Origin of the sequence: Caballeronia sp. Lep1P3 (assembly GCF_022879595.1) — a bacterium.
GTDB lineage: Bacteria > Pseudomonadota > Gammaproteobacteria > Burkholderiales > Burkholderiaceae > Caballeronia.
The window spans coordinates 113,986-469,500 of record NZ_CP084268.1; the positions used below are offsets into that span (position 1 = coordinate 113,986).

Sequence of the window (355,515 nt, forward strand, 5' to 3'; positions counted from 1 at the left end):
CACACGGCCCAGCGGAAGCGAGATGAAACGTGACGGGATGCCCGGCCCGCCGAGTTGCAAGACCGATGGATCACTCGTCGTCAGTTCGAATTGTGTTGCGTACTCCTTCGTCTCAAGCCCTTCTAACGGAAGTTCGACTGGACGGCATTTCCCAAGCCGGCGCGCCCACAGTCTTCCAATCACATGGCAGGCGGGTGTGTCGCTAAAAGAAACGCGGGCTTGCGGGGCCAGATTCACGTCGCCCGCGGCCCACATCAGCCAGTCTGGAATGTCCTCGGGCACGAGATCGATCGTATGCTGAGTGGTCCGTCCAATCAAAGGAAGACGCCGCGTGATGACCGCTCCTTGACGCGTGATTACGTCGACGAGCACCCACGAACAATAAGAGCGAAAGACTTCGGTGCGCGTGGACGATGCGTCTGCTACCTGCGCTTCGTCCGGGACGTCGAAACATCTGGGCCGCGTGGTCGAAAGAATGCCATGAGCGATTGCGGTGCCTCGTTCAGTTCTTATTCGTACCGGCAATGAGCAATCGCCCTCTGCATCGTCAGTCAACCTCCCGAGACTCAGTATAAGCACTCGATTCATACGAATGGCCCTGAAGGAAAGTAGGCAATCACATACGACGATTCAGTTCCGCTAGGAATCCTGTCCGTTGGAAGATACGCAATGCATCGGACAACTACAATAAAAATGAAAAAGGGCTAGTGCGGACGAGACGCGAGCAGCTTAAGAGGAACAAAGCGGGAAGCGCGGTTCGTTGGCAGTCGCCACGAATCCGCGCGCGCTATTCATCCGATAGAAGTCGCGGCGAGAGAAGGTTTTGCGCACTGAAATAGCACGCTGGTTAGCGAACTGAACTGGCTGAACGCCGACATCAGAGCGATTCGGTCGGCGCATCGCACGACTATCGATGCGGGCGATAGAACGAGCGGTCGGTTAGAGGTACACATGCCGCGACCGAGTGCCGCTAACGCGGATGCACTCCCGTCACGCAATGTGGCAAGAAAAGGCAAAGCACACCCGCCGGGTTTTTCGCTGACGAACCACGCCCGCGAATCCGACTAAGACTTTCAATTCCCGAACAGGTTATCCCTGATCTGCCGCAGATGGTTCGTCAATACGTCGCGGGCCAGTTCGGCGTCACGGTCGCGAAGCGCCTCGACGATCGCGCGATGCTGCGCTTCGTATTGCCTGCGTCGGCCCGGCGTGAGCGATTTGCGCTTGAGCCGTCCCCATTCCCCTTCTTCGCGCACTTCGTTGGTCAACTCCAGAATGCGCAGAAAGAAGCTGTTGTGCGTTGCGACCGCGAATGCGCGATGCAGCGCGCCATCCCAATGCTCGAATTCCTCGATGCTCTGCGCCGCCTCCGAGCGCGCGATGCACTCGCTCATGTGCGTGAAGTCCGCGACCGTCGCATACCGCACGATCAGCCCCGGCATCAGCGGTTCGATGAGAAGCCGCGCTTCCATCAACTCGGCCGGGCTCGTCTGCACGGCTTCGCTTTTCGGCTCGGGCGCAGGCGCCGGCATGCTCGCGCCCGGCAGCACGAACGTGCCGCTGCCCACCGTCTGCCGTATGAGCCCGCGTCCTTTCAAATCCGCGAGCACGCGCCGCACCGCGCCGCGCGACGCGCCGAATTCTTCGCTCAACTCGCGCTCGGGCGGCAGGCGCACGCCTTCGCCGAACCGCCCGCTACGGATCGCTTCCTCCAGATAGCTTGCGAGTTCGCGCGCGCCTTTCGCGCGGACGGTCGGCCTGGTTTCCTCGACATCGCTCATGACTTTTCCTGCACAGCTTAATAAGTACCAATTGGTACGGATGGTTGGTTAACCCTAGTTCTTTTTGTTCTTGTTTGGTCCTAGAGTGGCTCCAGATTCACCCGTCAGACCTAGATTAAAGGCCCACCATGAAATTAGCAACCTTGCAGGAAGTTGACGCGGAAACCGTCGCGCTAGTCGATACGGATGCCGGGATCTATTGGCCGGTTTCGCAGCTATGCGACGGCTTTTCCGGCGACATGGTCCAATTGGTACAACGGTTCGCGGACCTTCGTGAATCGCTGAAGCCGCGCGGCGAAGGCAAGCCGCTCGCGTCCGCGACCGTCCTCGCGCCGATCGGCACGCCGCGCCGCAATGTCTTCTGTGTCGGCAAGAACTATCACGATCACGCCGAAGAGTTCAGCAAGTCCGGCTTCGACAAGAGCGCGCAGGCCGGCGAGCACATTCCCGAAGCGCCCGTCGTGTTCACGAAACCGGCGTCCTCGATCATCGCGACGGGCGAGCGCATTCCGCGCCACGCCGACGTAACGCAACAGGTGGACTACGAAGTCGAGATCGGCGTCGTCATCGGCAAGGCGGGGCGCGGCATTCGAAAGGCCGACGCGCTCGATCACGTATTCGGCTACACGATCATCAACGACGTGACCGCGCGCGATCTGCAAAAGCTGCATCGCCAGTGGTTCATCGGCAAGTCGCTCGACGGCTTCTGCCCGATGGGTCCGTATCTCGTCACCGCCGACGAACTCGACGCGTCGAACATCGACGTGCGCTGCTGGATCAACGGCGAGCTGCGTCAGGAGTCGAATTCGAAGCTGCTGATTTTCGACATCCCGACGATCATCGAGACGCTCTCGGCGGGCATGGAGCTTCAGCCGGGCGACGTCATCGCGACGGGCACGCCCGCAGGCGTCGGCATCGGCTTCAATCCCCCGAAATTCCTGCAAAGCGGCGACGTCGTGCGCATGGAGATTCCGGGCATCGGCATTCTAGAAAACGAGGTGGCGTGACCATGGCAACGACGCAAGTGCAGGGCGTATTCATCGAAACGGAAGGCGAGGGCGCGCCGGTCGTGTGCATTCACGGCCTCGGCGGGTCGTCGAACAACTGGACGCCGGTGCTGCCGGCGTTCGAAGGCAAGAAGGTGATCCGCATCGATCTGCCGGGCAGCGCGCGCTCGCCGTTGTCCGCCGGGAAGTTGTCGATCGACGCGTATGTGGACACCATCGCCTCCGTGCTGCGCGAGCTTCAGGTCACGCAGGCGGACATCGTGGCGCACTCGATGGGCACCATCGTCGCGCAGCATCTCGCCGTGAAGCATCCGGACCTCGTGAAGAGCCTCGCGCTCTTCGGGCCGCTCGTCGCGCCGCCGGATGCGGGTCGCGAAGGCATGCGCCAGCGCGCGGGCATCGCGCGGGACAAGGGCGTGCCGGGTCTGCAGGAAATCGCCGACGCGATCGTCAAGGGCGCGACGAGCGACGAAACCAAGTCGCAGCGGCCCGTCACGCTCGCGCTCGTGCGCGAGAGCGTGATGCGCCAGTCGCCCGAAGGCTACGCGCAGAGCTGCGAGGCGCTCGCGGGCGCGCAGGCCGCCGAGATCGAGCGCATTCAGGTGCCGACACTGCTCGTCACCGGCGACCAGGACGGCGTTGGCAAGCCCGATGCGGTCCGCGCGATGGCCGAACGCATCGCGGGCGCGAAGGTCGTCGTGCTGGACGGCTGCGGCCACTGGACGACGTTCGAGAAGCCCGCCGAATCGACGGCGGAGCTGCGCAGCTTCTATCAGGCGGCGCAGTAAGGATTGAACGGACGGGCAAGCCGGACGCAACAAAATGCCGCCCAGACGGCGACGCGGCCGGCGTGTCATCGAAAGAGCCAACGAAGGTCACGCAATCGACTGCTGGCGGGCGCAGGAGCGCGTCGCGCCGCAGCGTGGAGGAGACAGACATGAGTTCGATCTTGTTCACCAACGTATCCGTTTTCGATGGCAGCGGCGCGCAGCCGTTCAAGGGCCAGGTGCTCGTGGACGGCCAGCGCATCGTGCGTGTCGCGCGCGAGGAAGAGCCGTTGAGCGCGCCCGAAGCGCAGCGCATCGACGGGCGCGGCGCGTTTCTGATGCCCGGCATGACCGAGGCGCACACGCATTTTTCGTGGAACGACCAGCCTTCGCTGTCCGCGATCCAGTTCATGCCGCCTGAGGAGCACATGCTCTGGTGCGTGCGCGTGGCGAAGCGCTACCTCGAAATGGGCTGGACATCGGCATTGGGCGCGGCCGCCGCGAAGCCGCGCCTCGACGTGGTCTTGCGCAATGCCGTGAATGCAGGCGAATTTCCGGGGCCGCGCTATCTCGCGGGCAGTCAGGAAATCACCATTCTCGGCGGCCTCGCGGACAACACGCTTCCGCACATGCCGTTCAAGGAACTGAATTTCGGCGCGGTCGTGAGCGGCCCCGAAGAGATGCGCGCGACCACGCGCATGTTCGTGAAGTACGGCGTCGATCATCTGAAGATCAATCTGTCGGGCGAGTACATCGCCGGGATCTCGGCGGAATCGTCGCCGTTCTCGGAGGAAGAAATCGCGATGCTCGCGGCGGAAGCGAAGCGCGCCGGCAAGCGCGTGGCGGCGCATGCGCGTTCGAGCGAATCGGTCAAGCAATGCGTGCGGCACGGGCTGGAGCTGATCTTCCACGCGAGCTTCGCGGACGAAGAAGCGCTCGACATGCTCGAAGCCAACAAGGAGAAGCATTTTGTGGCGCCGGGCATCGGCTGGCTCATCAGCACGCTGTATCACGCGGAGAAGTGGGGCATCAGCGAGGAGATGGCGACGAAGATGGGCTACAAGCGAGAGCTCGAAACCGCCGCCGAAACGCTGCGCAAGATGCACAAGCGCGGCATTCGCATCCTGCCGGGCGGCGACTACGGCTTCGCGTGGATGCCGCACGGCACGAACGCGCGCGATCTCCAGTACTTCGTCGATTACATCGGCATGACGCCGATGGAAGTGCTGATGTCGGCGACCCGTTACGGCGGCGATTTGATGATGATGGGCGACGAGCTCGGCCAGATTCGCGAGGGCTATCTCGCCGACATCATTCTCGTCGACGGCAATCCGCTCGCGGACCTCACGATCCTGCAGGACCCGAAGAAGATCACGCTCGTCATGAAAGACGGCGAAATCTTCAAGACGACGCACGACTCGCTGCCGCCGCGCGGCGAGCTGCACATCGGCACGTCGCTGCCCGCCGATGCGGGCGTCGAGAAGACTGCGCCCGCGCCCGTGCACTGACACGCGCGCAGAAAAAGGCTTCGCGCCGGCCCGATACGGCGGCCGGCGCGAACGCACACGCACACGCAAATCAGGAGACGACGACATGAAACCGCGCACTTTGCTCGCCGCCGTGGCGACAGCCTTCGCGTGCGCATCGGCGTTCGCCGGCGCGCCGGCAATCGGGCTGTCCAACGGCTATTTCGGCACCGAATGGCGCAACCAGATGATCGACGGCGCGAACCAGCAGTTCGAGACGTACAAGGCGAAGGGCCTCGCCGACAAGCTCGTGATCCAGCAGTCCGGCGCGAACACCGGCCAGCAGATTCAGGACATGCGCAACATGATTCGCCAGAAAGTGGGCGCGATCATGGTCGATGCGAATTCCGCGACCGCGCTCAACGGCGTGATTTCCGAAGCCGAGCGCAACAAGATTCCGGTCGTCTCATTCGATCAGGCCGTGTCGAACCGCTATGCGACCAACGTCACCGTCGATCATTACAAGTGGGGCCAGCGCTACGCAGAATGGATCGCCGAACAGTTGCACGGCACGGGCAACGTCGTCGTGCTCGACGGCATTCCCGGCCATCCGGCGGCCGAAGCGCGCAAGAAGGCCGCGCTCGATACGTTCGCGAAGTATCCCGGCATCAAGGTCGTGTGGTCCGGCTACGGCGAATGGGACGAAGCCAAGGCGCAGTCCGTGATGGCGACGGTGATCGCCGCGCAACCGAAGATCGACGCCGTATTCACCGAAGACGCGATGGCGCTCGGCGTGCTGCGCGCGTTCGAGAACGCCAACCGCCGCGTGCCCGTTATGACCGGGGAAGCGCAAAAGGGCTTTCTCACGGAATGGAAGAAGCAGCGCGACGCCGGCAACCCGATGAAGGTGTTCGTGCAGGTGAATCCGCCCGACATCAGCCGCACGGCGCTCGGCATCGCGGTGCGTCTTGCGCAGGGACGCAAGCTCAAGTCGCTGCCGGACAACACGTACTACTTCCCGATCACGAAGACGGTGACGACGGATACGCTCGACGCGACGCTCGCTTCGATGAGCGACAAGTCCGACAGCTACTTCCTCGGGCAGTGGCTCAGCGAAGCCGAACTCGACGCGCTCTTCGTGCAATAACGTCAGGCCGATCATGTCCGTGCTCATCGCGAAGGGACTCACGAAGCGTTACGGCGGCGTGCTGGCGCTCGACGACGCGAGCCTCGCGCTCGCCGCCGGCGAAGTGCTGGGGCTGCTCGGCGCGAACGGCTCCGGCAAGTCGACGCTCTCGAGCATCCTCGCGGGCGACAGGATGCCGGATCGCGGTTCCATCGAACTGGACGGCGTGCCGCTCGCGCCCGGATCGCCCAAGGCGGCGCGCGCGGCGGGCATTGCGATCGCGCATCAGCATCCGGGGCTCGCGCCCGACCTGCCGGTCTGGGAGAACGTGTTCCTCGGCGCGGAACCGTGCCGCGCGGCGCGTTTTCTGGATCAGCCGCGCACGCGCGAGCGCGCGCGCCAGTTGCTCGAAAGCCTGCGCGCCGGCTGGAACGTGGATGCGCCCGCCGGCAGTCTCACCGCCGCCGATCAGCAACTCGTGGAAATCGCGAGGGCGCTCGCGCTCGAGCCGCGCATCCTGATTCTCGACGAGCCGACCGCCGCGCTCGCCGCAGCCGAAGTCGACAGCCTGATGCGCGCCGTGCGCGGCCTGACGGCGCGCGGCACGGCGGTCGTCTTCATCTCGCACCGGATGGCGGAGATTGAGTCGCTGTGCGACCGCGTGATGGTGCTGTGCAATGGCCGCGTGGTCGGCGAGCTGCCGGTGCGCGGCCAGCTCGACGAGCCGCGCGTGCTGGAACTGATGGGCGGCGTCGCGGGCGGCGCGGCGGCCGCGCATGTCCACGATGGCGAGCGCGATGCGTCGCGGCCGGATCAGCGCGCGCGTGAGAGCCAGTCCGTCGCGATGAGCGTGCGCGGACTGCGCGCGGGCGCGCGGCTGCGCGGCGTCGATCTCGAGGTGAAACGCGGGGAGATTCTCGGCATCGCCGGATTGCAGGGCCACGGTCAGGAGGAACTGCTGGATGCGCTCGCGGGCTTTCGCGTGCCGGATGGCGGCGAAGTGACGCTCGACGCACGCGCCGGCGCGACCACGCTCGTGCCGCGCTCGCCGCGCCAGATGATTTCGGCGGGCGTCTGCCTCGTTCCGAACGACCGGCATCGGCAGGGCCTGTGGCTCGATCATTCGGTCGAATTCAATCTCGCGCAGGTCGGCGTGAACTTCGACGCGAGTCCGTGGCGGCTGCGCCGCGCGCCGATCCGCCGCTTCGTCGACGATGTCGTGGCGCGGCTGCGCATCAAGACGTCCGACGTGCGCCAGCCGGTGCGCGACCTGTCGGGCGGCAATCAGCAGAAGGTCGTCATCGGGCGCTGGCTGAACCGTCAGGTCGACGTGCTGCTCCTGAGCGACCCGACGAAGGGCGTCGATGTGATCGCGCGCAAGGATATCTACGAGGCGATCGGCGCGCTCGCCGCCGCAGGGACGGCGGTGCTCGTCTACGCATCGGATACGGAAGAACTGCTCGCCGTGTGCGATCGGCTCGTCGTCATGTACGAAGGCCGGATCGTCGCGGAACTGGAAGGAGACGAAATGAACGAATCGCGCGTCACGAGCGCCCTGTTTGGCCGGAGCGCCGCATGAAAGCGCATCTGAGCGAAGGGCTTGGGCGTACCAAAGCGTGGCCCGCGAGACGCATCGGGACGGGGCTGAAGGCGGCGTCGGCGCGGGTGGCGAGCGCGTTGCCGGCACTCGCGATGCTGCTCGCGGTGATCGTCTGCAATGCGTGGCTGCAGCCGGATTTCCTGAGCGCCGATTCGCTCGCGAGCAACATGCAGAACGCCGCGCCGGTGATTCTCATCTGCATGGCGCAGGCGGTCATCGTGCTCATGGGCGAGCTGGACCTGTCGGTGGGCGCGGGCATCTCGCTCGTCAACTGCGTGCTCGCGGCGCTTCCCGGCTTCATGGGATGGGGCGCCGGCGCGACGTGCCTCGCGGGGTTGGCGGCGGCGCTGCTCGCGGGCGCGTGCAACGGCTTTCTCGTCGGTTACGCGAAGCAGAGCGCGTTGATCGCGACTTTCGCGACGGGCGCGGTCTGGTTCGGCTGCGCGCTGCTCTTGATGCCGCAGCCCGGCGGAACGGTGCCCGACGCGCTCGGCGAATGGTTCGCGGCGCGCATCGGCGCGTTGCCGGTCGCGGCGCTGCCGGTGCTGGCGGCCATCGCGATCTGGGCGGTGCTGCAGCGGCACCGCTTCGGACGGCGGCTGATCGCAACCGGCAGCAACGCGGACGCGATGTTCAAGGTCGGCGTCGATGTCCGGCTCGTCAAGCTGCTCGGCTACATGCTCGCGTGGCTCTTCGTGTTCGCGGCGGCGGTGTGCCTGTCCGCGCAGACCGCCTCGGGCGATGCGCGCCTCGGCCTGCCGTACACGCTCAACTCCGTTGCAGCGGTGGTGATCGGCGGCATCTCGCTCGCGGGCGGGCGCGGCTCGATGCTCGGCGCGGTCTGCGGATCGCTCGTGCTCGCGCTGATCGGCAACGTCGTCTATTTCGCCGGCATCCCGAGCAACTATCAGGAAGTGTTCAAGGGCGCCGTGATCGTGATTGCGCTCGGTTTCACGTTCGTCGGCGCGAAGAGGAGGGCATGAGCATGCAGACGCATTCGCGACGCGTTTTTCTGTTGGTGCTGGCCATTGCGGTGCTGGTCGGCGGGCAGTTTGCGGTGCCCGGTTTCGCGAACCCCGGGCAGATCGCCAATCAGTTGAAGATCGCGACGTTTCTGGGGCTTTTCGGTATCGCGCAGTCGCTCGTGATGATCGCCGGGGAACAGGGGCTGGATCTCTCGGTCGGCGCGGCCGCGACGCTCGGCGGTATTCTCGGCGCGGCGCTGCTCGGGCCTGCATCGCCGGGACTCGCTGCGGCCTTCGCGGTCGCGGCGTTCAGCGGCGCGCTCGTGGGCGCGGTGAACGGCGTCGGCATCACGCTCTTGCGCATTCCGCCGCTCGTGATGACGCTCGCGATGGCGAGTCTCGTCGATGGCGGCTTGATCGTCTGGTCCTCGGTGATGCACGTCGCTACGGCGGCGAGTCCGGCGCTCGCGGCGCTTGCCGGGCGAACGATAGCCGGCGTGCCGACCGTCGCGCTCATCTGGCTGGTCGCGGGCGCGCTCGTCTGGCGCTTCCTCGGCCATTCCGCGTGGGGACGGCGCGTGCTCGCAAGCGGCGCGAACCCGACTGCCGCCGCCATCGCCGGGACGCGCGTGCGCGCGATCCGCGTCGCTATTTATACGGCGAGCGGGACCATCGCGGCGCTGACGGGCGTGCTGCTGGTCGGCTATGTCGGTCAGGCGTTTCTCGGGCTCGGAACGACGTATGTGCTGCCGAGCGTCGTCGTGGCGGTGATCGGCGGTGTGTCGCTCGCGGGCGGACGCGGCGATTACATCGCGGTCGCGATGGCCGCCGTGCTGCTGACCGTGCTGACGAGTCTCCTGACGGCGCTGCAGATCGGCGAGGCGGGCCGGCAATGCATCTTCGGCGCGACGCTGCTCGTGTTTCTGACGTTCAATGGATGGTCGTTCAGGAACGTGTTGCAACGGCGGCATGCGTAGGTGGTCGTGCGGGCTGGTTCATGGTCGAGCGTCGGGCGTTGGTGAAAGGCGGGCTGGTGGTTTCGTCGATCGTGAATCGGCGGTGTGACGTCGCCGTTTCATCTACGTGCACTTGAGTTGACATAAGGTTTATTAACGCATTTTTTAATGTAGGTCCCAGATAGAAATGTCGCATTTCCGCCAGATAGAAATGTCGTGTTTCGACGTAGGTTCATTGCCAGACAAGCGTTTCAGGAGCGCTGGCGATGAACACCACTGGGACCATCACGATGTCGATGCGCGAGTTGGACCGGCTCAGAGTGATTCAGGCCGTGACCGAGCGGCGGCTCAAGCCCGGGCAAGCTGCCGAACGGCTGGGGCTGAGTGTGCGGCAGATCGAGCGCCTGGTGCTGCGCTATTGTGCAGACGGTGCGCGCGGTCTGGTGTCGGGCAAGCGCGGGCGCGCGGGGAATCATCGGCTGCCTGAAGGCGTGGCGCAGCGCGCGATCGCGCTGATCCGCGAGCGTTACGCGGATTTTGGTCCGACGCTGGCGGCCGAGAAGTTAGCCGAGTGTCACGGTATCAAGCTGGCGGTCGAGACCATTCGCGCGCTGATGACGGCCGCGGGGCTCTGGGTGCCGCGCAAGCAGCGCCCGCCGCGGATTCATCAGCCGCGTAATCGCCGGGCGTGTCTGGGCGAGCTGATCCAGATCGATGGCAGCGAACATCGGTGGTTCGAAGACCGGGCGCCGCCCTGCACGCTGCTGGTGTTCATCGACGATGCGACGGGTCGGCTGATGACGCTGCATTTCACCGCGACCGAGTCGACCTTCAGCTATTTCGAGGCGCTCTCGAAGTATCTAACGACCCACGGCAAGCCGATCGCCTTCTACAGCGACAAGGCCGGCGTCTTCTACGTCAAGAACCGCTCGAGCACGGCAGGCAAAGGCGTGACGCAATTCGGCCGGGCCTTGTACGAGCTGAACATCGACGCGTTTTGTGCGAACACGAGTCAGGCCAAGGGACGGGTGGAACGCGCCAACCTGACGCTACAGGACCGGCTGGTCAAGGAGCTTCGGCTACGGGACATCAGCACTTGGGAGGCAGCCAACGCTTATGCGCCCTCCTTCATCGCCGATTTCAATCGCCGTTTTGGTCGCCCGCCCAAGAGCGATCACGATGCCCATCGACCGCTGCGTGACGATGACGATCTCCGCCAGTCCCTGACGCACCGCGTCTGGCGCAAGGTCACGCACGCGCTGACGGTGCAATACGACCGAGTGATGTACTTGTTGGAAGACACGCCTGCGAACCGCCGGCTGATTCACCAGCAGGTTGAAGTGGTCGAGTACCCGGATGGTGAGGTCGAGGTGCAGGCGGATGGCGAAGTGCTCGCTTGCGCCACGTATGACCGCATTGCACGGATCGATCAGGGTGCGGAAGTCGAGAACAAGCGGCTGGCACATGCACTCGAAGCTGCGCGACTCCTGCAGGCCAAACGCGATGATCGTCGTGCCTCCGATGCGCCGTCACGCACGCATCGTGGTGAACAGGTTCGAGCCAAGAAAGCGCTTGAAGGACTGAAGAAGCAACGTGCACTGAGCATCACCGACATGAACGAAGCGATTCTCGAAGTCAGCGCAAAAGCCATGCGGGAACGGGAGGCGGCTGCGCCGCCCCGACCCCGCAACCGGAATGAAAGTAAGCCAAACATCGGTGCAAAACGCGACATTTGTATTTAGCTGGCACCGCGACATTTGAACTTAGCGGGGACATTTAAGTAACGGCTGTATTTCAATTCCGCGTCTTCAACCAACGCCCAGACATCGATGCAACGTTCGCATTCAGCCCAACTCTTCGAACAACCAGTCCTGGAAGCTCTTCACCTTCGGCGAGTCCACCGATGACTTCAGCAAGTTCAACGTATAGCCGTTGACAGCGAGCCCGTCGAAGCCGAACGGCGCGACCAGCTTCGCCGTTTCCAGTTCGCGCTGCACGAGCAGGAGGCTCTCCAGACAGACGCCGACGCCATCGGCCGCCGCGCTGATCGCCATGAAGGAACGATCGAAGCGCGGCCCGCGCGAAATATCGAGCGGCGTCTTGCGATAAAGGCGCATCCAGTCGCGCCATCCGACGAGGCAGTTCTCGCTGTGAATCAGCGTGTGATGCCGCAGGTCCGCGACCGTGCGGATCGGATGAGCGCCTTCCATCAGCTTCGGCGAACAAAGCGGCACGATCGTCTCGGACGGCAGATCGAGCACCAGCGTGCCCGCCGGCTGCAGTCTGCGTGCCCCGTAACGCAGGTCGATGTCGACCGCTGCGCGCGTCAGGTCCACCGGTTCGTTCGACGCATTCAGCCGCAAGTCGATATCCGGATGCCGCGCCGAGAAGCGCGCAAGACGCGGCATCAGCCACTGAGTCGCGAAACTCGGCGTCGAATGCAACGTGAGAATGTCGCTTTTCGCGACGCGGCCGATATTGCGCGTGGCTTTCTCGATGCGCGCGAACGCCGCGCCAATCTCCTCCGCATAGGCGCGGCCGCTGTCCGTGAGCAGCACCGCGCGATGCACGCGATGAAAGAGCCGCACGCTCAACTGCTCCTCGAGCAGCTTGATCTGATGACTGATTGCCGAAGGCGTCACGAACAGTTCTTCTGCTGCAAGCGCGAAGGATTCGAGCCGCGCGGCCGCCTCGAACGCCTGTATCGACTTGAGCGTCACGCGATTGTGCATTGCAGTGATCACCTGAATTCAATTCAACGCTGCGCCACTTTAATTCGTTTGAGCGCACGTCTACAAGCGAATACGCTTGATTCATCGCCAAATGCTTCGCGAAAGGGAAAACCCTGAAGCATGCGCAGACCTCAATTAAGGAGACTCAGCGTGGACAAGAGCATCGCGCAACTCGCGCAGCACGCTCATCGCATTCGCCGCAACGCGCTTTTGATGGGCGAAGTGCAGGGCCAGGGCTATATCGGCCAGGCGCTCGACATCGCCGATGTACTGGCTGTCGCGTACTTCGGCGCAATGAACTATCGCCCCGAAGATCCCGAGTGGGAGGACCGCGACCGCTTTCTTCTCTCCAACGGCCACTACGCGATTGCGCTGTATGCGGCGCTCTTCGAGGCGCGTGTCTTGCCGGAACATGAACTCGAAAGCTATGGCAGCGACGACAGCCGCTTGCCGATGTCAGGCATGGCGAGCTATACGCCCGGCATGGAGATGTCGGGCGGTTCGCTGGGTCAGGGCCTCACCATTGCAGTGGGCCGCTGCCTCGGGCTCAAGCGCAAGAACTCGAAGTCCTTCGTCTACACCCTCTTCTCCGATGGCGAACTCGACGAAGGCGCGATCTGGGAAGGACTGATGTCGGCGGCGCACTGGAAGCTCGACAACCTCATCGCGATGATCGACGTGAACAATCAGCAGGCCGATGGCCCGTCCTCGCAGATCATGGCGTTCGAGCCGCTCGTGCCGAAGCTCGAAGCGTTCGGCTGGTACGTGCAGCGTATCGACGGCAATGACATCGGCGCCGTGAAGGAAGCCGTCGATAACGCGCGCAATTTCAAGGAAGCGAAGCCGCGCATCATCGTGTGCGACACGAAGATGGGCTGCGGCGTGCCGTTCCTCGAAGAACGCGAAAAGAACCATTTCATTCGCGTCGATGCGCACGAATGGAAGCTCGCGCTCGATGCACTGGACGCAGGGAGACAGGCATGAGTACCGTCGCAAAGAAGCCGCGCCTGAAGACCTCGGCGATGATCGCGTCGATTGCGGGCGAAGGACAGGTCACGCGTTCCGCGCCCTTCGGCCATGCGCTCGCCGAACTCGCGCGCACGAATACGAACATCGTCGGCATGACGGCCGATCTCGGCAAGTACACGGACCTGCACATCTTCGCGAAGGAATTCCCCGAGCGTTACTACCAGATGGGCATGGCCGAGCAACTGCTGATGGGCGCGGCGGCGGGCCTCGCGCATGAAGGCGCACAACCGTTCGTCACGACCTACGCGGTGTTCGCCACACGCCGCGCCTATGACTTCATCCACCAGACGATCGCCGAGGACAATCTCGACGTCAAGATCGTCGCCGCGTTGCCGGGCCTCACGACCGGCTACGGCCCGAGTCATCAGGCGGCGGAAGATCTCGCGTTGATGCGCGCGATGCCGAACATGACCGTCATCGATCCTTGCGATGCGCTCGATATCGAGCAGATGGTGCCTGCCATCGCCGCGCACAAAGGTCCGGTGTATGCGCGTCTTCTGCGCGGCAACGTGCCCGCCGTGCTCGACGAATATGGCTACCAGTTCGAACTCGGCCGCGCGAAGCTCCTGCGCGACGGCGCGGATGTGCTGATGATTTCGAGCGGCATCATGACGATGCGCTCGCTCGAAGCCGCCAAAGCGCTGCAAGCGGACAACGTCGACGTCGCCGTGCTGCATGTGCCGACCATCAAGCCGCTCGACACCGCGACCATCCTGCGCGAAGCGAACCGCACGGGCCGCATGGTCGTCGTCGCGGAGAACCATACCGTGATCGGCGGCCTCGGCGAAGCGGTCGCGCGCACGCTGCTCGGCGCGGGCGTCACGCCCGCCTTCCGCCAGATCGCCCTGCCCGACGCGTTCCTCGACGCGGGCGCCCTTCCCACGCTGCACGACCGCTACGGCATTTCCACCGAAGCGATGTGCGACACCATCAAAGGCTGGCTCGGCTGAAGCCTTCGTTTCATCACACACACACCAACACATCATCAGGAGAGTTCCATCATGTCAGAGTCGCGTCTTCTCGAAGGCAAGGTCGCCGTGATTTCCGGCGCGGCGTCGCCGCGCGGAATCGGCATGGCGACAGCCCGCATGTTCGCGAAGCACGGCGCGAAGATCGCCATCTTCGATCTCGACGAAACCGCCGCACAGGAAGCCGCGAGCAGCATCGGGCCGGAGCATCGCGGCTATGCGTGCAACGTGACCGACCGCGCCGCGTGCGATGCAGCCGTGGAGAAAGTGATCGCCGACTTCGGCGCGATCGACGTGCTCATCAACAACGCGGGCATCACGCAAGCCGTCAAGCTGCTCGATATCGACCCACAAAGCTGGGACCGCATTCTCGACGTGAACCTGCGCGGCGTGCTGTATCTGTCGCAAGCGGTGGTGCCGCAGATGAAGCGGCAAGGCGGCGGCTCTATCGGCTGCATGTCGTCGGTATCGGCGCAGCGCGGCGGCGGCATTCTCGGCGGCCCGCACTATTCGGCGGCGAAAGCGGGCGTGCTCGGTCTCGCCAAAGCGATGGCGCGCGAACTCGGCAATGACGGCATCCGCGTCAATTGCGTGACGCCCGGCCTCATTCAGACGGACATCAACGCGGGCAAGATCAGCGACGACAAGCGCACCGAGATTCTCGCGGGCATTCCGCTGAACCGTCTCGGCGTGCCGGACGACGTGGCGGGCGCTTTCCTGTTCCTCTCCGCGCCGATTTCTTCGTACATCACCGGCGCGGTGATCGACGTGAACGGAGGCATGCTGATTCACTGACGCATAGAAACACCAGGAAGCACGACGCGCCTTCAAGAGCGCGTTTCGAGAACAAAATCCATCGCCATGAAAGGTTTGGAGGAGCACACCATGACACATCGCACGAAACAAGGCGGCATCGACAGGCGCTCGTTCCTGAAGACGGGCGCCGCCATCGCCGCGGCCGCGCCGCTCTGGAGTCTCACGACGCGCAACGCGTTTGCCGCCGACTTCTCCTACAAGCTAGCGACCGGGCAGGACCCCACGCATCCGGTGAACATCCGGGCGCAAGAGGCGTGCGACAAGATTCGCGCCGCGACCGGAGGCAAGCTCGACATCAAGGTGTTCCCCGCGAATCAGCTCGGCTCCGATACCGATCTGCTCTCGCAAGTGCGCAGCGGCGGCGTCGAGTTCTTCAACCAGGCATCGTCGATTCTCGCGACGTTGACGCCCGCAGCGGGCATCGTCAATACGGGTTTCGCGTTCCCGGACTACGGCACCGTGTGGAAAGCGATGGACGGCGATCTCGGCGGTTATATCCGGGCGCAGATCGAAAAGAGCGGCATCATCGCCGTGTCGAAGCCGTGGGACAACGGCTTCCGTCAGATCAGTTCGTCGACGCGCGTCGTGAAGACGCCTGCGGACCTCAAGGGCTTCAAGATTCGCGTGCCGCAAGCGCCGATGCTCACGTCGCTCTTCAAGTCGCTCGATGCCGGCCCCGCGCCGATCAACTTCAACGAACTGTATTCCGCGTTGCAGACGGGCGTGGTCGAGGGTCAGGAGAATCCGCTGCCGATCATCGCGACAGCCAAGCTCTACGAAGTGCAAAAGTCGATCAGCCTCACGTCGCACGTGTGGGATGCCTACTGGATTCTCGGCAATCGCCGCGCATGGCAGGCGCTGCCGCCCGACATGCGCGCCATCGTCACGCGCGAGTTCGAAGCCGCCGGCATGCTGCAGCGCGCGGACATCGCCAAGCTCAACGGCAGCCTGCGCGACGACCTGAAGAGCAAGGGCATCAACATGGTCGAAGTGGACCGTGAGGCATTTCGCGGCGCGCTGAAGAAAACGAGCTTCTATAGCGACTGGAAGGCCAAGTACGGCGAGCAGGCGTGGAGCACGCTCGAAAAGTACACCGGAAAACTGGTATGAAAGCCATGCATTCCACCCTGCCTGCGCATCCGACGCCCCAGCGAATCGCGGGTTTTGTCGATACATGGCTCGGCCATCTCGTCGAGATTCCGGCCGCGTTGCTGGTCATCGCCGAGATCGTCGTGCTGCTCGCCGGCGTGACGAGCCGATATCTGCTGCACAATCCGCTCGTGTGGTCCGACGAACTCGCGTCGATGCTGTTCCTCTGGCTCGCGATGCTCGGCGCGGTGGTCGCATTGCGGCGCGGCGAGCACATGCGGATGACGGCGCTCGTTGGCATGGCGTCGCCGCGCGTGCGCGCGTTTCTCGATGTCGTCGCCATCGCCGCGCCGCTCGCATTCATGGCGCTGGTGATCGGCCCCGCGCTCGACTTCGCGCAGGACGAATCGTTCATCACCACGCCCGCGCTCGAAATCTCCAACTCGTGGCGCGCGGCGGCGTTGCCGATCGGTTCGGGCCTGATGCTGCTCGTCGCGTGCCTGCGCCTCTTCAGGGTCGGCGACTGGAAGCTCACCATCGGCGCACTCGTGCTCGTCGCGGCGGTTGCGGGTGCGTTCTATGCGGCAGGCCCGTTCCTCAAAGGCCTCGGCAACTTCAACCTGCTCATCTTCTTCGTCGGCCTCGTTGCGGCGTGTGTGCTGTCGGGCGTGCCGATCGCCTTCTCGTTCGGCCTCGCGACCTTCGGCTATCTGGCGCTTACGACGAGCACGCCACTCGTCGTCGTGGTCGGGCGCATGGACGAAGGCATGTCGCACCTGATCCTGCTGTCGGTGCCGCTCTTCGTGTTCCTCGGACAGTTGATCGAGATGACCGGCATGGCAGCCGCGATGATCGCGTTTCTCGCGAGCCTGCTCGGTCATGTGCGCGGCGGCCTGTCGTATGTGCTCGTCGGCGCGATGTATCTCGTCTCCGGCATCTCCGGCTCGAAAGCCGCGGACATGGCGGCGGTCGCCCCCGTGCTGTTCCCCGAGATGAAGGCGCGCGGCGCGAAACCGGGCGATCTCGTCGCGCTGCTCGCCGCCACCGGCGCGCAGACCGAAACCATCCCGCCGAGCCTCGTGCTCATCACGCTCGGCTCGGTCACGGGCGTATCGATCTCCGCGCTCTTCACGGGCGGCATGCTGCCGGGCATCGTGCTCGCCATCACGCTATGCACCGTCGTGTGGTGGCGCTATCGCGTGGACGATCTTTCCGGCGTGAAGCGCGCGAACCGTGGCGAGATTCTGCGCAAGTTCGCCATCGCCCTGCCCGCGCTCGCGCTGCCCTTCGTGATTCGCGCGGCCGTGGTCGAAGGTGTCGCGACGGCGACGGAAGTCTCGACGATCGGCATCGCGTATGCGGTGCTGGCCGGGCTTCTGATCTATCGCCGCTTCGAATGGGCACGCTTGAAGCCGATGCTCATCGACACCGCCGCGCTCTCCGGCGCGATCCTGCTCATCATCGGCGCCGCCACGAGCATGGCATGGGCGCTCACGCAATCGGGATTCTCGGGCCAGCTCGCGCGCACGATGGCCGCGCTCCCCGGCGGCGGGTGGATGTTCATGGCGGCGTCGATCCTCGTGTTCATCGTTCTCGGCAGCGTGCTCGAAGGCATCCCGGCCATCGTGCTGTTCGGGCCGCTGATGTTCCCCATCGCGCGGCAAATGGGCATCAACGACGTGCATTACGCGATGGTCGTGATCCTCTCGATGGGCGTCGGTCTCTTCGCGCCGCCCTTCGGCGTCGGTTATTACTCGGCGTGCGCGGTGAGCCGCATCCATCCCGACGAAGGCATGAAGCCGATCCTCGGCTATATCGCGGCGCTGATCGTCGGCCTGATTCTGGTGGCCGCCGTGCCCTGGTTCTCCACCGGCTTCCTGCACTAATTCTCACTGTCCAGTTCATTCATGCCGCTCCTCGACGGGAGCGGCAAGGAGAAGTCATGTCTTCAATCGACACGCAGAGGCTGTCGAACGCCATCCGCTTTCTGTCCATCGACGCGATCGTTCGCGCGGGCGAAGGTCATCAGGGCGTGCCCCTCGGCATGGCCGAAATAGCCACGGCCTTGTTCACGCGGCACATGAAGTTCAATCCCGCCGATCCGCAATGGCCCGATCGCGACCGCTTCGTGCTCTCGAACGGCCACGGCTCGATGCTGCTCTATTCGGTGCTGCATCTCGCGGGCTATGCGAACTTCGGGATCGACCAGATCAGAACGTTTCGCGACATGGGCTCGCATTGCGAAGGCCATCCCGAGTTCGACACGGCATCCGGCATCGAAGTGACGACCGGCCCGCTCGGACAAGGCATCGCGAATGCGTTCGGCATGGCGGTCGCGGAGGCGTATCTGAACGCGAAGTTCGGTGACGGCATCGTCGATCACCACACGTATGCATTCGTCGGCGACGGCTGCCTGCAGGAAGGCGTGGGGCAGGAAATGATCTCGCTCGCGGGCCATCTGAAGCTCGGCAAGCTGATCCTGTGCTGGGACGACAACCGCATCACCGATGACGGCAGCACGTCGCTTTCGATCAGCGAGGATGTGAGCGAGCGGTTTCGCGTCGCGGGCTGGCATGTGATCGAAGTCGACGGACACGATCTCGAAGCGGTGTCGAACGCGCTCGACGAAGCGAAGCACGACCCGCGGCCTTCGATGATCGCGTGCCGCACGACGATTGCACGCGGCATTGCACGCTTGCAGGGCCAGCGCGGCGGTCACAGCGGCCGTCTCTTCGACAAGGACGCCGACGCTGCCCGCAATGAACTCGGCTGGCCGCACGCGCCGTTCGACATTCCCGACGACGTGCTTCACGCATGGCGCGAAGCGGGACGGCGCAGCGAGCATGAATATCGCGCGTGGCGTGAACGTGTCGCCGCATTGCCTGCCGGCGAGCGCGCGGAGTTCGAACGCATTCAGTCGGGCGAACTGCCCGAAGGCTGGCGCCGGACGCTCGAAGCCTACAAGCGCGAAGCGAGCCGCCGCGAAGATGTGCCCGGCGGCATCCTGATTTCCGCCGAGATCAACGATCTGCTGGCGAGCGTGATACCCGAGCGCATGGTCGGCTGCGCGGACCTCGAAGCGCCGACGAGCCACAAGCGCAGCTTGCGCGCGTTCACGGCCGAGGATCGCGGCGGGGCCTACGTCCATTGCGGCGTGCGCGAGCACGTCATGGGCTCGATGGCCAACGGCATGGCCGCGCACGGCGGCGTGATTCCGCTTGCCGTCACCTATCTCGCGTTCTCCGACTACGAGCGCCCCGCCATGCGCATGGCCGCGTTGATGGGCCTGCCGGTGAAGTTCGTCTTCAGCCACGACTCGATCGGCGTCGGCAAGAACGGACCGACGCATCAACCGGTCGAGATTCTCGCGTCGTTGCGCGCGATGCCGAACATGCACGTCTTCCGTCCCGCCGATGCCGTCGAAGCCGCCGAATGCTGGATGCTCGCCTACGAGCGCAAGACCGGCCCGAGCACGATGGTCTTTGCGCGCCAGGAACTGCCGCTCGTGCGGCGCACGCACGACGACACGAACCTCTCGGCGCGCGGCGCATACGTGCTCGCGGAAGCGCAAGGCGGCGCGCGGCGCGTGACCCTCATCTCGACCGGCTCGGAAGTCGCGATCGCACTCGCGGCGCGCGAAGAGTTGCAGGCGACGGGCATTCCGACCGCTGTCGTATCGATGCCTTGCTGCGAACTGTTCGACGAGCAAGAGGCGTCGTATCGCACGAGCGTGCTCGGTGTCGACACGGTTCGCGTCGCGGTGGAAGCGGCCGTGCGCTTCGGCTGGGATCGTTACCTCGGCGATCGCGGCGGCTTCGTCGGCATGAAAGGATTCGGCGCATCGGGACCTGCGCCGACGCTCTATGAGCACTTCGGCATCACGCCCGCGCATGTCGTCGGCGAAGTGAAGCGGTATCTCTGAACCTTCATCACGGGACAAACATGAAGATCGTCTTTCTCGATCGCGAAACGCTCGCGCCGCAGATCAACCTGAAGCGCCCCGCGTTCGAACACGAACTGGTCGAGTACGACCGTACCGCGCCGGACCAGGTGGTGTCGCGCTTGCAGGGCGCGAGTATCGCGATCACCAACAAGGTGGCGATCACCGCCGATGTGCTCGCGCAATTGCCGCAACTGAAGCTGATCGCGGTGGCGGCGACGGGCACCGATTGCATCGACAAGGCCGCGTGCGCGAGGCATGGCGTCGTCGTTTCGAACATTCGCGGCTATGCGGTCAACACCGTGCCCGAACATACCTTCGCGCTGATGCTCGCGCTGCGGCGCAACGTGATCGCCTATCGCGACGATGTGCTCAACGGCGAATGGCAGAAGAGCGGCCAGTTCTGTTTCTTCAATCATGCGATCCGCGATCTCGGCGGCGCGACGCTCGGCATCATCGGCGAAGGCGTGCTCGGGCAGCGCGTCGCGGAAATCGCGAAAGCGTTCGGCATGAAGCCGCTCTTCGCGGCGCACAAGGGACGCGACGGCCTCGGCCCGCTCTACACGCCGTGGGACGAGGTGCTCGCGACGAGCGACGTCATCACGATTCACAGCCCGCTCACGCCGCAGACGCGCGGCATGTTGTCGAGAGCCGAATTCCGCGCGATGAAGAACAAGCCGCTCATCATCAACACGGCGCGCGGCGGACTGGTGGACGAAGCCGCGCTCGTCGAGGCGCTCGACGAAGGCTGGATCAGCGGCGTGGGCTTCGACGTGCTGTCGACTGAACCGCCCGCGCCCGATAACCCGCTGATGCGCGTGGCGGGCAGGCCGAATGTCATCGTGACGCCGCATGTCGCCTGGGCGTCGGACGAGGCACAGCAGTCACTCGCGGATCAGCTCATGGACAACATCGGGCGCTTCGTGGCGGGTCACGCGGTCAACGTCGTGTCGTGAGGCGGACGGGCGGGCGGCGAATACGTATCGTCCAATTTTTTTCAGGCGTAGTTGAGGAAAACTGCATTGATCGGCAAGCGTCACCGCTGCCATTCTGATACCACGCGGCGGGAAAACCAAAGCACGAATAACCGACCCCGTTGCATGCAGGCGCTCAAAGACGAAGCGCCCTGCCCTCATACAAATATTGCGCGATTCAGTCATCGCGCAGGAGACACGAAATGCCTTGTCAGCCCTCTCTTGCCGATTCGCCCGGCCCGGCGCTCAACGGCGTCTAACGACGTCTAACGACGTCTAGCCGCTCGCCCGCCGCGCATTGCACACGGCACAGCACGGCACGTCAATCCGCGTATCAACCAAGCTGCCCGCAAACGCCGGCGCGGTCCTCGTGACATGCGTCGAGCTTTCGTATCGATGGAGAATCGCGATGGCTCAAGAGCCGTATTTGCTGCATGCACGTTCGATCGTCAAGAGCTTCGGCCCGACGAGCGTATTGAAGGGATTCGATCTTTCCATCGCGCCGGGCGAAGTGCATGCGTTCCTCGGCGGCAACGGCGCGGGGAAGTCCACGTTCATCAAGATCATCTCCGGCCAGCACGAGCGGGACAGCGGCACGCTCCAGTTCGACGGACAGGACATGGGCGCTGCGTCGGCATCGCCCGTCGATTCGGGCATGATCGCGGTCGTCAATCAGGAACTCGCGCTACTGCCGCATCTGTCGGTCGCGGAAAACATCGCGATGCCGCGCCTGCATCGCGGGATGCGCACCTACAGCGAACGCGCATCGAAGGCGTTGGCGATCGATGCACTGTCGCTCATCGACCCGCATTTCGCGCGAGAGTCGGTGGGACGTCTCGTGGGCGATCTGACGCTGCACGAACGACAACTCGTGGAGATCGCCCGTTCGCTCGGTTCCGGCGCGAAGCTCCTGCTGCTCGACGAACCGACTGCCAACCTCACCGCAGCCGAAACCGCGCGTCTCTTCGCGGTGCTGCGCAAGCTGATAGCGGATACCGGGCTCGCCGTGCTGTTCGTGTCTCACCGGATGCGTGAAATCCGCCAGATCGCGGACGTGTGCACCATCATCCGCGACGGCAAGACAGCCGTCGACCGCGTGCGGCTCGGCGATATCACGGACCGCCAGATCGTCGACTTCATGGGACAGAGCGCCGTGCCGGATGAGCGCGTCGAGAGCGAGGCGGAAGAAGCTATTCACGCGAGCGCGGAGAGCGAGCGATCGCCCGATGCAAGCCACGTTCGTGCGCAAGCGATCACGCTCCGGCACGACGGCATCGAAGTCGAAGTCGCGCCCGGCTCGATCATCGGCCTCGCCGGAGCGCCGACCGGCCCTGTCGCGCTGATCGAGGCACTCACGGGAATCGCGAGGCGCACCGCGTGGAGTATCACGCGCAACGGCGCGGCGATCCGGTACGCGAGCCCGTCGGCGGCGGCGCGCGCGGGCGTCGGCTATATCTCCGGCGACCGCGCGAACAAGGGCATTCTCGCCACGCTGCCGATCATCGACAACCTCATGGCGGCGCGCCGCATCGTCGAGCGTCGCAGCGTCGCGCGCAGTGAAGAACTGGAACACGGCACAAGCCTGCTCAACGCACTCAGGATTCGCGCGGGATCGCTCTGGGATCTGCCATCGACGCTGAGCGGCGGCACGCAACAAAAGATTCTCGTCGCGCGCTGGCTCGCGCTCAAGCCCAAGCTGCTCATCCTCGAAGAGCCGACGCGCGGCGTCGACATTCGCACGAAGCGCGAAATCTACGCGCTCATCCGCAAGCTCGCGGCGCAAGGAACGGCCGTCGTCTGGTGGTCGACCGAATACGTGGAGCTGGTCGAGCTTTGCGACACCGTGCTCGCCTTCGACCTGTCGGGCCGGCCGACAGGCGTGCTGCGCCACGCCGAAGTCGACGAGACCAACCTCGCCAACGCAACCGGAATGGCCGCCTGAATACGGCATAGGCCGCGCCAACAGCATTCAAACAGGAGACGATCATGAAGACAGTCACCCGCCCGATCGAGGGCGAAAGCAGTCAGTCGAGCGGTAGCGTGAGGCGCCTGCTGTCCACCTACCGGACCGAGATCGCGATTGCGATCGCGATCGTCATCATCGAACTCGGCGTCGGCATGATCGTGCCGGCGGCACTGTCGGCGGGGAACATCGCGAACGTGTCACAGGCGGCCGCGCCGCTCGTCATCATGGCCTTCGGCGTGCTGCTCGTGATCATCACCGGCGGCATCGACTTGTCCGTTGGCTCGGTGTTTTCGTTGACGGGCATGGTCACGGGTCTCGCGATGGCGCATGGCTTCGGCGCGGTCGCAAGCAGTCTCGCCGGGCTTGCAGTCGGTCTCGTCATCGGCACGATCAACGGCGCGCTCGTCACCTTCGTCGGGCTTGCGCCGTTCGTCGTGACGTTGAGCACCTATGCCATTGCGGGCAGCCTTTCCTTCATCGTGACCGACGGCCACTCGCTTCCGATTTCCGACCCGGACTACTGGCTCCTCAACTCCGGCTCGCTGGTTCCGGGCGTCATCAACTACGTCCTGTGGTGCGCGCTGTTGCTGGTGGCAATCGAGTTCTGTCTGCGCAAGGTGGTGGCAGGCCGCTGGTTGTATGCGATCGGAAGCAGCAGTTCGTCGGCGCGCGTCATCGGCATTCCCGTCAACCGCGTGCGCCTGAGCGCCTACGTGTTGTCGGGGCTGCTCGCGTCGTTCGCGGGCATCGTGAGCATCTCGTACATCAGCAATGCGGAAGCGACGGCCGGTTCGAGCCTCATGCTCCAGGCGATCGCAGCGGTCGTGATCGGTGGCGCGAGTCTTTTTGGCGGCACGGGTTCCGCCATCGGCGCACTCCTCGGCTCCCTGATGATCACGATCATTCAGAACGGCGCGAACCTCATCGGCGTGAACAGTTTCTGGCAAGGCACCGTGACAGGTGTCGTCATTCTCATTGCGGTACTCGTCGACCGCATCACCAAAGCGCGGCGCTAGAGCCGCGTCGAACAGCATCCAAAGGAGACAAAGATGACTACCTGCGCTTTCGATACCACTCGCGCCTCGAAATGGCGTGTCGCAAACTGGACGGCAGCGGCTGCGCTCGCGCTTGCCGCCGTGACTTCTCATCCGGCGTTCGCGGAGGACAAGCAGACGGTCGCCTATATTGCGCCGTCGCTCGACATCTCTTACTGGCAGTGGGTGGCGTATGGCGTCAAACAGCGAGCGAAAGAACTCGGCATGAACTATGTCGAATTCACGTCGGAGAACTCGCCGGCCAAACAGATGGACAACGTTCGCACGGCGCTGACGCGCGGCGTGACGGCCGTGGTGATGGGACCGGTCAGTTCGACGAGCACGCCGCCCGTGCTTCGCCTGCTGAAGGACAAGGGCGTGCCGATTGCATTTACCGGCATCGGCCCCGGCGCGGGACAGAAAGACTATACGTCGGCGGTGACGGCGAACAACTACGAGACGGGCAAGGCCGAAGGCTCCTACGTGTGCAAGCTCGCCAAGGAACGCGGCGGCAACAAGATCGCGATGCTGTCGCTGCCGCAAGACCGCGAGAACGCCCAGAAGTACATGAAGGGCGCGAAAGAATCGTTCGCCGCCGATGGGTGCGATCTCGTGCAGGTTCTCGAAACGCACGGCCTGACGGTGAACGAAGCGGTCTCTCAGGCCAACGACATCCTCACGGCTCATCCCGATGTCAAGGCTATCTACGGCATGTATGACGAAGCGGCAACGGGCGCGGCCAAGGCGCTGCAGACGCGCGGACTGACGGGCAAGGTCGCCATTGTCACCGCCGATGGCAGCCCGACGACGATCCGTCTGCTTCGCGATGGCGCGATTCAGGGCATCTTCCTGCAGGAAGCGGTCGGCCAGGGCATCGATGCGACGACGCAGGTGCACAATGCGCTCAACCATCAGCCGACGACGCAGGAACTCGCGCTGAAGGAGCCGCTGGTCACCAAGGACACGATCGACAAAGCCGACGCGCAGCAGACCGTGAAGCGCGTCTATCCGCCTTCGGCCGGCAGCTATTGAACGTCGTGCCGTCGCGAGCCGCCGTGCATGACTGGCGGCTCCGGAGCCGGGCAATCAAAGAAAACGGAGACATCATGGACAACTTTCCCATCATCGACCCTCATCACCATCTGTACGACCTGAAGACAGGAAACTATCCGTGGCTGCAAGGCCCGATGCTGGACCGCGTGTTCGGCGACTATTCGGCGATTCGCAAGGACTATCTGATCGACGACTTTCTCGCCGACATCAAGAATCAGAATGTCGTGAAGACCGTGCATCTCCAGGTCGAGTACGACCACAACGATCCCGTCGCCGAAACGCGCTGGCTGCAAGGCGTCGCGAACGAGCACGGCTATCCGCATGGAATCGTCGGTTTCGCGGACCTGTCGTCGCCGGGTGTGCAGCAGGTTCTCGAGGCACATCTCGAGTTTCCGAACGTGCGCGGCATTCGTCAGTGCCTGAACTTCCACCGCGACCCGGTCAAGACGTTCATCGACAGTCCGCATCTCATGAGCGATGCGCAATGGCGTGCCGGTTATGCGCTCCTCGAACGCTACGGTCTGTCATTCGACTTGCAGCTCTACTACACGCAAATGGAAGAAGCGACCGCGCTTGCGCGTGATTTTCCCGACACGCCTGTCGTGCTCAATCACACGGGCATGCCGGTGGACCGGTCGCCCGAAGAAATCGACGCATGGAAGAAGAGCATGACGCTGCTGGCGAGCGCGCCGAACGTGTTCTGCAAGATATCGGGCCTCGGCATGGGCGACTGGAAGTGGACGGTCGACAGCATCCGTCCTTTCGTGCTGCATGCGATCGAAGCCTTCGGAGTGAAGCGGTGCATGTTCGCGAGCAACTTTCCGGTCGACAAGCTATTCAGCAGCTATGACGATGTGTTCAACGCGTTCAAGACGATCACCCAAGGTTTCTCGGACGATGAACGACGCGCACTGTTTCATGACAATGCCGAGCGCGTTTATCGGCTTTGATCGGCTTCAATTGGCTTGGATCGGCTGCATAGGGCCGGCGTCGCGCATGCGGATCATGCGAATTCCGCAAAACGCGGCGCCGGCTCGCCCTTCCTTATTGCCACTTCGCGTTTTTATGGCGGCTGCGGCCGACCGCGTCCCACAGCCTTTTGGCCTGCTTCTGTGGGGACTTCGAGTGGTCTTCGTGGTGAGGCTCTGCGTCGGCAGCGTGACCGAACGTGACGCCTCGCCTTGCGCGCCTGAACATATCGGCGAATCTCATCGCGACCTCCTTTTGCGGCAAAGACACCGCGAATTCAGTGTACTCCGCCGGCTCTTCCGCTGAAGCACCAATTGATCGACCGCCCGCTTCGATGCAGGCGCATGCGCTAATATCGGCATGAGTGTGACGTGCGGCGTTGCACCAGACTTCGTTCGAACGCCCGTTCATTTCCCGAGGAAAGCCAGCCGATGCGACGTGTCGTCTTCAATCAAAAGGGTGGCGTGGGCAAGTCCACCATCGTCTGCAATCTCGCTGCGATCAGCGCATCGCGCGGTTTGCGCACGCTCGTCATCGATCTCGATCCGCAAGGCAACGCGAGCCAGTATCTGCTCGGCGCAAGCGCGCCCGACGCGCAGCCGAATCTCGCGAGCTTCTTCGAATCGGCACTGAGTTACAGCTTTCGCGAACCCGCGTTCGATTCGTTCATTCACGCGACGCCGTTCGAGAATCTCGACATCGTGCCGTCGCATCCGTCGCTGGAAACGCTGCAAGCCAAGCTCGAATCGCGCTACAAAATCTACAAGCTGCGCGACGCGCTCAGGAGCCTCACGGATTACGACGCCGTGTATATCGACACGCCGCCCGCGCTCAACTTCTTCACGCGCTCGGCGCTGATTGCGGTGGAGCGCTGTCTCGTGCCGTTCGACTGCGACGACTTCTCGCGCCGTGCACTCTATTCCGTGCTGGAAAACGTGCAGGAAATCCGCCACGACCACAATCCCGATCTGAACGTCGAAGGCATCATCATCAATCAGTTTCAGCCGCGCGCGAGTCTGCCGAGGCAACTCGTCGACGAACTGCGCGCCGAAGACCTGCCCGTGCTGGACGCGCATCTGTCTTCGTCGGTGAAGATTCGGGAAAGCCATCAACGCGCGCAGCCGATGATCTATTTCGAGCCGCGTCACAAGCTCGCGCAGGAATACGCCGCGCTGCACGACGAACTCAATCGCTGACGAACGCAGCCGCTACGCCGGTTTTTCCGCGCTCGCGCGCGCGGTCAGATGCTCGACCATGCGCTGCGCGGCGGGCTGGAGCATGTCGAAGCGCTTGTAGCACACGATAAAACGCCGCTCCGCCCACACGTCCGTCAGTGGAATGATGCGAACGCCTAGCTGCGGGCTATACGCCGTCGATACTTCCACCGGCACGACGCTGATTCCGAGGCCCGCCGCCACGACGCGGAACGCGGCATCGAAGCTGGAGACGATCACGCGAAACGCGATGGTGCGGCCCGCCTGCGCCGCCGCGCGTTGCAGCATGGTCTGGACCGCCGTGGCGGGTGGCAGGCCGACATGGTCGTAGTCGAGCGTCTGATGGAATTGCACGGTGGAAAGCGCGGCGAGCGGATGGGCGGGATGAACCGCCAGCGCAAGGCGATCGTGGCGGTAAGCGCGATGCTCCAGCCCTTGCAGTTCGACGTTGTCCCAGCACACGCCGACAGCGGCAGCGCCTTCGCGCAACTGGCGCACGAGATCCTGCGAGAGGCGTTCCTCGATGTCGACCATGATGTTCTTGTTGGCCGGCTCGCGCATGAAGGCGGCGATATCGTCGAGCAGTTTCTCCGCAATCGCCGACGCGGACGCGCACACGCTCACCCTTCCCTTCAGGCCGACGCCGAACGATGAAATGTCGTGGGCGATGCGATCCATCGTGAAGAGCACGCTCCTCGCGTGTTCGAGCAGCGCGAGGCCCGCTTGCGTGGGTTCCACGCCGCGCCGCGAGCGCGAAAGAATCGGCACGCCAAGGTCGGCTTCCAGTTGAGCGATGCGCTTGCTGATCGCCGATGGCTCGATGTGCGCGTCTTCCGCCGCCCGCGCGATATTGCGTTGATCGCAGACGGCTACGAATAGCCGCAGCGTCTTCAGGTCGAGTTCCCGCACTTTCGTCTCCGTGCTCTTCGTGCCCTTCGTGCCCTTCGTGCCCTTCCCGTTCGGAACGTTGGCGCTTCCGAAACATCGCTTTACGAATACTGCGGAATCTCTAATGTGATGTCAAACGCCGGCGCACTGCAAGACCGGCATCGATACACGGAGACAGCACCATGCCCTCATTCCCCTCGGATGTCGTGATCCGCGAAGTCGGCTTGCGCGACGGCCTGCAAAGCATCAGAAGCATTCTTCCTACCGAACGCAAGATCGAATGGATCGATGACGCCTACGCCGCCGGACAGCGCGAGATCGAAGTCGGCTCCTTCGTGCCGGCGCGTCTTCTTCCGCAACTCGCGGATACCGCCGAACTCGTCGCGCATGCGAAAACGCTGCCCGGCCTCTTCGTCTCCGTGCTGGTGCCGAACTCGAAGGGCGCCGAGCGCGCCATCGAAACGAAAGCCGACCTGATGCTCGTGCCGCTTTCCGCGAGCCGCGAACATAGCCTCGCGAACTTGCGCAAGGAACCGGAGGAAGTCGTCGCGGAAGTCGCCCGCATGCGCGCCGCACGCGATGCCACCGGCTCGAAGACGCTGATCGAAGGCGGCATCGGCACGGCGTTCGGCTGCACGATTCAGGGCAACGTCGCGCAGGAAGACGTGCTGCGCTACATGCAGGCGCTCCTCGATGCGGGCGCGGACCGCGTGAGCATCGCCGATACGGTCGGCTACGCCGGTCCCGCCGCCGTGCGCGCGCTCTTCGAGAAAGCGCGCAAGATCGCGGGCGAGCGCTTCTCGTGCGGCCACTTTCACGACACGCGCGGTCTCGCGCTCGCCAACGTCTATGCCGCGCTCGACACTGGGCTCGCGCGCTTCGACGCCACGCTCGCGGGCATCGGCGGCTGTCCGCATGCGCCCGGCGCGAGCGGCAATGCGTCGAGCGAAGACCTGGCGTTCATGCTCGCCGATATGGGCATCGAAACGGGCATCGACATTCCTGCCTTGCTGAGACTGCGCGCGAAGGTCGCGCGGTGGCTGGAAGGCGAAACGCTCCACGGCGCGTTGTGGCGCGCCGGACTGCCCAAAACCTTCACCGCATCCGCTGCCCTCGACGCCTGAGATGACCATGACCAACGACACCCGACTTCCGCTCGACGGCATCCGCGTCATCGAGTTCACGCACATGGTCATGGGACCGACGTGCGGCATGATCCTCGCCGATCTCGGCGCCGAGGTCATCAAGATCGAGCCGCCCGGCGGCGACAAGACGCGCAAGCTGCCGGGCCTCGGCATCGGCTTTTTCCGCTCGTTCAATCGCAACAAGAAGAGCGTCGTGCTCGACATCAACACGCCCGAAGGCCGGGAAGCCGCCGTCGAACTGATCGGCACCTGCGACGTGATGCTCGAAAACTTCCGCCCCGGCCTGATGACGAAGCTCGGCCTCGACTATGAAACGCTCGCGAAGCGCTATCCGCGCCTCATCTATGTGTCGCACAAGGGCTTCCTGCCGGGACCGTATGAAAAGCGTCTCGCGCTCGATGAAGTCGTGCAGATGATGGGCGGGCTTTCGTATATGACGGGGCCCGTTGGACGGCCGCTGCGCGCCGGGACGTCGGTGAACGACATCATGGGCGGCATGTTCGGCGCGATCGGCGTGCTTGCGGCCTTGCGCGAGCGCGACGCGACCGGCCGTGGACAGGAAGTGCAAAGCGCGCTTTTCGAGAACTGCGTGTTCCTCTCGGCGCAGCACATGCAGCAATACGCGATGACCCGCGAAGCGCCGCCGCCGATGCCCGCGCGCGTGTCGGCGTGGAGCGTCTACGACGTCTTCACGCTGGCCGGCGGCGAGCAGCTCTTCATCGGCGCGGTGAGCGACAAGCAGTTCATCACGCTGTGCGATGTGCTGAAACGCCCCGATCTCGCGGCGGAACCGAGGTTCGCAAACAACGCGCTGCGCGTGGCCGTGCGGCCGGAACTGCTGCAACGGCTCGGCGAAATCCTGAAGGATCATCGCGCCGACGAGCTCGCGCCGAAGCTCGAAGCGGCCGGCATTCCCTACGCGCCCATCGTGCGCCCGGAGCAACTGCTCGACGATCCGCATCTGAAGGCGAGCGGCGGACTCGCGCCGATGCAGACCGAAGACGGCAGCATGACCGATGTCGTCCTCTTGCCGATCACGATGGGCGGACGCCGCCCCGGCGTGCGTCAGGCGCTCGCGCGCGTCGGCGAGCATACGCAGGAAGTGCTGTCGCGCCTCAGGAGCCGCGTGAGCGCATAGGGATCGACGCAGGACCGAAGCATGAATGCGCGACAGGCACCGGACATAAGCGTGCCGTCGTGCGAGCCGATGTCATCAGGAGACAACGATGCAACCCACCGTCACCGCGGACTCGCATCCGCTCGCCCCGCCGCATGTTCATGTCGGCACTACGCCCGGCGCCGAGATTTCCGCGCGCATGGATCGCCTGCCCGTCGCCCGTCATCTGTGGGTGCTCGTCGGCCTGATCTCGCTTGGCGGCTTCTTCGAAATCTACGATCTCATCTTCACGGGCTATATCGCGCCGGGCATGGCAAAAAGCGGCCTGCTCCAGACGACCACGCACGCCTTCTTCGGCTTCACCGGCATAGCGGGCTTCATCGCCGCGACATTCGCGGGCCTGTTCGCCGGCACGTTCGGCCTCGGCTGGATGCCCGACCGTTACGGCCGGCGCGCGGTTTTCACCGTTTCGCTGCTGTGGTATTCGGTCGGCTCGGCGATCATGGCCTTCCAGACGACGCCCGAGGGCGTGATCCTGTGGCGCTTCATCACGGGCATCGGCGTGGGCGTGGAGATCATCACCATCGACAGCTACGTCACGGAACTCGTGCCGCAGCACATGCGCGGCCGCGCGATGGCGTTCAACCAGATGGTGATGTTCGCGGCGGCGCCCGTTGCCGCGATCCTTTCGTACTGGCTCGTGCCGACCACGGCGTTCGGGCTGGACGGCTGGCGCGTGGTCGTGCTCGCGGGGTCGGTCGGCGCGGTCGTGGTCTGGTTCATCCGGCGCGCGGTTCCCGAGTCTCCGCGCTGGCTCGCGATGCACGGCGACGTGAAGAAGGCCGACGCGATCGTGCAGAAGATCGAAGGCATCGTCGAGCGTCAGTGCGGTGGACGCCTGCCGCCGCCGTTGCCGGTGATCGGGCAGCCCGCGCATCGGCGTGCCTCGTTCGGCGAACTGCTTCAGGCGCCGTACCGTTCGCGGCTCGTCCTGCTGATCGTCTTCAATTTCTGTCAGGCCATTGGCTACTACGGCTTCGCGAACTGGGTGCCGACGCTTCTCATCGGCCAGGGCATCACGGTGACGAAGAGCCTGCTCTATTCATTCGTGATCGCGTTCGCATTGCCCGTCGGACCGATGATCGCGATGTTCTTCGCCGACAGGATTCAGCGCAAATTCCTGATCGTCGGCGGCGCGATCGCGGTGATCGTGTGCGGCCTTCTCTTCGCGCAGATGAAGTCGGTGGTGCCGCTCATCGTGCTGGGCGTGCTTATCAGCTTCGCGGGGCAATTGATTTCGGTGTGCTACCACGCGTATCAGGCCGAACTCTTTCCGACGGCGGTGCGTTGCCGCGCCAACGGCATCGTGTATTCGGCGAGCCGCATCGGCGCGATGATGTCCGGCTTTCTGATCGCGTTCCTGCTTCGCGACTTCGGCGTGACAGGCGTGTTCACCGGCATCACGGCGACGATGGTGGTCGTCGCGGTGTCGATCGGCGTGTTCGGTCCGAAGACGAACGGCTTGCGCCTCGAAGAGATCAATCACTGATCTCGCGCCGTTCCCTCGTCGCTTCGAAAACGCGGCGAAGAATCGTATCGAGCGAGGTCACGTCGTAGGGCTTGCGCAGCAGCATGCAGCCCTCGATGGCGGGCGCATCGTTCTGACCGGTCGCGAAGATCACCGGCAAGCCCGGCCTGCGCTGCCGCGCAAGCACGGCGAGTTCGCTGCCGGGCATGTCGGGCAAGCCGATGTCGGTCAAGAGCACATCGACATCGTGTTGGTTCAGCACGGCGAGGGCGTCGGTCGACGTCGTCGCTTCGTGCACGACATGGCCGAGCGCTTCCAGCAGTTCCGCCGTCACCGCGCGAATGAGATCGTCGTCTTCCACATACGCGATGCGCAGGCCCTGCGCGCGTTCGTCGGTCGGCGGCGCGATGGCCGGATCGGAAGGCAGCGCGCCACTCGCCGATGCGGGCGCCATCGCCTGAATGGGAATGTCCGTCAATTCGGCGCCGGCAAGCCGGTTAAGCAGCACGCGACGAATCTTGCGGGCAAGCGCCTCGCGCGAGTACGGCTTGCTCAGCCGTTCCACGCCGGCGTCGAGCCGCCCGCCGTGCACGATCGAATTCTCCGTGTAGCCGGACGTGAACAGCACGGCGATGCCTGGAATACGCTCGCGCGCCTTCCTCGCGAGCTCGGTGCTTTTCATGGGACCGGGCATCACGACGTCCGTGAAAAGCAGGTCGATATGCACGCCGCTTTCGACGATGGCGAGCGCGCTCATGGCATCGCTTGCGCGCAGCACGCGATAGCCGAGGTCGTTGAGCATCTCGATGACGGTCGCGCGCACTTGCTCGTCGTCTTCGGCCACGAGCACGACTTCGGTTCCACCTTCGGCCGGGCCGATGTCCGTGTGCACGCGCTGGTCCTCGGATTCGAGCGTGCGCGGCAGATAGAGCTTCACCGTCGTGCCGTGGCCCTGCTCGCTATAGAGCTTGATGTGTCCGCCGGATTGCTTGACGAAGCCATACACCATCGACAAGCCCAGCCCCGAACCCTTGCCTTCCGGCTTCGTGGAGAAGAACGGTTCATAGGCGCGGCTCATGACTTCGGGCGTCATGCCGCTTCCGGTATCCGTCACCGCGAGCATCACGTATTGCCCCGACGCCGCTTCGGGATGCAGGTTCGTGTAGCTGTCGTCGAGAAAGGCGTTGCCGACTTCGATCGTCAGCTTGCCGCTTCCGTCCATCGCGTCGCGCGCATTGATCGCGAGATTGAGGATCGCGTTCTCGAGCTGCGCCGGATCGACGAACGTATTCCATAGCCCGCCGCTGATGACCGTTTCGAGTTCGATCGCGTCGCCGAGACTGCGCCGCAGCATGTCGTCCATTTCGGAGACGAGCCGCGCGAGACGCACCGCTTTCGGTTCGAGCGCCTGCCGGCGTCCGAAAGCAAGCAACTGGCTCGCGAGCCGGCTGCCGCGATGAACGCCGCCCAGTGCCTGTTGCAGGCGGCGTTCGGCGCGCTCGTTGCCCTGCACGTCTTTCGACAGCAATTGCAGATTGCCGGAGATGACCTGCAGCAGATTGTTGAAGTCGTGCGCGACGCCGCCCGTGAGCTTGCCGATGGTTTCCATGCGCTGCGATTGCTGCAACGCAAGTTCCGTCTGCCGCAGCGCTTCGGCCGACGCGACATCGGCGCTGATGTCGCGCCCCACCGCATGAATGAAGTCGTTGTCCGGCACCGCCGTCCATGAGAGCGTGCAATATCCGCCCTCGCGTCGCCGGAAGCGGTTGATGAACTTGAGCGTGCGGCTGCCGTCCGCGAGACGCTGGATTTCCGCGAGCGTCGGCGCGACGTCGTCGAGATGCAGGAGATTGATGAACGACTGCCCGATCAACTCGACCGCCGTCCATCCGAGCAGGTCCGTCCACGCGGGATTGACCGAGACGATCGACGCTTCCAGATCGGCGACGAGCATGAGGTCCGTCGAGAGACGCCACATGCGTTCGCGATCCGCGGCGCTTTCCGCGACCTTCTGCTCCAGATCCTGATTGACGCTTTGAAGAAAGCGGGCCGCCGTCTTCTGGTCGTGAATGTCCATGTTCACGCCGATCCAGCGCGTGATGCCGCCTTCCGCATTGCGCACGGGAAGCGCGCGGCACAGATGCCAGCGGTACGAGCCGTTCGCATCGCGCAGACGTGCTTCGTGTTCGAACGCGTGCTCGAAGCGCACGGCCTCGTTCCACAGATCCCGCGCATCGGACCCGTCTTCCGGGTGCGTGACCTTCGCCCAGCCTTCGTCGCGCAGGCTGCCCTCCGGCATGCCGGTGTATTGATAGCTTCGCTCGTTGATCCAGTCCACGCGCCCCGATGCTTCCGCCGACCACACCTGACACGGCAGCGCCTGCGCGAGCGTGCGAAACCGCTCCTCGCTTTCGCGCACGGCGCGCTGCGCTTCGATGTGCGCGGTCACGTCGTTGCCCTGCACGAAGACGCCGAGAATGTCGCCCGCCGCGTCGCGCACCGGCTGATAGCTGAAGTCGAGATAACGTGTCTCGGCCATCGAGCCGGGGTGCCGGTTGAGCGTGACCGGCTCCGCGAGACGCGCAGTCGGGGAGCCGAGCCGGTATGCCGCATCGAGCAGTTCGAAGAAGCCCTGGCCGTCGACTTCGGGCAACGCGTCTTTCACCGTCCTGCCGATGAGATCGCGCTGGCCGACGAGCTTCATGTAAGCGGGGTTCGCCAGCTCGAACGTGTGGCGCGCGCCCGTGACCATCGCAATGAAGCCCGGCGCCTGCTCGAACATGCGCCGCAAGCGTTCGCGGTCGTCCTGCAAGGCGCGCTTGGCGCGCACCTTCGCCGTGGTTTCGACGACGATGGACATGACCGCGACCGGATGCCCCGACTCGTCGAAGATCGGCGAATAGTCGAGATTCATCCACACTTGCTCGGGCGCGCCGTTGCGATAGAGCGTGAGTTCCTGATCTTCATAGCGCAGCGTTGCGCCGCGCAGACCGACGTTCATCACGTTGTCGTTAAAGTCGGCCACTTCGGGCCATCCTTCGCGCACGTTCGAGCCGAGCAAGTCCGGATGCCGGCCTGCTGCAAAGCCCGAATAGGCGTCGTTGTACAGCATGACGCCTGCTTCGCCCCATAGCGTGACGATGGGAACCGGCGACGACATGATGATCGACAGCGTGTTTTTCAGAATGAGCGGCCATTCGGCAATGGGACCGAGCGGCGTTCTGGACCAGTCGCGCGTGGCAATTATTGCCGAACATTCGCCGCCGCCACTTAGAAACGGGAGCAGCGAATCGGTCATTCTGGGAGATGTCATCGGGAATCGAGGCGCGCGCTTCGCTGGCTGAGTAAGCGAACGATTGTACCTTTGGCGAACAACCGACGTTGCTAAAGAAAATGCTTGCCGGAGGGCGTAAAAACGCGGAAATCGCGCTAGGCGGCTGAGGAATCGCCAGGCGGCGTATTCAATTCTTTAGAGACTTTTTTTAGAGAAGTTAGGCGCTTGAACATTCGCCAAGTCATGAATTTTCAGAGCGGGCGTAATAGGCTTTTCACCGTGACGCTCTCCGCAACGGTTTCCATGCCGATCGCTTTACTGATTTCGATCACGCTCACGAACTCACTCGTAAAGCTGGGCCGCTGGTCTGCCGCGTGCTTGCGCCAATCGATGCGATCGCACGCGCATGCGTCCTTCGCCGGCCGTCGCCGGCGCGACGATAATCGGGGCGACATGCCCGACTGACGCGTCGAGAACTGCCGCTGCGCAGCGCGAGCATGCGTCGCGATCATCGATGACACGGAGATACACCATGAACAAGCCGTCGCCGAAGGCAGCGGTGCTGTGCGCTTGCGCCGTTCTCCTCGCGGGATGCGTCGCCGCCGGCGCGCCCGACAATGGAACGCATCTGACGCAGACGGAGTGCCGCGATCTCGCCGCGCTGCGCACGAATGCACCACCCACGATGGGCGAGCATCAGAGCGAACTGGCCGCACTGAGGAAAGCCGGCTACGACCCGTCGCCGTGGTACGACCCGTACTACCCGGAGGATTTGCAGGCGGCGCAGCGTCAGGTGGACATCTGGTTTCAGACGGATTGCCAACGCACGCGGCCCGACTGATTCACCCGTTCGCGCCTAAGGCACGCGGATTGCGGCCCGCCGCTGCACCGGCCGCAGCGCCCGCGGGCGGCGAACGCTCAACCTGGAGAGATCACCATGAACATCGCAGTGAAGCGCATTCTTGCGTCTGCATTGGCATTAGGCGTTTCCACCGTCGTACTCGCGCAAGGCAATGCTGGCGGCGTACCGGGCGGCAATGGCGCCGGTCAGGGCGGCGTGGGAGTCGGAACGCCGAACGGAAACGGCGAGACAGGCACGCCTTCCGGTCCGGCGGGCAAGCACTCGACCCTTCCGAGAAGGCATCATCACAAGGCGAAGAAATCGAGCTAGCGCGCGCTTCCGCTCGCCGGCGTTCCGGACCGCGATGCACAGCATCGACGTCCGGTGCGCCGCTCCGTCGTTCCCGACTCGCCTTAGCTGCACAACCCCCGCACCATTGGCACTTTCCTCACTGTCCGCAATATGCAAGCGGCGGCATGCTTGCGTACTTCTCAACGCTTACAGGGCAAGCGTTTCATGGAGCAAAAGTTCGATGCGATGGTGCTGGGCGGCGGCATCGTCGGCGTATGTGTCGCGCTGCATCTGCAAAAGCGCGGGCTGGCCGTCGCGCTCGTCGATAACAAGGCGCCCGGCAACGAGACATCGTTCGGCAATGCCGGCCTGATACAGCGCGAAGGCGTCTATCCCTACGCCTTTCCGCGCGACTTCGGCACGCTCGCGCGCTATGCGACCAATCGCGCGCTGGACGTCCGATACCACGCGCGTGCGCTTGCCGGCTTTCTGCCCTTTCTCTACCGATACTGGCATCATTCGCGCCCCGACCGTCACGCGGCGATCGCCCGCTCGTATGCGACGCTGATCGAGCATTGCGTGACGGAGCATCGCGCGCTCATCGACGAAAGCGGCGCGAACGGCTTGCTGCGCCCGGGCGGATGGACGAAGGTTTTTCGCACGCACGCCGCGATGGACGCGGCCGTGAAAGAAGCGCGTCTCTGGCAAACGGAATACGACGTGGGCTTCGATGCGCTCGATGCCGCCGCGCTGCACGCCTACGAGCCGGCATTGAGCAGCAGGCTCGTGGGCGCCGTGCGGCATACGTCGGCGGAATCCGTCAGCGATCCGAACGCGCTCGTCGCCGCTTACGCACGACGCTTCGAAGCGCTCGGCGGCCGCGTCGTGATGGGCGATGCACGCACGCTCGAAAACGGCTGGCGGCTCCGTACCGAAGCTGGCGTGATCGAGGCCAAAGCCGCGGTCATCGCGCTCGGGCCGTGGTCCGCGGAACTGGCGCGAAAGTTCGGCTACTCGCTGCCGCTGCAGGTCAAGCGCGGCTACCACATGCATTACGCCGCGCGGGACGGCGCGCGCCTGAACGTGCCGGTACTGGATGCGGAAGCGGGCTACGTCATCGCGCCAATGACACGCGGTATCCGTTTGACGACCGGCGTCGAACTGGGCCAACGCGACGCACCGCCGACGCCGGTGCAACTCGATGCAGTCGAGCCGCTCGCGCGCGAGATTTTTCCGCTGGGAGAACGCATCGACGAAAAGCCGTGGCTCGGACGCCGCCCTTGCACGCCGGACATGATGCCGGTGATCGGACGCGCGCCGCGCCATGAAAACCTCTGGTTCGCCTTCGGTCACGCGCATCATGGCTTGACGCTCGGGCCCGTCACGGGGCGGCTCATCGCCGATCTGATGACGGGCGCGAAGCCTTTCGTCGATGCGCGTCCGTTTTCAGCGGACCGGTTCGTATGAGCGTTAGAAAACGCTCGATCGGTTAAGCATTGCGCAGCGCGCTTCTTAGGCAGTGCGGCTTGCAAGCTCGCCCGCATTCATGCAGGATGCCTTAGCACTCTTTCGCCTCTCGACGTCTCAATACATCTGACATTGGACGTCAATGCCTGGAGAAAAGGAGCCGCGCATGACGATGCCAGCGTTTCGCCCGCTCGTTTTCCATAAGCGCGCCGCGCTAGCCGGCGCTTTGCTGCTTCATCTCTTCGCGCCTTCGTCGTTTGCTCAGACGGGCGGTGCATGCATACCCGTCGCCGAACGAACGACCGAATTCGGATGCTTCGTTCATGCCGAACAACACCTCGCGCCGCTGCCTGACGAAGCCGTGTTCTGGCACATCGACCGCTTTGCGAATCGCGCGGCGGCAGAGGCCGCCCGGGAACGCAACGGGACTGTCGTCGAAATTCTGGGGCAGGTCTGGCTCTTCACCATCGCCGAAAAGACATGGCGCGCCTCGTCAGGCGAACATGTCGCCGATGTGGGTCCGCTGGAACGCCCTGCCGCAAAAGAACTCATGGCGACGTATATGGAAGGCGATTTCAAACCGGGCATGCAATCGACGGTGCATCGTCATCCTGGCACAGAGGCATGGTTCGTCCTCTCCGGCGCGCAATGCCTGGAGACGCCGCACGGCAAGCAAATGGGGCGGCCGGGCGGCCAGCCGGTCATCGTTGCGCCGGGTGAGCCGATGCTGCTCACGGGCGTCGGCACCGAAAGAGCCCATTGGCTCGTGCTGATCCTGATGGATGCCTCGATGCCGCGCGGCCTGCCCGCCGATGACTGGACGCCAAAGGGCGTCTGCGAAGCGGCGGCATCGTAGAGAGCGCGATTTTCATTCGACAAGTAATTCATACCTCTCGCCGAAATGCGTCGGCAAATTCTTTAGACAAAAGACTAAAGTCGATTTCTGCCCCGTCGATAAACAAGTAAGCAAGCGGCGAGGCAGGAAGCGATAAGGCAATATTTCCTTCCCGCCCGATGCTGCAAACGTTTGCAGTGTCTTCTCGTCCCGCCGACATGCCTTGCTCGTTCGCATCGCCTTCAAGCGGTGACGAACGGTTCGCAGCATTGCCCGGATCAACTAACACCCACCCGCAGGGATACGCGGGACCGACGGCCCGTTGCCGATCCGCCCTTCACCGGGCGCTCCGGCCACGCGCCGGCTTATACAGGCACGTCCATCCATCAGCATTCCTAACGATACTAACCAAAAAAAAATCATGGCCAACCGTACCCGATCCGTCCTTAATGCGCGCAAAGGCGCGCTCGCTTCCGCTGCACTCGCCGCCAGCGTCCTGCTCGCCGCCTGCGGCGGTGGCAGCGCCGCCGATTCGGCCCTCGACACCGCAGCGGCCGCGAAAGCCGCCACTCTGCCTTCCAGCATCTTCTACGGCGCGAACGGCCACAATGACGAAGGCGGCGCGTATGACATCTCGACGCCCGCGCTGCAACTGCAACAGTTGAAGGACCTGGGCGCCACGATCTACCGCAACGAGGTCTACAACCTCGCATCCGCGAACAAGCTCGCGGGCATCGCGAAGACGATGGCTGCATCGGGCGTGACCGTTTATCCTGTTTTGCTCATCGGCGTCAGCAGCTTCACCAACGAAACGGACGCGTACAACGCCGGCTACACGCTCGGCAAGCAAACCGCGACCGCTTACAACTACCCGTATTACGAGGTGAGCAACGAACTGGACGGCAGCATGCTGGTGGGCAATGTGGACGGCGTCTATCCGCAACAGTTCGACAACGCCAAGTTCAAGATCGCTCGGGGCATCGTGCGCGGCATGATTGCCGGCATCAAGTCGGTGGATACGAACGGCAAGATCATCATCGGCGGCGGCGCATGGATGCACTATGGCTTCGATCAGATGCTCTGGAACGGCACGCAACCGGACGGCACGTCGGGCTATCCGAAAGTGACCTGGGACATCACCGCATGGCACTGGTACTCGGACCAGGGCGACATCACGCACGCTTGCGGCGGCACCGGCTGTCACGACATCCTCGCGACGCTGCAGCAGTTCGGCAAGCCCATCTGGATCAACGAGTTCGGCGTGCGGCCGTGGTACGGCACCGATGCGCAGGTCGCCTCGTATCTCGTCGGCAGCAAGATGATGGCCCAGTTCGCGTCGATCGCCTCGAAGTACAACATCCAGTCGATTCAGGCGTATGAGCTTTACGACGACCCGGCTGGCGGCGAAGGCAATTACGGTCTTCTCAAGAACGACGGCAAGACGGTCAAGGCCGCGTATAGCGCGTTCAAGAGCTTCGTTGCAGCGAACCCGAGGTAAGCGGCAGGCGGGCAAGGCGAAAGGGAACGCCTGCCCGTTATTTCTTTGGGCAGCCCTTCGCAAAAAGACTTTAGCGGACGCTCAAGCGTCCACGAAGACGCCGCGCGCCAATTCGCAAAAGAGCGCCGTCGTCGGGCCTTCATCGTGCTGACGCCGGCTCATGATAATGGGCGATACGACACCCCCTTCCCTCAGCGGCTTATAGACGACGCCGCGCGCGCGCAAGCCTTCGACGCTTTGCGGCACGAGCGTCACGCCCACTTGCGCGGCCACGAGCCCCAACGCCGTTTGCAGCTCGCGCACTTCATGCACCGCGCGCGGTTCCAGCGCGTGATCCCGGAACGCCGACACTTGCTGGTCCGCATAACTCGGCCGCGGCGCGCTCGGATAAACGATCAACGTTTCATCGGCAAGCGCATCCAGCGTGACCGTGTCCGATGCAGCGAGCGCATGCGTTTCAGGCAGCGCCGCGACCATTCTTTCCTCGACGAGCACTTCGCGCACGAGTTGCACGTCGTCGAAACGCAATCGCCCGAAGCCCACGTCGATCCGTCCGCCTTTGAGCGCGCCCAGCTGCTCCACGGTGAACATCTCTATCAGGGACAGCTCGATATGCGGCGCCGCCTCGCGAAAGGCGCGTATCGCACCGGGCAAAGCGCCGTAAATGGCCGAAGGCACGAAGCCGATGACGATGCGTTCCTTCAATTGCGCGAGCTTGCGCGTGAGCGGCACGAGTTCTTCGCTTCCATCGATGAGGCGCTTGGCCTGCGCATAAAAAATGCGCCCCGCTTCAGTCAGTCTTAGCGGGCGCACGCCGCGCTCGAATAGCGGCAAGCCGACGCTTTCCTCGATTTGCTGAATCTGCCGCGACAACGGCGGCTGCGTCATATGCAGCCGATTCGCGGCGCGCGTGATGTTCATTTCCTCGGCAACGGCGACGAAATAGCGAAGCTGGCGCAATTCCATTCGGATCTTTGAATTGAAAGTCGGTCATCGCAACGATACACCGCGTATCGTCGCAAGAATGAAAAAACCAACCCTGAAGGTATGAAACCAGACCGAAACGGTGTTGGACGCGCGAGCCCGACCTTCTTAACATGAGCTTCAAGGAGAAAAGCTCATGCACGCAAAAATTCAGGCCGTGGAGACGATTCTCGTCGATGTCCCGACCATCCGCCCGCATCGCCTTTCGGTCGCGACAATGAATTGTCAGACACTCGTGCTGGTCCGCATTCGATGCAGCGACGGCATCGAAGGGCTCGGCGAAGGCACGACCATCGGCGGTCTTGCATATGGCGAGGAAAGCCCCGAAAGCATCAAGGTCAACATCGATACCTATTTTGCGCCGATGATCGTCGGCATGGATGCAACGCGCCCCGGTTCGGTCATGGCCAGACTGCGCGCGACGCTTCAGGGCAACCGCTTTGCGAAGTGCGCGATAGAAACGGCGCTCTTCGACGCGCAAGCGCAACGCATCGGCGTGCCGCTGTCCGAGCTTTTCGGCGGACGCGTGACGGACAAGGTGGAAGTTGCATGGACGCTCGCAAGCGGCGACACCGCGCGCGACATCGACGAAGCCGAGCAGATGCTCGAAGCGCGCAGGCATCGCGTCTTCAAGCTGAAGATCGGCTCGCGCGCCGTTGCGGACGACGTCCGGCATGTCATCGCTATCAAGACCGCGCTCGGCGATCGCGCTGAAGTGCGCGTCGACGTAAATCAGGCATGGAACGAGACCGAGTCGATCTTCGCCGCCACACGCTTTCGCGAGGCGCAGATCGCGCTCATCGAGCAGCCTGTCGATGCGAAGAATCGCGCGGGGCTCGAACGGCTTGCACGCCTGTCGCTCGTACCCATCATGGCCGATGAAGCGCTGCACGGTCCCGCCGATGCCTTCACTATCGCAAGCGCGCGCGCAGCCGACGTGTTCGCCGTCAAGGTCGCACAGTCGGGCGGGCTGACGGGCGCGGCGCAGGTCGCGGGCATCGCGCTCGCGGCGAACATCGATCTCTATGGCGGCACCATGCTCGAAGGCGCAATCGGTACGATGGCATCCGCGCAACTCTTCAGCACCTTTGCCGAACTCAAGTGGGGCACCGAACTCTTCGGCCCGCTTCTGCTTACGCAGGAGATTCTCACCGAGCCGTTGCGTTATGCGGATTACGCGCTGCATCTTCCGCAAGGAAAGGGACTCGGCATTGCACTCGACTGGGAACGCATCGACAGGTTGCGTCGCGATACGACGCGCGGCGCGAGCGTGGCAGTCTGACTTTTCATCTATTACATGACTACGAACGGAGACAACGATGGACAAGCAAGCAATCGACGCGCTGCTGCAGAAGTTCAACGAGAGCGCCACGAGCGAAGGCAATGCGCGCGTGAAAACGGTCGTGAACCGGATCGTGCGCGATCTCTTTTACACCATCGAAGACCTGGACGTGACGCCGAGTGAGTTCTGGTCCGCGCTCAACTATCTCGCCGAGGCGGGTCAAAGCGGCGAGCTGGGTTTGCTGGCTGCGGGCCTTGGTTTCGAGCACTTTCTCGATGCGCGCCTCGATGAAGCCGAAGCCAGCGCGGGACTGGAGGGCGGCACGCCGCGCACGATCGAAGGGCCGCTGTACGTCGCCGGCGCGCCGGAATCGGTCGGCCATGCGCGTCTCGACGACGGCACCGATCCGGGTCAGACGCTCGTGATGCGCGGCCGCGTATTGGACACCGAGGGCAAGCCGCTTGCGAATGCGCTCGTCGAAGTGTGGCACGCGAATCATCTCGGCAACTACTCGTACTTCGACAAGTCGCAGCCCGCATTCAATCTGCGCCGCTCGATCCGAACGGATGAGCAAGGCAACTACAGCTTTCGCAGCGTGGTGCCGGTTGGCTATTCCGTGCCGCCGCAAGGCAAGACGCAGGCGCTGCTGGACCTGCTCGGGCGACACGGTCATCGGCCCGCGCACATTCATTTCTTCGTGTCCGCGCCGGGCTATCGAAAGCTCACGACTCAAATCAACATCGATGGCGATCCGTATCTCTGGGATGACTTCGCATTCGCAACCCGCGATGGGCTCGTGCCCGAAATGCGCAAGGCCGAAGGCGCAGAAGGAAAGCCTTATGGCGTGGAAGGCAACTTCGCGCTGATCGATTTCGACTTCACGTTACTCGCCGAAAGCACTGCGGCGCCTGCCACTGAGGTGGACCGCCTGCGCGCCGCGGCTTGAAGCCGATTCTTTACTGGAGGCAAGAATGCTGTTCCATGTCGAAATGACCGTCCAGCTGCCGCACGACATGAGCGCGGAGCGCGCGGCGGCTTTGAAGGCCGAAGAGAAAGAGATGTCTCAGAGACTGCAGCGCGATGGCGTGTGGCGGCATCTCTGGCGCATCGCGGGGCAGTATGCGAATGTCAGCATCTTCGACGTCGATAGTCCCGCGCACCTGCACGATGTGCTTTCGCAGCTGCCATTGTTCCCGTTCATGCGCATCGAAGTGCGGGCGCTGTGTCGCCATGCATCTTCCATTCGCGACGATGACCGCTGAGTTGATCTCGCCCCTCCGTGGAGGGGCTTTTAACCCGACGTCTGAATCAGATCCTCGATGACCCACCGCAAGCAATCCTCGGCAAGTTGGTCGAGTTGCCGCCCGGCGAGCGTCATCACCTGAAGCCGCCGCTGCGTGAGCAAAGGGTTATCGAAGGCGATAGCGGTCAGTTCATCCGCACCGATTCGCTTCGCGACCGACACATAACCCGACGGCATGATCGCGTCCGGCACGACCTGCGCGAAGCGATAAAGCGCGGCCACGTAGCGGCTCGTCATCATCGGCACGATCTCGATGCCTTCCACATTGCACGCGATATCGAACAGTTGCCGATTCGTCGTGCCCTTGTCCTGCAGCAAGACCGGATACGCGGTCAGTTCCTTGAGCCCGATTGTCGAGCGCCCCGCAAGCGGATGCTCGAGATGCATCAGGGCCATCACCGGTGCGCGCTGCGTGAATTGCACGACGACGCCCGGCTCGGGCTTGAAGCTGAACGCAAGCGCCATCGACGCCTCGCCTGAAAGCAGCATCTGACTCGCGCGATCCGAGGGCACCACTTCGAGTTGTATCGCCACGTCGGGATGCTCGCGGCAGAACCCCGCGAGCGAGACAGGCAAAAAGTCGAACGCAAATCCCTCCGTGCAGGCGATGGTGATGCTCCGCGATCGCCGGCGCTCTTCCCCCTGTATCTCCTCGAAGACAGATTGCGCATCCGCGAGCGTGCGCTGTGCATGGCGCAGCAACAGGCGTCCCGCATGCGACAACACCATGCCCCGCGCATGACGCTCGAATAGCGGCACGCCGAGATCACCCTCCAGCTTCGCGATATGCCGGCTCAGCGCGGATACCGTGAGCCCGAGCTTTTCCGTTGCGGACGTAAGCGAGCCCGCTTGCGCGACGACCGAGAAATAGTAGAGCGACGGTTCAAGCAGCTTGCGCATGACGGACGCACATGACGAAAGGTTTGATCTACGCGCAAATGTACCTTGTTTGATTGCGAATACAAAAATACTTCGACGCGGCTAATCTGGTTCCAAGCCCGAACCCCATTCCATACGACATGTCCCGACAAAGCGCTCTCGCTCACGCCCGCACCCACTTCGATAGCGGCGACTTCCTCGTCACCTTGAGCCGCCGCGTCGCGCTTGCGACAGAAAGCCAACGCGCCGATGCAGCACCGCTTCTGCGCCGCTATTTAAGCGAGGAAATCGAAAACTCGCTCGCGAAGCTCGGCTTCGTGTGCGAAATCGTGGAAAACCCCGTGGCCGGCATGCCGCCCTTCCTTGTTGGCGAGCGCATGGAGTCACCCGATCGTCCTACGGTGCTGCTATATGGACACGGCGATGTGATCGACGGCGACGCATCCAACTGGACGAACGAACGTTCGCCGTGGCGAGTGAGTGTCGAAGGCGAGCGCTGGTATGGACGCGGTATCGCCGACAACAAGGCGCAGCATTCGATCAATCTCGCAGCGCTCGCGGCCGTGTTCGCCGAGCGCGGTGAGTTGGGCTTCAACGCGAAGATCATCTTCGAAATGGGCGAAGAGGTCGGCTCGCCGGGACTCGACGCCATGTGCGAAGCACTGCGCGAACGCCTGTGCGCTGATTTGCTGATCGCATCCGACGGCCCGCGCCAGCGCGCGTCGTCGCCAACGATCTTTCTCGGCTCGCGCGGCGCGCTGCATTTCCGTCTGCGCGTAACGAACCCGGCGGGCGCGCGTCATTCCGGCAACTGGGGCGGCGTGCTGGCGAACCCGGCTACGGTGCTCGCCAATGCACTCGCCACACTCGTCGATGGCAAGGGCCGCATTCGCATCAACGGCCTTCTGCCGCCGCCGATTCCGCCGCACGTGCGCGAGCGCGTCGCGCAACTCGAAGTGGGCGCTGACGAAGGCGATCCCGCGCTGTCCGCGAACTGGGGCGAACCCGGACTCACGCCCGCCGAGCGCGTCTTCGCATGGAACACCCTCGAAGTGCTCGCGATGAACGCGGGCAATATCGCGCACCCCGTGAGCGCGATTCCGCGCGCGGCCGAGGCGGTGTGCCAGTTGCGCTTCGTCGTCGGCACGGACTGGCTGCACGCGAAGAAACTCATCGAAGAGCATCTCGCGCGTGAGGGCTTTCACGATATCGAAGTGACGATAGAGGCATCGGGCGCGGCCACGCGCCTCGATCCAAACGATCCCTGGGTCGCGTTCACCGAGCGCTCGATCGAGGCATCGACCGCCAAGACAGTGACGCTCTTGCCCAATCTCGGCGGCACGATTCCAAACGAATGCTTCGCCGATACGCTCGGCCTCGCGACAATCTGGATCCCGCATTCGTATCCCGGTTGCCGTCAGCACGCACCCGATGAACACGTGCTTGCGCCCGTCATGCGCGAAGCGTTGCAACTGATGACCGGCGTTTTCTGGGACCTGGGCGATGCCGACGTTCCCGGCGCGCGCTGAGCCTCTGCCGAAGCTCCACCACTTCAACGGAAGACACTTCATGGATTCGACTGTCATCGAGGATCGCATAGAGACGCAAAGCGCGAAGCCCTTTCGGCGGCTCATCGTCGCGACGAGCATCGGCAACGCGCTGGAGTGGTTCGACTTCGCCGCGTATGGCTTCTTCGCGGTCACGCTCTCGAAGCTCTTCTTCCCCGCACACGACGAGACCGTGTCGCTTCTGATGACCTTCGGCACATTCGGGCTTTCGTATGTATTCCGTCCGCTCGGCGCGCTCGTTCTCGGGCGTTATGCCGACCGTCGCGGACGCAAGGCCGCGTTGCTCGTATCGCTCGCGCTCACCACGGTCGGCACGCTCGTTTGCGCGTTGATTCCGACCTATGCCGCAATAGGCCTCGCGGCGCCCATCGGTCTCATGACCGCGCGCATCCTGATCGCATTTTCGACGGGCGGCGAATTCGGCAGCGGCACCGCATTGATGATCGAGCAGAAGAGCAAGCGCAAGGCGTTCCTCGCAAGCTGGCAGTTCTCCAGCCAGGGCATGAGCACGGTGCTCGCATCGTTCGCGGGACTGGCTCTAAGCACGATGCTTTCGCCCGAACAGATAGAAACGTGGGGCTGGCGCGCGCCGTTCATCTTCGGTCTTCTCGTTGCGCCGGTCGGTCTCTATATCCGCAAGCATATCGACGATACGTTGCCCGCTTCGTCGCAGCAGGCGCACAAGAGCGCACCCGTTCGCGATCTTCTCGCGCACAACAAGGGCCGCATCTTTCTCGCCGCGGGCATCATGGCGGTATCGACGGCGGCGAGCTATCTGATGATCCTCTACATGCCGACGTATGCGGTCAAGCAACTGCATCTGCCCGCATCGACAGGCTTCGCGGCCACGGTCGTGACCGGCACTATCCTGATGCTCTTCACGCCTCTCATGGGCCATCTCGCGGACCGCTACGGCCGCAGCCGCATGATGGTGCTGTCCGCCAGCATCACGCTGGTCACCATCTATCCGTGCTTCGCGTGGCTGCTGTCCAGCCCGTCGTTCGGCGTGCTCATGGCGATCATGGTGCTGGCCGGCGCGCTCAAGGCAATCTACTTCGGGCCGCTTGCCGCCGTGCTGTCGTCGCTCTTTCCCACATCGTTGCGCAGCACGGGGCTGGGCTTCAGCTACAACATCGGCGTGATGGCCTTCGGCGGCTTTACACCGTGGCTCGTCACGGCGATGATCGGCGCGACGCACAACCCGCTTTCGCCTGCACTCTATCTGATGGCGTGCGCGTTGCTGAGTCTCGCGTGCATCGCGCTCTATCACTTCAAGCTCGTCAAATACATCTGATTCCATGACCATGACCCAGGACCTTCGCAACGGCTTGAACGACTTGGACGACTTCAGCGGCTGGCTCATGTACCACTCGGTCGGCGTGTATCCGGGGCATCGTCACGCGATGCGCGACGCGCTCGCCTCGTTCGCCGATGTCTGGTGCGCCGCCGACGACACGCGCTGGGACGCGGCGCTCGGCGCGCGCGCGAAGCTGCTCGGCGACTGGGCCGCGCTCATCGGCGCGAGCGATGCAGAGGTCTTTGCCGCACAGAACGTCACCGATGCATTCGCGCGTTACCTCGACGGCCTCGCCGACAAGACGCTCGCGAATCGCACGGTGCTCGTCGCCGCCGACTGCTTTCCGAGTCTTCACTTTCTGCTTTCGGGTCTTGCTGAACGGCGCGGCTTCGCGCTACGCACGGTGCGCGTGCGCGAAGGAGAATCGTATGTGCGCGACGAAGACTTCATCGAAGCCTGGACCGACGATGTCGCGCTCGCGCTCGTCACATGGGTATCGTCGCTGACGTCCAAGCGCGTGAGTCTCGCGGCGATGTGCGAACAGGCGCGTCGTCGCGGCAGTCTCGTCGCGCTCGATGTGACGCAGGGCATCGGCATCCTTCCGTTCGACGTGAAGGAAACGCCCTTCGACTTCGTGTGCGGCTCGACGCTGAAGTGGCTATGCGGCGCGCCGGGTACGGGCCTCGGCTATATCGCGTCGAAGTCGTTGCATGACAACGCAAACCCCGCCGTGCGCGGATGGTTCAGTCAGGAAGATCCGTTCAACTGGAATATTCATTCGTTTTCCTATGCATCCGGTGCGCGTCGCTTCGACACCGGAACGCCCTCGATTCTGCCGTTCGTCGCGTCGCAACCGGGCATGTCGTGGCTGCGCGCGCAGCCTGCGGGCAGCGTGCGCGCACACAACCTCGCGCTCGCTCACGAACTCATCGCGATGGTCGACGACAAGGGCTATAGGCTGCTCTCTCCGCGCAACGACGACGAGCGCGGCGGCAGCATCATGGCCGAAGTGCCCGCGCATCTCGATGCCGCGAAGATCGTCCTGCAACTGAAGGGCGCCGGCGTCTTCGTCGATTCGCGAAGCCGCACGCTGCGTTTCTCGCCGGGCGTCTGCACCACGCGCGCGGGACTCGACCGGCTTGCGCAATGTCTGCCGCAATGATGCCGCGAAGACTTCGCTCACGCGCCCCGCGACGCATCGGAATCGCCTGTGCCCTGACGGGGCCGCCGGCTTGCGCGAGACATCGCGCAGCCGTTTCCCTTCTTCATTCAGGCGATTCCATATGAACTCCACCGTTCCCGCATCCGTTCTCGCTCAACGCTCCGACGCCGCCATCGACGGCGTGCAAGGCTTTCTTGTTCCCATGCGCTGCACCGACCTTCCCTCGACGATGCAGTTCTTCATCGCGCGTCTGGGCTTTCGTCTCGACGCGATCTTTCCCGCCGATGGCCCGCGCACCGCGATACTCTCGCGCGGCCTCTTCAAGATCAGGCTTGGGCTCGATGTCGAAGACGGCCTGCAAACGCTGCAAGTACTTTGCGACGATCCCTCGCAGACGCCGGGCGAAACGCGCGAGATCGTTGCGCCCAACGGCGTCGTCGTGCGTCTCGTGCATGCGAATCCGCCGATGCGCCTGCCCGAGACGCGCCAGCAACTCGTGCTTTCGCACGCCGGCGATGCGGCTCAATGGAGCGTCGGCCGCGCGGGCATGCGCTATCGCGACCTGTTGCCCGAGCGTCATGGCGGCGCGTTCATTGCATCGCATATCCGCATTCTCGATGGCGGCCCGGTGCCCGACTACGTCCACTTTCACAAGATCCGCTTTCAAGCCATCTTCTGCCGCAAGGGTTGGGTGCGGCTCGCGTATGAAGGCCAGGGCAAGCCGTTCCTGCTCGAAGCAGGCGACTGCGTGCTGCAGCCGCCGGAGATTCGTCATCGCGTGCTGGAGAGTTCGGCGGGCGCGGAGGTCATCGAACTCGGCAGCCCCGCCGAGCACATCACGATGGCCGATCACGACATGGACTTGCCGACCTCGCTCTACGATCCCGCTCATGAATTCAACGGTCAGAGCTTCGTGCGTCATGTCGCGAAGCATGCGGCATGGGCGCCGTGGAAGTCGCCCGGCTTCGTCGTAACGGACACGGGCATCGGCCGCGCGACGAAGGGGCTTGCGGGCGTGCGCGTCGTGCGGCCCGCAAGCGCCGGACAGCAGGCCGCGCGCATGCACGATACCGAGTTCTGCTTCTTCTTCGTGCTTGCAGGAAGCATGGATGTGCGCGCGAACGGCGAGCAATGGCATCTCGCAGCGGACGACAGCATCGCGATTCCGGGCCAGCTCGCCTATACGTTCGCGAACTGCAGCGCAGACCTCGAACTGCTCGAAGTCACGCTGCCCGCAGACTTTTCGCTTGCCTGACTGCATCGACGGGAGACGCTCATGATCGATCGCACGACCATTGCTTTCGTCACGGGCGCGAATCGCGGATTAGGCGCGCAGTTCGTCGCGCGCCTTCTCGCACGCGGCGCGGGTAAGGTGTATGCCGCGTCGCGCGCAGGCGATGTCGTGATCCGCGATGCGCGCGTGATGCCCGTTGCCCTCGATATCACCGACGATGCGAGCGTGGCGCGCGCCGTCACGCTCGCCGCCGACACGACGCTGCTCGTGAACAATGCGGGCGCAAACCTGCATTCGGCCTTTCTTGCGCGCGATTCGATGGCAGCCGCGCGCGCGGAAATGGAAGTGAATTACTTCGGCACGCTGCGCATGGCGCGCGCATTCGCGCCCGCGCTCATCGCAAGTGAAGGCGCGATCATCAATGTGCTGTCGATCCTTGCGCGCACGACACTGCCCGCAATGGCGTCGCTCTGTGCATCGAAGGCGGCGGCCTTGCGCCTGACCGAATCCTTGCGCGCGGAGCTTGCGCCGTATCATGTACGCGTGTTCGCGGCGCTGCCCGGCGCAATCGATACCGACATGAGCCGCGACTTCGACGGCCCGAAGCTCTCGCCTGCCGATGTCGCGGACGCCGCGCTCGATGCGCTGTCCGGCAGCACGAGCGAGGTCTACATCGGCGCGATGGCGCAGCAGCTCGCGCATGGCTTGGCAACGGCACGCGCCGCGACACAGGCACAACTCCTTTCATTGCGATAGCCGCCTTATTCGACGGAGACGACATTGGGTTCTTACATCGATATAGACAGTCACGACGGCCAGCGCTTTCGCGCGTACCAGGCCGCGCCCGCGCAAGGCTCCGGTCCGGGCCTCGTGCTGCTGCAGGAAATCTTCGGCATCAACGCATACATGCGTTCGATGGCCGACCGCTTCGCGGAAGAGGGCTACGTCGTGCTCGTACCCGATCTCTTCTGGCGCATGAAGCCGGGCGTCGAACTCGGTTATGGCGAAGCCGACTTCGAAGAAGCATTGGGCTATAACGAAAAGTTGGATCTCGATCTCGCCGTCGCGGACATCGGCTCGACGCTTGCCGCATTGCGCGCGCTGCCGATGCAGGCGGGCAAGGTCGGCGCCATAGGGTATTGCCTCGGCGGGAAGCTCGCGATGCTCGCCGCCGCGCGCCTCGACCTCGATTGCGCGACGAGTTACTACGGCGTCGGACTCGATGTCTATATCGATGAAGTGCCCACGATCCGCTGCCCGATGCTCTTTCATTTCGCGGGCAACGACGCGCTCTGTCCGCTGCAAACGCGCGAGCGCCTTCTCGAAGCATTCGCGAAGAATCCGCGCATTGAATCGCATGTGTATGCGGACTGCGACCACGCCTTCGCCACGCCGGAACGCCCGCAGTACGACAAGCCCGCCGCGACGATGGCCTACTCGCGCACCGTCGCGTTGCTGCGCGGCGTGCTCGGGCCGATCCACGATCTGAACACGCTGTGGGAGCGCCACTGCTATTACGAGTTCGCCACGCGCGACGTGGACGCGGTCATGCCCACGATGGTCGCGCAGCCCTACGTCAATCACGTCCCGACGATGACAGGCGGCGTCGGCCACGATGAACTCAAGCGCTTCTACCGTTATCACTTCGTGCATGCGAATCCCGCCGATACGCGGCTCATTCCCGTCTCGCGCACGATCGGCGCGGATCGCATCGTCGACGAGTTCGTCGTTTGCGCGACGCATGACCGCGAGATCGACTGGCTGCTGCCGGGACTGGAACCGACCGGCAAGTACTTCGAAGTGCCGATGCTCGCGGTGGTGTGCTTTCGCGGCGACAAGCTATATAACGAGCATATCTACTGGGATCAGGCATCGGTGCTCGTGCAGATCGGCGTGCTCGATCCGACCGGGCTTCCTGTTGCGGGCATTCAAACCGCGAAGAAGATGATCGACGAGAGACTTCCCTCCAATACGCTGATGCGCAATTGGGCGTCGAGCGAAGGCAAGCCGGTCTAAGGTCTCGATACGATCGATGAGTTGTGGTGAAGCGCGCTGTCCTCTCGGGCAGCGCGCTTTTTCTTTGCGCGCGTCGGCATCGCTCAACCCTTGCGGTTCTTGCAAACCCAGGTTGATAGATTGCGAATACAAGGATCGTCGCGGGCCGGTACTGTTGTATGACGGAGTCGACGATTCTTTCGCACGCGCCGCCGATAACCCCACTACTCATCATTCGTTATGCCAATGAACACAAAAACGATATCGTGCGCGGCGGTTCTCGCTGTCTGCGGCATTGGGCTGGCTCATGCCGGGTCCGCAACGCTCTACGGGCTCATCGACTATGGCGTCAACTATCAGAGCAACAGCGGCGGCGGCAGAATTTTCGGCGGATCGAGCGGCATCATGCAGGGCTCGCGCTGGGGCTTCAGAGGTATCGAAGACCTGGGCGGCGGTGTCTCGGCCCTGTTCCAGCTTGAGAACGGATTCGACTCCGGAAACGGCCGATTCCTGCAGGGCGGCGCGCTCTTCGGACGGCAGGCGTATGTCGGCCTCTCGAGCAACGTCTACGGCACGTTCACGCTGGGACGTCAGTACGACTCGCTCGTGACCTTCGTCGAAACCCGCATGAACTCGTCGAACTTCGGCGGCGGCACGACCGCGCATCCCGGCGATCTCGACAACCTGAATAACAGCAAGCGCGTCAACAACTCCGTGAAGTACGCGAGCCCGAGTCTCGGCGGCTTCACGTTCGGCGGCGTCTATGGCTTCGGGGGACAGGCCGGCGATTTCTCGCGCAATCAGATATGGTCCGCGGGCGTCGGCTATGACTACGGCAACTTCTCGGCGGGCGCGGCGTACATGAACGTGCGCAACCCGAACCAGTCGTTCTTCACCGCGCTGCCGACAAACGTCTCGGGCACGAGCCTCAACAACATGACGGCAAGCCCGATCTATAGCGGCTATGCATCCGCGCGCACGTATCAGGCGATCGCCGCGGCGGGCCGCTATACGATCGGTCCCGCAACGGTAGGCCTCGTCTATAGCAATGTGCAGTTCAAGAATCTCGGCGATACGTCTTCGGGATCGAATCCGTTGCGTCTGACAGGCACCGCGAAGTTCGATACGGCCGAAGTCAACGTCACGTATTACTGGACGCCCGCGCTTCTGAGCGAGCTCGTGTATAGCTACACGCGCGGCTCGGGCGTCGGAAGCATCGGCAGTTCGCGTTACAACAACGTATCGCTCTCGCTCGACTATTACTTCTCGAAGCGCACCGATGTCTACGTCATCAGCAGCACGGAATTCGCGGGCGGCACGGATTCGACGGGACGCGCCGCGCGCGCCACGCTCAATGCGCTGACGGCTTCGTCATCGAACCGGCAGACGTTCGTGCAACTCGGGATACGTCATAAGTTCTGATACAGCGTTCCAAAGCAAAACCCCCGCGCGAAGCGGGGGCTTGTTCCAGGCAACGACAGCGATCAAAGAAAACTGCGCAAGCTCTTCGACGTGTCGCGAAGCGCCATTGGGTCCAATGCCTTGCCCGCCGCGATCAAACGCTTGCAGACGCCGATCTCGCGCCCTGCATTCACTACCGCGACCGCTTCGATCAAGCCCGCATGGTTCAACGCAAGCACGCAAAACGATCCTTCATGAGGCGAGCCCCGCACGACCTTCTCTTCCGAGTCCGCGAAGATACCGAGCGTCTGCACGTTCGAATCGTATTGATCGGACCACAGCCACGGCGTCTCCGCATAGATCGCATCGCCGCCCAGCATGTTCGTCGCCGCGACGACCGGCTGATTCTCCGCGACCTGCCACGATTCCACGCGCAGCGAGCGCCCGAGCAGCGGATTGAAATGCATCGTCACTTCGCCGGCGGCATAGACGAACGGATCGCTCGTCCTGCACCGCTCGTCGACGACGATACCGTTATCCACCGCAAGCCCCGCGTCGCGCGCGAGTTCGACATTCGGCACGACGCCGATGCCTACCACGACGACATCCGCCGGAATATCGCCGCCGCTCGTCGCGACCGTTCCGTGACGCACGCCAAGCGGCATCGTGGAGAGACGCATCTCGACACCGTGCGAGCGATGCAGCGCATGCATATAGTCCGCGACTTCCTGCGGCATCGATCGTTTGAGCAGACGCTCCGCGGGCTCGATCAATACCGTCTCGCAACCCGCGCGCGCAGCGGACGCCGCGACTTCGAGCCCGATGAAACCGCCGCCGAGCACCGCAACACGCCTGCGCTTGCCAAGCGCCGCGCGCAGGCCGCGCGCGTCCTCGACTGTGCGCACGTAGTGCAGCTTCACGCCATCGTCAACGGGGCCGCTGAAGGGCCGCACACGCGAGCCTGTCGCGATGAGAAGACGTTCGTATTCGATGCGCGTTCCATCGCTCACGCGCACGGTCTTCGCCTCGCGATCGATTGCTTCCACGCGCAAGCCGAGCCGCAAGTCGATGCGCGCGCCGTCATACCATGCGGCATCGCGAATGAAGATGCGGCGCTCGCCTTCATCGGACATGAGCGCGGCTTTCGAGAGTTCGGGGCGGTCGTAGGGAAGCGCGGTTTCGTCGCCGATCATCACGATATGCGCGCTCCCATCGCGCTCGCGCAGCGTTTCGGCGGCGCGGCGCGCGGCGTGGCCGGCCCCGACGATGACGAACGGCTTTGCGCCGGGCTTAGTCGACATGAATTTCCACCCTGCCATCGACGACGCGTATCGGATAGCTTCGCACCGCTTCGGTCACCGGCGCGCATTGCGGCGCGCCTGTGCGGATATCGAAAAGCCCCTGATGCAGCGGACATTCCACGCAGCCGTCCTCGACGAAGCCCTCGGAGAGACGCGCCATGCCATGCGTGCAAAGGTCGTGCAGCGCGAACACTTCATCGCCCAGACGGAAGACCGCAATGGGCTTCTGCCCTGCCACTACAGCGGCGGGCTCGCCTTCTATGAAGTCGTCGAGCGCGCCGATCTCCTGCCATGTACTCGTCAGCTGGTCCATGCGTTACTCCTCAAATGGGCGTCGCGAGCAGCGTCTGCACGCGCGACGTGTCGTAGATCACGCGCTTGCCGCGATAGCGCAGGCCGTCGTCGGTGCGCACGACCTGATCGAAGTACTTGCCCGCCTGATAGACGTGCGATTCACCGTTCGTGCGCGTCTGGATCACGACGTAGTTACTCTCGGTCTCGATCACGCCGTCTTTTTCGCCGGTCACCGTGAGGCCCGACGTCATATGCCGGTAGCTATGCTCTTCGTAGATATTCGCGTGACGCAGCGACACCACGCGGTCGCGCAGCATCTTGCGGTTCGTGCAATGGATGATCCCGATGGGCAGGCCCCTGTCCGCGTTCTCCTTCGGCACGATTTCGTACGTGCAGTCTTCCGTGAAGAGCGTGGGCCACGCTTCGAGTCTGTCGTTGTCGAGCGTGTTGATGTACTGGTCCTGCAGCATGTGCAGTTCGAACCACAGCTTCATTGCTTCCATGACTTCCCTCGCTCAATAGCCCATCAGCTTTTGATAACCGACCCAGAACTTGCGGATCAAACTTTCGGTTATGACCGTGTCCTGCTGGTCCGGATTGCCGCGCGACATCTCGATCACCGAGGTCGCATCGGCATCGCGGATCGTGCCGCGTTGCACGAGTTCCGTGGCTTCGGTGTCCTCCATCGAGATATAGCCTGCCGGCCCGACGAGGTTCGCCTGCTTGATGCGCAGCGCGCGCAGCTCGGGCGTGTCGTCGGCATAGCCGAAGAAGTGGAAGATCAGTTCAAAGTTGTCCGGGCCTTTCGGCAGGAGCTGACGCGCGACGAGCGTGTTGTGAATCTGCTGAATGACGAGTTGCGGAAAGATGGGCTGAATATGGTTGGTCGTATCTTCTTCATACTCGGAAACGAGACCGAGAATGGAATCGTCTTCCAGGGCGAAACCTTCATCGAACGAACGGATGTTCTGCTGCTTGTACGCCGACGATGTGTCTTCGCCCGTCTTCGTCACGGTGATGATGCTGTGCAGGCCATGCGTCGCGTCGGGAATGGAACGCGCTTTCATGCCGACGCGAAAGATATTGAACGTCGTATGGAACAGATGCAGCATGCTCGCGTGATACGGGTCCTTCACGTTCTCGAAGTACAGCTTCCAGTTGGACTTCGAATACTGGCGCGTGCAGCCGAGATACTCGATCGGCTTGTGAAAGATGCGGTCGATCCACGGACGCATCTGCTCGCCGAGATACTCGGGCAGTGGAGCGACTTCATCGCTGAAACTCGCAAAAACAAGGCCCTTGTAACTGTCGACGCGCAGCTTGCGAAGACTATGCTCTTTCGGATTGAAGTCGGCGGGCATGCCGCTCATGCCCTTCTGCCCGCGCCGGAAAGGTACGCCAAGCAGATTGCCGCTGTTGTCGAAGCTCCACTGGTGATACACGCACGTATGCGATGCCGCGTTGCCATGCGACTTGCGGCACACGGACGCGCCGCGATGCGCGCAGCGGTTCACCCACGCGGCGAGGCCGCCGTCTTCGAGACGCGTCACGACGACAGGCGTGTCGCCAACGAACGTGCTTTTATAGTCGCCCGCGTTCGGAATCTCCGCTTCGAGTGCGACGAAGTTCCATGTCGGCCCGCGAAAGATGCGCTCCTGCTCGCGGTCGTAGACTGCCTGCGAACTGAAGACCTTGTACGGCACGCGCGAGCCGTCGTCGTGCGGAAAGCGCACGGCATCGGAGTCCGGCTGCTTCATGAGCCGCACGGGGGATTCGGTCATGTCCATGAATATCGCTCCTGGTGGGGACAGCGCGGCGTCGAAGGACGCGCGCCCGTCCGTGTCGTTCTGGATGTTTTTTCTCGGCCTGTGCTGCTATTTTTGAAGGCGCAAAATAGCGGTGCTATCCGTTTCTGGCGGAAAGCGCCGCAACTATCCGAATCAGGCAGCTTTATGAATTCCCTACATCGCCTATGACACGCCCCGAGTTTCGTCTGCGCGCATTGCGACGGCATCGCCTCTTCGAATCGGCCGATCTCGACGAGACGCGCGAACTCATCTCGCGCGTGATGCAGCCGCATTCGCTCGTGCCGCAAGGCGAAGTGAACGGCCGCTCGCATATGGACTTCGTGCGCGTGGGCAGGCTCGGCATTGGGACGATCGCGTTCGGCGGCGCGATTCGCGTCGATGTCGAAGCCGTCGACGGCTATTACCTGATGATGTTTTGCGTTGCAGGCGAAGCGGAAGTGAAGCTCGCGGGCAAGACCGTGACGGTGAACGCGCAGACCGGCATCATCCGCGCGCCGGGCGAGCCGTTCAGCGCATCGCTGTCGGCGGGCTGCGAGCAGCTCGTCATGCGCATCGATCCGGCGTCGCTTCACGCGAATGCGTCGATTGCCGCGCGCAAGGAAGGTGCGCTGCTTTCGCTATCGGGCGGCACGATGCGCGCGTGGAAAGAGCAGTTGAAGTTCGTCGCGAGTTCGCCGGACTTGCTGAATCAGGCATCGAGCGATGCGCGCGTCGGTGCGAATCTGGAATCGCTGCTGGTGAGTCTCATCGCCATCGACGAAGCGGCGCAGACGCACGCCATCGGCCGGCTTGCGCCCGCGCCGCTTTTCATTCGACGCGCCATCGAGTTCATGCAGGCCAATCTCGCCTCGCCCATTCAGCTCGTCGGTATCGCGAGTGCCGCGGGCGTGCCGGTGCGCACGCTGTCGGAGGGTTTCTTGCGGTTCAGGTCGGCGAGCCCGATGCTCGTCTTGCGTCACATGCGTCTCGATGCGGCGCGCGCGGCGATACGCGCATCGACTTCCGATTTGCCGATTTCATCGATCGCGCTCGATTACGGCTTCACGCATCTGGGCCGCTTCGCGCAGGTCTACAAGGAACGTTTCGGCGAATTGCCTTCGGTCACGCCGCGCCGCGCATGAGCGGCGTTACGCGCTTCGCTTCTCAACCGCCGTTGAGCTTCCCGCTGAGCCGCGCATGAAAATCGCGGCTGCGCTCATCGAGTCCGACGAATCGCACGGCACCGCCGCGTTGCCGATACTTCGTCTCGATGGAGTCGAGTGCCGCCACTGTCGATGCATCCCAGACCTGCGACTTCGCGAAATCGATGATGACCGAGCGCGGATCGGCGTGATAGTCGAAGCGGTCGACGAGATCGTTGCTGCTGCCGAAGAAAAGCGGTCCGTGCACTTCGTAACGCACGGTCTCGCCATCGTCCGAGACGGTACGCGTCGTTCGGATCACATGCGCGACGCGGCGCGCGAACAGCACCATCGCGAGCAGCACGCCGCCTACGACGCCGATCGCGAGGTTGCCGGTGTACACCGTCAACACGACGGACGCGAGCATCACCGATGTCTCCATGAGCGGCATGCGGCGCAGCGTGGCCGGACGCAGGCTGTGCCAGTCCACCGTCTTCACCGCGACGACCATCATCACGGCGGCAAGCGCGACCATCGGAATGCGCGCCATCACCGAACTCAGTCCGGTGATGAGCAGGAAGAGCGTGGCCGCTGCCGCAAGCGTCGACACGCGCGTGCGCGCTCCGCCTATTTCCACGTTGACGACCGTTTGGCCGATCATCGCGCATCCCGCGATGCCGCCGAAAGCGCCCGCGCCGAGATTGGCGACGCCGAGCGCCCATGATTCGCGCGACTTGTGCGAGCGCGTCGCGGTGGTTTCGTCGACGAGCTTCGCCGTGAGCAACGTCTCCAGCAAGCCGACGAATGCAATCGAAATGGCCGTTTGCCACACGATTTTGAGCGTCGTCAGATCGAACGGCACGGTCCACGGCGTGATGCCGGGCAAACTCGCGGGCATCGGATGATCCCCGCCGACGGTCGGCACGGCCCAATGCAGCGCAATGACAAGCACCGTCGCCACGACGATGGCGACGAGCGGCGCCGGCACCGCGCGCGTCACGCGCGGCCCGATCAGCACGATGGCGAGCGTGACGGCAAAAAGCACATAGACGGCGAGCGGCTTGTCGACGATATGCGGAATCTGCGCGCAGAAGATGAGAATGCCGAGCGCGTTGACGAAGCCGAGCATCACCGAGCGCGGCACGAATCGCACGATGCGCGCGAAGCCGAGAAGGCCGAACGCGATCTGGATCGCCCCGGCGAGCAGCACGGCGGGCAGGATGTACGCGGCGCCGTGCGCGTGGACCATCGGCGCGACGACGAGCGCCACCGAGCCGGCCGCGGCGGTGACCATGGCGGCCCGTCCGCCGAAGATGGACGTGACGAGCAGCAGCACCACGGACGCGAAGAGCGCCGAGCGCGGCTCGACGCCCGAGACGAAAGCGAACGAGATAACTTCGGGAATGAGCGCGAGGCTCGTCACGACGCCTGCGAGAATTTCCCGCACCCATTCGGCGCGCGATGCAGGCAGCGAAATGCGCGAGAAGCCGCGCGGCGTGTCGGTCCCGGTGGCGGGATTGGTCATGGCGGTATGGATCGGGGCAAAGACGCGAAGCGCTAAAACGCTGGAACACTGAGAGGCGCCGCACGCGGAGGACTTCGGGAGGTAACGGTCCCGCGCGCGCGTGGCTCGCGGGAGCGCGCATTTTAACAGGATGGTGAATCTCGCGCCGACGGCGCGGTCGCGGAGGTTCGCTCGGCGTTCGCCTCGGACGAACGAAAAAACGTTCGCCGTTCAATGGACACTTAAACTACACTTGCGAATGATTCGCATTTTCTCGATCACGCGCACGCTGCTGCGCGTCGTGCAATTCGACCTTTGATGACGCTTCCCTCTCTCCTTTCGCTAATTTCGCGTATCGCCGCCGCGCTATTCGGCGGCTATGCGCTCGCCGCGCTGACGAGCGTGGCCGCGCTCACCTTGCCCGTCGACAAGCCGCAGGCGGTGCTTGCGGGCATGCTGGCGAGCTTCGCGGTGTATGCGTGCGCGGTCGTATGGGTCTTCGCGGTGAGAAGCGCGACGCGCGCGTGGGTCGGCCTCATCGTCGTCGGCGCGCCGCTTCTTCTGGCCGCGTGGAGCGCGCGGTCATGAAGCGGTCCGCCATCGAGCCGCGCGGCATTCGCCAGACGATGTCCGAGCTGCATACGTGGGCGGGACTGCTCGCCGGCTGGATGCTTTACGCGATGTTTCTCACCGGCACGGTCAGCTATTTCAAGGACGAAACGTCGCAATGGATGCGCCCCGAGCAGCCGCATGCGCAGAGCACGCCGGATGCGGCAGAGGCCGCGCAGCGCGTCGCCGACACGCTCGGCAAGATGGCGGCGGGCAGCACGCAATGGAGCTTCGAGTTGCCGTCCGCGCGCACGAACGTGATGAACGCGTTCTGGCGCATGCCGCGTTCGTCGCCCGGCAAACGCGTGTTCGGCGAAGCCGCATTCGATCCATCGACCGCGCACGCGACCACCGCGCGCGATACGTTCGGCGGCGAGTTCTTCTATCGCTTCCACTTCCAGTTCTACTACATGCCGCCGCTTGCGGGACGCTGGATCGCGGGCGTCTGCGCGATGTTCATGCTCGTCGCGATCGTGAGCGGCGTGATCACGCACAAGAAAATCTTCGTGGACTTCTTCACGTTTCGCTGGGGCAAGGGCCAGCGTTCGTGGCTCGATGCACACAACGCGCTCTCGGTGTTCGGCCTGCCCTTTCACGCGATGATCACGTATACGGGCCTCGTCACGCTCATGACGATGTACATGCCGTGGGGCGCGCAGACCGCGTTCAATACACCCGCCACGCAAGAGGCAATGACGACGCAGCTAAGCGCCTTCATTCAGCCGGGAAAGCCGAGCGGCAAGCCCGCCGCGCTCGCGCCGGTCGATGCGATGGTCCGCGCCGCGCAAGCGCATTGGGGCAAGACCAACGTCGGACGCGTGACGATCACGCTTCCCGGCGATGCCAACGCGCGCGTGGCCGTGACGCGAGCCGAAGCCGCGCGTGTGTCGATGAGCCCGCAATACATGCTCTTCGATGGCGTATCGGGCAAGCTCATCGAAGTGAGAGAGCATGTCGGCGGCGCGGCAGAGACGCGCGGCGTGCTTTACGCGCTGCATCTCGGGCGTTTCAGCGACCTGCAATTGCGCTGGCTCTATTTCATCGCGAGTCTGGGCGGCACCGCGATGGTCGGCACCGGCCTCGTGATGTGGACGGTGAAGCGCCGTCAAAAGCTGCACGATTCATCGCGTACTCATGTGCGCTTCTGGCTCGTGGAGCGGCTGAACGTCGCGACCATCGCGGGCTTGTCCGTTGCGATGACGAGCTATCTATGGGCCAATCGTCTATTGCCATCGACACTCGCGCATCGCGCGGACGCTGAAATCAACGTGTTTTTCGCGGTATGGGGCGCGGCACTGCTTCATACGCTCATGCGCCCCGCGCGACGCGCGTGGATCGAACTGCTGTGGCTTGCGGCCTCGCTGCTCGCGCTGCTCCCTGTGCTCGATGCAATCACGACGCAATGTCCGCTATGGCGCAGTATCGCGCAAGGCGACTGGGTGTTCGCCGGCTTCGATCTGACAATGTGGGCCTTCGCCGCGCTCCATGCGATGCTCGCCGTGCGCGTCACGCGTCATCGTTCGCAGACGAAGACTCGCGCGGCAGAACGCGCGCGCGTTGCCGGCGTTGCCAGCGATGCGCGCGAAAAGCAAAACGCATGACGCATGCCCTTGTTCTCGTGCTCTGCGCCGTATCGTTCGCGTGTCTCGCGCTCGCGACGGAGCGCGTGCAGCACGCGCTTTTCGCGCGTTCCATTGCGTGTGGATACGCGCGCTCCCTTCGTATCGCAGGCGCTTGCGGTTTGCTGCTTGCGCTGTGGCTCGACGTCGCCGACGAAGGCTGGGCGCTCGGCCTCGTTCGTTACAGCGGATGCACGACGCTTGCAGCCGGCTTGATCTATCTCGCGCTGATTGCCTGTGCGCGACGTGCCGGGAAAAAGCGGCTATGACCATTGGTTATAGCCAGTGCGTCTCGAAGCGGCACTCGGTCAGCGGCACGCATCCATCGCGCGTCAGGAGCACCTGCTGTTCGAGCTTCACACCCTCGCTTCCGCCCTCTTCGCCGATGTAACTCTCGACGCACAGCGTCATGCCCGCTTCGAACACGCCGTCATAGCCCGCTTCGTGCCAGTCAATCGGATGCGCGATGGACGGATACTCGTCCACCATGCCGATGCCATGCGCGACACAGCTATAGCGATTCGTGACGTAGATGTCGGGTATCTTCCACGCCTTCTCGGAGAACTCGCGAAACGCCATGCCGGGCCGCAGCAGGTCCATGTTGAAGTGCACCTGCGAATAAGCGCGCTCGTAGAGCCTGCGTTGGGCGTCGGTGGGCCGCGTGTCGCCGACGGTCCATGTGCGCGAAATATCGGAGCAGTAGCCGTGCGGCCCGACCATGTCCGTGTCGAAGGCGAGCAACTCGCCTTGCCGAAGCATGCGCGGCGAACATTCGTGCATCCACGGATTCGTGCGATCGCCCGAAGCCAGCAGCCGCGTTTCGATCCATTCGCCGCCATGCCGGATGTTCTCGTGATGCAGATGCGCCCATAGGTCCTGCTCCGTGATGCCGGGCCGCAGTTCGCGACGCATGCGCTCGATGCCCGCCTCGCATGCACGCAGCGATTCCCCGATCAATGCGATTTCGCCGCTCGACTTGACCGTGCGCGCCATCTCCATCATGGCTTGCCCATCCATGAGCGCGAAGCCGTGCCGGACGAGGCAAGCAGCGCCGACCGCATCGAGACGGTCCACGGCGAGGCGCAATTCGCCGGGTGCGCGGCAACGCATGACATCGGCGATCTCCGCAGCCCAAAGTTCGGCGCGTTGCTGTGCATCGTGGCCCGCGCTGAAGAAGGTCCAGCCAAGCGCGCTGCGCAATTCGAAGTCCAGCGCGATGCCGTCCCACACATGCTCGCAACGATGAAACTCCCAGCCGATGACACGGCCGTCCGCAAACACCATCACGTAGCGCGACGGATTGCGTCCGCTCCAGATTTGCATGTTCGACGTATCGGTGGCGTACCGGATGTTGACCGGGTCGTACAGCAGAATCGCAGAGCAATCGCTTCGGCGCAGCATCGCCAGCACACGCGACAGACGATACGCGCGAACGTCGGCCATCATGTGATCCGTGGACGCTTGAATCTCATCGTTCGTCATCATCTGTCCTCCTTAGCGTTCTACAGATCCAGAACGATGTCGGAGGTCGGGCGGCTGCAGCATAGGAGCCGGAAGCCCTTGGCAATCTCGCGTTCGCGGATACCGCCGTTGTGCTTCATATCGACATCGCCTTCAAGCAGTTTCGTCTTGCACGTCCCGCACACGCCCTGACTGCACGATGACGGTATCGCGACGCCCGCCCTGCGTGCCGCGGCAAGCACGGTCTCCGATGCGTTCATCGCGAACGTCCTCGACGACTTCGATAGCGTCACGTTGAAGATGCCCTCGGCCGCGCATGCAGGCTCGGGCGCAACGCCAGCGGTGATATCGAAGCTCTCCTGGTGATAGCGCGCCGGATCGTGGCCGCCCGCGCGCAACACATCGCGCACGGCGCTCATGTAGCCCGCCGGACCGCAGGTGAACACATCGCGCTCGGCGTAGTCCGGAAGCCATGCGGACAAGAGTTGGAGGCTCAGGCGCCCGGTCGCACCGGACCACATGGGTTCATCGCCCGTTCCTTCGCAGACGAAGAAGACCTTCAAGCGCGGTGAGAGCGCGGCGAGCCGTTCCAGTTCGCGGCGAAAGACGATGTCCGCAGGCGTGCGCGCGCTATGCACGAACGCGATGTCGCGATCGAGACCGAGATCGATGCTCGCGCGCGTCATCGACATGAGCGGCGTAATGCCCGACCCAGCAGAGAGATAGAGCAGCTTCTGCGCCGCCGATGCGCTCGGCGTGAACACGCCCGATGGACCATACGCCCGCAGTTCGCAGCCCGCCTTCATGGTGTCGTGAAGCCAGTTCGACATGACGCCGTCAGGCACGCGCTTCACCGTGATCGATACCAGCCACGGACGCGTGGGCGGCGACGAAATCGTGTAGCAGCGCTCGACCGATTGCCCTTGCACGTGCGCCGATACGGTCATGAACTGGCCCGGCTCGAAGCGCACGGGCACGCCGTCTTCGGTGCGGAACTCGAAGGTCCTCACGTCGTGCGTTTCGTCGATCACGCGGCAGCATGTCAACGTCTGCTGCTCGCCGCTTGCCCAGGCCCGCGTGCCGGTGTCCCATGTGCGAGGGCTGCATAGCCGGTCGAAGGTTTCGGGCATGCGCAGGAAAGCCGTATCGATTGCGTTCATCGGATTCGCCTCTTTAGATTCCATGTGCATGCAGTCTCGCGGCATACCACTGCGAGAACTGTTCGACGTAGACCTCGGTGAAAGGCGAAAACACGCCGGGACGATAAGCCGGGTCCTGCGTGCCCTGATGCGTTATTTCGACGAGGTGCTTGTCCTGCGCATTCGTCGCGGCCCACACTTCGGTCAGTTCCTTGACGGTGTAATCGACGCCTTCCACCGCGTCCGCATGAACGAGCCACTTCGAACGCACGAGCGTTCTGTCGGGTGCAAGCGGAATGATGTAGGTCACCACTGCGTGATCGCTCATGACGTGCGTCCACGAGTTATGCGTCCATAGATGGTGGTCGCCGAGATCGCGCCGCGTGAGCTTGCCGAAGAGCTTCGCGCTCGCGACCTTCGTGCTCACGGTCTGCGACTCGCCGGCGCCGGCAATCACGAGTTGCTGCGTGCGAAATTGCGTCACCGCATCTTCGCCGAGCCATTCGACCGTATCGCCGATGAACCCGTCGCGTTGCCAGCTTGCCTGAGATGCCGCATTGCGCGTCTTGTAGTCGTCGAGCGCGCGAAGCGATTCATCGCTCAACTCTTCCGCGCAAAAGCCGAAGTCTTCCGGCAGAAACGATGCGGTCAGTTCGGGATGCGTCGCCTGACAGTGATAGCACTCGCGGTTGTTTTCGACGACGAGCTTCCAGTTGCCGTTCTCGACGATCTCCTGCTCGAACGCGATCTTCGTGTGTTGCAGGTCATAGGGCGCGAGGCGCGGCGTGAGCGTATCGGCGAGCTTCGCGATGTCTTCGGGCGCGCGCTCGTCGAGGCACACGAAGATGTGCGCGCCGATCACCTTCGTATGCACGGGCATCAGGCTGCGGCAGGTGCGGTCGAAGTCGCGGCCCATGTGGCCCGCGTGGCGCAGCGAACCATCGAGATCGTAGGTCCACTGGTGATACGGACAAACGAGCATGCCGACGGTCGACTTGCCCGCTTCTTTCAGGCGCGCGCCGCGATGCCGGCACACGTTGCGATACGTGCGGATGTTCTCGTCGTCGTCGCGCACGATCATGATCGACGCACGCCCGATATCAACGGTCGATACGTCGCCGGACTCGGGTACGTCCGCCGTCACGCCGACGAGTATCCAGTGCTTGTGAAAGAAGACATCGACATCGTTGTCGAACACGTCGTCACGGCCGAACAGTTCGCCCGGCATGCCGTGGCCCGGCTCGCGGCTGCGAATCAGTTCGCCATGCGTTTTGATGTGCACTTCGGACATCGTTTTCTCCGCGTCTCAGGGGTGCGGGAATTCGAATGCTCCCGCGATGAACCCGAGTATTGGAGCAACGCAAAACGACGTCAACGCGCTTTATATGCAGCCTGGCATAACTTCAAGTTATACGTGGGCGCGGCTCGCTCAGAACGACTCGAGCGCAATCGATTCCGCGCGCAAGCCATCGATCAGACCGTCGATGGCCGGCGTGATCGTGCGTCCGTGCGGCACGATCACGTAGTACGAATCGGGCGACTTATACGTTGCCACCGGAAGCCTCACGAGTTCGCGCGCTTGCAGCAGGTCGTGCACCAGCCGCCCCCAGCCGAGCGCGATGCCTTCGCCGTATCGCGCGGCGGCTATGGCATCCGTGTAGAGCGTGCATCGCAGCGCGAACTGAAGCCTGAGCGGGCGATGCCCGAGCGCGTTGAACCACTCGTCCCATGTCATCCAGCCTTCGGATGTCGAGTCAGACTCGATGAGCGGCTCGTTCGCGAGGTCCGCAATCGACGCGGGCTTGCCTCGCGCGCGCAACCATGCCGGCGAACAGACGGGAAAGACTTCCTCGTCGAAGAGAAAGGTCGCGCTGCCGTCCGCCCATGCGCCGTTGCCGAAGCGCACGACAGCATCGATCTCCTTGTGGCGCAGGTCCGCGGTGAACATCTGCGTCGAGAGTTGCAGCCGAAGCTCGGGCATGGCCTCCTTGAGCCGCGAGAGGCGCGGCAAGAGCCGAAAGTGCGAGAACGCCGACGTTGCGGCAACCACGAGTTCCTGCTGGCCGGGATCGCTGACGAGCCGGTCGAATACGCCAGCGATCTTCTGCATCGACTCGGCCACGACGAGATACAGCTCGCGGCCTTCGTCCGTCAGTTCGATCGCGCGATGCAGCCGGCGAAAGAGCCGGCACCCGAGCGTGTCTTCGAGAAACTTCACCTGCCGGCTGACTGCCGCCTGCGTCACGCCCAGTTCGTGCGCGGCCATCGTGAAGCTCTGCAAACGCGCGACGGCTTCGAACTCGACGAGCGCGGTCACCGAAGGAATCAGCCTGCGATAGCCTCTCGTTCGCGTGGATGTCGTTTTCATTTTCGCGGCGACGTGAGTGACTCTGAATGCGTCTCTTCGACGCCGGCTAAAGCGTCGATTCGCTGCCCGTGACGACGAGCACCGTGCAGCCATCGCGCGAGTGCGACCAGTGCGCGGTTCCCTTCGCGAAGGTCACGATCTGGCCGGCGGTGAAATCCGTGCCGTCCTGATCGGTGTACACGCCATCCATGATGAAGAGCAATTCGGTCGATTCATGGGTATGAAAGAGGGACTTCGCCCCGGCATCGAGCCGCATCCAGTAGCTCGTCCATGCGCCGCTATCGTCGTCGGCGACGGGAATGATCCAGAAGCCGGGATGACGTTCTCCTTCGATGAGCATCGGTTTCCACGCGTCTTTCTGCACGCTGTGAACCGTGCGGCCCTGCGGTGTCTCTGTCATGTGTTTTATCGTCGGATGATTACGACACGGCGCGTTCCTCGCTGCGCGCGTTATCCTCGCGCCAGCTCGCCATCATGTCCTTCACTTCGCCCACGAGCCAGGTGCGAAAGAGCTTGTACTCCGGCCGCTCGACCGCGTTCTTGTGCGTGATGAGATAGTGATACCGGTCGGCGAACACGAGACTTTCCTGCACGGGCCGCACGAGAACGCCCTGTTCCACCTGACGATGCACGAGGTGATGCCAGCCGAGCAGCGTGCCCTCGCCTTCTTCCGCTTGCGATACGAGCAGGCGATAGTCGTTGCTCTCGAGATGATCGGTTTCGACCATTCGTTCGCCGCCTTCGCCTTGCTGGAACCAGTTGCGCCATACGCGCCAGTCGACGTGCTCGCACACTTGCGTGCGGCCAAGCGGCGACAGATTGAGCGTTGGATATCTGAGCAGATCGAGCGCGCCCAACTTCCTTCCGCGATACTGCTCCTCGAAGAACCGCTTGCTGCAAACGGGATAGACGACATCGTGAAACAGGCGCTCGACTTCATACTCCGCTTCGCGAGGCGGGTTCTTCGTGATGATGACATCGGGATCGATGAGCCTGTCGAACTCCATGAAGTGATCCGTCACGATGACATTGAGTTTCACATCGGGAAAGAGCTTCCTGAATGCCTGAAGCCTTGGCGCGAGCCACAGCGCCGAGAAGGTATGCGACACGCAAACCGTCAGCGCCGCGCGACCGGCACGTCGCACTGTCTCGACGGTTTCCGCGATATTCATGATCGACAGATACGACGCGTTGTACAAAAGGCGTCCCGCTTCGGTCAACGCGATGTGTCTTCCCGAGCGGTCGAAGAGCGCCACTTCGAGCGAATCCTCGAGCTCCTTGATTTGCCGGCTAATGGCGGCTTGCGTCACGCAAAGCACTTCGGCGGCTTGCGTGAAGTTCTCGTAGCGCGCCGCTGTGACGAAGCATTTGAGCGCGCGCAGCGAAGGCATTTGCGCGAGCAGGCGGTCGGTAAAGATCTGCTTTTTCTGCATGGTCTGGAGCCTCTGTAGCGCGGCAAAAGCCATCGCGTCAGATGCCGTCCTCGCGGAACGCCTGACCGATGGACTCGTTGTTGCTTATCTTACTGCCGCATTTTTATTCCGACGTGCCTTGCTCGCAAGCGCCCCGAGTCATGCGTTCGCGTTCAGTCGCTCGGCTACCGCGTTCATCGCGCTGCCGATCTGCGCAAAAAAGCCCTCGGATTCGAGCTTCGAATGCATGAGCGCGTTGATGCCGCCTTCGGTCGTGCACTGCATCGCGAGATCGGCGAACGAGTCGTGGCCAAGCTGCGCCATCTGCGCTAGCCCCGAGTAATAACCCGACAAAAAAGCGCGTGCACGGTCGTAGGGTACGCCCTCTTTCACAAGCCACTTCGCTTGTGCCTCGACGAACGTGTAATACGTCGACATGGTCGCGGTCGCGGCGGAGAAGGCATCGAATTGACGTTCTTCGCTCACTTCCACCGCCGCGCCGACAGCCGAGAACAGCGCGGCGGCATGTTCATTCGGCGGATGAATCACCGTGCTGCCGAAGCCATGCGCCGTCGCGGGCAACGGAATGGCGCGGACGATCCGCGCTCCCGCGCCGATGCAGCGCGCAAGCTGCTCGATCGTCAGTCCGGCAACGAAGCTGATGACGGTGTGCTCCGGCCGGAACGCGAGCGCGTGAAGCACATCCGTCGCGACGCCCGGCAATACCGCGATGCACGCGACATCGCACGCATCCAGCACGCGCTGATTGGATTCGCAGACGCGAACGCGATCGTCCAGCCTCGCGAGTTCCGCCGCCGTTTCAGCGTTGCGCGGCGAAAGCGCGATGCTTTCAACGTTCAAGCTCGAACGGCAGAGGCCCGTGACGACCGCCTTCGTGATGCCGCCGGAGCCGATAAAGCCTATATTCATAGATGGATTCCCGAATGTGCCGCAGTCATGTTCAATGCGGTATCAGTCCGCGAGCTTGATCCATGTCGTCTTGAGCTCGCAATACTGGTCGTGCGCGTAGACAGACTTGTCTCTTCCGCCGAAGCCGGACTGCTTGAAGCCGCCGAAAGGCGTCGAGAGATCGCCTTCGCCGAAGCAGTTGACCGTGACCGTGCCCGCGCGAATGCGCGATGCGATTTTGTGCGCGTGGTTCACGTTGTCCGTCCAGAGCGATGCAGCGAGGCCATAGCACGTATCGTTGGCAATGCGCACCGCATCCTCGATATCGTCGTATTCGATGACGCACAGCACCGGCCCGAACACTTCGTCGCGCGCAATGCTCATCTCGGGCGTCACGTTGTCGAAGATCGTCGGCTCGACGAACCAGCCGCCGCTTTGCGAAAGCGCCGCGTTGCCGCCGCACACGAGATGCGCGCCTTCGGCCTTCGCCTTCTCGATGTGCGATAGCACCTTGTCGTAATGGCCGGCTTCGATGAGCGCGCCGAGTTTCACGTCGGGATCGAGCGGGTCGCCGGTGCGCCAGCCTTCGAGCACGCCCTGAATCTTTTCGAGCAACGCGGCTTTCATGCTCGACGGAACGATGATGCGCGAGCCCGCGCTACAGTTCTCGCCCATGTTCCAGAACGCGGCGGCGACCGCGTTTTCCGCGACGGCATCGAGATTCGCGACATCGGGCAACACGACTTGAGGATTCTTGCCGCCGCATTCGAGCACCACGCGCTTCAGGTTCGTATCGGCGGAATAGCGCAGGAAGCGTTTGCCCGTTTCAGTCGAGCCCGTGAACGCGACGAGGTCCACATCGCGATGAAGACCGAGCGCCTGCCCCGCGCCTTCGCCGAAACCCGTCACCACGTTGAACACGCCCGCAGGCAAGCCGGCTTCGATGGCGAGATCCGCGATGCGCAGCGTGGAAAGCGATGTCTGCTCCGCCGGCTTGATGATGACGCTATTGCCGACCGACAGCGCCGGCCCGATCTTCCACGCAAGCATGAGCGCCGGAAAGTTCCACGGCAGCACGCCTGCGACGACGCCTATCGGCTCGCGCGTAATCATGCTGACGACACCCGCACCCGATGGCGAGAGCGCGTCATAGCGCTTGTCCGTGACTTCCGCGTGCCATCGGATGCACGCGGCCGACTCGGGAATATCGAGGCTCATGCATTCGCTGACAGGCTTGCCGGCTTCGAGCGCTTCCAGAAGCGCGAGTTCTTCCGCATGTTCGTCGATCAGTTGCGCGAGCCGCAGCAACACGCCTTTGCGATGCGCGGGCGCGGCCTTCGACCAGACGCCGCTTTCGAATGCGTTGCGTGCTGCGGCGACCGCGCGGTCCACGTCGGCCGCTTCGCATTTCGCGATCTTCGCAAGCACTTTGCCTGTAGCGGGATTCAGCGTGTCGAAGCTCGCTTCAGATGCGGCGGCGCACCGTTTTCCTTCGATGAACGCGCGGCCATCGAGCGATACGCGCCCGGCCATCTGCTTCCATTCTTCGTATGTGCTCATGCTTGACCTCGTCGATTAAAGTTCGGCGCCTGCCGAGAGTTCCTTGAACCAGATGGCCGTCGACACCGCGATGTCCGAGATGGGACGCCCCGGCAAGAGACGCGGCCGCGGATGACTGAGCGCCAGATCGATCAGTTCGTTCGAGTGCCCGAGCGCATGTTCCGCGATCAGCTTGCCGCTCGACGATCCTCTGCTAAGGCCGAGTCCGTTGCAGCCGATGGATTGATACACGCCATCCTCGCGCTTGCCGAAGAGCGCTCCGCTGTTGGCCGACAGGCACAGCGCACCGCCCCATGTGTATTCGAACTCGACGTCTTTCAGCATCGGAAAGCGCCTGTCGAAAGACCGTTGATGCAAGGCCTTCGCTTTAGCGAGATCGACATCGGACACGCTCACGTCCGGCCTGAACGCGAAGTGATTGCGCACGCAGATGCGATCGGTGATCAGCCGGCGCACAGTCGATCCAACCGGATCGGCGGGAATCAGCGCCCACGATGCATGACCGCCGAGCGCGGCCACTTCGTCCCGATTCATCACGCGCGTCATGGATGCGAAGGTGAAGACGGGCAGCAATCCGTTCGCGTCACGGCCGAAGGTCGCGGCATAGGAGTTGGTGCACAGAATGACCTGCCTGGCCGCGATCGATCCTTCAGCGAACGTAAGCGTCTTCTCGCCGGGACCGCCGTCCATTCGCTTCACTGCGCTTAGTTCGAATACCTTAACGTTTTGCGGAAGCGCCGCCGCTAGGCCGCGCATCAGCGCAGCGGGCTGCACGGTGCTGCAACCGGGCGTGTGAATCGCGCTGTGATAGAACGCGGTTCCAGTTACGCCCGCGATTCCAGCTTGGTCGAGCCATTGGAATGGTTCGCCAATCCGTTTCAGACCTTCCGCGAAGTGTTCGAGCGCGGTCTTGCCCCGTTTGTTGACGGCCGCGTGGTACTTGCCGTCGTCGCGCCAGTCGCAGTCGATACCATGTTCGATCACGGCAGCGCGCACATAGTCGATGCCATGACGCTGCAAGCGGATGTCCGCCTTGTCCGCATCGACGCTGCGCGAATAGCTTTCGCTGCTGATGTCGTGCGGCAGATCGACGAAGAACCCCGAATTGCGGCCCGCCGTGCCGCGCCCGATGCGGTCGGCTTCGACGAGCGCAATCGACGCATCCGGGCTTAGCTCCGCAAGACGCCGGGCCGCGCACAAGCCCGTAATGCCTCCACCGATGACGACCCAGTCGAAGCGAAGATCGGACTCGACCCTGACGGCATTCGCGGGCGGCGGAAGACTTTCCCACCAGCCGTTAATCCCGTCAGGCGTCGGCACGCGCCCGAAGTCTTGATTGGCACGCATCGAATTCACTGCCCCTTGCGCAGCAACGGTTCGACCACGGAAGCGAAGGCCTTGCGCTCCTCATCGGTGAGCGTGCCGAGCGGCGCGCGCGCATTGCCCACAGGTACGCCCGCCAGTTCGCAGCCGTATCGCACGTACTGGATGAACTTGCCGCTGCGCTCGAGCAGTTCCAGCACCGGCAGCAGTTCGGCCATGAGCCGGCGTCCTTTGGCGAAGTCGCCTTTGGCGCACGTTTCCAGAAGCTCGACGTGCGACTCGGGGATGAAGTTGGCCGCCGCGCCCACCCAGCTCTTCGCGCCCCACGCGAAGAACTCGAGCGCCTGATCATCCATGCCGCAACTGAGCACGAGCCGGTCCGGGAAGTGCGTCGCCAGATGATGCAAGTGACCGATGTCGCCCGTGCTCTCCTTCATCGCCCTGAAATTAGGCCGTTCGAGCAGCTTTTCGAGCACGGCATCGCTGATTTCGGTGCCCGTGCGCGCCGGAAAGTTATAGAGCATGACCGGCAGATCGACGGCGTCATCGACCTTGAGGAAGTGCGCGAGCAGTTCATCCTGCGTGGGCTGCGCGTAGTACGGCGTCGCTAACAGCAGGGCCGACATACCCGCCTGCTTGGCGGCAAGGCCGAGGTGAATCACGTCCTTCGTCGTCGTCGCGTTGATGCCTGCGGTGAGCACCGTCTTGCCGCCGACCGCATCCGTGACCGTATCAAACGTGCGGATGCGCTCGTCGAGCGTCAGCGCGTAATACTCGCCCGTGGTACCACCCACACCCAGTCCCGTCAGACGGCCGACGAGACCCTTCGCGTGTTTCGCGAGCAGCGCGTGATCGATCTCGCCGTCACCGTTGAAAGGCGTAACCAGCGGTGCATGTACTCCTTCGAAGCTGACCATCATTTTTCCTCGACGTCGGTTTGTTTAGGATGCCGTTGTATCTTGCGGATAGCGATTCAAACGAGCGCGTCCGCGGGCGAATAGATCGGAAACTGGCTGCACAGGTCGCGCACGCGGCTGCGCACGGCGCGCTCGACGTCCGCATCGCCCTGCGAATTGCGCTGCAGCGCGCCCAGTACTTCGAGAATCATCTCGCCGATCAGACGGAACTCCTTCTCGCCGAAACCGCGCGACGTGCCCGCTGGCGTGCCGAGCCGGATGCCGGACGTGACAGTCGGGTTTTCCGTGTCGAACGGAATGCCGTTCTTGTTGCACGTAATGCCCGCGCGCTCCAGCGCCTTTTCCGCCTGCGTACCCGTGAGGCCCTTCGGTCGAAGATCGAGCAGAAGCAGATGATTATCGGTGCCGCCCGTGACGAGCCGCACGCCGCCTGCACTCAGCACGTCGCCGAGCGCGACCGCGTTCTTCAGCACCTGATCGATATACGTTTCGAATTCCGGCCGCAGCGCTTCGCCAAAGGCCACCGCCTTGCCCGCGATGACGTGCATCAACGGACCGCCCTGAAGGCCCGGAAACACCGCTGAATTGATTTTCTTCGCGATGTCGCCGTTATTCGTCAGAATGAAGCCGCCGCGCGGACCTCTTAGCGTCTTGTGCGTCGTGGAAGTGACGACGTCCGCAAAGCGCATCGGATTCTCGTGATGGCCTGCCGCGACGATGCCCGCGATATGCGCCATATCCACCATCAGAAGCGCGCCCACGCTATCGGCGATCTCACGGAATGCCGCGAAATCCAGTGCGCGCGGATATGCAGAGTAGCCCGCGATGATGAGTTTCGGGCGATGCTCCTCGGCGATGCGCCGCACATCGTCGTAATCGATGCGATACGTCTCACGACCGACGCCGTACTGCACTGCGTTGAACCACTTGCCCGACAGCGCGGGACGTGCGCCGTGCGTGAGATGACCGCCTGCGTCGAGGGCCATGCCCATGACCGTGTCGCCCGGCTTGAGCAGTGCGAGCATGACTGCGCCGTTCGCCTGTGCGCCCGAATGCGGCTGCACGTTGGCGAAGTCGGCGTCGAAGAGCGCCTTCACGCGATCGATGGCGAGCGCTTCGATGCGGTCCACATGATCGCAGCCGCCGTAGTACCGCTTGGACGGATAGCCTTCCGCGTACTTGTTGGTGAGAACGGTGCCCTGCGCCTGCATGACGGCCGCGGATACGATGTTCTCCGAGGCGATGAGCTCGATCTGCGTCTGCTGGCGACGCAATTCCAGCGTGATTTCCGATGCGATCACCGGATCGCGGTCCTGCAGCGTCTCGGCAAAGAAGCGTGCTGTGTGATTCATATGTGCAACTCCAACGACTTTCGAATGAACACGGTTGAATGAGCGACCGGCAATGCCTGCTGCGCTTACTGTTCGAGCCAGGCCTTCACCTTGTCGGGGTGGGCATCGACGAACTTCTTCGCGGCGCTCGGCCAGTCGTTCGTCGAGTTGCCATCGAACTCGACGGACTCGACATCGGCGAGCGTCATCTTGAAGTGATGAAAGAAGACATCGGCGCGCGGGAATTTCGACGCGAACTGCTTGGACGCGAAGCCATGCACTTGCTCTTCGCCGCCTAACGCGCCCTTCGGGTCCTTCAGATAGCGCATCTTCCATTTCTGCCAGAGCCAATGCGGGCTCCATACGGTGACGACGACCCAGTTCTTCGATTGATACGCCCGCGTGATCGACGCGAGCATGCCCGCCTCGCTCGACGATTGCAGGTTATAGCCCGCGAGGTTGTATTCCTTGATGGCCTTCTCGGACGCCTGCATGAGACCGCCGCCCGGCTCGATGCCCTGAATCGTGCCGTTGAGCTTGCTCTTCACGTCGGGCTTCGCGAGATCCGGAATGGAAGACAGTTCGCTTTCGGGAATGTAGTCCGGCACGGCCCATCCGTTCTTGCCGCCCGTATAGATGATCCCGGTGTCTTCCATGTCGTTCTTGTAGCGCGCGTAATACGTCCCGTGCGTGACCGGAAGCCATCCGCCGACCATGATGTCCAGATCGCCGCGCGCGACGCCCTGATACTGGATGCCGATGTCGGCCTGAACGAACTTCACCGGCTGTTGCAGCTTGGTTTCGAGCACGTACTTCGCGACGTTCGCCACCGCGAGCACATCGGCCCAGTTCGTCACCGCGATCTTGATGGGCTCAGCCGCACGCGCCGATACCGCCGTGAGCGCCATCGCGCCGAGCGTTACTGTCATCGCGGTCCTGGTCAGCCAGCGCTTCATCACATCACCCGTCATTTTGTACTCCTTGTTAGTTCGATCGTTCGTTGGATTTCCGACCGGCGACTTAATCGAGTCAGCGGACGCGCTTGCAGTTCGTTACTGCGGGATTTGCGGCACTTCTCTCTCAGGTTCGGGCCGCGCCGACCGCGCCTGCCTTCGAAGCCTTTGCCGTCTTGCGCGGCTTCTTCGACTTGACGCCGAAGCTCTCGGTCAACCGATCTAGCACGATGGCGAGCAGCACCACGCCCAGACCGCCTTCGAAGCCGATACCGATGTCGAGCCGCTGGATGCCGCTCAGCACGTACTCGCCAAGACCGCCGGCACCGATCATCGAGGCGACGACGACCATCGACAACGCCATCATGATCGTCTGATTCACGCCTGCCATGATGGATGGCAGTGCGTTCGGAAGCTGGATCTTCCAGAGCAATTGCGCATCGGTGCTGCCGAACGCGCGCCCGGCTTCCAGCAATTCCTCACGCACCTGGCTGATGCCGAGCGTCGTCAAACGCACGACAGGCGGCATGGCGAACACGATCGTTGCGATCACTGCGGGAACGCGCCCCAGCCCGAACAGGATCACCGCAGGAATGAGGTACACGAAGGCCGGCATCGTCTGCATGAAGTCCAGCACCGAACGCAGCACGACTTCGACGCGCTTGTTGCGCGCGCCCCAGATGCCGAGCGGCACGCCGATCAGAAGACTGAAGAACGTGGCGGCAATGACGAGCGCAAGCGTCGATACGGTCTGCGCCCACAAGCCCATGTAGTGAATGACGTAGAGCGCGACGCCGACGAATGCGGAGAAGAGAACACCGCGTCGCCACAGTGCGAGCGCCATCAGCAATACCAGCATGGCGATGAAAGGGATGGCGCCTAGTCCGTCTTCGAGCAGCTTCACGCACGCGCCCAGCACGGAAGAAAACGCGTCGAAGCCGCCGCGAAAGTGCTGAAACAGGAAGTTGACGAGGTCTTCCGCGAATTTTCCAAAGATCGATGATGACGAGTTCATGCTGCTCTCCGCTCCAACACTTGCTTGAGGATGGTCCGGCACGAAACGATGCCCGCGAACTTGCCGTCGCCGTCGACGACCGGAACGTCGTATTCGCGGCCGAGCGCGACAGAGGCCAGTTCGTGCAGATCGGCTTCCGAGGGGACGGCGTGCAGGTCCGGATGCAACGCGTCGCGCACGGTGCGATTGCCGGCCTTGTGCAGACGTTCGAGCGTCACGCAGCCGATGAATCGTCCGCGTTCATCGCAGACGTAGGCGCAGTCGAGATTCGAATCGATCATCTCCGAGAGATAGCGCTCGGCAGACGTGCCCACGTCGCATGAAATCACGCCCTTGTTGGGCTTTTCCAGCAGGCTGGAAGCAGTCAGAAAGCGCGAGACGTCCACGTTGCGGAAGAAGTCGCGCACGTAGTCATCGGCGGGCGTCTGGATGAGGTCAGCCGGTGTGCCTACCTGAATCAGGCGGCCGTCTTTCATGATGCCGATGCGCCCGCCGATCTTGATGGCTTCTTCGATATCGTGCGAGATGAAGACGATCGTGCGCTGCTCTTCCTTCTGCAAGCGCAGCAACTCGTTCTGCATTTCGAAGCGGATCAGCGGATCGAGCGCGGAGAACGCCTCGTCCATCAAAAGCAGCGCGGGGTTGACCGCAAGCGCGCGCGCAAGACCGACGCGCTGCTGCATGCCGCCCGACAGCTCGCTCGGCAAGAGCTTTTCGTACGAGCCGAGACCGACGCGCGTGAGGGCCGCGCGCGCGGTCTCGTAACGGTCGAACTTCTTTTGTCCCGAGACTTCTAGACCGTAAGCGATGTTGTCGATAACGGTTCTATTAGGCAGCAATGCGAACGATTGAAAGACCATCGCCATCTTCTTGCGTCGGACTTCGCGAAGCTCGACGGTGGACATCGGCGCGATGTCGCGGCCTTCCAGGATAACGTTGCCAGACGTGGGTTCGATGAGCCGGTTGAGCAGACGCACGAGCGTCGACTTTCCGGAGCCCGATAGTCCCATGATGACGAAGATCTCGCCGGCCTGAACGCTCAGGCTCACATCGTCGACGGCAACCATGTTGCCTGTGGCTTCGAATATCTCGCTGCGGCCACGGCCTTGCTTCATCATCTCGAGGGCACGTTCGGGCTTCGGCCCGAAAATCTTCGAGAGGTTTTTCACCTGCAGAATTTCTGCGCCTGCGGCGGCGGCGTTCGTGTATGGAGGTACACGCACCTGTGCCGGGTTCTCGGGCGCAAGAGTCAAGTTGGGCGTCATCTGTCGTTCCGACTGATATTCAAGGGATCGGGCAGCACACTGTCCGGTTCATCCGGCTTCGTGCGCCGTCACTGAGCGGCGTTTGCGCACACGAATCGCGCGGAGCGCTAATCGCTGAGAATCAAACGCCGCTTGATTCACCAGTGCTTGTCATCGGTTCATTCATGCACGGGTCCAAGCGTATCAATTCAAATCGCGAACTCCCCCAACATTTCCTAGGCCATAAGCCCTACTTCTGGTAATGGTCGTTTGCGGGGCGTGGGCCGTGTCGCGTGCACTAAATGCGGTCTATGCGGCGGGGAGCCTTTAGCTGCGGGCGTTTGTGTGCTGCGGGTCGGGTTTGACGCGGTGCTTCGCCGAGGCGAGCGATGACGGTCGCCTCAGGGAATGTCCTAGATAGGGTTTGACAGGAGGAAGGAGACTGCAATTGAGGCGTGACTCCGGTGTTGGTCCGGAGCACAGTTGGGCTGGAGCCTAAGAACTGCTGACTTGCTTGATGCGCCCGCAAACTGGCCCGGTGTGCGAGCCGTCGAGCTCAGCGACCGGGCGTCGGCGCAAAGTTGCGCAACTATGCTGGAAGAGGGAAGGCGAGACAACAACACCCCTCCCATCCCACCCTCACCCCTGCAACGCCTCCCACATCTCCCTATCCCGCTCGGCCGTCCAAATACGCGGATGCCTGATACCGCTCGCTTCGTCATACGCGCGCGAGACATCGAACGGAAGGCAATGCTCGTAGATAAACACCTGAGCGAACTTCGGGTCCATCGCCTTGCGCGTATGAGCCATCGCGCCTTTCAGGTCAAGCTTGTCGGCCACCGCCTCGCGGCCTGCCTGAAGGAGCGTCGTCACGAAATCCTTCGTATAGTCGAGGCCTTTGCCGACTTCGGCCGGCGAGAGCAGCGCGGGCCCGCGGCCGGGGACGAGCTTCTCGGGATTCAGCGCGCGCAGCGCTTCGAGCGTCGCGGGCCATTCTTCGAGTTGCGCATCGCCGCAATAGCACGCCGCGTCGTACTCGACGAGATCGCCCGAAAAGAGCACCTTCTGCGACGGCAGCCAGACGACCGTATCGCCTTTCGTATGCCCCGCGCCGAGATGGGCGATCCTGACTTCGAGCTTGCCGAGCCACAGCGTGATTTCCTTCTCGAAGACGAGCGTCGGCCACGTGAGACCCGGCACCGTTTCCACGCCCGCGAAGAGGCGCGGAAAGCGCTCGATCTCCGACTTCATGTCCTGCTCGCCGCGCTCGACGATCATTTCATACGTGCCACGGCTCGCGATGATCTGCTGCGCGCCCTCCTCGAAATACGCCGACGCGCCGAGCACGCGCACCGCGTGATAGTGCGAAAGGACCACATACTTGATGGGCTTATCGGTAACGCTGCGGATCTTCCCAATGAGATCCTGCGCCATCGCGGGCGTCGCGGTCGTATCGACGATCAGCACGCCGTCGTCGCCGATGACCACGCCCGAGTTCGGATCGCCTTCGGCCGTGTACGCCCATGCGTTCTCCGAAAGCTGCGTGAAGGTGACGTTCTTCTGCTCCAGATCGGCCTGTGATGCGAAGGCTTTTGCCATGTCTGTCTCCATTGGATGCGCGGCGAATAGCCCATGGTCGCGTCGGGCATTTTGTTTGTCAATGGCAAACGGGCTTGCTATAGTTGAACTACGGGAAAACCCCCGTCGTGGTCTTTCAATAGCGGATGCGCTAGCATCGGACGCCCGAATCGCGCGCGAGGAGCGACTGCACTTGAACGACGTCACAGACAAACCGCAACGAGGCATCCAGAGCGTCGAAGTCGCCGGCCGCCTTCTGGAAGCGCTCGCGCTGCGTCGCGCGCCGGTCGGATTGAGCGAACTCGCGAGCGCCTCGGCGTTGTCCACTGCGCAGGCGCACACGTATCTCGTCAGCTTGACGAAGCTCGGCCTCGTCAAGCGCGATGCCCTGACTGGATATTACGAGCCGGGGCCGCTCTCGCTGCGTCTGGGTCTGATGTTCGTCGAAGAGCAGCCCGCGTATCGCCTGGCGGCTGCGCAGGCCGCACAGCTTGCGCAACGCATCGGTCATAGCGTGGCCGTGTGCGTCGCGGGGGCGCAAGGGCCGATGATCGTGCGCTACGAACGCGGCGCCCATCCGCTGCATGTGAATCTCCACATCGGCACGGTGATGTCGCTGCAAGGCACGTCCACAGGGCGCGTGTTCAGCGCGTTTCTGGATGCGTCGCAACTCGCCGCAATGATGCAGAGCCAGGGCATCGAACGGCCGCGCGTCGGCATCGACGATACAGCCTCGCCCGACGATGCACACTGGCACGCGAGCCTCGACGACACGCGCCGGCGCCGCATGGCGCGCAGCGTCGATATACCGAGTCCCGGCATCAGCAGCATGAGCACGCCCGTGCTCGACGCGAGCGGCCGCTTGCAACTCGCGCTGACGGTCATCGGACCATCGGGCGCGATGGACGTGACCTGGCAGGGCGGCATCGCGCGCGAGCTTCGCGACGCCGCGCGATGCATCACCGAAGCGCTGAACCAACCGCAATCGATTCATGGCAACTGACTTCGCGAACCTTCCGCACGACGCGAGCGCGTCCGAAACCAAAGCGCAGCGCGGAATCAGCGCGCTCGACAGCACGGGCGACTTGCTGAAGGCGCTCGCCGCAGCGGGTCACGCGATGAACCTGCGCGACCTTGCGGCCGCCGCCGGCATGCCGCCCGCGAAGGCGTTCCCTCACCTCGTCAGCCTGCAAAAGATCGGGCTGCTGTCTCGGGGCGACGACGGCTGTTTCGCCGCCGGTCCGCTCGGCTTCGAACTCGGGCTTGTCGCGCTGCAACGGCTTTCGCCCACACGCGATGCCGAACCGGAAATCGTCTCGCTCGCCGCGACGACGCAACTGAGCGTCGCCGCCGCCACGCTCGGCCCGCTCGGACCGACCGTCATCCGTCTCGAAGAATCGTCGCGGCCTCAGCACATCAGCCTGCGCGTCGGCACGGTGATGTCGCTCGTCAACACGGCGATCGGGCGCGTATTCGCCGCGCATGTGCCGGAGGACGCGCTCGCCGGATGGCTTGCGCAGGAACCCATCCGGCTCGCCGGCGCGCAAGCGAAGCCGTCGATTTCGCGCGCGTATCGGGAACGTCTCGCGCGCATTCGCGAGACCGGCATCGACGATGCATTCGACGCGCCGGTGCCCGGCATCGGCACGTTCGCGGCGCCGGTCTTCGATCACACGGACAGCATCCGGCTGGTGATCGCGGTGATCGGGCCTTCGCGCAGCATCGAGCGCAACGTCGATGGCCCAGCCGCGCGCGCGCTCCTCGCGGCGACGCGGCGGCTCTCGTGGCGTTTCGGTTCGCTGCGCGATGCATCGCCCGATTCGTGAAGCGCCAAGCGGCTCACGCGTTCGCCGCGCCCGTCGACCCTGAGCGCGCGATAGCAAAGGCTTGCGCGAGCACGTCCGTATCGCCGATGTGGTTCGCGAGCAGCAGCACGAGCTTTGCGTTGAGCATGTGACTGTCGGCATCGGCCAGGCCTTCGTGCGTGGCGATGAGACGCTCGTAGAACGCATCCATGTCCGCGATGTTCGGTTCGAGATTCAGGTGGCTCATGGCCGTTCATCCATTGAGAGCGACGTTGCAGGTCGCGCGATCCACCGCCGCGCGAATGCCCGCGATATCGAGTGCGCGCCAGCGTGCGCATACGTGCTGATCGGGGCGCAGAAGATAGAACGTGCCGGGGCGCGCATCGAAACGCGAGGCCACGATGCCCTCGCTGTCTTCCGCCATCTGCACGTCTTCCATCGCGCCCGTTTTCATGCCGCGCGGCGCGACGATCAGCGCCCGCACGCGCACCGGCAAACGCGCGAGCGTCAACAACCGTTGCGCCGTCTCGCCGATGTCCTCATCCGCGCCGCAGAAGTAGATGCCGGTGAACGCCCCGCCCGATGTCAGATTGAGCAGCCATGCATGCATGCCATCGACCGCGACCGGCGCGTCGGTGCAGACGGCACCGGGCACCATCGCGCAGGAGAAGGCGTCGGCGGGATCGTCGGGCGTGTTGAGCGGCGAGTCCGATAACACCGCGGGCACCGACAGCCGCCCGCTATTGACGATGCGCCGCGCGAACGCGCAGTCCTTCGCGAGCCGGAGCGCCGCGTCGCGGAAAAGCCTCGACACCGCGCTCTTCGGCGTGATGAAGTCCGTTGCGCGCGTCGAGTTGAGGATGTTCTCGTCGGCGGCACGTTCGCGCTCGGACGCGTAGGTATCGAGCAACGCAGGCGGCGCATCGCCGTTCACGACGAGCCGCAGCTTCCAGGCGAGGTTATCCGCATCCTGCACGCCGCTGTTCGCGCCGCGCGCCCCGAACGGCGACACGCCATGCGCGCAATCGCCCGCGAATAGCACGCGGCCATGCCGGAACGCGTCCATGCGCAGACACGAAAACGTATAGACGCTCACCCATTCCAGATCGAATTCGACGCTCTCGCCAAGCAGCGCTTTCACGCGTGGAATCACGCGCTCGGGCGCTCTCTCCGCGACGGGGTCGGCGTCCCAGCCGAGCTGGAAGTCGATGCGCCACACGTTGTCCGGCTGCCGATGCAATAGCACCGACTGATTGCGGTGGAACGGCGGATCGAACCAGAACCAGCGCTCGGTCGGAAACGACGCCTTCATTCTCACATCGGCGATGAGGAAACGATCCTTGAAGGTCCGGCCCCGGCTGTCGAGTCCCAGCGTGCCGCGCACGGCGCTGCGCGCGCCATCGGCGGCGACGACGTATCGGGCGCAGAGCGAATAGGCGCCGTCCGGCGTCCCGATCTGCAACTCGACGTGACTCTCATGCTGCGTCAAGCCGACGACCGTGCTTTTCCAGCGCATCTGGAGGTTGTCGAGTTGCATCGCGCGATCGGCGAGAAAGCCTTCGACGTAATACTGCTGGAGATTGATGAACGCGGGCCGCGCGTGGCCGGCTTCCGGCAGCAGGTTGAACGTGTAGATGAGTTCGTCCTGAAGAAAGACCTTGCCGACGTTCCAGCTCACGCCCTTTTGCGCCATGCGCTCGCCGCAGCCGAGACGATTGAAGATTTCGAGCGTGCGCTTGGCGAAGCAAATGGCGCGCGAGCCGGTCGCGAGCGTGTCGTCATTATCGACGAGAACCACTTTCACGCCCTGTTGCGCAAGGTCGATCGCCGCCGACAAGCCGACCGGCCCGGCGCCCACGACGACGACCGGATGAACCGCGTCTGTCGGCGCGTCATGCTCGGCGGCTCGAACATAGTCGAACCGCAGCGTTCGGTAGTCCGTCTCCATGCCGCGTCTCCTGACCGCTTCTATTTACGCATAGCAAGTTCCCTTGCTATAGATGAATTAGACCGATTCTATGGAACGAATGCACATTAGTTCGGATGGCTAATCAACCGCGCAAGAACCACAAGCCGCATTCAATAACCAGCCTTACAAGCCCGCCATGCCGTCACGTTTCCGCCATAAAACTGAAAACCAAAGTAAGGCAAATCGATGAATCCCTTCCCCGTTTTGCCACATGCCGATGATTCAATGCCGGTGCTTCAAGTGTCCTGCACATCCATCCACAACACTCTGGCCACTGCGCACGTCGACTTCCTGAGCGCTAAACCCGCCAATCTGGAGCCCCCAGACAATGAAGTACAAAACGATCCTACCCACCGCGATAGCCGTGGGGGCGCTGTTGACCATCGCCGCGTGCGGCAGCGACCACGACAACCCGACGTCTTCAAGCACGCCGTCCGTCTCCGCGCAAGACGCGCTGCAAACCGCAACGCCGATCAAGCATCTCGTCGTGATCTTCGGTGAGAACGTCTCGTTCGATCACTACTTCGCGACCTATCCGAACGCGAAGAACGTTTCGGGCGAACCGGCCTTCACGCCCGCATCCGGCACGCAAACCGACATCGCGACGCTCGCTGCCGCTGGTCTCAACGGCGCCGCGAACCCGAACGCGCAGGCCACGTCGCCGAACATCGTCGCGGCGAGCGTCAACGGCCAGGCAACCACGCCGCCGGCGCTCGGCGGCGCGCTCACGACGACCACGGCGCAACCGTTCCGCCTCGACCGTTCGCAGGCGAACACGAAGAGCCAGAACCACAGCTACGCGCCGGAACAGCTCGCCGACGACAACCTCAAAATGGACGCGTTCCCGCTCTTCACGTCGGCAAGCTCGATCGTCGCGGGAAGCACGGGCCAGTTCGGATCGTCGGCGCAAGTGCTCGGCTACTTCGACGGCAATACCGTGACCGCGTACTGGAACCTCGCGCAGAACTTCTCGATGAGCGACAACGCGTGGACCGACACCTTCGGTCCGTCGACGCCGGGCGCCATCGAAGTGATCTCGGGACAGAACCAGGGCGTCACCATGACGCCGAACCCGAAGAACGCAGCGGTGACGACGAGCAGCAACGCGATCCCCGACGGACAGGGCGGCTTCTCGATGATCGGCGACCTCGACCCGACCACCGACGTCTGCACCGCCGCCGCGCAGACCGCCACGTCGGGTCCGACGGGGATGATGAACGGCAAGAACATCGGCGACTTGCTGAACGCGTCGAACATCACGTGGGGCGGCTTCATGGGCGGCTTCAATCTGCAGACCGTCAACGCAAACGGCACGACCGGCTGCGCGCGATCGACGTGGTCGGATGTGCTCGGCAGCGCGCCGACCGACTACGTGCAGCATCACGCATGGTTCCAGTATTACGCGTCGACGGCCAACCCGACGCACCAGCGCCCGACATCGGTCGCGACCATCGGCTATACGGAATCCGCGCTCGACAGCACCGCCACGCCGGTTCATCACCAATACGATGTGGACGACTTCTTCGCGGCTGTGAAGGCGGGCAACTATCCGTCGGTGAGCTTCCTGAAGGCGCCCGCAGTCGGCGACGGTCATCCGGGCAACTCGGACCCGCTCGACGAACAGGCGTTCGTCGTGAAGGTCACGAACTTCCTGCAGCAGCAGCCTGACTGGAAGAACACGCTCGTCGTGATTGCCTACGATGATTCGGACGGCTGGTACGACCACGTCGCGCCGACCATCAAGAACTCGTCGTTCGATACGACGCTGCTGACGAAGGTCGGCAACGCGACGTTCACGGGCGCGGACCAGTTGTCCGGTCCCGGCCAGTGCACGGCCTCGGGCGCGACGCAGCCGGTCGGCATCAACGGCGGCGCGGTCAACGGCCGCTGCGGTCCGGGCACGCGCACGCCGTTCATCGTGGTATCGCCGTGGGCCAAGACGAACTTCGTGGATCACACGCAGATCACGCAGGCGTCGGTGGTGAAGTTCATCGAGGACAACTGGCTCGGCGGCAAGCGTCTCGGCGGCGGTTCGTTCGACGCATCGGCGGGCGACATCCGCAGCATGCTGAACCTGGCCGGCACGGGCGCCACGCCCACCGTGTTCCTCGATCCGAACCTCGGCACGAAGCTCGCTGCCGCGCCGGCCGCGGACTGATCGCCGGGTTGAGCCGCAAAAAGGCCGCGCCAGCGCTGCAACAGGCTGGCGCGGCTTCGTTTCACTTCATCTGGGCTGCCACCGTCGTCATGAGTTCGACTCACTCCGTATTGCCCCCGACGCTTCCCTCGACGCGCAAGCGTCCGCTCGCACATACGATCGTCTGGGCGATGACCGTCGCCGCCGCGGGCTGCGCGGCCTTCGTCGCTTACGCGGCCATCCATCCCGAGCAAGTGCCGCTTGCAGTCGGCGAGATCGTCGAAGCGCTCACCGGCGCGAATCCGCAACCGGTCGCGCTGCATGTCCCGCCGAGCCAGCCGTTGAGCGCCGTCGCGCTTCTCGGCAAGCAGATATTCAATGACCGGTCGCTGTCGGCGTCCGGCAAGCAGTCGTGTGCCTCGTGTCATAGCCCCGAGCACGCGTATGGGCCGCCCAACGATCTATCGGTGCAACTCGGCGGCCCGCATCTGACGGACGTGGGCTACCGGCCACCGCCGTCGCTCGCTTACTTATATCGGCAGGCGCCGTTTTCCATCGGTCCCGATCAGAACGACATGGACGCCGCACCCGTCACGCTCGATCAACTCGCGACGGCCGCGAGCGGCACGCAGCGCGCGGTGAAGACAGCGGGCGCCGCGCCCGCGGCCCCGGCGCTCGTTCCGCAAGGCGGGCTCTTCTGGGATGGCCGCGCGAGCACGCTTCAGGATCAGGCCATCGTTCCGATGTTGAACCCGGTTGAAATGGCGAATGCGAATACCGGCGAAGTCGTGCAGAAGCTCCTGAACGCGACGTACCTCGACCAGTTCAAGCAGCTTTTCGGCGACAGGATCGTGAGCCAGCCCGACCTTCTCGTCGATGAAGCGATGTTCGCGGTCGGACGTTATCAATTCGAAGACCCATCGTTTCATCGCTTCACGAGCAAATACGATTACTGGCTGCAAGGCAAGGCGCGTCTCACGCAGGCCGAGTTGCACGGCCTGCGCCTCTTCAACGATCCCGACAAGGCGAACTGCGCAGGTTGTCATTTGAGCAAGCCGAGCGCCGACCGTCTGCCGCCGCTTTTCACGGACACGCAATACGAAGCGCTGGGCGTGCCGCGCAATCGCAATCTTCCGATCAACAGGAATCCCAACTTTTATGACATGGGCGTATGCGGTCCCTTCCGCACCGATGCGGCCACACTGACGCAATACTGCGGCATGTTCCTTACGCCGACGCTGCGCAACGTCGCGACGCGCCACACGTTCTTTCATAACGGCGTATATCGCGACCTGAAGCAGGTAATAGACTTCTATAACCTGCGCGGCACGAATCCGGAGAAGATTTATCCGCACGATGCATCGGGCAAGCCGATGCAATACGACGATCTGCCGGCGAAGTATCACGCGAACATCGATGTCGCCGACGCGCCGCTCAATCGCAAGCCGGGCGACACGCCCGCCATGACCGACGACGAAATCAAGGACATCATCGCGTTCCTGAACACGCTGACGGACGGATACAAGCCCTGACGCGCGCTATTGAAACAGGCCGGCCGTCGCGAGATGGCCGGCAAGCCGCGCGAGCATCGCATCGCACGCATGGAGTTGTTCGACGCTCACGAACTCATCGGGCTTGTGTCCCTGATCCATGCTTCCCGGACCGCACACAACGGCGGGAATGCCCGCCTGATCAAACAGGCCGCCTTCGCTGCCAAAGGCGACCGTGCCGAAGTCGCTCGAGCCGCAAAGCCCTGCAAGAAGCCGCGCCGCTTCGCTTTCCGGCGGCGTGACGAGGCCCGGATACGCAGAGAGCGCTTGCAGGCGGATATCGGTCTCGCGCTGCACCGCGCGCATCTTCGGCAGCAGTTCCGCTTCGGCGTAAGTCCGCAGAGCGTCGGCGACGGTGTGCGCGTCGAAGCCCGGCAGCGCGCGCACTTCGAAGTCGAACTCACATTGCTCCGGCACGATGTTGAGCGCGCGGCCGCCTTTTATCATGCCTGTCTGCACCGTCGAATAAGGCGGATCGAAGCGCGCGTCGTGATGCTGCGGCTGCGCGAGCTGCTCGCCGATCGTCTCGAGCCGCGTGACGAGACGCGCCGCGTATTGAATGGCGTTCACGCCATACGGTGCATAAGCGGAATGGCAAGGCGCGCCCTTCACGTGACAACGCATCGCGAGCTTGCCCTTGTGACCCAGCACGGGCTTGAGTTCCGTCGGCTCCCCGATGATGCAGAGCACCGGCTTATGCGGGCGCTTTTCGAGTTCGGCGAGCATCGGACGAACGCCGAGACAGCCGACTTCCTCGTCATAAGAAAACGCAAGATGCACCGGCAGCTTCAACTCGCGCGCGACGAACTGCGGCACCGCCGCGAGCACCGACGCGATAAAGCCCTTCATATCGGCCGTGCCGCGCCCGTAGAGGCGGCCTTCGCGTTCGGAGAGGCGAAACGGTTCGACCGTCCACGCCTGCCCGTCCACCGGCACGACATCCGTATGACCGGAAAGCACGATACCGCCGCGATCGCGCGGACCGATGGTCGCGAAGAGATTGGCCTTGGTGCGCTCGTCGTTGTAGAAGAGTTCGCTTTCTACGCCGTATTGCGCGAGGTAATCGCGAATGAACGCGATCATGTCGAGATTCGAGTCGCGGCTGACAGTCGCGAAACGGATCAGCGCTTCGAGCAACGCACGGCTCGACATGTCACTCATCTCCCGGCACGCCATAGCTCGGCGCGGCGGTCGGATTCAGCGCGCGCGTCACATAGTCCTGCATCTGCGGCCGATACGCATGCCACAGTTCTTCGAGCTTGCCGACAGGATCGTCATCGGCCCAGTCGACGCGCAGATCGACGATGGGCCAGACTAAGTCGCTCACGATCCTGAGCGCCGCCGAATGCACCGGCCCCGCTTCGCCGCCCTTCGCCATTGCAGCGCGCATGGCCGCAAGCAGGCGATCGGCAAGCGCGCCCGATGTCTCTTCGAACGCACGCGGCATGGCTTCGATCACCTCGATGCTCGTCAGCATGTTGCCCGCCGCCACGCATTGAACGCCCGCTGTTGCATGATGCGTTCCGAGCGCCTCGTTGCCTGTGAAGAACGCAGTGCGCCCTTGCGCATCGATCACCGTGACTTGCCGATACGCGTTCCATTCGTCGGTGCGAAGCGCGTGATCGAGCGCGGTCGATGCATCGCTTCGTTCGTTCTCCATATGGTCCAGAATACGCGGTCCGAGCGCGGGCAGCGTGACGTTTTGCGTCGCGACGGCGCCGACGCCCGCGCGCAGCCACGGACACCGCGCGCCCACCGCGATGCTCGACGAACTAATGGCGATGCCGAGTTGCCCGGTCTTCTCGCAACGTCCGACGATTGAAAAGGTCATGCGTCCTCCGTGAGCGTTCGAAGTTGAAGGATCAGGATCAAGGCGCGGTCCAGCCCTCGGGAATCACCGCGATGACATCGATTTCCATCAGCCATTCCGGTTGACCGAGGGCGACCACGGTCAGTCCCGTCGAGATGGGATAGACGCCCTTGAGCCATTTGCCGACTTCACGATACACCGGCTCGCGAAAGCGCACGTCCGTCAGATACGTCGTCGTCTTCACGATATGCGAGAGATCGCTGCCCGCTTCATCGAGCAACTGCTTGACGTTTTTCATCGCCTGCTCCGCCTGCGCGCGCGGATCGCCGAGTCCGATTAAATTGCCCTCGAAGTCAGTACCGATCTGACCGCGCACATAGACCGTGTTGCCGGCGCGCACGGCTTGGCAGAGATCGTTGTCGAGCGTCTGGTTCGGGTACGTATCCTTCGTATTGAACATGCGGATGCGGGTGTGCGTAGGTTCGCTCATTTAACGCCTCGATGCCTGAATGTATGAATGACTTCTTTAGCCGATGCCTTATTAACTCACGCCCATTTCGCTTGCCTTGTGCACGCGCGATTGGCCTTGAGCGCCTTGCACGCTCTCTGTGCGATGACCTTTTCGGCATCGCGCCGCGGCGTGTCGTAGTAAGCAAGATACTTGCGCTGCGTGACGATGTGATCGGCAATGTGCTTGGCGTCGTGCCACACGCCCCAGATGAACGCGGAGCCACGGCGCGAGAGCCACGGCAAGCCGAGAAAATAAACGCCCGGTTCCTTCGATACACCTCGCTGATGCTTCGGCTTGCCCGTCTCGTCGAACGCGTCCACTTGAAGCCAGCGGAAGTCCACTGCGTATCCCGTCGCCCAGATGATCGACGTCACGTTCGCGCTTGCGAGATTCAGTTCGAGAATCGGATGTGTCATGCAATCCGGATCGGGCGGAATGATGCGCGCCTCCGGTTCGTCCGGAAGCACGAGGCCATTGCGTGCCGCATACGCGTCGGCGGCATCGAGCAGCGACAAGTAGTTTTCGTCACCGCGCGCGATGTTTTCCGCCAGATCGGGTTGGAACGTGGCCACGCCATCGTCGAACGATTTCGTCAGCCCAACGAGCGTCACGCCCTGATGCGCAAGACGCCTGAAGTCCACGGTATGCCCGCCTCGCGCGCCGCTCACGGCAATCGTGACGTGCTCTTTGCCGGGCCGCATGACTTCCGCATCCCACTCGCCGAGCACGCCGAGCCACCAGCAGAAATCGCGTCCGCGATACGCGCGCGGCGGACGGTCATGCGGCCCGACTGACAAATACACTTGCCGCCCCGCGCGCTGCAATTCATCGGCTATCTGCACACCCGACGAGCCCGCGCCCACCACCAAAACGGCGCCCTCGGGCAATTGCTGCGGATTGCGATAGTCGGCGGAATGAATTTGCGTAAGCCGCGCATCGTCTGGCGCGATGCGTGGAATGAGCGGACGCTGGAACGGTCCCGTTGCAACGACGACGCGATTCGCCTCGATCACGCCCTCCGATGTCTCGACCGTGAATCCGGGGCGGCCCACGTTGCGCGCGACCTTCGTGACTTCCACGCCCGTGCGAATGGGCGCATCGAATTTACTCGCATAAGCGACGAAATAATCCGCGACCTGCTCCTTGCCGGCAAACGCATTCGGGTCGATATCCGCGAACTCCTGATTCGGAAATCGATCATGCCAGGCTGGACCGTTGGCGACGAGTGAATCCCACCGCCCTGTGCGCCAGCGTTCCGCGATACGCGCACGCTCCAGCACGAGATGCGGCACGCCCGCGCGGGTGAGGTGTTCGCTCATGGCGACACCGGCCTGTCCCGCACCGACCACGAGGGTATCGATTGACGTCGTTTCCACTGTCATGACTGTGTCCTTCGGGAAAGCGGATGAATGCGATGCCTTTGAGCCTTCGCATCTTCGTATCCGTCGCAATCTACGCGCCGACGTCGAATCCGAAAAATATATTTAAAAAATGACTAGCATCGGATTTGGCTATGCAGCGTTTTTTGATCGCCGCACAATGCACGAAATGAGGGAGAAGAAAAAGCCGGAGTCATGTCGATGGAAAGCCATCCTTTGCGCTATTCGCTGCGTCAGTTGCGCTACTTCGTCGTCACTGCCGAAGCCTTGTCCTTCACGGCGGCGGCCAAGCGTCTGCATATATCGCAGCCGTCCATTTCCACCGCGCTTGCGGAGCTCGAAGTGTCGTTCGGCGTGCAGCTTTTCATACGTCATCACGCAAGCGGGCTGTCCCTGACGCAAGCGGGACGCGACCTTCTTGGCCAGGCGCGCAATCTGCTGAAGATTGCAGAAGAATTGCAGATGGCCGCCAAGGAAATGGATGGCGGCATGACGGGCAGCATCGCGCTCGGCTGTCTGGTTTCGCTTGCGCCGCCGCTCATGCCGGGCCTCATCAGCCGTTTCACGGACGAGCACGCAGGCATCTCCTTTCGCACGGTGGAGGCGCATCAAGATGCGCTCCTGAGAGGCTTGCACGACGGCTCGCTCGATATCGCGCTCACATATAGCCTGGACCTTAGCGAAGACATTGCCTTCACGCCGCTGCTTTCCTTGCCGCCCTATGCGATCTTGCCAAGGACGCATCGCCTTGCCCGCGCACGCAAGGTCTCGCTCGCCGATCTCTTGCCCGAGCCTTATGTGATGCTCGACTTGCCGCATAGCCGCGAGTATTTCGCTGCTCTCTTCGACGCTGTCGGCAGCCGCCCGGTGCCCGCGTTTCGGTCCTCGCAGCCCGAAGTCGTGCGCGGCATGGTGGCCAACGGTCTCGGCTACAGCCTGCTCAATTTCCCGCTCAAATCGAATCGCACCGTGGACGGCGAAGAGTTCGTGATTAAACGTTTCAAGGACAACGTCAACGCGACGATGCTCGGCATCGCGCAATCGCGGACCATGAAGCCGCGTCAGGTCGTCCATCGTTTCGCGTCGTTCTGCGAGAACTATATCCGGCGCCTGCACTTGCAGTCATGAGTCGCGCATGCAACGCGCGCTGCATAGTCAAAACCTTTGCGCTGTATCCGAAAACAATATTTTGGCTGGCAATTTGGCTTGATAGATTGATGTCCATGCTCCAGCGGGCCGCTCGCGAGAGAGATGAAAGCCTTGTGCGGCGCGCTCATCGAAGAAATCGAGGCAGGAGGACTTCATGGATAACCCGGTGACGAAAACGCGCGTACAGGCGCTCGTCGACGAACTGCGGACCGGTTGCGAACGGTCATTCAGCGAAGCGCGCGCCATGCCGCCGGGTGTCTATACGTCGCCTGAATTTCTGGCGCTCGAAGAGCGCGACATCTTTGCGCGCGAATGGCAATGCGTGGGCCGCGCAAGCGCGCTTAAGGCGCCGGGCGATTATCTGACCGCCCGCATAGGCGATCAGCCGATCGTCGTGTTGCGCGACGAAGCAATGCAGATCAAGGCGATGTCCAACGTGTGCCTGCATCGCATGTCGGTGCTGCTGGAAGGACGCGGTAACGTGCGGCGCATCGTGTGTCCGTATCACGCATGGAATTATTCACTCGATGGCGCGCTAAAGGGCGCGCCTTTAATGGACCGGCAAGAAGGCTTCTGCAAGGAGAGCTATCGGCTGCCCGCGATCCGCTGCGAACAATGGCAAGGCTGGATCTATGTGACGCTCGATGAAAACGCGGCGCCTGTCGCGACGAAGCTCGCGGAATTGAGCGAACTCATCGGCGCATACGGCATGGCGGACTACATCGAAACTTTCTATGAAGAGCATGTGTGGGACACCAACTGGAAGATCCTCGCCGAAAACTTCATGGAGAGCTATCACCTGCCGATGCTTCATCGCGCGACTGTCGGCCCGCATTCGAAGCTGGAGGACATGGAATGCCCGCCGGGTCGCGCGGCGTTCAACTATCACTGGATCACCAAGGAAGCGAGCCTGCCCATCGGCAACGCGCATCCCGACAACACGCGCCTCTCTGGACACTGGCGCAAGACCACGGCCTTGCTCGCGATCTATCCGACGCATCTCGTCACGCTCACGCCGGGTTATTTCTGGTATCTGGTGCTGCAGCCGCAAGGCGTGGGACAAGTGCATATTGGTTTCGGCGGCGGACTTGCGCCGGAATTCGTCGCGGACCCGCAAGCAAACGCGCATATGGCGACGCTCAAGAAGTTGCTCGACGAAGTAAATGCGGAAGACCGGCGCGGCGTGCAGGCGGTCTTTCGCGGTGTGCATGCGCCGCTTGCGAAGCCGGGCCATCTGAGTCATCTCGAACGGCCGAATTACGACTTCGCGCGCTATATCGCGTCAAGGCTCGCGCAGCACTGAACAGACAGGACTCAATGACGATGTCGACCCCTTCCTTCATTTCGTTCTCGGGCGTGAGCAAATCGTATGACGGCGCGCACTATGTCGTCGACGATCTGAACCTCGACGTGCGCAAGGGAGAATTCCTGTCGCTGCTCGGGCCATCGGGATCGGGCAAGACGACGACGCTCATGATGCTCGCGGGTTTCGAGTCGCCCACGCATGGCGAGATTCGACTCGACGGCAAACGGCTCGACGACAAGCCGCCGCATCAGCGCGACATCGGAATGGTGTTCCAGAACTACGCGCTGTTCCCGCATCTGACGATTGCCGAGAACGTCGCCTTTCCGCTTTCGGTGCGGCGTGTGAGCCGCGCGGAGCAAAAGACGCGCGTGAAGCGCGCGCTCGAGATGATCGAGTTGCCGCATCTCGGGAACCGCCGTCCGGCGCAATTGTCCGGCGGACAGCAGCAGCGCGTGGCGCTCGCGCGCGCGCTCGTATTCGAGCCGAGCGTCGTGTTGATGGACGAACCGCTCGGCGCGCTCGACAAGCGGCTGCGCGAAACGATGCAATACGAAATCATGCGGCTGCATCGCGAGTTGTCGCTGACGATCGTTTATGTCACGCACGATCAGGCCGAAGCGCTCACGATGTCCGATCGCGTCGCCGTGTTTTCCGATGGCCGCATTCAGCAGGCCGCGACGCCCACCGAGTTGTATGAGAACGCGCACAACGCATTCGTCGCGAACTTCGTCGGCGAGAACAACGGTCTGATGGGGCGCGTCGTCAACGTGGATCAACGGTGGGCAACGCTCGCGTTATCGGACGGCAACATGATTCGCGGACGCTGCGAAAGCGGCCTTCTTCCCGGCGACGAAGCCATGCTCGCGCTGCGTCCCGAACGCGCGCATATCCCGGGCGCCGAAAGCGCGCGCGCGGACGGGCACAGCAACGTGGTGCGCGCGCGCGTCGAGGAACTGGTGTATTGCGGCGACCATCATCGCGTGCATCTGACGCTCGGCTCCCGCGATTCGATGGTCGTGAAAGTGCCCAACACGCAGCGTCATGCACTGCCGCGTGCGGGCGATCACATCGAAGTGGCATGGCGTCACGACGACTGCAAGATTCTCGCGGCAGCCGCGCCACGCAGCGCGCCCGCCATTCAATCCCCCACCGCGCCTTCACCATCCATCATCAAGACCGCACCCGCAGGAGCCAACTGACATGCGCAATCAACTCAAAGCACAATGCGCCGCACTCGCCGCAGTCGCCGTAGTCGCCGCTTCCACTTTCGGCGCGGCGACTGCTCACGCAGCGGAAACGCTCAACGTCGTGACATTCGGCGGCGCGTTCGAAGCCGCTGCGAAGAAGGCCTGGTTCGATCCCTTCACGCAGGCAACGGGCGTGACGTTCTCGACCGAATCGTATGACGGCGGCCTGGCTAAGCTCTCCGCGATGGAGCAGGCGAAGAACACCACATGGGACCTGATCGACCTCGAAAGCAACGATGCAATCACAGGCTGCGACGAAGGCCTACTCAAGAAGTTCGACAAGGCTTCGCTCGGCAAGACGAGCGACTTCATTCCCGGTTCGATCAGCGATTGCGCGGTCGCGAGCATGGTGTGGTCCACCGTCTATGCATATGACACGAGCAAGCTCAAGACCGCGCCCACGACCGTCAACGACTTCTTCGACTTGCAGAAATTCCCCGGCAAGCGCGGCCTGCGCAAGTCGCCCAAGGTGGCGATGGAGTGGGCGCTGATTGCGGACGGCGTCGATCCGAAGGACGTGTACAAGGTGCTCGGCACGCCGGCCGGCGTAGACCGCGCATTCAAGAAGCTCGACACGATCAAGAAGAACATCGTGTGGTGGGAGTCCGGCGCACAGGCGCCGCAACTTCTCGCGGATGGCGCCGTGGTCATGGTGCAGGCCTATAACGGCCGCATCGACGACGCGGTCAAGCGCGACCACAAGCCCTTCAAGGCAGTGTGGGACGGCCAGCTCTACGACTTCGAATGGTGGGGCATTCCGACCGGCGCGAAGCACGCGGATACGGCTGCGAAGTTCATCGTCGCTTCGTCGCAGCCGAAGGCGTCGGCTGACTTGTCGAAGTACATCGCGTATGCGCCGCCGCGCAAGGATGCGATCCCGCTCGTCGACAAACAGCGTCTCGCCGATCTGCCGACCGCACCGGACAACTTCAAGCGCGCGCTGCAAGTCAATGCAACGTTCTGGGCCGACAATGCGGACGCCATCAACAAGCGCTTCCAGGTCTGGCTCACGCAATAAGCCAGCGCGCGACGAGAGTTCGACATGACCGTATCGGCCCACGCTGCAGCCGCCGGCTCTCCGACGAGAGCCGAAGGCCGCGAAAGCTACCGCAAGGCACAGCATCGCGCGGCGCTTCGCGCGCTCTTGCTCGCGCTGCCGTTGCTCGTGTTTCTGTTGTCCACGTTCATCGCACCGATCGCGTTGCTACTCGCACGCAGCGTGCAGAACCACGAAGTGCCGGACAGCATGCCCGCCCTCTCGCGCGCGCTCGATGCATGGGACGGCGAAGGCTTGCCGAACGAGCATACGTTCGCGCTGCTTGCGTCGGGACTTGCGCAAGCGCGCGACAGCGGGCAACTCGGCAACGTGGCGCGACGTCTGAACTTCGCGCAGCCCGAGTTCCGCAGTCTTCTGATGAAGACCGCGCGCAGCGTTCGCGATGAAAAGCCGCCCGCATGGAAGCCAGCGCTCATCGAGATCGACGAGCGCTGGCGCTCGCCGGAAATATGGCGCCTTTTGAAGCGCGCGGCGCAATCGCCGACGCCTGACTATTTGCTCGCCGCCGTCGATGCGCAAGTCACGCCGCAAGGCTCGATCGCTTCGGTGCCATCTAACGCGGCCGTTTATCGCGAGGCGTTCGCGCGCACCATTTCGATCAGCGCGACGGTCACGCTCCTGTGTCTCGTGCTGGGCTATCCGGTAGCGTGGCTGCTGGCGAACTTGCCCGCGAAAAGCAGCAACCGCCTGATGCTCTTTGTGATCGTGCCGTTCTGGACTTCATTGCTCGTTCGCACGACCGCGTGGTATGTGCTGTTGCAGCCGGGCGGCGTCATCAACAGTCTCATGATGGGGCTCGGCCTCGCGACGCATCCGTTGCCGCTCATCTTCAATCGAACCGGCGTGTTGATCGGCATGACGCATGTGCTTCTGCCGTACATGATCCTCGCCATCTATTCGGTGATGAAGAGCGTACCGCCCGTCTATGTGCGCGCCGCGAAGTCGCTCGGGGCGCATCCGTTCATCGCGTTCGTGCGCGTGTACATGCCGCAGACGCTGCCCGGCGTCGGCGCGGGCTGCTTTCTCGTCTTCGTGCTCGCGCTCGGCTACTACATCACGCCGGCGCTGCTCGGCGGCGCGGGCGACGAGATGATCAGCCAGCTCATCGCCATTCAAACGAACGCGCAGCTCAACTGGGGACTCGCGGGCGCGCTTTCCGCGTATCTCGTGATCTTCACTGCCGTGTTCTATTTCCTGTTCAACCGCATCGTCGGCATCGACCGGTTACGCTTCGGTTGATGCAGCGCGCATCGAGGAAACGTTCATGCAAGACAAACGCAACACGGTGCTTACGGAACGCGTCGCCGCGCGCTGGGTGCGCCTGCATTCCGCGCTCGTGCTGCTGTTCCTGATCGCGCCTATTCTTGCGATCATCCCGCTTTCGTTTAATTCGGGTTCCTACTTTTCGTATCCCATGCAAGGCTTCTCGATGCGCTGGTATCAACAGGCCTTGACGAGCCCCGACTGGCAGCGTGCACTCGTGAACAGCCTCGGCATCGGCGCGGCGTCCACGATCATCGCAACGTGTCTCGGCACGCTCGCCGCGCTCGGGCTCTCGCGTGCGCAGTTTCCGCTGCGCTCGGTCATCATGCCGATCATCATTTCACCGATGATCGTACCTATCGTCGTGGTCGCGGCGGGCTTCTATCTGATCTTCGCGCCGCTCGGCCTCGTCAATTCGTATCCGGGCGTGGTCCTCGCGCATGCGGCGCTCGGCACGCCGTTCGTCGTCATCACCGTGACGGCTTCGCTGCTCTCGTTCGATCAAAGCCTGCTGCGTGCGGCGTCCGGTCTCGGTGCATCGCCGTGGACCGGGTTCAGGCGCGTGACCTTGCCGCTCATCACGCCGGCGGTTGCAACCGGAAGCGTGTTCGCATTCGCAACCTCGTTCGACGAAGTGATCGTCATTCTGTTCATCGGCGGGCCGGAACAGAAGACCGTGCCGCGGCAGATGTGGAGCGGAATACGCGATTCCATCGATCCATCGATTCTCGCCGTCGCGACGATGCTGATCGTGTTCGCCGTGCTGCTCTTCGCGAGCATCAACTGGCTGCGGGCGCGCGCAGCCGCGGCGAGTCAGGCGCTCGTCTAGGCGTTGTTCTACGCGCGGAACGCTTCTTCCGCATAGTCGACGAAGCGTCGCGCGGGCGTCGTCAACGGGTTGCGCCTGAGCCACGCCGCTACGAGGCTCGAACGCGCGACGTCCTCCGCGATTTCCACCGACACCACTTCGTTGCCGTCATACGTGAGCGACGAAGGCGGCCGCGTGACGAGAATCGAGTAGCCGAAGCCTTGCCCTACCATGCCACGCACGAGTTCGAGCGATGGCGAACTGAAAGTCACGCGCGGCGTCAGCCCGAATGGTTTGAATAGATCGACGAAGTAGTCACGGCTCGGCGCAACGTCGAGCAGGATGAGCGGTTCCTGATACACGTCGAAGAGACTGATTCTGGCTTGACCCGCCAATCGATGCGATGCCGGCAACAGCACATAAGGGCTTTGCGGGCGCGTGAGAACGTGCGTTTCGACGCTCGCATCGAGGCCCAGCGGATAGACCATCACGAGATCGAAACGGCCTGCGAAAAGGCCTTGCAGCAGCTCGTCCTGATCGCCGTCGCGCACGCGTATCTCGATGCCCGGGTACACCGCGTTGAACCCGCGAATCAGCGCGGGAAGAAAGAGCGGCGCAAACGTCTCGAAGCAGCCTATGTCCACGCGTCCGGCCGATACATCCGCTTCGGCCAGCGTTTCCTGCTCGAATGCGCGGGCATTGCGCAACAACGCTTGAGCGCGTTCATAAAAGCGCGTGCCGGCAGGCGTAAGCGATATGCCTTGCGCGTGGCCTCTGATGAACAACTGCACGCCGAAGCTCTCTTCGAGCGCCTTGATCGCGGCAGAAATCGACGGCTGCGCAATGAAGAGCCTGCGCGACGCTTCGGCGACGCTTCCGTGATCGACAGTCGCCACGAAATAACGGAGCTGTCGCAGCGTGAACGGTGCCGGCATGCCCGCGCTCCCTGGAAAAGACGTGAACCGATGGTATCAGGCCGATTTTCCACGGGCGTCGGCAACGACATTCATCCGACAAAAGGGAACTCGTCTTCGGGCAAGGGATCGCCCGCTGATAGCCGTTGCGCGAGATGCCGATAAGGCGGCGACGTCTCGCCTCCGCGATCGACGTACACGGCATCGTCGCCGAGCCATCTGAACGACACGACGCGGCGCGAATTCGAAGCCTGCCTGTTTCCAGGTGCGCCATGCACCGTATGAAAGTTGAACGCAATGGCATCGCCGGGCATGAGGTCCCAGCCGAGAATGCGATATTCGTCGCGATTCGCCTCGATATCGGGCATTTCTTCCAGCCCGTTGGTCGCGCGGTCATATGCGACGCCAGTGAACTTGCGCGGCGTGAAGAGCTTGCCCCATCGATGCGATCCGGCGACGAACTCCACGCATGTATCGCGCGGCACCGGATCGAGCGGCACCCACATGCTGACGCTTTGCCGCGCGCTCACACAGTAATAGGGTTCATCGTGATGCCACGGTGTCGCCTTGTCCGCGCCCGGCTCCTTCACGAGCACATGTTCATGGAAGATGCGTGCGCGCTCCGACTGCATCAGTTCGCGTGCGATGCGGGCCGCCGGACTTTCCTCGACGAAGCGTCGAAACGGTTCGATGCGTTGCCAGTTGCAATAGTCGCCGAAGAAGCGCCCCGTCGTCTTTCCGGCGGTGTAGTCGCGAAAGTCCGGCCCCGGCTGAGTGACGTTCATCTCCACGCCCGAGCGCAATGCCGCAATCCAGTCCGTGAATACACCGCGCAATACAGCGGCGCCATCCCGCGCAAACGCTTCCTTCTCTTCTTCCAGCATGACACGCCTCCCTTGTCGACATGGCTAACGTCGCTCAAGAGTCGCACGACATAGGGCTGTGGCAAAGGATGAAAAACCTATAGGCGATAAAGGAAAATGCTTTCCGTAAATCAAGCGGAATTGCGCTGACAGGAAAACAAGCAGGACAATCCGTCTGCGGAAAGACCATTTCACGCCAAAAGAAAGCACTTAGTCGCCACCGCGCCCATCCTTAAGGCATTCGTCAGCAATCGTCGGTACGCTCGATGCTTACCAAGACAAGAAAAACGGATGCCTGGACAATGTCAGCAGTCTACGTCGAGAGCCTGGTCAAGAGCTCCTGGAAGAATCTCACCGCCCACAGATTTCACCGCAAGCACGCAATCGAGGCGCGCAAGATTTTGCGCACCATCGAGAACAAGCACGGCAAGACGGATGCCGCGCAACTGAGACTGGCGGACGCCTACGCGCGCGACGTTCTCGGCGACTTGTGCTATGCGCCCTGGCTGCATGTCTACACGGCGGTCAACGGTGCGTTCAAGGAGGGCTGGATTCCGGACAACTACTATGGGTGGATCGTCGTCCCCAAGATGAAGGGGCTATACGGTCAGATGTCGCATCTCAAGCCGGTTTCGCGACTCATCTTCAATGACGATGCGTTCCCCGATCTCGGCTATTACGTCAACGGTCTTTTCTTTACGGCAGATCACGCCGCCATTCCCGATTCGCAGGTCGAAAGCATGCTGTTCAGCGACACGGACAGAGTCGCGTTCAAGCTCGATCACTCGTCGCAGGGCAAAGGCGTGTTCCTGATGGACCGCAAAGAGTTCTGCGTCAAGCGCATAAGGGAACTTGGCAACGGCGTCGTGCAGCGCTTCATCGTGCAGCATGAGTCGTTCGACCGGTTCGCATCGAAGGCCGTCGCGACTGTGCGCTTCACCACGGTCGTCGACGACGCGGGCCGCATTTCATTGCGCGCCTGCTTCCTGCGGCTCGGACGCGCCGCGGACACGTACATCCGTCCCGATAGCGAAGTCTGCGTGCCCGTCGATCTCCATAGTGGGCGGCTTTATCGGAAGGGCTATCTGAGCGACTGGACCGATACCGAAGCGCATCCGGATTCCAAGGTCCGCTTCGAAGGCGTCGCGCTTCCCGCATTCGATCGATGCGCGCAGAAGGTGCTCGAGCTTCACGCGAAGGTGCCGTTCGCGCGCTGCGTGGGCTGGGATGTCACCGTCGATACGAACGAGAACGTGCTTGTGATGGAGTGGAACGCCGAACATAACGACGTCAAGTTCAGCGAAGCCACACAAGGTCCATGCTTCTCGGACCTGCAATGGGAAAGACTCAATCCTTTCGTACAACACGGCTCGAGAGCGTTGGCGTTGCAACGCGGGGCGCTGTAACGCGCGTCACGCGCCCCGTTGCATTACGCTCGATACCGCTCGCGAATCAGCGCAGACCGCCGCTCGCGACAATGCTTTCGCCGGTCAGCCAGCGCGCATCGTCGGACGCGAGAAACACCGCAACCGATGCGATATCGTCCGGTTGACCGAGGCGGCCGAGCGGCGTCTGCGCGAGCACGCCCGCTTCCATATCCGAGCCGATGATGCCCGAGCTTTGCGTGCCTTCGGTCACGACCATGCCGGGGTTGATCGAATTCACGCGAATCTTTTTCGCGCCGAGCTCGCGTGCAAGCACGCCCGTGATGGCATCCACCGCGCCTTTCGTTCCGCTATAGACCGCGCTTCCCGGCGGCGTGATGCGGCTCACGACCGAACTCACGTTGATGATGCTCGCGCCTTCGCCGAGATGCTTCGCGGCCGCCTGCGTGACGAGCAGAACGCCCAGCACGTTCACGTTGAACTGCTTGTGGAAGTGCTCTTCGGTGATCTCTTCGATCGGCGCGAACTCGTAGACGCCCGAGTTGTTCACGACGATATCGAGCCGGCCATACGTTTCCACCGCCGCATTCACGATGCCTTTCGCATCCGCCGCGCTCGATACATCGCCCGCGACCGCGATGGCCTTGCCATTCGCCGCGGTGATGTCGGCGACGACCGCATCGGCGCCCGCCCTGCTGCTTGCATAGTTGACGACCACTGAAGCGCCTTCTGCGGCGAGCGCCTTGGCGATGGCCGCGCCGATACCCTTCGATGCACCGGTGACGAGGGCCACCTTGCCTGCGAGCTTGCTCATGATCATTTCCTTGAAAGAGAGTCTCAATTCGAACGATGCGAACGATGCGACAGGCGGCTGATCGATACGACCGAACCGCCATGTCCGCAATGTAGACGCGTCATCGTGACCGATAAAGCGGCTGCTAATGAATTGACTGACTGGAAATGACGAACAATGCGGCGTCAGGAAAGCGCGGGGCGTTTCGCGTTATGCGCTTTTCTCCGCAGAAGCGAGGCCATTGAGTTGCGCGAGCACGTCGAACATATGCGGCACGTAGGCGTCGCCGTGCCCGAGGTTTGTCGCGATTACATACATCTGACGAACGGCTTCGGCGATCAAAGCCGTCGAGGAATAGGAAGAAGCAAGCTGACTGTACGAACGCATGTCCTTCGCGGCGTTGCGGATGGCGAATTGCTGGCCGCTGTCGTCGCCTTCGAGCAGATACGGAATGATGCGATCGAACGTCTTGCTATGCGCGCCGCTCAAGCGGCAGACCGCCGCGAATTCATGCAGGTCGAGCTTCGCTTTGGCAGCCGTGCCGAACGCTTCGGCGAGGATCGCGCCGTTCGCCTGCGCGATGAAGTTGTGGATCAGCTTCGCGCGATAACCGGCGCCATGACCGCCGAGATGATGAATCGTCTCCGCATACGCCTGCATGACCGGGCGCACGCGATCGAGCACCGCGGCATCGCCACCGGCGAGGACGTTGAGCCGTCCTTCGCGCGCTTCTTTCGGCGTGCGGTTCACGGGGGCATCGAGAAACGCGGCGCCCTTCTTTGCGAACGCGCTGGCCGCTTCGTCCGCGAAGTCCGCGTCGGCAGTCGTACTGTCGACCACGATCAATCCCTCGCGAGCGCCCGCAAGCAGCCCGTTCTCGCGGAACACCGCGTCACGCACTTGCGCCGTGCCTGTCACGCAGATCAGCACCATATCGACCGAGCGCGCGAGTTCATCTGCATAGCTAACTTCTTTCGCTCCCTGCGCGACGAGCGCTTCGAGCGCCTGTCGGCTTCTGTGTCCCACGACCGAGAGTTCGAAGCCCTTGCTCAACACTTGCGCGGCGATAGCGCTGCCCATCAGTCCCAGCCCGATCATGCCGACGCGCTCGATGCGCCTGGAAGATGCCGTTTCCTTGCTGAGTGTGTCGTTCATGGTCATTAATCTTGAAGTTCAGGAACGCGCGCTTCATGCGCGGTGCGCGCCTGCAGTTGGCTTGCGCGCGGCGTCCATTGAAGATAGCGCGTATCGAGTTCCGCGACACGCTTGCAGCCGAGCAGACCGATGACTCGGTCCACTTCGGTCTTGAGAATCTCGATTGCGCGATCCACGCCCGCGCGACCGCCCGCCGCCAGTCCCCACGACGTCGCGCGGCCCAGCAGCACCGCGTCAGCGCCCAGCGCCATTGCCTTGACGATATCGGAGCCGCGCCGGAAACCGCCATCGAGCATCACGGCGAGGCGCCCGTTCACTTCGCGCACGACGTCGGGAAGCACTTCCATCGCGGAGATCGAGCCGTCGAGTTGACGGCCGCCGTGGTTCGACAGCACGATGCCGTCCGCGCCCACGGACACGGCGCGCACCGCGTCTTCCGGATGAATGAGGCCCTTGACGATGAGACGCCCCGGCCACAGGTCGCGCAGCCAACGGATGTCGTCCCACGAGAGCGACGGATCGAGTTCCTTCGCAAGCGCCGATGCCGCGCCGCGCACGCTGTCCTGTCCGGGCGGGAGAAGATCGCCCAGGTTCGCGAACTTCGGCATGCCGCCCGGCCACAGCACATCCATCATCCAGCGGGGATGCGCGATCACGTCGAGCGTATTGCGCAGATCGAGCTTGAGCGGCCGTGCGTAGTTGCGCAGGTCCCATTCGCGCTTGCCATAGATCGCGCTGTCAGTCGTCACGACGAGCGCTTCGACTTGCGCGTGCTTCGCACGCTCAGCCAGTTTCGCGACGAAATCGCGCGTGCGGTACATGTAGACCTGCATCCACACGCGGCCGCCCGCGCTTTGAACCACACGCTCGAGCGCAACAGTCGATGCATTGCTGAGGATGTACGGAATGCCCGCTGCCGCAGCCGCACTCGCGAGCGCGATGTCGCCCTCCCGCGAGAGCAGGCCGCTAAAGCCGGTCGGTCCGATCATGAAGGGCGCCGCGCTCTTGCGCCCGAAGAGGTCGATGCCGATGTCGCGCTTCGATACATCGACGAGCGAACGCGGCCTGAACGCGATATCGGCGAAGACATCGCGATTGCGGTGCAGCGTGCTTTCTTCTTCCGCACCCCCCTCGACGTATTCGAAACAGAAGTTCGGTATGCGCCGCCGCGCCATCGCCCGAAGCTCCTCGATGCTATGCGCGCGGCGCGGATCGTTACCCGTATAAAGACGACGTTGCACTTCACTTCTCCAGCTGTTGTTCCTTGCGGGCGTGCGCTCGCGCCGTCATACCGGCAGCTTCTTCTGATAGTTGATGGCGAGGACCGACAGCACCTGGAAAGCCGCGACGCCGACGAAGAACATCAACGCGAGGAAATACGAACCCGTCGTCTGCACGATATAGCCGATGAAGATCGGCACGAAGATGCCCGCGATATTGCCGACGAAGTTCATGATGCCGTTGAGCGTGCCGGTGCGTGCGCGCGTCGCGAGCATGGCAGGCGTCGCCCAGTTGCAGCCGCCGTTCCAGCGCAGGAAGAACAATGCGACGCACAGGAGCGCGACGACCATGATCGGCGCCTTGGCGAATGCGACGCCGAACATCGCGAGCGCCACGGCCACGGCGCCGATGATCATCATCGTGCGATACACGACGTTCGCGCCCGTGCCCTTCGCCTTCCACTTGTCGGCCAGTTGACCGCCCAGCACTTCGCCCACGAATCCGAAGAAGAAGATGATGAACGTTGCACCGCCGAGCGACTTGAGATCGAAGCCGTGGACCTTGTAGAGGTACGTCGGCAGCCACGTCATCAGGCCGAAGAAAATCAGGTTCGTGCAGGTATGACTAAGACACATACCCCACACCGAACGATACGTGAAGAAGCGCAACAGCGAACCGCCCGCTGCGACCTTCGGCTCGTTCGCGTCTTCTTCCGCATGCGCGCGCTCGATGTAAGCGATCTCTTCCTCGTTGATCGACGGATGTTCGCGCGGCGTATTGCGGATATACCACCACGCCCAGATGCCGCAGAGAATCGTACCGACGCCCGCAACGACGAACGCCGCGCGCCACGATCCGAGCACTGCCATCAACGTGGCGACGACGACCGCGCCGACGCCCGATCCGAGCGCACAGCCGCCATCGAGGAGCGCTGCTCCGCGCGTCTTTTCGTTCTGCGTGAGCCACAGTGCATTGAGCTTGCCGCCGCCCGGATAGATCGGCGCTTCCGTCACACCGAGACCGAGGCGCGTCAGCAGAAGCAGCATCCAGCCGCTGCTCAACGCGCCGAGCGCCTGGAAGAAGCCCCAGCCGACCGTTGCAATGGCGATCAGCGCACGCGGCTTGAGCCGGTCGGCGAGCATGCCCGAAGGCACCTGCATGAACAGATAGGTCCAGAAAAACGAGCTCAGAATGAGGCCCTGACGCTCGGGCGTGAGACTGAATTCCTGCGAGATCGCCGGCATTGCGACGGACAACGCGGCACGGTCGATATAGTTGATGGATACGAGCGTCAGCAGCAGAAGGAATATCTTCCACCGGACGTTGGTCATTCGCATTGTCTGCACACTGGACACATTCATTGTCCGGGTCTCCTGTAAAGTCTTTTATTAAATCGGGCGGGGCTTAGCGGCCCCAGCGCAATACGAGCGGATCGAGCCTGCGCGCGACTTCGAGCAAACCTTCGCGCGTCTTCGGATGCACCGGCGCGAACGGATGACGCACCGCGTCGGAGCGAATCACGCCGCCTTCCTTCATCAGGATCTTGCAAGCAGCGAGTCCGCACTGGCGGTTTTCGTAATTGATGAGCGGAAGCCACTGCTGATACATGAGCGCAGCCTGTTCCTTGTCGCCGCTCATGTAGGCATCGACGATCTTGCGGATGCCGTCGGGATAACCGCCGCCCGTCATCGAGCCGGTCGCGCCTGCTTCGAGGTCCGGCATCAGCGTGATCGCTTCTTCGCCATCCCACGGACCGACGACGCTATCGCCACCGAGTTCGATCAGTTCGCGCAGCTTCGATGCCGCTTGCGCCGTCTCGATCTTGAAGTACGCGACGTTCTCGATCTCGCGCGCCATGCGTGCGAGGAACGGCGCGGACAGCGACGTGCCGGCGACAGGCGCGTCCTGAATCATGATCGGAATGCCGATCGCATCCGACACCTTGCCGTAGAATTCGTGAATGCCCTTCTCCGTCACGCGGATGGTCGCGCCGTGATACGGCGGCATGATCATCACCATCGCGGCGCCCGCGTCCTGCGCGGCGCGGCTGCGGCGCGCGCAGACGTCGGAGCTGAAGTGCGTCGTCGTCACGATGACGGGCACGCGTCCCGCCACATGATCGAGCGCCACGCGCATCACGCTGTCGCGCTCTTCGTCGGAAAGTGCGAACTGCTCGGAGAAATTCGCGAGAATGCAAAGGCCGTTCGAGCCTGCATCGATCATGAAGTCGATGCAGCGCTTCTGGCCTTCGAGGTCGAGCTGCCCGCTCTCGTCGAAGATGGTCGGGACGACAGGGAATACGCCGCGATAACGTTGAGTATTCGACATAGTTAGTACTACCAGATGTGTGAGTTGATGATGCGTCGGCGACGACGCTCGCAGTGCTCAGGTGATCGCGCCGATCTGCCAGGGCACGAATTCGTTCTGACCGTATCCGTGAATTTCGCTGCGCGTGCGCTTGCCGGATGCCGCATCGAGCATGAGCTGAAAGAGTTCGGCGCCCATCTGCTCGATGCTGCGATGGCCGCTCAGGATCGGGCCGCAGTTGAGATCCATGTCTTCCTGCTGGCGGTTCCAGAGCGCATCGTTGGTTGCGATCTTGAGCGACGGCGACGGCGCGCAGCCGTATGCGGATCCGCGTCCGGTCGTGAAGCAGATGAGATTGGCGCCGCCGGCCACTTGTCCGGTCGCGGAGATCGGGTCGTAGCCGGGCGTATCCATGAAGACGAGACCCTTCGCATCGACACGCTGCGCGTATTCGTACACTTCGACGAGATTCGTATTGCCCGCTTTCGCGATGCCGCCAAGCGATTTTTCGAGAACCGTCGTCAAGCCGCCAGCCTTGTTTCCCGCAGAGGGATTGTTGTTCATCGCCGCGCGGCTGCGGGCGCAATAGTCTTCCCACCAGTGAATGCGCGCGACGAGTTTCTCGCCCACTTCGCGGCTGACCGCGCGACGCGTCAGCAGATGTTCCGCACCGTAAATCTCGGGTGTTTCGGAAAGAATTGCTGTGCCGCCATTCGCGACGAGCAGATCGACGGCCGCGCCAAGCGCCGGATTCGCCGAGATGCCGGAATAGCCATCGGAGCCGCCGCATTGCAGTCCGACGATCAGATGCGAGGCCGGCACGGGTTGGCGCTCCACTCGATTCGCGGCGGCCAGCATGCCCTTCAAGACTTCGATGCCATGCGCGACCGTCTTCGCGGTGCCGCCCGTTTCCTGAATGCTGAACGTCTGCAGGAACGGCGCTTCGGTGAGGCCCTGCGTCTCCATGATGCGGCTGATCTGATTCGTCTCGCAGCCGAGGCCGATCACGAGCACGCCTGCGAAGTTCGCATGCGCCGCATAGCCGCCGAGCGTTCGTTGCAGCAGCGCGAGACCTTCGCCTTCGGGATCGACCGCGCAGCCTGCGCCGTGCGTCAGTGCAACGACGCCGTCGACGTTCGGATAGGGCGCGAGGCTCGCCGGATTGGTATCGCGGCGAAAGTGGTCCGCAATCGCGCGGGCCACCGTCGCCGAGCAGTTCACCGAGGTCAGAATGCCGATGTAATTGCGCGTCGCGACGCGGCCATCGGCACGCACGATGCCGTCGAACGTGGCGGCTGTCTTCGCGTATTCGGTTGCGCGTGAGCCCGCGCAATAAGCGTAATCGCGGTCGAACTCGCCCATCGCGATGTTATGCGTATGAACATGTTCTCCAGCGGCGATCGCGCGGCTCGCAAAGCCGATGATCTGTCCATAGCGCCTGACCGCTTCGCCCTCTGCAATTGCGCGCGTCGCGATCTTGTGACCCGGCGGAATGAGTCCCGAAACGGTGATGCCTTCGTCGCGCAGCAATGCGCCGCCTACGAGCTGTTCTCGCGCGATGACGACATCGTCGTCGCGATGAAGGCGAATAACGGGGGAACGTGAACCGCCTTCTTCGAGGCGGCCATCGATATGCTGGCTTGCGTTCTGCATGTTGTGAACCCGGAACCGGGTCTCTGATGTTGTCTCCGATGCCGACTATACGGTTGCCGCATACGGCATGTATATTGAAATGTTTCCATCCCCCGATCACTTTTCCTACTTGCTCACCACGCACCGATGAACACGGTCCAGATGCTGTTGTCGAGACTTAGAATGAAGCAGCTGCAATTGCTGATCGCACTCGACGAACACAAGTCGCTGCACAAGGCGGCCGCCGTGCTGGCCATCACGCAATCCGCTGCGAGCAAGGCGCTGCACGAACTGGAGACGATGTTCGACACCGCGCTCTTCGAACGCGCGCCAAGCGGGATGATCCCGAATCAGTATGGACATCGCGTGATTCAATACGCGCGTCTTCTCACGACCGATCTCACGCTGCTCTGTCAGGACATTTCGGAAATACAGTCGGGGCGCGGCGGTCGTCTCGCCATCGGCGCGATCATGGGCGCGATACCCGCGGTCGTAGTGCCCGCGCTCGAAGCGCTGCATGCGGATCAACCGCACGTGTCCGTCGAAATTGTCGAGGACACGAGCGCGCGCATGCTGCTGCAACTCGACGAAGGCAATCTGGATCTCGTCATCGGCCGGTCGGCGGTGAGCGCGCAACCTTCGAAGTATCGATACTGGAAGCTCGCGGACGAACCGCTGTCGGTGGTCGTCGGGTGCCGGCATTCGACGAAATCGCGCGGCCACATGGAGATGCGCGATCTTGCGCATTGCCGCTGGGTCACGTACCCGAGCCAGATGCCGCTGCGCGAGCTGCTGGAGCGTGAGATGGACCTTGCCGGCCTCGACATGCCCGCCAATACCATTTCGACCGCATCGACGTTCGTCACCGTCGCGCTGCTCAATCAGAGCAAGGACCTCGTTTCGGTGCTGCCCACCGATATCGCCGAACTGTTCGCGCAGCACAAGATGCTGCGCATTTTGCCGGTCAGCCTGCGCTCGCCGTCGCAGACATACGGCATCGTGACGCGCAAGACCGGCGTGCTCTCGCCGATGGCCGAGCGCTTCATCGCGTTGCTCACGAAGCGAACGCGCGTGTGAAACGCGGCTTGCGGCTTCGCCCTGGTCTGCGGTTTGCTCGGTTGACCTCCGAAGCAACCGCAGATAAGGAGCCATCGCCGTGACGCCTTCCGAAACCGCCATACTCGTCCGACGCGAAGACCCCTGGTCACTGGACGCGCGAGCGCTTCTCGACGAACTCAGCGCCATGCTGGCCATATTCTCGGGCGATGGCGGGCAGTCCCGCTTCTGCCTGGAAGACGTCTGTTCCGCGCGAGGCGGGTTCCTCGTCGCGCGCACGGCACAGGGATTCGCGCTCGGATGTGGTGCATTCAGGCGCTTCGATTACGGCGTGGCGGAAATCAAGCGCCTCTATAGCCGACCCGACACATGTGGCGTCGGCAAGGCCATTCTCACGCAACTGGAAGCCGACGCCGCCGCGGTCGGCTATCACACGCTGCTTCTCGAAACGCGCGTCTTCAATCGCCGGGCCATTGCGTTCTATCAGCGCAACGGCTTCAGGCCGACCGGACGATACGGCATCTACGCGAATCAGCCGGATGCGAGCTGCTTTGCAAAGACCATCGCCGTGAGAACGGAATAGCGCGGTTCGCCCGCGAGCGTTCGCGGGTGAACCGCGCTTGGCGCAAGTCACATCAGACGAGATTCAACGTCACGTCGATGTTCCCGCGCGTGGCCTTCGAATACGGACACGTTTGATGCGCGCTCTCGACGATCGAGCGCGCGACATCCTTGTCCACGCCAGGCAAGCTCACGTTCAGACGCGCGGCAAGCAGATACGCATCGCCGTTCATGCCGAGGTCCACTTCCGCGTCCACGGCGACGTCGGGCGGCAAGCTCACCTTCAGCTTGCGCGCGGCCAGTCCCATTGCACCGATGAAACACGCCGACCATCCGGCAGCGAACAGTTGTTCCGGATTGGTGCCCTTCCCCGCGCTGCCGGGCGACGAGAGCTGGATGTCGAGGCGGCCATCCGAACTTTGCGCGGCGCCGTCGCGCCCGCCGGAGGTATGGGTCTTCGCGGTGTAGAGCACTTTATCGATGGTGGACATGATGAAGCTCCTTTGGAAATGAAGGGCCGACTATTCCATCGCATGCGATGTAGTCGGATGCGAGCATAGTGCATCTGTCTTTCCGCATTGTCAATCGCTTTCGATTAAATCGCATGCGATCTATTTATGCGGATGCAGTCGCATCCGCGCGTCGCGGCATCATGCCGCTTCTTCGACGGACCGGATGAGGTTGTCGCGCAGCACCGCAATCGCCTTCTTCACTTTCGCGAACTCCGCCGGCTTCAGCCCGGTTTTCGCGACGAGGTCCATTTTGCAGCCCTTTTCACGCACCCGACGGCCTTCCCTGGTCAGGCTCACTCGCACTTGCCGCTCGTCGGCGGGATCGCGCTGCCGTTGCACATAGCCCATGCCTTCGAGTTTCTTGAGAATGGGCGTGAGCGTGTTCGATTCGAGGAAAAGCTTCTCGCCGAGACTGCCGACGGTCTGATCGTCTTCCTCCCATAACGCGATGATGGTGATGTACTGCGTGTACGTCAGCCCGAGTTCTTCGAGAATGGGCTTGTAAGCCTTGCCGAAGGCGAGATTCGCGGAATACACCGCGAAACAGAGAAAGTCCGACAACAACGGTGCGGACGGTAACGGTTCAGCCGATTTCATATGTGTTCTCCAGCACAGCCCTTCGATTCACGCATTATAGATCGCGCGCGATGAAATCGTTTGCGCTCGACGCAGCGTCAATTCCTAGCGTCAATTCCCTTAGAAAAGCCCGGTATTTATTCATCGGCGTGAGCTTCCGTGATACCGTACGCGGGCTTTTCTCTAACGGGAAAAGCGCGTTCTCGGGGCGGGGTGCGATTCCCCACCGGCGGTAATCGTTCGCTGAAGCGGACGTAGCCCGCGAGCGCTCGTGCCACGCTCTTCGCAAGAGTGCGCGGCCGAGGTCAGCAGACCCGGTTGGATTCCGGGGCCGACGGTATAGTCCGGATGAAAGAGAACAGGACGGCCACGCGCCGCGCGCCCGCTTTTGCCGTGCGCGAAGGCGCGTGGCCGTCCTTCGCCCTGTTCACACAAAACAGGCTGAAGTCCATGAACTCATCTAATCGCATCGAATCACAAGCGGTCTGCGCGGCAAGCTCGCATCGTCCTCGCATTGCGTTCGTCCAGGCTTGCTGGCATCGCGATATCGTCGACCAGTGCAAGACGTCGTTCCTCGAAGCCATCGGGCCATACGGCTACACGCGCGACGATATCGATCTCTTCGAAGTCGCCGGCGCATTCGAAATCCCGCTGCATGCCAAGCGCCTTGCGCAAAGCGGGCGTTACGCGGGCATCGTCGCGGCGGGGCTGGTCGTCGATGGCGGCATCTATCGGCACGAGTTCGTCGCGCAGGCGGTCATCAACGGGCTGATGCAAGTGCAGCTCGAAACGGGCACGCCGATCTTCTCAGCCGTGCTGACGCCGCATCATTTCCATCATGGCGAAGAGCACGTCGGCTTCTTCCGCGAGCATTTCCTCGTCAAGGGCAAGGAAGCCGCGCATGCGTGCGCGGACACCATCGGCAAGCTGAGCGCATTGCCGGTTGTATAAGCGGTGCGGCAAAGTCACGGGCCGCAAGCCCGTGACCGCCGCTCACGGCTCATGACATGAACATGCCGCCGTCGACGTTGACCGTCTGGCCGGTAATGTAAGCGGCATCGTCGGAAGCGAGGAACGTGACGAGTCCCGCGACATCGCCGCCATTGCCCGCGCGCTTCATCGGAATGTTGGCGACCCATTCGGCCATTAGTTCGCCGGGCTTGTAGTCGCCGAGCAGCTTGCCCCACGCCTCGTCGTTATACGACCACATATCCGTCGTGATGATGCCGGGACAAAACGCATTGACGGTGATGCCCGTCGGCGCCAGCTCTTTCGCAAGACTCTGCGTGATGCCGAGCACGCCGAACTTGCTCGCTGCATAGTGCGGCGTATAGACGAAGCCCTGACGCGCCTGACCCGATGCCGTATTGATGAGCCTGCCGCTCTTGCCCGCGCGCAGCATGCGCGTGGCCGCTTCCTGACAGCACAGGAACACGCCTTTCGTGTTCACGGCCATCACCTTGTCCCATTCGCTTTCCGTGAGTTCCGGCAGCTTCGCAATGGTGATGACGCCCGCGTTCTGCACCGAGACATCCACTTCGCCGAGCTTGGCCGCCACTTCGTCATAGAGCGCAACGACCTGGCGCTTGTCGGTCACGTCCATCTCGACAGAGAGCGCATCGAAGCCCGCATCGCGCAACTTCGCGGCTGCATCGTGGACGCTCTTTTCGTTCGCCGTGACGCAGACCTTCGCGCCCTCTTGCGCGAACCGTTCCGCTACGGCGAGTCCGATACCGCGACTGCCGCCCGTCACGACGACGACCTTGTTCTCGAACCGCTTTGCTTCGTAAGCCACGTTGCCTTCTCCCTTGCATCGAAAGTTTCAGAGACGCTCGATCCAGCGCAGCCATTGCGCATGGTTGGCCGCGGCCGCTTCGACGCCGCTACCCGGCTCGACGCGCCGCGCGATGACGCGCTTGGCGTGATACGCATCGAGCGATGCGATGAGTCCCGCCTTGTACGCGGCGAGCGCCGCCGCGCCCGATGCCGAGATCTCGCTCAACGCGAGCGTGCTCACTGGGCGATCGAGCGTATCGGACAGATATTGCAGAAGAAACGGACGCTGCACGAGACCGCCGTCGAGATACAGTTCGCGCAGCCGCACGCCGGCCGCCTGTTCCATGACGGTGATGACGTCCTTGATCTGATAGACGATGGATTCATACGCCGCGCGCGCGACATGCTGCCAGGACTTCGAGAAGTCAAGCCCGACGATCTGCGCGCCGCCCGGATACTTCCAGTGCGGACAGCCGATGCCCGAGAACGCGGGAATCAGAAACACGCCGCCGTTGTCGTAGTCGACGAATGCCTGCTCCGCTTGCGCGAAGTCGTCGAAAAGGCGCAGCTTGTCCTTGAGAAACGCGGGCGTCGATCCCGCGCTGATGACGATGCCTTCCAGCGCATAGTCGACGCGTTCGTCGGTAGCGAAGCACAGCGTCGAGACGAGACCGTGCGCCGGCTCCTGCGCGCTCGCGCCGACGTTCATCATGATGGACGATCCCGTGCCCATCGTCGCCTTGGCCACGCCCGGTTGCAGGCATCCTTCGCCGACGGCGGCCGCGTGCGAGTCGCCGATCATCGAGAGTATCGGAATCGCGCGGTCGAGCAGGCCGTCGAAGTCGGTTGTGCCGAAGTCGGATGCGGACGGCATCGGCTCAGGCAATCGCAGCCCTTGCAAGCCGAACGTCTCGATCAACTCGCGATCCCATTGAAGCGCCGCGAGATTGAAGAGCATCGTGCGCGATGCGTTGGTGTAATCGGTTCGATACGCCGCGCCCTTCGTGAGCCGATAAAGCAGCCAGCTATCCACCGTGCCGAAATAGGCATCGCCTGCCGCGATGGCCGCGCGCGCGCGCTCGTCGTTCTCGTTGAGCCAGACGAGCTTCGTGCCGGAGAAGTACGGGTCGATCAAAAGCCCCGTTCTCTCTGCGATGACAGGCGCGAGACCATCGGCCTTGAATCGCTCGCAGATGCCGAGCGAGCGCTGACACTGCCACGAAACAGCAGGCACGACAGGCTCGCCTTGCGCATTCCACACGACGACCGTTTCGCGTTGATTGGAAATGCCCACGCCCGCGATGCCGCTGCGATCGCCCTGAAATTGATCGAGGCACGCGCGGACCGCGTGCAACACCGAGTCATAAAGCGCGTTCGCATCCTGCTCGACAAAACCGCTACGCGGATGCGTGCATGCCACCGCCGCGAAGCCACGCGCATGCACGTGCCCTTCGCTATCGAAGAGCAATGCCTTCGTTCCGCTCGTACCCTGATCGATCGCCAGAATGGTGTTCATATGTAAACCCTTGTTCTGCGCATCAGGCGGTGAGGGAAACCATGCGCGATTGCAGACGCTGCTGCAACTGATCGATCACCACGGCAAAGATGATGACGAGTCCCTTGATGACCATCTGCCAGAAGTCGCTGATGCCGCACATCACCATGCCATCGCCGAGAATGCTGATGACGCATGCGCCCACGACCGAGCCGAACACGGTGCCGCGCCCGCCCATCAGCGCGGTGCCGCCGAGCACCACTGCCGCGATTGCGTTGAGTTCGTAGGTCTGTCCCGTCAACGGATGCGCCGTCTGCAATTGCGCGGTGATGACGAGACCGACGATCGCCGCGCAGAAGCCCGAGAACATATAGACGAAGAGCTTCACGCGATTCGTGCGAATGCCCGAGAAGCGCGCGGCCTGTTCGTTGCCGCCGATCGCATAGATGCGTCGTCCGAGCGGCGTCTTGCGCGCGATGAAGATGGTGATGACGGCGAGCACGAGCATGATCCAGACGGGCATGGAAAGCCCGAGTATCGTGCCGTTGCCGATGAATTCGAAGCCTGTATTGCCGAGCGCCGGATTGCCTTCGAGGTCCGCGAACGTGCTGCCGTTGTTGACCAGCAGCGCCGCGCCGCGCACCACGTACAGCATGCCGAGCGTCGCGATGAAAGGCGCGACGTTGAGCATCGTGATGAGATAGCCGTTCACCGCGCCGATCAGCGCGCCCAGCAAACACGCGATGATCGTCACGCCGAGCGGATTGAAGAACACGATGTGATGACCGATCTTCACGCCTTCGAGCAGCAGATAACCCGCCGCCATGCCGCTGATGCCGACAATGGACCCGACCGACAAGTCGATCCCGCCCGTCAGTATCACGAGCGTCATGCCGATGGAAAGAATCGCGACCACGGTCACATGCTTGGCCATGATGAGCATGTTGCTCGTCGAAAGAAAGTTCTCTGTCGCAAGCGAAAAGACGATGATGATCGCAAAGAGCGCGATGAAAATCCGCAGCTTGAGCAGGTTCACCGCGACGCGCGAAGCGACATAGGCGCTGTGCCGGTTGTGTTTCGCATGCACCGGATGCACCGGCGGATTGCTGCTGTTGGGCGTGTTCATGGTTTCGATCTCGGTTTCTCTTTCAGACCACGGCGGTCGCGGGCGTCGAGGCGCGCACGATGCGTTCGCTGTCGAATTCGTTGCGGTCGATCATGGCGGTGAGCTTGCCGCTCGCCATCACGAAGACGCGGTTGGAGACGGCCATTGCCTCGTCGAGTTCGGACGTCGCATAGATGACCGCGATGCCCGATTGTGCGAGCAGGCTGATCGTCTTGTAGACGTCTTCCTTCGCGCCCACGTCGATGCCGCGCGTCGGCTCGTCCATCAGCAACACTTTGGGCTTCGTGAGCAGCGCCTTGCCGATGACCACTTTCTGCATGTTGCCGCCCGAGAGCGACGTGATGGGCGCATCGACAGACGACGCCTTGATCGCGAGGCGCTTGACGATATCGCTCGCGGCATCGACCTGTTTGTCGCGCGCAAGCGAGCCTGAGAAGCGGCGCGTGAACTTGCCGAGGCTCGACAAGGTCATGTTTTCCAGAATGGACATGAGTTGCACCATGCCCTGTTTCTGCCGGTCTTCCGGCACGAGCGCGATGCCCGCTTCGATGCGCTTCGGTATCGGCATGTCTTCGATGGCCTTGCCCGCAAGCTCGATCTCGCCGAGCGCGAGCGGCTGCGCCCCGAGCAGCGATTCGAGCAGTTCCGTGCGGCCCGCGCCCATCAATCCATAGATGCCGACGACTTCGCCCGCGCGCACGGAGAACGACACATGATCCACCGCATAGATGCCGTTCGAGCGCTTGAGCGCGAGGTCTTTCACCTTCAGCACTTCATTGCCGATCGCGTGTTGCTCGAACGCAAAGCGCTTTTTGGATGAGCCGACCATCGCTTCGATGATCCACGGGATGTCGATGTTCGCGATGTCGTCTTCCGCCACGAGACGGCCATTGCGCAAGACCGTGATGCAGTCGCCGATCGCCATGATCTCTTCGAGACGATGCGAGATGTAGATCACGGTCACGCCTTCTTCCTTCAGCTGGCCGATGATTTTGAAGAGAATCTCCACTTCCGTTTTCGAAAGCGCGGACGTCGGCTCGTCCATGATAAGCACCTTGATGTGCTTGGACAGCGCCTTCGCGATTTCGACGAGCTGTTGCTGCCCGACGTACAGATCGCCGAGGCGCGTGCGCGGATCGATTGGGATGCGCAGGCGGTCGAGCAGCACCTTCGCCTGATGATTCTCCATCTTCGAGCGAATCACGCCGGAACTCGTGAGTTCGTTGCCGGCGAAGATGTTCTCCGCCACCGTCATGTCTGGAAAGAGATTCAATTCCTGAAAGATGATGCCGATGCCGTGATGCTCCGCGCTGCGCACATCGGTGATATGCGCGAGCCGATCGTCGATCCATATCTCGCCGGATGTCGCGGTTTCCGCGCCCGCGAGCAGCTTCATCAACGTGGACTTGCCCGCGCCGTTCTCGCCGATGAGCACGTTCACCTTGCCGCGACGCACCTTGTAATTGACATCGACGAGCGCGGCCGTGCCGGGATACTGCTTGCTGAGCGCGCGCGTCTCGATCACGTTCACCGGATTCTGCGTGCGCGCTTCTCTCGGAGATTCGTTCATTTCCAGGCCACCGGTATCGCGCGAATCTCGCCTGTCGGCTCGCTCCAACTGCTGTAGACGGCGGCCACGTCCACGCTCTCGCCGACCTTGAGCTCGAGCGACTGCTGCACGCGGTTCACAACGAGCTTGTTCAATTCCTGGCCGAACGCGGCGAAGCGTGTCTGGTCGTCAAAATCACTGTACTTGACGCCGGGAAAGCCGTCGCGCACGCCCGTTCCGATCACGACAGGCCCCGTTTCGAGCACCACGTGCACGGGTTCGCCGCCTGAGGACGGCGCGACATCCACATACGCCTTGCCGACGCGCGATGTCGTGTCCACGCGCGTCACCTTGCCCTGCACGCGCAGCCAGAAGTTGCACGGAAACGCGGTGCTCTGACGAAAGCCGTATTGCTTGCATGCGGTGTCGAAGTTCGCGTTGAGCGCGTCGATGACCTGCGCCGCGGGCTTCGCGTTCTTGTCGGCATACGGAATGAGCTGATCGCTCAGCATCTTCGCAGCGTCCGGGCCTTTATGCTGGCCCTGGCTGCGTATCGCGGCGAGTTCGGTGTCGCTGACGACATGACACGCGGCGAGACTGCCGATACCGGCGATGCCGAGCGCAACGAGCGCGCAGCGGGCGGCGTTCTTTGGATGAACCATGACGACCTCACATGACAAGCCATGCGGACGCGGCGTCGACAGTGCGCGCCGCGTCCGCCGAACTTCGATACGCGTTACTTGCTGTAGTAGAAGTCCTTGACCTTGGACGCATTGTCCTTCGTGATCAGAATGCCGCGGAAAAGCTGCCGTTCCTGCTCGCCGGTCTTGCCGGTGTTGATGTACTTGTCGAGCAGATCGACGCCGTGAATCGCGATGCCCTGCGCCTGCAGCATCACCGTCGCCTTCAGCTTGCCCGCGAGAATCGAGTCGCGCTCGTCGTTGCTGCCGTCGATGCCCATCACGACGACATCCTTGCGTCCCGCCGATTCCAGCGATGCGATCGCGCCGAGCGCAACCGGGCCATTGCCGCAGATGACGCCCTTGATCTTCGAATGCTCCTGCAGGATCGAGTCCATCGCCTGCTTGCCGGGCAGCAGCGCGCCCTTCGCATCCTGACGCGCGACCATCTTGAGATCCGGATACTGATCCAGCACCTGATGGAACGCCTGCGAGCGCGTCACGCAGTTCTTGTCCGCGAGATTGCACGTCAGCTCGACGTATTCGCCTTTCTCGCCGATGGCCTCGACGAAGCGTTGCGCGACTTCCGTACCCGCTTGCAGATTGTTGTGGCTCAACTGCGCAATCGCGATGCCGTCCTTCGGAATCTCGCGGTTGATGAGCACGACAGGCACTTTCTTGTCCGCCGCCGTGCGCACGGTCGCGACGCTCGCGTTGGAATCCGCGTTATCCAGAATGATGCCCTTCACGCCCTTGCCGATGACGAGGTTGACGAGTTCGTTCTGCTTGTTCACGTCCTCGCCATGCGAGAGGACGATCGTGTCGTAGCCGAGCTTCTTCGCTTCGCTCTCGGCGCCCTTCGCTTCGGCTGCGTAATACGGGTTGTCGAGCGCGTTCACGAGAATCGCGATGGTGCCCTTGCCCGCGGCATTGGCGCTTGCCGGCACGCCGGCGGCGAACGAAACGGCGACCGCTGCCGCGACTGCAATCTTCTTCCACATGATGTTGTCTCCGGTTGATTTGTCTTCTTCGGGCGATGCAAGCTCAGGCAATCGTGTAACCGCCGTCGATCATGATGTCGGCGCCGGTGATCATGTCCGCGCCGTTCGACAGCAGGAACAGGATCGCGGCGGCGATTTCATCGGTATAGGCGAAGCGTCCCACGGGAATCAGCTTCTTCATGTTCTCGCCCTTCTCGCCTTCCCACGCGGCCGCGCCCATCGGCGTCAGCACGACGGTCGGCGATACCGTGTTCACCGTGATGCCGCGCGGCGCCCATTCCTTCGCGAGCACTTTGGTCATGCCGATGAGACCCGCCTTGGCCGATGTATAGGCGCAATGCTGGTCGATCGCGACGGTCGCCGCCTGCGACGCGATGTTCACGATCTTGCCGCCATGCCCGCTCGCCAGCACGATGCGCGCGAAGTGCTTCGAGCACAGGAACGGCCCTGTGAGATTGACGCCGATCTGCCGCTGCCATTCGTCATAGCCGATGTTTTCGGCGGGCGTGAGCGTGATGCAGCCCGCGGCATTCACCAATAAATTCAGGTCGCCGAAATAGGTGTGCGCGGCTCTGATTGCGCGCTCGACATCGTCTTCGTTCGCGACATCGCAGGCAAAGGCCTTTGCGTTGTCCGCGCCGAGCTCGTCGATGGCCGCCTGCACGCGCGGCTCCTCGAAACTCGGATACAGAATCGCGACGCGCGCGCCCTTCGCGATCAGCGCGGCGTTCGTCGCCATCGCGATGCCGCCGAGACCGCCCGTCACGACCGCGACCTTGCCGTCGAGACGAAAGTCGAAGTCGACGCCGTGGCGCAGCGACATGTCGTACTGAGTGCCCATCTGTGTCTCCGTTATCTCGTAGTCGTCGGCGCGCGTTTCAGTTCGCGCACTGCGCGCGGATCGCATCGGCGATACCGGCTGCATCGATGCCGTAATGGCGGCGAATGCCCTTGCGCGTGCCGTACTTCGCGAACTCGCCCTCGGTGATGCCGAGCATCTTCAGCGGCCGCGCGATCTGGCGGCGCGCCATCAGCACGGCGAGCGTCGCGCCGATGCCGCCGTGCAGCGAATGCTCTTCCACGGTGACGACCGCATCGTGCCGTTCGACGATCGCGGCAAGCGCGTCCTGATCGAGAGGTCTGAGCGACGACAGGTTTACGAGCGTCGGTGCAATGCCGCTTTCCTTCTGCACGGTCTCGCAGGCATCGAGCGCCTCGCCGACAACGGACCCGAGCGCGATCACCGCCACGCGCGAGCCGTCGATCAGCACGTCCGGGCGGCCCGGCGCGAAGCGGTACGACGCGTCATGCACGACAGGGAACTTCGCGTTGTCGAGGCGGATATACACGGGACCGTCGAACGACGCGGCATAGTCGATCATCTGCGCGGTTTCGATCTCGTCGCACGGTGCGAAAATCTGCACGTTGCCGAAGCCGCTCATGATCGAGATGTCGTCGATGGCATGATGCGTCGAGGCAAGCGGGCCATACGCGACGCCCGCATTCAGGCCGAGCATCTTCACGTTGGTCGCGCTGTAGCAGACGTCGTTTTTGACCTGCTCGTTCGCGCGCCCGACCAGAAACGGCGCGGCGTTCGCCGTGAAGACGATATGGCCGCCGAGCGCGAGGCCCGCCGCCATGCCGACCATGTTCTGTTCCGCGATGCCGACGTTGATGACGCGCTCGGGATAGTCCTTCATGAACGGGCCAATCTTCGAGGTCGATGTGGAATCGGCCACCATCACGATGATGTCCTGCCCCGCCGCCGTCAGCCGGCCAATTGCGCTCACCGCGCCGTCCCGCAAGTCAGCGTAGTCACGCATGGTCCAGCTCCTTGAGCGCCTGCTCGAGTTGATCTTCGTCGGGGAATTTGTGGTGCCAGGCCGGGACGTTCTCCATGAACGACACGCCGCGTCCCTTGATGGTGTGCGCGATCACGACCTTGGGCTTTCTGTTGTCGTAGTCGAGACTTTCCAATAGTTTCCAAACGGAGTCGGCCTGGTTTCCGTTCACGTCGTGAACTTCGAAACCGAAAGCGCGGAACTTTTCGTCGAGCGGATCGAGATCCATGATGTTGTGCGTGAAGTCCGCGAGCTGGAGGCGATTGCGGTCCACGATCACGACGAGATTCGACAACTCGAAGTGCGCCGCGGCCATCGCCGCTTCCCAGTTGGAACCTTCTTCGAGTTCGCCGTCGCCGGTCAGCACGAACACGCGCCCGGTCCGGCCTTCGTGCTGCGCGGCGTGGCGCTGCTTCGCCATCGCGAGGCCCGCGGCGATGGGCAGGCCGTGACCGAGTCCGCCCGTATTCACCGCGACCCACGTCGGCAGCTTCTGGCGCACCGGATGCCCCGGCAGACGCGAATCGTCCTTCAGATACGTCAGCAGTTCCTCGTCTTGCAGCCAGCCGAGTTCCGCGAAGCAGGCGTAGAGACCGCCGACGCCATGCCCCTTGCTCAGGATGAATTCGTCATGCCAGCGCACGCTGCGGTCCGCGTCGATGTCATAACGCAGCACATGAAAATACAGCGCCGCGAGGATGTCCGCCTCCGACATGTCGCCGCCCGTATGCCCGCTTTTGGCCGTGGCGTTCATCACGCAGATCTTCTTGCGAATCTCTTGCGCCCGGCGGTGAAGCGCGTCGCCGGACTGCTTGAAGGGGTTTTCCATTCCTGCTCCCAGACTTCCCGTTTGCGTTGAAGCAAGTTTCTTTTGATTTCTTTCGAAAGTCAAAAGGAAATAAACGGAAAGAGGGAAAACCCCTAAAAGGAACGCCGATGGGTTTCGAATGAGGCAAAATACGGCCTCGGGGCGGCGCGGGCCAGCGCATGCGCAGGATGGGCGGAATGGATCAACGAACCAGAACAGAGAAAATCTTCGAACGCGTGCGCGTCGCGAAGCTCGTCAAGCTCTCGGAGTTGTCGAGCGAATTCGGCGTTTCCATGCCGACGATTCGCAAGGACATCGACGAATTGCAGCGTCTCGGGCGCGTGGAGCGCGTGCACGGCAACGTGCGCCTGAGGGCCGAGCGGCCCGAGCCCGCGCGCCGCGCCTATGAAACGCCCGCGTTGCCGACGAGCGAGGAGAAGGCGCTGATCGGCGCGAAGGCGGCGAGCCTCATCGAAAACGGGGATTCGGTGATTCTGGATTGCGGCGCGACCGCTACGGAACTCGCGAAGAACCTGCTGGACCGCCAGAATCTGCGCATCGTGACCAACGCGCTGAATATCGCGATATTGCTCGGCGCGGAGCCGACGAACCGCGTGATGCTCACCGGCGGCATTTTCAAGCCGGAGACGATCGCGGTGTCGGGCGAGAAAGCATCGACGTTTTTCGAGGGCATGTTCGTCGACAAGCTCTTTCTCGCGGCGGGCGGCGTGTCGATGGAATCGGGCATCTCGTACCCGGACTTCATCGACCTGCATGTAAAGCGCGCGATGATCGACGCCGCCAAAACGGTCTATCTGCTTGCGGACTCCAAGAAGTTCGGCAAGCGCGAGTTCGCGGCGTTCGGCGCGATGGACCGCATCGACTATCTCGTCACCGATCACGGCCTCGGCGACGCGTTCGTCCGCTGGCTCGACGGCAACGGCACGAACATCATCTACGCGTGATCGCGGCGTTGAGCGGATGCGCGCTCGTTCGCCGCATCCGACGGCGGCGCGAGTTCCATCAGCCGCGCGAGCACCGGCCAGCGCTCGACCGCCACGCGATACTCGCTCTGCTCCTGTCCGTCGAAATAACGCGCGGCGTCGAGGCCGTCCACTTTCTGCGCGAGCGCGGCCACGTCGTTCGCGGCGCGCGCTTCTTTCTGTCGATTCGGCATCGCGGTCACTCCTCCTGTTCGCCGTATTTCTTTCATTTCTCTCATTTCTCTTCCACCCAGACGCCGTCGGGCGTCTTCACGACATAGCCCGCCGCCGTCTTCATCGTGACGGTGCCCTCGTTTTCGCCGACCATCGGCGTCTGCGGCAGATTGGCCGCGTATTGCGAGAGCGTCACGCCCGGCTTGAACGGACTGTTCGACACCAGATTCGATAGCAATTGCGCGACCGCGAGAAAACTCGTCGGCTGATCGACGACCGTCGTCGGACCATGATTGCCCGTGAATCCGACGAGCCGCACGCCGACCGGACCGTGCACGATGCTCGGCGTCGGAATCTCGCGCAACCCGGCGACCTGGTTCGCATCGCCGCGCAGCGCCGCGCCGTGCTCAGGCACGAACACGATGACCGCGCGCCGCCCCGACTGCTGCACGAGATCCGCGAAGCGGTCGAAGTCGCTCATCAGCTTGTTGACGCGCAGCGGGTACGACTCGAGGCTCGTCATCTTGTTGTTCGGCAGGCGGTTGCCGTCGTGCAGGCTGATCGTGTTGTAGTACAGCGCGACCGGCCCCGGCACTTGCGCGCGCTGCGTGTACCAGTTCGCGAGCGTCGCGTAGTCGTCCATGATCGGCGAGCCGTCGAACGCGTGCATCGCGACCGGCGCGGCGGTATTCGGAATGATCGGCACGTTCGGCACGCCCACGTTGTCCTTCACCACTTGCGTGAAGTTGTCGAAGTGGCCGTCGTGGTTCAACGTGACTTGCGGCGTGTAGCCCGCCTGCGCGAGATCGGCCATCAGATGGCACTGCGCGGGCGCGTCCTTGTACAGATCGGCATGCGCTTCCTGTCCGCAGGATGCGCGCAGCACGCGAATCGCCGCCGGGCCGCTATAGCTCGCCGCCGTGCTGAAGTTCGTGAACAGATAGTCGAAGTGCGAGAGCATCGGATGATTGCGCGCCTTCGCGACATCGAGGTCATCCCACGACAGCGAGCAGATGTGCAACACGATCACGTCGAACTGGGATGCCTGGTCCGCCGGCAGATGCCCGAAGCTCACCTGACGCTGCGACTCCGCCGCCCGGAATGCCGATAGCGTCGCGTTGTAATCCTGAGGCCCGGCGGATCGACCGTTAGTTGCGGCGACGACAGTACTCTGCGGCGCCGCGTGCATGTGCGCGAGCACCGCGTTCGCGCCTTGCCAGAGCGGCAGCGCGACGAGCGCGATCATCACGAAGGTCGCGACGCGCAGCCACCGATTCACGACGAGATACGCGACGAGCCCGCCGAGCGCGAGCGCGATCAGCATCGGCGGAAGAAAGCGCGGCAGCAGTTCGAGCCAGTAACCGAAGCTGAACGTGCGCAGATTGGCGAATTCCTCGACGATGCGCGCGAACGGCGGCACGTTCGCCTCGCGATACATGAGCGGCAAGCCGATGCCCAGTCCCGCGACGAACCGGACCGCGCGCCACACGCGCGAGCGCAACGGCGAACTCACCGCGAGCGCCGCCGCGAAGCCCAAGTTCGCGAGCCACAGCGGTTTCAAATGGCCGGTCGAGAACAGCGCGAGCTTGATGATGAAATACAGGTTCCAGAACGTCATCGCTAATCGTGTCTTTGGTTAATATCGGCTGCGGTCGAGCGCGAGCTTGGCGACGAGCGAGCGCCGCGCGCCGTCGAAAAGCCGCGCGTAGCCTTCGACGCCCATCAGCAGCACTTCCTTCACGCCCTTCATCGGCGAATCGGCTTCTGTGGGTTCGTCCCAGCCGAGCCACGCGTCCGCGCGGCCGAACGCGCACTGCACGAGACGCCGCTCGTCTTCGAGCGTGAGCGCATCGAAACGCACGCCGAGATGCGCGCCGGCGAGCCGCGTCACGCGCACCGGGAAATGAAACTGCCGCTCGCCACGGCTCACCACGACGCCGAGCGCGTCGCCGGTCCGCAGCGCGAGCGTGTCCGCTTCCACGATGAGCCCGAGGCCGCCCGTCGAATAGTCGCTCGTGCTGCACGCGATCGTGCCGCCGTCGTTGAGCACGAGCGTCGCGGGCATCTGCATCGCGATGCGGTGCGTCGCGCGCACCTGTTTCGCCTCGCGCGCGACGCTCACCGCCGCGCCGAGCATCACGAGGTTGTAGAGCGTCCAGAACACGTTCATGAGGATGGTCGGCGCTTCGTCGCCCGCACCGAAGAGGAGGCGGAACACGCCGACCGACATCGCGACCGCGTTCAGTCCGAGCAGCACGAGATAGGGCTTGGTCATCGCCCAGTCGATATAGCTTTCGTCGATGCGCCCGCCCTTGTCCGTCACGTTGAACTTGCCGTGCTTCGGGCTGAAGAACGCGATGGTCGTCGGCAGCGCGATATACCACGCGAGCACGGATTCATAGACTTCGGCCCAGAACGAATGCCGGAACTTGCCCTGCATGCGCGAATTCGCGATGTTCGCGATCACGATGTACGGCAGCACGAAACTCGCGATGGTCGTCGCCGCCGCGTTGATGAAGTACATCTGGAAGAAGAGGTACCACATCGGCATGGTGAGAAAGACGAGACGCGGCACGCCGTAGAAGAAGTGCATCATCGCGTTGCCGTAGCATAGGCGCTGAAAGAAGCTCAGGCCGCGCCCGAGAAACGGATTGTCTATGCGGAAAATCTGCGCCATGCCGCGCGCCCAGCGCGTGCGCTGCTTGATATGGCTCGCGAGGCTTTCGGTGGCGAGACCCGCGGCCTGCACCGTCGGCAGATACGCCGTCGTATAGCCGCGCCGGTGCAGCTTGAGCGCGGTGTGCGCGTCCTCGGTCACGGTCTCCACCGCGATGCCGCCCACTTCCTCGAGCGGCGCGCGCTTGATGACGGCGCACGAGCCGCAGAAGAACGTCGCGTTCCAGAGATCGTTGCCCGCCTGCACGAGTCCGTAGAACAGATTGCCCTCGTTCGGCACGCGGCGGAACGTGCCTAGATTGCGCTCGAACGGATCGGGCGAGAAAAAGTGATGCGGCGTCTGCACCATCGCGCATTTCGGATCGGCGAAGAAGGTGCCCATCGTCGCTTGCAGGAACGAGCGCGTCGGGACGTGATCGCAGTCGAATATGGCGATGTACTCGCCCGTCGTTTTCGTGAGCGCGCGGTTGATATTGCCGGCCTTCGCGTGCCGGTTGTCGTCGCGCGTGATGTAGCCGATGCCCGCCTCGCGCGCGAGCGCCTCGAATTCCGGGCGATGGCCGTCGTCGAGCAGATAGACGTTGAGCTTGCCCTCCGGCCAGTCGATGCCCTGCGCCGCGAAGAGCGTCGGCTTCACGACGGCGAGCGGCTCGTTATAGGTCGGAATATAGATGTCGACGCTCGGCCAGCCGGCCGGATCGCCCGGCATCGTCGATACCGCGCGGTCGAGCGGCCACGCGGTCTGCACGAAGCCGAAGAGCAGAACCAGCCACGTGTACGCCTCGGCACCGTAGAGCGCGAAGCCGACGATCGCCTCGCCCGGCGTGCGGAAGTCGAGCGTCTGCGTGGTGCGCCACCAGACATAGCGCGCAGTGACGAGAAGCGCGAGCAGCGCGAGAATCAGCACCGGCATGCGCCCCGGCATGCGGCGCACGATGAGCGCGACCGCCATCAGCACGCCGAAGAAGAGAAACTGGCCGCCGGCGGTGAGCGGCGAGCTGCCGACCACCGCCCACAGCAGCACGCCCGCGACGGCGAACGCCGGCAGCGCCCAGCGCACGCGGCCCACGGTGCCCGCGCTGCCTTCGAGACGCGCGCCCCAGCGGTCCCACGGCAGGCGATCCACGATTGCATCGATGCGCCGCTTCGCGAAGCCGGCCGCGCGCACGATGGGCGTGAGCGCGCGCTCGATCCAGTCGAACGCGGTGCGAACGCGCGCGAGAAGCGGCTTGGCGTCGGCGCGCGGCGCGCGCACGAATGCGCGCAGCAGCCACGCCGACGGGCTGCGCACGTCGAGCACGCCCCATTGCGAAGCCCACGCGAGCACGAACGCGCGCAGCATCTCGCGCGGGTGATCGCGCCGGCCCGCGCGCGGCGGCTTGAAAAAGACGCGCACGCACCAGTCGAAGAACGAGCGCGCATCCGCCGATGCGGGAAGGCCCAGGCCGCGCGCGATCCATTCGACTGCGCGGTTGGGCGTCTTGCGGGCGTGCCGGTCGCGGCGCGTCATGTGCGTTCTCCCGAAGCCTGCGCGGGCAGCCACGCATCGACGAATTGCGCGAGTCCGTGAAGATCGTGCGATGCCTGCGACTGCGGCGCCGCATCGACGATCCACACGCCGCGCGCGAACGCCTCGCCCATCGCCGCTTCGACGTGAATGCGATGCGCGAGCGCCCCGCCGCCCGCCGCGTGCCGCAACATCGCGAGGAGATCGCGCTGCATCTCGCGCGCGGGATTGAGCCGGTTCACGACGATGCGCACGTCCGCGCACGCCTCCCGCAACGCGGGCAAATGGGCGACGAGCGTCGCGCACGCGGCGGGCTCGGGCGGGCACACGCACAGCACGAGGTCCGCGCTTCTCGCCGCCTGATCCGCGTGTTGCGACGGATAGCGCGGCGTATCGACGAGCACGACGCCGTTCTCGCCGAGGCCGATTTCGCCGATCGCGCGCGCGAGCCAGCGCGGATTCGCCGCGAGCCGCGCGTTGCAGGCGGCGGCTTGCGCGAGCGTCAGCTTGCCGTGCGGCACGAAGAGCACGCCTTCGTCGTTGCGCCACGTGTGGTCGTGCCACGCGCCGGCCTGCCCCGCGAGCGCGGCTCCGATGCCGTTGGGCGCGAGCGTGTCGAGGCCGAGATAGGCGCCGAGCATGTTCTCCGGATCGAAGTCGAGCGCGACGACCGCGCGTGCGCGCCGCGCGAGCAGCGTCGCGAGCATCGCGGCGAGCGTGGTGCGGCCCGCGCCGCCGACCGTCGAGATCAGCGCAATGGTTTTCATGCGTCCGCCTCCCGCGTGGACGTTTGCGCGGGCGCGGCGTCCACGTTCGGCAGGAGCCGCGCATTGAGCGCGACCGGCTCGATGCGGCACGGCGTCGCGTCGCGCGGATCGAAGCGGCGCGCAGCCGGAAGACCGCCGCGCGCGCTCCCGCGCTGCCACACGATCCACACCGGCACGCCGGCGAACGCGCCGATCAGCACGCAAATCAACAAGGCGTCCATAGTGTCAGTTCCCCGGTTTGGCGAGCGGCATGCGCGCGGGCACGGCGCGGCGCGTGCTCGGCTGCTCCGTGCGGATCGCCGCGTCGCGGCGCGCTTCGCGTTCGAGCGCGGCATCGAGCGCGTCGAGTTCGGCGCGTGCGCGGCGCGTGGATTCGGCGCGGTCCGGCTTGAGCACCGGCGCCGTCGATGGCCGCGCTTCTTCGCGCGCAGTGAAGAGATCGGTGTAATCCGCCGCCGGCGCGCGCCGGTTCGATGCCTCCAGCACGCGCAGTTCGGCCGCGATGTCGTCGTTCGACAGATACACGACGTCCTTCGCGATGTTGTCGACCGGCACGGCGAAGATGCGCGCGAGCGCGGCGTCGGCATCGGCGAGACGGCAGGCGAAGAGAAACACGAAGAGATGCGCGGCATCGGCGGTGAAGACATCGCCCGCGCGACGGGGCCGGCACTGGCCGAGCGCATCGACGTGCGCGAGCGTCGGCGGCAGCGTCATCCTGACGAGGACGTGCGGCAGGCGCAGCACCGCGCCGCGTGCGAGCGCGGTCTGTGTATGCGCGCAGAACGTGGCGACGTTCAGATAGCCGAGCGCGGCATCCGCGAGCGATGCGGCGAGCGCCGCGCGATAGTCCGGCATCAGCGGGCGCGTATAAAGCTGGCCCTGCAGCGACTGCAACAGCGATTCCAGCCGCGAAAACGGCACGTCGCGCCCGACGACGAGATTCGCGCCGAGGCTCAGCATCAGCAGTTCGTATTGATGACGCAGCACCTCGCCGCGCTCGACCACCGCGATCTTGAGCGCGCGCCCGCAGCGGCGCCTGAGCGTGTGCACGGCGGCGCACAGCGCCTCCAGTTCCGCGCCGCCGCGATGCGCGAGCACGACGGTCGCGCCGCGCGCGTTCTCGCATGCGGCGACCGCCGCCTCGCGGTTCTCGACGATTTCCCACTCGCGCGGCACCCACGCTTCGTCGCCGACGACGGCCCGGCTCACGACGACGCGCGTCTCGTCGCGCGCAAGCCGCCTTCCGTGCGCCTCGTGCGCCTCGTGCGCCTCTCCCGCCGGCGCGACGGCTTCGGCTGGCGCGACGCTCAGGCGGCCATCGTCGGTAAAGCGCAGCGCGTGGCGGTCGCCGGTGATGAGCGCGTTGCCCGCGCGCCAGAAGTCCACATGCCAGAGCAGTTCGCCGTGCGAGCGGCGCACGCGCGCGACGCCCGCGCAAAGGCCGTTCAGTTCGGCGAAGCGGCTCGCGCCTTCTTCGGGGCCTTCGTCGTCGAGGTCGACGTCCACGTCAGGGTCTGCGAAGCGGTTGGCGCTCGCGTCGGCGGGGCCGAGCAGCAGGATCATCGTGATGCCGCGCGTCTCGCACCAGCTCGACAGCACGCGCCCTTCGCTCGCGAGCGCGGCCGCATCGCCCGATGTGAACCAGCGCTGCGCGCCTTCCACGATATAAAGCGCATCCGGGCGAAACCGATAGCGCCTGAGCGCGCGCAACCCGCCGAAAAGACGCGCGAGCGCGAGCGGCGGCTGCCCGTCGTCGGCGGGCGCTTCGTCGGGCATCGCGAGGACGTTCAACCGGCGCGGCCAGCCATGCGCCGCCGTGCCAGAGAAGCCGAGTTCGCGCAGGCGCGCGGCAGCGGCGGCGCGCTCGCGGGCGAGCACCACCGTGACGTCGCGCGTATCCGCGGCGCGCGCGGTCGCCCAGATGAGGGCATCGCATTCCGGCGAGCGCGGCGCGACGTGCACCGCGTACAGGCCGCCGGGCTTGAGCGTGGCGAGATCGTCGGGCAGCGCATCGACGGCCAGGCGGTTGTGCGCCGGCTCGCGGCCCGCGATGCGCGCCCGCACGAATCGCGCGAGCGCGGCAAGGACGCCGGGCGCGCGCGGCGGTGAAGTGTCGTTCTCGGTCACGTTGGTTATCCGGTTCATGTCGCGCCGTTCCTAGTAACTCGAATAGAGCCGCACCGGCGACGGACTCACGCGATAGTCGTCCTTGCGCGGCGAAAACGAGAAGCGCGCGTAGAGCATGCCGGAGCTTGGCGCGTAGTCGTGCGAATGGTCGATGTTGACCCGCGCCCCGACGACGAACTGCCGGTCCACCCGATACTCGACCGTCGCGCCGATGCCGTAGGAAAAGCTCACGCCATGCGTGGAACTTGCCAGAAAGACGTCGTTGCTCGCGTCGACAGGCCGCAGCCCCGTTCCCGACGGCAGACCGATCGGAAAGTACGGCGAGTTCTTCTCGTAGGAGCTCGAGACGCCGAGCGTCGCGGTGATGTCCCACAGAAAATCGTTGCGCCGGCCCATCCATTCGATCGGCACGCCGAGCGACAGATAGCGCTGCGGGCTGTAATAGCCGCCCTGCCCGAACGTGTAGTAGCGCAGGTTGTCCGTGTAATGCCACGCGTTCCCGACGAGGCCGGTCAGCACGCGCATCGTCCCGTGCTGGTAGACGGGAACGGTGAAGCCCGTGCGCAAGATGAATTCCTGATTGTTCGCGACGTTGCGCCCGGAAAGCTCGCCCGCGCCGATATCGGCGAACGTGCTGACCGGGCCGATGTCGACCGCAGCGTGGACATCCACGCCGTCGCGCCGCACGCCGCCCCAGACCGCGCCCGTCAGCGGATCGGTGAGGCCGGCGTAGGACAGCTCGCTGCTCGTGACCGGCCTGCGCGATCCGGATATCGAAAAGCTCGCCGGACCCGCGTCGAACCGGTAGCGCGCGCCGCCGACGAGGTAATGCACCGGAAAGCCGATCGGCGTCGAGCCGAGATCGACGCGCCACGCATCGGAGAGATAGCCGACGCCGCCGCCGAGACCATTCGCGCGCTGATGCAGACCACTGCGCGTCAGCAAGTCCCTCGTCCCGTTCGCAAAGCCTGCCGTCGTGCCGAATTCGGTGGCGACTTGCGTATCGGCCGGATCGAGCGTGCCCGCATCCAGATGCACGGCGTCCGCATGCACGAAGAAGTGGCCGTCGTAGCGATACGGAATTTGCGCGTAGATCGGCACCTGCTGCGCGTGATATGCGGACACGCCGGCGTCGCCCGACTTGTACGCGGGAATCCACGCCGTCTCGATTTCGGGATCGCGGCGCTGGTTCAGATCGTCGAGCGCGTTCTGCGCGGGCGTGCCGCGATTCGGAGAGCCGGCCGGCACGCTGAAATTCGGCTCGACGCCCGATGCACGTTCCTGCGCGAGCGACAGCCGATACAGCGACGCGGCGTCCTCGTAATCGCCGAGATTCTGCGCGACGCGCCCCGCCTGCACGGTGACGTCCGCGCGCTCCGAGTACGCGACGCGCAGCGCATCGGTCAGCTCGCGCGCATCCAGCGGACGGCGCAGCGCCGAGAAGCGCCGCGCGGCGGACAAGCGCGTGTCGATGTCGTCGGCGGGCGCGGCGTCCACGACGCGGCGCACGATGGCGAGCGCTTCACGGCGGCGGCCCGCGTCGCCGTCCACGCGGGCGAGCGCGAGTTGCGCCTCCGCATCGTCGGGCGTTTTGGCGAGAACGGGCGCGAGCGCGGCGCGCGCCGCGTCGTAATGGCCTTGCGCGCGCGCCACGTCCGCCGCTTCGAGCGCGTAACGCTTGTCGCGGCGGCCCGCGTCGCTCACGGTTTGCAGCAGCGCTTCGGCGCGCGCGTAGTCGGCGGCTTCGAGCGCGTCGTCGGTTTGACGCAGCGTCATGCGCAGCGCCTGATCTTCGAGCCGCTCCGACTGGCGCGGCGTGAGCTTCGGATCGCGCCGCACATCCGCGAGCAGCGCCGCGAGTTCCGGCTCGCGCCGCGCGCTGCCGAGAAGATCGCCGTAACGCAGGCGCACGTCGGCGTCGGTCTGTGCGGGATGCGCCGCCATCCAGTCGTGCAGCAGCGCGAGGCCGCGCGGCGCGTCGCCGTGATCGATATACAGCGCGCCGATGGACGCGAGCATGTCCGGATCGTCCGCCGCGAGCGGCTGTGCGCGGTCGAGCGCCTGTTGCGCGGCGGCGGCGTCGTTGCGGGCGTAGGCGGCGCGGGCATCGGCGAGGGCTTGCTGCGCGTCAAGATTGCGGGCGAGCGCGCGCATTGCGTCGGTGCGCTCGGCGTCGGGCACGCCGGCGAGCGCGGCCTGCGCGCCGGCGACATCGTCGATGGAATTGCGATACAGCGCGCTCGCGTAGCGCATCTGCGCATTCGCGGCGCGGGCGAGACCGTCGTCCATCACGGTGCGGCCCAGTTGCGGCAAGCCGAGATTCTGATACAGACGCGCGAGCGCGAAGCGCGTCCACGGCTGGTCCGGCTCGATGCGCAGCGACGCCTCGTACTTTTGCGCCGCCGGCCCGTTGAGGCCGCGCGCGGCGAGACGTTCGGCATCGGCGGCGACGAGATCGGCGCGCATCGCGGCGAGGCTCTCGCGATCGTCGGCGGCGGTGAAGCGGCTTTGCAGCGCCGCGATCAACGGCTCGACTTGATCGGCGCGTCCGGTGTTTTCCAGCAGCGTGCGCGTGCTGCGCAGCGCCGAGAGGCTCGGCGCGCGGCCCGCGAGCTGCGCGCGCAGGATCGGCTCGGCGGCGCGAAAGTCGCCTTGGGCGAGCAGCGCATCGGCGAGCAGGAGTTCGGCGTCGGCGTCGTTCGGCTGGATCGCGAGCGCATCACGCGCGTAGCGTTCGGCCTCTTTCGGATGGCCGGCGCTCGCGGCGTCGCGGCCATGCGCGAGCGCGCCCCAGAACTGCGCGGTGCGCGCGAGGCCTTGCCACTTCGCGCGGTTGTCGGGCGCGAGCGCGGCGGCGCGTTCGAAAAGCGCGCGGGCTTCGTCGCGCTCACCTTCGCGCATGCGCAGGAGGCCCAAACCGCCGATGGCGTCCGCATCGTTCGAGCGCGCCGACGCCGCACGGGAAAGCAGCGGCGCGGCGGTCGCCAGATCGCCGCGCGAAAGCGCCGCGAGGCCGCGTTGCTGCGCAATGTAATCCGGATCGCGCGCGAGCTTGCGCGCAGCCTCGATGCGCGCGTCGATCTCGCTCTCGCGGCCCTTCAGTTCGGTGTCCTCGGGCGCGAGCGCGAGATACGCGCGCAGCGCCGGCAGATACGCGGGGTCCGCGCCCGCCGATTGCAGCACGCGGCGCCACAGGTCGAGCGCGGCGGTGCGGTCGGTGTCGGTGCGCGTCGCGAGATTCCACGCGATGCGGTTCGCCTCGGGGCGCGTCGCGTCGGTCGCGTTGAGCAGGCGCGCGAGCGTGAGCGCGGCGTCGACATCGCCGGGATCGGCCGCGACACGTCGATGCAGCGCGTCGAGCGCTTCCTGGCGGCGCGCGGGCGTCGCCGCGACGATCTGGTAATACTCCGCGCCGAGCGCACCCGCTGGCGCGCCGTGCGGAAAGAGCGCGCTCACGCGGCGCGCGGCTTCCTCCGACTGGCCGCTGCGGGCGAGCAGCCGGATGGTCGCCATTTCCTGACGCCCGCTGACCGCGACGCGGTATTCGTCCTCGATCTGCCGCGTGAGCGTTGCGTCCGGCGCGCGCGCCTTCATTTGCGCGAGCGCGGCCTGCGCCTTCTGCGCCTGGCCGAGCCGCAACTGGATGCGCACGAGTTCGGCGTAGAGACGCGGATCGCCGGGCGCGATCAACAAAGCCTTGTCGATGGCCTGCAGCGCCAGATCGTCGCGATGCTTGTTCGCCCAGACGCGCGCGGTGTCGTAGAGACGCGCGGCCATCGCGGGCATCGGGGGCAAGGCTTGCGGCGCTGAGGTTTCTGGCGCCGATGCCTGCGGCGGCTGGGTGCGTGGGGAGGTGGTTCGGAGGGCGGCTGTGCGCGTTGCGGCGGGCGACGGCGCCGTTGCGGGCGTTGCTGCGCGCGTTGCACTGACTGAAGGCGGGGCTGCGGGGGTTGCTGCGAGCGAAGGCGTGGCTGCGGGCGTTGCCACGCGCCTCGCGCCGACCGGAGACGCGGCTGCGGGCGTCCCCACGACCGTCGCGTCGACCGAAGACACGGCTGCGGACGGTGCCACGCGCGTCGCGTCGACGAAAGACATGGCTGCGTGCGTTGCCGCGGGTTTCACGCCATCCGAAGACACAGCTGCGGACGTTGCCACGCGCGTCGCGCCGACCGAAGGCGCGGCTGTGCGCGTTGCCACCGGTTTCGCACCGACCGAAGACACGGCTGCGGGCGTCGCTGCGACCGTCGCGCCAACCGAAGACACGCCTGCCGACGTCCCCACGACCGTCGCGCCAACCGAAGACGCGGCTACGGACGCAGCAGCGGCCGATACCGCCCCCGCGTGCGCCGCGCACACGACGCCCGCCGCAGCGAGCGCCGCGTTCAGCGCATGCCTCCTCCACCAACGCGCCCGCATCATTTCCCGCGCCTGCAGTCGAGCGCGGCGGCTTGCAGCCTGCCGTCCGCCGCGAAACGATAGCGGCCTTCGCGCCAGCCGAGACCGAAGAGCGTGAGCACGCTCGTGTAGTAACCCGGCGAAGCAGCGTTCGTCGCGTTCGTGACTCGCGCGGCCTGCGCATCGGCGAGGGCGGTCTTGCCGAGCGCGTCGAGGATCGGCACGGCGGCGGCGGAAAAACCCGCGTTGCCGTCGTTCGGGCCGGGCTGACCGGTGCGCGCATCGACACGCTCGGGCGGCGCGCCATGCGCCTCGATATACGACGCGAACGGCGCGAAGCGATCGATGAGGCGCGCGCGGGCATCGTCGGCGGGGGCGAGCATGCCGGCCCACAGATAGACGCGGATCGCGTTGTACGCGCTTTCGGCGTGCGTCTCCTCGTCCGGGCCGAAACCGCGGTTCGCGCGATACATCGCCCAGTCCGGCGAGAAGCCGCGCGGCGCGGTCTCGATCAGCATGCGCGCGCTCGTCGCGGCCAGACGCGGCCAGCGCGTGTCGCCGGGCATCGCCGCGCCGATGCCGCGAATCACCTGAAGCGGCGCGTAGCTCGGATTGACGCGCCACGTATCGGCGGCGGGATGAAAGCCCGTCGGCCCCGGCAGAAGCGTGAGGCCGAGACCGGGTAGATTCGCCGTTTCGTGCTCCAGCACGAGCCGCGCGAGCGAGACGCCGCGCGCCGTGTAGCTGCGCTCGCCGAACGCGCGGCCCGCCTCGATGAGCGCGTAGGCGATCCACAGGTCGGCGTCGGACGCGGCGTTGGCATCGAGCACGCGGTACTGGCCGGCGTCGTCGCGGCCCCAGAGCCACGCGGGCAAGTGCGCGCTCAGGTCGCCCTGCGCGAGATTGTTTTCCGTCCAGCGCAGGATCGTGTCGAAGGCCGCGCGATCATCGGCGACGAGCGCGAAAAATAGCGCATACGACTGCCCTTCCGAGACCGTGCGCGAATCGGCCGATCCGACGTCAATCACGCGGCCATCGTTCGATATGAAATCGCGTTTGAACGTTTGCCAGCGCGGCCACGCAGCGGCGCATGCGCGGCTTGCCTCGGCGGGCGCAGCGACGGCGGGGGCAACGACGACGGCGAAGGCAGATGCGGCGAGCAAAAGCGCGCCGAGCGCGCGGCGAACGAGACGCTTCATCGTTCAGACACCCCGGCGGCGCGCGGCCAGTTCCTGCAACGCGGCGAAAGCGCCGATCGCGATCAGCAGCCCGGCGAGCGCGCCGAGCAGACCGAGCAGCACCGGATGCTCGACCGCACGGCTCCAGAGCTTCGCGTACCACGGCACGTAGCCGACGAGATACGTGTCGCCCACGCGCATGCTCTCGACGCCGCCGCTGCGCACGAGCGACACGTCGCCCTGCACTTGCGACACGCGGTCCGAACGCTCCAGCACGTCGAGCAGGTCGGTCAGATGCCCATCGGCGGTCGCCGCGAGCGCGACGACGCTGCGCCCCTTCGTTCCGGGCGACTGGAAGCCCATCAGCGCGGCGAGCGGCCCGCTTTCATCGAGCGATGCGCCGCCGTGCGTCACGCGCTTGCCGTCGCGCCAGCGCTCGCCGACCGAAAACGCCGCGCGCGCGACGCCGTCTTTCGGCGATTGCGCGCCGTCGCCGGCAATCGACAGCGGCAGCACGCCGCGCCAGCGCGCGAACACCGGCGAGGACGGCGCGCCGCCGATCACGAGCAGATCCTTCTGCGCGAGCTTCGGCACGTCGGCAGGCCGCGCGACGGTCGCGCGCAGGCTCGGAAAGCCGGTCCACTGGCCCATGTGCCCGAACATCGTGAGCATGGCCTCGATTTCGTTGTCCGACGGATGCTCTGGGATCACGACGGCCGTCTGCGAAAGGTCGGCGTAGCGCGTGAACGGAAAGCCGCTATTGGCGAAGTACGCGAGGTTCGGCAACTGCGCGTAGTGCACGAAGCCGGAAAAGTCGATGGTCGAATCCGGATCGACGGCGGCGCGCGCCGGATTGCTCGCGACGCCCGCGCACAGTCCCGCCTTCTGCGATTCGAGGTTGAAGCGCAACTGCAGCTGGTTCGAGCTGCCGACGCGGAACGCCGGAATGTCGAGCGCGTTCGACGCGCCGCTCGTCCCCGAGAGAATCGGCAACTGGAAGCGGCCCTGCGTGTCGTCGGTTTTGGCGGGCGGCAGGCGGAACGACTTCACGAGCTGGTCGTTGATGTCGATGGCGAGCGCCGAATTGTTCTGCACCGTCGGCGCGGTATAGCGGTATTTGAGGTTCAGCGGCACGCCCGCGCTGTTCCACGAGAAGAGATCCGGCGGCACGCGCAGGTTCAGGCGGATCGGCTCCGGCGCGCCGCCCGCGACTTGCAGCTGCGAAGTCTGATCGACCAGTTCCTTGAACGCGACCGGGCGATCCGTCGGCATCCAGCGCGGGGCGTCGTAAGGCTCGCGCGGCTTGCCGATATCGATGTGCGCGACCTTCACGGCGCTGCCCGACATGGCCGCGCGGCCGAGGACGAGCGCGTAGGCGGCGTCGTCGAGTTCGGCGGCGGTGCGGCCCGTCACGACGAGCAGCTTGCGGTCCGTCGACGCGGGATTGTCGGTGACGAGGATCGTCGGGCCGTCGATGGGCGGCAGTTTCAGTCCCGCCGGAAGCTGCGCGCTCGTCGCGACGACGACCGCGTGAACGTTTGCGGGAAAGCTGCTAGAAACGGGAAAACGGGCGTAACGGTAATCCGCTAGCGCGCCGAACCACGAAGCGAGCACGCCGGCGCTCCTGAGCGTCGCGCTGTCCGCCGATGCGGGCAGCACGAACGGCATCGTCAGGCGGCCCACGTCGCGGGCATCGAAAAACGGCGCGGGCAAGAGCGCGAGATCGTTCGGCAGCTTGATCGGCGCGGTGTCGAGCACGAATTCGCTCGTCGGGCTGATATCGGCCCAGAGCGCGGTGTTGGCCGGGTCTTCGCACTGCTCCACCGTGTAATGGCCGATGAAGCGCAGCCCGAAGTCGTTGTAATCGGTGAACAGACGCGGATCGAGCGGAATGTCCTGCGTGACGACGCTGCCTGCGTGTTCCTTGTCGAACGGCACGGTCGCGACGACTTCGTTGTTGATCGACAGCTTCACATGCGAGAGCGCGAAGACGAGCGCGGGCGAATACGTGTAGCGCAGACGTAGCCGCGCGCCGGTCACGACGCGGTCGAGCCGCACGCCGAGCACGACGGAGCGCGCGTCTTCCAGGCCGCGCAGGTGGATCGGCTGGTAAGCGCCGAGAGCGGCGAACGGAACATGGACAGACTGCGCATCGGCGACAGGGGCAGACGCCGGCGCGGGCGCGATGACGGGCGTGGCCGGCGCGGGCGCGGCGGACAGAACGGAGGCGTACAGGGCGCTGGCGGCCAACGTCAGCGACAGGCAAAAGGAAACGACGGCTTTCATCGACAAGTCTGCTTCGGGTTGAACACCGCGCGCCCCGTACTGGAGCATCGCGGCGTGAGCCCATGCGACAACCGGATGGCCGCAACGCGCAAGGCGGCGGCAAGTCGACAATGAGCGGACAAAAAGGGATCGAGGCGAGCGTTCGGAAGGCGATATACCGCGTGATGCGAGCGCGACCGGAAGCGCCTTGCTGCGAAAGCGCTGGCTCAGAGCCGAGAACTTTCTTATGCTTGTCGGTCTATTGTTGGCACACCTTGCCGACGACCAGCGCGCGCAACAGTATCACAAATCGCGACACAATATTCCAAATGTACTTTGTTCAGCAAAAACGCTACAACGCCACATGGTAAGACGTACCTCTTCTCCGCATTCGTCTCCGTCGTCGTGGACTCAGCCGGCCGGCGGGAAGCGCGGCGGCCTTCTGCGCGGCGTGTTCGCGCTGCGCCATTCGTGGAACGGCATCGTCGCGACATGGCGTGAGGAAAGCGCGTTTCGTCAGGAAGCGTGCGTCGCGGCCGTGTTGCTGCCGCTCGCCTTCTTCGTGCCGGCGAGCGCCGCCGAGCGCGTGTTGCTCGCGGCGTCGGTGCTGCTCGTGCTGCTCGTCGAGCTGATCAATTCGAGCATCGAGGCCGCGATCGACCGCATCTCGCTCGAACGCCACGAACTGTCGGGCCGCGCGAAGGACTGCGGCAGCGCGGCGGTGACGGTGTCCATCGCGATCAGCGCGATGACGTGGGCCGTCATTTGCGGACCGCTTGCGTGGCACTGGCTTCGCGCGTGGCTTTGATGCGAGCGTTTGCGAGTCCGTAATACGGCATCGCCGACGCAAGCGTCTCCAGCCGCGTCGTATTCAGAATTCGACGAGCGCGAAGTCTTCCTTGCCGACATCGCATAGCGGGCAGCGCCAGTCGTCGGGCACATCGGCCCAGCGCGTGCCGGGCGCGATGCCATGTTCGGGATCGCCCGCGGCTTCGTCGTAGATCCAGCCGCAGATCACACAGACCCATTGCGCGAATTCGGGCGTGTTCCGAATGCGCGCGGCAGTTTCCTCGACGATGTCAGCCGAAGCCGTCTCATCGAGCGAGACGACGAGCGGACCCGCATGCTTGTCGATGCCCTTGGCGATGAACGCCGACAGCGCCTCATGCAACCGTTGCGCTTCCTGTGCGGTGAGATCGATCCAATAAGGATCGCCCGCGCCGCTGTTCAGCCGCGCGGATGAAAACTGCAACTCCAGTGCAGTGCCCTTCTTGTACATCGTGCGATTTCCGGATACTCGTCGGTTTTCGGATACTAGCACGACTGCCGAAAACGACCGCGCGCGCACAGGCGTTTGCGCGGGAGAAACGTCGCCGCTTCAGGCCGCGCCGCGCGATTGCCTCACCAGCCTTGCGATCCGCCGGCGTCATGCTTCGTCGCGGGAGACGGCTTGCCGCTTTGCGCGCCCGGCGGCGCGGCGCCGCCGGAATCGCGGCTCATTCCGCTGCCCTGCCCGCCCCTGGAAATCGTGCCCGGCGATACATTCGCCGAGCCGTGCACGCCTTGCCCGTTCGCCGACTGTCCGGACGCGCCGCCGCCCCGCCCGCTGGTGCTGCTAGTGCCGTTCGCGCCATTGGCGTCGCCGGCGCATCCTCCGCCGCCGCAGCCCAGTCCGCCGCCCGCCGCGTGAACACTGCTGGCGAGCGCGAGCATGACGCCCGAAATCATCAACCTCGTCTTGTTTGCGTGCATTGCCATCCTCGTAGCGTTGATCCATTCGACGATGCGGTCTGCAATCGACATGCCGTGCATCGGGCAAACGAACAGCGCGGCACGCGCGTTGCGTGACAGCGCTTACGTTGAAAGCAGGCTCGCGGACCGAGGAGGCCGTATGGAAACGACGATCGCACGCGTGTTTCAGACCATGGAAGAAGCGGAGAAGGCCCGCGATGCGCTCGTGAGCGCGGGCGTTCAGCCGGAAGCCGTGGATATCGCTTTTCAGGCGGACGAGGCCGGCCCCGTGCGCGGCAACTTCCTCGCCGGAGACAGCAAGACATCGATAGGTCATCAAGAGGAATACGACGCCCGCTTCAGGCATCAGGGCGAAGTCTCGCGATTCATTCTGACCGTGCGTCTGGACGAAGCGCGAGCAAGCGAGGCCGAAGCCGCGCTTCAGCGCGCCGGCGGACAGACGATCGATGACGTGACCGCCGCATCGCGAGGCAACGGTCCGGCGCGGGCCTGATCGGAGCGTTTCGAGAATCACCGCAAGAAGCCTCGCAGGACTGTCGATTGCTCCGCAGCCACGCCGACAAAGCCAAAGAAGAAACCGCCAAGGAGCCGTCCATGCCCGCCATCACCGCTGAAAGACAGTGGCGCCTTGCCCGAAGCGCGTCGTGCAGTCCGGCGCGCTTCGCCGTGGCGTGCGCCGGTCTTTCGGCGATACCCGTCGGCTTCGCGACCGCGATGCACGCGATGAACGGCGCGCTCGTCTTCTACTTATTGGCATTCCTACACGCATCGTTGATCTGGTTCTGCTTTCTTTGCTATGCACGCCACGCGCTCGACGGCGATATCGTCACGCTGCTGGACGATGTGCTCGTCGTCGAATCCGTGCGTGGCCCGCAGAGGAGGACGCACCGGTTCAACATCCGCTGGGCGGTGCTGCTCGTCACGCAGCGAGGCGCACGCGTGCAGCTTGCCATTCGCTGCGCCGGCGAAACGCTCGAACTCGGCCGCTACGCGACGCAAAGCCGCCGCCTCGCGTTCCTGTCGGAGTTTCAGAGAATCACGCGCTGCGAGATGACCGCGCCCGCCGCCCGCTGATTTCCGCCAAGAATCGTCATGGATGCGTCTATCGTCCTGCTCAAGGCCACCGCCATTCCCGGCAAGCCGGGCCGCGTGACGCTCGTCGTCGCGAACACCGGCGATGCCGGCGTCGAAGTCGTGCGCAGCATGTTCGAGCTGAAGCGCACTTACCCCGGCGCGCGCCACGCGTTGCCGCGCGCGGGCTGGGGCTATACGGTCACGACCGTGATCGTCAAAGGGACCGGGCTGCAGGCGCATTCCGAACTCTGGGCCTGGTTCGATGGCGACACGCGAACCACCTTCGGCGGCATCGTTCCGGCGGATGCGCCCGCCCCCGGCGACGCGCAGTTGTATCTCGCGGGCCGCATCTTCTATCGGCGCGTGAAGGGCGAACTCATGGAAACCGCCTTCTATCGCAGGCTCGATTACGCCGACATGTCCTTCAGCCACATCGACATGGCGGACGGGCCGCTCAACTACTGCGGCAAGGTCGTATTACCCCTGGCACTGGAAGAGCAGCACTGAAAACACGGCGCGGGCATGCACGATGCATGCGTCCCGCACCTTCCAACGAGGCCGCCGGCGGCGAGAGCCTGCCGCACGGCGCGCCCGGATACGAGGACAAGAACGATGTCAGTCACAACCGCCCGGACCGACGATGACGGAGAAGGCGCAATCGCGCGGGAACTTCTCGAACAGCGGGTTCGCACGCTTGCGTATTACATGTGGGAATCGGAAGGCAGGCAAGCCGGCCGCGCCGACGAGTACTACCATCGCGCGCGCCAGCAGCTCGAGGCCGAAACGGACTCCGCGCCACGCGAACGTTCGCAGAAACCGCGTCACAAGAGAAAAGAGCCGCTATAGAAGCGGCCACATGGGAAACGCTAGAGCGCGAGCGCCTCGTGCTCGTCGACCCACGCCATCGCGCGTTCGCGTGCAAATTCGACCGCTTCGTTTTCGTCGACAAAGGACAAGTGGAACTCCATGTCGTGCGACTCGATCTCGTCGTCCGGCTTCGCGGGCGCCATGTAGATGCGCGCATTGCCGACGATGCTGCCGTTCTCGATGCTTGCAGACGTATGAATGGTGCACGAACGATATTGCGATTCCATGGCGCGCCTCCGCGTATGTGATGTTTGGAGGACGCGGAGCATGTGCCGTGCCGCATGCGCGTAACGCGCGGGCCGGGCGAAAAATCGGATAATGCAAAGCCGCCGTGCATGGCGGTCACGCGCCGCATGCCGCGCTTCGCCAACCGCATCCGAAGAATAATCACCATGCGTATTCCACCGCTCAAGGCCATCGTCGCCTTCGAAAGCGTCGCCCGGACCAAAAGCGTGAACCGGGCGGCAGAGGAAATGGGCCTGTCCGCGTCGGCGGTGAGCCATCAGATCGCGAATCTCGAAACGATCATCGGGCAGCCGCTCTTTCAGCGCTCGGGGCGCGGCCTCGTCCTGACGCCGACGGGCGAGCGCTATCTCGCCGACGTGACCGGCCTGCTCGCCGACCTGAGCCGCGCGACGGAACGCGCGTCGAGCCGCAAGGAAGTCGACATTCTGCGCGTGCATTCCAGCCCGAGCTTCGGCCTGATGTGGCTGCTGCCGAGGCTCTCGTCGTTTCAGGAAGACAACGGCGACATTCAGCTGAACCTTGCCTGCTCATACGAGAACGTGTCGTTTTCGAACGGCTATTACGACATCGACATTCGCCACGGCTACGGCAACTGGAGCAACCTCGAAGTAAAAACCGTGCGCGGCGAGTTCATCGCGCCGCTCGCGTCGCCGAAGTATCTGGAGCGCCATCCGGTGAAGACGCCGGACGATCTGCTGTCGCACCGGCTCATCTATTCGGAGTCGCCGCTCATGCAGTGGAAGCAGTGGTTCGGGCGAACGGGCGTCTCCGCGCCGCAGAAGACCTTCGACTTTTCGTTCGACCGCTCGTACATGTCCATCGAAACCGCCGCCCTCGGCCTCGGGATCGCGCTGGAAAGCGTGATGCTCGCATCGGTGAAGATCAGCGAAGGCGCGCTCGTGCCCGTGTTCGACGCGAGTCATGCGGTGGAAGTCGGCGCGCATCATCTCGTGTATCCGAGCCAGAACGCCGACCTGCCGCGCGTCGAACGCTTTCTCGCGTGGATCGAGCGCGAAGCGGCGCGCGACTTTCAGGCCGCGCGATAGCGTGCGGTGCGAGCCGCGTTCGCGGCCCGCACCAGGCCTTTCGATGCTTCACGCCGAGAGCGCCGGATCGCTCACGCCATCGCGCCCCGTCTCCACGCGGCCCGCGAAACGCCGCTCGAACGCGCTGTCGGTATCGACCGTCACGCGCACGTCGTACCAGCCATGCGATGCGCGCAGATCCAGATAGAGCGTTTCGGTATCGCCGCCCGCCACGCGCCGCTGGATAGTCTTCGACGGCTCGTAGTCGTTCGTCACGCTGAACGTGCATGCGCCGCTGCCGGTGTTCTTGAGGCGCAGTTCCAGATTCCCGTTCGCGACGTCGTAGCCTTCCGCCGCTTCGGGCCGCGCCTCGTTACGGGACCACCACGCATGCGATGCCGCGACCTTCCCCGCAAGGCGCCGCAAGTATCCGTTCGGGCCATGCACGACGAAGTCGTAGCTGCCATCGGCATTCGCGGCGACGCGGTCGGCGAGACGCTTGTTCGCTTCGACCGTGTACGTGCGCGGGCGTCCGTGCTGCCATTGCGATACAGCAGGAACACGGCGCCCGCCGCGCCGGTATTCACGAAATCGAACGCGATGGCGCCGCTGTGCGCATCGGCATGGGCGCGCACGAAAAGCTCATACGGAAGCGCGCGCGAAGGGCGCACGCCCGGCTCCTGCGCCGGCATCGCGCCGACGGCGGGCGGCGGCGGAACGTAGTCCGGGTGACGCGCCTTGTCGGGCGGCGCGTAGGCGGCCGTGCCCGGCAGCGACGGCAGGCCGCGATTCGGGTTGCGGAAGTCGAACGCCGAAGTCAGATCGCCGCAAATGGCGCGACGCCACGGCGAGATGTTCGGCTCGGCGAGGCTGTGCGATCGCCCGAAGCGCTTCTGAATGAAGCGAATGACCGACGTGTGATCGAACGTCTCCGAGCAGACCCAGCCGCCGCGCGACCACGGCGACACGACGAGCATCGGCACGCGCGCGCCGAGACCATACGGACCGCTCGCGTACTTCTCGCTGCCGGGGAAAATCTCCGCGCTCGTATCGACGGTCGACAGCCCGTTCGCGCTCGATGCCGGCGGAAACGGCGGAACGATGTGATCGAAGAAGCCGTCGTTCTCGTCGTAATTGATGAGAAGCGCGGTCTTGCTCCACAGGTCCGGGTTCGAAGTCAGCACCTGGAGCACCTGATCGACGTACCACGCGCCGTAGTTCGCCGGCCAGTTCGGATGCTCCGAATACGCTTCGGGCGCGACGATCCAGGAGACTTGCGGCAGCGTGCCCGCCTGCACGTCCGCCTTGAACTGCGCGAAGTAGTCGTCGCCTGCGGCGGCGTTGGTGCCGCGCCGCGCTTTTTCATAGAGCGGGCTGCCCGGCTGCGCGTTCTGATACTGCGTGAAGTAGAGCAGCGAGTTGTCGCCGTAATTGCCGATGTACGGGTCCTGCGTCCAGCCCCACGATCCCTTTTTGTCGAGACCCGTTCCCGCGTCCTGATAGATCTTCCACGAGATGCCCGCGCGTTCCAGCACTTCGGGGAACGTGGACCAGCCGTAGCCCGCTTCCGCATTGTCGACGACCGGGCCGCCGCCCGTGCCGTCGTTGCCCACGTAGCCGGTCCACAAGTAGTAGCGGTTCGGATCGGTCGATGTGTTCGTCGAGCAGTGATACGCGTCGCAGATCGTGAAGGCGTCGGCGAGCTGGTAGTGGAACGGGATGTCGTCGCGCTTCAGGTACGCCATCGTCGTCGCGCCCTTGTACGGCACCCACTGGTCGTAGCGCCCCGCGTTGAACGCGCCCTGCCCGCTCGTCCAGTCGTGCGGCAAGTCCTCGATGAACTGCAATCCGAGGTTCGACGCGCCGGGATGAAACGGCAGCACGTCGCCCGCGCCGGCCGCGATCGGCTGATGAAACACGGACTTGCCGTTGCCAAGACGCACCGCGCGCGTGTCGCCGAAACCGCGCACGCCGCGCAGCGTGCCGAAGTAGTGATCGAAGGAGCGGTTCTCCTGCATCAGCACGACGATGTGCTCGATGTCCTCGATCGATCCGTGACGGTTGTTGGCGGGAATCGCGAGCGCCTGGCGAATGCCCGGCGGAACGATGTTGAGTGCGGCGGCCGCGCCTGCGGTCTGCATGGCGGCGCGCAGGAATTCACGTCGGTTCTGGTTTGTCATCCGTATGCCGTGGGGGGAAACGGTGAAGAAGCGGGAACGCGTCAGTCGACAGTGTGAATCACCGGCGCGGCGAGCGCATCCGGCGAGGTCTGCGCGGCGGCGGATCGGGATACGCGCGCCGCATCGGTCGCGGTCGCCGACGTTGCCACCGACGTTGCCACCGACGTTGTCGCCGATGTTGTTGCCGATACCGCCCAGCTTTCCAGTTCGCTCGTTGCCGTGGTGGCGGGCGCGGCGCCGGGCTGCGCGCTCGTCGTGTCGACTGCCGTAGGGTCTTTGCCGCTGCATCCGCCAACGATTGCGCACGCGAACAGGACGATGCCCGCCGCATGGGCGCGGCGTATTGCGGGTGTCTTCATGCGTCGTCTCCGGCAGCGTGGGCGGTGGCACTCAGCAGTTGCAGGCAGCGGTCGAAAGATTAGCGACGGCATGTGTAAGCAATGTGACCGGCCGATGCATGCCGATTGCACGACGCTAGGTCTGCGGAGCGTCCTCCGTGTCGGTGGCGGTCGTCCTTTCCACCGGCACGCGCACCGCCGATTCCCAGCGCTCGAACCCGCATGCCTCGCACGGCTGAGCCGGGCGCTCGCGCGATTCGCGCGTCACGCCGCAACTCCAGCACGAGAAATAGCCGTCCGCGCCGATGGCACCGAGAAGCGAGCGCTCCATGTCGGGCCGCACCGTGAGACCCGGCGACGCGTCCTTGCGCCAGATAATGCTGATGGACCCCGACGCCTCCAGATAGACGCGGCGCAATTGCCCGAGATGCGCGACGTTCGCCGCGCGCAATTCGGAGGCGAGCATTTCGCGCGAGATCTGGCTCGCCTTGAGGGCGTCGAGCAGGATGCGGCCGTCTTTCACGAGCATCGTCACGTCGCCCTGCTCCAGCACCTCGAACTTGCGCCAGCGCAAGCCGGCGCGCGAACTCAGACGCTGCAGCGCGACGACCGTCAGCAGCACGACCGCCGCCGGCAGCACGCCTTGCGACGACACCTGGATCGGCACGCCGATGGCCGCGCCAAGCATCAGGATGACCGCGAGTTCCGTGATGCTCAACTGCGCCGCGACGCGCTTGCCCATGAGCCGCATCGCGACGAGCAGCAGCAGGTACATCACCACGGCGCGGGGAATGACTTCGACGAGAAACGCCCACGGCCCGTCGCCGATCAGAAGCCGCTCGATGAATGGCATCAGCGTTCCACCTCGGTCACGGCATAGGTCCAGTCGCGCGATCCGCAATGCTCGCAGTGCGAGTCGCCGGCGCGCGCGGATTGAACCGTGTCGCCGCATCGCGTGCAGGCGGCGCAGCCGTCCACGCGCGCTTCCTCCCGCAATTCATCGTCGAATGCCGGCAGCACGGATAGGCCCGGCTTCGCGGGCCGCGCGGGAATGAACGAGAACGCGCCCGACGGCTCCATGTAGAGGCGGCTCACCTGGCCGAGATGCTGCCAGCCGGCGAGCCGCATCGCTTCGAAGACCTTCTCGTGCGGCATCGCGGCGCGCGCGAGTTCCGAAAGCTCCAGACGGCCCTCGCGGGCGAGAAGCGTTACGTCCGTCGATACCATCGTCTCCACGCGCCGATGCGTGATGCCCGCGCGCGCGATGAGCCGCTGCATCGCCACGGCGACGAGCGCGATCAGGAACGGCGGAAGCATGCCGCGATTGGCCGCCTGCAACGGCACGCCGATGGCCGCCGCGAGCGTCACCACGATGGATATTTCGAAGAGCGTGTACTGCGCGGCGACGCGCCGCCCGAGCAGACGCATCGCGATCACGAGCAGCACGTAGGTCGCGCTCGTGCGGATCAGGACTTCGACGAGGAAGTGCCAGTTCGCGTTTCCGAACAGGAAGCGGTGCCAATCGGCGAGACTGAAAGGAGGGGCTTGCACTGCGACACCCGAGGCGGCATTGGCGTTGCGAGGATCATGCATCCGGCGTGCCCGGCACGCGCATCGCGGCGAGCGCCGCTTGCGCGGCTTCGCGTCCGTGCGCCCAGTGCGTTGCGATGGCCGCGCGGCTGAACTGTCCGTCCTTGTAATGCGACGCGCGCTGCGAGAACGTGTAATCCACCGGAACGATGCGTATCGGCTTCGGCTTCGCGAGGGCCGCCGCTTCGATCAGCCGCGGGTCGGACTCGCGGCGCGAGGGATCGATGCAATCGAGCGCATGCGCGAGCAGCGCCTTCAGACGCTGCGACTCGTCGAGCGAATCGTGATAGGCGGCGGCGCGGCTGCCATGCTCGATATTCTTCTGCCGGATCTCGGCGTCGGTCAGGTTGTCGGGAACGGGACCGTCCGGGCTCCAGAGGTCCGCGCGCAGAATCGTCGTGGGCGCGTCGTCCGGCGCGGTCTCGACGATGCGATGCACCGGCGCCGCCGAGACGAGCGAGCCGTCCCAGTACCACGCATCGCCGATCTTCACCGCCGCGAACCACGGCGGCAACGAACCGGACGCAACGATCATCGGCGCTTGCAGCGCTTCGTCGCGATTGTCGAAATAGCGCGGCTTGCCGGTCGCCACGTTCGTCGCGACGACGCTCACGCGCGTCGCGCTGCGGTTGAGTTCGTCGAAGTCGCACAGACTGTCCAGCGTGCCGAGCAAGGGCCGCATGTCCATGACGCTCGCGAGTTCCGGCGCGCCGGTGCCGTTCGTCCACGGCACCGCGAGACGGCGCGTGAAGAAGCCGGGCAATCCGGCGCTCATCGCGTAGTTCTGGTCGGCTTCGGCGAGCATGCGCCGCCTGTCGTCGCTCGACAAGGCCATGCCGCCGTACCACGTGAAGAGCTGGTCGCGCAGCATCGCGCCCGGCACCGAGACGCGTTCGTAGAAGTCTCTCAGGCGATCCATCCGGCGAGACGGCGCATTGCCGAAGAAAATCGCCGCGTTGATCGCGCCGATCGACGACGCGCAGCATGCGTCGATCGTGACGCCGGCTTCGTGCAGCACTTCGAGCACGCCCGCCTGGAACGCGCCGATCGCGCCGCCGCCCTGCATCGCGAGCGCAATGCGCCCGGTCTTGCCGGCATTCGTTTGCTGTGTGCTCATTCCCGCTCCTGCCGTTCAGCGCGCCAACGTTCAACGTGCGTCGGCATTCGCCCAGCCAGAGACGTGCCACGCCGGTCCAGGCACACGTCGTGCGAGGGACGTTGGCGCTTCACGCGCCCACTCAACCTATAAAAGATTCATGCGCAAGCCTCCGAAGCCCAAAGTCCCCGATTTTGAAAGCCGTCAGACGCTTCTGACGGCAAGACGCAACGCCAAGATGGCCCGCTCGACGCACGCCTACGTGCGCGGCAACACGTCCAAGTTTTACGACTGGCTGGAACAGGCGGAAATACGCCTGCCGCAAGGCCCGGCGATCTGGATTTGCGGCGATTGCCATACGGGCAACCTCGGCCCCGTCGCGGATGCGAACAAACGCATCGAGATTCAGATGCGCGATCTCGATCAGACGGTCATCGGCAATCCGGTGCACGATCTGATCCGCCTCGGCCTCTCGCTCGCGACGACGGCGCGCGGCTCCGCGCTGCCGGGCGTCACGACCATCAACATGATCGAAGCGCTCTTCGAAGGCTACGTCCGCGCCTTCGACAAGGACCGCGCCGCCGCCGACGAATGCGGCAAGCCCGAAGTCGTGCGCGTGGTGATGCGCGAAGCGGTGCGCCGCTCGTGGAAGCATCTCGCGCGCGAGCGCCTCGAAGACACGCAGCCGACCATTCCGTTCGGCAGCCGCTTCTGGCCCGTCAGCAAGGAAGAGCGCGCGGAGATCGACGCGCTTTTCGAAAAGGCGACCTACTCGAAGCTCGCAACGATCCTGCGCGACCGCCCCGACACCGGCCATGTGACCGTGCTCGACGCGGCTTACTGGGTGAAGGGCTGCAGCTCGCTCGGGCGTCTGCGCTACGCGGTGCTGCTCGATGTGGACGGTGGCGTGGTCGAAGGCGACGACCTGTGTCTCATCGACATCAAGGAAGGCGTGAAGGCGGCGGCGCCGCGTTATCCCGGCGCGAACATGCCGCGCGACAACGCGGAGCGCGTCGTGGAAGGCGCGCGCAATCTGTCGCCGCATCTGGGCGAACGCATGCGCGCCGCGACGCTGCAGGGACGGCCCGTCATCCTGCGCGAGTTGCTTCCGCAAGACCTGAAGCTCGAGATCGAACACATCGGGCAGGAACAGGCGCAGGAAGTCGCGCGTTATCTCGCGTTCGTGGTCGGCGAGGCGCACGCCCGGCAGATGGACAACGAGACGCGCCGAAGCTGGCTTGCCGAACTGCGGCGCGCGAAGACCAAATCGATCGATGCCCCGTTATGGCTGTGGAGCAGCATCGTCGAACTGGTCGGCAGTCACGAAGTGGGCTATCTCGAGCATTGCCGGCGATACGCGCTCTCGGCGGCATGAAGGCGCTCGCGGATGGAAGCGCTCACGGCGTCTTGCCCGCAGCGGGCGCGCCGCCGCCCGCGCACGTATCGACGCCTTCCAGACCTTGCGCGCGCTTTTTCGCGGCAAGCCGCGCCTGTGCGATCTCCAGGTTTCGCGGGTAGTAGTAGTCGTTTTCCCACGGTTTGTAGCCGACGCTTTCCAGTTCGCGAAGCTCGCACTGCGCGCGCTCGCGCGTCGTCGGCTGCGCGGTTTGCGCGGTTTGCGCGAGCGCGCTCATCGGCATCGGCATCGATACGGCTGCGGCGCATGCGAGCGTCGCCAGAAGAGATGAAGAACGAATCATGAAGCCGCTCCAGCGTAGAACGGAAAGACGACGCTCGATGCGGAGCAATCCCCGCGCCGGTCAGTGTCACGCGCGCTTGAAGAGAAACGGCACGACGAGCCCCGCTCCGAACGCGACATAGACGGCGGCGATATGCGCAACCGGCAAGTGATATTCGAAGCCGGGCGTGAAGCGCTTGGGCACGACGATGTAATCGCCCGCCGCCGCAGCGAGCGTCGTCGCGGCGGCGAGCGCAACGCGCCGCGCACGTTCGGGACGCGTCTCCCGGCGCCGGCTCATCCAGCGGCGCACGGCCGCCACCGCAAGCGCGTTGCCGGCGGCCCAGCCGATCGACATGAGCAGATGGATCGTGAGTCCGGTCGCGATATGCCGGGGCTTCGGATGCGCCGTCTGGTTCGCTTCTTGCGGCCAGACCCAGTGACTCGCCGCGCTCACCGGAGCCGCCGCGCGCTTGCCGTGCAGGCGCGCGCAGATGCCGAGCGCCGCTGTCGAGAGCGCGCCGGCCGCGATGCCGGGCAGCAGAATGTCCTTCTTCGCATCGATGCCCAATGCCATGATCATTTTCCTCACGGGTTGCACGGGACTGCTCGGTTCGCGCATCGCGGCGGCGCTCGCGGCCGAGGGACATTCGCTCGTCTGCTGCGCGCGGCATGCGCCAGCGCACGCGTCGCCGCGCTGCCGCTTCGTCGCGCTCGATCTCGCGCGCATTACCGATCAAGCAACGTTGATGCCGCTCCTCGAAGGCGTCGATGTCGTGGTGAACGCGGTCGGCATTTTCAGCGATCGCTCGGGGCACGACTTCCAGCGCCTGCACGCCGATGCGCCCATCCTGCTCTTCCGGGCCGCCGTGCGCGCCGGCGTGCGCCGCATCGTCCAGATATCGGCGCTCGGCGCGGACGAGCACGCGCATAGCGCATATCACCTGACCAAGCGCGCCGCCGACGATGCGTTGCGCGCGCTGCCGGTGTCATCGCTGATCGTGCAGCCTTCGCTCGTGTTCTCGCCCGACGGCAGCAGCACGAAGTTCTTCACCGCATGGGCGACGCTGCCGCTCGTGCCGCTGCCGGGACGCGGCGCGCAGCGCGTGCAGCCGGTTCATGTCGACGATGTGATCGAACTGGTGACGAAAGGCGCGCTGGCGATGGAAAACGATGCCGCATCGAGCGAATCCGTCGCGGCTGTCGGCCCCGAACCGATGACGATGCGAAGCTATCTCGCCGTGCTCGCGCGTCTTGCAGGCGCCGCGCCGCCAGTCTTTCTTCCGGTTCCGATGCCGCTCGTCGCGCTCGCCGCGCGCATCGGCGAAAAGCTGCCGGGCGCGTTCGTGAGCGCCGACGCCCTCGCGATGCTCGAACGCGGCAACACCGCGCCCGACGACGCCATGCGCCGATGGCTCGGCAGGCCGCCCATCGCGTTGTCGCACATGCCGGCGATGCCGCGCTTCGGCCTGGAAGCGAAGCTCGCGTGGCTCGTCCCGCTTTTGATCGGCTCCATCGCGGCGGTGTGGATCTGGACGGCCATCGTCTCGGCCTGGCTCTATCCGCGCGCGGCGAGCCTCGATCTGCTCGCGCGCGTCGGCGCGCCGCCGGCCACGCGCGTGCTGCTGCTCTACGGCGCCGCCGCGTGCGACCTGCTGCTCGGCGCGCTGTCGCTCGCATGGCCCGCGCGACTGGGCGCACGAACGCGCCTGTGGCAATGCCAGATCGCGCTCATCGTCTTTTATACGCTGCTCATTTCGTGGCGCTTGCCGGAGTTCTGGCTGCATCCGTATGGGCCGCTGTCGAAGAATCTGCCGATGCTCGCCGCGCTCGTCGTTCTCATCGCGCTCGACAAGCGCAAGCCAGCGTGACTTACCTCGTCATCAAGTGGCTGCATGTGCTTTCGTCGACGATCCTGTTCGGCACGGGCATTGGCTCCGCGTTCTATCTGCTCGCCGCGACGCTCGGGCGCGATGTCCGCACCATCGCGCGCGTGAGCCGTCTCGTCGTGCTTGCCGACTGGCTTTTCACGACGCCCACCGCTGTCGTCCAGCCGCTCACCGGCTTTCTGATGATGCACATTGCGGGCTTTCCCGTGCGAACGCCGTGGCTCGCGGCGTCGATCGGCCTCTATGTGTTCGCCATCGCGTGCTGGCTGCCGGTCGTCGTGATCCAGTTGCGCGTCGCCGAGGAAGCCCGCGCGTGCGCCGCCGCCGGCAGGATTCTGTCGCGGCGCTACTGGCGGCTCATGAGCGCGTGGACGATGCTCGGCGCGCTCGCGTTCGTCGCGTTTCTCGGCATCTTCTGGCTCATGGTGACGAAGACGCTCTAACGCCTCGATGCGCTACTTCGACTGCCCGTCGCCCGGCTTGTGGCGGCCCGGCGCCGCGTTCGGCGGTTCGCAGCCGGCGTGCTGAAGACGCTCGCGAGCGGCGTCGACATCGTTCGGGTAGTTGATCTCGTCGGCGATGGGGTTGTAGCCCGCGCACCGGTATTGCGCGAGATCGTTGCGCACGGCCTCGCGCGTCGGATCGGACGCATTGTCCGACGAGGCGGCATGCGCGCCCGAAGATTGAGCGAAGGCCAGTGCAAGCGCGCATGTCCTGGCGATCCGGATGAAAGCCGCTCGGCTCATGAGTCGTGCTCCGCATTTCATTGAATATCGTTAAAGCGTGTTCGGATGCTCGCCGGCTAGTGTGCCGACGGCATCGCCGACGCCGGCAAGCCTTGCAGCCGATGCGCCGCATGGTCCCTTCATGCGCGAAACGAATGGCTGCGACGCTGCCGATTTGAGCATTCGTTATGCCGCGCTGCGCTCGCGCGCGGCGTGGCACGCGCATTGCAGCCGGACGTGGACAGAAGGCGCATCGGGTCATCGATGCATCGAACGAACAGCGAAACGAGGACAGCATGCAAAACGCAGAAGGCAACCCGACACAGGGACAGCAAAAGGAAATGGCGGCCAAGAGCCCCGCCAAGACGCCCGCGACCGGCACCGCTTCGCCGGACGCACAGACGCAGGCCAGAGAGTTCGGCAGCGCGAAGCACGCCGGCTCCGCCGAGCCCGGCCCCGCGGACGAGAACGGCGCGCTGCCTTCCATCGACGACGAGGCGGCCTCGAAGCGCTCGCCCGATCCCGTGCAGGAAGCGAACAGCCGCACCCGCTCGGTCGACAGCGACGGCATGGAATCGACCGACGACACCGTGGACGCCGACGCGAAGTCCATCGAAGCGAGCCGCGATCTCTCGGGCTGGCACGACAACGTCATCTCGTCGAACGCGACGCTCGTGAACAACGTGCGCACGCCGGCGCGCGGACTGGGCGGCATCGACAGCCGGCCGACCGGCAACATGCCCGCCATTCTGCCGAGAAAGGGCTATCGCGTCGTGATGTGCGAGACGCTCTATGAGCAGGAGATGAACGGCTCGAAGACCTCGCATGTGATCCGCTTCGAGCGCACCGGGGATGCTTGAGCGCTGATTGCGTGCTGTATGCGCGCGCATGAATCGCAGAGAAGACGCTTGTTGAAGGAGAACGAAAATGGGCTTGTTCAAACGTCATCGTGAAGCGGGCAGTGCCGGCGCCGGTCTTTATGTTTCCGAATTCGAGCAGTTTCTGAACCGCATGAAGGAGGACCATCCGGAGATCGACCGCAATCAGGTTCTCGGGCGCGCGCTGCTATGGGACAAGCTGCCGCGACTGCCGGATTCACCGGATTCGGCCGGTCAGGAAGGCAAGCTGCGCCAGCCGTCCTACGTTTATTACAACGACATCGACTAGCGCGTTCAGCGTTCAAGTTCGGCCTTCGCGCCGTGAGAGACGCCGCGTTTTTCCGCCAGGCACATCCGGCGGAAAACGCGGCGTCTTGCCGTGCGTCGACGACGCGCAGCTTTCATCGACGGCAACCGCTGCTCACCGCTCGCTCTCCTCGTCCCGAATGCGCGGCCGCCAACGACGCCGGGCGCGCAAAGCCGCTAAAATGCCTGGCTCAGGGGACATCATCAACCATCGACCACTCCGCCCCAATTCATACGTCTTGAGCAATACGTCCCCATTGCCGCGTGTAAGGGTCAGCGAGACAAGGAACCGATGACGAAGGCCATGCGCAATCACAAGAACACGAGCGACAACCCGGCAGACGCGTTCGAGCACCGCGACTGGGCGCGCATCTGGGTGGAATCGACCACCAATCTCGCGGCCTTCTGCCTGAGTCCCGAAGGCTTCGTCTCGACATGGAATCCCGGCGGCACGGCCATGTACGGCTATGCGCCCGAGGAAATCATCGGACGCCATTACGCCGTCTTCTTTCCCGAGGACGTGCGCGAACGCACTATCCTCGAAACCGAACTGCGCGAAGCGCGCGCGCACAAGAGCTTCGAGACCGAAGGCTGGCGAAGGCGCAAGGACGGCTCGGTGTTCTGGGCGAGCGTGCTCACCACCGCGCTGCACGACCCCGACGGTACGTTCATCGGCTTCGTGAAGGTCGTTCGCGACGAAAGCGAGAAGCGCAAGGCGCACGACGCCGTGATCGAGAGCGAACGGCGCTTCCGGCTGCTGGTCGAGGGCGTGACCGACTATTCCATCTTCATGCTTTCGCCCGAAGGCCTCGTCACGAACTGGAACAGCGGGGCGCGGCGCATCAAGGGCTATACCGCCGATGAAATCATCGGCTCGCATTTCTCGCGCTTCTATTCGCCAGAAGATGCCGCAGCGGGGCTGCCGCAACGCGCCCTCAAGACCGCCGCGCGCGAAGGGCGCTTCGAATCCGAAGGCTGGCGCCTGCGACGCGACGGCACGCGCTTCTGGGCGCATGTGATCGTCGATGCGATCCGCGACGAAACCGGCACGCTGATCGGCTTTGCCAAGATCACGCGCGATGTCACCGAAAAGCGCGAAGCGGATCAGCTTCTGGAGGAAACGCGCGCCGCGCTTCTGCAGGCGCAGAAGATGGAAGCCATCGGCAAGCTCACGGGCGGCGTCGCGCACGACTTCAACAACGTGCTGCAAGTGCTGCGCGGCAATCTGGAACTGCTGCGCAGCCGTTGCGCGGGCGACAACTGGAGCATGGACCGTCTTTCCAATGCCATCGACGCGGTGGAGCGCGGAGCGAAGCTCGCGTCGCAACTGCTCGCGTTCGGGCGAAGGCAGGCGCTGCGGCCCGTATCGGTGAATCTCGCGGCGATGGTGCGCGGCATGGACGATCTGCTGCGGCGCGCGCTCGGCGAGACGATCGAGGTGGAAACGGTGGTGTCGGGCGGGCTGTGGAACGCGTTCGTCGACATGCATCAGCTCGAAAACGTGCTGCTCAATCTCGCGATCAACGCGCGCGACGCGATGCCCGACGGCGGCAAGCTCACGCTCGAACTGGCCAACGCGATGCTCGACGACCGCTACGTGCGCTCGCTGTCGGACGTGCCGGCGGGACAGTACGTGATGCTCGGCGTCACCGATACGGGCGTCGGCATGCCGCCCGAAGTCGTCGAGCGCGCGTTCGACCCGTTCTTCAGCACGAAGCCCGAAGGCGAAGGCACCGGGCTCGGCCTCAGCATGGCGTATGGCTTCGTCAAGCAAAGCGGCGGGCATATCCGCATCTACAGCGAGGTCGGGCATGGAACGACGGTGCGCGTGTATTTACCGCGCTCGTCGGTGGAAGCGTTCGAACCCGTGGCGTGGCGAAACGCGCCGGTGACGGGCGGCACGGAAACGGTGCTCGTCGTCGAGGACGACCAGAAGGTGCAGGCCACCGTGATCGAAATGCTTTCGGATCTCGGCTACCGCGTGCTCAAGGCCGACAACGCGGATCAGGCGCTCGTCGTGCTGAGCAGCGGCGTGCATGTCGATCTCGTCTTCACGGACGTGGTGATGCCGGGCACGCTGAAGAGTCCGGAAATGGCGCGGCGCGCGGTGGAATTCCAGCCGCATTTGCGCGTGCTTTTCACGTCGGGTTATACGCAGAACGCCATCGTTCACGGCGGGCGGCTCGATCCTGGCGTGGAGTTGCTGAGCAAGCCGTATAGCCGCGAAGACCTTGCGTTCAAGATTCGTCAGATGCTCGGGCAGCCGAGTGAACAGCGGCGGGCGCCCGCGCCCGCCGCCGCCAATGCGCTTCCCGCCGGCGATGGAAAGAAGCGCCTGCTCGTCGTCGAAGACGACAGCTTCGCGCGCGAGGCGCTGAGCGAACTGCTCGTGATGCTCGGACATCACCCCGTTAGCGCGGCGAATGCCGCCGAAGCGCTCGACGCGATGAAAGACAGCCGCTTCGACGTGCTGCTCACCGACATCAACTTGCCGGACATGCCGGGCACCGAACTCGCGCGCCGCATGATCGAACGCTGGCCCGGCGTGCGCGTGATCTTCTCGTCCGGCGATACGGTGCTGCCCGACGAAGTGCAAGGGTTTCACTGGCAGGCGCTGCGCAAGCCCTACACGCTCGAGCAACTGGAAGAAGCGCTGCGCGATAACGGCGGCTCGCGCTGAGCCGTCTGCACGCGGGCCGGGCACGCCGGCCCGCGCTCCTTCGACGCATCACGCCGCTGCAACTTCGATGCGTCGCGGCTTCGCTTCCTCGCGGCGCGGCAGCGTGAGCTTGAGCACGCCGTCCTTCAGGCTCGCTTCGATCTTCGACAGATCGAAGTCCTCGCTCACCGAGAACGTCCGCGAGAAATACGGCGCGCGGACTTCCGCGTGCGCAAGCCGCAGATTCGACGGCACCGGCACGGCCGATTCCGCATCGATCGTCAGGCGCCCGTCCTGCACCTTCACGTCGAGCCGGTCCTTGGAGACGCCCGGCAAGTCCGCCCACAGCGTGAGCGCGTGCGCGTCCTCGACGATATCGACGCTCGGCGCAAGCGTCATGCGCCGCCGTTCCTGGCTGGACGCCTGACGCGACACCGCGCCTTGTTCGCGTTCTGCTATCCGGGTGTTGTCGCTCATGATGTCACCTCGTTTTCATCGCTCGTTACCAGTCATTGAACCGTGATGGCGCGCGGCTTCGATGCCTCGCGCTTGCCGACCGAAATCAGCAGGCAGCCGTCGGCGTAGCGCGCCTGCACATTGTCGGGATCGGCTTGCTGCGGCAGTTCGATCACGCGGCGGAACGGGCCGTTGAAACGCTCCTGCGCGTATTCGCGCGCCTTCGGGCAACTCGCCTTCGCGCGCCGTGCGCTCGCCGGCGATGGTGAGCAGACCTTTGTCGATGGAAACGTCCAGCTTGCTTGCGTCCAGTCCCGGCGCGAACGCGACGATCTCGACCGTGTCGTCCGTCGAACCGATGTTGACTTGCGGGAACATGCCGGGGCGGCCCGAGCGCAGGCTGCCCGGAAAGCCGTCGAAGAGGCTGGACATTTGGCGTTGCAGTCGCTCCAGATCCCCGAAGAGATCGGCCGCAGTGAAAGCATCGTTCATTTTTGCTCTCCTCTGGCGGCAAGAGGCGAAGCATGGGCGAAGCTCGTGCGCTTCAGCTTAGGCTGCCCCATTGCCGCGGACAAAGTAAGTTGAAACACGCAGCGCCCGTTGCGGGCCACTGCCTTTACACGGCCAATATATGAAAGCGCGCGATTTTTTCAAGGGCCCCGCTTCGATCCTCGCGCGCTTGAAAAACGCGGCGTCGCCCATACCGTCCGGCCACCGAATCATTGGGAGAATGTCATGGAATTCGATACGGACTGGAGAACCATCGGAAGACATCGGGTCAAGCTGCGCTCGACCAAGGGCTTTCCCACCGGGAACCTGCATCAGGTCGCGGAACTCGCGCGCCTCGCCGTGGACCACAACATGAGCGCGCGCGCACGCATCGTCGAGATCGTGTTCCGGCAGGAGAAGGTGTACGACATCACCGTCGGCACGACGATGACCGAGGACCGCGTCTGCGCGCCGCAGCTCGAAGCGGCCATCGCGACGCTCATCGGCCTGCCGGCGGAACAGGTGAACCTCTTCGTGCAGACGGTCACGCAGGAGGAAGTGGACCTGCACTTCGGCGTCTACGAAAGGATGCTCGCCGAAAAGCTCGGGACCATCGCGCCGATACAGTGACGCCCGCGGTGCCTTCCGGCGCGCCGCGCCTCGCCGCGCGGCACGACGCTTGCGTGCGGACTCGCGCGTGCATCGACGCCGCGACTCTCCCCGGGAGGCATCATGAAACTGCTTACTACTCAGGACGGCCTGCCGCGGCTGTCGTGGGGTTCGATCATCGCGGGCGTCATCCTTTCGATGATCGTCTACCTCATCATGAGCGTGCTCGGCACGGCCATCGGCGCATCGCTGCTCTCTCCGATGTCGAAGCCCGACACGTTGCGCGGCTTCGGCTTCGGCTCGGGCGTGTGGGTGATCGTGACGACGGTGCTCGCCGTGTTCATCGGCTCGTACTACGCCGGACGCTGCGCGCCTGTGCTCGGATGGCTGCACGGCCTGCTGTCGTGGGCGGTGATGACCCTTCTCATCGTTTTCGGCATGACGTCGCTGATTACGGGCGCGGTCAGCACGGCCGGCAGCATCGCGGCGACGAGCGCGCAAGTCGGCGCGACGGCCGCGAATCAGGCAGGCGGCGGCAATCAGCTCATCGATTCCGCGAAGCAGCAAGTGCAGGCGGCGGTCGCATCGGCAGCGTCGGCGGCATCCGCGCCGGATGCCGAACAGAACGCGCGGCAAGCCGCCGACACCTCCGCGCGAGGCGTCGCCCGTGCAAGCTGGTTCTCGTTCGCCGCGCTCGTCGTGGGCGCGATCATCGCGATCGTCTCGGGCGGCGCGGGCTTTCGTCATCAGCCGCCGTTCGAGGAAGGCGGCGGATCGGCGCTGGATCGCGATAACACGGCCAATCGCAATCGCACCGTGCAAACCGGCGGGCGCCTCTAAGCGCCCGGCGAACCTGCACACGCACCCACGGAGACGCCGATGAGCGCCGAGGAAAAGCCCACGAATCCGGACACGGCGAACACGGCGAACGCGACGAGCGCGACAAGCGCGCCCTCGTCCGACACGCCCGACGAAGTCCGGCTCTCCGCCGTACAGGAAGAACTCGCCGTTGGCGTGCGGACGACCGAGACGGGCGCGGTGCGCGTTCGCAAAGTGGTGCATGAAGAGATGCACCCGGTTTCCATGCGATTGCGCGCCGAAGAAGTGGAAGTCAGGCGCGTGGCGGTGAACCGTCCGGTCGAGGAACGCGCCGAGCCGCGTCGCGAGGGCGACACGCTCGTCATTCCTGTCTACGAATATGTGCCTGTCGTTCGCATGCAACTCACCTTGAAAGAAGAGGTGTATGTGACGACCCGGCAGACGCAGCAGGACGTCGTTCACCACGTTCTTTTGAACTCCGAAGAATTGGTGGTCGAGCGCCGCGAAGGTGCGCGCGGCGAGTGGAAGCCGGACCCGGACGCCGGCTGAAGTCTTTTGCGCGAGAGCGCGGGAACGAGCGTTGCGCTCATGGACGCACGCGCTTCAATCCCGGCTTGCGTATGCCTACTTACTTACGGAGATGCTGCAATGACTCAGACCATCATCGGTGTATTCAACACCATCCAGGATGCGGAGCTCGCACAGACTCGCCTCGAAGCAGAAGGCATCGCCCGCACGGATATGAACGTGCACACCAACGACACTGGCATGGGCACGGACACGGCTACGTCCATGACCGGTGACGCCACGGATCGCCCTGTCGGCGAGGCGCACGAAGGCGCGATGGGCCGCATCGAGCACTTCTTCAAGAACCTGTTCGGCGATGACGACCGGCCCGAGGAAGTCGGGCATTATCAGGAAGCGGTACGTCGCGGCGGTGCGCTGCTGTCGGTGGACGTCACCGACGAAACGTCGGTCGAGCGCGTGCGCGATGCGCTTTACGCAGCCGGCGCCATCGACATCGATACGCGCGTCGCGCAGTGGCGCAACACGGGTTATACCGGCTATGACCGCAACGCGCCCGCTTATACGGCGGATCAGGTCGCCGCTGAGCGGCAGGCGTTTCCTGTCGTGCAGGAATCGCTCGAAGTCGGCAAGCGCGAAGTGCAGACGGGCGGCGTGCGCGTCTATTCGCGGCTGACGGAAACGCCGGTGAGCGAATCGGTGAATCTGCGCGAAGAGCATGCGAGCATCGAGCGCAGGCCGGTCGATCGTCCGGCGACGGCGGCGGACCTGAAGGAAGGCTTCGTCGAGATCAGGGAAACGGCCGAGCAGCCCGTCGTCGCGAAGACGGCGCGCGTGGTCGAGGAAGTGGTGGTGGGCAAGGAGGAATCGAACCGCACCGAGACCATCCATGACACCGTGCGCGGCACCGAAGTGCAGATCGAGAGAACGGCGGGCACGGAAGGCGTCGGCGGAGTCGCGGGCACGGGCGGCACGACGGGCGGCGTAGCGGGAACCGGCGGTGTGACTGGCGTGGAAGGCGCCGGCACCGTTCCTCCGGCGAAGAAGACGCCGCTGTAACGGACTGTGAATTGATGGCGCGCCGGATCGCTCGCGAGGGTCCGGCGCGTTGCCATTCACGCTCGCGGCGAAATGACAAATTATTAGTTGACTGAATCGTTTGGGTTTGGCACAATAGCGATCGAAGTACAAGAAGTCGATTGCTGCTCATCAATAGCCCGATTTTTCCCGGTATTCGTTGTCCACTCCCTCCTTGCCGCTTCGCCCCGCTCTTTCGAGCAACTTCAATTTTTATTTTCAGGATTTTCATGGATACCGGTATTGTCAAATGGTTCAACGACACCAAGGGTTTCGGCTTCATCACGCCGGATAACGGCGGCGACGACCTCTTCGCGCACTTCTCCGAAATTCGCGCTGACGGCTTCAAGACGCTGGCCGAAGGCCAAAAGGTGAGCTTCGAAACCAAGCGTGGCCCGAAGGGCATGCAAGCTTCGAACATCAAGCCGCTGTAATTGCGCGGCGGAGCGTTCCGCCGTCATTACGCCGCAGCTAATCGGGAACCGAGACCTCGGTTCCCGAGCTTTCTTCCTCCCGCGCTTTTCCTCCGTTTTTCCCCGCTTTTTCCGCGAATATCTCCGCCAGGCTTTTATTTCCGGCGTCGACCGATCGCGCCGATACGCGCATCGTCTCCAAGTTTTCCTTTCGCACGTAAGAAGCGCCAAACAAAAGCGCTCACATTCAAAATTAAAATGACATCGTTCCATCATTACCGCGGCTATGCGGTGCACGCCTTCGCGCATCCTTTGCGCGACAACACTTTCTCCGCCGATCTCCTGCTCGAACGCAGCGGCGAGAGCCCGACCGACGCGCAGTACCGTTTCTTTTCACTCGACTACTTCTCGAAAGAAGCCGACGCCGTCGACTTCTCGCGCCAATGGGCGCGCGAGTGGATCGACGCACGCGGATAATCCGGTCATCGGTAATTAACACGCCCAGACAGTTACAATGGCGCGCTTTTTTACCTCGCTCGACGTTATCGACAACGCCTGATCGATAATTAACATTCAACACGCCAAACGTTTTCCTGCGGCGTCCGGCCCTCAAGCCTCGCGTGCCCCTGCCGATATCCGGTAGAGGGTGGCTTCTACGGTTCATCGGTCTCGTGTGACCTCAGAACCGGGGGCCGCCGGTGGCATCGTCCAAGTCGATTGAGCCGGCTGAGAAAAGGAAAACATGCGCGTTGCCCCAAAAACAACAAACCGGCAACTGTTCAACACGATCTGGCCGTTCTTGGCCGTCGTCATTTCGCTTTTGGCGATGGCGGCGACGAGTCTGTCGATCATGTCGTCGGTGCGCGCGTATATCGGCGGCGAGAGCACCTGGTCCAAGGGCCAGAAAGACGCCGTGTTCTGCCTCGTGCGCTATGCGCAGACGGGCGACGAGCATGCGTTCGAGCAATACGAAAGCGCGATCGCTTATCCGCTGAGTCTCAAAGCGGCGCGGCTCGCGCTCGACCGCCCGGACCCGGACGTGCCCGCCGCGCGCGCCGCGCTCCTTGCGAGCGGCGTGTATCCCGCCGACGTCGGCGCGGTCATCTGGGTTTTCCGCACGTTCCGGCGCGCGAGCTACTTTCAGGAAGCGGTCGCGTACTGGACGACGGGCGACCTGCTCGTCGACAGGCTCGCGCAAGCCGGGCGCGAACTGCGCGCCGCCGTGCCGCGCGGCCCGGCGGCCCACGCCGAAGTCGAGCGCCTCACCAACGAAGTCTGGAACATCAACGGATCGATCGCGCCGATCTCGCGCGCCTTCGCGGCCGTGCTCGGCGCCGCATTCCGACAGACCGCGATGCTGCTCTTCACGGTCAACGTCGTCGTCGCCGTGCTGCTGGTGTGCCTCGCCGCGTGGTATGCGCGGCGCTTCATCACCGCGCGCGTCGCGACCGAAGACGCGCTGCGCCGAAGCGAGGCGCGCGCGAAAGCGACGCTCGGCTCCATCGGCGAGGCGGTCGTGTCGGTCGGACCGTCGGGGCTCGTCGAATTCATCAATCCCGCCGCCGAAAAGCTCTTCTGCCGCGAGGCCGCCGCGTGCGTGAACCGGCCGCTCGGCGCGCTCGTCACCGTGGCGCGCGAATGGGACCGCCGTCCCGTCGATGTCATCGACGAAGCGCTCAAGGGTTCCGAGCCGGAGGAAGTGGGCGGCGACCTGATTCTCACCAACGCGCTCGGCGTCGATATCGTCGTGCAGGCGATCACGTCCATCGTGCGCGATACATCGGACACGCTCACGGGCGTCGTGCTGCTGCTGCGGAACATGACGCGCGAGCGCGAGTACGTGTCGAATCTGGCCTGGCAGGCCACGCACGACGGTCTCACCGGACTGCTCAACCGAACCGAGTTCGAAAGGCGCCTCAGCACCGCGCTCGATCCCGAATCCGACGTGGATGCCGCGCACCGCGCGCAAATGCTGATGATGCTCGACCTCGACCAGTTCAAGGTCGTGAACGACACCTACGGCCACGCCGCCGGCGACGCGATGCTGCGCGAAGTGGCGATCTTCATCGAACAATGTCTGCGCACTGACGACGTGCTGGGCCGGCTCGGCGGCGACGAATTCGGCGCCTTGCTCTGCAATTGCGACAAGTACGAAGCGATGCAGATCGCCGAGCGGCTGAGAAAGGACGTCGCGGCGTTCGAATGGTCGTGGGAGACGCATCGGCTCTCGACGAGCGTGAGCATCGGCGTCGTCGACTTGAGGCAGCCGCGGCTCGACGTCGAAACCGCGATGCGCTACGGCGACATCGCCTGCTATCTCGCGAAGGAGCGCGGCCGCGACCGCGTGCATCTCGCGGTGCCCGGCGACAAGGAACTCACGCGCCACGCGAGCGAGATGTCATGGTGCGGACGCATCAAGGACGCGCTCGCCAACGACCGCTTCTGTCTTTACGCGCAGGAAATTCAGGTCACGGACCCGCAGGTGCGGCGTCTGGACTTGAGCCGGCACGTCGAAATCCTGCTGCGCATGGTCGGCGAAGGCGGCGACATCGTGCCGCCGGGACTCTTCATGCCCGCCGCCGAACGCTACGGGCTGATGTCGGCCATCGACCGCTGGGTCGTGCGCGCCGTCTTTTCGACGCTCGCGAGCACGCCGCAGACCGAACGCCTTCAGTACGCGATCAACCTGTCGGGCGCGTCGATCGGCGACGAGCGCTTCCTGCAGTTTCTCAACGAGCAGTTCTCGACGAGCGGCGTGCCGCCATCGGCGATCTGCTTCGAAGTCACCGAAACCACCGCCGTCGCCAATCTCGCCGCCGCCGCGCGCTTCATCCGCGAGCTGAAGAAGCGCGGCTGCAAATTCGCGCTCGACGACTTCGGCGCGGGCATGTCGTCCTTCGGCTATCTCAAGCACTTGCCGGTGGACTACATCAAGATCGACGGCGGATTCATCAAGGACATGCTCAAGGATGCCGTTAATCGCGACATGGTCGCGGCAATCAACGACATCGGCCATTCGATGGGGCGTCTCACCATCGCGGAGTATGTGGAAAGCGAAGCCATCCTGCGTGCGCTTCGCGAGATGGGCGTCGACTTCGTACAGGGTTTCCATGTTGGACGCCCCGCACCCTGGGCACGGCATGTCGAATACATCAACATCTAAGGAGAACACGTTGGATCCGACTTTTCAGCGGGTTGGCGATCTGAAAGACATCGCGAGCTACCCGGCATGGCTTGGCGACGTACTCGCCGAAACGAACGAAGCGAAACAAGGCGTCATCACGCATCCGATCTTCAAGGCAATGCGCGAGGCGAAGCTCGAGCCGCGTCAGGCCGAAGCGTTCCTCGTGAACGGATGGCCGGTCGTCGAGCAGTTTCCGCAATACATGGCGATGAACCTGCAAAAGGTCCGCTACGGCCATTCGCGCGGCGAAGACCTCGCGCGGCGCTATCTGACGCGCAACATCCGCGTCGAGCAGAACCATGCCGACTACTGGGTCGACTGGGCCGCCGCGCATGACGTGAGCAAGCGCGCGCTGATGAAGGGCAACGGCCCGTCGCTCGCGTTCGCGCTCAGTCACTGGTGCTGGAAGAGCAGCAGCACGGACGCGCTCGCGGCGAGCATCGCGGCGACGAACTTCGCGATCGAAGGCGTGACCGGCGAATGGTCCACGCTCGTGTGCGGCAGCGAAACCTACGCGAACAGCTTCCCCGTCTCCATTCGACGCAAGGCGATGCGCTGGCTCAGCCTGCACGCGCATTACGACGACGCGCATCCGTGGGAAGCGCTCGAAATCGTCGCGACACTGCTCGGCAATGCGCCCGGCGTGGACGAGGTTCATTCGGTGGAGCGCAGCATCGCCATGAGCTACGAGTACTTCAAGATGAGCCTCGACTGCTGCCTGTAACCGCGCCGGCGTCACTCGTTACCCGCTCGGGAATGTCTCGCGCCAGGCCTTTCGCGCTTGGCCGGACAGCCCGAACCTATTTGGAAACAAGCATGAAGATGAAGCAAATCGCGTGTGCGGCCGCCGCAGCGTTGTGTGTCACCGGCGCTCACGCACAGGCGGCGGGCGATGTCGTCGTCAACGCCGGATGGATGCACTTCGCGCCGCAGGATTCGAGCGGCCCCTTCAAGATCAACGCGCGCGGACAGACGATGACGCAGCCGGGCGCGGGCGCATCCGTGAGCGATGCGGACACCTTCGCCATCACGACGACGTACTTCGCGACCGACCACATCGCCGCCGAAGCGATCATGGGCGTGCCGCCGAAGTTCAATCTCTATGGCACCGGCACGCTCGCTCCGTTCGGCAAGCTCGGTTCGGCGCGCGAATGGAGCCCGACGCTGCTGCTCAAGTACTACTTCGGCAGCGCGCAGAGCCGCTTCCGCCCGTATGTGGCGGCGGGCGGATCGTATGTGTGGTTCTCGGACGAGAAGCTCACGAGCGGCATGGGCAGCGGCGCGTTCCTGTATTCGCCGCAGTTCGGCCGCGCGCTCGAAGGCCCGACGAACGTGAAGATCAGCAGTTCGTTCGCGCCCGTCGCCAACGCCGGCTTCACGTATAACTTCTCGCAGCACTGGTCGGCGTCGTTCTCGGTGTCGTATATGTGGCTGTCGGCGCGCGCGCGGATCGAAACGCAATCGGCGGTGGGCACGGTGCGCAGCGAATCGAAGATCAAGCTCGATCCGGTCGTGACTTTCCTGTCCGTGGGTTATCGGTTCTAAGGCGTCGTCGCGCGGCGCAACGGCGCGCCGGGCTTGTTCGAAGTCACGACTTCTGCCCGCGCCCCGTCTTTTCCTGCAATTCGTCGATTCTTCGCGAGGCGTCGGCCTTCGTGAGCGACGGATCGAACGGCTCCTTCGCCTCTTCGCTGAGCGTCTTGAGATACGACGCCTGCGCGCCGGTCATCGGCTCGTCGCCGGTGACCCATTCGTCGGGATCCTTTTCGGCGTTCGATGTCGGCGACGCCTTCGGATTGTCGATGCGCGGATCGCTTCCTTCGTCGTGACGTTCGGCGTTTTCGGTCGGCTTTTCGTTCATGGCGGTTCTCCTGGTGATGCGGGATAGGGTTATCGTCGCGATGCAAGGGGCGTGCCGCGCTCGTCACAATTCGCGACGCTTCGGTCGTCCCTCGCGGCTACACTGCGCACCCCGAACGAACGAGGTGTGCTGTGCGAATTCAAGGCTTCTACATTAATTTGCTGGCAAGCAGCGACCGGCGCGCGCAGATGCAGACACAGCTTGCCGAACTCGGGCTGGGCGAACGCGTTCGGAGGTTTCCAGCCGTCGATGGCCGCGCGCAAGGGCCGTTCGACGACGTCGGGCGCAATACGGTTTGGGCGTGCCGCCGGTCGCACGAGAACGTGGTGCTCCAATCAGACGCGGAATCGGCCACGATTGTGTTCGAAGACGACGTCGAGATCAGCCGAGACTTCGCGACGGTCATCCACGAGCACTCGATGGATGCCTTCGTGCGCAGCTCGCCCAATTGCGATGTGCTGTTTCTCGATTGCTGCCCCTTCTATAACAAAGCGCCCTTCCTGCTTTCTCTATGCGAACAGCAAATGCCCAAGCGGGCGGTGCCTGCCGTGGAGGGCGCCGAACGGCATGCGCTGACGACCGTAAGCCTCGTCGACGCGCGGAGCACTTACGCCTACTGCGCGGCCGCGTACATCGTGACGCCGAGGGGAAAGAAAACGCTCGGGCGACTCTTTGCCGAGACACATGACGATCGCGCTATCGATCGGCTGTATCACGACTGGATCGCCGATGGCGCTTTGAACGCGCAAATCGCTGTGCCTTTCCTGGCGTCGCCGCCGTACACGACGCGATCGACGATTGCCTACGAACACCTCGAACGTCCCACGCTCGAGGAACGTGAAGGCAAACTGGCCGCTGCAATACGGCGGCTGCTGTTTGCTGGCGATGCGAAACTCTGCACCGGTGACATCGATGCTCTGCTACGCCCCGCCGATGTGTCCGACGAACACAGGCTCGGCATGCAACTCTATGAGACGTGCCGCAGTTTTGCGTAAGGATCGCCGCGCGCGTCACACATCGCCGACTTCCACCCCAAACTCCGCCCCCCAAGCCCGCACGCCCGCCTCGAACGCCGACACGCTCAAACGCGCCGGCAAGTCGCTTTGCGGCCCAAGCCGCGCCAGCGCCCGATCGAACCGCGCGAAGGTCGCGAAGTCGCGCGGATAGCGCCGCGTATCGACGCCCAGAAAGCGCCCTTCCTTGCGGCTGAGATCGATCAGCGAGCGCCATTCGTCGATGCCCGTCACGCCGACGCCCTCGGTGCCGTGCGAAAACAGCATCATGTCGATCTCGTCGAACGATTCGGCGCCGAGAAAGCGCCGCAGCGTCTTTGCTGACGGCTCCGTGCAGAAGACGAGCCAGAATGGAATCGCGCGCAGGCGCATCGTCGTGTACGGGTCCATCAGCACGAACGAATCGACGACGAGCCGCCTCGCTTCGATATCCATGCTGCGATACCAGTCGCGATACAAACGCGCCGCGACGAAGCTGAACGACTCCGGCTCCTCGAAGCGCAACTCGACGACGCGCCAGTTCTTCTCCTTCGCCAGCGCGACGATGCTTTCTGTCAGCGCCGCATCGAAGCCCCATTCCGCCTCTGGCGCGCGCTCCGTCGGCGCGGGCGGCGTCCATTGCGAGCGGCGCGATCCATAACGCCGCAAGTACGCCGCGACGCGCGGGCCGCCCTCGAAATACTCCGCCTCCGTCGCGCCGCCGAGCGCGCCGAACTGATACACCGAGCGCTCGCTCGTGCGCGTGACGGGCCAGTCGCGCGTGCAGGCGTCGACATAAATCGTTGCGTTCGGCGCGAGACTGCGCAGCAGAAACTCGCGATACGCGAGCGGCATCGCGCGCAGCTTCAGACGGAAGTAGCTCATCGCGGCGAGCATCAGCCGGTCCTGATTCGGGTCCTGCATGTGATGCACGGCAATGCGCGAGTCCGCATCGAGCAACGCCTCGACGATGCGCAGACCATCGCGAAAGCCGCGCTCGGCGTCGTCGGGATCGCTGAAGGGCGCGCGCACCGGGCACAGAAACGTCTGCGGCAGCCACGGCACGCCGAGCGCCGCCGCCACATGCATGAGCGCACCGTTCGACGAGCCGATGAACGCCGCGTCATACGTGCGTCGCGGATAAAGCCCCGCAATCCATTCGCCGATGCCTTCGATATCCAGCCGCCGCGCCGCGCGCGCCGCGATGCCCTCGGTCATGCCGCCGACCGAATACGCCCATTCGCGCGCACGCGGCGGCAACTGGTTGAGCGCGGGCATGAGGCTGTCGAGCACGGGCGACTGGCTCGGACTCTCGAAGCGCTCGCCCTTGAGCGATGCGGCGAGCGCCTGCACCATGCCCGCCGCCGAATCGAAGCGCGCGATGCCGCGCGGCGGTTTGCTCATGCGTGCGCGCCTCCGTTGGGCGCGAGCAGGAACGGCCTGATCGCGAGCGCCATGCTATGCGGATACGCATAGTTGAGCGTGTGCGTGCCGCCGTCGATCACGCACAGTTCGCCTCGCGGCAGACGTTGCGCCACTTCGCGCGCCCATTCCAGCGGCGCGACAGGATCGCGCGATCCGTTGACGACGAGCGTCGGCGCTTCGATGCGCGCGAGCTTGTCCTCGATGCGGTCGCGCATGAGCACGCGCATCGTCGCAATCGCACGCGGGATGCCCGCTTTCGCATAGTCGATGCGCGCGATGCCCGCCGGCGAGCGCGCGCGTTCCAGCTGGCCGTTGCGCCAGTCGCGAACCATCTGCACCGGCAAAAAGCGCGCATGGCGATCGACTGTCGGCCCCTGAAACACGAGCCTGTCGACGCAATCCGGATAACGCACCGCGAAATCCGCGAGTATCTGGCAGCCGAACGAATTGCCGACGAACGCCGCCTTCTCGATGCCGCGCGCGGAGAGCCACAGGCGCAGCGCATCGGCGAGTCCGGACACCGGGAGCGCGCGCTCGCGCGTCGGGCTTTCGCCGAAGCCGGGAAGATCGGGCGCGTGCACGTCGAAGTCGTCGGCGAGCGCGAGCGCGAGCGGTTCCATGTATCGGCTGGAGATGACGAGGCCGTGCACGAGCACCACCGGGATGCGCGCGCCGCCCGCGCCGTCCGGCCGGCGCGCGACGTGCCGTGAGAACATGCGGTAAGGGCCGGCCTGCGTATAGCGCACGGCGATGCCCGCACGCGCGCTGTCGTCGGCGAGCGCCGGCGTGCGCTTGAGACGCGTCCACTCGACCGCCGCGCGCGTGACGAGCGCGCACGCACCGACCACGCCGATCGCGGCGAGCGCCGGCCATATCGACTTTGACGGTGCTTCGGATCGGACGCGCCTTTTCATGCCCTCGTCGAACGAACAGTTTGGAAAGTGTTCCCGCCTCACGCCACGACGAGCTGCTCCGCGGGAATGCCCGGCGAACGCCCGGCAAGCCGCTCGAATTCGAATGGATCGTGGCTGCAGAACACGGTCAGATCAGGCCCCGCGTTCCTGCAAAGCTCGCGCAAACGCGCCTGATTATCGAGCCGCGCGGCGCGGTCCTTCTCCAGCATCCATTGATAGAACGCGAGGCCCGGCGTGCAGCGCGGCCGCGCCGCGTCCATCTCCGTATGAAAGAAGTACGCATCGGCGGCGAGCAAAAGCCATCGTTCGTCCGTGCGCACGGCAATGCCCGCGTGCCCGAATGTATGACCGCGCAGGGGAATGAGCGCGATGTCGTCGGCGAAACCGGGCAGCGGGCGCACGCTCTCGAAGCCGCGCCACGTCTCGCCGCCACCGCGATGCACCTGCCAGTTGCCGCGCGTGGACCATTGCTGCGGACGAAAACGCTGGCGATCGAGCCACGTCTTCTGCGCGAACGCATAGTCGCGTTCGACCTGCAACATGTGAACCGTCGCCTGCGGGAAGTCGTCGAGCCCGCCCGCGTGATCGAAGTCGAGATGGCTCATCAGGATATGGCGCACATCGCTCGCCTTGAAACCGAGCCGCTCGATTTGCCGCACCGCCGTCATCTCCGCGCGAAAGTCGGGCTTCAGCATGAAGAGGAAAAACGTGCTGAGCCGGCTTTGCGGATTGGCGACATCGCGCAGGCCAAAGCCCGTATCGACGAGTACGAGTCCATCATTGGTCTCGACGAGCAGGCAGTGGCACGTCAGTTCGCCGCGTCGCAAAAGGGAAGGCGTGCGCGCGTCGAAGAGCTTGCCGCCGAGCGGACAGCTCGATATGCAGTTGAGATGGTGAACGCGCATGACGCCTCCCGCTTCTTGTCGCCGAGCGCGGCTTTACGCCTTGCCGCCGCCGGCGGGCTTCACCTCGGACAGATCGTCGGACTTCACTTCGGCCTCGCGCACCGTGGTGCCTTCTTCGTCTGTTTCGGAGATGTCGGTCGTGAAGGTTTCGTCGCCGCCGGTCTCTTCCTGTTGGTCCGCGTCCTGCGACTGCTCCGGCTTGCCGTTCTGCGATGACGTACTCATGATGAACTCCTGGTGCCCGAAGGCCTGTTGGAATACATGTCGAAAAAATGCGCTCGCCGCGGATCGCATTCGTGTGCCGATGAACGCGCCTCGTTGCCGCACGCGCTGGCATCAAGCAATTCGGATGCCTTCGTTATTTGCGCCAAACGTCTGCGGATACGCCGCGCGCGGAACGCAGATTGCTTCGCTGTCCCGAAGTCAAACGCGTCCCAGGGAGGCATCGATGAGCAACCGGCGTGACGTGTCGAATGGAACGGACGGCTTCATGCCGCTCGCGGCGGGCGTGGTCGCCGGGCTTGCGGCGGCGGGGCTTCTGATCGGACGGCGCGCGAATGCGCTCGCGCACGTGGGCGCCGGCCACTCGGCGAAGCATCGCGCGCTCGATCTCGCCTCGGGCCTCATGCAGCCGAAGTACCCGCTCGATGCCATGAGCACCTGGCTCAACGGCTTTCACATGTACGCGGACGACATGGGCCGCCAGGTCGAGGCGCATCACTTCTGCGTCCATCTTCGGCACGACCTGCATCAATGCGTGATCTTCGATTCGAACCGGCCCGATGCGCGGCTGATCGGCATCGAATACATCATTTCGGAGGAACGTTTCCGCCAGTTGCCCGCCGAAGAAAAGCGCCTCTGGCACAGCCATCATTACGAAGTGAAGTCGGGCACTCTGGTTGCACCCGGCATTCCGGAACTGGCCGAGCGCGCGTACTTCAAGGATCTCGTCTCGACTTACGGCAAGACGTTTCATACGTGGCAGATCGATCGCGACGAGTTTCCGTATGGCGCGCCGCAACTCATGATGGGCTTCACGCAGGACGGCCAGCTCGACGAATCGCTGCTCGCCGCGCGCGACGCACGGCTCGGCGTGTCGAGCGACGACCGCCGGCGCAAGCGCTACGGCATCGCCGTGCCCGACATCGCGCCGGGCGCGAACGGATGGGAAGACGGCACGTCGGTGCAGACGGCGATCGTGGAAGTCCCGTTCGGGGATAGCCGCGAACGCTCCTGACTTCAGAGAAGACGCAACGGAGGGCGACCCACATGAAGCACACAGTCCGATTTGCAACGCTCGCCGCAATGGTGATCGCGATGTCGTTCACGGCGGGATGCAAACGCAGCGGCGACGCCGGCAGCAGCAGTAGCAGCGGCGGCGCGGGCGACACGTCGGCGTCCGCGCCGATGGCATCCGCCCCGGCTGCGGCGAGCTTCCCCGCCACCGCCGCGAGCGATGCGCCCGCAGGCGCGAGCCAGTGATCGCACGCGGCGTCACGAGCGGCACTTAGCCGCTTCCGATTCAACCCCTCAAAGGAGAAACGCAATGGCGAAGAACGAGTCCGGCGGATCGAACAGCATGTTCATCGACATGCAGAAAGCGCTGAAAGGGATCGACTATCCCGCCAACAAGCAAACGCTCCTCGACACGGCTCGCAGCAACGGCGCGAGCGAGGAAATCACCAACGCGCTCGATGCGCTACCGGATCAGGACTTCGAAAGTCCGGCGGCGGTGTCGAAAGCGGTAGGCCAGGAGAGTTGAACTTTTTTCCTCCGACGCCATGCGGCCGCGACCGTCGCGGCCGCGCGCGGCTCTTTTTCCATAGGAGAACACGATGAGCATTTTCTCGACCATTCTGAACAAGATTTTCCCGCACGATCACCCGGCCGCCACGGCATCGGGCGCCGCGACGCCACCGGCTGCATCGACGCCCGCGAACGGCGCGGCATCGGCGACGCAGGCGAGTCCCGCGCCCGCGACCGCCGGCGTTGAGCCGGCCCGCCCGCCCGTCACGCCGATGCCCGAAGTGGACGTCGAGGCGATCCTCTCGCAAAAGCAGCAGCAGAACGGCGCGAATCTGAACTGGCGCGCGTCCATCGTCGACCTGATGAAGTTGCTCGATCTCGACAGCAGCCTGCAAGCGCGCAAGGAACTCGCATCCGAGTTGCACTACACCGGCAATACGGACGACTCGGCTTCGATGAACATCTGGCTGCACAAGGAGGTGATGAAGAAGCTCGCGGAAAACGGCGGCAAGGTGCCGGACGATCTCAAGAGCTGATGCATGCACGGACCGGCTCGATGAGCGGCGGCTAGTCGGAGGACTTCGGCACAACGAATGCTTGATACGTCGCGTCGATTTCTCTCAACGACTCACTCAACGACTGCCGCCATGAAAGAGCCGGTCTCGCGACGCGCGAAGCTCGTCCTGTTCCCGTGGAAGAAGGACCAATCGGCCAAGCCCGGCCTCACCGATGACGACTACGCGATCTACGCGTCGTATCGTCCGCATGTGAGCGGCGGCTTCGTCGGCACGCTCAAGGTCGTGCGCCTGACGGATGCCCGCCTGCTCTATCCCTTCGACGGCGCCGAGGAACTCGGCCCGTTCGATTCGAAGGACGCCGCCAAAAACGCAGCGCAGGTTCGCGGCAGACAGATCGTGGACGCGGATCTCAAGACGCCCGAACTCTGACCCACGCATTCATCGCACGATGGACCATTCGAGATGGTCCGCGCCCGCCGACGTCGCCCATTCGACGAACGGCGGCGCATCCTGCGAATACGGCGCGCCGTGCCAGCGCACTTCGAACCGCTCCTCGACGCGGCCATCGTCCTTTCCCGCCGATCCCGCCACGGAGGTCAGCCGGCAACCGCATGCGCGCATCGATTCGATGAGCTTCTCTTTCGAGAAACGCCCGCGCTCGTAAGTGAGCCGCAGCTCCGCCTGATTTTCGCGCGGGATGCGCTGCTCGACGGCCTGCAAGAGCCATAGCACGACGATGCCGAGCACGAGCCCAATGACGCCCAGGCCGAGTTGCCCGCCGCCGAAGCACAGACCGACGACCGTCACGAACCACAGCGTCGCCGCCGTGGTCACGCCCTTGACGAGACCGTCCTTGCGAAGAATCGCGCCCGCGCCGATGAAGCCCACGCCGGACAGAATGCCGAGCGGCAGGCGCATGACATCGAGTTGCACGAAGGACTCGGGCGTCTTGCCCGATTGCGCGAGCAGCGCGTTCACCTGCAACATCGCGAGACAGGCGGCGAGGCAGACGAGCAGCGTCGTGCGCAGGCCGGCCACCTTGCCGGATTCGCCCCGATTAAGCCCGATGAAAACCCCGGCGGCCACCGCCAGCGCAATGCGGATAAACACATCCCGCCATTCGAGAGTGAGCGGCATCAACGCCATATGATTGTTCTCCGTGTGCCCGCCCGGACGGCCTCTGCCGGGCCTCGATCCGTTTCGTCAAGCAAATGTCGAACCCGGGTCCGCGCCTTGCTTTTGCAATGTGAATCGAAACGTCGTTCGGAACGGGAATGAACCGGTTTGCGGCTGCGCAAGGCAAGATGGTCGAGCGTCAATTGAAGGGTCGCGGCATCGCGGATGCGCGCGTGCTCGACTGCATGCGCCAGGTGCCGCGTCACGCGTTCGTGGACGCCGCGCTCGCCGAATTCGCCTACGACGACAACCCGCTGCCCATCGCCGCGAACCAGACCATCTCGCAGCCCTACATGGTCGCGCTGATGCTCGAGGCCGCGCGCCTGCAGCCGGGCGAGCGCGTGCTCGACATCGGCACCGGCAGCGGCTACGCGGCGGCGGTGGCGGCGTGCATCGCGTCGTGTGTCGATTCGGTCGAACGGATCGGCGAGCTCGCCGATGCCGCGCGCGCCACGCTGCATCGTCTCGGCATCCGCAACGTCGCCGTGCATCATGGCGACGGCACCGCGGGCCTCGCGCATCGCGCGCCCTTCGACGTGATCCTCGCGGCGGCGGGCGGGCCTTACGTGCCACCGGCGTGGCGCGAGCAGCTGAGAATCGGCGGGCGGCTCGTGATGCCCGTCGGCGACGCGCGCGAGGCGCAGCGGCTCGTGCGCTTCGTGCGCGTCGGCGAGCAGGAGTTCGAGCAGGAAGACCTGGGCAGCGTGATGTTCGTGCCGCTGATCGGCGAGGCGGGCTGGCAGGACGAACCCGTCATCGACGATGCGCCCGCGCCGCCCTCGCGCAAGGCCGCAGGCGACACAGCGGGAAAGACGAAGGGCAAGCGCGCGCTGCCCGATCTGATCCGCGCCGCCGCCGTGCGTCTGCCCGCGCCGGGCGCGACGGACTTCGCGCAGGCGTTCGACCGCTTCGGGAAGAAGCGCGTCGTGCTGCTCGGCGAAGCGAGCCACGGCACCGCCGAGTTCTACGAGGCGCGCGCCGCCATCACGCGGCGGCTCATCGAGGAGCACGGCTTTCGCTTCGTCGCGGTGGAAGCCGACTGGCCCGACGCCGCGATGATCGACGAACACGTCCGGCACCGTCCGCGCACGCGTCCCGATGCGCGTCCCTTCAAGCGCTTTCCGCGCTGGATGTGGCGCAACGCCGAGTTCGCCGCGTTCGTCGCGTGGCTCGGCAGGCACAATGCCGCGCTGCCGCCCGAGCGCCGCGCCGCGTTCTACGGACTCGATCTGTATAGCCTCTCCGAATCGATCGAAGCGGTGCTCGCCTATCTGGATGTCGAAGATCCGGACGCCGCGCGCATCGCCCGCCAGCGTTACGGCTGTCTCACGCCGTGGCAGAAAAATCCGGCGGTGTACGGCCGCGCGGCGTGGCACGCGGGCTTCGGCAAGTGCGAGAAGGCGGTCGTCGCGCAGTTGCGGGACTTGCTCGACAAGCGCCTCGCTTCGCCGGCCGCCGATCCCGGCCTGCTCGATGCCACGCACAACGCGCGGCTCGTGGCATCGGCGGAACAGTATTACCGCGCGATGTACAGCGGCTCGGCCGAAAGCTGGAACCTGCGCGACACCCACATGTTCGACACGCTCGCGAGCCTTCTCGATGCGTGGGGCCCCGACGCGCGCGCGGTCGTCTGGGCGCACAACTCGCATCTCGGCGATGCCTCCGCCACCGAGATGGGCCGCATGCGCGACGAGCTGAACGTCGGCCAGTTGTGCCGCGAGCGCTTCGGCGACGACGCCGCGCTGATCGGCTTCGGCACGCACACGGGAACGGTCGCGGCGGCATCCGACTGGGACGACCCGATGCAGGTGATGAACGTGCGCCCGTCGCGCGCTGACAGCTACGAGCAGCAGTTCCATCTCGCGGGCGTGAGTCCGTGCATGGTCGATCTGCGGCCCGGCGTGGGCGATGAACTGCGTGACGCGCTGCGCGAAGAAAAGCTCGAACGCTTCATCGGCGTGATTTATCGGCCCGACACGGAGCTGTACAGCCATTACGCGCAGGCCGAATTGCCCGCGCAGTTCGACGCCTTCGTCTGGTTCGACACGACGCGGGCGGTGAAGGCGCTGCCCACGCCGCCCGAAACGCACGACGCGCCGGAGACCTTCCCGTTCGGCGTTTGAATGCGCTGCCGGAGTTACTTCGGCCGGATTGCGTAAAGGGAAGTCGGCAGCGCGATCGGGTCGTTCGGGTTGAACCAGCTCATGTCGGGAATGCGCGAATCGGTCACGTACACGGTGCCGTCCGGCCCTTGCGTGAACGTGTCGGGCCAGCGCAACTGCGGATCGCGCAGGAGCGTGGTCAGGCGCGAGCCCTCATGGGCGTCCTCACGGATGCGCACCGCGTGATGCTCGACCGACGACACGTACAAGCGCCCGCGCGCGTCGAAGAGCAGGCCATCGGCGGGACCGTCGATGCCGACCGTCTCCACGCGCGAAGACACTTGCTGCGCGCTCAGCTGCGCGTTCTGCAGCGCATCGGTGGCGATCCGATAGAGCGTCTTGCCCTTCACCGCCTGCCAGTAGAGATAGCGCCCGTCCGGCGTGAGCGCGATGCCGTCCGCCGAGAAGTTCACGCCGCGACCATCGGTCTGACGCAGCGGCTTGCCGTCGACTGACACGGTGACGGTCTTGTCCGCCTGCGTGCTCGGGTCGCCGTCGAGCACGCGGCGCGCGACGCCCGTCGTCCGGTCGATCACGACGATCGCCCCGCGCACGCCCGAATCGGTGATGTAGATGAACCGGCCATCGGGACTCAGGCGCACGTCGTTGAGATAGCTGCCCTGCGGCGCGATGCTTTCGTCGAAGTGAAAGACGTGCGCGATCTGGTTCGTCGCGAGGTCGATTTGCGCGAGCTTGGGCGCGCCCGGCACGACGAGCGACTGCGCGGGCGCGCCGGGATCGAGCACCCAGAGATTACCCTGCTTGTCGGCCACGACCGATTGCACGCACACCCAATGATCCGCCGGCGAGATTTCATCGCGGCGGGCGTTGCGCCACGCGTTCCACTCCGCGTCGGGGAACGGACGAAGGTCGCCGCTCGGCCCGAGTTCGGCGACGGAGACCGGCGCGTCCTCGGTCCAGCGCGGAAAGTTGACGAAGGTGCGTCCGGTCGGCGAGATGGTCACGCCCGTCACCTGATGCTCGAAGCGCGCGACGAGTTGCAGCCGCGCGCTGCCCGCGGGCGCGCTCGCGGCGGCATCGTTCGATACATTCTGCGCGAGCGCCGCTTGCGCGGCGAAGGCGAGGCTTGCGGCGGCGAAACAGCGGCTCAGTCGGTGCATGATCGGTTCCTTGGAGGCTTCCACGTCGCGGGCATTCAGGCTTCGCTCACCTGGCTCACCTGGCGCACGTAGCGTCGCGCCATCATCACGAGCAGGATCGCGGCCGCGCCCGTCAAGGCGGCGCGCGTGCCCGCCGGCTGCAAGCGCGCGCCGGTGTACAGGCTGAACTCCCGCACGCGGCCGTTCTTGCCCGAGCGTTCGCGCAGGTCGCCACTGCCTTCGTAGAGCGCATCGCCGCTTTGACGCGGCTCGCCCTTCGATTGCGCCTTCACCCCGAGCAGGCTCGTGAACGCATCGTAGAGGCGCGGCGCGCTGCGCCCGAGGCCGGCCATCGCGCGCGATGCGCCGCCCACGTAGATATCGCGCTCCGGATGCACGGCCGCATGCAGGATCGCTTTCGCGGCCACATCCGGCGCGTACACGGGCGGTGGCAGCTTCGGCTCTTCATCGAGATAATTTTTTGCGTGCTCGACGAAGAGCGTGTCGATGCCCGCCGGCTTGATGAGCGTGACCGATACCGGCACGTTTTCGTTCTTCAGTTCGAGGCGCAGCGAGTCGGTGAAGCCCTTCACCGCGTGCTTCGACGCGACATACGGCCCTTGAAGCGGAACGGCCACATCCGACAGTTCGCTGCCGAGATTGATGAGCGCGCCGCCGCGCTCGCGCAGATGTTTGACAGCCACGCGCGAGCCGTTCACGACGCCCCAGTAGTTCGTGTCGAAGAGCTTGCGCTGGTCTTCGAGCGACACATCGGCGATGCGGCCGTAGACGGAAACGCCTGCGTTGTTGATCCACGTATCGAAGCCGCCGAAGCGATCGATGGCGGCGTTCGCGGCGGCCTGAAGCTGGCCTTCGTCGCCGACATCCGCTGCCGTGTACGCGACGGCGGGCGCGCCGGCTTCGGTCAGCTCGTCGGCGAGCACGGCAAGCGCGGTTTCGTCGCGCGAGACGAGCATGAGCCGCGCGCCCGACTTCGCCGCGCGGCGCGCAGTGGCAAGGCCGATGCCGCTCGTCGCGCCGGTGAGCACGATCGTCTGTTGATTCAGAGGCTTCAGTTTGATTCGCATGACCGGTCCGGGAAATAGGGATGATGGGTCGCTCAAGCATCCCGCGTTCCTCGCGTATTCCTCGCGCGCCGACGCGACCATCAGACGAACGCGTCGATGGTGCTCCAGACCGCGCGCGCGCCGCGCATCGCCGACTTGGGCGCGACGGCGAGCGCCACGATCTCGCGCGTCGGCACGCTCGTCGTGAGGCGCGCGACTTGCCGCGCGCTGAACCACCCGCAGCGCGAGATTTCGTTGCGCGGCTCGGGCGCGGCATCGTCGCCGATGCTCACGGTGAAAACGTGATGGTGCTTGCTCACGCCGCCGAATACGAACAGATAGCGCAGCGTCCCGGCGACGAGACCGGTCTCTTCCTCCAGTTCGCGGCGCGCCGCATCGCCCGGCGCTTCGCCACGGCGGATCGTGCCGCCCGGCAGCGCCCAGCGCGAGCGTTTGCGCGCAACGAGCAATATCTTTGCGTCGCGCGTGCAGATGATCGTCGCTCTTTCTCTCACCTCTCTGTCACCTTCCCTTGTGTCGATGCGTAACGTGCCGTCAACATCACAGCCAACGCCATGCCGCGCCGCGAACGATTCGGAAAACATTGCACACGCGCATATGAAATGGCCCGACACAGGAGGCGACGCATGACCGAAGGCAACGACTGGGACGTTCTCGTGGTGGGCGGCGGCATCAACGGCGCGGGCATCGCACGCGACGCGGCGGGTCGTGGCGCCCGCGTCATGCTCGTCGAACAGGACGATCTCGCGCAGCATACGTCGTCGGCCAGCACGAAACTCATTCACGGCGGGCTGCGCTATCTCGAGTACCGCGAATTCGGGCTCGTCAGAAAGGCGCTGAAAGAGCGCGAAGTGCTGCTGTCGATCGCGCCGCATCTCATTGCGCCATTGCGTTTCGTGATGCCGCATGTGCCCGAACTGCGTCCCGCGTGGATGATCCGCGCGGGTCTCTTTCTCTACGATCATCTGAGCCGCCGCGCGGTGCTCGAAGGCTCGCGCGGCGTCAATTTGCGCACGCATTTCGCGGGCGCGCCGCTCGTCGATTCCATCACGCGCGGCTTCATCTATTCCGATGCCGCCGTCGACGACGCGCGCCTCGTGGTGCTCAACGCGCTCGACGCACAGGAACGCGGCGCATGCATCGCGACACGCACGCGCTTCGTATCGGCATCGCGCGGCGAACGCGCATGGCGCATCGTGCTGCAGGACGCACACGGCGAACTGCGTGAAGTCGACGCGCGCGCGCTCGTCAACGCAGCGGGACCGTGGGTGAACGCGCTCGCCACCGGCGATGCGCCCGCGCGCGCGATGCGCCTCGTGAAAGGCAGTCACATCGTTACGAAGAAGCTCTTCGATCACGATCACGCGTATATCCTTCAGAACGAAGATCGCCGCATCGTGTTCGCGATTCCCTGGCAGCGCGATTACACGCTCATCGGCACGACGGACATCGACTACGAAGGATCGCTCGCGGACGTGCGCGACCTGCGTATCGCGAGCGAAGAGATCGATTATCTGTGCGCGGCGGTGAACCGCTACTTTGCGAAGCCGGTGCACGCACGCGATGTCATCTGGAGCTATGCGGGCGTGCGCCCTTTGCTTTGCGACGACGCCGCCGATGCCGCCGCCGCGACGCGCGACTATCAGCTTCAACTCGACACGAACGGCGCGCCGCTCTTCACCGTGTTCGGCGGCAAGATCACGACGTATCGGCGGCTCGCGCAAGAAGCCGTCGATGCACTCGCCGCGCCGCTCGCGCTCGCAGCGCCTGCGTGGACGCATGCCGCACCGCTTCCCGGCGGCGATATGCCGGATGCCGATTTCCCCCGCTTTTTGGCGGGCTTTCGCGAGCGGCATCGCTATTTGCCCGCGCCGCTCGCCGAGCGCTATGCACGCGCATACGGCACGCGCGCCGACGCGCTGCTCGAAGGCATCGGCTCGATGGATGCAATGGGAACAATGCTCGCGCCGGACTTGTACGAAGCGGAAGCCGCCTATCTCGTGACGCACGAATGGGCGCGCAGCGCGGAGGACATTCTGTGGCGCCGCTCGAAGCTCGGCATCAAGGCGAGCGCGGCGGACATCGAACGGCTCGATGCGTGGATCGCGGCGCGCGAATCGCAGTGCGATCAGCCGGATCAACGGGACGCGCTGCGCAACATGCCCGCGACGGCGAAGCCCGCTGCGAGCGCCACGTAAGTCAGCGCAAGCGATTCCTTCGACAAATGCGCTTCGTAGCCCGGCGTCAGACGCTTGGGCACGACGTGGTAATCGACGACATACGCCACGGCCGCCGTTGTCGCGGCAGCCGCGACCACTTTCGAAGGACGCGCGCGCCGTCCGCAGAGCGCCTCGAACAACACGCCCCAGAACACGGCGCTGCCGAGATGAATGCCCGCGCCGAGACCGGTGTATTGCGCGCTCAAGCCCTCTTCACGCGGCGCGGTGTCGGGCCACAGGCAGTGCGTGACAGCGTTCATCACCGCATAGGGCCGACGCCCCGCCTTCGCCGCGCCCGCCGCAGCCATCGCCGCTGACGCAACGCCCGCCGCGCTGCCCGAGCAAAGCGCGCGCATGAGCGTGCCATTCGATTGCGATGCCATAAGTCGAGCCTCCGTTGCGCCTGCGCTCCAAATTCCGTGCAACGTACATAGCAAGGCATGTTCCGCAACGCACACGCAGATTAGTACGGAATGCGACGCTTTTCATTCGCGGCACAACGATTGCGCGAGAAGAACGTGCGCGGAAACGCGCTTTCCAAACGACCCGGAGGACGTGATGACCGAACCCGCTGAACACCTACTCGACTGGCTGCGCGACGCGCACGCAATGGAGCAGCAAGCAGAGCAGATGCTGCGCGCGCAATCCGGCCGGCTCGAACACTATCCCGAACTCAAGGCGCGCATCGATCAGCATCTGGAAGAAACGCTCGGCCAGCAAAAGATCGTGGCGGAATGCATCGAGCGTCTCGGCGGCTCGACGTCCATCGTCAAGGATCTGACCGCGAAGATGATGGCATTCGGTCAGGCTGCGGGCGGCATGACGCAGACCGACGAAGTCGTGAAGGGCGCGATCATGAGCTACGTATTCGAGAACCTCGAGATTGCCTCGTACACGTCGCTGATCGCGGCAGCCGAGCGTTGCGGCGACGCGCAGACGAAGGCCGCCTGCGAGCGCATCCTGCCGCAGGAGCAGGCGATGGCGCAATGGCTCCTCGAACATATCCCGTCGATCTCGGTGCAGTATCTCGAACGTTCCGCGACCGGCCAGGAAGCGAAGAAGTGACGCAACGGTCCGGCAAATAGTGGCACGGCCGTTGCTGAAGTAAAACGCCTGCCCGTTCGTGCGCTCCGAGGCAAACGACGGGCAAGCATCAATCGACAACGCGGCTTTTTCGCGGCCGCATCACGCCAGCGCGTATGTAGCGCTGAGACTCGCAGCACGATGACCGCAAGTGACGCACGCGCTTAAGCACGTTCCTCACGGTCGCCGCGAGCTACGAAGCCTCTTGCAAACCCGTTTGCGTGCACTCGCCGCAGAGAAACCGCTCGTCCATCACAAGGAGCCGTTGATATGTTCGTACATAACAAACGCCTGCAATACACCGTCCGCGTGGCAGCCCCGAACCCAGGCCTCGCCAACCTGATGCTGGAACAATTCGGCGGTCCGCAAGGCGAGCTTGCCGCCGCCATGCGCTATTTCACGCAAGCCGTCACCGAAGACGATGCAGGCCGTAAGGACTTGCTGTTCGACATCGCGACCGAAGAGCTGAGTCATCTGGAGATCATCGGCAGCATCGTCGCGATGCTGAACAAGGGCGCGAAGGGCACGCTTGCCGAAGCCGTCGAACAGGAAGCGGAGCTGTATCGCACCATCACGCAAAACGGCAACGATTCGCACACGACGTCCCTCCTGTATGGCGCCGGAGCGCCGCTCACGAACTCGGCCGGCGTGCCGTGGACGGCGGCGTATATCGACACCATCGGCGAGCCGACGGCCGATCTGCGCTCGAACATCGCCGCCGAAGCACGCGCGAAGATCGTGTATGAACGGCTCATCAACGTGACCGACGACGCCGGCATCAAGGACGCGCTCGGCTTTCTGATGACGCGCGAAATCGCGCACCAGAAGTCCTTCGAAAAGGCGCTGCATTCCATTCAGCCGAACTTCCCGCAGGGCAAGCTGCCGGGCAAGCCGGAATTCACGAGCGTCTACTTCAACATGTCGAAGGGCGACGACGCACGCGGTCCGTGGAACGAAGGCGGCGACTGGGAATTCGTCGCGGACCCGCAGCCGGCAGTCGATGGCGGCGACGGCACCGCGACCGTGCAGGTCACGCAGCAGGAAGTGGAAGCGCTGCAGGCCATGGCCGCGCGCACCGCATCGGACCCGACGGCGGACCCGGCGACCGGCGCCGATCTCGGCTCGGGCCAGGCGCAGTAACGCATCTTGTTTGAAGCCGATGCCGCCGATGAACCGGCGGCATCGGTGAAGCGCGGTTCGTCACGGTGCCGCATCTACGTGTAGTGTTTTTGTCGACCAGGAGTTTAGTCATGCCAACTATCACCAACAAAGGGACGGTAGGTGCTCACCGCAGCCCCGTCGATTGGATAGCCGGTGCGCTCGTCATCATCGGCGCATTGAATTGGGGTCTCGTCGGCCTGATGCAGTTCGATCTCGTCGCGGCCATCTTCGGCGCGGGGTCGCCGGGCGCGCGCATCGTGTATGTGCTCGTCGGGCTTGCCGGTCTTTATTCGCTGGTCCGTGCATTCATGCCGGCACGCGAGCATGGACTGGTGCATCGTTGAGACGCGCGCCGCGCGCGTCATGCACACGCGCGGCGCGGCAACATCTTTGGCTCAACGCGCGGTGCACAGATGCGCGTTCACCTTGACGAGCGGGTCGTCGCGCTTGAACGGCGGTTGCGGCACGAAGTTGTCGATCACGCCGGGTTTGAAGATCAGGCAGTAGGTCGAGCCGCCGTATTGAAAGTAGCCCAACTCCTCGCCCTTCTTCACGCGCTGTCCGGGCAGCGCCTCGATCATGCAGGACGACACTTCCGCCATCCCGACGAACACGCACGCCACTTCGCCGATAGCGGCATCGTCGCATTCGATCACGATGACCGCGCGCGCCGCGACCGCGCTGATATAGCCCTGCGAGTCGTTGAGGCCGCCGGGGTCTTCGCCTTCGGCTTCGGCATCCGAGTAATAGGTGCCGTCGACGAGATAGGCTTTCGTGATGGTGCCGCTCACCGGCGCATGCCACCGGTGATAGTAGAACGCGCTGAGATACGCCTGATACACCGTGCCGCCCACGAAGCGCTTCGCCAGCCCGCTTTCCTTCGCCGTGAAAATTTCCTGCAGCGAATACGGCTGCGACTTGATCCAGAACGAGTCTTGCAGCTTGATATCGTCCTTGATCGCATATGGCGATGCCTCGCACGCGCTCACGATTACCTTGTCGTTATCCGGCTCGGCAACGGGCCGCGCGCCCGGCTTGAACTCGCGCGTAAAGAAATGATTCCACGAGGAAAAGCCCCAGTACGGCTCGTCCGGATCGCATAGAAACTGCGAGAAGCCGATCTCCTTGTCCGCTTCGGGACTGAACCATCCATTCGGCGACGACGTGTTCAGATGCTCGCGCGAATACGGCCCGCTGAGAAACCCGGACCACACGTTGAGAATGCGCTTCAGGTGCGCGTTGAACGCCGGGTCGCGAAAGAGCGCGTATCCCGAAGGCATGACCATCGGCCAGTCCAAGAGCGCATTGACCGGGCAGTGAATCAGGCTCTTCTCGCTGAAGGGCGGCGCGTAGGTGAGCATCGCGTCGAGCATGACGACCAGTTCGTCGATGCTCGAATAACCCAGCTCGAAGCCTTCGTCGCGTGCCTGATTGATCGCCCGCGTGAAATCCATGCGGACTACCGGATCTTCGCGAATGAAAGCCGCGAAATCTTCCACCACCGCATTCATCTTCGCCCGGCCGGCGTGCTCGCGCGCATACGCCGCGAAGTTCTTGCGAAAGCTGGCGATCGCTTCCTCGCCGCTCGGAAGCCAGCCGCCCAGCCGTCGTCGTTCGTTGCCCATCTGTCATGCCTCCATTACGTCAGTCGGTTTGCGTCACGCACCTCGCATGCCTCACCATGCGAGGAGATCGGTCAATTCCCGCAGGCGGATGGTTTCGAGCTGCATCACGGCCTCGCGGATGGCTCTCGCGCGGCCGCTATCGACCCTCGCCGCCGTGAGGCGCTCGTACTTCTCATCGACGGCGACCCAGTCCATCGGGCGCGCATGAAAGCCTTCGTAGTCGCTCTGCTCGCCTTCGACGATCGCGCCATCGCTCGTTTCTATCTGCATCGATGCGGGCATTTCATCGGGCGTGCGGTTCGTGTAGTCCGCGTTGGGCGCAATGTGCACGCGTCGCAGCAGGCTTTGCACGTCGTCGCGGCGTATGCGCTCGTCGGCGAACTGCGCGGGCTGCACTTCGCCGTCGATGAGCGCCACCGCGATCAGATACCGGAGATTGTGATCGGCCTGCTCCTTGGTCCAGCATCGATCCTTCGGTCCGTACGCGCCGCCGCCGAGCACTTGGAACGCACCATCCGATACGTCGACGCTCACGCGCGCGATGCGCGTCGCGTCGATGCGATGTTCGTGACGCAACCGGATCGCGAGATCGACGGCGCTTTGCGACTGGAACTCCGCGTTGTGCTTCTTGATGGACACGCGAAGCGGCGCGTCGAGCCGCTCCTTGCTCCACTCGATGACGGGCGCCGCATCGACCAGATGGAAGAGACCCATCGGCCCGTCGAACACGCCAGTCGGCCCGGTGACGCCATTGCGCGCGAGAAACGTGTTCGCAAGCGCCCGGCTCGCGGCTTCGCCCGATGCGAGCCCCTTCCACTCGGACACCGGCTCGGCCTGAATCGCCGCAAGCGACACTGCGCCGACGCCCGCGAGCGCGAGCGCGTGCGCGCATCGCCATTCGTCGAGCGACAGGAGACGCGCCGCGCCCGCCGCCACGGAGAAGCTCAGCGGCGTCGTGTAGTTGATGCCGGCGCGCATGGTCGGCACGTCGAGCAGGCGCGTCTGTACCTGATACGCGATGGCAAGCGCGGCGATGAACGCTTCGCCCGTGGCGTCCGCGTACTCGCCCGCTGCGAGCAACGCGCCGATGTTGTCGGCGGGATGGCAGACTTCGCCGCGTATCGCGGTGTTGTCCATGAAATCGAGGTAGCGCACGAGGCAGCCGTTGTAGAGCGCGGCGCGGTCGGGCGCGCTTTGGCCGCCGCCGATCAGCGTACACAGCGGCGGACCGCCGAACTCGGTCACGAAGCGCCGGATTTTCGCGGCGCTCGCATGTCCCATCGCGCCGATCGCGCAGCCGAGCGCATCGACGATGCTGCGCTTCAGGCGATCGAGGGCGGCATCGCTCAGATCGCTCGCATGCACGCGGCTCACGAACGCTGCAAGCGCCTCGACCATCGGGGCTGGCTCACCGCGCTCCTCCCGCTCGCCGATGCCGCTTGTCGTCGAACTCATGGCCACTCTCCCGCGCGTTTCGTGCAATGCATGCGACTGAGCATTGCCTGTACCAACGCGCGGCGCGGAATGCGGCTTGCTTGATTCGCATGCCCCTGTTGCACCCCGACCAGGCGTCACGCACGCTTGGCGACATCCCGCCTTCCCCCGCAGAAGAGGTGAATTCATGAGTGAGGTTCCCTATCCGTTTCCCAAGTCGCCCGCGAACGATGTCGCGGCGCGAACGCGTCCCGCATCCATCGCGCGCGGGCTCGGCTGGTTCAGTCTGGCGCTCGGCGCGGCCGAACTGCTCGCGCCGAACTCGGTCGCGCGCGCGGCTGGCGTGCGCACGAATTCCGCGCTGATGCGTCTCTATGGGCTGCGCGAAATCGCGTGCGGCATCGGCATCCTGATGTCGCGCGATCCCACGCCTTATCTTTGGGCGCGCGTCGGCGGGGATGCACTCGATCTCGCGACGCTCGCCGCCGCTTCCGACAAGAACCGCGCGCGCACGCTCGGCGCGTTTATAAACGTGGCGGGCGTGACCGCGCTCGATGTGCACGCCGCGACGTCGCTGTCCTCGCATGCGGAAGACCAGCGGCGCGAGGCGCAGATCAAGTCGCAGCGCTATGCGTCGATGTATCGCAATCGCAGCGGCTTTGCGCGTTCGCCCGAAGCGATGCGCGGCGAGGCGCTGCGCGACTTCGAAACGCCGCGCGACATGCGTGCGCCGGATTCGCTCTTGCCGTACACGCATCCGCATCTGAAGAAAAACAAGGCCACCTGAGGCCATTGAAGCCACATAAAAAACATCCCCGCAACCGAAGCACGGCGCGCTCGCGCGAAGGAGTCAACGTGGACATGCCCTCTGTATCGCCCTCCATCACGACGATGATCCGCATGGATCACACGCATGTGTTCGCGGCTTTTCATCGATATCACGCCGATAGTCCGTGGTGGCGCAAGCGCGCCATCGTCGAGCTTGCCTGCACGGCGCTCGAAATTCATGCGCAACTGGAGGAGGAGATCTTCTATCCGGCGCTCGCCGAAGCGCTGCCGGGCGACGACACGCTTGCGAAGAGCAAGCCCGAACACGACAAGATGCGGGAGGACATCGCGAAGCTGCGCGCGATGGGCCCCGACGACGCCGCCTACGACGCGCGCTTCATGCAGCTCATGCGCGAGGTGATTCACCATGTCGCGGACGAGGAAACGGTGCTGCTGCCGACCGCCGAACGCGCGCTCGGCTCGCGGCTCTCCGAACTCGGCCAGCGCATGACCAAACGCAGGATGCAGCTCGTCGCGCAGAAGAACCCTACGTCGATCGCGGTGAATACGATGGGCACCTTCCCCCTCGCTTCGCTCGCGCTCGTCTCGCTCGGCGCGTTCGCCATCGCGCATTGCTTGCGGCCTTCGTCATCGCGGCGCGCGGACCGCTACGCTTAAGACGCGCAGCACGCCGCACGCCACGCGACGCCGCGCGTCACTTCTCGCGCGGCGTGCCGTTCACCTCGACGATGTGCACCGGGATCGACTTCGCGCCCGGCACCTTGCTTTCCTTCGCGTAGTGCCACAACGGAAGGAGCGGATTGCACTCCGGGTAGTAGCCCGCGATGCAACCCTCCGGTATGTCGTAAGGCTCGATGCGCAAGCCCGCGACGCGGCGCTCGAAGCCGTCGTCGGCGATGGTTTGCAGCGTCACGCGATCGTCCTTCTTCAGGCCGTGGCGCGTCATGTCGCTCTCGCGCATGAGAATCACCATCCGGTCGCCGCTCACGCCGCGAAAGCGGTCGTCGAGGTTGTAGATCGTCGTGTTGAACTGGCTGTCGCTGCGCAGCGTCATGAGCCGCAGCGACTGCGGGTCGCGCTCGGGCATGTCGGGGTCTTCGCCGATCGATTCGGGCACGTAGAACTCGGCCTTGCCGCTTTTCGTCTCCCACTTGCGTTCGCGGGCCGGCAGGTTGCGCGGGAAACCGCCGGGCGTCCACATGCGCGCTTCGAAATCGTGAAAGGTCTCGGGATACGTCTTCGCGATCTCTGCGCGCACGATGCGATAGTCGTCGCGCCAGCTATCCCAGTCCACCGTCGCTTTCTCGCCTAGCGTGTGCTTCGCCATTTGCGCGACGATGTACGGCTCGGAGCGCGCATCGGCGGACGCAGGCTCGGCCACGCCGCGCGACCCGTGAATGCAGCCGGTGCTGTCTTCCATCGACACGGCTTGCGGGCCGCTCGCCTGCGCATCGATCTCGATGCGGCTCAGGCACGGCAGGATATACGACTTCTTTGCATGCACGAGGTGACTGCGATTGAGTTTCGTCGCGACGTTGACGGTGAGCTTGAGATCGCGCCACGCCGGTTCGATGCGCAAGCGGTCCGGCACGGAACGCACGAGATTGCCGCCGAGATTGACGACCGCGTTCACCTTGCCGTCGAGCATCGCCTCGAACGCCTCGACGATATTCATGCCCTTCTCGCGCGGCGGCTCGAAGTGGAACTGGCTCGCGAGCTTGTCGAGCGGCGCGAGTTCGGGCTTCTCCGTGATGCCGACGGTGCGCTGCCCTTGCACGTTCGAATGCCCGCGCACGGGCGATGGCCCCGCGCCCGGCTTGCCGATGTTGCCGCGCAAAAAGAGCAGGTTGCACAGCATGCGCACGTTCTGAACGCCTTGCCGGTGCTGCGTGAGGCCCATGCCGTAGTGCGCCATCACCGCGTTGGCGCGCATGTATTCGTCGGCTGCGGCTTCGAGGTCCGCGCGCGGCAGCGCCGATACGCGCTCGATGTCGTCCCACAACGCGGCGCGCACGTAGTCCGCGAACTTCTCGAAGCCGACGGTGTGCTCTCCGATGAAATCGACATCGAGAATGCGCGGCTCGCCGCGTGCCTTCGCGCGGTCGTCGGCGTCGATCACGGCCTTGCACATGCCGAGCATCGCCGCCGTGTCGCCGCCTGTCTTCACCTGATGATATTGCGTGCTGATGACCGTATGCGCGGGCGTCATCATTTCGACCGGCGATTGCGGATTGACGAACTGCAACAGCCCCGGCTCGCGAAGCGGATTGAACGTGATGATCGGCACGCCGCGCTTTCTCGCTTCCTGCAACTGATGCAGCATGCGCGGGCTATTCGTGCCGACGTTCTGTCCGAAGAAGAACATGAGGTCGGTCTTCTCGAAGTCGTCGAGCTTGATGGTGCCGACGCCCACGCCTATCGCTTCCTTCAGTCCGACGCTCGTGCTCTCGTGACACATGTTCGAGCTGTCGGGCAGGTTGTTGGTGCCGTACATGCGCGCGAAAAGCTGGTACATGTACGACGTTTCGAGCGACGCCCGGCCCGATGCGTAAAACACGACGCTCTTCGGATCGAGCGCGCGCAACTCGCGCCCGATGTCTTCGAAGGCTTCTTCCCAGCTCACGGCCACGTATTTGTCGGTGGCGGGATCGTAGCGCAGCGGCGCGGTCAAGCGGCCCGCTTCCTCGAGATCGTGGTCATGCCATGCGCCAAGCTGCGTCACGGTATGAAGCTCGAAGAACTGCGGCGTCATGCGCTTGGCGGTGAGGTCCCAGGCCGTCGCCTTCGCGCCGCTTTCGCAGAACTCGAAGACGTGCGGATCGGCCGGTTTCGCCCATGAGCAGCTCACGCACGCGAAGCCGTCTTTCTTGTTCTGTTTGAGCAGCACCGCGCTGTCCCTGAGCGGCACTTTTTCCTGAACGAGTATGGTGGTGACCGCCTTGAGCGAGCCCCATCCACCGGACGAAAAGGGATACGCCTCGCTCTTGCGAGCGCCGCTGTCTGATTCGGCCATGTCTGCCTCGCCTTTTTGCGTTGTGTTTGATTGGGGACGCAGCAAGCAGTGTTCCCTTTCATGGTGCATACGGCCAGGCAAAAAAAGACGCGCCGGGGGCCTCCGGCGCGTCGGTCGCGACAACGGGCGAGGGGGTGCCCGTTAGCTTTTTCTTCTTGTGTCCTGTTACCCTGCCGCCTTTGTTTCCTGCGCGAGTTGCGTCTTGGCGAGCTCCGTGAGCTTTTCGTCGGTGGATTTTTCTTCCTGCAACGTTTCGAGCAGAAGGTTCATCGCCTGTTCCTGACCAAGCTGCTTGGCAAGGGTCGCAAGCGTGCCATACGTCGCGATCTCGTAGTGCTCGACCTTTTGCGCCGCCGCGATCAGCGCCGCATCGCGGATGGGGCCTTGCTCGAAGTCTTCGATCTGTTCCTGTCCTTCCTCGACGAGGCCTTCCATCGCCACGCACTTGATGCGCTTGAGCCTGATGCCGCACACTTCGACGACCTTGTCGATCCGTTCGATCTGACCGTTCGTTTCTTCCAGATGCTGCGTAAAGGCCTGCTTGAGCTGTTCGTTGGTGCTTGCGCGCGCCAGCTTCGGCAGCGCCTTCGTCAGTTGCTTCTCTGCGCTATACACGTCGGACAGTGCGTGGATGAACAGGTCCTGCATAGTCTTCGATGCCATCGATGCCTCCGTTCAAGGGTCAGTAGGTTCGCACCGGCCAGGCGGCCAGGCGCGCCACATCGGAAACGCAATCGCCGTTCCACTGCCGGCGCTGTCAGTCGCGCGGCATTTCCAGCGGCAGCGCGCGCTTGTGACGCGTCGCCATGTAGAAGCGGCGTATCGTCGTGAGCACTTCGTCGCTGACTTCCTTGCCTTCGAGAAAGTCGTCGATGTTCTCGTAGCTGATGCCGTAGCTGTCTTCGTCCGGACGCTGCGGCGTGAGCGTCTCGAGATCCGCGGTCGGCACCTTCATCACGAGGCGGTCCTCCGCGCCCATCGAACGCGCGAGCGCGCGCACGCGGCGCTTGGTGAGGCCCGAAAGCGGCAGGATGTCCGCGCCGCCGTCGCCGTACTTCGTGAAGAAGCCCATCAGCGATTCCGCCGCGTGATCCGTGCCGATGACCACGCCGCGCCGCGCGCCCGCGATCGCGTATTGCGCGATCATGCGCTCGCGCGCCTTGATGTTGCCCAGCACGAAGTCTTCCTGGAAATCGTCCGCGTATTGCGCGCCGCCTTCCTTGAGCGCGGCTATCATTTCGTCGGATGCGCCCTTCACGTTCACCGTGAACGCTTCGTCGGGACGCACGAATTGCAGCGCGAGCTGCGCGTCGTCTTCATCGCGCTGCGTGCCGTAAGGCAGGCGCACCGCGACGAAATGCGCCTCGTAGCCGCGCGCGCGAAGGCGCTCGACGGCGAGTTGCGCGAGCCGTCCCGCCGTCGACGAATCCACGCCGCCGCTGATGCCGAGCACATAGGTGCGCAAGCCCTGCGAAGTGAGATAGTCCGACAGGAAGGCGATGCGGCGCTCGCGCTCGGCATCGACATCGAAGTCTTCGCGAACGCCCAGTTCGCGGCTGACCTGCTCTCGCCATTGCCGCCAGTCGTTCATGCTCTGATCCATGCTCGCCTCCCATTCGTTCGCTCAGTGTCTCGGCAGACGGTTGAAGTAATGCTCGATGCGCGACAGCGCGTACTCGGCCGCCGCGTGCCGAACCTCGTTGCGCGCGCCGTCGAAGACCTTCGTTTCGCTGAAGGTGATCATCTGGCCGTCGCGCAGTTTGAATGACCACGCGAAGCATTGCGTGCCGGCGGGCGGACCGTCGCCGCCGGGCGGAGCGTCCGCGACGCCCGTGTTCGACACCGACACGTCCGCGCAACACGCTTCCTGACTCAGCGCGCCTTCGGACATCTCGCGCGCGACTTCCTCGCTCGTCAGGCCGTACTGCTTCATCGTCTCCTCGCGCACGCCGAGAAAGCCCGCCTTGCCCGTCGGCGAATACGTGACGAAGCCGACGTCCAGACAACTGCCGCTACCCGGAACCGACGAAACCAGCGAAGCGATGAAGCCCGCCGTGCACGATTCGGCTGTCGCAAGCATCAAGCCACGGGAAGTCAGGAACGAAACCACTTGCCTTGGGATATCCACGCTTTCCTCCTCCTTGGTGCCGCTGTCGATCGGCTTTCCGTTGACGGCGATAAGCAATCGCCGCACCAAAAGGGGACGCACGTCCATGGAATGTCTATTGCTCTGGAGCGCACCAGGGAGCATTTGAGGGCAGCAACGATCGTCCCCAACGATGCCGTACACGACGATAACGCGAACGCTTAAACCATACGGCCATGCAGAGCGCACTTAGCCCAGCAGGGATTCAGGCGAGCCGGGTACTTGACCTGTGGCACGTCACGCTGACGGTATGCTGCATCGTCTTCGCGGCGGTGCTGCTCGCCTGCATGATCGCGCTCGTGCGCGCGCCGCGCGGCGATCGCTCGACGCCCGCGGACATCGGCAGCAACGAGCGGCCCGAACGCGGCATCAACCGCTCGGTGATCGTGGCGACGGTCATATCGGCGCTGCTGCTTGTCTCGCTCGTCGTCGCGGATGTCATCACGGACCGCGCGCTCTCGCGCCTTCCCGTCGACGATGCGCTGCATATCGAGGTGACGGGGTATCAATGGTGGTGGCAGGCGCGCTATGCGCCCGAGCGCGGAGCCGATGGCTTCGCCGTGGCGAACGAACTGCATGTGCCGGTCGGACGGCCGGTCGTGGTCTCGCTGGTCGCGGCGGATGTTATTCATACATTCTGGGTACCTAATTTACACGGGAAGAAGGACATGATTCCCGGCCAGAAGTCGACCATTGCGTTTCGCGCGGATCGGGCGGGTGCGTATCGCGGGCAATGCGCCGAGTTCTGCGGTTACGAACATGCGTTGATGGCCTTCTCGGTCATCGCGGATACGCCCGCGCAATATGCGGCGTGGGCCGCGCGGCAGCGCGAACTCGCGGTCTCGTCCACCGATGCGCTCGCCCTGCACGGACGCGATGTCTTCATGAACGGCGACTGCGCGCGTTGCCATACCGTGCGCGGCACACAGGCGAACGGCTCGCTCGGCCCCGACCTCACGCATCTCGCGAGCCGGCAGACGATTGCCGCCGGCACGCTCGTCAACGACGCGCACAACCTTTCCGCGTGGATCACGAATCCGCCCAAATACAAACCCGGCGTGATGATGCCGGCCACGCAGCTCGCCCCTGGAGATCTCCAGGCCCTCGTCGTCTGGCTCGGTACCCTGCAATGAGCGAGCACGCTTCTTCTTCCTATACGGCTTCCGGCGACGACGGTCCGCGCCCGGTCGATGGTCCCAACGCACCCGCCGCCGTGCGCGCCAAGCTCGCCGCGACGTGGAGCGATCCGCCCGGCTTCATCGGCGCGTTATCGGCGATCAATCACAAGACCATCGCGCGGCGCTTCATCGTGACGACGTTCGTGTTCTTCGTGCTCGCCGGCCTGCTCGCGCTCGTGATGCGCATGCAGCTCGCGCGTCCGAACCTGCGGCTCATCGGCCCGAACCTCTACAACGAACTCTTCACGATGCACGGCACGACGATGATGTTCCTCTTCGCCGTGCCGGTGATGCAGGCGGTGGCCGCGTATCTCGTGCCGCTGATGGTCGGCGCGCGCAGCATCGCGTTTCCGCGCATGAACGCCTATGCGTACTGGGTGTTCCTGTTCGGCGGGCTGCTGCTGTTCGCATCGCTCGCGGTGAACGACGCGCCCTCCGCGGGCTGGTTCAGTTACGTGCCGCTCGCCGGCCCCGACTATTCGCCGGGCAAGGGCTCCGACATCTGGGCGCAGATGATTACGTTCACGGAGTTGTCGGGCCTGCTCGAAGCGATCGTGCTCATCAGCACGATCTTCAAGATGCGCGCGCCGGGCATGTCGCTCAACCGCATGCCGCTCTTCGTCTGGGCGACGCTCGTCACGCAGTTCATGGTGATCTTCGCGATGCCTTCGGTCATGCTGTGCAGCACCGCACTCATTCTCGACCGGCTCGTCGGCACGCACTTCTATAACCCCGCGAAGGGCGGCGACGTGCTGCTCTGGCAGCATCTGTTCTGGTTCTTCGGGCATCCCGAGGTCTATCTGATTTTCATTCCGCCGCTCGGTTTCATCTCGTCGATCATTCCGACGTTCGCCCGCCGTCCCGTCTTCGGCTATCCCGCGATGGTGCTCGCGCTCATCGGCACCGCGTTCCTCTCGTTCGGGTTGTGGGTGCATCACATGTTCGCGACGAACATCCCCGAACTCGGCAAGAGCTTCTTCACCGCCGCGAGCCTGATGATCGCGATTCCCTCGGCCGTGCAGATCTTCTGCTGGATCGGCACGCTCTGGACCGGGCGCGTGAACCTGCGCACGCCGCTGCTTTTCGTGCTCGCGTTCTTCTTCATCCTCGTGATGGGCGGCATGACCGGCATCATGGTCGCCTCCGTCCCGCTCGACCTGCAAGTGCACGACACGTACTTTGTCGTCGCGCATCTGCATTACGTGCTGCTCGGCGGCGCCGTGTTCCCGCTCTTCGGCGCGTTCTTCTACTGGTTTCCGAAGTTCGCGGGCCGCATGTTGTCCGAGCGGCTCGGGCGCTGGCAGTTCTGGCTCTTCTTCATCGGCTTCAACGTCACCTTCTTTCCGATGCATCTGCTCGGTCTGAACGGCATGCCGCGCCGCGTGTGGACGTATCCGTCCGGTCTCGGCTGGGACGGCATGAACCTCGCCGCGACCATCGGCGCGTGGACCATCGCGGTGAGCGTGCTGCTCTTCATCGTCAACGTGATCGTGACGCTCCGGCGCGGCGAGACCGCGCCCGCTGATCCGTGGGGCGCGGGGACGCTCGAATGGAGCGTGCCGTCGCCGCCGCCGCCGCACAACTTCGATGCGATTCCCGTCGTACATGGCCGCGATCCGTTGTGGGAGCCGGCGGCCGAACCGCGCCATGTCGGCGGGCTCGCCGCGGACGCGCGCGAAGTGCTGGTGACGAGCGTGCTCGACGCGAAGCCGGATCATCGGCCGCTCCTTCCCTCACCGTCGATATGGCCGTTCATCAGCGCCATTGCGACGACGATTCTCTTCATCGGCTCGATCTACACGCCGTGGGCGATCGTGTGGGGATCGGTGCCGGTCGCGATCGCGATGATCGCGTGGTTCTGGCCGAAACGTTCGAGCAACGCGTTCGCGGTCGCAAGGGAGCAGCGTCCATGAAGAGCGCGGCCGAATCCAGCGTGCACGTGCGCCGCGACGAAGCGCACGCATCGGAACTCCTTCTCGACGTGCGCGACTTGCCGACGTTCGCGTTCGGGCATCGCAGCGTGATGTGGTGGAGCACGGCGGGGCTGATGCTGATCGAAGGCACGGTCTTCGGCATCGCGGTGATGATGTACTTCTACTTGCGCACGCACGCGCCCGCCTGGCCGATGGCCGCCGCCGCGCCCGAATTGCGCTGGGGCACGCTCAATACGCTGGTACTGCTTGCGAGCATGCTGCCGAACCAGCTTGCGAAGCGCGCCGCCGAGCGCTACGAGCGCGGCCCCGCGAAACTCTGGATGACCGTGTGCCTGCTTGCAACGTTCGTCTTTCTCGTGTTGCGCGGCCTTGAGTTCGCGGCGCTGAACGTGAGCTGGTACACGAACGCGTATGGCTCGGTCGTGTGGCTGCTGCTCGGCCTGCATACGACTCACCTCGTCACCGATGCCGTCGATACCGGCGTGCTCACCATCATGCTCTTCACGGGACCGTTCGAGAGCAAGCGCTTCGTCGATGTCAGCGAGAACGCGCTTTACTGGTACTTCGTCGTGTTGAGCTGGCTGCCTATCTACGGCGTCATCTACTGGGCGCCCCGTTTCTGACATCGCGATCATGCTCACCTGGCCCGCCCTTCTCTTCGCTCCGTCCGTTCTGCTCGGCTTGCTGAGCGTGAACTACGCGCTCGTCGAACCATCGTGCCATCTGCACAGTATCGCCGTGCTGAACGGCGTGAGCGCGGCGAGCCTGGCGGCGAGCATCATCGTGACCGCGCTCGCGTTCGGCCGCTGGCGCAGCGCGCGGCGCGATGCGGACCCATCGGCGCCGGCGCTGCGCTCGCGCGCGGGATTTCTCGCAGCCGTCGCGACGGGCGTCGGGGCGTTGTCGTCGCTTGGCATCTTCGTCATTTCGCTACCGCAATGGCTGCTCTCCGCGTGCTTATTCAACTGACGGTTCTTCTCGCCGCCGCATTCGCCGATAGTGCTTCGGCGCACGCGCTCGCGCCCGCTGCAAGCGATGTCCCCGCGAGCTTCGGCTGGACCTTCGAGCCGTGGGTCGTCGTGTGTCTCGCACTAAGCCTCGGGCTTTATCTCGCGGGCTATGCGAAGCTGCGCGTGCGCGGGTCTCGCGGACGATCGGATCGCTCGATGCGGCTTCTGTCGTTCGTCATCGGATGGATCGCGCTCGTCATTGCGCTGGTGTCGCCGTTGCACACGTTGAGCGAAGCGCTCTTCTCCGCGCACATGCTCCAGCACGAAGTCTTCATGCTGGTGGCCGCGCCGCTGCTCGTCATCGGCAGGCCGCTCGCCGTCTGGATATGGGCATTCTCGCCGCGCGCGCGCCTTCGCATCAGCACGGCGACGCGCAGTGCATGGATCAGGTCGCCGTGGCGCTGGCTCACCGCGCCGGCGGTCGCGTGGGGCTTGCATGCGGCGGCGTTATGGTGCTGGCACGCGCCGCGTTTCTTCGAAGCCGCGCTGCATAGCGAATGGATTCACACGTTGCAGCACACGAGCTTTCTCGGCTCGGCGCTCTTGTTCTGGTGGACCGTGTTCCGTCCCGCCGCCAGCGATGGCTCGCGCGCGCACAACGCTCACGCAATGCTCGCGCTTTTCACGACGATGGTGCACACGTCCGCGCTCGGCGCCTTGCTCACGCTTGCACCGGAAGTCTGGTATCCGTCGTGCATCGAAAGCACGCTCGCGCTCGGCTTCGATCCGCTACAGGATCAGCAATTGGGCGGTCTCGTGATGTGGGTGCCGGGCGGTCTCGCGTATCTCGTGGGCGGGCTGCTCATCGGCGCGCGCTGGCTGTCGCGGCGTCCGGCCCGCGAGCTCACGCCGGTCATCTCAACCGCGCGTGCGGCGTCCGCCGTCAACGCGCCCGCGCACGAGGAGTCCTAGATGCGTCCGCTCATCGTGCGATGTTTCGCGCTCGTCTCGATCGTCGTGGCGGGTTTCGCCGATGCCTCGGCCGCCACGCAAGCCGATGCGCCATCCGCCGAACTGATCGCGCGCGGCGAGTACATCGCGCGTGCGGGCGATTGCGCCGGCTGCCATACCGCGCCCACGGGCCGCTCGCCGAAGCCGAGTGCGCCGTATGCGGGCGGCCTCGGCGTGAACTCGCCGTTCGGCACCATCTTCAGCAGCAACATCACGCCGGACCGGGAAACGGGCATCGGCAAATACAGCTATGACGATTTCTCGAAGGCGTTGCGCGAGGGCGTCGCGCCCGGTGGCAAGGGGCTTTATCCGGCGATGCCCTACACCGCGTTCGTGAAGATGAGCGATGAGGACATGCGCGCGCTCTACGCATTCATGATGCACGGCGTGCCGCCCGTCCACTACGTTCCACCGCCGACCGACGTGCCGTTCCCGTTCAATCAGCGCTGGGCGTTGCGCCTGTGGCGCGCGGCGTTCGCGCCGAAGAAGGTCTTCACGCCGCGCCCCGAACGCGATGCGACGTGGAATCGCGGCGCATATCTGGTGCAGGCGCTCGGACATTGCGGTGCATGTCATTCGCCGCGCGGTCCCGCTTATCAGGAACGCGGTTATGACGAATCGTCGAAGAGCTTTCTCTCGGGCAGCGTCAACGACAACTGGTACGCGCTCAACCTGCGCTCGGACCCCGGCTCGGGTCTCGGGCGCCTGTCCGTAGAGGAAATCGCGTCGTTTCTCAAGACCGGACACGGCGGCGACAAGACGATGGCCATGGGCAGCATGGTGCAGACCATCGAGGACAGCCTGCAATATCTTTCCGATGAAGATCTGCGCGCCATCGGCACGTACCTCAAGACCTTGCCCGCGACGGGCGCATCCGACGGCACCTTCGATCCATCCATAGCGAAGCCGGGCACGCTCAAGACGCGCGCGCCGGACGTGCCGCCCGGCCAGGGCGCGGCGGTGTACGCGACCTTTTGCGCGCAATGTCATATGGATACCGGTGCGGGCGTGCCCGATGCGTTTCCGAAACTTGTCGGCAATCCGGCGGTCATCAGTGAAGACACGACATCGCTGATTCGGCTGCTCGTCGAGGGCGGCAACAGCCCTTCGACGAAAAAAGGTCCGCCGCGGCAAGACATGCCCGGCTTCGCAGGCAGGCTGTCAGATTTACAGATCGCCAAGGTGCTCACTTACATTCGGGCGTCGTGGGGCAACGACGCGCGGCCCATCACTACAAACGACGTCGCGTCGCTGCGCAGCTCGCTGCACAAGTGACCAGCGTTACAAACGGCCGTAATTTCTTCTCTATGAAAGCCTCGTGAAAAGCAGATACAGCCGTCTGAGGGAAAAGACTTCGTTGCACTAAGTACATTCGTATGACCCTACGTTTCACTCGATGGCTTCTCAAGATTTTGGCCTTGTCCTAAACTCTCGCTTACCGAGTACGAGCGATCCTGCATCTGTGGTTCCGAGTCCATCCGCGTGCGGGTGGACCACAGCGTTGCACTCCTCGCCCTAGCAAACCGCTTCACGCGCGACAGCCAAGGGTGCTTTTCATAAGAACGACATCGGTCCTAACGCCGTGAAAATACTCATCGTCAACACGCTGTACTACCCGGACAAGGTCGGGGGCGCCGAAGTATCGACGCAACTGCTCGCGGAAGGGCTCGTGCGGGCGGGCATGGAAGTGAGCGTCGCGTGCGCGTCGGGTACGGGCTTCGACAGCGTGACCGCGTTGAACGGCGTGAGGGTCTATCGCATGCGCAATGCGAATCTCTATTGGCCGCATCAGCCGAAGAGACATTCGCGCGTCGCCAAGCTGCTCTGGCATGCCATCGATGTCCATAACGTCATCATGTCGCGCAAGCTCAAGAAGATCATCGCGCGCGAAAAGCCGGACGTGGTCCATACGAGCAATCTCGCGTGCCTGTCGGTGGACATGTGGCGCGTCGCCCGCAATGCGGGCGTGCCTATCGTGCATACCGCGCGCGACTACTATCTGATCTGCCCCGCCACCACGATGTTCTCCGATGCCGAGCCGTGCAAACGCCAGTGCGGTTCGTGCGCGCTGTATTCGGCGCCCAAGCGCGCGGCATCGTCGCGTGTGGAAGTGGCCGTCGGCGTGAGCCGCTTCGTGTTGCAAAAGCATCTGGAAAGCGGCTATTTTCCCGAAGCCACGCGCACGGCTGTCATCAATAACTGCTACGTGCCGAGTGTAGAGACAACGCCGTTCAAGCGCACGCGGCGCTATGAAGGCGGTCCCGTGCGGCTCGGCGTGCTCGGGCGCGTTGCGCGGGACAAGGGCTCGGAAGTCGTGCTCGAACAATTGTCGGCGGATCGCACGCTCGACTGGACGCTCGCGTTCGGCGGCAGCGGCGACCCGGACTACATCGCGTCGCTGCGGGCAAAGTATCGCGATCCGCGCGTGGAGTTTCTCGGCCACGTCAAGGCCGGCGACTTCCTGAACAGCATCGACATTCTCATCGTGCCTTCCATCTGGCACGAACCGTTCGGGCGCGTGATCGTGGAAGCGTATTCGTATGGCCTGCCGGTCGTCGGCGCGAATCGGGGCGGGATTCCCGAAGTCATCGAGCCGCGTTCGAATCTCGTCTTCGACATGGGGCGTCCCGAGACGCTCATCGGCAAGATCGCGGAGGCCATCGAGCTGCTCAAGACGCCGTGCGTGCATGACCACCTGCGCCGCCACGCCGATACCTTCAGTCCCGAGTCGATGGTCAACGCCTATCTCGACGTGTATCGCAGCGCGCTCGAAGGCGCGCTGACGCGAAGCGTGGAGCCGGTGGCGGCCGCCATCGCGCCCAAGGCGCGCATGGACTGATCACTGAAACTTGACCGGCACCGGACTCGTCAGAAGATTCACGTAGAGGCTGAAGAAGCGGTTGTTGTCGTAGCGCGTGACGTAGGTGATTTTCTGCGGAGAAGCGCCCGGCCCGGGCGCATCCGGATACACGCGCACATGACCTTGATCTTCGCCGGGCGTCGTGTCGATGTCGAGATACGCGCTCTGCGTTTGCGTCGCATAAGTCGGATCGAGAAAGTACGCGATGGTCAGCGTGTCGTAGATATCCGTGTTGTCGGCGAAGGCGCCCGCGTTCTCCACGGCATAGACCTGGGTGACGGGCGTCTGTCCGGTCGGCGGATTGACGATCTGGTTATAGACGGTCTCGGTGAGCGGCACGGTGTTGGTCACGTCGAGCGGAATCACGCGCTGCGCGATGTTCGTCTGCAATAGCGTGCGCACGGCCACCGGATCGAACCACCAGTTCAGCTCGCCCACCGCGTTCGCGTTGCCGGGCACGTTCATCGCGCCGCCCATATAGACGATCTGCTTGATGAGCGGCACGATCTCCGGCGCTTTCTGCACGGCGGTGGCAAGGTTCGTCGGCGGTCCTACCTCGATGATCGTCACCTGATTCGGATAGCGCTTGATCCTGTCGATCATGAAGTCGGCGGCGGCCTGCGCCTGCAGCTTCGTGGACTGCGCGAAACCATCGGGCGGTGCGGTGAGTTGCGATGCGCTCGTCGGCTCCGGACGCATCCACGCGCCGAAGTAGCCGTTGGGATTGGCGGCCTGCTGCGCGCGGATGCTCGCGACATCGTATTGCAGCGGATAGTTCGCGCCCCCATACACGCCGACGCGATCCTGCACGCCCATGCGCTCGACGGCCTTGAGCGCGTCGGCCTCTTCCTGCAGCAGCCAGTCGTTGCCGGTCACGACGCACAGGCCGAGCAGGTTCACCTTGCCCTGCCCCATCAACTGACTCGTCATCGCGAAGAGCTGGCCGTCGTCGCCCATCGTGTTGAAATCCGAATCGATGATGATCTTCGGCGCATCGTTGTAGGCATCGTGATGATCCGAGCCGCCGCAGCCCGCGAACACGCCCGCGACGAGCGAAGCGAACAACGGCACGACGAATCGTGCTGCATTGCGATGGGCCATGATGTCGTCTCCGGTGTTTCAGTTCATTCTAGGAGCAAATCGCGAGGGCATTGCAGCATCCGGAGCCGATGCGTGACGGACCGCGCCTTGCTATCGGCAGTTCTGACTTCTCAGGTTTCCAAGCCCCCGCGCAACGAACGCCGACAGGTTCTCTCATGCTGCTTTCTCTTGCCGTCCTGCTGCTCTTCCAGTGCCTCGGAGAAGGCATCTCGTACATGTTCCGGCTGCCCGTTCCCGGGCCGGTCGTCGGCATGTTGCTGCTGCTCGCCTTTCTGATTGCGCGTCCGCGCGCCGCCGATGCGATCGAGCCGACCGCGAATGAACTGCTGCGTCATCTGTCGCTGCTCTTCGTGCCGGCGGGCGTCGGCATCATGGCGTCGGCGAGCGCGGTGCGCGGCGATCTCGTCGCGGTGGCGCTCGCAATCGTCGTCAGCACGACGCTCGGCATCGCCGTGACCGCGCTCGTCATGCGCGCGCTGATGCGCCGGCAGACGGACCGCGAAGCCGGAAGCCAGGCGTCATGAACGCGATTCCGCGCCTCAACGCGATATGGGTCTACCTCGCGGCATCGCCGCTGCTCGGGCTCACTATCACGCTCTTCGCCTATCTCGTCGCGCAATCCGTCTACGCGCGATGCCGCTTCAACCCGCTCGCCAATCCCGTTCTGATCGCGGTGGCGCTCATCGTCGCACTCTTACAGATCAGTCATACGCCGTATCCGACTTACTTCGAAGGCGCGCAGTTCGTGCACTTTCTGCTCGGGCCGGCGACCGTCGCGCTCGCGCTGCCGCTCTATCGACAGCTCGGCAATCTTCGACGGCTCGCCGCGCCGATCATCGTCGCGCTCTTCGCGGGATCGATGACGGCGATCGTGTCCGCCGTCGCGGTGGCGTCGTGGCTCGGCGCATCGAAAGCGACCGTCGCCTCGCTCGCGCCGAAGTCCGCGACCACGCCCATCGCGATGGCGGTGGCCACGTCCATCGGCGGCATTCCGTCTTTGACGGCGGTGCTCGTCATTTCGACGGGCATCTTCGGCGCGGTGTTCGCGCGCGTGATTCTCAACGCGCTGCGCGTGACGGAGCCGCAGGCGCGCGGCTTCGCGCTCGGCGTCGCGTCGCACGGCATCGGCACGGCGCGCGCGTTTCAGATCAGTCAGGAGATGGGCGCGTTCGCCGGCCTCGGCATGGGCCTCAACGGAATCCTCACGTCGTTTCTCGTCCCGGTGATGGTGCCGGTGCTTGCGCGCTGGCTTTGATGCGCGGCTGCGTGGCCGTGCGTATCGAAACGCACGGCTTTGCGAGCCGCGTCGCGCGCTGGATGGCGATGGCGATATCGCCCGCGTTCCTGCACGCTAAGCTCGCCGATAAGCCGCTCGATGTCGCGTGGGAAAAGCTCGACTGGTCGGACACGCGCACGCCGTGACGCTCATTCGATCGCGATTGCGTCGATTGCGTCGATTGCGTCGATCGCGTCTGCGATGCGGCCTGCGTCGTCGTAATGAATCATGTGGCCGCGATGCGGCACCAACGAAAGCACGCTCTGCCCGATGTCCCCGGAAAGACGACCCGACTGCGTCCGTGCATCGACGATCGCATCGTCTTCGCCCGCGAAGATACGCACCGGAATCCGAAGCTCGCCATAACGCTGCGACAACTGATGCGCGGCGGGCACCATGAACGCGGCGTCTTCACTGATTGCGCGCATCTGCGATGGACGCAGCACCATCTCGCGCGGTATGTGCGCGTCGAACGCGTCGGGCACGGATTGCGGCGCGAACATCGCCCGCACGTTGGGCCGGAACATCAGCCGCCCGCCGATGGGCGAGACCGTGTAGCGCATCACGTCGCCGATGACGGGAACCGCCGCCGGCGCGGTCATCAGCACGTCGAAGCGCGCGCTCGGATAGAAGTAGCCGGAAATGAGCGTGAGGCCGTCGATTTCGATGCGCGGTTCGAGCGCCATCGCAAGCGCCACGAGACAGCCAAGCGATTGCCCGACCACGACCGCGCGCGTCAGGCCCATGAGCCTCAGCGCCTTCTGAAGGATCTCGGCCTGCGCCTGCGGCGTCCATGCGCGGTCGCGCGGGCGCTCGCTATAGCCGAAGCCCGGACGGTCGAACGCGATCACGCGGTGCCGCGTGGCGAGCCGGTCGAATAGTCCGCTCGCGACATAGTCCTGCATCATCACGAGATTGCCGTGCAACAGCACGACGAGCGGCCCCTCGCCTTCGTCGATGTAATGCAGGCGCACGCCATCGACCTCGATGAATTGTCCGATGGGCGGATGCTCGCGCTCCGCCTTGCGCGCGTTCAACGCGGCCCAGGCCGCAACGCCCAGCGACACGGCTGCCGCGCCGCCGGCCAGTAACTTCCCCGCTGACGATTCGTTTCTTCTGGATAGACGCATGATTCCCCGATGGTGTGTTCGTGAGAGCGCGATGCGCGCAAAGGCGTGCAGCGAGCAACGCGCATGCCATCGGGAATCAGGCGCGAGTTACTTATGCAGTTTGGCGTCGGTGTCCTTCGCGAGTTGAAGATGCTCGCGCAACGTAGCGAGGCCGTCGGCGGCGAGCGCGCGCACGTCGGGATCGCTCGCGTGATCCGCCTGATCGCTGAAGTGCTTCACGTCGGCTTCGTGATCGGACACGTTGTGCTTCATGAATACGGTATCGAATGCGTGGCCCGACAGCGGCTTGAGCGCGGCGTAAGTCGTGCGCTGGACGAGGGTCGTGCCATCCGGCAGGCGATAGCCCTTCTTCTGCGCAAGCGCGGCGATGCGCGCGTCGAGTGCCTTGTGATCGGCGATCATGCGTTGCGCGAACGCCTTTACCGCGGGGTCATGCGTTGACTTCAGCGCAAGCTCGCAGCTTTCGATTTCCGCGCGGCCATCCTGGATGGCATCGCCGAGAAAGCGTGCGGCGCTGTCGTCGGTTGCGGCTTGCGCGATGTTCACGATGCCGGCCACCCCGAGAAGCAGCGCGCAGATCGAAGAGCGGTATGCGATGGACATGAGCGTGGTTTTCTCCATGAAAGAAACGTTCGGAACGGTGCTTGCTCGTCTGCAAAGAACAACCTTTTCCGCAGACGAGGCAATCGCAATGAATCAGCAACCCGAAAACGGCCACATCGAAAGCCAGCCGATTCCCGGCCATACCGAAAACATCCCGGCGAATCCGTCGGACGATCCCAAGCGCGGCCCGACCGAAGACCGCGCGCCCGATGCGACGCCCGATACCAAGCCCGGCACGCCGCCCGGAACGCAGAGCGAAAGCGACCGCCTGAAGACGCCGGAAGACGGCAATCCGGTGTAAGCGCGCGGGGTTTCAGCGGTCCGGCACGGATGGCGTCGATATGGCCTGCAGCGTCGAGGACACTTCGCCGTCCGAGTAAATCGCGATGTCGCCGAGCGCGAGCATGCCGACGAGCTTCTTCTCGCTGTCCACGACAGGCATGCGGCGAATCTGCAACTGCTCCATGCGGCGCATCGCGTCTTCGATCTCGTCGTCCTCGAAGCACCATTCGACCGGCTCGCTCGCGACTTCCTGCACCGTGCACGACGACTCCTTTCCGGCCGACACCGCGCGCACGACGATATCGCGGTCCGTCACGACGCCCTTCACGCGTTCGCCGTCGCATACGGGCAGCGCGCCGACGTTCAGTTCGTCCATCAACTCGGCCGCGCGGCGAATGCTCTCGCCCGGCGCGATGCTCTGCACATCCCTTGTCATTACTTCGGCAACCTTCGTCATGGCTTCCTCCTCGAGATGTCGCCACGTTTGAACGCAGCAAACGCAGCATGCGGCGTGCCGTTGCCGCAAGGCGGTCGGCCTGCTGATTGCTAGCTGAGCCGCATCGGGTCAATGCGGAACACATAATGAAAATCGCACAGGTCGCACCGCTCTACGAGAGCGTCCCTCCTATCGCATATGGCGCCACGGAGCGCATCATTTCTTATCTGACAGAAGCGCTCGTCGCGCTCGGACACGAAGTCACGCTGTTCGCCACGCACGATTCGCACACGCGCGCGCGGCTGGTTTCGAGCGCACCGACTGCGCTCTGGCGCGACGAGCGCGTGTGGGACACGACGAGTCATCATCTGCGCCAGCTCGACGCGGTCATCCGCCGCTCCGCGCAATTCGACGTGATCCACTTTCACACCGAGCCGATTCATCTGCCGATGCAGCGCTTTCTCTCATGCCCGTCGGTCACGACGATGCACGGGCGCCTCTTGCCCGCCGATCACGGCCCGCTCTTCGAGACGTTCGCGGACGCTCCGCTCGTCTCCATCTCCGACAGCCAGCGCAACGGCGCGCCGCACGCGAACTGGCGCGCGACGGTGCATCACGGTCTCGCGTCCGGCGAGATGCGTTATTCGAACGCTCGCGGCGACTATCTGCTCTTCGTCGGCCGCGTGATGCCGGAAAAGCGCATCGACCGCGCCATCGAGATCGCGCGGCGCGCGGGGCTGCCGCTCAAGATCGCGGCGGCCGTCCATCCCGGCGAGCGCGCGTACTTCAAGGAAGAAATCTGGCCGCTTGTCACGGCTTCGCAATCGTTCGTGGAGTATCTCGGCGAAGTGGGCGGCGAAACGCGCCGCGCGCTCTTCGCGAACGCGCGTGCACTCGTTTTTCCGATCGACTGGGAAGAGCCGTTCGGCCTCGTGATGATCGAAGCGATGGCCTCCGGCACGCCGGTGATCGCGTTCCGGCGCGGCGCGGTGCCCGAAGTCGTCGAGCATGGCGTGAACGGCTTTATCGTCGATGACGTCGATCAGGCCGTGGATGCCGTGCGCGCGCTGGGCGAGATCGACCCCGCGCGCTGCCGCCAGAGCTTCGAGAAGCGCTTTTCCGCCGAACGCATGGCGCGCGATTACCTCGCGGTCTATCGCGATCTCATCGACGAGCGCGCGGCGGCGAAGGCATTCATCGCCGCAGCCGACACCGACGACGCGCTCCAGGCATAACGAATGCAAACACGGATGGCCATGCGTATCGCTCAAGTTTCCACTCTTTACGAAAGCGTTCCGCCGCGGCGTTACGGCGGCATCGAGCGGATCGTGTCGTATCTCAGCGAGGAACTCGTGAGGCTCGGCCACGACGTCACGCTCTTCGCAAGCGCGGACTCGCGCACGAGCGCGAAGCTCGTCGCGGGCAGCGACTGCGCGGTGCGGCTCGTCGAAGATACCGCCGACCCGCAGGCCTTTCACTTCGCGATGCTCGAAGATGTCGTGGCCGCGTCGGAAGACTTCGACATCGTCCACTTTCATACGGACTACCAGAGCTTTCCGTTCGCGCGCCGCATGCAGTGCGCGCATGTGACGACGCTGCACTGGCGGCTCGACGTCCCCGGTCTCGAACCGATGTATCGCCGTTTCGCGGACATTCCGCTCGTCTCCATTTCGAACGCGCAGCGCGCGCCGCTGCCGTGGCTCGCGTGGGCGGGCACCGTGCATCACGGCCTGCCGGAGACGCTCTATCCGTTTCATGAGCGCGCGGGCGGTCATCTGGCGTTCGTCGGCAGAATTGCGCCCGCGAAGGGCCCGGACGCGGCCATCCGCATCGCGCGCCGCGCGAACGTGCCGCTGAGAATCGCCGCGAAGGTCGATGAAGCAGACCGCCCGTATTTCGACAGCGCGGTCGCGCCGCTCGTTCAGGCGCCGCTCGTCGAATTCGTCGGCGAACAGGACGATGCCGGCAAGCGCCGGCTGCTCGGCAATGCGCGCGCGCTGCTTTTTCCGATCGACTGGCCCGAGCCGTTCGGCCTCGTCATGATCGAGGCGCTCGCGTGCGGCACGCCCGTCATCGCGTTCGGGCGCGGCTCGGTGCCGGAGATCATCGAGGACGGCGTGAACGGCTTCGTCGTGCGCGACGAAGACGAAGCGGTGCAGGCCGTCGCGCGTCTCGGCGAGATCGACCGCCGGCGCTGCCGCGAGACGTTCGAGCGCCGCTTCACCGCCGAGCGCATGGCGCGCGATTACGTGGACGTATATCGGCGCGTGATCGAAACGCGCGATGCCCGCGATGCCCGCGATGCCCGCGCGTCGGACTGTGAGCCGTCGCCGTCGCTCGTCACGCAAGATCCCTAACGGAGGAACCACCGTATGCGATGCATGGTGCTTGCAAGCGACTACGACGGCACGCTCGCCGATGCGGGGCGCGTCGCCGAATCCACATGGGAAGCGGTGGACCGGCTGCGCGCGTCGGGACGACACCTCGTCCTCGTGACGGGGCGCGAACTCGACGATCTCCTGAGCCTGTGCGACCGCGTGGACCGCTTCACGCTGATCGTCGCGGAAAACGGCGGCGTGATCTATTCGCCCGCCACGCGCGAGCGCACGCTGCTCGCGCCGCCGCCGCCGCCCGAATTCGTCGAGGCGATGAGAAAGAGCGGCGTGAAGCATCTCGGCGTGAGCCAGACCATCGTCGCGACGGTGAAGCCTTACGACGAACAGGCGCACGCCGCCATCCGCGATCTCGGCCTCGACCTGCATGTCGTCTATAACGGCGACGCGGTGATGATCCTGCCGCCCGGCATGAGCAAGGCAAGCGGCCTGCTCACGGCGCTCGAACAACTGTCGCTGTCGCCGCGCAACGCGGTCGGCGTCGGCGATGCGCAGAACGACCACCCGCTTCTCGATGCCTGCGAGATTTCGGCGGCCGTCGGCAACGCGATCGATGCGTTGAAGGCGCACGCCGACATCGTGCTCGATGGCGAATGCGGCGCGGGCGTCGCGCAACTCATCGACGCGATGCTCGATGACGATCTCGCCCACGTCAGCGAACGGCTCACGCGGCGCAATCTGCTGCTCGGCCAGCGCGTCGGCGGGGATCAAGAGGAAGCGGAACAGCAAGTGGAAGAAACGCTCGCGCCGCAAAACACCGTCGCGCTCGTCGCGGGGCAATCGGGCGGCGGCAAGTCCACGCTCATCACCGGGCTGATGGAGCGGCTCGTGGCATCGGGCTATCAGTTCTGCGCGCTCGATCCCGAAGGCGACTTCGATACCTTCGAAGACGCGCTGCCCGTCGGTGACGCGCAGACCGCGCCGAAGGCCGACGATGTCGCGCGGCTCGTGCATCAGCCGAGCCAGTCGGTGCTCGTGAACATGATGCGCGTCACGTTCGCGGACCGTCCCGCGCACTGCGCCGCCGTGCTCGCCCAGATGCAGAAATCGCGCGCGCTCACCGGCCGCCCGCACTGGATGATCTTCGACGAGGCGCATCACTTCTTTCCGTCGAGCATCAATCCCGCCGACGAAGTGCTGCCCGATCAGCTCGCGCCCGCGCTCTTTGTGACCGTGCATCCCGAGCAGCTTTCGTCGCGGCTGCTCGAGCGCGTCACGGTATTCATCGGCGCGGGGCCGGGCGCGGAGATTTCGCTTAAGGAATTCGCGCGCGCCGCGCGCATCGAGCCGCCCGCCGACATGCCCGGCGACATCAAGACCGGCGAGGCGCTCGTCTGGCGACGCAAGCCCGGCGACGACGGCTGGAGCGCGCCGTGCGTCGTGCGCGTCGAGCCTGCCAAAACGCAGCGTCGCCGGCATGTGCGCAAGTACGCGGAAGGCATGCTGATTCCCGAGCGCAGCTTTTACTTTCGCGGGCCAGAAGACAAGCTGAATCTGCGTGCGCACAATCTCGTGCTCTTCCTCGAACTCGCCGAAGGCGTCGATGAGGAGACCTGGCTTTTCCATCTGCGGCGTGGCGACTATTCGACGTGGTTTCGCGATGTCATCGGCGATGACGCGCTCGCCGACGAAGCGCGGGCCGCCGAAGCCAACGAGGGCCTTTCGGCGAAGGAAAGCATCGAAGCCATCAGAAAGGCCGTCGAGGAGCGCTATACGCAGCCCGAAAACCCCGTCGTGCCGAACATCCTTGCCCCAGGTTCCAAGGACGGCGGTGGCACGTCGTCTGCTTCCGACGACTGAGTCAACCGAGCCATCGACAACCGGCACGACAATGCCCGGCGACGCCATACGCGCGTTGTCGAGCATCGCCGCGCCCTCTTCCAGTCCACGATGCGCGCGCTCTCTCGCGTAGCGCCTGCGTCGTGTCAAGCCGTACCGCGTCAAAAGCTGAGGTGCTGAATGAATACGAATGCTCCGCCCGCGCGATCGCCTGTCGTCGCGCCATCGCCTGTCGTGAAATGGATCACCGTCGTGTTTCTCGCGTTATCGGGCCTCTATCTCGGCGCTGTCGGCGTCTGGCTCGTCGCGATCGGCGGATCGCCCTATTACGTGATCGCCGGCATCGTCATGCTGGCGATCGCGTGGCTCATGTGGCGACGCAATACGCTCGCGCTCATGCTCTACGCGCTGCTGCTTCTCGGCACGCTGATATGGGCCGTGGTCGAGGCGGGCTTCGACTTCTGGGCGCTCGCGCCGCGTCTCGATGTGCTCGTCATCGTCGGCATCTGGCTGTTGCTGCCGTTCACGTATCGGCTCTATGCCGGGCGGGTGAAAAGCGGCGCGTTCGCGCTCGTCGTCGCGCTCGTGCTCACGGGCATCGCGTTGGTGTATGCGGCGTTCAACGATCCGCAGGAAGTGAACGGCACGGTCTCCGCGCAGGCATCGGGCGCGCCCGCAGCGCCCGCCGCGACGTCCGGACGCCCCGGCGACTGGCTCGCCTACGGCAATTCGCAGCGCGGCACACGGTATTCGCCGCTGACCGAGATCAACGACAAGAACGTGGGCGATCTGAAGCAAGCGTGGTCCTTCCGCACGGGCGACATGAAAGGCCCGAACGATCCGCTCGAAATCACCGATGAAGTCACGCCGATCGCCGTCGACGGCACGCTTTTCTTCTGCACGCCGCACCAGAACGCCATTGCGCTCGACGGCGCGACCGGCAAGGAGAAATGGCGCTTCAATCCCGAACTCAAGCCCGACCCGAGCTTTCAGCACGTGACCTGCCGCGGCGTCTCCTACTACGAGACGCCGGCCGCCGCTCAAGCGCGTCAGACGAAGAGCACCGCCGCGCTGCCGATGTGCTCGCGCCGCGTGATCCTTCCGGTGAACGACGGCCGCCTTTTCGAACTCGACGCCGCGACCGGCCAGCGCTGCCCCGGCTTCGCCGCGAACGGTCTGCTCGATTTGCAGCACCTTCAGCCGGTGAAAACGCCCGGTCAGTACGAACCGACTTCGCCGCCGATCATCACGTCGAAGGTGATCGTCATGGCGGGTTCCGTCACCGACAACTACGGCACGCGCGAGCCGTCGGGCGTGATTCGCGGCTTCGATGTCGACACCGGCAAGCTGCTCTGGGCCTTCGATCCGGGTGCGCGCAATCCGAACGCGATCCCCGATGACCAGCACAGCTACACGATGAATTCGCCGAACTCGTGGGCGCCCGCCGCTTACGACGCGCAACTCGATCTCGTCTATCTGCCGATGGGCGTATCGACGCCGGACATCTGGGGCGGCAACCGCACGCCGGAAGAAGAGCGTTACGCGAGCGGCCTGCTCGCGCTCAACGCATCGACAGGCAAGCTCGCGTGGTTCTACCAGACCGTGCACCACGACCTGTGGGATATGGACCTGCCCGCGCAGCCGACCATCGCGGATATCAAGGACGCGAACGGCAACATCGTTCCCGCGATCTACGCGCCCGCGAAGACCGGCAACATCTTCGTGCTCGACCGGCGCACCGGCAAGCCGATCGTGCCCGCGCCCGAGCAGCCCGTGCCGCAGGGCGCGGCGCAGGGCGATCGCCTGTCGCCGACGCAGCCGTTCTCGCAGCTCACCTACCGGCCGCAGAAGAACCTGACCGGCGCGGACATGTGGGGCGCGACGATGTACGACCAGCTCGCCTGCCGCATCATCTTCCATCGCCTGCGCTACGAAGGGCCGTTCACGCCGCCGTCGGAGCAAGGCACGCTCGTGTTCCCGGGCAATCTAGGCATGTTCGAATGGGGCGGCCTCGCGGTCGATACGGACCGCAGCATCGCGATTGCGAATCCGATCGCGCTGCCGTTCGTCTCGAAGCTGATTCCGCGCGGCCCGAACAACCCGATCGAGCCGCCGCAGGCGGGACAAGCCGGCACCGGCGCGGAAACCGGCATTCAGCCGCAGTACGGCGTGCCGTTCGGCGTGACGCTCAATCCGTTCCTCTCGCCGCTGCGTCTGCCGTGCAAGGAACCGGCGTGGGGCTATGTGTCGGCGCTCGATCTGCAGACGAACAAGGTGATCTGGAAGAAGCGCATCGGCACGACCCGCGATTCTTCGCCGATTCCGCTTCCGTTCAAGATGGGCATGCCGATGCTCGGCGGCCCGATGACGACGGCGGGCCACGTGTTCTTCATCGGCGCGACGTCGGACGATTATCTGCGCGCGTTCAGCACCGATAACGGCGACGAGTTGTGGCATGCGCGTCTGCCTGCGGGCGGCCAGGCCACGCCGATGACCTACGAGGCGAACGGCAAGCAGTACGTGCTGATCGCTGCGGGCGGCCACGGCTCGTTCCTCACGAAGCTCGGCGATTACGTGGTCGCCTACGCGTTGCCCGACAAGCACTGAAGCGGCGTCGTCGGCATAGCCATTGCTGTCCTCCTGTCTACGCATAACGGAGGGCGGCAATGAGCAAGCGTGAAGTGCCGGGCGTAGGCCCGTATGGTGGACCGGCGGGTGGATGGGGCGCATTGCAGGCAGTCGCGCGGGCGCTCAAGCAGCAGATGGGCGTCGCGCGCGAAGCGACGATGCTTCTCAAGGTGAATCAGCCTGCCGGCTTCGATTGTCCCGGCTGCGCGTGGCCGGACCCGCGCAGCACGTCGTCCTTCGAATTCTGCGAGAACGGCGCGAAGGCCGTCTCGTGGGAAGCGACGACCAAGCGCACCACGCCCGAGTTCTTCGCGCGCCATAGCGTGAGCGAGCTTTGGGGATGGAGCGACTTCGCGCTGGAGGACGAAGGACGCCTCACGCATCCGATGCGCTACGACGCGGCATCGGACCGTTACGTGCCGATATCGTGGGACGAAGCGTTCCAGCGCATCGGCGAAGCGCTGCGCGCGCTGCCCGATCCGAACATGGCGGAGTTCTATACATCGGGGCGGGCATCGAACGAGGCGGCGTTTCTTTATCAACTGTTCGCGCGGCGCTTCGGCACCAACAATTTCCCCGACTGCTCGAACATGTGTCATGAGCCGACGAGCGTCGGACTGCCCGAGTCCATCGGCGTCGGCAAGGGCACCGTGACGCTCGCCGACTTCGATCATTGCGATGCCATCTTCTGCATCGGACACAATCCCGGCACGAACCATCCGCGCATGCTCGCGACACTGCGCGAGGCCGCGCGGCGCGGGGCGAAGATCGTCGTGCTCAATCCGCTGCGCGAACGCGGGCTCGAACGCTTCGCTTCGCCGCAAGACCCCGTCGAAATGGTGACGGGCCGCTCGACCGCCATCGCGACGGATTACGTTCAGGTCAGGATCGGCGGTGACGTCGCGTTCATCAAGGGCATGATGAAGACCGTGCTCGCGCTCGACCGCGCGAGCCGCGCGCAAGGCGGCGAAGGCGTGCTCGACCGCGCGTTCATCGACGCGCATACGAGCGGCATCGAGGAACTCATCGCGGATGTCGATGCGACCTCGTGGAACGACATCGTTGCCGCGTCGGGCATCGAGCGCGCGGAGATCGAGAAGATCGGCAAGCTGTATGCGGATTCGAAGGCCGTGATTGCGTGCTACGGCATGGGCATCACGCAGCATCACAGCGGCACCGCGAACGTGCAGCAGATCATGAATCTGCTGCTTCTGCGCGGCAACATCGGACGCGACGGCGCGGGCATCTGCCCGCTGCGCGGCCATTCGAACGTGCAGGGCGACCGCACTGTCGGCATCACGGAAATTCCGCATCAGGAGATGCTCGATTCGATCCAGCGCGCGTTCGGTTTCGAGCCGCCCCGCGAGCATGGACACGGCGCGATTCACGCGATCGAAGCGATGCGCGATGGCCGCGCCAAGGCGTTGATCGCGCTCGGCGGCAATCTGCCGATCGCGATGTCGGACACGAAGGCATGCTACCAAGCGATGCGCAAGCTCGACCTCGCCGTGCATATCGCGACGAAGCTCAACCGCTCGCATCTGCTCGTCGCGAAGGAAACCATTCTGCTGCCGTGTCTCGGGCGCACCGAACTCGACGTGCAGGCGACCGGGCCGCAATCCGTGACCGTCGAAGATTCGATGTCGATGGTGCATGCGTCGCGCGGATCGTTGCCGCCCGCCTCCGAGCATCTGCGCTCGGAGCCGGCCATCGTCGCGGGACTCGCGAAGGCCACGCTCGACGATCCTTCGCTCGACTGGGACGGCTGGATCGCCGATTACAACCGCATCCGCGATCTCATCGAGAAAGTGTTCCCGCAGTTCGAGAAGTACAACGAGCGCATTCAGGATCCGGGCGGCTTCAGGCTCTTCAACGCGGCCGCCGCGCGCCGCTGGGACACGCCGGGCGGCCGCGCGCGCTTCATCGCGCACAAGGGCGTGATGATGGACCCGCGCGTGGACCGCAGCGACGCGCTGATTCTCGCGACCATCCGCAGCCACGATCAGTACAACACGACGATCTACGGCTTCAACGACCGTTATCGCGGCATCACCGGGCGGCGCGACGTGGTGTTCGTGAACGAGCGCGACCTGGAGGCGCGCGGGCTCCAGCACGGCGACATCGTGGATCTGGAGACGATCGAAAGCACGGTGAGCGTGGGCGGCTCGCGGCGTTTTTGCGGCCTGACGGCGGTGGCGTTCGACATCGCGCCGGGGTCCATCGCCGCTTACTATCCCGAGGCGAATTGCCTCGTCTCGCTCGCGGACAACGATCCGCGCAGCGGCACGCCGTCGTACAAGTCGATTCCGGTGCTGCTGTCACTGAGTCAGGGCGACTGTCAGGTCGGCGGCGACGCACAAACGTGGCAGCACGGCGACGTGCCGAACGACAAGACCGGCGCGGCAGTGGCGGCCAGCGAGCCGGAGCATCGGCGGAAAACGGGAACACCCCTCTGAGGGAATGCAAGGGCGGGTGCGGTCGGCCCGCCCATTTTGCTTGGATCATGCCTTCAGCGACCGGTGATGCCGCGCATCCGTCCTGCGCGATCCCTTCGTGAAAACGAAGAGGCTTGCGCCAGCGGCGGCGATCGCGAGGCGCACCGGAGTGGCCTTGAGCGTATCGACGCCCTTCGCGACCGCGCTCGCCCACGCCGACGACGGATTCGTCGCCGGGCGCGTGACCGTCGGCGCTGCAATCACGATGCGCTCGACCGGTTCCACAGCTTCCACATGTTCGACGCTCGCCGCAGCGGGCGCGTTGCTGGCGCGGGCCGTCGCGGGCGTCGGCATCATCGGCGCATCGGCGGCTTTTGCGTCGGCCTGCGGCCCGGCCTTCCCTTCGCGCGCCTCGACGCGCGTCGCGGCGGCTTCGGCGCCGAGCAGCAGCACGGCGGCGGCGAAGTAGAGCCACATCAGGAGCACGGCGAGCGAACCGGCCGCGCCGAACGCGTTGGCCGTTCCCGCATGCGTAAGATAAAGCGCGAACAGCTTCTTGCCGACCGAGAACAGGACCGCGGAAATGATGCCGCCGACGAGCGCATCGCGCCAGCCGACGGGGCCATCGGGCAGATACTTCAGCAGCGCGGCGAAGGCGCAGGACAGAATGACGAGCCCGAGCACGAACTGCACGATATCGCCGATGATGACGAGCGGCGAATCGCCGAAGACCCATTTGCCGGCCGCTTGCACGGCGGTGTCCAGCACGAGCGACACGATGAGCAGGAACGCCACGCCCATCACGAGGCTGAAGGAAATGAGGCGCACCTTGACCATCGTGGCGACCCCGGACTTCGCCTCCTTGTCCTTGGGCCAGATGACGGAGAGCGCCGTATTGAGCGACGAAAACGTGGCCGATGCGCCGACCGCCAGCAGCACGAACGAAATGATCGCCGCGATGCCGCCCCCGCCGCTGCGATGCGCGTGCTCGACGATCGCCTGCACGCTCGCCGCCGCGTCCTTGCCGAGCATGCCGCTGATCTGGCCGAAGAGTTGCCCGCGCGCGGCTTCCTGGCCGAAGACGAGGCCCGCGATGGCGATCACCATGACGAGCGTCGGCGCGAGCGAGAACGCCGAATAGAACGCGATGCTCGCGGCCATCGGCGCGGAGCGGTCGGCGCTGAAGCGTTTGAACGTGCGGACTGGCCACGCGATGGCGCGGCTCATCAGGGATTTGGAATCCCGCTCGGAAGTCTTGTCCATCGCTTTCTCCTTGGAAACGTGCTGAGTGCATCTAGCATCGCGAGTGCCAGGAGCGGCGATGGACGACGATGCGTGGATCAGCCGTCCGCGCCGGGCTTCCGAATGTCGGGCGTGCCGCGCACCGGGTTCTGGTCGGGCTGAAGGTCGGTGTTGTCGGGCAGCGTCTCCGGCGTGCGCGCGGGCGGCGTGCCGCTCGCGATGTCGGCTTGCGAAGGTTCGGGGTTCTGCGGTTGCGTCGGTTGGTCAGGCATCGGTTTCTCCTGGTGGGTGGCGTCCTGCACGCGCAAGCAATGAGTGTGCGCGGGCGTTTTCCAGGCGAGCGCCCATCGACTCGAATTACAACCTGCAGGCGATCCAGGTCTATCAGCTTTATGACGATCCGTCGGCGGGGAAGGCAACTACGGCCTCGTCATGAAACGGTGTACGCGGCGTTCAAGCGCTTCGTCGCGGCGCATCGGATCTACGTGCGCGACCGCGCGTTACCATACGTCCACCGATGCGGATGCCAGCCCGCGGCCGCACGATCGACAGGGATAAAAAGACGCGTGAGGCAAGCCGACGACAACCTCCATTCCTCCGACGATGCGTCCGCCCGGCGCACGCCGCGCGCAAGCCGCCACGCCGATGCGCGGATCGTGGCGCTGTCGCTATCGCTCGGGAGCGCCATCGCGCTCGGCTTCGCGCGATTCTCGTATGCGCTGCTCCTGCCGCCGATGAAGCAGGACCTCGCGTGGAACTTCGCGCAGGCCGGCGCGATGAACACCGCCAACGCGCTCGGGTATCTGCTCGGCGCGCTCGCCTTTGCGCGCCTTTCGCGGCACGCCGCGCCCCGCACGCTCTTTCTCTGGGGATGCATCGCCACCACGCTGCTGATGGCGTCGAGCGGCGCCGCGGTCGATACGGACGCGTTGCTCGCACTTCGCGTGGCCACCGGCGCAGGCAGCGCGCTCGTGTTCGTCAGCGGCGGCGTGCTGGCGGCTCGCCTCGCTTCGCTGTCGCCGAAGGAAGCGGGGTTCATCATCGGGCTGTATTACGGCGGCACGGGCTGGGGCATCGCGGTGTCGTCGGTTCTGGTTCCGCTCACGGTGCTGCCGGGCGCGCACGGCTGGCGATTTGCCTGGCTCGCGCTCGCCGCCGCGTGCGCCGCCTGCGCGATCGCCGCGGTGGCGGCGGCGTGGCGCATCGATCCCGGCGTTCAGCCGATGCCGCACGTTCACGCGCAAGGCGTCGCGCAGCCACCCATCGCCCGCCGGCGCTACGGCTTCGCGCTCGCGGGATACGCGTGCTTCGGCGTCGGCTATATCGGCTACATGACGTTCATCGTGGCGCTGCTGCGCAACGCGGGGTTGAGCGCGGCAGTCGTGAGCGGCTTCTACGTGCTGCTCGGCGTCGCGACGGTGGCATCGGCGCGTCTGTGGTCCGGACTGCTCGACCGCATGCGCGGTGGCCAGGCGCTTGCGTTGCTCAATGCGCTGCTCGTCGTGGCGACGCTCGTTCCGGCGGTGGTCGCGCATCCGCTCGCGGCGTTCGCATCCGGCGTGCTCTTCGGCGCGACGTTTCTTTCGGCGGTCGCGTCGACGACCGCGTTCGTCCGGCACAACCTTCCCGCGCCTCAATGGGGACGCGGCATCAACGCATTCACCATCGTGTTCGCGCTCGGGCAGATCGTCGGGCCGACCGTCATCGGGCGAATATCGGACAGCGCCGGCCTGACGCGCGGTCTCGTCTATTCGGCGGCGATGCTGGCGCTCGGCGCGGCGCTCGCGGCGTGTCAGAGACCGCTGGACGCGGCTCATTGAGCGTTCCGCTTCGTTCGGACAACCGAATGTCCGACGATGATCCAATGCGGGTGCGGTGGCCCGCGCTCAGACGTTCGGGCGAATCTTCTTCATCTTGATGAACACGTGCGAACAGAACGCGTCCGCAACGACGCGATTCACAGTCAGGATATTGTCCGCACTTAGGGATTCACGCGCGAGCCCCTGCTTCTCGATCAGGCGCTGCGGTATCAATTGCGTGACGAACGAGTGGCACAGATCCTTTCGAAGTTGTGCATCGGCTGCTTCGAAGAACTGCCGCCCTGCCCTGATTTCCTCGCTGAGCTTGGCCTTGGCCGAATCGTTCTGCGCCTGAATGGTCGCTTCGAGCTTTGCCTGGGCGGCATCGCGCTCGCGACGCGTTTTCTTGTCGTCTTCGAGCTGGCGCGCCTTGATCGCCGCCATCTTCCGGTCCGCGTCGCCGATGCGATAGTTGCCCTCCAGCGCCTTGAACAAATAGCCGCGCGGACTGACCGTCACCTTCCCTTCGTTCAGCTTGAAGCGCGTGTACTCGATCGCCTGCTCGAGCCGCTCGTCGGTCCACACGTCCCGATGCTTCGCGAGGCGCTCGAAATCGGGTGTATCGAATGCAAATTCGTTGTGAAGCAGCAGGTACATGGAATCCTGAATGCCGGCGCGAGCGGCGTCCGCGCCCTGCTTCTTGGTGAAGCGAAAACGCAGCTTGAGCTTGTCGCGGCCCACGCGGTCGGCGTTCGCTTCCCAACTGACGTCGAAATCCGACACTTCGTTGAGCTGGTCGATGGCGGGCTCGAGAAAGCGCTTCTTGAACTCCTTGACCTCTTTTCTGGACTCGCCGACCTTGCCCGGCCATTCGAGCACTTCTTCGAACGGGAACCATTCGGTTACGCCGTGCCCTTGGCACGGGATGAGCCGATCGTAGATGGCTCGCGCGAGCGAAAGCGAGAACGCGGTGGACGCGCGCAAGCTGAGCCAGTGCGCCTTGTAAGGGCTGATCAGATACTTGATGACGCGCCCGGAAAGCAGCACGCAGACAACGTTGCGTTCGATATAGCAGTCACCGAGCAGGCTTATCGTGCCCCACGAATCTTTCTCGGTCAGCTCCTCGATCGACGGCGCCGTCATGATTTCGACGCGCGCACGGGCCGCGGCGCGCATCTGCGCAATCAGGTGGCTGTGATTGCGGCTGTCGTAGCGCATCAGCCACTTGAAGTAATTGACGTCGGCGGTGAACGTGTAGACCTTGTCGTCGACGAGCTCATCGGGCGCCTTGGTCGCGACGATGAAGTAGGCCGCGTCCAGCACGCGACGCGCGGCGATGCCGAGGCCGCCCACGCGAGTGAAGATGTTGTTTCGAAGAAATCCGATGTCTCGCGTCGCCTCGCAGATGGCCGTGCCCTGCCCGGACATGTCTTCGTAGATGTCCAGCGCAAGCTGCTGAGGCGTGACAGTGAGATCTTGGTTTTCCATTCTTCGATTCGGCTCGGTCCCGGCACTCTAGCAGCCGAGCAAACCGTGTCAACACAAAAACCGCCCCCGACTTCGGCGACGCGTTCGCACAAAAACCGACCGTTCTTTCGAGAACCAAACCCAATTTCCACCCCACGACGCCCAAAAAGCGCCCCGGCTTACACAATTTGCGATCGCGGCTTCACAAAAACCGCCCCAGCCGTCACAAAAACCGCCCCTATCCACAGGCACTCGCGTTGATTAATAAGGAAAGCATGGGCGCTGTTAGTTTGTGAGGTGGTCAAGGTTTACAAAATAAACATAACTAACGCTTGGCGACGTTCAAAGATTCCCGGCACCTGTTCGGACCTAGACCATTGAATCGATATGACTTTTTGGGGCTCTCCCGGCTCCGCACAAAAAGCGCCTCGGGGCGGTTTTTGTGCGCGATGAATATCTTCGTTCCGTCGAGTGGTAGCGAGCGGTGTTTGGAAGCAGTGCCTGTGGCCGAGGTGTGCGACTAAGGAGCCGGAATCGGAGTCGCCGTGCTGAAATTGCGCCTGAAACTGCCAAATTTCGGCGCTCTGTAACTTTGTTTACGCGTATTCGTGTATTCTGCGCTTCAGCGTCAATACACGGAGAAAGCGCAGAATGGCCAACGTAGGCAGCCTACCAATGGAAGACCGGAAGGTCTCCCTTCGCGAAGTAGCCGAATTCGCGGATAACCTCGAACCCTTTTCGGACAATCTCCGCGAGCAGATTCTGGCGCCCCGCCCGCGCAAGACGGCCCCCATCTATACGATTAGCGAACTGGCAGAGATGTGCAATCTCACGCGTCAGCAGATTCAGTATCTGGTAACCAAAGGCGAAGGCGGCTTGCCCGCCGGCACGCTGAACGGTAACGGTCGCAGCCGGACGTTCACGCTACCCGAGGTTCGCATGTGGGTGAAGATGGCGTCCGATATCTATCAAACCCGTCTCGATGACGGCGCCGGCGAGTTTCGGGGCAAGGTCCTCACTACCGCCCAACTCAAGGGCGGGTCGGCGAAGACTACAACGACCGTCTGTCTCGCACAAGCGCTCACGCTGCTAGGGCGGAAGGTCCTCCTGATCGATCTGGATCCGCAGGCGTCGGCGTCGGAACTGTGTGGCTTGTACGCGGAAAAGGAGATATCCGGCGACGACACGGTGCTCCCGTATATCTACGATCAGAACATCGAGGGAGGACTCGGTGCCAGCGTGCAATCGACGTACTGGGACGGCCTCGACATCATTCCCGGCCACACGTTTCTCTATGGAGCGGAATTTCTACTGCCGGCGCGTCAGAAGACGATTCAGGGTTATCGCTTCTGGGCGGTGCTTCGGCAGGGTCTTGAGCCGCTGCGCGCGCAGTACGACTACATTCTGATCGATACGTCGCCCTCGCTGTCGTACATGAACCTGAACGCGCTGCTGGCGGCCGATGCGCTCGTCATGCCGATGATTCCCGAGAACCTCGACTTCATCAGTTCCCTGGCGTTCTGGCGCTTGTTCTCCGACGTCGCGGAAGACTTCCTTCCCTACGAGGAGGACAAGGTGTACGACTTCATCTCGATCCTGCTCTCGAAGGTGGATTACGGGAAGACGTCGTCGGCGCCGGTCGTTCGTCAGTGGGCGCAGAGTGCCTACGGTCGCTGGCTCGATCCATTCGAGATTCCCGCCAGTTCGGTCATGAGTGGCGGAGCGCTTTCGTTCTCGACGGCGCTCGATGTGGTTAGCACGCATTCGACGGCGAAATCGCTGCAGCGCGTGCGACAACCGATGATGCAGTACGCGAAGTGGCTCGACGACATGTTCGTGAAATCCTGGAGGGAGGCGGCATGAGCAATAACATTCGTGAACAACTCATGGCCAAGACGGCCAACCTGCCGAAGCCAGCGGATTTCAAAGGCGACGCGAAGAAGGACCGCACGGCGCGCGGTCCGCAGACGATGCCGGGCATTACAAGTGCGCTGGCTGCGGCTCAGCTACGGATTCAGGAACTCGAGTCGAAGGGCGTTGAAACCGATATTCGCATCGATGCGATCGTGCCGAACCCCTGGCAGCCGCGGCGTCAGTTCAACGAGAGCAAGCTATCAGAACTGGCCCGTTCAATCGATGAGGTCGGTCTGCTGCAGGCGGTGACGGTCCGACGGATCGGCGAGTCGTTTCAACTGGTCGCAGGTGAGCGCCGTCTGCGTGCTCACAAGCTCATTAACAAGGACACAATCCGGGCTGTCGTGATCGAGTGTTCCGATCAAGACATGGCGGCGCTTGCGTTGATGGAAAACGTCACGCGCGATGACTTGTCCGACTACGAGGTCGCGATTGCGATTCGCCGGGCGGAAGCGGAGTTTCCCAATCGGACCCGGCTTGCGGAGGCGATGGGAATCTCGCGGAGCGACCTGTATCGCTTCCTCGCGTTCGACGCGCTGCCAGACTTCGTCAAACGCGATCTTGATTTGACGCCATCGGTGCTCGGCGCTTCTTCAGCGCAGGATGTCGCGAACGCGCTCAAGAAGTCTGGCGATGCGGGACTTCGCGCGTTGCAGGAATTATGGCCGCAGGTCGTGTCGGGGGATCTTGTACAGACTAAATTGGCTGCGAGCTTGAATGCGCAAGTTAGCCGCGGCGCTCCCGCGACCGATGCCGGTGGTCGCAGTATTTTGAAGATTTTCGCTGGGAAGGTGCAGGCCGGGAGCATCACCAAGGACGTGAAGGGGCTTACGTTCAAGTTCAAGGCAGGGGTGGTTACGGAAGAACAAGAGAATCAGCTAAGGGAGCATATTGGGAAGATGTTCTCGATACGGTCTGAATGAGGGTGGCCCGCTTCGGCGGGTTTTTTTTGGCGTCGTGTCTCTGGCGGGCGGTAGCACTGTGGTGGTGGCATATCGGTGCGCTCGGCTAAACGTGAAGTGTCCGAATTCGGACACGTTGTGCCGCGGCGGATCGAAGCGCCGTTTCTACAGCCTGACTGTCCGAATTCGGACACTTGCTGGCTCCGGAGCGTCTTCCGCGGAGTGCCTTGTTTTCAACTGCCATGACCTCCGCATCGCGCACAAGACGTGCGGCCCATCCAGTCCAGCCGCGAGGTTTCGCCGATGAGAACGCAGTCCCCGCCGAAAGCCCCGCACGAAAGCCCCGCACGAAAGCCCCGCACGAAAGCTCCAGATGAAGGCTGCAGATGAAGGTTCCGCACTCACCTCAACCAGAACCCCGCCGAACCGTGGCGCTCATGACACCGGAGACCGGTTCTCCCGATCGTCGAGGTGCCTAGCGCTATCGATCCCTGCGTTGTCGGGGCGCGTGAGGAGCAGACGCAGGGCGCCGGAGTATCGGCGATGCTCTCTGTGCTGGATTGAGCTTCGGATCGATCAACTGTTAGAAACGATGCCGTCCACCATTTGTGGGCGAGTCGCTCGGGGAGAATCGCAACGGATAGCCCGCCGCTCGCACACGGCGCAAGCACCGCCCTTTGCGCAGAGAGCGACGACAAAGGGACGAAGCTCGCGGGGTGGCGTGCCGAGAGGCGTCGGCGGCTCGCGCCCGACTGCATCGACGAATAAGGGCAGGCCGCCAGTATGTCGAGGCGCAGGATGCGCTCGCAGTTTCCGTGAACGACTCTTCCGGTGACAACCAATGACCGTCCGAACTCGGACACTTTCGCATCGAGGCCTCCGACCTATGAAAGAAGGCCAAGCCTTTGGACGGCACTGGCCGGAAGCCGCGTGCTGATTCCCTAGAGCCGACGGCAACGCACGCGTTACGCGTATAAGTCAACGAACTGCGGCACTCGGCCAAGAAGCAACCTGCCTGCGTTCTTGCGTCATTCCTCGTCAACTCGTGGGAGTGGGCGCGGCGACTCAACAGTTCGCGACGACGCTATCCATTGCGCGCGGCGTTGTCGGAAGCAGCGTGGGTTGCACCCCGCGGCCAGTATCGGGCGCAGCCCACTCTGGAACGATGTCCAGACCCACACCGATTTGTAGTCGAGACCCAATAAGGACGTCGGCCTCTACGGAATGCGGTCGTCTGTAGGCCATTGACGATCGATGCCGGTCGGGGCAGCGATTGCGGCGCCGCAATGCCCGACGAATCGGTCAGCCGAGCAGCATCCGCAGAGATGCGACTCAGCGGGACGCGCTCGAAGCGCAAGCTCGCTGCGCCGCTGCAGCAGCAGCCGGCTTTGCGAAAAGGCGAAGGGCAGACGAAATCTGCGGTCAACCTCCGCGCGATGCGCCGTGAAACAACGTCCCCCGCACGGAGAGAGCGCCGAAGCCAGTGAAATCATAGACTTGCGTAAATTCAGCGTTTGTGTTTCACGCCGCCCACGCGGTGCAGACAGCGTTGCGGCAAGTAAAACGAACCGACAGACAAACCAGCGGGCTGCGCAGACTTCTAACGTATCGTCTGATACAGAATTTCCCTCATGGGAACGAACCAGATACCGTCAAGCCCTCTTCCGCTGCGCCCCTTGATAAGCCTCGCCTCCCTTGACCCGTTCCAACCGCTCGCTTGCAACAGTCAAAGCGGCGAGGCTCGCGCGCTTGAGTTGATGGTCATAAAGCGTCACGACTGCCGCGAGTTTCTCGAAGGCTTCCGCGCTAATCCGCCATGCGCCCGACCTGCCACCTTCATCGAACACGGCGGCCATTACTTGGTCGATCTCGAATAACGCTTCGTCGGGGAAGTCTCCGTGACCGGCGTCCGCGAGGAACTTCGTAAGCAACATGATCTCAGTGACCTGCTGCGCGGGGGCGATATCGGAGGAGCCGACGCGTAGAACTCCGAGCGACAAGTGGGCATGAAGCGCAAGTTCCTCAGCGACAGCGCGAGGGATCGGCAGCAGTTGCGCTTTGCTGGGACGGGCGCGGGTCCCTTGAAACGGACGGCGGAAGGGGATGGTGGGTGACATAAGGCTATCGTTGGTTAACCTGCCCACGTTAACGAACGTTTGCCCCGAATTCTGAAGCCCGCACCTCCGAAACCGTCGAATAGCCTCGCAACTAACGGTCGGTTCCGTCAGCATCATGAACTGAACAACACGTATCGGTCATCCAGCAGCAGTAAATAGCCACCAGAGACCTCCGCCGAACAGAGACAACAGACAACGACGCCCGATCCGAGCGACCGAACCAGCTAGCACCCAAACCATACACTTAGCTAACCTAATTAAACGACACCCACGGCGGGGGCGAACCTCGCCCCCGCGCCCCACCAGACTACATCCCCCGCACAGCCTCGAGCATCAGCCCAAAAAACTCCCCCGCATGCGCCGAATTAAGCCACCGCACGATCAGCGCAATCCGCGATTCCGGCTCGATCCACATAAACGAGCTTCCCGCGCCCACGCCGAAGTAGCTCGTTTCAGGCACGCTCGGAAACATCTTGCGCCCGGTATTGAGCCAGACGAGGTAGCCATAGAACGGAGCAAGAGGGCAGGGCGTGCGCATCCGCGCGATCCACTCCGCCGAAAGCACGCGCTTTCCGCCCGCGATTCCATCGTCGAGCAGCATCTGCGCGATCTTGAGCTGATCGTTCGCGCTGATCGACATCCCGCCACCCCAATGCGTGCCGCCGGGCACCGACTGCATCCGCTTCCCGTCGATCTCCGTCCATGCGTTGTCATAACCCGCCCACTTCCAGTCGTCGCTCAAACCGAGCGGACGCGCAATCGCAGCGCGAAAAACGTCCGGCAGCGGCTCGCGAAACAGATGAAGCAGCGCGAGCGAAAGCTGGTTGATGCGAACGTCGTTGTATTCCCAATAGGTGCCCGGCGTCTGCAGCGGACGAAGATCGCCCTTCTTGCCGTTGGGCGGCTCGCCGAACGTCACCGCGCGATAGTGATCCGCCTGATCCGACAGCCCGAAGCACTCGCCTTGCCACTCGCTCGTCTGCTGCAGAAGCTGCGTCCACGTGATCGGCGCGTTGTGCGGATCGTCGAAGCCGATGCCCGGCAAGCGCGCGCGCACCGCCTCGTCGGGATCGGGCAGCAAGCCGCGATCGTGCGCGACGCCCGCGAGCAGCGCGAGGTACGTCTTCGCGATGCTGAACGTCAGATCCGCGCGATCCGGCTCGCCCCACGTCGTCACCACGCGGCCATCGACGGCCAGCGCGCCGGACACCGGCCCGCGATCGTGCACCGGTCCGAGCAGCCGGTTCCACGGCGGCGGGTCGTTCACGTGCACGCCCCAGTTGCCGTGCACCTGCCGATCCCACGTCGATTCGTGCTCGACCGAAAAGCGGATCGCACGTTGCAATGCTTCATTCATGTGAAATCTTCCTGATTCGATTCAAGGGTTCAACGAACGCGAAGGCGCTTTTTCGCCCAGACGAGCGTGAACAGGCTCACGACCGCGGCGATCATCAGATAAAGCCCCGGCGCAAGGTTGTTGTGCGTAATGGCGATGAGCGATGCGACCGCCAGCGGCGTGAATCCGCCGAATATCGTCGTGCCGATGTTGTAGCCGAAGGCCATGCCCGTCGTGCGCGTGGCGGTCGGGAAGAGCTCGGACATCAGCGCGGGAATCGGCGCGAAATACGTCGCCTTCAGGAGCGCGACCCAGATGACCGCCGCGAGCAAGGTCGGCAGCGACGGATGCGCGTTCATGAACATGAACGCCGGATACACCGTCAAAAAGAACACGACGCCCGTGACGAGCATGATGCGCACGCGGCCGATCTTGTCCGACAGATGCCCGACCACCGGCACGAGCGCCATCATGATGAAGCCCGCCGTCAACGTCGCGATGAAGCCGGACGAAGGCGCGAGCCCCAGTTGCCGTGCCGCATACGTCGGCATGTAGAGCAGCATGTAGTTCGCGGTCGTCGTGAGCACGAGCGATCCGATCGAAACAAGCAGCCGTTCTTTCTGCGTTGCGAGCAGCTCGCGCACCGGCGAGGCGACCTTCTCCGCGTGCTCGAACTCGGGCGTTTCGTCGATACGGCGCCGGATATAAAGGCCGATCGGCCCGATCAACACGCCGAAGAGAAACGGTATGCGCCAGCCCCAGCCTTCGATCTGCGCGGGCGTCAGCATGCCGGTCATCACCGCGCCGAAGAGCGACGCGAGCAGCGTGCTCGCGCCCTGGCTCGAGAACTGCCAGCTCGACATGAAACCGCGGCGCTCGGGCGCATGCTCGACGAGAAACGCCGTCGAACTGCCGAACTCGCCGCCCGCCGAAAAGCCCTGCAAGAGCCTCGACAGAAAGATGAGCACGGGCGCGGCGAGTCCGATCGTCGCGTAAGTCGGCATCAGCGCGACCATGCCGGTGCCGAGCGTCATCATGCCGATGGACAGCGTCAGCGATGCCTTGCGCCCGTGCCGGTCGCTGTACGAGCCGAGCACGAGCGCGCCGACCGGCCGCGCGAGATACGACAGCGCGAACGTGCCGAGCGTGAGCAGCAGCGAGACGGTGTGATCGTGCGTGGGGAAGAACAGCCTCGACAGCGTGCCCGCGAAATAGCCGTAGACGACGAGATCGTAGAACTCGAGCGCATTGCCGATCGACGTCGCGACGATCAGCCGCGCGACGCTGCGCTGCGTTCCGTGCTGCGCGCGCGACGCGGACACCGTGGCGGAATCAGTGCTCATGGCGAAGGCCTCCGTTGGCTCCGTTGATCTTGCGCGGCAGATGATCCGCCGGATTGCTGTCGCTGGCGCCGCCTTCGCGCGCGCCCAAGTCCCAGAAAAGCCCCGCCATGATGCGCAGGCCCTCGCTCGCGACGGAGCCGAGCAGATGCTCGTCCGGCGCATGCTGCGAGCAGCCGGGATACGAGTGCGGCACCCACAGCGTCGGCATGCCGAGGACATCGGCGAATACGTCGTTCGGCAGCGTGCCGCCAAGATTGGGCAGCAGCACGGGCAGCGCGCCGGTCGTCTGCGTGAGCGAGCGCAGCGCCCATTGCACCCACGGATTGTCCGGATCGACGCGCGTCGCGGGCATGCCGCGCTCCACTTCGACATCGACCATCGGGAAGCCGTGCGCGTCGAGATGCGCGCGCACGATCTGCTGCAGGTTCTTCCAGTCCGTGCCGACGACAAAGCGAATCTGCATGTGCGCGAACGCGCTCGCCGGAATCGCGTTCACCGGCTTTTCGGGGTTCCCGGTGCGAAACGCGAGCACTTCGATGTTGTTCCAGCCGAACACGCGCGCGGCGGGCGTGAGGCCCGGCTCGCCGTAGTCCGTATCGACGTCCGGTTCGCCCGGATTGCCGCCGACCTTGATATCCGCGAGCGCGCGCACGACGGAATCCGGAATCGCCGGCGGGCGCAGCCCTTCGATCAGGATCTTGCCGTTCGAATCGACCATCGACGCAATCGCGTTTGCGAGCACGATGCCCGGATTGCGCAAGAGGCCGCCCCAGTTGCCGGAGTGATGCGCGCCGTCGCGCAGTTTCACGTCGAGCCGGAAATTGATGACGCCGCGCGAGCCGAGGAACATCGTCGGGCGGTCGGCGGCGAGACGCGGGCCATCGGAGGCGATCAGCACGTCGGCGGCGAGTTCGTCGCGCAACTGCTCGCAAATCGCGAAAAGTCCCGGCGATCCGACTTCCTCGCCCGTTTCGAACAACAGCTTGAGATTGAAGCCGAGTTTGCCGTCGCGCGCGTCGAGCACGGCTTTCAGCGCGGCGAGGTTGATGCTGTGCTGGCCCTTGTTGTCGGCGGTGCCGCGTCCGTACCAGCGGTCGCCGTCGACGGTCACGCGCCACGGGGACAAGCGTTCGGCCCACTGCGCGTCGTAGCCGCGCACGACATCGCCGTGACCGTAGCTAAGCACGGTCGGCAGATCGTCGCCCTCGTGCCGGTGCGCGACGAGAAACGGCCCCGCGCCCGCCGGATTCGCGACCACGCGGCAGCGAAAGCCCCACGCTTCGAGCGTCGGCGTCAGTTCTTCGGTCAGGTAGGCGGCGAGCCGCGCGCCGCTGTCGGCCTCCTGGCTTTCGGTGCGATACGCGACGCGCCGCTGCAAATCGTCGAAAAACGCGCCGGAATCGTAATAGCGCGAGGCAATGTCTAGTGCGGTGTCGCGAGTCACATCGGTCTCCATGTCGTTGTGAGGGCAGCCTTAGCCCCTGACGATTCATGCTGACGCGGACGATATTTCTGGACAATTACAATATTTCACAGGAACCTTTGCCGTTTCGGCAAACCTCGTGGAAGCAGGAACGTTCAAATGGATCAGACGGCGTTGCGCTATTTCCTCGAAGTCGCGCGAAGCGGATCGCTCAGCAAGGCGTCGGAGCGGCTCTTCGTCGCGGTGTCGGCGTTGAGCCGGCAGATCGCGAAGATCGAGGAACAGATGGGCACGCCGCTTTTCGAGCGGCGTCCGCGCGGCATGGTGCTGACCGACGCCGGCCGCCTGCTCGCGAATCACGCGCGGCGCACCCAGCTCGAAGACGAGCGCGTGATCGACGAAATTCGCGGACTGACCGCGAGCGGCCGCGCGACGATACGCATCGCGGCATCCGAAGGCGTCGCGCCCGATTTTCTGCCGCAGGCGTTCGCGCATTTCCTGAAGACGCATCCGCGCGCGCATTTTCTGCTCGACGTATCGCCGCCGTCGGTGGCGACGCAGGGCGTGCGCGACGGCACGCATGACATCGCCGTGTGCTTCAGCATGGCGCCCGAAGAAAACGTGCAAGTGCAGTACGCGCAGCGCGCGCCGGTCTATGCGCTAATGCGCCGCGATCATCCGCTCGCTTCGCGCGAAAGCGTGTCGCTCGCGGATCTGCTCGCGTGGCCGCTCGCGATGCACAGTCAAGGCGTGACGCTTCGACAACTCTTCGACATCGCGTGCAGTCTCGAAGGACTCGTCTTCGAGCCGGTCTTCGTCGGCAATTACCACATGGCGCTGCAGACCTTCGTGCGTCTCACGGATGCAATCACGCTCACCGGCTATCTCACCGTGCGCAGCCGTTTGAGCGAAGACGGTTTCGCCGCCGTGCCCGTATCGAACCCGGAGCTGCATCAGCGCACGTTGCAGATTCAGACGATGGCGGGACGCACGCTGCCGCAGCCGGTCATCGCGTTCATCGAACTGCTGAAGCAGGCGATAGACGACCCCGCGATCATCGAATGAAGCGCGCCTGACAGGAATAGCCGTTGCTCATGCTGATGCCAACGCGGACACGGCATCGCCGTTAGGGGAGCACATCATGTCAGGCATCGCATCGACGAGGCAGGACAAAGCTGAGACAAGACCGCCATTCGTCGGCGAATCCGAGAGGCGCTCGCCCATCGAGCCGCCGCCGCTTCCTCACGATCGCAAGATCGGCTTCGCGGTGATCGGTCTCGGCCGCCTGAGCCTCGATTCGATCTTGCCCGCGCTCGCATCGTCGAAACTCGGGCGGCTCGCGGCCGTGATGACCGGCGACAAGGCGAAGGGCGAACGCGTCGCGCGTCAATACGGCGCGCCGCAGGACGCGGTGTACGGTTACGACGAATGGACGCGTCTCGGCGAAAACGAGGACGTTCAGGCCGTGTATATCGTCACGCCTAACGGACTGCATCACGAACAGGTGCTCGCGGCTGCGCGCGTCGGCAAACATGTGCTTTGCGAGAAGCCGTTGACCAACACATCGGCAGAAGCGGAGGACATGATTCGCGCATGCGCAAATGCGGGCGTGATGCTGATGGTCGCATATCGCCTGCAATACGAGCCGCATAATCGCGAGGCCGCGCGCATTGCCCGGTCGAATCAGTTCGGAGGCCTTAAGATCATCGAGGCGCACAACGGCCAGGTTCAGGGCGAAGCCGATCAATGGCGGCACGACAGGCGTCTCGCGGGCGGCGGATCGCTGCCGGACATCGGCCTCTATTGCCTGAATTTCGCGCGCTTCGTGACCGGCGAGGAGCCGGTCGAAGTATCGGCGTGGACGTGGAGCACGCCAGGCGATGCGCGCTTCGCCGAAGTCGAGGAGAACGTGTCGTGGCAAATGCGCTTTCCGTCCGGCGTCGTTGCGCGATGTTCGGCGGCCTACGACGCGCACGAATCGCGTGTCGCGCGGCTGCATTTTCAGCGGGGCACCGTGCAGCTCGATCCCGCGTTCGCATACAAGGGACTGCGCCTTCAGGTGCAGCATCGGTCGGCCGAGCGCGAGGACGTCGAGTTGCGCGAGGAACATGTGCTCGACGAAGCCAATCAGTTCGCAGCGGAAATCGATCACATGGCCGAGTGCATTCTGACGGGCAGGCAGCCGGCAACGCCGGGCGAGGAAGGCTTGCAGGATCAGCGGATCATGGAAGCGATCTATCGTTCAGCGGCGGAAAACCGGCCGGTGGAACTGCCGCACGTCGCGCAACGCGACGCTTTCCGCGATGCGCGGCTCTCCGACTGAGGCGACATCATGCATTGGTTCCTCGCGGTTTTCGCGGTGCTCGCGGGCATCTCCAACCCGCTTCAGTCGGGCAGCAATTCCGCGCTGCTCAAGGGCATTCATGAGCCGATCGTGGCGGCGGTCGTCGTCTATCTCGTGGGCGCCGCGTGTCTTGCCGCATGCGTGCCATTCTTCGGCTTCGGCGTGCGGCCGGCGCTCTCGCGGCTCGGCGGCGTGCCGTGGTGGGCGTATATCGGCGGCATCTGCAATGCGCTCTTTCTGATGTGCTCGCTGCTCATTACGAGGAAGCTCGGCTCGGCGACGTTTACCACCGTCGTCGTGATTTCGGCTGTGGTGACGTCGGTCGCGCTGGATCACTTCGGCCTCATGGGATTCGAAGTGCGCGCGGCGAGCGCGCTGCGGCTCGTCGGCGCGGGACTGGCGATCATCGGCGTCGTGCTGATCGCCATCTTCTAGCCGGCGAACGCCGCGCGAATCACAGCGGGAACGCGGTCGTCGAAAGAATCTCGCGCAGAACGACAAACGTGCGGATTTGCCGAACGCCCGGCAAATACAGCAGCTTTTCCGCGTGCAGCCGGTTGAAGCTCTCGCTGTCGCGCGTGCGGATCAGCATGAAGAAATCGAATTCGCCGGTGACGACGTGACATTCCATGCAGCCCGGCACCTTCTGCGCGGCCTTTTCGAACTCGGTGAACGACTCCGGCGTCGAGCGGTCGAGCACGACGCCGATTACGACGAGCATGCCGGCGTCGAGCGCTTTCGGATCGAGCAGCGCGACTGTCGCGCGGATAAACCCCGCTTCGCGCAGCCGCTCGACGCGCCGCAGGCATGCGGGTGGACTCAGATGCACCTTGGCCGCGAGCGCGACGTTGGATATGGAGGCATCGCGCTGTAGCTGGCGAAGAATCGCGCGATCCACGCGATCGATCTCCACGCCCGATGCGCGCGGCACTGGACGACTCGATGTTTTTTTCATTGCACGAAAAGCCCTCTGGACGAAACGAAAGTGCGCAGCATGGCGCGAGCGCATCCCGACATTAGCCGGCGGCTTTTTTTTTCGCAACGCGCGCGCGAGCCGGTTTGACTACGATTGTCCGCATGCCTCGCGGTTTCGCGCGACGGCCGATCACTTCGACGAGGATGCCGACATGAACCTGCAACGTTTCGCCCGCTATCCGCTGACTTTCGGGCCAACGCCCATACAGCCGTTGAAACGCCTCTCCGCGCATCTCGGCGGCAAAGTCGAGTTGTATGCGAAGCGCGAGGACTGCAACAGCGGCCTCGCGTTCGGCGGCAACAAGACGCGCAAGCTCGAATATCTGATTCCCGAAGCGCTGGAACAGGGCTGCGATACGCTCGTGTCCATCGGCGGCATCCAGTCGAACCAGACGCGTCAGGTCGCGGCGGTGGCCGCGCATCTCGGCATGAAATGCGTGCTCGTGCAGGAAAACTGGGTCAATTACTCGGACGCCGTCTATGACCGCGTCGGCAATATCCAGTTGTCGCGGATGATGGGCGCGGACGTGCGGCTCGTGCCCGACGGCTTCGATATCGGCATCCGCAGAAGCTGGCAGGACGCGATGGACAGCGTGCGCGCGGCGGGCGGCAAACCGTTCGCGATTCCGGCGGGCTGCTCGGAGCATCGGCTGGGCGGGCTCGGCTTCGTCGGCTTCGCGGAAGAAGTGCGGCAGCAGGAAGCGCAACTCGGCTTCAAGTTCGACTACATCGTCGTGTGTTCGGTGACGGGCAGCACGCAGGCCGGCATGGTCGTCGGCTTCGCGGCGGACGGGCGCGCGCGCCGCGTCATCGGCATCGATGCGTCCGCGAAGCCCGAGCAGACGCACGAACAAATCACGCGGATTGCGAAGCACACGGCCGAACTCGTCGATCTCGGCCGGGACATCACGCGCGACGACGTGGTCCTCGATACGCGCTTCGGCGGTCCCGAATACGGCCTGCCGAACGAAGGCACGCTCGAGGCGATCCGCCTGTGCGCGCGGCTCGAAGGCGTGCTGACCGATCCCGTCTACGAAGGCAAATCGATGGACGGCATGATCCGGATGGTGCAGAGCGGCGAGATTCCCGAAGGCTCGAAGGTGCTCTACGCGCATCTCGGCGGCGTGCCCGCACTGAACGCGTACAGCTTCCTGTTCCGCAACGGCTGAGCGGCGCGTCATCGCGCTTTACCTCGCGGGTAATCGACGCGCCGCACGCGACGCGCGCAACATCGATGCATCCGATCATCGAACGGGAGCCCGACATGACCGCCTACGCGATTGGCCATCTGGGAGAAGTCGACATGTGCGCGGAGATCGTGGCCTATCTGGAGCGCATCGACGCGACGCTCGCGCCGTTCGGCGGGCGTTTCGTCATTCACGGCGGACGGTGCGACGTGCGCGAAGGCGCGTGGCGCGGCGATCTCATCGCGATCGCGTTCGCCGATCTCGCGCACGCGCGCGCCTGGTACGAGTCGGACGCGTATCGGCGCATCTTGCCGCTGCGCACGCGGCATGCGCGCGGCACGGTGTTTCTCGTCGACGGCGTCGATGCCGCGCACAAGGCGACGGACGTGCTGCGCTAACGGCCGGCAGCGAAACACGGTCTAAACTTGCGGCTTTCGTGCCAACTTGTCATATCACCGGGCATGGTTGATACTCGACAGTTGCACCTCTTCCCGCACGTCGACTTAACGGTTTCGCTAATGAGCACAATTCTTGAAAGCCTTCCGACTGGGCAAAAAGTCGGTATCGCGTTCTCAGGTGGCCTCGACACCAGCGCCGCGCTGCACTGGATGCGCCTGAAAGGTGCGGTGCCGTACGCGTACACGGCCAATCTCGGCCAGCCCGACGAAGACGATTACGACTCCATTCCCCGCCGCGCGACGCAATACGGCGCGGAAGGCGCGCGCCTCGTCGACTGCCGCGCGCAGCTCGTGGCGGAAGGCATCGCCGCGCTGCAATGCGGCGCGTTCCACATCTCGACGGCGGGCGTCACGTACTTCAACACGACGCCGCTCGGCCGCGCCGTGACCGGCACGATGCTCGTCGCCGCGATGAAGGAAGACGGCGTCAACATCTGGGGCGACGGCAGCACGTACAAGGGCAACGACATCGAGCGGTTCTACCGCTACGGCCTGCTCGTCAATCCCGATCTCAAGATTTACAAGCCGTGGCTCGACCAGCAGTTCATCGACGAACTCGGCGGCCGCGCGGAAATGTCGGAATTCATGCGCCAGTCGGGTTTCGAGTACAAGATGTCGGCGGAAAAAGCGTATTCGACCGATTCGAACCTGCTCGGCGCCACGCACGAAGCGAAGGATCTCGAAAGCCTCGAATCGGGCATCAAGATCGTGAACCCGATCATGGGCGTCGCGTTCTGGCGCGACGACGTAAAGATCGACCGCGAGGAAGTGACCATCCGCTTCGAGGAAGGGCGCCCGGTCGCGCTGAACGGCAAGACGTTCACGGACGCCGTCGAATTGCTGCTGGAAGCGAACCGCATCGGCGGGCGTCACGGTCTCGGCATGAGCGATCAGATCGAGAACCGCATCATCGAGGCAAAGAGCCGCGGTATCTACGAAGCGCCGGGACTCGCGCTGCTCCACATCGCATATGAGCGGCTCGTGACGGGCATTCATAATGAAGACACCATCGAGCAATATCGCGAGAACGGGCGGCGTCTCGGGCGTCTCCTGTATCAGGGCCGCTGGTTCGATTCGCAGGCGATCATGCTGCGCGAAACCGCGCAACGCTGGGTGGCGCGTGCGATCACGGGCGAAGTGACCATCGAGCTGCGCCGTGGCAACGACTACTCCATTCTCAGCACGAAGTCGCCGAACCTGACGTATCAGCCGGAGCGCCTGTCGATGGAGAAGGTCGCATCGACATTTTCGCCGCGCGACCGCATCGGTCAACTGACGATGCGCAACCTCGACATCACCGACACGCGCGACAAGCTGCGCATCTACGCGCAAGTCGGCCTGCTGACGCCGGGCGAAGCCTCCGCGCTGCCGCAGATCAAGGGCGACGAGCAGTAACGCGCGAACGCGATGAGCCGGGCGCGTTCTGCGAGCGCGCGCTCATCCGCGTATCCTGTGGGTTTCTCCAACCGTCCGCAGGGAGCCGCATTTGACTCGACTGACCATTGCGCTCATCGGCACGGGCAGCATGGGTTCGGCCGTCGGCCGCATGCTTGCCGCGTCCGGCGCGCGCGTGCTCACGACGCTCGAAGGCCGTAGCGCGGCGAGCGTCGCCCGCGCGCGCGAGGCCCGCATGGAAGACGCGAGTCTCGCGGACATCGCCGCGAGCGATTTTCTTCTGTCCATCGTGCCGCCGGCGGTTGCCGTCGACACCGCCGAACGGCTCGCGCCCGCGCTCACGCAAGCGGCGCGCAAGGCCGTCTATATCGACTGCAACGCGGTCAGCCCGCACACCGTCGCGAAGATTGCCGAAACGGTGGATGCCACCGGCGCGGCGTTCGTCGATGGCGGAATCATCGGCGCGCCTTCATCGCCCAAGTTCTATGTGTCCGGACCGCATGCGGCGCGCGCACGCGCGCTCGCCGACGCGGGTCTCGCGCTCGCCGTACTCGATGGACCGGTGGGCGCGGCATCGGCGCTCAAGATGTCGTATGCGGGCATCACGAAAGGGCTGACGGCGCTCGGCTCGGCCATGTCGCTCGCCGCGCTGCGCAATGGCGCGGGCCACGCGCTTCTCGATGAACTCAAGCAAAGCCAGCCCGCGCTTGCCGCGTGGCTCGGCGCGAACGTGCCGCGCATGCCGCCGAAGGCGTATCGATGGGTCGCGGAAATGGAGGAGATCGCGGCGTTCATCGGCAAGGAGTACGCGGAACATCGCATGTACGAGGGCGCGGCGGGACTCTATGCGCGGCTCGCGGACGACCGCGATGCGACCGATGCCCTTTGCCGCTTCTTCGGCGAGCGCGCCGCATGAAGGCCGCCGCATGAAGGCCGCCGCAGCCTTGCAGCATTCGACTTCGAAGTGAACACCGCGACCGGCGACGATGCCGGCGCGGACCATCCTTTCAGCAAGAGGTGCTCAATGACCGCAGGAACGTATCAGAACACGCGTCTTTACATCAACGGCGAGTGGTGCGACGCGCAGAACGGCGCCGCGCTCGACGTCCTTAATCCGGCCACAGGCGAGAAGATCGGCACGGTCGCGCGGGCCAGCATCGCCGATCTGGATCGCGCCGTGGCCGCCGCGCAAGCGGGCTTCGCTACGTGGCGCCGCACGAGCGCGCTCGAACGCGCCTCGCTGATGCGCAAGGCCGCCGCGCTCGTGCGCGAACGCGCCGACAGCATCGCGCGCCTGATGACGCAGGAGCAGGGCAAGCCGCTCGCGGAAGCGCGCATCGAGGTGAATTCGGCGGCGGACATCATCGAATGGTTCGCGGACGAAGGGCGCCGCGTGTACGGCCGCATCGTGCCGCCGCGCAATGTGAACGCGCAGCAGACGGTCGTGAAGGAGCCGGTCGGCCCGGTCGCCGCGTTCACGCCGTGGAACTTCCCGGTCAATCAGGTCGTGCGCAAGCTCTGCGCCGCGCTGACGACGGGCTGCTCGTTCGTCGTGAAAGCGCCGGAAGAGACGCCCGCATCGCCCGCCGAACTGATCCGCGCATTCGCCGACGCAGGCGTGCCGAACGGCGTGCTCGGCCTCGTGTTCGGCGATCCGCCCGAAATCTCGAAGTACCTGATCTCGCATCCGGTCATCCGCAAGGTGACGTTCACGGGATCGACGGCGGTGGGCAAGCAACTCGCCGCGCTCGCCGGCCAGCACATGAAGCGCGCGACGATGGAACTGGGCGGTCATGCGCCGGTGATCGTCGCGGAAGACGCGGACGTGGAACTCGCGGTGAAGGCATCGGGCGCGGCGAAGTTTCGCAACGCGGGTCAGGTCTGCATCTCGCCGACACGCTTTCTCGTGCACAACAGCCTGCGCGACGACTTCGCGAGGGCGCTCGTGAAGCATGCGGAGAGCCTGTCCGTGGGCGACGGCCTCGCCGAAGGCACCACGCTCGGGCCGCTCGCGAACGCGCGCCGCATCAGCGCGATGACGAACGTCGTCGAAGATGCGCGCAAGGCGGGCGCGACGATCGCGACGGGCGGCGAGCGCATCGGCGCGGCGGGCAACTTCTTCGCGCCGACGGTGCTCACCGACGTGCCGCTCGAAGCCGACGTGTTCAACAACGAGCCGTTCGGCCCGATCGCGGCGATTCGCGGCTTCGATTCGCTAGAAGACGCGATTGCCGAAGCGAACCGCCTGCCGTATGGTCTTGCCGGCTACGCGTTCACGCGCTCGTTCAGGAACGTGCATCTGCTCACGAACCAGCTCGAAGTCGGCATGCTGTGGATCAACCAGCCCGCGACGCCGTGGCCGGAAATGCCGTTCGGCGGCGTGAAGGATTCGGGCTATGGCTCCGAAGGCGGACCGGAGGCGCTGGAGCCGTATCTCGTGACGAAGTCGGTCACGGTGATGGCGGTTTAAACCGTTTGTCTGTGATTTGAAGCAAGCGGCCCGAAAGGGCCGCTTCGCTTTTGCGGCTAGTAAAACCGCTAGGCTGCGTCAGACATACGCATAGCGCACCAGATGGAAGAAGACCGGCGCGGCAAAGCAAATGGAATCGACTCGATCCAGTATGCCCCCGTGTCCGGCGATCATCGAACCCCAGTCCTTCGCGCCCAGCGAGCGCTTCACCGCCGACAACACCAGTCCTCCGACGAATCCCGCCAGCACGATCGCGAGCGACATGAACAACGCCGGGACAAACCCGAACGGCGTCACGCGATAGAGCGCCGCGCCGCATAACGTCGCCAGCAATCCGCCGCCGACGAATCCTTCCACCGTCTTCGATGGCGACAACACCGGCGCGATCTTGCGTCGCCCGAAGAGCTTGCCGACGACATACTGCAACACGTCGCTCAACTGTACGACGAGCAGGAGGTAGAACAGCAGCAGCGCGTTTTGCCCGCGATAGCCGGGGATATCGAGCGTCAGCAGCGCGGGCGCGTGACTCAGCCCGTAGACGCACACCATCAACGCCCAGTTGATGCGTGCGTTGCGGCTCAGAAATTCGCGCGTGTCCTGCGTCAACGCCGATACGAGCGACATCGCGAAAAACAGATGCACCGGCACGAAGATGGAATACATGCCGTACCAGTCGATTGCGAGCAGCACGTATTGCACCGGCACCGCGATAAAGAATGCGACGAAGAGCGTCGTGTGATCGCTCGGCGTGGTCGGCGTGAGCGTGACGAACTCGCGCAACGCGAGATAGGACAGCATCGCGAACGCGATGTACGTGGCCTTTTCGCCGAGGCCGATGGCGACCACCATCACGGCGATCATGCCCCACCACGCCCGGATGCGGTCATTGAGGTTGACGACGGTCGCGTTATTGCCGCCCGAACGTGCGCCGAGCACGGCACCGACGATCGTCGCGAGCGTGAGTACGGCGAGCACGCCCGCCACCAGATTCCAAAATGTGTTCATCGTTCTAATAGTTAGTGGGACGAAGTATTGGATCGCGGGGCGAGCGCGATGACCGCATCGCGCATGCGAGCGAGAAACGACGCCTTGTCTTCGTTCTCGCGACGCGACTGGCTCACACCGAAGTGCACCTTGCAGATGAGCGGTATCGGCCAGAGCGCGCCCTTGGGCATGATTCGCTGGAGATTCTCCAGATACACCGGCATCAGTTCGACCTGCGCGAACTCGCTCGCAAGATGAAAGAGCCCGCTTTTGAACGCGTGCGGATGCGCATCGGGGCCGCGCGTGCCTTCGGGATAAATGATGATGGAATGCCCTTGCGCGAGTGCGTCGCGCACCGCATCGAGCGGATCGCTTTCCGTCTCCCGGCGGCGATCGATCATGACGACATTCAAGAGATTGCGCGCGATGTGGCGCCTGATCGGCCCGCTGTCCCAATAGTCGCGCGCGGCGACGGGCCGCACCGTATCGCGCAGTTGGCGGGGCAGCGCCGCGAGAATCGCGAGGGTGTCGAGGTGGCTCGCGTGATTCGAGAAGTAAAGCCTTTGCGTTGGAGGCGGCGCTTCGCCCTGCCATACCGGATAAGCGCCAGCGACAAAGCGCACGAGCGCGAGAAGGAAATCGCGCTGCCAGACATGCCTGAGTTTCATCGATTCAGTTCGATCCGTTTTGAAGAGGCCGTATTCCTTTCATATCCGCGCGTCGAAGGCAATGTCTTGCGACGAGATTTGCCAGATATGGTCGATGCTGTGACAAACATGCGCGTCGAATTGTCTTGGCATTCCTTAACGTTGACGTATGCGTGCCGGGCCGCGATAGTAGCGCATTTTCGTTTCCGGAACGCATCCAATGAGCCTTTACGCACTCAAGCCACGCTTTCAAAACCTGTTGCGGCCGCTGACCGGTTGGCTCGCGCGGCATGGCGTGACAGCCAATCAGGTGACCGTGGCCGCCGCCTGCGGCTCCATCGCAACAGGCGCGCTCGCCGCGCTCGGCTCTCCCAATCGCTCGCTCTTTCTATTGATCCCGGTGTGGCTATTCGTCCGCATGGCGCTCAATGCGATCGACGGCATGCTCGCGCGCGAGCACGCACAAAAAAGCACGCTGGGCGCTTACTTGAATGAGCTTGGCGATGTGGTCTCGGACGTGGCGCTGACGTTGCCGTTTCTCGTCGTGTCGTCGTTGCCTTCGGCGCTTGTGTGGGCATTCGCGCTGATGGCCGTGATCGTCGAATGCGCGGGACTCATTGGCCCGCTCGCGGGCGCGAGCCGCCGCTACGACGGACCGCTCGGCAAGAGCGACCGGGCGCTGATGCTGGGCGCCTTCGCGCTGTGGCTCGGCGCGGGCGGGACGTTCGGTGCGGGCGCGTGGCTGTGGGCGGCGCTGATCGCACTCTCCGCGATAACCGCGATCCGGCGCGTGCGCGCGGGTATCGCTCAGGCGGGCACCGCGGGCATCGAACGCTAGTTGAACCGCCGCACGAACCGATAAAAAATGCGCGGATGAATCTTGAGGAGACACATGGCGACCGACAACCTCGGCCGCCTGTCCGCATACATCTTGCCGATATGCGTGAAGCGCAGCTTGCTCGACACGCTGTCGAGGATCGGCACGGCGGTCGCGTAGTCGGGCGCCTGACGCGCCGCTTCGAACGCGATCGTCCGGTACGCATAGACGTATTTGAGCCGGAAGAAGAGCTTGCTGTAGTTGTCGATGGGCAGCGCGTGCGTGTCGCGCTCGACGCGATCCATGATCTCGAACAGATCCACGATGCGCGGATTGAAGCGCACCGAAAGGCCGTTCTCGCGCTTCACGTAGAAGTAGAGCGCGTCGGGGATCATGCGCACGACGCGCGCACGCGACAGCGCCTGCACGCACACGGCAATGTCCTCGTAGATGAGTCCGCTCGGATGATCCACCGATGCAAAAAGCTCGCGCCTGAAGAGCTTGTTCCAGCAATACGCCTGCATCGTGAGATCGAAGATGTGCGTTACCGCCTGGAGGCCCGTCATCACCGCGTCGTGCGTCAGCACGCGGTACACCTCGCGGCCCTGCGGATCGATGCACGTCGCGCCGAAAATCACGACATCCGCGTTGTGCTGATCGGCTTCGCGGCACACCACGTCGAGCAGATTCGGCGCGACGAAGTCGTCGCTATCGACGCACAGCACATAGTCGCCGCGCGCGTGGCTCACCGCGATGCGGCGCGTCTCCGCAATGCCCACGTTCTTCTCGTTTCGCACGAGTTTCCAGGCGATCGCGTCCTGCGCGGCGAGCAGCGAGCGCGCGATTTCGCCCGAATCGTCGGGGCTGCAGTCGTCGATTGCGACGATCTCAAAGTCGGTGCGCGTCTGCGCGAGTATCGAGCGCAGGCAGTCGGCAATGAACGCTTCGACCTTGTAGAGCGGCAGGAGAATGCTGACTTTCGGCGTGGGCATGCGGACTCTCCAGTGGGGTCGCTGGAACGGCGGGACGATGCTCGCGCGAGCGCTGGAGCCGCGGCGGGGAATCAGCGCTATGGAAGACGACGCGGGAACGGCTAGAGGCGCTTGACGCCGTGGGGCGGCGGGCGCGCTTTGAACAGTCAATCAGATCATCGCGATCCTTCGCGTGCGATGGTGCGGCGGCGCACATACGACGCGCGGCGCTACCTTGGCTCGCACCTTGCTCGCGGGGAGATGGCAGGGCCGCGACCTTCCAGCGACCTTTCCACGACCTTCAGGTGCCGCCATGTCCGACAGCTTTCCGCCCGATGCACCGCGCTCGCCGCAGCGCCGCTCGATGCTTATCGCTGCGGCGGCCGGGGGCGTCGGCGCGCTCTCGGCAACGATGGCGTCCGCGAGCGCGTCCGCCGCGCAGCCCGATAACCGCGATCGTCAGCCCGACTTCGACGTGACGAGCGACGCGACGACAGCCGATGTCATCGTGGAAACGTTGATGGCGTGGCGCGTCGATCATGTGTTCGGCATGGTCGGCGACGGCATCAACCCGCTCATCGAGGCATTGCGAAAGCGCCGCGATCGCATTCGCTTCGTCGGCGTGCGCCACGAGGAAGCGGCGGCGTTCATGGCGTCGGGCTGGGCGAAGGCGACCGGGCGGCTCGGCGTGTGCATCGCGACGACTGGCCCCGGCGCGGTCCATCTGATGAACGGCCTTTACGACGCGCATTTCGACGGCGCGCCGGTCCTCGCCATTACCGGTCTCACGTTCCACGATCTGCTCGGCACGCGCTTCATGCAGAGCGTCGACACGCGCGCGCTGATGCAGGACGTCGCGCTCTACAACATGACGGTGACGGGCCCGCGCCACGCGCTGATCGTGACCGATATCGCGTGCCGCAGCGCGCTCGGTTCGCGCGGCGTCGCGCATCTGACCGTGTCGAAGGACGTGCAGAACGCGAAGATCGCCGACGACCGGCCATCGATGGAAAACCACGGCGTGCGCACGTCGAGCGCGTGGAGCCAGCCCGCGCCCGTGCCTTCGGCGGCGGATCTCGCCGCAGCCGCCGATGTCGTCAACGCCGGCAAGCGCGTGGCGATTCTCGCGGGACAGGGCGCGCTCGGCGCGCGGCCCGAACTGGAGCAACTGGCGCAGCGCCTCAACGCGCCCGTCGCGAAGGCGCTCCTCGGCCGCGCCGCGTTGCCCGACGATTCGCCGTATTCGACCGGCGGCATCGGCCATCTCGGCACGGTGCCGTCGGACGAGGCGATGCATCGGTGCGACACGGTGCTCATCATCGGATCGACGATGCCGTGGATCGATTCGTATCCGAAGCCGGGCACGGCGCGCGGCGTGCAGATCGACATGAAGCCGGAGCGGATCGGGCTGCGTTATCCGGTGGAAGCGGGGCTTGTCGGCGACACCGCCGCGACCCTGCGCGCGCTCATGCCGATGCTGCGCCCGAAGGACGACGCGTTCCTGCGCGACATCCAGCAGAGCGTCGCGCGATGGAACGCGCTGCTCGAGCGCGTCGCCGCGACCGAACGCACGCCGCTGCGTCCGCAAAGCGCGATACGCGCGATCAGCGACGCGCTCGATCCCGATGCCATCGTGTGTCTCGATTGCGGCGCGAACACGCATTTCGCGGCGCGTTTTCTGACGCTACGAAGCGGCCAGCAACTCGTCGCCACCGGCATGCTCGCGACGATGGCGCCGGGCTTGCCGTTCGCGATCGCGGCGCAGTTGGCGAACCCTGGGCGGCAAGTCGTCGCGATCGTGGGCGACGGCGGCTTCGCGATGCTGATGGCGGAGATGTCCACCGCGGTGATGAACGGCCTGCCGATCAAGGTGATCGTGCTGCGCAACGACCGGCTCGCGGAAGTGATGTTCGAACAGAAGGAGTTGGGCAACCCCGTTTATGGGTGCGAGATCGGCGGCATCGACTATGCGCAGTTCGCGGGCGCATGCGGCGCGGACGGCTTTCGTTGCGCGAGTCCGGGGGAATTGAAGGGGTCGATCGACGCGACGCTGCGCTCGAAGCGCGCCGCGTTGCTGGAAGTGCGGGTCGATCCCGACGAGCGTGTGACCATGCCGCATGAGTTGAAGGCTTGATGGGGCATGGCAGTCAACTGACGAATACCACCTGCTCCTCCTGCCCGTCTTCCTGACGAAACCAGCGAATACGGTCCGCGCGCACGTCGAGCAGCACTTGCTCGATCCCGGCGATCGGCATGCCGTCCTTGCGGCAACCGTCGACGGCCGGCACCGAACGGGGCATCCGCGCGACGTCTCGCTTGATCTCCATGAGACGCTTGATCGCGCCTTGTCTTGATGTGAAATATCGCGTCATTGAACGAGCCAGGCTCTTTGCCAGCAGGAAGGGGCAGAGTAGCTGGAATCGTCAGACTAATATGTGCGGTAAAAGACGAAAGCGCCCATGCGACACTCCTCGAGAAGCGACGCGCGGCGCCCGCACGATGAAAGGACAGCGATGAACGACGTGATTCTCCCCGAAGGCGACTACAGCGCGGCGCTCGGCGACGTGCTCGCGCTCGTCGAGCAGGGCCGGCAGGCGGCGGCGCGCAGCGTCAATGCGCTGATGACGGCCACTTACTGGCGCATCGGGCATCGCATCGTCGAGTTCGAGCAGGGCGGCGCGGGCCGCGCGGCATACGGGCAGGCGCTGCTGCAGCGGCTTTCGGCGGATTTGACGACGCGCGTCGGCCGGGGCTTCGGCGTCGATAATCTGGAGCTGATGCGGCTCTTCTATCAGGCGTATCCGGCGGTGGAAATATCCGAATCGCCGATTCGGAATTCGGCGGCATCCGCATCGAAGCGAAAATCCGAACCGGCGATTCGGAATTCACCGCTCGCGCAACTCGCCGAGCGCTTCCCGCTTTCGTGGACACACTACGTCCACTTGATGCGACGCACACGCTCCGACGACGAACGGCGCTTCTACGAAACCGAAGCGCTGCGCGGCGGCTGGAGCGTGCGGCAACTCGACAGGCAGATCGGCAGCCAGTTCTACACGCGCACGCTGATGTCCCGCGACAAGCGCGCAATGCTGGAGAAGGGCGGGCTCGCGCTGCCCGGCGACACCGTGACGCCCGAGGAAGCGATCAAGGACCCCTACGTGCTGGAGTTCCTCGACCTCAAGGACGAATACTCGGAGAGCCAGCTCGAAGACGCGCTCATTCACCGGCTCGAAGACTTTCTGCTGGAACTGGGCGGCGACTTCGCGTTCGTCGGACGACAGCGGCGCATGCGCATCGGCGATAGCTGGTATCGCGTGGATCTGCTGTTCTTTCATCGGCGGCTGCGCTGTCTCGTCATCATCGATCTCAAGCTCACCGAACTCAATCACGCCGATGTCGGGCAGATGCACATGTACTGCAATTACGCGAAAGAGCACTGGATGGTGCCCGGCGAGAACCCGCCCGTGGGCCTGATTCTTTGCGCGCGAACCAACGCGGCGGTTGCGAAGTACGCGCTCGACGGCCTGCCCAACAAGGTCCTTGCAGCCGAGTATCACATGATGCTGCCCGATGAAGCGCTGCTCGCCGAAGAGGTCGCGAAAGTGCGCAGAGCGTGGGAAGCCAGGCGCATCGCCACGGGGGAAGATGAGGCTTAGCCTCGCCGCTCCTGGCACGGTCGTTTGCTGGACGAAGGTTCCGCGGAGTTCTCGCATGTGCAGTTTGCTGTTCAATGGTGCTTATTTTCGTGTCGGTCTATTGGCGTTGCCCCTTCCCGGGGCGGGGGTCACTTTTTCTTTGCTTGGGACCAGAGTAAGGCGCTAAAGCGCCAACTCTGGTCGACACGAAGAAAGCAGCTTTTTAGCCCGCAGCATCTAGCGTGTGGGCAGCTTGCGAATGGGCATTGGCACTCGGTTAATAGACAGCCTTGAATGACCTTCCACGCCCGCTGAGCGCCACGTCCTGCAAGCCCCTTGGCTCGTTGACACCGAAGGGTTGCAAGGGTAAGCGCGCCCGGTTCGCGCTGTTGTCCACGCAGCAAAGCGAACTGCCGGTGCATGCAAAAGCCAATGCGGTCCGCTCCAACTAGGACCGAACCGCAGGCGAGAACGCGAAATGGGGGAGCTGGTTTTGACGAGCCAAGGGGCTCGCAGGACGTGGCGCTCAGTGGGCGCGGAAGGTCATTCAAGGCTGTCTATTGACCGAGTGCCAATGCTCTTTCCGCAAGCTGCCCACACATTAAGTGCTTTGGGCTAGAAAGCTGCTTTCTTTGGTTACTTTCTTTGTGTCGACCAGAGTTGGCGCTTTAGCGCCTTACTCTGGTCCCAAGCAAAGAAAGTGACCCCCGCCCCGGGGAGGGGCAACGCCAATAGACCGACGTGAATACAAGCTCCACGATAGAGAAAAAGCAGAGCAAAGCAAAGCAACCCAACCCCGCCCCGCAAAGGGACAGAGAAAAAACCGGAGACAAAACGAAATGTCGGAAAGCAAGAACATCGGTTTCGCCCGAGGCCTAACGAACTACGGCGATCGCGGATTCGCCCTTTACCTGCGCCGCTCGTTCGCGAAGTCGACGGGCTACTCGACCGACATGCTCAACAAGCCCATCGTGGGCATCGCATCGAGCGGATCGGGTTTCAACAACTGTCATCGCGCCATGCCGGAACTCGTCGAAGCGGTCAAGCGCGGGGTGCTCGCAGCCGGCGGGCTGCCCATCGACTTCCCCACCATCTCGCTCGGCGAAGTGTTCCTCAATCCCACCTCGATGATGTTCCGCAATCTCATGAGCATGGACGTCGAGGAAATGCTGCGCGCGCAGCCGATGGACTCCGTCGTGCTCATCGGCGGTTGCGACAAGACCGTGCCCGCGCAATTGATGGGCGCCGCCGCCGCCGATATTCCCGCCGTGCAGCTCGTCGTCGGTCCGATGATGACCGGGCGTCACCAGGGCGAACGCCTCGGCGCATGCACCGACTGCCGTCGCTTCTGGGGCAAATTCCGCGCAAGCGAAATCACCGGGCAGGAAATCGATCAGGTCGAAGGGCGTCTCGCCACCACCGCCGGCACCTGCGCCGTCATGGGCACCGCGAGCACCATGGCCTGCATCGCCGAAACGCTCGGCATGTCGCTGCCCGGCACCGCCGCGATTCCCGCCGTGCACGCGGACCGCATCCGTGCAGCCGAAGCGAGTGGCGCGCGCGCCGTGCAGCTCATTGCAGAGCCGCTGCGCCCGAGCCAGATCATCACCGAGAAGTCGGTCGAGAACGCGCTGCGCGTGCTGCTCGCCATCGGCGGATCGACGAACGCCATCATCCATCTGACGGCGGTCGCGGGGCGCCTCGGCATTCCCGTATCGCTCGAACGCCTGAACGCCATCTCCGATGAAACGCCGGTGCTCGTCGACCTCAAGCCGACCGGCGACAACTACATGGAAGACTTCTTCGCGGCAGGCGGCATGACGGCCGTGCTGCGCGAACTGGAGCCGCAACTGCATCTCGATGCGCTCACCGTGACCGGCGAAACGCTCGGCGAGCGCATCGCCGCCGAGCGCGAGGCGTGGGTCGATCATCGCATCGTGAAGAAGGCGTCCGATCCGGTCGAGCCGCAAGGCGGACTCGTCGCGCTGTTCGGCTCGCTCGCGCCGCGCGGCGCGATCCTCAAGCGCTCCGCCGCCGACAAGTCGCTCTTCGAGCAGGAAGGCCGCGCGGTCGTGTTCAGTTCACTCGAAGACCTGGCCGCGCGCATCGACGATCCCGATCTCGACGTGAATGCAAACGACATTCTCGTGCTGCAGAACGCCGGCCCCGCGAGCGGCACCGGCATGCCCGAAGCCGGCTATCTGCCGATTCCGAAGAAGCTCGCGCAAAAAGGCGTGAAGGACATGCTGCGCATCTCCGACGCACGCATGAGCGGCACGGCCTACGGCACCATCGTGCTGCACGTCGCGCCCGAAGCCGCGCTCGGCGGCCCGATCGGGCTCGTGCGCAACGGCGACCGCATCCGCCTTTCGGTGCGCGAGCGCCGCATCGATCTGCTCGTCGACGAAGCAGAACTCCAGCGTCGCGCGAAAGACGTGAAGCCGCCCCAGCGCATCGCGCGCGGCTACCAGAAGCTCTATCAGGAACACGTTCTTCAGGCGGACGCGGGCTGCGACTTCGACTTCCTGCAAGGCGCGCGGAAGGATTCCTCATCCAACGGGCAGAGCTAGGCCATGCTGATCGGCGGCGCGAAGTTCATCGACGTGCCGTTCGGGAAGCGGAGGAAGAAGAGGTCGCGATGGGCGTCGGCGGTTGCGCGCGGCTGCAGTGTCAGGCGGCGCTCGTCGCGGAGCGCGTGATGCGGCATATCGAGGACAAGCTCGCGTCGTCGCTATCCATCTATTCGGTCGCGGACGAACTATCTGTTGCAATTGCTGAAGAAGCATACGGGTCTCGCGTTCGTCGAATGGGTGACGGCGCAGTGCATGGAGCGCGCGAAGAACGTCGGCTTCGCGGACGAGGCTTATGTCACGCGACGCTTGACGCAGCGGTTCGTGCAGTCGCCGAGCCAGTATCGCAGGCAGATGCGCGTCGAAGCGGAGCAGGTTTGAGCTTGCTTCATCGCTCGAAATAGATGGCGACATAGCCGGGCTTGTCGTTCGTGGCGCCCGCAACGGGCAGCGCCTCTTCCACCAGCACCGTCTGATTCGCCGCGTTGCCGTAGACCCTCAGGCGTATCACTTGCGGATTGTCCGGCTGGCTCGTATCGAGCAAGCCCGCGTCCGACAACATCGACTGCGCCTGATTCGCGGTGAAGCCTTGATTCACGATGCTCACCGTCGTCGAAGGATTGCCGTCGAATACGTTGTCGGAGAAGCTGCCGTCCGCACCGACGATCAGTGTGGAAGCGGGCGATGGACCGCCTTCCGCCTTCGCGCCGCAGTTCTCCCATCCGTCGAAGACCTTGCCGCTCGCGGCGAACGCGGCCCACTGCGCGGCCGCATTCGCGGATGCAATCCATGTCGCATCGAGCAGCGCCGCGACGCTCTTCACGTTCACGCCCACGTTCACGTTCGTCACCGTGCCGATGCTGTTCGCCGTCGCGGACACGCACGCGATGCCCGCGCCCGCGAACTTCGCCGGCGCATACAGCGAGTTCAGCGCGTTGCTGCCGGCGGCGACGTGCGGCGCGGCGACGGGACTGACGAGCGATGCGCTCGCCGTCGCGGTGGCGGGAACGATCGACAGCGAGACGGGCGTCGCGCTGCCGAGCAGAATGCTGTTCTGATACGCGATCCCGTTCGACGTGGCGGGCGGCGGCGGACTGCTCGTCGAACCCGAGCTACCGCCGCCGCATGACGCGAAAAGCATTGCCGATACGGCGGCGATGATCGTTCTGCCCATGAGACGACACCTCTTCAGGGCTTAGGCAAGAGCGCCGATGACACGCTCGACGAGTTCGCGATGAAGATGTTGCTCGCGTCGTCCTGCAGCAGATAGCCCTGCTTCACGAGCGCATTCGCTGCCGCCGCCACCGCCGCCTGATAGGTCGCCTTGCTGCCGCCATAGAGCGAGTCGAGCGTGGCGCGCGTATCGACGCCGCCCGCCTGCGCCGCCGCATTCACCGCGAACGGAATGGCCGCGCCGTTCGAGATGCAGCCATCGCCGATGGCATGGCCCGAGCCGCGATAATTCCACCCGGTGTAGGTCGCAAGCGGCGCGCTGACATCGGGCACGAGCACGCCGGTCGTCTCGTTGCCGTTGGCATCGACCTTCGGCACGAGAATGGTGTACTGCTGCGCCGTGTTCACGACCGGCACCGCGTTGCTGTAGTCCGTCACGAAGAGCTGGTTGTACTCGCCATTGAACGTGAGCTTGAGCGGCGTGGGCGTGGCACCGGGACCGCTCGGGACCGTGACGTTGCTCAGGTTCGGAAAGCCCGTCGCGGCCTGCGTCGGTGCAACGAGATTGCCCGATGCCACGGTCGGATACTGCGATGCGGGCGGCGGCGTGCCGTGCCCGACCCACGCGACGAGCGCGGGTATCAGCGCGCGTTCCACGGGCGTCTCTTCCACGGGCGACCCCGGCAACTGGCACAGGCTCCCGGCGGCGGGCAACGTCAAATTGCCTGTCGTGACGCCGCTGCCGCCGCCGTGCTGCGTGCCCGACACGAGGTAGTAACGCACGTTTTGCGGCAATTGGATGTCGTTGCCACGGCCATCCGTCACGACGAGCGATGCCGCGCCGCCCCACCATTCGAATGCGCCGTCGAGCTGCATGACCTTCGGACAGGTGTTGGTCGCGGTGCATTGCTTGAAGAGGCCGTCCGTCGCGCCGCTGACGGGATCGGTCGTCACCGCGTAGGTGAACGGGAACTGGAAGCCCGGCATGAAGTGATCCTCATGCTGTTTCGACCAGCGCCCCGGCTGCGCGAAGGCCGCGTTGGTCCATGTGCGGCGCGCGGCGGAAATGATCGGGAACATGCCGTCGAAGACGATCTTGCCGTTCTTGTCCGCATTGAAGCCCTGATACAGAAAGTCCTTCATGAAGCGCCCCGACTGCGATATGCCTTCGCCTATCGCGATGTCGAAGTTCGTATTCGTCGCGCATGTCGAGGCGACGCATGTCGCGCCCTTCAGATCGTTGATCGGATTCGCGACGCCTTGCGCATCCGTCGTTTCATAGCGCAGGAAGGACACCAGATCGCGCAACGCCGCAAAGCCGATGCCATCCACGGTCGGCGCAGCGGCCTTGTAGACGAAGCTGTAGATCGTGCCCGCGTCCGGCTGCACGCTCGCGCCATTCGGTCCCGGCACCGTGGAGGGCGGCGAAAACTTCACCGAGTAATTGCCTTCATAGACGTTGTTCGGGGTACTGACATAACTCCACGATGTCACCGGCACCGAAGCCGCGCTATACGTCTCGACGCCGCCGGGAATGCTCCCGTAAGCGGTCAGCCATGACTGGCGCGCGGTGAACGTCACGGAGGTCTTGTCGTTCAGATCGGCGGGCGGATAGGTGAGCGGAATCGTCGTGGGATCGCCGCCCGCATAGTCGGGAATGAATTCCTCGCGCGAGAGCCCGGTCATCGGCGAGCCGTCCTTGTTGGTCGCGACAGGAAAGCTCGCACCGAGCAGTCCCGCGCCCGCGAGCGCGGTCGTTCCGTTGAGCGGCACATCGCCTTGCCAGCCGCTCCAGAGAATCGTGTAGCCGTTGCGTAGCAGCGACGGGAAACTCGAAGACGGCGCGGCGCCCGTGTCGAGCGCGCCGCCGCCGATGAAAGACGCATCGCCTATCTTGCTGCCGCGATTCACTACGTCGTAGAACAACACGCGCTTGGCCGACGACGCGTTCTGCGGGCGCAGGATGACGACATCCGTGGCATACGCGACGTAGCCGTCCGCTCCGACCGGCGCATTCTTGATGTTGACGATGCCCGCGTTGAGCGGATTGTTCGGATCGAGTTCGCCATGCACGACTGCCGTGATGACCTCATACGGCCCGGCTGCGCCCGCGGGCGTCGCGCCGCCGAATGCGGGCGCGCTCGAAAGAATCTGGAAGCTGTTGATGAAGCCTGCGCCCTTCGAGACGGGCTTGGGGCCGTTGTTGTCGCTATGTCCGCACCCGTTCAGAAAAAATGTACCCGAGCTGGCAATCAATAGCATTCCTATGTATCGTGCGTTCATCATCGAGTCTCCGAACCCTGGTGGCTTACAGACGTCAAAGTCTCGCGCTACGCTCGTGAGGAGCCGCGAGTCCGTGGAATGCGGAACACCACGCGCACGGTCCGCACGGCGAGGCCATGCGGCGGCGCAGGAAAATGCGTTGATGAAGACGAAACGTTTTCGTAAGCTATCGGAATGCTAAATATATCCAGTACGTTGTTGTGTATTTATAATTCGCGCATACGCATTTCCAACTAGCGTTTACGAGTACGGTAAGCGCTTCAGCTTGCTTTCGAAATCAACGCAGTCGTGAGGGCCATTCATGCCGAACAAGCTCACTCGCGCGGACCAGCTTCGAGAGTCCATAGAAGAAGACATCGCAACCGGCACGCTCCTGCCCGGCGCGCCGCTCGACGAAGCCGAACTCACCGCGCGCTTTCGGGTGTCGCGAACGCCGGTGCGCGAGGCGCTCCTGCAACTGGCGGCGGCGGGCATGGTGGAGATGCGTCCGCGGCACGGTGCGGTGGTCGCGAAGATCAGCCTCGATCGCCTCGTCGAGATGTTCGAGGTCATGGCCGAACTCGAAGCCATGTGCGGACGCCTCGCGGCAAGGCGCATGCGTCCCGAGCAAGTCGAAGCGTTGCGTGCCGCGCATCTCGCTTGCCGCGACGCGCACGATGCCGGCGACACCGACGGGTATTACCATCTGAACGAACGCTTTCACTGCCTCATCTATGCGGGCAGTCACAACGGCTATCTGCACGATCAGGCGAAGGCACTGCACAAGCTGCTGCGTCCGTATCGCCGGTTGCAGTTGCGCGTGAAAGGCCGCATGAACGAATCGTTCGACGAACACGAAGCCGTCGTCGATGCCCTCGCTCGCGGCGACGGCGAAGCGGCGGCCGCTGCGTTGCGCGGGCATATCGTGGTGCAGGGCGAACGCTTCGGCGACCTTATCGCGGCGCTCGCGCAGGCGAGCGCCTAGCCGTGCGCGCGGCTAAGTAGCGCAAATTCACGCGGGATTTTCGCGCAGCAATTCGGCCACCATCGCGCTGTCGAGATACGCCCGCACTTCGACGATATAGCCGTTCGCGAAGCGGCACACCCAGCAATAGCGATTGTCGAAGTGCATGCCGTTGGCCGCGCGAACATCGGACCGAAGTTCGACAGCGGCGGTATCGCCATCGACGAGCGCGCCGGTCACGGTAAGCTGCGCGCCTTCGGGCAGTGCCTTCGCGAGCCTCGCGAACGTATGGTCGAGGAACGCCTGCTTGCTGCGGTATCGTCCAGCGAGGGGATGCGTGCCCATCACCGTCCAGTCGACATCGTCGGCCACGCGCGCGAAGAACGCGTCGGTGTCGTCCTTGAGCTTGCTGAACAACTGCAACACGTCGTCCTTGTTCACGCGCCGCCCCATTGCATCGAAAGCCCGCCGTCGATCGTCCATGTCTGGCCGGTCACATAGTCGCCATCGTCCGACGCGAGAAAGAGCGCCACGCGCGCGATCTCTTCCGGCTGTCCCGGCCGATGCCACGGAATGACCGACATCGACTTCTCGCGCGCGTCGGGATCGTCGAGGCGCTTCTGCGTCATCGGCGTCTGGATGAGACCGGGCGCGATGTTGTTCACGTTGATTCTGTCCTCGGCCACTTCACGCGAGAGGCTGCGCGTAAGCGAGCCGAGCGCCGCTTTCGCCATGCCATACGGTGCGCTCTCCGGCGTCGGAAGATGCTGCGCCACCGACGAGATGTTGACGATGCGCCCGCCGCCGCCCGCCTGACGCCGCAGCTTCACGAATTCGCGGCAGCAGTAAAGCGGACCGAAGAGGTCGGTCCTGATGACCGTTTCGAGCTGCTCGTCCTCGATGTCCGCGACTTCTGTGCCGCCCGCGCCGACGCCCGCATCGTTGACGAGGATGTCGAGTCCGCCGAGCTGCGCGATCACTTCACCGAAGATGCGCTTGACCGAAGCGGGGTCGCCGACATCGCCTTGCAATACGATTGCGCGCCTGCCGGACGATGCAATTATTTCTGCCGTCTTCTCCGCGCCTGCGCGGTCCGTGTGATAGATGACCGCGACATCGGCACCTTCTTCGGCGAAGCGTGCCGCGATTGCCTGGCCGATGCCCGAGTCGCTTCCGGTGATGAGCGCCTTCTTGCCTTGCAGTTTCATGTCACTCCCTCGCGGATGATTGAGCCGTGAATGAACGTCTCTTCGTGCGTCAGCAAGGCGCGTGCATCGACGGTGCACTGCGCAGGCGCAATGGCTCGTCGGTGCTGCGTCGGCGTCGCGTCGGGCAACTGAAATAGTTATGTAAGCAGCATGCCAGCCGGTTAGCGTTTCGAGGCGGCGGGCATGTGTCGTGCACATCCGCATGAGCGTTTCCTTCAACTTAAAAGGGACTCGTCCATGACTCCGATCCGTCCGCGATACCGGTCGCGACTCGCCACCTCGCTTTTCGACTGGCTCAATCCAATCCCGTATGGCCTTTTCGTCGGCACCCTGATTTTCGACATCCTCTATGCCAACACCGCAGTCATCTTGTGGGCGAAGGGCGCCGCATGGCTCGTCACCGTGGGGCTTCTCTTCGCGATCATTCCGCGCTTCGTCAATCTCGGGCACGTTTGGTTCGGCCCGCGCGGGACGGTCACGCGCGCGGAACGCACGGACTTCTGGCTGAACCTCGTGGGCATCGTCGCCGCCATCGTCAACGCGTTCGTCCATACGCGCGACGCCTACGCGATGGTCCCGCTCAACGTGATCCTCTCCGTCGTCACCGTGGCGCTCTTGAGCCTCGCGCAGATCACGCTCGCGCTCGACAAGTTCAACCGCTTCGCATCGCAGGAGGCCGTCCGTGAATAGACTCATGTTGACCAGCGTCATTTCGATGGCGGTCGCCGCGTGCATCAGCGGTTGCCACCACGAGCAGGCGTCCTACGACGCCCAGCATCAGGCGGGCGCGAATCCGCCGCTGCCGAGCCCGCGCAGCTTCTTCACGCCGCCGATGCAGGTGCCGAAGCACGTCGGCTGGAAGAGCGGCGAGACACCGAAGGTCGCCGACGGGCTGAAGATCGAAGGGATCGCGTCGGGGCTCGCGCATCCGCGTCAGGTCTACGCGCTGCCCAACGGCGACATCCTCGTGGCGGAATCCAGCAGCCCGCAGGAGGAGCCGGTAACGACGCCGAAGCAACTCGTCGCGGGCTTGGTGCAAAGCCGCTCGGGGAAGGAAGCGAAAGGCGGCAACCGCATCACGCTCTTGCGGCGGCGCGCGGACGGCAGCGGCGAGTGGGAGAAGCATGTGTTCATCGACCATCTGCATTCGCCGTTCGGCATGCAGCTGATCGGCAACACGCTCTATGTCGCCGATACGGACGCGATCCTTGAATTCCCCTATACGGCGGGCGCGACGAGCATCGCTGGGCCGGGCGTCGAACTCGCCGATCTGCCGAGCACGATCAACCATCACTGGACGAAGGCGCTGCTCGCCAGCCCCGACGGAAAGAAGCTGTACGTCGGCGTCGGCTCGAACAGCAACGTCGGCGAGAACGGTCTCGAAGTGGAATACCGGCGCGCGGCCGTGCTCGAAGTCGACGTCGCGACGGGCGCGAGCCGCGTCTTCGCCGACGGCATTCGCAATCCGACGGGCCTGCAATGGGAACCGAAGACGGGCAAGCTCTGGACGGTTGCGAACGAACGCGACGAGATCGGCGCCGATCTCGTTCCCGACTATCTGACCTCGGTTCAGGAACATGGCTTCTACGGCTGGCCGTATAGCTATTACGGACAGCATGTCGATGAACGCGTGCATCAGCAGCGGCCCGATCTCGTCGCGAAGGCGCTGAAGCCCGACTACGCGATCGGCTCGCACGTCGCGCCGCTCGGCCTCATGTTCTACACGGGCGAGAACCTGCCGGCGCAGTATCGCGGCGGCGCGTTCATCGGCGAGCATGGCAGTTGGGACCGCTCGCCGCTCGCGGGCTACGCGGTCGTTTATGTCGCGTTCGAGAACGGCAAGCCGGTCGGCGCGCCCAAGCCTGTCGTCACCGGGTTCGTTTCCGACGACGAAAAGCAGTTGCGCGGCGCGCCCGTCGGACTCGCGCAAGATCGCGACGGCGCGCTCATCATCGCCGACGATGCCGGCAACGCAGTCTGGCGCGTGACCAAAGCCGGCAGTTGATTTTCGTATGATCGAAGCCAGCCGCGTTCGACGAGGTTTTGTCGAGCGCGGCTGACTGTTCGTCAGCGTATGTCTGCGGTAAGCACCGTCCCTCATCAATACAAAACACGGCACGCCGCCATCTAATTTGTTTATCGGCGTTTCATCGTGCGTGCCGCTGTTCTTTCGGCCCAGCCACCCGGCAGCATCCGCAAAGTCCTTGTCCGCAATGGCCTGCCAGTGGCCGCAGCATTGCGCGGCACGCGGCTCGCGCCATCAACCCACTGGTTAACCCGATCTTTTTTAGCGACCGGGCGAGCGTAGTTTTAGTCACCGGCAGCAAGCCTTCAGCGACGACTCATCGCAGACACGATGGGCGCGGTACCTGCAATGAGGCGGCCGAGCGCGGGCATCGCCGCGGCGTCATACGGCATCATCCATCGATTGTGATTCAAGGCGCTGTATAGACTGATACGGACAACGAAGCAAATCATCACGGAGATAACATGAGCGCAACGACATGGTTTGGGCGGCTCGCGCGGGCGCGCGCGAAAGCGGCTTCGTTTATGACGCTGCTCGCGGCATGCATGACCGCCGCGACGCTCGCCGCGTGTGGCGGAAGCAGCAACAATGCGTCGAGCGGCAGCAGTGCGCCGCTATCGGTGGTGAAGCCGGTCGTCGATTGTTCGAAGCTCGCTTCGCTCGACATCACCGACATCGGCGGTGCAGGCAGTTCGATCAGTTCAGCCACGGTCACGGCTGCAACCGTCAATGGCGCGACCGTCAACTTCTGCACCGTGAAAGGCACGCTCGCGCCTTCGAACACGTTCGAAGTCGCGCTGCCCGTCGATTCATGGACGCAGCGCTTCGCCGAACTCGGCTGCGGCGGCTTGTGCGGCAATCTCAGCGATCCGACCAAGCAGACATCGTTCAGTTTCAGCTATACGTGCCCGCTCGTGCAGCAGGGCGGTTTCGTCACGGCCGCGACCGACATGGGCCACTCCGGGAACGGTTCGGCATGGACATCGGACCCGCAAAAACAGGCCGATTTCGCTTATCGCGGGCAACACATCACGACGCTCGCCGCGAAGAAGCTGATCCAGACGTACTACGGACAGGCGCAGAAGTACGCGTACTTCGTCGGCTGCTCGGATGGCGGACGCGAGGCGCTGATGGCCGCGCAGCGTTATCCGGCGGATTACAACGGCATCGTCGCGGGCGCGCCGGCTGCACACTTCCAGATTCAGAACTCGCTGTATCACGGCTGGAGCGTGATCTCGAACAGCACGACGGGCACGAGCGCAGGCAAGGCCGTGCTGTACGCGGACAAGGCTCAAGTGCTGCATAAGGCGGTGGTTGCGGCGTGCGGCAATCAGTCGGGCGCGGCGGACGGGTTCATCGTCGATCCGCGCGCGTGCCACTTCGATCCGGCCACGATTCAATGTCCGGCGAGCGCATCGGATACGAGCAATTGCCTCACGGCCGCTGAAGTCGCGACCGCCACGAAGATCTATACCGGCCCGACCGATGCGACCACCGGCGAGCGCATCCTCGGCGGTTCGCCGCAATACGGCTCGGAAATCAACTGGCCGGGCGTGGAATTGCCGACGTCGAACTCGACGGATGCGCCGGTGGCCGTCACGAGCCTCTTCAGCTACACGATCGTGACGGGCGCGTACAACCTCATCTTCACCGGATCGCCGACGATGCCGAACATCGACACCTTCGGCTACCGCGACGCGAGCTTCTATCCGAACTATCTGCAGGCGAATCATCCGCTCAACGACGCGACCGATCCCGATCTTTCCGCGTTCAAGAAGGCGGGCGGCAAGTTGATCCTGTGGCACGGCTGGGCGGATCAGCACATCTCGCCGCTCTACACGATCGCCTACTATCAGGCGGTGCAGAACACGATGGGCGAAGCCAGCGCCAGCGAGTTCTCGCGCCTTTATCTGGTGCCGGGCGTCGGTCACTGCGGCGGCGGCGAGGGCTTCCCGAACATCGATCTCGTGACGCAGATCACCGGCTGGGTGGAACACGGCTCGGCGCCGAACGCGGTGATGACGTATCAGACCGATTCGAACGCGAAGGTGACGGCAACGCGTCCGGTGTATCCGTACCCGGCGATCGCGAAGTTCACCGGTTCCGGCGACTGGCACGATGGCGCGAGCTTCACGCAAGGCGCGCCGATTTACACGGCTGCGGCGCCGGCCTGGGCGGGCGCGAGCTTCTACTCGCCCTACGCGCACAAGACGCAGGGCGTGGCGGCGCCGTAAGCGGCGATCGTCGAAGGATACGGCTCCAAGCGGGTGTTGTGCCGCGCAACGTCAGTGCATGACGTTGCGCGGTTTTTTTGCGTCTGACGCGCCGGCGCACTTAAGCCCGGCATCGCGCGACCTTCGGGCGCGCCGAAAAACCATTGCCCCGACCTCTCCTTCATGGTAGAAGCACCGCTCTACACGCGGACGTCGCGGCGCAATGACAGGGAGCAGAAAGTGAGAAGGACCGCCGAAAACAAGCTGAAGGTGGTCGCGGTACGGGTCGAGCCTGCAATCGAGCAGAGGTTGCGGCTACTGGCGGAAGTAACGGGACGCAAACAATCTTTTTTCCTGCAGCAGATGATCGAGCGCGGCATCGGCGCGATGGAGGACATCTGGTTGCCGCCGCAACTGCTCGAAGAAGTGCGCGGCGGGAAGCTGCAAGCAAGGCCTTTGCCGGGCGAAGGCACGCCCGACCTCTTCAGCGATCTTCCCGCTTCCGGCCAGGCCGACTAGCGATGCATCGCCAGCCGGCCACGCGCTGCGATCAGGCCGGCATTCCGTCCTTGTATTCGACGAGCACTTCGCGATACGCCTTCGTGCCGTCATTGCGCGCCTTGTGCGTGGCGGGCACGCGCGCGCCCTTGCCGATCTCCGACAGCACTTCCAGATAGCCGCCCTCGCACTTGAGCGAATAGACCGCGCCCGTCGGCACCTCGAAGATGCCGAGATCGGCGCCGTCCTTGTCGTAGATATGCAGCGGCGCGCCTTCTATCGCGTACCACATGTACGAATGCTCGTGCGTATGAACGGGCGTCTCCTCGCCCGGTTCGAGCACGAAGTTCCATACGATGACCTTGTCGTTCTCGAATACCTTTTCGCTTCCTACGCCAGCCATGGTTGTCTCCTGAAATGTCCACCTGTTTCGACGACGCATGTCAGGCCTGCCAGGATGGTGCTAGGCCAGCAGGCCATCCATCGGGATGGCCGGCGACTTCCCGGCGATGAGATCGGCCGTGATGCGCGCCGATCCATGCGACATGGTCCAGCCGATATGACCATGCCCCGTATTCAGAAAGAGATTGCGGTACTTCTTTCGTCCGAAGAACGGCAGGTTGGTGGGCGTCATCGGGCGCAGGCCGGCCCACATCTGCGCGCGGTCGTAATCCGCGCCATCGGGATAAAGCTCCTGCGTCACGCGCTTCATGAACGCGAAGTCCGACGGTTTGTGCGACGTGTCATAGCCCGCGAATTCCGCCGTTGCCGTCACGCGAATGCGATCGCCGAAGCGCGAGACCGCCACGAGGTTATGCTCGTCCACGGCGGCGACGCGCGGCGGCGCCTTGTGATCGCCGATGGGTATCGTCAGCGAATAGCCTTTGATTGGATAGATAGGCAGGTGAATGCCGATTTTTTCCGCCACCTTCGGGCTCCATGTGCCGAGCGCGAGCACATACGCGTCGCCGCTCACGATGCCGCGATTGGTCACGACGCCCGTGATGTCGTTGCCCGCTGTCTGAAAGCCCTCCACGAGCGTATCCGTCATTAACCTGCCGCCGCGCGCCGCGACCTTCTCGGCGAGCGCGCGCGTGAACTTCGCGGGGTCGCCGGTTTCGTCGGTCGGGCAGTGGATCGCGCCGGCGATCTTTTCCTTCACGCTCGCGAGCGACGGATCGACCGCCACCACCTGTTCGCGGTCCAGCACGCGGATGGCTTGTCCATCGGATTCGAGCAGCTTCATTTGTGCGATGCCGCGATCGAGCGATTCCTGACTGCGATGAAAGTACAGGATGCCGCGATCGTTGCGGTCATAGTCGACGCTTTCCTCGGCGAGCATCTGCTGCAGCACGCTTTGCGAATACGCCGCCAGCCGATGCTTGAGCAGCGTATTGCGCCGCGCTTTCTCGACGGTGCATTCCATCAGAAAGCGCCACGACCATGCATAAAGCCGCGGATCGGACGAAAATCTGAAACGCAGCGCCTGATCCTTCATGACGATGGACTTGAGTAGCGTCATCGGCGCCTTGGGCGATGACCACACGAACGAATGACCGGGCGCGACCATGCCCGCGTTGCCCCAGCTTGTCTCGGCGGCGGCCACGGGCTGCCGCTCGATCACGACGACATCATGACCGTCTTTTTGCAATTGATACGCGGTGGTCACGCCGACCACGCCCGCGCCGAGCACGATTACCTTCACGTTTTACTCCCTCGGATGGCACGCAACCGCTGAAAACTGTCTACACCAATGTAGATAGAAAAGAAAACGCCGGCAAGCCCGTTGCAGAATATAAGCCCTCAACGCAGGTCCTATCAGCAAATTTCGGCATTTCGGCGGCCCGAGAAAACGAGTACTTGCAGCCGTCAATTTTGTTCTGATAGTGTCGACACTGTTGTCGAGACTTGGCCGGTTTCCCGAACATTCGCGAGGCGCGCGGCGCGCGCGTCGCCGTCACAGGAGAAGTCATGCAGATTCAGCGTTTCGAAAGCGGCAAGCGGATGAGCCAGGCAGTCGTGCACAACGGTTTCGGCTTTCTCGCCGGGCAAGTGGCCGACGATACGAACGCCGACGTCAAGGGTCAGACGACGCAGATTCTCGCGAAGATCGACCGCCTTCTCGAACAGATCGGCGCCGACAAGACGCGCATTCTGTCCGCGAACATCTGGCTCGCGGACTACACCACGTTCGCCGAGATGAACGAGGTCTGGGACGCGTGGGTGCCCGAAGGCCACACGCCGGCGCGCGCGTGCGTCGAATCGAAGCTCGCGTTCCCGCAATACACGGTGGAAATCGCGGTCATCGTCGCGGTGTAGGCCGGAGACATCGACATGAACGCACCCGACACGCTTTTCCCATACGTGCGGTTAGGCTTCTCGCTCGACGAAGGCATTGCGCGCCGCGCCGCGATCGGCCTCGTCGTGCTCGCGACGGACCACACGATCGAATACGAATGGCGCAAGCTGCTTGCAGCCGATGGCGTCGCGTTCTACGAGAGCCGCATCGCCAATTCCGCCGAGATCACGCCGGAAACGCTCGCGCAAATGGATGGCCTGATCGCGCCCGGCGTCGCGCTGATTCGCCCCGGCCAGCGGCTCGACGTGGTGGCGTTCGGCTGCACGTCCGCGTCGATGGTGCTCGGCGAGGAGCGTGTGTGCGAACGCATTCGCGAAGCGCGGCCGGGCGTTGCGTGCACGACGCCGATCACCGCTGCGCGCATCGGCATACATGCGCTGGGCGCCGAGCGGATCGCGCTGCTCACGCCGTATGTGCGCCACATCAACGAGTCGATGCGCGAGTATCTCGGCGCGCGCGGCGTGGACGTCGTGAGAATGGGCTCGTTCGAACATGCCGACGACAACGAAGTCGCGCGCATCGATGCCGCTTCGGTGCGCAGCGCGATTCTCGAACTCGGCCGTCACGACGATGTGGGCGCCGTCTTCGTATCGTGCACGTCGTTGCGTCTCGTCGACGATGTGCTCGCCATCGAAGCGGAACTCGGCAAGCCGGTGCTGTCCAGCAATCACGCGATGGCCTGGCATGCATTGCGTCTTGCGGGCGTCGCGGACGCGATGCCGCAGTTCGGCCGCCTCTACACCGTTTAGCCAGAACCCTCGCATTGATCGTGCAGTCCCACGTCTGGAGATGCCACTATGAAAATAGCGAAAGTGCTCGGTGCCGGTTTCGCGGCAAGCGTGTTGCTCACGACGGCGAGCGCGGCGTTCGCGCAGACCGTGTCCATCGGCGCGATTCTGCCGTTGACGGGCGCGAGCGCGTCGGTCGGTGAGGATCAGCGGCGCGGCGCGGAACTCGCCGTCGAACAGGTCAACGCGCACGGCGGCGTGCTCGGCGGCAAGCTGAAGGTGATCGTGGAAGATTCGGGCGGCAGCGCGCCCACGGCGCTGAGCGCGGCGCGCAAGCTCGTTTCGGTGAACAAGGTGCCGGTCGTGCTGGGCGAGTTCTCGTCCGGCATCACGATCCCGATTGCGCAATACGTCGTGCAGCAAGGCGATGTTCATTTGAATGTCGGTTCGTCGAGTCCGGCGATCCGCAAGCTCGGCGATGGTTCGTTCAGCGTGATCGGCCTCGACGACCTCTCCGCGCGCTTCGCCGCCGACGATCTCTACGCGCAGAACCTGCGCAACGTCGCGTTCATCGCGCCGAACAATTCGTATGGACAAGGCGTCGCGCCCGAATTCAAGCGACGCTTCGAATCGCTCGGCGGCAAGGTGACGTCGATCGTCATGTACACCGAAGGGCAGTCGACCTATCGCCGGGAATTGCAGCAGATGTCGAAGACAGATCCGCAGGCCTACGTCTACAGCGCATACGGCCAGGAGGCGGCGACCATCAATCGCGAAGCCTACGAACTCGGGCTGAACAAGGCGAAGTGGTACGGCATCTATCTGACGATGTGCACGAGCGATACCGTCGCGCAGGCGGCGCGCGGGCAGGAAGGGCTGGAGGTCGCATCCATCGGCGATGCGGGCAAGTCGTATCAGCAGGCGTATCAGCAGAAGTACAAGGAAGCGCCCAAGTCCGCGTTCGGCGCATACGTGTACGACGGCGTGATGGTCGCGGCATCGGCCATCAACAAGGCGGGCGCGGCGGACCCCGCGAAGATACGCGCGGCGCTGCATCAGATGGGCACGTACCAGGGCGCGACCGGCACCATCGCGTTCGATGCCGACGGTCAGCGCAAGGACCAGCCCTACGACAAGGTGAAGTTCGAAACGACGGTCGTCGCACGCTGACGCCGCGCGTCATCGCCGGGAGAACGTCATGCTGCAGTTCGTCATCGATCTTCTCATTCGCGCGTCGGACATCATGCTCGTCGCGGTCGGGCTGTCGGTAGTCTATTCGCTCGTGCGCTTTCCGAACGTCGCGCACGTTCAATACGCGATGACCGGCGCCTTCGTCACGCTCGCCATGACGAAGGCGGGCGTGCCCTTCGTGGCGGCGCTCGCCGTATCGTGCGCGGCGACCGGCTGCCTCGCCGTCGCGCTCAACGTGTTCGTGTTTCGGCGACTTTTGCGCTCGGGCAGCTCGATTGCGATGGTCGGATCGCTTGCCGTGTCGATGATCCTCATTGCCGTGGTCCTCGGCATCGCGGGTTCGCGTCCGTTGCGCTATTCGACGGCGCTCTCCGCGCCGTTGCAACTCGGCTCGACGATGATCTCCGTCGATCAGATCACATCCATCGCATGCGGCTTCGGCTGCGTGGCCTTGCTCGCGCTGCTGCTGTTCAAAACCGGCGTGGGCCGCTCCATGCGCGCGATGGCGAGCAATCCGGCGCTCGCCGCCGCAACGGGCGTGGACGGCGCGCGCGTGCTCAACGGCATCTCGTTCCTGAGTGGCGCGCTCGCCGCGCTCGGCGGCACCATGCTCGGGCTGACGGAGAACGTGCACGTCGATCTCGGCACGAACCTGCTGCTGCCCGTGTTCGCCGCGGCCATACTCGGCGGACTCGGCAATCCGCTCGGCGCGGCAGCGGGTGCGCTTCTGATCGCGCTTGCCGAAACGCTCGCGACCAACATCGATTTCGGCTGGATGATGGGGCGTTCTGGCGTGTATCTGCCCGTCAGCTACGTGGGCGCGGCGTCGTTCGTGATCCTGCTCGCGGCGCTGCTGCTGCGGCCTTACGGACTCTTCGACCGGGAGGTTCGCCGTGTCTAGCTTCCTGCTGCACGTCGCGACGCTCGCGTGCATCTATGCGTTGATGGCGCTCGGCCTCAACTTGCAGGCGGGCTTCGCGGGCCTGCTCAACTTCGGCTTCGTCGCGTTCGTCGGCATCGGCGCTTATGCAACGGGCATCGCGTCGTCGTCGGGATGGCCGTGGATCGCGGGCATCGTCGCGGGCATGGCGGTGGCGATGTTCGTCGGCTTCGTGATGGCGCGGCTCGGGCGCGATCTCGCCTCCGATTACTGGGCGATCGCCACGCTCGCGATTGCCGAACTGATCCGCACCATTGCGCTGAACGAAGGCTGGCTCACGGGCGGCGCACAAGGCATCGGCGGCATCGCGCCGTTGTTCACGCGGCTCACCGGCGCGCGCGGCGACGTCGCGTTCTTCGTGCTGGCGCTCCTGTTGCTGGCGGCGGCATTCGCCATATGCACGCGGCTCGCGCGCGGGCGCTACGGGCGCGCGCTGCGCCTCATGCGCGAAGAACCCGCGCTTGCGCAAAGCCTCGGCTATCGGCTCGTGCCGATGAAGATCACCGCGACGATGACCGCCGCCGCCATTGCCTCCACAGGCGGCTCGCTGCTCGCGCTGTACATGAGCTTCGTCGGGCCGGACTTCATGCTCGCGTCCGAGACCTTCGCCGTCTGGACGATGGTGATGATCGGCGGACTCGGCAACAACGCGGGCGTGGTGCTGGGCGCGCTGCTCGTCGAGGCGATCTATAGCGCGGTGCCCTTCGCGAAGGATTACATCGACATCGGCACGGATGTCGCGGGTGCGGTGCGGCTCGGCGCAATCGGCTGCATTCTGCTCGCCTGTCTGCTGCTGCGGCCGGGCGGCCTGTTGCCCGAGCGAATCCGGAGGACGACATGAGCGTCGTGTTGAAGCTGCAGGACGTGCACAAGTCGTTCGGCGGCAATCACGTTCTCACCGGACTATCGTTCGACATCCTAAGCGGTGAATTCGTCGGCCTGCTCGGACCGAACGGATGCGGCAAGAGCACGGTGCTCAATGCGATCACGGGTTATTGCCCGATCGAGCGCGGCAGCATCGAGTTGCACGGCGAGCGCGTCGATGCGCGTGCGCCTCACGAGGTCGCCGCGCGCGGAGTGAGGCGAACCTTCCAGTTGCCGTCGATGCCCGCGCGCATGACCGTCGGCGAAGTGCTGATGGCCGCGTCGACGCAACGTCACGGCCTCTTCGCGACGCTGCTGCCGTCCGCGCGCACGACGCGCATCGAAGCGCAAACGCGTGAACGTGCGCGGCAGTTGCTCGATGAACTGCTGCTCGACAAGGTCGCGCATCTTCCTGCTGCATCGATATCGGGCGGGCAGAAGAAACTGCTCGGCATTGCATGCGCGCTGATGGGCGAGCCGTCGCTGCTTCTGCTCGATGAACCGATGGCGGGCGTGCATCCGAATTTGCGCGCCGAACTCATGCGCGTGCTGCGCGGCATCAACGAGCGCGGCGTCACGCTCGTCGTCGTGGAGCACGACATGCATTTCGTCGCCGAGACGTGCGCACGCTGCATCGTGCTCGATCGCGGGCGCACCGTGGCGGATTGCCGGCCATCGGAGCTGGAGCATCACGAAGGCGTCGTCGAAGCGTATCTCGGGCGCGCGACGAAGGCCGCTGCCGCGCCGCTGCGCGCGACCGGAACACTGGGAGCGACGGCATGATTACGGTCAGCAACGTCGTCGCCGGCTATTCGCGCGATGTCGACATCCTGCGCGGCGTCTCACTCGCCGCGAAGGAGCTGGAGATCGTCACGATTCTCGGGCCGAACGGCTGCGGCAAATCCACGTTGCTCAAGACGGTCGCGGGCTTTCTGATGCCGAAGAGCGGCGCGGTTCAACTCGACGGCATCGACGTGGGACAGGTGAGCGTGCATCGCAAGATTCGCGCGCATCGCATCGGCTTCGTGCCGCAGACGGACAACGTGTTCGGCGCGCTGTCCGTGTGGGAAAACTTGGCGCTCGGCGGGCAGTTCATGCCGGAGCGCGAACGCCATGCAAGGCTCGACGAACTCTATGCGAGCTATCCGATATTAAAGACCAAACGCAGCGCGCGCGCCGCGAGTCTTTCGGGCGGCGAGCGGCAGATTTTGTCGCTTGCGCGCGCGTTGATGCCGCGTCCGCGCTTTCTTCTGCTCGACGAGCCATCGGCGGGATTGTCGCCGCGCATGCTGTCCGAAGTGTTCGACGCCATCGTGCGCCTGCGCGACACCGAGCGCGTCGGCGTGTTGATGGTGGAACAGAACGCGGCGCAGGCGCTGCGCATTTCGAATCGCGCGTATGTGCTTTCGATGGGACAGGTCGCCCTCGAAGGCGACGCCGCCGATCTGCTCGCGAGCGACGACATGCGCCGGCTCTATCTTGGCGGCAGCGTGCAATGACGACGAACGAAAGAAGCGAGGAACGCGACGTGGCTTTGCGCAACGTGACACTGGAGGACAAGTACGCGCTCGATCACGGGCGCGTGTTCATGACGGGCGTGCAGGCGCTCGTGCGGCTGCCGCTGATGCAGCGCCTTCGCGACGATGCCGCTGGTCTGCATACCGCCGGCTATATCTCGGGTTATCGCGGCTCGCCGCTCGGCACTTACGATGCGGAACTGCACAAGGCGAGGAAGCATCTCGACGCCGCGCATGTCGTCTTCGTGCCGGGCGTGAACGAGGATCTTGCGGCAACGGCGGTATGGGGTTCGCAACAGGCCGAGGCGGGCGGCGAAGGCAGATACGACGGCGTGTTCTCGATCTGGTACGGCAAGGGACCGGGCGTCGATCGCAGCGGCGACGCGTTTCGCCACGCGAATCTCGCGGGAACATCGAAGCATGGCGGCGTGCTTTTGCTCATGGGCGACGACCACACCTGCGAGTCATCGACGACGTGCCATCAATCGGAGTTCGCGCTCATCGATGCATCCATTCCGGTGCTGAGTCCGAGCGGCGTGCAGGAAATACTCGACTTCGGCTTGTATGGCTGGGCGATGTCGCGCTATTCGGGCGGCTGGGTCGGTCTCAAGTGCGTGAAGGATACGGCCGATGCGTCCGCGGTGATCGAGATCGATGCATCGCGTGTGAACATGGTGCTGCCCGGCGATGCAGCCATGCCGCCCGATGGCCTCAATCTGCGGCAGCCCGATACGCCTCATGCGCAGGAATATCGGCTGCACAACTACAAGCTCGATGCCGTGCGCGCGTTCGTGCGCGCGAACGAACTGGATCGCGCGGTGCTGGGGCGCGCGGGCGCGCGCATCGGCATCGTCACGCATGGCAAGAGTTATCTCGACGTGCTTCAGGCCATCGACGATCTCGGCCTCGACGAAACCCGGCTCGAAGCAATGGGCGTCGCCATCTACAAGGTCGGCTGCGTGTGGCCGCTCGAACCGGAAGGCGTGCGCGCGTTCGCGCAGGGCAAGGAACTCTTGATGGTGGTGGAGGAAAAGCGCAGCCTGCTCGAAGCGCAGATCAAGGACATTCTCTACGGCAGGCCGCGCGCGCCCGCCGTTATCGGCAAGAAGGACGAAAGCGGCGCCACGCTCTTTCAGCCGGAACTCTCGCTGGATTCCGTGCAGATTGCGATCGCGCTCGGAGAACGCCTCGCGTGCCTCACGAACGATAGACATCTCGATGAGCGCGTCGCGTTCCTGCGCGAATTGCGGCGCGTGCAATTTGCTCCCGAGCCGCTCTCCCGCAGCTTCTATTTCTGCAGCGGCTGCCCGCATAGCTCGTCGACGGTCGTGCCCGAAGGCAGCAAGGCTTACGCGGGCATCGGATGTAGCTGGATGGCGCAGACGATGGAGCGCAACACGCTCGGCTACACGCAGATGGGCGGCGAAGGCATGACATGGGTGGGCGAAGCGCCGTTCTCGAAGCGCGAGCACATGTTCCAGAACATGGGCGATGGCACGTACTTTCATTCGGGCCTGCTGTCGGTGCGTGCCGCGATTGCCGCGCGCACGCGCATCACGTTCAAGATTCTTTTCAACGATGCCGTCGCGATGACAGGCGGCCAGCGCCACGATGGACAACTCAGCCCGCTTACGATTGCGCAGCAGGTCCGCGCGGAAGGCGTGACGCGCATCGCGGTGGTCTCCGACGATCCGTCGAAATATCCGCGCGAGCTCGCATGGCCGCAAGGCGTGACGATTCATCATCGCTCGGCATTGCAGGATGTGCAGACCGAGTTGCGCGATGTCGATGGCGTGAGCGTCTTGATCTACGACCAGACGTGCGCTGCCGAGAAGCGGCGCCGCCGCAAGCGCGGCCAGCTTGCGGACCCGGCGAAGCGCCTCTTCATCAACGATCTCGTCTGCGAAGGCTGCGGCGATTGCGGCGTGAAATCGAATTGCGTGTCGCTCGTTCCGCTCGAAACCGAGTTCGGCCGCAAGCGCGCCATCGATCAGAGCGCCTGCAACAAGGACTATTCGTGCAATGAAGGCTTCTGTCCGAGCTTCGTGACCGTGCATGGCGGCGCGTTGCGCCGCGTGCAGCGCAAGCCCGATGCGAGCGTGTTCCCCGCGTTGACGGAACCCGTGTTGCCGTCGCTCGATGCGCGCGTGTTCTCCATCGTCGTGACGGGCGTCGGCGGCACGGGTGTCGTGACCATCGGCGCGATACTGGGCATGGCGGCGCATCTCGAAGGCAAGGGCTGCGGCATTCTCGACATGGCCGGCCTCGCGCAAAAGGGCGGCTCCGTGTGGTCGCATGTGCGCTTCGGCGCGAGCCCGTCCGCGATCAAGGCCATTCGCATCGCGACGGGCGGCGCGGATGTCGTGATCGGTTGCGACATGGTCGTCGCGGCGAGCCAGAAGACGCTCGCGATGACGCGCCGCGCGTCCACGCACATGCTCGTCAATTCGCATGAAGCGATGACGGGCGACTTCACGCGCCAGCCCGATCTCGCGTTTCCGGCGTCGGAGTTGCGCGCGCGGATGAACGAAGCGGTGGGCGAACGTCACGTCGAATTCGTCGATGCAACGGCAACCGCGCGCCAGCTTTTCGGCGACACGATGGCGAGCAACATGTTCATGCTCGGCTTCGCATATCAACGCGGATTGATCCCGGTCGGCGCCGATGCGATTGCGGCGGCCATCGAACTGAATGGGGCCTCGGTCGCGCTCAATCTGGATGCGTTCACGTGGGGACGGCGCTTTGCGTGCGCGCCGGCGGTTGCCGCACGCCTGTTCGACATGGCCGATGCCGCGCCGTCATCGCGGCGCTCGGCAACGCTCGACGAGATGATCGAGCGTCGCGTGCAATTCCTGAGCGCATATCAGAGCGCGGCGTATGCGGCGCGTTACAGCGAGCTCGTCGGCCGCGTGCGACGCTGGGAACGCGCTGTGTCCGCGCGTAGCGAAAGCGTGTCGCGCGCGGTCGCGGAGACGCTGTTCCGCCTGCTCGCGTACAAGGACGAGTACGAAGTCGCCAGGCTACTGACCGCGCCCGCATTCATCGACGGCCTGCACGCGAAGTTCGACGGGCCGGTGCGCATCGCGTTCAATCTCGCGCCGCCCGGCATCGCGCGGCGCAACACGCGAACCGGCGAGCCCGAGAAGCGCGAATTCGGTGCGTGGATGCTGCCGGTATTACGCATGCTCGCGAAGTGCAAGCGGCTGCGCGGCACGCCCTTCGATCCGTTCGGCCATACCGCCGAGCGCCGCATGGAGCGCGAACTGGTTCACCGTTACGAGGCGACGATCGCGGCGATCATCGAACACGGCACCGCGCGTAATCATGCGGCGGCGTTGCGCGCCGCGTCCATCGCCGGAAAGATTCGCGGCTATGGGCATGTGAAGGCGCGTAATTTTGCCGCGATAGACGCGCAATGGCGCGAGGCCGTCGAGCAGTTGAGTGCGCCCGCAGTGATCCCTTTGCAGCGCGTGGCGTGAAGCGTCGCTTACTTAAAAGACAGGCGTCTTAGCGCGAGAAAAGCCGCACGACGCCTGCATCCACCACGCGCGCAATTTCTTCCATGCGCCACGTGATGTGCGATTCCGTCAGCGCACGGCAGCGCTTGAGATCGCGCGCTTCGATTGCGTCGAGAATCTCGAAGTGCTCGGCGAAAGCGTCGTGGCCGCGCTGCTCGAGATCCATCCAGCGCACGAAATGAATGCGCGCATTGATGCCATAGAGCGCCCGAACCATTTCGTTATTGCCCGCAAGCGCCACGAGCCGGACGTGAAACTCTTCGTCCTTGATGGTCAGTTCGGCCGCACTCGTTTGCGCACGGCTTTTCATGACTTCCTTCCAGAACTTGCGCAGTGCGCGCAAATCCTTGATATCGGCGCGCTCGGCGGCAAGCAGGACGGCGGAAGATTCGATGCTGCGCCGCAATTCGAAGAGATCGAAAATGTCTTGCCGATGCAGCTCGCGCGCGAAGAAGCCGCGATTCGGCACGAAATGCAGCAGGCTTTCCGCGACGAGCCGGTTGAGCGCTTCGCGCAGCGGCGTGCGGCTCACGTCCAAACGCTGCGCCAATTCCAGTTCGTTCACGCGCTCGCCGGGGCGGATGGTGTAAAGCACCGCCATTTCCTTCAATTGCTCATAAAGCTCGTTGACGGTCAGGCCCGGGCGCTTAGGCGGCGTCGTTTCGCGAACGTTTGGACGCGTCTCCCGCAAGAGGGATGAATACCTGGGCATGTGTCGGGAATTCCTTTTGCTTGACCATCGGCGGCGTCATACGGGCGCAATGTTTTTGCGTCTGGATGAGGCTTCGATAATACAACAGTGACTACACAATCACCGAGAATAACGGGGTGCGCTTTGCCAGTCGCTTAATACAAGCAGAAAACGTTGGCAAGCGTTTCTGCGGCAGTGTGTACGCTGCCGCACGGTCGCAAGATCGCCGCCTTGGGACGATTTCGCATTCACCGCTATGGTGACAAGAATCATGCTCGCCCTTGCGCGCGGCCACACATGGAGATTACCGGATGTCGCTTTCGAAAAGGCTGGTTGATAGCGCAAAAGTCTTTCTGCCCGACGATGTTTTCTTGAGCTTCGTGCATCGCAGGAGGATAGGGCGATTTCCCAATCTTAAGCGTCCTTTGACCTTCAACGAGCAGATACTGCGCCGCTGTCTGCATCCCGACCCGCGCTATGTCAATCTTAGCGACAAGCTCGCTGTGCGTGATTTCATCGCGAAGAAAATCGGCCCGCAATATCTGATTCCGTTGATCGCCGAGCCGGCCGTCTTCACGCGAACCGTCTTCGACGAGCTGCCGTCGCAGTTCGTGATGAAGGCCAATCACGGCAGCGGTTTCGTGAAGGTCGTGCGCGACAAGAAGGACACGACGTTCGAGGAACTCGCGGCGCTTGCGAAGGAATGGCTCGCGACCGACTTCTACAAGATCGCGCGGGAGCGGCACTATCGCGCGATCAAGCCGCGCGTGTACTTCGAGACGCTGCTGCTCGACGACAACGGCGTGGTGCCCGCCGATCTCAAGTTTCACGTCTTCAACGAAAGCTCGGGCAAGCAGACCATCTATATCCTCGTGATCTCGGACCGTTTCGGCGACGTGCCGCGCGGCGATGTGTTCGATGCCGACTGGAAGCCTCAGGACATCACCATCGGCAAGTACGTGCACAGCGATCAGCCGCTACCGCGTCCGGCGAATCTGGACAAGCTGCTCGAAGTCGCGGATGCACTCGCGAAAGACTTCGAATATGTGCGCGTCGATCTGTATTCGCGCAACGACGAGATTTACTTCGGGGAACTGACATTCACGCCGGGCGCCGGTGTCTTGCGCATGCAGCCCGACAGCGTGGATTACGAATGGGGCAGGCTGCTCGAAATGACGCGCAAGCCGGGGCGCACCGGACCATAAGTCACGCGCGCGATGCTCGACGCTTGCGTCATGCTTGCGCGTCGCGCCGCGCGAGACAGAGATCGATGAACCGCTGCACGGGCTGCGTGAGCGTCGCGCCACGCCGCGTCGCGATGCCATACGGCGGCCCGCGCCTCTCGATCCTGATAGGCAGCACCGCGACGAGTCCATGTTCCTCGAAGTACCGCGCGACCTTCATCGGCACGAGACCGACCGTGCCGCTGCCCGAGCGCAATAGCGACAACGTCGCGAAGGTCGAGGACGTCTCGATCGCATAGCGCGGAAACGGCAACTGCCTGTCATCGAAGAGCTGTTCCAGCAGCGAGCGCATCGGCAGCGCGGCTTGCGGCACGATCCACGGATTGCCGGTGAGATCCGCGAGCGCGATGTTCTCCGCCTTCGCGAGCGGGTCCGCGCCGTCCACCACGAAGCACACTTCCTCCGCTTCCAGCGGCACGAAGTCGTAGGCATCCGGGTGCACGCTGATGCTCGGCCGCCCGATCACGAGATCGAGCAGGCGCTGATCGAGCATCGACAGCAGCCGCGCGCTGTTGTCCTCCCACACTTCCACCGATATATCCGGCTGCACCTCGCGCAGCGAGCGCAGGATCGGCGTGAGCCATACGGGCACGCTGCCCATCACCGCGCCGATGGCGAGCGTGCCGCCCCCGCCGCGCATGATCGCCGCGAGTTCGTCGCGCAGCGCGCCGATCTCCGAGCGCACCGCGCGCGCATGCCGTATCACGCAGCGCCCGAGTTCGTTCGCGACGATGCCGCGCGGCGAACGCGCGAACAGTTCCGCGCCGAACATCGCTTCGATCTCGCGAAGCGACTTCGTCGTCGCGGGCTGCGAGAGCGAGACCTGCTGCGCGGCCTTTCTCAGCGAGCCGTGGTCGTCGAGTGCGATGAGAAGCGCCACATGGTTCCCGCGAAGACGCCGCAGGATCGCGTCGATACTGGTTATCACCGATATAACTCCAGGGTCTCACCTGATCGGAACGTTTCATTATCTGCGCGGGCGCATGCGTCTCTACACTGAGTCCGTCGATGCCCGCCGCGCACGATCATAGCGGCAAGCCGCAGATCGGGCACATCGGGACCATCCAACAGGCATAGGGAGAGAGGCAAATTGAAAAGAATCGGTATCGATGTCGGCGGCACCTTCACCGACGTCGTCATGGTGGATGACGAAACGGGGCGCATCTGGTCGACCAAGGTTCCCACGACGCCGAAGGATCGCGTCGTCGGCACGGTGGAAGGCTTTCGCAAGATTCTCGAACTCTCGGGCGCGGCGAGCACGGACGTCGCGTTTCTCGGACACGGCACGACGATGGCGACCAACATGGTCGTCGAAGGCACGGGCGCCAAGACCGCGCTCGTGACCACGCGCGGCTTTCGCGACATCCTCGAATTGCGGCGCGTCTCGCGCCATGACCGCGCCGATCTCTACGATCTGCTCTTCGACAATCCGCGTCCGCTCGTCGAGCGCCGCTGGCGTCTCGAAGTGACCGAGCGCATGCGTTACGACGGCGACATTGCGACGCCGCTCGATCATGCCGAACTCGAAGCCATCGCCGCGCAGATTCGCGAATCGGATGTCGAAGCCGTCGCCGTGTGCCTGCTGCACGCGCATGTGAATCCGAAGCACGAGCGCGAAGCCGTCGATACGCTGCGCCGCCTGCTGCCGGACCGCTTCATCTGCGCATCGCACGAAGTCAATCCCGAAGCGATGGAATACGAGCGCGCAAGTTCGACCGTGATCAACGCGATGCTCGGTCCGGTGTGCGGCCGCTATATCGGTCGGCTCATCAGCGCGCTCGCGCAACTGGGCTTCGCGGGCAAGTTCCTCTTCATGCAATCGAACGGCGGTCTCGCCAGCCCGGCGATGGTCGCGGACCGTCCGATCGTGTTGCTCGAATCCGGTCCGGCGGGCGGCGTCTCGGCGGCGATTCGCAACTGCGAGAAGAGCGAACTGAAGAACGCGATTCTCGGCGACATGGGCGGCACCACGTTCGATGTCTCGCTGATCCGCGATTTCCGCCCCGAACTGCGCAACAAAAGCGTGCTGCACACGTACACGGTGCGCTCGCCGAGCATCGATATCGATTCGGTCGGCGCGGGCGGCGGCTCGATCGTGTGGATCGATGCGGGCGGCGGCGTGCGTATCGGACCGGAAAGCGCGGCGGCCGATCCCGGCCCCGCGTGCTATGGACGCGGCGGCACGCGCCCGACCGTCACCGACTGCAATCTCGTGCTCGGCTATATCGACCCGGACAGCTTCCTCGGCGGCGAATTCAAGCTCGATGCGAAAGCCGCGTGGCGCGTCGTCGATGAAGTCATCGCGAAGCCGCTCGGCGTGTCCGTGCCGGAAGCGGCGCAAGTGGTGCGCTCGGTGGCGAACGCGCTGATGGCGCAGGCCATTCGGATCATGACCGTGGAGCGCGGCTACGATCCGCGCGAATTCAGCTACATCTGCTACGGCGGCGCGGGTCCGGTGCACGCGGTCGATCTCGCGCAGGAAATGGGCATTCGCCGCGTCGTGATTCCGCCGCTGCCGGGCCTTTTTAGCGCCTTCGGCATGACGGTGGCGGATCAGCAATACGACTATCAGCGCCCGCTCGAAAGCGATCTCGCCAAGACCGACGACGCCACGCTCGCCAAGGCGCTCGACGATCTGCGCGCGCAGGGCATGGACGAATTGCAGCGTCACGGCGTGGATGCGCAAGGCGTGAAGGTCGTGCGTCTCGCGGATTGCCGCTACGCCGGCCAGCCGGATGTCATCACCGTGGAAGTGCAGGACGACACCGATGGCCTGTGCGCGTCGCTTGCCGGGAACTTCGAGGCCGCGCATCTGCGGCAATGGAACTTCGTGAGCAAGGACAAGCCCATCGTCGTCGCGAACGTGCGGCTGCAACTCGTCACATCGACGGGCTGGCGCGGCGGCGTCGCGCAGAAGGACGGCGGCGCGCTGCCGAAGCCCGCGCGCACCCGCGACGTCTATGTCGATGGCAACGTCCGCACGCTGCCCGTCTTCGCGCGCACCGAGATTCCCGTCGGCGCGACGATCGAAGGGCCGGCCGTCATCGAAGAGCACAGCAGTTGCGCGGTGCTCAAGGCGTCGCATGTGGCGCGCGTCGATCCTGATCTCAACCTCGTCATCGAACTGGCAGCCTGATTTATGGACATCGTTACCTACGAAATCATCCGCAGCAGTCTCTTCGCGGTCGCGCGTGAAATGAAGATCGCGATGATGCGAACGGCGGGCAGCCCGCTCATGCACGCAAGCGGCGACTCTTCCGCCGCGATCTTCGACGCAGACATGCAACTCGTCGCGCAAGGCAACGACATCCCGACGATGCTCGGCTCGGCCGTCATCTCGACGCGCGTTTCCGTCGAAGCCGTGGGCCGCGAGAACCTGCGCCCCGGCGACGTGATCGTCAGCAACGACGCGTATGTCGGCGGCGGCAATCATCAGCCGGACGTGCAGTTCACGCGGCCGGTGTTCGCGGACGGCGAGATCGTCGCGTTCGTGATGACGCGCGGCCACTGGACGGACATCGGCGGACAGTCGCCGGGCAGCTATACCGTGACGACGTGGGACGTCTTCGCCGAAGGCATCCGCATTCCGCCGGTGCTGCTGTATCGCAACGACGAGCCGGTGAAGGACATGCTCAACCTGCTCACGAAGAACAGCCGCAACGCGCACGAACTGCTGCTCGACATTCAGGCGCAGTACGCGGGCACGTTCGTCGGCGACAGGCGCATTGGCGAACTCGTCGCGAAGTACGGCGCGGATGCGCTCGCCGAAGTCATGAGCCAGAGCCTCGATCATTCGGAGAAGCTGATTCGCGCGGAGATCGCGCGCATTCCCGACGGCGTCTACGAAGCGGAAGAGTATCTCGATCCCATCGAAGCGCCGGGCTGGAAGCAGGAGCGGCCGCTTCTCAAAGTCAAGGTGACGGTCGCGGGCGATCACATCACGTTCGACTACACCGGCACCGGCGCGCAAGTGCGCGGCGGCATCAATTGCCCGCTTTCGGTGACGTGCAACAGCACATGGTTCACGGTGAAGGCGCTGACCGATCCGGCGATTCAGATCAACCAGGGCTGCTATCGGCCGGTGACGATCATCGCGCCCGAAGGCAGCGTGCTCAATTGCCAGTATCCGGCGTCCGTCGTCTCCGGCAACACCGAGACTTCGCCGCGCGTGATCGACCTGCTGCTGAAGGCGCTCGCGCCCGCGGTGCCGGAGCGCATCACCGGGCAAAGCAACTGCGCATCGTGCGCGGGCATCTTCAGCGGACGCGATACCGACGCCGCGCGCGTCGCGGTGACGGGCCAGGCGTTCGTCACGATGCACGATGTCCACGCGGGCGGCATGGGCGCGCGCGCCGAGAAGGATGGCGTGAGCGGCGTGCGCGTGTATGTGGGCAATGCGGGCAGCCAGTCCATCGAGATGATCGAGGCGACATCGCCGCTCGTCGTCGAGGAATGGTCGCTCGTCACCGATAGCGGCGGCGCGGGCCGTCGCCGGGGCGGGCTGACTTCGCGGCGCGTGTATCGCGTGGAATACGAAGAAGCCACGTTCACCGTGTCCGGCGAGCGCGGACGTTCCGCGCCCGAAGGCCACTTCGGCGGCTTGCCCGGCACGCGCTTTCACTGTAGCGTGCAGCGCGCGGACGGCAGCGAGCAGAAAGTGGCCGCGAAGGGCGGGCAGACGGTCGTATATCGCGGCGACCGCGTGACCGTGCAGCCCGCGGGCAGCGGCGGATACGGCGATCCGGCGACGCGCGAGCGCGAACGCGTCGAAGCCGACGTCGCCGATGGCTACATCAGCGAGGATTCGGCGCGGCGCTTCTACGGCCAAGGCGAGACCGCGACGCACGACGAACCCGCGTTTGCGGTGGCCGCCGAATGAGCACGCGCGACGACACCGCGAAGCCGCTGCCGCTCGAAGGCGTGTGCGTGGTCGAGATCGGCCACAGCCTCGCCGCGCCGTATGCGGGCATGATTCTCGGCTCGCTCGGCGCGACGGTCATCAAGATCGAGAGCGCGGAAGGCGGCGACTATGCGCGCGACTGGGGTCCGCCCTTCATCGACGGCGCGGCGGCGCTTTTTCATGCGGTCAATCACGGCAAGTCGAGCATCGCGATGTCGCTGTCGAATGCCGATGAAGCCGGCGCGTTGCGCGAACTGATCCGCACGCGCGCCGATGTCGTCTTGCAGAACCTGAAGGCGGGCGGCACCGAGAAGTACGGCCTCGGCGCGCACGACATGCTGCGCATGAAGCCCTCGCTCGTGTACTGCAATCTCGGCGCGTTCGGCACGGCGGGGCCGTTGCGCGACAAGCCCGGCTACGACCCGCTCGTGCAGGCGCTCTCCGGCCTCATGAGCTTTCTCGGTCAGCCGGGCGAGCCGCCGAGCCGCATCCCCGTTTCGGTGAACGACATGGGAACGGGGCTGTGGGCCGCGATCGGCGTGCTGGCCGCGCTCTTTCGCCGGCAAGCGACGGGCGAGGGCGAAGTCGTCTCCGTATCGCTCTATGAGACGGCCATTAGCTGGGCGGGCATCCAGATCGCCGACTATCTCGCCTCGGGCGTGCTGCCGGGGCGCTGGGGATCGGGCACCGCTGCGATCGTGCCGCATCAGGCGTTCGAGTGCGCGGACGGCACGATCATGGTCGCGGCGGGCAACGATCGCCTCTTCCGCCGCCTGTGCGATGTCCTCGACGTCCCCGCGCTCGCCGCCGACGCGCGTTTCGCGACCAACGGCGCGCGCGTGCAGAACCGCGTCGCGCTGATCGATCTGCTGCATGCGCAATTCGGCAGGCAGGGCAGCGCGCACTGGCTCGCCGCGCTCGATGCGGCCGGCATTCCGAGCGGCCCGCTTCAGACGATCGATCAGGTCGTCGCGCACGATCAGACGAAAGCGCTCGATCTTCTGCGCACCACCGACGACGGCGCGGCCACGGTGGTCGGCGTGCCGATCTCGTTCGGCGGCGCGCGTCCCGCGCATACCGGCCGCACGCCGAAGCTCGGCGAACACAATCATCTGCTGGCGAAGACGCCACTGGAGACACCTTGAAACTTGCAAAGCATCTCGGCCAAGAGCCGCTGCAGACGTTGCAGCTCGAAGACATCGACCAGCAGATTCTGGTGGTCACGCTCAACCGCCCGACCGTGTCGAACGCGATCAGCAGCGGCATGGGCCAGGAACTGATCCGCGTATTCGGCGCGCTCGAAGCGGACCCGTCGCTGTATCGGTGCGTGATACTCACCGGCGCGGGCGATCGCGCGTTCTGCGGCGGCGCGGATCTCAAACAGCGCGAAGGCATGACCGACGACGACTTCGGCGTGCAGCACTATCTCTTCGAGCGCATGAACCGCGCGATCACGTATTGCCCGCTGCCGCTCATCTGCGCGGCCAATGGATCGGCGGTGGCGGGCGGGCTGGAACTGCTGCTCGCATGCGACTTCGCGTATGCCGCGAAAGACGCCGTCTTCGGCTTCACCGAAGTCAAGCGCGGCATCATGCCGGGCGGCGGCGGCACGCAGCAGTTGCCGCGCACCATCGGCACGCGGCGCGCGAAAGAGCTGATCTTCCGCGGCGCGCGTTTCTCGGCGGAAGAGGCGCTCGCATGGGGCGTCGTGAACCGGCTTTCCGAGCGGGGCCGCGTGCTCGCGGATGCGATCGAAGCCGCGCGCGACATCTGCACGAGCGCGCCGCTTTCCGTCGCGCAGGCGAAAAAGGCCATCGATCTCGGCATGCAGGGCGATCTGCGCACGGGCCTTTACGTCGAAATCGAAGCGTACAACCGCCTGATTCCCACGGCGGACCGGCAGGAAGGCATCAGCGCGTACAACGAGAAGCGGCAGCCCGCGTTCAAGGGCCGCTGATGGAACCGATGTAACCGATGCACGCGATGCACGCGACGACGTAAGCATCAGGCACCGGCCGGCATCGACCGGCCGGCACGACACCCGGATTCACCGGAGGAGACAGACATGACCCCCAACCCTGGCAGTTTCGACGCGCCCGACGCCGAGCGCACCTACGCCAAGATCACGCGCAGGCTGATTCCGTTCCTGTTCCTGTGCTACGTGTTCGCGTTTCTGGACCGCATCAATATCGGCATTGCGCAACTCGACATGAAGCATGACGTGGGCTTCAGCGATCTCACGTACAGCATCGGCGCGGGCATCTTTTTTCTAGGCTACGTGCTGATGGAAGTGCCGAGCAATCTGCTGCTCGCGCGCATCGGCGTCAAGCGCACGTTCTCGCGCATCATGATTCTGTGGGGATTGATCGCGGCGGGAACGGCGTTCGTTACCCTGCCTTCGCATCTGTACACGGTGCGCTTCTTTCTCGGACTTGCGGAAGCCGGCCTCTATCCCGGCGTGATCTTCTATCTCACGCGCTGGTATCCGGTCGAGCGCCGCGCGAAGGTCATCGCCATCTTCACTTGCGCGACGGGCATCGCGGGACTCTTCGGCGGGCCGCTTTCCGGCGCGCTGATGACGTACTTCAACGGCTACGGCGGCTTGCACGGCTGGCAGTGGATGTTCATCGTGCAAGGTCTGCCCGCGACCGTGCTCGGCGTGCTGGCGTTCTTCTATCTGGAAGACAGCCCGCAACAGGCGAAGTGGCTCACCGAAGACGAGAAGAACATCGTGTTGCGCGACATCCGCAAGAGTTCGAGCGTGTCCGCGACGCATGCCGAACACACGTTCTCGCGCGCGCTCCGCGATTTCCGAGTCTATGTGATGGGTTTCGTGTGGTTCGCGCAGATCGCGGGCGTGTTCGCCATCGGCTTCTGGCTGCCGACGCTCATCAAGAGCGCGGGCGTGCAGACGGCGCTCGGCGTGGGCTGCTATTCCGCGATTCCGTACTTCGTGAGCTGGATCGCGCTCATTCTCATCAACCGCCATTCGGACCGCACGATGGAGCGCCGCTGGCACTGCGCCGTGCCGATGGTCTGCGGCGCGGCGGGCCTCGTCATCGCGGCGTTCACGACCGGCAATCTCGCGCTCTCGCTCGTCGCGCTTTCGGTTGCGACGGCCGGCATTCTCGCGCCGAATCCGCTCATCTGGGCGATCTCGACCGACTACATTCGCGGCAGCGGCGCGGCGGGCGGCGTCGCGATGATCAATTGCATCGGCTTGCTCGGCGGCTTCGTGAGCCCGATGATCATCGGCTCGATCAAGACGCTCACGAACAGCATGGTCGGCGGTCTCGGCGCGATTGCCGTCTTGATGGTGCTCGGCGCGATCGCGGCGGTGGCCTTCGCGCCGTCTACGTCGGCGGCCGTGAAGAAGGACGAAGGCCATGCCGAAACCGGCGGAACCGTCGCGGACGCGACGCTTTGACAAGGACACCGAAATGAATGACGAAGTGAGCGCGACACCGGCTGTCCGTGTGCGCGAAGTGGGCTTGCGCGATGGCTTGCAAATGGTCCGCACCATCCTCTCGACCGGGCAGAAGCTCGAATGGTGCAGGCGCATGGTCGAAGCGGGCGTGCGCGATATCGAGGTCACGTCGTTCGTGCCGCCGAAGATCGTGCCGCAGTTCGCGGATGCGGTCGACGTGGCGCGCGGCGCGATCGAGATAGCGGGGCTGCATGCGGCCGCGCTCGTGCCGAACCTGAAAGGCGCGCAGCGCGCATTCGACGTAGGCGTGCAAAAGGTGCATTACGTGCTCTCCGCGAGCGACGCGCACAACATGAAGAACGTGCGGCGCAGCACGGCCGAATCGGTGGAGGATTTCGCGCGCATCGTCGCCGATCGTGATGCACGCGTTGCGGGCAACCCACGCGCGATGCTGGGCGCGGGCGTCGCGACCGCGTTCGGCTGCACGATTGCGGGCAAGGTCGAAGAGCGCATCGTGCTTGCGCTCGTCGAGACGCTGATCGAGGCCGGCGCGGACGAAATCACCGTCGCGGATACGGTCGGGTATGCGAATCCGGGGCAAGTGCGGGCATTGATGCGCCAAGTCTGCGCGCTGGCGGGCGCGGTGCCCGTTGCGTGTCACTTCCACGATACGCGCGGCCTCGGTCTCGCGAACGTGCTCGCCGCGCTCGATGCCGGCGTGCGCGCGTTCGACTCGTCGCTCGGCGGGCTTGGCGGCTGTCCGTTCGCGCCGAACGCGACCGGGAACATCAATACCGAGGACACGGTGTTCCTGCTGGAAGCGGAAGGAATCGATACGGGCATCGACATCGACAAGCTGCTCGCGATGCGCGAGACGCTCGCCGCATGGCTGCCGGGCGAGGCGTTCACCGGCGCGATTGCGCGCGCCGGGCTGCCGAAGACGTTCGCGCAGGCGCTGGCGGCCTGACGCGCGCGAACGCTCAGCGCCTCACGCCGCGAGTCTTTCCAGAAGTTCCACCAGCAGATCGGGATTCAGCACCATCGCATCGTGGCCGGTGTCGATGGTTTCCCATCCCCATCCCGGCAACGCGCGAATGCGCTCGCGCACCGGCAGCAGCGTGTCATACGACGGATTCGCGCAATGCACATACGTGCGGGGCAGGCCGTTGCCGAGCGGATTCGCGAGCGTCAGCGGCGTGCGGTACGTCGCGAGCGGATGCGGCGTGAGACGCCGGCGCACCCAGCCGGCGAGCGGATGATCGTCGGGGATGCCGGTGCCCGCGAGACCGTTGACCGGCATCGCGAGCGTCTGGCCGCTCGCCTTCACCGCGTCCATGCGTTCCTTGACGACGCTTGCCGGCAGCACGTCGAAGGCCGTCTGTCCACTTTCGACGAGCAAGCTGTCGAGCATGACAAGCGCGCGGATCGAGCCGGGCATGCGGTCCGCGACACCCGAGGCCACCAGTCCGCCGAAGCTATGGCCGACGAGCACGACATCGCTCAACTCTTCCGATTCGATCAGGTTCTCGATGTCCGCAATGGGCACGTCGATGGAACTCGCCGCTTCGACGAGATGCCGCCGGTCGCCGAGCCCCGTGAGCGACGGCGCGAACACGCGATGCCCGCGCGCCGCGAGACGTTCGACGACGAAGCGCCAGCACCAGCCGCCGTGCCATGCGCCGTGGATCAGCACGAAGGTTCTTGTTGAAGTCGTATGCGTCGGATCGGGTGCGGCGACGTCGGACATGGGCGTTGGGCTCCGTGGATGCGCAATGATGAACGCATCGTACATGGATCGTTGCGGGGGCGCTGTCGGGGAAAGTTCGGGTACTTCGGTGCGGCCGCCGCGTTGCCGGGGTTCATTCTTCTCGCCAATCGGTTTAATAACCGGCTGAAGGTGTACCGCGCGCGGTGGTTGATGGCATGGCTTACAGGGCGTGATGCACCGCGTGTGGCGTTCCGTTCGAACGATTCCTCGGAAGCGGGTAACTATCGATGCAGCGAGAGCCGTTGCGCGACGCGATGAGGAACTGCTCTTAGTCAGTGAAGATGGTCAGTCGCCATGCTTCATGGCATATACCGCCAACGACATATGACGTAATTCGATACATCGAAGCCGACATTAGCGATACCGTAGAAAGCTCGCCGCTTGGCGATATTACAATAGGACGACTATATAAATGGTAATGCCGGTTCATCTGTATCTTACGGACGATCAAGATCGTCCTTTGCGCGGGTCAAGCACGGTTCAGGGTCGTGAAGGAAGCATCGAAGTGATCGCGCTTTCGCATTGCTTCAGCGTGCCGGTTGATCCACAGACAGGAAACGTGACAGGGCAGCGTACACATACGCCGCTCACAATAGAGAAGGAAATCGACTGTTCGACGCCCGTGCTCCATCAGATGCTCCGCGATTCGAGAACGCTCAAGTGCGCGGAGGCGGTCTTCTATCGGATCGATCACGCAGGAAAGGAAGAGGCGTACTACACGATAAAACTTGAGGGCGTAAAGCTCGGTTCGATCATGGCACTCATGCCCAATATGAAGGACAAGCGCTGCGAACTATTCAATCACATGGAAAGCGTCGAACTCTTTTACGACACGATCTCATGGCACTATCACGATGGCAATCTCAAAGCCACCGACGCTCTGAAGGCAGCACGCGAAGAGGCGGTCTGAAATGGCGATACGTTGCACATTCACATTGAACAATCGAAACACGTCAACGCTCGTCTGTTCGGGATATGGCACGGTTGAAGCATTCTCTGGCCGGATGCGGGGACGTGACAACCCCGATGCGATAACATTGGAAGGGATCGGACCCATTCCCAAAGGCACGTATTACCTGGTAGATCGTCAGTCAGGCGGCATGTTCGGAGCGGTACACGATGCGCTGTCGCCTAGGCTCGGATCGACTGACAGGACAAAGTGGTTCATGCTGTGGAATCCAAAGACCGGTGACATCACGAACATACAGGGCGTCCGTCGCGGTCAGTTCCGGCTGCATCCAGCAGGAGACCGAGGACTTAGCGAAGGCTGCATTACTCTCGTCAATCCCGCTGAATTCGAATTGCTGCAGCGATTCATTCGTAGATCTCCGCCGCTTCTGCTTTTGCCGGGCACAACGTTGAAAGCATACGGTACGGTCACGGTCAAATGAGGCACAAGCATCTTCGTAAGGTCGTGCATGCCTTGTCGCTGCTCGTCGCGTCCTTTCTGATTGGCGCGGCAATGACGCGCTTCCTCATCCTTGATTCCGGAATGATGCCCGATTGGACGGCCTCGTCTATCCGGTTCCTGCTTGAGAAAGTGCGAGTTGGAGAGTCGGTCGGTGCCGAGGACATACAGGACGCGGACTTCCTCATCATCCTGTTGACGTGCTGGTCCGTCGCTCTACTCGTCATGTTCGCCGCATCTCGTTTGACCGGACGCGTCGTGGCTTCGGCATCGTTACGTCTAGCGCTGATTGTGGCTGCGTTCGCCAGTGCCTACATCGCGGCAGAATGGCTCGAAGCTGTTCTGCTCCCGCCTGTGCAGTACATCGAACCGGAGGGCTTTCGCGTTCCTTGCCATGCTGGCTTGATCCTGTCGTGCTGGCTGGGCGGGCTCGGAGCGTCATTCGCAGCACTTTGTCTCATTCGTCGGTATCGCGCAGGACTTTGTCGGCGCATTACAGGCAACCCCGAGAAGAAATAATCAGCGTCAGACATTTCCATGCTCTTCGCGGGCGTTCGCGCGCATTACTACTCGAAGCTGTTCACCCAAGCGCCGCGTCCTTCGTCACGATCTTGCGCGGAATAAGTTTCAAGTCATAGAACGCATCCGCGATGCGCTGTTGCTGCGCGAGCACTGATCCATCAATGGGCTTGTAGACGTGCTCATAGTGTTCGAGCCCCGCCTTGATGATCGCGGCGTCCAGCCCCTGAATGGGCGCGAGTTGCGCGGCGGCCGCAGCGGTGTTTTGCCGTACCCATTGGCCCTGCCGACCGAGCGCATCCATCGTGACGGCAAGCACGTCCTTGCGCTTTTGCGCGAATTCGCGCTGGCTCAGGAAGAACTGATGATGGCTTGCGACGCCTTGCGCATCCGCGATCAGCCGTGCGTTACTCTGCGCTTGCGCGGCTGCGAGAAACGGGTCCCAGATGGCCCATGCGTCGATGGCTTGTCGTTCGAGCGCGGCGCGGGCATCGGCGGGCGGAAGGAAGACCGGATGAATGTCGCTGTAATCGAGGCCATGCTTGCGCAGCAGCGCGACGATGAACCAGTGCACGTCCGAGCCCTTGTTGAAGGCGATCTTCTTGCCCTTGAGATCGGCGACGCTCTTGATGGGCGAATCGTGCGCGACGACCACGCCTTCCGCGCGCGGCGTCGGAATTTCATAGGCCGTATAGACGAAATCCGCGCCCGCTGCCTGCGCAAAGACAGGCGGCGCTTCGCCGACATAACCGAAATCGATCGCTCCGACGTTCAGGCCTTCGAGCAATTGCGGACCGGCGGGAAACTCCGTCCATGAAACGGTGACGTTGAGCGGCGCAAGCTGCTTTTCGAGCGTGCCGTTCGCCTTCAACAGCACGAGCGTGCTCGCCGCTTTCTGATAGCCGATGCGCAAGCGCTGGCTTTCGAACTTCGCCCACGATGGCGCGGCCACGCCCGCGAGCGATGCGGCCAGCGCGGTGACGAACGTCCTGCGGCTTTTCGATGTCATGCGAATCATAGTGCGAAGTCTTCAGGCAAGGGATAAACAAGCACGAGAGGTGCGCTCCGGCCCGCCATGCTATCGAACGCGGCGCGGCCCGCGAAGTGACGTTTGCTGCTAAGCAAATCAGCATCGGCATCGTGCAATGCAAAGCACGGATGCGGGAATTCAAAGCTGAATTCGATCGTTCGCCTAGACAGCGCCCGTCCCTAAACTGGCCTACTCGTCGCCGCGCGACCGACGATTTTTTCCACGCAATGAATAGACATTCGAGGAGTAGTGCATGAACGTATTCTGGTTCGTCCCGACCCACGGCGATAGCCGCTATCTCGGCACGTCGAAGGGCGCGCGCGCCGCGGACCTCGCCTATTTTCAGCAGATCGCGGTAGCCGCCGATACGCTCGGCTATCAGGGCGTGCTGCTGCCGACGGGCCGTTCCTGCGAGGACGCGTGGGTCGTCGCATCGAGCCTCATTCCCGTGACGAAGAAGCTCAAGTTTCTCGTCGCGATCCGGCCGGGACTGTCGTCGCCGGGGTTGTCGGCGCGCATGGCGTCCACGTTCGACCGTCTGTCCGGTGGACGTCTACTCATCAACGTCGTCACAGGAGGCGATTCCACTGAGCTCGAAGGCGACGGCGTATTCGTCGATCACGATACGCGCTATGAAATCACCGATGAATTCCTGCATATCTGGCGGCGTCTGCTGAGCGCATCGCACACGAACGATGCCATCGAGTTCGAAGGCAGGCATCTGCAATCGAAGGGCGGGAAGGTGCTGTATCCGCCGGCGCAAGCGCCGCATCCGCCGTTGTGGTTCGGCGGATCGTCGGCGGCTGCGCACGATATCGCCGCGACGCATATCGACACGTATCTCACCTGGGGCGAGCCGCCCGAAGCGGTCGCGAAGAAGCTCGCCGACATTCGCGCGCGCGCAGAGGCCCAGGGACGCGAGATTCGCTTCGGCATCCGTCTTCATGTGATCGTGCGCGAAACGGAAGAGGAAGCGTGGGCCGCAGCGGCTAGCCTCATCAGTCATCTCGACGATGAAACCGTCGCGCGCGCGCAAGCGTCGTTCGCGAAGATGGATTCGGAAGGACAGCGCCGCATGGCGCAACTGCATGGCGGCAAGCGCGGCGGGCGCGAAACGCTCGAGATTCATCCGCACTTGTGGGCGGGCGTCGGTCTCGTTCGCGGCGGCGCGGGAACTGCACTCGTTGGGAATCCGAAGCAAGTTGCGGCGCTCATGAAGGAATACGCGGACCTCGGCATCGAGACGTTCATTCTCTCCGGTTATCCGCATCTTGAAGAGTCGTATCGCTTCGCGGAACTGGTCTTTCCGCTACTCGACATGGAGCGCGGCGAGAAGAAATCGGAAAAGCGCAGCGGACCGCTTTCCGGGCCGTTTGGCGAGATCGTCGGAACGAGCTATCTGCCGCAGGCAAGTCAAAGCTGAGCGTGATCACGCACTATCGTCGGAGGATAAAAAGCATGGCCGATGTACTCGCTCAAGCAATTCCCGCTGCGCAGCCAAAGAAGCGCAGCATGTCCCGCTTTCTCAAGCATGTATTTTCCGTGGCGGCGCCGTGGCTCGTGCCGCTCGCCATCCTGCTGCTTTGGGAATACGCCGCGCGCTCGGGCGCATTGTCCACGCGCGTGTTGCCGGAGCCGCTTGCCGTGGTCAAGTCGGCATGGGCGCTCGTGCAGTCGGGGAACATGTGGGCGAACGTCAAGGTCAGCGCGTGGCGCGCGCTGCTCGGGCTTGCCATCGGCGGGGGCGTGGGATTGCTGCTCGGACTGTGGACGGGCCTTTTCCGGCCGATCGAAATCGCGCTGGATTCCACGGTGCAAATGATCCGCAACATCCCCGCGCTCGCGATGATTCCGCTCGTCATCCTGTGGTTCGGCATCGAGGAGGAAGCGAAGATTTTTCTCGTCGCGCTGGGCGTGTTCTTTCCGATCTACGTGAACACGTTTCATGGCATACGGTCCGTCGATGCGAACCTGATCGAGATGGCGCGCAGTTATGGCGTGAAGGGCTTCGAGCTGTATCGCGATGTCATTCTGCCGGGCGCGCTGCCTTCCATTCTCGTCGGCGTGCGCTTCGCGCTCGGCCTCATGTGGGTCATGCTGATCGTGGCCGAAACGATCTCGGCGCAATCGGGCATCGGCTACATGACGATGAACGCGCGCGAGTTCCTTCAGACCGATGTCGTGGTCGTCGGCATTCTGCTGTATGCGGTGCTCGGCAAGCTCGCGGACGTGCTCGCGAAGGGCATCGAACGCGCGGCGCTGCGCTGGCATCCGGCTTATCAACGAGGAGAGAAGGCATGAGCGCGACCGCCCCTGTATCGACGAGGCGCAACGACGTTCGCGTGCAGCCTCGTGTGCGCGCAGTGACGAACGATGTCGCCGACATCGCGGTTGAATTGCGCGGCGTGCACAAGCGTTATGGCGATCGCGCGGTGTTATCCGACTTTGACCTTTCGATCGAACGCGGCAGCTTCGTCTCCATCGTCGGGCGCAGCGGCTGCGGAAAATCGACGCTCCTGCGTCTCATTGCGGAACTGGAAGCGCCGAGCGGCGGCGCGTTGACGAAGCGCGCACGCAATGGCGCGGTGCTCGATACGCGCATCCTGTTTCAGGACGCGCGTCTCTTGCCCTGGAAGACGGTGCTGCAGAACGTGATGCTCGGCTTGAAGAAGCGTGCGCGCGACGATGCGCGGGCTGTGCTGGCCGAAGTGGGCTTGCTCGAGCGCGCGAATGACTGGCCGTCGCAATTGTCGGGCGGACAGCGGCAGCGCGTGGCGTTGGCGCGTGCGCTGGTTCATCGTCCGCAACTGCTTCTGCTCGATGAGCCGCTCGGCGCGCTCGATGCGCTGACGCGAATCGAAATGCATGCGCTGATCGAGCGGCTATGGCGCGAACATCGCTTTACGGCGCTGCTCGTGACGCATGACGTGCATGAGGCCGTCGCGCTCGGCGACCGCATCCTGCTCGTGGAAGAAGGGCGCATCGCGCTCGATCAACCCGTCGCGCTCGAAAGACCGCGCAGGAACGTATCGGCGCAGGCGTCGGCGCTCGAAGAGCGTGTGTTGCGGCGCATTCTGAAGCAGGAGTGAGCGCGGCTTGCGTGTCATGCGGGGACTTAGTGCTGCGGCGCGCCGTCCCATGCAGGCAGCGTGACGCCGTGGTACACCTTGAGAATCGCCGAGGCCACGTTCGCCTGCTGATAGCTCTGCACGAGCGTCTTGACCCACGGCGCCTGCGCATCTTTCGCATTGACGGCGATGAAGTTGCGGTACGGATTGCCCGTCACATCTTCCTGCGCAATGCGCTCTTGCGGAATCTCGATGCCGGCCTTGATCGCCCAGTCGGTGTTGACGACAGCAGCATCCAGATCGCCGATTGCGCGGCCGACGATGCCCGCGTCCAGTTCCTTGATCTGCACATGCTTTGGGTTGCTCGAAATATCGCGAGCGGTCGGCAGCATACCGACGCCGTCGCGCAGCTTGATGACGCCGTTCGCCTGCAGTAGCAACAGCGCGCGGCCTTCATTGCTCGGATCGTTCGGCACGCCGATAGCCGCGTTCTCTCGCAGCGCGGCGACCGACTTCACCTTGCGCGAGTAGAGGCCGATAGGCTGCACATACGTGAAGCCGACCGGCACGATGGCGTAGTGACGCGCGGCGATCTGCGCATCGAGATAAGGCTTGTGCTGGAACGAATTCGCGTCGAGATCATGCTGCGCGAGCGCTTCGTTTGGCTGCGTGTAGTCGGAGAAAGTCGTGACCTTGACGGTGATGCCTTCTTTCGCGGCGTTCGCGGCGACGGTGCGCCAGACATCCTCGTCCTCGCCGGACATGATGCCGACGCGCACCGTCTGCGTGACAGCGCATGCGGGCTGCGTATTCACGATGCCGCATGCGATAAGTGCAGAAAATAGCGCGTTTCTAAAGGGCTTTTCGATGTTCATGGTTGCGCACGCTCGCGTGTTGAAAGGCCCTGATGCTAGAGACCGCGCACGCCTTGCGCAAATAACATCGATTGCTATCGTTATCGCCGAATGTGAGCGATACGAAAGCATTGCGCACGCACTATGAACATCGACGATGCGCGTCAGCCCTGCGCAACCGCCACGCGATGCTCAAGCGCGTCACGCGCATTCGATGCCTCATGCGCGCCGAACGCGAGCGCAAAGGTCGAGGCCTGCCGTCCCACCGTGCGAAGCTGTTCGACGACCTTCGGGTCCGAGCATGTATCGGCGGTTTCGAAGCGCGTTTCGAGCGTATTCACGGCGGCGCCGAAGGGCGTTGGCCAGCCGCGCAACGCATGCACGATGGAACGCAGCGACGTGAGCACCGTTCCCGCCGCTTGCCATCCATATGCGGTCACGATGCTGCCGACCGCGCGGCCATCGAGATAAGGACGATCGTCGAGGCGCAGCTCCTCGAGCGTATCGAGCGCGTTCTTGACGAGGCCCGATATGCCGCCGTGATAACCCGGCGTCGCGATGATGAGCGCGTCCGCGCGGCGCACGCTTTCGATGAGTTCGTGCTGTTCGTCCGTCAGCGCGCGGGCATCGGGCGAATAGTGCGGAAGGCTTTGAAGGAAAGCGCCGCCGAAGAGTTGCACGCGCGCGCCCGCTTCCTGCGCGCCTTTCAGTGCGAATGCAAGCGCGCGTTCGGTCGATGACGCGGGCCGTGTCGTACCGCCTATCCCGACGACGAGCGGCTGGCGCGAGGATGAATTCTGGACCACGTTTTGACTCCGTTGAATGTCGTTGGCTTTGCTGCCGGCCGTGGAGCGAATCATCATAGCGAGCGCTTGCGCGCAGGGGAACGCATCAATTGCGCTAAGGATATTCGCTACGCTCGCGGCATGCGCGGTGCTTATTCCGTTTGCGGATGTCGTCATCACAGCAAGCGCGCATAGCATCGGGCGAACGCTTCGTTGCCATGCGCGCGAACCTTGTCCTAGCATCGGGCGTTCTGCGCACGCCGCGTCTTTCCATCACGACGATAAACTCATGACCCATCGACCGGCTCCGACCGACATCGCCATTCATCCATTGATCGCCGGACGATGGAGCCCGCGCGCGTATGCCGAGCGTCCCGTCGCGCATGCGCAAGTCATCGCGCTGGTGGAAGCGGCGCGCTGGGCGCCGTCTGCGTATAACGTGCAGCCGTGGCGCTTCGTCGTATTCGAGAAGTCGCAGGATCGCGAAGCGTTCGACCGCGCGTTCGCTACGCTCGTGCCGTTCAATCAAGGCTGGAACCGGCATGCGCAAGTGTTGATCGCCGTGCTCGCGGATACGCTGACCGCCAAAGGCACCGCGAATGCGAGCGCGAGTTACGATGCCGGAGCCGCTGCAATGGCGCTGCTGCTTCAGGCCCATGCGCAGGACCTCGCCGCTCACGCGATGGGCGGCTTCGACGGCGACGCGCTCAAGCAGGCGTTCTCGATTCCCGAGCGTTACACCGCGTTGAGCATGATCTCGGTCGCACATCATGGCGACGCGCAGGCGCTGCCCCCCGAGCTCGCCGCGCGGGAAGCCGCGCCTCGCGCGCGACTGCCGCTCGAAGAGATCGCGCATTTCGGTGGCTGGACCGACGCGCGATAGGCGTGACGCGATGAGCATCATGCGATAAGCGTGTCGGGTTAAGCACGCGCAAGCAGGCATTGCCAACCTGCGCTAATGTCTTCCTTCTGGCCCTTCCGCACGAACGCTTGCCTTCACCGCGCAAGCGTTGCGCAATGCAATCGACAGCAAGGAGATTTTCCCGATGGACTATGTGAAACTCGGCACGACCGGCCTCGACGTGTCGCGCATTTGCCTTGGCTGCATGACCTTCGGCGTGCCCGGGCGTGGCACGCATCCGTGGACGCTCGATGAAGAGAAGAGCCGTCCCATCATTCAACAGGCGCTCGATGCGGGCATCAACTTTTTCGATACCGCCAACTCCTATTCCGATGGCACGTCGGAAGAAATCGTCGGGCGCGCGCTGCGCGAACTCACGAAGCGCGATGACATCGTGATCGCGACGAAGGTATTCAATCGCGTGCGGCCCGGCCCGAACGGTGCGGGGCTGTCGCGCAAGGCCATCTTCAATGAGATCGACAACAGCTTGCGGCGTCTCGGCACGGATTACGTCGACCTTTATCAGATTCATCGATGGGACTACGCGACGCCGATCGAAGAGACGCTCGAAGCGCTGCACGATGTCGTGAAAGCGGGCAAGGCGCGGTATATCGGTGCGTCCTCGATGTATGCGTGGCAGTTCAGCAAGGCGCTTCACACGTCGCGCGCGAATGGCTGGACCGAGTTCAGGACCATGCAGAATCACTTGAACCTGCTGTATCGCGAGGAAGAACGCGAGATGTTGCCGCTTTGCGCCGATCAGGGCATTGGTGTGCTGCCCTGGAGCCCGCTCGCGCGCGGACGTCTCACGCGGGAATGGGACGCGACGAGCGAGCGCCAGCAAACGGATGCGTTCGGCAGCACGCTTTATCAGACGCATGACGCGGATCGCGCCGTCGTCGAAGCGGTGGCGTCGGTCGCGAACGCGCGGGGCGTGCCGCGTGCGCAAGTGGCCCTCGCATGGGTCGCGCAAAAGTCGCCGGTGACTGCGCCGATCATCGGGGCATCGAAGCCGAATCACGTAAGCGATGCAGTCGCGGCCCTTTCGCTGAATCTCACGCCCGAGGAAATCGCGCAACTCGAAGCGCCCTACGTGCCGCATGCGGTGGCGGGTTTCAAGTGACGCGGCCCGCGCGGAATTACTTCGACATGCTAACGATACGGCTATCTTTTGTAGTGGACGTGACGAGCCGCGAGCGCACGAAGCTGATGTGTTCGCGCAGCACGTAGAGCGCATCGATATAGGCGAGCGGCAGTTTGAGCGTATTGAGCGATTCCTCGATGTAGTCGAGTTCGACGAGCAGCGCGCGCCGCTCGTCATCGCTCGACAGATGCATCGCACCGCGTTCCAGTGCGATCAGCGCGCCGTAATAGCGATAGATGCGCGATCGCACTCGCCATCGATACAACGCGGGCACGAGCCTGAGCGCCGGAAAGATCAGCACCGCGACGGGCAGCAGCAACACGAGCGCGCGGTCCGCGACGTTCGCGAGCCAGAACGGAAGCGTGCGATAAAGAAAGCTCTTGCCCGAGCGATAGTAGCGGCTCGCATCCTCGCTGATCGGGAATTCATGCGCGACGGGGCTGGGAAATTGGCCCGCGCGCTGCAGGATTCCCGCCGTGCCGTTCACTTCCTGCGCGGCTTCGATCAGCAGATCCGAGAGCGCCGGATGCAGGCTCGGGCGCGCGACGAGTTCGACCGTCGGGCTGATGAGATGCACGGTCTCCGGTGGAATGCGACGGCCCAGGTCCAGCACGCCGGGCGGCAATTCGATATCGTCGAGATATGGAAAGAGACGCGTGTACGCGCGGGCTTCGTTGAAGTCCATCACCGAGATGCCGGGCACCTTGAGCAGACGCAGCATCAGCGCGCGCGTGGCGGAATCGCCGCTGAGGAACACGGCGTCGGCCTCGTTGCTGACGAGTTGTGTCGCGGCCTGAAGGCCATCGGTGGGAAGAAGCTGCGTGCTGCCGCCGGGCGCGATGCCGTTCGCCTCGAGCAGCTTGAGCGACAGCACGCGCGTTCCGCTGCCCTCGCGTCCGATCGCCACGCGCTTGCCTTCGAGTTGCGACAGCAGCGTGAGGCCCTTGCCGCGATAGAACACGACGATCGGCACATACGCCACGCTGCCGAGCGACATCAGCGACGACGCCTGCTCGCGGCTCGCGATGCCGCCCTGCACGAGCGCGAGGTCGACATGCGCCTTGGGATCGAGCAGGCGCTCGAGGTTCTGCACGGAGCCATCGGATGGCAGCACGTTCAGCGTGATGCCGTTGCGCGCGAGAATCTTCGCGTATTCCCGCGCGATCTGATGCAGCGAGCTATCTGTCTGACCCGCGCTGATGGTGATGGAGCGGGGCGGCGCCGGATCGATGAGCCAGACGACGAGCGCGATCGCGAGCGCGCAGGCAAGCACGAAAGGGCCGATGGTCCATGTCAGATCATGAACGATGCGCCTCGAATGATCGTGCGGCAGAGGCGGGCGTTTCATGAAATCGCGCGGCATGGGCGAGACAAGCTGCGTTCGTGCATGCTGGAAATGCAGGGAGGGACTTCGCGCATGTCGATCCTCGTGCGAGGGAGCGGTGAGTCGCAGTGTAGCGCCAGGCGCCGCGACGCTTGGCGCGAGTGTCGATCAGGCCCAGTGCGCCGGGACCCACACCGCGCCCGCCCAGTGCCCGGGAATCCAGACGGCCGGTTGCGGCGTGGGCGCGACGTAGACGGTGGCCGGCGGCGGAGGCGGCGGCGCAGCGACGACGACTGCGGTGCTCGACGTGACGGCCGTACCGGTGACGACCGTCGTCGCGTGCGTGCCGCTCGTCGCGCTGACGCCGCCCGAAGCCACGACGACGCCCGGAGCGACGCTCGTTGCGCTGCCCGCATGCGCGATGGTGCCGCCGTTCGCGGTATCGACGGTGCCGTATCGATTGCATGTATAGCCGGCGCAATTCGTCGATGCGGCATGCGTCGATGTATTGCCGTTCGGTCCTGTTACCGAGCCCGAGGACGAGTATTGTCCGGGCGCGTTGCGCGTGACGTTGTTCGCGGTCGTCGCGGTGTTACCGTCGGGTCCGGTCATGCTGCCGGTGTGCGAACAGGTGCCGCTCGCGCAACTCGTGTCGCCCGCGTGCTGCATCGAGCGTCCGTTGGGGCCGTAGGCGGTGCCCGCGTTGGAGAACTGGCCCGGCGCGGTGTGCGTCACGGTGCCGGCATTGGTCGCGACGCCGCCCCACGGATTCATCACGCCGCCCGCGTGCGAGCAGCTTGCGCCGCCGCATGAGCCGACGTGCGCGCCGCTATATGCGCCGCGGCCCGTGTAGGCGGTGCCGCCGCGTGCCCAGCCTGCAAACGCGGCGCTGCTCGACAATGCAAGCGCCGCTGTCGTCGCGAGAATCAGCAGCCGGCGCACGGCGGTTTTCGTTGCATCGTTCGATGTGTCGTTCACGGGATGTCCTCGTTGGTCGGTGAGCCACATCGCGGCAAGCCCGTTTCGTGTGGCGACGCGATCACTATAGGAAAACCGGCCCGGGAAGTCTCGCGCGAACTTGTTGCATGCGATGTCACGCCGCGCCGATGCGCCTTCTCATGCGCGCATCACGACTTGTCATACGAAGGCGGTTGCGGATTGTGCGCGGGGTTCGTGTCGTGCTTGCGGATATCGGCGATGGCGTCGCTCATTTGCGCTTTCAGCTCGTTGAGACCGGCTTCGAGCGCATCGGCGATGGCCTTGTCATAGATTTCCTCGCCATGCACATGGATTGTGAACGCTTCGAGGTACTTGGCCTTCTTCGCGGGATTCTCGATTGTCTCGCGCGTCCAGCGATAGAGCGGATAGTGCTGCGTGCCTTCGCGCTCGGCTTCGGCGACGTAATCGGCGAACGCATCGAACTGGCATTTGAGCGCGGCGTCGTGCTTCGCGAGCAGGGCATCGAGCGGTGCAAGCGCAGCATCGTGCGGATGCTTGCGCGCGATGTCGGCATAGCGCGGACTCAGCCGGATGCGAACCTGATATTGCCACGCATCTTTCGATTCGTCGGTGGGTAGCTCGGTCATGGACGTGCTCCTTTCAAGAAGATGATGCGCGATGCGCGGGCCGTGCACATCGCCGGAAATGAACTACACTTTCCCTCGCATCGTGCAACGCATTGTGCGCGATGTCGTTCATTGCAGGCGAGAACAAGAGGAGGGTAACAGTGAGCCTTCGTCACTCGATGTTCTGCCCGTGCTGCGGCGACATGCAGCCGGGCGCCGCAAGCCGGCGTCGCTTTCTCGCGATGGCCGCACAGAGCGCCGCGGCGCTCGCCGTGTTCCCACATCTTGCACGCGCCGACGACAGCGTGCCCTTCATTGCCTACGATTCCGTTCCCGACCCGGTGCGCCTGCCGCGCGATGTGTACTTCGGCGAATGCTCGGGCGTCGCGCTCAACTCCGCGGGACATGTGTTCGTGCTTTCGCGCGGCAATTCGATCGGACCCGCGTATGGCGCAGCCGCCGCGCAATTGCTCGAATTCGACCGCAACGGACGCTTCGTGCGCGAGATCGGGCATAACCTGTATGCGTGGTCGTTTGCGCATACCGTGAAGGTGGATCGCCAGGACAACGTCTGGGTGACGGACAAGGGCTCGGACATGATCATCAAGTTCACGCCCGAAGGCCGCGTGGCGATGGTGTTCGGCCGCAAGCAGGAAGCCTCCGACGAGGATACCGCGCCGCTCAAGCATCCGAATCCGCCGTTGCCCTCGGAGCCGGGACGCTTCAGGCAAGTCACCGATGTCGCGTGGGATACGGCGGGCAACACATATATAAGCGATGGTTATATCAACTCGCGCGTGGCGAAGGTGGACCGCGACGGTAACTGGCTGAAGTCGTGGGGCGACCGTGGCAAGGGGCCGGGGCAGTTCCATACGCCGCACAGCATAGCCGTCGATGCGAACAACATGGTCTATGTCGCCGATCGCAGTAACCGCCGCATTCAGGTCTTCGACGGCGAGGGAAACTTTCAGCGCCAGTTCACGATCGATGTCCCGGTGCCCGCCGATGCGCGTCCGGCTATCGGCAACATGCCCGACGAAGCGGCGATTGCGGCGGGCACGTTCGCGCCCGGTTCGCCATGGGCGATTTGCATATCGCCGGGGCCGAATCAGGTGCTCTATAGCGCCGATGCTTTCCCTGGCCGCATCTACCGGCTTTCACTCGATGGAAAGGTGCTCGGCGTGCTGGGTCAGGCGGGCAAGCAACTCAAGCAGTTCGGATGGATTCACGAGATGGCTTGCCCCGCGCCGGACACGCTTTTCGTGGCGGAGTTGCTGAACTGGCGGGTGCAGAAGCTGGTGTTGCGGGGGTGACGAGGGAATCGGCGGTTGGTCGCTCGCTTGCGCGGGGTGAGTTCGATGCTACGGCTTTTGCTTCACTGGTCTTCGGCGCGGGTGGTCCTCTGGGTGAGGACGAATGCCGCATGCAAATGTCGCGCAGCAACAGGGCTGATTGCTGTTGGGACTGTGTCGGACGGCTTATGTGAGTGGTGCTAAGAGTGCTGGTGTTCGTTGCCGGCTGCATCTGGCGTGCGATCGTTTTCTTGCATGCAGTCGACCGCATGCAAAACGCGACAGCCGGGAGCCGGTCGGGTTTTCATTGCTGGCGTGCATCCGGTTCTTGTATGCGGCATGCAAATGGCGCTTGGGGCAAACAGCTTGATTTCCCTCTACCGGCTGACCTGACCTCGTGCCCGCTTTCACTCTTGGGCGCATGGTCGGCGCGATCTGCATTCTTCATGCAATCGACCGCATGCAAAGTGCAACCGCCGCGCGCGAGTCCACGTTGCATCACGGGTCGCGCATCTCGTCCTTGTATGCGGCGCGCCGCCTCGAAAACTCGTGCAAAGCAAGCAGCCTGTTGCCGCACATTGCGGGACGGCTTCGCGTTTGCTTTCGGTTTCGCTCTTGCCTGCTTCTACCGTGCGATCCGCATACTGCATGCGCTCGAACGCATTGGGAACTGAGGCGCGGTAGACGGGCCTTGTACCGCTATTTTGTGCATTGCATGCCGCATGCAGGGCCTGCGGACGGTAAGGCAACCAGCTGTCGTACTTTGTCGGGCGCTTTCCTGCCGGCTTGCATGCACAATGCGATCGCGCATGTCGCCTACACCCGACCGCACACACGATTCATCCTCCGCGCGCGAGCCCACTCTTCATCGCTGCTTCGTTCCACAGATGCATCGCCGCATAAGCGCGCCACGGACGCCAGCGCTCCGTGTACGCGCGTTGCTGCGCGGGCTTCACGAGCGCGGGGTCCCGTCGTGCGATGGCCTGCATCAGAACGAGGTCGGCATCGGGCCACGCGTCCCGGTCGCGTAGCGCGCGCATCGCAACATAACCGACAGTCCAGGGGCCGATGCCCGGCAACGCGAGCAAGTCGCGCTTGATACGCTCGACGTCGGCGCCCGGCGTATCGATGGGCAACGCGCCCGTCGCGACCGCATCGGCGAAGCGCTGCACCGCTTGCACGCGCTTGCCCGGCATGCCGATCTTCTCGAGGTCTGCGGCGGCGAGTTCGGCGGGCGTCGGAAAGCGCCATGCAGTACGCGTGTCCGCGTGGCCATCGATGCGTCGTCCCGCGCGCTGGACGATGCGCGCCATGATCGTCGATGCGCCTTTCACGCTGACCTGCTGTCCGACGATGGTCCGCACCACCAGCTCGAAGCCGGACCACGCGCCGGGAACGCGCAATCCCGGCGCCGCTTCGACGAGCGGCGCAAGCATCGGATCCCGCGACAGGCAGCCGGCAATCGCGCGCGCATCGGCTTCCACGTCGAACATGCGCGCAAGCTGCGCCGCGATGTCATCGGCGTATCGGCTCGCGGCGCCATCGATCGCCACGATCAGTCGATGCCTGCTCGCGTGCCGCATGACCTCGACGACGCCTTCTTCGCCACGCCATTCGATCGCGCGGCGATAAACGCCGTCCTCCACCGACTCCACGCCCGCCGACGCTCTGCCGCCGATGAATGAAAGCAGTCGCGCCCAGTCGAAGGGCGGCGTGAAAGGCACTTCGATAGTCGTAACACTGGGCGGATGGGCCGAATGCATTCTGAATGCGGAATTAGAAATGCCAAATGAAGAATGCCGGCAGCCAAGGGCTACTCCGCGCTCATTCTGCGCTCACTCGCGCCGACGAGAATGTTTGCTGAAGGACATCTCACGGACAAGGAGCCCGACATGAACGCCATCTGGATCAGCTTCGTCGCCATTATCATCACGGCTGCGCTCGCGATGATCGCCCCGATCGCGCACTATTCAGCGCATCGAGTCGATAACGCAGGGCCGAGCGCCCATTGCATGGCTACGGCTGCATGTGCCCGCTCGCGCGCCTGAACATGAGCCGCATGACGCTCCCGCGGATTACGCCTCTTTGCCGCCGCGTTTCCTGGCCGCTGCGGGCTTGACCGTCGTGAGCGTGCGCTCGGCGAGCACGGCATCGCGCTTGCCGAGCAGATGCCGGCGCAAGATCGCAGCCATGCGCTGCCCGTCGCGGGTTTCGAGCGCCGCGATCATCTCTTCGTGCTCGCGGATGGCGCTGTCCCACTTCGGCGTCTGAAAGTTCGACCGGAACCGCAGCGCCTGCAAGCGCCGATTGATCGACATGTAGGTTTGCCGCAAGGCCGTATTGCGAGCCGCTTCGTTGATTCTGTCGTGAATCGCGCGATTGAGCGCGTAGTAGCCGGACAGGTCGTTCTGCGCGCGACACTGCACCATCGCTTCGTGCAGCGTCTTTATCTCGTGGATCTCGGCGGGCGTGATGCGTTCGCACGCCAGTTCGCCCGAAAAGCCTTCGAGGCCGCTCATCAGTTCGAACATCTCGCGAATTTCCAGATCGCTGATCTGCGACACCGATGCGCCCCTGTTCGGCGCGATCTCGATCAGACCTTCGGCCGCCAGCACCTTCAACGCTTCACGCAGCGGCGTGCGCGAGATGCCGAGTGTCTCGCACAGCTTGCGCTCGTTGAGCTTGACGCCCGGCGCGAGCAGGCCCTCCACGATGAAGTTGCGCAAGTTGTCGACGACCGTGTCGTGCAGACGCAGCCGTTCGAGTTTGGGAAGCAGCGAGGGCGACAAGCGCGCTTCGGGAATGTCCGGATTTTGCATTCAATACCTCTTATTTCCATTTTGGCGATTCTAGCGCAGGAAAACCGGAAAAAACCGCCAAGGGGTTATCCCTAGGCCGTTCGGCCTAATAAATCCTTTGCGTCACCCACGCACTGCGTTAGAGTATTTTGCATGCAAAATTCAATTTAAAGGACGCGCACCCATGCTTAAGCTCGACTTCCATCCCGCCGGCCGCCACTTCCTGCAAATCCCCGGGCCGAGTCCCGTCCCGGATCGCATTCTGCGGGCGATGAGCTATCCGACGATCGACCATCGCGGTCCGGAATTCGGCGCGCTGGGTCTGCAGGTGCTCGACGGCATCAAGAAGATCTTCAAGACGAGTCAGCCGGTCGTGATCTATCCGGCGTCGGGCACCGGCGCATGGGAAGCCGCGCTTTCGAACACGCTCAGTCCCGGCGACAACGTGCTCATGTACGAAACCGGTCACTTCGCGACCCTCTGGAAGAAGATGGCCGAAAACCTCGGCCTCAAGCCCGAGTTTCTCGGCTTGCCCGGCATCGAAGGATGGCGTCGCGGGGTGCAGCCGGACATGATCGAGAAGCGCCTGCGCGACGACACGCAGCATGCAATCAAGGCCGTGTGCGTCGTGCATAACGAAACGTCGACGGGCATCACGTCGGACATCGCCGCAGTGCGCCGCGCCATCGATGCCGCCGGTCATCCGGCCCTGCTGATGGTCGACACCATCTCGGGCCTTGCGTCCGCCGATTATCGCCACGATGAATGGGGCGTCGACGTGACCGTGTCCGGATCGCAGAAGGGCCTCATGCTGCCGCCGGGCATCAGCTTCAACGCGGTGTCGCCGAAGGCGATCGAGGCGTCGAAGCAGGCGAAGCTGCCGCGCGCGTTCTGGGACTGGAAAGAAATCATCGAGATGAACAAGCAGGGTTATTGGCCCTACACCCCGAACACGAATCTGCTGTACGGCCTTGCCGAAGCACTTGACATGATTCTCGGCGAAGGTCTCGACAACGTGTTCGCGCGCCATCAGCGGCTGGCCGCCGCGTGCCGTGCAGCCGTCACGGCCTGGGGCCTCGAAATCCAGTGTGCGGACCCCGCTGTGTACTCGCCGGTCCTCACTGGCGTGATGACGCCCGAAGGCGTCGATGCGGACGCGGTGCGCAAGCTCATCTACGAACACTTCGACATGTCGCTCGGCACGGGTCTCGGCAAGCTGAAGGGCCGCATGTTCCGCATCGGTCATCTTGGCGACTGCAACGATCTCACGCTGATGGCCGCGCTCACCGGCTGCGAGATGGGGCTGAAGCTCGCGGGTATCGCGCTGAAGGACAGCGGCGTGGCTGCGGCGATGGACTATCTGACGAGCCATGTCGGCAAGCCCGAACTGAAGGCGGCTGCATGAGCGCGGCATTCGACGCGCACGCGCTTGCACGCCTTTTTGCAGACGCGCGTGCGCATCGCGCGAAGCTCGACACGCTGCCCGACGGTGCCCGCCCCGCGAGCGCGGACGAGGCCTACGCCGCGCAGAAAGCCGCCTTGCGCATGCTCGACGCCAGTCTCGCGGATGGCGCCGAAGCAAGCGCGATCGGTGGCTGGAAGGTCGGCTCCAAATCGACGGACGGTCCCATTCAGGGCGCGCTGTTGCCTGCCGACGGCGTGCATCGCTCGTCCGCACGTCTTTCGATGCAGGCATTCGGCAAGGCGGCGCTCGAACTCGAAGTCGCCTTCACGTTCAACCGGCGTTTCGAGGCGAACAGCGGCCCGTATCGCGACGAGGAAGTGTTCGCCGCGATCGATTGCATGCATGCGGCAATCGAGGTCGTCGCAAGCCGCTTTGCGGCGTGGCCGGACGTGGACAAGCTGTGGCAGCTCGCCGATCTGCAGAATCACGGGGCGCTCGTCGTCGGGGAAGGCGTGCCTTATGACGAAGCCTTCGCGTTCGTATCGCCGGCAATGTCGTTCACCTACGATGGCGCGCCGCTCTTCGACGCTGCGCCCGCGAACCCGGCAGGCGATCCGCGCCGGCTGCTCGCCTGGACGGTGAATCACGCGGTAGCGCAAGGGCTGGCGGTGGAGAAGGGCACGGTCATCACGGCGGGCTCGTACACCGGCATGGCCTTTCCGGACAAGCCGGGTGTAGCCGTCGGCGCGATCGACGGTCTGCCGCCGGTGGAACTGCGGTTCGAATGACTCGAGCCGGCACTTTGCATAAAGCGTTATGTATTAAGCATTAGGCATACAAAACACCACCGATAGCGACGATGCTAAATCCTCCCACCGACCGACTCGTCAAGCCGATCCATCTGATGCCCGCATCGGCGCGCGCGCGGATGTCGTCGACACCGACGCCGCTGCAGGCGCGCTTGCAGCGCGAGCTGAAGGGCGACGTCCTGTTCGATCGCGCATCGCGCGGACGGTATGCGACCGATGCATCGATCTATCAGATCATGCCGGTCGGAGTCGTCGTGCCGAAGGACCAGCACGATCTGCGACTCGCGTTGCAGATAGCGCGCGCGGGTCACGCGAGCGTGCTGGCACGCGGCGCCGGAACGAGTCAGTGCGGGCAGACGGTCGGCGAGGCGCTCGTCATCGATACGACCAAGTGGCTCAACAATATCGTCGAGTTCGACAAGGAAGCGCGCACGATCACCGTCGAGCCGGGCGTCGTGCTCGATCATCTGAATGCCTGGCTCAAGCCGCATGGCCTGTGGTTTCCCGTCGACGTATCGACGAGCGCGCAATGCACCATCGGCGGGATGGCGGGCAACAACTCGTGCGGCTCGCGCTCGATGGAATACGGCATCATGGTTCACAACGTCGATGCTATCGACGCGATTCTTGCCGATGGCCACGAGGCCCGCTTCGGCAAGCTCTCGACGATGCAGCTCGACGCACGCATGCGCGATCTCGTCGATGCAGTGCGTGGCATTGCCCTGCGTGAGCGCGATGAAATGCGCGAACGCATTCCGAAGGTGCTGCGGCGCGTGGCGGGCTACAACATCGATCTGTTCGATTGCCAAAGCCCGCTGCCATTCAGCGCCGATGAGCCGAACCTCGCGAATCTGCTCGTCGGCGCAGAAGGGACGCTCGCATTCAGCCGGCAGTTGACGTTGAAGCTGTCGCCGCTGCCCGCGCACAAGACGCTCGGTGTCGTGAACTTTCCGAGCTTCTACGACGCGATGGACATGACGCAGCACATCGTGAAGCTGGGTCCCGTTGCAGTCGAACTGGTCGATCGCACGATGATCGATCTCGCGATGTCGAATCCCGCGTTTCGCCCCGTCGTCGAGAAGGCGTTGGTCGGTGAACCGCAAGCGGTGCTGCTCGTTGAATTCGCGGGCGAGAATCGCGACGCGCAGGTGGCGAAGCTCGCACGGCTCGTCGAGTTGATGAGCGATCTCGGCTTGCCCGGCTCGGTCGTGCAGATGCCGGACGCAGGCCCGCAAAAAGCCCTGTGGGAAGTGCGCAAGGCAGGTCTCAACATCATGATGAGCATGAAGGGCGATGGCAAGCCCGTGTCCTTCATCGAAGACTGCGCGGTGCCGCTCGAGCATCTAGCGCAGTACACGAGCCGTCTTACCGAAGTCTTCAGAAAGCACGGCACGGAAGGCACCTGGTACGCGCACGCGAGCGTCGGCACGCTGCATGTGCGGCCGATCCTCGACATGCGACGCGACGGCGCAAGCAAGATGCGAGCGATTGCGGAGGAAGCGGCCGCGATGGTGCGCGAATACAAGGGCGCTTATTCGGGCGAGCATGGCGATGGTCTTTGCCGCGGCGAATGGGTGGCCTGGCAGTACGGGCCGCGCATCAACCAAGCCTTTCGCGAGATCAAGCGGCTCTTCGACCCCGAGAACCGCATGAGCCCGGATCGCATTGTCGCGCCGCCGAAGATGGATGACGCCGCGAACTTCCGCTTTCCGCCGTCGTATCGCGAGCAGGCATTGAAGCCGAGACTCGACTGGTCCGCATGGAACGTCACGCGCGATCCATTGACCGGCGAGGAAGGCGCGGCTGGCTCGGGCGGCGATCTCGCGGGCGGACTCGCGAAGGCCGTCGAGATGTGCAACAACAACGGCCATTGCCGCAAGTTCGATGCGGGCACGATGTGTCCGAGCTATCGCATCACGAAGGACGAACAACACGTTACGCGTGGCCGCGCGAATACGCTGCGCCTCGCACTGTCGGGTCAGCTGGACAGTGGCGATGGCCTCGCCAGTCAGGACGTGAAGGACGTGCTGGACCTTTGCGTATCGTGCAAGGGCTGCAAGCGCGATTGTCCGACGGGTGTAGATATGGCGCGCATGAAGATCGAAGCGCGTGCGGCATGGACGGCGCGTCACGGCCTTCGCCTTCGCGAGCGTCTGGTCGCATTCCTGCCGCGCTACGCGCCGTATGCGAGCCGCATGCCGTCGCTTGGCACCGCGTTCGAGGCGAACATGCCGCGTGCATCGCGATGGCTCAAGACGAAGCTCGGACTCGCGCCGCAGCGTGCATTTCCCCGCTTCAAGAAGCCCTTCCTGAGCAATGCGGCAACGCCTTCGCCAGCAACATCCGCAACCAAGGAAGTGCTGCTTTTCGTCGATACGTTCAACAACTATATCGAGCCCGAGAATGCTCGCGCCGCGCAGCGCGTGCTCGAAGCGGCGGGCTATACGGTTCATCTGAACGTCAAGGCAGGAGAACGTCCGCTGTGCTGTGGGCGCACGTTTCTGTCGGCCGGCCTCGTCGATGAAGCGAAGGCCGAAGCGCGCCGCGCGCTCGATGCACTGCTGCCTTACGTCGAGCGCGGCGTGTCGATCGTAGGTCTCGAGCCGTCGTGCCTTCTGTCGCTGCGGGATGAGTTTCTCGGTTACGGATACGGCGATGCGGCTCGTAAGGTATCCGAAGCATCGTTCCTATTTGAGGAGTTTCTCGTGCGCGAACGCGGTCGCGGACGGCTCGAACTCGCGTTGAAGCCACTCGATCAGCGCAGTGCGTTGCTGCACGGTCACTGTCATCAGAAAGCATTCGATGCCGTGCGTCCCGTCGAAGCGGTGCTTGGATGGATTCCCGGTCTCGATGTGAAAACGATCGAGTCGTCGTGCTGCGGAATGGCGGGCAGTTTCGGATATGAAGCCGAGCATTACGAAGCATCGCAGGCAATGGCGGAACTGTCGCTGCTGCCTGCTGTACGAAAGGCGAGAGACGCGCGCGATGCGGTCATCGTCGCTGATGGAACGAGTTGCCGTCATCAGATTCTCGATGGCGCGCAGACAGAGGCATGGCATGTGGCGCGCGTACTGGAACGCGCGCTCGCATGAAGATGGTTTTGGAAGTAGCATTGGTGTACTAGGTAAATCAGACCATAACAGCGGACGTTCGACGATCCGCGATATTCGAAAGGACCCGATTCGACGAGCCGAAAACTCGTTGGTCCGGCCACAGGAGACGACGCCATGACATCACCGCGCAAACCCCGTATTCGACGCTTGCGCCGACGCACGCAATAGCCGCAATAGCCGCAATAGCCGCAATAGCGCCACCGCTGGTCCTCGAGGCACGACGATCACGCGGTCCAGAGTCCCTATCCGACGCATCAAGACGCTGTTCCGTATGCCGTGACCCGGCGCGCATCCTGCGCCCGGGGGCGCGCACGCGACCACTCAAGGAGACGATGATGTTCCGTCGAGCCACGACGCGCGTTCTACTGCTGCTATGCGCGATGTATTTCATAACCTATATCGACCGCGTCAATGTCAGCACGGCGGCGAGCCAGTTCGGCGCGGAGCTTGGCTTGTCTCACACGCAGGTCGGCTTCGTATTCTCCGCATTCGCGTATCCCTATCTGATCTTCCAGATCATCGGGGGATGGGTGGGCGACCGCTTCGGGCCGCGCCGCACGCTCGCGGTATGCGCAATCATCTGGGCGGGTGCGACGGTGCTGACAGGCATGGCAGGCGGCTTCGCTTCGCTGATCGTCGCGCGAGTGTTGCTCGGCCTCGGCGAAGGCGCAACGTTCCCGACCGCGACGCGCGCCATGTCGAACTGGATGCCCGCCGATCAACGCGGCTTCGCGCAAGGCACTACGCATGCGGCATCGCGCATCGGCAACGCGGTGGCGCCGCCGCTCATCGTCTGGCTGATGCTTGCGACGAGCTGGCGCGGCGCGTTCATCATCACCGGCGTCATCAGCTTCATCTGGGCGCTCGTGTGGGTCTTCTACTTCCGCGATAACCCGCGCGATCATCCTCGTATCACCGAGAGCGAGTGCGCGACGCTTGCGAGCTACTCGGGCGTGAAGGAGCGTAAGCCGGTGCCGTGGCGCATTCTCCTTGGCCGCATGGCTCCTGTCACGGCGGTGTACTTCTGCTATGGCTGGGTGTTGTGGCTGTTCCTTGGCTGGATCCCGCAATACTTCCTGCACAACTATCACATGCAGCTCGGCAAGTCCGCGCTCTTCGCTTCGGGCGTGTTCTTCGCAGGTGTGCTCGGCGACTGGCTCGGCGGTTCCCTGACAGACCGCATCCTGCGCAAGAGCGGCAATGTGCGACTTGCTCGCAACATGATGGTCGGTGTGTGCATGCTGCTGACGCTGCTGTCGCTTGCTCCCATCATGCTCGTGTCGAACATCTCGATCACGCTCGTGGCCATCTGCTTGTCGGCCGGCTTCTTCTTCAATGAAATGACGATCGGTCCGATGTGGTCCGTGCCGATGGACATCGCGCCGAAGCATTCCGGCACGGCGGCTGGCATTATGAATTCAGGATCCGCGCTCGCCGCGATCATCAGCCCGGTTGTTGGCGGGTGGCTGATCGACCGGACCGGCAACTGGAATCTGCCGTTCACGGTGTCGATGATCCTGATGGCCGCGGGCATCATCCTGTCCTTCACGATGCGTCCGGACCGTGCGCTGGAGGTGGAAGAGGAGCAGACCGGAACGGCGCACGCGAGCAAGTTCGTTTGAAGCGGGAGGGGCGGTCGTTCGAGCTTCGGCGGCCGCCCCGGTTGCACTTTGCATGCAGCATTCGGCATGCAGCATTCGAGTGGCCTGACGCGGCCGGGGCGACGACATTGCTCTGAGCGCGGGCAGTGCTTCTTTCAGCACAAACAAGGGAAGTTCAGATGTCAGACATCAATCCTACGGCTGCATCGATGGAGCCGGGCAAGGGACCGCTTGCGGGCATGCGTGTAATCGAACTTGCGCACATCATGTCGGGACCGATCTGCGGGATGATGCTCGCCGACATGGGCGCCGACGTCATCAAGGTCGAGAGAATTCCCAACGGCGACGATTGCCGGCGATTCGCCCCGATTCTCCAAAGCGGCGAGTCGGCGTCGTTCATGATCGTGAACCGCAACAAGCGTGGGATTGCGCTCGATCTAAAAACGCAAGGCGGGAAGGACGTGCTCAGGAAGATGCTTGCGAGCGCGGACGTCGTGACGGAGAACTATCGACGCGGCACGATGGAAAAACTCGGCATGGGCTACGAGTCGCTCAAGGCGGTCAATCCCGGTCTCATCTATTGCGCGATCTCCGGCTACGGCCGAAGCGGGCCGATGGCGGACAAGGGCGGGTTCGATCTCATCGCGCAGGGCATGAGCGGCTTGATGAGCATGACGGGCGAGCCGGGGCAAGCGCCCATCAAAGCCGGTTCGCCGGTCACGGATATCAATGCGGGCATTCTCGCCGCGCTCGGCATCAGCGCGGCTTATGCGAGGAAAAAGAGCACGGGCCTCGGGCAGATGGTCGATACGTCGCTATTCGAAGCGGGCCTGCAGCAAATGTATTGGGCGTTCGCCAACTATTTCGCCGATGGCACCGTCTTGCCCAAGGCCGGCTCCGCGAATCCGACGAGCGCGCCGTATCAGGCATTCCGCACGCGCGACGGGTGGATCAACATCGGCGCGGCGAACCAGAGCAACTATGAGCGTCTAGTCGGTGTCCTGAATATTCCGGGGCTTGCCGAGGACGCGCGCTTTCAGACGAATGCTGGCCGCCTGAAGCATCGCGAGGCGCTCGTCGACATCCTGACCGCGCGCCTTGTCGAGCGGACGACGGACGAATGGCTCGCCTCGTTCGACGATATCGGTCTGCCCAGCGGAGCGGTGCTCGGCGTGCCCGAGGCGGCGTCGCACGAGCAGGCGATTGCACGCGGCATGATCGTGGAAACGGAGCATCCGCTGGCGGGCCGCATGCGTGGAATCGGCTTGCCGATTCACTTCTCCGATGGCGCTCCGAACGATTCGCGCCCCGCTCCGCTGTTGGGCCAGCACACCGCTGAGGTGTTGCATGAATATGGATTCGACGATGCGCGCATACAGGCGTTGAAAGACGAAGGGGCGATCCTGGAGACGGAAGTGCCGGTGTAACGCGCTTGTCTGGCGCTTTGCATGCATCATGCGGCATGCCATATCATGCATGCCGCATGCGGCGCGCTTCGGATCCCGCGCGGCCTTCTTATTTCCAGGAATCCATGGCACTCATTCCTCCGCCTGCTACGCGCGTCGGCGATACGCTCGGAACGATCGCCACGCCTTCGTTGCTGATCGACCTCGACGCCTTCGACGCCAATCTCGCGGCGATGGCCGCCTTCGCCGCACGCCACGGCGTCGCCTTACGTCCGCATGCGAAGGCGCACAAGTCCAGCGCCATCGCGCGGCGTCAGATCGATGCGGGCGCAGTTGGCGTGTGCTGTCAGAAGTTGTCGGAGGCTTATCCGTTCGCGGCGGCGGGCATCGAAAGCATCCATATAAGTAACGAGTTCGTAGGCGCGGACAAGCTCGCGATGGCCGTCGAGCTGGCTGCGCATGTGCGCCTGTCCGTGTGCGTAGATGCCTTGCCGCAAGTGACGGCGCTCGGCGAAGCGGCCGCACGCGCGGGCGTCACGATCGACGTGTTGCCGGAAGTCGATGCCGGTCAGCGACGTTGCGGCGTGACGAGCGAGGATGCGCTGTTCGCGCTCGTCGATGCGATCGCCGCGCAAAGCGCGCTGCGCTTCGCGGGCATTCAGGCATATCACGGCGGCGCGCAGCATATCGCGGACTGGCACGCTCGCAGGGCCGAGGCGCACCGCGCAGCGGAGCGCGCGGGGAATTTTGTATGCAAGCTCGAAGCGCGCGGCATTCAAAGTGCAATCGTGACGGGTGGCGGCACGGGCACCGTCGAATTCGACGCGACGAGCGGCGTCTACACCGAACTGCAAGCCGGTTCATATCTGTTCATGGACGGCGATTACGGTCACATCGCATGGGACGGCGCGTTGCGCTGGCGGCATAGCCTTTTCGTGCTGTCGACGATCATGAGCGCGACGCGTCCCGGTCTTGCCGTATGCGATGTGGGTCTCAAGGGACTTGCAGTGGACTCGGGCTTGCCGCGCCGCGTGCACAGGCCGGATCTCTCGATAGAGCCCACACTGACGTACGTCGCGGCTAATGACGAGCACGGCATGCTCGAAGTGCAAGGCTCGCTGCATGACGAGACGAACGCGTTGCTTGGCGAACGCATCCTCCTGCCACCGGGTCATTGCGATCCAACGGTGAACCTGTACGACCAATATGTGTGTTTTCGCGGCGAGCGCGTCGTCGACGTGTGGCCCATCGACGCGCGCGGATTGTCGCGCTAGGCGGCGCGCGATGCGTTGGCTGGATAGATCGCGGCGATCAGCGCGTCGAGGTCCGTCACGATGAGACTGACGACGAATCGCGCGACATCGTGCCCCGCGCCGTCCGACTGGTTGCGTGCGAGCGTCGCCTTCAGGTTGCGCACGCACGCGCGCACGCGCTCCAGCTTCCGTTCGTCTTCGCGAGGGGCGGAAAGCGCATCGGCGAGTGCTTCGAACGGCGCCTGCAGAGCGGGGCCGATGTCGCGATAACGCTCGTCGTGTTCATCGCGCTGTCCGTTCGACAACGCCGTGCCCAGAAAGAGCGCATCGCTGTGCAAGCGGCGAAGAAAGGGCGCCGCTTTGTCGATTGCATCCGATCGACGGCTCTGCAGCGGCACGATGATGTGCTCGCGCTCGGCTTCCTGCAGCGCATCGTCGAGCGCTTGCTGCGCCTGCGCGCTGCGTGCTTCGAGGCTCGCGCGCTGCGCTTCGTCGCCTGCTCCCGACAATTGCATGCCGACGAGGTGGCCGAGGCTCACGAGCGTATCGGCGACGCAACGATGCGCGGTCCGCAACGCGCGGTTCGGCAAGATCGCGGCGACGATGAAAGCCGACGTCGCGCCGATCAGTATCTCGAGCACGCGATGCAAGGGCCGCTGAAACGGCGGCCCGTTGCCGACCGGAATCAACACGACGATCACGAGCGTCACGCATGCGAGCCGCAAGGCAGGGCGCTTAGCGGTCAGGGCGGCGAGCGGCGCGAGCGCGACCGCGAAGACGGCGAGGGGCGAAGCGCCATGATGAATCGCAATCAGGCCGAGTACGCCCACGACCGAGCCGATGCAGGCACCGATGACCTGATCGCGCGCGGTGCCGAGTGCCTGAGTGAGACTCGGCTGAGTGACCACGACGAGCGTCGTGATGAGCGCCCAATAGCCTTCGGGGAGCGCTGCGAGGCGTGCACCGCCATAGCTGATCGCGCAGCCCATGAGCGTGCGCGCAAGACGCCGCGTTTCCGGGACGCCGAATGAAATCGTGGCGCTCATTCGATTCTCTTTGTCTTTTGAATTCTTTATCCCACGGCCGGCATCCAAGATGCAAGACGCCTTAAATGCCGGTCTTACCTGCGGCGAGAACGAGCCGTAGCCCCAGCGTCGCGATCATGCTCGCGGCGATGCGGTCTATCCACTTCCTTGCGCGCAAATACGCTTCGCGCGGACGCCGGCTCGAGAAGCACAGGGCGACGATCGTGTACCAGCCGAACTCGATCCCGAAGACGAGCGGCGGCAGCGCGAAGTAGCACCAGAGCGGCGGATCATGAGGCAGCAGCGCCGCGAAGATGCTTCCGTACCAGATTGCTGTCTTCGGATTGCTCAGTTGCGTCGTGAGTCCGAGCCAGAAGGAACGGCTTGCGCTTCCGGCGCGCATGGCATCGCCGGACGGCATCGCCAGCGGCTGCGACGCTCCGCGCCAGATGCGAGACGCGATGTAGATCAGATACAGCCCGCCCGCGACCTTGAGCGCGACGTAAAGCCATTCCACCGCCAGCAGCAGCGTATAAAGGCCCGCCAGTGCGATGCCCCCGAAAACAATGCCGCCGATGCCCATTCCAAGCGCGGTCGCGAGGCCGTCTGAGCGCGAAAGGCTGATCGCATTGCGTGCGACGAGTACGAAGCTCGGGCCGGGAATCATCGCGCCGAGCAGGATCGCGAGAAGGATGCCCGATACGGCGGCTGACGCTGTCATGGTGTAACTCCTCGAATGCAAAATCCCCGATGGCTGCATGCAGCATGCAAATTAGAGCGCGCCACTCCGTCCCGCCAAAACCGGCCGCTTATTCGCTGCCCTGCGCCTCCGCCATGCTTTCCTCGCGAACGGCGCGGTTCCGGCCAGCGCGTTTCGCGCGATAGAGCGCGGCATCGGCGCTCTCGAGCAGCCTGAGGGCCGTCTCGCTGTGGCGAGGGTGTGCCGTTGCGCAGCCGATGCTGATCGTGAGGATGCCCTTCGCCGAGCCGCTGTTCGGTATCGCAAGCGCTTCGACCCCGCCGCGCAGGCGCTCCGCGAAAGAGATCGCGGCGTCCGACGACGTGCCGGGTAGCACGATTACGAATTCCTCGCCACCGTATCGCGCGAGGATATCGCCGGGCCGCTGCGCTGCATTCTGTATGCAATCGGCCACGGCGACGAGTGCATCGTCGCCCGTTGCGTGACCGTATGTGTCGTTATAGAGCTTGAAGTAGTCCACATCGACGAAAAGCGCCGACACCGGAGCATCGCTGCGGCGCGCGCGTCGCCACTCTTCGCCGAGACGCCGGTCGAGCGCGCGGCGGTTGCTCAAGCCGGTCAACGAATCGGTGCCGGCCAGCCGTTGCAGCTTTTCCTGAGCGATGGCGCGCGAACGCAGGGAAATCGCGAGCAGCCACGAAATTGCGATGAACCCGCCGCCGAACATCACCCTAAGACCGCCGATGACGAGGCTGCGTTCGCGCCATCCGGCGAGCACATCGTCCTCGGCGGGTGCAACAGCCGCGATCAGCTGAGTGCCCGGCACATGCGCGAAGGTGTAGAGGCGGCGCACGCCGTCGAGCCTGGATGTCGAGATGTACGATCCCGACCGCTGGTTCTTCATTGCGATGAAGGTTGGCGAAGTGGAGAGGTTACTCGAGGCATCGCCCGGCAACTCGGGCTTGCGTGCGAGCATCACGCCGTCGTTTTGCACAATGAATACCGAACCGGAACGCCCAAGCTTCACGCGCGACAGCAGCGAATCGAAGTAGTCGATGTCGAGCGCAATGACTGCGACGCCCGCGAAAGAGCCATCGGGCGCGTCGATGCGCCGGCTCAGTGCGAGCGATGTCTTGCCGTTGCGCAACCGGGAGCGGTAAGGGCCGGAGATGAACAGTCCGGCGTGCGGGTGCTGGGCATGCACGCGGAAATAGTCGCGATCGTTGAACAGCAGAGCCGAATGATCGGATTCACTGCGTTCGTCGACGATTTGTCCTTGCGCGTTCATGACGAACGCACCGCCGATATAGCTCACTGCGGTCGCGCCGTCGAAGAGGACCATCTTGCGCAGTTCGGTCGAGAGTTGCGGGACTGCCGGGTTTTCCATGCCGCTCACGATCGTGCGCAGCGACAGGTCGCTCGATTCGACATTGCGTGCAATATCCGCGCTCAGCGTCGCGACAAGGTTCGCCGATGCCTCGTGCGCGTTTTGCAGCGCCTGCGCGCGTCCCTGCCACAGCGCGGCAAACGACAGCACCGCCATCGAAACAGCGACGGCGGTGCCGATTGCGCCAGCCAGCAGCGGAAAGCGCGAGAACACATCAGCTACGCGCATCCACGCATGGCTGTTGCGCCGATACAGGCGCAGCCCGACGGCGCGGCCGGTCTTGCGCACTGCATTCAATCTACGAGGCATGCATCTCTCTCCGTGGCGCGAGCTTGTCCCTCATCGATTTATGGTTCTGCGTTGCGGGATCTCGGAAATACCGCAAATCTAGGACTCGCATGAGGCCCCTCGACGGGCCCACTCTGTGTTGTTAGCAGCGTGATTTTTTCGTCGGTATTCTGTATCCAAACGAAAGCCGGCGTAACGCGCTTACGCGATCATTTCACGAGGCGAAGCCGCTTCGTCACGATGGCACCGTCGTTGCGATCAACGAGCCAGACGGCATCAATGCGCCCGTGGAGCGTAGACGTCCGGCGCGTGATATCGGTGGGCTCCTCGTCCGTGGGATCGCTATGTTCCACCCGATCCGAGAGATACGGCGGCTCGAGCGAGCACACGAGCACGACGGCGAAGTCGCTGCTGCCGTGGGTCGGATCGAAGCCGGGGAGAACCACGCGGCCACGCACGCTCGTCTTCGCGCGCTCCTTTGTCTCCAGCTCGATAGTATCGATCGTCTGAACGAAGCCCCTGGCTTTCGCCTCGGGCGCGATCACGAGCTTGCGTCCGCTTTGCCCCTCGACGTTTCGCTCCAGCAGGATCGCGTCGGGCTGCTCGGGCGCGGCGAGCGAGACGTCCACCGACAGCAGCTTCTTTTTGGATTCAAAACGCACTCCGTACGACGCCGGAATGACGAATGCAAAAGTGCGCTCTGCCTGCGACGCGCCGCCGTCCTTTGCTACGCCGCTCCGCAAACTCGAAGCTGCATGCTGCGCCTCGCGAAAGGGATGCGAAAGAAAAATGCGCACGCGGTTCGTCATCGAAGGATCCGTCGTTGGCGCGGGACGGTCGGACGATCTCGCCGCAGCCAGCGCGTCTCTGACGTGCCTGGGATCGTCGCCGCTGAAATGGGGCGGCAGCGATTCGGCGGAAAGCATGTTCGCAATCGACGGACTCGACGCGGGAGCGGCCGTGTAAGCCTCTTTCGCCCGGACGGCGACGGACAGGCAAAGAACGGCTCCGGCCGCGCATGCCGCGACCTTTCGACCTGGTTTCGAAAACGACACGAACCAACCCTTGGCAGAGACTGCCTAGTTGCTCAGAATCGGCTATCTTAAAATAAAAGCCAAGGGTTGCGCCGCTAAACCGCCTGAGGAAAGCACAGCGGACGCAGTCTGTGCCCGATGCTTCACGTCCGAACGGCGACGCCGCGTGTCTTTGATATGGAATGCGGCATGCCGCATTCGATACGGCTGAACGGAACCGTCAGGCGCCACAAGCCTTCCGATGTCCTGAAGCAGGCCAATCGCCCACGTCGCAATGCAGCATCGGCATGATGAATGCAAATTGCGGCGCACCCCGATTAATGCGCCGCGCGAGGCGTCATGTCGCCGCTGCTTGTTCCCGCTCGATGAATGCGCAAACGGCAGCCGTGACCTGCGCGGTCGTCGCGCTGCCGCCGAGGTCTCGCGTGTGCAGCGATGCGTCGGCGGTGACGGCTTCGACGGCCGCCATCAGACGCCTCGCCGCCTCGAATTCGCCCAAGTGCTCGAGCAACATGACCACCGACCAGAACGTGCCGATGGGATTGGCGAGTCCCTTGCCCATGATGTCGAACGCCGAGCCGTGAATCGGCTCGAACATGGACGGATAGCGGCGCTCGGGATCGATATTGCCGGTCGGCGCGATGCCCAGGCTGCCCGCAAGCGCGGCGGCGAGATCGCTCAGAATGTCGGCATGCAGGTTCGTCGCGACGATGGTGTCGAGCGTTGCGGGACGATTGACCATGCGCGCGGTGGCGGCATCGACCAGTTCCTTGTCCCACGTCACATCCGGGAACTCTTTCGAGACCTGCAAGGCGATCTCATCCCACATGACCATCGCATGCCGCTGCGCGTTGCTCTTGGTGACGACAGTCAGCAGCTTGCGCTCACGTGACTGCGCGAGCTTGAATGCAAAACGCATAATGCGTTCGACGCCGGCGCGCGTCAGGATCGACACATCGGTCGCCGTTTCTATCGGGTGTCCCTGATGCACCCGGCCACCGATGCCCGCATACTCGCCCTCGGAGTTTTCGCGCACGATCACCCAGTCGAGATCCTCCGGCTTGCAGCGTTTGAGAGGCGCGTCGATGCCCGGCAGGATGCGCGTCGGTCGCACGTTCGCGTATTGATCCAGGCCCTGGCAAATTTTAAGGCGCAGACCCCAGAGCGTGATGTGATCCGGCACGTCCGGGTCGCCGGCCGAGCCGAACAGAATCGCGTCCTTGTCGCGCAATGCGTCGAGGCCGTCGGCGGGCATCATCATGCCCCGCTCGCGGTAGTAGTCGGCGCCCCAGTCAAAGTTCTCGAATTCGAATGCAAAATGCCGCAATCCTCTGGCGAGCGCTTGCATTACTTCCTGACCAGCCGGTACGACTTCCTTGCCGATGCCATCGCCGGGAATGGTTGCGATGCGATACGTCTTCATGTCTACGTTCCTCCAGTGCATTCATTTGCGGCACACGTCCACTTTAGCGAACTGAAAGCGCGCAATCCGATGCTAGACTCAAAGCATCTTTAACCTGAATTCACAAGTGAACTCATGGCCGACACGGTCCAGCCATCCGACCTCAACTTCTTTTCCACGCTCGCCGCGTCCGCCAGCATGAGCGCGGCGGCGCGCGAATTAGGATTGACAGCGGCTGCGGTCAGCAAGCGTCTTGCGCTCATGGAATCGCGCGCGGGCGTACCGCTCGTCAACCGCACGACGCGGCGCATGGGGCTTACGCCGGAGGGCGAACTGTACCTTCAGCACGCGCGGCGCATCCTCGATCAAATAGACGAGCTTGGTCAGCTACTCGGCGCCGCGAAGCAAAACCCCAAGGGACTGCTGCGCGTGAACGCCACGCTCGGCTTCGGACGCAGTCATGTCGCGCCGGCGATATCGCGTTTTGTCAGGCGGCATCCGCATGTGTCGGTGCAGCTTCAGTTGTCGGTCGCGCCACCGCCTTTGACGGACGACACTTTCGATGTCTGCATACGCTTTGGCGAGCCGCCCGACAGGCGCGTGATCGCGCGGCAGCTTGCGACCAATCGACGCCTGCTGTGCGCGTCGCCGGCATATATCGCGGCGCATGGCATGCCGGCGACGCCGCATGATCTGACGCGCCATAACTGCATCGGCATTCGCCAGGGCGACGAGGCCTACGGCGTCTGGAGGCTGACCACGGGGCGCGGCGCCTCGCGCAAGACCGAAGCGGTACGCATCGAGGGCAATTTGACGACGAACGACGGCGAAATCGCCGTGAAATGGGCACTTGACGGTCACGGCATTCTGATGCGTGCGCAGTGGGACATCGAGGAATATCTCGCCGATGGCCGGCTCGTGGTTGTACTTCCTGAACACGAGACGCCCAATGCCGACATCTTTGCGGTGTATACAAAACGCAATCAGATGTCCGCGAGAATTCGGGCTTTCGTCGATTTCATCACAGCCGACCTGACGCACGAACGCGGCGCGTGACCGTCGCCGTAACGCGTCCGTAAGCGACCCAAGGCTGCGGCGCTATACTGAGCATCCCTTCACCCCGACACGAGCCGGACCGCTGCGCCAGGCAGCTAACGGCGCCGCCCGCTCACAAATTGGCTGAACACGATTTAGAGAAGCTCAGGATCGACCGGGGCGCTTCCGTCGCCGCCATGCCGAGGCGTCGGCGCAACTGGCTGCGTTACGCGGTCATCGCTGTCATCGTGGCCGTGCTCATCGGCGTGGCCGCCAGGCTCCTTGCGCCGCAGACAGTGGAGACGACTACGGTGACGTCGGTTTATCCATCGCAGAGCTATACGCTTTTGAATGCAACCGGCTATGTCGTGCCGCAGCGCAAGGCGGCGGTCGCGTCCAAGGCGCAAGGGCGCGTCGAATGGCTTGGCGTACTCGAAGGCACGCCCGTCAAGGAAGGGCAAATCATCGCGCGACTTGAAAGCGCCGATGTCGCGGCGTCGCTTGCGCAAGCGCAGGCGCAAATCAAAGTCGCGCAGGCGAATCTGCAATTGCAGCGTGCCGAGCTTGAGAACGCCGCGGCGAATCTCAAGCGTTCACTTGTGCTTGCCCCGCATGGCGCGATATCGGCCTTGCAATACGATGCGGACCGCTCGCGTTACGACAAGGCCAAAGCATCGGTCAATAGCGAAGAAGCGGCTATTCTTTCCGCAAAGGCCAACGCGCGCGCGGCGCAAGTGGCCGTCGACCAGACGGTGATCCGCGCGCCATTCGATGGCGTCGTGCTGGAGAAGCACGCGAACGTCGGTGACAACATCACGCCGTTTTCATCGGCATCGGATAGCAAGGGTGCGGTCGTTACCATCGCCGACATGAAGACACTCGAAGTCGAGGCCGATGTCGCCGAATCGAATATCGCGCATATCGCTGTCGATCAGCCATGCGAGATTCAGCTCGACGCATTGCCGGAAACGCGCTTTGCGGGCCGCGTATCGCGCATCGTGCCAACGGTAGACCGCTCCAAGGCAACCGTGCTCGTGAAGGTCCGCTTTGTCGAGCGAGATGAGCGCGTCTTGCCTGATATGAGCGCAAAGATCGCATTTCTTTCCAAGCCCGTACCGCCCGCAGAAAAGGCGGCCGTGGTCGCCGTGCAGCCGACGGCAGTCGTCACGCGCGGCGGCAGACATGTCGTGTATGCGATCGAGCATGACAAGGCGCGCGAAGTGCCCGTTGTGACGGGGGAACGCATGGGCGACCTGCTCGCCGTATCAGGCGTCAAGCCGGGCGACACACTGGTGCTTGCGCCAGGCGAAAAAATCAAGGACGGCGCCAGCGTAAGCGTGGCGAAGAAATAACGTGAGTACGGCGCCTCTGGTTCATATAAGCCATGTCGTGAAGTCTTATCGGCGCGGGGTACAGACAGTGCCGGTGCTGACCGACATCACGCTTTCGATAGCGCAAGGCGATTTCATTGCGTTGATGGGGCCGTCGGGCTCGGGCAAGAGCACACTGCTGAATCTTATTGCGGGCATCGACCGGCCGGACAGCGGGGAGTTGCTCGTCGGCGGCGTCGATATCACGCGCTTGCCCGAAGCAGCGCTTGCCGATTGGCGCGCGTCGCATGTGGGCTTCATTTTTCAGTTCTATAACTTGATGCCGGTGCTGACCGCATTCGAGAACGTCGAGCTGCCCTTGATGTTGACGCGGCTTTCGCGTGCGCAACGGCGTGAGCGCGTCGCAATGGTGCTCGACATGGTCAACATGAGCGAGCGCATGAGTCACTATCCATCCGAACTGTCGGGCGGTCAGCAGCAGCGCGTTGCGATTGCGCGTGCGCTTATCACCGATCCGCAATTGATCGTGGCCGATGAACCGACCGGCGATCTCGACCGCAATTCGGCCGCCGAGGTTCTTGCGATGATGCAGCGTCTCAACGATCGCCTTGGCAAGACCATCATCATGGTCACGCACGACGCGCATGCCGCGAATGCGGCTAAAGCGCTGGTGCATCTCGAGAAGGGCGAACTCATCGATGGCAAGGCGCTTTAGCCATGTACGTGCTAAAGCTGATCTTGCGCAATGCCACGCGTCATAAGCTGCGCACCGCGTTGACCGTGCTTGGACTCACCATCGCAGTGCTCGCTTATGGCCTGCTGTACACGGTCGTCGACGCGTGGTACGCGGGTGCAGCGGCTGCATCGAATGCGCGCCTCGTCACGCGTAACGCCATATCGCTCGTGTTCCCGCTGCCGCTCGCATACGAAAACCGCATACGTGGCGTGGATGGCGTGACGATGGTTGCACGGTCCAACTGGTTCGGCGGCATTTATCGCGACCCCAAGAATTTCTTTGCGCAGTTCGCGGTATCGGACAACTATCTCGATCTTTATCCGGAGTTCGTGATCTCGCCGCAAGCGCGGTCCGATTACCAGCGCGACCGCAAGGGCTGTCTCATCGGACGTCAGCTTGCAACTCAATACGGCTTCAAGGTCGGCGATGTCATTCCACTCAAGGGCACTATCTATCCAGGCACTTGGGACTTCGTCGTGCGCGGCGTCATGGAAGGGCGCGATGAATCCACGATCACGCGGCAACTGGTGTTCCATTGGGAATATTTGAACGAGAGCATTCGCAAGACCACGAAGCGAAACGTCGATCAGGTCGGCGTGTATGTGGTCGGCATTGACAATCCCGATCAGGCCGCGACGATATCGCGCAATATCGATGCCGTCTTCAAGAACTCGCTCGCCGAGACCTTGACGGAAACGGAGCAGGCGTTCCAGCTCGGCTTTGTCGCGATGTCGAATCAGATCATCGCGGCCATACGCGTAGTGTCGTATGTAGTGATCCTTATCATCATGGCGGTGATGGCTAACGCAATGGCGATGAGCGCGCGCGAACGCACCGTCGAATATGCGACGCTTAAGGCGCTTGGCTTCGGTCCGGGCTTTCTCTCCATGCTGGTCTTTGGCGAGTCGCTTGCGATATGCGCAATCGGCGGCGGAATCGGCATGTTGGCGACGCCGCCGGCGGCTGTCGTATTCCAGCATGCTACAGGTGGCGTCTTTCCCGTCTTCAAGGTGTCGCACGAAACAATGATGCTGCAGGCCGCATGCGCGTTCGTGGTGGCGCTCGCGGCCGCGATCGTCCCCGCCGTGCAGGCAAGCCGCGTGCGAATCGTCGAAGGCTTGCGGGCGATCGGCTAAGGAAGCGACGATGGCCATTCCCGTCTCTTACGTTGCGCGCAATCTCTGGGCGCGCCGTCTCACGACGATGTTGACCGCAAGCGGCCTTGCGCTCGTCGTGTTCGTGTTCGCGACTGTCCTCATGCTCGATGCGGGCCTCAAGAAGACGCTGGTATCGACGGGCGAGCGCGATAACGTGGTTGTCATTCGCAAGGGCGCGGAAACGGAAATTCAAAGCTCCATAGACCGCGCGCAGGCTAACGTGATCGAGATGCATCCCGCTGTCGCGATGACTGATGCAGGCAAGCCGTTCGCATCGAAAGAAACGGTGGTCCTCATCTCGCTTACCAAGCTCGGTACGAACACGCCAGCCAACGTGGTTATTCGCGGCGTGTCGACGGCAGGCGTGCAACTGCGCCCGCAAGTCAGGCTCACGGCAGGCCGCATGTTCAGGCCCGGAGCGTCCGAGATCATCGTAGGAAGCAGCATTGCCAAGGGCTTCGCCGGAACGCGCATTGGAGAACATTTGCGCTTTGCACAGCGCGACTGGACTGTCGTCGGTCATTTCGATGCGGGCGGCAGTGGCTTCGACTCGGAAATGTGGGGCGATGTCGATCAACTCATGCAGTCGTTTCGTCGCACGACTTATTCGTCGATGATCGTGCGCCTCGCTCGCGGCGATGCCTTCGAGCGTTTCAGAAGCGATATCGACGTCGATCCGCGCCTCGCCGACGAAGCTAAGCGCGAGCAAGTCTTCTATGGCGATCAGTCCAAGGCGCTTTCGACGTTCATCAATATTCTTGGCTTTACGCTTTCCACTATCTTTTCCATTGCCGCGATGATTGGCGCAATGATCACGATGTACGCGTCGGTGGCTAGCCGCGTCGCGGAAATCGGCACCTTGCGCGCGCTCGGCTTCAAGCGCAGCGACGTGCTGCTCGCCTTTCTGCTCGAAGCGTTGCTGCTCGGATTCGTGGGCGGCATGGCGGGCCTGTGCTGTGCCGCATTGATGCAATTCGCTTCCTTCTCGACGACGAATTTTCAGACCTTCGCCGACTTGTCCTTCCGCTTCATTCTCACGCCGTCGGTCGTGATTCGGACTGTGGTCTTTTCGCTCATCATGGGCTTCGTCGGTGGCTTCCTGCCTGCGCTTAGGGCATCGCGGATGAACATCGTGGACGCATTGCGCGCGCGTTGAATGCGCTAATTCTCTTAGACGGGATTGCCGCTATCATCGGTCTTCGTCGCTTGCGTGGCGAAGCGAACGAAGAGCGCGAAAGTCTCGCCGTCCGAGAAACGGATGAACAGTGCGCCGTCGCCGTTGATGCGATTGTCGTCTGCGAAACGCCCTGAATTTCCCTGCATCATATGAATGTCGTGGACGCCGCGGCCTAAGGAAAAGACCAGCGGCTCGCGCGTTGCGTAATCGTCGAACTTGTCGCCGATGGCGACTACCACCGCATGCGTGTCTGCCTTCGCGCGCTGAATCTGTGCGTCTAGCAAGGCGGAAAGTGTGCCGCTGTTTCCGTCCGGGGCGATGGGGGCCATTCGATCCAGCGGAAACAGATCGTCGCGCAGATAGTCCAGTCCTTCACCGTTTTCGCCGATGCTTAAAGCAGTGAATCCTTGGGCGCCCGCAAAGCGCTTCGCCAGCCCGAGCTTGGTATCGTTGGCATAGTGTTCGTCGCTGTAGGCAAGCACCTCGCTTCCCTCCACCGAACGAATATTCACCGCAATGCGATACGGCGTGCCGGCTGCATCGACCAGAATCTCGTAGTGCGGTGAACTGCCGTTAGGATTTTCTTTTCCGTCCGTGACGCGGCCAACCAGTGCGCCATAAACGTACTTCGATGCAGCGGGGCGAAATCGTTCCATCGTCATACCGTCCTTTGGGTCGCAATTTCATAGACCTCTGAGCCAGTCGTCGCTTAACTGCATGAGCGACGCCCTCAACGACAACGTTTGCGGAATCTTTTACCACGTTACCTGCTGCAAAAGACGACAAAACGAAAGCGGCTCGAGCAGCCAAGTGGTATCTTGCGAAAACTTCAAAGCGGGGAAGTCCCATGCGCAGCCATCTCATCAATGGCGCGGCCAAATCAGCGCTCGACGCGCAGATCATGGCGTTCGTGTCCAAACAGGCGGCGTGTCCACCGGGGCCGAGCGTCGACTTGCGCGTGGGACTCAAAAACGAAGGCGGCGCGCTTTACCGGATCATCACGGCCAATGGAATGATCGAGTTGATTCGCGCCGACAAGTTCCTTGCGAGCCTTGGGTGCCTCGAAGAATTCACCGACGAATTCGACTGCCTCTTCAGCGTGCCCGCTATGCGCATTTGAACAAAAGCGTTCACGCTTTACCATTGACTCATGCGCGATAAGCCGCCGCGCGACTTCCATTGATCGCAAGCACTTCACCCTCGGGCGCGAAGTGTCCATTCGCACTGCGCGCAACGAGCGGAATGCGTCGGCTGGTCCCCGGGGCAAGATGAAACCAGTCCATACTCGCGTGGTAGTTCGCATCGACCACATGGACCCAGCGCGCAAGTTGCGTAGTGGATACTTCAAGAAACCAACCGTCATCGCTTCTTTGAACGGTCGCGCTCAAGCCCAGATCGTGGCGTTCACTTACGGAGGAATCGGGGAAATGAAAAGCCTCTGAAAGCGTCACCCCGGAATCCGCATCCAGCAGTCGGACGTGCGTTGCGTCATGAGCACGCGGGCCAAAGCGGTATGCGTAAGCGATGTCGAAGAAAGCGCCGATCAACTCACTCGAATTGATACGTTCGACACTGCGCGGCGCCAAGACGATCTCACGCGAACCGCCTGCGACCTTGACAGCGCCATCGCGCAGGCAGGTCAATTCCACGCGAGCGCGAATGTCCCGAGCGCTCTCGTTCACCATATGAACGTCCAGGCCGTCGAGGCCTTCATCGGTGACAACCACTTGTACGGGCTGCAGCACACGAGCAAGACCGTGCAGCGCGCTCTTGGGAACGCCGAACGCATCGATCACGCCCCAACCCGCGCCCGCGCGCAGGTCCAGCAAATTCCACACGATGCCGCCGGCACAAGACGAGCCCTTGCGACGCCACTCCGCGAAGACGGCGCCCATGACATCCGCGACCACAGCGCGCGACAAAGTCAGATACCGCTCGGGATCTTCATACCTCACGCGAGCGACATCGATGCCATAGAGCGTGCGCAAATAGTGCTCGCGCACATCGTCGAAATCCCACGCCGCGCCAGGATCGCGCGGCACGCCGATTTTCCAGCGCGGTTCGTGCGGTCGCGATGCGTTAGGCACGGCGCGCAAGGCTACGTCGTCCGGTACGTTGGCGAATGCGAGGCACTCGGACGCGAATCGAACTTGTGCGCGACGCGCATCGTCGAAAGGGCGTTGATAGGCGCCTACGCCGTAGTAGTGCGTGACACCGCCGCGAGTGCCAAAAGGCATTGAAACTCTGTCGCCCGATGCCGCGCTCGGTGAATTGACAACGTAAGGAACATCGGGGCGAATCGCGGCGATGATCGAAGGCAATTGCGCGGTGAAGAGCGGCTGCTGATAGGCGTCGAAAGGAAGTCCAAGCATGGCCGCCTGCTGATGCACTTCGCTTCCACCGCACAACACCGCAAGCGATGCAAACCGGCGTGTGCGCCTGAGAAAGTCTTCCGCTTCACGCTGTACGCTGAGCGTGAATGCTTCATCGGTCGGATAGTCGAAATTGGCAAAAGCGAAGTCCTGCCAGACGAGAATGCCATGTGTGTCGGCAAGCTCGTAGAAAGCGTTCGATTCATAGAGCGTCGTGCCGCTTACCCGAATGATATTGAGTCCCACTTGACGGCAATGCTTGAAAATCGAATCGAGCTTTTCGCGCGGGGCATCTAGTGCGACGATATCAGCCGATGTCCAGCACGCTCCGCGAGCAAAGACCGGTACGCCATTCACTACGATCTGAAAGCCTGCGCCATCCGAACCGCGGTCGATCTCGATGGTGCGAAAGCCGACTTCGCCGAGCGCAATCTCTTCATACGATGCGCCAATGAGTTTTACGCCATAACGCGCCGGTTCGCCGTGCGTATGAGGCCACCAAAGGCGTGCTTGCGGCACGCGTACGCGCGCGATGGCCGTATGCGCGTCCTTCCAGGCAAGCGCGGCGGACACCTCGCCACACGCGATGCGCATGTCGCGGGGCGCTTGCGCATGGAAGAACCGCACAGTGACATCGAGCAGACCGTCGGCGCCATTGACGCGCGGTGTCATCTCCACGCGATCAATCGACGTTTGCGACTCGCCGATCAATTCGACAGGACGCCACGGACCGACTGGCTGAATCGTCGGGCACCAGCCTGGCATGTGGCCGAGCAGCGTCGTGCGAACGTTGCGCAAGGTCGCGGGTTGCGCGAGCTTGGGCCGCCAGCGCGCGCGGCCGCGCTTAGCCGCAAGCGCTGCTGCAATCGATCGAAAGCAGATAAAGAGCGTCGTGTGACCAGTGAATTCGATATCGAGTTCGTGCTCGACAAACATCGAATCGGATTCGAGCAGCTTGCGCTCGTCCATCCAGATTTCGGCGACCGTCGCGAGTCCGTTGAAGCGCAAGCGCCGCTTGCCGTGCGCGTCTAACGTAATGCGATACCAATGATCGGAGAGTGCAAAAGGCTGCGCGAGCGCGTCTTCTTTAGCGCCTGCCGCGCGATGTGCCGACGCAATCGTTCCCGGCACCGGTGCATCGATCCAGTTCGTGTAAGCGTCGAGTGCAGCAGGCGTGGCGCATGCGCCCGCAGGGGTGCTCACGCATTGCCAGCCGGCGTCCAGGCGGCGCGGCGCGAACGGCGAGACGTGCATAGCCTTTCCTTGAAATTCTTGAAGGCAAGACTTGGGCCGCGCTAGGCGCGCGGCTCAAGTCTTAGAGAAAGCGCGCGGCAAGCGGCTCGATGACCTTGTCATACGATGCTTCGAGAGAATCGAGACAATCGTTGCAAGGGTCCACGCGAGAGCGCATGCGCGCACGGGCGAGGCGGAACTGCATGACCATCGCTTCGCTGGCAATGGCTTGCGCGCTCGCCTGAATATCGCCGGGCACATCGATGCCGTGCGCGTTCAGCCACCCGAGATACTTCGACAGCAGTTCGAAATTAGAACCGAGCTGCCGCATGATGTTGAATGTATAGAGGTGGTAATACGCGACATCGCGTTCGAGCAGTGCACGCAAGTGCTCAGGAAATTCCGCGCGCCATTGCGATACTGGATTCACGGAAGGCCGATCGACGAGACGCAATTTGAGTAGTTCGATCGAGCGTTGCACGAGTGCATCGCCATCGAGCGGCGCGCGCGCACGCTTGACGAACTCCACGTAAGGGAAGAGTGCATGCACGTCGCTGGCAAGATCCGGCATCAGGCGGAAGACACCTTCGTAGTCTTCGTTCGATAGCGAGAAATAGCCCGCGTTATGGAAATACGTGATGCGCTTTTCCTTCGCATCGATCGAATCGATCGCGATGGTCGTCTTCGAATGCGTCTGACGGTAAGCGGTTGCGCGCGTATCCGGCAAATAGAACGCGTCTACTTCAGCGACCACCACATGCCCGCGTTTCGTCTGCTCGCAAACATGCGCTTCGAGCGTGTCATAAATGGCCAACTCTTGCGCCTGCAAGCCATAAAGCCTGCCGATGTCATCGAGCGAAAACTTCGGGAACGTGAACTGGTCGCCCTCGAACGCTTGCGTTACCGTAAAGCCAAGCGCTGCATGCGGATCGCAGCCGAAGTGATGCAACAGCTCGATCCACAAGTCGACATAGCAGTTAGTCTCCAGCCAGACGCGCTCGCCGCGATGCAATGCATGGCGGCTCGCTTCGTCTTCCGTGCCGGTCAGCGCTACTTCGGGCGAGCGCGCGTTCATGCCTCTTTGCCCAGGTTCGCGAGGCCATCGGCGATGATCGGCGCAGCATTGCCCCACAACAGTTCGCGCACGGCGGCCGGCCACGCTCTCACGTCTAGGCCATGATGACGGAAGAGCCCAAGCGTCGTGCGCTCCATGCCAAAGCCCACGCACGCGGTATGCGCAACGCTGTCGTCTGCCTGACGGATATTCCAGAGCTCGCCGAAGTGCTCCATGTGATAGTTGAACGACAGACACGCAGTCGGGCGGTCAGGCGTCGCAACCGGAACGAGCAATTCGAATTTCAATTCCTGTGCGCGCTGGCTATCCGCGACAATCTTGCCGCCGCGTCCAAAGAACGGATCGTTGGCGAGATCGATTTCGAATGGCAATTGCAACAGACGCACGAGGAGCGAGCCGCGGTCGATCCATTTCTGACGGAAGGCCATGACCTGTTCCGGGCTGCCTACACGAATATATTCGCGCATGCGGAACATCTGCATGCGGCCCGGATCGATGGACGGCTCATGACGGAAACAATAAGAGAACGCATCGAAAGTCGCGCCGTCCTTAGCGAGATTGCCGCGCTTCGCAACCAGCGGATAAATCGGATAGCATGCGGCCGGCGTCAGCACGAGGCGAGTCGGCTTTTGCTGATCCATCCATTCGTCGGAACGCTCTTCTTCTTCGCCGATATGAACGATTTTGTCGAGCGCTTCGAGCAAGCGATGATGTCCACGGTCGTTGCCCTGGAACGAGTGAATCGTACCCGCAAGATTCGGGAAACTCTTGAGGTATTCGCTGTCCTCGAAGTCGCGGCGACGCATGGCGGGCGGAAAGCGCAGCGCTTCTGCGTGCTGGTCCGCGCCGAGCAGCGTAATGGCCTGATTCAGGCGCTCGACGACATCTTCGAAGACTGCGCTACGGCCATAAAGCCCGTCTTCGCCGGTGTCGATCAGAATGCCCGCTTCCATCAGGCGATCGCGCAAGGTCACGTCCGATTTGTCGTACGCGGCTTGCGTCGCTTGTCCTTGTGCTTGTTCTTCAGCCGGCATGATCGCGGCTTGTTCGGTCGGCATGTTCATGTCTTTATAGGGTCCCCGTTGCGGCGCGCTGCGCAAGCAGCAGATTCGCCGTATTCAGTTCGATGCGGTCATTGCTGATCATGAGCGGTGCGGAATGCAGATCGCGCAGATGGCGCCCCACGCTAAAGGGCGTATCGTTTTTATAGCCCGCCATGCCGCATATCATCAGTGTCTCTTGCACGACTTGCAGCGCGGACTGCGAGATCGCGAGCTTGAGCATGTTCAGGTCCGATGCGATTCCGATGGATGCGGTAAGCGGCGCATCGATGTCCTCTGCATGATTTGCCTGGCGCGCAATGCGTTCGCGCTGTGCTGCTTCGACGCCTGCAAGCGATTCACGCAGGCGTGCCTGCATCATCTTGACGAGCGTGACTGCCTGCGCAAGGCGCGATGCCGATGGCGGCAACGCGCCGGGCTTGCCGCGCGCCTGATTGCGAAAGAACTGATGCGCGCGATTCACCGCGTCCGATGCAATGCCGATCCACACCGCAGACCACAGCGTATGCGACACGGGCAGCATGCTTTCATCGGCGATCTTCGAGAACGGCACCGGAAGAATCTGCTCTGCCGTGCCGCTTGCAATCAGTCGATGTCCTTCGCTGCACGTACCGCGCATGCCGAGCGTGTCCCATGTGCCGCGTTGTTCGAGCGTGCACGTCTCGCGCGGTGCCACGATGAGTACTTGATCCGAAGGCGGCGCATCCGGATGACGTCGTGCCGTCACGAGAATGCAGTCCGAGTGCTTGCCGTATGAGATCGTTGGCGCGAGCTTCTCGATGGTGAAAGCGCCATCGACGAGATCCACCGCGCATGCGCTCGTTCGCATGTTGCCGCCGATGGTCTCCTCCGATGTCGCCGATGCGAGCAGCAGCTGCTCGTTCACCATGCGCGCGAGGAAATCTCTCTGCCACTGCACGTTCGCGCCATGATCGACGATGCAGATCACCTGGCTCTGATGCATGGCATAGATCATTGCCGACGATGCGCAGCCTTGAGCGAGCGTTTCGCACAAGCGCGCGACGCCGGAGAGCGCAAGCCCATCGCCGCCATGAATCGCCGGGACCATCGCGGAGAAGAGCCGCTCTTCGCGCATGGCCGCGACTGCCTCAGCGGGAAAGCGCGCTTCCTTGTCGACTGTATTCGCATATTTGGCCGCGATGGCGGCCACGCGCTGTGCCGCTTCGAGCAGTTCGCTTTCGCTGCGCGGCGCGGCGCTGCGATCGATCTGCGCCAGTTGCGATGCTTCGAGTTCGTGCGTGGCGGCGTTCATGCGGCCGCCTGCGAACGACGCAGTTCATCGACGGCGGCGGCGAGCGAATCTACGCTCGAGAAGAGCCGGCGCGTGAGCATGTGATCCGGAATCTCGACACCGAACTCGTCTTCGATCGCGAGCATGACGTGAACCGTGGCAAGCGAAGAAAGCCCAGCGGCGTAAAGATCATCGCTGTCGGAGAGAGTATCGATGGGAACATCGAGGCGTGCGGATTCGGATAGGATGCGGCGCAATTCAGTTTTCATTGTGTCTGGTTTCCCTTGTACCTGGCCAACGGTGCATCCGGCCAAATGCGCTTAAAGCGGGTCTCCCCTTTAAGAGCGCCTTTAACATTTATTTAGGCCGGCGCTACGGGCGGTGGTGATCTCGCTCGATGAACCGATTTCCTCAAAGAGCCCTCGCACGCACCGTCGAGGTTTGTTTGATCGTATTTAACGAATTCCGGGGGGCTGTCGTCCGTGCGATGGCGCACGATGGTCAGTCATGAGCGTGTCGATAGGGCGGTAGCGCCACGCTTGAAGCGGCGAGTTTCTTCACGCTGACGCCTGTCAATGCGCGTCTCGTTTTGTTATGTCACGAGCCGCTTGATGCAGCCATTGCTTTGAGCCGTTGAAAGCCGAATGAAATGACGCCAATCCAAGCCGGTCACGACTCTGTCCTTATTTGCATTCCAGCGTTAATGGTGTTCGTCGATCTTGTCGACGCAAAGAGGGCGTCAGTGGCGAAAACTACGCACGTCGCGACGACGAGCACGAAACCTGCTAACAGGCTTGCGCGTCCGATGTGTCGGCGGATCGCATTCTGCGTCCTGCGTGCGGCATGCTGAATGCAAAACGCAAAATGGCCGCGCGCATGCAGTTCGCACATTCCAAATCTTCAATGACGGAGGGAGCAAGATGAAAACGAACAAGCTCGCAGTGTTGGTCGCGTTGACGACCGGCGTAACGCTTGCGTCGGGCGCCGCCATGGCGCAAGCCGGCGGGAACGGTAACGGGGGCAACGGCGGCGGGAACGCGCATGGCGCTGCAACCGCCGCGCCGACGGCGGGCGGCGACAACACGTCCGTCCCGGGCAGCACGCGCAAGGGCTTCCACTTCAAGCATAAGAAGAAAGCCAAGCCGGCCGACACGACGGCCCAGTAAGCGGCTTCGTCCGATGCGCGGCCTTCAGGCGGCCGCGCTTTCCACGTCGATGTCGTCTGTGCCTAGACGCGAAAAGATGTCGCAGACGGCGCGCATCTCGGCCTCGTCGCGAATGCTGACGACCACTCGCGTGATGCTGGCAAGACCGCCTTGCGCGCCATCGTCGACGGGCCGGTGATGGAAGTCGGGGAGAATGTCGTTGCTCGGCGATTCCGAATCGTCCGCAGCACCAAAAAGCGGACCGCTCGCACCGAAGTACTCGGCATAACCCGCGTGTTCCGCAGTGATCCATTGCGTGGGCGAACTCGCGCTGAGCGCGATGGACATCTGAATGTCGTCGAAGCCGCTTGCGCTCGCGACGCGAATGCGGTCGACGGCAATGCCTTCCGCCCGCAGGTCTTCAAGCGCTTCATCCAGTTTGCGTGAGCCGCAAAACGCCCCGGTTACTTCTCGCATCATTGCTCGTCTCCTTACCTGCTTCTACAACTGCTTTTACGTATTGCCGCGTCCTTGCGCCGAACGGCAAGAAAAAGCGCGTGCTGAGTGCCTGCTGTCATGCGGCCAATGGAGAAAGCGCGCACGCGAAACTTCACGCGAAGAACGCGCTGAAGAATGCGCTGGAAAATGACAGCCGGAATCCGCGATGTACGAAAGCTCGCGCGTGCGCGAAAAGTTGGCGACTCCAGCGGATGCGGACATGGGATTCGCGAGCCTGTGAAAAGTGAACGATGAATGCCCTGCGGCCGGAACGGGACCGGGCGGCGTTCACTTCATGCGGTCCGTGAACTTTACGCCGCAACGAACGGCATTTCAACGGAATGATTTGGCGACGGATCACTGAATAATGAATGCAAAATGCCGCGGAGGGTAAGCCAGACGCGCGAGCAGCGTCGGCTGCGATAGTCGTCGTACAAGCTGGCGCGCGCCCTATAATGGGCCATCAGCATCCACCGATTGGTCCGTCAATGTCTCCTGCACCCGCAACCGGCGCGCTTCGCCGATCCCGCAATCTCACCGAGGAAGTCGTCGCCGAACTTTCCGAGCGCATCCGCAGCGGGGCGCTTCAGCCGGGCGACAAGCTGCCGACCGAATCGGAAATCATGGCGCAACTGGGCGTGAGCCGGACGGTCGTGCGCGAGTCGATCTCGCGTCTGCAGGCGGCGCGGCTGGTCCAGACGCGGCACGGCATCGGGACATTCGTGCTGGAAGCGGGCGACCAGGATCGTTTCCAGATCGAGGCCGCGGGCGACCTCACTGTGCGCGACGTCATGGCGATCCTCGAATTGCGCATCAGCCTGGAAGCGGAGGCGGCGGGGTTGGCCGCGATGCGCCGAACCGACGACAACCTCGCGCAGATGCGCCGCGCGCTCGATGAATTCGAGCGGCACATTGCGCAGGGCACGGGAAACGCCGTCGCCGCGGACGTGGCTTTCCATCTCGAACTCGCGAAAGCCACGGGCAACCGCTATTTCCACAGCATCTTGAGCCAGCTCGGCAACACCATCATTCCGCGCACGCGCGTCAATTCGGCGGCGCTTGCGCACAACGATCCGGGCAGCTATCTGGACCGCGTGAATCGCGAACACGAAGACATCTACGACGCCATCGAGCGCCGCGATCCCGAAGCGGCGCGTGCCGCCATGCGAATGCATCTGTCGAATAGCCGCGAACGTCTGCGGCGGGCGCACGAGTCGCCGGCGAAGACATCCGATACCGAATGAGCAATCGGCAAAAGTCGAACCGTCGAACCGCAGAATCGTAAGGCGGGTCCGGGACTTGTAAGGCGAGGAGCTTGCTACTCAACTGGCATTGTGCATGCGGCGTGCTGCATGCAAGATGCATAACGCAATCCTCTTCACGAACTGTCCAAGGAGAACCCGGATGCACTGGATCGATCCCGACTGCCTGCCGGAAACGCGCGGCACGGTCACCCGATTTCTGCTCAACCCGCATGGCGAGCTGGACGGTTTGGTCCTCGATCAATCGCGGCAAGTGCATTTCCCGCCGCACTTGTCGAAGCAGGTGGCGCGGCGCGTGGCTATCGGCGATCCGGTGACGGTGCGCGGCGTGAAGCCTCGCGGCGTCGACATGATCGCCGCCGTCGCGTTGACGCCGAAGGACGGCCGCGTGATCGTCGATAACGGTCCCGAGCACGACGAGAGGCATCGCAAGGCGGAAGTCGAGCGGCGCCCGATGGAGGCGTTCGGCGAAGTGCAATTGTCGCTCCATGGCCCGAAGGGCGAACTGCGCGGCGCGTTACTCGACGATGGCACGTCCCTGCGCATGCCGCCGCATGCGGCCGAGGCGTTGTCGGAATATCTCGCGCCTGGCGCCCATGTGCATGCGTGGGGCCAAGGCGTGAAGAATCGGCTCGGGCGGAGCATCGAAGTGGACGAGATCGCGCATCTCGTCGACGAAGAGGAATAGGCCCAATAGTCCAATATGCTCGACTCGCCGGCGAGGGCCGCATCGCGCGATCGCACACGAACCCGCCGGCATACCGCGTTCTGTGGATTGAATTCATAACGCTGTATGCCGCCGTCCCGATGATCGTTCTCTGGACGGGGCAGACGCTCGTCATGGCCGTGGCGTTATGGCTCGGCGCGTTCGGCGTACACATGTTTGTCAATCGGCGGCAGCATGATTTTGCATGCATAGAGCACTGGCGCTGGCCTGCGTTGAGGGCGGGCGCGCCGCGTGTGCTGCTGCGTTTCGCGATGCTGGGAACGCTCGTCGCCGTGGCGGTTTGGCGCATCGAGCCGGAGTCGTTCCTGGCGCTTCCGCGCGAGAAACCGGCGCTCTGGCTGCTGATCGTCGTGCTTTATCCCGCGCTCTCCGTCTGGCCGCAAGAACTGCTGTACCGCAGCTTCCTGTTTCACCGATACCGCGCGCTCTTCGGCGACCGATGCGGCTATGTGGTGACTTCCGCGCTCGCCTTCGGCTACGCGCATCTGATCTTCCTGAACTGGGTCGCGCCGGCGATGACGGTGTTCGGCGGCGCGCTCTTCGCGCTCGGTTATAGAAAGCACCGGTCGCTCGCGTTGAGCTGCATCGAGCACGCGCTCTATGGCTGGCTTGTTTTCACCGTCGGGCTCGATCGCTACTTTCTCGCGGGCGCCGCCTGGGGGCACTGAGGCGCGTAACGCAAAAGCGTGCATTGGAATGCAGCATGCTAAATGCACGAGGTCATATCACAGAACGAGGCACGACATGTCCGACTCGAACGCCGAACCGAAAGCCGATCCGTCGAATCAACCCGTTGCACCGCCGGCCACGAAGCCCGGCCCGACGCCGGGAACGCCGCCTGACCTGAACCCGATCGGTCCGGGCGCGTCGCCGGGAGAGGAACATGAACTCGGCGCATCGGAGACGGGAGTCGCGCCGGATGCGCCGCACGGCGCGCCGTGAGTCGTCGCCATCACGCGCTGCTCGCATGTGCGTCCCCGCGCCAGCCGAGCCACGCGAGTCCCGCCGCACCGATCGCCAGCGCCGCCACCGCGATCCACAAGCCCGCCGAGAACGATCCGCTATGCGCGGCGATCGGCGCCGCGACCAGCGGTCCGGCGATTTGCCCCATGCCGTACGCCCCCGTCGCGTAGCCCATGAGCGCGGCAGCGGCATCCCCGCGCAGCCGGCGCGCCTCGCGCATCGCGAATAGCGTGATCGCAGTGAACGGCAGGCCGAGCAGAATGCTGCCGATACCGAGTCCGGGCGCAGTCGGACACACGATGCCGAGTACGATCCCCGACGCCTGAATCACGTAGCACGCGGCAAGCAGCCGCCGGTTGTCCCACGCGAGCGGCAAGCGCGCTGCGATCAGCGCGCCCGCCACCAGCGCGAGGCCGAACGCCGGCCAGAACAGATCGGGCCACGACGAGCCCGGCAGCGCCTGCCGCGCGATCACCGGCAGGAATGTCGCCGTGATGATGTAGCCGAACCCCGCGAGACCGTACAGCGCGACGAGCCACACCGCATCGGCGTGCGCGGAGGTCGACGCCGCCCTGTTCGGAGCGGCGGCGCGCGCCTGAGCGGCGGGCGCATCGCCCATGAATGCCTTCCACACGAACGCGCCCGCCACGCCCGAGCACGCCGCGAACGCCATCCAGACCCACGGCGCGGCCACGTCCAGCGCCGCGGCTGCCGCGCCGACGAGACCGGTCGACAAAATACCAACGCCCGGCCCCGCATAAATGATCCCGGCCAGCGCGTGCGCGTCCAGTTCCGCGAGCCGCCGCAAGCCCCACTGCGATGCGAACACGAACGCCCACGCGCTGACGACGCCCGCCGCGAAGCGTATCGCGGCCCAAAGCGCGAAGGCGTCGGTGAGTCCCATCGCGAGCGTGAGCACAATGGTCGACGCGAGCGCGAGACGCACCATGCGCGCATGCTCGACGCGAATCGCCGCACACGACAACGCGCCGATCAGATACCCCGCGTAGTTCGCCGACGCGAGCCAGCCGCCGTGCCGGATATCGAGTGCGCCGCTTTTGAGCATCAGCGGCAAGAGCGGCGTGAATGCGAAGCGCCCGACGCCGAGCGCCACCGCGAGGACCACCGCGCACGCGATGGCGGCGCGCCGGGCAGGATGAAGAGACAGCGAATCAGCGTGCGCGGATGTGGCCATGATCGGATCGTCGAAATGCAATGCTTCGATCCTAGCTTGACCCGCGCATCTCGAAAAATGAATAATCGAGATGCTTTCAATCTTTCGTTGAGAACATGGACCTGTCCGCATTGACCATTTTCAGGGCGGTCGTTCGCGAGAACGGCGTGACGCGCGCGGCGGCCAAGCTCAACCGCGTCCAGTCGAACGTGACGACGCGCATCCGCCAGCTCGAGGAGACGCTCGGCGCCGATCTCTTCATCCGCGATGGCCGGCGCCTCGTGCTCACGCCTGCCGGCGAGACGCTGCTGCCGTATGCGGAACGCCTGCTCGCGCTCGCCGAAGAGGCGCGCCACGCGGTCCGCGAAAATCGTCCGCAAGGCCGCCTGCGGCTCGGCACGATGGAAAGCACCGCAGCGAGCCGCCTGCCGCGCGTGCTCGCGACGTATCACCAGCGCTGGCCGCAGGTGACGCTCGAACTCGCGACGGGCGTGACGCGCGCGCTCGTCGAGAGCGTCCGCAGCTTCGATGTCGATGCGGCCTTGCTCGCGCAACCGATCGAGCCGGACGCGCTGCCCGCCGAGCAGTTCGAATCCGTCGCGGTGTTCAGGGAGGAACTGGTGCTGCTGACGCCGCGCGGAAAGGCGCCGTTCGCGATGGCGCGCGATGTCGCGGGCCTCACGCTCGTCGCGTTCGAGCGCGGCTGCGCGTACCGGTCATACGCGGCGCGCTGGTACGAGTTGCAGGGCATTCGCCCGGCGCGCGTGCTGGAACTCGGCTCGTATCACGCGATCGTCGCGTGCGTGGCCGCGGGCGCGGGCGTCGCGGTGGCGCCGCGCTCGGTGCTGGAACTCGCGCGGATCGACGGCGAAGTGGATTTGCATTCAATCGGCGAACTGGGACAGGTCGATACGCTGCTCGTCTGGCGCAAGGGTCACTTCTCGGCGGCGCTGAACGCCCTGCGCGATCTTCTAGTGGACGGCGCCTGACCATCGCTGCAAGCGAATTGCATTCCGCATGCAATTTCATCAGATCAATGCGGCATGACGCACTATGAACGGCGAGTCGGTCCGGTACGTTACGGCAATCGAAACTGATATGCCCGCATGCGAGCGCATGTGTGCGTGGACTACGGGAGACCGAACATGGTACTCGTCAAACTCACCGCCCAAGAGTTGAGAATCGGCACGCCGCTTCCGTTCGCCGTCTATGCGTCGAACGGCAAGCTCCTGCTGAAGGAGGGATATTGCGTGCGATCGGAAAGCCAGCGCGACAGGATTCTCGCGGCGGGCGGATTCCGCGATGAGGACGCCGCCGAGAGCCGCCCGCAGCCGGTCGCCGCTGCCGGCGTCGATATTCTGATCTCGACGGCCAGGCATGACGCACCGCCGGCTCGCCCAACCGTGCATCCGGTCGCCACAACGGGCAGACTGCCGAAGACGCTCGAAAGCGTGCAACTGACGATGGTGGGCAGCGAGCACGGCCCGCTGCTCGCGGATTTCGTGGGCACCGTTGCCGGTAGCGCGCTGCTCGTCGCCGCGCCGAGCGGACATGCATTGCTGAACGCCGGTATGGATGTCGAATGCAAGGCGCTGCTCGGACGGAAGATTTACCGCTTTCGCAGCAAGGTAATCGGGCGCAGCGATACGCCCGTCAAGATCGTGTACTTGGCTTACCCCGAGAGCGTGCAAACGCATATTGTGCGCAATCATGCGCGCGTGCAGACCGAGTTGCCGGGACGCCTTCTCCGCAACGATTGCGTCGCGGCGGGCTTCGACGTCACCGTCGTGAACGTGAGTCTCGGCGGCGTGGCGCTGCGTGTGCCGGATGCGCTCGTCAACGTCGGGGAGCATTTCAAACTGGCGCTGCGCCTGCGCGCGGACGGCAAGGTGCATGCCGTCGCGTTCAACTGCATTGCACGCAATCTGCGGCGTTTGCAGGGCGGCATGTTGATCGGCGCGGAATTCACGAACCGCACCGCCGAAACCACGGCGCTGCTCAGAGTCCACATGTTCGAGACGGCGACGGGCAGCGCATCCGAATGAAAGCACGCGGGCATACGCCGTGCTCATGCCGCATCGGCGGCATTACTAGAACGAACGGGCATGAAGATCGTATGCGTGGCATGGGGCTCCTTGCTGTGGAACCTCAAGGGCTTCCCAATCGAAGGCGAATGGCGCGAAGGCGGGCCGATGATCCCGCTCGAATTCGCGCGTCATTCGGATGGCGAGATCGTCAGTCTCGTCGTGCTGGAGTCGGGTCCGTTGCAGCCGACCTTCTGGGCGCCGGTCGCGCTCGATTCGCTCGATGCCGCGCGCGAGGCATTGCGCGCGCGCGAGGACGTGCGGGCGAACGTGGCGGAATGGATCGGCAGCGTGCCGGCTCCGGCGGGCATCGACTATCCGCAGTCGCATGCGCTGGCCGAATGGCTCAAGCGCAACGGCGCGGACGCCGTGATATGGACCGCGTTGCCGGCGAAATCGCGGGATTGCAACGGCCGCATGCCCAGCGTCGATGAAGCGATCACCTATCTGCGATCGCTCGGCGAAGACGAATGCCGCCGCGCCGAAGCGTATATCCGGAAGTCGCCCGTGGGCATCCGCACGCCGTTTCGCGAGCGCTTCGAAAGCGTATTCGGCTGGACGCCGACGCCCGCAGCGAGTTGATCCGTGCGCTCGGCGATCGATGCATCGATAAACATTCACGTCCCATGCCGCTCAATCCCGATTCGCCTCTCGCGCGCCTGATGCTTGCGCCGGTGCGCCCGGGGCGCGTCGTGTGGCTCGGGCTGCGCACATCGCGACGTACACCGATGCGCGAAGTCCAGGCCGCGCACGCATGCACGGACGAAGGGCTCGAAGGCGACCACTACACACGCAAAGGCGGCAACCGCCAGGTCACGCTGATCGAAGCGGAAAGCCTGCGCGCCATAGCGAGCTATCTCGGGCGTGACTGCGTTTTGCCGCTCGATATGCGGCGCAATATCGTCACCGAAGGCATCAATCTGAGTGCGCTGAAAGACCGGCGTTTTCGCATCGGCAACGCCGTGCTTGAAGCCAGCGGCGAGTGCCATCCCTGTTCCCGAATGGAAGAGAGTTTCGGCGTGGGCGGCTATAACGCTGTGCGCAGATTCGGCGGAATCACAGCGCGCGTCGTCGAGGACGGAATCATCGAGATTGGCAGCATCGTCGAGCCGTTGCTTTAGGCGTTAATAACCTGAAGCCCTGAACCCTTATCGCTTAGCCGTTGTCTCCGCCCGCAACCGGCAATACTGCGCCGGTGATGTAAGCCGCTTCGTCGGATGCGAGGAACAGGATCGGCGCGACCTGTTCTTCCAGCGTGGAATAGCGTTTCAGGAACGTCGATTCGGTGACTTGCCTGACCGCTTCGCTCGTCCAGACCTTTTCCTGATCGCTGTCGCCGTCCGCATTGCGCGGTACGCGTCGGGGAGGCGCTTCGGTTCCGCCCGGCGCCGCCGCAACCACGCGTATGTTGCGCTCGCCGTATTCCATCGCGAGCGACTGCGTCAAGGCGTTCACGCCGCCCTTGGCTGCCGAATAAGGCACGCGGCGGATGCCGCGCGTCGCATTCGACGACACGTTCACGATCGTTCCGCCGCCGCCTTGCTTCAGCATGTGCGGAAGCACTGCGTGACAGGCGTAAAGCGTGGGCATCAGCGAGCGTCGAATTTCGGCATCGATGTGCGCCGCTTCGAATTCATGGAAGGGACGCATGCGGATGGCGCCGCCCACGCCGTTGATGAGAACGTCGATACGGCCGAAGCGCTCGACGGCGAAGGCCATTGCGCGCGCCGCGCCCTCGTAAGTCTCCATGTCCGCGACAAACGCGGCGGTATCCGCGCCGATGGCTTCGCCTGCGACTTCCGCGACGAAATCGGCGCGGTCCACGAATACGACCTTGCCGCCCTCGGCTGCCGCGCGCAGAGCCACGCCCCGACCGATGCCTTGCGCCGCGCCCGTGACGACGATGACCTTGTTGGCGAATCGTTGCGCGTTCATGCGGCCACCGGCACAGCGTTGGGCGTGAACTTCTCGTAGTGGAAACTGTGCGGCTTCACGCCGTTGTCGTCGAGATACTTGCGCACCGCATCGACCATCGGCGGCGGGCCGCACAGGTAGACATCCACGTCGCCGTCGTCCAGCGATTCGGCCGGCATATGCTGCGTGACCCAGCCCTTGCGCAGATGCTTCGACGCGGGATCGGCAACAACGGTTTCAAAAGTAAAGTTCGGAAGCCTAGCGCTATACGCCTCGATTGCCTCTACTTGCACCAGGTCGAGATCGCGCGTTACGCCGTAAATCAGATGCACGCTCTGCTGCGAGTTCGACTGCGCGATCACTTCGAGCATCGAAAGAAACGGAGCGAGTCCTGTGCCGCCCGCGAGGAATAACAACGGCCGCGCGACGGCGCGCAGATAGAAGCTCCCGAGCGGACCGGTCAGCTCGATCTTGTGGCCCGGCTTCGCCGATTCGAGCCAGGTGCTCATCACGCCACCGGGAATTTTCTTGATGAGGAAGCTGATCTTCGATGCACCCGGCGCCGACGAGAACGAGTAAGAGCGATGCTGGCCGCTTGCGGGAACATCGATGTTCACATACTGGCCCGCGAGGAAAACGGGCGCGGTGGAATCCACTTCCAGTTCGAGCACTACGGCTGCATCGTTATGCGGTTCCACTTTCGTCACGGTCGCGGCGAACTTGCTCTGCTCGGTCTTGCACGCTGTCGATGATGCGGGCACCGCAATGACGCAATCGCTTTGCGGCACCATCTGGCATGTGAGCACGAGACCGTGTTCCTTCTCGTCGTCGCTCAATGCGTCCTCGATGTAGTCGTCGCCGAGATCGTAGCGGCCGCTTTCCGCGCGGCACTTGCACGTTCCGCATACGCCATCGGAGCAATCCATCGGCAGGTTGATGCGCGCGCGAAAGGCGGCGTCGAGAACCTTCTCGCCTGCCTTGCATTCGACAAAGCGCGTGACGCCGTCCTCGAAATTCAGTGCAATGTTGTAGCTGGACATGTTGCCTCCTGCTGGATGTTTCATCGAAGCGCCGGCATCAGACGTGATAGACGTCGAGCACCTGGCGAATGTAGTCGTTCTTCAGTGCGATCTTCTTGCGGCATATCAGCAAGCGGTCGTCGACGCGGCGCAAGGTGAGGTGCATCGTGCCGAAAAACTGGTCGGTGATCTTGTAGCGGTGATTGAGGGTATTGAAGTTGTATCGGATGTCCACTTCGTTGCCGCGCTCCGCCAGCACTTCGACGTTCGTTACGTTGTGGCTTGTGCGCGGTTCGGGCATCGACGCGCCGCTGCGCTCGGTCTTGATGCGAAACACGCGGTCTTCCAGGCCCGCGCGGTCCGGGTAATACATCAACGAGATCTGGCTTTCGTGATCGTCGGTGAGCCGGTCGTCGTCGTCCCATGCGGGCATCCAGTAGGAGACGTCTTCCGTATAGCAGGCGAGCCATTCGTCCCACTGCCGGTCATCGAGAAAGCGCGCTTCCTGATACAACGTCGCGCAGATTTTCTGGTAATCGAAGCTCATGCCAGTGCCTCCGTGCGTTCCTTGTTCAGCGCATCGCGCATTGCCTGCACCCAGTATTCGTGCTGGCAAACGAAGAGGCCTTCGTCTTCGCTGCGCTCGCCGGAAATGAGCGGCTCGAGGCCCATCTGCTTCGCGTTTTCGTCGGGACCGTGGACCCACAACGGCGCACCGCGCGACAGGTCGTTCCACATGGACGCCGTGCCCGCATAACCGGCCTGACATGCGCGAAACTCTTCGAGGTCGTCGCTCGTTCCCATTCCCGTCACATTGAAAAAGTCCTCGTATTGGCGGATGCGAATGGCACGGCTTTCGGCGCTTTCGCCCTTGGGCGCGAAGCAGAAGATGCTTACTTCCGTCCTGTCGACGCTGATCGGACGCACGACGCGAATCTGCGTGCTGAACTGATCCATCAGGAACACGTTCGGATAGAGACACAGGTTGCGCGTCTGATTGACGATGAATCGGGCCTTGTCCTCGCCCACGCGCGACGCGATCTCGTCGCGATGTTGATAGACCGGCCGCACTTCCGGATTCATCGTATCGGTCCAGAGCAGGATGTGGCCATGCTCGAAACCATAGACGCCCGCAACCGACTTGCTCCAGCCATTCGCGTCGACGGCCTTGGTGCCTTCGATCTTGCGTCGGCCCATCGTCGCGGAATAATTCCAGTGCACGGTGCTGACGTGATAGCCGTCGCAGCCGTTTTCCATCTGCATCTTCCAGTTGCCGTCGTAGATGTACGAGGAGTTGCCGCGCAGCACCTCGAGGCCTTGCGGAGCCTGATCCGCAATCTGATCGATGATGACTTTCGTCGCACCGAGATACTGTTCGAGCGGCATCACGTCTTCATTGAGGCTGCCGAACAGGAAGCCGCGATAGCTTTCGAAACGCGCGACCTTTCTTAGATCATGCGAGCCGTGCTTGTTGAATTGCACCGGATACTCAGTCGTCTTCTCGTCCTTGACCTTGAGCAGCTTGCCGGTATTGGAGAAGGTCCAGCCGTGAAATGGGCATGTGAAGCTGCCCTTGTTGCCGTGCTTGCGCCGGCAGAGCATTGCGCCCTTGTGGGCGCAGGCGTTGATGACCGCGTGAAGCTCGCCTGCCTTGTCGCGTGTAATCACGATCGGCTGGCGGCCTATCCATGTCGTGTAGTAATCGTTGTTGTCGGGAATTTGGCTTTCATGCGCCAGATATACCCAGTTGCTTTCGAAAATGTGCTTCATCTCCAGTTCGAATAGATCGGCATTCGTGAAGATGTCGCGTCGGCAGCGGAAAACACCGCTTTGCGTATCGTCCTGAACAGCAGTCTGGAGAAGTTCGTCGAGTTGCCGGGTTTTGTCGATGATCGCGGACATGAGTACCCCCTATGCACGCTCCATGAGGAGCTGCATCGGTATCGAAGGATGGTTGCGAAGGATGCGTGAAGCGGCGGTCGCGCTATGTCGCTGCCCGCCGCGTGGCTCAAGCCGTGGCGGAAGCCCGCGAGCGATTCACAAGCTGGTTGTCGAGGCCGTGCACCAGCGAAGTCAATGCGATGTCGAACTCGATTTCCTTATAAGCATCGGTCTTGAGTCCGAGTGCCGCGCCTCCCGTTTTTTCGACGACGTGCGGAATCAGGTCCTCACGAGTGGCATACGCGAAGTCGTCCCAGATGAGCGGATCGCCTTCGATATTGATTTGCGTAGTCAGTTTGCGATGCTTGTCGCTCGTGATGAAGAAATGGACATGCGCGGGACGATTGCCATGGCGCGCGAGCGCATCGAGCAACTGTTGCGTCGCGCCTTGCGGCGGACAGCCATAGCCAACCGGCATTAGCGTGCGGAATTCGTATTGGCCATCCGCACCCGTTCTGACTGCGCCGCGCAAGTTGAAGTCGCCTTGCGCGGCCGTTGGATCGAAGTGGGAGTAGAAGCCTTTGGAATTCGCATGCCAGCATTCGACGATGGCACCGGCAACGGGCTTGCCGTCAGGACCGGTCACTTTGCCTTTGATGACGAGCGGCCCTGCGCCATCGTCAGGGTCGATATCGATCCTCGAGACGCCGTCGCGCAGCGGTGCGCCTGCGACGTAAAGCGGGCCTTCGATGGTGCGCGGCGTGCCGCCGTGAATGTCCGCCTCGCGATCCGCCGCATCCATGCGGATGTCGAGATATTTTTCGAGTCCCAGGCCCGCCGCCAGCAGCGCCGCTTCGCCGTCGCGTCCGAGCTTGTTGAAGTAATTGACGCCCGCCCAGATTTCATCCGGCGACATATCGAGGTCGTCGATGGCTTTGAAAAGATCGCTCAGGAGGCGATGCGTGATCTGCTTCGCGCGCGCGTTTCCCTTCTCGCTATTGACGTTGGCAGCGGCCTCGAGCAAGGCCTGCACTTCCTTCGTGTCGAACACTTTGACGCTCATGTCTGCTCCTGACTCTCTCTGCTTTAGTGGGTAAACCCTCGGCTCTAAAGCGACGAAGTTATCTTTAGAAGGTATAGTCGGCGCTTGAAACAGGGTGTAAATGCAGAATAGTGGACGTCGGCAGCAAGCGTCCAACACCGTTTTAGTATCGGGCTATATCCGGGAGGTATGGAGATGGAACTGCGGCACCTTCGCTATTTCGTCGCGGTAGCCGAGGAAAGAAACTTCACGCGCGCGGCCGAGCGGCTGAACATCGCGCAACCGCCTTTGAGCCGACAGATTCAACAACTCGAGGACATGCTGGGCGTCCAGTTGCTCGAGCGCAATTCGCGGCCCCTCAAGCTGACGGAAACTGGCAAATTCTTTTATTTGCACGCGGCGCAATTGCTCGCTCAGACATCGGAACTCGAATCGATGACACGGCGCGTCGGCAACATCGAGCGCAGCCTTTCAATCGGATTCGTGGGTTCGACGCTCTACGGCATGTTGCCCAAGATCATCCGACGCTTTCGCGACGAAAATCCGACCGTGGAACTGAGCCTTCACGAAATGTCGACAATGGATCAGCTAAGAGCGCTCAAAGACGGGCGCATCGATGTCGGCTTCGGGCGCATCCGCAATGAAGACGCGAGCATCCGGCGCGTCATTCTGCGCGAAGAAAAGATGATCGTTGCGCTTCCCGAGGGGCATCCGCTTTCTGTGCTCAAGCCGGTGCTTGCGCTTCGCGATCTCGTTCTTGAAACGCTGATCATTTTTCCCAAGGCGCCGCGCCCGAGCTATGCGGACCAAGTGCTCGCCGCATTCAAGGACCGCGCGCTCGAACCGCGTCGCATCTACGAAGTGCGCGAGTTGCAGATCGCGCTCGGTCTCGTCGCGGCAGGAGAGGGCATCTCCGTCGTGCCGAGCAGCGTATATGGTCTTAAGCGCGATGACGTGAGCTATAAGGAACTGGACGATCCGACGCTCGTGTCGCCGATCATCATGAGCATGCGTGCGCTCGACGAGTCGCGCGATATCCGCGAGATGCTGGAATTGATCTATCGCCTATATGACGAGGAGAGAATTTCTTATGCGCCGCGCGCGGATAAAGACCGCTAAGCGGCATGTTCACTTGACGGCAACGGCGCTTCGGGCGCCGTTGCCTTGAGCAAAACGCTAAACCTTAAACTTGCGCTTGCCCGCCATCGACGAATAGTTCTGCGCCATTCACGAAGCTCGCATCGTCGGATGCAAGGAAGAGCGCCGCACCCGCGATTTCGTCGGGCTCGCCGACACGTCCCATCGGAATGCGCGAGGCGAGATGGTCGAGCAAGCCTTGCTGTTGCGCGGCGTCGGGGCCGGCGAGTTCGACGAGGCCGGGCGTTCTCGTCGCACCCGGGCTGATCGTATTGACGCGGATGCCGCGGTGCTTGAGATCCAGTACCCAACTGCGCGCGAAGTTGCGGATTGCGGCTTTAGATGCTGAATACACACTAAAAGAAGCCGTTCCTTCGATGGTCGTGGTGGAGCCGGCGAGAATCACTGACGCGCCTCGCGAAAGCAACGGCAAGGCCTTCTGCACGGTGAAAAGCGTGCCTTTCACATTGCGATCGAACGTGTCGTGATAATGCGCTTCGGTGATTTTGCCAAGCGGCACCATCGAGCCGCCGCCTGCATTGGCGAAGAGCACATCCAGACGGCCTTTCTCCCCGCGAATTTGTTCATACAACATGTCCAACTGCTCGGGCTTTGAGGAATCGACGCGAACGCCCGTCACTTCTCCAACGGTGGCGATGGCCGCGACGGCGGCATCCAGCTCCGCCTGACGACGGCCGGTGACATAAACATGCGCGCCTTCTTGCGCGAAACGCTTCGCGCTTGCCAAGCCAATGCCGCTGGTTGCGCCTGTGACGAGTGCGATCTTGCCTTCGAGCTTGCGTGCCATGACGTTTCTCCTTCCTTCGAGTTCGGTTGATGTGATGTGAGGAGAATATCGACCGCACATTCTTTTCGAAATAGAATCGCCTGCAAACCATCGTTGCAAAAATGAAATGACAGGAACAATGACTAAGCTCCCGGATTTCGAGGGCCTGGCGATGTTCGCCAAAGTGGCCGAGGAAGGCTCCTTTGCCGCGGCCGCGCGCGCTATGGGCGTGTCGGTCGCAACAGTGTCGCGCGGCGTTGCGAGACTGGAAGAGCGACTCGGTGCGAGACTTTTCAATCGCACATCGCGCCAGCTTGCGCTTACTGAGTTCGGCGGAACCATTGCGGAAAAGGCCGGCGATATTTATCGTCAGGCGCAAGAAGCGGAGAACGCCGCCAAGGAAATGTCCATTCATCCGCGCGGCCTTATTCGGCTCGCCGTGCCGATGTCCTTCGGTTTGCGCTGGGTGGCGCCGCTCTTGCCCAATTTCTTTCGCGCTTATCCCGAGGTGTCGATCGATCTGCACTTGTCGGATGCAACCGTCGATATCGTCGCGCAAGGGTTCGACGCCGCGCTGCGGGTCGCGGCTTTGCCGGACTCGTCGCTTATTGCAAGGCGTCTTTGTCGCGTGAATCAACTGCTCGTGGCGTCGCCGCAATACGTGCAGCAATGCGGCCGTCCCACGCATCCTAGAGAGTTAGTCGGCAGGCCCTGTCTTTCATATGCTTATCGCGCCAGCAGCGATGTCTGGCGCTTCGTCAACGATGCCGGCGATGAAGAGTCCGTCACACCCATTGGACCACTGCGCGTAACGAATGCGGATGCGCTGCTGCCAATGCTGCTCGATGGGCTTGCGATTGCAGAGCTTCCCGAGTTCATTGCGGGCGAATATCTCGCGGATGGAAGGCTGGAAGTGCTCTTGCCCGAATGGCATCTGACGCGCGGGGGACTGTATTTCGTGACGCCATCGGCCCGGGCGCGTCCGGCCAGAATCACGGCGCTCGCCGATTACTTCGCGCAACATCTTTCCGAGCTCGTGTGGTATCGATCGAGGTGAGGGCGCGCACGAGTCACATGCCGTTAATTTTGATCTCGTAGACTGCGCCCTTTGCAGCGAACCCTTCACGCTTTCTCCCGCCGATCGCACCGCTGGTCAGCAAAACCGGATGCGCAAGCGGCTCACGCAAGACGAACGCCGGGAATGATGGCCGGACATTCCTGAAAGACAACTACCAAAGGAAATGCCATGCCGTATGTCACAACGAAGGACAACGTCGAAATTTTCTATAAGGACTGGGGCTCCAGGGACGCGCAGCCAATCGTCTTCCATCATGGTTGGCCGTTGTCGTCCGACGACTGGGACGCGCAAATGCTTTTCTTCGCTCAAAAAGGCTACCGCGTGATTGCACATGATCGGCGCGGTCATGGGAGATCGTCGCAAGTCTCGGATGGGCACGACATGGACCACTATGCCGCCGATGCTTTCGCGGTGGCCGAAGCGCTCGATCTTCGCAATGCGGTGCACATCGGCCATTCGACCGGCGGCGGCGAGGTCGCCCGCTATGTGGCGAGACATGGCGAACCCGCTGGCCGCGTCGCCAAGGCAGTGCTGGTTAGCGCTGTGCCTCCTCTGATGCTAAAGACCGAAGCAAATCCCGAAGGCTTGCCGCTCGAAGTGTTCGATGGCTTTCGCAAGGCGCTTGCGGATAACCGCGCGCAATTCTTTATCGACGTGCCGAGCGGTCCGTTTTATGGCTTCAATCGTTCGGGCGCGACCGTTCATCATGGCGTCATTCAGAACTGGTGGCGGCAAGGCATGATGGGAAGCGCAAAGGCGCATTACGAAGGCATCAAGGCGTTCTCCGAGACCGATCAGACCGAAGACTTGCGCGCGATCACGGTGCCGACGCTGGTGTTGCATGGCGAGGACGACCAGATCGTGCCAATCGCGGATGCAGCGCACAAGTCGATCAAGCTGCTCGCCAATGGCACGCTCAAGACTTATCCCGGCTTCTCGCATGGCATGCTGACGGTGAATGCGGACATGCTCAACGAAGACCTTCTCGCGTTCGTGCGGGGATAAGCAACTCACAGGTGATCGGCCGATGACGTGTATTGCGCCGATCACCTCGCCGCCGATGTCGCTTATTCGCTTCGGGCTTTAGCACGCGGGCGCATCTGCGTGCGCAGCCTGCGAAAGATGGCGTAGTCGGGCCGTATCTTTTCGAACTCGTATCGCTGAACGAGACGGCCGCCGAAGCCCGCAAGAAACTGAAGAATGCCGGCGGTTGCAACCCCATCGAAGTCCAATTCGAGTTGCCTGTCGCGGGCGATTGCCATGGCGCGCCATACGAGCAGCGAGACGGCGCCGCCATGCGCGGATTCGAGGCGCGACGTCAAAAGATAGTAGACGTGCGAACGATCCCATACGAGTGTCGTGGCCGCGACGAGCGAGCCGTCTTCATCGAATGCGCCGATGATCATGCCGGCCTTGCGCGTCATGACTTCGTTCAACAAGTGCCGCATGAGCCCGGAGCCGTAGTGGTTGCCGCGATCGCGCGCCGCCAGATTGGATTCATAGAAGTCGACGAATGCGTCGACATTTGCAATTTCCTCAACAGTGAAATGCTCCGCTGCGCGTCGGACACGGTTGCGTGTCTTGTAGTCGAGCCTCGCCCAGTCGTAGTCTTCGTTCGCGCCCGGCGCGAGTCTTAGCGTGAATCTCACGGATACATTGAAGCCGGCCAGCATGAACGCGGCGGCCTCTGCATCCGACACACGCGGATCGGCAAGCTGCTGGAAATGCGCGCATTCGGGCAGTTGCTCGATCAGCTTGCGCGTGACATCGAGACGATGGCGCCATTCCGAATGGCTGCTGCCCTTCGCGCGCGCCTTGATGACGGGGCCGAGTGTCCTCGTGATTGCGGGCAGATAGGACACCCGCCAAAGGCGGCCGCCTTTGATCAGCGTGTAAGGCATCTCGGCAATGATGGCGTCGCCGGACTTGACGACGGCTACGTGCCAGTTGTCACCCGCCGTGGCATTCAGCCACCAGGGTTCGTGAAAGATGGAACGTTCGGTCAGACCTTTGCGTTCAATTCGTTCGCTTTGTTCACTCGAATCCTTTGATTCGAATCGATCGGATATCGGCGGCTGTGCTGCAGTGGATGGTGCTTTGACCGTATGAGGTTTTAAGGGAGCGGGCACTGTTGAAGTCGAACGCTTCTCCATCGTCATGGCGATTGATCCCTCCGAGGTCGCGCTTTCCTATACTAACGAGAGATTCGCTCGCGTGCGCCGCTGCGCGCCAACTGCATCGCAGGCGTAGCACACACACAACGAACACGAAGTGATCCCGACGAGACTTGACCTTCAGATAGGACACATATATGCCCCGCACCGCCGCCGAAAAACGTGCCGCATTTCGCGCACTGCACGCCTCGGGCTGTTTCATGCTGCCTAACCCCTGGGATGCGGGCAGCGCGCGTTACCTCGCGAGCTTGGGTTTCGAGGCCATCGCCACGACGAGTTCGGGCTTCGCGTGGTCGACCGCGCACGCCGACAATCGCGTGCCGCGCGATGCCGTATTGAATCATCTGCGCATGATGGTGGATTCGTGCGATCTACCCGTCAACGCCGACTTTGAAAACGGCTTCGGAGACGACCCCGCGGGCGTCGCGCAAAGCGTGAAACTGGCGGTCGGCACGGGCGTAGCGGGGCTTTCCATCGAGGATTCGACGGGCGACGCCGCGAACCCGCTCTTTCCGGTCGATGTCGCCGTTGCGCGCCTCGAAGCGGCGCGTCAAGCAATCGACGAGACCGGCGGCGACACGCTGCTCATTGGCCGCGCGGAGAATTTCTTTGCGGGCAAGCCGGATCTCGATGACGCCATCGCAAGGCTCACGGCCTACGCGCAAGCCGGAGCCGACTGCCTTTACGCGCCCGGAATACAAAGCCGCGAACAGATCGAAGCCGTGGTTGCCGCAGTCGCGCCCAAGCCGGTGAACGTACTCGTCGGCTCTGCATCGGCCATGACGTTGAGCGATTTCGCGGCGCTGGGCGTGCGGCGCGTAAGCGTCGGCGGTGGGCTGGCGCGCGCGGCATGGGGCGGTTTCATGCGAGCGGCGCAATCGCTTGCAGAGGGACGATTCGACGGCTTCGCCGACGCCGCATCGGGCGCGCAGCTCAACGCGATCTTCACTGACCGTTAAGCGCTGACACCGCGTGCGATTGCGCCAAAGTTTGCGACGAAGGCCTGACGTTGTCATAACATCGACAAGGCCGCTTCAAAAAACGTGGGAATCCGAAGTAAATGGACGGACGCCAGCGAGATTGACTTAGCTTAACGTTTTCCCTTAGCGATACATCATTGACTCACTTGCGAACTCGTACCAAACTTCGACTCAATGCTGTGATCACAGGTCACAAAAGCCCGGAGACGCAGAGTGACCACACGCACGACGACGGACTTGCCCGCGCTCCAGTTCGTCACAAGACAGACGATGGCCGAGGGCGTCTACGCGCAACTCAAAGAGGCCATCATGACCGGGCGCTTTGCGCCGGGACAGTTGCTGAGTCTGCGCAGCGTCGCGGAGGCAGTCGGGTCATCGACCATGCCGGTGCGCGCCGCGCTCACGCGCTTGCAAGCCGAAGGCGCGCTCGTCGACGGGCCGGGCCGCGCGCTGATGGTCCCGCCCATGACGCTCGAACTTCTCGACGAACTGCGCGACGTGCGCATCGCGCTCGAAGGAACAGTGGCGCGGCGCGCGGCCTTGCGCATGACGCGAACGCATCTCAGCGCATTGCAGAGCATCTTCGCCGCGATGGACCGGCATGCCGAAGCCGGCGACGTGTCCGCGTTTCTGCGCAGCAATTTCGAATTCCATATCGCCATTTACACGCACGGCGCAAGCGATATCACGCTCGCCACCATTCAAAGCCTCTGGGTGCGCATCGGTCCGTTTCTGAATCTCGTCGCACCCGACGTTGCGCATATGCGCCGCTCGATGGCCGCGCACCGATATATCGTCGATGCGCTCTGGCGAGGCGACGGTGAAGATGCGCGCGCGGGCATCGAAGAAGACATTCGCGATGCCGCAGCCGACTTGCGCGAGCGTCTGCAAGCCATCGAAAGACTGAACGACAGCGGCACGAAACGCAGCGAGCAGCCAAGCGCCTGAGCTTTACCGGTAACACGGCAGCCGAGACGACGGACACAACGAGAAACGGAGGAACTGCATGGCAGCGAAACGCAAGGTCATCATTACGTGCGCGCCGACGGGCGCGATTCATACGCCCTCGATGTCGCCGCATCTTCCGATCACGCCGCAGCAAATCGGCGATGCAGCGCTCGCTGCGGCACGGGAAGGCGCGGCCATCCTGCATCTTCATGCACGCGATCCCGTTGACGGTCATCCGACGCAGGACCCGGCCGTGTTTCAGGCGTTCCTTCCGCGCATCAAGGCGCAGACGGATGCCGTCATTAATATCACGACGGGCGGCAGTCCGCACATGACGGTGGCCGAGCGCCTCAAGCCCGCGCATCACTTCAAGCCCGAAGTGGCGTCGCTCAATATGGGTTCGATGAACTTCGGCCTGTATCCGATGCTCGATCGCTTCAAGGAACTGAAGTACGACTGGGAGCGCAAGCATCTCGAGAACAGCCGCGATCTCGTGTTCAAGAACACGTTCGCGGACATCGAATACATTCTCACGTCGTGCAGCGCGAACGGCACGCGCTTCGAGTACGAGTGCTACGACATCTCGCATCTGTATAACCTCGCGCATTTCGTGGATCGCGGGCTCGCGAAGCCGCCGTTTTTCGTGCAGAGCGTCTTCGGTTTGCTGGGCGGCATCGGGCCACATCCGGAAGACCTCGCGCACATGCGCCGCACCGCGGACCGTCTGTTCGGCAAGGACTATGTATGGTCGATTCTCGGCGCGGGACGCAATCAGATTGCGCTCGGATCGATAGGCGTTGCGCAAGGGTCCAACGTGCGCGTGGGCCTCGAAGATTCGCTGTGGATCGAGCCGGGCAAGCTCGCGGAATCGAGCGCGGCGCAGGTGCGCAAGATACGGCAGGTGATTGAAGGCCTTTCGCTCGATATCGCGACGCCCGCGGAAGCGCGCGAAATGCTGCAACTGAAGGGCGCGAGCGAGACCGACTTCTGACCGAATAAAGAGACCCAATCATCGAGGAAGAATCGACATGCAAGAAAGAACGATCGCGGTCATCGGCTCGGGGCGCATCGGCCGCGCATGGGCCATCGTGTTCGCGCGCAGCGGTTTCGCCGTGAGGCTTCACGACGCCGCGCCACATATGCTGGAAGGTGCCATTCCCGCGATTCGCGAGAGCGTGGGGGACCTGACATCGTTCGGTCTTATCGACGAACCGGTCGATACGATCGTCGCGCGTATCACGGCCTGCAAGACGCTTGGCGAGACGGTGGCCAATGCCGATCTCGTGCAGGAGAACATCGCTGAAGTCGTCGAAGCCAAGCGCGCGCTTTTCGCCGATCTCGACCGTCTGACGAAGCCCGATGCGTTGCTCGCAAGCTCGACCTCGGGGCTGCCGGCATCGACGTTCACGGAAGGGCTGCAAGGACGCGCGCGCTGCCTTGTAGCGCATCCGGTGAACCCGCCGTCGCTCGTGCCGCTCGTCGAGCTATGCGGTGCGCCGTGGACCGCGCCCGACACGCTCGCGCGTGCCCGCGCGCTGTACGAAGAAGCGGGGCAGAAGCCTGTCGTCGTGAATCGCGAAATATCGGGCTTTCTGCTGAATCGTCTGCAAGGCGCGGTGCTCGACGAAGCACTGAGCCTCTATGAACAAGGCTACGCGAGCGCAGCCGATCTCGACACCGTGATGCGCGACGGCCTCGCGATGCGATGGTCCTTCATGGGACCGTTCGAAACCATCGATCTCAACGCGCCCGGCGGCGTGGCCGATTACGCGTCGCGCTATGGCGGCACGTATCGCAGCATCGCGGCGACGCGCGTGCCGTTCGACTGGCCCGCCGATACGCTCGCAAGGCTCGATGGCGAGCGCCGCGAAGTGCTCGCGCGCGATCGCATCGAGGAACGCAGCCGCTGGCGGGATCGTCGCCTGATGGCGTTGCTTGCCCATCGGCGATCGGTCGAAGATCAGTCGGCAGAAGGCGACGAAACTGCGTAGGCGCCCCCGCGCGATTTATAAACGCCAAAGCGTCGTCGACACACCCGCGCGCGTTCAGCCCGCCGGCGCGTCCTCGACGCGGCGCCGCGCCATGAACCAGTAGAAGAGCGCCGCGCAGCCCGCGATAATCCCGCCGCTCACGAACGCGAGCGAGTACGAACCCGTGTGATCGACGATGAAACCCGCCACGACCGGCGAGAACGCGCCGCCGAAGTAACCGCCGAAGTTCTGAATGGCGCTGACCGATCCCACCATCGAAGGCGGCGCGATATCGCCGGCAAGCGCCCATGCATTGCCGATGGTCGCGGCGATGAACGCAAGCCCGATGGTCATGAGCACGATCGTGACCATCATCGACTGCGTGAACGGCAGCGCGACCGCGCACACCGCCGCGCCGATCGAGCAGCACGCGATCAGCATGCGCTTCGCGCCCATCGGGGAGGCGACGCCGCTATCGACGAGCTTCGTCGCGACCCAGCCGGCCACGATCTCGCCCGCCGCGCCGCCGAACCACGGCACGCTCGCATAGACGCCCATCTGCGCGAGCGAGATATGGAAGCGGTCGAGCAGATACAGCGGCAGGAATACGAGGAAGAGGTTCCATAGCCAGATCGCGCAGAAATAGCCGAGGATCATTCCCCAGATGCTGCGATGCGTGAAAAGGGAACCCCATTTCAGATTGGAATTGGCAAGCGAACGCTCATGTCCGCCGCCGCCCGCCTCGATGTACTCCAATTCCTTGCGCGAGAGCCGCTTGCTCTGCATCGGATTGCGATAGAGGAAGAGAAAGAGGATCGCGAATCCGATGCCGATCGCGCCCGTTACATGGAAGAGCGAGCGCCAGCCGAACGCGATCATCAGCGCGACGAGCAGCGCCGGGGCGAGCGCGGGGCCCCATTTCGAGGACGAATCCCAGATGCCGGTGGCGAATCCGCGCTCCTTGGCCGGGAACCATGCCGCCGTGATTTTCGCGGAGGTCGGCCAGCAGGGCGCTTCGCCGACCGCGAGCAAAACGCGCATCACGATAAGGCCCGACACCGAGCCGACCACGCCCGTGAGCCACGTCGCGACGCTCCACCAGATCATGCCGATCGCATACGCCTTCTTCGCGCCGAAGCGATCGATGATCCAGCCCGCGGGCAACTGCATCACCGCGTAGGTCCACGCGAACACGGTGCCGAGCAGCCCGATCTGCGTGCGCGTGAGGCCGAGGTCGTGAATCATGCCGGGCGCGGCGATCGAGAGGCTCGCCCGGTCCAGATAGTTGATGATGCCGCCGATCACGAGCCAGATCAGCACTCGCCACCGGAAGTTGATGCTGGCCGCGTGCGCGCCGGCCGCGGTGTTCGTCGCCAGCTTGTCGTCCATCGTCTCTCCTGGATACGGCGTTTCAAAGTGGACGCGAAGTGCAGAGTGGAATGCCTTTCCGCGCAGCGTTGGATCAGAGAGTCTAAGGAGCGGCCACGCTTCTTTCCAATGAAAAATCCCGCTGGACCCATATCGTTTCGGTTATTCGTGATAACCCTAGGAATAAAAAGCGCGACGTATGACGTCGCGCTTCTCGCAGGTCCTTTGCGTTTGGGTTCAGATCGAGCGTCGCGGCACGACGCGAACGGGTTACGAAGCCATGAAACTCCAGCGATGGAAGGGGAATGACACCGCCTCATGCGAGCGGGCTACCCTCACGTCAAGGACAAACACGCGCGCACTCCATCGCTCACTGGCTTATGCCGGTTTCGCCTTTCGCGAAACCGGCTGCGCGAGCAGATCGAGCACGGCGATCGTCGAGGACGCGAGCGCCTCGACGGGCAGATGGCACAGCAGCATCTGCCGCACGGGCACGCGCCTTCGATCGGCAGGATGTGAAAGCGCTTGGCCGTGGCGAGCACGCGCGCGACGCCGAGCGGCATCACGCCGATGCCGACGCCCGCCGCGACCATCGCCGTCATGCTGTCGAAGCTGCCGACGCAAATGCGCATGTGCAGCGCGCCATCGAGCTGGCTCGCGAGCCGGCTGAGCGCAATCGAGATCGCGCAGCCTTCGGTGAGGCCGATCAAGTCGCAACCGAGCAGGTCTTCCGCGCGCACGCGATTCCGCAGTCGCCTCGAAGAGACGCAAGGTCGTGAGATCGAACTGGATGCGGTCGGGGCGGCGGTTCAAGCGGAATGAACGGAGGAAAGGAATGCGCCGATTCCAACGCGCGGCCAATGCGCGCCGGCACGACGGACGTCCGCGCTCTGCCTTCTTTTCGGTCCCGAACGTTTCGCTCCCTTCAAGCAGACGCGTGCCTGCGCAGCCCCGCGTAAACCCGCTTGCACGAGATTTTTGACGAACCTATATTGAATTTCACCATTCACTATTGCCATGCGATAAATCATGAGCGAAGACATTCTGCTGTCGAATCACGGCCGCGTTGCGGTCATCACGCTGAACCGGCCGGACAAGCTGAACGCGTGGACCACGCCGATGCGCGAAGCGATCATCGAGGCGCTCGGGCGCTTCGACGCCGACGACGATGTCGCCGCCATCATCATGACGGGCGCAGGCAGCCGCGCGTTCTCGGCGGGGCAGGACTTGTCGGAAGCGCATGACTTCGACGGCGAACGCGCCGTGGCGTGGGTCAAGGAATGGCAGCGCTATTACGCGGCGCTGCGCGGCCTCAAGAAGCCGCTCGTCATGGCGCTCAACGGCACGGCGGCCGGCTCCGCGTTTCAAGTGGCGCTGCTCGGCGATATCCGCGTCGCCCATGCGGGCGTGCGCATGGGGCAGCCGGAGATCAACGCGGGCATCGCGAGCACGACCGGCCCGTGGATCATGAACGCAATGCTCGGTATGTCGCGCACCATCGAGCTGACGCTCACTGGCCGGCTGATGGACGCCGACGAATGCCACCGCATCGGATTGATTCATCACCTCGTCGCCGAAGATCAGGTCTTCGCAAAGGCGCTCGAAATCGCGACCGAGCTGGCCGAGAAGCCGCCCGTCGCGATGCGCCTAGACAAGCAGCGTTTTCGCGAGATGACCGAGCCGGGCTTCGTCGACTGCATCGAGGCGGGCATGCGGATTCAGCGCGAAGCATACGACTCGGGCGAGCCCGCGCGGATGATGGAGGAATTCTTCCGCAAGCGCGCCAAATAAAATCGCCGGCAGCCGGCGAACCATCGCATCTCAACTTCGTGCGGGAGACCTGAACCATGACGCAAGACTTCAATCCGGCGCGCCGCCGCATGCTGCAGGGCGCGGGCGCGCTCGCCGTGGCCGGCGCGTTGCCGCTCGCGGCGCGCGCGCAATCGAAGCAGATCGTCGTGTCCGACCCGGGCGGGCCATATACGACGGCGTATCGCGAGGCGTTCTACGATCCGTTCGAGAAGGCGACGGGCATCAAGGTGGTGAGCGTCGCGCGGGAATCGCAGCCGGTCGCGCAGTTCGCGGCGATGGTGCAGACGAAGAACTACGTGTGGGACGTGACCACGCTCACGCTCTCCGCCGACATTCCTTACCTCGAATCGAAGGGCTTGCTGGAGCCCATCGGACTGAAGGCGAGCGAGTATCCCGACATCATGCCCGAGGCGATAACCCCGAACTGGCTCGGCGTCGACGTGTATTCGACCGTGCTCGCGTATCGCGCGGACAAGTTCAAGGACAACGGCCCGAAATCGTGGGCGGACTTCTGGGACGTGAAGAAATTTCCCGGCCGCCGATGCCTGCGCCGCAGCCCGCTCGATACGCTCGAACAGGCGCTGCTCGCGGATGGCGTGCCGCTCGACAAGCTCTATCCGCTCGACGTGGACCGCGCGTTCAAAAGCCTCGACAAGATCAAGCCGCACATCAGCATCTGGTGGACTTCGGGCGCGCAGGCAATGCAGGCGATCCAGAGCGGCGACGTCGACATGATCTCGACGTGGAACGGCCGCGCGCAAGCCGCGAAGGACGCGGGCGCGCCCGTGACCATCGTGTGGAATCAGGGTCTTTATTCGATCGAAGGCTGGGGCATTCCGAAAGGCACGCCGCGCGCCGATGCCGCGAAGCAGTTCGTGCGCTTTTGCGCCGACGCGAAGCGCCAGGCGCTGCTCACGCGCACGCTCGCCTACGGCCCGACCAACAAGAAGGCGTTCGAGACCATATCGAAAGACCGCGCGACGCTTCTGCCGACCGCGCCCGACAATATCCGCGACATGCGTCTGCCGAGCCCGCAATGGTGGGAAGAGAATCGCGCGAAGGTCACGGAGCGGTTCAATTCGTGGATCATTTCCTGAGGACGGCACGATGAGCGCGAAACTCGAGGCGATCGGCATTGCGAAGCGCTACGGCGAAACCGTGGCGCTGGAACCGACGGATCTCGCCGTGCAGGCCGGCGAATTCCTGACGCTGCTCGGTCCCTCGGGTTCGGGCAAGGCCACGCTCCTGCAGATGATCTCGGGGCTGGTCGCGCCGAGCGCGGGACGCATCGAGATCGACGGGCGCGACGTCACGCATGTCGAGCCGGGCAAGCGCGGCATCGGAATGGTGTTCCAGAGCTATGCGCTGTTCCCGCACATGAGCGTGTGGGACAACGTGGCTTATGGCCTGCGCATGCGCCGCAAGTCGCGCGACGAAGTGCGCGCCGCCGTCGACGATGCGCTCGCGATGGTCCGCATGACCGATTACGCGAAGCGCTTTCCGAAGGAACTGTCGGGCGGCCAGCAGCAGCGCATCGCGCTTGCGCGCTGCTTCGCGTACCGGCCATCGGTCATTCTGCTCGACGAACCGCTCGGCGCGCTCGACAAGAAATTGCGCGAACACATGCAGTCCGAGATTCGCCGGCTGCACAAGGAACTGGGCGCGACTTTCGTCTACGTGACGCACGATCAGGACGAAGCGCTCACGCTCTCCGACCGCATTTGCCTCATGAATCAGGCGCGCATCGAGCAGGTCGGCACGCCCGCCGATCTGTACGACCGCCCCGCGACGCGCTTCGCGGCGGGCTTCATCGGACACTCGAATCTGCTGGAAGGCGCGCTCGACGATGCACGCGGCGCGAGCGGCGAGCCGATCCTGCTTGCGGCGGGCGGGCGCATTCCGCTGCCGATGAGCGCGTCCGTTCCCCCGGCGCCCGCCGCGCGTCACACGCTGCTCGTGCGACCGGAAACGCCGCGTCTTGTAGAACCGGATTCCGGTTTTGTCGACGGAACCATCTCGGATGTCGTGTTCTTCGGCAGCGACACGCGCGTGCAGCTCGCGATGACCGATGGCAGCGGACTCACCGTGCGATGCGAGCGCAGCCTCACGCCGCGCATCGGCGAGCGCGTCGGGCTCGTGTGGGACCCGTATCGCACGACGCTGCTCGTCGCGTGAAATGACCGAGGAGACGTCCATGACCATCGCCCTGCACGCGCACCGCGAAAACGAAGCGCGGCCGCGCGGCCGCTCCGTCTGGCTCGCGCGCACGATGCGCGTTTTGCCGGTCGTGCCGACGCTCCTCTTCCTGCTCGTCTTTTTCATCGTGCCGGTCGGCGAGATTCTGCAAGGCGGGCTCGTCAGCGCGGAAGGGCAGATCGGTCTCGCGCAGTTCGCACGCATTGCGCGCACGCCGGTGTATGCGAAGGTGCTGTGGATCACCTTCGCCATTTCCTTCATGACGGCGGCGCTTTCCATCCTGCTCGGCTATCCGGTCGCGTACATGCTGAGCCGCCTGTCGGAGCGCGTGCGCGAACGCTGGCTCTTGTGGATCATGCTGCCGTTCTGGACGAGCTATCTCGTCAAGACGTATGCGTGGATGCTGCTTCTCTCGAAGACCGGCGTGCTCTCGACGATCGCGCTGTCCCTTCACCTCGTGAGCGAGACGAGCGGCACCATTCCATCGCTGACGGGCGTTCTGATCGGCATGGTGCATTCGATGCTCCCGCTCGCCGTCATGACGATGCTGCCGGTCATGCGCGGCATCGACGATCGTTTGACGCAGGCCGCCGAAACGCTCGGCGCGGAACGCAGCACGAGTTTCTTCACGGTGTTTCTGCCGCTGTCGTCGCCGGGCGTCGCGGCGGCGGGCCTGCTCGTGTTCATTTCGAGCCTCGGCTTTTTCATCGTGCCCGCGCTGCTCGGCTCGCCGAAGGAAACGATGATCGCGCAGCTCGTCATTTCGTCCGTCCTCGAACTCTTCGACATGCGTTTCGCCGGCGCGCTTTCGACGGTGCTGCTCGTCTGTTCCATTGCGATCTTCTTCGTGTACGACCGCATGGTGGGACTCACGTCGCTCACCGGAGAAGTGACGGAGCGCTCGCGCGGATCGCGTGCGCAGGGAGTCAGGCTCGCCGTTCTGATGATGGCCGGGCGCGTTTTCGCACCGTTCATGATGCGGCGGCGCGTGAGCGCGGAGACGACCGCGCGCGCGGCGAGTCCGCTCGGTCTCTATACGTGCGTCGTCATGGTGGCGCTCGTCGCGCCCGTGCTCTCCGTCATTCCGTATGCGTTCACGAAAAGCGATTACATCGCGTTTCCGCCGAAGCTCTTCAGCACGCGATGGTTCGGCACGTTCATGGATTCGCCTGTGTGGCAGAGCGCCATCGTCCGTTCATTCGAAGTCGGTTTCGGCACCGCGCTGCTCTCGCTTCTGCTCGGCTTCGGCGCGACGCTCGCCATGACCCGCATGCCGCGCCGCGCGAGCAAGCCGCTCTTCGCGCTGCTCGTTGCACCGCTGATCGTGCCGCGCATCGTGGTCGCGGTCGGCCTGCTCTATCTGTTCGGGCGCTTCGGGCTGACGGGCACCAATCTCGGGCTTGTCATCGGCCATACGGTGCTTGCGATTCCCTACGTCGTCGTGACGCTCGCGGCCGGTTTCCAGCGCTTCGACTGGCGCCTCGACGATGCCGCCCGCGTCATGGGCGCGTCCCCGTTGCGACGCATCACATCGGTCGTGCTGCCGCTTCTGATGGCGAGCGTCACGGCCGCGTTCCTCTTTGCGTTCCTCGTTTCGTTCGATGACCTAACGATCGCGATCTTCGTTTCCGGCGGCATCAATTCGACGCTGCCGAAGCAGATGTGGGACGACATCCAGCTCGCCGTCACGCCGACGCTCGCCGCCGTATCGACGACGCTCGTCGTGCTGATCGCGCTCGTCGTGATGGTGTCGTCGTGGCTCAGGCGCAGGACGCGCTGATTTTCGCGCTGAATCTCGCGCTTATCACTCGGTTCGGACATGCATCGTTACTCAGACTACTTCGCTCACCGGCACGCGCACGACGAACTCGACTGCGCACCGCTGCTCGCGGCGGGACTGCGCGCCACGCCCGCGCGCACCGTCGTTCATTCCGGCGATCACGCGATGACGTGCGAGGACATTTCGCGTCACGTCGCGCAATTGCAGCGCTGGTTCGCGTCGCTCGGGCTCGTGCCCGGCGACCGCGTCGCGGTGATGCTCGGCAATAGTCCCGAGCATATGCACCTCATTTATGCGCTCGTGATGTCTGGCCTCGTGTGGGTGCCCGTCAACACGAAGTTGCGCGCGGCGGGCCTCGACTATCTGCTGCAACATGCGGAGCCGAAGCTCTTTATCGTCGATGACGAATACGATGCCGTGACCGCCGCGCTCGATTGCGGCGCGGCGCGGCGCATGCGTCTGCCCGCGTTCGATGCGGACAACGCAAGCGCCACGTTCGATACGCCGGCTATCGGCGTGCACGATCCGCTGTGCATCATCTATACGTCGGGCACGACGGGCGCGCCGAAAGGCGTCGTCTTCACGCACCGGATGATGCGCATTGCGAGCGAAGCGGCGCTGAAAGTCGCCGACGTGCGCGACGGCGACCGCCTGTTCCTTTGGGAGCCGCTCTGTCATATCGGCGGCGCGCAGATGCTGCTTCTGCCGTTCATGGAGAACGTGACGCTGCATGCGGTGCCGCGCTTCTCGGCCTCGCAATTCTGGCCGCAAATCGAACGCGCGGGCGCGACGCAGCTTCACTATCTGGGCGGCGTGCTCGATATCCTGATGCAACTGCCGGAGAGCGCGCAGCCGCCGACGCATACGCTGCGCGTCGCATGGGGCGCGGGCGTGAGCGCACCGGCGTGGGAGCCGATTCAGGCGCGGCTCAAGGTGCGGCTGCGCGAGTGCTACGGCATGACCGAATGCGCGAGCTTTGCGACGATGAACGTCACCGGCAAGCCGGGTTCGATCGGGCGTCCGCTGCCGTGGATCGACATCGAATTGCTGGATGAAAACGGCCAGCCGGTCGCCGAAGGCGAAGCGGGCGAGATCGTGCTCGCGAGCAGGGTGGAAGGCACGTTCCTGCCCGCGTACCTTCACAATCCCGCAGCGACGCACGCGGCGATGCGCCACGGCAAGCTGCACACCGGCGACCGCGCGCGCCGCGATGCCGACGGCGATTACTTCTTCGTCGGCCGTCAGACCGACAGCATGCGCGTGCGCGGCGAGAACGTGTCCGCATGGGAGATCGAGCGCGTGTTCGCCGCGCATCCGGCGATACGCGCGAGCGCGGCAATCGGCGTGGCATCGGCGATTGGCGAGCAGGACATTCTGCTCAACGTGCAGTTCGAGGACGAACCGGTGGACTGGGAAGCGTTGCACGCATGGGCGCGCGAGCGGCTCGCGAGTTTTCAGTTGCCGCGCTATTACCGCGCGGTATCGGGCTTCGAGATGACGGCGAGCGAGCGCATCCGCAAGCACTTGCTGCCGCGCACGGTCGACGATGCCTGGGACCGGCTCGCGAGCGTGCAGGCGTAGCGATCGCCATGGGATAATCCGCGCCTTCGAACCGACGACGACATACGATGAACGACGAGTCCAAAGTCCCGCGCGAGCGCAAGAGCCGGGCGGCCAGGCCGCGCGGCGAGGCAGGAAACGCGGGCGCGTCGTCGCTCTATGTGCAGTCGGTCGAGAAGGCCATGAAAGTGCTGACCGCCTTCGATGGCAGCAAGCGCCAGTTGTCGCTCTCCGAGATTGCGGCGCTGACCGGCTTCGATCTGAGCGCGACGCAGCGCTTCACCTACACGCTTTCCGCGCTCGGCTATCTGCTGAAGGACCCGGACAGCCGCAAATACGAGTTGTCGCCGCGACTGTTGGACTTCACGTTTCACTATCTGACGTCGAACGAACTCGTGAGCCGCGCGACGCCTTATCTTCAGCAACTCGGTTCCGAAACGGAAGAGGCGACCAATCTCACCGTGCTCGACGATACGGACATCGTGTTCGTGCTGCGCATCGTGAGCCGCAACGTGTTCAACGCGCACGTCATCACCGGGTCGCGTCTGCCGGCGTATTGCACGGCGCCCGGTCTCGCCATACTCGCGACGCTCTCGGACGGCGAGATCGACGACATTCTCTCGCGCACGAATCTCGTGGCTTATACGGCGTCCACGGTGTGCGAGCCGCGGCGCATTCGCGAGCGCATCGCGCGCATTCGCAAGGCCGGATACGCGCATGCCGAAGACGAGTACTTCGTGAGCGACATATCGACGGCGGCGGCCATCACGAACGCGCATGGCCGAGGCATCGGCGCGGTGAATATCGCGGTTGCCCGATCGCGCTGGCAGCCGGATCGCGATGAACGGCGTTTCGCGGACCTCGTCATCTCGACGGCATCGGCGATATCGACGCGAAGACGGCTGGACTAGCAGCGAAGCGTTGTGCCTAATGCGAAAAGACCTGCTCGTCGCCTTCTGAAAGCAACGAGCCGGTCCTGACGTGAACCGTGCGGCGCATTGCTGCGCGCGAATTACATCGGATGGCTTGCGACGTAGTTCTTGTATGCGGTGTAGGCGGGCTTCTGCGTCTTGCCGTCGGACTTCAGGAGACCGAAGGTGCCTTCGCTATCGTCATACAGCTCGAACGCCTGGATCGACTGAATGTTGTACGTCGATGCGAGGCTTTGATACTGCGCCATCATCAGGCTGCCCGACAGGTACGCCGCGGCTTGCTGATCGGTGCCATAGCCGGGGCGAACGCCGAACTCGTTGATCCACACCGGCTTGCCGAACGAGTGCAGCACCGACAGCATGTTGAAGCAGCCCGAGCCGCCGCATGCGTGGGTCATGTCGCCCTGATTCGAGTACCAGTGCCATGCGGTGATGTCCCAGTTCACGGTCGGATGGCCGTGCGTGCCGTCGGGCTGCGAGCCGTCCGCAAGCATCTGGAAGAACGCGTAATGCAGCCAGGTGCCGTCCACGATGATCTTCGCCGACGTGTTCGCCGACTTGACGCCCGCGATCAGGCCGCGAATCACGCCTCGCGCGATCACGAAGTTCTGGTTCTTGTAGTGCGTCCAGCTCGTGCCGTCCACGTTGCCGTTGATCGCCTGTGCTTCCAGTTCGTTGCCCACTTCGATGTACTTGTAGTTGTACGTTCCGGCCGCTTGCTGGCCGAGCGTGTAGCCCGCGTTATACGCGTCCTGTTCCGAGTTATATCCGGTGCCGAGCAGGATCACGGGATACAGCGTCACGCCGCCGGCCGCCATCGTCTGCGCGGCCTTCGCGACGACTTTCGCGGACGCCAGGCTATATACGTCGTTACGATAAATCTTGACGCCGAGGTCCTGGAGCTGCGCGAGCTGCGTGCTGACGGGCGTGCTGTCGAATGCGCCGCCGTTCGTGATGTGGCCGTTCATGCCGTAGAAGATCGACGTGCTGGTCGCGGCCTTGTCGGTCGACTCGGGCAACGCGGACTTGTCGGTCGCTGCGTCGATGGGGCTGTCGCCGCCGCCGCAGGCGGCCAGCAACACGCTCGCCGCAAGCGCGGTGGCGATTGCGGCGACATAGCGCGCGGAGAAGAAGTTATACGGGCGATTGGATACTTGCTTTCGATTCGTCATTGTAGTTAGTACCACTAATGTAGAAGTGCAGTGACTACCACGGCGCAGCCCAAACGTTCGAGCAAAAGGCATCGCAACGATTGAACGATGATCTTGCGGACCGTAACGATCGTCCGGACGCATTTGATTCGTGGTCCGAACGGAATGTCCATCGAGGTGTCGAAGCCGGCGCGACAGCGCACGAGCGCAACGGAAGAGGACGGGGTTCTACTGATACGGCCCAGCGCGCAACAGAGGCAGGCGGTCTGGATGGCGAAACGAGCAAACGCAAATGTTCGCCCGCGTAGTGCCTTAAGCGATTGCCTTAGTGAATCGGCATTGGCTCAAAGCATTGGGTCGTCCCGAGGATGTGCGACGCTTCTCGAACTGGTAGCAACTACCGGAGACTCCGGATTAGTCGCTTGCCTCGGAAACGTTTGCTGATATTCGGACAACG

General features: G+C 63.8%; 330 protein-coding genes, 5 pseudogenes and 1 riboswitch (1 of these 336 only partly in view). Of the genes and pseudogenes, 187 read left to right on the top strand and 148 right to left on the bottom strand.

Annotated elements, in window-relative coordinates:
* On the bottom strand, positions 1-555 hold the beginning of the coding sequence (locus tag LDZ27_RS24825) for a hypothetical protein (protein ID WP_244818341.1). It extends 741 nt beyond the left edge of the window; the window shows 555 of its 1,296 coding nt (coding positions 1-555); its start codon is at positions 553-555; the stop codon falls past the left edge of the window.
* 518 nt (positions 556-1,073) lie between these two features.
* The gene (locus tag LDZ27_RS24830) at positions 1,074-1,781 is read right to left on the bottom strand and encodes a FadR/GntR family transcriptional regulator (protein WP_244818342.1); all 708 of its coding nucleotides are present in this window, start codon (positions 1,779-1,781) and stop codon (positions 1,074-1,076) included.
* 128 nt (positions 1,782-1,909) lie between these two features.
* Between LDZ27_RS24830 and LDZ27_RS24835 the strand changes: the two genes are divergently transcribed.
* From LDZ27_RS24835 to LDZ27_RS24870, 8 genes are all read left to right on the top strand, one after another.
* Complete coding sequence (locus tag LDZ27_RS24835; protein WP_244818343.1) at positions 1,910-2,788, top strand: fumarylacetoacetate hydrolase family protein; 879 nt, start codon at positions 1,910-1,912, stop codon at positions 2,786-2,788.
* 2 nt (positions 2,789-2,790) lie between these two features.
* Positions 2,791-3,576 (top strand): alpha/beta fold hydrolase, encoded by a 786-nt coding sequence (locus LDZ27_RS24840; protein WP_244818344.1) that lies wholly within the window; start codon positions 2,791-2,793, stop codon positions 3,574-3,576.
* A gap of 149 nt (positions 3,577-3,725) precedes the next feature.
* The gene (locus LDZ27_RS24845; protein WP_244818345.1) at positions 3,726-5,063 is read left to right on the top strand and encodes an amidohydrolase family protein; all 1,338 of its coding nucleotides are present in this window, start codon (positions 3,726-3,728) and stop codon (positions 5,061-5,063) included.
* A gap of 85 nt (positions 5,064-5,148) precedes the next feature.
* Complete coding sequence (locus tag LDZ27_RS24850; protein WP_244818346.1) at positions 5,149-6,168, top strand: ABC transporter substrate-binding protein; 1,020 nt, start codon at positions 5,149-5,151, stop codon at positions 6,166-6,168.
* 13 nt (positions 6,169-6,181) lie between these two features.
* Positions 6,182-7,726, top strand: coding sequence for a sugar ABC transporter ATP-binding protein (locus tag LDZ27_RS24855; RefSeq protein ID WP_244818347.1), 1,545 nt, complete (start codon positions 6,182-6,184; stop codon positions 7,724-7,726).
* Positions 7,723-8,730: an ABC transporter permease gene (locus LDZ27_RS24860; protein ID WP_244818348.1), complete on the top strand. Its 1,008-nt coding sequence runs from the start codon at positions 7,723-7,725 to the stop codon at positions 8,728-8,730. Before LDZ27_RS24855 ends, LDZ27_RS24860 begins: the two co-directional genes overlap by 4 nt.
* On the top strand, positions 8,727-9,689 hold the full coding sequence (locus LDZ27_RS24865) for an ABC transporter permease (protein ID WP_244818349.1): 963 nt from the start codon (positions 8,727-8,729) through the stop codon (positions 9,687-9,689). The genes LDZ27_RS24860 and LDZ27_RS24865 overlap by 4 nt, the downstream gene beginning before the upstream one ends.
* A gap of 245 nt (positions 9,690-9,934) precedes the next feature.
* A complete protein-coding gene (locus tag LDZ27_RS24870) occupies positions 9,935-11,410 on the top strand; it encodes an ISNCY family transposase (RefSeq protein ID WP_370653378.1) in 1,476 nt (491 codons plus the stop codon).
* Between the two features lie 102 nt (positions 11,411-11,512).
* Here LDZ27_RS24870 and gcvA read toward each other — a convergent pair whose 3' ends face one another.
* Positions 11,513-12,400 (bottom strand): transcriptional regulator GcvA, encoded by an 888-nt coding sequence (gene gcvA, locus LDZ27_RS24875; RefSeq protein WP_244818350.1) that lies wholly within the window; start codon positions 12,398-12,400, stop codon positions 11,513-11,515.
* Positions 12,401-12,520: 120 nt separating this feature from the next.
* Between gcvA and LDZ27_RS24880 the strand changes: the two genes are divergently transcribed.
* The 12 genes from LDZ27_RS24880 (at position 12,521) to LDZ27_RS24935 (ending at position 27,434) form a co-directional block, all read left to right on the top strand.
* Positions 12,521-13,384 carry a transketolase gene (locus LDZ27_RS24880; protein WP_244818351.1) on the top strand — a complete coding sequence of 288 codons (864 nt, stop codon included), beginning with the start codon at positions 12,521-12,523 and terminating at the stop codon, positions 13,382-13,384.
* Positions 13,381-14,379: a transketolase family protein gene (locus tag LDZ27_RS24885; RefSeq protein ID WP_244818352.1), complete on the top strand. Its 999-nt coding sequence runs from the start codon at positions 13,381-13,383 to the stop codon at positions 14,377-14,379. Before LDZ27_RS24880 ends, LDZ27_RS24885 begins: the two co-directional genes overlap by 4 nt.
* 51 nt (positions 14,380-14,430) lie before the next feature.
* Positions 14,431-15,192: an SDR family NAD(P)-dependent oxidoreductase gene (locus LDZ27_RS24890; protein WP_244818353.1), complete on the top strand. Its 762-nt coding sequence runs from the start codon at positions 14,431-14,433 to the stop codon at positions 15,190-15,192.
* A gap of 90 nt (positions 15,193-15,282) precedes the next feature.
* Positions 15,283-16,323, top strand: a complete 1,041-nt coding sequence (locus tag LDZ27_RS24895) for a TRAP transporter substrate-binding protein (protein WP_244818354.1) — start codon at positions 15,283-15,285, stop codon at positions 16,321-16,323.
* A gap of 5 nt (positions 16,324-16,328) precedes the next feature.
* The gene (locus tag LDZ27_RS24900; protein WP_370653497.1) at positions 16,329-18,188 is read left to right on the top strand and encodes a TRAP transporter large permease subunit; all 1,860 of its coding nucleotides are present in this window, start codon (positions 16,329-16,331) and stop codon (positions 18,186-18,188) included.
* Between the two features lie 56 nt (positions 18,189-18,244).
* Positions 18,245-20,224 (top strand): transketolase, encoded by a 1,980-nt coding sequence (gene tkt, locus LDZ27_RS24905; RefSeq protein ID WP_244818356.1) that lies wholly within the window; start codon positions 18,245-18,247, stop codon positions 20,222-20,224.
* Positions 20,225-20,244: 20 nt separating this feature from the next.
* Positions 20,245-21,198 (top strand): D-2-hydroxyacid dehydrogenase, encoded by a 954-nt coding sequence (locus LDZ27_RS24910; RefSeq protein WP_244818357.1) that lies wholly within the window; start codon positions 20,245-20,247, stop codon positions 21,196-21,198.
* A gap of 427 nt (positions 21,199-21,625) precedes the next feature.
* Positions 21,626-23,158 (top strand): sugar ABC transporter ATP-binding protein, encoded by a 1,533-nt coding sequence (locus tag LDZ27_RS24915; RefSeq protein WP_244818358.1) that lies wholly within the window; start codon positions 21,626-21,628, stop codon positions 23,156-23,158.
* 44 nt (positions 23,159-23,202) lie between these two features.
* Entirely contained in the window at positions 23,203-24,198 is a 996-nt protein-coding gene (locus LDZ27_RS24920; protein WP_244818359.1) for an ABC transporter permease, read from the top strand.
* 33 nt (positions 24,199-24,231) lie between these two features.
* Positions 24,232-25,248, top strand: a complete 1,017-nt coding sequence (locus tag LDZ27_RS24925; RefSeq protein WP_244818360.1) for a substrate-binding domain-containing protein — start codon at positions 24,232-24,234, stop codon at positions 25,246-25,248.
* A gap of 74 nt (positions 25,249-25,322) precedes the next feature.
* A complete protein-coding gene (locus tag LDZ27_RS24930) occupies positions 25,323-26,219 on the top strand; it encodes an amidohydrolase (RefSeq protein ID WP_244818361.1) in 897 nt (298 codons plus the stop codon).
* A 450-nt stretch (positions 26,220-26,669) separates the two neighbouring features.
* The gene (locus LDZ27_RS24935) at positions 26,670-27,434 is read left to right on the top strand and encodes a ParA family protein (protein WP_244818362.1); all 765 of its coding nucleotides are present in this window, start codon (positions 26,670-26,672) and stop codon (positions 27,432-27,434) included.
* A gap of 12 nt (positions 27,435-27,446) precedes the next feature.
* Here the strand turns inward: LDZ27_RS24935 and LDZ27_RS24940 are convergent, their stop codons facing one another.
* Entirely contained in the window at positions 27,447-28,361 is a 915-nt protein-coding gene (locus LDZ27_RS24940) for a LysR substrate-binding domain-containing protein (RefSeq protein WP_244818363.1), read from the bottom strand.
* 161 nt (positions 28,362-28,522) lie between these two features.
* Between LDZ27_RS24940 and LDZ27_RS24945 the strand changes: the two genes are divergently transcribed.
* From LDZ27_RS24945 to LDZ27_RS24955, 3 genes are all read left to right on the top strand, one after another.
* The gene (locus LDZ27_RS24945) at positions 28,523-29,464 is read left to right on the top strand and encodes a hydroxymethylglutaryl-CoA lyase (RefSeq protein ID WP_244818364.1); all 942 of its coding nucleotides are present in this window, start codon (positions 28,523-28,525) and stop codon (positions 29,462-29,464) included.
* A gap of 7 nt (positions 29,465-29,471) precedes the next feature.
* Positions 29,472-30,623, top strand: coding sequence for a CaiB/BaiF CoA-transferase family protein (locus LDZ27_RS24950; protein WP_244818365.1), 1,152 nt, complete (start codon positions 29,472-29,474; stop codon positions 30,621-30,623).
* Between the two features lie 88 nt (positions 30,624-30,711).
* A complete protein-coding gene (locus tag LDZ27_RS24955) occupies positions 30,712-32,151 on the top strand; it encodes an MFS transporter (RefSeq protein WP_244818366.1) in 1,440 nt (479 codons plus the stop codon).
* Here LDZ27_RS24955 and LDZ27_RS24960 read toward each other — a convergent pair.
* Entirely contained in the window at positions 32,141-35,443 is a 3,303-nt protein-coding gene (locus tag LDZ27_RS24960) for a PAS domain S-box protein (protein WP_244818367.1), read from the bottom strand. The genes LDZ27_RS24955 and LDZ27_RS24960 overlap by 11 nt on opposite strands.
* Before the next feature lie 493 nt (positions 35,444-35,936).
* Here LDZ27_RS24960 and LDZ27_RS24965 point away from each other — a divergent pair, with 493 nt between their 5' ends.
* From LDZ27_RS24965 to LDZ27_RS24985, 5 genes are all read left to right on the top strand, one after another.
* Positions 35,937-36,245 (top strand): DUF4148 domain-containing protein, encoded by a 309-nt coding sequence (locus LDZ27_RS24965; protein ID WP_244818368.1) that lies wholly within the window; start codon positions 35,937-35,939, stop codon positions 36,243-36,245.
* A 96-nt stretch (positions 36,246-36,341) separates the two neighbouring features.
* On the top strand, positions 36,342-36,575 hold the full coding sequence (locus LDZ27_RS24970; protein ID WP_244818369.1) for a hypothetical protein: 234 nt from the start codon (positions 36,342-36,344) through the stop codon (positions 36,573-36,575).
* Positions 36,576-36,761: 186 nt separating this feature from the next.
* Positions 36,762-38,003 (top strand): FAD-binding oxidoreductase, encoded by a 1,242-nt coding sequence (locus tag LDZ27_RS24975; RefSeq protein ID WP_244818370.1) that lies wholly within the window; start codon positions 36,762-36,764, stop codon positions 38,001-38,003.
* 166 nt (positions 38,004-38,169) lie between these two features.
* Positions 38,170-38,859, top strand: a complete 690-nt coding sequence (locus tag LDZ27_RS24980) for a cupin domain-containing protein (RefSeq protein WP_244818371.1) — start codon at positions 38,170-38,172, stop codon at positions 38,857-38,859.
* Positions 38,860-39,259: 400 nt separating this feature from the next.
* Entirely contained in the window at positions 39,260-40,336 is a 1,077-nt protein-coding gene (locus LDZ27_RS24985; protein WP_244818372.1) for a lipopolysaccharide biosynthesis protein, read from the top strand.
* Between the two features lie 81 nt (positions 40,337-40,417).
* Here LDZ27_RS24985 and LDZ27_RS24990 read toward each other — a convergent pair whose 3' ends face one another.
* On the bottom strand, positions 40,418-41,302 hold the full coding sequence (locus tag LDZ27_RS24990; protein ID WP_244818373.1) for a LysR family transcriptional regulator: 885 nt from the start codon (positions 41,300-41,302) through the stop codon (positions 40,418-40,420).
* Positions 41,303-41,456: 154 nt separating this feature from the next.
* Here LDZ27_RS24990 and LDZ27_RS24995 point away from each other — a divergent pair, with 154 nt between their 5' ends.
* From LDZ27_RS24995 to catC, 3 genes are read left to right on the top strand one after another with little or no spacing between them, the layout of a single operon-like run.
* Complete coding sequence (locus tag LDZ27_RS24995; protein ID WP_244818374.1) at positions 41,457-42,602, top strand: muconate/chloromuconate family cycloisomerase; 1,146 nt, start codon at positions 41,457-41,459, stop codon at positions 42,600-42,602.
* 37 nt (positions 42,603-42,639) lie between these two features.
* Entirely contained in the window at positions 42,640-43,548 is a 909-nt protein-coding gene (gene catA / locus LDZ27_RS25000; RefSeq protein WP_244818375.1) for a catechol 1,2-dioxygenase, read from the top strand.
* Positions 43,549-43,573: 25 nt separating this feature from the next.
* The gene (catC, locus tag LDZ27_RS25005) at positions 43,574-43,864 is read left to right on the top strand and encodes a muconolactone Delta-isomerase (protein ID WP_244818376.1); all 291 of its coding nucleotides are present in this window, start codon (positions 43,574-43,576) and stop codon (positions 43,862-43,864) included.
* 29 nt (positions 43,865-43,893) lie between these two features.
* On the opposite strand, the gene LDZ27_RS25010 is transcribed toward catC, so the two are convergent.
* Positions 43,894-44,805 (bottom strand): LysR family transcriptional regulator, encoded by a 912-nt coding sequence (locus LDZ27_RS25010; RefSeq protein WP_244818377.1) that lies wholly within the window; start codon positions 44,803-44,805, stop codon positions 43,894-43,896.
* A 119-nt stretch (positions 44,806-44,924) separates the two neighbouring features.
* On the opposite strand from LDZ27_RS25010, the gene LDZ27_RS25015 reads away from it, so the two are divergent.
* The 7 genes from LDZ27_RS25015 (at position 44,925) to LDZ27_RS25045 (ending at position 53,462) form a co-directional block, all read left to right on the top strand.
* Positions 44,925-46,313 carry a M20 family metallopeptidase gene (locus tag LDZ27_RS25015; RefSeq protein WP_244818378.1) on the top strand — a complete coding sequence of 463 codons (1,389 nt, stop codon included), beginning with the start codon at positions 44,925-44,927 and terminating at the stop codon, positions 46,311-46,313.
* 40 nt (positions 46,314-46,353) lie between these two features.
* Complete coding sequence (locus LDZ27_RS25020) at positions 46,354-47,646, top strand: MFS transporter (RefSeq protein ID WP_244818379.1); 1,293 nt, start codon at positions 46,354-46,356, stop codon at positions 47,644-47,646.
* A 10-nt stretch (positions 47,647-47,656) separates the two neighbouring features.
* Positions 47,657-48,811, top strand: a complete 1,155-nt coding sequence (locus LDZ27_RS25025) for an aminotransferase class V-fold PLP-dependent enzyme (RefSeq protein WP_244818380.1) — start codon at positions 47,657-47,659, stop codon at positions 48,809-48,811.
* Between the two features lie 121 nt (positions 48,812-48,932).
* A complete protein-coding gene (locus LDZ27_RS25030; protein ID WP_244818381.1) occupies positions 48,933-50,066 on the top strand; it encodes a cupin domain-containing protein in 1,134 nt (377 codons plus the stop codon).
* 21 nt (positions 50,067-50,087) lie between these two features.
* Positions 50,088-50,801, top strand: a complete 714-nt coding sequence (locus tag LDZ27_RS25035; RefSeq protein ID WP_244818382.1) for an SDR family NAD(P)-dependent oxidoreductase — start codon at positions 50,088-50,090, stop codon at positions 50,799-50,801.
* A gap of 24 nt (positions 50,802-50,825) precedes the next feature.
* A complete protein-coding gene (locus tag LDZ27_RS25040) occupies positions 50,826-52,061 on the top strand; it encodes a dienelactone hydrolase family protein (protein ID WP_244818383.1) in 1,236 nt (411 codons plus the stop codon).
* Positions 52,062-52,286: 225 nt separating this feature from the next.
* Positions 52,287-53,462, top strand: a complete 1,176-nt coding sequence (locus tag LDZ27_RS25045) for a porin (RefSeq protein WP_370653493.1) — start codon at positions 52,287-52,289, stop codon at positions 53,460-53,462.
* A 62-nt stretch (positions 53,463-53,524) separates the two neighbouring features.
* Here the strand turns inward: LDZ27_RS25045 and andAa are convergent, their stop codons facing one another.
* Genes andAa through andAc form a run of 4 tightly spaced genes read right to left on the bottom strand, consistent with a single transcriptional unit; the run spans position 53,525 to position 56,823 of the window.
* Positions 53,525-54,742, bottom strand: coding sequence for an anthranilate 1,2-dioxygenase system ferredoxin--NAD(+) reductase (gene andAa / locus LDZ27_RS25050; protein ID WP_244818385.1), 1,218 nt, complete (start codon positions 54,740-54,742; stop codon positions 53,525-53,527).
* Positions 54,732-55,055 carry an anthranilate 1,2-dioxygenase ferredoxin subunit AndAb gene (gene andAb / locus LDZ27_RS25055; protein ID WP_244818386.1) on the bottom strand — a complete coding sequence of 108 codons (324 nt, stop codon included), beginning with the start codon at positions 55,053-55,055 and terminating at the stop codon, positions 54,732-54,734. Before andAb ends, andAa begins: the two co-directional genes overlap by 11 nt.
* 10 nt (positions 55,056-55,065) lie before the next feature.
* On the bottom strand, positions 55,066-55,539 hold the full coding sequence (gene andAd / locus LDZ27_RS25060) for an anthranilate 1,2-dioxygenase small subunit AndAd (RefSeq protein WP_244818387.1): 474 nt from the start codon (positions 55,537-55,539) through the stop codon (positions 55,066-55,068).
* Between the two features lie 12 nt (positions 55,540-55,551).
* Entirely contained in the window at positions 55,552-56,823 is a 1,272-nt protein-coding gene (andAc, locus tag LDZ27_RS25065; protein ID WP_244818388.1) for an anthranilate 1,2-dioxygenase large subunit AndAc, read from the bottom strand.
* Positions 56,824-57,008: 185 nt separating this feature from the next.
* Here andAc and andR point away from each other — a divergent pair, with 185 nt between their 5' ends.
* Positions 57,009-57,965, top strand: a complete 957-nt coding sequence (andR, locus tag LDZ27_RS25070) for an anthranilate 1,2-dioxygenase regulatory protein AndR (RefSeq protein WP_244818389.1) — start codon at positions 57,009-57,011, stop codon at positions 57,963-57,965.
* Between the two features lie 22 nt (positions 57,966-57,987).
* Here the strand turns inward: andR and LDZ27_RS25075 are convergent, their stop codons facing one another.
* A complete protein-coding gene (locus LDZ27_RS25075) occupies positions 57,988-59,490 on the bottom strand; it encodes a SulP family inorganic anion transporter (protein WP_244818390.1) in 1,503 nt (500 codons plus the stop codon).
* A 297-nt stretch (positions 59,491-59,787) separates the two neighbouring features.
* Here LDZ27_RS25075 and LDZ27_RS25080 point away from each other — a divergent pair, with 297 nt between their 5' ends.
* From LDZ27_RS25080 to LDZ27_RS25090, 3 genes are read left to right on the top strand one after another with little or no spacing between them, the layout of a single operon-like run.
* Positions 59,788-60,057: a DUF3649 domain-containing protein gene (locus LDZ27_RS25080; RefSeq protein ID WP_244818391.1), complete on the top strand. Its 270-nt coding sequence runs from the start codon at positions 59,788-59,790 to the stop codon at positions 60,055-60,057.
* Positions 60,054-61,679, top strand: a complete 1,626-nt coding sequence (locus tag LDZ27_RS25085; protein ID WP_244818392.1) for a PepSY domain-containing protein — start codon at positions 60,054-60,056, stop codon at positions 61,677-61,679. The genes LDZ27_RS25080 and LDZ27_RS25085 overlap by 4 nt, the downstream gene beginning before the upstream one ends.
* Positions 61,676-61,966 carry a DUF3325 domain-containing protein gene (locus tag LDZ27_RS25090; protein WP_244818393.1) on the top strand — a complete coding sequence of 97 codons (291 nt, stop codon included), beginning with the start codon at positions 61,676-61,678 and terminating at the stop codon, positions 61,964-61,966. The genes LDZ27_RS25085 and LDZ27_RS25090 overlap by 4 nt, the downstream gene beginning before the upstream one ends.
* Before the next feature lie 7 nt (positions 61,967-61,973).
* On the opposite strand, the gene LDZ27_RS25095 is transcribed toward LDZ27_RS25090, so the two are convergent.
* The 15 genes from LDZ27_RS25095 to LDZ27_RS25165 all read right to left on the bottom strand — a co-directional run bounded on the left by LDZ27_RS25095 (position 61,974) and on the right by LDZ27_RS25165 (position 78,928).
* The gene (locus tag LDZ27_RS25095; RefSeq protein ID WP_244818394.1) at positions 61,974-63,182 is read right to left on the bottom strand and encodes a Xaa-Pro peptidase family protein; all 1,209 of its coding nucleotides are present in this window, start codon (positions 63,180-63,182) and stop codon (positions 61,974-61,976) included.
* Between the two features lie 17 nt (positions 63,183-63,199).
* Positions 63,200-64,288, bottom strand: coding sequence for a 2Fe-2S iron-sulfur cluster-binding protein (locus LDZ27_RS25100; RefSeq protein ID WP_370653498.1), 1,089 nt, complete (start codon positions 64,286-64,288; stop codon positions 63,200-63,202).
* 43 nt (positions 64,289-64,331) lie between these two features.
* Positions 64,332-65,588, bottom strand: coding sequence for an aromatic ring-hydroxylating dioxygenase subunit alpha (locus LDZ27_RS25105; RefSeq protein WP_244818396.1), 1,257 nt, complete (start codon positions 65,586-65,588; stop codon positions 64,332-64,334).
* Positions 65,589-65,726: 138 nt separating this feature from the next.
* Complete coding sequence (locus LDZ27_RS25110; protein ID WP_244818397.1) at positions 65,727-66,665, bottom strand: LysR substrate-binding domain-containing protein; 939 nt, start codon at positions 66,663-66,665, stop codon at positions 65,727-65,729.
* Between the two features lie 46 nt (positions 66,666-66,711).
* A complete protein-coding gene (locus LDZ27_RS25115; RefSeq protein ID WP_244818398.1) occupies positions 66,712-67,065 on the bottom strand; it encodes a cupin domain-containing protein in 354 nt (117 codons plus the stop codon).
* Between the two features lie 19 nt (positions 67,066-67,084).
* On the bottom strand, positions 67,085-68,098 hold the full coding sequence (locus LDZ27_RS25120; RefSeq protein WP_244818399.1) for a LysR substrate-binding domain-containing protein: 1,014 nt from the start codon (positions 68,096-68,098) through the stop codon (positions 67,085-67,087).
* Positions 68,099-68,236: 138 nt separating this feature from the next.
* The gene (locus LDZ27_RS25125) at positions 68,237-69,007 is read right to left on the bottom strand and encodes a pyrroline-5-carboxylate reductase (protein WP_244818400.1); all 771 of its coding nucleotides are present in this window, start codon (positions 69,005-69,007) and stop codon (positions 68,237-68,239) included.
* Between the two features lie 42 nt (positions 69,008-69,049).
* Positions 69,050-70,546 (bottom strand): aldehyde dehydrogenase, encoded by a 1,497-nt coding sequence (locus LDZ27_RS25130; protein ID WP_244818401.1) that lies wholly within the window; start codon positions 70,544-70,546, stop codon positions 69,050-69,052.
* A 15-nt stretch (positions 70,547-70,561) separates the two neighbouring features.
* Positions 70,562-71,893, bottom strand: coding sequence for an FAD-binding oxidoreductase (locus tag LDZ27_RS25135; RefSeq protein WP_244818402.1), 1,332 nt, complete (start codon positions 71,891-71,893; stop codon positions 70,562-70,564).
* A gap of 5 nt (positions 71,894-71,898) precedes the next feature.
* On the bottom strand, positions 71,899-72,789 hold the full coding sequence (locus LDZ27_RS25140) for a dihydrodipicolinate synthase family protein (RefSeq protein WP_244818403.1): 891 nt from the start codon (positions 72,787-72,789) through the stop codon (positions 71,899-71,901).
* Positions 72,790-72,842: 53 nt separating this feature from the next.
* The gene (gene glyA, locus LDZ27_RS25145) at positions 72,843-74,138 is read right to left on the bottom strand and encodes a serine hydroxymethyltransferase (RefSeq protein ID WP_244818404.1); all 1,296 of its coding nucleotides are present in this window, start codon (positions 74,136-74,138) and stop codon (positions 72,843-72,845) included.
* Between the two features lie 65 nt (positions 74,139-74,203).
* The gene (locus LDZ27_RS25150) at positions 74,204-75,046 is read right to left on the bottom strand and encodes a glycine betaine ABC transporter substrate-binding protein (RefSeq protein ID WP_370653499.1); all 843 of its coding nucleotides are present in this window, start codon (positions 75,044-75,046) and stop codon (positions 74,204-74,206) included.
* Between the two features lie 151 nt (positions 75,047-75,197).
* Entirely contained in the window at positions 75,198-76,085 is an 888-nt protein-coding gene (locus LDZ27_RS25155; RefSeq protein WP_244818406.1) for a proline/glycine betaine ABC transporter permease, read from the bottom strand.
* On the bottom strand, positions 76,082-77,350 hold the full coding sequence (locus tag LDZ27_RS25160; protein ID WP_244818407.1) for a glycine betaine/L-proline ABC transporter ATP-binding protein: 1,269 nt from the start codon (positions 77,348-77,350) through the stop codon (positions 76,082-76,084). Before LDZ27_RS25160 ends, LDZ27_RS25155 begins: the two co-directional genes overlap by 4 nt.
* A gap of 618 nt (positions 77,351-77,968) precedes the next feature.
* Positions 77,969-78,928: an MBL fold metallo-hydrolase gene (locus LDZ27_RS25165; protein WP_244818408.1), complete on the bottom strand. Its 960-nt coding sequence runs from the start codon at positions 78,926-78,928 to the stop codon at positions 77,969-77,971.
* A gap of 166 nt (positions 78,929-79,094) precedes the next feature.
* Here LDZ27_RS25165 and LDZ27_RS25170 point away from each other — a divergent pair.
* Positions 79,095-80,733: pseudogene (locus tag LDZ27_RS25170) on the top strand (IclR family transcriptional regulator).
* A 13-nt stretch (positions 80,734-80,746) separates the two neighbouring features.
* Here the strand turns inward: LDZ27_RS25170 and LDZ27_RS25175 are convergent.
* Together LDZ27_RS25175 and LDZ27_RS25180 are read right to left on the bottom strand one after the other, a co-directional pair.
* Positions 80,747-80,959, bottom strand: coding sequence for a DUF2783 domain-containing protein (locus LDZ27_RS25175; RefSeq protein ID WP_244818409.1), 213 nt, complete (start codon positions 80,957-80,959; stop codon positions 80,747-80,749).
* A gap of 6 nt (positions 80,960-80,965) precedes the next feature.
* Entirely contained in the window at positions 80,966-82,660 is a 1,695-nt protein-coding gene (locus LDZ27_RS25180) for an FAD-dependent oxidoreductase (RefSeq protein ID WP_244818410.1), read from the bottom strand.
* Positions 82,661-83,009: 349 nt separating this feature from the next.
* Between LDZ27_RS25180 and LDZ27_RS25185 the strand changes: the two genes are divergently transcribed.
* Positions 83,010-84,839: a phospholipase C gene (locus tag LDZ27_RS25185; protein WP_244818411.1), complete on the top strand. Its 1,830-nt coding sequence runs from the start codon at positions 83,010-83,012 to the stop codon at positions 84,837-84,839.
* 89 nt (positions 84,840-84,928) lie between these two features.
* Positions 84,929-86,350, top strand: a complete 1,422-nt coding sequence (locus LDZ27_RS25190) for a cytochrome-c peroxidase (protein WP_370653500.1) — start codon at positions 84,929-84,931, stop codon at positions 86,348-86,350.
* 6 nt (positions 86,351-86,356) lie between these two features.
* Here LDZ27_RS25190 and argE read toward each other — a convergent pair whose 3' ends face one another.
* The 4 genes and pseudogenes from argE to LDZ27_RS25210 form a co-directional block, all read right to left on the bottom strand.
* A complete protein-coding gene (gene argE, locus LDZ27_RS25195; protein WP_244818412.1) occupies positions 86,357-87,529 on the bottom strand; it encodes an acetylornithine deacetylase in 1,173 nt (390 codons plus the stop codon).
* Positions 87,522-88,199 (bottom strand): DUF1028 domain-containing protein, encoded by a 678-nt coding sequence (locus tag LDZ27_RS25200; RefSeq protein ID WP_244818413.1) that lies wholly within the window; start codon positions 88,197-88,199, stop codon positions 87,522-87,524. The genes argE and LDZ27_RS25200 overlap by 8 nt, the downstream gene beginning before the upstream one ends.
* Before the next feature lie 37 nt (positions 88,200-88,236).
* Positions 88,237-88,668 carry a RidA family protein gene (locus LDZ27_RS25205; protein WP_244818414.1) on the bottom strand — a complete coding sequence of 144 codons (432 nt, stop codon included), beginning with the start codon at positions 88,666-88,668 and terminating at the stop codon, positions 88,237-88,239.
* Positions 88,669-88,719: 51 nt separating this feature from the next.
* Positions 88,720-90,071, bottom strand: a pseudogene (locus LDZ27_RS25210) (flavin-containing monooxygenase).
* A gap of 198 nt (positions 90,072-90,269) precedes the next feature.
* Between LDZ27_RS25210 and LDZ27_RS25215 the strand changes: the two are divergent.
* The 6 genes from LDZ27_RS25215 to LDZ27_RS25240 all read left to right on the top strand — a co-directional run bounded on the left by LDZ27_RS25215 (position 90,270) and on the right by LDZ27_RS25240 (position 96,919).
* A complete protein-coding gene (locus tag LDZ27_RS25215; RefSeq protein WP_244818416.1) occupies positions 90,270-91,196 on the top strand; it encodes a LysR family transcriptional regulator in 927 nt (308 codons plus the stop codon).
* A 175-nt stretch (positions 91,197-91,371) separates the two neighbouring features.
* Positions 91,372-92,520 (top strand): Rieske 2Fe-2S domain-containing protein, encoded by a 1,149-nt coding sequence (locus LDZ27_RS25220; RefSeq protein WP_244818417.1) that lies wholly within the window; start codon positions 91,372-91,374, stop codon positions 92,518-92,520.
* A 20-nt stretch (positions 92,521-92,540) separates the two neighbouring features.
* The gene (locus LDZ27_RS25225; RefSeq protein ID WP_244818418.1) at positions 92,541-93,722 is read left to right on the top strand and encodes an ABC transporter ATP-binding protein; all 1,182 of its coding nucleotides are present in this window, start codon (positions 92,541-92,543) and stop codon (positions 93,720-93,722) included.
* 1 nt (position 93,723) lies between these two features.
* A complete protein-coding gene (locus LDZ27_RS25230; protein WP_244818419.1) occupies positions 93,724-94,788 on the top strand; it encodes an ABC transporter substrate-binding protein in 1,065 nt (354 codons plus the stop codon).
* 24 nt (positions 94,789-94,812) lie between these two features.
* Positions 94,813-96,066: an ABC transporter permease gene (locus LDZ27_RS25235; protein ID WP_244818420.1), complete on the top strand. Its 1,254-nt coding sequence runs from the start codon at positions 94,813-94,815 to the stop codon at positions 96,064-96,066.
* A 25-nt stretch (positions 96,067-96,091) separates the two neighbouring features.
* Positions 96,092-96,919, top strand: a complete 828-nt coding sequence (locus LDZ27_RS25240) for an ABC transporter permease (RefSeq protein WP_244818421.1) — start codon at positions 96,092-96,094, stop codon at positions 96,917-96,919.
* A gap of 8 nt (positions 96,920-96,927) precedes the next feature.
* Here the strand turns inward: LDZ27_RS25240 and LDZ27_RS25245 are convergent, their stop codons facing one another.
* Entirely contained in the window at positions 96,928-97,833 is a 906-nt protein-coding gene (locus tag LDZ27_RS25245; protein ID WP_244818422.1) for a LysR substrate-binding domain-containing protein, read from the bottom strand.
* 71 nt (positions 97,834-97,904) lie between these two features.
* Complete coding sequence (locus tag LDZ27_RS25250) at positions 97,905-98,696, bottom strand: phytanoyl-CoA dioxygenase family protein (RefSeq protein WP_244818423.1); 792 nt, start codon at positions 98,694-98,696, stop codon at positions 97,905-97,907.
* Between the two features lie 281 nt (positions 98,697-98,977).
* On the opposite strand from LDZ27_RS25250, the gene LDZ27_RS25255 reads away from it, so the two are divergent.
* On the top strand, positions 98,978-100,081 hold the full coding sequence (locus LDZ27_RS25255) for a sugar-transfer associated ATP-grasp domain-containing protein (RefSeq protein ID WP_244818424.1): 1,104 nt from the start codon (positions 98,978-98,980) through the stop codon (positions 100,079-100,081).
* 46 nt (positions 100,082-100,127) lie between these two features.
* Here the strand turns inward: LDZ27_RS25255 and LDZ27_RS25260 are convergent, their stop codons facing one another.
* The 6 genes from LDZ27_RS25260 to LDZ27_RS25285 all read right to left on the bottom strand — a co-directional run bounded on the left by LDZ27_RS25260 (position 100,128) and on the right by LDZ27_RS25285 (position 107,189).
* On the bottom strand, positions 100,128-100,874 hold the full coding sequence (locus tag LDZ27_RS25260) for a glucose 1-dehydrogenase (protein WP_244818425.1): 747 nt from the start codon (positions 100,872-100,874) through the stop codon (positions 100,128-100,130).
* Positions 100,875-101,063: 189 nt separating this feature from the next.
* Positions 101,064-102,008, bottom strand: coding sequence for an NAD(P)-dependent oxidoreductase (locus tag LDZ27_RS25265; protein ID WP_244818426.1), 945 nt, complete (start codon positions 102,006-102,008; stop codon positions 101,064-101,066).
* A 5-nt stretch (positions 102,009-102,013) separates the two neighbouring features.
* On the bottom strand, positions 102,014-103,249 hold the full coding sequence (locus tag LDZ27_RS25270) for an alpha-hydroxy acid oxidase (RefSeq protein WP_244818427.1): 1,236 nt from the start codon (positions 103,247-103,249) through the stop codon (positions 102,014-102,016).
* A 45-nt stretch (positions 103,250-103,294) separates the two neighbouring features.
* Positions 103,295-104,560 (bottom strand): MFS transporter, encoded by a 1,266-nt coding sequence (locus tag LDZ27_RS25275; protein ID WP_244818428.1) that lies wholly within the window; start codon positions 104,558-104,560, stop codon positions 103,295-103,297.
* Positions 104,561-104,633: 73 nt separating this feature from the next.
* Positions 104,634-105,557, bottom strand: a complete 924-nt coding sequence (locus LDZ27_RS25280; protein ID WP_244818429.1) for a dihydrodipicolinate synthase family protein — start codon at positions 105,555-105,557, stop codon at positions 104,634-104,636.
* A gap of 57 nt (positions 105,558-105,614) precedes the next feature.
* Positions 105,615-107,189, bottom strand: a complete 1,575-nt coding sequence (locus LDZ27_RS25285) for a UxaA family hydrolase (RefSeq protein ID WP_244818430.1) — start codon at positions 107,187-107,189, stop codon at positions 105,615-105,617.
* Between the two features lie 162 nt (positions 107,190-107,351).
* On the opposite strand from LDZ27_RS25285, the gene LDZ27_RS25290 reads away from it, so the two are divergent.
* Both LDZ27_RS25290 and LDZ27_RS25295 read left to right on the top strand, forming a co-directional pair.
* The gene (locus tag LDZ27_RS25290) at positions 107,352-108,245 is read left to right on the top strand and encodes a LysR family transcriptional regulator (RefSeq protein WP_244818431.1); all 894 of its coding nucleotides are present in this window, start codon (positions 107,352-107,354) and stop codon (positions 108,243-108,245) included.
* Positions 108,246-108,324: 79 nt separating this feature from the next.
* Positions 108,325-108,807 (top strand): GNAT family N-acetyltransferase, encoded by a 483-nt coding sequence (locus LDZ27_RS25295; RefSeq protein WP_244818432.1) that lies wholly within the window; start codon positions 108,325-108,327, stop codon positions 108,805-108,807.
* A 52-nt stretch (positions 108,808-108,859) separates the two neighbouring features.
* Here the strand turns inward: LDZ27_RS25295 and LDZ27_RS25300 are convergent, their stop codons facing one another.
* Positions 108,860-109,276 (bottom strand): organic hydroperoxide resistance protein, encoded by a 417-nt coding sequence (locus LDZ27_RS25300; protein ID WP_244818433.1) that lies wholly within the window; start codon positions 109,274-109,276, stop codon positions 108,860-108,862.
* A 159-nt stretch (positions 109,277-109,435) separates the two neighbouring features.
* Entirely contained in the window at positions 109,436-109,894 is a 459-nt protein-coding gene (locus LDZ27_RS25305) for a MarR family winged helix-turn-helix transcriptional regulator (RefSeq protein ID WP_244818434.1), read from the bottom strand.
* Between the two features lie 174 nt (positions 109,895-110,068).
* Positions 110,069-110,237, top strand: a riboswitch (FMN riboswitch).
* Between the two features lie 86 nt (positions 110,238-110,323).
* Here LDZ27_RS25305 and LDZ27_RS25310 point away from each other — a divergent pair.
* Positions 110,324-110,824 carry a 6,7-dimethyl-8-ribityllumazine synthase gene (locus LDZ27_RS25310; RefSeq protein WP_244818435.1) on the top strand — a complete coding sequence of 167 codons (501 nt, stop codon included), beginning with the start codon at positions 110,324-110,326 and terminating at the stop codon, positions 110,822-110,824.
* A gap of 49 nt (positions 110,825-110,873) precedes the next feature.
* Here the strand turns inward: LDZ27_RS25310 and LDZ27_RS25315 are convergent, their stop codons facing one another.
* The 9 genes from LDZ27_RS25315 to LDZ27_RS25355 form a co-directional block, all read right to left on the bottom strand.
* Positions 110,874-111,668: an SDR family oxidoreductase gene (locus LDZ27_RS25315; RefSeq protein ID WP_244818436.1), complete on the bottom strand. Its 795-nt coding sequence runs from the start codon at positions 111,666-111,668 to the stop codon at positions 110,874-110,876.
* 27 nt (positions 111,669-111,695) lie between these two features.
* Positions 111,696-113,165, bottom strand: a complete 1,470-nt coding sequence (locus tag LDZ27_RS25320) for an FGGY family carbohydrate kinase (protein WP_244818437.1) — start codon at positions 113,163-113,165, stop codon at positions 111,696-111,698.
* Between the two features lie 22 nt (positions 113,166-113,187).
* Positions 113,188-114,270, bottom strand: coding sequence for an ABC transporter permease (locus LDZ27_RS25325; protein ID WP_244818438.1), 1,083 nt, complete (start codon positions 114,268-114,270; stop codon positions 113,188-113,190).
* 22 nt (positions 114,271-114,292) lie between these two features.
* Entirely contained in the window at positions 114,293-115,840 is a 1,548-nt protein-coding gene (locus LDZ27_RS25330) for a sugar ABC transporter ATP-binding protein (RefSeq protein ID WP_244818439.1), read from the bottom strand.
* On the bottom strand, positions 115,837-116,481 hold the full coding sequence (locus tag LDZ27_RS25335) for a DUF2291 family protein (RefSeq protein ID WP_244818440.1): 645 nt from the start codon (positions 116,479-116,481) through the stop codon (positions 115,837-115,839). Before LDZ27_RS25335 ends, LDZ27_RS25330 begins: the two co-directional genes overlap by 4 nt.
* Positions 116,482-116,555: 74 nt before the next feature.
* Entirely contained in the window at positions 116,556-117,500 is a 945-nt protein-coding gene (locus LDZ27_RS25340) for a D-ribose ABC transporter substrate-binding protein (protein WP_244818441.1), read from the bottom strand.
* A gap of 43 nt (positions 117,501-117,543) precedes the next feature.
* Positions 117,544-118,341 carry a GolD/DthD family dehydrogenase gene (locus LDZ27_RS25345; protein WP_244818442.1) on the bottom strand — a complete coding sequence of 266 codons (798 nt, stop codon included), beginning with the start codon at positions 118,339-118,341 and terminating at the stop codon, positions 117,544-117,546.
* Positions 118,342-118,378: 37 nt separating this feature from the next.
* Entirely contained in the window at positions 118,379-119,323 is a 945-nt protein-coding gene (locus tag LDZ27_RS25350; protein WP_244818443.1) for a transketolase family protein, read from the bottom strand.
* On the bottom strand, positions 119,316-120,170 hold the full coding sequence (locus tag LDZ27_RS25355) for a transketolase (protein ID WP_244818444.1): 855 nt from the start codon (positions 120,168-120,170) through the stop codon (positions 119,316-119,318). The genes LDZ27_RS25350 and LDZ27_RS25355 overlap by 8 nt, the downstream gene beginning before the upstream one ends.
* Positions 120,171-120,346: 176 nt before the next feature.
* On the opposite strand from LDZ27_RS25355, the gene LDZ27_RS25360 reads away from it, so the two are divergent.
* Positions 120,347-121,114 carry a DeoR/GlpR family DNA-binding transcription regulator gene (locus tag LDZ27_RS25360; protein WP_244818445.1) on the top strand — a complete coding sequence of 256 codons (768 nt, stop codon included), beginning with the start codon at positions 120,347-120,349 and terminating at the stop codon, positions 121,112-121,114.
* Here LDZ27_RS25360 and bcsR read toward each other — a convergent pair.
* The 9 genes from bcsR to bcsB all read right to left on the bottom strand — a co-directional run bounded on the left by bcsR (position 121,105) and on the right by bcsB (position 136,353).
* Positions 121,105-121,326 (bottom strand): BcsR/BcsP family cellulose biosynthesis protein, encoded by a 222-nt coding sequence (gene bcsR / locus LDZ27_RS25365; RefSeq protein ID WP_244818038.1) that lies wholly within the window; start codon positions 121,324-121,326, stop codon positions 121,105-121,107. The two genes, LDZ27_RS25360 and bcsR, sit on opposite strands and share 10 nt — an antisense overlap.
* Before the next feature lie 41 nt (positions 121,327-121,367).
* Entirely contained in the window at positions 121,368-122,924 is a 1,557-nt protein-coding gene (gene bcsG / locus LDZ27_RS25370) for a cellulose biosynthesis protein BcsG (protein ID WP_244818039.1), read from the bottom strand.
* Positions 122,925-122,942: 18 nt separating this feature from the next.
* Positions 122,943-125,492, bottom strand: a complete 2,550-nt coding sequence (gene bcsA / locus LDZ27_RS25375; protein WP_244818040.1) for a UDP-forming cellulose synthase catalytic subunit — start codon at positions 125,490-125,492, stop codon at positions 122,943-122,945.
* Positions 125,489-126,256, bottom strand: coding sequence for a cellulose biosynthesis protein BcsQ (bcsQ, locus tag LDZ27_RS25380; RefSeq protein WP_244818041.1), 768 nt, complete (start codon positions 126,254-126,256; stop codon positions 125,489-125,491). The genes bcsA and bcsQ overlap by 4 nt, the downstream gene beginning before the upstream one ends.
* Positions 126,253-126,477: a hypothetical protein gene (locus LDZ27_RS25385; protein WP_244818042.1), complete on the bottom strand. Its 225-nt coding sequence runs from the start codon at positions 126,475-126,477 to the stop codon at positions 126,253-126,255. Before LDZ27_RS25385 ends, bcsQ begins: the two co-directional genes overlap by 4 nt.
* 4 nt (positions 126,478-126,481) lie before the next feature.
* Positions 126,482-128,401, bottom strand: a complete 1,920-nt coding sequence (bcsE, locus tag LDZ27_RS25390; RefSeq protein ID WP_244818043.1) for a cellulose biosynthesis protein BcsE — start codon at positions 128,399-128,401, stop codon at positions 126,482-126,484.
* 12 nt (positions 128,402-128,413) lie between these two features.
* On the bottom strand, positions 128,414-132,160 hold the full coding sequence (locus LDZ27_RS25395) for a cellulose synthase subunit BcsC-related outer membrane protein (RefSeq protein WP_244818044.1): 3,747 nt from the start codon (positions 132,158-132,160) through the stop codon (positions 128,414-128,416).
* A gap of 638 nt (positions 132,161-132,798) precedes the next feature.
* On the bottom strand, positions 132,799-133,977 hold the full coding sequence (bcsZ, locus tag LDZ27_RS25400; protein ID WP_244818045.1) for a cellulose synthase complex periplasmic endoglucanase BcsZ: 1,179 nt from the start codon (positions 133,975-133,977) through the stop codon (positions 132,799-132,801).
* 3 nt (positions 133,978-133,980) lie between these two features.
* The gene (bcsB, locus tag LDZ27_RS25405) at positions 133,981-136,353 is read right to left on the bottom strand and encodes a cellulose biosynthesis cyclic di-GMP-binding regulatory protein BcsB (protein WP_255751467.1); all 2,373 of its coding nucleotides are present in this window, start codon (positions 136,351-136,353) and stop codon (positions 133,981-133,983) included.
* A 232-nt stretch (positions 136,354-136,585) separates the two neighbouring features.
* Between bcsB and LDZ27_RS25410 the strand changes: the two genes are divergently transcribed.
* Entirely contained in the window at positions 136,586-137,029 is a 444-nt protein-coding gene (locus LDZ27_RS25410) for a diacylglycerol kinase (RefSeq protein ID WP_244818047.1), read from the top strand.
* 63 nt (positions 137,030-137,092) lie between these two features.
* On the opposite strand, the gene LDZ27_RS28950 is transcribed toward LDZ27_RS25410, so the two are convergent.
* Both LDZ27_RS28950 and LDZ27_RS25420 read right to left on the bottom strand, forming a co-directional pair.
* Positions 137,093-137,500 (bottom strand): rubredoxin, encoded by a 408-nt coding sequence (locus LDZ27_RS28950; protein ID WP_244818048.1) that lies wholly within the window; start codon positions 137,498-137,500, stop codon positions 137,093-137,095.
* A 122-nt stretch (positions 137,501-137,622) separates the two neighbouring features.
* On the bottom strand, positions 137,623-137,973 hold the full coding sequence (locus LDZ27_RS25420) for a hypothetical protein (RefSeq protein ID WP_244818049.1): 351 nt from the start codon (positions 137,971-137,973) through the stop codon (positions 137,623-137,625).
* A gap of 139 nt (positions 137,974-138,112) precedes the next feature.
* Between LDZ27_RS25420 and LDZ27_RS25425 the strand changes: the two genes are divergently transcribed.
* The 4 genes from LDZ27_RS25425 (at position 138,113) to LDZ27_RS25440 (ending at position 139,893) form a co-directional block, all read left to right on the top strand.
* On the top strand, positions 138,113-138,466 hold the full coding sequence (locus tag LDZ27_RS25425; protein ID WP_244818050.1) for a hypothetical protein: 354 nt from the start codon (positions 138,113-138,115) through the stop codon (positions 138,464-138,466).
* 101 nt (positions 138,467-138,567) lie between these two features.
* On the top strand, positions 138,568-139,047 hold the full coding sequence (locus tag LDZ27_RS25430) for a DUF2244 domain-containing protein (protein ID WP_244818051.1): 480 nt from the start codon (positions 138,568-138,570) through the stop codon (positions 139,045-139,047).
* An 18-nt stretch (positions 139,048-139,065) separates the two neighbouring features.
* Positions 139,066-139,554, top strand: a complete 489-nt coding sequence (locus LDZ27_RS25435) for a hypothetical protein (RefSeq protein WP_244818052.1) — start codon at positions 139,066-139,068, stop codon at positions 139,552-139,554.
* Between the two features lie 105 nt (positions 139,555-139,659).
* A complete protein-coding gene (locus LDZ27_RS25440; protein ID WP_244818053.1) occupies positions 139,660-139,893 on the top strand; it encodes a DUF2934 domain-containing protein in 234 nt (77 codons plus the stop codon).
* Between the two features lie 20 nt (positions 139,894-139,913).
* Here the strand turns inward: LDZ27_RS25440 and LDZ27_RS25445 are convergent, their stop codons facing one another.
* Positions 139,914-140,141, bottom strand: coding sequence for a hypothetical protein (locus LDZ27_RS25445; protein WP_244818054.1), 228 nt, complete (start codon positions 140,139-140,141; stop codon positions 139,914-139,916).
* Positions 140,142-140,306: 165 nt separating this feature from the next.
* On the opposite strand from LDZ27_RS25445, the gene LDZ27_RS25450 reads away from it, so the two are divergent.
* Positions 140,307-141,206, top strand: a complete 900-nt coding sequence (locus LDZ27_RS25450) for a LysR substrate-binding domain-containing protein (protein WP_244818055.1) — start codon at positions 140,307-140,309, stop codon at positions 141,204-141,206.
* Between the two features lie 48 nt (positions 141,207-141,254).
* Here LDZ27_RS25450 and LDZ27_RS29145 read toward each other — a convergent pair whose 3' ends face one another.
* The 6 genes and pseudogenes from LDZ27_RS29145 to LDZ27_RS25475 all read right to left on the bottom strand — a co-directional run bounded on the left by LDZ27_RS29145 (position 141,255) and on the right by LDZ27_RS25475 (position 146,410).
* Positions 141,255-141,632, bottom strand: a complete 378-nt coding sequence (locus LDZ27_RS29145; protein ID WP_370653494.1) for a phospholipase domain-containing protein — start codon at positions 141,630-141,632, stop codon at positions 141,255-141,257.
* An 18-nt stretch (positions 141,633-141,650) separates the two neighbouring features.
* Positions 141,651-143,365: pseudogene (locus LDZ27_RS25455) on the bottom strand (phosphocholine-specific phospholipase C); the annotation flags it as partial.
* Positions 143,366-143,406: 41 nt separating this feature from the next.
* Positions 143,407-143,724: a hypothetical protein gene (locus LDZ27_RS25460; protein ID WP_244818056.1), complete on the bottom strand. Its 318-nt coding sequence runs from the start codon at positions 143,722-143,724 to the stop codon at positions 143,407-143,409.
* Between the two features lie 115 nt (positions 143,725-143,839).
* Positions 143,840-144,556, bottom strand: coding sequence for a DUF421 domain-containing protein (locus LDZ27_RS25465; protein ID WP_244818057.1), 717 nt, complete (start codon positions 144,554-144,556; stop codon positions 143,840-143,842).
* Positions 144,556-145,254 carry a DUF421 domain-containing protein gene (locus LDZ27_RS25470; RefSeq protein WP_244818058.1) on the bottom strand — a complete coding sequence of 233 codons (699 nt, stop codon included), beginning with the start codon at positions 145,252-145,254 and terminating at the stop codon, positions 144,556-144,558. The genes LDZ27_RS25465 and LDZ27_RS25470 overlap by 1 nt, the downstream gene beginning before the upstream one ends.
* A 34-nt stretch (positions 145,255-145,288) precedes the next feature.
* Positions 145,289-146,410: a patatin-like phospholipase family protein gene (locus LDZ27_RS25475; RefSeq protein WP_244818059.1), complete on the bottom strand. Its 1,122-nt coding sequence runs from the start codon at positions 146,408-146,410 to the stop codon at positions 145,289-145,291.
* 139 nt (positions 146,411-146,549) lie between these two features.
* Between LDZ27_RS25475 and LDZ27_RS25480 the strand changes: the two genes are divergently transcribed.
* Positions 146,550-147,764, top strand: a complete 1,215-nt coding sequence (locus LDZ27_RS25480) for a DUF2252 domain-containing protein (RefSeq protein ID WP_244818060.1) — start codon at positions 146,550-146,552, stop codon at positions 147,762-147,764.
* Between the two features lie 22 nt (positions 147,765-147,786).
* On the opposite strand, the gene LDZ27_RS25485 is transcribed toward LDZ27_RS25480, so the two are convergent.
* Positions 147,787-148,089, bottom strand: a complete 303-nt coding sequence (locus tag LDZ27_RS25485; RefSeq protein ID WP_244818061.1) for a DUF4148 domain-containing protein — start codon at positions 148,087-148,089, stop codon at positions 147,787-147,789.
* Positions 148,090-148,155: 66 nt separating this feature from the next.
* A complete protein-coding gene (locus LDZ27_RS25490) occupies positions 148,156-148,644 on the bottom strand; it encodes a hypothetical protein (RefSeq protein WP_244818062.1) in 489 nt (162 codons plus the stop codon).
* Between LDZ27_RS25490 and LDZ27_RS25495 the strand changes: the two genes are divergently transcribed.
* The gene (locus tag LDZ27_RS25495; RefSeq protein ID WP_244818063.1) at positions 148,643-149,938 is read left to right on the top strand and encodes an SDR family oxidoreductase; all 1,296 of its coding nucleotides are present in this window, start codon (positions 148,643-148,645) and stop codon (positions 149,936-149,938) included. The two genes, LDZ27_RS25490 and LDZ27_RS25495, sit on opposite strands and share 2 nt — an antisense overlap.
* Complete coding sequence (locus tag LDZ27_RS25500; protein WP_244818064.1) at positions 149,935-150,399, top strand: DUF2269 domain-containing protein; 465 nt, start codon at positions 149,935-149,937, stop codon at positions 150,397-150,399. Before LDZ27_RS25495 ends, LDZ27_RS25500 begins: the two co-directional genes overlap by 4 nt.
* 12 nt (positions 150,400-150,411) lie before the next feature.
* Here LDZ27_RS25500 and LDZ27_RS25505 read toward each other — a convergent pair whose 3' ends face one another.
* Entirely contained in the window at positions 150,412-150,702 is a 291-nt protein-coding gene (locus LDZ27_RS25505; protein ID WP_244818065.1) for a DUF4148 domain-containing protein, read from the bottom strand.
* 275 nt (positions 150,703-150,977) lie between these two features.
* On the opposite strand from LDZ27_RS25505, the gene LDZ27_RS25510 reads away from it, so the two are divergent.
* The 3 genes from LDZ27_RS25510 to LDZ27_RS25520 all read left to right on the top strand — a co-directional run bounded on the left by LDZ27_RS25510 (position 150,978) and on the right by LDZ27_RS25520 (position 154,545).
* The gene (locus LDZ27_RS25510; protein ID WP_244818066.1) at positions 150,978-151,541 is read left to right on the top strand and encodes a DUF3005 domain-containing protein; all 564 of its coding nucleotides are present in this window, start codon (positions 150,978-150,980) and stop codon (positions 151,539-151,541) included.
* A 67-nt stretch (positions 151,542-151,608) separates the two neighbouring features.
* Complete coding sequence (locus LDZ27_RS25515) at positions 151,609-151,848, top strand: DUF3460 family protein (protein ID WP_244818067.1); 240 nt, start codon at positions 151,609-151,611, stop codon at positions 151,846-151,848.
* Between the two features lie 321 nt (positions 151,849-152,169).
* On the top strand, positions 152,170-154,545 hold the full coding sequence (locus LDZ27_RS25520; RefSeq protein ID WP_244818446.1) for a PAS domain S-box protein: 2,376 nt from the start codon (positions 152,170-152,172) through the stop codon (positions 154,543-154,545).
* A 48-nt stretch (positions 154,546-154,593) separates the two neighbouring features.
* Here LDZ27_RS25520 and LDZ27_RS25525 read toward each other — a convergent pair whose 3' ends face one another.
* Positions 154,594-155,001 carry an Hsp20/alpha crystallin family protein gene (locus LDZ27_RS25525; RefSeq protein ID WP_244818068.1) on the bottom strand — a complete coding sequence of 136 codons (408 nt, stop codon included), beginning with the start codon at positions 154,999-155,001 and terminating at the stop codon, positions 154,594-154,596.
* Between the two features lie 32 nt (positions 155,002-155,033).
* Positions 155,034-155,472, bottom strand: a pseudogene (locus LDZ27_RS25530) (Hsp20/alpha crystallin family protein).
* 243 nt (positions 155,473-155,715) lie between these two features.
* Between LDZ27_RS25530 and LDZ27_RS25535 the strand changes: the two are divergent.
* The 9 genes from LDZ27_RS25535 to LDZ27_RS25575 all read left to right on the top strand — a co-directional run bounded on the left by LDZ27_RS25535 (position 155,716) and on the right by LDZ27_RS25575 (position 163,641).
* Complete coding sequence (locus LDZ27_RS25535; RefSeq protein ID WP_244818069.1) at positions 155,716-156,099, top strand: hypothetical protein; 384 nt, start codon at positions 155,716-155,718, stop codon at positions 156,097-156,099.
* Between the two features lie 102 nt (positions 156,100-156,201).
* A complete protein-coding gene (locus LDZ27_RS25540; protein WP_244818070.1) occupies positions 156,202-156,918 on the top strand; it encodes a YrzE family protein in 717 nt (238 codons plus the stop codon).
* Between the two features lie 39 nt (positions 156,919-156,957).
* The gene (locus tag LDZ27_RS25545) at positions 156,958-157,446 is read left to right on the top strand and encodes a YsnF/AvaK domain-containing protein (RefSeq protein WP_244818071.1); all 489 of its coding nucleotides are present in this window, start codon (positions 156,958-156,960) and stop codon (positions 157,444-157,446) included.
* A gap of 99 nt (positions 157,447-157,545) precedes the next feature.
* A complete protein-coding gene (locus LDZ27_RS25550; protein ID WP_244818072.1) occupies positions 157,546-158,481 on the top strand; it encodes a YsnF/AvaK domain-containing protein in 936 nt (311 codons plus the stop codon).
* Between the two features lie 248 nt (positions 158,482-158,729).
* The gene (locus LDZ27_RS25555; RefSeq protein ID WP_244818447.1) at positions 158,730-158,933 is read left to right on the top strand and encodes a cold-shock protein; all 204 of its coding nucleotides are present in this window, start codon (positions 158,730-158,732) and stop codon (positions 158,931-158,933) included.
* 237 nt (positions 158,934-159,170) lie between these two features.
* On the top strand, positions 159,171-159,389 hold the full coding sequence (locus LDZ27_RS25560; protein ID WP_244818073.1) for a hypothetical protein: 219 nt from the start codon (positions 159,171-159,173) through the stop codon (positions 159,387-159,389).
* Positions 159,390-159,654: 265 nt separating this feature from the next.
* Complete coding sequence (locus tag LDZ27_RS25565) at positions 159,655-162,075, top strand: EAL domain-containing protein (protein WP_244818074.1); 2,421 nt, start codon at positions 159,655-159,657, stop codon at positions 162,073-162,075.
* 10 nt (positions 162,076-162,085) lie between these two features.
* Positions 162,086-162,820: a TenA family transcriptional regulator gene (locus LDZ27_RS25570; protein ID WP_244818075.1), complete on the top strand. Its 735-nt coding sequence runs from the start codon at positions 162,086-162,088 to the stop codon at positions 162,818-162,820.
* 98 nt (positions 162,821-162,918) lie between these two features.
* On the top strand, positions 162,919-163,641 hold the full coding sequence (locus LDZ27_RS25575) for an OmpW family protein (RefSeq protein ID WP_244818448.1): 723 nt from the start codon (positions 162,919-162,921) through the stop codon (positions 163,639-163,641).
* Between the two features lie 43 nt (positions 163,642-163,684).
* Here LDZ27_RS25575 and LDZ27_RS25580 read toward each other — a convergent pair whose 3' ends face one another.
* Positions 163,685-163,957 carry a DUF3072 domain-containing protein gene (locus LDZ27_RS25580; RefSeq protein ID WP_244818076.1) on the bottom strand — a complete coding sequence of 91 codons (273 nt, stop codon included), beginning with the start codon at positions 163,955-163,957 and terminating at the stop codon, positions 163,685-163,687.
* Positions 163,958-164,088: 131 nt separating this feature from the next.
* Here LDZ27_RS25580 and LDZ27_RS25585 point away from each other — a divergent pair, with 131 nt between their 5' ends.
* The gene (locus LDZ27_RS25585) at positions 164,089-164,952 is read left to right on the top strand and encodes a hypothetical protein (protein ID WP_244818077.1); all 864 of its coding nucleotides are present in this window, start codon (positions 164,089-164,091) and stop codon (positions 164,950-164,952) included.
* Positions 164,953-164,967: 15 nt separating this feature from the next.
* Here the strand turns inward: LDZ27_RS25585 and LDZ27_RS25590 are convergent, their stop codons facing one another.
* Genes LDZ27_RS25590 through LDZ27_RS25605 form a run of 4 tightly spaced genes read right to left on the bottom strand, consistent with a single transcriptional unit; the run spans position 164,968 to position 168,418 of the window.
* Positions 164,968-166,353 carry a hypothetical protein gene (locus tag LDZ27_RS25590; RefSeq protein WP_244818078.1) on the bottom strand — a complete coding sequence of 462 codons (1,386 nt, stop codon included), beginning with the start codon at positions 166,351-166,353 and terminating at the stop codon, positions 164,968-164,970.
* The gene (locus LDZ27_RS25595) at positions 166,350-167,288 is read right to left on the bottom strand and encodes an alpha/beta fold hydrolase (RefSeq protein WP_244818079.1); all 939 of its coding nucleotides are present in this window, start codon (positions 167,286-167,288) and stop codon (positions 166,350-166,352) included. The genes LDZ27_RS25590 and LDZ27_RS25595 overlap by 4 nt, the downstream gene beginning before the upstream one ends.
* 38 nt (positions 167,289-167,326) lie before the next feature.
* Entirely contained in the window at positions 167,327-168,193 is an 867-nt protein-coding gene (locus tag LDZ27_RS25600; protein WP_244818080.1) for an MBL fold metallo-hydrolase, read from the bottom strand.
* A 33-nt stretch (positions 168,194-168,226) separates the two neighbouring features.
* Positions 168,227-168,418: a hypothetical protein gene (locus tag LDZ27_RS25605; protein ID WP_244818081.1), complete on the bottom strand. Its 192-nt coding sequence runs from the start codon at positions 168,416-168,418 to the stop codon at positions 168,227-168,229.
* Positions 168,419-168,641: 223 nt separating this feature from the next.
* Between LDZ27_RS25605 and LDZ27_RS25610 the strand changes: the two genes are divergently transcribed.
* The 5 genes from LDZ27_RS25610 to LDZ27_RS25630 all read left to right on the top strand — a co-directional run bounded on the left by LDZ27_RS25610 (position 168,642) and on the right by LDZ27_RS25630 (position 170,886).
* A complete protein-coding gene (locus tag LDZ27_RS25610; protein ID WP_244818082.1) occupies positions 168,642-169,430 on the top strand; it encodes an OBAP family protein in 789 nt (262 codons plus the stop codon).
* 32 nt (positions 169,431-169,462) lie between these two features.
* A complete protein-coding gene (locus LDZ27_RS25615; RefSeq protein ID WP_244818083.1) occupies positions 169,463-169,675 on the top strand; it encodes a hypothetical protein in 213 nt (70 codons plus the stop codon).
* Between the two features lie 64 nt (positions 169,676-169,739).
* Complete coding sequence (locus LDZ27_RS25620; protein ID WP_244818084.1) at positions 169,740-169,955, top strand: DUF2795 domain-containing protein; 216 nt, start codon at positions 169,740-169,742, stop codon at positions 169,953-169,955.
* 73 nt (positions 169,956-170,028) lie between these two features.
* Entirely contained in the window at positions 170,029-170,475 is a 447-nt protein-coding gene (locus LDZ27_RS25625; RefSeq protein ID WP_244818085.1) for a DUF3597 domain-containing protein, read from the top strand.
* 111 nt (positions 170,476-170,586) lie between these two features.
* Positions 170,587-170,886, top strand: a complete 300-nt coding sequence (locus LDZ27_RS25630) for a DUF6723 family protein (protein WP_244818086.1) — start codon at positions 170,587-170,589, stop codon at positions 170,884-170,886.
* A gap of 9 nt (positions 170,887-170,895) precedes the next feature.
* Here LDZ27_RS25630 and LDZ27_RS25635 read toward each other — a convergent pair whose 3' ends face one another.
* Positions 170,896-171,594 (bottom strand): MgtC/SapB family protein, encoded by a 699-nt coding sequence (locus LDZ27_RS25635; RefSeq protein ID WP_370653487.1) that lies wholly within the window; start codon positions 171,592-171,594, stop codon positions 170,896-170,898.
* A 137-nt stretch (positions 171,595-171,731) separates the two neighbouring features.
* On the opposite strand from LDZ27_RS25635, the gene LDZ27_RS25640 reads away from it, so the two are divergent.
* Positions 171,732-173,756 carry a protein-L-isoaspartate(D-aspartate) O-methyltransferase gene (locus LDZ27_RS25640; protein WP_244818088.1) on the top strand — a complete coding sequence of 675 codons (2,025 nt, stop codon included), beginning with the start codon at positions 171,732-171,734 and terminating at the stop codon, positions 173,754-173,756.
* Positions 173,757-173,770: 14 nt separating this feature from the next.
* Here the strand turns inward: LDZ27_RS25640 and LDZ27_RS25645 are convergent, their stop codons facing one another.
* The 3 genes from LDZ27_RS25645 to LDZ27_RS25655 all read right to left on the bottom strand — a co-directional run bounded on the left by LDZ27_RS25645 (position 173,771) and on the right by LDZ27_RS25655 (position 176,477).
* Positions 173,771-174,916, bottom strand: coding sequence for an SMP-30/gluconolactonase/LRE family protein (locus LDZ27_RS25645; protein ID WP_244818089.1), 1,146 nt, complete (start codon positions 174,914-174,916; stop codon positions 173,771-173,773).
* A 35-nt stretch (positions 174,917-174,951) separates the two neighbouring features.
* Positions 174,952-175,983: an SDR family oxidoreductase gene (locus tag LDZ27_RS25650; RefSeq protein WP_244818090.1), complete on the bottom strand. Its 1,032-nt coding sequence runs from the start codon at positions 175,981-175,983 to the stop codon at positions 174,952-174,954.
* Between the two features lie 80 nt (positions 175,984-176,063).
* Positions 176,064-176,477, bottom strand: a complete 414-nt coding sequence (locus tag LDZ27_RS25655; protein ID WP_244818091.1) for an NUDIX hydrolase — start codon at positions 176,475-176,477, stop codon at positions 176,064-176,066.
* A 132-nt stretch (positions 176,478-176,609) separates the two neighbouring features.
* Between LDZ27_RS25655 and glpD the strand changes: the two genes are divergently transcribed.
* Positions 176,610-178,181: a glycerol-3-phosphate dehydrogenase gene (gene glpD / locus LDZ27_RS25660; RefSeq protein ID WP_244818092.1), complete on the top strand. Its 1,572-nt coding sequence runs from the start codon at positions 176,610-176,612 to the stop codon at positions 178,179-178,181.
* On the opposite strand, the gene LDZ27_RS25665 is transcribed toward glpD, so the two are convergent.
* Positions 178,121-178,585, bottom strand: a complete 465-nt coding sequence (locus LDZ27_RS25665; RefSeq protein ID WP_244818093.1) for a hypothetical protein — start codon at positions 178,583-178,585, stop codon at positions 178,121-178,123. The two genes, glpD and LDZ27_RS25665, sit on opposite strands and share 61 nt — an antisense overlap.
* A gap of 175 nt (positions 178,586-178,760) precedes the next feature.
* Here LDZ27_RS25665 and LDZ27_RS25670 point away from each other — a divergent pair, with 175 nt between their 5' ends.
* The 3 genes from LDZ27_RS25670 to LDZ27_RS25680 all read left to right on the top strand — a co-directional run bounded on the left by LDZ27_RS25670 (position 178,761) and on the right by LDZ27_RS25680 (position 180,790).
* Positions 178,761-179,267, top strand: coding sequence for a ferritin-like domain-containing protein (locus LDZ27_RS25670; RefSeq protein WP_244818094.1), 507 nt, complete (start codon positions 178,761-178,763; stop codon positions 179,265-179,267).
* A 288-nt stretch (positions 179,268-179,555) separates the two neighbouring features.
* A complete protein-coding gene (locus LDZ27_RS25675) occupies positions 179,556-180,425 on the top strand; it encodes a manganese catalase family protein (protein WP_244818095.1) in 870 nt (289 codons plus the stop codon).
* A gap of 110 nt (positions 180,426-180,535) precedes the next feature.
* The gene (locus tag LDZ27_RS25680) at positions 180,536-180,790 is read left to right on the top strand and encodes a DUF378 domain-containing protein (protein WP_244818096.1); all 255 of its coding nucleotides are present in this window, start codon (positions 180,536-180,538) and stop codon (positions 180,788-180,790) included.
* A gap of 51 nt (positions 180,791-180,841) precedes the next feature.
* Here LDZ27_RS25680 and LDZ27_RS25685 read toward each other — a convergent pair whose 3' ends face one another.
* Both LDZ27_RS25685 and LDZ27_RS25690 read right to left on the bottom strand, forming a co-directional pair.
* Positions 180,842-182,071: a phosphatidylserine decarboxylase family protein gene (locus tag LDZ27_RS25685; RefSeq protein ID WP_244818097.1), complete on the bottom strand. Its 1,230-nt coding sequence runs from the start codon at positions 182,069-182,071 to the stop codon at positions 180,842-180,844.
* A gap of 51 nt (positions 182,072-182,122) precedes the next feature.
* Complete coding sequence (locus LDZ27_RS25690) at positions 182,123-183,526, bottom strand: MmgE/PrpD family protein (protein ID WP_244818098.1); 1,404 nt, start codon at positions 183,524-183,526, stop codon at positions 182,123-182,125.
* A 166-nt stretch (positions 183,527-183,692) separates the two neighbouring features.
* Between LDZ27_RS25690 and LDZ27_RS25695 the strand changes: the two genes are divergently transcribed.
* Together LDZ27_RS25695 and LDZ27_RS25700 are read left to right on the top strand one after the other, a co-directional pair.
* A complete protein-coding gene (locus tag LDZ27_RS25695) occupies positions 183,693-184,292 on the top strand; it encodes a hypothetical protein (RefSeq protein WP_244818099.1) in 600 nt (199 codons plus the stop codon).
* Between the two features lie 74 nt (positions 184,293-184,366).
* Positions 184,367-184,951, top strand: a complete 585-nt coding sequence (locus LDZ27_RS25700) for a hemerythrin domain-containing protein (protein ID WP_244818449.1) — start codon at positions 184,367-184,369, stop codon at positions 184,949-184,951.
* 37 nt (positions 184,952-184,988) lie between these two features.
* Here LDZ27_RS25700 and LDZ27_RS25705 read toward each other — a convergent pair whose 3' ends face one another.
* The 4 genes from LDZ27_RS25705 to LDZ27_RS25720 form a co-directional block, all read right to left on the bottom strand.
* Positions 184,989-187,307: an FdhF/YdeP family oxidoreductase gene (locus LDZ27_RS25705; protein ID WP_244818100.1), complete on the bottom strand. Its 2,319-nt coding sequence runs from the start codon at positions 187,305-187,307 to the stop codon at positions 184,989-184,991.
* A 165-nt stretch (positions 187,308-187,472) separates the two neighbouring features.
* Entirely contained in the window at positions 187,473-187,970 is a 498-nt protein-coding gene (locus LDZ27_RS25710; protein ID WP_244818101.1) for a ferritin-like domain-containing protein, read from the bottom strand.
* A 94-nt stretch (positions 187,971-188,064) separates the two neighbouring features.
* A complete protein-coding gene (nadE, locus tag LDZ27_RS25715) occupies positions 188,065-188,910 on the bottom strand; it encodes an ammonia-dependent NAD(+) synthetase (RefSeq protein WP_244818102.1) in 846 nt (281 codons plus the stop codon).
* Positions 188,911-188,931: 21 nt separating this feature from the next.
* On the bottom strand, positions 188,932-189,435 hold the full coding sequence (locus LDZ27_RS25720; protein WP_244818103.1) for a CinA family protein: 504 nt from the start codon (positions 189,433-189,435) through the stop codon (positions 188,932-188,934).
* A 194-nt stretch (positions 189,436-189,629) separates the two neighbouring features.
* On the opposite strand from LDZ27_RS25720, the gene coxB reads away from it, so the two are divergent.
* The 7 genes from coxB to LDZ27_RS25755 all read left to right on the top strand — a co-directional run bounded on the left by coxB (position 189,630) and on the right by LDZ27_RS25755 (position 197,365).
* A complete protein-coding gene (coxB, locus tag LDZ27_RS25725; protein WP_244818104.1) occupies positions 189,630-190,586 on the top strand; it encodes a cytochrome c oxidase subunit II in 957 nt (318 codons plus the stop codon).
* Positions 190,583-192,544 (top strand): cytochrome c oxidase subunit I, encoded by a 1,962-nt coding sequence (gene ctaD, locus LDZ27_RS25730; protein ID WP_244818105.1) that lies wholly within the window; start codon positions 190,583-190,585, stop codon positions 192,542-192,544. Before coxB ends, ctaD begins: the two co-directional genes overlap by 4 nt.
* Complete coding sequence (locus LDZ27_RS25735) at positions 192,541-193,188, top strand: cytochrome c oxidase subunit 3 (protein ID WP_244818106.1); 648 nt, start codon at positions 192,541-192,543, stop codon at positions 193,186-193,188. The genes ctaD and LDZ27_RS25735 overlap by 4 nt, the downstream gene beginning before the upstream one ends.
* Before the next feature lie 10 nt (positions 193,189-193,198).
* Complete coding sequence (locus tag LDZ27_RS25740) at positions 193,199-193,534, top strand: hypothetical protein (RefSeq protein WP_244818107.1); 336 nt, start codon at positions 193,199-193,201, stop codon at positions 193,532-193,534.
* Positions 193,504-194,487 carry a cytochrome c oxidase assembly protein gene (locus tag LDZ27_RS25745; protein WP_244818108.1) on the top strand — a complete coding sequence of 328 codons (984 nt, stop codon included), beginning with the start codon at positions 193,504-193,506 and terminating at the stop codon, positions 194,485-194,487. Before LDZ27_RS25740 ends, LDZ27_RS25745 begins: the two co-directional genes overlap by 31 nt.
* Positions 194,488-195,801: a cytochrome c gene (locus tag LDZ27_RS25750; RefSeq protein ID WP_244818109.1), complete on the top strand. Its 1,314-nt coding sequence runs from the start codon at positions 194,488-194,490 to the stop codon at positions 195,799-195,801. It begins immediately after the preceding gene.
* 307 nt (positions 195,802-196,108) lie between these two features.
* The gene (locus LDZ27_RS25755; RefSeq protein ID WP_244818110.1) at positions 196,109-197,365 is read left to right on the top strand and encodes a glycosyltransferase family 4 protein; all 1,257 of its coding nucleotides are present in this window, start codon (positions 196,109-196,111) and stop codon (positions 197,363-197,365) included.
* Here LDZ27_RS25755 and LDZ27_RS25760 read toward each other — a convergent pair whose 3' ends face one another.
* Positions 197,366-198,487 carry a nucleoside hydrolase gene (locus LDZ27_RS25760; protein ID WP_244818111.1) on the bottom strand — a complete coding sequence of 374 codons (1,122 nt, stop codon included), beginning with the start codon at positions 198,485-198,487 and terminating at the stop codon, positions 197,366-197,368. It lies immediately after the preceding gene.
* 155 nt (positions 198,488-198,642) lie between these two features.
* On the opposite strand from LDZ27_RS25760, the gene LDZ27_RS25765 reads away from it, so the two are divergent.
* From LDZ27_RS25765 to LDZ27_RS25775, 3 genes are read left to right on the top strand one after another with little or no spacing between them, the layout of a single operon-like run.
* Positions 198,643-199,011 (top strand): CidA/LrgA family protein, encoded by a 369-nt coding sequence (locus LDZ27_RS25765; protein WP_244818112.1) that lies wholly within the window; start codon positions 198,643-198,645, stop codon positions 199,009-199,011.
* Positions 199,008-199,742 (top strand): LrgB family protein, encoded by a 735-nt coding sequence (locus LDZ27_RS25770; RefSeq protein WP_244818113.1) that lies wholly within the window; start codon positions 199,008-199,010, stop codon positions 199,740-199,742. The genes LDZ27_RS25765 and LDZ27_RS25770 overlap by 4 nt, the downstream gene beginning before the upstream one ends.
* 17 nt (positions 199,743-199,759) lie before the next feature.
* The gene (locus LDZ27_RS25775) at positions 199,760-199,909 is read left to right on the top strand and encodes a hypothetical protein (RefSeq protein WP_244818114.1); all 150 of its coding nucleotides are present in this window, start codon (positions 199,760-199,762) and stop codon (positions 199,907-199,909) included.
* A gap of 3 nt (positions 199,910-199,912) precedes the next feature.
* Here LDZ27_RS25775 and LDZ27_RS25780 read toward each other — a convergent pair whose 3' ends face one another.
* Together LDZ27_RS25780 and LDZ27_RS25785 are read right to left on the bottom strand one after the other, a co-directional pair.
* Positions 199,913-200,830 carry an alpha/beta fold hydrolase gene (locus LDZ27_RS25780; protein WP_244818115.1) on the bottom strand — a complete coding sequence of 306 codons (918 nt, stop codon included), beginning with the start codon at positions 200,828-200,830 and terminating at the stop codon, positions 199,913-199,915.
* Between the two features lie 150 nt (positions 200,831-200,980).
* Positions 200,981-201,496 carry a DUF4142 domain-containing protein gene (locus LDZ27_RS25785; RefSeq protein ID WP_244818116.1) on the bottom strand — a complete coding sequence of 172 codons (516 nt, stop codon included), beginning with the start codon at positions 201,494-201,496 and terminating at the stop codon, positions 200,981-200,983.
* A gap of 88 nt (positions 201,497-201,584) precedes the next feature.
* Here LDZ27_RS25785 and LDZ27_RS25790 point away from each other — a divergent pair, with 88 nt between their 5' ends.
* Positions 201,585-201,797, top strand: coding sequence for an MARCKS-like protein (locus LDZ27_RS25790; protein ID WP_244818117.1), 213 nt, complete (start codon positions 201,585-201,587; stop codon positions 201,795-201,797).
* A 12-nt stretch (positions 201,798-201,809) separates the two neighbouring features.
* Here the strand turns inward: LDZ27_RS25790 and LDZ27_RS25795 are convergent, their stop codons facing one another.
* Positions 201,810-202,235 (bottom strand): CBS domain-containing protein, encoded by a 426-nt coding sequence (locus LDZ27_RS25795; RefSeq protein ID WP_244818118.1) that lies wholly within the window; start codon positions 202,233-202,235, stop codon positions 201,810-201,812.
* Positions 202,236-202,360: 125 nt separating this feature from the next.
* Between LDZ27_RS25795 and LDZ27_RS25800 the strand changes: the two genes are divergently transcribed.
* From LDZ27_RS25800 to LDZ27_RS25820, 5 genes are all read left to right on the top strand, one after another.
* A complete protein-coding gene (locus LDZ27_RS25800) occupies positions 202,361-203,449 on the top strand; it encodes a glycosyltransferase family 4 protein (RefSeq protein ID WP_244818119.1) in 1,089 nt (362 codons plus the stop codon).
* Positions 203,450-203,470: 21 nt separating this feature from the next.
* A complete protein-coding gene (locus LDZ27_RS25805) occupies positions 203,471-204,571 on the top strand; it encodes a glycosyltransferase family 4 protein (protein ID WP_244818120.1) in 1,101 nt (366 codons plus the stop codon).
* Positions 204,572-204,586: 15 nt separating this feature from the next.
* Entirely contained in the window at positions 204,587-206,407 is a 1,821-nt protein-coding gene (locus tag LDZ27_RS25810) for an HAD family hydrolase (RefSeq protein WP_244818121.1), read from the top strand.
* A gap of 159 nt (positions 206,408-206,566) precedes the next feature.
* Positions 206,567-208,993 (top strand): glucose/quinate/shikimate family membrane-bound PQQ-dependent dehydrogenase, encoded by a 2,427-nt coding sequence (locus LDZ27_RS25815; RefSeq protein WP_244818122.1) that lies wholly within the window; start codon positions 206,567-206,569, stop codon positions 208,991-208,993.
* Positions 208,994-209,052: 59 nt separating this feature from the next.
* Positions 209,053-211,470: an FdhF/YdeP family oxidoreductase gene (locus LDZ27_RS25820; protein WP_244818123.1), complete on the top strand. Its 2,418-nt coding sequence runs from the start codon at positions 209,053-209,055 to the stop codon at positions 211,468-211,470.
* 45 nt (positions 211,471-211,515) lie between these two features.
* On the opposite strand, the gene LDZ27_RS25825 is transcribed toward LDZ27_RS25820, so the two are convergent.
* Positions 211,516-212,712 carry a YihY/virulence factor BrkB family protein gene (locus LDZ27_RS25825; protein ID WP_370653488.1) on the bottom strand — a complete coding sequence of 399 codons (1,197 nt, stop codon included), beginning with the start codon at positions 212,710-212,712 and terminating at the stop codon, positions 211,516-211,518.
* Positions 212,713-212,789: 77 nt separating this feature from the next.
* Positions 212,790-212,963 carry a hypothetical protein gene (locus LDZ27_RS25830; RefSeq protein WP_244818124.1) on the bottom strand — a complete coding sequence of 58 codons (174 nt, stop codon included), beginning with the start codon at positions 212,961-212,963 and terminating at the stop codon, positions 212,790-212,792.
* Between the two features lie 294 nt (positions 212,964-213,257).
* On the opposite strand from LDZ27_RS25830, the gene LDZ27_RS25835 reads away from it, so the two are divergent.
* Positions 213,258-214,511, top strand: coding sequence for a YbfB/YjiJ family MFS transporter (locus tag LDZ27_RS25835; RefSeq protein WP_370653489.1), 1,254 nt, complete (start codon positions 213,258-213,260; stop codon positions 214,509-214,511).
* 66 nt (positions 214,512-214,577) lie between these two features.
* On the opposite strand, the gene LDZ27_RS25840 is transcribed toward LDZ27_RS25835, so the two are convergent.
* Positions 214,578-215,978 (bottom strand): replication initiation protein, encoded by a 1,401-nt coding sequence (locus LDZ27_RS25840; protein WP_244818125.1) that lies wholly within the window; start codon positions 215,976-215,978, stop codon positions 214,578-214,580.
* A gap of 630 nt (positions 215,979-216,608) precedes the next feature.
* On the opposite strand from LDZ27_RS25840, the gene LDZ27_RS25845 reads away from it, so the two are divergent.
* Positions 216,609-217,820 (top strand): ParA family protein, encoded by a 1,212-nt coding sequence (locus tag LDZ27_RS25845; protein WP_244818126.1) that lies wholly within the window; start codon positions 216,609-216,611, stop codon positions 217,818-217,820.
* Entirely contained in the window at positions 217,817-218,794 is a 978-nt protein-coding gene (locus LDZ27_RS25850) for a ParB/RepB/Spo0J family partition protein (RefSeq protein WP_244818127.1), read from the top strand. Before LDZ27_RS25845 ends, LDZ27_RS25850 begins: the two co-directional genes overlap by 4 nt.
* Positions 218,795-220,425: 1,631 nt before the next feature.
* Here the strand turns inward: LDZ27_RS25850 and LDZ27_RS25855 are convergent.
* The 4 genes from LDZ27_RS25855 to LDZ27_RS25870 form a co-directional block, all read right to left on the bottom strand.
* Positions 220,426-220,890 carry a hypothetical protein gene (locus tag LDZ27_RS25855; RefSeq protein WP_244818128.1) on the bottom strand — a complete coding sequence of 155 codons (465 nt, stop codon included), beginning with the start codon at positions 220,888-220,890 and terminating at the stop codon, positions 220,426-220,428.
* Between the two features lie 307 nt (positions 220,891-221,197).
* A complete protein-coding gene (locus LDZ27_RS25860) occupies positions 221,198-222,247 on the bottom strand; it encodes a serine hydrolase (protein WP_244818129.1) in 1,050 nt (349 codons plus the stop codon).
* Between the two features lie 29 nt (positions 222,248-222,276).
* On the bottom strand, positions 222,277-223,569 hold the full coding sequence (locus LDZ27_RS25865; RefSeq protein ID WP_244818130.1) for an MFS transporter: 1,293 nt from the start codon (positions 223,567-223,569) through the stop codon (positions 222,277-222,279).
* Positions 223,559-225,013, bottom strand: coding sequence for a M20 family metallopeptidase (locus tag LDZ27_RS25870; protein ID WP_244818131.1), 1,455 nt, complete (start codon positions 225,011-225,013; stop codon positions 223,559-223,561). The genes LDZ27_RS25865 and LDZ27_RS25870 overlap by 11 nt, the downstream gene beginning before the upstream one ends.
* Before the next feature lie 138 nt (positions 225,014-225,151).
* Between LDZ27_RS25870 and LDZ27_RS25875 the strand changes: the two genes are divergently transcribed.
* The 3 genes from LDZ27_RS25875 (at position 225,152) to LDZ27_RS25885 (ending at position 227,771) form a co-directional block, all read left to right on the top strand.
* The gene (locus LDZ27_RS25875; RefSeq protein WP_244818132.1) at positions 225,152-226,057 is read left to right on the top strand and encodes a LysR family transcriptional regulator; all 906 of its coding nucleotides are present in this window, start codon (positions 225,152-225,154) and stop codon (positions 226,055-226,057) included.
* Between the two features lie 76 nt (positions 226,058-226,133).
* A complete protein-coding gene (locus tag LDZ27_RS25880; protein ID WP_244818133.1) occupies positions 226,134-227,315 on the top strand; it encodes a Gfo/Idh/MocA family protein in 1,182 nt (393 codons plus the stop codon).
* 9 nt (positions 227,316-227,324) lie between these two features.
* On the top strand, positions 227,325-227,771 hold the full coding sequence (locus tag LDZ27_RS25885) for a DMT family transporter (RefSeq protein WP_244818134.1): 447 nt from the start codon (positions 227,325-227,327) through the stop codon (positions 227,769-227,771).
* A 19-nt stretch (positions 227,772-227,790) separates the two neighbouring features.
* Here LDZ27_RS25885 and LDZ27_RS25890 read toward each other — a convergent pair whose 3' ends face one another.
* Positions 227,791-228,291 carry an Lrp/AsnC family transcriptional regulator gene (locus LDZ27_RS25890; protein ID WP_244818135.1) on the bottom strand — a complete coding sequence of 167 codons (501 nt, stop codon included), beginning with the start codon at positions 228,289-228,291 and terminating at the stop codon, positions 227,791-227,793.
* A gap of 172 nt (positions 228,292-228,463) precedes the next feature.
* Here LDZ27_RS25890 and LDZ27_RS25895 point away from each other — a divergent pair, with 172 nt between their 5' ends.
* The 5 genes from LDZ27_RS25895 (at position 228,464) to LDZ27_RS25915 (ending at position 233,821) form a co-directional block, all read left to right on the top strand.
* Entirely contained in the window at positions 228,464-229,480 is a 1,017-nt protein-coding gene (locus tag LDZ27_RS25895) for a 1-aminocyclopropane-1-carboxylate deaminase (protein WP_244818136.1), read from the top strand.
* A gap of 95 nt (positions 229,481-229,575) precedes the next feature.
* The gene (locus LDZ27_RS25900; protein ID WP_244818137.1) at positions 229,576-229,896 is read left to right on the top strand and encodes a DUF1330 domain-containing protein; all 321 of its coding nucleotides are present in this window, start codon (positions 229,576-229,578) and stop codon (positions 229,894-229,896) included.
* A gap of 120 nt (positions 229,897-230,016) precedes the next feature.
* Positions 230,017-231,351: an argininosuccinate synthase gene (argG, locus tag LDZ27_RS25905; RefSeq protein WP_244818138.1), complete on the top strand. Its 1,335-nt coding sequence runs from the start codon at positions 230,017-230,019 to the stop codon at positions 231,349-231,351.
* 91 nt (positions 231,352-231,442) lie between these two features.
* A complete protein-coding gene (locus LDZ27_RS25910) occupies positions 231,443-232,267 on the top strand; it encodes an NAD(P)-dependent oxidoreductase (RefSeq protein WP_244818139.1) in 825 nt (274 codons plus the stop codon).
* A 108-nt stretch (positions 232,268-232,375) separates the two neighbouring features.
* Entirely contained in the window at positions 232,376-233,821 is a 1,446-nt protein-coding gene (locus tag LDZ27_RS25915) for an NAD-dependent succinate-semialdehyde dehydrogenase (RefSeq protein WP_244818140.1), read from the top strand.
* Positions 233,822-233,899: 78 nt separating this feature from the next.
* Here LDZ27_RS25915 and LDZ27_RS25920 read toward each other — a convergent pair whose 3' ends face one another.
* Both LDZ27_RS25920 and LDZ27_RS25925 read right to left on the bottom strand, forming a co-directional pair.
* Positions 233,900-234,835 carry a phosphatidate cytidylyltransferase gene (locus LDZ27_RS25920; protein WP_244818452.1) on the bottom strand — a complete coding sequence of 312 codons (936 nt, stop codon included), beginning with the start codon at positions 234,833-234,835 and terminating at the stop codon, positions 233,900-233,902.
* A gap of 2 nt (positions 234,836-234,837) precedes the next feature.
* Entirely contained in the window at positions 234,838-235,473 is a 636-nt protein-coding gene (locus tag LDZ27_RS25925) for a 1-acyl-sn-glycerol-3-phosphate acyltransferase (protein WP_244818141.1), read from the bottom strand.
* Positions 235,474-235,672: 199 nt separating this feature from the next.
* On the opposite strand from LDZ27_RS25925, the gene LDZ27_RS25930 reads away from it, so the two are divergent.
* Positions 235,673-236,290, top strand: coding sequence for a CDP-alcohol phosphatidyltransferase family protein (locus LDZ27_RS25930; RefSeq protein ID WP_244818142.1), 618 nt, complete (start codon positions 235,673-235,675; stop codon positions 236,288-236,290).
* Here the strand turns inward: LDZ27_RS25930 and LDZ27_RS25935 are convergent.
* Positions 236,287-237,261, bottom strand: coding sequence for a glycosyltransferase family 2 protein (locus LDZ27_RS25935; RefSeq protein ID WP_244818143.1), 975 nt, complete (start codon positions 237,259-237,261; stop codon positions 236,287-236,289). The genes LDZ27_RS25930 and LDZ27_RS25935 overlap by 4 nt on opposite strands.
* 292 nt (positions 237,262-237,553) lie before the next feature.
* Between LDZ27_RS25935 and LDZ27_RS25940 the strand changes: the two genes are divergently transcribed.
* Entirely contained in the window at positions 237,554-239,374 is a 1,821-nt protein-coding gene (locus LDZ27_RS25940) for a thiamine pyrophosphate-binding protein (RefSeq protein WP_244818144.1), read from the top strand.
* A gap of 13 nt (positions 239,375-239,387) precedes the next feature.
* Here the strand turns inward: LDZ27_RS25940 and LDZ27_RS25945 are convergent, their stop codons facing one another.
* Complete coding sequence (locus tag LDZ27_RS25945; RefSeq protein ID WP_244818145.1) at positions 239,388-239,567, bottom strand: hypothetical protein; 180 nt, start codon at positions 239,565-239,567, stop codon at positions 239,388-239,390.
* Positions 239,568-239,753: 186 nt separating this feature from the next.
* Here LDZ27_RS25945 and LDZ27_RS25950 point away from each other — a divergent pair, with 186 nt between their 5' ends.
* Together LDZ27_RS25950 and LDZ27_RS25955 are read left to right on the top strand one after the other, a co-directional pair.
* Positions 239,754-240,896 carry a YhcG family protein gene (locus LDZ27_RS25950; protein WP_244818146.1) on the top strand — a complete coding sequence of 381 codons (1,143 nt, stop codon included), beginning with the start codon at positions 239,754-239,756 and terminating at the stop codon, positions 240,894-240,896.
* Between the two features lie 818 nt (positions 240,897-241,714).
* On the top strand, positions 241,715-243,445 hold the full coding sequence (locus tag LDZ27_RS25955) for an IlvD/Edd family dehydratase (protein WP_244818147.1): 1,731 nt from the start codon (positions 241,715-241,717) through the stop codon (positions 243,443-243,445).
* Here LDZ27_RS25955 and LDZ27_RS25960 read toward each other — a convergent pair.
* A complete protein-coding gene (locus LDZ27_RS25960; protein ID WP_244818148.1) occupies positions 243,442-243,582 on the bottom strand; it encodes a hypothetical protein in 141 nt (46 codons plus the stop codon). The genes LDZ27_RS25955 and LDZ27_RS25960 overlap by 4 nt on opposite strands.
* Positions 243,583-243,640: 58 nt before the next feature.
* On the opposite strand from LDZ27_RS25960, the gene LDZ27_RS25965 reads away from it, so the two are divergent.
* Positions 243,641-243,826 carry a hypothetical protein gene (locus LDZ27_RS25965; RefSeq protein ID WP_244818149.1) on the top strand — a complete coding sequence of 62 codons (186 nt, stop codon included), beginning with the start codon at positions 243,641-243,643 and terminating at the stop codon, positions 243,824-243,826.
* Between the two features lie 7 nt (positions 243,827-243,833).
* Here LDZ27_RS25965 and LDZ27_RS25970 read toward each other — a convergent pair whose 3' ends face one another.
* A complete protein-coding gene (locus LDZ27_RS25970) occupies positions 243,834-244,619 on the bottom strand; it encodes a hypothetical protein (protein ID WP_244818150.1) in 786 nt (261 codons plus the stop codon).
* Positions 244,620-244,633: 14 nt separating this feature from the next.
* Complete coding sequence (locus LDZ27_RS25975; RefSeq protein WP_244818151.1) at positions 244,634-246,880, bottom strand: alpha/beta hydrolase domain-containing protein; 2,247 nt, start codon at positions 246,878-246,880, stop codon at positions 244,634-244,636.
* Positions 246,881-247,202: 322 nt separating this feature from the next.
* Between LDZ27_RS25975 and LDZ27_RS25980 the strand changes: the two genes are divergently transcribed.
* Complete coding sequence (locus LDZ27_RS25980) at positions 247,203-247,865, top strand: GntR family transcriptional regulator (protein WP_244818152.1); 663 nt, start codon at positions 247,203-247,205, stop codon at positions 247,863-247,865.
* Between the two features lie 27 nt (positions 247,866-247,892).
* Here the strand turns inward: LDZ27_RS25980 and LDZ27_RS25985 are convergent, their stop codons facing one another.
* The gene (locus tag LDZ27_RS25985) at positions 247,893-248,285 is read right to left on the bottom strand and encodes a nuclear transport factor 2 family protein (protein WP_244818153.1); all 393 of its coding nucleotides are present in this window, start codon (positions 248,283-248,285) and stop codon (positions 247,893-247,895) included.
* Positions 248,282-249,052: an SDR family NAD(P)-dependent oxidoreductase gene (locus LDZ27_RS25990; RefSeq protein WP_244818154.1), complete on the bottom strand. Its 771-nt coding sequence runs from the start codon at positions 249,050-249,052 to the stop codon at positions 248,282-248,284. Before LDZ27_RS25990 ends, LDZ27_RS25985 begins: the two co-directional genes overlap by 4 nt.
* A 237-nt stretch (positions 249,053-249,289) precedes the next feature.
* Here LDZ27_RS25990 and LDZ27_RS25995 point away from each other — a divergent pair, with 237 nt between their 5' ends.
* From LDZ27_RS25995 to LDZ27_RS26010, 4 genes are all read left to right on the top strand, one after another.
* Complete coding sequence (locus LDZ27_RS25995; RefSeq protein ID WP_244818155.1) at positions 249,290-249,742, top strand: DUF2231 domain-containing protein; 453 nt, start codon at positions 249,290-249,292, stop codon at positions 249,740-249,742.
* Between the two features lie 4 nt (positions 249,743-249,746).
* Positions 249,747-251,057, top strand: a complete 1,311-nt coding sequence (locus LDZ27_RS26000; protein WP_244818453.1) for a sorbosone dehydrogenase family protein — start codon at positions 249,747-249,749, stop codon at positions 251,055-251,057.
* 485 nt (positions 251,058-251,542) lie between these two features.
* Positions 251,543-253,312, top strand: a complete 1,770-nt coding sequence (locus LDZ27_RS26005) for a tannase/feruloyl esterase family alpha/beta hydrolase (RefSeq protein WP_244818156.1) — start codon at positions 251,543-251,545, stop codon at positions 253,310-253,312.
* A 219-nt stretch (positions 253,313-253,531) separates the two neighbouring features.
* A complete protein-coding gene (locus LDZ27_RS26010; protein WP_244818454.1) occupies positions 253,532-253,810 on the top strand; it encodes a hypothetical protein in 279 nt (92 codons plus the stop codon).
* Positions 253,811-253,841: 31 nt separating this feature from the next.
* Here the strand turns inward: LDZ27_RS26010 and LDZ27_RS26015 are convergent, their stop codons facing one another.
* Positions 253,842-254,192 (bottom strand): hypothetical protein, encoded by a 351-nt coding sequence (locus tag LDZ27_RS26015; protein WP_244818157.1) that lies wholly within the window; start codon positions 254,190-254,192, stop codon positions 253,842-253,844.
* Positions 254,193-254,252: 60 nt separating this feature from the next.
* A complete protein-coding gene (locus LDZ27_RS26020; protein ID WP_244818158.1) occupies positions 254,253-255,494 on the bottom strand; it encodes a D-amino acid dehydrogenase in 1,242 nt (413 codons plus the stop codon).
* A gap of 266 nt (positions 255,495-255,760) precedes the next feature.
* Here LDZ27_RS26020 and LDZ27_RS26025 point away from each other — a divergent pair, with 266 nt between their 5' ends.
* From LDZ27_RS26025 to LDZ27_RS26060, 8 genes are read left to right on the top strand one after another with little or no spacing between them, the layout of a single operon-like run.
* Positions 255,761-256,108, top strand: a complete 348-nt coding sequence (locus LDZ27_RS26025; RefSeq protein ID WP_244818159.1) for a RidA family protein — start codon at positions 255,761-255,763, stop codon at positions 256,106-256,108.
* Positions 256,109-256,123: 15 nt separating this feature from the next.
* Entirely contained in the window at positions 256,124-256,897 is a 774-nt protein-coding gene (locus LDZ27_RS26030; protein WP_244818160.1) for an Asp/Glu racemase, read from the top strand.
* A 48-nt stretch (positions 256,898-256,945) separates the two neighbouring features.
* A complete protein-coding gene (locus LDZ27_RS26035; RefSeq protein WP_244818161.1) occupies positions 256,946-258,046 on the top strand; it encodes an ABC transporter substrate-binding protein in 1,101 nt (366 codons plus the stop codon).
* A gap of 28 nt (positions 258,047-258,074) precedes the next feature.
* Positions 258,075-258,968: a branched-chain amino acid ABC transporter permease gene (locus LDZ27_RS26040; protein ID WP_244818162.1), complete on the top strand. Its 894-nt coding sequence runs from the start codon at positions 258,075-258,077 to the stop codon at positions 258,966-258,968.
* On the top strand, positions 258,961-259,848 hold the full coding sequence (locus LDZ27_RS26045; protein ID WP_244818163.1) for a branched-chain amino acid ABC transporter permease: 888 nt from the start codon (positions 258,961-258,963) through the stop codon (positions 259,846-259,848). The genes LDZ27_RS26040 and LDZ27_RS26045 overlap by 8 nt, the downstream gene beginning before the upstream one ends.
* A complete protein-coding gene (locus LDZ27_RS26050; RefSeq protein ID WP_244818164.1) occupies positions 259,845-260,654 on the top strand; it encodes an ABC transporter ATP-binding protein in 810 nt (269 codons plus the stop codon). Before LDZ27_RS26045 ends, LDZ27_RS26050 begins: the two co-directional genes overlap by 4 nt.
* On the top strand, positions 260,651-261,370 hold the full coding sequence (locus LDZ27_RS26055) for an ABC transporter ATP-binding protein (RefSeq protein ID WP_244818165.1): 720 nt from the start codon (positions 260,651-260,653) through the stop codon (positions 261,368-261,370). Before LDZ27_RS26050 ends, LDZ27_RS26055 begins: the two co-directional genes overlap by 4 nt.
* Entirely contained in the window at positions 261,367-264,867 is a 3,501-nt protein-coding gene (locus LDZ27_RS26060) for an indolepyruvate ferredoxin oxidoreductase family protein (RefSeq protein WP_244818166.1), read from the top strand. Before LDZ27_RS26055 ends, LDZ27_RS26060 begins: the two co-directional genes overlap by 4 nt.
* Positions 264,868-264,895: 28 nt before the next feature.
* On the opposite strand, the gene LDZ27_RS26065 is transcribed toward LDZ27_RS26060, so the two are convergent.
* Positions 264,896-265,618, bottom strand: coding sequence for a GntR family transcriptional regulator (locus LDZ27_RS26065; protein WP_244818167.1), 723 nt, complete (start codon positions 265,616-265,618; stop codon positions 264,896-264,898).
* 290 nt (positions 265,619-265,908) lie between these two features.
* Between LDZ27_RS26065 and LDZ27_RS26070 the strand changes: the two genes are divergently transcribed.
* A complete protein-coding gene (locus tag LDZ27_RS26070; protein WP_255751468.1) occupies positions 265,909-266,802 on the top strand; it encodes an ATP-grasp fold amidoligase family protein in 894 nt (297 codons plus the stop codon).
* A gap of 28 nt (positions 266,803-266,830) precedes the next feature.
* Here the strand turns inward: LDZ27_RS26070 and LDZ27_RS26075 are convergent, their stop codons facing one another.
* A complete protein-coding gene (locus LDZ27_RS26075; RefSeq protein WP_244818169.1) occupies positions 266,831-267,769 on the bottom strand; it encodes a LysR family transcriptional regulator in 939 nt (312 codons plus the stop codon).
* A 162-nt stretch (positions 267,770-267,931) separates the two neighbouring features.
* Here LDZ27_RS26075 and LDZ27_RS26080 point away from each other — a divergent pair, with 162 nt between their 5' ends.
* From LDZ27_RS26080 to LDZ27_RS26105, 6 genes are all read left to right on the top strand, one after another.
* Positions 267,932-269,977 (top strand): hydantoinase/oxoprolinase family protein, encoded by a 2,046-nt coding sequence (locus LDZ27_RS26080; protein ID WP_244818170.1) that lies wholly within the window; start codon positions 267,932-267,934, stop codon positions 269,975-269,977.
* A gap of 3 nt (positions 269,978-269,980) precedes the next feature.
* Positions 269,981-271,720 carry a hydantoinase B/oxoprolinase family protein gene (locus LDZ27_RS26085; protein WP_244818171.1) on the top strand — a complete coding sequence of 580 codons (1,740 nt, stop codon included), beginning with the start codon at positions 269,981-269,983 and terminating at the stop codon, positions 271,718-271,720.
* Positions 271,717-272,886: a CaiB/BaiF CoA-transferase family protein gene (locus LDZ27_RS26090; protein WP_244818172.1), complete on the top strand. Its 1,170-nt coding sequence runs from the start codon at positions 271,717-271,719 to the stop codon at positions 272,884-272,886. The genes LDZ27_RS26085 and LDZ27_RS26090 overlap by 4 nt, the downstream gene beginning before the upstream one ends.
* Entirely contained in the window at positions 272,883-273,698 is an 816-nt protein-coding gene (locus LDZ27_RS26095; protein ID WP_244818173.1) for an enoyl-CoA hydratase-related protein, read from the top strand. Before LDZ27_RS26090 ends, LDZ27_RS26095 begins: the two co-directional genes overlap by 4 nt.
* A gap of 108 nt (positions 273,699-273,806) precedes the next feature.
* Positions 273,807-275,168 carry an MFS transporter gene (locus tag LDZ27_RS26100; RefSeq protein ID WP_244818174.1) on the top strand — a complete coding sequence of 454 codons (1,362 nt, stop codon included), beginning with the start codon at positions 273,807-273,809 and terminating at the stop codon, positions 275,166-275,168.
* Positions 275,169-275,181: 13 nt separating this feature from the next.
* Positions 275,182-276,135 carry a hydroxymethylglutaryl-CoA lyase gene (locus tag LDZ27_RS26105; protein ID WP_244818175.1) on the top strand — a complete coding sequence of 318 codons (954 nt, stop codon included), beginning with the start codon at positions 275,182-275,184 and terminating at the stop codon, positions 276,133-276,135.
* Positions 276,136-276,156: 21 nt separating this feature from the next.
* Here LDZ27_RS26105 and LDZ27_RS26110 read toward each other — a convergent pair whose 3' ends face one another.
* The gene (locus tag LDZ27_RS26110; protein ID WP_244818176.1) at positions 276,157-276,915 is read right to left on the bottom strand and encodes an alpha/beta fold hydrolase; all 759 of its coding nucleotides are present in this window, start codon (positions 276,913-276,915) and stop codon (positions 276,157-276,159) included.
* Between the two features lie 433 nt (positions 276,916-277,348).
* On the opposite strand from LDZ27_RS26110, the gene tssD reads away from it, so the two are divergent.
* Genes tssD through LDZ27_RS26125 form a run of 3 tightly spaced genes read left to right on the top strand, consistent with a single transcriptional unit; the run spans position 277,349 to position 278,863 of the window.
* Positions 277,349-277,846, top strand: coding sequence for a type VI secretion system tube protein TssD (tssD, locus tag LDZ27_RS26115; protein ID WP_244818177.1), 498 nt, complete (start codon positions 277,349-277,351; stop codon positions 277,844-277,846).
* Between the two features lies 1 nt (position 277,847).
* Positions 277,848-278,327, top strand: coding sequence for a DUF2778 domain-containing protein (locus tag LDZ27_RS26120; protein ID WP_244818178.1), 480 nt, complete (start codon positions 277,848-277,850; stop codon positions 278,325-278,327).
* Between the two features lie 32 nt (positions 278,328-278,359).
* Positions 278,360-278,863: a hypothetical protein gene (locus LDZ27_RS26125; protein ID WP_244818179.1), complete on the top strand. Its 504-nt coding sequence runs from the start codon at positions 278,360-278,362 to the stop codon at positions 278,861-278,863.
* A 61-nt stretch (positions 278,864-278,924) separates the two neighbouring features.
* Here LDZ27_RS26125 and LDZ27_RS26130 read toward each other — a convergent pair whose 3' ends face one another.
* A complete protein-coding gene (locus tag LDZ27_RS26130; protein WP_370653490.1) occupies positions 278,925-279,881 on the bottom strand; it encodes a sulfonate ABC transporter substrate-binding protein in 957 nt (318 codons plus the stop codon).
* A gap of 265 nt (positions 279,882-280,146) precedes the next feature.
* On the opposite strand from LDZ27_RS26130, the gene ssuD reads away from it, so the two are divergent.
* The 3 genes from ssuD (at position 280,147) to LDZ27_RS26145 (ending at position 282,982) form a co-directional block, all read left to right on the top strand.
* A complete protein-coding gene (ssuD, locus tag LDZ27_RS26135; RefSeq protein ID WP_244818181.1) occupies positions 280,147-281,316 on the top strand; it encodes an FMNH2-dependent alkanesulfonate monooxygenase in 1,170 nt (389 codons plus the stop codon).
* 89 nt (positions 281,317-281,405) lie between these two features.
* Positions 281,406-282,194 (top strand): aliphatic sulfonate ABC transporter permease SsuC, encoded by a 789-nt coding sequence (ssuC, locus tag LDZ27_RS26140; protein WP_244818182.1) that lies wholly within the window; start codon positions 281,406-281,408, stop codon positions 282,192-282,194.
* Positions 282,191-282,982 (top strand): ATP-binding cassette domain-containing protein, encoded by a 792-nt coding sequence (locus tag LDZ27_RS26145; protein ID WP_244818183.1) that lies wholly within the window; start codon positions 282,191-282,193, stop codon positions 282,980-282,982. The genes ssuC and LDZ27_RS26145 overlap by 4 nt, the downstream gene beginning before the upstream one ends.
* A 26-nt stretch (positions 282,983-283,008) precedes the next feature.
* Here the strand turns inward: LDZ27_RS26145 and LDZ27_RS26150 are convergent, their stop codons facing one another.
* Positions 283,009-283,836 (bottom strand): MetQ/NlpA family lipoprotein, encoded by an 828-nt coding sequence (locus tag LDZ27_RS26150; protein WP_244818184.1) that lies wholly within the window; start codon positions 283,834-283,836, stop codon positions 283,009-283,011.
* A gap of 143 nt (positions 283,837-283,979) precedes the next feature.
* Complete coding sequence (locus LDZ27_RS26155; protein WP_244818185.1) at positions 283,980-284,621, bottom strand: NADPH-dependent FMN reductase; 642 nt, start codon at positions 284,619-284,621, stop codon at positions 283,980-283,982.
* A 268-nt stretch (positions 284,622-284,889) separates the two neighbouring features.
* On the opposite strand from LDZ27_RS26155, the gene LDZ27_RS26160 reads away from it, so the two are divergent.
* Complete coding sequence (locus LDZ27_RS26160) at positions 284,890-285,483, top strand: nitroreductase family protein (protein ID WP_244818186.1); 594 nt, start codon at positions 284,890-284,892, stop codon at positions 285,481-285,483.
* Positions 285,484-285,646: 163 nt separating this feature from the next.
* Positions 285,647-286,624 carry an aldo/keto reductase gene (locus LDZ27_RS26165; RefSeq protein WP_244818187.1) on the top strand — a complete coding sequence of 326 codons (978 nt, stop codon included), beginning with the start codon at positions 285,647-285,649 and terminating at the stop codon, positions 286,622-286,624.
* A gap of 16 nt (positions 286,625-286,640) precedes the next feature.
* Here the strand turns inward: LDZ27_RS26165 and LDZ27_RS26170 are convergent, their stop codons facing one another.
* From LDZ27_RS26170 to LDZ27_RS26180, 3 genes are all read right to left on the bottom strand, one after another.
* On the bottom strand, positions 286,641-287,993 hold the full coding sequence (locus LDZ27_RS26170; RefSeq protein WP_244818188.1) for a TAXI family TRAP transporter solute-binding subunit: 1,353 nt from the start codon (positions 287,991-287,993) through the stop codon (positions 286,641-286,643).
* Between the two features lie 144 nt (positions 287,994-288,137).
* Positions 288,138-288,977: a hypothetical protein gene (locus tag LDZ27_RS26175; protein ID WP_244818189.1), complete on the bottom strand. Its 840-nt coding sequence runs from the start codon at positions 288,975-288,977 to the stop codon at positions 288,138-288,140.
* 119 nt (positions 288,978-289,096) lie between these two features.
* A complete protein-coding gene (locus tag LDZ27_RS26180; RefSeq protein ID WP_244818190.1) occupies positions 289,097-289,555 on the bottom strand; it encodes a hypothetical protein in 459 nt (152 codons plus the stop codon).
* A 182-nt stretch (positions 289,556-289,737) separates the two neighbouring features.
* Between LDZ27_RS26180 and LDZ27_RS26185 the strand changes: the two genes are divergently transcribed.
* Entirely contained in the window at positions 289,738-290,847 is a 1,110-nt protein-coding gene (locus LDZ27_RS26185; protein WP_370653495.1) for a peptidyl-alpha-hydroxyglycine alpha-amidating lyase family protein, read from the top strand.
* 818 nt (positions 290,848-291,665) lie between these two features.
* On the opposite strand, the gene LDZ27_RS26190 is transcribed toward LDZ27_RS26185, so the two are convergent.
* Positions 291,666-292,589, bottom strand: coding sequence for a DNA-3-methyladenine glycosylase (locus tag LDZ27_RS26190; protein WP_244818192.1), 924 nt, complete (start codon positions 292,587-292,589; stop codon positions 291,666-291,668).
* Between the two features lie 129 nt (positions 292,590-292,718).
* Here LDZ27_RS26190 and LDZ27_RS26195 point away from each other — a divergent pair, with 129 nt between their 5' ends.
* On the top strand, positions 292,719-292,874 hold the full coding sequence (locus LDZ27_RS26195; RefSeq protein WP_244818193.1) for a hypothetical protein: 156 nt from the start codon (positions 292,719-292,721) through the stop codon (positions 292,872-292,874).
* A gap of 27 nt (positions 292,875-292,901) precedes the next feature.
* On the opposite strand, the gene LDZ27_RS26200 is transcribed toward LDZ27_RS26195, so the two are convergent.
* Complete coding sequence (locus LDZ27_RS26200) at positions 292,902-293,645, bottom strand: GntR family transcriptional regulator (RefSeq protein WP_244818194.1); 744 nt, start codon at positions 293,643-293,645, stop codon at positions 292,902-292,904.
* Between the two features lie 163 nt (positions 293,646-293,808).
* Here LDZ27_RS26200 and LDZ27_RS26205 point away from each other — a divergent pair, with 163 nt between their 5' ends.
* From LDZ27_RS26205 to LDZ27_RS26230, 6 genes are all read left to right on the top strand, one after another.
* Complete coding sequence (locus LDZ27_RS26205; RefSeq protein ID WP_244818195.1) at positions 293,809-295,029, top strand: alanine--glyoxylate aminotransferase family protein; 1,221 nt, start codon at positions 293,809-293,811, stop codon at positions 295,027-295,029.
* Positions 295,026-295,817: a 2-keto-4-pentenoate hydratase gene (locus tag LDZ27_RS26210; protein ID WP_244818196.1), complete on the top strand. Its 792-nt coding sequence runs from the start codon at positions 295,026-295,028 to the stop codon at positions 295,815-295,817. Before LDZ27_RS26205 ends, LDZ27_RS26210 begins: the two co-directional genes overlap by 4 nt.
* 71 nt (positions 295,818-295,888) lie before the next feature.
* Complete coding sequence (locus LDZ27_RS26215) at positions 295,889-298,930, top strand: FAD-binding and (Fe-S)-binding domain-containing protein (RefSeq protein WP_244818197.1); 3,042 nt, start codon at positions 295,889-295,891, stop codon at positions 298,928-298,930.
* 353 nt (positions 298,931-299,283) lie between these two features.
* A complete protein-coding gene (locus LDZ27_RS26220) occupies positions 299,284-300,573 on the top strand; it encodes an MFS transporter (RefSeq protein ID WP_244818198.1) in 1,290 nt (429 codons plus the stop codon).
* 158 nt (positions 300,574-300,731) lie between these two features.
* Positions 300,732-301,979, top strand: a complete 1,248-nt coding sequence (locus tag LDZ27_RS26225; RefSeq protein WP_370653491.1) for a CaiB/BaiF CoA transferase family protein — start codon at positions 300,732-300,734, stop codon at positions 301,977-301,979.
* Between the two features lie 104 nt (positions 301,980-302,083).
* Positions 302,084-303,232 carry a DSD1 family PLP-dependent enzyme gene (locus LDZ27_RS26230; RefSeq protein ID WP_244818199.1) on the top strand — a complete coding sequence of 383 codons (1,149 nt, stop codon included), beginning with the start codon at positions 302,084-302,086 and terminating at the stop codon, positions 303,230-303,232.
* Here LDZ27_RS26230 and LDZ27_RS26235 read toward each other — a convergent pair.
* From LDZ27_RS26235 to LDZ27_RS26255, 5 genes are all read right to left on the bottom strand, one after another.
* A complete protein-coding gene (locus LDZ27_RS26235; RefSeq protein ID WP_244818200.1) occupies positions 303,229-304,257 on the bottom strand; it encodes an aromatic acid exporter family protein in 1,029 nt (342 codons plus the stop codon). The genes LDZ27_RS26230 and LDZ27_RS26235 overlap by 4 nt on opposite strands.
* A 61-nt stretch (positions 304,258-304,318) precedes the next feature.
* Positions 304,319-304,957 carry a LysE family translocator gene (locus LDZ27_RS26240; RefSeq protein WP_244818201.1) on the bottom strand — a complete coding sequence of 213 codons (639 nt, stop codon included), beginning with the start codon at positions 304,955-304,957 and terminating at the stop codon, positions 304,319-304,321.
* Positions 304,958-305,045: 88 nt separating this feature from the next.
* Positions 305,046-306,632, bottom strand: a complete 1,587-nt coding sequence (locus tag LDZ27_RS26245; RefSeq protein WP_244818202.1) for a diguanylate cyclase — start codon at positions 306,630-306,632, stop codon at positions 305,046-305,048.
* A gap of 188 nt (positions 306,633-306,820) precedes the next feature.
* Positions 306,821-307,240, bottom strand: a complete 420-nt coding sequence (locus LDZ27_RS26250; protein WP_244818203.1) for a hypothetical protein — start codon at positions 307,238-307,240, stop codon at positions 306,821-306,823.
* 742 nt (positions 307,241-307,982) lie between these two features.
* Positions 307,983-309,068 (bottom strand): tartrate dehydrogenase, encoded by a 1,086-nt coding sequence (locus tag LDZ27_RS26255; protein ID WP_244818204.1) that lies wholly within the window; start codon positions 309,066-309,068, stop codon positions 307,983-307,985.
* Between the two features lie 114 nt (positions 309,069-309,182).
* Here LDZ27_RS26255 and LDZ27_RS26260 point away from each other — a divergent pair, with 114 nt between their 5' ends.
* The 5 genes from LDZ27_RS26260 (at position 309,183) to LDZ27_RS26280 (ending at position 314,462) form a co-directional block, all read left to right on the top strand.
* Positions 309,183-310,103, top strand: coding sequence for a LysR substrate-binding domain-containing protein (locus tag LDZ27_RS26260; RefSeq protein ID WP_244818205.1), 921 nt, complete (start codon positions 309,183-309,185; stop codon positions 310,101-310,103).
* Positions 310,104-310,279: 176 nt separating this feature from the next.
* Entirely contained in the window at positions 310,280-311,434 is a 1,155-nt protein-coding gene (locus LDZ27_RS26265; RefSeq protein ID WP_244818206.1) for an efflux RND transporter periplasmic adaptor subunit, read from the top strand.
* A gap of 1 nt (position 311,435) precedes the next feature.
* On the top strand, positions 311,436-312,128 hold the full coding sequence (locus LDZ27_RS26270; protein WP_244818207.1) for an ABC transporter ATP-binding protein: 693 nt from the start codon (positions 311,436-311,438) through the stop codon (positions 312,126-312,128).
* Positions 312,129-312,130: 2 nt separating this feature from the next.
* The gene (locus tag LDZ27_RS26275; protein WP_244818208.1) at positions 312,131-313,285 is read left to right on the top strand and encodes an ABC transporter permease; all 1,155 of its coding nucleotides are present in this window, start codon (positions 312,131-312,133) and stop codon (positions 313,283-313,285) included.
* Between the two features lie 10 nt (positions 313,286-313,295).
* Positions 313,296-314,462: an ABC transporter permease gene (locus LDZ27_RS26280; RefSeq protein WP_244818209.1), complete on the top strand. Its 1,167-nt coding sequence runs from the start codon at positions 313,296-313,298 to the stop codon at positions 314,460-314,462.
* A 14-nt stretch (positions 314,463-314,476) separates the two neighbouring features.
* Here the strand turns inward: LDZ27_RS26280 and LDZ27_RS26285 are convergent, their stop codons facing one another.
* Positions 314,477-315,139, bottom strand: a complete 663-nt coding sequence (locus LDZ27_RS26285) for a DUF2278 family protein (RefSeq protein WP_244818210.1) — start codon at positions 315,137-315,139, stop codon at positions 314,477-314,479.
* Positions 315,140-315,330: 191 nt separating this feature from the next.
* Here LDZ27_RS26285 and LDZ27_RS26290 point away from each other — a divergent pair, with 191 nt between their 5' ends.
* Complete coding sequence (locus tag LDZ27_RS26290; protein ID WP_244818211.1) at positions 315,331-315,603, top strand: hypothetical protein; 273 nt, start codon at positions 315,331-315,333, stop codon at positions 315,601-315,603.
* 28 nt (positions 315,604-315,631) lie between these two features.
* On the opposite strand, the gene LDZ27_RS26295 is transcribed toward LDZ27_RS26290, so the two are convergent.
* Complete coding sequence (locus LDZ27_RS26295; protein WP_244818212.1) at positions 315,632-316,873, bottom strand: hypothetical protein; 1,242 nt, start codon at positions 316,871-316,873, stop codon at positions 315,632-315,634.
* 594 nt (positions 316,874-317,467) lie between these two features.
* On the opposite strand from LDZ27_RS26295, the gene LDZ27_RS26300 reads away from it, so the two are divergent.
* Positions 317,468-317,887, top strand: coding sequence for a hypothetical protein (locus LDZ27_RS26300; protein ID WP_244818213.1), 420 nt, complete (start codon positions 317,468-317,470; stop codon positions 317,885-317,887).
* Positions 317,888-318,170: 283 nt separating this feature from the next.
* Here LDZ27_RS26300 and LDZ27_RS26305 read toward each other — a convergent pair whose 3' ends face one another.
* Genes LDZ27_RS26305 through LDZ27_RS26320 form a run of 4 tightly spaced genes read right to left on the bottom strand, consistent with a single transcriptional unit; the run spans position 318,171 to position 321,745 of the window.
* Positions 318,171-319,163, bottom strand: a complete 993-nt coding sequence (locus LDZ27_RS26305) for a DUF1839 family protein (RefSeq protein ID WP_244818214.1) — start codon at positions 319,161-319,163, stop codon at positions 318,171-318,173.
* Positions 319,160-320,227, bottom strand: a complete 1,068-nt coding sequence (locus LDZ27_RS26310) for an amino acid--[acyl-carrier-protein] ligase (RefSeq protein WP_244818215.1) — start codon at positions 320,225-320,227, stop codon at positions 319,160-319,162. The genes LDZ27_RS26305 and LDZ27_RS26310 overlap by 4 nt, the downstream gene beginning before the upstream one ends.
* A 4-nt stretch (positions 320,228-320,231) precedes the next feature.
* Entirely contained in the window at positions 320,232-321,497 is a 1,266-nt protein-coding gene (locus LDZ27_RS26315) for an acyl-CoA dehydrogenase family protein (RefSeq protein WP_244818216.1), read from the bottom strand.
* The gene (locus LDZ27_RS26320) at positions 321,494-321,745 is read right to left on the bottom strand and encodes an acyl carrier protein (RefSeq protein ID WP_244818217.1); all 252 of its coding nucleotides are present in this window, start codon (positions 321,743-321,745) and stop codon (positions 321,494-321,496) included. Before LDZ27_RS26320 ends, LDZ27_RS26315 begins: the two co-directional genes overlap by 4 nt.
* A gap of 651 nt (positions 321,746-322,396) precedes the next feature.
* On the opposite strand from LDZ27_RS26320, the gene LDZ27_RS26325 reads away from it, so the two are divergent.
* Entirely contained in the window at positions 322,397-322,642 is a 246-nt protein-coding gene (locus tag LDZ27_RS26325; RefSeq protein WP_244818218.1) for a hypothetical protein, read from the top strand.
* Between the two features lie 24 nt (positions 322,643-322,666).
* Here the strand turns inward: LDZ27_RS26325 and LDZ27_RS26330 are convergent, their stop codons facing one another.
* Positions 322,667-323,101, bottom strand: coding sequence for a hypothetical protein (locus tag LDZ27_RS26330; protein ID WP_244818219.1), 435 nt, complete (start codon positions 323,099-323,101; stop codon positions 322,667-322,669).
* Positions 323,102-323,607: 506 nt separating this feature from the next.
* Between LDZ27_RS26330 and LDZ27_RS26335 the strand changes: the two genes are divergently transcribed.
* From LDZ27_RS26335 to LDZ27_RS26350, 4 genes are all read left to right on the top strand, one after another.
* Positions 323,608-324,363: a FadR/GntR family transcriptional regulator gene (locus LDZ27_RS26335; RefSeq protein WP_244818220.1), complete on the top strand. Its 756-nt coding sequence runs from the start codon at positions 323,608-323,610 to the stop codon at positions 324,361-324,363.
* Between the two features lie 160 nt (positions 324,364-324,523).
* The gene (locus tag LDZ27_RS26340) at positions 324,524-325,069 is read left to right on the top strand and encodes a hypothetical protein (protein WP_244818221.1); all 546 of its coding nucleotides are present in this window, start codon (positions 324,524-324,526) and stop codon (positions 325,067-325,069) included.
* Positions 325,070-325,188: 119 nt separating this feature from the next.
* Positions 325,189-325,776, top strand: coding sequence for a CPBP family intramembrane glutamic endopeptidase (locus LDZ27_RS26345; protein ID WP_244818222.1), 588 nt, complete (start codon positions 325,189-325,191; stop codon positions 325,774-325,776).
* A gap of 76 nt (positions 325,777-325,852) precedes the next feature.
* On the top strand, positions 325,853-326,050 hold the full coding sequence (locus LDZ27_RS26350) for a hypothetical protein (protein ID WP_244818223.1): 198 nt from the start codon (positions 325,853-325,855) through the stop codon (positions 326,048-326,050).
* Positions 326,051-326,060: 10 nt separating this feature from the next.
* Here the strand turns inward: LDZ27_RS26350 and LDZ27_RS26355 are convergent, their stop codons facing one another.
* A complete protein-coding gene (locus LDZ27_RS26355; protein ID WP_244818224.1) occupies positions 326,061-327,266 on the bottom strand; it encodes a YbfB/YjiJ family MFS transporter in 1,206 nt (401 codons plus the stop codon).
* Between the two features lie 95 nt (positions 327,267-327,361).
* Here LDZ27_RS26355 and LDZ27_RS26360 point away from each other — a divergent pair, with 95 nt between their 5' ends.
* The 4 genes from LDZ27_RS26360 (at position 327,362) to LDZ27_RS26375 (ending at position 330,450) form a co-directional block, all read left to right on the top strand.
* A complete protein-coding gene (locus LDZ27_RS26360; RefSeq protein ID WP_244818225.1) occupies positions 327,362-328,234 on the top strand; it encodes a LysR substrate-binding domain-containing protein in 873 nt (290 codons plus the stop codon).
* A 156-nt stretch (positions 328,235-328,390) separates the two neighbouring features.
* A complete protein-coding gene (locus LDZ27_RS26365; RefSeq protein ID WP_244818226.1) occupies positions 328,391-329,290 on the top strand; it encodes a flagellar brake protein in 900 nt (299 codons plus the stop codon).
* Positions 329,291-329,350: 60 nt separating this feature from the next.
* Positions 329,351-329,911, top strand: a complete 561-nt coding sequence (locus tag LDZ27_RS26370) for a hypothetical protein (protein WP_244818227.1) — start codon at positions 329,351-329,353, stop codon at positions 329,909-329,911.
* A 44-nt stretch (positions 329,912-329,955) separates the two neighbouring features.
* Positions 329,956-330,450 carry an MOSC domain-containing protein gene (locus LDZ27_RS26375; protein WP_244818228.1) on the top strand — a complete coding sequence of 165 codons (495 nt, stop codon included), beginning with the start codon at positions 329,956-329,958 and terminating at the stop codon, positions 330,448-330,450.
* A 34-nt stretch (positions 330,451-330,484) separates the two neighbouring features.
* On the opposite strand, the gene benD is transcribed toward LDZ27_RS26375, so the two are convergent.
* From benD to catA (LDZ27_RS26400), 5 genes are all read right to left on the bottom strand, one after another.
* On the bottom strand, positions 330,485-331,264 hold the full coding sequence (gene benD / locus LDZ27_RS26380) for a benzoate diol dehydrogenase BenD (protein WP_244818229.1): 780 nt from the start codon (positions 331,262-331,264) through the stop codon (positions 330,485-330,487).
* The gene (gene benC, locus LDZ27_RS26385; protein WP_244818230.1) at positions 331,261-332,283 is read right to left on the bottom strand and encodes a benzoate 1,2-dioxygenase electron transfer component BenC; all 1,023 of its coding nucleotides are present in this window, start codon (positions 332,281-332,283) and stop codon (positions 331,261-331,263) included. The genes benD and benC overlap by 4 nt, the downstream gene beginning before the upstream one ends.
* A gap of 37 nt (positions 332,284-332,320) precedes the next feature.
* Positions 332,321-332,809: a benzoate 1,2-dioxygenase small subunit gene (benB, locus tag LDZ27_RS26390; protein ID WP_244818231.1), complete on the bottom strand. Its 489-nt coding sequence runs from the start codon at positions 332,807-332,809 to the stop codon at positions 332,321-332,323.
* Positions 332,806-334,164: a Rieske 2Fe-2S domain-containing protein gene (locus LDZ27_RS26395; RefSeq protein WP_244818232.1), complete on the bottom strand. Its 1,359-nt coding sequence runs from the start codon at positions 334,162-334,164 to the stop codon at positions 332,806-332,808. The genes benB and LDZ27_RS26395 overlap by 4 nt, the downstream gene beginning before the upstream one ends.
* Positions 334,165-334,270: 106 nt before the next feature.
* Entirely contained in the window at positions 334,271-335,206 is a 936-nt protein-coding gene (gene catA, locus LDZ27_RS26400) for a catechol 1,2-dioxygenase (RefSeq protein WP_244818233.1), read from the bottom strand.
* 174 nt (positions 335,207-335,380) lie between these two features.
* Here catA (LDZ27_RS26400) and LDZ27_RS26405 point away from each other — a divergent pair, with 174 nt between their 5' ends.
* Positions 335,381-336,304: a LysR family transcriptional regulator gene (locus LDZ27_RS26405; RefSeq protein ID WP_244818234.1), complete on the top strand. Its 924-nt coding sequence runs from the start codon at positions 335,381-335,383 to the stop codon at positions 336,302-336,304.
* Positions 336,305-336,368: 64 nt separating this feature from the next.
* Here the strand turns inward: LDZ27_RS26405 and LDZ27_RS26410 are convergent, their stop codons facing one another.
* Positions 336,369-337,130, bottom strand: a complete 762-nt coding sequence (locus tag LDZ27_RS26410; protein ID WP_244818456.1) for an SDR family NAD(P)-dependent oxidoreductase — start codon at positions 337,128-337,130, stop codon at positions 336,369-336,371.
* Between the two features lie 118 nt (positions 337,131-337,248).
* Here LDZ27_RS26410 and LDZ27_RS26415 point away from each other — a divergent pair, with 118 nt between their 5' ends.
* Positions 337,249-338,166, top strand: a complete 918-nt coding sequence (locus tag LDZ27_RS26415; RefSeq protein ID WP_244818235.1) for a LysR family transcriptional regulator — start codon at positions 337,249-337,251, stop codon at positions 338,164-338,166.
* A 189-nt stretch (positions 338,167-338,355) separates the two neighbouring features.
* Positions 338,356-339,192 (top strand): alpha/beta fold hydrolase, encoded by an 837-nt coding sequence (locus tag LDZ27_RS26420; RefSeq protein WP_244818236.1) that lies wholly within the window; start codon positions 338,356-338,358, stop codon positions 339,190-339,192.
* A gap of 62 nt (positions 339,193-339,254) precedes the next feature.
* On the opposite strand, the gene LDZ27_RS26425 is transcribed toward LDZ27_RS26420, so the two are convergent.
* Positions 339,255-340,340 carry a GNAT family N-acetyltransferase gene (locus LDZ27_RS26425; RefSeq protein ID WP_244818237.1) on the bottom strand — a complete coding sequence of 362 codons (1,086 nt, stop codon included), beginning with the start codon at positions 340,338-340,340 and terminating at the stop codon, positions 339,255-339,257.
* A 158-nt stretch (positions 340,341-340,498) separates the two neighbouring features.
* On the opposite strand from LDZ27_RS26425, the gene LDZ27_RS26430 reads away from it, so the two are divergent.
* The 4 genes from LDZ27_RS26430 to LDZ27_RS26445 all read left to right on the top strand — a co-directional run bounded on the left by LDZ27_RS26430 (position 340,499) and on the right by LDZ27_RS26445 (position 344,280).
* Entirely contained in the window at positions 340,499-341,320 is an 822-nt protein-coding gene (locus LDZ27_RS26430; RefSeq protein ID WP_244818238.1) for an oxaloacetate decarboxylase, read from the top strand.
* Between the two features lie 291 nt (positions 341,321-341,611).
* Positions 341,612-342,289, top strand: coding sequence for a GntR family transcriptional regulator (locus LDZ27_RS26435; RefSeq protein ID WP_244818457.1), 678 nt, complete (start codon positions 341,612-341,614; stop codon positions 342,287-342,289).
* Between the two features lie 58 nt (positions 342,290-342,347).
* A complete protein-coding gene (locus tag LDZ27_RS26440; protein ID WP_244818239.1) occupies positions 342,348-343,280 on the top strand; it encodes a 3-keto-5-aminohexanoate cleavage protein in 933 nt (310 codons plus the stop codon).
* Between the two features lie 37 nt (positions 343,281-343,317).
* Positions 343,318-344,280, top strand: coding sequence for a 3-hydroxyacyl-CoA dehydrogenase (locus LDZ27_RS26445; protein WP_244818240.1), 963 nt, complete (start codon positions 343,318-343,320; stop codon positions 344,278-344,280).
* A 54-nt stretch (positions 344,281-344,334) separates the two neighbouring features.
* Here LDZ27_RS26445 and LDZ27_RS26450 read toward each other — a convergent pair whose 3' ends face one another.
* Both LDZ27_RS26450 and LDZ27_RS29150 read right to left on the bottom strand, forming a co-directional pair.
* Positions 344,335-345,648, bottom strand: a complete 1,314-nt coding sequence (locus LDZ27_RS26450; RefSeq protein ID WP_244818241.1) for an MFS transporter — start codon at positions 345,646-345,648, stop codon at positions 344,335-344,337.
* A gap of 476 nt (positions 345,649-346,124) precedes the next feature.
* A pseudogene (locus LDZ27_RS29150) lies at positions 346,125-346,367 on the bottom strand (LysR substrate-binding domain-containing protein); the annotation flags it as partial.
* A 289-nt stretch (positions 346,368-346,656) separates the two neighbouring features.
* Between LDZ27_RS29150 and LDZ27_RS26460 the strand changes: the two are divergent.
* The 6 genes from LDZ27_RS26460 to LDZ27_RS26485 are packed head-to-tail and all read left to right on the top strand — an operon-like array spanning position 346,657 to position 353,886.
* Positions 346,657-347,418: an enoyl-CoA hydratase/isomerase family protein gene (locus LDZ27_RS26460; RefSeq protein ID WP_244818243.1), complete on the top strand. Its 762-nt coding sequence runs from the start codon at positions 346,657-346,659 to the stop codon at positions 347,416-347,418.
* Positions 347,419-347,474: 56 nt separating this feature from the next.
* Positions 347,475-348,536, top strand: a complete 1,062-nt coding sequence (locus tag LDZ27_RS26465) for an ABC transporter substrate-binding protein (RefSeq protein WP_244818244.1) — start codon at positions 347,475-347,477, stop codon at positions 348,534-348,536.
* Positions 348,537-348,546: 10 nt separating this feature from the next.
* Positions 348,547-349,614, top strand: coding sequence for an ABC transporter ATP-binding protein (locus LDZ27_RS26470; protein WP_244818245.1), 1,068 nt, complete (start codon positions 348,547-348,549; stop codon positions 349,612-349,614).
* A 19-nt stretch (positions 349,615-349,633) separates the two neighbouring features.
* Positions 349,634-351,415, top strand: coding sequence for an ABC transporter permease subunit (locus LDZ27_RS26475; RefSeq protein WP_244818246.1), 1,782 nt, complete (start codon positions 349,634-349,636; stop codon positions 351,413-351,415).
* 39 nt (positions 351,416-351,454) lie between these two features.
* Positions 351,455-352,996, top strand: a complete 1,542-nt coding sequence (locus LDZ27_RS26480; RefSeq protein WP_244818247.1) for an AMP-binding protein — start codon at positions 351,455-351,457, stop codon at positions 352,994-352,996.
* A 47-nt stretch (positions 352,997-353,043) separates the two neighbouring features.
* A complete protein-coding gene (locus LDZ27_RS26485; protein ID WP_244818248.1) occupies positions 353,044-353,886 on the top strand; it encodes an IclR family transcriptional regulator in 843 nt (280 codons plus the stop codon).
* A 101-nt stretch (positions 353,887-353,987) separates the two neighbouring features.
* Here LDZ27_RS26485 and LDZ27_RS26490 read toward each other — a convergent pair whose 3' ends face one another.
* Positions 353,988-355,079, bottom strand: coding sequence for a glycosyl hydrolase (locus LDZ27_RS26490; protein WP_244818249.1), 1,092 nt, complete (start codon positions 355,077-355,079; stop codon positions 353,988-353,990).
* Between the last annotated feature and the right edge of the window lie 436 nt (positions 355,080-355,515).

Excerpts from the sequence above, each read along its gene's own strand:
- LDZ27_RS26220 (WP_244818198.1), top strand. The coding sequence starts at position 299,284 with ATGATGTTCCGTCGAGCCACGACGCGCGTTCTACTGCTGCTATGCGCG.
- LDZ27_RS25220 (WP_244818417.1), top strand. The coding sequence starts at position 91,372 with ATGGATAACCCGGTGACGAAAACGCGCGTACAGGCGCTCGTCGACGAA.
- LDZ27_RS25600 (WP_244818080.1), bottom strand. The coding sequence starts at position 168,193 with ATGCGCGTTCACCATCTCAACTGCATATCGAGCTGTCCGCTCGGCGGC.
- LDZ27_RS25555 (WP_244818447.1), top strand. The coding sequence starts at position 158,730 with ATGGATACCGGTATTGTCAAATGGTTCAACGACACCAAGGGTTTCGGC.
- LDZ27_RS25100 (WP_370653498.1), bottom strand. The coding sequence starts at position 64,288 with ATGCCCGAAACCTTCGACCGGCTATGCAGCCCTCGCACATGGGACACC.
- LDZ27_RS26285 (WP_244818210.1), bottom strand. The coding sequence starts at position 315,139 with ATGGAACGATTTCGCCCCGCTGCATCGAAGTACGTTTATGGCGCACTG.
- LDZ27_RS26245 (WP_244818202.1), bottom strand. The coding sequence starts at position 306,632 with ATGCCTCGTAGATTGAATGCAGTGCGCAAGACCGGCCGCGCCGTCGGG.
- LDZ27_RS26180 (WP_244818190.1), bottom strand. The coding sequence starts at position 289,555 with ATGACCGAGCTACCCACCGACGAATCGAAAGATGCGTGGCAATATCAG.
- LDZ27_RS25130 (WP_244818401.1), bottom strand. The coding sequence starts at position 70,546 with ATGAGCACATACGAAGAATGGAAGCAGATGGCCGGGCGCGTATCGCTC.
- LDZ27_RS25635 (WP_370653487.1), bottom strand. The coding sequence starts at position 171,594 with ATGCCGCTCACTCTCGAATGGCGGGATGTGTTTATCCGCATTGCGCTG.
- LDZ27_RS25710 (WP_244818101.1), bottom strand. The coding sequence starts at position 187,970 with ATGGCATCGAAGACTATGCAGGACCTGTTCATCCACGCACTGTCCGAC.
- LDZ27_RS25240 (WP_244818421.1), top strand. The coding sequence starts at position 96,092 with ATGCAAGACAAACGCAACACGGTGCTTACGGAACGCGTCGCCGCGCGC.
- LDZ27_RS26025 (WP_244818159.1), top strand. The coding sequence starts at position 255,761 with ATGCAGATTCAGCGTTTCGAAAGCGGCAAGCGGATGAGCCAGGCAGTC.
- LDZ27_RS24995 (WP_244818374.1), top strand. The coding sequence starts at position 41,457 with ATGCACGCAAAAATTCAGGCCGTGGAGACGATTCTCGTCGATGTCCCG.
- LDZ27_RS26065 (WP_244818167.1), bottom strand. The coding sequence starts at position 265,618 with ATGCCCAGGTATTCATCCCTCTTGCGGGAGACGCGTCCAAACGTTCGC.
- LDZ27_RS25190 (WP_370653500.1), top strand. The coding sequence starts at position 84,929 with ATGAGTTCGACTCACTCCGTATTGCCCCCGACGCTTCCCTCGACGCGC.
- LDZ27_RS26445 (WP_244818240.1), top strand. The coding sequence starts at position 343,318 with ATGCAAGAAAGAACGATCGCGGTCATCGGCTCGGGGCGCATCGGCCGC.
- LDZ27_RS25035 (WP_244818382.1), top strand. The coding sequence starts at position 50,088 with ATGATCGATCGCACGACCATTGCTTTCGTCACGGGCGCGAATCGCGGA.
- LDZ27_RS24925 (WP_244818360.1), top strand. The coding sequence starts at position 24,232 with ATGACTACCTGCGCTTTCGATACCACTCGCGCCTCGAAATGGCGTGTC.
- LDZ27_RS26130 (WP_370653490.1), bottom strand. The coding sequence starts at position 279,881 with ATGATTCGCATGACATCGAAAAGCCGCAGGACGTTCGTCACCGCGCTG.
- andAc (WP_244818388.1), bottom strand. The coding sequence starts at position 56,823 with ATGGACATGACCGAATCCCCCGTGCGGCTCATGAAGCAGCCGGACTCC.
- LDZ27_RS26485 (WP_244818248.1), top strand. The coding sequence starts at position 353,044 with ATGAACGACGAGTCCAAAGTCCCGCGCGAGCGCAAGAGCCGGGCGGCC.
- LDZ27_RS25280 (WP_244818429.1), bottom strand. The coding sequence starts at position 105,557 with ATGTCGAATACTCAACGTTATCGCGGCGTATTCCCTGTCGTCCCGACC.
- LDZ27_RS24835 (WP_244818343.1), top strand. The coding sequence starts at position 1,910 with ATGAAATTAGCAACCTTGCAGGAAGTTGACGCGGAAACCGTCGCGCTA.
- LDZ27_RS26200 (WP_244818194.1), bottom strand. The coding sequence starts at position 293,645 with ATGCAAAATCCGGACATTCCCGAAGCGCGCTTGTCGCCCTCGCTGCTT.
- LDZ27_RS25200 (WP_244818413.1), bottom strand. The coding sequence starts at position 88,199 with ATGACCTTTTCAATCGTCGGACGTTGCGAGAAGACCGGGCAACTCGGC.
- LDZ27_RS25110 (WP_244818397.1), bottom strand. The coding sequence starts at position 66,665 with ATGAAAACGACATCCACGCGAACGAGAGGCTATCGCAGGCTGATTCCT.
- LDZ27_RS25605 (WP_244818081.1), bottom strand. The coding sequence starts at position 168,418 with ATGAGTACGTCATCGCAGAACGGCAAGCCGGAGCAGTCGCAGGACGCG.
- LDZ27_RS25160 (WP_244818407.1), bottom strand. The coding sequence starts at position 77,350 with ATGACGCCCAACTTGACTCTTGCGCCCGAGAACCCGGCACAGGTGCGT.
- LDZ27_RS26355 (WP_244818224.1), bottom strand. The coding sequence starts at position 327,266 with ATGGCCACATCCGCGCACGCTGATTCGCTGTCTCTTCATCCTGCCCGG.
- LDZ27_RS25855 (WP_244818128.1), bottom strand. The coding sequence starts at position 220,890 with ATGTCACCCACCATCCCCTTCCGCCGTCCGTTTCAAGGGACCCGCGCC.
- LDZ27_RS24890 (WP_244818353.1), top strand. The coding sequence starts at position 14,431 with ATGTCAGAGTCGCGTCTTCTCGAAGGCAAGGTCGCCGTGATTTCCGGC.
- argG (WP_244818138.1), top strand. The coding sequence starts at position 230,017 with ATGAGCACAATTCTTGAAAGCCTTCCGACTGGGCAAAAAGTCGGTATC.
- LDZ27_RS26005 (WP_244818156.1), top strand. The coding sequence starts at position 251,543 with ATGAGCGCAACGACATGGTTTGGGCGGCTCGCGCGGGCGCGCGCGAAA.
- LDZ27_RS25685 (WP_244818097.1), bottom strand. The coding sequence starts at position 182,071 with ATGGGCAACGAACGACGACGGCTGGGCGGCTGGCTTCCGAGCGGCGAG.
- ssuD (WP_244818181.1), top strand. The coding sequence starts at position 280,147 with ATGAACGTATTCTGGTTCGTCCCGACCCACGGCGATAGCCGCTATCTC.
- LDZ27_RS24855 (WP_244818347.1), top strand. The coding sequence starts at position 6,182 with ATGTCCGTGCTCATCGCGAAGGGACTCACGAAGCGTTACGGCGGCGTG.
- LDZ27_RS25810 (WP_244818121.1), top strand. The coding sequence starts at position 204,587 with ATGCGATGCATGGTGCTTGCAAGCGACTACGACGGCACGCTCGCCGAT.
- LDZ27_RS26440 (WP_244818239.1), top strand. The coding sequence starts at position 342,348 with ATGGCAGCGAAACGCAAGGTCATCATTACGTGCGCGCCGACGGGCGCG.
- LDZ27_RS25510 (WP_244818066.1), top strand. The coding sequence starts at position 150,978 with ATGCAAAACGCAGAAGGCAACCCGACACAGGGACAGCAAAAGGAAATG.
- benC (WP_244818230.1), bottom strand. The coding sequence starts at position 332,283 with ATGTCCAGCTACAACATTGCACTGAATTTCGAGGACGGCGTCACGCGC.
- LDZ27_RS26205 (WP_244818195.1), top strand. The coding sequence starts at position 293,809 with ATGCTTAAGCTCGACTTCCATCCCGCCGGCCGCCACTTCCTGCAAATC.
- LDZ27_RS24870 (WP_370653378.1), top strand. The coding sequence starts at position 9,935 with ATGAACACCACTGGGACCATCACGATGTCGATGCGCGAGTTGGACCGG.
- LDZ27_RS26480 (WP_244818247.1), top strand. The coding sequence starts at position 351,455 with ATGCATCGTTACTCAGACTACTTCGCTCACCGGCACGCGCACGACGAA.
- LDZ27_RS25465 (WP_244818057.1), bottom strand. The coding sequence starts at position 144,556 with ATGCCATTCATCGAGCGGCTTCTGATCGGCGACGGGCCGTGGGCGTTT.
- LDZ27_RS26085 (WP_244818171.1), top strand. The coding sequence starts at position 269,981 with ATGGACATCGTTACCTACGAAATCATCCGCAGCAGTCTCTTCGCGGTC.
- LDZ27_RS25945 (WP_244818145.1), bottom strand. The coding sequence starts at position 239,567 with ATGGAGATCAAGCGAGACGTCGCGCGGATGCCCCGTTCGGTGCCGGCC.
- LDZ27_RS25245 (WP_244818422.1), bottom strand. The coding sequence starts at position 97,833 with ATGCCGGCACCGTTCACGCTGCGACAGCTCCGTTATTTCGTGGCGACT.
- LDZ27_RS24850 (WP_244818346.1), top strand. The coding sequence starts at position 5,149 with ATGAAACCGCGCACTTTGCTCGCCGCCGTGGCGACAGCCTTCGCGTGC.
- LDZ27_RS25330 (WP_244818439.1), bottom strand. The coding sequence starts at position 115,840 with ATGAACGAATCTCCGAGAGAAGCGCGCACGCAGAATCCGGTGAACGTG.
- LDZ27_RS25970 (WP_244818150.1), bottom strand. The coding sequence starts at position 244,619 with ATGGGCAGAACGATCATCGCCGCCGTATCGGCAATGCTTTTCGCGTCA.
- LDZ27_RS26090 (WP_244818172.1), top strand. The coding sequence starts at position 271,717 with ATGAGCACGCGCGACGACACCGCGAAGCCGCTGCCGCTCGAAGGCGTG.
- LDZ27_RS25030 (WP_244818381.1), top strand. The coding sequence starts at position 48,933 with ATGAACTCCACCGTTCCCGCATCCGTTCTCGCTCAACGCTCCGACGCC.
- LDZ27_RS25505 (WP_244818065.1), bottom strand. The coding sequence starts at position 150,702 with ATGAGCCGAGCGGCTTTCATCCGGATCGCCAGGACATGCGCGCTTGCA.
- LDZ27_RS25445 (WP_244818054.1), bottom strand. The coding sequence starts at position 140,141 with ATGGAATCGCAATATCGTTCGTGCACCATTCATACGTCTGCAAGCATC.
- LDZ27_RS25275 (WP_244818428.1), bottom strand. The coding sequence starts at position 104,560 with ATGACCAACGTCCGGTGGAAGATATTCCTTCTGCTGCTGACGCTCGTA.
- LDZ27_RS25320 (WP_244818437.1), bottom strand. The coding sequence starts at position 113,165 with ATGAACACCATTCTGGCGATCGATCAGGGTACGAGCGGAACGAAGGCA.
- LDZ27_RS26165 (WP_244818187.1), top strand. The coding sequence starts at position 285,647 with ATGGACTATGTGAAACTCGGCACGACCGGCCTCGACGTGTCGCGCATT.
- LDZ27_RS25490 (WP_244818062.1), bottom strand. The coding sequence starts at position 148,644 with ATGGCATTGGGCATCGATGCGAAGAAGGACATTCTGCTGCCCGGCATC.
- LDZ27_RS26320 (WP_244818217.1), bottom strand. The coding sequence starts at position 321,745 with ATGAAAACTGAATTGCGCCGCATCCTATCCGAATCCGCACGCCTCGAT.
- glyA (WP_244818404.1), bottom strand. The coding sequence starts at position 74,138 with ATGAATCACACAGCACGCTTCTTTGCCGAGACGCTGCAGGACCGCGAT.
- LDZ27_RS25250 (WP_244818423.1), bottom strand. The coding sequence starts at position 98,696 with ATGCTGGAAGAAGAGAAGGAAGCGTTTGCGCGGGATGGCGCCGCTGTA.
- LDZ27_RS25795 (WP_244818118.1), bottom strand. The coding sequence starts at position 202,235 with ATGACGAAGGTTGCCGAAGTAATGACAAGGGATGTGCAGAGCATCGCG.
- LDZ27_RS25940 (WP_244818144.1), top strand. The coding sequence starts at position 237,554 with ATGTCCGACAGCTTTCCGCCCGATGCACCGCGCTCGCCGCAGCGCCGC.
- LDZ27_RS26185 (WP_370653495.1), top strand. The coding sequence starts at position 289,738 with ATGCAGCCGGGCGCCGCAAGCCGGCGTCGCTTTCTCGCGATGGCCGCA.
- LDZ27_RS24880 (WP_244818351.1), top strand. The coding sequence starts at position 12,521 with ATGCGCAGACCTCAATTAAGGAGACTCAGCGTGGACAAGAGCATCGCG.
- LDZ27_RS24960 (WP_244818367.1), bottom strand. The coding sequence starts at position 35,443 with ATGACATCTCCCAGAATGACCGATTCGCTGCTCCCGTTTCTAAGTGGC.
- LDZ27_RS25535 (WP_244818069.1), top strand. The coding sequence starts at position 155,716 with ATGGAATTCGATACGGACTGGAGAACCATCGGAAGACATCGGGTCAAG.
- LDZ27_RS25025 (WP_244818380.1), top strand. The coding sequence starts at position 47,657 with ATGACCCAGGACCTTCGCAACGGCTTGAACGACTTGGACGACTTCAGC.
- LDZ27_RS25545 (WP_244818071.1), top strand. The coding sequence starts at position 156,958 with ATGAGCGCCGAGGAAAAGCCCACGAATCCGGACACGGCGAACACGGCG.
- LDZ27_RS25285 (WP_244818430.1), bottom strand. The coding sequence starts at position 107,189 with ATGCAGAACGCAAGCCAGCATATCGATGGCCGCCTCGAAGAAGGCGGT.
- LDZ27_RS26310 (WP_244818215.1), bottom strand. The coding sequence starts at position 320,227 with ATGAACATGCCGACCGAACAAGCCGCGATCATGCCGGCTGAAGAACAA.
- LDZ27_RS25690 (WP_244818098.1), bottom strand. The coding sequence starts at position 183,526 with ATGAGTTCGACGACAAGCGGCATCGGCGAGCGGGAGGAGCGCGGTGAG.
- LDZ27_RS24840 (WP_244818344.1), top strand. The coding sequence starts at position 2,791 with ATGGCAACGACGCAAGTGCAGGGCGTATTCATCGAAACGGAAGGCGAG.
- LDZ27_RS26425 (WP_244818237.1), bottom strand. The coding sequence starts at position 340,340 with ATGGAGAAGCGTTCGACTTCAACAGTGCCCGCTCCCTTAAAACCTCAT.
- LDZ27_RS24920 (WP_244818359.1), top strand. The coding sequence starts at position 23,203 with ATGAAGACAGTCACCCGCCCGATCGAGGGCGAAAGCAGTCAGTCGAGC.
- LDZ27_RS25310 (WP_244818435.1), top strand. The coding sequence starts at position 110,324 with ATGAACTCATCTAATCGCATCGAATCACAAGCGGTCTGCGCGGCAAGC.
- LDZ27_RS25935 (WP_244818143.1), bottom strand. The coding sequence starts at position 237,261 with ATGCCCACGCCGAAAGTCAGCATTCTCCTGCCGCTCTACAAGGTCGAA.
- LDZ27_RS24990 (WP_244818373.1), bottom strand. The coding sequence starts at position 41,302 with ATGGAATTGCGCCAGCTTCGCTATTTCGTCGCCGTTGCCGAGGAAATG.
- LDZ27_RS26360 (WP_244818225.1), top strand. The coding sequence starts at position 327,362 with ATGGACCTGTCCGCATTGACCATTTTCAGGGCGGTCGTTCGCGAGAAC.
- LDZ27_RS25765 (WP_244818112.1), top strand. The coding sequence starts at position 198,643 with ATGCTGCTTTCTCTTGCCGTCCTGCTGCTCTTCCAGTGCCTCGGAGAA.
- LDZ27_RS25735 (WP_244818106.1), top strand. The coding sequence starts at position 192,541 with ATGAAGAGCGCGGCCGAATCCAGCGTGCACGTGCGCCGCGACGAAGCG.
- LDZ27_RS25410 (WP_244818047.1), top strand. The coding sequence starts at position 136,586 with ATGGTAAGACGTACCTCTTCTCCGCATTCGTCTCCGTCGTCGTGGACT.
- LDZ27_RS25480 (WP_244818060.1), top strand. The coding sequence starts at position 146,550 with ATGCGCAAGCCTCCGAAGCCCAAAGTCCCCGATTTTGAAAGCCGTCAG.
- LDZ27_RS26160 (WP_244818186.1), top strand. The coding sequence starts at position 284,890 with ATGACCCATCGACCGGCTCCGACCGACATCGCCATTCATCCATTGATC.
- andAd (WP_244818387.1), bottom strand. The coding sequence starts at position 55,539 with ATGGAAGCAATGAAGCTGTGGTTCGAACTGCACATGCTGCAGGACCAG.
- LDZ27_RS26260 (WP_244818205.1), top strand. The coding sequence starts at position 309,183 with ATGGCCGACACGGTCCAGCCATCCGACCTCAACTTCTTTTCCACGCTC.
- LDZ27_RS24965 (WP_244818368.1), top strand. The coding sequence starts at position 35,937 with ATGAACAAGCCGTCGCCGAAGGCAGCGGTGCTGTGCGCTTGCGCCGTT.
- LDZ27_RS26050 (WP_244818164.1), top strand. The coding sequence starts at position 259,845 with ATGAGCGTCGTGTTGAAGCTGCAGGACGTGCACAAGTCGTTCGGCGGC.
- LDZ27_RS26170 (WP_244818188.1), bottom strand. The coding sequence starts at position 287,993 with ATGAAACGCCCGCCTCTGCCGCACGATCATTCGAGGCGCATCGTTCAT.
- LDZ27_RS25020 (WP_244818379.1), top strand. The coding sequence starts at position 46,354 with ATGGATTCGACTGTCATCGAGGATCGCATAGAGACGCAAAGCGCGAAG.
- LDZ27_RS25890 (WP_244818135.1), bottom strand. The coding sequence starts at position 228,291 with ATGAAAAAAACATCGAGTCGTCCAGTGCCGCGCGCATCGGGCGTGGAG.
- LDZ27_RS24895 (WP_244818354.1), top strand. The coding sequence starts at position 15,283 with ATGACACATCGCACGAAACAAGGCGGCATCGACAGGCGCTCGTTCCTG.
- LDZ27_RS25010 (WP_244818377.1), bottom strand. The coding sequence starts at position 44,805 with ATGCGCAAGCTGCTTGAACCGTCGCTCTACTATTTCTCGGTCGTCGCG.
- LDZ27_RS25615 (WP_244818083.1), top strand. The coding sequence starts at position 169,463 with ATGAAGCACACAGTCCGATTTGCAACGCTCGCCGCAATGGTGATCGCG.
- LDZ27_RS25815 (WP_244818122.1), top strand. The coding sequence starts at position 206,567 with ATGAATACGAATGCTCCGCCCGCGCGATCGCCTGTCGTCGCGCCATCG.
- LDZ27_RS25630 (WP_244818086.1), top strand. The coding sequence starts at position 170,587 with ATGAAAGAGCCGGTCTCGCGACGCGCGAAGCTCGTCCTGTTCCCGTGG.
- bcsA (WP_244818040.1), bottom strand. The coding sequence starts at position 125,492 with ATGACGCGCCGCGACCGGCACGCCCGCAAGACGCCCAACCGCGCAGTC.
- LDZ27_RS25995 (WP_244818155.1), top strand. The coding sequence starts at position 249,290 with ATGACTCCGATCCGTCCGCGATACCGGTCGCGACTCGCCACCTCGCTT.
- LDZ27_RS25395 (WP_244818044.1), bottom strand. The coding sequence starts at position 132,160 with ATGGCCGCGCGTCTCTACGACACCGCGCGCGTCTGGGCGAACAAGCAT.
- LDZ27_RS25265 (WP_244818426.1), bottom strand. The coding sequence starts at position 102,008 with ATGAACGACACACTCAGCAAGGAAACGGCATCTTCCAGGCGCATCGAG.
- LDZ27_RS26060 (WP_244818166.1), top strand. The coding sequence starts at position 261,367 with ATGACGACGAACGAAAGAAGCGAGGAACGCGACGTGGCTTTGCGCAAC.
- bcsR (WP_244818038.1), bottom strand. The coding sequence starts at position 121,326 with ATGCCGAATCGACAGAAAGAAGCGCGCGCCGCGAACGACGTGGCCGCG.
- LDZ27_RS25695 (WP_244818099.1), top strand. The coding sequence starts at position 183,693 with ATGAGTGAGGTTCCCTATCCGTTTCCCAAGTCGCCCGCGAACGATGTC.
- LDZ27_RS25665 (WP_244818093.1), bottom strand. The coding sequence starts at position 178,585 with ATGGCATCGCAATCGAATGGCACGCTCATGCGCGCGCTTTGCTCGGGC.
- LDZ27_RS26070 (WP_255751468.1), top strand. The coding sequence starts at position 265,909 with ATGTCGCTTTCGAAAAGGCTGGTTGATAGCGCAAAAGTCTTTCTGCCC.
- benB (WP_244818231.1), bottom strand. The coding sequence starts at position 332,809 with ATGAGCTTCGATTACCAGAAAATCTGCGCGACGTTGTATCAGGAAGCG.
- LDZ27_RS25990 (WP_244818154.1), bottom strand. The coding sequence starts at position 249,052 with ATGAAACTGCAAGGCAAGAAGGCGCTCATCACCGGAAGCGACTCGGGC.
- LDZ27_RS25260 (WP_244818425.1), bottom strand. The coding sequence starts at position 100,874 with ATGAGCAAGCTCGCAGGCAAGGTGGCCCTCGTCACCGGTGCATCGAAG.
- LDZ27_RS25165 (WP_244818408.1), bottom strand. The coding sequence starts at position 78,928 with ATGGCAAAAGCCTTCGCATCACAGGCCGATCTGGAGCAGAAGAACGTC.
- LDZ27_RS26370 (WP_244818227.1), top strand. The coding sequence starts at position 329,351 with ATGAAGATCGTATGCGTGGCATGGGGCTCCTTGCTGTGGAACCTCAAG.
- LDZ27_RS25105 (WP_244818396.1), bottom strand. The coding sequence starts at position 65,588 with ATGTCCGAAGTGCACATCAAAACGCATGGCGAACTGATTCGCAGCCGC.
- LDZ27_RS25435 (WP_244818052.1), top strand. The coding sequence starts at position 139,066 with ATGGATGCGTCTATCGTCCTGCTCAAGGCCACCGCCATTCCCGGCAAG.
- LDZ27_RS25125 (WP_244818400.1), bottom strand. The coding sequence starts at position 69,007 with ATGAATATAGGCTTTATCGGCTCCGGCGGCATCACGAAGGCGGTCGTC.
- LDZ27_RS25495 (WP_244818063.1), top strand. The coding sequence starts at position 148,643 with ATGATCATTTTCCTCACGGGTTGCACGGGACTGCTCGGTTCGCGCATC.
- LDZ27_RS25620 (WP_244818084.1), top strand. The coding sequence starts at position 169,740 with ATGGCGAAGAACGAGTCCGGCGGATCGAACAGCATGTTCATCGACATG.
- LDZ27_RS26040 (WP_244818162.1), top strand. The coding sequence starts at position 258,075 with ATGCTGCAGTTCGTCATCGATCTTCTCATTCGCGCGTCGGACATCATG.
- LDZ27_RS25440 (WP_244818053.1), top strand. The coding sequence starts at position 139,660 with ATGTCAGTCACAACCGCCCGGACCGACGATGACGGAGAAGGCGCAATC.
- LDZ27_RS26365 (WP_244818226.1), top strand. The coding sequence starts at position 328,391 with ATGGTACTCGTCAAACTCACCGCCCAAGAGTTGAGAATCGGCACGCCG.
- LDZ27_RS25300 (WP_244818433.1), bottom strand. The coding sequence starts at position 109,276 with ATGTCCACCATCGATAAAGTGCTCTACACCGCGAAGACCCATACCTCC.
- LDZ27_RS25565 (WP_244818074.1), top strand. The coding sequence starts at position 159,655 with ATGCGCGTTGCCCCAAAAACAACAAACCGGCAACTGTTCAACACGATC.
- LDZ27_RS26475 (WP_244818246.1), top strand. The coding sequence starts at position 349,634 with ATGACCATCGCCCTGCACGCGCACCGCGAAAACGAAGCGCGGCCGCGC.
- catA (WP_244818233.1), bottom strand. The coding sequence starts at position 335,206 with ATGAGCGTCAAAGTGTTCGACACGAAGGAAGTGCAGGCCTTGCTCGAG.
- LDZ27_RS25840 (WP_244818125.1), bottom strand. The coding sequence starts at position 215,978 with ATGGAAAACCAAGATCTCACTGTCACGCCTCAGCAGCTTGCGCTGGAC.
- LDZ27_RS26265 (WP_244818206.1), top strand. The coding sequence starts at position 310,280 with ATGCCGAGGCGTCGGCGCAACTGGCTGCGTTACGCGGTCATCGCTGTC.
- LDZ27_RS26280 (WP_244818209.1), top strand. The coding sequence starts at position 313,296 with ATGGCCATTCCCGTCTCTTACGTTGCGCGCAATCTCTGGGCGCGCCGT.
- LDZ27_RS24970 (WP_244818369.1), top strand. The coding sequence starts at position 36,342 with ATGAACATCGCAGTGAAGCGCATTCTTGCGTCTGCATTGGCATTAGGC.
- LDZ27_RS25670 (WP_244818094.1), top strand. The coding sequence starts at position 178,761 with ATGACCGAACCCGCTGAACACCTACTCGACTGGCTGCGCGACGCGCAC.
- LDZ27_RS25700 (WP_244818449.1), top strand. The coding sequence starts at position 184,367 with ATGCCCTCTGTATCGCCCTCCATCACGACGATGATCCGCATGGATCAC.
- LDZ27_RS25325 (WP_244818438.1), bottom strand. The coding sequence starts at position 114,270 with ATGAACACGCCCAACAGCAGCAATCCGCCGGTGCATCCGGTGCATGCG.
- LDZ27_RS26465 (WP_244818244.1), top strand. The coding sequence starts at position 347,475 with ATGACGCAAGACTTCAATCCGGCGCGCCGCCGCATGCTGCAGGGCGCG.
- LDZ27_RS25080 (WP_244818391.1), top strand. The coding sequence starts at position 59,788 with ATGACGCTTCCCTCTCTCCTTTCGCTAATTTCGCGTATCGCCGCCGCG.
- LDZ27_RS26315 (WP_244818216.1), bottom strand. The coding sequence starts at position 321,497 with ATGAACGCCGCCACGCACGAACTCGAAGCATCGCAACTGGCGCAGATC.
- LDZ27_RS25925 (WP_244818141.1), bottom strand. The coding sequence starts at position 235,473 with ATGAAACTCAGGCATGTCTGGCAGCGCGATTTCCTTCTCGCGCTCGTG.
- LDZ27_RS25335 (WP_244818440.1), bottom strand. The coding sequence starts at position 116,481 with ATGGTTCATCCAAAGAACGCCGCCCGCTGCGCGCTCGTTGCGCTCGGC.
- LDZ27_RS25540 (WP_244818070.1), top strand. The coding sequence starts at position 156,202 with ATGAAACTGCTTACTACTCAGGACGGCCTGCCGCGGCTGTCGTGGGGT.
- LDZ27_RS25885 (WP_244818134.1), top strand. The coding sequence starts at position 227,325 with ATGCATTGGTTCCTCGCGGTTTTCGCGGTGCTCGCGGGCATCTCCAAC.
- LDZ27_RS25650 (WP_244818090.1), bottom strand. The coding sequence starts at position 175,983 with ATGCGAATCAAACTGAAGCCTCTGAATCAACAGACGATCGTGCTCACC.
- LDZ27_RS24860 (WP_244818348.1), top strand. The coding sequence starts at position 7,723 with ATGAAAGCGCATCTGAGCGAAGGGCTTGGGCGTACCAAAGCGTGGCCC.
- LDZ27_RS25360 (WP_244818445.1), top strand. The coding sequence starts at position 120,347 with ATGGATCAACGAACCAGAACAGAGAAAATCTTCGAACGCGTGCGCGTC.
- LDZ27_RS25120 (WP_244818399.1), bottom strand. The coding sequence starts at position 68,098 with ATGCAGAAAAAGCAGATCTTTACCGACCGCCTGCTCGCGCAAATGCCT.
- LDZ27_RS26255 (WP_244818204.1), bottom strand. The coding sequence starts at position 309,068 with ATGAAGACGTATCGCATCGCAACCATTCCCGGCGATGGCATCGGCAAG.
- LDZ27_RS24985 (WP_244818372.1), top strand. The coding sequence starts at position 39,260 with ATGGCCAACCGTACCCGATCCGTCCTTAATGCGCGCAAAGGCGCGCTC.
- LDZ27_RS25175 (WP_244818409.1), bottom strand. The coding sequence starts at position 80,959 with ATGAGCCACCTGAATCTCGAACCGAACATCGCGGACATGGATGCGTTC.
- LDZ27_RS26100 (WP_244818174.1), top strand. The coding sequence starts at position 273,807 with ATGACCCCCAACCCTGGCAGTTTCGACGCGCCCGACGCCGAGCGCACC.
- LDZ27_RS25820 (WP_244818123.1), top strand. The coding sequence starts at position 209,053 with ATGAGCAAGCGTGAAGTGCCGGGCGTAGGCCCGTATGGTGGACCGGCG.
- LDZ27_RS25460 (WP_244818056.1), bottom strand. The coding sequence starts at position 143,724 with ATGAAGACACCCGCAATACGCCGCGCCCATGCGGCGGGCATCGTCCTG.
- LDZ27_RS25830 (WP_244818124.1), bottom strand. The coding sequence starts at position 212,963 with ATGCCTGACCAACCGACGCAACCGCAGAACCCCGAACCTTCGCAAGCC.
- LDZ27_RS24885 (WP_244818352.1), top strand. The coding sequence starts at position 13,381 with ATGAGTACCGTCGCAAAGAAGCCGCGCCTGAAGACCTCGGCGATGATC.
- LDZ27_RS25215 (WP_244818416.1), top strand. The coding sequence starts at position 90,270 with ATGGAAAGCCATCCTTTGCGCTATTCGCTGCGTCAGTTGCGCTACTTC.
- LDZ27_RS26225 (WP_370653491.1), top strand. The coding sequence starts at position 300,732 with ATGTCAGACATCAATCCTACGGCTGCATCGATGGAGCCGGGCAAGGGA.
- LDZ27_RS25085 (WP_244818392.1), top strand. The coding sequence starts at position 60,054 with ATGAAGCGGTCCGCCATCGAGCCGCGCGGCATTCGCCAGACGATGTCC.
- LDZ27_RS26330 (WP_244818219.1), bottom strand. The coding sequence starts at position 323,101 with ATGATGCGAGAAGTAACCGGGGCGTTTTGCGGCTCACGCAAACTGGAT.
- argE (WP_244818412.1), bottom strand. The coding sequence starts at position 87,529 with ATGAGTGACATGTCGAGCCGTGCGTTGCTCGAAGCGCTGATCCGTTTC.
- LDZ27_RS26305 (WP_244818214.1), bottom strand. The coding sequence starts at position 319,163 with ATGAACGCGCGCTCGCCCGAAGTAGCGCTGACCGGCACGGAAGACGAA.
- LDZ27_RS26345 (WP_244818222.1), top strand. The coding sequence starts at position 325,189 with ATGATCGTTCTCTGGACGGGGCAGACGCTCGTCATGGCCGTGGCGTTA.
- LDZ27_RS24910 (WP_244818357.1), top strand. The coding sequence starts at position 20,245 with ATGAAGATCGTCTTTCTCGATCGCGAAACGCTCGCGCCGCAGATCAAC.
- LDZ27_RS26000 (WP_244818453.1), top strand. The coding sequence starts at position 249,747 with ATGTTGACCAGCGTCATTTCGATGGCGGTCGCCGCGTGCATCAGCGGT.
- LDZ27_RS25575 (WP_244818448.1), top strand. The coding sequence starts at position 162,919 with ATGAAGCAAATCGCGTGTGCGGCCGCCGCAGCGTTGTGTGTCACCGGC.
- LDZ27_RS25825 (WP_370653488.1), bottom strand. The coding sequence starts at position 212,712 with ATGGACAAGACTTCCGAGCGGGATTCCAAATCCCTGATGAGCCGCGCC.
- LDZ27_RS24975 (WP_244818370.1), top strand. The coding sequence starts at position 36,762 with ATGGAGCAAAAGTTCGATGCGATGGTGCTGGGCGGCGGCATCGTCGGC.
- LDZ27_RS25180 (WP_244818410.1), bottom strand. The coding sequence starts at position 82,660 with ATGGAGACGGACTACCGAACGCTGCGGTTCGACTATGTTCGAGCCGCC.
- bcsZ (WP_244818045.1), bottom strand. The coding sequence starts at position 133,977 with ATGAAGCGTCTCGTTCGCCGCGCGCTCGGCGCGCTTTTGCTCGCCGCA.
- LDZ27_RS25230 (WP_244818419.1), top strand. The coding sequence starts at position 93,724 with ATGCGCAATCAACTCAAAGCACAATGCGCCGCACTCGCCGCAGTCGCC.
- LDZ27_RS24950 (WP_244818365.1), top strand. The coding sequence starts at position 29,472 with ATGACCAACGACACCCGACTTCCGCTCGACGGCATCCGCGTCATCGAG.
- catC (WP_244818376.1), top strand. The coding sequence starts at position 43,574 with ATGCTGTTCCATGTCGAAATGACCGTCCAGCTGCCGCACGACATGAGC.
- LDZ27_RS26420 (WP_244818236.1), top strand. The coding sequence starts at position 338,356 with ATGCCGTATGTCACAACGAAGGACAACGTCGAAATTTTCTATAAGGAC.
- LDZ27_RS25785 (WP_244818116.1), bottom strand. The coding sequence starts at position 201,496 with ATGTCCATCGCATACCGCTCTTCGATCTGCGCGCTGCTTCTCGGGGTG.
- LDZ27_RS24980 (WP_244818371.1), top strand. The coding sequence starts at position 38,170 with ATGACGATGCCAGCGTTTCGCCCGCTCGTTTTCCATAAGCGCGCCGCG.
- LDZ27_RS26030 (WP_244818160.1), top strand. The coding sequence starts at position 256,124 with ATGAACGCACCCGACACGCTTTTCCCATACGTGCGGTTAGGCTTCTCG.
- LDZ27_RS24955 (WP_244818366.1), top strand. The coding sequence starts at position 30,712 with ATGCAACCCACCGTCACCGCGGACTCGCATCCGCTCGCCCCGCCGCAT.
- LDZ27_RS26035 (WP_244818161.1), top strand. The coding sequence starts at position 256,946 with ATGAAAATAGCGAAAGTGCTCGGTGCCGGTTTCGCGGCAAGCGTGTTG.
- LDZ27_RS26275 (WP_244818208.1), top strand. The coding sequence starts at position 312,131 with ATGTACGTGCTAAAGCTGATCTTGCGCAATGCCACGCGTCATAAGCTG.
- LDZ27_RS25305 (WP_244818434.1), bottom strand. The coding sequence starts at position 109,894 with ATGAAATCGGCTGAACCGTTACCGTCCGCACCGTTGTTGTCGGACTTT.
- glpD (WP_244818092.1), top strand. The coding sequence starts at position 176,610 with ATGACCGAAGGCAACGACTGGGACGTTCTCGTGGTGGGCGGCGGCATC.
- LDZ27_RS25645 (WP_244818089.1), bottom strand. The coding sequence starts at position 174,916 with ATGCACCGACTGAGCCGCTGTTTCGCCGCCGCAAGCCTCGCCTTCGCC.
- LDZ27_RS25915 (WP_244818140.1), top strand. The coding sequence starts at position 232,376 with ATGACCGCAGGAACGTATCAGAACACGCGTCTTTACATCAACGGCGAG.
- LDZ27_RS25805 (WP_244818120.1), top strand. The coding sequence starts at position 203,471 with ATGCGTATCGCTCAAGTTTCCACTCTTTACGAAAGCGTTCCGCCGCGG.
- LDZ27_RS25705 (WP_244818100.1), bottom strand. The coding sequence starts at position 187,307 with ATGGCCGAATCAGACAGCGGCGCTCGCAAGAGCGAGGCGTATCCCTTT.
- LDZ27_RS26450 (WP_244818241.1), bottom strand. The coding sequence starts at position 345,648 with ATGGACGACAAGCTGGCGACGAACACCGCGGCCGGCGCGCACGCGGCC.
- LDZ27_RS25845 (WP_244818126.1), top strand. The coding sequence starts at position 216,609 with ATGGCCAACGTAGGCAGCCTACCAATGGAAGACCGGAAGGTCTCCCTT.
- andAb (WP_244818386.1), bottom strand. The coding sequence starts at position 55,055 with ATGGACCAGCTGACGAGTACATGGCAGGAGATCGGCGCGCTCGACGAC.
- andAa (WP_244818385.1), bottom strand. The coding sequence starts at position 54,742 with ATGTCGACTAAGCCCGGCGCAAAGCCGTTCGTCATCGTCGGGGCCGGC.
- LDZ27_RS26145 (WP_244818183.1), top strand. The coding sequence starts at position 282,191 with ATGAGCGCGACCGCCCCTGTATCGACGAGGCGCAACGACGTTCGCGTG.
- bcsG (WP_244818039.1), bottom strand. The coding sequence starts at position 122,924 with ATGACGTTCTGGAACCTGTATTTCATCATCAAGCTCGCGCTGTTCTCG.
- LDZ27_RS25580 (WP_244818076.1), bottom strand. The coding sequence starts at position 163,957 with ATGAACGAAAAGCCGACCGAAAACGCCGAACGTCACGACGAAGGAAGC.
- LDZ27_RS24830 (WP_244818342.1), bottom strand. The coding sequence starts at position 1,781 with ATGAGCGATGTCGAGGAAACCAGGCCGACCGTCCGCGCGAAAGGCGCG.
- LDZ27_RS25930 (WP_244818142.1), top strand. The coding sequence starts at position 235,673 with ATGAGCCTTTACGCACTCAAGCCACGCTTTCAAAACCTGTTGCGGCCG.
- LDZ27_RS25355 (WP_244818444.1), bottom strand. The coding sequence starts at position 120,170 with ATGGAAAACCCCTTCAAGCAGTCCGGCGACGCGCTTCACCGCCGGGCG.
- LDZ27_RS25640 (WP_244818088.1), top strand. The coding sequence starts at position 171,732 with ATGAACCGGTTTGCGGCTGCGCAAGGCAAGATGGTCGAGCGTCAATTG.
- LDZ27_RS25595 (WP_244818079.1), bottom strand. The coding sequence starts at position 167,288 with ATGAAAAGGCGCGTCCGATCCGAAGCACCGTCAAAGTCGATATGGCCG.
- LDZ27_RS26150 (WP_244818184.1), bottom strand. The coding sequence starts at position 283,836 with ATGAACATCGAAAAGCCCTTTAGAAACGCGCTATTTTCTGCACTTATC.
- LDZ27_RS25760 (WP_244818111.1), bottom strand. The coding sequence starts at position 198,487 with ATGGCCCATCGCAATGCAGCACGATTCGTCGTGCCGTTGTTCGCTTCG.
- LDZ27_RS25900 (WP_244818137.1), top strand. The coding sequence starts at position 229,576 with ATGACCGCCTACGCGATTGGCCATCTGGGAGAAGTCGACATGTGCGCG.
- LDZ27_RS25350 (WP_244818443.1), bottom strand. The coding sequence starts at position 119,323 with ATGCGTGACTACGCTGACTTGCGGGACGGCGCGGTGAGCGCAATTGGC.
- LDZ27_RS25950 (WP_244818146.1), top strand. The coding sequence starts at position 239,754 with ATGAACGACGTGATTCTCCCCGAAGGCGACTACAGCGCGGCGCTCGGC.
- LDZ27_RS25095 (WP_244818394.1), bottom strand. The coding sequence starts at position 63,182 with ATGATGACGAACGATGAGATTCAAGCGTCCACGGATCACATGATGGCC.
- LDZ27_RS26240 (WP_244818201.1), bottom strand. The coding sequence starts at position 304,957 with ATGACAGCGTCAGCCGCCGTATCGGGCATCCTTCTCGCGATCCTGCTC.
- LDZ27_RS24915 (WP_244818358.1), top strand. The coding sequence starts at position 21,626 with ATGGCTCAAGAGCCGTATTTGCTGCATGCACGTTCGATCGTCAAGAGC.
- LDZ27_RS25520 (WP_244818446.1), top strand. The coding sequence starts at position 152,170 with ATGCGCAATCACAAGAACACGAGCGACAACCCGGCAGACGCGTTCGAG.
- LDZ27_RS25550 (WP_244818072.1), top strand. The coding sequence starts at position 157,546 with ATGACTCAGACCATCATCGGTGTATTCAACACCATCCAGGATGCGGAG.
- LDZ27_RS25560 (WP_244818073.1), top strand. The coding sequence starts at position 159,171 with ATGACATCGTTCCATCATTACCGCGGCTATGCGGTGCACGCCTTCGCG.
- LDZ27_RS26235 (WP_244818200.1), bottom strand. The coding sequence starts at position 304,257 with ATGAGCGCCACGATTTCATTCGGCGTCCCGGAAACGCGGCGTCTTGCG.
- LDZ27_RS25450 (WP_244818055.1), top strand. The coding sequence starts at position 140,307 with ATGCGTATTCCACCGCTCAAGGCCATCGTCGCCTTCGAAAGCGTCGCC.
- LDZ27_RS26490 (WP_244818249.1), bottom strand. The coding sequence starts at position 355,079 with ATGACGAATCGAAAGCAAGTATCCAATCGCCCGTATAACTTCTTCTCC.
- LDZ27_RS26120 (WP_244818178.1), top strand. The coding sequence starts at position 277,848 with ATGGCGATACGTTGCACATTCACATTGAACAATCGAAACACGTCAACG.
- LDZ27_RS26190 (WP_244818192.1), bottom strand. The coding sequence starts at position 292,589 with ATGCATTCGGCCCATCCGCCCAGTGTTACGACTATCGAAGTGCCTTTC.
- LDZ27_RS25860 (WP_244818129.1), bottom strand. The coding sequence starts at position 222,247 with ATGAATGAAGCATTGCAACGTGCGATCCGCTTTTCGGTCGAGCACGAA.
- tssD (WP_244818177.1), top strand. The coding sequence starts at position 277,349 with ATGGTAATGCCGGTTCATCTGTATCTTACGGACGATCAAGATCGTCCT.
- coxB (WP_244818104.1), top strand. The coding sequence starts at position 189,630 with ATGCAGAGCGCACTTAGCCCAGCAGGGATTCAGGCGAGCCGGGTACTT.
- LDZ27_RS26395 (WP_244818232.1), bottom strand. The coding sequence starts at position 334,164 with ATGTCCGCGATCATCGACAAAACCCGGCAACTCGACGAACTTCTCCAG.
- LDZ27_RS26415 (WP_244818235.1), top strand. The coding sequence starts at position 337,249 with ATGACTAAGCTCCCGGATTTCGAGGGCCTGGCGATGTTCGCCAAAGTG.
- LDZ27_RS25340 (WP_244818441.1), bottom strand. The coding sequence starts at position 117,500 with ATGTGGAAGAAGATTGCAGTCGCGGCAGCGGTCGCCGTTTCGTTCGCC.
- LDZ27_RS25015 (WP_244818378.1), top strand. The coding sequence starts at position 44,925 with ATGTCCCGACAAAGCGCTCTCGCTCACGCCCGCACCCACTTCGATAGC.
- LDZ27_RS25090 (WP_244818393.1), top strand. The coding sequence starts at position 61,676 with ATGACGCATGCCCTTGTTCTCGTGCTCTGCGCCGTATCGTTCGCGTGT.
- LDZ27_RS24900 (WP_370653497.1), top strand. The coding sequence starts at position 16,329 with ATGCATTCCACCCTGCCTGCGCATCCGACGCCCCAGCGAATCGCGGGT.
- benD (WP_244818229.1), bottom strand. The coding sequence starts at position 331,264 with ATGAACGCGCAACGATTCGCCAACAAGGTCATCGTCGTCACGGGCGCG.
- LDZ27_RS26290 (WP_244818211.1), top strand. The coding sequence starts at position 315,331 with ATGCGCAGCCATCTCATCAATGGCGCGGCCAAATCAGCGCTCGACGCG.
- ssuC (WP_244818182.1), top strand. The coding sequence starts at position 281,406 with ATGTCCCGCTTTCTCAAGCATGTATTTTCCGTGGCGGCGCCGTGGCTC.
- LDZ27_RS25205 (WP_244818414.1), bottom strand. The coding sequence starts at position 88,668 with ATGAGCGAACCTACGCACACCCGCATCCGCATGTTCAATACGAAGGAT.
- LDZ27_RS26300 (WP_244818213.1), top strand. The coding sequence starts at position 317,468 with ATGGAAGAACCGCACAGTGACATCGAGCAGACCGTCGGCGCCATTGAC.
- LDZ27_RS26105 (WP_244818175.1), top strand. The coding sequence starts at position 275,182 with ATGAATGACGAAGTGAGCGCGACACCGGCTGTCCGTGTGCGCGAAGTG.
- LDZ27_RS24845 (WP_244818345.1), top strand. The coding sequence starts at position 3,726 with ATGAGTTCGATCTTGTTCACCAACGTATCCGTTTTCGATGGCAGCGGC.
- LDZ27_RS26215 (WP_244818197.1), top strand. The coding sequence starts at position 295,889 with ATGCTAAATCCTCCCACCGACCGACTCGTCAAGCCGATCCATCTGATG.
- LDZ27_RS26350 (WP_244818223.1), top strand. The coding sequence starts at position 325,853 with ATGTCCGACTCGAACGCCGAACCGAAAGCCGATCCGTCGAATCAACCC.
- LDZ27_RS26055 (WP_244818165.1), top strand. The coding sequence starts at position 260,651 with ATGATTACGGTCAGCAACGTCGTCGCCGGCTATTCGCGCGATGTCGAC.
- LDZ27_RS25515 (WP_244818067.1), top strand. The coding sequence starts at position 151,609 with ATGGGCTTGTTCAAACGTCATCGTGAAGCGGGCAGTGCCGGCGCCGGT.
- LDZ27_RS26410 (WP_244818456.1), bottom strand. The coding sequence starts at position 337,130 with ATGGCACGCAAGCTCGAAGGCAAGATCGCACTCGTCACAGGCGCAACC.
- gcvA (WP_244818350.1), bottom strand. The coding sequence starts at position 12,400 with ATGCACAATCGCGTGACGCTCAAGTCGATACAGGCGTTCGAGGCGGCC.
- LDZ27_RS25430 (WP_244818051.1), top strand. The coding sequence starts at position 138,568 with ATGCCCGCCATCACCGCTGAAAGACAGTGGCGCCTTGCCCGAAGCGCG.
- tkt (WP_244818356.1), top strand. The coding sequence starts at position 18,245 with ATGTCTTCAATCGACACGCAGAGGCTGTCGAACGCCATCCGCTTTCTG.
- catA (WP_244818375.1), top strand. The coding sequence starts at position 42,640 with ATGGACAAGCAAGCAATCGACGCGCTGCTGCAGAAGTTCAACGAGAGC.
- LDZ27_RS25975 (WP_244818151.1), bottom strand. The coding sequence starts at position 246,880 with ATGCTATTGATTGCCAGCTCGGGTACATTTTTTCTGAACGGGTGCGGA.
- andR (WP_244818389.1), top strand. The coding sequence starts at position 57,009 with ATGACACGCCCCGAGTTTCGTCTGCGCGCATTGCGACGGCATCGCCTC.
- LDZ27_RS25590 (WP_244818078.1), bottom strand. The coding sequence starts at position 166,353 with ATGAGCAAACCGCCGCGCGGCATCGCGCGCTTCGATTCGGCGGCGGGC.
- LDZ27_RS26435 (WP_244818457.1), top strand. The coding sequence starts at position 341,612 with ATGGCCGAGGGCGTCTACGCGCAACTCAAAGAGGCCATCATGACCGGG.
- LDZ27_RS25140 (WP_244818403.1), bottom strand. The coding sequence starts at position 72,789 with ATGATGGTCAGCTTCGAAGGAGTACATGCACCGCTGGTTACGCCTTTC.
- LDZ27_RS25525 (WP_244818068.1), bottom strand. The coding sequence starts at position 155,001 with ATGAGCGACAACACCCGGATAGCAGAACGCGAACAAGGCGCGGTGTCG.
- LDZ27_RS25385 (WP_244818042.1), bottom strand. The coding sequence starts at position 126,477 with ATGGACGCCTTGTTGATTTGCGTGCTGATCGGCGCGTTCGCCGGCGTG.
- LDZ27_RS25075 (WP_244818390.1), bottom strand. The coding sequence starts at position 59,490 with ATGACCAATCCCGCCACCGGGACCGACACGCCGCGCGGCTTCTCGCGC.
- LDZ27_RS25235 (WP_244818420.1), top strand. The coding sequence starts at position 94,813 with ATGACCGTATCGGCCCACGCTGCAGCCGCCGGCTCTCCGACGAGAGCC.
- LDZ27_RS25750 (WP_244818109.1), top strand. The coding sequence starts at position 194,488 with ATGCGTCCGCTCATCGTGCGATGTTTCGCGCTCGTCTCGATCGTCGTG.
- ctaD (WP_244818105.1), top strand. The coding sequence starts at position 190,583 with ATGAGCGAGCACGCTTCTTCTTCCTATACGGCTTCCGGCGACGACGGT.
- LDZ27_RS25850 (WP_244818127.1), top strand. The coding sequence starts at position 217,817 with ATGAGCAATAACATTCGTGAACAACTCATGGCCAAGACGGCCAACCTG.
- LDZ27_RS25960 (WP_244818148.1), bottom strand. The coding sequence starts at position 243,582 with ATGCCGCATCACGCGCTCCGCGACGAGCGCCGCCTGACACTGCAGCCG.
- LDZ27_RS25255 (WP_244818424.1), top strand. The coding sequence starts at position 98,978 with ATGTCAGCAGTCTACGTCGAGAGCCTGGTCAAGAGCTCCTGGAAGAAT.
- LDZ27_RS25955 (WP_244818147.1), top strand. The coding sequence starts at position 241,715 with ATGTCGGAAAGCAAGAACATCGGTTTCGCCCGAGGCCTAACGAACTAC.
- bcsQ (WP_244818041.1), bottom strand. The coding sequence starts at position 126,256 with ATGAAAACCATTGCGCTGATCTCGACGGTCGGCGGCGCGGGCCGCACC.
- LDZ27_RS24935 (WP_244818362.1), top strand. The coding sequence starts at position 26,670 with ATGCGACGTGTCGTCTTCAATCAAAAGGGTGGCGTGGGCAAGTCCACC.
- LDZ27_RS25115 (WP_244818398.1), bottom strand. The coding sequence starts at position 67,065 with ATGACAGAGACACCGCAGGGCCGCACGGTTCACAGCGTGCAGAAAGAC.
- LDZ27_RS26210 (WP_244818196.1), top strand. The coding sequence starts at position 295,026 with ATGAGCGCGGCATTCGACGCGCACGCGCTTGCACGCCTTTTTGCAGAC.
- LDZ27_RS24930 (WP_244818361.1), top strand. The coding sequence starts at position 25,323 with ATGGACAACTTTCCCATCATCGACCCTCATCACCATCTGTACGACCTG.
- LDZ27_RS26325 (WP_244818218.1), top strand. The coding sequence starts at position 322,397 with ATGAAAACGAACAAGCTCGCAGTGTTGGTCGCGTTGACGACCGGCGTA.
- LDZ27_RS25225 (WP_244818418.1), top strand. The coding sequence starts at position 92,541 with ATGTCGACCCCTTCCTTCATTTCGTTCTCGGGCGTGAGCAAATCGTAT.
- LDZ27_RS25625 (WP_244818085.1), top strand. The coding sequence starts at position 170,029 with ATGAGCATTTTCTCGACCATTCTGAACAAGATTTTCCCGCACGATCAC.
- LDZ27_RS25155 (WP_244818406.1), bottom strand. The coding sequence starts at position 76,085 with ATGAACTCGTCATCATCGATCTTTGGAAAATTCGCGGAAGACCTCGTC.
- LDZ27_RS25135 (WP_244818402.1), bottom strand. The coding sequence starts at position 71,893 with ATGCGTGCCAATCAAGACTTCGGGCGCGTGCCGACGCCTGACGGGATT.
- LDZ27_RS25680 (WP_244818096.1), top strand. The coding sequence starts at position 180,536 with ATGCCAACTATCACCAACAAAGGGACGGTAGGTGCTCACCGCAGCCCC.
- LDZ27_RS25800 (WP_244818119.1), top strand. The coding sequence starts at position 202,361 with ATGAAAATCGCACAGGTCGCACCGCTCTACGAGAGCGTCCCTCCTATC.
- LDZ27_RS25425 (WP_244818050.1), top strand. The coding sequence starts at position 138,113 with ATGGAAACGACGATCGCACGCGTGTTTCAGACCATGGAAGAAGCGGAG.
- LDZ27_RS25880 (WP_244818133.1), top strand. The coding sequence starts at position 226,134 with ATGTCAGGCATCGCATCGACGAGGCAGGACAAAGCTGAGACAAGACCG.
- LDZ27_RS28950 (WP_244818048.1), bottom strand. The coding sequence starts at position 137,500 with ATGTACAAGAAGGGCACTGCACTGGAGTTGCAGTTTTCATCCGCGCGG.
- LDZ27_RS25895 (WP_244818136.1), top strand. The coding sequence starts at position 228,464 with ATGAACCTGCAACGTTTCGCCCGCTATCCGCTGACTTTCGGGCCAACG.
- LDZ27_RS26230 (WP_244818199.1), top strand. The coding sequence starts at position 302,084 with ATGGCACTCATTCCTCCGCCTGCTACGCGCGTCGGCGATACGCTCGGA.
- LDZ27_RS26110 (WP_244818176.1), bottom strand. The coding sequence starts at position 276,915 with ATGTCCGACGTCGCCGCACCCGATCCGACGCATACGACTTCAACAAGA.
- bcsE (WP_244818043.1), bottom strand. The coding sequence starts at position 128,401 with ATGAACCGGATAACCAACGTGACCGAGAACGACACTTCACCGCCGCGC.
- LDZ27_RS25875 (WP_244818132.1), top strand. The coding sequence starts at position 225,152 with ATGGATCAGACGGCGTTGCGCTATTTCCTCGAAGTCGCGCGAAGCGGA.
- LDZ27_RS25475 (WP_244818059.1), bottom strand. The coding sequence starts at position 146,410 with ATGAGCACACAGCAAACGAATGCCGGCAAGACCGGGCGCATTGCGCTC.
- LDZ27_RS26195 (WP_244818193.1), top strand. The coding sequence starts at position 292,719 with ATGAACGCCATCTGGATCAGCTTCGTCGCCATTATCATCACGGCTGCG.
- LDZ27_RS25675 (WP_244818095.1), top strand. The coding sequence starts at position 179,556 with ATGTTCGTACATAACAAACGCCTGCAATACACCGTCCGCGTGGCAGCC.
- LDZ27_RS25745 (WP_244818108.1), top strand. The coding sequence starts at position 193,504 with ATGGCTGCTCTCCGCGTGCTTATTCAACTGACGGTTCTTCTCGCCGCC.
- LDZ27_RS26335 (WP_244818220.1), top strand. The coding sequence starts at position 323,608 with ATGTCTCCTGCACCCGCAACCGGCGCGCTTCGCCGATCCCGCAATCTC.
- LDZ27_RS26430 (WP_244818238.1), top strand. The coding sequence starts at position 340,499 with ATGCCCCGCACCGCCGCCGAAAAACGTGCCGCATTTCGCGCACTGCAC.
- LDZ27_RS24865 (WP_244818349.1), top strand. The coding sequence starts at position 8,727 with ATGAGCATGCAGACGCATTCGCGACGCGTTTTTCTGTTGGTGCTGGCC.
- LDZ27_RS25790 (WP_244818117.1), top strand. The coding sequence starts at position 201,585 with ATGAATCAGCAACCCGAAAACGGCCACATCGAAAGCCAGCCGATTCCC.
- LDZ27_RS26460 (WP_244818243.1), top strand. The coding sequence starts at position 346,657 with ATGAGCGAAGACATTCTGCTGTCGAATCACGGCCGCGTTGCGGTCATC.
- LDZ27_RS26470 (WP_244818245.1), top strand. The coding sequence starts at position 348,547 with ATGAGCGCGAAACTCGAGGCGATCGGCATTGCGAAGCGCTACGGCGAA.
- LDZ27_RS25980 (WP_244818152.1), top strand. The coding sequence starts at position 247,203 with ATGCCGAACAAGCTCACTCGCGCGGACCAGCTTCGAGAGTCCATAGAA.
- LDZ27_RS25345 (WP_244818442.1), bottom strand. The coding sequence starts at position 118,341 with ATGGGCACTCAGTACGACATGTCGCTGCGCCACGGCGTCGACTTCGAC.
- LDZ27_RS25740 (WP_244818107.1), top strand. The coding sequence starts at position 193,199 with ATGCTCACCTGGCCCGCCCTTCTCTTCGCTCCGTCCGTTCTGCTCGGC.
- LDZ27_RS25770 (WP_244818113.1), top strand. The coding sequence starts at position 199,008 with ATGAACGCGATTCCGCGCCTCAACGCGATATGGGTCTACCTCGCGGCA.
- LDZ27_RS25150 (WP_370653499.1), bottom strand. The coding sequence starts at position 75,046 with ATGACAGTAACGCTCGGCGCGATGGCGCTCACGGCGGTATCGGCGCGT.
- LDZ27_RS25610 (WP_244818082.1), top strand. The coding sequence starts at position 168,642 with ATGAGCAACCGGCGTGACGTGTCGAATGGAACGGACGGCTTCATGCCG.
- LDZ27_RS25485 (WP_244818061.1), bottom strand. The coding sequence starts at position 148,089 with ATGATTCGTTCTTCATCTCTTCTGGCGACGCTCGCATGCGCCGCAGCC.
- LDZ27_RS25290 (WP_244818431.1), top strand. The coding sequence starts at position 107,352 with ATGAAGCAGCTGCAATTGCTGATCGCACTCGACGAACACAAGTCGCTG.
- LDZ27_RS25045 (WP_370653493.1), top strand. The coding sequence starts at position 52,287 with ATGAACACAAAAACGATATCGTGCGCGGCGGTTCTCGCTGTCTGCGGC.
- nadE (WP_244818102.1), bottom strand. The coding sequence starts at position 188,910 with ATGGATCAGAGCATGAACGACTGGCGGCAATGGCGAGAGCAGGTCAGC.
- LDZ27_RS26175 (WP_244818189.1), bottom strand. The coding sequence starts at position 288,977 with ATGTGGCTCACCGACCAACGAGGACATCCCGTGAACGACACATCGAAC.
- LDZ27_RS25865 (WP_244818130.1), bottom strand. The coding sequence starts at position 223,569 with ATGAGCACTGATTCCGCCACGGTGTCCGCGTCGCGCGCGCAGCACGGA.
- LDZ27_RS26340 (WP_244818221.1), top strand. The coding sequence starts at position 324,524 with ATGCACTGGATCGATCCCGACTGCCTGCCGGAAACGCGCGGCACGGTC.
- LDZ27_RS26015 (WP_244818157.1), bottom strand. The coding sequence starts at position 254,192 with ATGGCTGGCGTAGGAAGCGAAAAGGTATTCGAGAACGACAAGGTCATC.
- LDZ27_RS25185 (WP_244818411.1), top strand. The coding sequence starts at position 83,010 with ATGAAGTACAAAACGATCCTACCCACCGCGATAGCCGTGGGGGCGCTG.
- LDZ27_RS24945 (WP_244818364.1), top strand. The coding sequence starts at position 28,523 with ATGCCCTCATTCCCCTCGGATGTCGTGATCCGCGAAGTCGGCTTGCGC.
- LDZ27_RS26405 (WP_244818234.1), top strand. The coding sequence starts at position 335,381 with ATGGAACTGCGGCACCTTCGCTATTTCGTCGCGGTAGCCGAGGAAAGA.
- LDZ27_RS25420 (WP_244818049.1), bottom strand. The coding sequence starts at position 137,973 with ATGCACGCAAACAAGACGAGGTTGATGATTTCGGGCGTCATGCTCGCG.
- LDZ27_RS26375 (WP_244818228.1), top strand. The coding sequence starts at position 329,956 with ATGCCGCTCAATCCCGATTCGCCTCTCGCGCGCCTGATGCTTGCGCCG.